Raw genomic sequence first — 455,420 nt, 5'->3', positions numbered from 1 at the left:
AAGACCACCACCTCGGCGAAGTCGACCGCGTGGAGCGCGTCTTCGACCGACATCTTCTCGAGCTTGTCCTGCACCTTGGCGCGCTTGCGCATGCCCGCCGTGTCGATCAGGCGAACCTTGCGCGCTTCGCCGCCGGTCGGATGCCAGTCATAGTCGACGCTGATCGAGTCGCGCGTGATCCCCGCTTCGGGCCCCGTGATCATCCGGTCCTCGCCGAGGATACGGTTGACCAGCGTGGACTTGCCCGCGTTCGGACGCCCCACGATCGCGAGCTTGAGCGGCCCCTCATATTCGTTGTCGGGCTGTTTCTCGGGAAGCTCGTCCTTGCCCTCGAGCAGTGGCAGCAGCGCCTCGAACAGATCGCCCATCCCCTCGCCATGCTCGGCGGAGAGCTGGACGGGATCGCCGAAACCCAGCGCGAGCGACTCGAGGATACCGTCCTCGCCGGCGCGTCCCTCGGCCTTGTTCGCCGCCAAGATCACGGGAACGTCGGCGGTGCGCAGCCAGCGGGCGATCTCTTCGTCGAGCGGGACGATCCCCGCACGCGCGTCGAACAGGAACAGCGCGACATCGGCCTGATTGACCGCCGCCTCGGTCTGCTGGCGCATCCGGCCCGGCAGCGTCTGCGCGTCGTGATCCTCGTATCCGGCGGTGTCGATGATGCGGAATTCGAGCCCGATCAGCGACGCGTCGCCCTCGCGACGATCGCGCGTGACGCCGGGGCGGTCGTCGACCAGCGCAAGCTTCTTGCCGACGAGGCGGTTGAAAAGGGTCGACTTGCCGACATTGGGGCGGCCGACGATTGCGACCACGGGGAGTTTGGACATGGCCCGCCCTTAGCGTGCGAAGCGGCCGTCGTCACCTGTTACCCCTCTCCCCCGCGGGAGAGGGGCGCCGGGTTTACCGATAGGCGGTAATCTTGCCCTTCTGGTCGAGCGTGTAGAGCGTTGAATTCGCCACGATCGGCGGCAGCGTGAACGGCGTCTTGGTCTCGATCGTGTTCGCGACCTTGCCGTCGCCGGGGTTGACCGAGACGATCTCGCCGCGGGAATTGGTGAGCAGCAGCCGCTCACCCGCGAGCACGGGACCGTACCAGGTCACGGGGCCCTTCTTCTTTTTCTCGTTGTCGAAGCGCTGGAGCTGCGCGATCCAGCGCGCCTTGCCGTTCGATCGCGAAAGGCAGACCAGCCGCGCGTCGTCGGTCACGACGAACAACCATTCGCCCGCGATCCACGGCGTCGAGATGCCTGCAAAATTCTGCTCCCAGAGCCGCTGCCCGGTTGCCAGCTCGAGCGCCACCATGCGACCGCCCTGCCCGACCGCATAGACGCGCCCGCCGTCGATCACCGGCGCGGCATCGATGTCCGACAGGCTCGATACCGACGTCGTGATCGACGTGCGCGACAGCGCGTCCTGCCAGAGGATGCGGCCGTTCTCGTAGCGATACGCGCTGAGTTCGCCGCTCGAGAAGCCCGAGACGACCGTGCCCTGGCTGACCGCAGGCGCCGCGACGCCGAACACGCCCTGCGTTTCGAGCGTGCCCGACTGGACCCACTGGATCTTGCCGTCGCCCTGGTTGATCGAGAAGATCTGGTTGTCCTGCGTGAGGACATAGACCGCGCCGTTTGCAACCGTCGGCGAGCCGCGCAGCGGACCGCCCGGCTTCGCGCGCCACAGGATGGCGCCGTCCGAGGCGTTCATCGCGACGACGTCGCCGACGCCATCGGTGGCGTAGACCTTGCCGTCGTCATAGCTCGCGCCGCCGCCGAAGCGCGCGGACTGGTTGGTCTTGCCCTCGGTGATCGACACCGTCCAGAGCGCGGCCCCGGTATCCGCGGCATAGGCATGGACCATGCCGCCGACGTCCATCGCGAACAGCTTGTTCTCGCCGACGACCGGCGACGCCGCCATGCGCTCGCGGTTCGAACCACCGTTGATCGTCGCCTGCCACGCACGGTTCAGCTGCGCGCCCAGCGCCAGCTGGCCCATCGACTTGGCCGGGTTGCCGCCGGGCTGCGCCCAGGCGTCGTTGACCGCCGGCGCGGGCAGCAGGACCTGGACGTCGGCGATCGTCGCGTCCGTCTCGACGCCGTTTTCCGAGGTCAGGATCGACACGCGGTCGCCGACCGTCGGTGTCTTCTTCACGCTACCCTTGAAGATACCGCAGCCGCTCAGTGCCATGAGCGCAGCCACTGCGACCGTCACCCGATAAGACTTCGTCATTGCGCTTTGGTATCCTCGTTAGAAGCAGTCCCGGTGTTCGATGCGGTTGGCGCTGCGCCGCTGGCTTTCGACGCCGCCGTATCGACCACGGCATCGACGCCCAGTACACCGGCCATCTGAACCGCGCGTTGACGGATCGTTTCCGGCACGCCCGCGTCGCGCGCGATCTGGCCGAACATGGCCCCCGCCTGCGGACGCTGGCCCTGTCGCAGATAGGCGACCGCGACCATTTCGCCCGCGCTCCCGAACCACGGATTGCCCGTGACCGCGAGGCGACGCAGCCGCTCGACGACGACCTGCGGCTTGAGCGTGTCATACTCCGCCGACGTCTGGCGAATCAGGGCGAGATCACGGAACGGCTGGGCAACCGACGTGTCGGCAGCAATCGCCGCGAGCTTCGCCGCGCCGCCCTTCATATCCTCTTTCTGCAGCAGGATGTCGGCCTCGGTGAACCGCGCGAGCGCGCTGTATCCGGCACTGTCCGACGTCGCCAACGGGGTCAGCGTCTTGCTGGCCTCGGCGACCTTGTCGGCGGACAGCGCGTCATAGGCGATCTGGAGCTGTTCGCCCTCGACACCCGCGGTGGTCTCGCGGCGGTGCTGCCAGTACATGTACCCCGCAAGCGCGACGAGTGCCGCGACGACGGCGACGGCGACCCACTTGCCCCAGGTCGTCCAGAACCCGGCGAGCTGGTCGCGGCGCAGCTCCTCGTCGACCTCACGGAGAAAGGCTTGATCGGTTTTCGGCGGCAGGGCCAAGGGTAACTCCGGAAACTATGGAGGGAACAAAACCGGGAATGGCTGTGAAGAGGCGGGACCTTAGCGGCCACTCGGACGAAACGGAAGCCGGATCGATCCCGCCCCCGCGCCCGCGCCTCCTGCGCGTATCAGTCCTTTGGTGCGTAAGTCTGATCGGGTCCGGGAAACGCGCGCGACCGGACATCGGCGGCATAGGTCTCCGCCGCGCCCGAAATCTTCGAGGCAAGATCCTCGAACCGCTTCACGAACCGCGCGGTCCGGTCGAACAGGCCAAGCATGTCCTCGGCGACAAGGACTTGTCCGTCGCACAGGGCGGATGCACCGATTCCGATCGTCGGACAGGCGACAGTGCGGGTGATCTCGATCGCGATGGGTTCGACGACGCCCTCGATGACGAGCGCGAACGCACCCGCCTCGGCGACCGCCTGCGCATCGGCGACGATCTTCGCGGCCTCCTCGGGCGTCCGCCCGCGCGCGCCGTAGCCGCCCAGGATATTCACCGCCTGCGGCGTCAGCCCGACATGGCCCATGACCGGGATACCGCGCTCGGTCAGGAACTTGACGGTCGGCGCCATCGCCGTGCCGCCTTCGAGCTTCACCGCGGCGGCCCCCGTCTGCTTGAGCAGCCAGGCGGCGCTCTCGAACGCCTTTTCGGGCGACGCCTCATAGCTGCCGAACGGCATGTCGATCACGACCACCGCATGATAGCTGCCCCGCACCACCGCGGCACCATGCGCCGCCATCATGTCGAGCGTCACCGGCACGGTCGACGGCAGCCCGTAGATCACCTGCCCCAGGCTGTCGCCGACGAGCAGCATGTCGCAATGTGGATCGAGCAGCTGCGCATTGCGGACGGTGTACGCGGTCAGCATCACCAACGGGGTCGCCCCCTTCTGGCGGCGGATCGCCGGGATCGTCAGCCGCTTGAGCGGGGCCGGGGTCGGGTTCGCGCGACTCGTCGCGGTATCGAGGGTGTAGGTCGTTGACATGCCGCTATCCTAGCGTCCGCAACGCCGCTCGCCCAGACCACGTCCCGTTCGCGTCGCAAGCCCGCGTCAGACCGTCCAGCTGTTGCGCCGCGCGTGCGTCGCGAGCCAGATCGCCGCGAGCGCGATCAGGGCGATCACGAGCGGGACCGCCAGCGTCTCGGCCATCCCCTTTTGCGCCACGATATCGGTCGCGGTGAAGAGCCAGCCGAACTGGACGACGATGGCGAGCAGCGAGGCGATGAGAAAGGGGCGGGCCGCGGCGCGGCGCATGAACAGCAGGATCGCACCGACCAGCCCGGTCAGCACTGCCGTGGCGAACACCGGATCATACCAGCCGGGCAACGCCGCATACAGCGCCCGGTCGTAATCGGTCGCCGCGCCCATCGCGTCCGCACCCAGTCGCATTTGCTGGATACAGCTGAAGCAGCCGATCAGCGCCCACAAAACCAGCAGGACGGTAGCGATCCTGAACCACATCGGCCCCCGCCTCACGAAGATCATTCCCGTCTGCCCTGTCTGCTGCACCCGATGGCGCCCTGTTAATTCAGGTTAACAGACTGCGCCGGACTGGAGGGATAGGCAAGCGCGACGCTCAGACGATCTCGACGCCTTTCCAGAAAGCATAGCGTCCCTTGATCGGCGCGGCCTTGGCGGAGGGCTCGGGGTAATACCATGCCGCGTCGACGTTGCGCTTGCCGTCGACGACCAGCGTCTTGTAGCTCGCCACTCCCTTCCACGGGCAATTCGAATGGGTCGGGCTGTCTTCGAGCAGCGCGGCATCCACGCTGTCGGCGGGGAAATAGTGATTGCCCTCGACGACGACCGTATCGTCCGAGCTCGCGATCACCCGGCCGTTCCATTGCGCTTCTGGCATCGACTCGATCCTCAGTTGTTTCCCAGCCCCGCCGCCTCATAGCGCTCGGGCTTGAACCCGAACAGCAGCGTGTCACCCGTATCGAGCACGGGACGCTTGATCGTCGACGGCTGCGCGATCATCAGCGCGACCGCCTTATCGGTGTCGAGATCGGCCCGATCGGCCTCGGGAAGCTTGCGGAACGTCGTCGACGCGCGGTTCAGCACGGCATCGAGGCCGGCACGGTCGATCCAGTCCATGAGATGCCCGGCATCGATCCCGGCGGTCTTAAAGTCGTGGAATGCATGGGCGACACCCTGTGTATCGAGCCACGTCCGTGCCTTCCGGACCGTGTCGCACTGCTTGATTCCGAACATCGTGATCGTCAAAACACCGCTCCCTTTCGACGCCTGAAGCATCGGTGCCACCGCACCGAGCCGCCTCGCGTCATAGCGATCCGGCCCCGCCTTTCCCATCGTCAATACGCGCACTAGGGCGCAGCCTGCCCGCCAGCGCAGACACCGCCGCGGCGGGGATGGCGAGGATACACAGGATCATCACCCCGCCGATCATCAGCGCGCCGGGTTGCGCATGCACGGCCATCACCGGCAGTTGCGCGACGGTGACGACCGCCCCCGCGAGTCCCCAGCGCGATCGCAGCACAGAACCCGCGACCCCCGACAAAGCCAACGAAACGGGATACCAGAGCCGCCAATAGCCACCCGCATCCCATGGCTCCGCCACGCCGGACCACTGACTCACCAGCTGCCAGTACATCGCGCTCACGAGCAAAAGCGCGAAAAGCCGGATCGTGCGGGTCTTCATGCCCCCGCCTTCTCACGATATGCCGCGCGGCGCCAATGTGTGCACAGCGACGGCGGTGCGCCGCGGTCCTTTTTCGCACGCCGCCGTCCTTTTTCGCAAGCCGCCGCCCTTTTTCGCAAGCCGGTGGCGTGGCGCGCCGGGGGCGTTTATCGGAGGCGCATGACGCATCCATTCTACGCGATCCATAGCCACGGGCTGATCCGGGTTGCCGCAGCGACCCCGCGGGCTTCGGTGGGCGACACCGCCGCCAACGCCGCAGCGACGATCGCGCTCGCGCAGGAGGCGGATGACCGCGGCGTCGACCTCGTCGTGTTCCCCGAACTCAACCTCACTTCCTATGCGATCGACGATCTCCACCTCCAGACCGCACAGCAACGCGCGACGCTCTCGGCGATCGCTACGGTCGTTGCGGCGAGCGCAACGCTGCGGCCGGTATTGCTGGTCGGCGCGGCGCTGGTGCGCGGCGGGCGGCTCTACAATTGCGCGCTGGCGATCGCGCGCGGGCGCCTGCTCGGCGTGGTGCCGAAGTCGTTCCTGCCCAATTACCGCGAATTCTACGAAAAGCGCTGGTTCGCCAGCGGCGCGGGGCTGGCCGGCCTGACGATCGAGCTGGGCGGCGAAACCGTGCCGTTCGGGACCGACCTGATCTTCGCCGCGCGCGACCTGCCGGGCTTCGTCTTCCATGCCGAGATCTGCGAGGACTACTGGGCGCCCACCCCGCCCTCGACCATGGGCGCGCTCGCCGGCGCGCTGATCTGCTGCAACCTGTCCGCCTCGAACATCGTCATCGGCAAGGCGCGCGAGCGGGCGATGCTGGCCGCGGCACAGTCGGCGCGCGCGATATGCGCCTATGTCTATGCCGCTGCGGGACCCGGCGAGAGCACGACCGAAGTCGCGTGGGACGGCCAGGGGCTGATCCACGAGCTTGGCGAACAGCTTGCCGAGTCGAAACGGTTTGCGACCGAGCCGGAGCTTGTCGTTGCCGATGTGGATTGCGAGCGGATCACGCAGGAACGCCTGCGCTTCGGCACGTTCAACGACGCCGCGGTCCTCGCCGGCCACCCCGAAACGCGCATGCGGCGGATCGCGTTCGACCACGCGCCGGACCACGACGACACGTCGTTCACCCGCACGGTGCGCCGCTTTCCGTTCGTCCCCAACGACCCGGCGCGGCGTGACGAGGACTGTTACGAGGCGTTCAACATCCAGGTCGAGGCGCTGTCGAAACGGCTGGTGGCGGCGCATGCCGAGACGATCGTGATCGGTGTCTCGGGCGGGCTCGACTCGACGCACGCGCTGATCGTCGCGGCCAAGGCGATGGACCGGCTCGGCCGCCCGCGTACGAACATCCTCGGCTTCACGATGCCCGGTTTCGCGACCGGCGAAGGCACGAAGGCCAATGCCTGGGCGCTCATGCGCGCGCTCGGCATCACCGCGGAGGAAATCGACATCCGCCCCGCCGCGCAACGCATGCTGGAGGATATCGGCCACCCCTTCAGCGACGGCGAACCCGTCTACGACATCACCTTCGAGAATGTGCAGGCGGGGTTGCGCACCGATTACCTCTTCCGCCTGGCGAACCAGCGCCGTGGGATCGTGCTCGGCACGGGCGATCTCAGCGAGATGGCGCTCGGCTGGTGCACCTACGGCGTCGGCGACCAGATGAGTCATTATGCGGTCAACAGCGGCGTGCCCAAGACGCTGATCCAGTTCCTGATCCGCTGGTGCATCCGGACCGACCAGTATGACGCGACGACCGACGCGATCCTGTCGACGATCCTCGCGCAGGAAATCTCGCCCGAGCTCGTGCCCGCCGGTGCGGACGGCGCGTTGCAGAGCACCGAGTCGATGATCGGGCCCTATGCGCTCAACGACTTCTTCGCGCATTACGTGATCCGCCACGGCCTCGCGCCGTCGAAGATCGCGTTTCTGGCGTGGCACGCATGGCGCGACGCGTCGGTGGGCGCATGGCCCGCGGACCTCCCCGCCACGGCCCGCGTCGCATATGACCTGCCGACGATCCGGCACTGGCTCGAGAAGTTCCTGCACCGCTTCTTCACGACCAGCCAGTTCAAGCGCTCGGCCATGCCCAACGGCCCGAAGGTCTGCGCGGGCGGCGCGCTGTCGCCGCGCGGGGACTGGCGCGCCCCGTCCGACGGAAACGCCACGCTATGGATCGAAGAATTGCGGTCAGGCGTTCCAACGGGTTAACCGCGCCATCTTGCATAAGTCTCGAGCGGCGCGCATTATGAAAATCCTATGACAGTGGCTCCACCGGATGGATCGCGCGATCGCCGGATCGAGATCCCATCTAACCTTTGGCTGATTCACCCGGCAGGCCGCGCGCTTTTGCCGATTGCGCTCGCGCGTTGCGTGTCGGCCAACGCTGTGTCGATAGCCGGGCTCTGCCTTGGCGGCCTCGCGGCGTTTTCGTACATGCAGTGGGATCGACCGGCCTTTGCGCTGCTGGGTCTCGTGCTTTCGGTGGGCTGGTTGATCGCCGACGGTCTGGACGGGATGGTCGCACGCGCCACCAAGACCGCCAGCCCCCTGGGACGGATGCTCGACGGGCTTTGCGATCACGGCGTCTTCGCGCTGATCTATGTCGCACTGGCGGTGACGGTCGGCACTGCGGAAGGGTGGGTCCTCGCCTTTGCCGCCGGTGGCGCGCATGCGGTGCAGTCCAATCTGTATGAAGGCGAGCGCTCGCGGTTCCATCGCCGGATCAAGGGAGTGGCGCTTGCCGCGCCGCCCGTTCCGACGGGCAATGCGCTGGTCCGCTTCTACGATGGCGTCGCCAGCCGCATCGACCGGATCGCGATGCCGTTCGAACGCGCGCTGGGCCAGGCGGCCGATCCGGTCGAGCTCGGTCATCGCTACGCGGTCCGCGCCGTCGCGCCGTTGCGCTTCATGGCCTTGCTTACCGCGAATGTCCGGGTATGGGCGATCTTCGTCGCCTGCTTCGCCGGCAACCCACGCATCTTCTGGTGGTTCGAGATCGTCCCTCTGACGCTCGTCGCCATCGTCGGGCTCGTCTGGCACCGTCGTGTCGAACGCGCTTTCGTTCGTAATACCACAACGCCGCGACCAAAGACCGCGTCGCGCATGCATCTTTCTTAAGGAACAGGGTCAATAATGAATAGCATTCGGATCGCCGTGGTCGGCATCGGCAACTGCGCGAGCTCGCTCGTGCAGGGTCTCGAGCATTATCGCGAGGGGGCCAACGACCAGGTCGGCCTGATGCATTTCGACATGGGCGGCTACAAGCCGAGCGACATCAAGGTCGTCGCGGCCTGGGACGTCGATCGTCGCAAGGTCGGCAAGGACGTCGCCGAGGCGATCTTCGCCAAGCCCAATTGCACCGCAGTGTTCGCCCCCAATGTCGGCAACACCGGCACCATCGTGAAGATGGGCAAGACGCTGGACGGCGTCGCCGACCACATGGCCGACTTCAAGGACGACCGCACGTTCCTCCTCGCCGACGCCGCAGAGCCGACGCGTGAGCAGGTCATAGCGGATCTGAAGGCGTCGGGCGCCGACGTTCTGATGAACTACCTGCCCGTCGGTTCGCAGGAAGCGACCGAATTCTATGCCGAGTGCGCGATCGAGGCGGGCGTTGCGTTCGTCAACAACATCCCCGTCTTCATCGCCTCGAACCCCGTCTGGGCGAAGAAGTTCGAGGACGCCGGCGTCGCGATCATCGGCGACGACATCAAGGCACAGCTCGGCGCGACGATCGTCCACCGCGTGCTCACCGACCTGTTCGCCAAGCGCGGCGTGAAGCTGGATCGCACCTACCAGCTCAACACCGGCGGCAACACCGACTTCCTCAACATGTCGAACCATCGCCGTCTCGAGTCGAAGAAGATCTCGAAGACCGAAGCCGTCCAGTCGGTCGCGGCCGAGCGCATGGACGACGACAATGTCCATATCGGCCCGTCGGACTATGTCCCCTGGCAGAACGACAACAAGGTCTGCTTCCTGCGCATGGAAGGCCAGTTGTTCGGCGGCGTGCCGATGAACCTCGAGCTGCGTCTCTCGGTCGAGGACAGCCCCAACTCGGCGGGTGTCGCGATCGACATGATCCGCTGCGCCAAGATCGCCAAGGACCGCGGCATCGCCGGCGTGATCGATCCCGCCTCGGCCTATTTCTGCAAGCACCCGCGCACGCAGATGACCGACGATCTCGCGCAGATCGAAGTCGAGCGGTTCATCAAGGCCGCCTGACATGATCGAGACGGCTGTCATCCTCGCCGCCGGGGAAGGCAGCCGCCTTCGTTCCTCCGCCCCGTACAAGCCGCTCTGCGCGGTTGCGGGGCGGCCGCTGATCGCGCACGCGCTTGAAGGGCTGGCTGCTGCCGGCATCAAGCGCGCATTCGTGACGGTCAGCTATGGCCGCGACGCGATCGAGGCGTATCTTGCCAGCCATAGCTGGCCGCTGATCGTCGAAACGATCGCCGCCGACCATCGCCAGCCCAACGGCGTCTCCGTCCTGGCTGCCGGGACCGCGCTGCAGGGCGAGGAGGCCGTGCTCGCGATGTGCGACCACCTCGTCGTCCCGACTCTCTATGCGCGGATGGCGAAGGCGGGCGCGGGGGACGGGCTGCGGCTCGGTATCGACCGCCGGCTTGGCCATCCCTGGGTCGATCCCGAAGACGTCACCTGCGTCGCGACCAATGGCAGCATGATCACTGCGATCGGCAAGGGCCTCGAACCGCACGATGCCTATGACACGGGTGTGTTCGCAATCGGGCCTGCGCTGATCGCCGCGCTGGCGACGCTCGAGGCGCCGTCGCTGACCGAGGGTGTCCGTATCCTCGCCGCCCGCGGCACCGCGCGGATCGTCGATTGCAGCGACCTCGACTGGATCGACGTCGACGACGGGCCGGCGCTGGCCAAGGCCGAACAGTGGATGACCCAGGCGGCCTGAACCACCCGGAGCACGACTTCCCTCACCCCAGCGGCGCGTCAATCGACTGTGGTGGCGTGCTGAACCAGCGTGGGCCGGCATCGGTCATGTGGAAACAGTCCTCGATCCGGATCCCGTAGCGGCCGGGGTTGTAGATCCCCGGCTCGTCGCTGAAGCACATGCCCGCCGCGAGCCGCGTCGTCTCGCCGCGGACGAGGTTGACCGGCTCGTGCCCATCCATGCCGATCCCGTGGCCCGTCCGGTGCGACAGGCCCGGCAATGCATAGCCGGGGCCATAGCCCAGCGTCTCGTAATGGCGGCGGACCGCATCGTCGACGCTCCCCGCGGTGGCCCCGATCCGCGCCGCTGCAAAGGCGACCTGCTGGCCGCGTGCGACCTGATCCCAGGTCTTGCGCTGGTCGGCCGAGGCGGCGCCGTGGACCCAGCTGCGCGAGATGTCGGACTGATAGCCCTGCACCGTGCAGCCGCAGTCCATCAGCACGACCTGTCCGTCCGCGACGCGGTGAACCTCCCGGCTGCCATGGGGATAGGCCGACGCCTCGCCGATCAGCGCGAGTGCGAATTCGGGCGCCCCGCCCAGTTTCCGCGTCGCCGCGGTCATCAGCGCGCCGATCTCGGCACCGGTCATGCCCGTCTCGACTCGCGGTTTGGTCCAGTGATAGGCGGCGAGCGTCACGTCGGTCGCGATCTGCATGAGCGCGATCTCGGCGGGCGTCTTGATCATCCGACAGCCACGGACGACCGGATTGGCGGAGACGATCGTCACCCCCGGCAGCGCGCGCGTCAGCCCGTCCGCGGCGAAGAAGCGGACCGTCTCCTCAACCGCGACCGGTCGCCCTGCCAGCTTGCGATCGCGCAGCACGCCCGCGACCACTGCCAGCGGGTTCTGGTCCTCCTGCCACACCCTAACCTCCGCGGGCACCGCGAGCGTCTCGCGCACCGACGGTTCCTCGAAGAACGGCGTGACGATGCACGGTTCGCCCTCGACCGGCAGGATCGCCGCGGTCAGCCGTTCGCTGCGACCCCAGCGTACGCCGGTGAAATAGATCATCGACGATCCCGGCTCGAGCAGCACCGCGCCGATCCCCGCCGCCTTCATCATTGCCTGCGCGCGCGTCAGCCGGGCCGCGCGTTCGGCGGCATCGATCGGCCTGGCCGCGCCGGTGATATCGGACAGCGCCGACAGGTCGGGCTCGGCCGCGCGCAGGACCGCGCCGAACGACAGCAGCGGGAGCGCGGCCGCGGCACCGAGCAGGTGACGACGGGTGGGGAAATTGGACGGGATCGACATCGCCGGACGATAGGGTCCTTGACCCGGGCGCCGCAATCCCCTTCCCTCGCCGGCGAGTTTCGGGAGCGATTAATGGCCAAGCGGCTTACCTATTACATATTGTTCGGGCTGGTCGCGGGCATGGCCGTCGGCTGGATCCTGAACGCGTCGATCGACGACGGCACCGCGCAGTCCGCGGCGCAACTGAAGGACATTGCGGGCTATTTCTCGATCGTGACGTCGCTGTTCCTGCGACTGATCAAGATGATCATTGCCCCGCTGGTCTTCTCGACGCTCGTCGTCGGCATCGCGCATATGGGCGATACCGGCGCGCTTGGCCGCGTGGGCCTGCGCAGTCTCGGCTGGTTCATCTGCGCAAGCCTGTTGTCGCTGACGCTCGGCATGATCCTCGTGAACGTGCTCCAGCCGGGCGTCGGGCTCGCGCTTGCGATCCCGCCCGCGACCGCCTCCAGCGGGGTCGATGCCGCGGCGTTCGATCTGGCGAAGTTCATCTCGCACATCGTCCCCGACTCGATGATCGCCGCGATGGCGAGCAACGAGATCCTTCAGATCGTCGTGTTCTCGGTGTTTGTCGGCGTGGCGATCACCGCGGTCGGCGAGAAGGCTGCCCCGCTCGTCAAGGCGATCGAGGCGCTCGTCGCGGTCATGCTGCAGATCACCAATTACGTGATGCGGTTCGCACCGTTCGCGGTCTTCGCCGCCGTCACCGCGACGCTTGCCGAACGGGGCCCGAGCATCCTCGGCGATCTCGGCTATTTCATGCTGACCTTCTATCTCGGGCTCGCGCTGCTCTGGGTGATGCTGATCGGGATCGCCTTCGTGCTGATCGGCCCGCGCACGCGGCTGTTGGTGCGCTATATCCGCGATCCGCTGATCCTCGCCTTCTCCGCGGCGTCGTCGGAGGCGGCGTATCCGCGTACGCTCGAGGCCCTCGACCGGTTCGGCGTGCCGCCGCGGATCGCGAGCTTCGTGCTGCCGCTCGGCTATTCGTTCAACCTCGACGGGTCGATGATGTACATGACGTTCGCGTCGCTGTTCATCGCGCAGGCGTACGGCATCGACATGCCGATCGGGCAGCAGATCGCGATGCTGCTCGTGCTGATGGTGACGTCGAAGGGGATTGCCGGCGTGCCGCGCGCGTCGCTCGTGGTCATCGCCGGCACGCTGTCGATGTTCAAGATCCCCGAGGCGGGCATCCTGCTGATCCTTGCGGTCGACCATTTCCTCGACATGGGCCGCTCGGCGACGAACGTCATCGGCAATGCGGTCGCAGCGACGGTGGTCGCGAAATGGGAGGGCGGGCTCGACGAGCGCGAACCCGCCGACCGCGATCCGCCCGCCGCACCGACCGGCCACGGGCCGAAGGTGAATATCGACAGCTACGACAAGATCGGACCGGGACAGGCCTGACTCTGGCGGGGCCGTGCGTCAGGCGTAGGCGTACGGCCCACCCTTGGCGAGCGCCGCCTGATACGCCGGCCGCGCATGGATCTTGCTCAGCCACGCCATCGTCGCGGGCCGCGTCTCGTTCAGACCGCCCCGGCTCCGCGCGGCCTCGAGCGGAAAGCTCATCATGATGTCCGCGGCGGTCATCTGGTCCCCCGCGAACCACGGCCGCTGCGACAGTTCGGACTCGACGTAATCGAGATGCACGTCGATCATCGGCTGGATCTTCTTCACCGCGATCTTCCCCATGACCGGGATCCGCGCGAGCACCAGCTTCAACAGCAGCGGCGGCATCATCGAGCCTTCCGCATAATGGAGGAAGAAGCGATAGCGCAGCGCCGCGGCGCGCTTCGACGGCGCGCCGAGCCGACCGTCCGCCTTGTCGACCAGATATTCGACGATCGCCCCCGTCTCGGCGATCACCAGCCCGCCATCGGCGTCACGGTCGTCGATCACGGGGGACTTGCCGAGCGGATGCACCGCCTTCAACTCCGGCGGCGCCAGCATCGTCTCCTTGTTCCGCTCATACCGCTTGATGTCATAGGGAAGACCAAGCTCCTCGAGCATCCAGAGAATACGTTGCGAGCGGGAGTTTTCGAGATGGTGAACGATGATCATGACGTCGTGCTTTCACAAGGGGCGACGGGCTTGTGTGCCGTCCATATCCAGGCCGCCGCAGGAAATTCCACCACGTCGCCAACACGGTAACGCTCGCAGGCCGTGACAAGATGCGCGATCCTCGCGGCGCGCTCGTCGTCGGGCGCATCGCGGATCCACGATGCGGCGGGACCGATACGGCGAAAATACGCCACCGCGTCCGCAACCGGATCGGCGCCCTCGCCCGCACGATAGGCGAACTCGACATAGTGCGGCGATGTCGTCTGCCAGCCCGCACGCGTCAGTATGGCATCGACGTGATCCGGATCGGCGAACGCGAACGGTCCGGGCGCAGTCGATACGGGCGCCCCGGATGCCCCGTCGTCGTCGCCGCCCGTCGCGGTCGTCTCCGTCGCCCAGCGATTTGCGGCGCGGTCGGCGAAGCACGAGAAGATCAGGGTCGCCCCCGGCGCTGCCGCGCGCGCGAGCGCTGCAAAACTGGCGACCGGATCGGCGAAGAACATGACACCGTGGCGCGACATATAGAGGTCAACCGGCGCCCAGTCGTCGATTGCCGCAGCGACGTCGCCGCAGGTGAATACAAGCCGGCCGGAGTCGTCGTCCGCGGGCACGCGCGACCGGGCAATCTCTATCAGCCGCGACGACAGGTCTATGCCCACGATACGCGCGCGCGGGACCGCGGTGCGGATCGCGCGCGCGATCGCGAGCGACGTCCCGCCCGCGCCGCACCCGATATCGACGATCGTTCGGGTGTCTGTTCCCGTCGCGACGACGACGGCAGCGTCGAGATGCCGCGACAGGCCGGCAAAGCTCCGGTCGGTGCGCACCCACTCGCTTGCCCAGATATCGCCTACGCGGTTGGTCCAGTCATACGCCTCGGTCATGCCCCGTCATAGACCGCGCGGCATGCCAAGACGAGGCGATACGTCATCGTCGATCGTGGCGGATCGATCGGCCGATACGCAGTGCCAGCGCCAGACGCGTTATCGATCCGCGTAACGGGCGCCGGGACGCTCGAGACGGCGCGGCGCATCAATCGTGGCGCAGTCACGGTGCTGGCCATTTCTCACGCAAAAAGGCCCGCCATTGCCGACGGGCCTTTCCAAATCCGGTCAGTCCGATACCGGCGATCAGACGTCGTCGTCGGCTTCGGGTCCTGCCATCATCTCTTCCGCGACCTTCTCCGTGCGTGCACGGATCGCCTTCTCGAGACGATCCGCGGTCTCGGGATTGTCCTTGAGGAACGTCTTCGAGTTTTCGCGACCTTGGCCGAGACGGACGCTGTCGTAGCTGAACCAGGCACCCGATTTCTCGACGAGACCGGCCTTCACGCCGAGATCGAGGATTTCGCCGAGCTTCGAGACGCCCTGCCCGTACATGATGTCGAATTCGACCTGCTTGAACGGCGGCGCGACCTTGTTCTTGACGACCTTCACGCGGGTCTGGTTGCCCGTGACTTCCTCGCCGGTCTTGATCGCCCCCGTGCGACGAATGTCGAGCCGCACCGACGCATAGAATTTCAGCGCGTTGCCGCCCGTCGTCGTTTCGGGGTTCCCGTACATCACGCCGATCTTCATGCGCAGCTGGTTGATGAAGATGACCATGCAGCGCGAACGGCTGATCGACCCCGTCAGCTTGCGCAGCGACTGCGACATCAGACGCGCCTGGAGGCCGACATGGCTATCGCCCATCTCGCCCTCGATTTCCGCGCGCGGCACGAGTGCTGCGACCGAGTCGACGACGAGCACGTCGATCGCGTTCGAGCGCACCAGCGTGTCGACGATCTCGAGCGCCTGCTCGCCGGTGTCGGGCTGCGACACGATCAGTTCATCGATGTTGACGCCCAGCTTCTTGGCATAGACCGGATCGAGCGCATGCTCGGCGTCGACGAATGCTGCCGTCCCGCCCGTCTTCTGCGCTTCGGCGATCACGTGCAGTGCAAGCGTCGTCTTGCCCGAGCTTTCCGGGCCGTAGATCTCGATCACGCGCCCGCGCGGCAGGCCACCGACGCCGAGCGCGATGTCGAGTCCGAGCGATCCCGTCGAGATCACCTCGACCTGCATCGTTTCCTTCGAACCCAGGCGCATCGCCGAGCCCTTGCCGAACGCGCGGTCGATCTGCGCGAGAGCGGCGTCGAGCGCCTTCTGGCGGTCGTTGGTTGCGGTTGCCATGCCGGTGTTGATCACTTTCAAATTAGCGGCCATCGAAGAAGCTCCCATCGCTAAACCAAGCGCGCATGCCATTCAACGCGTCAAACGCCATGTATTCCATTTGTTCCCCAAGAACAAGAGCGGAACATGATCCATCCCGCACGTTTGGCGCTCCGAGATCGGTCGACATTCGTCCGATCGCGTTCGCGGGTCACACCAGCGTCGTCGCCAGCGTCCACCACCCCCGGGCCGCTGCCCCAGCGGCGGCGGCATCGCGCGCCGCGATCGTATCGAACACGGCAAAGCAGGTCGCGCCCGAGCCCGACATCCGCGCCAACACCACGCCGTCAGCCGCGTCGAGAAGGGATCGCACCTCCGCAATCACCGGTGCGAGCGCGATCGCGGGTAGCTCGAGGTCGTTGCGGCTTGCACGCGCACGCGAAAGCAGATCGCCCTCGGGGATCGGTCCGCGGTCGCGCCCATCCCAGGCGCCGAAGACCGTCGCGGTAGAGACCGCGACGCCGGGATTGACCAGCAGCAAGGGGGTTCCGGCCAGCCCGGCGAGTTCGACCAGGACCTCGCCCTTGCCGACGCCCAGCGTCGTACGGCTGACCAGGCAGGCCGGCACGTCCGCACCGAGGCGGGCGGCGATCTCGTGGAGGCGCGTGTCGGTTGCCGCGATACCGTGAAGCCGGGCGAGCGCGCGAAGCGCCGCCGCCGCATCCGCCGATCCGCCACCGATGCCCGAAGCGATCGGAAGATGCTTGTCGAGGATGATCGCGTGGCGCGCATCGATGGCGAACATGGCGCCGAACGCGTCGGCGGCCGCAGTGACGAGGTTCCCGTGCCAAGGGGCGTTCCCGGACGTTTCCCGGGCAGCGGCGTGCGCGTGCGTTTCGTGGACGTCCGACCCGCCAGGCGTGAGAAGCGCCGCAGCAAACGGCCCGACGATCGTGAAGCTGTCGGTCTGAGCGATCTCGACGGTCACGCGATCACCGTCCGCGGCGAAGGCGAACAGCGTCTCGAGGTCGTGATAGCCATCGGGCCGGCGCGCGCGGACGTGGAGCGCCAGGTTGATCTTGGCGGGCGCGGGTTCAACGATCATGGTCATCGTCGCGCCGCTCCGGGCAGGCCATTCGCGATCTTGTCGGCGATACGCGTCATGTCCTTGGCCTCCGCGGTCAGGCTGGCCGCGCGCCAGGCATAGCGTGCCTCGTAGCGCCGTCCGACGGTCCAATAGGCATCGCCGAGATGATCGCTGATCTCCATGCTGGTCGGTTCAGCCTGCGCGGCCCGTTCGAGCAGCGGGAGCGCGCGCGGGGTCCTGCCCGACAGGTGATACGCCCATCCGAGCGAGTCGGTGATCGACGCATTTTGCGGGTCGAGCCGGCTGGCACGCTCGAGCATGCCGGTCGATGCCGCGATGTCGTCGCCATGCTCGATCTGCGCAAACCCCAGATAATTCAGCGCGAGCGGTTCGGTCGGCGCCTGCGCGACCGCCCTTGCGAGCGCAACGCGGGCCTCGGGCCACCGCCCCGCCTGATCGAGCGCGCCACCATATTGCAGCCACGCGCTCCACGTCGCGTCGTTCGCCGCGACCACCTTGCCGTACCACCGCGCCGCCGCGACGGGATCGTTCGTCGTTACAAGCAGGTCGGCATAGCGTTGCCAGTCCGCGACAGCCGCCGTCTTCGCCTCCGCGCGCGCCGACGCCAGTGCCAGCGCTTCGGGTTCGCGGTCCGCATTCAGCAGGATATCGATCCGCTGGTTCATCGCGGCATCGGCGAACGCCCCTTTCGGATCGACGCCGTCGAGCACCGCGAGCGCACGATCGACGATCGCGTTCCGCGCAAGCCCAGCCGCCAGAACGACGCGGTTGCGATCGAAACCGGGATCGGCGAGCAAGGCAGCCTGTGCCAGTGCGACGGACAGCGGCGAGGGTTCGCCGCCGACGAGATCCCCCGCCAGGCGTCCCAACAGCCGCGAGACGCCGATCGCAAGCGCCTGCTTGCGGGGCGCGTTGGCGAGCAGCGCGCGCGTTTCGGCAGCAAAACGGTTGGCGACCGGGTCCCTTGCCGCGGTCGCCAGGGCGGGCGTCGGATCCTGCCCCTCCGCGTGCGCGATCCACCCATAGAGCGAGGGCGCCAGCACGACGAGCGGTCCCTTGGCCAGCGTAGCGACCGCTGCGCTCGCGGCGCTGGCGTTTCCTTTGCGCGCCGCCTCCGCGAGCGGGAACAGCGCGGCGTCGGCAGGCGCCACCCCGGCCGCATTCAGAACGCGCGCCGCGCGATCCACCAGCGCCATGTCGCCCGCCTCGATCCCCTCGCGATACGCGCGGATCGCGAGAACCGGATCAGCGGGATCCGCCGCGAGCGCCTGTGCATAGGCCGCCACCGCGACATCGACCCGGCCATCGGCATCGGCGGCACGCGCCTGGAGATAGGCCGACAAGTCGCTCGTCCCCGCCATGGCGGCGCTGGGCGCCATGCCGATGACGAGACCGAGCAACAGGCGTTTACATATTGGGATAGTTCGGGCCTCCACCGCCTTCGGGGACCACCCAGTTGATGTTCTGGGTGGGGTCCTTGATGTCGCAGGTCTTGCAGTGGACGCAGTTCTGCGCGTTGATGACGAACTTGGGGTCGCCGGTCTCTTCGCCCACCACCTCGTAAACGCCAGCCGGGCAATAGCGTTGCGCCGGCTCGTCGTACAACGGAAGGTTGTACGCGATCGGAACCGACGGGTCCTTCAGCGTCAGATGGACCGGCTGGTCCTCCTCGTGATTGGTGTTCGAGATGAACACCGAGGACAGGCGATCGAAGGTCAGCACGCCGTCCGCCTTGGGATAGACGATCGGCTTGACCAGGTCCTTGCGCCACAGGCTCTCGTGGTCGGGATGGTGATGCAGCGTGAACGGCACCTTCAAGCCCCAATGCTCGAGCCACATCGTCACGCCCGCAAGCCCCGACCCAAGGAAGTCCCCGAACTTCTTGACGAGCGGCACGACGTTGCGAACGACCGACAGCTCCTTCTTGACCCAGCTCTGCTCGAACGCCTGCGGATACGCCGCCAGCTCGTCGTGGCCACGCTGCGACACGATCGCATCGACCGCGGCCTCGGCCGCCATCATGCCCGACTTCATCGCGGTGTGCGTGCCCTTGATCCGCGGCACGTTGAGGAAGCCGGCGCTGTCGCCGATCAGCGCCGCGCCCGGCATCACGAGCTTGGGAATCGACTGCAGCCCGCCATCGCTGATCGCGCGCGCGCCGTAGCTGACGCGCTTGGCGCCCTTGAGTAGCGCGGCGATCTCGGGGTGAGTCTTCCAGCGCTGCATCTCGTGGAACGGCGAGAGGTGCGGGTTGGTGTAGTTGAGCCACGTCACGAAGCCGATCGAGACCTGGCCATTCGCCTGGTGATAGATCCAGCCGCCGCCGTTCGAGCCGTCGGTCTCGGTCAGCGGCCAGCCCTGCGTGTGGATGACGCGACCGGGCGAATGGAGCGCGGGATCGATGTCCCACAATTCCTTGATGCCGAGACCATAGACCTGCGGGTCGCTGTCCTTGGCGAGATCGAACTTGGCGATCAGCTGCTTGGTCAGGTGCCCGCGGCAGCCCTCGGAGAAGAAGGTGTATTTGGCGTGCAGTTCGAGCCCGGGCGTATAGTCGCCCTTGTGCGTACCGTCGCGCGCGACACCCATGTCGCCGGTCGCGACGCCCTTCACCGATCCGTCGTCGTTGAACAGGATCTCGGCGGCGGCGAAGCCCGGGAAGATCTCGACGCCGAGCTCCTCCGCCTTGCCCGCCATCCAGCGGCACAGGTTGCCGAGGCTGCCGGTATAGGTGCCCTTGTTGTGCATGAACGACGGCGTGACGAAGTGCGGCATCTCGCTCTTCTTCGTCTTGCTGAGGATCCAGTGATGGTTCTCGGTCACCGGCACTTCCGCCAGCGGGCAGCCGTCCTCGCGCCAGTCGGGGAGCAGTTCGTCGAGGCTCTTTGGGTCGATGACCGCGCCCGAGAGGATGTGCGCGCCGACCTCCGAGCCCTTTTCGAGCACGCAGACCGAGATGTCCGCGTCCTTCTCGGCTGCCAGCTGTTTCAGACGGATCGCTGCCGAGAGGCCGGCCGGACCAGCGCCGACGATCACCACGTCGTAGGGCATCGATTCACGTGTCGTCATCATCGTCTCCCGGGGGATTTCCCCTGATTGCCCGGCATCCTGGCCGTCGCGCTCGTTCGGGCTCGGGCCGGCACCGTCTTGTCCATGTCTTGTTCGTTTAGGCGATTGCGCGAGTTGACCGCCACGTCAACTCCACAGCATAGGGTAAATGGTGGGGGCGGACCGAAACTTCGACTGGCAAAATGCCGTGCTGAGCACCCTCGATTGGTGGCAGGAAGCGGGTGTCGACACGCTCGTCGACGATGCGCCGCGCGACTGGTTCGCCGCACCGCAGGCCCCGACGCCATCGATACCGGCGGCTGCCGTTCCCGTCATCGCGCCATCGTCGATGCCGCACGCGCTCGCCGATTTCCTGACGTGGCGAAATGGTCCGGACGTTCCCGAGGCGAGCTGGGGCGGCATATCGCTGACCGCGGCAGGCCCGGCTGACGCTACGGTCATGGTGCTTGTCGACTGCCCCGATCGCGACGATTGCGACGAGACGGGGGGCGGCGCGCTGTTGAGTGGTGCGTCCGGCCGGTTGCTCGACCGGATGCTCGCGGCCATCGGGCTGACGCGTTCGGAGGTCCATCTCGCGTCGGTCTGCGCGAAGCGCCCGACCGCCGGACGGATCCAGCGCGAGGTCGAGGATCGGCTTGCCGAGATTGCCAAGCATCATATCGAGCTGATCGCGCCCCCCCGGCTGCTTCTGCTGGGGAATGCGGCGAGCCGTGCCATCCTCGGGATGGAATTGCAGGCAGCGCGCGGGCGTTTAAACGACTTTAACCATAAGACCGGAGAGACGGGGGTCGTTGCCAGCTTTCATCCGCGCTTCCTGATGGAAAAGCCGGCGGCAAAGGCAGAAGCCTGGAAGGACTTACAGATGCTAATGGCGGCAAAAGCGGCATGACCCGGACATTTGCAAGGGTGCTGCGCCATGGCGCGCTGCTCGGCGGTGTCGCGCTGACGATCCCGGCCTGGACTGCGCCAGCGACGGCCGCCCCCGCGGCGGTCGCCCCCGTCGATACCGGCGCGGCCGATGCCGGTGCCGACGCCCGGCTGATCGGTGCGCCGACGCTCGAACAGATTCCCGACCAGCTCGATGCCGAGCAGCGCGGCGCCTATCGCCAGGTCTTCGCCGCGATCCGCGACGGCAAGTGGACCGATGCGCAGATCCAGCTCGACACGATGAAGCCCGGTCCGCTGCACGCGATCGCGCGCGCCGAGATGTACACCGCCAAGGGCTCCCCCAGGGTCGAGCTGGAGCCGCTGGTCGCGCTGCTCAACGAAGCGCCCGAATTGCCCGAGGCCGAGCAGGTCGCACGTCTCGCCTCGCTGCGGGGTGCGGTCGGCCTCCCCCCCCTGCCCGTCGCCCAGCGATTGATCTGGCAGGACGGTGCACCGCGCCGCGTCCGCGCGAAGAGCCTCAAGGGCGACCTGATCGCAGCCGATCTCGCGCTCAAGATGCAGCCTTACGTCAAGGCGGACATGGGCCGCGAGGCGCAGTCGCTGCTCGACAGCACGGTCGGGCTTACGCCGGAGGCGCTGACCGAGTGGCAGCAGAAGATCTCGTGGATCTATTTCCTGCAGGGTGACGATGCCAATGCGCGCGTCATGGCTGCCAAGGCGCAGGACGGCGTCGGCGAATGGGCCGTGCAGGCCCGCTGGGTCGGCGCGTTGTCCGCTTGGCGCCAGAACGACTGCGCGAGCGCCGGCGCGGGATTCGAAGGCGTCGCAGCGCGCGCGGGCGATGTCGATCTGCGCGCCGCCGCGCTCTACTGGACGGCACGGTCGGACATGGTCTGCGGACGGCCCGACAAGATCGAGGGCCGGCTGAAGACCGCGGCGCAGTTCAGCGAAAGCTTCTACGGACAGCTCGCGCGACAGCAACTCGCGATGAAGGACAAGGGCACCCGCGTCGGCGGCGTCGTTGCCAGCGACTGGAACGTCGTCGGCAAGCGCCCCAATGTCCGTGTCGCCGCGGCACTGGTCGAGGTCGGCGAGACCGACCTGGCAGACACCGTCATCCGCCAGCAGGCGAAGATCGGCGATCCGCGCGAGTTCGCGCATCTGGTCCGCGTCGCCGAGGCGCTGAGCCTGCCGGCGACGACGGTGTGGCTCGCCCATAACTGCCCGCAAGGGGTCACCTCGACCGCCGAAGCACGCTACCCCACCCCGAACTGGACGCCCGACAGCGGCTGGCGCGTCGAGAAGGCGCTGGTCTATGCGCACACGCTCGAAGAATCGCGCTTCCGCAACTCGGTGCGCAGCCCGGCCGGCGCATATGGCCTCATGCAGATCATGCCCGCCGCCGCGACCGACTTCGCGCGCGAACGCGGCACCTCGATCGACCTCAAGGCGCTGACCAAGCCGTCGACCAACATGGATATCGGCCAGCGCCATCTCGAGCGCCTGCGCGATATGGCAGGCGTGACCGGCGGCCTGCTGCCCAAGGTGATCGCCGCGTATAACGCCGGGCCGCGGCCCGTCGGCGACTGGAACGCGATCGTCCATGATAACGGCGATCCGCTGCTCTATATCGAGAGCATTCCCTATTGGGAGACGCGCGGATACGTGACGACGGTGCTGCGCAATTACTGGATGTACGAAGCGCAGGGCGGCAAGAAGGCGTCGACCAGCCGGACCGCGCTGTCGCAGGGCATGTGGCCACGCTTTCCCGGCCTGCCCGGCGCGGTCGCGGTGCGCATGAATGCCACGCCGAACCGCCGCGCGAGCGCAAGCACTGCCACTTTGGGCAACGCCATGCAGCCGAACATCGCGGTCAACGCGCGCGTCGGGATGCAGTCGACCACCGTCACGCGGGCCGACTGAACGCCATGCCGATCGACGAAAGCCGGACCTTCCTCCCGGTCCGCATCGCCGTGCTGACCGTATCGGATACGCGCGGGCTGGCCGAAGACCGCTCCGGCGACACGCTGGTCGCGCGCCTTGCCGAGGCGGGACACATCCTCGCCGACCGCCGGATCGAGAAGGACGATGTCGACACGATCGTCGCGCGACTCCATGCCTGGATCGAGGATCCCGAGGTCGACTGCGTCATCACGACCGGCGGCACCGGCGTCACCGGGCGCGACGTCACGCCCGAGGCGATCGAACGGGTCGCCGAGAAGATGATCCCGGGCTTCGGCGAGCTCTTCCGCATGTTGAGCTACAAGACGATCGGCACCTCGACCGTGCAGTCGCGCGCCTGTGCATGCGTTGCGCACGGAACCTACATCTTCGCCCTGCCCGGATCGACGGGAGCGGTGAAGGATGGATGGGACGGTATCCTGCGCGATCAACTCGACAGCCGCCACCGGCCCTGCAACTTCGTCGAACTGATGCCGCGCCTGCTCGAACGCTAGATCGCGGTCACGCCGGATCGCTCGGTTTTGCCGCGCGGATCAGGTCAGTCAGCTGGCGGTTGATCGAGGCGCCATGGAGATGGAGGTGCACCGCCTCATACCCCTCGCGACGAAGCCGCTGGCGCAGCGCGTTGATCGACTCGCACTCGCCCGATCGCGCCAGTTCGAACGCCCGTTCCATCGTCGTCATGTTTTCCGCCATGGCCTCGCCTACGCGCAATCATGGCGGAGTGCGAGCATGCAAAGGACCGGTACGGCACAGATTGCTGCAAAGCCCTGATTATTGGCGTTAACGTCGTATCAGGATTAACGCAGGATAGGTGACCCGAGACGGTCCGGCCATGGGGGACGGACCGGACGGGAAATCACTGTCATGCGCACCACTCACCTGCTCGCCCTGTTGACCGCCGGAACGCTCGCGGCACCGGTCGCCGCGCAGTCCTATGACGGCGTTCCACTCGATTCGCGCGGCAATCCGGCGAGCCTTGTATCGGGGCTGCGCGTCGAACCGCGGATCGGGTATGAGCGGGTCATCGCCGAGTTGAACACCGAGACGGCCACCGACTCGAACAGCGTCCGCGAGGCGAAGAGCGGCGTAACTTATGGCGGCGAGGTCGGGTACGATGCGCAGGTCGGCAGCGACACCGTATTGGGCGTCTATGCCGGCATCGAGGGATCGAGCGCGAAGACCTGTGCGAGCGACCTGTTCTTTCCCGACAACGGCGATCGTACCTGCCTCGCGACCGATCGCAACCTGACCGTCGGCGCACGCGGAGGCTATCTGTTGTCGCAGACGACGTTCCTGTACATCAAGGGTGGGTTTTCGCGCGGGCGTCTCGAGCTGCGCAACACGAATGCGGCCGTTCCCGCGAATAACTTTTCCGAGAAGGATTCGCTCAGCGGCTTCCACGCCGGCGCCGGATTGCAGACCAGCTTCTCGCCGCGCTTCTATGGCAAGGTCGAATATGTCTACACCGACTATAACGGGTATGAGACGTTCGACGGCGTGACCAAGACCAGCCTTGACTTCAGCCGTCACCAGGTGAACGCAGGCTTCGGCGTCCGCTTCTGATCCACAAGACGAGACGGGCGGCGTCGATGCTGCCCGTCTCGTTCTTTATTTGTTCCAGGCGGTCTGCTATCATCCGGGGATGACCAAACCGCGTCCCGTTCGCGGTGCGACGCTCAACGGCGAAAGCACGCGCTTCAATCTGCCGCAGACCGAGGCCGATGGCGACTGGCTGGATGCGCGCACGGACGTCGACGGGGTCGTCCCGCGATTGCGCACGACGGTGACCGTGGAGCGCGCGCGGACGATCATATCGCGCAACGCCTCCCCCGACGTACCGTTCGACCGCTCGATCAATCCCTATCGCGGCTGCGAGCATGGCTGCATCTATTGTTTCGCGCGACCCAGTCATGCGTTCCACGATTTATCGCCGGGGCTCGATTTCGAAACGCGATTGTTTGCCAAACCCGACGCGGCCGAACTGCTGCGGGCCGAGCTCGGCAAGCCGGGCTATGCGGCGCGGCCGATGGCGCTCGGGACCAATACCGATCCGTATCAACCGATCGAGGCGGATTGGCGGATCACGCGCAGCATTCTCGAAGTGCTCGCGGAAACCGACCACCCGGTGACGATCACGACGAAGTCGGATCGCGTGGTTCGCGACATCGATCTGCTCGCACCGATGGCCGCCAAGCGTCTCGCGACGGTGGCGATGTCGATTACCTCGCTCGACCCCAAGGTCGCCGCGACGATCGAGCCGCGCGCTCCGCATCCCGAACGTCGGCTGAAAGCCGTGCGAACGCTCGCCGATGCCGGGATTCCGGTGTTCGTGTCGATATCGCCCGTCATCCCAGCGATCACCGATCACGAAATCGAGCATCTGCTGGCGCGTGCCGCCGAGGCGGGCGCGACGTTCGCCTTCTTCATTCCCGTACGGCTGCCGTGGGAAGTCGCGCCGCTGTTTCGCGCATGGCTCGACGAGCATTTTCCCGATCGTGCGGGTAAGGTGATGGCGACGATCCAGTCGATCCGCGGCGGGCGCGACAATGACCCGGGCTTCGGCACGCGGATGAAGGGCCAGGGACCCTGGGCGGATCTGCTACAGACCCGGTTCGCGATCGCCTGCCGCAAGCACGGGCTCAATACCGATAGGATCGGATTGCGGAGCGACCTGTTCCGTCCACCCCGCGGGCCGCAAGGCGACCTGTTTGCATAACCCGGTCGCGACGATACGACGTGTGCTTATCCGTGCGTCACGAGCCTGAGGCCGTCGGGCGCTATGTCGACCCCCAGTCCGCGGTAATCGACGACGCTGGTATATTCCGCGGCGACGGTGGATGCGGCGCCGTGCGTCGCAGTGATAGCCAGCACGTCGGAGCCCGCCGCCGTCGCCGCCGCGAAACCCGCCGCCGCGTCTTCGAACACCAGGCAATCCGCCGGTGCAACGCCGAGCCGTTTTGCGCCAAGCATGAAACAGTCCGGTGCCGGTTTGCCGGTCGTGACGTCTTCCGCTGCGATCATCCCCGTCGGGACCGACAGACCAGCGGCGCGCAGGCGACACTCGGCAAGCGCACGTGGGGCCGACGTCACGATCGTCCAGCGTTCGGACGGCAGCTGCGCGAGGAACGCCGCGGCGCCCGCGATCGGCGAGATATCCGCCACGTCCTCCATCTCCGCCGCGGTGATGGCCGCTGCCTCTGCGACGGGATCGACGCCCGGCAGGTTCAGTCGCCTGATCGTCTCGACCGACCGGACACCATGGATCGTCGGCAGAAAGGTGGCGACGTCGAGCCCGTGCGCGATCGCCCACCGCGTCCAGCATCGCTCCGCCGAGGCGATCGACGTCAGGATGGTACCATCCATGTCGAACAGAAACGCCTGGTACCGTCGCGTGGGGATCATGGGGACGCTCATATGTGAAAAGACCGATAGGGCACAAAGAAAAGGCCGTCCCGGTTTCCCGGAACGGCCTGTATTCACGTATCAGGTGAAGCTTAGATGTCGTCGCCGAGTGCGCCCTTGACGCTGCCCTTGACATTCTGCGCAGTACCCTTGGCCTGCTGTGCTTCGCCTTCTGCTACCAGACGGTCGTTGTCAGTCGCCTTGCCGACGGCTTCCTTGACGTTGCCGGCGACCTTGTTGCCTGCTGCTGCGACCTTGTCGGTGAATTCGCCCATCAGAGCCTCCATCTGTTTCGCGACACGCCAGTCGTGCCGCTCTGAACTTGTGAAGGTATAACGGTCATGTTTACCGGCGGTTCCGTGACGTCTGCGTCATGAGGTCGCCATCAGATCAGCCCGGCCAGCGGGCTCGACGGATCGGCATAGCGTCGCTGCCCCATCCGGCCGGCACGGTAGGCGAGCCGCCCGGACTCAACCGCGGCCTTCATCGCCGCCGCCATCATCAGCGGATCCTTCGCCTCGGCGATCGCGGTGTTCATCAGCACGCCGTCGCAACCGAGTTCCATCGCCACCGCCGCATCCGACGCGGTGCCGACGCCCGCATCGACGAGAACGGGCACGCCTGCCCCCTCGACGATCAGCCGGATCGTCACGCGGTTCTGGATCCCCAGCCCCGAGCCGATCGGCGCGCCCAGCGGCATGATCGCGACCGCACCCGCATTCTCGAGCCGCTTCGTCGCGATCGGATCATCGACGCAATAGACCATCGGCTTGAAGCCCTCGTTGGCGAGCACTTCGGTCGCGCGCAGCGTCTCGACCATGTCGGGGTAGAGCGTCTTCGCCTCACCGAGCACCTCGAGCTTCACCAGGTCCCAGCCCCCCGCCTCACGCGCCAGCCGCAGCGTGCGGATCGCCGATTCGGCATCGAAACAGCCCGCGGTGTTGGGCAGGTAGGTGATCTTCTTCGGATCGATGAAGTCGGTCAGCATCGGCGCGTTGCGATCCGACACGTTGACGCGGCGGACGGCGACGGTGACGATCTCCGCGCCCGACGCCTCGACGGCGGCCGCGTTCTGCGCGAAATCCTTGTACTTCCCGGTCCCGACGATCAGTCGCGAGCGGAATGTCTGCCCGGCGACCGTCCAGCTATCCGCGTCGATCGCTGCGACATGATCGCCGCCGCCCACGAAATGCACGATCTCGAGATCGTCGCCATCCTCGACCATCACCTCGGCCAGCGTCGAGCGCGGCACGACTTCCATGTTGCGTTCGACCGCGATCTTCTCGGGAATGAGTCCCAGTTCGGTCGCAAGCCCGGCAAGGCTGAGGCCGGCGGAGACCCGCTTGTGCTCGCCGTTCACGGTGATCGAGACGGTGCCGTCGGAGTGGGGCATGCAGAGTTTTCCGTTCGTTTCGACCGAAGTCGGGAAACCACCCGTCCGCTGCCGGTCTCATGTCTCGACTTCGCTCGACACGAACGGGTAAGGGAGGTGCATATAGGGGGTGGTTCGATGCCCCTGCAACCAGGAGCAGCCCTTGCCCGCGACAGTCTTCGTCCTGAACGGCCCCAACCTCAACCTGCTGGGCACGCGCGAGCCGGAGATCTACGGCGACGAGACGCTCGACGACATCGCCGGCCAGCTCGAAGATCGCGCGCGCGAGCTCGACCTGACGATCGACATGCGCCAGTCGAATCACGAAGGGCATCTCGTCGACTGGATCCAGGAAGCGCAGGCGCGCGGCGCGAAGGCCGTCATCCTCAACGCCGGCGCGTTCACGCACACCTCGGTCGCGGTCCATGACGCGATCAAGGGCGTCAAGACGCCGGTGATCGAAGTGCATCTTTCCAATCCCCACGCACGTGAATCGTTCAGGCATGTAAGCCTGGTCGGGCAAGCGTCGAAGGGTACGATCGCGGGTTTCGGCGCGCTTTCGTATCTGCTCGCGCTTGAAGCCGTCGCACGGTTCTGACAGGAGGCCCCGCCATGACCGATACACCAGAAACAACAGGCGCAATGCAGGTCGATGTGACCCTGGTGCGCCAGCTCGCCGAACTGCTCGACACCACGCAGCTGACCGAGATCGAGGTCGAGGACGGCTCGCGCCGGATCCGCGTCGCGCGCAAGGCCGCACAGGCTGCGCCCGTTGCGCATTACGCGCCCGCCCCCGCCGCGCCCGCCGTCTCCGCACCGCTGGCGATCCCGCAGGCCGAAGTCGGCGCCTCCGCCCCGGCAATCAGCGCGAGCGCGGTCAAGTCGCCGATGGTCGGCACCGTCTATCTCGCCGCCAACCCCGAGGCGAAGCCGTTCTCGACCGTCGGCCAGAAGGTCAATGCGGGCGACACGCTGTTGATCATCGAGGCGATGAAGGTGATGAACACGATCGTCGCGCCCTCGGCCGGCACGGTCACCGCGATTCTCGTCGAGAACGGCCAGCCGGTCGAATTCGACCAGCCGCTGGTCGTGGTCGAATAATGAAGCAAATCAAGAAGCTGCTCATTGCGAACCGCGGCGAGATCGCGCTGCGGATCCACCGTGCCTGCCATGAGATGGGCATCAAGACGGTGGCGGTCCACTCGACCGCCGACGCCGACGCGATGCACGTGCGGCTCGCGGACGAGGCTATCTGCATCGGACCGCCGTCGGCCACCGACAGCTATCTGAACATCCCTAACATCATCTCGGCGGCCGAGATCAGCGGCGCGGACGCGATCCATCCGGGATACGGCTTTCTTAGCGAGAACGCGCAGTTCGCCGAGATCGTCGAACTGCACAACATCCTGTTCGTCGGGCCGAAGCCCGAGCATATCCGCACGATGGGCGACAAGGTTCAAGCCAAGCGCACCGCGGGCGCGCTCGGGCTGCCGCTCGTCCCCGGCTCGGACGGCGCGATCAGCGACATCGCCGAGGCCAAGCGGATCGCCGACGAGATCGGTTATCCGGTGATCATCAAGGCCGCGTCGGGCGGCGGCGGCCGCGGCATGAAGGTCGTCAGCGACGCCGAAGACCTCGAGACGCAGATGCAGCAGGCCGGCAGCGAGGCGAAGGCCGCGTTCGGCGACGCCACCGTCTACATGGAAAAATACCTCGGCAATCCGCGGCATATCGAATTCCAGATCTTCGGCGACGGCGAAGGCAACGCGATCCATCTCGGCGAGCGCGACTGCTCGCTCCAGCGCCGCCACCAGAAGGTGCTCGAGGAAGCGCCTTCGCCGATCATTACCGCGGAAGAGCGCGAACGGATGGGCGGGATCGTCGCCAAGGCGATGGCCGACATGGGTTATCGCGGCGCGGGGACGATCGAGTTCCTCTGGGAAGCAGGTGAGTTCTACTTCATCGAGATGAACACCCGGCTCCAGGTCGAGCATCCGGTGACCGAGATGATCACCGGCCTCGATCTCGTGCGCGAACAGATCCGCATCGCCGAGGGGCATCCGCTGACGCTGCGCCAGGAAGACGTGCAGTTCCGCGGGCATGCAATCGAATGCCGCATCAACGCCGAGGATCCGCGCACCTTCGCGCCGTCGCCGGGGCTGGTGAAGCTCTATCATGCGCCCGGCGGGATGCATGTCCGCGTCGATAGCGGGCTTTATGCCGGCTACCGCGTGCCGCCTTATTACGACTCGATGGTCGCCAAGCTGATCGTCTACGGCGCGACGCGTCAGGGCGCGCTGCGGCGGTTGCGGCGTGCGCTCGAGGAAATGGTGATCGAGGGCGTCACGACGACGATTCCCCTGCACCGTGCACTGCTCGACGATCCCGAGTTCCAGGAAGGCGCGTATACGATCAAGTGGCTGGAAGAGTGGCTCGCCAAGCAGGGGGCGTAAGCGGTCCTGCTTCCTAGAGTGTTCTCCCGCCTTCGCGGGAGAACAAGAAGCGGGCGTGACGCCTGTTCTGGCGGGGTGAGTTCGATAATGACGGAGCATTCGTGAAGGCGACGATCTACCACAACCCACGCTGCTCCAAGTCGCGCGAGGCGCTCGCGCTGCTGCAGGATGCCGGCGCGGACGTCACGATCGTCGAATATCTCAAGACTCCCCCGTCGCGCGCTGAACTCCTCCGGCTCTACGACCGCGCGGGACTGACGCCGCGTCAGGGTCTGCGCATGGCGGAAGATGGCGCCAAGGCGGTCAAGCACGGCGATGCCGAGGCGATCCTCGACGCGATGATGATCGATCCGCTGCTGATCGAGCGTCCGCTGGTCGAGACCGACAAGGGCGTCCGGCTCGGACGGCCCATCGCACGGCTGCACGAAATCCTGTGATTGCTGCCCCTGCATCGTGCACATCCGTTCCGGATGCTGTATTTTCGGGCAGGGTTTCGAGATGAATCGGTCGTTGCCCGAGGCGGCGACGACTGGCACGCTTGGTGCAAGGCGCCCTGTAGGGCGTTGGTTTCAACGACAATCGGGGGCGTACCTGTGAAAAAGATCGAAGCCATCATCAAGCCGTTCAAGCTTGATGAGGTGAAGGAAGCGCTGCACGAGATCGGCGTGAGCGGCATTACCGTGACCGAGGCCAAGGGCTTTGGCCGGCAGAAGGGCCATACCGAGCTGTATCGTGGCGCCGAATATGTCGTCGACTTCCTGCCCAAGGTGAAACTCGAGGTCGTCGTCGAGGACGGTCTGGCGCAGCGCGTCGTCGAGGCGATTGCCGCGGCCGCGCAGACCGGCCGGATCGGCGACGGCAAGATCTTCGTGATCCCGGTCGAGAGCGCGCTGCGCATCCGTACCGGCGAGCGCGACGACGACGCGATCTAACCGCCTCCCTGACACCGACTTCATTTGACGCGGCGCAACAATCTGTGGAAATAGCGCGCTGCGCCGCACTATCATTTCCGGCATACGTGCCGACCTATCGAGCAAAGAGGGCTTAGCATCATGGCAAATTCGGCCAACGACGTCCTGAAGATGATCAAGGACCAGGAGATCGAGTGGGTCGATCTGCGCTTCACCGATCCCAAGGGCAAGTGGCAGCATCTGACGATGGTCGCCAGCCTGATCGGCGAAGACGAGCTGACCGACGGCCTGATGTTCGACGGCTCGTCGATCGAGGGCTGGAAGGCGATCAACGAGAGCGACATGACGCTCAAGCCCGATCTCGACGCGGTCTATGTCGATCCGTTCTCGGCGACGCCGATGATGATCCTGATCTGCGACATCAGCGATCCGTCGACCGGCGAGCTGTACGCGCGCGATCCGCGCTCGACCGCCAAGCGCGCCGAGGCGTATCTGCTGACGACCGGCGTCGGCGACACCGTCTATGTCGGCCCCGAAGCCGAATTCTTCATGTTCGACGACGTCCGTTTCGAGAACAGCTATTCGACCAGCTATTACAAGATCGACGACATCGAGCTGCCGGGCAATTCGGGTCGCGAATATGAAGGCGGCAACCTCGGCCACCGTCCGCGCGCCAAGGGCGGCTATTTCCCGGTCGCCCCGGTCGACAGCGCCGTCGACATCCGCGGCGAGATGGTCTCGACGATGATCGAGATGGGCCTGCCCTGCGACAAGCATCACCATGAGGTCGCGGCCGCGCAGCATGAGCTGGGCCTGACCTTCGGCACGCTGACGCAGACCGCAGATCGCATGCAGATCTACAAGTACGTCGTCCACCAGGTCGCGCATGCGTACGGCAAGACGGCGACGTTCATGCCCAAGCCGATCAAGGAGGACAACGGCTCGGGGATGCACACGCACTTCTCGATCTGGGACGGCAAGACGCCGCTGTTCGCAGGCAACGGCTATGCGGGCCTCAGCGACATGTGCCTGTATTTCATCGGCGGCATCATCAAGCACGCCAAGGCGGTCAACGCGTTCACCAACCCGTCGACCAACAGCTACAAGCGTCTCGTCCCCGGTTACGAAGCGCCGGTGCTGCTCGCCTATTCGGCACGCAACCGCTCGGCCTCGTGCCGTATTCCGTACGGCACCGGCCCCAAGGCGAAGCGCGTCGAAGTGCGGTTCCCCGATGCGCTCGCCAACCCGTACCTCGCTTATGCGGCGCTGATGATGGCGGGCATGGACGGCATCCTGAACAAGATCCATCCGGGCGAGGCGATGGACAAGAACCTGTACGACCTGCCGCCGGCAGAGCTCGCACAGGTCCCGACCGTCGCGGGGTCGCTCCGCGAGGCGCTCGAATGCCTGCTCGCGGATCACGACTTCCTGCTCAGGGGCGACGTATTCTCGAAGGACCAGATCGAGAGCTATGTCGAGATCAAATATGCCGAGGTCGCGCGTTGGGAAATGACGCCAAGCCCGGTCGAGTATGACATGTACTACAGCGGCTGAGCCGTGCGGGCCGCACGGCGGTGCGCGCGAGCGCACAGCCGCTGTCGGCCGGCGTCGCGAACAGCGACGGCCGACGACGTGGCTTTGCCACGGCGCTGACATAGAAAAGGGCGTCCGGAGCAATCCGGGCGCCCTCTTTCGTTGACGTACTCTGCAACGTCCCCCCGGCGGGAGAGGCTTAAACGAGCCCAAACACCAAGATCGTGTGTCCCCGCGAAGGCGGGGACCCAGTCTGGGCTCCCGCCTTCGCGGGAGAACAGGATTGCAGCGGGCTCAGGCCAGCAGCACGCTGCTCCCGACCGTCTCGCCCGCCTCGAGCGCCCGGTGCGCCTCGGCAACCTCCTCCAGCGCGAAGGTCTGGCCGATCTCGGGCTTGAACGCGCCCTGCGCGAGCATCGCGAAGACTCGGTCGACCATCGCCTGCCGGTGCTCGGCATAATCGAACAGCGTCGGGCGCGTCACGAACAGCGACCCCTTGGCCGCGAGCACGCCGAGATTGACGCCGTCCACCACGCCCCCCGCATTGCCATAGCTGACGATCAGCCCGCGCTTCGCCGCGCTGTCGAGCGATGCGGTCCACGTCGCGCCACCGACGCCGTCGAGCACCACGGGGACGCCCTTCCCACCGGTGATCTCGCGCACCCGCGCTGCAATGTCCTCGGACCGGTGAAGGATGACGTGATCGGCCCCCGCCTTGCGCGTCCGCTCGGCCTTCGCCTCGCTGCCGACGCTCGCAATCACGGTGGCGCCGATCGCCTTCAGCCAGCCAACCAAGATATGCCCGACGCCGCCCGCGGCAGCATGGACGAGCACCGTCTGCCCCGCCTCGACGCGCGCGCAGCGTTCGATGAGGAACTCCGCGGTGCAGCCCTTGAGCAGGATCGCGGCCGCGGTGCGGTCATCGAGCGTGTCGGGCAGGTGGAAAAGCTCGGCCGCGGGCACGTTGCGCTCGGTGGCGTAGGCCCCGCGCGTCGGACCGAACGTGCCGACGCGGTCGCCCGCAGCGAATTCCGTGACGCCCGCGCCCACCGCCATCACCACGCCGACCGCCTCGCTGCCGAGCCCCGAGGGCAGCGCCACCGGATAGACGCCGCTGCGATGATAGGTGTCGATATAGTTCAGCCCGACCGCGGTGTTGCGCATCCACACCTCGCCCTTGCCCGGCGCGGGCAGCTCGTCGTCGTCCCACTGGATCACCTCGGGGCCGCCGGTCGTCCTGATTGTCGCTACGCGTGCCATGCCCGTCTCCTGTTGATCCTGCCCCCTAACTAGGCGCCGCGTTTCGGGTTGCAACCGCCCGGCCCGACGCCCATTCCTTCAGCAAACACGATGCGGAGAGGCATGATGAAGAGCTATCTGAAGCAGTATATCGACGGCGCCTGGGTCGACAGCGACGGTGGTCGCACCCACCAGGTCATCGACCCCTCGACCGAACAGCCCTGTACCGAGATCACGCTCGGCACCGCGGCCGATGTCGACAAGGCGGTCGCCGCCGCGCGTGCCGCGTTCGACAGCTGGAGCCAGACGAGCGTTCAGGAGCGGCTCGAAATGCTCGGCCGGATCATGACCGAATACAAGGCACGGATGCCCGATCTGGCCAAGGCGATGTCGCAGGAGATGGGCGCACCGATGGCGCTCGCGTCGATGGCGCAGGCCCCGACCGGCCTCGCGCATTTCTCCGCGACCGCCAAGGCGCTGGCCGCGTTCGCATTCTCCGAAGTCATCGGCAAGGCGACCGTCGTGCACGAGCCGCTCGGCGTCGTCGCGATGATCACGCCGTGGAACTGGCCGCTCAACCAGATCTGCGCGAAGGTCGCGCCCGCGCTGGCGGCAGGCGACACGATGATCCTGAAGCCGTCCGAGGAGGCGCCGTCCTGCGCGATCATCCTCGCCGAGATCATAGATGCGGCCGGCGTCCCCGCGGGGGTGTTCAACCTCGTCAACGGCGATGGTCCCGGCGTCGGCGCGGCGCTGTCGAGCCACCGCGACGTCGACATGGTCAGCTTCACCGGCTCGACGCGCGCGGGCATCGCGGTGGCGCAGGCAGCCGCACCGACCGTCAAGCGCGTCCATCAGGAGCTGGGCGGCAAGGCAGCGAACCTCGTGCTCGAGGGCGCCGATCTCGCCAGCGTGCTGCCGCCGACGGTGGCGGGCGTGCTCGCCAATTCGGGGCAGAGCTGCATCGCGCCGACGCGGCTGCTGGTCCATGCCAGCCAGGTCGCCGAGGCCACCGCGATCGTGAAGGCGATGATGGAGCAGACCAGGGTCGGCGACCCCGCCGAGATGGGCCAGCATATCGGCCCGGTCGTCAACAAGGCGCAGTTCGACAAGATCCAGGGGTTGATCCAGTCGGCGATCGACGAGGGTGCGACGCTGGTGACCGGCGGCGTGGGGCGTCCCGACGGGCGCAACGCGGGCTATTACATCCAGCCGACCTTGTTCGCCGATGTCCGCCCCGACATGCGGATCGCGCAGGAAGAAACGTTCGGCCCGGTCGCGACGATCACCGCCTATGCCGACCAGGACGAGGGCATCCGCATCGCCAACGCGACCGAATACGGGCTGTCCGCGACGATCTCGGGTGATCCCGCCGCCGCCGCGAAGGTCGCGCCGAAACTGCGCGCCGGGCTCGTCACGATCAATTCTTGGAGCCCCGACATCGGCGCGCCGTTCGGTGGCTACAAGCAATCGGGCAATGGTCGCGAGAATGGCCGCTACGGGCTGACCGACTTCATGGAGGTCAAGACCGTCGTCGGCCTGCCGAGCTGACATCTGTGCCGTGAAGCGCCTGCGCCACGCCGGGGGCAGGCGCTTCACGGGCAGCGGGCGCAGCGGTCAATAGTCGCGCGACACGCGCACGTTCGCGCTCTGCCGGCCGAGTGTCGAGATGCTCGACAGAAGCGAGAGCCAGCGCGTGACCTGGAATTCCACCTGGGTCGCGCTGTACCCCTGCCCATCGGTCACGATCTCCGCATAGAGCCGTCGCGTGACGTATTTGCCCGCGGCGATCGACGTCCCCTGCCCGGTCTGCGGATCGGCCGGCAGGATGCGCAGACGGTCGAGCCCGGCGGCGCGCCGGACCGCGTTGATCGGATTGATGCCATTGCCACCGTCCTGCAACGCCGCCACCGCGGCAGCGAGCTGCAAGGCCTCGGGCGCCGACAGGTTGGTGATCGACGTGCCGAACAGCAGCCGTGACAGCAGTTCGTCCTGCGGCAAGGCGGGGGTGCTGGTAAACCCGATCTCGGGTTTGAGCGCATAGCCCGTCACCCGGATGGACGCGTTCAGTCCAGTGGAATCCGCATTGGCCTCGATGTCGAGCGCAGGGTTGGCGGGCACGCCGCCGTCGAAGCGGATCACCCCGCGCGCGAGCTCGAACTCGCGGCCGGCGAATTCATAGTCCCCCCGGATCAGCGTCGCCCGCCCGGTGATCGCCGGATTTTGTGGCTGCCCCGCAATCTGCAGGTTGGCGGACCATTCGCTTGTCAGACCGAGGCCGCTGACCATCACCTGGTTGGGCGCGCGCGCCTTGATCGCCAGCGTCCAGGGCTGGGTCGGGGCCGCGACCTCCTCGCCGCCATCGGGGAGGTTGATCTCGCGGATGTTGAGCTGCGGAACCGCGCTCGACGCGGTCGCCTGCCCGAGCCGGTAGCGGCTCTTGTTCATGACCACGTCTCCGGCGATCACCCCGCCGCGGCCATCGGACGTGAAGGTCAGCGGTCCGCTGACGGTCGCGCCGATATCGTCGCGGTTGATCATCACCGCATTGTCGGCCAGCAACCGCAGATCGATGCCAAGGCCGTTTCTGGCGGCGAAGTCGAATCCGCCCGTGCCCGTGACGCGCCCGCCCTTGCCCGCATCGGCCGCGAAGCGATCGATGACCAGGCGCGAGCCACCGAACCGTCCCGTCGCCTGCACGTTCGACAGGATCGTCCCCGTCGTGCCGCTCTCGATCCTCGCATTGGTCGCGCGAACGACACCGCGAATGACGGGATTGTCGAGCGTACCGGCGACGTCCGCCCCGATCGCGACCGGCCCCGACAGATCGAACAGCTCGACCCCCGTCAACCGCCAGAGCGTATCGGCGGGGCCGCTGTAGCGCACCTGCCCGAACAGCCGCGCCGCGCTGATCCGTGTCGCCAGATCCCCCGCACCGAGCGGCGACAGCTGCGCCTGCGCACGCCCGATCGTCTTGCCGGCGGACGCGACGACGGCGCGCAACCCCAGCTTGTCGGGCGAGAGCAGCGCGGCGATGCCGACGTCGATCGGCTGCGACGACAGCACCAGCCCGGCGCGGCTCAACCCGCGGATCGTCAGGTCCGCCTTGCCGGTCGGTGCCGCACCATTTGCGGTGACGATGCTGAAACTGCCCGAGGCGAGCCCGCCAAGGCCTAGTCCCGGATAGCCGATATCCATGATCGCCAGCGGCATTCGCGTCAGGCTCGCATCGATTGCGGTCGTCGCGGCGGTAAACCGTCCCCCGACCATCGCCTCCCCGCCCGAAAAGCTCAGCCGAGTCGGTGCAAGCCGCCACCCGTCGCCGTCGCGCGTCACGATCGCCGGTGACAGGAGTTTGAGCGGGCGGCGATCGAGCGTTCCCTGTGCGGCGATGCTGTAGCTGTCCGCGGTGACCTGCGTGACGCTCTGGATATCGAAACCGCGACCCCGCGACCCCGCGATCGACGCCCTGATCTGTCCGACGCCCCCGCGCAGCGACGCCGTACCGCCGAGCCGCGCGATGCTCAGCTTGCCCCGCCGCAACCCCTGCGCGGTCACCTTCGCCTCGATCGACATTCCTGCGGGATCGAGCACCGTCACGAGGTCGAGGTGACCGCGACTGAGCGTCCAGCCCGCGAGCGCGCCGGTACGGGCATCGAGATGCGCCTCGATCCGTTGATCGTCGCCGACCGGACGGAACAGCAATTCGCCGGACAGGCCGCCGCCGCCGACCGCGAGCCGGCCGTTGAAGCCGCCAGCGACGATCGCGAGGTTGCCGGTAGCGCGGGTCCCGCTGACGTCGAGCGCGCCGATCGCGATCGTCGCTCCGGCGCCGCGTGGCAGCAGGATCGCGCCATTCGCGGTGAACGGTCCGAGTCGCGACCCGCCTGCCGCATTGAACGCATAGCCCTGGGCCGTCGGATCGAGATGCGCGCGGACGTTCGACAGGCCGAGCGTCGCATTGGGCTGCGCGAAGACGAGGTCGAGCGTCGGCCGGTCGATCCTGCCGTCGAGCGTCAGCGTCACCGCGCCATAGGTCTGCTGCCGCCCGCCGCCTTCAAAATGGAAGCTGCCGTCGCGACGCCGGTATCCGTTGCCGCGAAGCTGGATCTGCGGGGCAACGAGAACGAGATCGGTGAAGTGGAGGATGCCGTCGGCTGTCCGCTCGAGCTTTGCGGTAAGCCGCGGGAGTCCCCCCGCCAGGCTCCGGAAAAAGGCGTTGTCGAGGCGTATCATCTGCGCCGAACCCTGTCCGACGACGCGCGTGCCCCTGCCATTGGGGCCGGGCACCACGCGCAGGTCGGACTTGACGTCGACGATGCCGAGCCCCGGGATCAGATAGCGCCCGAGCGTTCCGTTCACCCCGACCTCGAACCGTCCGGTCCGCAGGTCCAGTTGCAGGTTGATCCGTCCGTTGAGCTTGTCGGATCGCAGCACGAGGTCGTCGCCGGTGAGCAGCGCGGGGGTGATCCGGAAGCGTCCATCGACCGACAGGTTGCGCAGGATGCCGCCCGCGACATCGCCCACCCCCGTCACGCGCGCCGCGGTAAAGCGGATCGGGACGATCACGGGCGCGGCGGACAACCGCCCCTTGCCCGCCGCGCGCGCGCGCTCGAACCCGGTTTTGTCGAAGGCGATACGCTCGGCGTCGATGCGATAATCGAAGCTGGCGGTCGCGAACGGACCGTCGAGGATCGTTCGGACTTCGATCGCACGGCCACTCATCGTTCCGATCAGCGCCGATGGCTGTAGCAGCCGTGCCTTGATCCGCACGTCGCGGAACGCGTTCGCGCCGAGATCGACAATGCCCGTCGTGTCGATCGCCAGCGCGCGCGACCGCACCGAAATCTGTCCATCGATCCGCCGCCGTTCGAAGGTGGCCGCACCGTTCACGCGAATTCGCGGCGCGGTCAGGCGCTGGAGCCGCCCGGTCAGTATCGCGGACGGCGCAAGCGTACCCGACAAGCCATAACGGCCGCGGGTCTGCTCGAGCGCGAGGTCGATGACATCCGTCCCACCCGCCCGGCCCCTGGCGCGTCCGGTCCAGCGTGCCCAGCTGCCGTCACCGGTAACGTCGAGGACGACGCTGCGCCGGACGCCTGCCATGCGGGCGAGAACCCCGTCCGCGGCCCCCTGCGCCGATACGTCGATGTCGAAGCGATCGCGCGCGGGTTCCGCGTCAATCCGCAACTTCACCCGATCGCTCCCGGCAACGCGTGCCGCGAGATCGACCAGCGCGCGCCCGGACCGGATGTCGGCGCGCCCATCGAGCCGCGCAACGCGCCGGGTGCCGAGCACGCCACGCGCGAGGGTCAGCTGTCCCACCGAAAGCCGGGCGATGCGGATATCGAAATCGGGCAGGATCGGCGTGTGCGTGCGCGACGGGCGCGTCCGCGGCGTGTGCAGCAGCGCCGCCCGATCGATCGCCAGACGATCGATATCGAGCGTGTTGGAGAACCAGCGGAACGGGGACCAGTCGAGCGCGACACGCGGCGCCTCGAACACCAGCCCGTCGAGATCGTAGACGCGGAGGTCGACCAGCCGCGTGTTCGAATAGAGCGAGCCGTCGATCCGCCCGACGGTGAACCGCAGCCCGTTCGCGGTGCGGATGTCGCCGATCCGGTTCGCGACATAGCGATGCCCGATATCCGTATCGACGACGAGCAGCGCGGTCGCGACGATCGCCAGCAGCGCGATGATCGCCCCGACCAGCCACCGCCACCAGCGGATGCCGCGCGTGCGCGGCGCCGCCGCGGCTGGCGTTTCCGCCTGGTCCTGCGCGTCCATCAGAATGCCTGCCCGAGCGACACGTAGACGGCGATCCGGCTGTCACCAGGCTGCGGATTGATCGGCGTCCCGACATCGAGCCTGATCGGTCCGAAGTTCGAATAATAGCGCACGCCGATCCCGGTGCCATATTGCAGGCCGGTGAATTTGGGCAGCGGCGAGGTATAGATATTGCCGGCGTCGAGGAACGGCACGACACCGAAATTGCCGAACGCCTTGACGCGGGCCTCGATCGAGAATTCGGTCAGGCTGCGGCCTCCGATCGGGTCGTTGTTGGGGTCGCGTGGGCCGATCGACTGATAGCCATAGCCGCGTACCGATGCGCCGCCGCCTGCATAGAAGCGCCGCGACGGCGCCACCTCGTCGCGCGGTGCCCCCACGATCGTCCCGAGACGCGTGCGCCCGGCGATGACGATCCCGTCCCGCACCGTATGGTACACGCTGGCATCGACCTGCGTCCGGGCATAGCCGAACACCGAGCCCTGGAACGATGCCTCGGGACTGAGCCGGCCACCAAGCCGGAACCCGCGCGTCGGGTTGAGCAGGTCGTTGGACCCGTCATAGTTCAGGCTGGTCGGGAGCGCGCCGATGAAGAAGGTCCGCCGCCTCGGGTCACCCGTCGTGACGATCACGTCGCGCTCGTCCGAGGCGACCAGTTCGGCACCGAGCGACCAGGTCCAGGTTTTCTGAAAGAAGATGTTCGTCTGCCGCTCGACGCTGCCGGCGAGCGTGAAGGTGCGCGCGTCGAAGGCGTCGCGATTGATGTGCACCGCCGAAACCTGCGCGGTCAGCACGCGGTCGCGCGCATGAAAATTGTTGCGGCGATAGACGATCGACCCGAGTTGCTCCTGCGTCCCGATCACGCTGCGCAGCGTCAGCGCACCCTCGGGCGGAAACAGGTTGCGGTGCGTCCAGCTGACCTCCGCGCGCGCGCCCTCCCCCGTGCCGTAGCCCAGTTCACCCGCGATGGTATGCGGGGGCGCGGGGTCCAGCTTGACGCCGATATCGACGCTGTCCGCACGCGCGCCGGCGATCGGCCTGACCTCGACCGAGGATACCAGGCTCGTCTGCACCAGCGCGCGACGCAGGTCGTCGAGGTCGTTCGCATCATAGGGCTGGCCGGGCGAGAATCGCGCGATCTCCTGGACATGGCCGGCGTCGAACACGCGGTTCCCGGGCAACGCGACGATCCGGCCGAACCGCTTGGCACCGCCGGGAACCACCGACAGGTCGAGCGTTGCGGTCCTGGTGGCATGGTCGACCACGATCGCCGAGTCGCCGACCTTGGCGAACGGAAAGCCCTCGCGCCCGATCTGCGTCGTCAGTTGCGCCTCGCCGGCCACGATCGCGTCCGAATTGACCGGGTCATCGGCCTTGACCCCGAACGCCTTGGCGAGTGCCGGTGCCTTGTCCCCGGCCGCCGCGAGCCCGTCGATCGTGACGCCCTTGAAGACATAGCGCGTACCGGGTTCCGCGGAGACGATCACGAGCGGCTTGGCGCCGGGTTCAACCCGCGTCGACACGCGCGCATCGTAATAGCCCTCCGCGCGAAGCAGGCTGTTGAGCAGATCGGCGTCCTCACGCGCACGCCGGTCGAGCTGCGCGGCATTCGCGACCTCGCCGTCATTGGCGTTGAGCGTCGACAATTGCCTGAAGCGCAGTTTCAACAGCGTGTTGTCGATGCCGTCGATACCGTCGAGTCGCCACACATAGCGCGCCTCGGCCACCGCATCGGTGGTCGTTGCGATCGTCACCGGATCCGCGGGCGACGCCGCAAGGTCGGGCCACGCCACGCCGATATCGGGCATCGCGTCGAGCGGCGCATTCGGATCGAGCGCAACCTGTCCCGCCGGATCCTGCACCTGTGCGCTGCCGGCGGGCGTGCCCGTGGCCGTGGCCGTGGCCGTGGCCGTGGCCGGTACCGCGTCGCGCGCCGACGCCGCTGTCTGCGCGACCGCAACGGACGTCGCGGTGAAACCGGGTACGACAAGGATGGCGGTGGCCGTGCCGAGCCGGACCCACCCGAAGCGGAACACCATGACCGCGTCCTAGCCGGGCTTCCGTCCGCGCGACAGTCATTCGTGACGCATTTTCGCCACGTTTCATCATGGAGCTTCGGAAACTTGGCGGGCGATCAATCGATTAGGACAGCTGCGCCGGGTTGCGTGCCGCCAGCCCCCCGGCCGAGTCCCCCGTCACGTCGATAGCAAGCTGGTATCGCGCACGATGTCGTGGCAGGCACAGCCTATGTCTGAAAAACGTCCCAGTGCCGCCGGCGGCGCCCTCATTGCGCTCGGTATTCTCGCAGGTGCCGCGATCGGATTCGCGATCGGGCAGGCGACACCCGGGCTGCTGATCGGGACTGCGATCGGTGTCGCCGCGGCGGTCGTGATCTGGATGCGGGACCGCCGCTAGTCGGGCTCGCGCATCTGCCAGACGACACGGCCGATCACGACGACGTCACCGGCGGGCACCGCATCCGCCGCCGGATTGTCGCTCGTCACCGTCAGCGTGCCCCGCGATGTCGCGACACGTTTGACCATCACGAGATCGCCGATCCTGACGACATAGGGAGCCCCGCGTGACCGTGGTGCGCGGTCGGCCGTGTCGACGACGATATGGTCGCCGTCGCGAAACCCCGGCTCCATCGAGCTTCCCCTGACGCGGATGATCGCGGCCTTGCCGTCGCGCAGGCCGAGCCGGCGCGCGAGTGCGCGATCGATCACGTCGGTACCGACGACGACCTCGTCGTCGACAAGGGTACCGGGGCCGGCCGACGCCCGTACTGCCAGCCGCGCGATGCGGAACCCCGTCGCCTCGACGGTATCGCCCCCGAGAATGGCCTCGGCCACGCCGAAATATTGCGCGAGCGTCCGGCGATCGCCCTCCGCCAGTCGTCGTGGCGACCCGCGCTTCACGAACTGCTGCAGATAGGCCGCGTTACGCCCGAGCATTGCCGACAAGGCTGCAAGGCTGTCGCCGCGCGCCTCGGCGAGGACCGCCAACGTCTCCCGGGGATCTGCGTTCGGCATGCCCGACCATAGCATAGGAAAAATCCTAGACAAGCTGCACTCAAAAGAACAGAAGAGGAACACAAGCGAATCCAGCGGGGATCGCGTCGAAAACCGGAGGGCAGGCGGATGGATGTGCTGATGAGGATGGACGAGTATCTCGGAGAGGCAGGAATGCCGCCCACCACGTTCGGACGGCTGGCTGCGCGCGATCCGCGGCTGGTCCGGGATCTGCGTCGCGATCGCAGGCCGCGCCCGCCGATGATGGCGCGCCTGCAAAGCTTCTTGAACCGTCATCACGCCGGCCATCAGGCATGAGGATGGAGGAGATCCGCCGCCCCGATGCCGCGACGCTGTTCACGCGGGCGCTTCGCAGCGAGGCGACCACCGCGGGCCATACGATCGACGTCACGGAGATCGCGAGCCGGTGCTGGTCGAGTGCGACGTTCACCGGGGACCAGATCCTGCTCAGGATCGTCATCGCGTCGACAACGCAGGATGGCATACCCGGTATTCTATCCTGGCTGTCGACGCTGCCCGAAGCCGCTTTCTGCCTGCGCGGGCATATCGTCGCCGATCTGGCAATCGACTCATCCGCGGTGATCGGCGCGGAAGTGCACGCAACCATCGCCGTGCTCACACTGATCGACGTCTAAACGCCCGCGTGGGGCTGGACTTTCGACCGCCGAACCACGAAGTCGGCGGTCAACGAAGGAGATGACGATGGCTGGGATGGGCAAGTTCGACTGGGCAGATCCGTTCCTGCTCGACGATCAGTTGAGCGAGGACGAGCGCATGATCCGCGACACCGCGCGCGCCTATGCGGAGGACAAGCTGGCGCCGCGGATCATCGACGCGTTCCAGCACGAGCATACCGATCCCGCGATTTTCCGCGAGATGGGGGATCTCGGGCTGCTCGGGCCCACCATTCCGGAAGAATATGGCGGCGTCGGTGCGTCCTATGTCGCCTATGGTCTCGTCGCGCGCGAGGTGGAGCGGATCGACTCAGGCTATCGCTCGATGATGTCGGTGCAGTCGAGCCTCGTCATGTATCCGATCAACGCGTTCGGCTCCGAGGCGCAGAAGAAGAAATATCTGCCCAAGCTTGCGACCGGTGAGTGGATCGGCTGTTTCGGGCTGACCGAGCCCGATGCCGGCTCCGATCCCGGCGGCATGACGACGCGCGCGAAGAAGACGGCCAATGGCTATGTCATCTCTGGCGCCAAGACGTGGATCTCGAACTCGCCGATCGCCGACGTGTTCGTCATCTGGGCAAAGTCCGACGAGCATGGTGGCGGCATCCGCGGCTTCATCCTCGAACGTGGCATGAAGGGGCTCGAGACGCCCAAGATCGAGGGCAAGCTGTCGCTCCGTGCGTCGATCACCGGCATGGTGATGATGGACGAGGTCGAGGTCGGCGAGGATGCGCTGCTGCCCGACGTGCAGGGGTTGAAGGGGCCGTTCGGCTGCCTCAACCGCGCACGCTACGGGATTTCGTGGGGCGCACTCGGTGCCGCCGAATTCTGCTTCCATGCCGCGCGGCAGTATGGCCTCGATCGCAATCAATTCGGCACGCCGCTCGCCGGACGCCAGCTGTTCCAGAAGAAGCTCGCGGACATGGAGACCGAGATCGCGCTCGGGTTGCAGGCGTCCTTGCGCGTCGGCCGGCTGATGGACGAGGGCCGGTTCGCGCCCGAGATGGTTTCGATCGTCAAGCGCAACAATGTCGGCAAGGCGCTCGATATCGCGCGGATGAGCCGCGACATGCACGGCGGCAACGGCATTTCGGGCGAGTATCAGGTGATGCGCCACCTGATGAACCTCGAGACGGTCAACACGTATGAGGGCGCGCACGACGTCCACGCGCTGATCCTCGGCCGCGCGATCACGGGTATCGCGGCGTTTTGAGAGCGGCCAGCGCACCGTCCCCTACACCCGTCACCCCAGCGAAAGCTGGGGTCTCCCGCGGCAGGCACGCCCGCTGCTACGGGGATATCCCAGCTTTCGCTGGGATGACGGGCGTTTCGGCATGGTGAAGGACACCCCCCTCACCGGCCTCAAGGTCGTCGAACTCGCCCGCATCCTCGCCGGCCCCTGGGCGGGGCAGGTGCTCGCCGATCTCGGCGCCGACGTCGTCAAGATCGAGAGCCCCGCCGGCGACGACACGCGCAGCTGGGGCCCGCCGTTCATCGACAACCCCGACGGGACCCGCGACGCGGCCTATTTCCACGCCGCGAACCGGGGGAAGCGCTCGGTCGTCGCCGACTTCACCACCCCCGAAGGCCAGGCGCTCGTCCGCGACCTGATCGCCGACGCAGACGTCGTCATCGAGAATTTCAAGGTCGGTGGGCTCGCCAAATACGGGCTCGACTACGCCAGCCTCGCCGCCGTCAACCCACGGCTCGTCTATTGCTCGATCACCGGCTTCGGGCAGGACGGCCCCTATGCCCCCCGCGCCGGCTACGACTTCATCGTCCAGGGCATGAGCGGGATCATGGACCTCACCGGCGAGCCCGAGGGCGCCCCGCAGAAGATTGGCGTCGCCTTCGCCGACATCATGACCGGGCTCTATTCCGTGATCGCAATCCAGGCCGCGCTCGCGATGCGCGAGCGGACCGGCAAGGGTCAGCAGATCGACATGGCGCTGCTCGACACGATGACCGGCGTGCTCGCCAACCAGGCGATGAACTGGTTCGCCAGCGGCGTCTCGCCGACACGTGTCGGCAACGCGCACATGAACGTGTGCCCCTATGCCGTCTTCCCGACGAGCGACGGCTGGTTCATACTCGCGGTCGGCAATGACGGCCAGTTCCGGCGGTTCTGCGACGCGATGGCGCTGCCCGAGATGCGCGACGATCCGCGGTTCGCGACGAATGCCGGGCGGCTCGCCTTCAAGGACCTGTTGTTCGCGGGGATCGAGGCGGCGACCTCGTTGGTGCCCAAGCTCGAGCTGCTTGCGCGGCTGGAGGCCGTCGGCGTGCCCGCCGGTCCGATCAACACCGTCGCGCAGGCGTTCGACGATCCGCAGGTGATCGCGCGGGGCATGCGTGTAGATGCCAAGCGACCAGATGGCTCAACCGTACCGGGGCTCCGCACGCCGATACGCTTCTCCGACGCCGATCTCGCGACCGGCCGCGCCGCACCGCCCCTCCCCCGTCCGTCATCCTGACGAAAGTCAGGATCCAGAGCCACATACGCTAGCGGTCGTGGCTCTGGATCCTGGGTCGAGCCCAGGATGACGAGGGGTTCAGGCGACTGCCTCAGCCACCGGCTTCCGCGCATACAACCCGTACGCCAGGATCAGCGCGTAGCAGATCGCCGGGAGCAGCAGCGCGAAGTGCAGGCTGCCCGACGTATCGGCCAGCATCCCCGTCAGATACGGAATGATCGCACCACCGACGATCGCGGTGGCGATCACGCCCGACCCTTCGGCCGCACGCTTGCCGAGACCTTCCGACGCCAGCGCGAAAATCGTCGGGAACATCACCGCGTTCATCAGGCCGATCGCCAGCAACGCCCAGCCCGACGTTGCGCCCTCGGTGTTCGCCGAGATCAGGATCAGCGCCAGCGTCCCCGTCGCGACGCCCGCGAGCACCTTGCCCGGCGACACCTTGTTCAGCACATACGCGCCGATGAACCGGCCGACGAGCGCGCCGCCCCAGTAGAACGGCACATGCTTGCCCGCCGCGACGTCGCTCAGCCCCATCACGCTCGGCTGCATCAGATAGTTCACGATCAGCGACCCGACCGCGACCTCGGCACCGACATACAGGAAGATGCACGCCGCCCCCATCGCGAAGCGCGGGCGCTTGAGCAGCGTGAACGCGTGGAAGATGCTGCCGGTCTGCTCCTGCTCTTCGTTGAGCCGGTTGCGCCTCGTCCATACGACCGCGGCGACGACCAGCAGCGCGATCGCGAGGCCGATATAGGTGTGGACCACCGTCCGCGACGATTCCGTCCGGTACGCGTCGAGCGCGGCGCCGGTGAGCTTGGAGGAATCGACCGTCGCCAGCCCGCCGAGGATCAGCGCCGAGCCGACATAGGGGAAGATCGTGGTGCCGAGCGAGTTGAATGCCTGCGCGAACGTCAGCCGGCTCGACGCGGACTTGGGATGCCCGAGCGCGGAGATCAGCGGGTTGGCCACGACCTGCACCACGGTGATGCCGGCGCCGAGCACGAACAGCGCGAACAGGAACATGCCGAAGCTCGCCTGCCCCGCCGCCGGGATGAACAACAGGCACCCTGCGGTCATCGTCACGAGACCGATCGACGCGGTGCGCATATAGCCCGCCTTGCGCACGATCGCCGCGGCGGGGATCGAGAACAGCGCGTAGGCGAGGAAGAACGCCGACTGGACCAGCATCGCGGTCGCATGGTCGAGCGTGAACAGCTCCTTCATCTTCGGAATGATGATGTCGTTCAGCGAAGTGATGCCGCCGAAGATGAAGAACAGCGCGAACACGAACACGCGCAGATCGGGCGCATCATAGCCGTGGCTGGCATCGCCGTCGGCGGCATGGCCATGCGCCGAGGCGGTGGAATGGGTATCGACGTGCATGATCTGGGGCGCCCTCTCGCGTACTTTGGCCGCGGCATAAGCCGTGGCGGCGGGGCGTGGCAATGCCGAACGGCAATTGCCCGGGTTTCAGGGTTCGGGTATGCTGCACCGGACAAAAAGATTGGGAGAGCATCCGATGGCGACCGCGGTCCTGCGCAATTCGACGGTCTCGACTGCGGAATGGGAGGCGCGCCAACAACTTGCCGCCTGTTACCGCGTGTTCGACATGCTGGGCTGGTCGGAGATGATCTACAACCACATCACGCTCAAGATCCCGGGCGAGGATGGCGCGTTCCTGATCAACCCGTTCGGACTGCATTTCAGCGAGGTCACCGCATCGAGCCTCGTCAAGATCGACATCGACGGCAACAAGCTCGACGACAATCCCTATCCGGTCAATCTGGCGGGCTTCACGCAGCACGCCTTGTTCCACAAGCATTTGCCCGACGCACACTGCATCATGCACACGCATACCACCGCGGGCATGGCGGTCAGCGCGGTCGAGGGCGGGCTGCAGCCGACCAATTTCTATGCGTGCAACTTCATCGGCCAGATCGCCTATCATGATTTCGAAGGTGTCACCGTCCGCTCGGAAGAAGGCGAACGGCTGATCGAGCATCTCGGCGACAAGCGCGTCATGCTGCTGCGCAACCACGGCATCCTCGTCATGGGGCGGACGCTGCCCGAGGCGTTCATCAAGCACTGGTCGCTGCAGCGCGCCTGCGAGATCCAGGTCGCGACCGCGTCGATGGGGACGCCGATCCTGATCCCCGACGACGTCGTCAAGGTCCACCAGCGCGATCTTGGCAAGGTGTCGCTGCCCGGTGGAGCCGGAAAGGCCGATTTCGACGCGATGGTCCGCCTTGTCGACAAGCAGGATACGGGCTGGCGGCAATAGCCCCTTTCCGCGGACCTCGGCGATGCGCTAGCGCTCGCCGATGACCCGTTTCACCGTCAACAACCAGGCGATCGAATACCGGCTCGATCCGGCCACGCCGCTGCTCTGGGCGCTGCGTGACGCGTCGAACCTGACGGGTACCAAATATGGCTGCGGCACGGGGCAATGCGGCGCCTGCACCGTGGACATCGATGGCCGTGCCCGGCGCAGTTGCCAAGTCCCGATCGGGTCGATCGAGGGCAGCTATGTGACGACGATCGAGGGACTGTCGCACGAGCGCAATCATCCGGTGCAGCTCGCCTTCATCGCCGAGGCCGTCCCGCAGTGCGGCTTCTGCATTCCCGGCATGATCATGGCCGCCGCCGCGTTGCTGCACGCCAATGCGGATCCGAGCGAGGCGGACATTCGCACGCACATCACCAATCTGTGCCGCTGCGGCGTGTATCCCCGCATCATCGAGGCGGTCCAGCGCGCCGGTCGTGCGACGCGCGGCGAGGAGGTGCTGCCCGCGGGCCCGCGCCCCGGAATCGACCCCGCGGATTCGGCCCGGCTCGTCCCCGCGCTGGTGCCGCCGCCGGCCCGCTAGCATCCCGTGGCGGTCGATTCCTGTCGGATCGCTGACGAACCAATTCAGCTTGGCCTCACGGAGGCACGGGTAGACCGGGTCCACCATAGGAGCCGGCTCGTGCGCCGGCAGTCGAGGACGACCGCGATGACGCGTAGGTTTCTGAAGATGTTGCTCGTTGCATCCGTGCTCGTACCGGTCGCCGCGCAGGCGCAGCGGTTCGGTGCCGACGCTCAGGTCAGCGGCGAGACACGCGGCGATCGCGGCGAACGGCCTGATCGCGGCCAGCGCTTCCAGCGGGCCGATCCTGCTGCCGGGGCTGATCCTGCACAGTCGTTTCGCAGGGAGCGTCCCGCCTTCGACCGCGATCGCGGCGGTGACCGCCCACAACGTCCGGCGTTCGAGCGTGACGGCGCGCGTCCCGACTGGAATGGCCGGCCGCGGGCCGATCGCCAGCCGATCGATCGTGCGCAGATCGACCGCCAGCAATCCGCGCGCCCCGAATCGGATCGTCAGGCCGATCAGGTCCGTGACGCCTGGATCCGGAATTCGGCGGATCGTCGCGGCGATGGTCGGGGTTCCGAGCGCGGCGGTTTCAGGAACGATCGCGGCCCCGGCTTCGACCGCGGCTCCCGCTTAGATCGCAATCCCGGGTTTGATCGCGGCCCCGGTTTTGGTCGCGATGGGCGTGGTGACCGCCACGATCGGTTCGATCGCGACGACCAGTTCGGAGGCGACGGTCGCTTTGCGCGCGATGATCAGCGCGGACGGGGCTTTCAGAACCGCCAGCAGTTCGGCGGCTTCGCAAATGCGCCCGGCTATGGACGCGGTGGCTACGACACGCGTCGGATCGATCAGCGCGGAACGTGGAACCGGGGATGGCGCAGCGACAACCGTTATGGCTGGAGCAGTTACCGCGCATCCAACCGGGGCGCCTACCGCCTGCCGCGCTATTATGCGCCAAGCGGCTGGGGCTATGGCTATCGCCGCTTCAACATCGGCTTTTCGCTCAACAGCATCCTGTACAACCAGAATTACTGGATCCAGGATCCCTATACCTATCGTCTTCCCGAGGCATATGGGCCCTATCGCTGGGTCCGCTATTACAATGACGCGCTGCTCGTCGACCTCGACAGCGGACGCGTCGTGGACACGGTGTACGACATCTTCTGGTGACCAAGACGGAGCGTGGCCAAGCTTTCAGCCTTGGTCACGCTCCGCCAGGGCAGCAATGCGCCGTCGTTATCCGGCGTGAGACGATCCCGCGTCGACCCCAGTCCCCGTCCCTCTTGCGTTTCACCGCGCCACTGCGCAGATTCAGACGCATGGGCTTCTTCTCCAAAGCAAAACAACAGGATCCGATGGCGACGGTGCGTCAAGCCGCTGGCGCGAGCGTGGCCGCACGGCTCGACGCCAACCCGAAGGTCGAGCGCGTCGCGATCGACGGCGTGCAATTCTACCACCACGCCGATTTCGCCGATGCGGCGACGTGCAAGAAGCTCGTCGCGCTGATCGATTCGAAGCGCCGCCCCTCGACGCTCCTGTCCGATCGCCCCAACAGCAGCTTCCGAACCTCCGAAAGCTGCGACATGGATCGCTGGTCCGCCGACGTGCAACCGACCGATGAGGCGATCGCACAACTGCTCGGCATCGATCTGCCGCATGGCGAGACGATGCAGGGACAGCGTTATGCCCCCGGCCAGCAATTCCGCGCGCATCACGATTATTTCCATGCCAGCGAAAGCTATTGGGAGCGCATGCAGCAACAGGGCGGTCAGCGGACCTGGACCGCGATGCTCTACCTCAACGACGTGGCCGAAGGCGGCGCGACGTGGTTCCCGCACGCCGGTATCAAGGTCGCGCCGAAACGCGGACTGCTGCTCGCCTGGAACAACATGAGCGCCGACGGCAGCCCGAACGCGCTGACGCTGCACGAAGGCATGCCCGTCGTCGACGGCGTCAAATATATCGTCACCAAATGGTTTCGCGAACGGCCGTGGATCAAGTGATCTAGCGCGCCGCGGCACCGCCTTTGTCCGCCCCGCTTTTAGCGGACACCCCGTCCGCATGACGTGATGCCTGCTGCCGGCGTGCCGACGGCAGAGGCGAATGCGTCGTGCCCGGGTCGCATGCGGCGCACGCACGCCGCTCGACAATCGCCCGACAGCCACTACGTCCGACGCATGACAGTTCTCGGCGTAACCTCGTCCATCCTTGGCCAGCCGTGGCGCTGGCGCGCGCTTGCCGCAGACGGCCGCGACGGCTTCACGGGCGACGATCTCGTCACCCAGCTGCTCCTCGCGCGCGGCTGTCCGCGCGAGGGACTCGACGCGCACCGCTCGCCGTCGATCCGCGCCTTCATGCCCGACCCGTCGATCTTCCGCGACATGGACCGCGCCGCCGACCGGCTCGCCGATGCCGTTCAGGCGGGCGAACAGGTCGCGATCTTCGGCGACTATGACGTCGATGGTGCGACGTCCGCCGCGCTGATGGTGCTCGTGCTGCGCGACCTCGGCATCGAGGCGCGGCCCTATATCCCCGACCGGCTGCTCGAAGGCTATGGCCCATCGGGCGAAGCCATGGTCCGGCTCGCGGGCGAAGGCGCGTCGCTGATCGTGACCGTCGATTGCGGTGCGCAGGCGTTCGACGCGCTGGACGCCGCGCGCGATGCGCCGGTCGACGTCATCGTCATCGATCACCACAAATGCTCGACGACGTTGCCGCACGCGCTGGCGGTCGTGAACCCGAACCGGCTCGACGAGGACGAAGGCGCCGCGCACGGCCACCTCGCCGCGGTCGGGATGTGCTTTCTCACCGCCGCCGCGCTCGTCCGCACCTTGCGCACGCGCGGCTTCTTCGCCGATCGGGCCGAGCCGAAGCTGATCGACCTGCTCGACATCGTCGCCCTCGGGACGGTCGCCGATGTCGCGCAGCTGCGCGGGCTGAACCGTGCGTTCGTCGCGCAGGGCCTGAAGGTGATGGGTGCGCGTCGCAACATCGGCGTCGCCGCGCTCATCGAGGCCTCGCGGCTGACACGCAACCCGACCTGTACCGATCTCGGCTTTGCGCTGGGCCCGCGGATCAACGCGGGCGGCCGTGTCGGGCGTGCCGACCTCGGCGTCCGCCTGCTCACGACGCAAGATCCCGACGAGGCGCGGACGATCGCGGCTGAACTCGATCGGCTCAACGAGGAACGCCGGACGATCGAGACGGGCGTGCAGGAAGCCGCCGACCTGCTCGCCAGCCGCAATCGCGCGGTTGCCGTCGTCGCGGGGCATGGCTGGCATCCCGGCGTCATCGGCATCGTCGCGGGGCGGCTCAAGGAAAAGCTCGGCCGGCCCGCGATCGTGATCGCGATCGACGAGCATGGCGTCGGCAAGGGATCGGGACGCTCGATCCCCGGCGTCGATCTTGGCGCGGCGATCATGGCGGCACGCGAGCACGGCCTGCTGAGCGCGGGCGGCGGGCATGCGATGGCCGCAGGGCTGACAATCACCGCGTCCGCGATCCCCGCCTTCACCGACTTCCTCGAGGAGCGGCTCGCGGCCGCCGTCGAGCGATCCAATGGCGACCGTGCGCTTCTCCTCGACGCGGTGCTTGCGCCCGGCGGCGTCAATCCCGGCCTCGTCGACTCGCTCGAGGTCGGCGGACCGTACGGCATGGGCTGGCCAGCGCCCCGCGTGGCGATGGGTCCCGTCCGGGTCATCAGGGCGGACGTCGTCGGCAACGGCCATGTCCGGACCGTCGTCGCGGGCGACGATGGTCGCAGCATCAAGGCGATGGCGTTCCGCGCTGCCGACAGCGCACTGGGCCAGGCACTGCTCGGCGCCGCACCGCACCGCAAGCTCTGGCTCGCCGGCCGCGCGAAGATCGACGACTGGTCCTCGCGTCCATCGGCGGAATTACACGTCGAAGATGCGGCCTGGGCCGATTGAGGGGTTGACGCCTCGCCGCCTTCCTTTTAGGCGCCTCCCACCACGCAGGCCCCTTCGTCTAGCGGTTAGGACGCGGCCCTTTCACGGCTGAAGCACGGGTTCGATTCCCGTAGGGGTCACCAACAGCAGAAATCAGTCATTCTCGACCTGCTACTGGTGGTCAGTTGATCCGCAGTATTTTGCGTTTGCCCCTCGTGTACGAGCGCAGACGGATTGGACACGACATGCCAGCTGACTGGAAGGCTTTGACGGTTGCAGTGATGCAGCGAAGTGGCTGATAGTTTTGCCCTTCTGAAAATGGCCGGATCGGCCAGTTCCAAGCGAAAGTTCGCCCCCCGGTCGGCGCAAACCACCGCCCGCAGACTCGACGAAGCGTGCAAATTGGGCGCCCGGAACGTCTGAATCGTCTGCTGGTTCCCGCTCAAAACGAAAATCTGGCGAGCCCGTTCATCTGCGGTCAATCTGCGGAAGGGCTTTGGGGCTGAACGGTTTCGGGATGATCCGTCCACAGAAAAACGCCGGATTACTCGCACTTACCGTGAACTTTAGGGAACCAAGCGCTGTACGGGGATAACCGTGCGTCGTCCGGGACGGGGAACAGAGCATGTTACGCGACGCGACTATCGGAAATGAGATTTTTCTGCAGGGTCAGTATCTGAGCCTGGGCATCAACGGCAGCGGCACGCTCGGGACGCGCGCGACCGCACCCGTGGGGTTCGTCACCGATGCGGTCAACGGCTATATCCGCCTGGGGCTGGTTGGCGACACGGATGGCTTCGGCAAGGGTGCGGCACCGACGCGCGACGCGATGCTCGCGGGAACGCCGGTCGAGAGCTTTTCGATCGGCTATGATATCGGTGCCAAGCATTACACCAGCGTCAACAGCGAGCGAAACGGCAAGAGCGAAGTCGCCGGCGGGGTCTCCTCCGATCTGTCGAGCAACGGCGTCGGCAAGGCCGGCTGGACGGGCGCGACGACCGAGGGCGTCAAGGTCGCGCAGACGATGTCGCTTGCCGATGGTGCCAAATACATCAAGGTCGACGTGACGCTGACCAACACGACGGGCAAAGCGGTCGCCGATCTGCATTACATGCGCTCGATCGACCCCGACCACGGTGCGGGCTTTGATACGGTCAACACGGTGATCGAGCAGGGTGGCGACGGCGCAAATGGCGCGCTGATCGCGGCCTATGCGTCCAGCGGCAAGACGCCACTATTTTACTACACCGCCGATGATCGCGCGAAGGTCTCCACCTTCAAGGGCTATGTCAACGAGAACCCCGACGCGGCCGCGACCTTCGATACCGCTCCGGCCGAGGGCTATTCGCTCAAGGGCGACAACGCGATCAACATCAATTTCGGTCTCGGCACGCTCGCCGCGGGCCGATCGACGACGTTCACCTTCTACATGGGGATCACCGACGATCTGAACGCGACCGTCGCCGCGATCAAGTCCGGTGCGGGCGCGCCCCCGGTGCCCGCCAACATCGCTCCTGTCGCGGTCGACGATACGTTCGCGATCGTCGCGGGCAAGAGCGAGACCGGCAACGTTCTGACCAACGACCGCGACGGCGATGGCGACGCGCTCACCGCCAGCCTCGTCAAGGGTCCGACGCATGGCTCGTTGCTGTTCAACGCCAATGGCGGTTTCACCTATGTCGCGGACAAGGGCTATGTCGGCAGCGACAGTTTCACCTACGCGGCAAGCGACGGGAAGGCCTCGGACAACGGCGTCGTCACGATCGCGGTCACGGCGCCACCGGTTACTCCCCCCGTCGGCAAGCCAACGATCCAGGACGGCAGCAGTTCGGCATCGCAGACGCTCACGGGGACGTCGGGCAACGACATGTTCTTCTTCGACATTGCGAAGAACAGCGGCACCGACACGATCAAGAACTTCAGCCACGAAGACGTGCTCGCCACCACCGCCAAGCTTTTTGACGGCAATGGCGACGGCATCATCAAGTTCGCCGCCAACAGCCTGTCGCTCGATGCGCCGAAGAGCGATGATTACGCCGTCATCGAAGGCGTTTCGGCGCTCCGCCTGATGGGCACCGATGCCGCAGGGCGATATATCTATGCCGATGCGAGCGTCCGCCCCCAAGGGGCAGAGGAAGGCACGCTCGCCAACGACAAATTGTCGGGCGATTCGACCGAGAAGACGGCCAGCCAGTTCTTCTTCGATACCGCGCTCGGGCGTGATCTCGGTCACGACACGCTGTCGAATTTCGGCAACAAGGATGTGCTGGTGACCACGGTCGCGCTGCCCGACGACGGCACCGGCCACGTCAAGCTTGGCGCCAAGGGCGTACTCGACCTGGGCAGCAACGCGGGCGTCGATCTGGGCGATGTCGCGATCGGCGGCCTGAAGGGCGCGTCCGTTTCCACGCTCGAATTCGACGGCGCGGTCTCGCACGACGGCACGACCTATTATGTCTACAGCCTCGACGGGTCGGCTGCCGGAACCGCAGCGCTGCAGTTCTGAGCGGAAGATCATGCCGGGCGACTCCAGTCGCCCGGCATGCTCTTCAAGCACGCAGCGCACGCGATATTTCAAGCCGTGCCTTGTCCAATGGTTTCACCACACCCCCACAGGTATAGCGGACCCGGAGTTATCTGCGCTTCGACTCGTGCAGGGGCGTGTCGTCTGTCACTGTTCCGTGACGTCCAATGGCAGGATCGCGCTGCCATCGTGACCGCAAGTAACCACTGAGCAGCAGGCTTTATTCCGCCTGTCTTCAGCATCGCCGAAAGCTGCGTTGCAAAGGTGGGCACTCTGTCTGGCATAGATGCCGGCAAGCCGGTCAACTCGAAATCTGGGTACGTCACAGAAAAATGCCGGTGGTCAGCGTGCCGGAAAAAATGCTGATAAAAACCGGCACGCTGACCACCTGCAGGATACCAATCAAAAGCTTAAGATTGGCCGCACGCACTGTGACGCCCGCTACATACGACCGGCAGTTTGACTGTCCTAGTTCGCAATCGATTAACCTGAATCAATTTGTAAAGAACAACCGCCCTGCCGCATGTCGCGATCGCAAGCGCAGACCGGTCGAGGCCACGCGGTCGGCCAGTTCTGTAGCTGCGCGCTAAACCTGAGGGGGCCTCGGGCGGGCCGACCGGAGCACTTACGGAGCCATTCCGGCGCGTCGCCAACGAGCGATCTCGCCGTTTATATTCATCAAAGGTAGAATAATGACGATGGCATCCGAGCCGCGTGGCTTCGTCATGCCCGGTCGCCTATCAGCACCCGCGAGGCGGCAGGCCTAGCCTACAATTTGACCGTCTTGGTGTGGACAGCCAAGCTTGGCACGAAATTGCTGGAGCATGGTTCCGGCGGTTCGACGCAGCGCGTGCTCCTGCCGTACAGCATGGTGCTCATGGGCGCTCTAGGCATGTGCCGGCCTCGATCGGCACGCCGATCCGAGCTGGCATTTCACCAATTTCGCCGCCGAGCGCGACCTATTCAATCAGCTCGATGAACGACACCCATCTCCGAAAGTCGACAAATATTACTAGCGCTGGCAAAGTCTCGGCCCGCCCGACATTGTGGACTATCGTAGCTTCTCATCGTTTCCAGCCGATCTGCAATCAATAGCTGAGACGGTAACGAGAGAGGCGTTGAAGGGATTTGGCTTTATGCCGGGCGCGGAGCCGATCCGACGAGGGCACGGCGACTGTCCTGTGACGATGCGCTCCCGGCCGGGTGGTTCGACAGCATTGCGTCGAAACCATCAGCGAACCCCTTTGTCGGCACCGATGCAACGAACCCGGCAGGTTTACCCAAATCGAGACTTACGACGTCAACGTCTTCATCGGCCGGGTCATTCTGATATGCCAGATCGACAACGTACCAGCCGCGGCGACCGGCTATTCGTATATCTTCCCGAATGGCGTCGATAAGGCTAAGGCGTCCGTCGTCTACCCACGCCGTGGCGTCGGAACCGAGTGTCCTTAGTTCGCCCGTTCCTTTGGCGTCAGTGGCTATCCGAAGCTGGACCGCGTCAGCGGCTCGGTGAGGCGAGAATGGAGATGGCCGAATTCCACCCGCCGGTTGGCTGGCTTTGGTCGAAGCGTCTCTACGCGGTCATATCGGTCATGACGACGTCGATCGGCACCGGCAACAGCTACACCCGCATGGGTGCAATCATCATGAGGCGCAACGCATGAACCGTTTTATCGCACTTGCCGCTCTATTGATCACCACCCCCGCGCTGGCAGGCCCCGCCCGACCGCTCAAGCCGGGAACGGTCATCACCAAGGCGAAGAATCTCACGAGCTATCGCTATATCGACGCCCTTACGGAAGCCAGTGGGCTTCGGATGGATGGCTTTCAGCTCCGCTATGATCGCGCAGGCATTCGCCTGCGGGGCGATGCGCACGATATCGTCATCCGCAACGGTTCGATGGCAACCAAGAGAGAAACGACGGGTAGCGATTTACCCGTCGGGATTGATCTTGCTGGCACCGTACATGATGTTCTGATCGAGGGAGTGACGGCTAGCGGGCATCGCATGCAGCCCGTATTAAAGAAATATACCAACGGCGACGGCTTCAGTCAGGAAGCCGGGGTGTACCGGGTGACCTATCGGCGCGACGTGTCGACGAACAACAGCGACGGCGGCTTTGACCTCAAGGGGCAGGCTCGGCTCGAGGATCTGATCGCCGAGCGCAACGGCCGGAACTACCGCTTCTGGAACGACATCACGGCGACAACGCTGACCAGTAGGGATCCATCTGGCGCACACGTCTGGCTTAACGCCAAGGCACCGCAGAACGTCACGATCGATCGCCTGGTTGTCCTTAGCACGACAATTGCGCCGGTACTTCGCATCGAAAACGCGTTTCCGGTCTCGGTCACGGTAAAGGAATGTGTCTTTGCAGTACCGCGTGGCACGTTGCTTCAGTGGGGCGGCAAGTCTGCCACAGTGAAATGGGGCCGAAATTGTCTCCGTGATGCCAACGGCTACGCTATCAACACGTAAAGGGGACCGGCCGTTGCCTCGTAACGACCTGCCTCCTACGCCGGCGAAATCTTCACCGGTAAGGACAGGTATTGCCGGTAGGGCTTAGCAGTTCAAAGACGCGTTTGGTGAGGGTGCCGCGTGGCACGGCATCACGGTCCGTAGACAGGGTTTGGCATCAAGTAGCAAAGCAGTGTGATTACCGAAAATACTATATCATTATAGATACGCCATCCCGCGCCGCCTCATTTCTATCGCTTATAACTGGTCAATCGAGCACCCAGTGCAATTCCCGGCTTCTCATCGTAGCGAGGTTTTAGCATGGCAAGGGCAAATGTTATACCCACCGCGCTAGTAAAGACTATAATTTGCATAGTTTTTGTAGGAAGTGACGATGCGCGTAGCAAGTATATCAATGTATGCAGCGGTGTCATGTGGATGAGATACAGCAAATATGAGGTCTTCCCCATACGAAACAAAGGGGGTGCTTCCAAATCGGCGAGCGAGCAAGTCGCTGTAGCAATGGGGTGGCAATGATGCTGACCATACGACCGATAGCCAAATTTCTAGGGATACGAGTTATACAGCTCCATTCTTGACAACTGGAACCACTACGAGCTTAGACAAGCATAACATCCGGATTTGTATATCTAGCCGCCTCATAACATTGCAAGTTTACGCGATAATGCCTCTAGTCTTGGCATGCTATCGGTAAAGCATCGATGTACTGATAAAGCCGGACGAATGATCAGGACATCCAGCATCAGCTTGCTGCCAGAAGGTTCCGCAAGCGCCTCGTCACGAACCGTGACCCTGCATTCGTCAAATGATCATCGTCTCGATACAGTATAGACCCTTTGTCATAAGTAACGCACCCTTCAGTGCTACACATGAAGTCACGAGGTAGCACGAAATAGGTGCCCTGCAGCGATATAGCCGACAATACGCCATCGGCTTTCTCGCCCCAATAACCGTCACGTGCGGGAGATCTTTGACATGTCGTGATGTCGCGATTGAACTGCGCTGCTCGTGCAAAACATGTCGCAGGCCAGAAGGTAAATTCTGGAGTCGAGCCTACGAATATCAGCTTTACGCGATGGCCAACGATTTGGCGGACGCGATCCTCAAATCGCACAACAAGCGCCTTGAACTTTGCTGTGCCGGCAGGCGTCCTGTCCCTCGCGGTAAACTCCGGGAAAGACGTACTCCAGCGCATGCTGATAACAACAGCTTTGAGGTTCGGCTGCTGCGCCGCCTCCGCCAACGCTGCTTGATGAAACTTCCTGCACGCCGCCTGGCGGCCATCTTCTGACGCAATGACTAAAGGAGTGCACCCCGAGACGGTCGCCTGCCTGACAGCAAAGCCGTGCAGACGCCCCAAGTCCTCCATACCGGGCATAAGGTGGTCAGCGTGAGAGTCGCCCCAAAGGAGAACCGAGTAATTGCCCTTCGAGCTATTCCCCCCAATGCATCGCGAGGGGTCATTGAGTTGGTTCACGCCGTCGGCGCTATGACACGCGGAGCGACGCGGATTGACACTTCTTATTGCAGCATCGGCGATCTGCACTGACGGCGAAGCGTAAGCCCTGAAGCCATGGGTCGCCCACAGGGTCAGGCCGATTGCTCCCGTCAAAATACAAACGCTCGCACTTGCCACCAATACGCTTCGGCGTGACAGCGGGATTGTGCCTTTTCCGCGAAACGGCTTCTCGACAAAGCGCAAAGACAAGGCGCCCAATGCGTAAGCCGCCGCAAGTGCAACGAACGCCTCCCACGGGAGAAGCGGTCGATTGAGCGCTATCCGTGACAGCACCAGGATTGGCCAATGCCAAAGATATAGGCTGTATGATATCAATCCGGTGAAAAGTATCCATCGCAGCGACAAGGTCCGTCCAATAGCCGTTGAATATCCTTGGCCGGAATGGATCAGCAGAAGTGTACCCAGGCATGGCGGGATCGCAGCCAACCCAGGGAAGGGCGTCTTTTCCGAATACAAGAACATGGGGACGACGATCAGGAGCAAGCCGATACAGGCCAAAGACTCACGCCAACCGGGTTGTCTGATAGCAGGGACGGCGCCCACAGCGAGCAACGCACCGAAACCGAGTTCCCATGCCCGATAGGGAAGTAGATAGAACGCCTGGCTCGGCGCCAGCTTGACCATGATTATTGATGCCGCGAGCGAGCAGACAACCATGCCGATCACGAACAAGCCGAGAGTCCGTGGCCTTCCCTTCGAAATCAGGAAAGCCGCAATCAACGGCCAGAATATATAGAACTGCTCTTCGACAGCGAGCGACCACGTGTGCAAAAGTGGCTTATCGATTGAGTCAGTATCAAAGTAGCCGCTGCTACTCCAGAATATGATATTAGATACAAACGCCGCAACTCCTATCAAGCTTTTTCCATACGCGGCAAGCTCAAATGGTGGCAGTATATGGAGCGACGCAATCGATGTCACAATAAGCATTGCAAGAAGTGCGGGAATGATCCTGCGAAACCTTCGCTCATAGAACGTGGCGATTGAGAATCGATCGGACTCTGCCTCGGTGCGGATTATAGACGTGATCAGGAAGCCGGACAGCACGAAGAAAACATCGACACCAATAAATCCGCCGGGCAGGAGATTTGGGATTGCGTGGAAAACAACGACGCCCCCAACCGCCACGGCCCGCAAGCCGTCAATGTCCGACCTATATTGAGTCACAAGTTCCCCCCGATTTTTGCTTCAGGCCAGTCCCCGCCCCGCCCCCGGAGAGGCAGGACGGCCAGCTGCTACGAGCCAAATTGAAACAGTCGCAGGCTCTAAGCACGACACGCACCGCCAACGCGTTGATCTTGCGCAAGCGCCTCGCTTTCAAATGCCCCCTCTTCCTTAAATTATTGATATGCGCAGGGAGAAATTCACCGATTTCGAGCAACCAACGGTAAAGACAAGGTATTTTCCGCCCCTGGACCGAACGCGAGGGTTTGCCCCGGGAAGCCGTCAACGGCATCTATGAACGTCGCAGGCGGTCGAGCGGGCGAGAAGTTCGAAAGACCGAAATCTTCCAGCCTGATGCCGCCGAATGTCCCCCGGCATGGCAACGAAATCGACCCCATCTTAAAACGCCAAGTGCATGCCATCCCCGCAATATAACCTTCCCCGATTTTCGATATGATTGGTATTGTTTTGATACTGCGAACGTGACAGCATGTGCTTGTCCGATGGGTCCGGATGGTACTGCCGAACAATGTCAGCAAGTCACGGGGCGCCAGATCCCGATGAACGAGCAGCATGAGGTTCATCGACTGCGTCCGAACAGGGTCGGAAGGCAGTCGACAGCGCGCGGCATCATCCATGTGACCCGATCGGCGACACAGGGGGGCTAGAATGATGGTGTTAAAGGGGTTGATGGCCACGACATGTTGCGTGGCTGCGTTGATGGCATTGCCGGCACAGGCACAGGTCCAGTCGTCGGATAGCGGCATGCCGGATCCGCAGGCAGCGGATATGCGCGGCACGGGAAGTGCCAGCGGAAATACCGGCGCGCAGGATGGCCAGGTCGCGATCGGCGATCCCGTCGCCTCCGCCAAGCTCGCCGCCGATACGCAGCGCACCGGCGAACCGCGGGATGGGTCGGACATCGTCGTCACCGGCACGCGCATCGCTCGCCCGAACAACCGCTCCGCCGCACCGATCGTCACGACGACCGCCGCGGAAATCGCGGCACAGGGCGCGACGACGATCGAGGAGGTGCTGAACCGCCTGCCGCAGGTCCAGGTGAACTCGGAACAGAATTTCAGCGATTCCGAAGGTCGCCAGCGCATCAAGCTGCGCAGCCTGGGCTATGAGCGCACGCTGACGCTGATCGACGGCCTGCGCATGGGCCTCGCCAACACGGTCGACGTTGGGATCATCCCCAACGCGCTGGTCGAGCGGATCGACGTGCTCACCGGCGGCGCCTCGTCCGTCTACGGGTCCGACGCGGTGTCGGGCGTCGTCAACTTCGTTCTGAAGAAGAATTTCGAAGGCATCCGGCTCGACGCGAACTACAGCTTCTACAACCACGACAATGGCAGCAACGCGGTCACCGATGCGGCCGGTCGCGCGGGTTTCGCCGCCAAGCGCGGATTGACCAATGACGGTGGCCGTTCAGACGTCAGCCTGGCGGCCGGCACCAATCTGTTCAACGACCGCGTGAACCTCACCGGGTTCATCAACTACCGCCAGTCCAACCCGATCGAGCTGGTCGATCGCTCCTATTCGGTCTGCGAGGCGGTCCAGCCGACCAACACGTCGCCACTCGGCTGTTCGCGGGCGAGCTTCACGCCCGCCGGCACGATCGTCCCGCAGTCGGGGCCGCGCGCTGGGCAGATCCTGGTCAACAATCCCAACGGCAACGGGACCTTCATTCCGATCAACAGCGGGCCGCAAGGCTCGTCTGCCAACCCCTATGACAATTGGGCGGTCCAGCGCGCGTTCAATCGCGTCAACCTTGGCGGTTTCCTCACCGCCAAGATCAGCGACGACATCGAGCTGTACGGCAACGGGCTGTTCTACCGCGACAAGTCCTACAACACCCAGCTCAATCGGACCTTCAACTTCGGGGCGTACGGCTCGGACCCGTTCCGCGTGAATTGCGACAACGCATTCCTGTCGTCCTCGCAAGCACAGGATCTGTGCGGCGCCAATGCCGGGGTCGCGGGACAATATGCGCCGATCGACGTCCGGTACCGCTTCGACGGGCTGCCACTGGTGCGGCAGCGCTTCACCAACGAGGGCTATCGCATCGTCGCGGGGCTGCGCGGGCGTGGCTTTGACGACGTGTGGTCGTACGATGTCGCAGGCATGATCTCGCGCGCGCGTCTCGACACGATCGACGTGCCGATCGCGCGCTTCGACAACATCAACCGTTCGCTCGACGTCGTCCGCGTCAACGGCACGCCGACCTGTCGCGCGGTGGTCAACGGGACCGATCCGTCCTGCGTGCCGTTCAACGCGTTCGCGCCGTTCAATCAGGATGCGGCGCTCAACCAGTATCTCTACGGTGGCGCGACCGGCGGGATCAGCACGCGCATTCCGCGCCTGTTGCAGTTCGTCGGTACCGTCAGCGGCGATCTGGGCCGATATGGCATTACCTCGCCGCTCGCCGAGCAGGGCATCGCGATCGCGCTGGGCGCGGAATATCGCGAGGAAATGGAACGGACGATCGTCAACGAGATCTTCCAGCAGAACAATGGCGGCGAGAACCAGCGCTTCACGCAAAGCATCCTCGAAGCCAATGCCGAGGTGCAGGCGCCGCTGATCGAACACCGCCGGTTCGCCGAGCTGTTGCAGGTCAATGCGGGCTACCGCGTGTCGCAGTACAACCGCCTCGACGGCAAGTTCGATACCTGGAAGGTCGAGGGGCTCTGGTCGCCGGTGGCGGACATCACGCTGCGCGCCTCGTACAACAAGTCCCAGGCCGCGCCGGGCGTCAGCACGGCGCAGGGTGCCGCGAACATCTTCTGGAACCAGGGTTTCTATGCCGATCCCTGCGCGCCGCGGATCGATCCGTCGAACCCCAACGGCGCGCGACTGGCGCCGTCCGCGACGTTGCAGCAGTGCCGCAACACCGGCCTTGCTGACAATCTCTATGGCAGCGCCTCGTTGATCTGCCCTGATGATCGGTGCACCGTGCGCGAGGGCGGGTTCAACCTGACGCCCGAAAGCGCCTTTACCAAGACGTTCGGCGTCGTTCTGCGCCCCCGCTTCATACCCGGCCTGACCGTGTCGATCGACCGCTGGCTGATCGATCTGAAGGACCAGCTCGACTTCCTCCAGCCACAGAACATCATCGGCGAGTGCTTGGCCACCGGGAACGATTATTTCTGCCGCGGCATCGTCCGCAACCCCGGCACCGGCACGCTGTCCAGTTCGCCCGCGAGCAGCCCGGCGACGGGTTGGGTGGCGCGCGGCTCGGCCAATGGCTACAAGTCGCAGTCACACGGCTGGGATTTCCAGGGGCAGTATAATGTCGGTCTGGGCGGCGTCGGCCGGCTCGACATGAGCTTCAATGGGACGCTGATGACCCGCGTCGGCTCGCAATCCTCGCCGACGATCGAACCGCGCGACTGCGTTGGGTATTTCGGCAATCTCTGCGGCGAGAGCATGCCGCGCTGGGCGCACCAGCTCCGCACCACCTGGACCGCACCGGATCGCACGACCAGCCTGTCGGTCAACTGGCGCCACCGCGGCGCGATGCCGCTCGACATCTATGCGCCCGAGGACACCGGCATCCCCGCGCAGGACGCAAGTGCCCGGCGCGATCAATATCCCGGTGTCGGTTCGTACAACTGGATCGACGTCGCGCTCAGCTTCGACATCAACAAGCAGATGACGTTCCGGCTGGCCGCCAACAACATCTTCGACCGCGATCCGCCGCTCGTTCCGGACAGCCGTTCGCGGATCGGTCTGCTGCGCGGCAATACGGTGATGGGCTACGATCTGCTCGGCCGGCAGCTCGTCGCGGGTGTGTCGCTGCGGCTGTGATCGTGATCTGCAGGCATGGGTTAGCACTGCGCTGCCAGACCCATGCCGGCAGGATCGGCCTGCGATCGGTCGTAGGCGTGCTCCCCCGGTCAGCCAGCCGGCAGCGCGTCCATCGTCCGCGTCACGCGGCGCCGCAGCCCCGGGTCCCGCGTGATCTCCAGCATCGCGCCCAGACTGCCACGCGCCGCCGCGACGTCGTGATCGACCAGCTCGAGCCGCGCGCGTTCCCACCAGGCGTGCGGATAGGCGGGCGCCATGGTCGTCATGCGCGCATAGAGGTCGAGCGCGCGTCGCCCCCTCCCCGCCTGTTCGGCCCGCGACGCGAGGTTCTGCAGGAGCCTGACGAGCACCGCCCGGTTCGGCATCGCTGCGACATGCGTCGCCGCCCGGCCAGACCCGGCGTGTCGCTCGACCAGCGCGGCAAGCCCTGCGGCATCGACACGCACGCCGCCGGCGAACGGGTCGACGATGACCGGCGCAGCCTCCGCACCGACGACAACGAGAACATGGCCGGGGACGTCGAGCACGTTCGCGCTCCAGCCGAGCCGCCTGGCCATCGCGACCCAGAGTATCGAAAGGCTCACCGGCAGGCCGCGACGCCGATCGAGGACGGTGATGAAATCGGCATTGGCGGGATCGTCATAGCTCTCGGAATCGCCCGCGAACCCGAACACATCCGCAAGCACTGACGCGAGGGCGCTCGCGCGCTCGTCCGGCGTCTCGGCATCACCTGCGACGGTGGAGAGCTGCGTCTCGATGGCGTTCAGAAGCGTGTGCGAGGGTGTGAGATCGATGCCGGGTCGGTCGAGACGTGCAAGCGACAGCGCGGCCTCATCGAGGACGATGTCCTCGTCGTCGATCAGGCCCAGGCGGGTAAGGTCTTCGGTCATCACGCCAACATGGGGAGGCTGCGCGGCAATGGGAACGCGCGATCGTAAGACCGGCGGGTGCCAAAGTCGGTCCCGAGCGTTCGTGACGGCATGAGGGATGCCAATGGCGCTACGTGAACAGGCCCGTCGCGATATCGTCCGACATGTCCGGGGGATGTTCAACGATACGGCACGCGGGGAACAGCCCGTGATCCGCAGCAGCGACGCGCTTTTCTCCCCCGATTCGATGATCTGGCGCGTCCATGGCGACGTCGCCAGCATGATGGTCGGTGGCGTCTCCGCGCTGTTGCTCCAGATGTTGCACCCCGCTGTCCTTGCCGGGGTCTGGGATCATTCGAACTTTCGCACCGACATGCTCGGCCGGCTGCGGCGAACCGCGCGTTTCATCGCCGTCACCACCTATGGCGCGCGCGACGATGCCCAAAGCGCGATCGCCCGTGTCCGCTCGGTCCATCGGCATATCGGCGGCACCCTACCCGATGGAACGCCGTATCGCGCCGACGATCCCGCCCTCCTTGCCTGGGTCCATATCTCCGAGGCGTGGTGCTTCCTCGCCGCCTGGCAGCGTTACGGAAATAACCGCCTCTCGCCCGCACAAGCCGACCAGTATTTCGACGAGTTCGCCGACATCGGGCTGGCGCTTGGTGCCGGGGTGGTGCCGCGTGATCGGCTCGCGACTCAGCAGGCGCTGCACATGGCGCGGCCGCATCTCGTCGTCAGCGACCGCACGACCGAGGTCGCGCGCCTCGTGCTAGAGCATCCTCCGGCGAACCCGCTATCGATCCCCGTCCAGCGGCTCGTGATGCAAGCCGCGATCGACCTGCTTCCGACATGGGCAAGAGAGATGCATCATTTGCCGGAATCGCCGCGGCTCATGGGTCCGCTTGTCGTGTCGGGGACGCGGCAGTTGGCAAGAACGCTCCGCTGGGCGTTCGCGGACCGCTGAAAGCGTGACCTGCAAGGCGCAGCGTCCACATCCCGACACCATCTACTGGAGCAAGTGTTTCGTCGTCCGGAGCACCGGGCGGCAGCCATAAATTTGTCCGGCGCCGCAAACCATCCGCGCGCGGCCCCCTCTATAATCAATCTAGCCTTGATGCGCGGTTCCCCGAATCCTCGACGAGCAGGATATTCGAGATCCGCACAACGACGCGTGATCGCTGCGTGATTTCAAGATCGGTCTACATGGTGCACAACAAAGGAACCCGTTGATGTTGGCGAATATCCTTGGCGGCGTCTCATCAGACGTCATAACGTCTGAACTCGCTCGCCTCGAGAGCATGTTTGCCGATGGCGACCTTTCGCAGCGGGCGAATACGTCGCTTGCCAATGCGCAAACCCAGGGCGTTCTTTGCGCGGTCAACCAGATGCTCGACCGGGCGCTTCGTCCCGTCGGCCAGCTGAACGCGCGTATCGAAGAATGGAGCGCAGACCATGACAAGGGCGACATCGACGCCGCCTTGCCGGTCGAGGAATTCCGCGGTGTCTACGCCGCCATCGCCAAGCGGCTGAACCTCCTGGTCGGCAGCCACATCACCGTCAAGAAAACCGCGATGGCCTGCGTCAGGGAATTCAGCGTCGGCAATTTTGCTGCCCCCCTCGAGCGATTTCCCGGCAAGAAGGCGTTCATCAACGAGACGATCGAGACGCTGCGCGCGAACCTGCAGGGGTTGATCAGCGAGCTGAACCACATGTCCTCCGAGCACGACAAGGGCGACATCGACGTCACCGTCGCAGCCGAGAAATTCGGTGGCGACTTCGGTGTCATGGCGCGCGGCGTCAACACGATGGTCGCCAACCACATCGCGGTGAAGAAGAAGGCGATGGCGTGCATCAAGGAATTTGGCGAAGGCAATTTCGACGCGCCGCTTGAAGCATTCCCCGGCAAGAAGGCGTTCATCAACGACACCGTCGAGGCGCTGCGACGCAACCTGCGCGACATCATCGGCGAGGTGCAGCGGCTGATCAAGGCCTCGACCGCGGGCGAGCTTGGCGAGCGTGGCGACGACAGGCGCTTCGTCGGCGATTTCGCGGGCCTGATCGCCGGGATCAACGCCATGCTCGATGCGACGCTGCTGCCGATCGAGGAAGGCAACCGCGTCCTCAATCTCGCCAGCGTGGGCGATCTGCGCGAAATGGTCGAGATTGCCTGCGCGGGCGATCACCGCCGGATGAAGGATTCGATCAACGCGCTGATCGACAATCTGCGGGTGAGCGCCAGTCTGGCGGACAAGATCGCCGACGGTGATCTGAGCTTTGCGCACCAGCCGCTCTCGGACCGCGATATGCTCGGTCAGGCGATCGTGCGGATGGTCGACAATCTTCGCGTGAGTGCCGACCTGGCCGACAAGATCGCCGATGGCGACCTCGCCGTGTCGCACCAGCCCCTGTCCGACAAGGACGTGCTCGGCCAGGCCTTGGTGCGGATGATCGAGCAGCTGCGCAACGTCGTCGGCAATGCCAGCGCCGCCGCCGACAATGTCTCGGCGGGAAGCCAGGAGCTGTCGGCAAGTTCCGAGCAGGTCTCGCAAGGCGCGACCGAGCAAGCCGCCGCCGCCGAAGAGGCGTCCTCGGCGATGGAAGAGATCGCCGCCAACATCAAGCAGAGCGCAGACAATGCCTCGCAGACCGAGAAGATCGCACGCCAGTCGGCCAAGGACGCCGAATTGAGCGGGATCGCGGTGCAACGCGCGGTCAATGCGATGCGGACGATCGCGGAAAAGATCGGCATCGTGCAGGAAATTGCCCGGCAAACCGATCTTCTCGCGCTCAACGCGGCGGTCGAAGCGGCGCGCGCCGGCGAACATGGCCGCGGCTTTGCCGTCGTCGCGTCCGAGGTACGCAAACTCGCCGAACGCAGTCAGGTCGCGGCGGCGGAGATCGGATCCGTCTCCTCGCAGACCGTGGCCGCGGCGACCGAAGCCGGCGAGATGCTGACCAAGCTGGTCCCCGACATCAGCCGCACCGCCGAACTTGTCGCCGAGATCAGCGCCGCCTGCCGCGAGCAGGACATCGGCGCTGCGCAGATCAACGAGGCGATCCAGCAGCTCGACCTGATCAGCCAGCAAAATGCGGGTGCGTCCGAGCAGATCACCGCGACGTCGGAAGAACTGGCATCGCAGGCCGAGGAATTGCAGGCCAGCATCGCCTTTTTCAGGATCGGCGACGGCGCGGACAATGCCCATCGTCGGCCGCTGCCAGCCGCCCACCGCAAACCCGCTGCGCGCAGCCCGGTTGCCGCACGGCCGGCCGCCAAGGCCAAACGCGTCAAACCCAATTCGATCGCCGACCAGAAAGCCCGCGTGAATGGCTTCGCGCTCGACCTGATCAAGGGCGGCACCGACGCGGAAGACGACAATTTCGGCGCGCAGGCAGCCTGAACGCCGATCGGCGCGGCGTGCAGGGGTTCGGGGATACCTGGCCTGAGCGACTGACCCGGCCAGCAAGGCATATTGCAGCCCCCCGTGCGATCGCGCCCACCCCGGCGCGATCGCCGTCGTGCGATTCGGCGGCATTGAAAGGGAGCGTATCCAGGCGCCGTCCCAGCTGCATCAACGTCGGACCGCGCGGTCTCCGCAGCACGCTTTCGCACGCCGATGATAGCCGCCCGCCAAAATAAGCGAGGCTTCGGGAACGGACATCTGTCCGCCCTCTATAATGAATCGAGTGAACCCCGGCGCGAGGACGACCACGCCACCGGCCGGAGAGAGAGGGAACGCATGGCACAGATGGTCCTTGTCCCGGCAATCGTCACGACCGCGTCGGTGTTGCCGTTCGCCGCGGAACTCGCGTCGCAGCTCGAGCGCAACGACGCGATCGAACTCGATCTCGCCGCGGTCACCGACGCCGATGTCAGCTTCCTGCAGCTCGTCTGCGCGGCGCGCCGTCAGGCCGAGCATGACGGCAAGACCCTGCGCCTCGCCCACCCCGTCCATGCCGAACTCACGGCGCTGCTCGAGCGCGCCGGCTTCCTCACCGATATCCCCTCAGCCGATCAGACTTTCTGGTTTCACGGAGACCTGCCGCGATGACCGCATCCATCCTTATCGTCGATGATTCCAACAGCGTCCGGATGGCGATCCGCATGGCGCTGACCGGGGCCGGCTATGCCGTCACCGAAGCCGCCGACGGCGCCCAGGGCCTGAGCAAGGCCAATGGCGGTCGCTTCGACATGATCATCACCGATCTCAACATGCCCAACATGGACGGGCTGTCGATGATCCGCGCGCTGCGCAAGAACCCGGCGCAATGCGGTACGCCGATCCTGTTCCTGACCACCGAGTCCGAGGACGCGATGAAGCAGCAGGCCAAGGCCGCCGGTGCGACCGGCTGGCTGGTCAAGCCGTTCGTCCCAGAGCAGCTGACCAAGGTCGTGCGCAAGGTTCTTGGACGGTGAGCGAGACCGATCCCGTCGCCGCGTTCCGCGTGGAGGCGGGCGAAGTCCTCGAGCAGGTCGAGCAGGGCCTGCTCGATCTCGGCCATCGGCTCGACGATCATGACCTGATCGATGCGGTGTTCCGCGGGCTGCATACGCTCAAGGGCTCGGGCGCGATGTTCGGGTTCGACGCGCTGGCCAGCTTCACGCATCACTGCGAGACCGCCTTCGACCGCGTGCGCAAGAACCTGACGCCCGCGACGCCGCAGCTGATCGCCGTGATCCTGTCGGCGCAGGACCACATGCGCGCGCTGATCGACGGCGACGGCACCGAGCGCAAGGCGGACGGCGACGCAATCCTCGCCAAGCTGCAGGCGGCGCTCGATGGCGCGCCCGCGCCGACACCGGCGCCCGCGCCTGCCGAGCAGGGCTGGCGCCTGTCGCTCCGCCTGCCGCCCGAGGCGATGCAGAACGGCATCAACCCGCTCACTTTGCTCGACGAGCTGCGCACGCTTGGCGACTGCCGCGTCGTCGCCCGAACCGAGCAGGTTCCGTTGCTCAGCGACCTGGTGCCGACGCACTGCATGATCGGCTGGGACGTCGAATTGCGCGGCACGGTGGCGAAAGCCGACATCGAGGACGTCTTCATCTTCGTGATGGACGACATGGATCTGCAGATCGAGCAGATCGGACCTGCGCTTTGCGACGACGCGCGAAACGCCGCCGCGGCGCCTGCCCCGTTTGCGTCCCCGTCCCCGTTTTCGTCCCCATCTGCGTCTGCGCCTGCGTCTTTGCCCGCGCCGATCGACGATCCCCGGCCCGCCAATGCGCAGGAACCGGCGGCCGCACCGAATGGTCGCGGCGCGCCGAAGACGGGCGAGAGCGTCCGAGTCCCCGCCGAAAGGCTCGACCTGCTGATGGACCGGGTCGGCGAACTCGTCATCGTTCAGAGCCGATTGTCGCAGCTCGCGCATAGCAGCGCAGCAGACGTCGCGCTCCACTCGATCTCGGAGGAGATCGAGCGGCTGGCGAGTGAATTGCGCGACACGGTCATGGTGCTGCGCATGGTCCCCGTCGCCACGCTGTTCGGCCGCTTCCGCCGTCTGGTCCACGACATCGCGCGCGATACCGGCAAGACGATCGAGCTTTCCACCGATGGCGAGACGACCGAAGTCGACAAGACCGTGATCGAACGGCTCGCCGATCCGCTGATCCACCTGATCCGCAACGCCTGCGACCATGGGGTCGAGCATCCCGAGCAGCGTCTCGCCGCGGGGAAGCCCGTCGCCGGGCATGTGCGGCTGTCGGCGCGTCAGGAGGGGGGCGAAGTCGTCATCACGATCCGCGACGACGGTCACGGGATCGACCGCGATCGCGTCCGCGCCAAGGCGGAATCGCACGGGTTGATCCAGCCCGCGCAGGTCGTGAGCGACCAGGAGTTGCTCCAGATGATCTTCCACCCCGGCTTCTCGACCGCACCGCAGATCACCAGCCTGTCAGGCCGCGGCGTCGGGATGGACGTCGTCAAGCGCACGATCGAGAGCCTGCGCGGCACGATCGACGTTGAAAGCGTCCTGGGCCAGGGATCGACGGTCTCGCTGCGCATCCCGCTGACGCTCGCGATCATCGACGGTCTGCTGATCCGCGTCGGCGACGGTCGCTACGTCATCCCGCTCGGCGTGGTCGAGGAGTGTATCGAGCTCAGCCTCGAGGAGGATCTGCGCTCGCGCGGTCGCAGCTTCATCACGCTGCGCGACCGGCTCGTGCCGTTCGTCCGCCTGCGCGAGATGTTCGTGACGGGGACCAAACCGAGCGTCCACCAGAAGATCGTCATCATCGCGACCGGCACCGAGCGCGTCGGGCTGGTGGTCGACCAGATCATCGGCAGCCACCAGACGGTGATCAAGCCGATGTCGCCGGTCCACTGCAACGTCCCGACCTTCGCCGGCGCGACCATCCTCGGCGACGGCGGGGTCGCGCTGATCCTCGACGTCGTCCAGCTCGTCGCGCTTGGCCAGCACCAGGAGGAGCGGCTTCGCGCCGTCGCATGACCATGGAAGAAACATCGCAGACCGAGTGGGACGAAGACGGTCGGCTCGAAGTGCTGACGTTCGACCTGCAGACCGAGAAGTTCGCGGTCGAGGCCGTGCTCGTCCGCGAGATTCTCGACCTGCTGCCCGAAACGGTCGTGCCGGGCGCAGACCGGCTGGTCGCCAGCGTCGCGAACTTTCGCGGCAAGATCATCCCGATCGCGGACCTCCGGCTCGCGTTCGGCCTGCCCTCCGCGGACTCGACGATGGACAGCCGGATCGTGGTCGTCGAACTCGACGTCGACGGCGTCCAGACCCAGATCGGCATCCGCACCGACAAGGTGCACGAGGTGACGACGCTCCACCGCGACGCCAGCGAGACACCGCCCACCGTCGGCCTGCGCTGGCGCCGCGATTATATCCGCGAGCTGGTGCGCACGCCGCAGGGCGTCATCGTCCTCGCCAACCTCGCGCGAATCTTCGACCCGCTGCTGGGCGGCCGCGGCACGACCCCCGTGCTCGCACCCTCACTCCTCTAGGCTGGAAGGCCAGACATGACCGTGCCAATCGGACGACGCTTCGCAGACACCTCGGATCAGCCCCGATTGTCCGGATGGCGCAGGGCTGGATCGCGCCCGACCGTCATGCGGTCGCTCCCCCGCACCGCAGCCGTTGAACGGCGCGCGGCATGAGCGTCGCGGGAGAATTGCAGGCCGTGACCTTCGGTCTGGGCGCCGAGACGTTTGCGGTACCTGTGACGCTGGTGCGCGAGATCCTCGACTGGAGCGAGACCTTTCACATTCCGAACGGGCCCGATTATCTGCTGGGTCTGACCGATCTGCGCGGCGAGGGCGTGACGACGATCGACTTGCGCCGTCGCCTCGGCCTGCCGCCTGTCGCGCCGACGCCGAGTACGCGGATCCTCGTGATCGACGTCCCCGTCGACGGGCGCGACCTTGTGCTCGGCCTCGTCGTCGACCGCGTCCTGGAGGTCAGCACGTTCGACCGCGGCCAGATCGGGGCCGCCCCCGACATCGGGATCAGCTGGCCGTCCCGATACATCGCCGGGGTCGTCAAGCGAACCGAGGGTTTCGTCGTGCTGGTCGACGTTGCGCAGATCTTTTCCAGTGCGGACGTCAGCGCGTTGCGCGCCTGCGCCGCATGACGGCGTCGCATCCGCCCTATTGAAACCAACCCCGCTGGTTCCGTTTCCGACGGCCCATCGTCTTATTGGAGCTGGCTCCCGTGACCCTTGCCCCCCCGATCGTGAAAGCCCCGGCGAGCGCCACCGACCAGATCGGGTCGCGCGATTTCGCGCTACTGGCCGACTATATTTTCGAATATGCGGGCATCCGGATGCCGCCGAGCAAGCGAACGATGCTCGAAGGGCGCTTGCGCCGCCGCCAGCGCGCGCTGGGGCTCGACACGCTGGAGGCCTATTGCCGCCATGTCCTGACGGGCGACAATCTCGATCGCGAAGGCGTGCACCTGATCAATGCGGTGACGACCAACAAGACGGACTTCTTCCGCGAGCCCGTCCATTTCGATTTTCTGCGCGACGTCGCGCTTCCGGCGCTCGAGGCGAATTATCTGCGGAAGATCCGCGCGTGGAGCGTGGCCTGCTCGACCGGGCCTGAACCCTATACGATGGCGATGCTGCTCGACGAATTTGCCAGCGCACGCCGCGGTGTCACCTACTCGGTTCTGGCGACCGATCTCGACACCGAGGTTCTCGAGATCGCCCGGCTGGGTATCTACCCGTCCGATCTCGCAGCGCCGGTGCCCGCTGCGTTGCGCAAGAAATATCTGATGGAATCGCGCGATCCGGCGCGCGGTGAAGTCCGCGTGGTCCCCGAGTTGCGCCGTGCGATCGCATTCGCGCGGCTCAACCTCATGGACGAATGCTATCCGGTGGGCGAACCGATGCACCTGATCTTCTGCCGCAACGTCCTGATCTATTTCGACAAGCCGACGCAGCACAGCGTCGTTTCCAAACTCGTCGGCAAGCTGGCCCCGGGGGGTTATCTCTTCCTCGGCCATTCGGAGTCGATCGCAGGGCTCGACCTGCCGCTCGTCCCGGTCGCCCACACCGTTTTCCAGCGGAGCTGAACCATGGCCGTCCGAGGGAAAATCCGCGTACTCATCGTCGACGACTCCGCGGTCGCACGGCACGCGCTGGCGGCGATCCTCGAAGAGGATCCCGACATCACAATCATGGGCACCGCCGCCGACCCGTTCAGCGCGGCGCGTCGGATCCAGGAAGAAGTGCCCGACGTGATCATGCTCGACGTCGAGATGCCGCGGATGGACGGCATCACCTTCCTCAAGAAGCTGATGGCGCAATGCCCCCTGCCCGTGGTGATGTGCTCGTCGGTGAGCGAGAAAGGGTCCGACGCGATGCTGCAGGCGCTCGAGGCCGGAGCGGTCGACGTCATCGTGAAGCCGCGTGCCGGGCTCGCGGAGCATCTCGCCGATCACAATCTCCAGATCCGCGACGTGATCAAGGCCGCGGCGAAGGTGCGGGTCGCGCTGCGTACCTCGAATGGCAGCCGTCCGGGCCGTCTCGAGCAGAAGCTGACCGCGGACGCGGTCCTCCCGCCGCCGAGCGGTCGAGGGGTGAACCGTGCGACGGAGCGCGTGGTGTGCCTTGGTGCATCGACCGGAGGAACCGAGGCGCTGCGCGAGGTGCTCGAGGCGCTGCCCGCGACCGCGCCGGGTGTCGTCGTGGTCCAGCACATGCCCGAGAACTTCACGCGCGCGTTCGCCAACCGGCTCAACACGCTGTGCGTCGTGAACGTCAAGGAAGCCGAGGATGGCGACCCCGTCCTGCCCGGCAATGTCCTGATCGCACCCGGCGGCAAGCACATGATGATCGAGCGACGCGGCGCACGCTATTTCGTCGCGGTCCGCGAGGGGCCGCTCGTCTCGCGCCACCGGCCGTCGGTCGACGTGCTGTTCCGCTCGGCGGCGACCGCGGCGGGCTCGAACGCGATCGGCGTGATCATGACGGGAATGGGGGATGATGGCGCGCGCGGTCTTCTCGAGATGAAGCAGGCGGGTGGTCGCACGTTCGCACAGGACGAGTCGTCGTCGATCGTCTTCGGTATGCCCAAGGAAGCGATCGCGCTGGGCGGCGTCGACAAGGTCATCCCGCTGAAACACATCGCCCGCGACGTCTTGCACGCAACGGTACAATAGGGGCCAGGACGATGGGATGCGTCGAACACAAGGCTTTCGAGGCCGATCAGGGCATCGCGCAGGCGCCCGCGTGGCGCGTGCTCGAAGCCGAACTCGCAAGCGTCGCGAGCGGGCTCGACCAACGCTTCGTCGATGCCGGACACTCGCTCGAACGCGCCTATGACACCGTCGGCAGGCTGATCGGCAGTCTCGAAAGCGTCACCAATGCGCTCGACCGCGACGCCGCCGATCGCGCGGTCGCGACGATGCGCGCCAATGCCGACCGGCTCGCCAGCCTGCCCGCGCGGCAGAAGAAGCGACAGCAGTCGCTCGACGTCCTCCAGCAGGCGAGCGGCGCGGTGCAGAAGGAGATCGTGCGCGTCGACCGGACGCTCGACCTGCTGAAGATCTGCGGTCAGTATCTCAAGGTTGCCGCTGCCGGCGCGCACGGATTTGCCGAGTTCGCCGACGCGATGGTCTCGGAGCTCGATGTCAGCGAACGCGAGATTCATGAGATCAGCAAGGACGTCGGGCAATTATCGTCGACGGTTCCCTGCGTGATCGAGATCAACCGGGTGCTCGATTCCGAATGCGCGCGGCTGTGCCCGCATGTTCCCGACAAACTGACCGCGGACGCGACCGGGCTCCAGCAGAACCAGATCGATGCCGCGAAACGCGCGGAGTCGATCGCGACGATCGCCCGTGACATCCGCGCCAAGCTGTCGGCCGCGCACGGCGCGATGCAGATCGGCGACATCACCCGGCAGCGGCTCGAACATGCCGCCCAGGCCTGCCGTTTCCTCGGTACGGCACTCGAGGATTTCGATCGCGTCGACGCTTCCGCGGCCAAGGCGCTCGAAGGCCAAGTCATGGCCTTGCTCGCGGCCCAGGTCGCCGATGCGACCGCGGACCTGCAAAAGGAAACGCGGGCGCTCGGCGCCAGCTTCAGGGGAATCGCCGCACAGGTCGCCTCGATGCTCGCACCGCACGAACCCCGCACCGTCGACGCCGCGAGCGACGGCGCGTTTCTGCAACTGCTCGAAGACAGCGTTGCCGAAGTCGATGCGGTCACCGCACACCTGCGCGACGCCGATACGCGCTCGACGCAGCTCGGGTCCGAAGCCTCCGCCACGGTCAGACGGCTTGGCGAACGCCTGACGACGATCCACCGCGTCACCGGCGGTGTGCGCATCATGGCGTGGAATTCCGATCTTCGCTCGTATCGGATGGGCCGTGCGGGCGACGGCCTTGCGCGTATCGCGGCGGAGATCCGCTGCTCGGTCAACACATTGGAGATGGTGTCGGGGGCGGTTGCGCGCGCATTCGAACAGTTGAGTCATGCGGCGGAGGCGATCGGATCGGCCTCGGACTGCGCCGAAGACACGAATGATTCGCTGCCGGAGGCGCTTGCCGTCATTCGCGCGGGCGCCTTGCTCACGCGCCAGGGCATGTCGGGTCTCGACCGCGATGCCGGCGCGATCCACGACATCGTCGCGGAAATGACCAGCGCGGTGGACTGCGAGACCGCCTTCGCCGAACCATTGTCGCGCATCAACGCGCAGCTCGAAGCGCTGGCGATGCCCCTGGTCGACGCAAGCCAGACCATGACGCCCACCAGCGAGCAGGTCTTCCACGCCATAAACGCGATCTACACGATGGCGCAGGAACGGCATGTCCACCGCCGTTTCCTTCCGGGCGACGATCAACCCGGTGTGCAGGCTTCGACAGCGATGGCGGACGCCGACGAGTTCGACGGCTTGTTCTGACCCCCGGATAGGGAATGGGGCTTGGTAGTCGAGGGCTGCCGAACAACGTTGCGAACGCCCGCGAACACGACGAGTCGCCAGCCTGACGATGCCGGCGCTGAGCATGGCCGCGGCAGCCGACGGCGTGGGCTGGGCCGTGGTCAGGCGCCTCGGTGGTGGCGGGTACGACAGCGTCGTGACGTTCGTTGGTATCGGAGCGATGATCGTCGCCAGCCTTATCGTTGCGACGCTCGGCTATCGCTTGTTCGAGGTACCGCTCGCCAAATTTGCGAAGCGGTTGACAGCACCCCGGCGTCGTGTCGCGACAATGGTCGATCCCGGCGTCCAGCCCGTCTGATCCGGGCCACGCACAGGGCGAACACGCGGAACGATAACGTCCGCCGATCCGGGAAACAGGCGGTGGTGGGGCCAGGATCTGCGGTCACGCCCCCGCCGCCACCGGGACTGCGCGTACGGGCGGCGGGCTGGCGCCGCCGCCCGCGTGCGTCACACCATGTGCACGGTCTTCGACACGAGATGCGCCGCGACGCCTTCGGGGCCGTCTTCCGAACCGTGCCCGCTGTCCTTCATCCCGCCGAACGGGCTGTCGGGCGCGCTGAGCTTCACCGTGTTGATGCCGATCATGCCGGCCTCGATCGCGTCGCCGAGCATGTTCTGGCGGCGTCCGTTTTCGGTGAAGCAATAGGCGGCCAGCCCGAACGGCAGGCGATTGGCCTGCTCGACCGCGTCCTCGACCGTTTCGAACGGCCGGATGAGCGCGATCGGACCGAACGGCTCCTCGTTCATCGCACGCGCGTCGAGCGGCACGTCGGCCAGCACCGTCGGCGTGAAGAAGAAACCGCCGCCCGACTCCTCGAGGCGACCGCCGCCCGCGAGCAGGCGCGCGCCCGCCGTACGCGCGTCGTCGACCAGGTCCGCCATCGCCTGAGGGCGCCGGGCGTTCGCCATCGGCCCCATCTGCGTCCCGGACGCCATGCCGCTGCCGACCTTCAGCGCCTTGGTCCGCTCGGCAAAGCCCGCGGCGAAGCGGTCGTAGATACCTTGCTGCACATGGAACCGCGTCGGCGCGACGCAGACCTGGCCGGCGTTCCGGAACTTGTGCGCGACCAGGATGTCGAGCGTCTTGTCGAGATCGCAGTCGTCGAACACGAGGACCGGGCCATGCCCGCCGAGCTCCATCGTCGTCTTCATCATCGTGTCCGCGGCGAGCTTCATCAGATGCTTGCCGACCGGCACCGACCCCGTGAAGCTCAGCTTGCGCGTAATCGGCGATGCCAGCAGCTGGCGTGACACCATGTCGGGCACGCCGAACACGCACTGCGCCACGTCCCCGGGCAGCCCGGCATCCTGGAAACAGCGCAGCACCTCGACGGCGGATCCCGCGGTCTCTTCGCTGGGCTTGATGATGATCGAACATCCCGCGGCGAGCGCGGGGGCGATCTTGCGCACCACGTTCATGATCGGGAAGTTCCACGCGCAGAACGCCGCGACGGGGCCGACCGGCTGCTGGAGAACGAGACTGCGCGTGCCCTGCGGACGCGGCAGGACGCGCCCGTAGATCCGCTGCGCCTCGCCGGCGTGGAATTCGAGCAGGCTTGCGGCGAACGCGACCTCGCCTTTCGCCTCGGCCTGGATCTTGCCCTGTTCGAGCGTGGCGATCCGCGCGAGGTGGTCGGCGCGTTCGCGAAGCAGGGCCGCGGTCTTGATGAGGATGGCGGCACGCGCCTCGGGCGCGGTGGCGCGCCACAGCACGAAGCCGCGCTGTGCCGCCTCGAGCGCGGCGTCGAGATCGGCGGGCGTCGCCAGCGGCAGCGCCGCCTGCCCGGCACCGGTCGCGGGGTTCAGCACGTCCTGCGTCTCGCGTCCGTCGCCCGTCAGCCACTCTCCACCGATATACAGGCCTAGCCGAGCGTCATAATCCGCAACCATCATCGTCTCCTTCGGGCCGACGCGATCGCGCGCGGCATGTCGATCGACTCAACGCACGCGTGACCATGTCCGACGCGCGATATGCCGCAGCCGGTGAAGCGGTGCCCGTAAAAAACCATCCGTCTGCCGCGAAAATGATGGGCGCACCCAATTGGAACGTCCGGGCGTTCCCGCGGCATGAGCCAATCAGAATCCCCGCGCTATGCCTATCGTCCGATCATCGATCGCCCGGATTATGACTGGCCCGGAGGGCGTCGCCTCGCGCTGTATTTCGGCATCAACTACGAGGTCTTCGACTTTGGCGGCGGGCTCGGTGCCGAGCTTGCACCTGCAAAGTCCCAGCCCGACGTCATGAATTATGCATGGCGCGACTATGGCAATCGGGTCGGCGCGTGGCGGCTGTTCGACCTGTTCGACCGGCTGCAACTGCGCACGACCGCGCTGCTCAACGCGGACGTGCTCGATCGCTGTCCCGGTCTTGCCGAAGCATGTCGCGACCGCGGCGACGAGATCGCCGCGCATGGCAGCACGAATGCGCAGGCGCAGGGCACGCTGACGAAGCGCGAGGAACGCAAGATCATCGCGAGCGTCACCGACCGGCTTGCCGCGATCGGCGCGCGTCCGACCGGATGGCTGGGGCCGTGGATTTCCGAGAGCGACCACACGCCGGACCTGCTCGCCGAGGCGGGCTATCGCTACGTGCTAGACTGGGCGCATGATGACCAGCCGACGCGGTTGGCGACCAGGACGGGCTCGCTCCTGTCGGTGCCCTATTCGCAGGAGATCAACGACATTCCGGCCGTCATCGCGCGCAAGCAAGAGGCGCACGGGTTCGCGACGATGCTCCAGGACGCGGTCACGCAGCTATTGTCCGAATGCGATCGCCGTCCGGTCGTGCTCGGGGTCGCGCTGCATCCGTACATCATGGGCCAGCCGCACCGCGTGCCCGCGCTGGCCAAGGTGCTGCAGACGCTGCGCGACGCGGACGATCCGCGGATCTGGTGGACGACCGCCGGCGCGATCGCCGACCATGTCGAGCAAGCGGGCGTGGCGGTCTAGACGAACTCGCCGCGCCGTTCTGGTTTAGGGCTTTGCGCGGGCATGGAGCGCCCGGATGGGTTCGGCGAATTCGGCCACGGGTCCCTCGGCCTCGGCCTTCGCGATGACCGCAGTGATCGGCAACAGCTCGATGCCGAGCGGCGGCCGGCCGAGTTCGTGCATCCAGACGCCAAGCTGCTGCGTCGAGGTGGCGTAGACGATCCGGCCAAGCCCGACGAGGCCGTGGGCCGCCGCGCACATCGCGCAATGCTCGCCTGACGTGTAGGTCACCGCTGCGCGGCGCTCGTCGGGTGAGAGGTGCTCCGCGGCCCAGCGCGCGATCGCGAATTCGGGATGCCGCGTCGCATCGCCCTGCCCGGTCCGGTTGCGATCCTCGAACAAGACCTCGCCGGCGCCCGAGACGAGGACCGATCCGAAGGGCGAGTCGCCCGCATCGGTCGCGATCGTGGCCAGTTCGACGCAGCGTCGCAGATGTTCGAGGTCGTCTTGGGTCATTGCTAACGGTCCATCGTGGCGGGTATCCTAGATGCCGCGGGACGCCTTTTGGTTCCGCATGGGGCCGTGCCGCCCGATGCCCCGCCGCCGGGGACACGGTGTCGCGACGTCCCCGCACAGAGTGGGAACTGCATGTCCGTCTTTCAGCCTATCCTCGCGGGCGCCACGCTGCCCGACCGCCTGATCGCGTGCGTCGGCGCCGCAATCGGCATCGCGCTGACGATCATCGTCTGCGGCGCGTTGCCGCTGTCGACGGTCGACCTCCCGATCATCGTCGCGCCGCTCGGTGCGTCGGCAGTCCTGGTCTTTGCGGTGCCGTCGAGCCCGCTGGCAAAGCCCTGGCCGGTGATCGGCGGAAACATCCTGTCCACGCTGGTCGGCGTCGCGGCATTCCGTCTCGTGCCCGGTACCGCACTGGCGGCGGGCGCTGCGGTCGGCGGTGCGATCCTCGTCATGTCCATCGCGCGGTGCCTCCACCCGCCCGGCGGAGCGGCGGCGCTCACCGCGGTGATCGGGAGCGAGGGGATCCATACCGCGGGCTATGGCTTCGCGCTGACCCCGGTGGGGATCAATTCGGTTGCGCTCGTGCTGGTCGCGCTGCTGTTTCGCCACGTCGTGGCATCCCGGCCCGCCGCCGCGCCGCGCCCCTCGGCGCCACCGCCGGTTCGACTGCACGATAGTGATATCGACGCGGCACTCGCCGACATGCATACCAGTTTCGACATCAGCCGCGACGATCTCGACACGCTGCTGCGCCATGCCGAACGCCATGCGGCCACGCGAGTGAAACCTTGAGCGCGTGGTGCGCGGGTTCGGTCAGCAGCGGAACGGCAGCGGCCTAGCCATCGCGCCACGTGCCCGGCGCCACACCGTCGACGGTCCATTCGCCGATGCTCCACCGTATCAGCCGCAGGGTCGGATACCCGATCGCCGCCGTCATGCGGCGCACCTGCCGGTTACGTCCCTCGCGGATCGTAAGCGTGATCCAGCTGTCCGGGATGCTCGCGCGGACGCGGATCGGCGGGTCACGCAGCCACAGCCCGGGATCGGCGATCCGCTCGGCGACGGCTGGACGCGTCGGCCCGTCCTTCAGCACCACGCCGTCACGCAACCGGTCGAGCGCCGCGTCGTCGGGTACGCCCTCGACCTGCACGAGATAGGTCTTGGGCAGCTTGAATTTGGGATCCGCGATCCGCGCCTGCAGACGGCCGTCGTCAGTCAGCAGCAACAGCCCCTCGCTGTCGCGGTCGAGCCGTCCCGCCGGGTAGACGCCGGGCAGGTCGATGAACGCCGACAGCGTCTTTCGCACGCCGTCGCTGCCGCGATCGGTGAACTGGCTGAGCACGTCATAGGGCTTGTTGAAGAGGATCAGTCGCGACATCCGCCCGCTCCTAGCCGCTCGGGTCGCGCGGGGGTAGGCGGGCGCGACGGCGGCGTTACGGCGTCGTCGACAATCCCGCCGTCGCCTGTGCCATCCGCGCCCTGCGCCGCTCCATCATCTGGTGCGTGGACACGACACTCTTCGCGCCTGCCATCTTCGACTGCATCTTGGGCTTGTGGTCCTCGAGCACGCCGAGCGTGATGATTGCGCCGAACGCCATCACGGCCAGGCCGCAGGTAATGACATTCATCCGCCGATCGGCCTGTTGCTGTTCGCTGGTCATTCGATCAATCCTCCCGCTTCCACGCTTCTGCGACGGGGACAGCGAAGGCTGAACCCGTGAACGCGCGATGAGATCCGCCAGCCGGCACCATGCCAGCCGTCACCACGCCATCGTCACCGACACCGTCGCCAGCGGTACGATCGTATCCGTCGTGCCGCCGGGCGCATCGAGCCGGCGCAACCCGTCGTCGCGGACCAGCGCCAGCACTTCGGCCTGAACCGATGCCGATGCCCCGCCGATGCGGACCGGCTTCGCCAGCGTCAGCCCGGTGCTGCCATAGACACGGTCGCCTGCGCCCGCCGCATAGAAGCCTTGCCACCCTACCCCGACCGTCGCCGGCAGCGTCAGCGTCGCGGCAGACTCCCCGTCGCCGAGCGCGAATTGCGGCGCGATGCCGAAGATCGTGTAGACGCCGCCATTGCCTTTCGTACGACGCGTGACCGCGACCCGCGGCGCGAGCGCACCGATCGCGTCCTTCGCGGAATACAGAAAGCTCAGGCTCGCCTCATGCGTCGTGGCGGCGATCCCGTTCGGACTCGTCTTGATCGCATAGGCCGCCGCCGTCGTAACGCCTTCGACCGGGCGCCATGCCAGTCCGACGATGGTGTTGCTTTCATACCAGGCCCGCGGCCGCGTACGCTCCTCTGCACTGGGCGCGTGGAATCCGTTCGAGCTCTGGCCAACCACGAACACGCTTCCCCGGCCATCGGCATCGCGCCGGAGCACAACGGCACCGCCGATGGCGACATGCACGGGTACGCGTCCCAGCCCTGCGGCGTCGTCGTCGAGCGCGCCGCGTGCATAGTCGCCGTTGCGGACGTCGAAGGACAGGATCGGATGCACATCGCCCTCACCGACGTCGATCCCGGACAGCGTCGCGTCCTCGGTATCGAGGAACGGGACCGACTGCGCCGATGCAGCGGACACGGACAGCGCGATCGAAGCGGCGACGAGCGACGCGCCCGCCGCCCGCCGAAAACGCCGGGTCACGACGAGCGTCGCACCATCCAGACGGTGTCGCCGGCGTCGTCCACCACGAACACCGCGCCGTCCTCGCTGGTCTGGACGCTGACGGGGCGGCCATAGACCTCGCCTTTCTTCTCGTCCGCGACGAACCCGGTCAGGAACGGCCGCGGCGCCGCAGTCGGACGCCCGGCTGCAAACGGCACCGACAGCACGTCATAGCCGATGAAACTCGACCGGTTCCACGATCCGTGCCGCGCGACATAGGCGGTCTGCTGCGTCGTCGGCGTCCCCTTGGCGAACGCCAGCCCCAACGCGGCCGCATGCGGCCCGACCGCGACGTCCGGCATCAACGTCGTCGCCAGCAATTCGCGCTTCTCGTTGGCATGCCGGGGATCCTGCTTGCCGTAATAGCTGTACGGCCAGCCATAGAAGCCACCCGGCTTCACGCCGACGAGATAGTCGGGCGAGATGTCGTCGCCCAGTTCGTCGCGTTCGTTGACCGCGGTCCACAACACCGGCGAACCGGGCGCCCACGCCATCCCCACCGGATTGCGCAGGCCCGAGGCGTACAGCGTCTCGCGGCCGCTGCTCAGGTCGATCGCCAGGATCGCGGCGCGACGCTTTTCCTCGTCCATGCCGTGCTCGCCAACGTTCGAGGCAGATCCGACCGAGACATAGAGCGTGCGCTGATCGGGACTGATCAGCAGGTTTCGCGTCCAGTGGTTGTTGTACCCGCCCGCGGGAAGCGCGACGAGCGGCTTGGGCGCTGCATCGATCCGCGTCTGGCCCGGCGTGAACGGGAAGCTGACCACGCCGTCGGTGTTCGCGACGTAGAGCCGGCCATTGGCATACTGCATCCCGAACGGCTGGTTGAGCCCGTCGCGCAGGACGAAACGCTGCTCCGCCACGCCATCGCGGTTCGTGTCGCGCAACAGCGTGATGCGGTTGGCGCTGAACCCGGTCGTCTTCGACAAGGCCTGCCCCCGCTGGACTTCGGGATCGGCATCGAGCTTGGGCTTGGTCCGCGCCTCGGCGACGAGCACGTCGCCATTGGGCAGCAGCAGAGCCTGGCGGGGATAGTCGAGCCCGCCGGCGAACTTGGTCACCGCGAATCCCTGCGGTGCGACCGGCTTGCGCCCCTCGGGCCATCCGATCGTCCTGGGGTGATTGATCACCGACTTGGTGTCGTAAGGCGCCGGCTGCGATTTCAGGCCGATGACCGGCTGTGCGCCGGCTTTGGCATCGCCCGGTACCTGCGCACCCGCGGATGTCGCCAGCCCGATCAGGCTGGCGGCGACAAGGATCGTTTTCATATTGGCTCCCGACAACAGATATTGCCTTAACCGTCTGAAGAGCCTCGGTATCCTTCTGCGCGGGAAATCCTGCTGTTTCGCGCTGTGATCGTGAACAACCGATGCCGCCGCCCGTTGTACAGACGTGCAGCCCCTTCCCTATTCACCGCGTCCGGAGGCCGCCGGATGGCGTCCGCGACGCCTGCTGATCACGCGGTCGGCACGCGGTTTCGCGCACGGGCGATCGATCGTCGACCGGGCGGCGGCGCTCGGCGTCGAAATCGTCGAGTTGCCCGGCGATCGGCTCAATCTCGATTTCGCCGACGACCCCCGTCGCGCCTATGTCGATGCGAAGGCGACGCTCGCCGTCGTCGTCGCGCCGCCGTCGAAGCGCAAATTCCAGCCGATCGCGCCCAGTGCGGACTGGCGGGTCGACCTTGCCGAGGGCTGCCCCGCACATTGCAGCTATTGCTATCTGGCGGGGTCGCTCAAGGGGCCGCCGATCACCCGCGTTTATGCCAATCTCGACGAGATCCTCGACGCGCTCCCCGCCTATCTCGGCCAAGGGATGATCACCACGCGCAGCGCGCACCGCGCGCACGAGGGCACGACGTTCGAGGCGTCCTGCTATACCGATCCGCTTGCACTCGAACCGCTGACCGGGTCGCTGTCGACGATGATCGCGGCGTTTGGGCGCTGGGACGCCGACGCGCAGTTGCGGTTCACGACCAAGTTCGCCGACGTCGCCCCGCTCCTCTCGCTCGATCACGGTGGCCGGACGCGGATGCGCGCATCGCTCAACCCGAAGGCCTTTGCGCGGTTCGAAGGCGGCACCGCGCCCGTCGGTCGGCGCCTGCAGGCATTGCGGCAGATGGCGGAGGCCGGCTATCCGATCGGACTGACGATCGCCCCGATCATCGCCGCGCCGGGTTGGGAGGATGCCTATGCGGGCCTCATCGACGACGTCGCCACCGCGCTGCACGGGCTGCCCGAGCTCGACCTGACGGTCGAATTGATCACGCACCGGTACAATCCCGGGTCGAAGGCCGTGCTCGACAGCTGGTATCCCGGATCGGCGCTCGACATGACCGGCGCCAACCGCGTGACGAAGCGGACCAAGTTCGGGACCGAGAAGCAGGTTTACGACGCCGCGACGATGCGTGCGCTGCACACCTGCTTCGAACGCGCGATCGCCGACCGGCTTCCGCATGCGCGGATCCTGTACTGGACCTAGCCGCCGTTGCCGCGGGGGAGGCCGGGACCCGGCGTTGCCGCCGCCGATCCCGACCGTCCTGCAACCGCGAACCGCCTAGTAGTGAATCGCGCGGCCATAGGCGGCGAGGACGCTCTCGTGCATCATCTCGCTGAGCGTCGGGTGTGCGAACACCGTTTCCATCAGCTCGGCCTCGGTCGTCTCGAGCTGGCGCGCGACGACATAGCCCTGGATCAGCTCGGTCACTTCCGCACCGACCATGTGCGCGCCGAGCAGCTCGCCGGTCTTCGCGTCGAACACCGTCTTCACGAACCCCTCGGCCTCGCCGAGCGCGATCGCCTTGCCGTTGCCGATGAACGGGAATTTGCCGACCTTGAGCTCATACCCGGCTTCCCTGGCCTTCGCCTCGGTCATGCCGACGCTCGCGACCTGCGGGCGCGAATAGGTGCAGCCGGGGATGTTCGCCTTGTCCATCTGGTGCGGCGACCCGCCCGCGATCTTCTCGACCGCGATGATGCCCTCATGGCTCGCCTTGTGCGCGAGCCACGGCGCGCCGGTGACGTCGCCGATCGCCCAGATGCCGTCGACATTGGTGCGGCCATAGCCGTCGGTCTTGATGTGCCCGCGATCGGTCTCGACGCCGAGCGCCTCCAGCCCGATATTCTCGGTGTTGGGGACGATGCCGATCGCGACGATCGCGTGGCTGAACGTCTCCTCGACGACCTTGCCGTCCTTGTGCTTGATCTTCGCGGTGACGCCGCTGCCCGATGGCGCGAGGCCTTCGAGACCGGTGCCGGTCAGGAGCGTGATGCCCTGCTTGGTCAGCGCCTTGTCCATAAACGCGGAGACTTCCTCGTCCTCGACCGGCAGGATCCGCGGGAGCATCTCTACGATCGTCACGTCGGCGCCCATGTCGTTGTAGAAGCTGGCGAACTCGACACCGATCGCGCCCGATCCGATGACCAGCAGCTTGGTCGGCATCTCGGTTGGCACCATCGCGTGACGATAGGTCCAGATCGTCTTCCCGTCGGCTTTGGCGAACGGCAGGTCGCGCGCGCGCGCGCCGGTCGCGACGATGATGTTCTTGGCTTCAAGCTCGACGGTCTTGTCGCCCTGCTTGACGCTCAGCTTGCCTTTTGCGGTCACGGTGCCGACGCCTTCGACGACGGTCACCTTGTTCTTCTTCATCAGGCCCTTCACGCCCGCGTTCAGCTGGCCCGCGACCTTGCGGCTGCGGTCGACGACCTTGGCGAGGTCGAACCCGACATTGTCCGCTTTCAGGCCATAGCTCTCGGCGTTCTGCATGTAGTGATAGATTTCCGACGTGCGCAGCAGCGCCTTGGTCGGGATGCAGCCCCAGTTGAGGCAGATGCCGCCGAGGCGCTCGCGCTCGACGATCGCGACCTTCAGGCCGAGCTGGCTCGCGCGGATCGCCGCGACATAACCGCCCGGGCCCGAACCCAGGATGACCAGATCAAAGGTGTCAGCCATGAATAGAGTCCTTCATTGAATCAGGAATTAGCCGGCGGCACGGGCCGCGGTTTGCGGTCGTCGCCGACCGCCACGAAAATGAAACGCGCCTGCGTGACCTTGCAGCTGTCGTTGCTGTGGCGCGCACGGCGCCAGGCCTCGACCTCGATCGTCATCGACGTACGGCCGACCGCGATCAGCTCCGCATAGACCGATACCTCGTCGCCGACGATGACGGGCATGTGGAACTTCATCGCATCCGCCGCGATCGTCACCGCACGACCACCGCTGCGCCGCGACGCGACCGATCCGGCGGCAAGATCCATCTGCCCGATCAGCCAGCCGCCGAAGATGTCGCCGTACGGATTGGCGTCGGCGGGCATTGCGGTGACGCGGATCGTCGGCGCCTTCTCGGGTGGCAGCTCGCTCACGCCTCGCTCCTGTTCGCCTGCCTATCAAGGACGCGGGCCTGCCGCAGCGGCCCGATCCCCATGATCACGGTCACGACCATCGCCGCCGCGCCGCACCACCAGATCACGTCCTGCCCGAGCGGATAGGACCAGGCCGCCGCCCATGTGATCGCGACCGCGACCGCCAGCCCGGCGAGGATGTGCAGGATCTCAATGGCCGTCCTGGTCATGACGCGCGCCGGCCCAATCCCGTTCGTGCCGAGCGAAGTCGAGGCACATGGGACTCATGCCCTTCGACTTCGCTCAGGGCGAACGGGAGAGGGGCCACAGCGGTCACGGTCTTACGCCAGCATGCCCAGCGGATTCTCGACGAGATGCTTGAACGCCTTCATGAACTGCGCACCGTCCGCGCCGTCGATCGCACGGTGATCGAAGCTGCCGGTCGCCGACATCACGGTCGCCACGGTAAGCTCGTCGCCGACGACGTACGGACGCTTCTCGCCCGCCCCGACCGCGAGGATCATCGCCTGCGGCGGGTTGATGACCGCATCGAACTGCGTGATGCCGAACATCCCCATGTTGCTGATCGAGGCGGTGCCGCCCTGATATTCCTCGGGCTTCAGCTTGCCGTCGCGTGCGCGCGCAGCGAGGTCCTTCATCTGCGTCGATATCGACGACAGCGAGGCGGTGTCCGCGCCGACGATGATCGGCGTGATCAGACCCGATGGCGTGCTCACTGCGACCGAGATGTCGGCGCGCTGGAAGCTGATCAGCTGGTCGGGCGTGAACATCACGTTGCAGGTCGGGACCTGCATCAGCGCGACGGCCTGCGCCTTGATCAGCAGATCGTTGACCGACAGCTTCACGCCACGCGATTCGAGGCTCGTATTCAACTCGCCGCGCAGCTTGAGCAGCGCGTCGAGACGGATGTTCACGGTCAGGTAGATGTGCGGAACGGTCTGCTTCGATTCGGTCAGGCGACGCGCGATCGTCTTGCGCACGTTGCTGAGCTTGGTCGCCTCGTGCGGGATGTCCGGCACGGTCGCAGGCTTGGCGGCAGGCGCCGGGGCGGCAGCGGACGCGGCCGGCGCAGCGGCTTCGGTCTTCGCGGCGGGCGCTGCGCCCGGCTTCGCGCTGTCGACGTCGGCCTTGACGATGCGACCCTTCGGCCCCGAACCGGACACCGCACCAAGGTCGATGCCCTTGTCGGCGGCGAGGCGACGCGCGAGCGGGCTCGCCTTCACACGATCACCGCTGGCAGCAGCGGGCGCGGGCGTGGGCGCAGGTGCGGCACCAGCGTCGGCCGGGCGCCCATGATCCTCCGCCGTCTCCGCCGTCCGCGACACGGGCTTTGCCTCGCTGCCGGTATCGTTCGGATCCTTGGGATCGGGCTTGCTCTCGGATTCCTTGGCGGCGGGCGCGGGCGTCTCGCTCTTGGTCGGCGCTTCGATCGACGATGCATCCTCGCCTTCCTCGGCGAGGATCGCGATGACGGTGCCGACCTTCACGTTGTCGCTCGCCTCGGCGACGAGGATCTTCGCGATCACGCCTTCATCGACCGCCTCGAACTCCATCGTGGCCTTGTCGGTCTCGATCTCGGCCATGATGTCGCCGGACTTCACGGTGTCGCCTTCCTTCACCAGCCATTTGGCGAGGGTGCCCTCCTCCATGGTCGGCGACAGGGCAGGCATTTTGATCTCGATCGACATGGATTTCCCCAGGGCGTTACGTAACGGCACGCCTACTCGCGCCCCCGCCCCTCCGGGTCAACCCCGCGGCGGTCTCATCCCCTTGCGCGAACCGCATCCGCACGTCACCAAGAGCGCGAAAACGGGAGGGGAAACGAGATGCGCGTCTATCTGGTGGTGATCGACGAATCGCCCGAAGCGGGGATCGCATTGCGCTTCGCCGCGCGCCGTGCGGTGAAGACCGGCGGCGGCGTCGAGATCCTCACGCTGATCCCGCCGCAGGAATTCATCGCCTTTGGCGGCGTCCAGGCGACGATCGAGGAGGAGGCGCGGCTGCATGCCGAGGGTCTCGTCGCGGCTGCGGCAGGGACGCTGATCGAGGAATCCGACCTGCGGCCGTCGATCACCGTCCGCGAGGGCGAAGGCCCCAGGATCATCCGCGAGATGATCGCCGCCAACCCGGACATCGCCGCACTCGTCCTCGGTGCGGCCGCGAGCGGTGCACCGGGCGACCTGATCGCGCATTTCTCGGGCACCGACGCGGGCGCGCTGCCAGTGCCGGTGATGATCATTCCGGGATCGCTGACGAGCGAGGCGATCGACCGGTTGAGCTGACGGCGCGTCATCCTTACGACCTCGTCATCCTGACGACCCCGTGTCGCCGAACGACCCCGTCATCCCGAAGACCCGTCATCCCGAAGACCCGTCATCCTGACGAAAGTCAGGATCCAGAGCCACAGGCGCCACCATGGGAACCCTGGATCCTGACTTTCGTCAGGATGACGGCGGTGGGGGATGACGGCGGTGGGGGAAGACGGCGGTGGGGGAAGACGGCGGTGGGGGATGGCGGCGGTGGGAGGTAACGGCGGCACGTGACGGAGATGAGGCGCTAAACCACGCAAATCCCACACTCCCCGCTTGAGCTCCCCGGCCGAAGCCGCCACGATGGCGGCGATGCCAATCCTCGCCCTTCCGCTGCTCGCTGCAGCCGCCGCCGCGCTTCCCGCGCCCTCCGCCACCCGCCTCAAGGCCGATGTGACCGCGATGGTCGGGTTCGGCACGCGCCACACCGCCTCCACGACCACCGATCCGAAGCGTGGCATCGGTGCCGCGCGCAGCTGGGCCGCGGCGCGCTTTACCGAGATCGGTCGCGGTTGTGGCGGCTGCATCACGGTCGAGCGGATCGGCCGCACCGTCTCGGGTCCGCGCGCACCGACCGGCGTCTATGTCGAGGACGTGCTCGGCATCCAGAAGGGCCGCGACCCGAACCGCGTTATCATCGTCGGCGCGCATATCGACAGCCGCGTGACCGACGTCATGAACGTGACGAGCGATGCGCCGGGTGCGAACGACAATGCCTCGGGCGTCGCGCTGGTGCTCGAGGCGGCACGCGCGCTGTCGACGCGCACGTTCGACGCGACGATCGTCTACGCGGTCTTCTCGGGTGAGGAGCAGGGGCTGTGGGGCGCCGAACTGCTCGCCGATACCGCCAAGGCGCGCGGCTGGGCGGTCAGCGCGATGCTCAACAACGACATCGTCGGCAACACGGTCGGCCAGGGCGGCGTGCGCATGGCGTCGAGCGTCCGGGTGTTCTCCGAGGGCATCCGCGCCTCCGAGGATCTCGCCGCACAGATCGGCCGCCGGGCCGAGGGTGGCGAGGACGACGGCCCCAGCCGCGCACTCGCCAAGACGATCGACGGCATCGCGCAGACGATCCCCGGCGGGCTCGACGTGATGCTCGACCGTCGCCCCGACCGGTTCGGCCGCGGCGGCGATCACGAGCCGTTTCTCAAGCTCGGCTATCCGGCCGTGCGCTTCTCCGTCGCCGCCGAGAACTGGGATCGCCAGCACCAGGATCTGCGCACCGAGAACGAGGTCGAGTATGGCGACACGATCGCCGCGATGGATTTCCCGTATCTCGCCAAGGTCACCGCGATCAACGTCGCGACGCTCGCGCGCCTCGCGGCCGCGCCCGCCGCGCCCGCCGACGTGACGATCGCCGGCGCGCTGTCGCGCGACACGCAGGTGAAATGGGCCGCAGTGCCGGGTGCTGCGGGCTACCGCGTCCGCTGGCGGCGCAACGACACGCAGGACTGGAAGGACATGCGGGATGTCACCGCCACCGAGACGCTGCTCAAACAGACCCCCGTCGACGATCACTTCGTCGGTGTGTCTGCCCTGAGCGCGGACGGTAGCGAGAGCACCGTGACCTTCGCCGGCCGCGAACGCCGCCGCTAGTCGCGGTCGAGCGTCCCCGCGCGCCGCCTATCTGCTGGCGCGCGACTTCACGTACCGCGTCTTGCTGCGTGTCGTGCGTGGGCCATGCGTCGTGTAGCGGACCGGCTCGGTGATGTATTCGGTCGTCGTCGTGGTCGTCGTGACCGGCGCCGACTGGATCACCACCGTCGTCGACGACCCGCCCGGATAACTCCGGACCGCGGGATAGGCCCCTCCCGTCGTCGTCACGGTCGTCATGCCGTCGGGCGACACCCAACGCCCGCCCGCGAGGCCTGCCCGGCCATCGACATAAACCGGGCGGTCTTCGTAGCCCGGATCGTCATAGCCCGGCCCGTCATAGCGCGGATCGTCGTAGCCACGCCCGTCGAAATACCGATCGCTGGCGCGCGGGCCGTCGTAGCCGGGATCTTCGTACCGGGGATCATCGTACCGGGGGCCGTCAAAGCCGCGCCCGCCGTCCACGGCACCCGCATAGACCCGACCGGCATCCCGGTCGCGATAGTCCAGACCACCACGTCGCGGCGGCAAGGGCGGCGGCGCGGGACGGCCACGGTCCTCGGCCTTGTCGATGGCATAGCCCGCCGCCGCGCCGACGCCCGCGCCGATCAGCGTCCCGCCCAGCCGGTTGCCACGCCCTGCGATGACGTTGCCGGCCAGACCACCCACCGCGGCGCCCGCGACGGCGCCGCCTGCGCCCGTGTCACGCCGCGGCGGCGGGGATATCGTGACGCGGTCGTCGCCCTGCAGCCCGCGTGGGGCCGCGATGCGCGGCGCGGGATAGGCCGGCCGGGCGGTGGCCGAGGTCGTCCGGTCGACCTGCGCATAGTCGACACCGGGGCGCACGGGCCGGTCGACCCGGTCCCAGTCGAGCCCACCCATCGTGTCGTACACCGATCCGCGACTGTCGATGAGGACCGCATCGTCGTAATAGCGGGTCCAGGCATAGCCCTGCGGTGGTTGCGGCAACGCATAGCTGGACCAGTCGTTGACCGCGAACCGCGGCGCGATCCAGTAGGGCGGCAACGCCGAGCCGCGCGTCGGCCGGCGGTAGCTGTTCCAGCCACCGGGAGCATTGGCCCCGGCCCACCAGCGCCCGCCGATCTTGCTGCCCCAGCGCGCACGGCGCGGCGTTGTGGCGGTCGGCGTCGCGGAATGGACCAGGCGCGGCGCGGCAGCCGGGCGGGTGCCGGCAGGCGGCGCAACCGGGCGGGCCACGGCCGCGGGCCTCGCACCCGGCGCGCGATAGGTCGTGCCGGGCGGTTGCTGGGCCACGGCGAGGCTGCCCGTCGCGGCGAACGCCAGTCCGACGCCTGCAATCACCCTGTTCCGCATCGTCTCGCTCTCCCTGCGCCCGTCACCCCCGCCGCATCTCGGCCACGCGGTCTGCGCTGGATACCAAAGCGGTGACCGACCTGCCAGCAACGAGACAGTCCCGATTCGGAGCACCCCGGGGCGCTCCAACCGGCTCAGGCCATCCGCGACGCCAGCAGCGCGACGAGCTTTTCACAGCCTGCCGCATCCTCGCGATCGAACCGCGCCGGCTCGGGACTGTCGAGATCGAGCACGCCGATCAGTCGCCCGTCGGTGACGATCGGCACCACCAGTTCGGACCGGCTCGCCGCGTCGCAGGCAATGTGGCCGGGGAACGCGTGTACGTCCTCGACCAGCTGCGTCGTACGCTCCGCCGCGGCGGTGCCGCACACGCCCTTGCCCATCGCGATCCGGATGCAGGCAACCTTGCCCTGGAACGGCCCCAGCACCAGTTCGCCGTCGACCGCGCGGTAGAACCCGGCCCAGTTCAGGTCGGGCAGATATTCCCAGATCAGCGCCGCGGCATTCGCCATGTTCGCGACCGCATCGCGCTCGTCATGCGTCAACGCGTCGAGCGCGGCGAGCAGGTCGCGGTACAATTCGGCCTTCGAGCCACCGGAAATATCGAACTGGTACATGATCGCCTTTCAATCACCGCGTCCTGTGGATGCGCATCTAGAGCGGGGTGAACGCCGCGCCAACCGGCGCCCGCGGAAACGATGCTTTGCAAAAGGCCGTGGAACCCGATCGATCCGTACACGCGCGCCGATCGATCGCAGCGGTCAGCCAGACACCGGCTCAATCCTCGCGGACGCGGCCCCGCCCCGCCTTGACCGAACTGCGCACCTTCTTCGTATCCACCCGCCGGGCCTTGGCCGCCTTGGACGGCTTGGTCTTCACGCGCCGCGCCTCACGCTGCTCCGCCTGTGCGATCAGCTCGAGCACCCGCTCGCGCGCGTCGGCGCGGTTGGCCTCCTGCGTGCGGAAGCGCCGCGCGGTCACCACCAGGACGCCGCTCGCGGTCATTCGGCTGCCCGCCGCGATCTTCAGCCGGCGATACGTCTCGGGATGCAGCCCGAGCGCGAAGACGTCGACGCGCAGCTGGCACGCGGTCGCAACCTTGTTGACGTTCTGCCCGCCAGGCCCGGACGCCGCTAGGAACCGCTCCTCGATCGCCCCCTCGAACAGGGAAGCGCCGGGCAGTTCAGCCATTGTCGGATTCGGCGTCGGTCTCCGCGACGACGGGAGCGGGTGCGTCGGGTGACTCGGGCTCGGCATCGAACCCGGCGACCGCGAACCGCTCGGGCAACGGCGCCACGCCGATGACGTCAGGCTTGCCGGCACGCGGCACGACGAGCTTCTGCGCGTGGAGCATCATGCCCAGCGGGTCCTTGCGGCCATAGACGGGATCGCCGACCACCGCGGCGCCCAGGCCCAGCGCCGCATGGACGCGGATCTGGTGCGTCCGGCCCGTCTGCGGGATGAACTCGACCAGCGATCGCCCGTCACGACTCGCCAACACGCGCCAGCCCGTCCGCGCCGCCTTGCCCTTCGGATCCTCGACCATCCGCCAACCCTCCGCGGCGGTGCTCACCTTGCCAAGTGGGATGTCGATCAGACCGCTCTCCTCTGCAGGCACGCCGTCGAGTACCGCGAGATAGCGTTTCGATACCAGCCCCTGCTCGAACGCCTGCTGCAACCGCGCATGCGCCTTGGGATTGCGCGACAGGAGCAGGCAGCCGCTCGTGTCGCGATCGAGGCGGTGGACCGCCATCGGCCAGCGCTGAAAGCCGAACTTCAGGCTTTCGAGATGGTTTTCGAGGCTGAGAGAGCCGTCACGAGGGGGATCGACCGGCAGCCCTGCGGGCTTGTCGATCACCAGGGCCTCGCCGTCGAGGAAGAGTACGCGTTCACCATGCATCGCCCGCCCTTGCCAGTATCGGCGCCCGCATGCCAGAGCCTGCATCATGTTGCGTTGCACACTCCTGCTGGCGGCGCTCGTCGTTCCAGCCGTCGCCAAGGCGCAGCTTTGCGCCGGACAAAGCGCCGCGATCGCCGCCGACGGGCGCGCCTTCGGGCATCTTCCCTATGGCGACGCGCCGCTCGACGAACTCGTCGCGACTCCGGCCGAGTTCACGATCGGGCAGCCATGCATCGTCCGTCGCGACATCCTGCCCGACCTGCTCCGCCTCATCGCAGCGGCGCAGACCGATCCCGCCGTCATGGGCCAGATCCGCGGACTGTCCTGCCAGCGCTCGATCGCCCGACAGCGCAGCGTCTTTTGTCGCGAGTCGGGCGCCGATGCCTCCGACCGCGCGATCTCGGTCGCGCCGCCCGGCTATAGCGAGCATTCGACGGGCTATGCGCTCGACTTTGCGGTGCGTCCCGCCAATGGCTGCCCCGATGCCGAGGCGTGCATGGCCGCCACCCCGGCCGCGCGCTGGCTCCGGGCCAACGCGCCCCGCTTCGGGTTCGAGCAGAGCTTTCCCGGCGGCAACAAGCAGAACGTCAAATGGGAGCCGTGGCACTGGCGCTGGGTGGGGACCAGCGGCGATGCCCCGGGTGCCGCTAGGGCGCGTTTCGTCTTCGCCAAGGCACGCAGCCTCTATCCGGCCGACCCCGGCATCCAGCCGATCGTCGTCCGCTTCACCGCGGTGCCGCCGATTCCCGTGATTGCGGCCCCGGCGATCGATCCAAAGAAAAAGCGCCGCAGACGCTGATCGCGGCTGCGGCGCTTTCGCCATCGGTTCGTCGAGCTCGTCTTACTTGAGCTTGGCGGCCGTCTCGGCAATCCGCTTGCCCTGATAGCGCGCGCCGTCGAGTTCGACGCTGCTCGGCATGCGGCTGCCGTCGCCGTCGGAGATCGTCGTCGCGCCGTACGGCGAGCCGCCCTTGACCTCGTCGACGCCCATCTGCGCCTGGAAGCCGTAATCGAGCCCGACGATCGTCATGCCGTGATGGAGCAGGTTGGTCAGGATCGAGAACAACGTCGTCTCCTGCCCGCCATGCTGGCTCGCGGTCGAGGTGAACGCGCCGCCGACCTTGCCGACCAATGCGCCCGAGAACCACAGCCCGCCGGTCGTATCCCAGAACGATGCCATCTGCGCGGGCATCCGGCCGAACCGCGTGGGCGCGCCGACGATGATCGCGTCATAGTCCTTCAGCGCGTCGGGGCCCTCGATTTCGGCATGCGCGCTGTCGGTCTTGAAATGCGCGGACTCGACGACGGCCTTCGGCGCGGTTTCCGCCACGCGACGGATGTCGACGTCGGCCCCGCCGGCGCGCGCGCCCTCGGCGACGGCATCCGCCATCTGCTCGATATGGCCGTAGGACGAGTAATAGAGGACGAGAACCTTGGTCATGCAGACTATCCTTCGCGTGAGATGCCCTTCCCAATTTGGAAGGGCGGAGTGTTATTCCGAGTCCACCAGAACGATCTCGGCGTCGTCTTGAGCCGTGATCGTCACCGTCTGGCCGCCCGAAAGCGCCGCGCCATCGCGCGCGGCATAGCGTTCGTCGTCGATCGTGATCGCGCCCGTCGCAGGCACCAGATAGACGTGGCGTCCGTCGCCGATCGCATAATCGACGCTGTCGCCGGCCTTCAGCGTTGCCGCGAGCACCCGCGCGTTCGCACGGATCGGCAGCGCGTCGGCATCGTCGGCAAAGCCGCTGGCCAGCGTCACGAACTGCCCCGACCGCTCGCCCTTCGGGAACGGCTTGGCGCCCCAGCTCGGCGAACCACCCTTGCGGCTTGGTTCGATCCAGATCTGGAAGATCGTCGTCGTCTCGGGCTCGAGATTATATTCGGCATGCCGCACGCCCGATCCGGCGCTCATCACCTGGACGTCACCCGCCTCGGTACGCCCCTTGTTGCCGAGCGAATCCTGGTGCGTGATCGCACCGCTGCGGACATAGGTGATAATCTCCATGTCCTGGTGCGGATGCGGCGGAAAACCCGATTGCGCGCCGATCTCGTCGTCGTTCCAGACGCGGATCGCACCCCAGCCCACCCGGGTGGGGTCGTAGTAGTTCGCGAACGAAAAATGATGCCGCGCCTTGAGCCAGCCGTGATCGGCGTGGCCAAGACTTTCGAACGCGCGACGCTCCGCCTTGACGGGGGCGGTCGCGCGGGAAGTGTTGAGAGTCGTGGTCATTGCATGTCTCCACCTGTTGGCACCAAGATAGGCGATGCGATCACGCCGTAAATAGAAACGCTGGAAACCGATCGTTTCCCCCGCTAGCTATAGCGCTTTGCTGCGGAGAGCCCGTCCATGCGCCTGCCCGATCTCGAAGCTTGGGCGATTTTCGCCAGCGTCGTCGAGCATCGTTCGTTCAGCGCCGCCGCCGATGCGATCGGGTTGAGCAAGGCGACGGTGTCCAAGGCGATCACGCGTCTCGAGGCGCATCTGGGCCAGTCGCTGTTCCATCGCACGTCGCGCCGCCTCGCGCTGACGGAAGCGGGCAAGCCGCTTGCCGAGCATGCCGCCCGCATCCTCGCCGAAGCCCGGCTTGCCGAGGAATCGGCGAACGATGCCGCCACCGCGCCGACGGGGCGCGTCCGGCTGGCCGCGCCGATGAGCTTCGGCATCACCAACGTCGCGCCGCTGCTCGCGGAATTCCTGCTCGCGCATCCGGGGATCGAGATCGACCTGCATCTGTCCGATGCGCGCGTCGACATCGTCGCGGAGGGGTTCGACGTCGCGCTCCGCATCGCCGAACTGCCCGACAGTTCGCTGCGCGCGCGGCGATTATGCACGATCCAGACGCACATCGTCGCAGCACCCGCCTATCTCGCCACCAACGGAACGCCGACGCATCCGGGGCAACTCGGCGAGCACCGGCTGATCGGCTATTCGAACGTCGTTGGTCCGTGGCGCTTTCATGGCCCGGGTGGTGCCGACGTGTCGGTGCGTCTGCAGGGACCGCTGACCGCGAACAGCGGAGAGGCGGTGGTTCCGGCGCTGATCGCGGGGCTTGGCATCGCGCGCCTGCCCGATTTCATCATCGACGCGCATCTCGCGTCGGGGGCATTGGTGACGATCCTCGACGACTGGGCGCCCGCGCCGATCGGCCTCCATCTGCTCACCCCGCCCAGCCCCTTGCGTCCTGCGCGCGTCGAGACGCTGATCGCATTTCTCGGCGCGAGGCTGCGCGACCCGGGCTGATCCGCCGGGCGATCGTTCGTGCCGCTGCGATCGGCTGGCGGGGGAACAATGCGGCGTGCCGGGCACTTGCAACATAGATCGTGAAAGGAAACCGATGCCCGTACAGCCGCTGTTCCGGACCGTGACCGCATGACCGTACCGATAGCCCCTGCCCCGCCGACGACGCTCGTGATCTTCGGCGCGATGGGAGACCTGACGCGCCGCCTCCTGATGCCCGCGCTGACCAACATGACCCGGCTCGGCATGCTGGGGGCGGATTTTTCCGTACTGGGGATCGGCATCGAGCCCGGCGATGACGCCGCAATGCGTGGCGCGCTCACCGATTTCCGCAAGCAGGCCGGCAGCCATGCCACGCCTGACCAGGACGAAGCATGGTCGCGGCTGCAGCAGCACATCCATTATATCCAAGGCGATTTCACGCAGGACGCCGTTTACGACCAGATCAAGGCGCGCGTTTCGGGCAACGCCGCATTCTATCTGGCGGTCCCGGCCAAGTTCTTCGGCGACATCGTCGACAAGCTCGCCGATCACGACCTGACCAGGGAGCAGCGCAACGCGTTCCGCCGTATCGCGATCGAGAAGCCGTTCGGCCACGACCTCGCGTCCGCGCAGGCGCTCAACGCGCGCATCCTCGCCAAGGTCGCCGAGACGCAGGTGTACCGGATCGATCATTTCCTCGGCAAGGAAACCGTCCAGAACATCATGACCGCGCGCTTTGCGAACATGATGATCGAGCGTGTCTGGAACGCAGACTGTATCGCCCATGTCCAGATCACGGCCGCCGAGACCGTCGACGTCGGCACGCGCGGCCGCTTCTACGATGCCACGGGTGCGCTGCGCGACATGGTGCCCAACCACCTTTTCCAGCTGCTGGCGATGGTCGCGATGGAACCGCCCGCGAGCTTCGACGCCGAAGCGGTGCGCAACGAGAAGGGCAAGGTGCTGAAGGCGGTCCGGCGTTACACGCCGACAAAGGCCCGCCGCAACGGCGTCCGGGGTGTCTATACGCACGGGCGGATCGGCGAGCGCGACGTCGCCGGCTTTACCGAATCGCCCGATATCGCCGCCGACAGCACCACCGAAACCTATGTCGCGCTCAAGCTCATGGTCGACACATGGCGCTGGGCGGGTGTGCCCTTCTACCTGCGGACGGGCAAGGCGATGGCGATTCGCGACACCGAGGTCGTCATCACGTTCAAGCCCGTCCCCTTCGCGCAGTTCCACAAGACCGCCGCCGAAATGCTGCCCCCCAATCGGCTGATCATCCAGATCCAGCCCGACGAGGGACTGAGCATGGACATCAACATCAAGCGCCCCGGCCTCGAAGTCGACACCGCGCCGATCGCGCTCGATTTCCGCTACGCGGATCGGTTCGATATCGGCGCGATGACGGGATATGAGTCGCTGATCCACGATCTGTTCGCCGGCGACCAGACGCTGTTCCAGCGCGCCGACGCGATCGAGGCAGGCTGGGCCGCGGTGCAGCCGTTCCTCGACATATGGGCAGAAGATGGCGCGCCCGACCCGTATCCCGCGGGAAGCCTGGGTCCGGACTCCGCCGACGCCCTGCTCGAACGCGACGGATTTCACTGGCATTCCCTCGCGCCTGCCGGAAATACTACGCCGTGATGGTCCATAAATCGGCGCGAAGTCTTTACGTGCCGGTCGCGCGCTTCCGCGTGAAACTTGTCGTATTCGTGCAAAAACACAGCGACCTTACGCACTTAAGTCGAAATTAACCTTTTGCCTTCAGATGTTGTTTGGTTAATGAATCAAGGCGAATAGCGGAGCAGGGGCTGTCGCGTTCGTAAACGGGGAACGACCCATGCGCGTGCTGTTGATCGAGGACGAACCGACCACCGCCAAGGCGATCGAGCTCATGCTCACGACCGAAGGATTCAACGTCTACATCACCGATCTCGGTGAAGAGGGCCTCGATCTGGGCAAACTATATGATTACGACATCATCCTGCTCGACCTGAATTTGCCGGACATGCACGGCTATGACGTTCTCAAGCGCCTGCGCGTGGCGCGTGTCGCGACCCCGGTGCTGATCCTGTCGGGCGTCAACGAGATGGACTCGAAGGTCCGCAGCTTCGGGTTCGGTGCCGACGATTACGTCACCAAGCCGTTTCACCGTGAGGAACTGATCGCGCGTATCCACGCCGTCGTCCGTCGTTCGAAGGGTCACAGTCAGTCGGTCATCCGCACGGGCAAGCTCGCGGTCAATCTCGACGCCAAGACGGTCGAGGTCGACGGCAGCCGCGTCCACCTGACCGGCAAGGAATATGCGATGCTGGAGCTGCTTTCGCTGCGCAAGGGCACGACGCTCACCAAGGAAATGTTCCTCAACCACCTGTATGGTGGGATGGACGAGCCCGAACTGAAGATCATCGACGTCTTCATCTGCAAGCTGCGCAAGAAGCTCAGCCTGGCCTGCGACGGCGAGAACTACATCGAGACCGTCTGGGGCCGCGGCTATGTCCTGCGCGAGCCCGACGAACTGGTCGAAACCCAGGTCGCCTGACGCGCCATCGACGGACAATGAAAAGGACCGCGGAGCCAGGGGCGCCGCGGTCCTTTTCATGTCGATGCTCTCAGGCCCCGATGCCGGCGGCGCGCTGCGACGCACCGCCCCCGTCCGGCACGGACGCCGCGCTTATTTCCGCTCCCACATCTTTTCGCCGCCGATCCAGGTCTGTTCGACCTTGGTCGTCCGCAGGTCGGTGGGCGACGCGAGCGTCGGATCACGGTCGACGATGATGAAGTCCGCACGCTGCCCCGGTGCCAGCGCACCGAACTTGGTTTCCGCAAATCCCGCATAGGCGGCGGCCCCGGTCATCGCCCACCACGCCTGCTCGCGCGTGATCAGTTCCTGCGGCTGCCATCCGCCCTGCGGCTGGCCATCCGCATCCTGCCGCGTGAACGCCGCGGCCCATGTCGCGAACGGGTCGGGCTTCTCGACCGGGAAGTCGGTCCCGAACGCGAGCTTCGAGCCATTGGCCAGCATCGACTTCCACGCATACGCGCCCGTCAGGCGGTTCGGCCCGAGCCGCGCCTCGGCCATTGCGCGGTCGCTCGTCTGGTGCGTCGGCTGCATCGACGCGATCGTGCCGAACTTGCCGAAACGCGGAAGGTCGGCGGGATCGACGATCTGCGCATGCTCGACACGCCAGCGCCGGTCGCCGGTGTAGGTCTCGCTCTCGACCTGGATCGCGTCGAGCACCTGCTGATCGGCCTTGTCGCCGATCGCGTGCACCGCGACCTGGAACCCGTCCATCGCCGCGCGGCTCATCTGGTTCTGCAGCTGCGCATCGGTCAGGAACCCCAGACCCGTCTGCCCCGGCGCATCGGCATAGGGCTTGAGCAGCCACGCGCCGCGCGACCCCAGCGCACCGTCCGCGTACAGCTTCACGCCGCCCATCCGGAGATGGTCAGCGTACAGCCACGGCGTCGGCCCCTTGCCGCCGATCCGCCCCGCGGTCTCGACGCCCAGCGCATAGCTCATGATCCGCACCCGGAGCCCGCCCAGATCCGCCATCCGGCGATAGGTCAGCCAGTCGTCGAGCGTCGTCCCCATGTCCGCGACCGCGGTGACGCCATACTCCAGCAGGATCCGTTGCGCGGTCAGGAACGCGGCGTCGCGCTCCTTGGGCAGGGGTTGCGGCACCACCTTCTCGATCAGCCCCTGCGCGGCGTCGACGAACACGCCCGACGGGGCGCCGCCGCTTTTCTCGATACGCCCGCCAGCAGGGGCAAGCGTCGCCCCGGTGATCCCCGCTTCGCGCATCGCGACGCTGTTCGCCCAGCCCGCATGACCGTCCGCGCGCGACAGCCAGATCGGATGCCCGCCCGCCACCGAGTCGAGATCCGCGGCGGTCGGAAAGCGTCCCAGCCCCCAGGTCTCCTGGTTCCAGCCGCGTCCAAGGACCCATTTGCGATCGGGGTTGGCGGCGACATACGCCGCGATCAGCGACTTGGCCTCCCCCAGCGACTTGGCCGACGACAGATCGAGCGACAGCGCGCCGAAGCCGAGCTCGAGGACATGGCCATGCGCGTCGACGAACCCCGGCAACGCGGTCTTGCCGCGCATGTCGATCCGCCAGTCGTACAACGGCTTGCCCGCGTTCTTCTTCAATTCCTTGCGGCTGAGCTTGGGCGGTTCCTCGCCCGGCGGGACCAGCCGCGTGACGCGACCGTCCTTGTCGACCAGGATCGCCTTGAACCGGATGATCTTGCCGCCCTCGGCGACCGTGATGCCGTTGACGTTGTCGACGATCCCGTCGGCGAAGGCGGGACCGGCGAGCAGCGACGCTGCCGCCGTCGAAATCAGAAAACGCTTCACTTGGGCAATCTCCGCACCAACGCGCTCGTATCCTGGCGAGCACCGCCCATCGCCTGGACATCGGCATAGAATTGATCGACGAGCGCCGCGACCGGCAGCACCGCACCATTGCGTCGCGCCTCGTCGAGCGCGAGCCCCAGGTCCTTGCGCATCCAGTCGACCGCGAAGCCGAAGTCGAACTCCTCCCTCGCCATCGTCGGCCAGCGATTGACCATCTGCCAGCTCTGCGCCGCGCCGCCCGAGATCGCCTCGAGCACCTTGTCGAGATCAAGCCCCGACATTTGCGCGAACCGCAGCGACTCGGCGACGCCCTGGATCACGCCGGCGATCGCAATCTGGTTGCACATCTTCGTCGTCTGCCCGGCGCCCGCGTCGCCGACATGGACGATCCGTGCTGCATAGGCCTGCATGAAGGGTTCGGCCTTCGCCATCGCCGCCGCCGAGCCGCCGCACATGATCGACAGCTTGCCGCTCTCGGCGCCCGCCTGTCCGCCCGATACCGGCGCATCGACGACCAGCGTGCGCTCCGCCGCGAGCCGCCGTGCGATCGCTGCGGATACCGTCGTGTGATCGACGAACACCGCATCGTCGCGCATCGCTGCGAACGCGCCGTCCTCGCCGAGCGTCACCGATGCCAGATCGTCGTCATTGCCGACGCACGCGAACACCGCATCCGCCCCCGTCGCGGCTGCCGCGGGAGTCTCGGCGACGGTCCCGCCATATTTCTCGGCCCAGGCCCGCGCCTTGGCCTGTGTGCGGTTATAGACGACGACGTCGTGCCCGGCGGCGACGAGATGCCCCGCCATCGGCGCGCCCATCACGCCGGTCCCGATGAATGCCAGTTTTGCCATGCCCCAAGCGCATAAGCGGTGTTTCCCCTGCGCGCCAGATGGTCTAGCGCATCGCGCATGGCTACCCTCGCTGCCGTAGCGGCACCCACCCTTCCCGTGTCCATCGACGACGTCCGCGCCGCGCATGACCGCATCCGCGCCTCGATCGTCCGCACGCCGACGCTGATCAGCCGGACGCTGAGCCAGATGACGGGCGCGACGGTCTATCTGAAGTTCGAGAATCTTCAGTTCACCGCGGCGTACAAGGAACGCGGCGCGCTCAACACGCTGTTGCAGCTGTCGCCCGAGGCGTGCGCGAAGGGCGTCATCGCGGCTTCGGCGGGCAATCACGCGCAGGGCCTCGCCTATCACGCCAACCGGCTCGGCATCCCCGCGACGATCGTCATGCCGACCAACACGCCGACGGTGAAGGTCACGCAGACCGAGGGCCATGGTGCCAAGGTCGTGCTGCACGGTGACACGTTCGACGCCGCCTATGCGCATGCGCGCGTGCTCGAGGGTGAGTGCGGCTTCACCTTCGTCCACCCGTTCGACGACCCACGCGTCATCGCCGGGCAGGGCACGACCGCGATCGAGATGCTGCAGGACGTGCCCGACATCGACCTGATGGTCGTGCCGATCGGCGGCGGCGGGCTGATCTCGGGCGTTGCCACCGTGACGCGCGCCGCGACGCAGGAGGGCGGCCACCCGATCGAGGTCGTCGGCGTCGAGGCCGAGCTGTTCCCGTCGATGTACAACCGCATCAACGGGACGACGATGCCGTGCGCCGGCGATACGCTGGCCGAAGGCATCGCGGTCAAGGAACCCGGCGGCATCACGTCGAAGATGGTCGCCGAACTGGTCGACGACATCGTCCTCGTCAGCGAGCGCAGCCTTGAAATGGCGGTCAGCCTGTTGCTCCAGATCGAGAAGACGGTCGTCGAGGGCGCGGGTGCCGCAGGCCTCGCCGCGCTGCTCCAGCATCCCGAGCGGTTCAAGGGCCGCACCGTCGGCATCGTGCTGTGCGGCGGCAACATCGACACGCGGCTGCTCGCCAACGTGCTGCTGCGCGACCTTGCCCGCTCGGGCCGGCTCGCACGTCTGCGCATCCGGCTTCAGGATCAGCCTGGCGCGCTCTACAACGTTGCGCGGATCTTCGACCAGGAACGCGTCAACATCATCGAGGTCTATCACCAGCGTGTCTTCACGACGTTGCCGGCAAAGGGGCTGATCACCGACATCGAGTGCGAGGCCCGCGACCGCGCGCATCTCGACCGGCTGGTCGCCGCGCTCAAGGCGGCCGGATACGAGACGAGCACCGTCGAACTGGCCTGATCACCGGGTAATCCCCGCGCTGCCGCACGCGACGAAGTTTTTACTGCGTCGCGTGCGCCCGCTTTTCATCGTGCCGCATACTATTCATATACCTCTGCCGCCTAAGATCGCGGTGGAGCCGGAGGGGGGCAATTCCAGATGACTGCACCGTTCCGCTTTCCCCGCTTCTTCGTGACCAGTCCCGGCCCCTGCCCGTACCTGCCGGGGCGACAGGAACGGAAGGTCTTTACCGAACTCACGGGCCCGCACGCCAACGACCTCAACGACGCGCTCGGCCGGATCGGGTTCCGGCGCAGCCAGGGGGTCGCCTATCGTCCGAGCTGCGCGGGGTGTGTCGCCTGCGTGTCGGTGCGCATCGTCACCCCGGAATTCGCCCCGAACGCGACTCAGCGCAAGCTGCTCAAGCGCCACGCGGACATCGAGGCGCGCGTCTGCAAGGCCTGGGCGACCGACGAACAGTTCCAGCTTCTCCGCCGCTATCTGTCGACGCGCCATCCCGGCGGCGGCATGGCCGGCATGGACGAGGACGATTATGCCGACATGGTCGAGCATTCGCCCGTCGAGTCGCTGATCGTCGAATATCGCGAACCCAGCGCCAACGGCGTACCGGGTGCGCTCATCGGCGCCTGCCTGACCGACCGGCATGCCGATGGTCTTTCGATGATCTACAGCTTCTTTGCCGCCGACGATGCGACCCGGCCGGGGCTCGGCAACTACATCATCCTCGACCACATCTTCCGCGCGCGCGATGCCGGCCTGCCCTATGTCTATCTGGGCTATTGGGTGAAGGGATCGAGCCGGATGGAATACAAGATCCGCTATCGCCCGATCGAGCGGCTCGGTCCCGCGGGCTGGCGACTTCTCACCGACGCGGACATCGCCGAACCGCTGCCGCCGCAGCCCGTCGAGCAACCGCCGCTCGCCTGAATCGCTACTGCGTGTTGCGGGGAAGATCGTCGCCGTCGCTCGAGACCACCACGTCGACGTCGAGCCGTTCACCCCCCTCACCCAGCCGCGAGCCCGCGACCGGCGCCGCGCCCGCCGCATCGAGCGCGACCGCCATGCGGACATGCTCCTCCTCGGGACAGGCGCCGACAAACGGATCGAAGCCGATCCAGCCAAGCCCGTCGACATGGGCCTCTGCCCAGCCATGCGGCGTCGGACGGTGATCGTCGTCGCGATCGGTGAACAGATAGCCGGACACGTAGCGGGCGGGTACGCCGAGCGCGCGTGCGCCGACGATGAACACCTGCGCCATGTCCCGCGACGTGCCGCTGTCGAGGCGGAATGCCGCGGCCGCGTCGAGGTCCGGCTTGGGCCGCCCCAGATCCGGCGCCAGACGCGCGTGGACCGCGTCGTTCAGCCGGTGGAGCGCGCCGATGCGACCGCTCGCCCCCGACGCCGCATTCTCCGCAAAGCGCGCGATCGCACCGTCCTGCGGTGTCGTCGGCGTCGACCGCAGGAACAGCGCGGGCGGAAGCACCTCATGCGCGCCGTGGACGACACCATCCGAATGGCTCGTCAGCACGTCGCCGGTGACGCTGATCTCGATCCCGTCGATCGGACCGTCGATATACAGCATGGTGATGACGTTGCCGAAGCCGTCGCGCCCCTGACGCAGCCGCGCGTCGCAGTCGACGTCGATCCGCCAGCGCGCGACGGTCTGGTCATGCGTATTCTGCGGCGTCATGCGGAGCATCTGGACGAGCCGGCTCTGCGGCGTTGTGAAGCGATAGATCGTGCGGTGATCGACCGACAGACGCATCAAAGGAACTTGAACTGCCGGCCGATTGCGCTGTGAAGCATCGCGTTTTCCTGGATGAAGGCCTGAAGATACTGGTGCAGGCCCGATGCGATCACCTCGCCCGATCGGGTCCGGCTCAACCGCGATGCGCGCAATCGCGCCATCCGGTCGGCCTCGCCATGCTGTCCGGTGCGTTTCGCAAGCAGGTTCAACACGTCGACGGTCTCCTCGACAGAGGCGGCAAGGCTGCGCGGCAGTTCCGCTCGCGCCAGCAACAGGTCGATCACGTCGGCCGGACGAAGTCCATCGTTATACAGCCAGCGATAGGCGGTCACCGCGGATACGGTCTGCAGGATCGTCGTCCACTGGTCGCGGTCGATCGCGCCGCCAAGCTGCTGCCCCTCGGGTAACAGGATGTGGTATTTGACGTCGAGCAGCCGCGCGGTGTTGTCGGCGCGTTCCACCGCCTGCCCCAGCCGGATGAACCACGTCGTCTGATTGCGCAGCATCCGGTGGATCGCCCCCTCGAAGCCGCGGGTCTCGTTCTTGACCGCCTCGACCAGATTGAGCTGCGCGGTGGTGCTGCCCGGCGTCGCGCGGTTCTCGAACAGTAGCCATGCCCGGTTGATCGCGGTCCATGCTTCGCGCGTCAGCGCGGTACGCACCGCCTTGGCGTTGTTCCGCGCCATGTCGAGACAGCGTACGATCGATCCCGGATGGCTCGCGTCGAGCGTCAGGAAGCGCACGACGTCGCGCTGTGCAACGGGCACCCCGGTCCGCGCGAACGCCTCGTCGGTCTCGGTGACGGCCAGCGCGGACGCCCAGGCGTCCTCGCCCGCGGGTTGCGGGGACAACACGTCGAGGCGGACCGTCGCCTCGACCAGCCGCGCGATGAAGTCCGCGCGCTCGAAATAGCGACCGAGCCAGTAGAGCGACGAAGCGGTACGCGACAGCATCAGGACTGTACCTCGGGCTGCGACGGAACAGTGCCGAGTGTCTGCGACATCCCGCCCATCGTCTGCGTCATGCCGCCTGCCACCATGCGCTGCGACTGGTCCGCCATCAGCACGAAGCTGTCCTTCGTTCCGCCGCCCTGGCTCGAGTTCACGACCAGCGACCCCTCCTTGAGTGCGACGCGCGTCAGCCCGCCGGGCACGACCTGCACCCCCTTCGATCCGGTCAGCACGAACGGCCGGAAGTCGACGTGGCGCGGGCACAGCCCCGCCTCCGCCATCGTCGGCACGGTCGACAGCGCCAGCGTCGGTTGCGCGATGTAGCGGTGCGGCTCGGCGATCAGCGCGGCACGGAAATCCTCGATCTCCTGCTTCGTCGCGGTCGGCCCGACCAGCATGCCGTACCCGCCCGAGCCATCGACGAGCTTGACGACGACGTCCTCGAGATTGTCGAGCACGTATTTGAGCGCCTGCGGTTCGCGGCAGCGCCAAGTCTCGACGTTGGGAAGCTTGCACGTGCCGCCCGAATAGAATTTCACGATATCGGGCATGTAGCTGTAGATCGCCTTGTCGTCGGCGATCCCGTTGCCCGGCGCATTGATGATCGCGACATTGCCCGCGGCATATGCGGCGATCAGTCCCGGCACGCCCAGCGCGCTGTCGGGGCGGAAGACGAGCGGGTCGAGATAGTCATCGTCGATCCGGCGATAGATGACGTCGACCTTCACGCGTCCGGCGATCGTCCGCATCCAGACGATGTCGTCGTCGACCACGAGATCCGCCGCCTCGACGAGCTCGACCCCCATCGAGTCCGCAAGGAAGCTGTGCTCGTAATAGGCCGAATTATAATGGCCGGGCGTCAGCACGACGCAGGTCGGCGCACTGACTCCGTGCGGCGCGACCGATTTCATCGTCTCGAGCAGCCGATCGGGATAGCTGTCGACCGCAGCGACGCGGAACTCGCGGAACAGCTCGGGGCAGAGCCGCAGCATCGCCTCGCGATTTTCGAGCATGTAGCTGACACCCGACGGCGTCCGCGCGTTGTCCTCGAGCACGAAGAAGTCATCCGGCCCCGTGCGGACCAGATCGATCCCGCAGATATGCGCCCAGATCCCGTGAGGCGGACGCATGCCTGCAATTTCCGGCCGGAACTGCGCATTGCCCATGACCAGATCCTCGGGGAGGATGCCCTCCTTCAGAATGCGACGATCGCCATAGATATCGTCGAGGAAGGCATTGATCGCCTCGACGCGCTGGATCAATCCTTCGGACAGGCGCGTCCATTCGTCATGCAGGAAGACGCGGGGGACGATGTCGAACGGGATGATGCGCTCGGCGGCTTCGTTCTCGCCATAGACGGCAAAGGTGATGCCGAGTTGCCGGAACGTCGTCTCGGCCGCCTGCTGACGTCGCCGCAACTCTACGTCGGGCGTGTCCTCGATCCAGCGTCCCAATGCCGCAAGTTCGGGGCGAACGGTATTATCGTCCGACGCCCCCATGATTTCATCAAACGCTCGTTTCCCCATCGGAACGGTAAATTCCCCATCAAGCGTTACGGTTCCATGCTGCATCGCATCGCTGCGCCGCACAAGCGTCGAATGTTCGTGAGCGACCGCGATGCTCCGGCGTAGCCGGGGCGGGTCGCGCGTAGGACTGCAGCACCTCTCCCCTCCCGTCATCCTGCCGAAAGTCAGGATCCAGGGCCATGGAGCGCAAGCTCGGTAACCCTGAACCCTGCCTTCCGCCGCGACGACGGAGTGGAAATCAGCGCCCCAGCGCTTGCAGCAGACCGGGCGTCAGGACCTGCGGCAGGACAGTCGGCTCGGCGGCGCCGGGGGCGTAATAGAGGTAGAGCGGGACGCCGGCGCGGTTATGCGCCTGGATGAAGCGGCCCATCACCGGGTCCCCGTCGGTCCAGTCGCCGATCAGCGCCGCGACGTTGTTCTTCGCGAACGCATCGCGCACGCCCGCGGTGTCGATCGCCGCCTTTTCATTGACCTTGCACGTCAGGCACCAGTCGGCGGTGAAATACACGAACACCGGGCGCTTCTCCGCGCGCAGCGACGCGAGCCGGGCCTCGGTGAAACCCTCGTCGCCAGCCGCCGCGACCTTTGCCGATGCGGGTGGCGCGCGCGCGATGAGCACCGCGCTGCCGACGAAGACCACGGCCAGCGCGATCTGCGCCGCGGCGCCGAATGCCTTGCCCTTGCGCTGGCGCGACCCGCCGATCCAGAGCACCGCGCCCACCGCCAGCACCGCGATCAGCGCGAGCGTCAGCGTGTCCACGCCGGTCTGACGCCCCAGCACCCAGCCGAGCGCGATCGCGGTGAGGAACATCGGCACCGACAGGATATGGCGGAACGTCTCCATCCACACGCCGGGCCTGGGCAGCCAGCGCCGCCATGCGGGCACGAACCCGATCGCGAGGAACGGCAGCGACAGGCCGAGCCCGAGCCCGCCGAACACCGCCAGCGCCGCCGGCCATGGCAGAACGAGCGCCGCACCGAGCGCCGCGCCCATGAACGGGCCGGTGCACGGCGTCGCGATGAATGCCGCGAGCGCCCCCGTCGCGAACGCGCCACTCGCACCGCTTTCGCCCGCAAAGCGCGGCGTCGGCACCTCGAACAGCCCGGCAAGGTTGAACGCGATCGCCGCGCTCAGCAGGAGCAGGACGACGATTGCCGCGGGATGCTGCAACTGGAACGCCCAGCCGACTGCGGAACCGCCTGCACGCAGCGCGAGGATCGCCGCCCCGAGCCCGAGGCAGACCAGCACGACGCCCGCGGTATAGGCGAGCGCCTCGCCGCGCGCGTCCTTCTCGCTTGCCCCGCCGCGCGCGAGGCTGAGTGCCTTGAGGCTGAGGATCGGGAAGACGCACGGCATGATGTTGAGGATCAGCCCGCCGAGCACCGCGCCCGCGAACGCGACCAGCGCGGTCAGCCAGACATTCTCGGCGGTCGCCGTGCCTGATCCGCTGTCGGCCACCACCCCGGGCGTCGCCTTGACGCTCAGTCCCTGCGCGTCGCCGATCCGCAACACGCCCTCGACCGGCCCGCCGCTTTTTGCGTTCGCCGCAAGCTTCGTCTCGATCGTCAGCCGGTCGCCGTCGCGCGTGACGTTCTGTCGAGCGCCATTGTCGATCACACCGGTGGTGACGGGGAAGAAATACGCCGCGTCGGTCTTGGCGCTTGCAGGGAACGGCACCGCGATCCGCATCGTCCCGTTGCTCGCGGCATAGGTCGCGCCGGAATCGAGTGGCTTGGGGATGGCGCGCCGCCAGTCGGCAAAGGCCGCCGTCTGTGCGGGCGCGCCGTCGCCGATCGTCAGGTCAAGCGACAGCGCCTGCTCCTCGGGAACGCAGATCGTCGCCGAGCAGACGAGATAGCTCGTCTTCAACCGGATCGGCAGCCTGGTCCCCGCCGCAAGGCCCGCGGGAACCTGGATCGTCACGAGTGGCGCATAGGGCGCCTCGTAGACATAGTTCATCAGGCCCGCGATCAGCAATGTCGTCGGCACCGGCCATTCGGGTTCGCCGGCCTTTGCGCCTGCGGGAAGCGTCCAGTCGAACGTCGCCGGAAACCCCGCATCGCCGGGATTACGCCAATAGCCGTGCCAGCCCTTTTCGGGCGTCGTCGCGAGCGCGATCGTCAGCGGCGCGCCGGCCTTCGGGCGATCGCTTTCGGCGACCAGCCGCATCGACAGGTGCTGGCTCGATCCGTTGAGCGATTCCGCGAACGCAGGCGACAGGCCGCACAGCGCCAGCAAAACCGTCATCACGACGCAACGTAAACTGCGCATGGCCATCCTTGTGTCGTTCATCGCGCAAAGCCATAGCGGTGGCGATGTCGTATTGCACTTCAAAGCGACGGCTGCTCCCGTGGTCGCCGCTTGCTAAAGGACTGTTCGTGAAAGCACTTATCGCCGCGCTGCTGCTGACCTCGGCCGGTTCGGTCTCCGCCCAGACCGCACCGCCGGCCCCGACGCCCGCCGCGGCCCCGACCACGCCGCCGAAACTGATCGTCGCGATCTCGGTCGATCAGTTCGCCGCCGATCTTTTCCAGCAATATCGCAACCGGTACACCGGCGGTTTCGCGCGACTGCTCGGCGGCGTCGTGTTCCCCAGCGGGTATCAGAGCCACGCCGCGACCGAGACCTGCCCCGGCCATTCGACGATCCTGACGGGCATGCGGCCTGCGCATACCGGGATCATCGCGAACAACTGGGTCGACCAGCGCGCCGGGCGACCCGACAAGATCGTCTATTGCTCGGAGGACGAGCGCGTTACCGGCAGCACGCACGACAGCTACACCGTGTCGGACATGCACCTGAAGGTGCCGACGTTGGGCGAGATGATGAAGGCACGCGATCCGCGGACGCGCTCGGTGTCGGTCGCGGGCAAGGATCGCGCGGCGGTGATGATGGGCGGCCACAAGGTCGACGAACTCTGGTGGTGGGACGGCAAGACCTATGTCTCCTATGCGGGCCGCGCGGTGCCGCCCGCGGTGCAGCGCACGCGCGACGCGGTCGCCAAGTTGATCGCGCTGCCACAGGCGGCGCTGCCGCTGCCGGGCTATTGCGCGGGCGTGAACCATCCGATCGTGATCGCGGGCAAGACCTATGGCCAGGGCCGGTTCGAACGCGAGGCGGGCGACGCCAAGGGCTTCCGCGTGTCGCCGGCGTCCGACGCCGCGGTGTTCGCGATGGCGGCAGCGCTCGTCCAGGACATGAAGCTCGGCACGGGGCCGCAGACCGACATCATCGACATCGGCGCGTCGGCGACCGATTATATCGGCCACTCCTACGGCACGCAGGGGTCGGAGATGTGCATCCAGATGGCCGAGCTCGATCGGACGCTGGGCGGGTTCTTCGCGGTGCTGGACGAGACCGGCGTCGATTACGAGGTGGTGCTGACCGCAGACCACGGCGCGCACGACGCGACCGAGCGCCAGCAGCAGCGCGCGATGCCGATGGAAGCGCATATGGACGAAAACGTGCTGGCCAAGCAGGTCGGCACCGCGATCGCCAAAGATCTGGGGCTGAAGGGCAGCGTGCTGCTCGGCACCGAGGGCGACGTCTATATCGACGATACCCTGCCCGCCAAGACGAAGGCGAAGGTGCTCGCCGAGGCGCTCCGTCGCTATCGTGCCTTGCCGCAGGTCGCCGCCGCCTTCTCGGCCGCCGAGATCATGGCGACGCCGATGGCGAAGACGCCGCCCGAGACCTGGACGCTGATCGAGCGCGCGCGCGCCTCGTACAGCGAGGGCCGCTCGGGCCAGCTCGTCACGCTGCTCAAGCCGCGCGTGACGACGATCGTGTCGCCGGCCGGTGGCTATGTCGAGACGCATGGGTCGCCATGGGATTACGACCGCCGCGTGCCGATCCTGTTCTGGCGCAAGGGGATGACCGGGTTCGAACAGCCGCTGTCGGTGGAGACGGTGGATATCGTCCCGACGCTCGCGGCGACGATCGGGCTGCCGGTTTCGGGGCTCGACGGCCGGTGCCTCGATCTCGATCCGGGCGCAGCGAGCACCTGCCCGAGCTGAGGCGCGCTCACGCACGCCCGAAGTGCTGTTCTCCCGCCTTCGCGGGAGAACAGTCGCGGTTGATGCTACGGCCTCCAACGCCCGGCCCTCCGTCATCCCAGCGAAAGCTGGGATCTTCCCGCACCGGCCACTCGCTGTCCCAGCAGGGCGAGCCCAGCTTTCGCTGGGGTGACGGGGTTTTCAGGCGCCAGCGCCACCGACCCGCTCGACTTCGAACGCGGTGGCCCAACTACCGCGTCTCGAACGCCCGCAACCCCGCGCCCAGCCGGTTCGCCCCCAGCGCCAGACGGTCATGGCTGTAATCCGCAAGGAACGCAGGGCTGCTCGTGTCCCCCGGTGACAGCCGCGCATCATTGTCCTCGACCCGCAACCCGGTCGAGCGATAGGTCTTCGCCTCCGCCGCGACGACGATCAGCCCGGTGTGGTTTTCCTTCTGCTTGCCCTGCACGAAGGTATTGCGCGCGATCAGCCCGGTTGCGCCTTCTGGCAGGTCGATCATGTAGTTGGTCTTGCGGCCCGCGCTGTCGTCGAAACTGTTGTCGGTGATCGTCACGGTCGGCACGCGCAGCTTGACGTAATGACCGCCGGTGCCGCGCTCGAACCGAGACCGGGTGATCGTCACGCTGCCTTTGTTCGCGAGATAGATGGCGTGCGCACAGCTCGGCGACTGGTCGCACTGGCCGAGCCCCGAAAAGGTCGACTGATCGATCGTGATCCGTTGTCCGTTCGGCTCGCCCCCGAGGATACCCTCCTGGCTGTCGAGGAACATCGCGTTGACGACGCGCAGGTCGCCCATCTCGGTCCGGATGCCCGCGCCATTGCCGTCCGCGACGCTGTAGCCGCGAAAGACGAGGCCATCGACCACCGAGCCCTGGCCGCGCAACACCAGCGCAGCCTTGTCCTCGCACGCGACGCGCTCGAAGATCGCGGTGCCCGGCTCCGCCGCCTTGAAGGTGATCCGCCCGCCCGCCTGCACCGCGCATTCGCGGTATATGCCGGGCGCGATCAGGATCGTCGCGGTGCCCAGACGGATCGACGACACCGCCTCCTGCAGTGTCGCGAACCCCTGCCCGTCGATTGTAAAGGGCGCAGCGCGGCGTACCGGCGCCTGCGCCGAAGCGGACGCGGCGACCATCGCAAGCAGCAGGAGAGATCTGTTCACGCAAGGCACTCCTGATCCGGCACCATCATCGTGCAGGCATGCGCCATCCTAAGCGGTTCGCGTGTGCTTGCCGATAGCGGGTGGCCTGTCGCGCGTCCCGCAATGACGCACCTGATGGATTGGTCGAGTCCGGTGCGATCGGGTCGCCGCATATTGCCCCCGCCACCCCGGCGGCATACCACGGTCCCACGAGACAGCCGGCGGGGGGGCCCCGACCGCGCGCAGGGGGGATTGCATGCACGCCATGACGCCGACGGAGGTCTTCCTCCTCGCGATGCTGATCATTTTCACGGTGCCCTATCTCGTGTGGCGGCTCGGCCGGACGGATTACTGGGCGCCACTGGTGGTCGTGCAGATCTTCGGCGGCATCCTGCTCGGGCCGGGCGTGCTGGGGGCGATCTTCCATGACTATTACGCGACGATCTTCACCCCCGTCACGCTCGGCTCGCTCAACGGCGTCGCCTGGTGGGCGGTGATGATGTTCGTCTGGGTCGCCGGCATCGAGCTCGATCTCGGCGAAGCGTGGCAGCGGCGGCGCGAGACCGGGGTCACTGCCGGGCTCGCGCTCGCGGTGCCGCTCGTCACGGGCAGCATCGCCGCGGCGGTCATGCTGCGCTATCCGGGCTGGGCAGGTCCGTCAGGCGCGCGCTGGCAGGTGATCCTCGGCGTCGGCATGGCCTGCGCGGTCACAGCGCTACCGATCCTCGTGCTGTTCCTCGAAAAGCTCGAGGTGCTGCGCGAGCCGATCGGCCAGCGCATCCTGCGCTATGCCAGCCTCGACGATATCGCGATCTGGGGCGTGCTCGCGCTGATCCTGCTCGATTGGGAACGCGTCGGGCGGCAGGGCGCGTTCCTCGTCGGCTTCGCGCTCGCCACCGTGCTCGTCCGCCGGCTGATGGCGCGGATTCCCGAGCGCGATCGCTGGTATGTCAGCCTGATATGGCTCGCCGGCTGCGGGTTCGCCGCGGACTGGGCGGGGCTGCATTTCATGGTCGGCGCGTTCCTGTCGGGCGCGGTGCTCGACGCGAAATGGTTCGACCAGAAGCGGATGGACGATTTCCGCCACTTCGTCCTGCTCGCGGTGATGCCGGTATTCTTCCTGTCGACCGGGCTGAAGACGCAATGGGCGGTCGGCGGGGTCGCGGTGTTCGCCGCCGCCGCACTGCTGCTGCTGGCCTCGGTCGGCGGCAAGCTCGCCGGCGTCCATGCCGCCGGCCGGCTGCTCAAATGGCGCCCGGGTGAAGCCCCGGTGATCGGCTGGCTGCTTCAGACCAAGGCGCTGATCATGATCATCTTCGTCAACATCCTGCTCGACAAGGCGATCATCACCAACGAGACCTTCACCGCGCTGCTGCTGATGGCGCTGGCCAGCACGATGCTGACCGTGCCGATGGTCGCGCCGAAGCTGAAGAAACTGGCGGGGCTGGTCGGGCGTAGCGCCTGACACGCCGTGTTCACCCGCGGGGGCGGGTGAACACTCGTCTAGTCGAGGTTCGGACGCAGCCAGCGTTCCGCGGTCGGCAGGTCGACACCGCGGCGCGCCGCATAGTCTTCCAGCTGGTCGCGGCCGACGCGCGCGACACCGAAATACTCCGCCTGCGGATGGCCGAAATAGAAGCCCGAGACGGCCGCGGTCGGGAACATCGCGAAGCTCTCGGTCAGTTCGAGCCCGGTCGCGGCTTCGGCATCGAGCAGGTCGAACAGGATCGGCTTGAGGCTGTGATCGGGGCATGCGGGGTAGCCGGGCGCAGGGCGGATGCCGCGATACTGTTCCTTGATCAGCGCGTCGTTGGTCAGCTGCTCCTCGGGCGCATAGCCCCACAGCTCCTGACGGACATGCTTGTGCAGCCGTTCGGCGAACGCCTCGGCGAAGCGATCGGCGAGCGCCTTGAGCAGGATGTCATTGTAATCGTCATGCCCCGCCTTGAACCGCGCGATGTGCGCGTCGATCCCGTGGATGCCGACCGCGAACCCGCCGAACCAGTCGCCCGCAGGATCGACGAAATCGGCGAGACACATGTTCGCGCGGCCTTCGCGCTTGGCGATCTGCTGGCGGAGCATGGGCAATCTCACGTCCTTCTGCTCCCTCTCCCCTGCGGGGAGAGGGTCGGGGTGAGGGGCTGTCCCAAGCGCAGCATTGCTTGGCTGCCCCTCACCCCAGCCCTCTCCCCGCAGGGGAGAGGGAGCAGTGACCACCACGTCGTCCCCCTCGCGCCGTGCGGGCCAGAGCCCGACCACGCCGCGCGGCGTCAGCCACTTCTCCGCAATGATCGTGTCGAGCATCGCCTGCGCGTCTGCGTAGAGCGAACTTGCGCTCTCGCCGACCACCTCGTCGGTCAGGATCGCCGGAAAATTGCCCGCCAGCTCCCACGCGCGGAAGAACGGCGTCCAGTCGATATAATCGCGCAGATCGGTCAGGTCCCAGTCCGCGAACACGTGCACGCCGGGCTTCGCCGGCGCCCCCGGCTTCATCGCGAAGTCCGCGACGAACCCGCGCTCGCGCGCCGTCTCGATCGGGAGCAGCTCGCTCTGCCCCTTGTTCGCGCGCGCCAATCGGACCGCCTCATATTCGTCCGCAGTCTTCGTCACAAACTCGTCGCGGATCGTGTCGCTGACGAGCGTCGACGCAACGCCGACCGCGCGGCTCGCATCAAGCACGTGCACGACCGGCCCGTCATACGCCGGTGCGATGCGCAACGCCGTATGCACCTTCGACGTCGTCGCGCCGCCAATCAGCAGCGGCATCGTCATCCCTGCGCGCTTCATCTCCTCGGCGACCGTCACCATCTCGTCGAGGCTCGGCGTGATCAGCCCGGACAGCCCGATCATGTCCGCATCATTCTCGTTCGCGGCCTCTAAAATCTTCGACCACGGGACCATGACGCCCAAATCGACCACGTCGAAGCCGTTGCACTGGAGCACGACGCCGACGATGTTCTTGCCGATGTCATGTACGTCGCCCTTGACGGTCGCCATGATGATCTTGCCCTTGCCACGCGCGCCGGGCTCCTTGGCGGCCTCGATGTACGGCAGCAGATGCGCGACCGCCTTCTTCATCACGCGCGCCGATTTGACCACCTGCGGCAGGAACATCTTGCCGCTGCCGAACAGGTCGCCGACGACGTTCATCCCGTCCATCAGCGGGCCTTCGATCACCTCGATCGGGCGACCGCCATTGCCGTCGATGATCTGGCGCGCTTCCTCGGTATCCTCGACGACGTGGAGGTCGATGCCCTTGACCAGCGCATATTCGAGCCGCTTGTTGACGTCGAGCGAGCGCCATTCGGCCGCCGCCTTCTCGGCGACGACATCGGTGCCGCGATAGCGTTCGGCGAGTTGGACGAGCCGCTCACCCGCCTCGGGATCCTTGTTGAGCACGACGTCCTCGACCGCCTGACGCAGCTCGGGATCGATATCGTCGTAAATGTCGAGCTGGCCGGCGTTGACGATCGCCATGTCCATGCCTGCGGGGATCGCATAATAGAGGAACACGCTGTGCATCGCGCGGCGCACGGGCTCGTTGCCGCGGAACGAGAAGCTGAAGTTCGACAGTCCGCCCGAGATATGGACGTGCGGGCAGCGCGCCTTGATCTCGCGGCACGCCTCGATGAAGTCGACGCCGTAATTGTCGTGCTCCTCGATCCCCGTCGCGACCGCGAAGACGTTGGGATCGAAGATGATGTCCTCAGGCGGAAAGCCGATCCCGACGAGCAGCTTGTACGCGCGCTCGCAGATCTCGACCTTGCGGTCCTTGGTGTCCGCCTGCCCGACCTCGTCGAACGCCATCACCACCACCGCGGCGCCGTACGCCATGCACTTCTTGGCCTGGGCAAGGAACTGCTCCTCGCCCTCCTTCATGCTGATCGAATTGACGATCGGCTTGCCCGAAACGCACTTCAGCCCCGCCTCGATCACGCTCCATTTCGAGCTGTCGACCATGAACGGGATGCGCGCGATATCGGGTTCCGCGGCGATCAGCTTCAGGAACGTCGTCATCGCGTGGTGCGCGTCGAGCAGCCCCTCGTCCATGTTGACGTCGAGCACCTGCGCGCCGCTCTCGACCTGCTGGCGCGCGACCTCGACCGCGGCGGGATAGTCGCCCGCCATGATCAGCTTCTTGAAGCGCGCCGAGCCGGTGACGTTGGTGCGCTCGCCGATGTTGACGAAAGAGGTGGAGGAAGTGGTGGTCATTGTCTGTTCTTCAAAAAGCCCTCTCCCCTCCGGGGAGGGGGTTGGGAGAGGGGCTGTGTCTCACCGAGAGCGGCACTGCTGGGCAGCCCCTCTCGCCGACCCTCTCCCCGCAGGGGAGAGGGAGCAGCGGCCTCAGGCCGCCATCGTGAACGGTTCGAGGCCGGCGAGCTTGGTCCGCACCTCCGGGCTCGCGACCACACGCGGTTCCAGCCCGCGCACACCGTCCGCCATCGCCTTGATATGCGCCGGCGTTGAGCCACAGCAGCCGCCGAGCACGTTGACCTGCTTGGCCACCGCCCACTCGCCGACCAGCCCCGCGGTCGTCGCGGGCATCTCGTCATACTCGCCGAGCTCGTTTGGCAGCCCGGCGTTCGGGTAAATCATGATCAGCGTGTCCGCGATCCCCGACAGCGTCTTCACATGCGGCCGCAACTGCTCCGCACCGAACGAGCAATTGAGCCCGATCGTGATCGGCCGCGCATGCCGCACCGCGTGCCAGAACGCCTCGACCGTATGCCCCGACAGGTTGCGCCCCGACAGATCGGTCAACGTCATCGACAGCATGATCGGCACGTCGCGGCCGAGATCGTCGCCCGCCTCGATCGCCGCCATGATCCCGGCCTTGGCGTTCAGCGTATCGAACACCGTCTCGATCAGGATGAAGTCGACGCCGACCCCCTCGCCGCCCTCGAGCAGCGCATCGATCTGTTCGCGGTACACGCCCTTCAGATAATCGAAATCGATCTCGCGAAAGCCCGGATCGTTGACGTCGGGCGACAGCGACAGCGTCTTGTTGGTCGGCCCGATCGCCCCTGCGACGAACCGCGGCCGGCCGTCCTTCGCTTCATACTCGGTTACGAGGCGGCGGGCGATCTTCGCGCTCTCGACATTGATCGCGCGCACCAGATGCTCGGCGCCGTAATCCGCCTGGCTGATGATGTTCGCGCTGAACGTGTTGGTCGACACGATGTCCGACCCGGCCTCCAGATATTCGCGCGTGATCGTCTCGGGCACGTCTGGCCTGGTGATCGCCAGGATGTCGTTGTTGCCCTTCTGGTCGTGGCTGAGCTTCAGGTCGCCCGCATAGGCCGCCTCGTCGAGCTTCCAGTTCTGGATCTCGGTCCCGAACGCGCCGTCGGTGATCAGGATGCGCTTGGCGGCTTCGGCGTTGAAACGGTCACGTACATTCATCAGTTTCACTCCGTCATCTCGGACTTGATCCGGGATCCAGGACAACAAAGAGCACCGCTTGGCGCTCTGGATCCCGGATCAGGTCCGGGATGACGACGGGGTCTATGCCGCGGCGACCGTTTCGGCCGACTTGGCGCGCACGCCGAGCATATGGCAGATAGCATAGGCGAGTTCGGCGCGATTGAGCGTGTAGAAGTGGAAATCCTTCACGCCGCCCGCATAGAGCCGCCGACACATCTCGGCCGCGATCGTCGCCGCGACGAGCTGCCGCGCGGCGGGATGATCGTCGAGCCCTTCGAACAGCCGGTCCATCCAGGCCGGGATCTCCGCGCCACAAAGCCCTGCGAACTTGCGTGTCTGCGCGACGTTCGACACCGGCAGGATGCCCGGCAGGATCTGCGCGGTGATGCCCGCCGCCGCAACCCGGTCGCGGAAGCGGAAATACGCCTCGGGCGAGAAGAAGAACTGCGTGATCGCACGGCTCGCGCCCGCGTCGAGCTTGCGCTTCAGATTGTCGATATCGGCATTGGGATCACCCGATTCCGGATGGGATTCGGGATAGGCCGCGACCGAGATCTCGAACGGATGCAGCTTGCGCAGGCCCGCGACGAGCGCCGCCGCATTCTCATACCCGCCGGGATGCGCCTGATAGGGCTGGCCGAGCGTCGGCATGTCGCCGCGCAATGCGACGATATGGCGCACGCCCGCCGCCCAATATTCCTCGGCGACCTGGTCGATCTCGGCCTTGGTCGCCTCGACGCAGGTGAGATGCGCCGCCGCGTTCATCGACGTCTCGCGCTGGATCCGTGCGACGGTGGCGTGCGTCCGCTCGCGCGTCGAACCGCCCGCGCCGTAGGTCACCGACACGAAATCGGGACCGAGCGGCTCGAGCGTGCGGATCGCGTCCCAGAGCTGTGCGTCCATCTTCTCCGTCTTGGGCGGGAAGAATTCGAAGCTGATGCCGACATCGCCCGCCAGATCCGCAAACAGCGGCTCTTCGAGTGCGCGACGGGCTTCCGCCAATTGGGGAACCGAAATGTTCGTCATGCCGCCTTCACCTCACGCAGGCTCGCGCCGACCTTTCGGCCGAGCCATAATTTCACCGTCAACTCGCCGCCCTCGAGCGTCTCGACACGGGCCGTCTGGAGCCCTGCCGCGTCAAACCATGCCGCCATCTGATCGTCCGCGAACCCGAGCCGCGTATGCGCATCGCGGGTCCGGAGATCCTCGCGGTCGTGGCTGGCAAAATCCGCGATCAGCAATCGTCCACCCGGTTTGAGGACGCGGGCGGCTTCGCCCACCGCGGCCCCGGGCTGCTGCGCGAAATGAAGGACATGGTGCAGGATCGCGACGTCGGCAGCGGCATCGGCCAGAGGCAGCGCGTAGAGATCCGCCTGGCGAAGTTCCGCATGCGCCATGTCATGGAGCTTCGCACGCGCCAGTCGCAGCATCTCCGAGCTGCGATCGATGCCGAGCGCGACCTTTGCCCGGTTGCCGAACAGTTCGAGCATGCGCCCCGTACCCGTGCCGATGTCGATCAGCGTTCCCATCGCGGCGTCCCCGAGCATCGCTGCCATCGCCGCCTCGACTTCGCTCTCGGCGATATGCATCGACCGGATCGCATCCCATTCGCCGGCATGGCCCTCGAACCATGCCGCGGCACTCGCCGCCCGGTCCGCGCGCACCGCCGCAAGGCGCGCGACGTCGGCCACCGCCCAATGGTCGGGCTCCGCCTTGTCCCACTGGTCGAGCGCCGCGGCGATGGGTTCGATGATGTCCGGTCGGCCGAGCGCGACGAAGACCCAGCTGCCTTCCTTGCGCCGCTCGGCCAGGCCGGCGTCGCAGAGGATCTTCACATGCCGGGATACGCGTGGCTGGCTCTGACCCAACACCTGTGCAAGCTCGCCGACCGACAGCTCCATCCGCCGCAGCAATGCGAGAATCCGAAGCCGGGTCGCGTCCGCCATCGCACGGAAGATTTCGAGCGCCATCGTCATGCAGCAACATATAAAGAATTCTTTATATGCGGTCAACGCAGCCCGTGGCATTCTTCGCGACGTGCCGTCGAACGACATCCTGTCGCATCCGACGGATCATATCGGCACGACCCGCGTTCGAGTGCGCTATGGGCTAATGAACCTAGCTCACAGGGACATATCCCCCCGGACCAATACCCGGGTTCCTCGATGGGAGTGATTGCACATGAAGAAGTTCCTTATTCCTGCACTGGCCCTCGCCGCTGGTCTTTCGGCCTGCAGCAACAATGCCCAGAACGAGACCGCCGAGGCCGCAAACGCGATCGCCACCGATGCGACCGCAACGACCGAGAATGCCGTCAACGACGTCGAAGCCGCCAGCGACCGCGCGCTCGGTTCGGCAGAAGCCTCGCTCGACAACGCCGGTGCGCGCCTCGACCGCGCGGGTGACCGCCTCGACGCGTCGACCGACCGCGCCGGCGATCGCATCGAAGCCAATGCGGATCGCGCTGGTGCTTCGATCAACAACGGCGCAGACCGCGCAGCAGACGCGACGGGCAATGCGCTGACCCGCGCAGGCAACGCGATCAAGGACTGACCTGATGCGCCCTCACTTGCCCGGTCTCGGATTGCTGGTGGGGGCGCTTCTGGCGTCGTCGGCGTGTTCACCGTCCGACGCGCCGCCGGGCGCCGTCACGGCGGACGAAGCACAGCAACTCAATGACGCGGCGGCGATGCTCGACCAGAACAGCGTCGATCTCGATCAGATCAACGCCGAGACCGTACCGAATTCCGTAACAAACCAAGGTGACCCGCCCCGATGACCCAGCGCCGCCTCGGCTCGACCGACCTGAAGATCGCCCCGCTGGTCCTGGGCGGCAACGTCTTTGGCTGGACGGCAGACCGCACTGCCAGCTTTGCCGTGCTCGACGCGTTCGTCGCCGGCGGCGGCACGATGATCGACACCGCGGACGTCTATTCCGCATGGATCGACGGGCATTCCGGTGGCGAGTCGGAGAGCATGATCGGCGAATGGCTGAAGACGTCCGGCAAGCGTGACGCGGTGCTGCTCGCGACGAAAGTCGGCATGCTCGCGGGCGATGGCGGCGAAAAGCTCGCACCGGCGCGTATCGCGGCGGCGGCCGAAGCCTCGCTCAAGCGGCTCGGCACCGATCGCATCGATCTCTATTACGCGCACCAGGACGATGAGCAAGTCGCGCAGGACGATGTTCTCGAGGCATTCGGCAAGCTTGTCGACGCAGGCAAGGTCCGCGTCATCGGCGCGTCCAATTTCCATGCGGCGCGGCTCAAGTCCGCGGTCGACATCGCGAAGGCGTCGGGCCTGCCGCGCTATCATGTCCTTCAGCCCGAATATAACCTCGTCAGCCGCGAGAAGTTCGAAGGCGAGCTGCAGGATTACTGCGTCACAGAAAACATCGGCGTGCTGCCCTATTACGGGCTGGCATCAGGGTTTCTCACGGGCAAATACCGGACGCGCGACGATCTCGACCAGAGCGTGCGTGGACGCGGGATGGGAAAGTTGCTCGAAGGCAGAGGCAAGGACGTTCTGGACGCGCTGGACGGCGTGGTCGAGGAGACCAGGGCGACGCATGCACAGGTCGCGCTGGCCTGGCTGATGGCACAGCCGGGCGTCACCGCACCGATCGCAAGCGCAACCACCGTCACGCAGGTCGAGGACCTGTTGCCGGCGATGACGCTGACCCTGTCTGACGATCAGCGCGACCGCCTCACCATGGCGGGCGCCTGATCGTTACCGGAGTTCGTCGACGATCGCCGAATATTCATAGGGCTTCTGGAAGAACGCGACATCGTCGGGAAGCCGATCGACCGCGCGCGGCTTCCCGCCGGACGTAACCACAACCCGGATATCGGGCCAGCGCTCGCGCACCACCATCGCGAGCGCCAGCCCGTCCATCGTCCCGGGCATGTCAATATCGGTAAAGACCGTGCGCACGTCGTTGCGTGTCGCGAGGATCTGCAGCGCCTCATCGGCGTCGTTCGCGACGAGCGTCGCCATCCCCGCATCCTCGATCTGCGCGGTCGCGGTGATCTGCACCAGCAGATGATCTTCGACGATCAGAACAACACCCGCTTCGGGGTCCCTGATGGGTGGAAACATGTTCAAGGTGGACGCCCCGTGGAAAAAACTCGACCGTAACGCGCCAGATTGCCTCGTGAAATAAGAGGGATTGGCTTGGTCCCACCATAAACGACCAGATTGGGATTTGGCCTCGCATCGGTTCAAATATTCTCATGACCAAGGCGTCAATCAGGATCAGTCCCCCGCAAAGGTCAACGCCGACGTCCGGCGCTCCCGCTCGTTGACGATCAGCGCGCGCCCCGCGGGGGCCGCCGAGCGCTGCGGGCAATCGCCGCGGAAACAGGCGCGGCAGCCAAGGCCGATCGGCATCGCCGCCCCGGCCAGGTCGATGCCGCTTGCCGCGACCAGCCCGGTGGCAAGGGAGGCCTGCACGCCGAGCCCGATCGAGAACTCCGCGCGTACCGCGCCGAACCGTCGCCCCTGCGGCGTCACGGTCCGTGCCATCGTCAGCCACCGCGCACCATCCTCGAGCTCCACGAGCTGGACCGCCAGACTTCCCGGCCGATCAAAGGCGTGGTGCAACTGCCAGAGCGGACAACGCCCCTCCCCCTCGACCAGCGCCGCGCCGCTCGCGCCAGGATAGCGCTTCGAGGCCTGCCCGGCGCGATCGATCCGGATCATGAAGAACGGCAGACCGCGCGCGCCGACGCGCTGCAGCGTCGTCAAACGGTGCGCGACCTGCTCGAATCCGGCGCCGAACCGTCGCTGCAGAAGCTCGATGTCATAACCAGTGGCCTCGCACCCGCGCAGGAACCGCGCATAGGGCATCATCACGCCCGCCGCGAAATAGCTGAGCAGATGCCGCCGATACAGGCGTTCCGCCGCGCGATCCGAAAACGCCGCGCCCTTCGCGAGCGAATCGATCTCCGCGCGCGCCTCGATCTGGCCAAGCTGGAACGCGACGGCAAACGTGCGCGATGCGGGATCGAGCACCTCGCTCAGCTGCAGCTGCCGGGCGTGAAGATCGAGGCGGCGCAACGTATCGGGCAACACGTCGGCGGGGAGCACCCGGATCGTGATCCCGTGCCTGGCGCGAAGCCGTTCGGCGATCGCGCCGTACAGATCCCCCGCGCCCAGACGCAAATCGTCGGCGAGTTCCTCGGCAGCGGCGTCGAGGTCGGCGAAATGGTTACGCCAGCGTTCGATCTCGCGCCGGACCAGCCCGACGGGATCATCGGGCACTGCCGCGTCACCCGCGCTTCCGATCCGGTCGAAGACGCGCGCGAATGCCTCTGCCCCGCCGGGCGCGCTCGCAAGCCATTCCTCGACCTCGTTGCGATCGATTTCGAGATCGGCGAACATCGGATCGGCAAGGCGTCTGCGGATCGCGTCCGCGCCGCCGCCCGGCTCGCCGGCCGCCAACGCGCGCGGATCGAAATCAAAACTCTCGGCGAGCTTCACGAGCAGCGCGGCCGAGATCGGTCGCTGGTTGCGCTCGACCAGATTGAGGTAGCTCGGACTGATCGCCATCATGTCCGCCATCGCGGCCTGCGTCAGGCCGGCGCCGCGCCGCAACCGCCGGATCGCATGCCCCGCCAACAATTTGCGATCCGCCATACCTCTCTCCGTTCTGTCACGAACTTTACAGAACTACACGAGGCACGCAACCCGGGGCGACAGCCCGACGCCGTGCCTTGATGGTTCACTCTGTCCACGACCTGCTTTGTCAGGCTTTACAGATGCATTGCCGCTTCCCGTACATGATCGAGTGTAAAGGAAGAGACAAAGACAAACACGACGGAGGAAACCCATGACGAACGAACCCGCCCGCGCTCGCGCCGTTTTCTCGACGGAGGATTTCGCACTGCTCAAGGAAGCGATCGGCGAGCTCATCCCCAAGGTCGCGGTCGACGACAGGAAGATGAGCCGGCTCAGCGCGCTGTATCACCGCCTCGGTCGCCTGGGCTGATCCGTCCCTAACCCACTGGAAAGAAAAGCCCGTCGATGGACTATCCATCGGCGGGCTTTCTCGTATGGAACCGGCTTTCGCACCCGCGCAGGATTCCCGATGACCGACGGACTGATCACGAGAATCAAGGACGACATCGTCCTGTACGGCGCGCTCGCCGCCAATGTCGGGATTGCCGTCGCGAAGTTCGTCGCCGCCGGGATCACCGGCTCGTCCTCGATGCTCACCGAGGGCGTGCATTCGCTCGTCGACAGCGGCAACCAGGTCCTGCTGCTCTATGGCCAGTCGCGTGCCAAGCGTGCGGCGGATACCGCGCATCCGTTCGGCTATGGTCGCGAGCTGTATTTCTGGGCGTTCGTCGTCGCCATCCTGATCTTCGCGGTCGGCGCGGGCGTATCGATCTACGAAGGCTATCGGCACATCATCGCGCCCGAGCCGCTCAGCGATCCGCTCATCAACTATGTCGTCCTCGGCGTCTCGGCGTTGCTCGAGGGGACGAGCTGGACGATCGCGGTGCGCGAATTCGCGCGCGCGAAGGGCGACCTCGGCTGGTGGCAGGCTGTGCACCAGTCGAAGGATCCCGCGGGCTTCATCGTCCTGTTCGAGGATTCTGCGGCGCTCGCCGGACTGATGATCGCCGCGCTGGGCGTCTGGGCGAGCCACGCGTTCGGCGATCCGCGGATCGATGGTGCGGCATCGATCGCAATCGGCCTGATCCTAGCACTGGTCGCGGTCCTGCTCGCGCGCGAGTCGAAGGGGCTTCTGATCGGCGAGCGTGCCGACCCTGCGATCATCGCGTCGATCCGCGAAATCGTGCAGGCGCATCCCGCGATCCTCGCGGTCAACCATGTCCGCACGATCCACACCGCTCCCGACAGCATCTTCGCAGCGATCAGCGCCGACTTCGACGACTCGGTGACGATGGGTGAAGGCGAGGCGATCATCGAGGTGCTGGAGACACGCCTCCGCGACGCCGTACCGACACTCGCATCGATCTACATACGTCCGGAAAACAGCGCGGCAGCGGCTACGGCCGCCGCATCGCAGAGCGCTCCCCATCCCTGAACCGCAGCATGGCTGCGCGATGTTGCACAGCGCCCACAACCGGCGCTAGCATCCGATATCATGAGACTTATCAAGCAGTTCGCCGCGCTCCTCGTCCTCCTGTTCGTCGCGCAGCCTGCCCAAGCGGCGGTGACGATCACGTTCTGGAGCCATGAACTCGGCAACAGCTTTCCCCACGCGTTCGTGACGCTACGCGGCGTACCCGACGCCGGCGGTGCGCCGGTGGACGTCAACTACGGCTTCACCGCAAGGACGCTGAGCCCCGCGCTGCTGTTCGGTCCAGTCGCGGGCGCGCTCGACGTGGCGACGCCGTCGTACATCAAGGGCAGCAACGCGCAGTTCTCGGTCGTGATGACGGATGCGCAATACGCGGCGATCGTCGCGCTGGCCGCCGAATGGAGCGGCGCCACGGGCAGCAGCGAATACCGGCTCGGCGATCGCAACTGTGTCCATTTCGTTCAGGAAGCCGCCCGGCGCGTCGGCCTGACCGGGCTTCAGCATCCCAAGCTGATGAAAAAGCCCCGTTCGTTCCTCAAGGCGGTGGCTTCGGCGAACACCGGGCACGTCACGCTGATCAACCAGCACGGCAAGGCGCATCTGGAGACGCTGCCGCCGCTGACACGCGCGCCCGCCGCCTTGTCGACCGCAACCGCCGGCACGCGGTCATCCCGGCAAACGGCCGCGTCGGCGACGAACGCCGCACGGCCCACGCGACCGGCGGCGCAGGGCACGGCTCAATAGGCACGGCCGATCAGGACGCGCTCGACCGAGGGCTCGCCGGTGAAGATGCACGGACCGTTATCCTGGCCGGTCTGTCCCATCGGCGCATTGCGGATCGTGAGCTTCAGCACCTTCAGCCGCTCGACGACCTTGTCGAGCGCAGCGCCGGTGGGCCTGGACCAGCGGACGTCGACCCAGCCCGGGTTCTTGATGCCGTCCGCGAAGTGCGTCTCGAGCGCGGCGAAATCGTCGACGGGGACAATGTTGGCCTTCAGGCGGTTCATCGACTCGACGTGGAGCGCCGCCTGCACGTCGTGCAGCATGCCCGAGACCTCGGCGACGAAGTCGGTGCGGGCGACCGCATTGCTGTCGAGCTTGCCGTCCTCACGATAGAGGCGATCGCGGCGAATGACCGAGACGTTGCCGCCCGCCATGTCGCGCCCGCCGACCTCGATGATGATCGGCGCACCCTTCTTGACCCAGCCCCAGCGCTTGGTCGCGGCCTTGGCGGGCTTGAGATCGAGCAGCGCACGCACGGGTTCGCCCAGCGCGGACTGCTTGGCGAGCTCCGCCTGGAGCGACTTGCAATAGTCGACGATCGCCGCGTCGTCGGGATTGTCGCGCAGCATCGGCACGATCACCACCTGCCACGGCGCGATCATCGGCGGCACGCGCAGCCCGTCGTCGTCGCCGTGCACCATGATGACGCCGCCGATCATCCGCGTCGACACGCCCCAGCTCGTCGTGTTGGCGAGCTCGAACTCGCCGGCTGCGTTCTGGAAGCGGATGTTCTGCGCCGACGCGAAATTGGTGCCGAGGAAATGCGAGGTGCCCGCCTGGAGCGCCTTGCCGTCCTGCATCATCGCCTCGATCGAATAGGTCGCGACCGCGCCGGGGAAGCGCTCGTTCTCGGGCTTTTCGCCCGCGATCACGTGGAGACCAAGGCACTCCTCCGCAAAGTCACGATAGACTTCGAGCATCTTGAGCGTCTCGTCGCGCGCCTCCTGCGGGGTGGCGTGCGCGGTATGCCCCTCCTGCCAGAGGAACTCGCTGGTGCGCAGGAACATGCGCGTGCGCATTTCCCAGCGGACGACGTTGGCCCACTGGTTGATCAGCACGGGCAGGTCGCGCCACGACTGGACCCAGCGCGCGAACGCGGCGCCGATGACCATCTCGGACGTGGGCCGCACGACGAGCGGCTCCTCGAGCTTCGCCTCGGGATCAGGGACGAGCCGGCCATAGCCGTCGGCCTTCAACCGGTGATGCGTGACGACCGCCATTTCCTTGGCGAACCCGTCGACATGCTCTGCCTCCTTCTCGAAATAGGAGAGCGGGATGAAGAGCGGGAAATAGCAATTCTCGTGCCCCGTCGCCTTGATCCGGTCGTCGAGCAGCCGTTGGATGCGCTCCCAGATGCCATAGCCCCAGGGCCGGATGACCATGCACCCGCGGACGCCCGATTCCTCGGCGAGGTCGGCTTCCGAAATGACGGCCTGGTACCAGGCGGAGAAATCCGCCTCGCGGGTGACGGGGAGTGCGCGCTTTATCATGGGGTCGCGGATAGCGGCTGCGGCTGGGTTCGTCACTATGCGTTGCGAGCGGCGTCCCGCCCCCGCCCGTCATCCTGACGAAAGTCAGGACCCAGGGTACCACCCGCAGCGCTTCTGGCTCTGGATCCTGACTTTCGTCAGGATGACGGATGTTTCGGGTGGGATCGCGGGCGTCCTTTGCGTAGACGTCCCGCATGCCCTCAGACCGCATCCTACCCGCCATCGGCATGCGGCTGCTGTCGGTCGTGATCTTCGCGTTGATGAACACCGCGATCAAGCTGGCCGAACGCCACGGCGCGAGCGTGTCGGAGATCCTGTTCTTCCGCCAGTTCGGCGCGTGCCTGCTGGTGTCCGCGGTGATCCTTGCCGGACCCGGCCTCCCCTCGATCGCGACGCAGCGGCTGCCCGCACACATAATCCGCGCGGTCGTCGGGCTGTCGGCAATGGCGTTCACGTTCAACGGGATCGTCGCGCTGCCGCTGGCGGAGGCGACGACGATCGGCTTCACCGTGCCGATCTTCGCGACGATCCTCGGTGCGCTCGTGCTGCGCGAGCCGACCGGGTGGCATCGCTGGGGGGCGGTGGCGGCGGGGTTTGCGGGTGTCCTGATCGTCGCGCAGCCGGGCGGCGATCACTTTCCCCTGTGGGGCGCGGGCTGTGCGCTGGCAGGCGCGTTCGGGACGGCGAGCGTGTCGATCCTGCTCCGGCAGATCGGCAAGACCGAGAGCGCGCTGACGACGGTGTTCTGGTTCTCCGCGCTGTCGTTGATCCCGTTGTCGGTATTCTACGCACAGGCCGCGCAGCCGCACGACGCCATCACCTGGGCGTGTCTCGCGACCGTCGGGATCGCGGGGGGCCTCGCGCAGATCGCGATGACGACGTCGCTGCGGCTCGGGCCGGTGTCGGTGGTGGTGCCGATGGATTATTCGAGCCTGTTATGGGCGACATTGCTCGGCTGGCTGGTATTCGACACGCTGCCCGCCGAGGCGACGTGGTTCGGCGCACCGGTCATCGTCGCGAGCGGGCTGTATATCGTCTGGCGCGAGCATGTACGCCGACAGGACGAAACCGACCGCGCGATCGCTTGAGGGTTTTCAGGGACGCCCCCCGCCCGTCATCCTGACGAAAGTCAGGATCCAGGGTTACACAGCACCGCCCTGTGCGGCTCTGGACCCTGACGTTCGTCAGGATGGCGGCGTGGGCAGGACTCGCGCGGCTTCGAGCATTTGTTTCGCACGCAAATACATCTCGATCCGTTGCATGGTGAGCAGGCCGAGCGCGAGCGCGACCAGCATGTCGGTGACCGCGAACGGGTCGAGGTGCAGCGCGTGGCCGTCACCGATAACCGCGCGCGCCCCGGAGCGGATCGCGACGATCGCGACGAGGAACAGTACCGCGGCGGGCGACGACGTCGTGTTGAGCGCATGGCTGTCGGGATCGATCGTGATCCGCATCATCTTGCCGCGCTGCCAGCCGAGCGCCGCGCCCATGACGAGCGCCAACGCGCAGAACAGCCAGGCGAGACCTTGCGGCGGATACATCACCGCCATGTAGAGCGCGACCGCAGCGTACAGCGCCGGGAAGACCCAGAGCCGCTCGAGCTTGAGCGGCTTGACCACGCTCATCCGCCGCCAGCGGACCGCAAAGACCACCGCGAGGACGACCGGCGTGAGCGCGTAGCTGATCCAGCCCTGGATATCGTTCGCCTGCATCGATTCCCCCTGCGACCTTACCCCTTGCGGTGTAGTATGGTCACAACACAGCGGGAGTAAAGGGGGCATACGGCAAAGCCCCTCCCCGGCGGCGGCCGGGGAGGGGTCCGTGCTACTCCGCCGCCTGCGCGAGCGGCGCTGGGTCCTTCCAGACCAGCACCGGCTTGCGTGCCGCGAGCGTCTCGTCGAGGCGCGCGCGGGGGGCGAAGTGCGGCGCGGTCTTGAGGCTGGGATCGCCCGCCTTGGCGCGTTCGGCGACCGAACGGAGCGCGGCGATGAACTGGTCGAGCGCCGCCTTCGACTCGGTCTCGGTCGGCTCGACCAGCATCGCGCCGTGGACGACGAGCGGGAAGTACATCGTCATCGGGTGGAAGCCTTCGTCGATCAGCCCCTTGGCGATGTCGATCGTCGAGAAACCGGCGGCGAGGCCCGAGTCCGAGAATAGCGCTTCGTGCATGCACGGCCCCGATGGGCCGAACGGCGCGTCGAGCGTCGTGTCGAGGCTGCGCAGGATGTAGTTCGCGTTGAGCACCGCGTCCTCGGACACCTGCCGCAGGCCGTCCGCGCCGTGGCTCAGGATGTAGGTCAGCGCGCGCGTGAACATGCCCATCTGGCCGTGGAACGCGACCATCCGGCCGAAGCTGCCGGCGTGATGTTCGCCCGCGGTTTCCTCCTCGACGAGGACGAACTGGTCCCCCTGCTTTTCGACGAACGGGAGTGGGGCGTAGGGCGTGAGCGCCGCCGAGAACACCACCGGACCCGAACCCGGACCGCCGCCGCCATGCGGGGTCGAGAAGGTCTTGTGCAGATTGATGTGCATCGCGTCGATGCCGAGATCGCCCGGGCGGACGCGGCCGACGATCGCGTTGAAGTTCGCGCCGTCGCAATAGACGAAGCCGCCCGCCGCATGCACCGCGTCCGAAATCTCGCGCATGTCGCGCTCGAACAGGCCGCAGGTGTTGGGGTTGGTGATCATCACGCCGGCGACGTCGGGGCCGAGGCGTGCCTTCAGCGCGGCGGTGTCGACGCGGCCCTCGGCGGTGGCGGGGATATCCTCGACGCCATAGCCCGCGAACGCGGCGGTCGCGGGGTTGGTGCCGTGCGCGCTCTCGGGGACGAGGATGACCTTGCGGTGCCCTTCACCCTTGGCTTCGAGCGCGGCGCGGATCGCGAGGATTCCGCAGAGTTCGCCATGTGCGCCGGCCTTCGGACTCATCGCGACGCTGGTCATGCCGGTGAGCGTGACGAGCCAGCGCGCGAGCTGGTGGATCACCTCGAGCGCGCCCTGCACGGTATCGACTGGCTGGAGCGGGTGGACGTCGGAGAAACCGGGGAGCCGCGCCATCTTCTCGTTGAGGCGCGGGTTGTGCTTCATCGTGCACGAGCCGAGCGGGAAGAAGCCGAGGTCGATGCCGTAATTCTGGCGCGACAGACGCGTGTAGTGGCGGACGGTTTCTGGCTCCGACAGACCGGGGAGGCCGATCGGGGCCTTTCGCGCCAACGCACCAAGCTTGTTTCCCCGCGAAGGCGGGGACCCAGTCTGGGCACCCGCCTTCGCGGGTGAACAAAAATCGACACCGGTGGTGTGGCTGTCGCCGATCTCGAAGATCAGCGCTTCCTCCAGCATCAGCGCCTTGTTGCCGGTGACGCTGGCGGGGACGTTGCCCTTCCCCTGCTCGGGCGCGGTCGGGCGCCAGCCGCTCTGGTTGATGCTCATGCCAGTATCTCCCAAACCATTCCGTTCGTTTCGAGTAGGCATCGAGCTTGTCGAGATGCCGTATCGAGAGACAGGTGCCTCGATACGAGCCCTCGACAGGCTCGGTCTCTACTCGGCACGAACGTTAATAAACGATCGCTCATGCCAGTATCTCCTGGAGTGCGGACGCAAGCGTTTCGACGTCCTCCGCGGTGGTCGTTTCGGTCACCGCGACGACGAGGCCGTTCGCGAGATCGTCCTTGCCGGGATAGAGACGCCCGAGCGAGACGCCCGCGAGGATGCCGCGATCGGCGAGCCTGCGGACGACGGGGCGCGCCTCGACGGGCAGCTTCAGCGTGAATTCGTTGAAGAAGCTGTCGTTGATCAGCTCGACGCCGGGGATCTGCGACAGGCGCTCGGCGGCGGCCACGGCGCCGGCATGGTTCACCGCGGCGAGCTGGCGAAGGCCCGCCTCACCCAGCAGCGTCATGTGTATCGAGAAGGCCAGCGCGCAGAGGCCTGAGTTGGTGCAGATGTTCGACGTCGCCTTTTCGCGGCGGATATGCTGCTCGCGCGTCGACAGCGTCAGCACGAAGCCGCGGCGGCCATCGGCATCGACGGTTTCGCCGCACAGCCGGCCGGGCATCTGGCGGACATATTTGTTCTTGCACCCGAACAGCCCGACATAGGGCCCGCCGAACTGGAGGCCGACGCCGAGCGACTGCCCTTCGCCGACGACGATGTCCGCGTCCATCTCGCCGGGCGAGGTGATCGCACCGAGCGCGACGGGCTCGGTGACGACGGCGATCAGCAGAGCCTTCTTCGCATGGCACGCATCCGCGAGCGGACGCAGATCGGCGATGCGGCCGAGGATGTCGGGATACTGGACGACCACGCACGACGTATCGTCGTCGATCTTCGCGATCAGCCGGTCGAGGTCCATCTCGGGCACCAGCCGCGGGTCGGTCGTGTCGAGCACGTCGCCGGTGAACTTGGCCATCGTGTTCGACACAGACACGTAATGCGGGTGCAGCCCCGCCGACAGGATCGCCTTGCCGCGCTTGGTGATACGCCGCGCCATCACGATCGCTTCCCAGCACGCGGTCGAGCCGTCGTACATCGACGCGTTGGCGACGTCGGTGCCGAGCAGACGCGCGACCTGCGTCTGAAACTCGAACAGCATCTGCAGCGTGCCCTGCGCGATCTCGGGCTGGTAGGGCGTGTAGGCAGTCAGGAACTCGCCGCGCTGGATCAGGTGATCGACGCTGGCGGGGACGTGATGCTTATACGCGCCGCAGCCGAGGAAGAACGGCGCTTCCCCCGCGGTCAGGTTCTTCTTGGCGAGCGCCGACATGTGGCGTTCGACCGCCATTTCGGAGGCGTGCATCGGCAGGTCACGGACGGGGCCGTCGAGGCGGGCGGCCTCGGGGACGTCGACGAAGAGATCATCGATCGTCGCGGCGCCGATGACGGCGAGCATCGCCTCGCGGTCGGGCTGGGTCAGGGGAAGGTAGCGCATGGGATGTCTCCTTGCCCCTCCCCTTTAGGGGAGGGGTTGGGGGTGGGGCGTGTCCGCAGGCGGCGCGTCGGTCGCACTGCCCCACCCCAACCCCTCCCCTGAAGGGAGGGGCTTTGACGGTTTACAGGCCTTCGACGAACGCCGCGTAGGCGGCTTCATCCATCAGGCTGTCGAGCTCGCTCGGATCGCTGAGCGTCAGCTTGAAGAACCAGCCGGCGGCTTCGGCGTCCGAATTCACCAGGCTCGAATCGTCGGCGAGCGCGGCGTTGCCCTCGATGACGGTGCCCGACACTGGCGAATAGACGTCCGACGCGGCCTTGACCGATTCGACGACCGCGGCATCGGCGCCCTTGGTCAGCTGCTTGCCGGCCTCGGGGACCTCAACGAACACGACGTCGCCGAGCTGGCTCTGCGCATATTCCGAAATGCCGACGGTGCCGACGTCGCCGTCGACATCGACCCATTCATGATCTTGCGTGAAGAAACGGCTCATATCACTTGGCTCCTGCGCGGACGTAGCGGTGGGGAATGAAGGGCATCGCGGTGACGGTGGCGGTATGGACCTTGCCGCGCTGTGCGATCTCGATGCGGGTGCCGGGCGCGGCCAGCGCGAGTGGCACATAGGCCATCGCGATCGGCTTCCCGAGCGTCGGCGCGAAGCCGCCGCTGGTGAGGCGGCCGATCGTCGCACCGGTGTCGTCGATCACCTCGGACCCTTCGCGCGCGGGCTGGCGGCCCTCGACGATCAGGCCGACGCGCTTGGTGGCGGGGCCATGCTCGCGCTGGGTGAGGATACGCTCGGCACCGGGGAAGTCGGCGGCCTCGCGGCGACGCTTGGACAGCGCGAAGCCGAGATCGGCCATCACCGGCGTGGTCTCGGGATCGAGATCGTGACCGTAGAGCGGCAAACCGGCTTCGAGACGCAGCGAATCGCGCGCGCCAAGGCCGATCGGCTTGATCTCGGGCAGTGCGAGCAGCGCGTCTGCAAACGCGACGGCGTGTTCGGCGGGAAGCGAGATCTCGACGCCGTCCTCGCCGGTATAGCCCGACCGGCTGATCCAGAGCGGCACGTCGTGCCAGTGGAACGCGCCCGCGGTCATGAACACGAGGCTGTCGATGCCGGGGACAATCTGAGCAACCGCCGCGACTGCCTTGGGGCCCTGCACCGCGAGCAGCGCCTGGTCCTCGAGGATGTTGATCGTGACGTCGTCGGGCAGATGCTCGATCAGGTAGCTGACATCGTCGTATTTGGTCGCGCCGTTGACGACGACGTAGAAGCTGCCGCTCGCGGTCGGCGACGGGTGGAGCGGGTCGTACGCCTCGGGCTCGACGTCCTGCGCCGAGAAGGGCGAGGGCTGATCGTCGGGCAGGCGCGTCGCCATCAGGTCGTCGAGGATACCGCCATCCTGCGCGAGCAGCAGCGAATAGCGCATCTTGCCCTCGCCAAGCCCGGCGATGTCGCCCGGCAGCACGGTTTCGAGCGCGTGGGCGACGCCTTCGCCCGAGAAGACGAGCTGGCCCATATGGCTGACGTCGAACAGGCCCGCCGACTCGCGCGTCCAGGCGTGCTCAGCCATGATGCCGTCATACTGGATCGGCATCTGGTAGCCTGCGAACTCGACCATCCGCGCGCCCTGTGCGCGGTGCCAGGCGTCGAGCGGCAGCGGCAGCACCTCGGGCTCGACGTAATCGTCGGCCTCATCGATGATGCTGGCATAGTCGCGAATGTCGGCGTCGCTCATGTCGGTCTCCGTCGAAGGGGCGCGCGGCACCCTGTGGTGCTGCGATCCGACCCCCTCTGTCACGGAACCTGAGAGCTTTCACCGCCTGATTGGCGGCTTACCCCTTCGGTGGCCCTCGGCGCGGACGCCAGGACGCTTTCCAGAGTGTCGATCAGCCCCGCGCGGTCTCTGGTGCCTGAGAGATTCCGGGGTGGTTGCTCCTTCGGCGGTTCCATCAGCCCTCAAAGGACCGGAAACGCTCTCCCGCGCGGTGCCATGCCGGTTGCCCGACATCGACGCGCCAAGCTGTGACGCGCCGCACAATCTTAGTCAATCGGGCTTGGTGTTCGCGGCCCGAGATTGTCGAAACTCCCGTTCTCCCGCGCGCGCGGGAGAACGAATCGTCTGCGACAACCCCGGTCCGATTAGGCGGCGTCAGCGGGTGGCGTTGTACTTCAGCTGCGCATCGGTGAGCTGGAAGCCGACCAGGGCTTCGAACGTCGCGCGCTGGACGGCCTGGCGCACCTCGGGGGTGCTGAGCGGATCGACGGCGGCATCCTCGTCCCCCGCCTTGCGCTTGCGCGTCAGCCGCTCGCGCACTTCGGGCGGCAGCGTGGCGGCGGCGCGCGTTATCGTCGCCGTGCCCTGGCCATCGGCCTGTGCGCGCGCCTGTCCGGCATCGAAATGCAGCGAGACGCGACCGACGCGCTTGGCGACCACCGCGCTGCCGCCGCGGACGACCGTCACGAAGTACGGCACCGTCACGTCGCGCGCCGCCTCGGTCCGCGCGCGCCGCGCCTGTACCGTGAAGGTCACGGTGGTCAGGATCGGATCGGTCGCGTCGGCGCAGGTCGAGCGGACGTTGGTCATCAGTGCGGTGACGTCGATCGCCGACTGGTCGCGGCTGGTGACCGGGTCGAACATGGTGATGTCCCCGGTCGCGGCCGGAACCGCCACGGTCGGGCAGGCCGAGCGAATGGCGGAGATGCCACCGGTCGCGTCGATTTCACCCTTCGACGCACAGCCGCCCAAGGTGAGCGCGAGGATCGAAGCGGCAAGGATGGGGGCTTTCACGGGGACGCGTACCTTCTCGAACGAGCGAAAGGGCCTGCGCAATCGCACCGGCCCCTGTCGCCGCGCACCATAGGAACCGGCTTTCGTCCAGGCAAGCAATCGCGTAGAGCCCGACGACTATGAGCATCCCCGCAGAGTCCGCCGCAGACCCCGCAGCCGTTCCCGCGACGACGCGCGGCGACAAACCCGCGCTCGAACTGCTGATCGCGGCACCACGCGGCTTCTGCGCCGGCGTCGACCGTGCGATCCGCATCGTCGAGCTAGCGATCGAGAAGCATGGCGCACCCGTCTATGTCCGTCACGAGATCGTCCACAACAAGTTCGTCGTCGACACGCTCAAGGCGCAGGGCGCGGTGTTCGTCGAGGATCTGAGCGAGGTGCCCGACGATGCACCGGTCGTGTTCTCGGCGCACGGCGTTCCCAAATCGGTACCGCTCGATGCGCAGGCGCGCGGTCTCGAATATCTCGATGCGACGTGTCCGCTGGTATCGAAGGTGCACCGCCAGGCCGAGCGGCTGGTCGCGCAAGGGCGGCATATCGTGTTCATCGGTCACGCCGGGCATCCCGAGGTGATCGGCACGTTCGGCCAGGTCCCCGAAGGCGCGATGTCGCTGATCGAGACGGTCGAGGATGCCGAGGGCTTCACCCCCGCCGACCCCGCCAACCTCGCCTTCCTCACGCAGACCACGCTGTCCGTCGACGACACCGCCGCGGTCGTCGCGACGCTGCAGCGCCGTTTCCCCGAGATGCAGCCGCCGCGCGGCGAGGACATCTGCTACGCGACCTCGAACCGCCAGGCGGCGGTCAAGGCGATCGCGCATGGCTGCGACGCGATGCTGGTGATCGGTGCGCCCAACTCGTCCAACTCGGTGCGGCTCGTCGAGGTCGCGCTACGCGAGGGCACGCCCGCGATGCTCATCCAGCGCGCGAGCGAACTCGACTGGGACTTCCTCGCGGGCGTCGGAACGCTCGGGATCACCGCCGGCGCGTCGGCCCCCGAATTGCTCGTGCGCGAGCTGGTCGACCGGCTGTCGGAGCGGTTCGAGGTCTCGGAGCGCGAGGTCGAGACCACGCGCGAGACGATCGCGTTCAAGCTGCCCCGCGGACTCGAAGCCGCGGCCTGACGCGTGGCGGTCTATACGCACGTCTCGGCCGAAGCGCTTGGCGACTTCCTCGCGCGGTTCGATCGCGGCGAGCTGCTGTCGGCAAAGGGGATCGCCGAGGGCGTCCAGAACAGCAACTACCTGGTCGAGACGACCGCCGACCGCTTCATCCTGACGCTGTACGAGGAATGGACGTCGACCGACGACCTGCCCTTCTTCCTGGCGATGCTCGACCATCTGGCGGCCGCGGGCAATCCGGTCCCGCGCGCGCTGCCGGACCGCCGCTGCGTCGCGATCCAGCAGCTCGCGGGCCGCGCCGCGTGCCTGATCGAGTTCCTGACGGGCGTCTCGGTCTCGCACCCGACGCCGCGACAGGCGCATGCCGCGGGCGCGGCGATGGGCCGCATCCATACCGACCTCGCCGACTTCGCGCAGGCGAGGCCGAACCCGCTCGGTGCGGACACGTGGCGTCCGCTTCTCGAACGGTGCGGACGCGGGATGGAGACGATCGAGCCGGGGCTGTACGACCGCGTCGACACCGCCCTGGGCGCGGTCCTTGCCGACTGGCCGCGCGATCTGCCGGTCGCGGCGATCCATTCCGACCTGTTTCCCGACAATGTCCTGATGCTCGGCGACCGGGTGACGGGGATCATCGACTTCTATTTCGCGTGCACCGACATCCGCGCCTATGATCTCGCGGTGATGCACACCGCCTGGTCGTTCGACGCCGAGGGCCGGCGTTTCGACCCGGCGATCGGCCGCGCGCTGATCGATGGATATACCAGCGTCGCGCCGTTGTCGGTGGCCGAGCGCGCGGCGTTGCCGACGCTCGCGCAGGGTGCCTGCCTGCGATTCCTGCTCACGCGGGCATGGGACTGGGTCAACACACCGGCGGATGCGCTGGTGACGCGCAAGGATCCGCTGGCCTATTGGCGGCGACTCGACGCGTATCGCAAGGACGATCTGTTTGCATGACTGACGACGTGATGACGAAGGTGGAGATTTTCACCGACGGCGCCTGCAAGGGCAATCCCGGCCCCGGCGGCTGGGGCGCGGTGATCCGGATGGGCGTGCACGAGAAGGAATTGTCGGGCGGCGATGCGCAGACGACGAACAACCGCATGGAGATGACCGCGGCGATCGAGGCGCTGAACATCCTGACGCGGCCCTGCGCGGTGACGCTGTACACCGACAGCAAGTACGTCATGGACGGGCTGACCAAGTGGGTGAAGGGCTGGCAGCGCAACGGCTGGAAGACCGCCGACAAGAAGCCCGTCAAGAACGCCGAACTCTGGCACGCGCTGCTGGCTGCGGTGGCGCGACACAAGATCGAGTGGCAATGGGTCAAGGGCCATGCCGGCCACCCAGAAAACGAGCGCGCCGACAAGCTCGCCAGCGATGCCGCGGTCGCGTCGATCGCACCCGGAGCAGCGCGACGCCGCTGACCGCTTGCCGTCCGACGCCGCCGCGATCAGTCGGCGTCGAACCGATCGGGCGCGTAGCGCTCCGCGTCGATGTTCGCGACAATCGCATCCGGCGCGCGCTTCAGCAGCAGCGCCGCTGCCAGGCGCGCGGCGGCGGGCGCGGTCTGGATCCCGAACCCGCCCTGCCCCGCGCACCAGAAGAACGCGGGATTGCGCGGATCGAACCCGTACACCGGGTGACGATCCGGCGCGAACGTCCGCAGCCCCGCCCAGCGCCGCTCGACCTGCTCGACGCGCCAGTCGACCGCCTGCTCGAGCCGGTCGATCGCGATCGCGACGTCGATCTCCTCGGGCGCGGCATCGCATGGATCGGTGGGCGTCTCGTCGTGCGGGCTCAGCCATAACCGACCGCCGGGTTCGGGCTTGAAATAGAAGCCCCCCGCGATATCGGCGACATGCGGCAGACCCGGCGCGACGGGCGGATCGGTGCGAAGCTGTACCATCGTCCGGCGATAGGGGCGCATGCCGAGCGGACGAACCCCGGCGCGCATCGCCACCATATCGGCCCAGGCGCCCGCGGCATCGACCAGCATGTCGGCCCGGAACGTGCCGCCGCTGGTCTCGATCGTCCATTGCCCGCCGGCATGGGTCGCCGTCTCCAACGTCGCATGCGTGACGATCTCCGCGCCCGCGCGTCTCGCGGTGGCCAGTTCATGCGCGTGCAGGCCCGCGACATCGATATAGGCACAGCTCGGCTCGGCCACGCCGAGCGTCCATTCGGGACGCAGACCCGGCACGACCGTCGCCGGATCGACACGGTCGAGCACCACCGCGCTTCCTGCGAACTCCGCGATGAACCGATCGACCGCGCGCGCATCACCGGCGCGACCGATATGGAGCGATCCGAGCGGCTGGAGGAATCCGCCGACCTGCAGGATCGGACCCGACGCGGTCGTCAGTGGCTGGATTCCCGGCCCGCCATAGGTTTCCGACCAGAAGGCGGCCGAACGCCCCGTCGCGTGATAGCCGGGGGCATCCTCCCCCTCGATCACCAGCACGCGCGCTTCCGGAGCGATGGCGGCGGCCAGGCTGGTCCCGGCCATCCCGCCGCCGACGATCGCGACGTCGTAGCGTGTCATCATGCCGGCACCGCGTCGTCGAGGAACCCGTCCATCGCCGATAGCGCACGGTCGCGCACCGCATCCGATTCGCGCAGGATCTCATGCGCCGATTCGGGCCCGAACCGCACCAGGTCTGCATGGGGCAGGCGCGCCGCGACTCGGGCAGCGGCACGCGGGTCGACCAGCCGGTCGGCGTCCGCCACGAGCATCAGCACGGGCACCGCAATCGCCTCGACGCGCCGATCCCGCGCGAGCGCTGCGCAGCCGTCGAACGCCTGCGACAGCCACGACCAGCTCGGCGGACCGAGTTGCAGGCCCGGGCTGGCGTCGTGCCACCAGCGTTCGTCGCGATACCGCTCGATGTCGTGCGTCAACAGCCGCTGGCGGGATGCGACGGGGCCCGGCCGTTCATTCTGCCGCCACGCCGCGCGCATGGGCAGCCGGCGCGCCATATAGCGCGCGATACGCCCCGACATCTCCGCGCCGAGCGGCGACCGCAGCCCCAGCATCGGCGCGACGAGGATCGCGGCCGCAGGATCGATCGTCCCTGCCGCAAGCGCGCGCATCACGAGCAGCCCGCCCATCGAATGGCCGAGGATCGCCGCCGGGCTCTTGCCCCCGTCCTCGCTGCGCCACTGCTGCCAGAAGGCCGCCAGATCGGCGTCATAGACCCCGAAGTCGGTGACGTGACCGACATAGGGATCGGGCGACAGACGGCCCGACCCGCCCTGCCCGCGCCAGTCGAGCGAGGTGACCGACCACCCCGCGAGGTGCAGGTGCGCAATGGTTTCGAGATATTTCTCGAAGCTGTCGCCACGTCCCGCCTGGAACAGGAAACGACCACGCGGACGCTCTGCAGGCCAGTCGAATCGCCGCAGCATCCAGCCATCGGGTGCTTCCCAGACCCCCACCTGCGCCGCTGGGGGAATCGCGCGACGTGCGTCGGCAGCGAGCGTGAACGATCGCCGCGAAGGCGCCGGTCGGGCCGGCTTTTCGCTTACCAAGCTACTAATTTCGCAGGGAAAATGATCGACTTTGGCGGGGGCGGTATCGGGCATTGGCGTGACGGTTACTTTTTTGAAAGCCATAGGAATTAAGACCTAACGCATGGGGTCGGATTTTACGCTTTCATTTCTACTTTTCGCGCTGGCGGGCATGCTCGTCCTGGCCGCGATCGAGGATGCGCGCGTGCGTGAGATCGCCAACTGGAAGACCGGTGCGATCGCACTGCTGGCGCCTTTGTGGTGGTTTGCCAGTGGGATGGCGCCCTGGCCCGACATGGCGATCCAGTTGGGCATCGCGGTCGCGGTGTTCGCGATCTTCTGCGTCGTCTTCCATTTCGGGATGATGGGCGGCGGCGACGTCAAGCTGATCGTCGCGCTGTCGCTGTGGCTGCCGATCGGGGCGTTCCTGGTGATGCTGGTGGTGATGTCGGTCGCGGGCGGGGTGTTGACCGCAGGGATGCTGATCGACCGCCGGATTCGCCGGAAGCCCGGACCGCAAAGCCCCCCGATCGAAGTTCCCTACGGCATCGCGATCGCGTTCGCGGGCCTGTTCGTGCTGCACGAACCACTCCTTAACACCCTCTGGTAGATACTTAATGTTGGATCAACCAACCGGCGCCCGAAAGGCACGATGAGACATGGATAGTCGCAAGGTCATATTGCTGGTGGGCGCGTTGTTCGTCGCGGCGATCACGGCATTCTTTGCCCGGTCGCTGATCGCGGGCAGCGCAACGCCGCAGGCGACGGCAGTGTCGATGCAGCCCGTTGCGATCGACGGGCCCGAGGTTCTCGTCGCCACGCGTGCGCTGCCGGTGGGGACGATCCTCGACGCGTCCGCGCTGAAGTTTCAGCCCTGGCCCAAGGAGCTCGTCGACAACGCCTATTACCTGAAGGACAAGACCGACCTGAAGGCGCTGCAGGGCACGGTCGTCCGCAACATCATCACCGCGGGCCAGCCGGTCACGCAGGGTGCGCTGGTGAAGCCCGGGGATCGCGGGTTCCTGGCGGCGGCGCTCGGGCCGGGCATGCGCGCGGTGACGGTGCCGGTGTCGGCGCAGGCGTCGGTCGCGGGCTTCGTGTTCCCGGGCGACCGCATCGACCTCGTGCTGACGCAGGCGGTCGCCGGCGGGGGCGACGGCGATCCGCTGAAGGTGTCCGAGACGATCCTGCGCAACGTCCGCGTGCTGGCGACCGACCAGCGTACCGACAACAAGGTCGGCGAGGACGGCAAGACGGTCGTGAGCACCTTTTCCAACGTGACGGTCGAGGCGACGCCGCGGATGGCCGAGCAGATCGCGGTCGCGCAGACGGTCGGCACGCTGTCGCTGTCGCTCCGCTCGATCGCGGACAATGCGAGCGAACTCGAGGAAGCGATCGCATCGGGCAGCATCAAGGTGCCCGCAGGCACCGACCCCAAGGCGGAGCGCGCGATGATGGCACGGCTCGCCAGCCAGCCTTCGGGCGGCGCGGCGAGCTATGCCACGGGTGCAGACGTATCGCGCTATCAGCGCAGCACGGTGCCGGGTCGCCCGCCGGTCGCCGCGAACGGCAATGCGGCGTCGGGGATGCCGTCCCCCGCGACCGCGCCGGGGCAGCCGGGCCAGGCCATTACCGGCCCCGTGATCCGCGTCGCACGCGGCAACAGCATGACGATCGTTCCGGTCGGGGGGAAGAATTAAGATGCGTATCCGCATGACAGGTTTGCGCGCGCCGCTGGGATGGCCGCTTGCGGCGATCCTCGCAGCGGCAGGCACGGCGCCCTCCGCGATCGCCGACGCGCAGAGCAACTCCCCGCGGACGATGCGCGCCGCGGTGCAGGCGCCCCCCTCCGGGCTGGTCCAGGTCAACACCGGTCGCGGCCGGCTGGTGACGCTGTCGCGGCCGATGAGCGACCTGTTCGTCGCCGACGACACGATCGCCGATGTCCAGGTCCGGTCGCCGACCCAGCTCTACATCTTCGGCAAGAAGACGGGCGAGACGACGATTTCGGCCACCGCGAAGGGTGGCGCGATCGTCTACAGCTCGACCGTCCGCGTCGGCAACAACCTCGATTCGGTCCAGCAGATGCTCGGGCTGGCGATGCCCGAGGCGCAGGTCGTCGCGACGTCGATGAACGGCCTCGTGCTGCTGACCGGAACCGTCGCGGCACCCGAGGACGCCGCCGAGGCGGAACGGCTGGTCCAGGCGTTCGTTGGCGATCAGACCAAGGTCCTGTCACGCCTCAAGACCGCGACCCCGCTGCAGGTCAATCTGCAGGTGCGCGTCGCCGAGGTGTCACGCAGCTTCGTCAAGACGATCGGCGTCAACCTGACGAGCCGCGGATCGGGCAATTTCCTGTTCAACATCGCGCAGGGCGGGCGACAGGGCGCGATCACCACCGTCCCCGGAGTCATCGGCGCACCGGGCACGCCGATCGACGCGAACGGCGCGTTCCCCGGCAGCACCTTGTTCGGTTTTCCGGCCAAGGCCGACAACGCGACCTCGCTGGGGCTGGCCGGACGGCTGCTCGGGCTCGACCTGCTCGCGGCGATCGATCTCGGCGAGCAGACGGGACAGGTCTCGACGCTCGCCAACCCGAACCTGACCGCGCTGTCGGGCGAGACGGGCACGTTCCTCGCCGGCGGCGAGGTGCCCGTGCCGATCGCGCAGGCGCTGGGAACGGTGACGGTCGAGTATAAGCAATACGGCGTCAGCCTGGCCTATACGCCGACGGTGCTGTCCGACGGCCGCATCTCGCTGCGCGTCCGTCCCGAGGTGTCGCAGCTCGATTATTCCAACGCGGTGACGCTGAACAATACGCGCGTCCCCGGCCTCACCACGCGGCGGACCGAGACGACGGTCGAGCTCGGTTCGGGGCAGAGCATGATGATCAGCGGGCTGCTGTCGAACGCGCACAACAACACGTACGACAAGACCCCGGGGCTCGCGAGCCTGCCGGTGATCGGCGCGCTGTTCCGCTCGAACAGCTTCCAGCGCAACGAGACCGAGCTGGTGATCATCATCACGCCGTATCTGGTCAAGCCGGTCAACAACCCGTCCGACATCGCACTGCCGACCGACGGGTACAAGGCGCCGACCGATGCCGGCCGCGTCCTGCTGGGCGAACTCGGCAACGGCACGACGGGCGAGCGGCGCCCCGTCCCGACGGTCGCGCCGACGGGCTATGCGACCCCGGCGATCGGTGCGACCGCCCCCGTCGGTCCGCTGTCGCGTCCCGACCGTCAGAACCCCGTGGCGGATACCCGCTCGCTGCCCGCGGCGGCGCCGGCCAGATCGGGCAAGGGCATTGTCCCGATGCCCGGCTTCTCCCGCTGACCCCGCGCACCGTGTCCAAAGGATTTCACGCAATGACGACACATCCGCTCCTGCTGGCGACGCTCGGATCCGCGCTGCTGCTCGGTGGCTGCATGGGGACGCAGAATCGCGGCCTCGAATCGGTCCACCAGCCGGTGGTCAGCCGCGCCGACTATGCGCTCGACCTCGGCACCGCGGGCGATGGGCTGGCTCCGGGCGAGGCGCGCCGGCTCGCAGGCTGGATGAACACGATGCGGATCGCCTATGGCGACCGCGTCGCGATCGACGACCCGGCGGGCGAGACGCCCTCGGCGCGCGCGCAGGTCGCCGACGTGGTCGCGGGCTATGGCCTGCTGCTGTCGGACGACACGCCGGTGACGCAGGCGCCGGTCAGCCCCGGCGCGATCCGCGTCGTCGTCAGCCGGATGCGCGCGGAAGTGCGCGGGTGCCCCGACTGGTCGCGCAACGCCAGCAACGAGATCGCAAGCCATACGTCGGCCAATTACGGCTGCGCGGTGAACAGCAACCTCGCGGCGATGATCGCGCGACCGGAGGACCTGGTCCGCGGATCGGCGGTCAGCGAGACCTATGACCCCGCCTCGTCCTTCAAGGCGATCGACACGTACCGCAAGGCGGTCCCGACCGGCGCCGGCAATGCGTTGAAGTCCGAAACCGTGGGAGGGAAGTAATGAACGCCCCCTGGAAACCCGGCGGCATCGCGCACCGCGAGCCCTTCGCCGCCTATGTCTGCGACGAGATCACCGCCGAGGCGCTCCGGCCGATCGCCGCCGAGCTCGGCTGGTCGGTCGACAAGGTCAACAAGGGTGGCCTGCGCAACGCGATCCAGTCGCTGTCGGTATCCGCATCGCCGCAGATCCTGTTCGTCGACCTCGCCGAGTCGGGCGACCCGCTGAACGACATCAACGCTTTGGCCGAAGTCTGCGAACCCGGCACGATCGTGATCGCCGCGGGTCAGGTCAACGACGTCCGGCTGTACCGCGACCTCGTCGCGAGCGGCATCCACGACTATCTGCTCAAGCCACTTCACCCCGACATGCTGCGCGACACGTTCGGTCATGCGCAGACGATCCTGAACGCGCCCAAGCACGTCGAGGCCTCCACCGATCGCGCGCACTGCTCGATCGCGGTGATCGGTACGCGCGGCGGCGTCGGCGCGTCGACGATCGCGACGTCGATCGCGTGGCTGATCGCCGACCGCGAGAGCCGGTCGACCGCACTGCTCGACCTCGACGTCCATTTCGGCACCGGCGCGCTGTCGCTGGACATCGAACCCGGTCGCGGCCTGACCGACGCGATCGAGAATCCGAGCCGTATCGACGGGCTGTTCATCGAACGTGCGATGGTCAAGGCGTCGGAACGGCTGTCCGTGCTGAGCGCGGAGGCGCCGATCAACGCGCCGCTGATGACCGATGGCGCCGCCTTCTACCAGTTGCAGGAGGAGATGAGCGCCGCGTTCGAATGCACCGTCGTCGACCTGCCGCGCGCGATGCTGGTGCAGCACCCGCATCTGATCAACGACGTGAACACCGTCGTCGTCGTCACCGAACTGACGCTGGCCGCCGCGCGCGACACGATCCGCATCCTGTCCTGGCTCAAATCGAACGCGCCGCAGGGCAAGGTCGTCGTGCTCGCCAACCGGATGCACGCGGGCGGGCAGCTCGAGATCACGCGCAAGGATTTCGAGGGCTCGATCGAACGCAAGATCGATTACGTCGTGACCTTCGACCAGAAGCTCGCGTCGCAGGCGGCCAAGCTCGGCAAGCCGATCGTCGAGGCGGGCAAGGCATCGAAGACGATCGCACCGATCGTCGCGATGGTGAACGAGATGATCGTGAACATGGACGCAGGCGACGACGCGGTGAACGGCGCGTCGGGCAAGGGCGGCTCGCTGCTCGGCAAGTTCGGCGGGCTCAAGGGCCTGATGGCGAAGCGGCCGGCGAAGAAGAAGTGACGGTGATGCCGACCAATATCCCGCAATCCGCGCGCAGGGAGGCCTAGGCCGTCATGGACATGATGCCGTTCGTGATGGTGATGCTCGGCGCGACGCTGGTGATCGGGATGATCGTGTTCGCGTTCGCCGGGCCGTCGACGGGCCGTGCGCAGACGCGGCGGATCGCATCGCTGCGCGAGCGGCACGGCGAAGGCGCGGTGATCACCGAGGCGCAGATGCGCCGGATCGCGAACGCGCGCGACACGCGGATGGATCTGGCGGTCGGCCGGATCCTGCCCAACCCCGCCGAACTCGCCAAGCGGCTCGCGATGACGGGCAAGGACTGGACCGTCGGGCAGTACGGCGTCGCGACCGCGGTCATCGCGCTGGTGGTGGCCACGCTGATGCTGTTGAAGGGGCTGCCGATCCTGCTCGCGCTGTTCGTCGGGCTGTTCATCGGTGTCGGCCTGCCGCACCTCGTGGTCGGCAAGGTCATCACGCGGCGCGTCGGCAAGTTCACGCAGAAATTTCCCGACGCGATCGAGCTGCTGGTCCGGGGCCTGCGGTCGGGTCTGCCGATCAGCGAGACGATCGGCGTCGTCGGCAGCGAACTCGACGGCCCGGTCGGCGAGGAATTCCGCTCGGTCAGCGACAAGATGAAGATCGGCCGGACGATGGACGTCGCGCTGCAGGAGACCGCGGACCGGCTGGGCACGCCCGAATTCCAGTTCTTCGTGATCACGATCGCGATCCAGCGCGAGACCGGCGGCAACCTCGCCGAGACGCTTGCCAATCTTGCCAACGTGCTGCGGATGCGCGCGCAGATGAAGCTGAAGATCAAGGCGATGTCGTCCGAATCCAAGGCGTCGGCCTATATCATCGGCGCGCTGCCGTTCATCGTGTTCGGGCTGATCTGGTTCATCAACGGCACGTACATGCAACGTTTCTTCATCGACGAGCGGCTGATCGTGATCGGGCTCGGTGGGCTGTGCTGGATGGCGATCGGGTCGTTCATCATGTCCAAGATGATCAGTTTCGAGATTTAGGACCAAGACGATGGGCGAGACCGCCGGACCTACGCTGCTCGGAATCGACGTGATCACCGCCGCGACCATCCTGTCGGGGATCGCGGCGTTTGCGGTGATGATCGCGATCTATGCGGTCACCACCGTCAGCGACCCGATGACCAAGCGCGTCAAGGCGCTGAACGACCGGCGCGAACAGCTGAAGGCAGGCATCACCGCCTCGACCAAGCGGCGCGCCAAGCTGGTCCAGCGCAACGACACCGCCGACCGGATGCGCGGCTGGCTGTCGTCGATGAAGGTGCTGCAGGACAGCCAGGTCAAGGCGGTCCAGGTCAAGCTCGCGCAGGCGGGGATCCGGTCGAAGGAATGGGCGCCCGCGGTCATTTTCGGCCGGCTGGTCTTGCCGATCGTGATTGGCGGCGCGATGCTGATATGGGTTTACGGTACCGACGGGTTCGCGACCTGGGGCCCGCTCAAGAAATACGGGCTGGTCGCGATGAGCTTCATCCTGAGCTACAAGGCGCCCGACCTCTATCTCGACAACAAGATCAAGAAGCGCACCGATGCGATCCGCAAGGGCCTTCCCGATGCGCTCGACCTGCTCGTGATCTGCGCCGAGGCGGGGCTGACGATCGACGCCGCGTTCCACCGCGTCGCGCGCGAGCTGGGGCGTGCCTATCCCGAGCTGGGCGAGGAATTCACGCTGACCGCGATCGAGCTGGGCTTCCTCACCGACCGGCGCAGCGCGTTCGAAAATCTCGCGAACCGCGTGAAGCTCGACGCGGTCAAGGGCGTCGTCACGACGATGGTGCAGACCGAGAAATACGGGACGCCGCTCGCGTCTGCGCTGCGCGTGCTGTCGGGCGAATTCCGCAACGAGCGGATGATGCGTGCGGAGGAAAAGGCGGCGCGGCTGCCGGCGATCATGACGGTGCCGCTGATCCTGTTCATCCTGCCCGTGCTGTTCGTTGTCATCCTCGGCCCCGCGGCCTGCTCGATCTCGGATGCGCTGCTCAAGGGCTGAGGCAACCGCAGCCGCGGCGGATCGTTGAGCCCCCGTAACAGGAGGGTTTCACGATGCCGTTGTTTTCCACACCGACGCAGTTCGCCGCACTGGGGCTGGTCTTGATCGCGGGCTGGCTGCTGGGTCTTGCAAGCCATCCGGGGGGCAAGAAGTGGAAGGCGCGCTATCTCGCCGAACGCGATGCGCATGGCGCCGCCAAGAAGGACGCCGATGCCCGCACGACCGCCGCCGAGAAGCGCGCGGTCGAGGCCGAGCATGAGAATGCACGGCTGGTAAAGGCAGCCGCCGCCGCACCGGTCGCGGCGCCTGCCGCTGCACCCGGTTTCGTGTCGGCACCGGTGACGACGGATACGCGGGTTGCCGCACCGATTGCGCAGCGGACCGCGGTGGCGGGCCAGAGCACCCGGCCGGCATTCGCCGCCGATGGGGCCAAGCGCGGCTGGTTCGACTTCAACCCGCGTCGCTGAGGTTCGGGGACAAGAGTGGCGTTTCCCCGCCACCTGTTCTCCCGCGAAGGCGGGAGCCCAGCCTGGGTCCCCGCCTTCGCGGGGAAACAGTCTTCTGATCTTGCCCCACCCCGGACTTTGCCGGGGTGGGGTCGTATTCTCCGCCGGCGTTACTTCTCGGTCAGCGCCGCCTGCGCCGCCGCGAGGCGGGCGATGGGCACGCGGTACGGGCTGGCCGAGACGTAATCGAGGCCGACCTTCTCGCAGAACGCGATGCTGGCCGGGTCGCCGCCATGCTCGCCGCAGATGCCAAGCTTAATGTCGGACCGGGTCTTGCGGCCACGTTCGGCGGCGATCTCGATCAGTTCGCCGACGCCCTCGACGTCGATGCTGACGAACGGATCCTTCGCGTAGATGCCCTGTTCGACATAGGCGCCGAGGAACCGCGAGGCGTCGTCGCGGCTGACGCCGAGCGTCGTCTGCGTCAGGTCGTTGGTGCCGAACGAGAAGAACTCGCCGACTTCCGCGATCTCGCCGGCCCGCAGCGCCGCGCGGGGGAGCTCGATCATTGTGCCGACGAGATACTCGATCGTACGGCCCTTGTCGGCGAACACCGCCTGCGCGGCCTTGTCGACGACCGCCTTCATCAGCTCGAGCTCGCGGCGGGTCGCCACCAGCGGGATCATGACTTCGGGGATGGGTGCCGCGCCCGACTTCTCCGCGACGTGGACCGCTGCCTCGAAGATCGCGCGCGCCTGCATCTCGTAGATCTCAGGATAGGTCACGCCGAGACGGCAGCCGCGATGCCCGAGCATCGGGTTGAACTCGTGCAGTTCCGCCGCGCGCCGCTTGAGCGTGTCGACGTCGATCCCCGCGGCGTTTGCGACCTCGGCAAATTCTGCTTCCTCATGGGGCAAGAATTCGTGCAGCGGCGGATCGAGCAGGCGGATCGTCACCGGCAGCCCGGCCATCACCTCGAGGATCTCGGTGAAGTCCTTGCGCTGTTCGGGAAGCAGCTTCTCGAGCGCGACGCGGCGCCCCTTCTCGTCGGTCGCGAGGATCATCTGGCGGACGTTGGTGATGCGGCTGGTTTCGAAGAACATGTGCTCGGTCCGGCACAGCCCGACGCCCTCGGCACCGAACTCGCGTGCGACGCGGCAATCTTCCGGCGTCTCGGCGTTGGCACGGACCTTGAGGCGGCGAACCTCGTCGGCCCACACCATCAGCGACGCGAAATCGCCCGACAGCTCGGGCTGCACGGTCGCGACCGCGCCGATCATCACCTCGCCGGTGGTGCCGTCGATGGTGAGCAGGTCACCCTCCTTCACCTCGCGACCGCCGCAGCGCATGATCTTCGCCTTGGCGTCGATCGACAGCGTGCCTGCGCCCGAGACGCACGGGCGCCCCATGCCGCGAGCGACGACGGCGGCGTGGCTGGTCATCCCGCCGCGAGCGGTGAGGATGCCCTTGGCCGCGTGCATGCCGTGAATGTCTTCGGGGCTGGTCTCGGTGCGGACGAGGATGACCGCGACGCCGTCAGCGGCCTTTTTCTCCGCGGTGTCGGCGTCGAACACGACCGTGCCCGAAGCCGCGCCCGGCGATGCGGGCAGCCCCTTGGTCAGCACGTCGCGCGTCGCGTTGGGATCGAGCGTCGGGTGGAGCAACTGGTCGAGCGCCATCGGGTCGACGCGCTGGATTGCCTCCTCGCGCGTGATCAGCCCCTCGTTCGCCATGTCGACCGCGATCTTGAGCGCGGCCTTGGCGGTGCGCTTGCCGGCGCGAGTCTGGAGCATCCAGAGCTTGGTCTTCTCGACCGTGAACTCGATGTCCTGCATGTCGCGATAGTGGTTTTCGAGCGTGTCGAACACGTCGGCGAGCTGGCCGTAGACCTCGGGCATCGCCTCTTCCATCGAGGCGGGCTTGGCACCGGCGTCTTCGCGCGCAGTCTTGGTGAGATATTGCGGGGTACGGATGCCGGCGACGACGTCTTCGCCTTGGGCATTGATCAGGAACTCGCCATAATAAGCGCGGTCGCCCTTCGACGGGTCGCGCGTGAACGCGACGCCGGTCGCCGACGTCTCGCCCATGTTGCCGAACACCATCGCCTGGATGTTGACCGCGGTGCCCCAGGCGGCGGGAATGTCGTTGAGGCGGCGATAGACTTTCGCGCGCTCGGACTGCCACGAGCCGAACACCGCGCCGACCGCGCCCCAGAGCTGGTCGTGGACGTCCTGCGGGAAGGGCTTGCCCCACTGCTTTTCAACGAGGCCCTTATATTCGGCGACGAGCGCGCGCAGGTCGTCGGCGCTGAGTTCGGTGTCGAGCGTGAAGCCCTGGTCTTCCTTGGCGATCTCGAGCGCTTCTTCGAACGCGCCGTGATCGAGCTCGAGGACGACGTCGGCGTACATCTGGATGAAGCGGCGATAGCTGTCCCACGCGAAGCGCGCGTCCTCGGACTTGGCAGCGAGGCCCTCGACGGTCTCGTCGTTGAGGCCGAGATTGAGGACGGTGTCCATCATCCCCGGCATCGACGCGCGCGCGCCTGAGCGGACCGAGACGAGCAGCGGGTCGGCGGCGTCGCCGAACTTCTTGCCCGTGACGCCCTCGATATGCGCGAGGCCGGTCGCGACCTCGTCGCGCAGGCCCTGCGGGAACTGGCCGCCCTCGTCGTAATAGACCGCGCAGAACTCGGTCGAGATCGTGAAGCCCGGCGGGACCGGCAGGCCGATCGACGCCATCTCGGCGAGGTTCGCACCCTTGCCGCCGAGCAGGTTCCGGTCGCCCTTGCCGCCGTCCGAAACACCGCCGCCGAAGCGGTACACATATTGGGTCATCACGGGTCCTCTAGGTGTTGTTGCGCGCAAGGCGGCAGTGAAAGTCCATGCAGGCGGGGCGGGTCAGCCCTCGATCTTCGAAAAGTCCGCGACGTTGTGCACTGCGGCGCGAACGCGCTCAAGTAGCGCGAGACGGGCGGAGCGCTTCGCAGGGTCGGGATCGTTGACGATAACGCTATCGAAAAACGCATCGATCGGCGCACGCAGCGACGCGAGCGCGGCCATCGCCGCGGCGAAATCCTCCGCGGCGATTGCTGCGGTCGCGCGGGGTTCGGCGGTGTCGAGCGCGGACTGGAGCGCGGCCTCTGCCGGTTCGGGCGCATACTGCTCCCTCTCCCCKRSGGGGAGAGGGAGCAGAAGGGGCTTCCTTCTTGAGGATATTGGCGGCGCGCTTGTAGCCGGCGAGCAGGTTCCTGCCGTCCTCGGTGGTCACGAACGCCTGGAGCGCGTGGACGCGCGCGAGCAGGCGGACGAGATCGTCCTCGTCGCCGAGCGCGAACACCGCGTCGATCAGGTCGTGCCGGACACCGGCTTCCCGTTGCTGGACTTTGAGGCGGTCGGCGAAGAAGCTTGTCACTGATGCGATCAATTTCTCAGTCGGAGACATACCGACAGAGGCATAACCTTGAGCTACAATACCGCTGCCCTGCACTGCTTGCTTAAGCGCCAAATCAGCCTGTTGAACGGCTTTCATGATTGAAGGCTCGGCGAACGTCAGGGCCTTGGACAATGGCAACCTGATACCGACATCGTTTAGAATCGCAATCACGCCCAGCGCGGCACGCCGAAGCGCGAATGGATCGCGAGATCCAGTAGGCTCGAGCTGAACAAAAGTATGAAAGAATCCAGCAATAGTATCCAGCTTGTCCGCCAAACTTACCGCAACCGTCACCGGGTCGGTAGGGACGTCATCGCCCTGCCCGACCGGCTTGTAATGGTCGCGGATCGCGGCGGCGACGGCGGGGTGCTCGCCTTGGGCTGCGGCGTAGTAGCCGCCCATCAGGCCCTGCAATTCGGGGAACTCGCCGACCATGCCGGTGACGAGATCCGCCTTGGCGAGACGCGCGGCGCGCTCCGCGAGGTCTGCCATTTCACCACTCCCCTCCCGCKWGCGGGAGGGGAGCAGAAGACGTGACGATGCCCTCTTCGACCAGCCAGCGCGCGAGTTTCGCGACGCGGTCGACCTTGTCGGCCAGCGTGCCGAGCTTTTCGTGGAAGACGATCTTTTCGAGCTTGGCGGCCTGCTCTTCGAGCGGCACCTTCAGGTCGGTGTCGTAGAAGAATTTCGCATCCGACAGACGTGCGGCGAGGACCTTGCGGTTGCCCTCGACGATCTTCGCGCCGCCGTCGTGCGCGGCGATGTTAGCGGTACAGACGAACGCGTTGGCGAGCGTCCCGTCGGCGCTGCGGCAGACGAAATATTTCTGGTTCACGCGCGCCGTCAGCTGGATCACCTCGGGGGGCACGTCGAGAAACGCGGGGTCGAACTGGCCGAGCAGCGGAATCGGCCATTCGGTGAGCCCGGCATTCTCGGCGACGAGACCCTCGTCGTCGATCAGCTCGAGCCCGGCCTGCATCGCGGTCTCGCGCGCGTGATCGCGGATCAGCGTCGCGCGCTCGTCGTGATCGACGATGACGTGGCAGGCGCGCAGCTTCTCGACATAGTCGTGCGCGCCGCCGATCGTGATCTGGTACGGGTGGTGGAACCGGTGGCCGAGCGTGGCGGCGCCGCTTGCGATGCCCGCGATCTCGAACGGCACGATCTCTTCGCCGAGCAGCGCGACGATGCCTTGCAGCGGGCGGACCCAGCGCAGGCTTTCGGTGCTGGCGGACGCGTCGCCCCAGCGCATCGACTTCGGCCACGGGAACGCGCGGACGATCGCGGGGATCGCCTCGGCGAGCACGGCGGCGGTGGCGCGGCCGGGCTTTTCGGTGACTGCGAAGAACGTGCCGCCGCGATCGACCAGCTGCTCGCGCGTGAGGCCGGTTTTCCGCAGAAACCCTTCGAGCGCCTGTGGGGGGGCGGAGGTCTTGGGGCCCTTCACCTCTTCGGAGACCGCGGCGGTCTCGAACGGCAGCTCGCGCGCGATCAGCGTCAGGCGGCGCGGCGTCGCGTAGGTGACGAGCGCGCTGGTGGCGATCCCGGCCTTGGCGAGCTCTGCGGTGAAGAGCTTGGCGAGATCGTCACGCGCCTTCGCCTGCATCCGGGCGGGGATTTCTTCGGAGCGGAGTTCTAGGAGAAAGTCGGTCATTTGGGTTCGCACGCGAAGAAGGGAGAATTTTGTTCACGCGGAGACGCGGAGACGCGGAGCAGAAGGGGAGAAGAAAGGTTTGGGGCGCTGCGCGCGGCTGTTCGACGCCGCAGGCGTCTCTCACCATGCTGGATGCTAGGCGCGAGACTGCCGAAACGCGACACGTCGCCGACCTTCTTCTCCGCGGCTCCGCGTCTCCGCGTGAACCAATCTTCTACCAAGCCCATCACGCCGCCCATCCGTGCTTGTCCATCCAGGCGGCGCAGGCGCCTTTGGCGAGGTCGCGGACTCGGCCCATATAGGCCTGGCGTTCGGCGACCGAGATCACCCCGCGCGCCTGGAGCAGGTTGAAGACGTGGCTGGCCTTGATCGCCTGCTCGTAGGCGGGGATCGGCAGCTGGTGGTTCAGGCTGTTCTCGCATTCGGCGACGTGCTTGCGGAACTGGTCGAACAGCGAGTCCGTGTCGGCGACCTCGAAGTTCCACTTCGACATCTCCTGCTCGTTCTCCAGGAACACCTCGCCATACGTCACCCCGGCGTCGTTGAACGCGAGGTCGTAGACGCTGTCCTTGTCCTGGATATACATTGCGAGGCGCTCGAGCCCGTAGGTCAACTCGCCCGCGACGGGCTTCATGTCGAAGCCGCCCATCTGCTGGAAATAGGTGAACTGGGTCACCTCCATGCCGTCGCACCAGACCTCCCAGCCGAGACCCCATGCGCCGAGCGTCGGGCTCTCCCAGTCGTCCTCGACGAAGCGGATGTCGTGCTTCAGCATGTCGATGCCGATCGCCGCGAGGCTGCCGAGGTAGAGTTCCTGGAGGTTGGCGGGCGATGGCTTCAGGATCACCTGATACTGGTAATAATGCTGGAGCCGGTTGGGGTTCTCGCCATAGCGACCGTCGGTCGGGCGGCGGCAGGGCTGGACGAACGCGGCGTTCCACGGTTTCGGCCCGAGCGCGCGCAGCGTCGTGGCGGTGTGGAAGGTGCCAGCGCCCATTTCCATGTCGTAGGGCTGCAGGATCAGACACCCGTGCTCGCTCCAATAGTCATGGAGCGTGAGGATCATGCGCTGGAAGCTGAGAGGCTTTTTCAGGGGCTGGGTCACGCGCGGGCTTTGGCGGATGGGGGTGCGAGAGGCAAGTGGTGCGTTTGAGTGGGGCGTCCTACATGGGGGCGACCAACGATAAGGATGCCCTCGCCTTGAAGCTGTTTTCGAAGATCGCCTCGTTCCGATCCGCCCTCTCTGCAATGGCGATGGCGTTCGCGCTCCCCGCCTGCGCGCAGGTCGCGCCGAAGCCCGTGCAGGCCGCCAACGATGCCGATCCGGCCCTGTGGGTGGTGAAGGACAAGGACACGACGATCTATCTGTTCGGGACGATCCATGTGCTCAAGCCCGGCATGACGTGGTTCGACGAGGCGGTGAAGACCGCGTTCGACCGGTCGCAGCAGGTGGTGCTCGAGCTGGTGATGCCCGATGCGAACAAGATGCAGAGCCTCGTGATGGCGACCGGCGTGGCGAAGGATGGCCCGACGCTGACCGAGCAGCTGCCCGCGGACAAGCGCGCGGCCTATGCCAAGGCGGTGACCGACCTGGGGCTGCCGGCGAATGCATTTGATCGGTTTCGGCCGTGGCTGGCGGCGACCAACCTGTCGATCGCGCCGCTGTCGAAGCTTGGCTATGACTCGGAGAACGGGCCCGAGCATGTGATCACCGCGGCGGCGAAGGCGGCGGGCAAGCCGGTGATCGGGCTGGAGACGGCGGAGCAGCAGCTGGGCTATTTCGGCGGGCTGTCGCAAAAGGCGCAGCTGCAGTTTCTCGGCAGCACGATCGACGAGCTGCCCAAGCTCGAGACGACGATGGCGACGATGGTCGACGAATGGGCGAAGGGCGATCCCGAGGCGCTCGCGAAGGAGATGAACGAGAGCCTGAAGGATTCCCCCGAGGTGGCGAAGGTGTTGCTGGTCGATCGCAACGCGCGCTGGGCGGAATGGGTCGCGAACCGGATGAAGACGCCGGGGACGGTGTTCGTCGCGGTCGGTGCGGGGCATCTGGCGGGACAGGACAGCGTGCAGGCGCAGCTGGCGAAGCTCGGGATGAAGGCCGAGCGGGTTCGGTATTGAGCGACTTACCCTCTCCCCTCGGGGGAGAGGGAGGGAGGCGCACTTGCGCCGGAAGGGTGAGGGCACGCGTTTGGGGCAGACCGTGCCCTCACCCTCCCACTGCTTTGCAGCGGGCCCCTCCCTCTCCCCCGAGGGGAGAGGGGTAGAATTGCTTTTCCCCCTCACTTCCGCTATGCGCCCGCGCTTCCGGTCCATGGTCATCCCTGGAGGCGTGGGCGGGAAGGACAACAAACGAGTTTCGGAGAATATCGATGAGCGAACAGTTGACGCTCGCAGCCGAGACGCGTGACCGGGTTGGCAAGGGAGCCTCCCGGGCGCTGCGTCGTGATGGCCGCGTGCCTGCCGTGATCTACGGCCAGAATCAGGAACCGACGTCGGTTCACCTCGAGGAAAAGGCGCTGATGAAGGCGCTGATGACCGGCCACTTCATGAATTCGGTCGTGATGGTCAACGGCATCCGCACGCTCCCCAAGGACGTCTCGTTCCACCCGGTCAGCGATCGCCCGATCCATGTCGACTTCCTGCGCATCGGTGCGCACTCGACGGTGACGGTTGCCGTGCCGGTCGTTTTCACCGACGAGGACGAGGCACCGGGCATCAAGCGCGGCAACGGCGTGCTCAACATCACGCGCCATGAGATCGAGCTGGTCGTCGACGCATCGGACATCCCGGGCGAGATCACGATTTCGCTCGCCGGCAAGGAAATCGGCGATTCGATCCACATCAGCGACGTGACGCTGCCCAAGGGCGCGACGCCTGCGATCGACGACCGCGACTTTGCGATCGCCACGATCGTGCCGCCGACCGTCCCGACCGTCGAGGACGAGCAGCTCGAGGCTGAAGTCGCCGAGGCGCAGGCCGCCGAGGCTGCTGCCGAGGAAGAGACCCCGGTCGAGCCGAACGACGACAACAACGACGACGACAAGATCACGCCGCAGAAGAAGGACTAATCTCCTTCATCTTCGGATGATGGTTTCGACGTGATCGGGCGGGCGGGAAAGCTAGGGCTTTCCCGCCCGTTTCATTTTGTAAGCCATTCCGCCCACCCAAAAAAACCGTCATTCCCGCGCAGGCGGGGATCCAGACCCTCAGACCTTCCTATGGAATCGAGAGGCTTGCCATTATGGGTTCCCGCCTGCGCGGGAATGACGGCTTGGGGCGCGGGCAATGATCGTTTTTGGAGAATATTAACGTGCAGATCTGGGCGGGACTCGGCAATCCGGGGGCGCAATATGCGATGCACCGGCACAATGTCGGGTTCATGGTCGCCGACGCGATCGCCGCGGTGCACGGCTTCGGCGCGGTCAAGAAGCAGTTCCAGGGATGGACGCAGGAGGGGCGGATCGGATCGGAGAAGATCCTGCTGCTGAAGCCCGCGACCTTCATGAACGAAAGCGGCCGCGCGATCGGCGAGGCGCTGCGCTTCTACAAGCTCGACGTCGACGCGCTGACGGTGTTCCACGACGAACTCGATATCGCCCCCTTCCGCGTCAAGGTGAAGACCGGCGGCGGGACCGCGGGGCATAACGGGCTGCGCTCGACCGACCAGCATCTGGGCCCCGATTTCCGTCGCGTGCGGCTCGGGATCGGGCATCCCGGGCACAAGGACCGCGTCACCGGCTATGTGCTCGGCAACTACGCCAAGACGGAGATCGAGCCGCTGTCCGACATGCTCGGCGCGATCGCTGCGGAGGCGGCGTGGCTGGCGGCGGGCGACGACGTCCGCTTCATGAATGATGTCGCTGTGAGGATGCAACCATGACCACCCGCTCGCTGTTCGCCACGCGCTTCTACGAGGCCGATCTCGGCGACGACGCTCTGGTCGAGGAGCTCGAGGACGCCGCGCTCGAACTGTCCAAGGCGGACCGTGCGGGTGTCGCCTGGTCGAAGGCGCATGGCTATCGCGGGTATACGTCGTACGCGTCGCTGAACGACCTGCCGTTGCGCGATCCGCGGTTCGGCGATCTGGTGCGGTTGCTCAACAAGCATGTCGCGGCGTTCGCGAAGGACTGCGCGTTCGATCTGGACGGGCGGAAGCTGAAGCTCGACAGCCTGTGGGTGAACGTCCTCAAGCCCGGGGGCGCGCATTCGGGTCATATCCATCCGCACAGCGTCGTGTCGGGAACGATGTACGTGACGATTCCCGAGGGCGCGGGCGCGCTCAAGCTGGAGGATCCGCGGCTGCCGATGATGATGGCCGCGCCGACCCGCCTCGACGATGCGCCGGAGGATCTGCGGACGTTCGTCTATGCGCTGCCGAAGCCGGGGAGCGTGTTCTTGTGGGAGAGCTGGCTGCGGCATGAGGTCGTGCCGAATGCTGCCAAGGGCGAGCGGATCAGCATCAGTTTCAATTATCGGTGGTGAGGCAGGGGCCCCCCCCCGTCATCCTGACGAAAGTCAGGACCCAGAGCCAAGAGCGTAAGCACCCGTAACCCTGGATCCTGACTTTCGTCAGGATGACGGGGAAAGAGGGCAGCACGCAACGCGCGCCGCCCCTGCCCGATCAGGCCGTCGGCATCGACGCCATGTCGATGACGAAGCGGTACTTCACGTCGCTCTTGACCATGCGGTCATACGCCGGCTCGATCTCGTCCATGCGGATCATCTCGATGTCCGACACCAAGCCGTGCTCGTTGCAGAAATCGAGCATTTCCTGCGTCTCCGCGATCCCGCCGATCAGCGAGCCCGCCAGCTGGCGGCGGCGGAAGATCAGGTTGCCGACCGAAGGCGACGGATGCGGCTCGGCGGGCACGCCGACCAGAGTCATCGTGCCGTCGCGCTTGAGCAGCTCGAGGAACGGGTCGAGATTGTGCGGTGCGGCAACGGTGTTCAGGATGAAGTCGAAGCTGTTCGCATGCTCCGCCATCGCATCGGCATCCTTCGACACGATCAGGTCCTTGGCGCCCAGACGCTTGGCATCGTCGCGCTTGTTCGGCGAGGTCGAGAAGACATAGACCTCGGCGCCCATCGCGTTGGCGATCTTGACGCCCATGTGACCGAGACCGCCGAGACCGACGATGCCGACCTTCTGGCCGGGGCCGACCTTCCAGTGCTTGAGCGGCGAATAGGTCGTGATGCCCGCGCAGAGCAAAGGCGCGACCGCGGCGAGATCGGCCTCGGGATGCGAGACCTTGAGCACGAAGCCCTCGTCGACGACGATGTGATCCGAATAGCCGCCGAAGGTGTGGCCGCCGAGCACGGGATCGGGGCCGTTATACGTGCCGACGAAACCGGTCGTCTCGCAATATTGCTCCTCGCCGTCGGTGCACGACGGGCACTGGCCGCAGCTGTCGACCATGCAGCCGACGCCGGCGATGTCGCCGACCTTGAACTTGGTGACGTCGCTGCCGACTGCGGTGACGCGGCCGACGATCTCGTGGCCGGGGACGCACGGGTACAGCGTGCCTTCCCACTCGCCCTTGGCGGTGTGGAGATCCGAGTGGCAGACGCCGCAGAACGCGATGTCGATCGCGACGTCGGTCTTGCCCGGCGCGCGGCGCTCGAAGCTGAACGGCGCGAGCGGCGTTGCGGGGGATTGCGCGGCAAAGCCGTTGGCGGTGGTGGTCATGCTATTCCTAAATTATGGCTGGCAGAACGCGATATACGCACGGCGATCCCGATATCTACCGACCGGTACGATAATTTTGCTGCATTGCGACAATCGGTTACGTCGATCAGTCGCGCACTCCGTCATCCTGACGAAAGTCAGGATCCAGAGTAACGGATGGCGCCCCTTGCGACCCTGGATCCTGACTTTCGCCAGGATGACGGGAGAGTTGGGCGAAGGCTCAGGCCTGATGCTGGCGTTCCGCCCCGCCCTGCCCTAAAGCGCCCGCACATTCTTATACCAAGGGCATATCATGGGTTTTCGCTGCGGCATCGTGGGGCTGCCGAACGTCGGCAAGTCCACCCTCTTCAACGCGCTGACGCAGACGGCCGCGGCGCAGGCGGCGAACTATCCGTTCTGCACGATCGAGCCGAACGTCGGTAACGTGGGCGTGCCCGACAAGCGGCTCGACTCGCTGGCCAAGATCGCGGGTTCGCAGAAGATCATCGAGACTCAGCTCGGCTTCGTCGACATCGCCGGCCTCGTACGTGGCGCGTCGAAGGGCGAAGGGCTCGGCAACCAGTTCCTCGGCAACATCCGCGAGGTCGACGCGATCGTCCATGTGCTGCGCTGCTTCGAGAATGGCGACGTGACTCATGTCGACAACAAGGTCGATCCGATCGCCGATGCCGAGACCGTCGAGACCGAGCTGATGCTGAGCGATCTCGAAAGCCTCGAGAAGCGCGTCCCCAACCTCGCCAAGAAGGGCATGCAGGGCGACAAGGAGGCCAAGATCGGCGCGGCCGTGCTCGGCCAGGCACTCGAGCTGTTGCGCGAAGGCAAGCCCGCGCGGCTGACGGTGCCCAAGGACGAGGACGAGGCGCGCGTGTTCGCGCAGGCCCAGCTGCTGACCGCCAAGCCCGTCCTCTACGTGTGCAACGTCGACGAGGGTGATGCCGCGAACGGCAATGCGCTGTCGGCGCGCGTGTTCGAGAAGGCGGCGGCCGAGGGCGCCGAGGCGGTCGTCGTGTCGGCGGCGATCGAGGCCGAGATCGCGACGATGCCCGCCGAGGATCGCGGCGAGTTCCTCGGCGAGCTGGGGCTGGAAGAGACCGGCCTCGCCCGTGTCATCACCGCCGGCTACAAGCTGCTCCAGCTGCTGACCTTCTTCACGGTCGGCCCGAAGGAAGCGCGCGCCTGGACCGTGCATGCAGGCGCGACCGCGCCGCAGGCCGCGGGCGAAATCCACGGCGATTTCGAAAAGGGCTTCATCCGCGCCGAGACGATCGCGTATGACGACTTCATCGCGCTGGGCGGGGAATCGAAGGCACGCGAGGCGGGCAAGCTGCGCGCCGAAGGCAAGGCGTATGTCGTCCATGACGGCGACGTGATGCACTTCCTGCACAGCTGAGCCGCGACCCGCGCGGATGGCTAACCGACGTCGCGTTGGCCGTTTCGCAGCGTGAGATACACGCTGTCGCTCCACACGCCGCCGATGTTCCAGGTGCGGGAGGCACGCCCCGTCTCCTCGAACCCGGCGCCGTGCAACAGCCGAAGCGAAGCCGCGTTGCGCGGGTCCACGTCCGCCTCGACGCACGCCAGACCATGCACCGAAAAGGCGCGATCGAGGACGGGGGTGAGCGCTTCGCGTGCATAGCCGCGCCCCCAGGCGTCGCGGTGCAGGATGAAGCCGATCTCGGGAAACTGGAACAGCCCCAGCTTCCCGATCACCCGCCCGTCCTGCTCGATGACGAAATCCTCCCCGCCGCCCGGGCTGATCGCCATCATCGCGGCAACCCAGTCGCGGGTTTCGGCTTCGTCCTGGTGCGGGGGCGTCGACCAGAACTGCATGGCTGCAGCATCGCTCAGGATATTGTGGAACGCGGGCACGTCATCCATCGATGCGGGCCTCAGCAAAAGTCTCTCCGTGCGTATCTCAACCATGCGTTCGCCTCTCGTCGTCGCCGTGACGGTCGGCGCGCGGGAGGCCCGACGCGGCGCACTCTCGCACCGGGTCCCCGCACACCTTTATTTCGCCGGGACGCCGCGCGAGTCGCCGATTTCCAGCCAATAGCCGTCGGGATCCTGCACGTAGATCTGCCGGACGCCGTCGAAGCGAAGTTGCATCGTCCGCTGCGTCCCCGCGAGGTCGGTCCATACGAGATGGCGCTGGTCGAGCCATGCGGTCACCGTGGCAAGGTCGTCGACGTGGAGCGCCAGATGCTCGTTCCGGTTCGACGGCTTGGGCGCCGTGCGTCCGTCGAGGATGTGCAGGGCGAGCCCGTTTCCGAGGTCGAGCCATCGGCGGTTCTTCAGCGGCGTCGGGATGACCCGCAGCCCGAACGCCTCGTGATAGAAGGTCGCGCTGCGATCGATGTCCGCGGCCTGGATCGCGACGTGCTCCGCCTGCGCGGGCTTCGTCGGCGCCGCCTGCGCGGGCATCGCGGCCGCCGCCTGTGGTGCCGCGGCTAGGGCAAGCAGGACTGGGAACAAGATCATGAACGGGTCACTCCGGAACGATGGATGCACAGGCTAGAGCAATCGCGGTCAATCGCCAGCGTCGCGATCGGGCGGGGCGAGCGCGCGCCGTGCCCCGGTGCGCCCCGCGGCCGCGACGACGACGGCGGTCGACAGGAGGATCGCGGAGACCAGAGCGCCGGCCGACAGCATGCCCGCGGTCGTGACCGACGCATCGAGCGTCGCGCGCTTGCCAAACCGGATCGAAATCCTGGCGGCGTTGCGGGTACGCGCTTCGCGTCGTCCGGACTGGTCTGCGATCGTCATTGGCGGAGGCTGGACGCTTTGCGGCCGTCCGGCAAGCCCGCGACCCCGCGGCAAGCATGACCACGGCCCGACCGTCGCAGCCGTCCCTGCCATTGGCTCCCCCAAAGGCTCGGAGGTTGTGGTGGGTCGCATCGGCGCCTAAAGCGACCCGATGATCGCGCGCCTGATCCTGGCCCTCCTCCTTGCTGCGTTTGCGTTTCCTGCGGTCGCGCCCGCAGCGTGCCATGACGCGCCTGCACCGCGCGGGCATGCCGCGGCGATGGACATGGCGGGCATGGTCATGGCCCCGACGCACGTCATGGCCGACGCAGGCCCGGATCATGAGGCGCCCGAGCGCAAGGCGACCGCACTGCATGGCTGCATCGGGTGCGTGCCGCCATCGAACTGGAATGGCGCGCGGATCGAGGGCACGCCGATGCACGAGCGGCCGCTGCTGATCGAGCAGGCCGCGGTGCTCGATCTGGGGGCGGGCATCGCGCCGGCCTTGCGGCCTCCGCGGGAGGGCTGATCGCCGGGTGCCGACGCACGCCGACTTTCAAGCTTTTCCAAGGATTTTTGATGATTGTTCGATCGAGGTTGCTCGCGGCTGGTGCCGCGAGGACGATGCTGCTTGTCGGCGGTGCAGGATTCGCCGCGATGCCAGCGGACGCGCTGGCGCAGCATGCCATGCCGATGGGCGGCATGACGATGCCCGATGCCGAGCCGGAACAGAGCCCGGCCGGGACGGCGAAGCCGCACACGATGCCGGATCGTCCCGCGACGCACGCGGCGGAGTCGGGCGAGACGGTCGATCATGCGACCATGGACCATCGCGCGATGGGGCATGCCGTACAGGCGCCGGCTGCGACGCCCGACCCGATGACCGGCATGGACCATTCGCAAATGGATCATGGCGCGATGCCCGGCATGGCGGCGGAGCACGCGGCGATGGCGCATGCAGCGATGGGCCATGCGATGATCGCGGACCCGGCGTATCGCGCGGCGTCCGATGCGGCGTCGGCGAGGATGCCCGCGGGCTCGGCGATGGCGGGGATGGCGATGGGGACGTCTGCCGGATTCTACGGCCAGGGCAGCGGGACGTCGCGGCTGCCGACCGCCGAGGGGCCGATGCGCGGCTATATGACGCAGGCCGGCGAGTGGATGCTGATGGCGCACGGCTATGCCTGGGGCGTCGCGACCGACCAGGGCGGCCCGCGCGGCCGAAGCGAGGCGTTCGTCCAGTCGATGGCGATGGTGATGGCGGATCGCGATCTGGGCGAGCGGTTCCATATCCAGCTGCGCGCGATGAACAGCCTCGAACCGCTGATGGGCGCGCGCGGCTACACGAACCTGTTCGCGACGGGCGAACTCGCGAACGGACGCCCGCTGGTCGATCGGCAGCATCCGCACGACCTGTTCATGGAGCTGGCCGCAAAGCTCGATTACCGGCTGGGCAACGGCGCGACCGTCTTCGTCTATGGCGGCCCGGTGGGCGAGCCTGCGCTGGGGCCGAGCGCGTTCATGCACCGCGGATCGGCACGCTATCAGCCGATGTCGCCGATCACGCATCACTGGTTCGATTCGACGCACATCACCTATGGCGTGGTCACCGCCGGCTATGCGACGCCGGCATTTCAGCTGGAGGCGTCGGCGTTCAAGGGCCGTGAACCCGACGAGCGTCGCTGGGGGATCGAGACGCCGCGGCTCGATTCGTGGAGCATCCGCGGCACCTGGACCCCCTCCCCTTATTGGGCGGTGCAGGCCAGCCATGGTCGGCTGAAGGAACCCGAGGCGCAGCATCCGGGCGAGGATGAGAAGCGCTCGACCGCGAGCGTCCAATATGCGCGCGCGGGGCTGTCGACGACCTTCGCCTACAGCCTGAAGGACCGCGTGCCGGGCGAGAAGCTGAGCGCGTTCCTCGCGGAGGCGACCTATGAGCTGACGCCGCGGCACGCCGTCTTCGGGCGCGTCGAGAACGTCGCCAATGACGAGCTTTTCCCCGATCACGACGATCCGCTCCACGACGTCAAGTTCCGCGTGACGAAGGCGGAGGCAGGCTATGCCTATCGCCTGCCGATCGTCGGGCCGCTCGGACTGGCGCTGGGCGGGACCGTCGCGGTCTACGACAAGCCCGCCGCGCTGAAGGCGGCGTACGGGGCCACGCCGGTCAGCTGGACGCTGTTCGGCAAGTTCGCGGTCGGCCTGTAACTCCGGCAAGGATTCGACCAGATTCCAGGGGATTGGAAGGTGACGGGCGCGCGCGTCGCGGTTAGGGCCGGTCACCTTCCCCACAGGACGAATGGCCATGAGAAACATCCTGCTCTCGGCACTCGCGCTGACGCTTGCGGGGTGCGCCTATCCCGGCACGCCCCCTGCCCTTGCGCCGATCACGACCGCCGCCGCTGCGCCCCCGGGTACCGCCGGACAGACATCGTCCGTCGCGCAACGCAGCGATGAGGCGCGGGCGCCGGTCACGATCCTCGTGTCGATCGACGGCTTCCGCCCCGACTATCTGGATCGCGGCGTGACGCCCACTCTCAACCGGTTGCGGGCGGGCGGCGTCTTCGCCAGCATGCGCCCGTCGTTTCCGAGCGTCACCTTTCCCAATCACTGGACACTCGTGACCGGGCTGCGCCCCGATCGCAGCGGGATCGTCGGCAACAAGATGCAGGACGCCGCGCGTCCGGGCGAGACCTTCACGATGGCGAGCGACGATCCGTTCTGGTGGAGCGAGAGCACGCCGATCTGGGTCGATGCGGAACGCGCGGGCATCCGGACCGCGACGATGTTCTGGCCCGGCGCCAATGTCGCGGTCGGCGGTACCGCCAAGCCCGACAGCCACGGCGCGATCGCGGGGGGCACGCGCCCACAGGACTGGCAGCAGTTCAACCAGCAGGTGTCGGGCACGCAGCGCGTCAACGCGGTACTCGACTGGCTGCGGCGTCCGGCCGCGATCCGGCCGAAGCTGGTGACGCTGTATTTCGACACGGTCGACAGCGTCGGTCATGCCAACGGCCCCGACGCCGCCGCGACGATCCAGGCGGTCGCCGATGTCGACGCCAGCATCGGCATGCTCGTCGACGGCCTTGCGGGTCTCGACCAGACCGCCAACCTGGTGATCGTCGCGGATCACGGCATGGCTGCGACGAGCAGCACACGTGTCGTCGCGCTCGACCGGATCGCCGACGCGGCGGATTACAAGACGGTCGAAACGGGCGCCTATGCCAGCCTGAACGCGGTGCCCGGGCATGAAGCATCGCTCGAGGCGCGGCTGCTCAAGCCGCACGATCACCTGCAATGCTGGCGCAAGGCGGAGATCCCGGCGCGGTTCCATTATGGCCGGAATCCGCGTGTCCCGGGCTATCTGTGTCTCGCCGAGACGGGATGGCGTGTCGAGCAGAGCGTGCCGACCAAGGTGTCGAGCGGCGGATCGCATGGCTTCGACCCGTTCGCGCCCGAGATGCGCGCGGTGTTCATCGCCAACGGGCCCGGCTTTGCGCACGGCAAGACGCTGGCGAGCTTCGACAATGTCGCGGTCGCGCCGTTGCTCCGCGATCTCGTCGGACTGCCCGCGAAGCAGGGGCTGGACGGCAGCAGCGTGCGCTTTCACAACGTGCGGAAGCGGTGAGGAGCGGCGGCATGCAGTATTTCGAGGATATCTCGGTCGGCGCGACCGCGTCGTTCGGCCATTATGCGGTGACGCGCGAAGAGGTCACCGCCTTCGCCGCGAAATATGATCCGCAGCCCTTTCATTTGTCCGACGAGGCGGCGGCGCAGACGCATTTCGGACGGCTGTCGGCGAGCGGATGGCACACCTGCGCGATGGTGATGGCGATGGTGGTCGAGAATCTGAAGGCGAACCGGCAGGCGGGGCTTGGCTCGCCCGGGATCGACATGCTCAAATGGCTCAAGCCGGTCTATCCGGGTGACGCGCTGCGCTGTGAAACCGAGATCCTCGAAAAGCGCGTGTCCGCCAGCCGGCCCGAAATGGGAATCTACAAAAGCCTGATGCGCGTGTTCAACCAGGACGACGTGATGGTGATGACGTTCGTGTCGAACGGGCTGGTGCAGACGCGCCCCAAGGACGCGCCTGCAGTCTGACCCGTCTGGGACTTATTTGGGCGTGCGAATGCCCTCATAGGGGTTGCCGCCACCGCCGCGCCCACCGCCACGATAGCCATTGAAGCGCGGCGCGCTGCCGCGGTTCTGGCGATATTCGCGGCGATCCTGTCGCGCTTCCCCGCGATACGCCTGGCGTGCACCACGACGCTCTGCGCGGTACTGGTCGGGCGTGATCTGGCCGCTGCGCACCTGCCCGCGGTCGTCACGTCGGTCGCGACGGAAATCGCGGTTGGCCTCACGCCGATCGCCGCGATATTCGCGCGCCGCCGGGCTGTTGCCGCGGGCGAAGCCGCCCCAGTTGCCGTTGCCGCGATAGTCGCCGCGACGCCCCTGCCAATAGCGCTGCTGCGCGCCGTTCCAGCGATGGGGGCGACGGTACCGATCATAGACGAAGGCGCCCGACCCCGGATAATAATAGCCGTTGGACCAGCCATAATAGGAGCCGAGCCCGACGCCGGCATAGCCTGCGCCATACCCGCCCCCGTACCCGCCGCCAAAGCCGCCGAACCCGTCGTCATAGCCATAATAGGGATCGCTGGCGTACCCGATACCGCCGCCGCCATATCCATAGCCATCCGTGCAGCCGGCGACGCCAAGTCCGAGTCCGATGGTCAGACTGACCAAGCCTATGCGTTTGAAGAACATGAGAAATCTCCCATACGTGGAGAGCGGACCCAACGCGCCGCCATTCGCCGTATAACCCTATCGGCATACCGCAGGTTCCATGAACCGGTGCTGACGGGCGTCGGGGGCGGGGTTGCGAGAGGTTTGGTGGGGGGTGTGATTCCGGTCGGTCATGTGCGGTCGTGAGCACGCGTTCGAGAGCAACGGGAATCCGAACCCGCCCGCCCCCCGTCCGTCATCCTGACGAAAGTCAGGATCCAGGATCACGAACGCCAACGCTGCTTTACTCTGGATCCTGACTTTCGTCAGGATGACGGCGTGGGGGTGGGATTGGCTCCCTGAGCGCATAGGGCGCTTCTGATTCGGCATCAGGGCGGGCGTCGCGAGCGAGTATCGCCCTCGCGACGCTGATTTGCGAGAGCCCGCCGCCTAGCGCATCTCCACATTCACAAGGCCCGCACAGCAGAACGGCGGACCCGGCCTTGCCGGATCCGCCGTTCGAACCTTGGTCCAGAAATCACCCGACCCGCACGACGGCGGGCCGTGCGATCAATGTTTCACGTCGCGCCAGACGTTCTGGTACGCGCCCCAGGCGAGGCCGCAGAAGATCAGGATGAAGATGATCGACGCGAACCCGGCGGCATGGCGTGCCTCGAGATTGGGCTCGGCGGTCCAGGTCAGGAAGGCCGACACGTCGGTCGACATCTGATCCACGGTCGGCTTCGTCCCGTCCGCATAGGTCACCTGACCATCCGACGTCAGCGGCGGCGGCATCGCGATGTTCAGGTTCGCGAAATACGGGTTGTAGTGCAGTCCCTCGGGCGTCTTGGCATCCGGGAACTCCTGGAGCAGCTTGGCGGGCTGTGCCTGATAGCCAGTCAGCAGCGAATGGACATAGGCACCGCCGTCGTGACGCGCCTTGGTCATCAGCGAGAGATCGGGCGGCAGCGCGTTGTTGTTCGCGGCGCGCGCGGCGACCTCGTTGGCGAACGGCGACGGGAAACGATCCGACGGGATGTTCTTGCGCGTTGCCGGCTCGCCCGTCTCGGGATTGATCGACGGCTGCTCGATCACCCACTGGCTGGCGATAGCCTTAACCTCGGGCTCGGTATAGCCGATCTTCTGGAGGTCGCGGAACGCCACCAGCCGCAGCGAGTGACAGGCCGCGCAGACCTCCTTGTAGACCTGGAACCCGCGCTGGAGCTGACGGCGGTCGAAGCGACCGAACACGCCGTTCGACGCGATGTCGAGCTCCTTGGGGTGGTGGTGATATTCACTCTCGGCCGTCGGGGCCGCCGGATCCGTGATGGCCCCGGAGACGCTGCCGAACAGCGCGATACCGAGCACCAGGACGAAGGCCGCGCCGACGAGGGATGCGATGAGACGAACCATGTGTGTGTCCTCTAGTCCGTTTCAGTTCGCGGGGTTCGTCGCGAGCGCGGTGTGGGCAGGGCTAGTGCCGCCACGCTTGTTCAGAACCGCCTCAGTGATCGAGTTGGGAAGCGGCCGGGGCCGCTCCGACCGCGAGATCAGCGGCAGGATGATCAGGAAATGCGCGAAGTAATAGGCAGCGCAGATCTGGCTGAGGATCACGTAGAACGCCGTCGCCGGTGCGCCGCCGCAATAGCCGAGCACCAGGATGTCGACGACCAGCACCCAGAACGCGATCCGCGCCTTGGGCCGGTAATTGTTCGACCGCACCGGCGAATTGTCGAGCCAGGGCAGGAAGAACAGCAGCAGGATCGAGCCGAACATCGCCAGCACGCCCCACAGCTTCGCCGGCAGGATGAAATCCGCGGTGAAGGCGCGCAGGATCGCGTAGAACGGCCAGAAATACCATTCGGGGACGATGTGCGCGGGCGTCGAGAGCGGGTTCGCCGGGATGTAATTGTCCGGGTGGCCGAGATAGTTCGGGAAGAAGAACAGCAGGCCGGCAAACACGAGCAGGAAGATGCCGAGCCCGAAGCCGTCCTTCGCGGTGTAATAGGGGTGGAACGGGACGGTGTCCTGCTCGCCCTTCACGTCGACGCCGGTCGGGTTGTTCGAGCCCGGGATATGCAGCGCCCAGATGTGCAGGATGATGACGCCCGCGATCACGAACGGCAGCAGATAATGCAGCGAGAAGAAGCGGTTGAGCGCCGCGTTGTCCGGCGCGAATCCGCCGAGCAGCCAGATGCGGATGGTGTCGCCGACGAGCGGGATTGCCGAGAAGAAACCGGTGATGACCTGCGCGCCCCAGAAGCTCATCTGCCCCCAGGGGAGCACATAGCCCATGAACGCGGTCGCCATCATCAGCAGGAAGATCGTCACGCCGAGCAGCCACACCATCTCGCGTGGGGCCTTGTACGAGCCGTAATAGAGCCCGCGGAAGATGTGCGTGTAGACGACGATGAAGAACATCGACGCGCCGTTGGCGTGCGCATAGCGCAGGAACCAGCCCGCGTTGACGTCGCGCATGATGCTTTCGACCGAGTCGAATGCGACCGTGCCGTTGGCGGCATAATGCATCGCGAGCACGATGCCGGTGACGATCTGGATCGCCAGCGCGGCGCCGGCGAGGACGCCGAAGTTCCAGAAATAATTGAGGTTGCGCGGAACGGGATAACCGCCGCCGAGCGAGTTGTAGACGAGCCGGGGAACGGGAAGCCGCTCATCCAGCCACCGCGTCAGCGGCAGCTTCGGTTCGTATTGCTTGGCCCAGGGAAAGCTCATGTCGTTTTCCTCAGCCTACCGTGACGACGGTGTCGGAGTTGAAGGCATAGTCCGGCACGTGGAGGTTGGTCGGTGCAGGGCCTTTGCGGATGCGCGCGGCGGTGTCGTACGCCGAACCATGGCACGGGCAGAAATAGCCGCCGAACGGGCCCTTGTTCTCGCCCTCGCCCGCGCCGAGCGGGACGCAGCCGAGATGCGTGCAGACGCCCAGCGTAATCAGCCAGTTCTTCTTGCCCGCCTTGGTGCGCTCCTCGAGCGTCTGCGGATCGCGCAGCGTCGAGACGTCGACCGCGTCGGCCTCGGTGATTTCCTTCGGCGTCAGGTTGCGCACGAATAGCGGCTGCTTGCGGAACGACGTCTTGATCGCCTGGCCCGGCAGGATCTTCGACAGGTCGATCTCGGTGGTCGACTGCGCGAGCACGTCCGCGGACGGGTTCATCTGGTTGATGAGCGGCAGGACGATCGCGACCGCACCGACGCCGGCAAAGGAGACCGCGGCAATGTTGATAAAATCACGACGGCGTGGGTCGTGAGCCGCCTCTTCGAAGGGTTCTGGCGTTTCGCCTGGAGGAACCATGTCGTCGACTGCAGCCATTCATCTCGCCCTATACGTTCTTATATCGTGGGCACCGCGGGCAACGCGTTCGTTCGAACCGTATGCCCACCATGCCTGACCGTCCCCACGGAGGCAGGGGCGGTGATAGACGGCGCAACCCCGCTTTGCCAACAGCATTTTGACCCGGCGGGGTTTCCCGCTAGTGACCCGGCCATGCGTATCGCCCTCTACCAGCCTGATATCGCCGGCAATGTCGGCGCAATTCTGCGGACCGCCGCGTGCCTCGGATTGGGGGTCGACCTGATCGAACCGATGGGATTCACGTGGAGCGAAAAGGCGGTCGCGCGGTCCGGGATGGATTATGTCGGCGCGGTCGACGTCGTCCGGCACGTCGACTGGGACGCGTTCCTGGGACAGGTCAGCGGTCGGATCGTGCTGCTGACGACCAAGGGTGCGGTGCGGCTCGACGCGGCGGCGTTCCGTGCGGACGACGTCCTGCTGATGGGCAGCGAAGGCAAGGGCGTCCCCGACGACGTGCATGCGCGCGCCGACGTCCGCGTGGTGATCCCGATGCGGCCGGGGCTTCGTTCGATGAACATCTCGGTGGCGACCGCGATCGTCGCGGCAGAGGCCTTGCGGCAGACGGGCGGCTGGCCGGCCTAGGGGCTGGTTTTCGCCCCCGTCATCCTGACGAAAGTCAGGACCCAGGGTAACGCGCGCCGCCGTTTATGGCTCTGGGTCCTGACTTTCGTCAGGATGACGGGTCTCTGTGATGAGCGCCGTTTGCCTATTAACGGCCCCCCTCCCCGCCCCGTTCCGGATCGGGTAGGGATGGCGCCATGATCGAACTCGACCCCCAGCAAGCCGCCGCCCGTCACTGGTTCGAATCGCTGCGCGACCGCATCTGCGCGGCGTTCGAGGCGATCGAGCGCGAGGCGGGCTCCGATGCCGCGTTCGCCTATACGCCGTGGGACCGGATCGATCCGTCGGGCGGGCCGGGCGGCGGCGGCGTGATGGGCGTGATGAAGGGGCGCGTGTTCGAGAAGGTCGGCGTCAACGTCTCGACCGTCGGCGGCACGTTCGAGGGCGAGTTCGCCAAGTCGATCCACGGCGCGGGCGACGATCCGCGCTTCTTCGCGACCGGGATCAGCCTGGTCGCGCACATGGCGAACCCGCACGTGCCTGCGGTGCACATGAACTGCCGCTTCCTCAACACCACCAAGCGGTGGTTCGGCGGCGGCGGCGACCTCAACCCGCCGTTGCCGATCGCCGAGGACACCGCCGATTTCCACGCGACGATGAAGGCGGCGTGCGATGCGCACGACCCCGCTTATTATCCGCGGTTCAGGGACTGGGCCGAAACCTATTTCTACATCCCCCATCGCAAGGTGGAGCGCGGCGTCGGCGGGATCTTCTTCGATCATCTCGATGGCGATTTCGACGCGAATTTCGCGTTCACGCGCGATGTCGGCGAGGCGTTTCTCGACGCCTATCCGCGGATCGTGCGGCGGCGCATGGCAACACCCTTCACCCCGGCGGAAGAGGCCGCGATGCTCGAATGGCGCGGGCGCTATGCCGAATTCAACCTGGTTTATGACCGCGGGACGCTGTTCGGGCTGAAGACGGGCGGCAATATCGACGCGATCCTGATGAGCCTGCCGCCGCGCGCGACATGGTCGTGACGGGCGCCTGACGCGGTGGCGCTGATCCCGGTCGCGAACGACGTGCTGGCGACGATCGTCACCACGCTCGAGATGCGGCGCAGGCCGCCGCTTCGGCCGATCCCGGGGTCGCGCTTCCGGCTGGTGCGCTGGGAGCGCCCGGCGATCGACCGCTATCGCACGCTGTTCGCACGCGTCGGCGCACCGTGGCTGTGGTTCTCCCGGCTGGTGATGGCCGACGCGGCGCTGTCGGCGATCCTCGACGATCCGCTGATCCAGGTCCACGCGGTGATCGATCCGGCGGGGATCGAGGTCGGGATGGTCGAACTCGATTTCCGCCAGCCCGCCGCGTGCGAGATTTCGTATTTCGGGCTGGTGCCCGAGCTTGCCGGCCAGGGCCATGGCCGGTGGCTGATGGCGGAAACGCTGGCACGCGCGTGGACCAAGGGCGTCGAACGGGTGTGGCTGCACACCTGTACGCTCGACCATCCCGGCGCACTCGGCTTCTACCGGGCGCAGGGGTTTGTCGCGGTCAAGCGGACGATCGAGACGTTCCCCGATCCGCGCACCAGCGGCGTCCTGCCGCGCGACGCCGCGCCGCAGATCCCGCTACTCGCCTAACGATACAGCCGGCGATAGACCGAGACGGCGATCAGTGCGGTCGCGATCCCCGACGCGGTCGCCGCGACCGCCGCCCCTGCATCGACCAGCGCGATCGCTATGGGATTACCCTGCCCGCTGGCGCGCATTGCCCGGTCGAGCGCCATGAAGGGCGCGCCGAGCAGCCAGCCACTGAGATAGCTGAACGCCGAGAGCGACATGAGCTGCAGCCCGGCGCCACGCGTCAGCGACAGGCTGCGACGGATCGCGGCGAATGCGCCGATCGGCCCCTCGCTGACCAGCACGGGCCCGGTCAGCATCGTCCGCCCGAGAATATACAGGCCGGGCAGCGCATAGAGCAGCAGCCCCGCCCCCGCGGGCAGCGAGACGAGGATCATCGCCAGCAGATAGCGCGGCAGGATCGCGCCGCACCGCTTCAGCGCGGTCAGCACGTCGACGCGGTCGCGGTCGAGATACAGCGCGTAGACGAGCGCCATCCCGAAGAAGCTCAGCGCATAGGCCAGGCAATACCAGCCGCCGTTCGTCCCGGCCCAGTCGGTGACGGCCTCGGCCCAGGCCAAGGCCTGCGTCTCGTCGCCGCGCGCATCCGCTTCGGGCATGGGCGGGTCGGGAACCACCAGCGCCAGCGCGAAGGCCGGCAGGAACAGGAACGGTCCGACGATCCGCACCAGCAGATCGCGGTCCCGCTTGAACAGGGTCCAGGCGTCCTTCAGGACCCCGGCAAAGTCGATTTTCATTCGGCGGTCGGCTTCTCTCGTGTGGCGACATACAGCTGGGCGGTGAAGACATAGGCGAGCGCCATCAACGCTGCACTGACGAATGCGCCCGCAATGCCCGCTAGGAAAAGCGCGGTCGCGACCTGTTCGCCGCCAAGGATCAGCCGGAACACGAGCCCGACGACCGCCTGCGCGGCGAAGGTCGCGACGCCGAACACGATCGCGAACAGCAGCAGGACGCCGACAAGCCGCCATGTCAGCCCCCGGCTGAGCGCGATCGCGCGACGGATCGCGCCAAGGCCGAGCCGCTCGTTGAGCACCACCGCGGTGACGAGCATCAGCCGCGCACTGGCCCAGAAGGCGAGAATGACCAGCGCGAGCCCGTACAGGACGATGAAGATCGCCACGCCCGGCGCGAGCGACGGCATCGACTGCGGCGTGTTGGCGTTCGCCGCGTCCGATGCGGCGGCGAAGTCGAACCCGGTCGCGGCGAGCGCGATGACGATCGGCGCCATCAGCAGCAGCGCGATGATGCCGATTTCGAGCGAGACGCCGATCGTCGGCAGCAGCCGCGCGGTCGCCTGCCGATAGGCGGAGGATCGATCCGTCGACGGGTGCGTCGCCAGCGCCAGGATTGCGAGCGATCCCCAGATCGAGAGGACCGCCGACGCGATCCCGACCACGAACGTCAGCAGCTGCGCCGCGGGCGGCTGGGGCGCGAGCAGCACCAGGGCGCCGTTGACGATCGGGGGCAGCACCAGTGTCAGAAACGCGACCGACGCGATCACGCCGCTGCGCCCGCTGAGCACCTCGGTCGTCCGGTCCCAGACCCGCTCGATCGTCACCCGCCGTCCCGTCGTTCCGTCTGTCGCCATCTGCCTGATCCCCCGCACGATCCGAACCCAAGGCCCGAGCCCCAAGGCCCGGCCCCCAGCCCCGAGCAAAAGCCCCGGGCCATCCTCATGCCGACCTGTCCGCGGTCGCCGCGGGTCGATCGACCATAAGCGCGGAGGACTAGCCGAACCTCCCGACCTTGACCACCGGTGTCGATCGCGGACGCGCTGCACCGGAAACCGGGCTCGCTTGCATCGCGCCCCTCGAATGCGCAGATGGGCCTGGTGACGATATTTCCCACCCCTGGCACCGCCCCCGGCTCGCCCGATGCGGCCCAGCCCCCGGCCACGCCCGGTTCGCCGACCCTGCCGGGCGATATCGAATGGCGGACGAGCGCGGGGTTAAGCCCCTACGCCGCGTCGCTGGCGGAGATGGAGGCACGCGCGGCCGCGGTAACCGCGGGGGACGCACGCGAGCTGATCTGGCTGCTCGAGCATCCCCCGGTCTACACCGCGGGGACCAGCGCCGATCCGGTCGATCTGGTCGATCCGCGCTTTCCGGTGTTCGATACGGGGCGCGGCGGCAAATATACCTATCACGGCCCCGGTCAGCGGATCGGCTATCTCGTGCTCGACCTCGGCCGGCGGGGGCGCGACGTCCGCCGGTTCGTCCACGCGGTCGAGGACTGGGTGATCGCGGCGCTCGGCGAACTCGGCGTGGACGCGTTCTCCGTCGAGGGTCGGGTCGGAATCTGGACGCGCGACCCGTCGCTTGGCGGCCGCGAAGCCAAGATCGGCGCGATCGGCGTACGCGTCAAACGCTGGGTCACGCTGCATGGCTTTGCCGTCAACATCGACCCCGATCTCTCGCATTTCGGCGGAATCGTCCCCTGCGGACTCGCCGAATTTCCCGTGACGAGCCTGAAAGCGCTCGGCATTCGCGGCGATATGGCAACTTTTGATGCCGCCCTGGCGTTGACGCGCAGCACGTTCCTTGAAACACTTTCTTTGGCTCAAGAAAACGAGGCTTGAGGGCCAGGCCTTAACAGATTAATGTCCACCACGATTTGGGTATATACCTGGCCTTCAGGGCTACCAAATCCTCTATCTAGGGAGCTTCCAATGCGTTCACTCATCTCCAAGGTTCTGACCGGCTCGCTGATCGCCAGCGCAGCACTCGCCGTTTCGGCATGCGGTCCGAAGACCGAGACGACCGACAACACGATGGTCACCGACATGAATGCCACCGAGGGCATGGACACGATGACCGACAACATGACCGCCGTTGACGGTGCGATGAACGACGGCATGATGGCCAACGACACCATGATGGCGAACGACACGATGATGTCGAACGACACCATGATGACCAACAACATGATGTAATTTCCGGTTCCGGAAATTGACGTGATGCGGAGGGCCGCCCGGGAAACCGGGCGGCCCTTTGTCATTCCGGCGATCGGGCCGGGTACCGGTGACCGCTGCTCGTTTCGGTTGCGACGAAAAAGCGACGCGAGAGCCGCCACGAAGCGCCTGTCCAAAGGTTCCAACCCCTCGAAAACAGTTGGGAGTTGCCGCGAAACGCTCTAGAATCGCTGGCAGCGAATGCCCGGGGAGTTGGGAATGAAGATGGTGCGTACTGCGCTGGCGCTTTGCGCGGCGACGGGGGGAATGGCGCTGGCACAGCCCGCTTCCGCCCAGTTTTTTCTGCAGTCCCGTGATTTTTCGGCACCCGCCGTCACGGGCGACGAGGCGGATCTCGGCCAGGCGATGCCCGACGCGACCCCCGCCGAACGCCGTGCGGCGATGGTCTGGCACATGCGCGCCGCGCTGAACGTCGCGGCGCTGCAATGCCAGTTCGAGCCGACGCTGCTGACCGTGTCGAACTATAACGCGATCCTCGACGACCATGACGTCGAGCTCAAGACCGCGTTCGACACGATCAGCAAATACTTCCTGCGCGTCAACAAGGCCAAGGGCGTCAAGGCCGGACAGGCCGCACTCGACCAGTTCGGGACGCGGACCTATTCGAACTTCGCGACCGTCGCGGCGCAATATGGCTTTTGCCAGACCACCGCGTCGATCGGCCGTGACGCGCTGTTCACGCCGCGCGGCCAGTTCGGCGACCTGACGCTGGCGCGCACGCGCGAGCTGCGCAACAGCCTGATCCCGTGGGGCGAGCAGCGCTTCCCGCGCTATATCGGGCGCGACCGCGTCAAGATGCCGCGGCTCGATGCGATCTGCTGGAACAAGAAGGCCGAATGGGTCGCCAAGAAGTGCGGCGCACAGGACTGGCCGCCCGCCGTGGGCGTTGGCATCGCCAACCGCTGAGCATGACGCCCCCGGGTCCCGATGGGCCGGGGGTTTTTCCTGGGTCCTGACGTTCGTCGGGAGGACGCGACGCGCGAGCGCCGGTCTAGCGCAGACCCAGCATCTTGTGCGTCTGGAGCGACAGCCGCCATTGCGGGCGCTCCATCACCAGCGCGACGCACGCGTCGCGGTTCGCATCCGCCTGCGGGTCGTCGAGCGGCTGGAGCAGCAGGTTGGCGAAGTCCCAGCGCTCCACGTCGGCGATGTCGGTGCCGGGCTGCGGCCAGACCAGCTTCAACTCGTCGCCGCTGCGCTGGACGACGATGCTGCCCGCCTTCGGGCTGATGCAGACCCAGTCGATCCCGGGGTGGACCGGGAGCGTCCCGTTGCTCTCGATCGCGATCCTGAAGCCCGCGGCGTGGAGCGCGTCGACGATCGCATCGTCGATCTGGAGCATCGGCTCCCCCCCGGTCAGCACGACGAAGCGGTCCTGCTCGCCTGCGCCCCAGAAGCCCGAAACCGCGTCGGCAAGCGCCTGCGCATCGGCGAACTTGCCGCCGCCCAGACCGTCGGTGCCGACGAAATCGGTGTCGCAGAAGCGGCATACTGCGGTGCTGCGGTCCTGCTCGCGCCCCGACCAGAGGTTGCAGCCGGCAAAGCGCACGAACACCGCGCGACGCCCGGCGTTCACGCCCTCGCCCTGCAGCGTCAGGAACATTTCCTTGACCGCATAGCTCATCGTCAGACGGGCTTCACGGCATAGAGCGTGGGATCGGCGATCCCCGCCTCGTCGAAACCGCGCGACCGCAGGCGACAGCTGTCGCACTCGCCGCAATGCCTGCCGTCGGGGGTCGGATCGTAGCACGACCAGCTGAGCCCGAGATCGAGCCCGAGCCGCGTGCCCTCGCGGACGATATCCGCCTTGGTCATGTGCTGGAGCGGCGCCTGGATGCGGAACGGATCACCCTCGACTCCGGCCTTGGTCGCGAGTTCGGCGAGCCCCTCGAACGCGGCGATGAATTCGGGGCGGCAATCGGGATAGCCCGAATAATCGAGCGCGTTGACGCCGATATAGATGTCGCGCGCGCCCGCCGCCTCGGCCCAGCCGAGCGCGAGGCTGAGGAAGATCGTGTTGCGCGCAGGCACGTAGGTGACGGGGATGCCGCCGCCGTCCTCGGTGCCGAGGCCGTCCTTGGGCACGGCGATATCGGCGGTCAAAGCCGAGCCGCCAAACGCCGACAGGTCCATCGGCAGGACGATATGGCGTTCGGCGCCGAGCGCGGTGGCGACGTTGCGGGCGGCGTCGAGCTCGATACGGTGGCGCTGATTGTAATCGAACGACAGCGCGAGGAGGCGGCGCCCGGAGTCGCGCAGCATCGCCGCGGAAACCATCGAGTCGAGGCCGCCCGAGACGAGGGCGACCGCTAGGGGAGCAGGAGATGTCATGATGCGCGACGCGCTAGGCCAGACCGCGGCAAAAAGAAAGGGCCGCCCGAAGGCGGCCCTGAGGTTGGCGCTTGCAGCGCCTCAAGGGAGAAACGTGCTGAAACCTGTAAAGCACGAGGAGACCGATACCGCCGCAAGGTGAAGGCCGCGTTAACGAGGCCGCGTTTCAGGCATCAACCGGGACCGGAAATTTCTTCGCGCAGAACGCACAGTCGACCTGGATGAAGCCGGTTTCGTCCGCCATCGACCGGCGCTCGTCGAGCGGGAACTTCGCGATCACGCCCTTGATATAGTCGGGGTCGCAGCGACAGCCGCGCATGATCGGGATGTCGGCGAGGATGCGGACATCCTCCTCCTCGTTGAACAGCCGCCACACGAGCGTCTCGAGCGGGAGCGCCGCGTCGGTGAGTTCGTCCGCGCCCATCGTGCCCCCGAGCGTGGCGACATGCTCCCATTCGGGATGGTCGAGCTTGGTATGCAGCCGCTCGCGCCCGTCCTCGCCTTCGGGAAGGTGCTGGAGGAACAGACCGCCCGCGACGCAGCGACCGTCTGGCCCCTTGGCCATGCCGGTGCGCACCATCGTCGGAATCTGTTCGGACTGCGTGAAATAGCTCTGCGCCGCCTGCGACAGCGTGTCGCCGTCGAGCGGGACAATACCCTGATAGCGCTCGTTGCTGCTCGCCATGTCGAACGTGATCGCGAGATAGCCCGCGCCGAACAGCGCGAACAGGCTCGGCTCGGCGGGGACTTCGGCGAGCTTGGCGGCGTCATATTCGATGTACCCGCGGACTTCGCCGCCGCGGTAATCGCAGACCAGCAGCTGGACGACGCCATTGTCCGTGCGCGTCTGCATCGTCAGCTGGCCGCTCGAATCCTTCAGCGTCGAGCCGATCAGCGCGGCGAGCGTCAGCGCCTCGGCGAGCAGCTTCTCGATCGCGGGCGGATAGGCGTGCGCCGCGAGCACCTCGTCGAGTGCGGTGCCGAGGCGGACGACACGGCCGCGGGCGCTGCGGGCGGGAATCGCGAACGCCAGCGCGCGGTCGAGATCGGTCATGTTGGGGTCGTTCACCATCATTCCTTCGTCATTCCCCACGCCGTCGTCATCCCCGCGCAGGCGGGGATCCAGAGCGGCAAGCGCTCATGGGCTGACCGTGAGCTCGGAGTTCCTGGATTCCCGCCTCCGCGGGAATGACGGAAATGGGGGCGCGCAAGCGCTCGATCAACCGATCGGGCGCCCGGTCTCGCCCCCGTCCGTCGCCCCAGCGAAAGCTGGGGTATCCCGATTGGCGGACGCTGCGGCCCGAACGGGGAGATCCCAGCTTTCGCTGGGATGACGGATCAGATCCAGACTAGCCGATCTGCCCGAAGCACCAGCGCAGCACCGATTTCTGCGCGTGGAGGCGGTTTTCGGCCTCCTGCCAAATCAGCGACTGCGGGCCGTCGATCACCTCGGGCGTGACCTCCTCGCCGCGATGCGCGGGGAGGCAGTGGAGGAACTTCGCGTCGGGCTTGGCGCGCGCCATCAGCGCCGCGTCGACCTGATACGGCGTCAGCGCCTTCAGCTTGGTCTCGGCATGTGCCTGTCCCATCGAGATCCAGGTGTCGGTGACGATGATGTCCGCCCCCTCGACCGCCTCTTGCGGTGACGCCACGACCTTCGCACGGCCCTTGCCGAGCGCGACGTCCGTGTCGGTCGGCTGATAGCCTTGCGGACAGGCGGCGACGACGTCGAACTGCATCAGCCCCGCCGCCTCGACGATCGAGGCGAGCACGTTGTTGCCATCGCCCAGCCACGCGACCTTGAGCCCGGGCAGCGTCTTGCCGCACTCGATGATCGTCAGCAGGTCAGCCATGATCTGGCACGGATGCGACGCGTCGGTCAGGCCGTTGATGACGGGGACGCTGGCGTAATGCGCCATCTCCTCGATCTTGGCGTGATCGTCGGTGCGGATCATGATCGCGTCGACATAGCCCGACAGGACGCGCGCGGTGTCGGCGACCGATTCGCCGCGCCCAAGCTGCATCGAGCCCGCGTCGGACACGATCGAGGTGCCGCCGAGCTGGCGGATCGCCATGTCGAACGAGAAGCGCGTGCGGGTGGAATTCTTCTCGAACACCATCGCGAGCGTATGGCCGGCGAGCGGCGCATCGGCGTCCGCGCGGCCCTTGGGGAAGCCCGCGCGCGCGGCCTTGCGATCGAGCGCGTCGGCGAGCATCGCGGCGATACCGTCGGCGCCGGCGTCGGTGAGGTTCAGGAAATGGCGGGTCATAAAGTCTTCCCCTGCAAGGAAAGGGGGACCGCTCGCGCAGCGAGGCGTGGATGCGTTTCCACGATCACTGGGGGCGACACCCCTCCACCAGCTGTGCTGGCCCCCTCCCCCGCTGGGGGAGGGGTAGATGGTCAATCGTCGGCGGCGGGCACATAAACGCGCGCAGCGGTCGACAGCTTGTCGATGCACTCGGCGATGTGGTTCTCGTCGATCACCAGCGGCGGCAGGATGCGGATGACGTTCTCGCCCGCCGACACCAGCAGCAGATTGTGATGATCGCGCGCAAACGCGACGAACGCGCGGCTGTCGCTCTTGAGCTTGAGCCCGAGCATCAGCCCGGTGCCGCGGACGCTGTCGAACAGGTGATCGTGATTGGGGATCATCTGCTCGAGCCCCTGCCGCAGCCGGTCGCCCATCGTGGCGACATGATCGAGGAACCCGTCCTCGAGGATCACGTCGAGGATCGCCTCGCCCGCCGCCATCGCGAGCGGGTTGCCGCCATAGGTCGAGCCGTGCGTGCCCGCGACCATGCCCTTGGCCGCCTCCTCGGTCGCGAGGCACGCGCCGAGCGGGAAGCCGCCGCCGATGCCCTTGGCGACCGACATGATGTCGGGGGTGATGCCGTACAGCTCGTGCGCGAAGAACTTGCCGGTCCGGCCATAGCCGCACTGGACCTCGTCGAGGACGAGCAGCAGGCCGTGCTCGTCGCACGCTTTCCGCAGACCCTGGAGGAATTCGGGGCTCGCCTGGCGTATACCGCCCTCGCCCTGGATCGGCTCGACCAGGAACCCTGCCGTATGGTCGTCGATCAGCGCGAGCGCGCCTTCGAGATCGTTGAACTTGGCATAGGCGAATCCGGGCAGCAGCGGCTCGAACCCGTCGCGCATCTTGGCCTGGTTGGTCGCCGAGATCGCACCCAGCGTGCGGCCGTGGAACGCGGTGTCGAACGTGATCAGCGTGTGCCGCTCGGGATTGCCGTTGGCGAAATGATAGCGCCGCGCGGTCTTGATCGCGCACTCCACCGCTTCCGCACCCGAGTTGGTGAAGAACACGGTGTCCGCAAACGTGTTGTCGACGAGGCGCTGCGCGAGATGTTCGCCCTGCGGGCTGCCGTACAGGTTCGACACGTGCATCAGCGTGGCGGCCTGGTCGGCGATCGCCTTGGTCAGATGCGGGTGCGCGTGGCCGAGCGCGTTGACCGCGATGCCGCTGGCGAAATCGAGATATTGCTGGCCGTCCTCACCGAAGAGGTACGCGCCCTCGCCTCGGACCGGACGCACGCCACACCGCGGGTAGACGGGCATGAGCGGGGTGATGGTCACAGGCGCTTCCTCTTCGAAACGAGAAGGGCGGCCCGTGATGGACCGCCCCGGAGGCGCCTGATACCGGTGACGGGGGATGGGCGTCAACACCGCGGGCGACGTGCGCTGCTCTGTCCTATCCGTACCAAGACGCGGACGTCGCTTGCGGCACCCCGGCGGCGCGCGCAGTCTTCGCGCCGGCCCGGTCCGACGTCGCAAACGCGCCCGCCCGAGTCGAGTCGCGTCCCCATCGAGAGGAGGTTGACGGATGAAACGCTTTGCGACCGGCCTGGCCCTGCTGCTGGCCACGGCCCTTGCCACCACCCCCGCGCTTGCCAGGGGGGTGTTCGACGGCACCTGGAAAGGAGACGTAAGGGCAGGCAAACCCGCGGAGAAACCCTCGATCGTCCTCGTCCAGGCGGGCATCTTCAGCTGCACGACGTGCAAGCCCGCGCTCAAATTCCCCGCCGATGGCGCATTTCACCCGATCGCCGGCAACCCCTATTATGATGCGGCGTCGGTTGCCGTGGTCGATGCGACGACGATCAAGCGGGCGTTCCGGAAGGGCGGCAAAACGGTCGCCGAGGCGACGGTGACGCTGGCCGCGGACGGGCAGAGTTCGTCGTCCGCCTTCGTCGACCGCACCGCCCCGAGCGGCGTCGAGGTGACGGGGACGACGGTCAACGCACGCGTCGCGCCTGCCCCGGCGGGCGCGCATGCGTTATCGGGCGCGTGGCGCGAAACCACCGATACGCAGGTGTCCGACACGGGCCTCGTCTTCACCTTCGCGCAGGAGGGCAAGACGATGACCTTCTCGACGCCGACCGGCATATCCTATGTCGCGACGATCGACGGCCCAGCGGCGGCGGTGACCGGCGACCCGGGGTGGACGAAGGTCGCGCTGAAACAGACCGGACCGACGACGCTGGTCGAAACGGACTATGAAGGCGACGTGCCGATCGGCACCTACACCATGTCGCTGTCGCTCGACGGCACGACGATGACCAGCGCGGTCAACGACCTGAAGTTCGGGAAGACCTCGACGATGGTCGCCCACCGGCAGTGATCCGGGGGCAGTGATCCGGGGGCAGTGATCCGGGGGCAGTGATCCGGGGGCAGTGATCCGGGGCAGTGATGCGGGGGCAGCGGGGCGGCGATCGGACCGCCCCCGCTGCCCCAACGATCACGCGTCGATCGCTTCCTCGTCGAGCCGGCCGGCATTCTCCTGGATGAAGGCGAAGCGGTGCGCGGGGTTGTTGCCCATCAGGCGGTCGACGAGATCCTTCACCCCTGCGCGTTCCTCATATTCCTGCGGCAGCGTGATGCGGAGCATGCCGCGCGTCGCGGGGTCCATCGTCGTCTCGCGGAGCTGGCCGGGGTTCATCTCGCCAAGCCCCTTGAAGCGGCCGACGTCGACCTTCTTGCCCTTGAACACCGTGCGTTCGAGTTCGGCGCGATGCGCGTCGTCGCGCGCATAGACGCTCTTCGTGCCGACGGTCAGGCGATAGAGCGGCGGCTGCGCGAGATAGAGGTGCCCGCGGCGGACGATGTCGGGCATCTCCTGGAAGAAGAACGTCATCAGCAACGTCGCGATATGCGCGCCATCGACATCGGCGTCGGTCATGATGACGACGCGCTCGTAGCGCAGATTGTCCGCGACACAGTCTTTCCGCGTGCCGCAGCCAAGCGCGAGCGTCAGGTCGGCGATTTCCTGGTTCGCGAAGATCTTCGCACTCGTCGCCGACGCGACGTTGAGGATCTTGCCGCGGATTGGCAGGATCGCCTGCGTCTTGCGATCGCGCGCCTGCTTCGCCGAGCCGCCGGCCGAATCACCCTCGACGATGAACAGCTCGGTCCCTTCGGGCGAGTTGGCGGAGCAGTCGGTCAGCTTGCCGGGCAGGCGCAATTTTCGCGCAGACGTTGCGGTCTTGCGCTTGACGTCGCGTTCCTGCTTGCGGCGAAGGCGCTCGTCCATCCGCTCGAGCACATAGTTCAGCAGCGCCTTGCCGCGGTCCATGTTGTGGCTGAGGAAATGATCGAAATGGTCGCGCACCGCCTTTTCGACGAGCCCCGCGGCCTCGGGGCTGGTGAGGCGATCCTTGGTCTGGCTCTGGAACTGCGGTTCGCGGATGAACACCGACAGCATCAGCTCGCTGCCGATCATCACGTCGTCCGCGCTGATATCCTTGGTCTTCTTGTTGCCGACCAGATCGCCGAACGCGCGCAGGCCGCGCACCAAAGCCTGCCGCAGGCCCTGTTCGTGCGTGCCGCCATCGGGGGTCGGGATGGTGTTGCAATACCAGCTGTACGAGCCGTCGCTCCACAGCGGCCACGCGATCGCCCATTCGACGCGGCCCTGCGTCTCGCCCTGCGCGCTCGGGAAATCCTGCGAGCCCGAGAAGAAGTCTGCGGTCGCGCATTCGCGACCCGCGACCTGGTCGCGCAGATGGTCGGCGAGCCCGCCGGGGAACTGGAACACCGCCTGCGCGGGCGTATCGTCGCTGATCAGCTCGGGTGCGCAGTGCCAGCGGATCTCGACGCCCGCGAACAGATAGGCCTTGGAGCGGACAAGCTTGTGCAGCCGCTGCGGCTTGAAGTTGAGCTCGTTGCCGAAGATCTCGGTATCGGGGGTGAAGGCGACGCTGGTGCCGCGGCGGTTGGGGGTGGTCCCGAGCCGCTCGATCGGGCCGAGCGTCTGCCCCTTGGCGAAGCGTTGGCGGTAGAGCTGGCGGTCGCGCGCGACCTCGACGACGGTGTCCGACGACAGCGCGTTGACGACGCTGATGCCGACGCCGTGCAGACCGCCCGAGGTCGCATAGGCCTTGCCCGCGAACTTGCCGCCCGAATGCAGCGTCGAGAGGATCACCTCGAGCGCGGACTTGTCGGGGAATTTGGGATGCGGATCGACCGGGATGCCGCGGCCATTGTCGACGATCGTCAGCCGGTTGCCGGGCTCGAGCGTGACCTCGATCCGCGTCGCGTGACCCGCGACCGCCTCGTCCATCGCATTGTCGAGCACTTCGGCGGCGAGATGGTGCAGCGCGCGCTCGTCGGTGCCGCCGACATACATGCCCGGGCGGCGGCGGACGGGTTCGAGCCCCTCGAGCACCTCGATCGAGGAGGCATCATAGGTCGGGGCGGTCTTGGGCTGGGACGTGAACAGGCCTTCTGGCAGGTCTTCTGGCATGGCTCGGTATATGGCGCAGCCGGCGATCCACGCAAGCGATCAGCGCTGTTGCGCGAAAGCCACACCATGAACTTTCTGTCATGTTCGCGTCATCTGGAGGGATATATTTCCCGGGACGGCCCGTTCCTAAATTGGTTTAGATAAACAATCCCGGAGTTTACATGCGCACTTCCTTCTACGCCGCACTTGCCGGCGCGGCCGCTCTCGGCCTGATCGCGTCCCCCGCCTTTGCGCAGGAGACCACCGAGGACGCGCCGTTCAGCGGCATCTATATCGGCGCAGCGGGTGGCTATGACGTCCAGCCGAACGATGCCGGTTCGTCGATCCTGTTCGACCGCAACCTCGACGGCCGGTTCGGCGACACCGTGACGACGGCTGCCGGCGCAAACGCGTTCAGCAGCGGCTTCTGCAACGGTGCGACGCGCGCGACGACGCTCGCCGGCGGCGGCGGCTGCCGCAAGGACAAGGACGGCGCCGCCTATTACGGCCGCGTCGGCATGGACACGCAGCGTGGCAACATCGTCGTCGGCGTCGTCGGCGAATTCGGCAAGAGCGAGATCACCGACAGCGTGACCGCGTTCTCGACGACCCCTGCCAGCTACGTCATGACGCGCAGCGTCGATTGGGAAGCGTCGATCCGTGGCCGCGCCGGCTATGCGGTCAACACCACGCTGTTCTACGGCACGTTCGGTGCAGGCTATGCCAGGATCGACCGCGACTTCTACAGCACGAACACGGGCAACGCCTATCAGCAGAGCGGCAAGCGCCAGCAGTTCGGCATCCTCGGCGGCGGCGGCATCGAGCAGAAGGTCACGCCGAACATCTCGGTCGGCATGGAATATATGTTCCATCAGTATCAGGACGACGACTTCCGCGTCCGCGTGACGCAGGGCACGCAGCCTGCGACCAACCCGTTCGTGCTCGCGCCGAACACGACCGGTACCGACTTCCGTCGCAGCGACGACAATTTCCGCTGGCACAGCCTGCGCGCAACGGCCGCGTTCCGGTTCTAAGCGCAGGGGATGTGACGCCAGCAGGCGTCACATCCCCAAGCTCGGCCGGCGTCGCCTCGGCGACGTCCGACGACGCGGCTTTGCCGCGGCGCGGGTGAGAATAAAGGGTCGCTTCCTGCTACGGGAGGCGGCCCTTTTCTTTGACCTGTCGCATTCTTTGGGCCCACCCCGGAGCCCAATTGGGGGTCGAAGGCAACTTTGCGTCGCTCGCCATTACCCCGGCCTTCGCCGGGGTGGAGCTGTGGACCTGGCTCGCGGGAGGAATACCCGGGCCGAGGGGGGCGAAAACGCCCCCCCAGTCTTAGCGCGCGCGCGGCCCGCCAAAGGGCAGTGGTGGCGTCGGACGACGGTCACGGCGCGGGAGCTGTGCCTGATAGGCATGGCCGCAATGCGCGACGCAATACGGGAACCCCGGGTTCACCTTGTCACCGCAAAAGTGGAAATCGGGCTCGCCGGGATGGCCGAGCGGCCATTTGCAGATGCGGTCGTTCAGATCGAGCAGGCTCGTCTTGTCGGCCATGTCCGCGGATGGCTTCGCGGGGACGAGACGACGCGGCGGTGCCGGCGTGCTCGGCGGCTGTTGCTCGCCGGGTGCTTGGCGCAGGAAGCCACCGGGCCCGATCGAGCGAAGGATCGGCTGTGGCGCACGCACCGGCGCCGCGGCCGGCTCGACCGCGTCGTCGTCATCCTCGTCCTCGTCGTCATCCTGATCGACTGCGCGAGTCGCAGGGGCCGGCGCAGCCTCGACCGGCGCGTCCACCGGCACCGTCGCCACCGGCTCCGCACGCGGTGCAGGAGCCGCCGCGACGACGGCGGGCTTGGACACGGGCGGCGGCGGAACCGCGGCAGGCTCTGACGGGACGGGCTGGGCGGAGACCGGTTCGGCCCCGGCGACCGGCGATGGCGCGACGGCCGCATCGCCAGACTTTTCAGCCGCCTTCGCGTCGGGATCGTTGGGCTTTACCGGCGATGGGCGCGCCTGGAGTTCGAGGCGGTGCGCCTTGCCGATCACGGCGTTGCGGCTGACGCCACCCAGCGCTTCGGCGATCTGGCTGGCGGTCTGGCCGGCTTCCCACATCGTCTTGAGCGTCTCGATACGCTCGTCGGTCCAGGACATGTTCGTTCCTCAGTCTTCGGGTCGGCCGACATGGTCTTCGTCAACCGGGTTGCGGGCGGCAGCGGCAGCGATTACCCGCAACCCCCATGAGCAGCCAGCCCCCAATCGGTGAAATCCAGTCGGCGGTGCAGTCCGCCCCCGGCGTTCCCGTCATTCGCAACGTGAACTGGGAGGGACTTCGTACCCTCTATATCAAGGAGGTGCGCCGTTTCTTCAAGGTGCAGCTGCAGACGGTGTGGGCACCGGCAATGACGACATTGCTGTTCCTGATCGTTTTCACGATCGCGACGGGCGCCAAACGCCCCGTGCTGGTCGGCGGCGAGACCGTGATGTTCGCCGACTTCATCGCCCCCGGGCTGATCATCAGCCAGGGCATGATGGGCCCCGCCTTTGCTAATGCGAGCTTCTCGCTGCTGGTCGGCAAGATGCAGGGCACGATCGTCGACTATCTCCAGCCACCGCTGTCGACCGGCGAGCTGCTCGCGGCCCTCGTCGGCGGTGCGGTGACGCGCGCGGTGCTCGTCGGGTGCGTCGTCTGGGCGGCGATGGCGCTGTACCCCGGCGTGCATGTCACGCCGCATGCGCCGCTTGCGATCCTGTGGTTCGGGCTGCTCGGCGCGACCTTCCTTGCGCTGCTCGGCGTGCTGACCTCGATCTGGGCGGACAAGTTCGACCATGCCGCCGCGGTAACCAATTTCGTGGTCGCGCCGCTGTCGCTGCTGTCGGGCACCTTCTATTCGGTCGACACGCTGGCGCCCGCGTTCCGCACGTTCAGCCACGTCAATCCGTTCTTCTACATCATCTCGGGCTTTCGCTACGGCTTTCTGGGCGTTGCCGATTCGCCGGTGATCGTCGGCGGCCTCGTCATCTTGGCGATCGACGTCGTGCTCGCCACCCTGTGCTACATGCTGCTGAAAAGCGGCTGGAAACTGAAGAACTAGGTCATGACCACCGACATCGCCATCGCCCGCAGCGTCGCGCTGCGCCCCATCGCGCAGATCGCCGACGCGCTCGGCATTCCCGATGACGCGGTCGAGCCCTATGGCCGGTTCAAGGCGAAGGTCTCGCTCGACTGGCTGCAGGCGCAGCGCGAGACCGGGCGGCGCGGCAAGCTCGTGCTCGTCACCGCGATCAACCCGACGCCTGCGGGCGAGGGCAAGACCACGACCTCGGTCGGGCTTGCCGACGCGCTCAACCTGACGGGTCGCAAGACCGTGCTCGCGCTGCGCGAACCGTCGCTGGGGCCGTGCTTCGGGACCAAGGGCGGGGCGACCGGCGGCGGGCGCGCGCAGGTCGCACCGATGGAGGACATCAACCTCCATTTCACCGGCGATTTCCACGCGATCACCGCGGCGCACAACCTGCTCGCGGCGATGATCGACAACCATATCCACTGGGGCAACGCGCTGCAGATCGACGTGCGGCGCGTCGTGTGGCGCCGCGTGCTCGACATGAACGACCGCGCGCTGCGCGACATCGTCCAGTCGATCGGCGGGGTCGCCAATGGTTTTCCCCGCGAATCGGGCTTCGACATCACCGTGGCGTCCGAGGTCATGGCGATCCTGTGCCTGAGCGAGGATCTCGCCGACATGGAGCGGCGGCTGGGCGACATCGTCGTCGCCTATACGCGCGACCGCAGCCCCGTCACCGCGCGTGACCTGAAGGCGGACGGCGCGATGGCGGTCCTGCTCGCGGAGGCGATCAAGCCCAACCTCGTCCAGACGCTCGAGGGGAACCCTGCCTTCCTGCACGGCGGGCCGTTCGCCAATATCGCGCATGGCTGCAACTCGGTGATCGCGACACGCGCGGCGCTGGCGCTGGGCGATTACGTCGTGACCGAGGCGGGCTTCGGCGCGGATCTGGGCGCGGAGAAGTTCTTCGACATCAAATGCCGCCAGGCGGGGCTCTCCCCCGATGCGGTGGTGATCGTCGCGACGGTCCGCGCGCTCAAGATGAACGGCGGCGTCGCCAAGGGTGATCTGGGCGCGGAGGACGTCGAGGCGGTCCGCCGCGGCGCGGTCAACCTCGTCCGCCATATCGAGAATATCCGCCAGTTCGGCGTCCCCGCGGTCGTCGCGATCAACCATTTCCACACCGACAGCGAGGCCGAGATCGCGGTCGTCCACGAGGCGGCGAGCGCGCACGGCGCCCGCGCGATCCTGTGCCGCCACTGGGCCGACGGCGGCGCGGGGGCGACCAAGCTCGCCGATGCGGTCGCCGATCTGTGCGACACGCACGCCGCCAATTTCGCGCCGCTCTACGGTGATGAGCTGTCGCTGTTCGACAAGATCGATACGGTCGCGCGGCGCATCTACCGCGCGGAGCATGCTGTGGCGGAGCCGAGCGTGCTGGCGCAGCTCAAGCGCTGGGAAGATGCCGGTTATGGCCACCTGCCGGTGTGCCTCGCCAAGACGCAGTACAGCTTCTCGAGCGACCCTGCGCTGCTCGGCGCGCCGACCGGGCATATCGTGCCGGTGCGCGAGGTGCGGCTGGCCGCGGGCGCGGGTTTCGTCGTCGCGATCTGCGGCGAGATCATGACGATGCCGGGCCTGCCGCGGGTGCCGGCGGCGGAGGCGATCCGCCTCGATGCGGACGGACTGATCGAAGGGCTGTTCTAACACTGATCCTCCCCGTCAGGAGGAGGTGGCGCCGAAGGCGACGGAGGGGGAGGACACGCAACTTCGGTTGCCCTTCCCGCCCCCTCCGTCAGGCGGCGCCTGCCACCTCCCCCTGGCGGGGGAGGATCGCTTATTTCTTCTTCGAGCGGCGTAGGTGGAGACGGCGGAACAGGCCCCGCTCCGAGAAGCTCTCGAACATCTCCTCGGGGCCCTCGGGATCGAGCACCTCGTTATCCGCAAGCCATTCCTCGACCGCGGTCAGGTCGGGCGCCTCATAGGCGCGCAGCGACTTGCCCTGCCCGCGCAGCCGTTCGATCGTCTCGATCAGCGATCCGGTCTCGGCGATCGTCGCATTGACCACCTCGATATCGACCGCGAGATGCTCGGCAATCAAGTCGTTGCGGATCGCGGTGATCCCCGTGCTCGTCGCCTCGTCCCGCGCGCGGATCGCGAGGTCGCATTCGGTATCGAGCCGCAGCGACCGGTTGTTCATGTTCGACGAACCCAGCCGGAAGACCTGATCGTCCGCGATCAGGATCTTGGCATGGCAATAGATCGCCTCGCCGCCGCTGGTGTAGGGATGGTACATGCGCAGCCGCTTGTGGACGTCGCGGTGCGCCAGCGCGGTCATCAGCCGGGCACGCGCGGTGTCCATCGCGATCGGCTCGAGCCAGCCTTGTGCAGTCACCGGGTTGATGATCACGATCTCGGGCCCGTCCGCCTCGTCGAGCCGGCGCGCGACCGCCTCGGCGATCTTGCGCGACGCGAAATACTGGCTCTCGATATAGAGATGCCGCTTGGCGCCGGCGATCTGCGCGAGGAACAGCGCCTCGCTCTCGTGCACCGGGACCTGGTCGTCCATCTCGGGTTCGGTCCGCGCGATCGCGACGTCGACGTCGCGGAAATGCACGCCGAGTTCGTCGGGCCAGCAGGCCGCCCCCGGGCTCGCCTCGGCGATCGGCACGCCGCCCGCCAGCACCCAGCGATCGCGGAACAACTGCCCCAATGCGGTCGCGACGGGGCCTGCGACCGCGCTGATCGCGTCGTGCCACGGCTTGTAGGCGCGCCCCGAGGGACGCAGACGGCGCGGATCGTCGTGGCGATGCTCGCGCGTGTCCCAGCGATCGCCGGTCATGTCGATCCCGCCGCAAAAGGCGAGGCAGTCGTCGATGATCACGATCTTCTGGTGATGCGATCCCGCGGTCGGGTGATGCCCGTCGAGCTTGGTATGGATACGCGGATGCCGCATCCACTTCATCATCGTGAACAGCGTCGAACCGCGGAACAGCGACTTGATCGCACCGGTATCCCAGCGGAGCAGGAAGATCTCGAGATCGGGCTGGCGTTCGACCAGCCACAGGATGAACGCGCCGAGCGTGGGCGGTTCACCGGGGCGGTCGACACCGGGCTCGAGCTGGATCCGCGCATCGAAATCCCAGCCGATCAGCATGATCCGCCGCTTGGCATTCAGCATCGCGACACGCGCCTGGCGGAAATATTCCTCCGCATCGACGATCACGGACATCTGGTCCGCGCGTTCGATACGCCAGCATTCGGTTCCGATCCGCACGTCAGGTCCCCTTGTCGGCGCAGAGCGCGCCCGGCCGAATTTGCTCAACGCCGTAACGACGCTCTGTTTCCGCGCGGCGTCAGGGCCTATCTGCGGTGCAGATGGCCGCCCCTCCTACCCACCCGCCGGTCCAGCGCAAGATCATCCATGTCGACATGGACGCCTTCTATGCCTCGGTCGAACAGCGCGACGATCCGTCGCTGAAGGGTCGGCCCGTCGCGGTCGGCGGATCGCGCGCGCGCGGGGTGGTCGCGGCGGCAAGCTACGAAGCGCGCGCATTCGGCGTCCACAGCGCGATGCCGTCGGTCACCGCGCTGCGCAAATGCCCCGATCTGGTCTTCGTCCCGCCGCGCTTCGACGTCTACCGTTCGGTCTCGGATCAGATCCGTGCGATCTTCGCCGACTATACCCCGCTGGTCGAGCCGCTCTCGCTCGACGAGGCGTATCTCGACGTGACCGACGATATTCGCGGCGTCGGGTCCGCGCAGGCGATCGCCGAGGAAATCCGCACGCGGATCAAGGCGGATACCGGGCTGACCGCGTCGGCGGGCGTCAGCTACAACAAGTTCATCGCCAAGCTCGCCTCGGACCAGAACAAGCCCGACGGGATCTGCGTCATCACGCCAAAGCGCGGCGCCGCCTTCGTCGCGTCGCTCCCGGTCAAGCGCTTCCACGGGGTCGGACCGGTGACTGCCAAAAAGATGGAGCAACTCGGCATCCTGACTGGTGCGGACCTGCTCGAGCGGCCGCTGCCGTTCCTCCAGGCGCATTTCGGCAGCTATGCCGACTATCTCTACGGTGCGGCGCGCGGGATCGATCACCGCCCCGTCCGCGTCAATCGGCCCGCCAAGTCGGTCGGCGCGGAACGGACGTTCGAGACCAACCTGAGCGACCCGGAGGCGCTGCGCGAGGCGTTGCACCGGGTTGCCGATGCGGCCTGGCTACGGATCGAACGCCACGGCACGCGCGGGCGGACGGTCACGCTCAAGCTGCGCCATGCCGATTTCCGGACGATCACGCGCGCGCGGTCGTCGAACAGCGCGGTCAACGACAAGGCGGCCTTCCTGCGCGCCGGACTCGACCTGTTGATGGCGCAATTGCCCGTGCCCGACGGCGTCCGGTTGCTCGGGCTGACGCTGTCGGGGATCGTCGGCGAAGAGGATGCGCAGCCGATATTGCTGTGATGCCTGCCAAGACGGGCGGGGCTAGCGAAGGGCGCGGAGCGGGGCCCGGCTCGACGCATCGCTCGCCTTGCCGACCGCGGTGAGCGGCCCCGACGCCGCCATCGTCCGCGCGGTGTCGGCACAGATCGGATGCGAGAAGAAATAGCCCTGGAGATGGCTCGCCCCCGCAAGCCGCAGCGCCTGGACCTGCGCCTCGGTCTCGACCCCTTCGGCGATGACCCCGAGGCCGAGCGCGCGGCCGAGATGGATGATCGAATGCACGATCGCCGCGCTCTCGCGCTCGCGGCCCATCCCGTCGATGAAACTGCGGTCGATCTTAAGCGAATCGAGCGCGAAGGTGCGGATGTTGTGGAGGCTCGAATAGCCCGTTCCGAAATCGTCGAGCGCGATCCGGAAGCCGTGGCTGCGCAACGTCGCCAGCGTCTGCGCGGCGCGTTCGGCATCGTCGAAGATCGCGGGTTCGGTGATCTCGATCTGCAGCCGCGTAGGTGCGACGCCGGCGCGCGCCACCCGGTCGAGCACATAGTCGACGAAATTGTGCCGGCGGAACTGGCGCGGGCTGAAATTGACCGAGACATATTGCCCCGGCCAGTCCGCCAGTACCGCGAGCGCGTTGTCGAGCACCCAGTCGCCGAGATCATGGACGAGGTTGGACTCCTCTGCGATCGGCATGAACAGCGCGGGGCTGATCGCGCCGTGCGCCGCGGTGTCCCAGCGAAGCAGCGCCTCGAACCCGACGACCGCGATCGTCTCGCGCGCGACGATCGGCTGATACACGAGGCTGAGTTCGTTGCGCGCGATCGCCTGGCCGAGCCAGCCCTCGATCCGCCGGCGGAAGCGGATATCCTCGTCCATCGTCTCGTCGAACACGCGGACGATCCGGCGGCCGTTGCGCTTGGCGTCGTTGAGCGCGAGATCCGCGCGGCGCATGATGTCGAGCGGATCGATCCCCTCCCCGCCTTGCGTGACGACCAGCCCCGCGGAGGCCCCGCCCTGAACCGAATTGCCGAACACCTGCAGGCTGACCGAGCACGCCGCGATGATCACGTCGCAGGCGCGCACCGCCTCCGCCTCGCCGGACGCATCGAACAGGACGCCGAATTCGTCGCCGCCGAGCCGCGCGACCATCGCGCCCTCGGGCGCGGACCGCATCAGGATCATGCCGATCTCGCGGATCAGCGCATCACCCGCCAGATGGCCCAGCGTGTCGTTGACCAGCTTGAAGCGATCGAGGTCGATCATCACCGTCGCGAAATCGCCGTCGACGCGCGCGCGCTCGCCCAGCACGCGCTGGAACGCGAGCCGATTGGGCATGTCGGTCAGCGAATCATGCGTTGCCAGATGCAGCGCACGGCTCTCGTTGGCGGCGAGTTCGGCGGCACGGACCTCGAGCTGGTCGATCCGCCGCGCGAGCGTGGCAAGCGTGGCGTCGTGCCGGCGGTCGACGTGCCACCGCTCGGCGAGCGCCACCGCGGTCTGGCGGACCTCGGCGGGCGTGAACGGCTTGGCGATGTGGAAAAGCTTGTCGATCGGCCCGGCGTCGCGCGCGATCTCGTCGAGGCGGATCGAGGCAAGCCCGGTGACGATGACGATCGCGATGTCGGGATCGAGCGCGCGGATTCGCCGCGCGGTCTCGCGGCCGTCGATCCCCGGCGGCATCCGGATGTCGATGAACGCGACCGCGAACGGATCGCCATCGGTCCGCGACTGCGCGACCGCATTGACCGCCTCGAGCCCCTGCAGCGCATGCGCAAGCTCGACGATCCGGCCGTTGCTTCCGCCAAGATCCTCGGCGGGCGCAAAGGCGGCCCGGTAGCCGTCATGGACGGCAGCCTCGTCGTCGACGATCAGAATACGCATGCACAACCGCTCCTCGCGAGACGGGATTCCGCTGGATAGGGCGGTGTCCCGTGCTTCGCGTCGTTCGTCGGCGGGCTAGGCAAACAGCGTTAAGATGGCGTGAAAGCGGCCGCGATTTGTTGGCCAAGCGCTTGTGTACCAAGCACGATTGCGCCGAGCGGCCCCGCATTGCCGCCGAGTGACGGCGGCACGATGAAGCTGTCGACCAGCGCGACTTCGGGAAGCGTGACATAGCCGCCGAGGCTGCGCGTCATCGCCGCGCGGATCCGCGGATACAGATGGCCCGCCCCCATCACGCCGCCGCCGATCACGATCCGCCGCGGGATCCCGGTGAGCACCAGCGTATGACATAATTGCCCGAGCGCCTCGGCGACGCCGTCCCACACCGGGTGATCGGCGGCTGCATCGTCGGCCGGATGACCAAGCCGTGCGGCGATCGCCGGCCCCGACACCAGCCCTTCGAGACACGCGCCGTGGAACGGGCATGCGCCGATCCAGTCGTCGCCCGCGACGCGGACCGGGCGGATATGGCCGAGTTCGGAATGCGTCAGACCATCGACCGGACGGTGATTGGCGATCAGGCCGGCGCCGACCCCCGTCCCGACCGTGACATAGGCGATGTCGGCAAGGCCCTGCGCTGCGCCCCAGCAGGCCTCTGCCAGCGCGGCGCCGACGACGTCGGTGTGGAAGCCGGTCGGAACGCCATAGCGACGATGCAGGCGCCCCGCGATATCGGTGCCCGCCCAGCCCGGCTTGGGGGTCGAGGTGATGTGCCCGTAGTCGCTCGCCCCCCGGTCGATCGAGACCGGACCGAAGCTCGCGATGCCGATCGCGGTAAACCCGCTCCACCGGTCGAGCACCGCCTCGATCGCGGCCAGCGTCTCTTCGGGCCGCGTCGTCGGGATCCGGACACTCTCCTCGATCGCATCGGGGCCTCGCGCGAGGATGCAGATGCACTTGGTCCCACCAAGCTCGATCCCTGCCACCAATGGTGCTTCGCTCATATCCGATCCCCGATCCTGCGTCGGGTCGCTTCACCGTGGTCGGTTCGATCCGTCAAGCGCATTGGCACCAAGGAGGCGACGCACCCACGGGGTGACCGAGCCGCGGCGACGCCACGCCGCTGAAGATTTCATTATATGTTAATAACATAAGTTTAGTTTGATTCGTGTGGCCGCAAAACCGCGGTACGACTGGAGCACCGTATGTCCGTATCGGATGAAGGCGCCCGGCTCTATGCCTTGCGCCAACTCAATCTTCTCGACACGCCCCCGAGCGAGAGCTTCGACCGGATCACCCGGATGGCGTGCCAGATCTTCGGGCTGCCGATCGGCGCGGTGTCGCTGACCGATACGGATCGCCAATGGTTCAAGTCGCGCGTCGGCATCTCGCACGACACGATCGCGCGGCACAAGGCACCCTGCGCCGAGGTCACCGAAACGGGGGCGATGCTCGTCATACCCGACCTCGCCTCGGACCCCTGCTATAGCGACAGCGCGCTCGCGGACGCCGGGATCCGGTTCTACGCGGGCGCACCGCTGGTGACGCATGACGGGCACGGGCTCGGCGCGCTTTGCGTCCTCGGCACCGAGCCGCGGTCGCCGGCGCCCGAGGAGACCGCGGCACTGACCGATCTGGCGGCCATGGTGATGGCGCAGATCGAGCTTCGCCATGCGTTCGGCCGGGTCGATCCGGTCAGCGGCCTGCCCAACCGGTTTCAGTTCGTCGAGGATTTCGAGGATCTTACGCGCGACTGCCCGGGGCAGCAGCGGTTCATGGTGATGGTCGATCTCGCGCGCGCCGATGAACTGGGAACGCTGACGCGCGTGATGGGCGCAAGCTATATCGAGACGTTCGTGAAGGACGCCGCACAGACGGTCCGCACGCTCGTCGATGCGGACCGCGTCGTCTATCACATCGCCGCGACGCAGTTCGCGTTCCTGTCGCGCGCGGACGTGTCGTTGAGCGCCTATATCAAGGTGGTCGCCGCCGGGCTCGAGACATCGCGCACGACCTCGCTCGCGCGGTACGTGACGACGACCGCCGCCGGCATCGTTCCGGTAACGCTGGGCACGATGCGGTCGCAGGAACTGCTGCGCGCCGGACATGGCGCCGCGCAGGATGCGCAGACGGCGCCGGGGTTCATCAGCGTCTTCACGCGGGCCAGCGAACGGGAGACCGAACAGTCGCGCAACATCACGCTGCTTCTGGCGTACGGCGCGGCGCTGGAAACCTGCGGGCAGATGCGGCTGGTCTATCAGCCGCGGATCGACCTCGCCCGACGCCGGTGCGTGGGCGTGGAAGCGCTGCTGCGGTGGCGGCATCCGCAGCTCGGCGAGGTGTCGCCGGGCGAGTTCATCCCGGTGATCGAGCGCACCGCGCTGGCAAAGCCGACCACCGCGTTCGTCCTCGAGACCGCGCTGCGTCAGCATCTCCACTGGCGTGACGAAGGACTCGTGCTGCCGCTGTCGATCAATATCGCGACATCCAATCTGGAGGACGACGATTTCGTCGAACAGATCACCGCCGCGCTTGCGCGCCACGCGATCCCGCCGGCGATGCTCGAACTCGAAGTGACCGAAACCGCGGTGATGGAGAATTCCGTGCTCGCGCTCGCCCGGCTCGAGGCGCTGGCGGCGACTGGCATCCGGATTGCGATCGACGATTTCGGCACCGGACACAGCAGCCTCGCCTATCTCCAGACGCTGCCTGCGGACGTCGTCAAGATCGACAAGTCGTTCGTCGATGCGCTCGGCGCGGACGACGGGCGCGGCGAGACGATCATCGCGACGATGATCACGCTGATCGGCGAGCTCGGCCTGCGCGTCGTTGCCGAGGGCGTCGAGACGGCGGAGGCGGTCGCGATGCTGACCAACATGGGCTGCGACGAGGTACAGGGCTACGCGTTCGCCCCCGCGCTCGAGGCGGACGCGCTCCTGCCGTGGATCGCGCAGTTCAACGGCACCGCAGGCGCCGCGACGATCGAGCGCGCCGCAGCCTGAGCCTCGCGCCGCGGCGCCCGCCTATTCGACCGTCACCGACTTGGCGAGATTGCGCGGCTGGTCGACGTCGGTGCCCTTGAGCACCGCGACATGATAGGCGAGCAGCTGGACCGGCACCGCATAGACCAGCGGCGCGATCAGCGGATGGACCTTGGGCATGGTGATCGTCGCCATGCAGCCCTCGCCCGCCGCCTGGATGCCGTCATAGTCGCTGATCAGCACGACCTTGCCGCCGCGCGCCATCACTTCCTGCATGTTGCTGACGGTCTTGTCGAACAGCGGCCCCGACGGCGCGATGACGATGACGGGGACATGCTCGTCGATCAGCGCGATCGGCCCGTGCTTCATCTCGCCCGCGGCATAGCCCTCGGCATGGATATAGCTGATTTCCTTCAGCTTCAGCGCACCCTCGAGCGCGAGCGGATAATCCGTCCCGCGGCCGAGATACAGTACGTCGCGCGCGCCCGCGACGGTGTGCGCCATCGCCTCGATCGCCTCGTCATAGGCGAGCGCGCCGTTCAACGCAGCGGGCGCCTCGGCGAGGTGCCGCGCGATCTCGCGCTCCTGCTCGCGGTTGAGCAGCCCCTTCGCCCGCGCGAGGTTGGCGGCGAGCGCGGCGAGGACCGCGAGCTGGCAGGTGAACGCCTTGGTCGATGCGACGCCGATCTCGGGGCCCGCATGCGTCGGCAGCAGCAGGTCCGCCTCGCGCGCCATCGAGCTGGTCGGCACGTTGACGACGACCGCGATCTTCTGCCCCTCGGCCTTGGCGTGGCGCAGCGCGGCGAGCGTGTCCGCGGTCTCGCCCGATTGCGAGATGAACAGCGCGAGGCCGCCCTCCTCCATAACCGGCGCACGGTAGCGGAACTCGGACGCGACATCGAGGTCGACGGGGACGCGCGCGAACTGCTCGAACCAGTATTTGGCGACCATGCCGGCGTAGAAGCTCGTTCCGCACGCGACGATGGTGACGCGCTTGATCGTCGAGAGGTCGAATTCGGGGATCGGCAGCGAAACCTCGCCCTCCATCCGCTTCAGATACGAACGCAAAGTCTGCGCGACGACGATCGGCTGCTCGTAGATCTCCTTGAGCATGTAATGCTTGTGGTTGCCCTTCGAGATCACCTCGCCGGTGATCCCCGACAGCGTGATCGCGCGCTCGACGGGCGCGTTGTCGCGGTCATAGACCTGCGCGCCGTCGCGGGTCAGCACGACCCAGTCGCCCTCGTCGAGATAGGCGATACGCTGCGTCAGCGGCGCGAGCGCGAGCGCGTCCGAGCCGAGGAACATCTCGCCCTCGCCGTGGCCGACGACCAGCGGCGAGCCGAGCCGCGCACCGATCAGCAGGTCGGGATGCTGGCGGAACAGGATCGCGAGCGCGAACGCACCGTGCAGCCGCGGCAGGATCTCGCGCACCGCGGACACCGGGTCCATCCCCGCCTCGACCTTCTCGCTGACGAGATGCGCGACGACCTCGGTGTCGGTCTCGCTGGTGAAGGTCCGACCGCGCGCGATCAGTTCCTCGCGCAGCGGCTTGAAGTTCTCGATGATGCCGTTGTGGACGACCGCGACCTCGCCCGTGGCGTGCGGGTGCGCGTTGTTGGTGGTCGGGCCGCCATGCGTCGCCCAGCGCGTGTGCGCGATCCCGGTCTTGCCCGGCAGCGGATGCGCGGCGAGTTCATTCGCCAGGTTGACCAGCTTGCCCGACGCGCGCCGCCGCTCGATCGCGCCGTCGAAATCGGTCGCGATCCCCGCCGAATCATAGCCGCGATATTCGAGCCGCTTGAGCCCGTCGAGCAGCCGGCCGGCAACGTCGTCGTTGCTGAGGATTCCTACGATGCCACACATATGATTACGTCCGTTCGTTCAGTCGACCGAGCGGAGCTGATCGCCCCGCGCGATGAAAATCTGGGTCTGGTAATAATATTTGCCGGTCGGTCGGCCGTCGGTCAGGAAATCGATCCTCACCCGGCGCGCCTCGCCCTCGATCTCGATCCGCCGGCCCTGGAGCGCGGTCTCGACGGGCGCGCCGAGCCGCATCTCGAGCTGCCCCTGCGCGACCGGCGCGATCTCGAGCGTGACGTTGCGCTGGTCGCGGTAGTCGGTCTCGGAATTGAGGTACAGATGGCCGTCCTGCCGCCCCGACGCGCGCACCGTCAGCACGAACAGCCCGCGATAGGCGCCGGGTGCGAGCGCCGCCGCGCGCTCGATCGCGACCATCGCCGGAAGCGCGTCGCGCGACGGCTGCGGCGTGGCGCAGGCGGCGAGGCCGAGCGCGGCGACGAGCCCGACGGTGCGCAGCGTCACGCCCTTGCCGCCTTCATTGCCAGCATCTTTTCGCGGAACCGTGCCGCCCAGCCGGGTCTCGCGACCTGCGGCGGGCGAACCAGCGCGAGCGCGTCGGCGGCGACATCCTGCGTCACCACGGAGCCCGCTGCGACGATCGCGCCGTCGCCGATCGTGACGGGCGCGACCAGCGCGGAGTTCGACCCGATGAACGTCCCCGCGCCGATCACCGTGCGATATTTGAAATAGCCGTCGTAATTGCAGGTGATCGTGCCAGCGCCGATGTTCGCGCGCGCGCCGATCTCGGCATCACCGATATAGCTCAGGTGGTTGACCTTCGCACCCGCGCCGATCGTCGCCTTCTTCACCTCGACGAAATTGCCGACGCGCGACCCCGCGCCCAGATCCGCGCCGGGACGCAGACGCGCGAACGGCCCGACATCCGCGCCCGCACCGATCGTCGCGCCCTCGACATGGCTGAAGGCATGGATCACCGCACCGTCGGCAACGCGGACGCCGGGACCGAACACGACGTTGGGCTCGATCGTGACGTCGCGCCCGAGGATCGTGTCGTGCGCGAACCAGACCGTGTCGGGGGCGATCAGCGTCACGCCGCCGGCCATTGCCTCCGCGCGGCGCGTCGCCTGCCATGCCGCCTCGACACCCGCCAGTTCGCCGCGGCTGTTGACGCCCGCGACTTCGTCCGCCCCTGTTTCGATCACTGCGGACGCCTGGCCATCCGAACCTGCCAGCCCGACGATATCGGTCAGGTAATATTCGCCCGCGGCATTGTCGTTGCCGAGCCGGTCGAGCAACGCGAACAGGTCGGACGACCGCACCGCCATCAGCCCGGAATTGCACAGCGTCACCGCCCGTTCCGCCGCCGACGCGTCCTTATACTCGACGATCCGGTCCATCCGGCCGGCAGCATCGGCGATGACGCGACCATAGGCACCGGGATCGGCGGGGCGGAAGCCGAGCACGACCACGGCCGGCGTATCGTCGCCGTGGAGGCGGTCGATCATCCGCTGCATCGTCGCGGCGGTGACCAGCGGCACGTCGCCATAGAGGACCAGCACGTCGCCTTCGAGTCCATCGAGCGCCGCGCGCGCCTGCGCAACCGCATGGCCGGTGCCGAGCTGTTCCGCCTGAAGCGCGGTGGCGATGCCGAGCGGCGCGACCGCCGCCTCGACCTGCGCGCGGCCCGCACCGGTGACCACGACGGTACGCGCCGGCGCCAGCGCGCCCGCGCTCGCGATCAGATGCAGCAGCATCGGTCGCCCCGCAATCGGGTGAAGCACCTTGTGCAGATCGGACTTCATGCGCGTGCCCTTGCCCGCGGCAAGGATGATGACCGCGATCGGCTGGTCTGGAGAATCCGTCGTCATGGAAGGACCGCTGCCACGAAAGCCTTGCCAATTCCATAGTGCCGCTGGCAGGCACCCGGGCAATGACGCATTTTTCATTCGATATCGTCGGGTTCGACCTCGACGGCACGCTGCTCGATACCAGCGGCGATCTGGCCGCCGCGGTCAATCACGCGCTCGCGCTGGCGGATCGCCCCGCGTTGAGCGTGGACCAGGTCAAGCCAATGATCGGCGGCGGCGCGCGGCACATGCTCAAACAGGGGCTGACCGCGACGGGCGGCTATGACGAGGCGATGCTCGACCGCCTCCATGCCGCGCTGCTCGCGCATTACGAAGCCAATATCTGCGTGCTGACGAGGCCCTATCCCGGCGTGATCGATGCACTCGACGCGCTCGCGGCGCGCGGGGTCACGCTCGGGATCGTCACCAACAAGATCGAGCGGTTCGCGCGCATCGTCCTCGACCAGCTCGACCTGACCGATCGGTTCGCCTGTGTCCTCGGGGGCGATACGCTGACGCAGTCCAAACCCTCGCCGATGCCCATCCACGAGATGGTCCGGCTCTGTGCGCAACAGGCCCGGGGCGACCGGGCGGCGTTCGTCGGCGATTCGATCTTCGACATCCAGGCGGCGCAGTCGGCGGGGCTTCCGGCGATCGCCTGCAGCTTCGGGTTCCTGATGCAGCCGGTCGACGAGCTTGGCGCGGATGCGGTGATCGACGCGTTCGACGCGCTGATCCCCACGCTCGAAGGCCTGTCGCGATGAGGCGCGACCGCGACCTGACCGGATTTTTCAAGATCGCGCTCGTCGTCGCGATCGTCGTCGCGATGACCATGGCGCTGTTGCCCAAGCCGCCGCATTTGCCGATCGACCGGTTCGGCGACAAGTTCCAGCACATGCTCGCCTTCGCCACGCTCGCGGCGCTCGCGTCGTTCGCCTATCCCGCCGCACGCGGATGGAAGGTGCTCGAACGCCTGTCGTTTCTGGGCGCGATGGTCGAGGTGCTGCAGTCCATTCCGTCGCTGCACCGCGATTGCGACATTGGCGACTGGATCGCCGACACGATCGCGATCGCGCTGGTCGTCGCGATCATCGCGCTGGTCCGACAGAGCCGCCCACCGCGGATACGCACGCTGCACTAGACGCGCGCGCGGGCCTTGCGCCATTTCGCCCATAGATGCCGCGCGAGCATCGCCGGCGGCATGCGCAGCCAGTGCGACCGGATGTAGAACGCGAGCCGCGTGACCGGCCGGGTCGGTCGCCCCCAGCCATCGCGCGCGGTCATCCGGCGGACGAACAGCCGGTCGATCCCGGTCGCTGGGCGCTCTCCGAACAGGCATTCGACGAGACGCACCGCGCGCTCGACCTCGATCCGCAAACCGTGGCGATCCGCGTCGTCCGCGAGACCCTGCGTGCCGAATTCCTCGATCAGGCAGCGGACGTCCCACAGGTTGCGCAGGCCGCCGGCGAGATCGCCATCGGCGAACAGATGCGCGGCGGCATGGACGATCATCCCGTTCGGCGACAGGACGGACAGCCCGTTGCCGAGCGGCACGCTGTCCGCGATCAGCGCCACCGGGTCGGGCGTGATGCGCGCGGTAAGCGGCAGGATGCTGTGGTGGACGTCGATCATCCGGTCGCGCTCGCGGTGGATGAGCGGCGGCAATTCATGCATCCAGCGCCGGTAATAGGCGTCGTCGTACGGATCGGGCTTCACCCATTCCCAGCCCGCCGCCAGCAGCGCCGTCTCGGCCGCATCGAGCGCATCGCGCGGGACGAGGATGTCGAGATCGCCGATCGACCGCCCCTGCCCCGCCATCAGCCCCGCGGCGACAAACGCGGTCCCCTTCAGCACCACCACCGGACAGCCAAGCGGCGCGAGCGCCCGCCGCGCCATCTCCGCTTCCCACAGCGCGGCACGCCGGCCCTGCTCCGCGGCGGCGCGCGCGTCGGCGAGGATAGCGGCGACCGCCCCCGGCATCGGCAAGCCGTCGAGCCGCATCGCGAGCGTTCCGATCAACTGCTCCGCCCGCGCCATCGTCAGCACCGCGCTCCAGCCCGCCGGATCGAGACGCGTCACGATCGACGGTTCGGCCAGTGCCTGCGCGAGAAACCGCGCGCTCGCCGGGGTTCGGGTGACGGGGTCAGTCATCGCGGCGCGCACAACGCCTCGACCTGCGCGACCGCGCTGTCACCGTCGGGATAGTCGATCGCGATCGACGGGATGCGGGCGATGAGCCCCGTCAGCGCTGCGAACCCGGGCTCGCCGAGCGCGACATAGTTGGTCGAGGCCTGCGTCATCCGCACGAACGCCTCGGCGGGCGGAACGGCGCGCACCGCCGCCGCGAACCCGTAGCGCGGGAACAGCAACAGCGCCGGCGTCGCCGGCACGTCCATCGCCGCGATCGCGCGCGCGTCGGGAACCATGTGACGGATGTCGCCCTTCGGCGTCGACGCCAGCAATGGCCCCATCCGCGCGTTCGGCCACGCAGCCTGGGCCGCTGCGATCGCCTCGTTCTTGAGGCTGATCAGACGCGGGAACGCGTGGACCAGCCCGGTCTCGGGGTCGAGCAATGCGAACTCGTCGCCCATGAACCGCCACCCCCGCGCCGCGAGCAATGTCGCCAGCGTCGACTTGCCCGCGCCCGAGATGCCCGTCATGAGCACCGCGCGCCCGTCACGCTCCACCGCCGACGCGTGGAGCAGCAGATACCGCCGCGCGCCCAGCGCCATCTGAAGGTTCATCGCCATCTCGGCCGCGAGCAGGCCCTGCCGCAACGGCAGCGGCGCGGCCTCAGGCAGCATATAGTCGCCCCCGATCTCCACCGAGGGGCGAATCCACCGCCGCCAGGGTCGCCGCGCGAACAGCCGCACGGTATAGTCCGCGACCCCGTCGTGCGGTTGCGGATAGTCACGATAGAGGCTGCGAAGCTGGTCGATCGGCGCGCGCCAGTCCGACCCGATCCGAAAGCCGATCGGCCCGATCCGCAGCGATACCGCGTGTCTCACGACGCCGTCACCAGCCCTGCCACGACGAGCTCGTCGAGCCGCGCCGCGAGCGCGTCGCGCGTCGGGTCGGCAAGATCATAATCCTGCGAAAGACGCGCGAGCAGCGCGTCGAGCGACAGGCTGTGCTCGCTCAGGATCGCCAGGATCTGCGGCGCGGGTTCGGTGAGCAGGTGCGTGATGCCCGACCGGCGATGATAGACCGCGGTGAACGCATCGAGCGGCGCGGCCCGCCGCGCATCCGCCGGATCCGCGCGAAACGTCACCGGCGCGGCATCGTCCACGGCGTCAGCCGCGCGGCATCTGCAACGAGGCAAAGCAGGTGAAGCCGCCCTGGCCACGCTGCAACCGGCGGATATAGTTCACATAGGCGCGGCTGCGTTCGGCGTCGGTTCCGGGCAGCTGCGCGCCGGTCGCCAGCGTGCGCTTGACCTCCTCGCCCTTGAACGGCCGCGTCGCACCGGGGAATGCGCCCTTGGTACCCGATGGCACCACCTTGCCCTGCGCATCGATGAAGCTGCCCGCGCGGCCCGGGTCGGGTACCGGGATGTCGCAGTTCAGCACCGATCCCGCGGTCTGCGCGAGCGCGGGACGGATCGAAACGACCGCCGCCGCACCAACCGCGCCGAGCGCGAGGACGCGACGCCGGCTCGCCACCGGGTCGGTGCCGATCGGCTGGTCGTCATCGGGGCGCGTATCGTCGCTCATCGGGTCTCCGCTACACCAAAGCCCTTTCACAAAGCTGAAGACGAGGCAAGCAACGGCCCCGTCGCGTCGGCCGCGCCGTGCCGTTGCGGGACGGGCTGGCGCCGTGCCGCCGATGCGGTAGACAGGCGCGCATGTTGACCGGATTTGGCCTGCGCACCTTTTGGGCGATCATCGTGGCGGCGGGTGCGGCGGGCGCCGTCTTCGCGATCGGCCAGTCCGTCCAGGAAACGCTCGTCGCGCTGGTCGGCGGCGTCGCGGCGGCGTTGGTCGCGGCCGGGACCGGCGACGAATCGCCGGCCGCCACCGAGGAGGCACCGCCCCCCGGCACGGCGATCCTCGACGAGACTCTGGACGCGATCGTCGGCCCTGTGCTGCTCGTCCGCGAAGGGCGGGTGGGGCTCGCGAACAGCGCCGCCCGCGCGCTGCTCGGCGACCATATCGTCGGCGAGGATGCGCGCGTCGCGATCCGCCACCCCGCCGCGGCGGAGGCATTGTCGTCCGGATCCGTCCTGCGCGAGACGCCGCCGATCGCACTGGTCGGGCTCGGCACGCGTGACCAGCACTGGGAGATGCGCGTCGGTGAAGTGTCGGACGGTCAGCGCATCGTCCATCTGATCGACCAGACCGGCCATCATGCCGCCGAGCGGATGCGCGTCGACTTCGTCGCGAACGCGAGCCACGAACTGCGCACGCCGCTCGCCTCGATCCTCGGCTTCATTGAAACGCTCAGCGACGAGGCTGGCGAGGATCCGGCGATCCGCGCCCGCTTCCTGAAGGTCATGGACGACGAGGCGAAGCGGATGCTGCGGCTGATCGAGGACCTGATCTCGCTCAGCCGGATCGAAGCGGAGAAATATCGCGTTCCCGACACGCCGATCGACCTTGCCCGCCTCGTCGAGGACGTCCGCTCGGAGCTTGCCGACGGCGCGAGCAATCGCGGACGCGACCTGGTCGCGACGATCGCCCCCGACGTCGATACGGTCTCGGGCGACCGTGTGCAGCTGTCGCAGATGCTGCACAATTTGGTCGGGAACGCGATGAAATATGGCCGCGCCGGGACGCCGATCGCGATCACGCTGACCCGCGACGACAGCGGAATGGTGCGCCTGTCGGTGCGCGACGAGGGCGACGGGATCGCCGCGATGCATATCCCGCGGCTGACCGAGCGGTTCTACCGCGCCGATGCGGGGCGGAGCCGATCGGTCGGCGGGACGGGGCTTGGCCTCGCGATCGTCAAGCACATCGTCGAGCGCCACCGCGGTCGTCTGGACATCAGCAGCCAGGTCGGCGTCGGCACGACCGTCTCGGTGACGCTGCCGCCGGGGCGCAGCGGGGCGAGCGATGCGGCCGGCAATTCGACGCGTGTCATCAAACGGTAACGCAACTGTCACACAGGATCCGCTCAAGCCACGCTAGGACGCGGCCATGACGGGGATCGACGTGCAGCGTATCGGGATGATTTCAGGGCTGGCGATCGCCGTGCTCTCGGCCGGGTGCGTCGATCAGGCCAATGGCGGCGGCGCGGGGTCGCGCGATCAGATCACCGCGGTGGGATCGTCGACGGTCTATCCGTTCACGACGATGATCGCCGAGCAGCTGGTCGCGAACGATCCCGACGCCAAGGCGCCGGTCATCGAGTCGACCGGCACCGGCGCCGGCATGAAGCTGTTCTGTGCGGGCATTGGCGCGGGACATCCCGATATCGAGGATGCGTCGCGCCGGATGAAGGCGAGCGAGTATAAATCCTGCGCGGCCAACGGCGCGGGCCAGATCCTCGAGATCCAGGTCGGGATCGACGGCATCGCCTTTGCCGAGGCGAAGAACGGCCCCAAGATGCAGCTGACGCCGACCGACCTGTACAAGGCGCTCGCCGCGCGTCCGGGCGGCGCGCCCAATACCGCGCGCGTCTGGCGCGACGTGAACCCAGCGCTGCCCGCGATCCCGATCCAGGTCTATGGCCCGCCCGCGACGAGCGGCACGCGCGATGCGCTCGCCGAACTGATCCTGACCAAGGGGTGCGAGGCGAGTGATCCGACCGCCAAGCCGCTCGCCAAGTCCGATCCCGACGCACACAAGGCGCTGTGCACGCGCGTCCGCGAGGACGGGATGTATGTCGACGCCGGCGAGAACGACAATCTCATCGTCCAGAAACTCCAGTCCAACCCCAACGCGATCGGGGTGTTCGGCTACAGCTATCTGGAGGAGAACAAGAACGACGTGAACGGCGTCGCGATATCCGGCGTCGCGCCGACCTATGCGACGATCGCGGACAATCGCTACCCCGGATCGCGCCCGCTCTACATCTATGTGAAGAAGGCGCATCTGAGTGCTATTCCGGGACTGCGGACATTGCTGAAACTCTACGCCGCGAACTGGAGTGCGACCGGGCCGCTGGTCAGGCGCGGCCTGATCGCCGCCCCGCCCGAAATCCAGGCACGATCCGCGGCGATCATCGCCAACGAGACGATCCTCGATCCGGCGGTGCTGTCGTGATGCCCCCGCTTTTGCCTTCACTCAGAGACGGCATTATTTCGGCGAAGGCCGGAATGGTACGGATCGGCATTCGCGTGGCGCCTGCCCAGGTGGCAGCAATGGAAGGCCACGCCTGATGTCGCCGATCGCATTGCTGTTCCTCGTGCTCGGGCTCGGGCTGATCGCGTGGCTGAGCGCCCGCATGCGCGCGGCGCGGTTCCGTGTCGGCAGCACGGCGCGGTTCAGCTCGCTGCCCTCGCATCATGGCTGGTATGTCGCGCTGTGGACCGCGATCCCGCCGCTCGTCTTCCTCGTCGCCTGGTCGCTCGTCGCGCCCGCGCTGGTCACCGACACCGTGCTTGCCAGCCCCGCCGCGGTGCAGCTGCCGCCACCGGGCTTCGACCGTGCGTCGATCCTGTCGGAGGCGCGCAGCCTCGCCGAAGGACGCAGCTTCGGCGCGTTCCACGAGCTCGCCCGCGTGCTGTCGCCGGTCTATGCGGCCGCGCAGTCGCGGTTCGACTGGATCGCGACCGCGCTCGCGCTGCTACTCGCCTTTGCCGGCGGGACCTTCGCGTTCCTGCGCGTGCGGCCGGGGTTCGGCGCGCGGACGCGGGTCGAGCGGATCGTCATGATCCTGCTGCTCGGTGCGTCGCTGATCGCGATCCTGACCACGGTCGGCATCGTCGCCTCGCTGCTGTACGAATCCGCGCGCTTCTTCTCGATCGTGCCGATCACCGACTTCCTGTTCGGCACGCACTGGAGCCCGCAGGTCGTCGATGCGCGCGATCCGGGCGCGTCGCTCGGCGCAGTGCCGCTGTTCTGGGGGACGTTCTTCATCGGCGCGGTAATCGCGATGATCGTCGCGATCCCGTTCGGGCTGATGAGCGCGATCTACCTCACGCAATATGCCGCCCCGACCACGCGCAAGTGGATGAAGCCGATCCTCGAGGTGCTCGCGGGCGTGCCGACCGTCGTCTATGGTTATTTCGCCGCGCTGACGGTGGCGCCGGCGGTGCGCGATTTCGCGGTGTGGATCGGGATCAGCTGGGCCTCGTCGGAGAGCGCGCTGGCCGCCGGACTCGTGATGGGGATCATGATCATCCCGTTCGTCTCGTCGATGGCGGACGATTCGATCGCCGCGGTCCCCTCGTCGATGCGCGACGGCAGCCTGGCGATGGGCGCGACCTCGTCCGAGACGATCCGCCGCGTGCTGCTCCCCGCCGCGCTGCCCGGCGTCGTCGGCGGCGTCCTCCTCGCGGTCAGCCGCGCGATCGGCGAGACGATGATCGTCGTGATGGCCGCGAGCGGCGTCGCGACGCTGACGCTCAACCCGTTCGCCAGCACGACGACCGTCACCAAGCAGATCGTCGACCTGCTCACCGGCGAGGCCGAATTCGACAGCGCGAAGACGCTTGCCGCCTTTGCGCTGGGGCTGACGCTGTTCGTCGTCACTCTGCTCCTCAACATCGTCGCGCTGACGGTCGTGAAACGGTACCGCGAAGCCTATGAATAGCGTCACCCCCTTCATCGGCACGCCAGACGCTACGGCCTCGGCGAAGCCCGCCACGGCGCGCGTGCCGACCGACTGGACGACGAAGGCGATGCAGACGCGCATCCGCCGGCGTTATGCAGCCGAGCGCCGGTTCCGGCTCGCCGGGCTCGCCGCGGTCTGGCTGTCCGCAGGGTTCCTCGCCTTCCTGCTGGCGTCGATGCTGTGGCAGGGCGCGAGCGGGTTCGTCGAGACGCGGGTCGCGTTGCCGATCGACTTCACCGCGGTCGCGCTGCCGATCGATCCTGCGCGATTGCAAACGCGTGGTGCCGATCTGGCGCTGGCCGGTGCCGGGCTCGAGGGCGCGGTCGACAGCGCGGCGACGGACGCGTTCGGCAAGGATGGCGAAGGCCTGTTGTCCGACGGCGCGTGGGTCACGGTGCGCGATGCGCTGAAGGCGGATCCAGGCCTGCTGTCGCGCAAGACGGTGATCGACGTGCCGGTCGCGAGCCCGATCGACATGGCCGCCAAGGGCGACGGTCCGCCCGAGGCGGAGGCGGTCGTCGCCCGGCTCAAGGCGCGCGGCGTGCTGACGCGCGGGCTGAGCATGACGTTCCTGACCACCGCCGATTCGACCGATGCGACGCGCGTCGGCATCTGGGGCGCGTTCAAGGGATCGCTGCTGACGATGATCGTCACGCTGCTGCTCGCCTTCCCGATCGGCGTGCTTTCCGCGCTGTATCTCGAGGAATATGCGCCGAAGAACCGCTGGACCGACCTGATCGAGGTGTCGATCAACAACCTCGCCGCGGTACCCTCGATCATCTTCGGGCTGCTCGGGCTTGCGGTGTTCCTCGGTACGTTCGGGATGCCGCGCTCGGCGCCGATCGTCGGCGGGCTGACGCTCGCGCTGATGACGATGCCGGTGATCGTGATCGCCGGGCGCAACGCGATCAAGGCGGTGCCGCCGTCGATCCGCGATGCAGCCCTCGGCATCGGCGCGTCGCCGGTCCAGGTCGTCTTCCACCACGTCCTGCCGCTCGCGCTGCCCGGCATCCTGACCGGCACGATCATCGGCATGGCGCGTGCGCTGGGTGAGACCGCCCCGCTGCTGATGATCGGCATGCGCGCGTTCATCGCCGCACCGCCATCGGGGCTGCGCGACCCTGCGACCGTGCTCCCCGTGCAGATCTTCCTGTGGTCCGACCAGGTCAGCCGCGGTTTCGTCGAGAAGACGTCGGCCGCGATCATCGTCCTGCTCGTCTTCCTGCTCGCGATGAACGGCGTCGCGATCTACCTCCGCAACAAGTTCGAGACCCGCTGGTAATGACCAACCATAAAATGACCGCGCGCGACGTCAGCGTCTATTACGGCCAGAAGCGCGCGATCGACAACGTGTCGATCGACGTCGACATGGACAATGTCACCGCGTTCATCGGCCCGTCGGGCTGTGGCAAGTCGACCTTCCTGCGGACGCTCAACCGCATGAACGACACCGTCGCGAGCGCGCGGGTCGAAGGAAAGATCGAGCTCGACGGGCACGATATCTATGCCGCCGACATGGACGTCGTCCAGCTGCGCGCGCGCGTCGGCATGGTGTTCCAGAAGCCGAACCCCTTCCCCAAGTCGATCTACGAGAACGTCGCCTATGGCCCGCGCATCCACGGGCTGGCGGGCCCCAAGAGCGACCTCGACCAGATCGTCGAGAAGTCGCTGCGGCGTGCGGGTCTGTGGGACGAGGTCAAGGATCGCCTGACCGACAGCGGCACCGCGCTGTCGGGTGGGCAGCAGCAGCGGCTGTGCATCGCGCGTGCGATCGCGGTCGATCCCGAGGTGATCCTGATGGACGAGCCGTGCAGCGCGCTCGACCCGATCGCGACCGCCAAGATCGAGGAGCTGATCCACGAGCTGCGCGGCCGCTATGCGATCGTGATCGTCACGCACAACATGCAGCAGGCGGCGCGCGTCAGCCAGCGCACCGCCTTCTTCCACCTCGGCACTTTGGTCGAATATGGCGACACCTCCGCCATCTTCACCAACCCGCGCGAGGAACGCACGAAAGATTACATCACCGGCCGCTACGGCTGATGGGGACGGGACCGATGAACACGCATACCGTAAAGGTCTTCGACGACGAGATCGGCCGCCTCCGGGGCCTCATCTCGCAGATGGGCGGCCTCGCCGAGGACGCGATCGCCAACGCGATGAAGGCGCTCCAGCGCAACGACATCGCGCTCGCACGCGAGGTCCGCGCGGCGGACAAGCAGATCGACGCGATCGAGGCGGAGGTCGAGCGGCTGGCGGTGCAGATCATCGCACTGCGCGCACCGATGGCGATCGACCTGCGCGAGGTCGTCGCCGCGCTGAAGATCGCGGGCGTCGTCGAGCGGATCGGCGATTACGCCAAGAACATCGCCAAGCGCGTGCCGATGATCGAGAGCGAGCACCGGATCGAGCCGATCTCGATCCTGCCCGCGATGGGCCGGATGGCGAGCGAGATGGTCCACGAGGTGCTCGACGCGTTTGCCGCGCGCGATTTCGAGGCGGCGATGCACGTCGTCGAGAGCGACGCCGCGCTCGACGATTTCTACGACAGCATCTTTCGCACGCTGGTGACCTACATGGTCGAAAATCCCAAGACGATCAGCCAGGTCGCGCACCTCCTGTTCGTCGCGAAGAATCTCGAACGGATCGGCGACCACGCGACCAACGTCGCCGAGATGGTCTATTTCGCCGCGACCGGCACCCAGATGGCCGACCGGGATCGTGGCGGCATGCAGGAGTTGGAGTCATGACCCGAGCACGGATGCTGCTGGTCGAGGACGATGCCGCGCTTGCCGAGCTGCTCGTCTGGCATTTTAAGCGCGAGGATTTCGAGATCGCGCATACCCCCGATGGCGAAGAGGCGCTGCTGCTCGCGCGCGAGAAGGTGCCCGACATCGTCCTGCTCGACTGGATGGTCGAGGGGTTGTCGGGGATCGAGGTGTGCCGCCGCCTGCGCCGCGCGCCCGAGACGCAGAACGTGCCGATCATCATGCTGACCGCGCGCGGCGAGGAGGAGGACCGTGTCCGCGGGCTCGAGACGGGTGCCGACGATTACGTCACCAAGCCGTTTTCGCCGCGCGAACTCGTCGCACGTGTCGGCGCGGTGCTGCGGCGCGTCCGGCCCGCGCTCGCCGGCGAAGCGCTGACCTATGCCGATATCGAGATGGATACGGTGGGTCACAAGGTTCGCCGGTCGGGGGAGGTCGTGTCGCTCGGGCCGACCGAATTCCGGCTGCTCAAGCATTTCCTCGAGCATCCCGGCTGGGTGTTCTCGCGCGAACGGCTGCTCGACGCCGTGTGGGGGCATGATTCGGACATCGAATCGCGCACCGTCGACGTGCATATCCGGCGACTGCGCAAGGCGATCAACACCGGCGAGCGGCCGGATATCATCCGCACCGTACGATCCGCTGGCTATTCGCTCGATACTGGCGGGTAATTCGCGCGTCGCGCAAACAGTCGCCCGGCGTGCCTATAGTGCATCGGCAGGATGGTCCGGTTGGAATCGGATGCGAAACGAAGGACCCAACCGGGAGTTAGTGCGTTCACCCGTCGCGCTAACAGATTTGCGCTCCAAGAATTTAGGAGATTCGCATGAAGTCCATCCTACTCGCCGCAGCAGCGCTGCTCGCAACGCCCGTGATCGCGCAGACCGCGCCGCAGACGATGCCACCGGCTGACCCCGCCGCGCAGACCGCACCGGCCGAGCCCATGGCACCGCCGCCGCCGGCTGATCCCGCAGCACCGGCAGACCCCGCCATGGCAGCAGATCCCGCAGCACCTGCCGCACCGATGGCACCGCCAGCACCCGCTGCACCGATGGCAGCCCCCGGTGGCGCGAACATCGTGTTCGGCCAGCCCACGGTGACGCCGCCGACCCCGGCGCCCGCGGAATATCCGACGTGCTCGCGCACGGTGAAGGACGGCTGCAAGAACCGCGGCGGCAAGTAAGCCCTGACAGGACGGCCAGGCGGTGGAACATCCCACCGCTTGCGCCGTCCGCCTTACGTTCTAGGAAAGGCGCTCCAACGATAAGAGAGGAGCGCCTTTTCCATGTCCGACAGCTTCGGATCGATCAGCTTTGAAGGCCGCGTCGCGATCGTCACCGGCGCCGGTGGTGGCCTCGGCCGCGAATATGCCCGCGAACTCGCCCGGCGGGGCGCGAAGGTCGTCGTCAACGATCTCGGCGGCGCGCGCGACGGCACGGGTCAGTCCGACGCAGCCTTGCAGGTCGTCGAGGAAATCCGCGCGGCGGGTGGTGAGGCGATCGCCGATGGCGGCAGCGTCACCGATTATGACCAGATGGTCGCGATGGTCGCGCGCGCCACCGAAACCTGGGGCGGCGTCCATATCCTCATCAACAATGCCGGCGTGCTGCGCGACAAGAGCTTCGCGAAGATGGAGCCGGCCGACTTCAAGTTCGTCGTCGACGTCCACCTCAACGGGTCCGCCAACGCCACCAAGGCGGTGTGGGACACGATGCGTGCGCAGAATTACGGCCGCATCCTGATGACCGCGTCGTCGACCGGTCTCTACGGCAATTTCGGTCAGGCGAATTACGGCGCGGCCAAGCTCGGGCTTGCCGGGTTGACCAAGACGCTCGCGATCGAGGGCGCGAAAAACAACATCAAGGTGAACACGATCGCGCCGACCGCGGGTACGCGGATGACGCAGGACATTTTTCCCGAAGAGGCGTTCAAGGCCTTCTCCCCCGACAAGGTCGCGCCTGCCGCGGTGTACCTGGTCTCGGAGGACGCACCCACCAACATGATCGTCGGCGCCGGCGCCGGCGTGTTTCAGGCAGCCTATGTCACGCTGACTCAGGGCAAGCTGCTCACGGGTGACGACCTGTCGGTGGAGGGTGTCGCGGCGCACTGGGCCGAGATCATCGACCGCGACGCCGAACTCGTCCCGCAATCGGGTGCGGACCAGTCGATGAGCATCCTGGCGAAACTTCAGGGGCGCTGATCACGCAGGCACGCGCGCGACGCCATCATCCCGACCACCGGTGTCGGGATGATGGCCGGCGCGCGCGATCGGCCCACACGTGATCCTTGCAGGACTAGTCCTGAACGAGCTTCATCAGCCGGCGTTCGACCGGAGCCAGTACGGGTCCGAGCTCGTGACCGCGCTTGATCACCGCCCCGCCCTCCCCGACAAGCGCCCACATCCCCTGCCGGCTGCGCAGCGCGGGACGTTTCTCGATCCGGAACTCGGGCCGCTCGGCCGCACGACGGAAACATGCGAAGACCGCGGCGTCCTTGCCGAGATCGATCGCGTAATCGCGCCAATGTCCGGCGGCGACCATGCGGCCGTACAGGTCGAGTATCCGTGACAGCTCGACCCGGTCGAATCCGATCTGGCTCGGCGCGGTCGCACGCGTCGGAAAAGGGGTGACGTTGCTCATCAAGCGCGGTCGCGCAGGTCCTGTCGGATATCGAGAGCATCGACCGCGTCCGCCTGCCCGGGGCCGCGCGCACCGAGCACGTCCTGCTCCGCGAGCAACGAATCGAGACGTTTTCGCATCGTCTCGAGCTCGCAGCGCATGATCTCCATCTTCTGCGTCGCCGGGTCGAAGCCTTCGCTGCACGGCGTACCATAGGGCACGAAGCGCGGCGCTTCGGGCGCGGCGCCGCCCTCGACCGTGGTGGCGCGCGCGGGGATACCGACGACGGTCGTCCCCTCGGGGACGTCGCGCGTGACGACTGCGTTGGCACCCACGCGCGAGCGGCGGCCGAGCGTGATCGGGCCGAGCACCTGCGCGCCCGAACCGATGATCGCGCCGTCCGAAATCGTCGGGTGCCGCTTTCCGGCAACCCCGTTGTCGGGGCTGGTCCCGCCGAGCGTCACGCACTGATAGATCGTCACGTCGTCGCCGATCAGCGACGTTTCGCCGATCACGACGAAGCCGTGGTCGATGAAGAAGTTGCGACCGATCGTCGCGCCGGGGTGAATGTCGATCGCGGTCATGAACCGCGCAAAATGATTGACGCACCGCGCGAGGAAAAACGCGTCGGACTTGTACAACCGATGCGCGACCCGGTGCAGCCCGAGCGCCCAGACGCCGGGGTACAGCATGATCTCCGCGCGCGAATGCGGTGCAGGGTCACGCGCCCGGATCGAATCAAGATAGGCGGCAAGCCGGCTCAACATGCGCATTCCCCTTAGCGGTTCGTTCATTTAGGAGCTCGTCCGGCCGATTTCCAGCCGGCCGCATCTCGCATGGGTCCGGTCGCGCGCCGGGCTCGCCATCGTGACCCGCAACGCCCGCCCCATGATCGCCGCGCTCCACGCGTGCATCGATTTGGCGGCGAGCGTCGTTGTCGCACTTGCCGTCGCGTTCAACGCGCTGTTTCCGTCGCGTTTCACGCGCTGCCGTTTCCTCGCCGAAGGCACTTGAAGGACCTGTCTTGATCGATCTGATCAGTTCCCATCTTCCCTATATCTGGCCGTTCATCCTCGTCGGCTTCGCGGCACAGGTCGTCGACGGCGCGCTCGGCATGGCGTTTGGCGTGATCTCGAATACGTTGCTGCTCTGGATCGGCGTCTCCCCTGCCGCGGCCTCGGCCGGCGTCCACACCGTCGAGACCTTTACCACAGCGGTCTCGGGGATCAGCCATGCGCTCCATCGCAATGTCGATTGGCGGTTGTTCTTTCGCCTCATGATACCCGGCGTCATCGGCGGCGTGCTGGGCGCGTACGTCCTGTCGAACGTCGATGCGAGCACGACCAAGCCGTTCATCCTCGCCTATCTTACCGGGATCGGGCTGTATCTACTCTGGCGCGGGCTTCGGCATCCGCCAGCGCGCAAGACCCCGAAGATCGTCGAGCCGCTCGGGCTGGTCGGCGGATTCCTCGATGCCGCCGGGGGCGGCGGCTGGGGGCCGGTGGTGACGTCGAACCTGCTCGTCCAGGGTGCCGCACCGCGCACCACGATCGGCACCGTCAACACCGCCGAGTTCTTCCTGACGACGACAATCTCCGCGACCTTCATCACGCAGCTCGGCTGGGGCGCATTTACCCAGGCCACGGTCGGGCTGCTGATCGGCGGGATGCTCGCCGCGCCCTTCGGTGCGATCCTCGCCAAGCGCGTTCCGGCGAAGGTACTGATGACGATGGTCGGCGCGATCCTGACGCTGACGAGCGTGTTCGGCCTGTACCGCGCAATGACCGTGTGACCGCAAAACCCGCGCGCCGGTCATCGACGCGGCATGGACAATAGGGGGGCGGCGATCGATATGGGCGATCAATGGCTGCAACCTATCTCCCCACGCTCAAGCAACTCCAATATCTCGTTGCCCTGAAGGATCATGGTCATTTCGGTCGTGCGGCCGAAGCCTGCTTCGTCACCCAGTCGACGCTGTCGGCGGGTCTTCGCGAGCTCGAGACGCTGATCGGCGTCGTGCTCGTCGAGCGGACGCGGCGCGTCGTCCGCTTCACCCCGCTCGGCGATCGGATCTCCGACAAGGCACGGCGCGTGCTGCGCGAGGCCGAGGAACTCGGCGACATCGCGCGCGCCGCCGGCCGGCCGCTGTCCGGCGACATGCGCATGAGCGTGATCCCGACGATCGCCCCCTTCATGCTGCCGCGTATCCTCCCCAGGCTGCGCCGCGACTATCCCGACCTCAAGCTGTTCCTGCGCGAGGAACCCAGCGGTGCGGCGTGCGAGGGGCTGCACAACGGCCGGACGGACTGTGTCCTGCTCGCCCTGCCCTATGCCTGCGGCGAGGTCGCGTTCGAGACGCTGTTCGACGACAGGCTGTTCGTCGCCTTCCCGACCGACGACGTGCCCGCGGACCGGACGTCGATCCCCGCCTCCGCGATCCCGGCCTCGGCGATCGACGAGACGCGGCTGTTGCTGCTCGAGGACGGGCATTGCCTCAAGGATCATGCGCTCGCCGCGTGCAACCGTCCCGAGATCCGGGCAGAGGCGACGATGATGGGCACGTCGCTGCACACGATCGTGCAGATGGTCGACAATGGCCTCGGCATCACGATGCTGCCCGAAATGGCGCTGAATGCGGGGATCCTCGAAAATACCGGGATCACCGCGCTGCCGCTCGATGCGGACAACGCCTTTCGTCGGATCGCGTTGGTCTGGCGCAAGGCGTCGCCACGCGAAAAGGATTTTCATCTGCTCGCCCAGGCGCTCGCCGACGCGCGCTGACGATGCAGCCAGCCGTCACGCGGTGATCGTGACATCCCTGCAACAAACACCGGGTTCAGCCGTATTTCCCTGCGACTGCGCCCGTTCCCTAGGAGAAGACATGTCGAAGTCGAACCTGCGCCCGCTGTATATCGGTCTGGGCACCACCACCCTCGCCGCGCTGGCGCTGGCCGCCTGCAGCAGCGGCAACAACGATCTCGGCACGCCGACCGCTCCGCCGCCCGCCAACCCCGCCTTGTCCACGCCCAATGGTCCGATCGCGGTTGCCAATCCGACCGTCGGCGGCGTGCCGATGATCGCGACGCGGACGATCGTCGATAATGCCTCCGCTGCCCCCAATCTCTCGACGCTGGTCACCGCGATCAAGGCCGCCGACCTGACTGCGACGCTGTCGGGTACGGGCCCCTTCACCGTGTTCGCGCCCAGCAACGCCGCGTTCGGCCGGCTCGCACCGGGCATGGTCGACACGCTGCTCAAGCCCGAGAACAAGGCGTCGCTCGCGAAGGTGCTGACCTATCACGTCGTTGCGGGGGACATCACCGCCGCCGATCTGAAGGCGCGCGTGGCGGCGGGTAACGGCACGGCGACGCTGCCGACGGTCGAGGGCGATCCGATCACCGTGACGCTGGTCGGCGACATCATCGCGTTGACCGACGTGAATGGTAACAAGAGTTACATCGAGACCGCGGATGTTCGACAGTCGAACGGGATGGTTCACGTCGTCAATGGCGTCATCGTCCCAAGATTGTCGTGATAACAAGAGGATAAAACCTGTCGGTTCGTCGTGAAGACGGATCGGCTGGCCCCTTTCCCCGCCCGGGAACTTCGCAAACGGTCGCCGCGTTGCCTATCTTGCATTGCAACAATGTTTCCAGATCGTGTCCAACCAGGAGAAACCCATGATCACCAAGACCAACCTGATGATTGCCACCGCATTGATCGCAGCGGCCCCGGCCGTTGCCCAGACGGCACCAGGCCGGACGCCAATGGCGCCCGCCGCACCGACGCAGAGCGCCCCTAACGCGGCGGCCACGACGACGCAGGCACCACAGGCCGGCCAGTCTGCACAGATGGATCCCACCGCACAGACCGGTGCGACGCCCGCCGCGCCTGCCGCTGCTGCCCCCGCTGGCGCGGCAGCCCCCGCGCAGGCCGCACCGACGTCGACGATCGCCGCTGCACTGCCGACGCTGCCGAACCGCGCGACGCTGACCAAGCTGGTGACCGCGGCGGATTTGACGACGACGCTGTCGGGCCCGGGTCCGTTCACCGTGTTCGCGCCCAGTGACGAGGCGTTCACGCGTCTTCCCGCCGGCGCGCTCGATACGCTGATGAAGCCCGAGGCCAAGCCGACGCTGGCGACGATCCTGAAGTATCACGTCGTGTCGGGCGCGGTCACCTCGGATCAGCTCAAGCAGAAGATCACGGCGGGCGGTGGCAAGGCCGTATTGACCACGCTTGCAGGCCAGCCGCTGACCGCGTCGCTCGGGGCGAACGGCAACATCGAACTGACCGATACCGCAGGCAGCAAGGCCTATGTCGATCAGGCCGACGTCAAGGCGACCAATGGCGTCGTCCACCTGACGAACGGCATGAGCGTGCCGAAGATCGGCTAACGCTCCCAGCGCGCGGCGGCGGCCTCGTCGGCGTCGCGCGCTTCTACCCAGCTGGCCTCGGCGCCGCGGGTTTCCCGTTTCCAGAACGGTGCATCGGTCTTGAGCCGATCGATCAGATAGGCGCACGCCTCGAGCGATGCGCCGCGGTGCGCAGAGGCGGCCGCGACGAACACGATGCGTTCGCCCGGATGCATCGGCCCGACTCGGTGAACGATCGTCGCCGCGCTCAACCCCCAGCGTATGCATGCGCCCTCGGCGACCTTCGTCAACGCGCCTTCGGTCGCACCCGGATAATGTTCGAGCTCTAGCGTCTCGACGCCGTCATCGGCGCGCACGAGGCCCGTGAACGTGGCGACGGCGCCTGCCTCGCCCTCGACCCGTACCATCTCCGCCATGATGTCGATCGGCGACTTCTGTACGACGACGCGGATCATCCGCCCGTCACCGGCGGGAACAGCGCGATCTCGCGGGCCTGCCCGATCGGCGTGTCGAGCGGCACGAAGTCCTGGTCGATCGCCGCGCGCAGCCGCCCGCGATCGGCAAATGCCGCGGCATGCCCCGCGCTCGACGTGGCCAGCCAGTCCACCAGATCGGCGATCGTCGTTACGTCGTGCGGCGGGGTGACGGTTTCCTCGCCCGCCCCGATCCGCTCGCGCACCCACGCGAAATACAACAGCGTGATCGTCATGACATCAATCCATATGCTTCAGGCCGACGCGCAGGTAATCCCAGCCCGTCACCACCGTCATGACCGCCGCCGCCCAGAGCGCCGCGAGGCCCACCACCTGCACCCAGCCAAGATCCGGTAGCGCACCGGCCAGGATCAACCCGCCGAGCGACACCAGCTGGAACGTCGTCTTCCACTTGGCGAGGCGCGACACGGGCACCGACACCTGGAGCTGCGCGAGAAACTCCCGCAGACCCGACACGGCGATTTCGCGCAACAAGATCACGAGCGCGGCGATGACGTGGATCCCGGCGATGTCGCGCGTGCCGACGAGGATCAGGATGACCGCCGCGACCATGATCTTGTCAGCGATGGGGTCGAGGAAGATGCCGAGCTTCGACACCGCGCCGTTCGACCGCGCAAGATACCCGTCGAAATAATCGGTGATTCCCATCAGGCAATACAGCGCGAATGCAATCGCATAGCCTGCCGCCCAGCCGGGCCACCACAGGAAGCCGACAAGGAGGGGTACCGCGACGATGCGCGACAGCGTCAGGAGATTGGGAAGGCTCAGCACGTGTCACTCCTACTCCCGAGATGCCGTCGGCGAAACCGGGTTTTGCGGATCGGGCACGCGTACCGGTCTCCGGAAGGGCAAACCGGGGCATGCCGGCGCCCGTGGAACCGCGGCTGCCCCCCTGTTGTCGGTACCGTTCGGTGGCTCATGGGGGTGACGGCGAGCCGGGACGACCACCCGTCCAGCGCGCCACCGCCTTCAACGCCCGGCGCGTGCGAGAACCGATCCGCCCTAAGCCATTGGCGTGCCGGACCCGCTAGGCTAAGGCCGCTTACCTTTTGTTGCCACGATCAGGACTATTCTTCGCATGCGCAACGCACTCGGGTTGCTGAAGCAACGACGCTTCCTGCCCCTGTTCACGACTCAGTTCCTGGGCGCCTTCAACGATAATCTCTTCAAGACGTCGATGGTGTTGTTCGCGACCTACGCGATCTTCAACGATCCGCGGATGGAGGCGAATTTCAACGCGCTGGCGACCGGGATTGCGATCCTTCCCTTTTTCCTGTTGTCCGCACTCGCGGGGCAGCTGGCGGACAGCCACGACAAGGCGCGGATCATCCGACTCGTGAAGAGCGCGGAGATCGGTATCATGGCGCTTGGCGCGACCGGCCTGCTGGTCGCGCGCAGCGGGCATTCGACGATCGGGCTCGGGCTGATGCTGGGCGCGGTGCTGTGCCTCGGCGTCCATTCGACGTTCTTCGGGCCGATCAAATACGCGATCCTGCCGCAGCATCTGCCGCCGTGCGACGTGCTCGGCGGTACCGGGCTGGTCGAGGCGGGCACCTATCTGGCGATCCTGATGGGGACGATCACCGCCGGATTCATGACCGAACATATCGAGCGGGCGGCAATCGCGGTGCTCGCGATCGCGGTGATCGGCTGGTTCGCGGGGCGCGAGGTTCCGCCGGCACCGCGCGAGGGCCCGCCGCTCGTCCTCAACTACAATCCCTTCACCGCGTCGTGGCGATTGATCAGCGCGACGATGCACATCCCGCGGCTGTTCCTCGCGATCTGCGCGATCAGCTTTTTCTGGACGATCGGTGCGGTGCTGATCGTGGTGTTCCCGCCGCTGGTGAAGAACGTCCTGACCGCGGACGAGCGCGTCGCCAGCTTCGTGATCGCGGTGTTTTCGGTCGGGGTCGCGATCGGCTCGGTGGTGATCAACACGATGCTGAAGGGGCGCATCTCGGCGAAGTTCTCGCCCGCCTCGGTGATCGCGATGGGGGGCTTCGTCGTCCTGTTCTCGATCCTCGTCCGGACCTGGCACCCTGCCGCCCCCGGCCATTATTACGACTGGACCGAGTTCCTCGCACAGCCCGCCGCCTGGCCCGTGCTCGGCTCGCTGATGATGATCGCGATCACCGGCGGCATGTTCGTGGTGCCGCTCTACGCGTTCCTCACGACCACGGTGGAAAAGGATCAGACCGCGCGCACGGTGGCGGCGAACAACGTCGTCAATTCGGGCGCGATGACGATCGGCTCGATCGCGGTGATCGGCATCACCATGATGGGCGTGACGCCCGAGGACATGCTGTTCCTCGTCGCGGCGATGTGCCTCGTGTCCGCCTGGATCGCGCAGAAACTCCACCGCGCCTGCGACGAGCCGACCGACGGCTGTCTTCCGTCGATCAGAAAATGAAGCTGTAGAAACAGGTGAAGAACGCGACGAAGCTCAGCGCGAACAGCTTGATGTCCTGATCGTCGTTCTTCGCGACCGGTACGACCGGCGGCGGCAGGGTGCGACGAAAGGGATGGCGCGCGGCTTCGTTGGTAAGGACAAGGCGTCTGGTCATGATAGAGCGTTAACGCGGCGTTTACTTTTTGGACCAGCGGCAAAACCGTCCCATTTCGCGCTGTCCGCGAATGGGACACATTTCGGGAGGTCGTCGATGCGGCTTGGATACGGATTTCTGACGGTACTGGCCGTCATCACGCCACTGCACGCACAGACGGCACCGCCGCCGCCCGTCGCCCCGCCCCCGATCGCGGGCCCTTCCGCCCCCCTATCCGCCCCCCCATCAGCTCCGGCCGATCCCGCCGCCCCCAGGCCGGCGACCGTGACGGTACGCCTCCAGACGAGCGAGGGCGCGCTCGTGCTCGAGCTCGAGAAACAGCGTGCCCCGATCACCACCGCCAACTTCCTGCGCTATGTCGACGCGAAGCGGCTCGACAACACGACCTTCTACCGGGCGATGAACCTCGGACCCGACACCGGGCTTATTCAAGGCGGGATCAAGGGGGACGGTGCACGCGCGTTTCCGCCGATCGCGCATGAGCCGACCAGCAAGACCGGCATCCTTCACACCGACGCGACGATCTCGCTCGCGCGTCTGGCGCCGGGTACCGGCCGTGCGGATTTCTTCATCACCGTCGGCGCCGTCCCGTTCCTCGACGCGCACCCCGATCAGCCCGGCGACAATAGCGGCTATGCCGCGTTCGGCCATGTCGTCGAGGGGATGGACATCGTCCGTCGCATCCTCGCCGCGCCGACCTCGCCCACCGCTGGCGAAGGCGCGATGAAGGGGCAGATGATCGCCGCGCCGATCCGCATCCTGACGGCGCGGCGGATCGACCCGGCACGGCGCTGAACGGGCGCAAACGCACGCGCAAAATTCGGCATTAATTCTGGTTAAGTAACAGAGTTACAACCATTTTGGGCGATCTCGGGTGGATGCAGATCCAGTCGGCGTCCGTTCTCTCCCATACCCTCCAGACGCTTCGTGGCGAGGAAGCGGATCGGTCGGACGACGCCCAGGCGCTGCTCGGGATCGCGCTGGCGGCAATGACCGACGGCATCGTCATCTTCGATCGCGACGAGCGCATTGCGGCGATCAATCCCCGCGTCGCCGCGCTGTTTCGCATCGCGTGCGACCGCGTCCGCCCGGGCATGGACCTTTCCACCTATCTCGGGATCGTCGGCGAAGCGGTCGGATGGCCCGCCGCACGAACCGCGGCGGTCATCGAGAATCATCGGCTCTGGTGGTCCAGCGAGTCGACCTACGGGGTCGATCACCATTTCGACGACGGCATGATCCTGCAGATCGCCTTCACGCCGCTCTACGATGGCCGGGCGGTCATCACCTACCGCGACATCAGCGTCGAGCGGCGGCTCGCAGACGCCGTCGCGGCGCAGACCGCGCAAGCCGACCGGTTCCGCCAGACGATCGCCACCGTCGTCGCACAGACCGACGCGGCGGCGGCCGAGGGTCAGGCGATGGGCCGGGCGGGCGAGTCCGAACTCGAACTCATCGTCCGCGACCTGGGCGAGGTCGTGATCGCGGCGCAACAGTCGACCGCGGCGATGCAGGATGCGGCGCATACCTCCGCGCTCATGGCGGGGATGATCGATACCGTCGTCGACCAGATCCATCATACCAGCACGGCGGCGAGCGGTGCGATGGCGCATGCGGATGAAACCGTCCATCTGACGCAGGGCCTGTCGGACCATGCCGCGTCGATCGGCTCCATCCTCGACGTCATCAGAGGCATCGCGAAACAGACCGGGCTGCTCGCGCTCAATGCCGCGATCGAGGCCGCGCGCAGCGGCGAGGCGGGACGCGGGTTCGCCGTCGTCGCGACCGAGGTGAAGGCGCTCGCGACGCAGACGTCTGCGGCAGTGGCCCGGATCGGACCGCAGATCGCAGCGATGCAGGCGGCCACGGGCGACGTGGTCGCGGCGAATCGGGCGATCGCGCGCGACATTGCCGATATCCAGCAGCGTGCGGTCGTCGTCACCGACACCGCCCGCGATCAACATGATCGGATCCTGGCGATCAGCGCGGCGATCGACGAAACCGCCCTCACCGCGCGTGCGATGACCGAGGGCGTCGAACAGCTCGCCAGTCGCAACCGGCGGTTCAACACCACGGCGATGCAAATTCGCAGGAATCTGGAATCGGTCCACCTGCTGACGCACGATCTCAGCGTCGCGACCGAAAGCTTTCAGGCGACCTATTGAGCGTGAAGGTAGCGGGGATACCCAGAGGCCACATCGCGGTCCGGCGGAAATGGTGGAGCCGAGGGGGATCGAACCCCTGACCTTTCGCATGCCATGCGAACGCTCTCCCAGCTGAGCTACGGCCCCATTCCCGTTGGGAGGCGGGTCACTAACCGGACCCGCCCGGGTTGGCAAGCGGCGTAAACACCGCTCGCCAAATTTCTTTCGATTAGCGCTCGTGCTCGTCCTGCGGCGTCTCGACGCCGAGGTCGTCGTCGCCGCCCAGATCGACTTCGTCGTCCGCGGACGGCTCCTCGTCCTCGCCGGTGATCGAGGCGATATCCTCTTCCTCGTCACCCTCGAGATCCGCGTCGGGCTTCTTGGTGTCGGGCTTGGCGACCTCGAACGGCAGCGGCTGCTTCGACTTCAGGATGGGCTCGGGCTCCCACGCATAGCCGCATTCGATGCAGGTCACGGGGTCGGCTTTTTCGAGGTCGTAGAAACGCGTCGCGCATTTCGGGCACGAACGCTTCGTGCCCCATTCCGGCTTGATCATGCCGATAGAACCTTTCGAATGGATAGATTGTGGGGGATGCCCCCGCAAAGTGGGCGCGCCTTGCCATAGCGCAAGGCCACTGTCAAAAGCCCGGCCCGATGACACACCCCCTCCCCCAGCCTCTCGACGTGGTCGCGCGCGGTCCGCTGACCGGTTCGATCGCGGTTCCCGGCGACAAGTCGATCAGCCACCGCGCGCTGATGTTCGCGAGCCTCGCGGTCGGCACCAGCCGGATCACCGGGCTGCTCGAGGGGGAGGACGTGCTCGCCACCGCGGCGGCGATGCGCGCGATGGGCGCGACGATCGCGCGGCAGGACGACGGCATCTGGGTCGTCGACGGCGTCGGCGTCGGCGGACTGCTCCAGCCCGAGACCGCGCTCGAGATGGGGAATTCGGGCACCTCGACGCGGTTGCTGATGGGGCTGGTGTCGAGCCATCCGATCACCTGCACCTTTACCGGCGACGCCTCGCTGTCGGGACGGCCGATGGGCCGCGTGATCGAGCCGCTGTCGCAGATGGGCGCGGACATCACCGCGTCGCCCGGCGGCACGCTGCCGCTGATGGTGCGCGGGATCTGCCCCGCGGTGCCGATCAGCTACACGCTGCCGGTCGCGTCGGCACAGGTGAAGTCGGCGATCCTGCTGGCGGGGCTCAACACGCCCGGCATCACCACGGTCATCGAGCCGGTCGCGACGCGCGATCACAGCGAGCGGATGCTGACCGGGTTCGGCGCTAAGCTGACCGTCGAGGAGACCGAGGCGGGCCGCGTGATCTCGATCACCGGGGAAGCGGAGCTGACCCCGCAGGATATCGTCGTGCCGGGCGATCCGTCGTCCTCGGCGTTCTGGCTGGTCGCGGCGTCGATCGTGCCGGGGTCGGATATCGTTGTGCGCAATGTCGGGCTGAACCCGACGCGGATCGGCATCGTCACCGCGTTGCGCATGATGGGCGCCGACATCACCGAACTCGACCCGCGGACCGTCGGCGGCGAGCCCGTCGCCGACCTGCGCGTACGCCACGCACCCCTGACCGCGATCGAGGTGCCCGCCGATCTGGCGCCGAGTATGATCGACGAATATCCGGTGCTGTTCGTCGCCGCGGCGTTTGCGACCGGCACGACGGTCGCGCGCGGCGCGCACGAATTGCGCGTGAAGGAATCGGACCGGATCACGACGATGCGGATCGCGCTCGAGGCGTGCGGCGTGGTGTGCGAGGAATATGAGGACGGGATGGCGATCACCGGATCCGGCGGCGCGGCGATTCGCGGTGGCGCTCGGGTGGCCTCGAAACTCGATCACCGCATCGCAATGAGCATGGTGGTGGCTGGACTTGGCGCCTGCGAGCCCGTCACGATCGACGATGTATCGCCGGTGGCGACGAGCTATCCCGTGTTCTTCCGGTCGCTCGACGCGCTTACCGGCCAGGGGAATTAAGATGATCATCGCAGTCGACGGCCCGGCGGCATCGGGCAAGGGCACGATCGCGCGCGCATTGGCCAGGCATTACAAACTTCCCTATCTCGACACCGGGCTGCTGTACCGCGCGGTCGCGTTGAACGTGGCGCGGATGGGGCTCGATCCGGAGACCGAGGCGGACGCGGTCGCCGCATGCGATTTCGACGATGCGATGATGAGCGATCCGGCGCTGCGCGACGACGATATCGGCGCGCTGGCCTCGATCGTGTCGGCGCATCCGCTGGTCCGCGCGGCGCTGATGCAGCGACAGAAGCGGTTCGCGGCACAGGAGGGGGGCGCGATCCTCGACGGGCGTGACATCGGCACGGTGATCGCGCCCGATGCGGACGCCAAGCTGTTCGTGAAGGCGACCCCCAACATCCGCGCGCAGCGGCGGCATGCCGAGCTGCAGGCGCGTGGCGGGACCGCGAGCAAGGATCGCGTGCTGGCGGACATCCGGGCCAGGGATGCGCGCGACAGCGGCCGCTCGACCGCGCCGCTGGTCATGGCGGACGACGCCGCGTTGCTCGATACGAGCTTCCTGTCGATCGAGGCCTCGGTGCAGCGCGCGGTTGCGCTGGTCGAGGCGCAGCGGGCGAGGAAGGCGGCGGTTTAGGCCCTTCCGCTTCCCGCCCCCCTTCCGTCATCCTGACGAAAGTCAGGATCCAGGGTAACGAAGGGCGAGCTATGCGGCTCTGGGTCCTGACTTTCGTCAGGATGACGGGGGAAGCCAGCGCGCCTACAGCGCCGTCGCGAGCGTGATCGCGCCCAGCACCACGCCCGGGAAGTTCGCCACCGCGATCGGCCAGTCGCGCTTCGGCTTCAGCACGCCATACGCCACCCAGAGCCCGCAATTGACCATGGTCGCGAACGGCTGGACCACCGATCCCTTCTGCCCGGCGAGGTTCAGCATGATCTGGTCGATATACGACAGATACATCACGATCGCCGTCGCCGTGGCGATCCAGCCCAGCACGAGAATGCCGCGTTCGCTCAAATCTTCGCTCCTGTTGTGAGCAGCCCCCAACGCAGCGCCCGGCGACTTGCTCCCGGGGCAGCGAACTTGCCCCGGAGCGCGGTTTGCGCTACTGCAATGCGTCCGGCGAGCGATGCTCGTGGAGGAAGGCGCGGAGACCTCTGAGTCTCACGCGCCGTTTTCGCATGCAGCGTCTACGTCCTCCGCACCTCGTGCCGTCCGGATGCCGCGCCGACGTTCGGTCGTCGCGGCAACGAAGGCCAAGACCAGCGGACCCAACCGCTTGGCCGGAAACAGACTAGGATTACTGAATTCTATGGCAACCCAGGTAATGCCGACCCGCGACGATTTCGCGGCGATGCTGAACGAAACGCTCGGCGACGCCGACAGCTTCGAGGGCCGCGTGGTGCATGGCACCGTGACCGGCATCGAGAACGACATGGCCGTCATCGACGTCGGTCTGAAGTCGGAAGGCCGCGTGCCGCTTCGCGAATTCGCAGCGCCGGGCCAGAAGGCTGACCTCAAGGTCGGCGACGAAGTCGAAGTCTATGTCGACCGCGTCGAGAACGTCCACGGCGAAGCGATGCTCAGCCGCGATCGCGCCCGCCGCGAAGCCGCATGGGACAAGCTGGAAACCGAATTCTCGAAGACGACCCGCGTCGAGGGCGTGATCTTCGGCCGCGTGAAGGGTGGCTTCACCGTCGACCTGAACGGCGCCGTGGCGTTCCTGCCGGGCTCGCAGGTTGATATCCGCCCCGTGCGCGACGTCACCCCGCTGATGGACATCCCCCAGCCGTTCCAGATCCTGAAGATGGACCGCAAGCGCGGCAACATCGTCGTGTCGCGTCGCGCCGTTCTCGAAGAGACGCGCGCAGAGCAGCGTTCGGGCCTGATCCTGAGCCTCGCCGAGGGCCAGATCATCGACGGCGTCGTCAAGAACATCACCGATTACGGTGCGTTCGTTGATCTCGGCGGCATCGATGGCCTGCTGCACGTCACCGATCTCAGCTACAAGCGCGTCGGTCACCCGAGCGAAGTTCTGAACATCGGCGACACCGTCAAGGTGCAGATCATCCGCATCAACAAGGACACCCAGCGCATCAGCCTCGGCATGAAGCAGCTGGAGAGCGATCCCTGGGATGGCGCGATGGTCAAGTATCCGGTCGGCGCAAAGCTCACCGGCCGCGTCACGAACATCACCGAATATGGTGCGTTCGTCGAGCTGGAAGCGGGCATCGAAGGCCTGGTCCACGTGTCGGAAATGTCCTGGACCAAGAAGAACGTCCATCCGGGCAAGATCGTGTCGACCTCGCAGGAAATCGACGTCATGGTCCTCGAAGTCGACTCCGAGAAGCGTCGCATCTCGCTCGGCCTCAAGCAGGCTCAGGCCAATCCTTGGGAGGCGTTCGCTGCCGCGCATCCGATCGGTTCGACCGTTGAAGGCGAAGTCAAGAACGCGACCGAATTCGGTCTGTTCATCGGCCTCGACAACGACGTCGACGGCATGGTCCACATGTCCGACATCGCCTGGGGCGTTTCGGGCGAGGACGCGCTCAACCTGCATCGCAAGGGTGAGACCGTCGAGGCCGTCGTGCTCGACATCGACGCCGAGAAGGAGCGTATCTCGCTCGGCATGAAGCAGCTCGAGCGCGGCGGGCCTTCGGCCGGCGGCATCGCAGCAGCAGGCGACAAGCTTAACAAGAACGCGATCGTCACGGTCACCGTTCTCGAAGTCCGCGACGCGGGCCTCGAAGTTCAGCAGGGCGACGATGGCGCGACCGGCTTCATCAAGCGCACGGATCTGGGTCGCGATCGCGACGAGCAGCGTCCGGAGCGTTTCCAGGTCGGCCAGAAGTTCGACGCGATGGTGACGGGCTTCGATCGTTCGAAGAAGCCGACCTTCTCGATCAAGGCGATGCAGATCTCGGAAGAGAAGCAGGCTGTGGCGCAGTACGGGTCGTCGGACTCGGGCGCGACGCTCGGCAACATCCTGGGCGAGGCTCTCAAGGCCCGCACGGAAGCCGAAAAGAAGTAAGGCAGAAGGGGACCGGGATGCGTTGATGCATTTCGGTCCCTTTTGCTTTTTGACACCAGACCAATTGGTGCTATCGCCCCTTTTACTGACCTAGATCAGTTTTTTGCATTTTATGGGCGGGGGCTCTCGACAATGATACGATCCGAACTGGTCCAGAAACTGACGGATGCACATCCGGACCTCGAAGCACGCGAAGTCGAACTGATCGTTTCGTGCTTTTTCGACGAGATTTCAAAGCGACTCGCTGCCGATGGCCGAGTCGAGCTCCGCGGCTTTGGCGCATTTTCGACGCGCGCACGCGATGCGAGGACGGGGCGCAACCCCCGGACCGGCGAAGTCGTCGAGGTCGGCGCCAAGCGCGTCCCCTATTTCAAGCCCGGCAAGGAAATGCGCTCGCGGCTCAACGTCGACTGATATCGGGACCGCAGGGCGATTCGCCGGACGACGCGGCGCGAATTCGCGTTCGCCATGGGTTGACCCTGCGCGCCGCCTCGTCTTTCTGATATTTGTGTGCGGACGTGGCGAAACCGGTAGACGCAGGAGACTTAAAATCTCCCTCCCCTGGAGTGCGGGTTCGAGTCCCGCCGTCCGCACCACCATGTCCGCGCTGGCCGCGCTCGTCCTGCTCGCGCCGGCGGCGTGCAATCGCCGGCTCGACATCGGCACCGTGGTCGTCAGCGCGATCGGCGAACCGCCGCGCGTGGCAGACGCCAGCCGCACGCCGCTTGGTACGCCCGACCGGCTGCTGATCGACGCGACCGCGCAGGGACTCGTCCGGTTCGACGCCGCGGGTCAGATCGAGCCCGGTCTTGCCGAGCGCTGGATCGTGATCGACGGCGGCATGAGCTACATCTTCCGTCTGCGCGAAGGCCAGTGGGGCGACGGCACGCCGGTGACCGCGAACCAGGTCGTCGGGCTGCTCGACCGCCAGATGGCGCGCGGGTCGCGCAACCCGCTCGCCCCCTTCCTGACCGCGGTGGACGAGATCGTCGTGATGACGCCGCAGGTCATCGAGGTCAGGCTCAACCGGCCGCGCCCCGACCTGCTGAAGCTGTTCGCGCAACCAGAACTCGCGCTGTTGCGCGTGCGTCCGAGCGGCGGCAGTGGACCGTTCCGCGTCGCCGCGTTCGGCACCGCACCGTTGCTGCGCCCCGCCTATGACCCCAATCGCGCCGATCCGGAGGACCAGCGGGAAGAGGAACCCGAGCGCGACGTCCGGCTGATCGGTGAGCGCGCGGCGCGGGCGATCGCGCGCTTTGCCGCGCGCGACTCGGACATGGTGAGCGGCGGCAGCTTTGCCGACTGGCCACTGCTCGCGACGACGGACATCGCGCCGGCTTCGATCCGCGTCGATCCCGCGGTGGGCCTGTTCGGACTCGCGATCATATCCCGCAGCGGCTTCCTCGCGACGCCTGCCAGCCGGTCCGCGCTGGCACAGGCGATCGATCGCGTCGCGCTGACATCCGCGATCGCGCCGAACTGGGAGCCAGCGGATCGCATCCTCCCCGATCCGCTCGATTCGGCGGGGCTGCCGCAGGTCCCCGCCTGGACGCTGCTGACGCAGGACGAGCGCCGCGTCGGCGCACGTCAGCGCGTCGCCGCCTGGGCGAGCGAGAACGGCGGCGCACCGATCCGCCTGCGTATCGCGCTCCCCGCGGGTCCTGGCGCGACCTTGCTCTATGCGCACATCGGCGCGGCGCTCTACGCGATCGGCATCACGCCGGAGCGCGTGCCGATGGACGCCGCCGCCGATCTCAAGCTCGTCGACGCGGTGGCGCCGTATGACAGCGCACGCTGGTACCTCGCGACCGCGTGCGCGCCCTGCGGCGAGGCGGCAAGCGCGGCGGTCGAGGCGGCGCGTCAGGCACCGACGCTCGCGACGCGCAGCCAGCGGATCGCGGAGGCGGATGCGGCGGTCAACGAGGATGTCCCGTTCATCCCGCTCGCGCGGCCACTCCGCTGGTCGCTGGTCGCGGCGCGGCTCGCGCAGTGGCAGGCGAATAGTCGCGCCTGGCACCCGTTGAACCGGCTGCGTACCGACACCAACTGATACATATGACCAACACAGCGTCCCGTTTCGATCCCGCGCAGCTTGCCGCTACGCTTCCGCTGGGCCGCGATCCGGCGGCTGTCCGACAGCGTGTCGAGGCGCTCGAGCGCATCCTCGAACGCGCGTTCATCCTGCCGGGGCTCAACCGTCCCGTCGGGCTCGATTTTATCGTCGGGCTGATCCCGGTGGTCGGCGACCTGATCGCCGCCGCGATGGGCAGCTGGCTCGTCTGGGAGGCGCGCAACCTTGGCCTCTCGAAATTCCAGATCGCGCGGATGATGGGCAATGTCGGCTTCGACGCCGTATTGGGGTTCATCCCGTTCGTCGGCGACGCTGCCGACCTGTATTTTCGCTCGAACACGCGCAATCTGAAGATCATCAAGCGGCATCTCGACAAGCATCATCCGTCGACCGTCACGCTGTCGGGCTGAACCCGGCCCGCGCCGGGTCAGCGGCCGCCGCGCCAGATCTTGATCGCGGTGCCGCTCGTCACACCGCCCGCATGCGCCGGGCAGCGACGATAGCGGAACCGCGTGTCGAGGCAGATCCAGAGCTCGTCGAGCCACCCCTGCCGGGTGGCCGTGACGCGTATCATGCTTGCCTCGAGACCGGGATTGGCGCTGGCCATCGCGCTCGCCAGTCGTCCCGCGGTCATCGGCGTGCGCGACAGCGCGTCCATGTCGGGATAGCGCAGGCGAGCGTAGAGACTGCTCGACTGGCGAAAATAGCGCGCCGGTTGGTATCCCGGCATGCACGTCCCGTGCTTGGCCCATTCGTGCTGGATCAGCTGCGCGGAGGGCGTCGAACAGAGTTGCCGCTTGATGACGGCCTGCGGCACGATCGCCGTCGCGGCGCAATATTGCGGCCAGGTCCTGCCCGCGCCGTCCGGCCACAGGCCGTGAAGCGTGAAGCCGAACCGGTTGCCCGCGCCGCACTGGAATGCCGACCCCGGACGATCGCCATTGTCGCGGCAATATTGCGGCGCCCAGGTAATCGCGAGCGTGTAGCTCGCCACGGGCATGACGCGCGCCGGTTCGCGCTCGGACGGAAGATCGGGACGGACCCGCTCGATCCCGCCGGGGACCGAACAGCTATAGGCCTGTCCGACCGCGACACCGGGCAATCCCGTCGCAAGCGCCAGCGCCGCGCGCAGCATCGTGTTCGAGGCGCGGATCATGCCTCGCGCTCCGCATCATCGACATCGCCCTCATAGTCGTCGTCGCGGTACGCCATGTCCGCGAACCAGGCGCGTGCGCGCGGGCGGAACAGCAATACGATGGGGATGAGCGTGAGGACGAGCTGGACGATCGTCAGCACGCCATTGAGGCCCGTCGCGAGGATCCCGTTGCTGACCTGCACCGCCACCCCGAGCGCGCCGAGCGCGGTCAGTGCGATCAGCAGCCAGAGCGCGATGCGGCTGGCCTTGCGCGTCGTCAGGATCAGCAGCAGCAACGACAGTCCGATCCCGAACGCGGTCACGCCGCCGGCGAGGATCACGCCGCCCTGCGCAACCGCCGCGTCCCAGGTCAGCACGCTGATGAGGACGAGGATCGCGATCGACGCCAGATAGAGCCGTTCGGCCAGGACCACGGATTTCGGACGCATCTTCACCCTATCGGTTCGTCAAAACTTCGGCCGCACGCTACTCGCTGCGGCACGATACGCAAACGTCAAAGCGGGTCCGGGCGCCGGGGATCAGAGCGGGGCGAAATCGAGGCCGATATCGGCCGCCGGCGCGGACTGGGTGAGCCGCCCGACCGAGACATAGGTGACCCCCGTCTCCGCGATCGCGCGGATCGTCTCCAGCGATACGCCCCCCGATGCCTCGGTCGGCACGCGCCCGTCGACGAGCGCCACCGCACCGCGCAGGATTGCCGGCGGCATGTTGTCGAGCAGGAGATGCGTCGCACCGGCGGACAGCGCAGGCTCGATCTGGTCGACCCGGTCGACCTCGACGATGATCTGCGCGATCCCCGCCGCCCTGGCGCGGCGGACCGCTTCGCCGACATCGCCGGCGACCGCGACATGGTTGTCCTTGATCATCGCCGCGTCCCACAGACCCATGCGGTGGTTCTTCGCGCCGCCCATCCGCGTCGCGTATTTTTCGAGCACGCGCAGCCCGGGAATCGTCTTGCGGGTGTCGAGCAGGATCGCGCCGGTTCCGTGCATCGCCTCGACATAGGCGCGCGTCATCGTCGCGATCCCGGAAAGATGCTGCACGGTGTTCAGCGCCGAGCGCTCCGCGGTGAGCATCGCGCGCGCGCTTCCCTCGAGCCGCATGAGCTGCGTTCCCGCCGGAACCGCCTGCCCGTCCTCGACCAGATGCGTGATCCGCACGTCGCGGTCGAGCGCACGGAAGAACGCGTCGGCGAGGTCGAGCCCCGCGACGACGATCGCGTCGCGGCTGTCCATCACCCCCGCGAACCGCGCCTGCTCGGGGATCACCGCCGCCGACGTGATGTCGCCGACGGTGCCGAGATCTTCTGCCAGCGTTGCCGCCACGAAGGTGGCGATGTCGAAGCCCGACAATTCGGTCATGATCTGATCCTGGTTTCACCGTGCCGATCCCGCGTTTGCCGCACCGCGCGGTCACCGGAAGGGACGGTATTAATCGTACAATAAATAGGGCATATCATGATCCCGGCGCCGGGCGGAATCGACGCTGAACATCAGGAACCGCAATGCCGTCGGATACGCTTACCCAAACCGCGCGACTCGTCTCCCTGCTCACCGAAGCGCTGGCGCTCGCCGACGCGATCGGCCTGCCGCTCGCCGCGATCCATATCGATGAGGCGATCGCCGGCATCACGCAGGCCGACGATCCGCAGCAGGCCTGATCAGTCGCCCGTCACCGTCGCAGGGCCGAGATCGCCCTTGCCGACGGTGTTGGACGCCATCGCCAGCATCGCATCGAGACTCGTCTTCGCACGCAGCCTGAGGCTTTGCTCGATCTCGATCCGCGGCGACAGGTCGCGCAGCGCGACGTACAGCTTTTCCATCGTGTTGAGCGCCATGTACGGGCAGATGTTGCAGTTGCAGTTGCCGTCCGCACCCGGCGCCCCGATGAAGCGCTTGTTCGGCAGCGCCTTCTCCATCTGGTGGATGATGTGCGGCTCGGTCGCGACGATCAGCGTGTCGCCGGGCATCGCGATCGCATAATCGAGAATACCGCGCGTCGAGCCGACATAATCGGCGTGGTCGAGGATGATCGGCGGGCATTCGGGATGCGCGACGATCGGTGCGCCGGGATTGGCGGCCTTGAGCTTGAGCAGTTCGGTCTCGCTGAACGCCTCGTGGACGATGCACACGCCCGGCCACAGCAGCATCTCGCGCCCGGTCTTGCGCACCAGATACCCGCCGAGATTGCGATCGGGACCAAAAATGATCTTCTGGTCCTTGGGCAACTGCGCGAGGATCGTCTCCGCCGACGACGACGTCACGATGATGTCGGACAGCGCCTTCACCTCGGTGGAACAGTTGATGTACGTCAGCGCGATGTGATCGGGGTGCTTGGCGCGGAACGCGGCGAACTGCTCGGGCGGGCAACTGTCCTCGAGGCTGCACCCCGCATCCATGTCGGGCAGCACCACGGTCTTGTCGGGGGACAGGATCTTGGCGGTCTCGGCCATGAAGCGCACGCCGCAGAACGCGATCACGTCCGCGTCGGTCGCCGCCGCCTTGCGCGACAGGTCGAGGCTGTCGCCGACGAAATCGGCGATGTCCTGCAATTCGGGCTTCTGGTAATAATGCGCGAGGATGATCGCGTTCTTCTCCTTGCGGAGGCGTTCGATCTCGGCCCGAATGTCGATGCCCGCAAGGTTTTGCTGAAGTTCCATGGTCGTATCCCGGTTTAGTTGCGGTTCCCTAGCACGTCCTGCAGCGAACGCGACGCATCCCATCGTTCGGAATTCGCGACGGGTTCGTCGGCAAAGCGCACCGTGACGGTCGCGTCGACGCCCGCCGCGCGCAGCGGCATCGCGAAGCTGCGCTCGACCGCACGCCGCGTCGCGTCGCGGGCGAGGCGGATCATCGCCGGCTCGCGCGCCTGGCGCATCAGTTCGACCTGCCCCGCACGACGGTTGGCGGTATCGAGCCGCTTCTCCGCATCGGTGAGCGTCGCGAGCAACCCGCCCGAGCTATATTCGCGCAGCGCGTTCAGATCGACCTGGGGCCCGTCGATCTCGACCGCGGGAAGCCGCACGCCCAGTGTCCGCGTCTCGGCGTTCCACGTGACGTCACGCTGCGTCAGTTTGGCGAGATCGACATCGTACCGCACCATGCCGGGCATGATCAGCGTCTTCTCGGTCGAGAAGCCAAGCTGCGATTGGCGCGAGGTGACGACCGCGACGAACCGCGCGGCAAAGGTCGACAGCCTGTTCTGTTCGCGCAGCCCTTCGAGGCTTGCGCTCGCGATCGTCGTCGGATCCGGCGTGAGCCGACTCTCGACATAACGCTGCACGCCCCAGAGCGCGATCAACGCCGCGAGGGCAAGCAGGACGAGGACGCCTGCCGCCTTCGCGAGGAACGCACCTATGCCCCCACGCTGCCGGACCGGCGCCACGCCGGCTGGCTCGTTCACTCCGCGATCCGCCATGCGCCGCCCTCCCTCGTCTCGTCGACCATCATGCGGCCACGCAGGTCATACAGGTGCGCGAGCACCGAACCCTTGGCCCCCGGTACCAGTTTCGGATCCAGCCCGACATACATCTGCGTGACGAGCTCGCCGACCGTCCGGCCGCGCTCGCGCAGCAGTCGCAGGATCTGCCCCTCGCGCTGCTTGCGGTGCCCGAGCATCCCGCGGACCAGCCGCTGCGGCCGCTCGATCACCTCGCCATGCCCAGGATAATACACCCTGTCGCCGCGCTGCATCAGCAGTTCGAGGCTTCGCATATAGGCGGTCATGTCGCCATCGGGCGGAACGACGACCGTCGTCGACCAGCCCATGACGTGATCGCCCGAGAACAACGCCCCCGTTTCGAGCAGCGCGAAGGCGAGATGGTTGGACGTATGACCCGGCGTCGCGAGCGCCTCGAGCGTCCAGCCCTCACCGCTCACCCGGTCGCCCGTCGCCAGGACGCGATCGGGGCGATACAGCGGATCGAACGCAGCCTCGCCACCGGCCTTGTCCGGGCCGAACGGCGCGGCGCCCACGATCGGCGCGCCGGTCGCGGCCTGAAGCGGCCGCGTCGCAGGACTGTGGTCGCGGTGATGATGCGTGACAACGATCGCGGTGACCCGGCGCCCGGCGATCACGCGCTCGAGCGCGTCGAGATGCGCGGAGTCATCGGGGCCGGGGTCGATCACCGCAACGTCGGCCGTACCGACGATGTGGGTCTGTGTGCCGGTAAAGGTATAGGGCGACGCGTTCGGCGCGAGCACGCGCGTGACAAGCGGCTCGAGCTGGATCGGGATGCCGGTCGGATGCTCAGCCATTGCCAGGAAATGGCGGCTCGGCGCTGTCAAGGCAAGAGGGGCCGTGCGGCGGCGCGCGGGCCTGTGTCGGAAAGCTTTACAGGAGGCCGGGTATCGATCGGCCGGTTAACCATCGTGACGCGCGGAAATCGGTCATCGGTCAGGATTGGCACGGCGCGTGCTAGGATAGTGATGTTACCGAGCGTTCAGCGCTTTGCAGGGTGGACGGCCCGCTATTCCAGTCTCGCGACCGTCCACCCTCACCCGGTATCCGCTGAAATCAGCTGGCCGTCTTCTGCGCCTCGAACAGCTGCTTCAGCTCGCCGCTCTCGTACATTTCCATCATGATGTCGGAGCCGCCGAGAAACTCGCCGTCGACATATAGCTGCGGAATCGTCGGCCAGTCCGAATAGGCCTTGATGCCCTGACGGATTCCCTGGTCCTGCAACACGTCGACCGTCTCGAACTCGACCTCGAGATGGTTGAGAATCGCGATCGCGCGGCTCGAAAAGCCGCATTGCGGGAACAGGGGGCTGCCCTTCATGAACAGCACCACGGGATTGGCCTTAACCAGCGCGTCGATGCGGGCGTTCGTATCGTCGGTCATGTCGTCGTCCTTATGCAATCACGGTCGTAAGTTGGAGCGCATGCAGCGTGCCGCCCATATGGCCGCCCAGTGCATCGTAAACGCTCTTGTGCTGCTTCACCCGGCTTAGCCCGGCAAAGCTGCTGCTGGTCACCTTCGCGGCGTAGTGATCGCCGTCGCCCGCCAGATCGGTAATCTCGACCTGCGCGTCGGGGATCGCTATACGGATCATCGTGCTGATATCATCGGCAGTCATCGGCATCGGGCTACTGAGCCTCCATAAGTTGACGGCGCGCCTCGATCATCTGCTGCGCCAGCGCACGGCGCACCGTCGCTTCGTCGTGATCGAGCCCCGCCGCGGTCATATCTCCAACCAGTTTGCGGACGACGTCGTCATCGCCGCCGCCCTCCAGGTCGGCATGGACGAGCGCGGTCGCATAGGCGTCCGCTTCCTCGCGGGTCAAACGCATCTCGGCCGCAGCCCACTGACCAAGAAGGCGATTCCTGCGCGCGGTGATCCGGAAAGCCATTTCCTCGTCACGCGCGAACTTTGCCTCGAAAGACCGTTCGCGATCGTCAAAGCTCGTCATGGCGGTTGTTTCCCCTGCGGCGTCTCGGCGCTTGAGATAGGTAGCACCCAAGGTGAACGCAATAAATTGGTTCCCGGCTGGAACAAACCCGGTCGATTAACCATATTATGAGACGGTCACGTGACACAGCACACGGACATGGAGAGCATGATGGCAGGATCTCATATTTTGCACGCGTCGGGCCATCGGTCCGTGTCGGCCAGCCTCAGCCCATCCGCTCCGACCTCGAAAAGCCGGCGTGGTCCGCATGCGATGCAGGGCATGTTTTACGGCGTCGTGCTGTCGAGCGTGCTCTGGCTGCTGATCGCACTGCTGGTCATCAGTCTGGTGTGATCCGACACCGGCCTGGCCGGATCGTTCTACCTGCCGACCTCGACGACCAGTTTTCCGATCGCGTTACGCGCCGCCATCTTGGCGATCGCCTTGCCGCCCTCCTCGAACGCAAAGACCTCGGTCACGCGCGGCGCGATCTTCCCATCCTTCCACAACGCGAACAGCGTTTCGATATGCGCCTGGTTCGCCTTTGGATCGCGCGCCGCGAACGCGCCCCAGAACACGCCGCACACATCACAGCTCTTGAGCAGCGTCAGGTTGAGCGGCAGGCGCGGGATGCCCGCGGGGAAGCCCACTACCAGATACCGCCCCTCCCAGGCGATCGAGCGCAACGCCGGCTCGGCATAATCGCCGCCGACGGGATCATAGATGACATCCGCGCCACCCTTGCCGACCGCCGCCTTGAACTGTTCGGCGAGCGCCTTGGACTGGTCCTTGTCGAACGGCGCGCGTGCATAGACCAGCGTCTCGTCCGCGCCCGCGTCCCGCGCTGCGGCGGCTTTTTCATCCGACGAGACGGCCGCGACGACGCGCGCACCGAACGCCTTGCCAAGTTCGATCGCCGCCAGCCCGACGCCGCCGGCCGCGCCCAGCACGAGCAGCGTCTGCCCCGCTGCGATATGCCCGCGGTCGAGCAGCGCGTGGATCGTCGTGCCATAGGTCAGGATCAGCGACGCCCCCTCGGCAAAGCTGCGGCCTTCGGGCAGGCGGTACAGCTTGGCCGGGTCGGCGATGACCTTTTCGCACAGGCCGCCATGGCCGAGCATCGCGATCACGCGATCACCGACCTGCCAGTCCTCGACGCCCTCACCCACCGCATCGATGACGCCGGCGATCTCGCCACCCGGCGCGAACGGGCGTTCGGGCTTGAACTGATATTTGTCCTCGATGATCAGGACGTCGGGAAAGTTGATCGCGCACGCCTTGACCGCGATCACGACCTGTCCCCGACCGGCGACCGGATCGGGTAGTTCGGACAATGTCAGAGTTTCAGGTCCGCCCGGCGCCGTCGACAGCAATGCCCGCATATCCGCTTTTCCTCTCCAGCCAGGGGCGGTGTTCGACCACCGCCTCCTCGAATTTAGAAATCGCGGTATCCCTTGCCAGTGTCAGACCGACTTCGTCCAGCCCCTCGATCAGGCACTGGCGGCGAAAGGGATCGAGTTCGAAGGTGAAACGGTCCTGGAACGGGGTGGTCACGGTCATCGATTCGAGGTCGATCGTCACCGGATCGGTCTTTGCGACCTCGACCAGCCGGTCGACCGCCGCCTGCGGCAGGACGACCGCGACGATGCCGTTCTTGAACGCGTTGCCCGAGAAGATGTCCGAGAAACTGGGCGCGATCACCGCGGTGATGCCCATGTCGGCGAGCGCCCAGGCGGCATGCTCGCGACTCGATCCGCAGCCGAAATTGTCCCCGGCGATCAGGATCGGCGAGCCGGCGAATTCGGGATCGTCGAACAGGTTGCCCGGCTGCGCGCGGATCGTCTCGAACGCGCCGCGCCCAAGCCCCGTGCGCGTGATCGTCTTGAGCCAGTGCGCGGGGATGATGACGTCGGTATCGACGTTCTTCGCCCCCCAGGGATAGGCCCGCCCCGATACCGTCGTGACCGGCCTCATCGCGCGCTGGCCGCCGTTCGTCCGCCGCTGGCCTCCGGGCCGGCCGCAATGCGCGCGGTTTCGCGTCCGAGCGTGCCGGGGACGGTCCGCGCCGCGGCCATGTACGCCGCGACGCCGCTCACCACCGCGCCTGCCATCAGCAGGATCATCACACGCTTCATACTTCGCCCCTCATCAGATCACGCACGTCGCTCAGATGGCCCGTCACCGCTGCCGCGGCGGCCATTGCGGGCGACAGCAGATGCGTTCGCGCACCCGGCCCCTGCCGCCCGACGAAATTTCGGTTGCTCGTCGATGCGCAGCGCTCGCCCGGCGGCACCTTGTCGGGGTTCATCGCGAGGCACATCGAACAGCCCGGTTCGCGCCATTCGAACCCGGCGCTGGTGAAGATCCGGTCGAGCCCCTCGGCCTCGGCCTGCCGCTTGACCAGCCCCGACCCGGGCACGACCAGCGCGCGCACCCCGTCGGCGACGTGGCGGCCATTGGCGATCGTCGCTGCCGCGCGCAGATCCTCGATCCGGCTGTTCGTGCAGCTGCCGATGAAGACGTGCTGGATGCTGACGTTCTGCATCGCCGTCCCCGGCGTCAGTCCCATATATTCGAGCGACTTGCGCGCCGCCGCCTGCTTCGACGGGTCGGCGAAGCTCATCGGATCGGGGACATGGCCGGTGATCGGCACGACGTCCTCGGGGCTCGTCCCCCAGGTCAGCCCGGGCGCGATGTCGCTCGCCTGCAAGATGACCGAGGCGTCGTAGCGTGCGGACGGATCGCTCGGCAGCGTACGCCACCAGGCCAGCGCGCGCTCCCACGCCTCACCCGACGGCGCCATCGGCCGCCCCTTGATATAGGCAAACGTCGTCTCGTCGGGCGCGACGAGGCCAGCACGCGCGCCCGCCTCGATCGACATGTTCGCGACCGTCAGGCGCCCCTCGATCGACATCGCGCGGATCACGTCGCCGGTATATTCGAGGACATGCCCGGTCCCGCCCGCCGCACCCAGCCGGCCGACGATCGCGAGGATCACGTCCTTGGGGCTGACGCCGAACCCGAGCACGCCGTCGACGCGGACCTCCATCGTCTTGGACTGGCTCAGCAACAGCGTCTGTGTGGCGAGGACATGCTCGACCTCGCTCGTCCCGATCCCGAACGCCAGCGCGCCGAGCGCACCATGTGCCGACGTATGGCTGTCGCCGCACACCAGCGTCGAGCCAGGCAGCGTAAAACCGAGCTCGGGGCCGACGACATGGACGATCCCCTGCTCCGCCGCGGTCGCGTCGATATAGTCGATGCCGAACTCGGTCGTGTTCCGACGCAGCGCATCGAGCTGCTGCGCGCTTTCGGGGTCGGCGATCGGCAGCGGCACCCCCGCGGCATCGACCCGCGCCGTCGTCGGCAAATTGTGATCGGGCACCGCGAGCGTCAGGTCGGGCCGCCGCACGCGTCGGCCGGCGACGCGCAGCCCTTCGAACGCCTGCGGACTGGTCACCTCATGGACGAGATGACGGTCTATATAGATCAGGCACGTACCGTCGTCGCGACGCTCGACGACATGCGATGCCCAGATTTTTTCGTACAATGTTTGCGGACGGGAAGCCATGACGCCTCCGTTAACCGATAATAGCTGCCGAGCAAACGCTTGCGGCAATTTTCATGCGTCAATTGGACCGGTCGTGCTTCTTGAACGGTGACGACCTCCACTGCATGATGTCGACGGGACTTGCCGAGGCGAAAGCCACGACGGTGCCACCCCTGTCGGCCGCCCCAACCGCCACGCCATCGCCCGGCTGGTTGATTCCCCCGGCGCGATCACCATTTTTCAGCCTGAATTCTTCTGTATCGACGACGATACGTCACCCCCAGATGGTATGATCATGGCAACCGCATTCATCAACGCTGATCCTCTTGCCGAGCCGCTGGCACGCGCGGCTGCGGCCGTTGCGCGCCCGAAGGCCGCGCAGCTGGGGCAGGAAGACGGGGCCATGATCAAGGCGGCGGCGACGCTGACGCGCGATCTCCATGCCGCACGTCCGGTCGTGTACTGGACCGACCTGATCGCGTCGGCCGGGATCGGCTATGCGGGGCTCGCGGTGGCGATCGTCGCGACGCCGCTCTGGGCGAAGCTGCTCGGCGGAGTCGTCGCGGTGCTCGCGCTGTACCGCGCGCTCAGCTTCATCCACGAGCTGTCGCACATGAAGCCCAATGCGGTGCCGGGCTTTACCGCCGGGTGGAACATCCTGTTCGGCGTGCCCGTCATGATGCCGTCGCTGATGTACGAGGGCGTTCACACGCTCCATCATGCCAAGACGCGCTACGGGACCAACCGCGATCCCGAATACATGCCGCTCGCCCGCGGGCCGGTGGTGACGCTCGGGCTGTTCGTCCTGGTGTCGGCGCTGCTCCCGATCGGGCTGATCCTGCGCTACGGCGTGCTCGCCCCGCTGTCGCTGCTGTCGCCCAAGCTGCGCGAGATCGTCGTGACGCGCTATTCGGCGCTGGCGATCAACCCCCAGTTCCGCCGCAAGTCGCCCGAGGGCAAGGCGCTGCGGAGCTGGCGTATCTGGGAGACCGCCGCGAGCATCTGGGCGATATCGTTCGTCGTGCTGACCGCGACGGGCGTGTTCCCGCTTGCGGCGTCCGCGACGTTCCTGATCATCGTCTCGGCGATCGCCGTGCTCAACCAGGTCCGCACGCTCGTCGCGCATCTTTGGGAGAATGAGGGCGATGCGATGAGCATCACCGACCAGTATCTCGACAGCGTCAACGTCCCGCCGCCCGGCCTTCTGGCCGAAGTGTGGGCACCGGTCGGGCTGCGCTATCACGCACTGCACCACCTGCTCCCCGGGCTGCCCTATCATGCGCTGCCCGAGGCGCATCGGCGGCTGACGGGAGAGCTCGGCGACGGTTCGTCCTATCACCGCGCGAATTATTCGACGCTGTCGGGGCTGGTCGTCAATCTCGTCAAGGCGTGCCGGAATGCCGTGCGGGCGTGATCGCCCCGGTATCGCTTGACGCCGTAGCACGCTAAGCCCCGCGCGGACCCTTTTCGGTCCGCGCCGGAGTGCATCTGTGATACCGAAAATCTACCATCAGTGGATCGACTGGATCGGCGACGGCACCGGCCTCCCCGACACGATCCTTCATATCCATGCCGGCATGGCGTTGCTGATGATCGCGCGGCTGATCACGCGGCGCTCGTTCGGGACGTTCATTCCCTTGACCGTCGTCGCCGCCGGCGAGGCGTTCAACGAGATCATGGACCGCTTGAACTATGGTTCGTGGCGCTGGGACGATACGCTGCTCGACATTGCCAACACGATGTTCTGGCCGACCGTGATCTGTCTGGGAGTCCGCCTGCGCCCCATCATCGCAAAGCGCGGATAACCGCGGCGACAGCTGGACCGGCGGGCCGTCGAAAAGCCCCGTCCCGGAGGGGGCGGAGCCTTTCGATCGTACCTGCGGCGAGACGGGCAACGCGTCTCCCCAGAGCCGTCTCAGGCGGCCTTTGCGAGCTCGATATAGCGTTGCAGATGATGGTCCTCGTCGCCGAGTTGGTGGTCGATCATCACGAGCCGCTTGGCATAGTGCGACACCGCATATTCCCACGTCATGCCGATCCCGCCGTGCAGCTGGATCGATTCCTCGGCTACCAGCGCGCCGGTCCGGCCGATCGTGTATTTCCCCGCGGCCAGTGCGCGGTTGCGCGCCGTGACGTCGTCGCCGTCGAACGCGGTCGCCGCGTTGATCACCGCGGACTGCGCCTGCTCGATCTCGAGCAGCACCGTTGCCATGCGGTGCTGGAGCGCCTGGAACTTGCCGATCGGCACGCCGAACTGCTTGCGGTCGCGCAGATAGCCGAGCGTCGCCTCCTTGACGAAGTCCATCGCCCCGACCGCCTCGGCCGATAGCGCGAGCAACCCGGCGCCGACCGCGGCGTCGACGACCGCCTGGCCCTGCCCCTCGCTGCCGATCCGCGCATCACCTGCGACCGTCACGCCGTCGAACGAGACGTCGCCCGCCGCGCCGCCTTCGACGGTGTTGTAGCTGCGCACCGAAACGCCGGGCGACTTCGCATCGATCAGCAGCACCAGCGGATCCCCGTCCTGCTCGACCGTGACGACGAGGAGCGACGCCGCGCCCGCCTGCTGCACGACCGCCTTCGATCCGCTCAGCGTCCAGCCATCGCCATTTGGCGTCGCGGTGACCGGGGTTGCGCCGTCTTCATGCGCGAACGCCGCGATCGTTTCGCCCGATACGATGCCCGCCAGCGCGGCGTCGTGCCCGCCGCCCGCGGCGAGCGCCCGGCCTGCCATCAGCGCGCCGAGAAACGGCTCGACCACAAGCGCGCGGCCAAGCGCCTCGAACACCACCATGATGTCGAATCCGCTGCCGCCGAAGCCGCCCGCGGCCTCGTCGAACAGCGCCGACACGATCCCGAGTTCGTTCAGTTGCGCCCAGACCGCCGGGTCATACCCCGCCTCGCCATAGGCACCCGCGTTGCGCGTCTCGATGGGATAGCCGTCGCGCAACGCCCGGACGAGCGTGTCGGCCAGCATCCGGCGGTCATCGCTATGTTCGAAGTTCATGTGCTCAGAGACCCAATATGGCTTTGGAGATGATGTTCTTCTGGATCTCGTTCGATCCGCCGAAGATCGACAGCTTGCGATTGTTGAAATAGCTCGGCGCCGCCATCGCCGCGTCCTCCGGGCCGACATCCTCGCCGTTCCAGCCGGCCTCCAGCGCCTCGGGTATGTAGGGCGCGGCATAGGACCCATAGGCACGCCGGGTCAGCGCGGTGATCTCCTGCCGGATCTCGGTGCCCTTGATCTTGAGCATCGAGCTCTCCGCGCCGGGCGCGCCGCCACCCGCAACCGCCGCCAGCACGCGCAGGTTCGTCGTCTGCATGTTGGCGAGGTCGATCTCGACCCTGGCCATGCGCGCCGCGAACAGCGGGTCGTCGGCAAGCGCACGCCCGTTCTTCCGTTGCGACTGCGCCACCTCCTTCAACCGCTCGAACGACGCGATCGAGAAGCCGACGCCGGCGATGTTGGTGCGCTCATAGGTCAGCAGATACTTGGCGTAGGTCCAGCCCTGGTTCTCTTCGCCGACGAGGTTGGCGACGGGCACCTCGACATCGGTGAAGAACACCTCGTTCACTTCCTGCTCGCCGTCGATCAGCGTGATCGGGCGAACCTCGATGCCGGGCGACTTCATGTCGATCAGCAGGAAGCTGATGCCCTCCTGCTTCTTCGCGGCGGGATCGGTGCGCACGAGGCAGAAGATCATGTCGGCATGCTGGCCGAGTGTCGTCCACGTCTTCTGCCCGTTGACGACATAGACGTCGCCACCCTCCCGCGTCTGGCGAACTGCGGTGGTCTTGAGGCCCGCGAGATCGGACCCCGCCCCCGGCTCCGAATAGCCCTGGCACCACCAGTCGGACCCGTCGAGGATGCGCGGCAGCCACGTCTGCTTCTGCTCCTCGGAGCCGTATTTGATCAGGACCGGACCGAGCATGTTGACGCCGAACGGCACGACGCGGGGCGCGTGCGCGAGCGCGGATTCGTTGTCGAAGATAAACCGCTGGATCACGCTCCAGCCCGGACCGCCCCATTTTTCGGGCCAGTGGTTCGCAAGCCAGCCGCGTTCGTTCAGGATCGCGTGCCATTCCTCCATGTCCGCCTTGCGCAGCCGCTTGCCTTCGCGGACGAGCGTCGACAGTCGGGCGGGAAGTTTGTCGCGGAAGAAGGCGCGAACCTCGTCGCGGAACGATTCTTCCTCGGGCGTGAAGCTGAGATCCATGACCATGTGACTCCTTGTGCTGGAGACCATGTGCCACAAAGATCGACCGAATTGAAGGACCGGTATGGTCGAAATCGTACGAAGTGTCGGCGGTATGTCGCAGGTTAATTCAGGCGGTATCGCGCCTGCCCGCCCCGGCCGTCATCCTGAGTGTCGTCAGGATGACGGATTGGGGCGGGCAGCCACGCCCGATCAGAAGCGGTAGCTGAGCCAGCCCGCGAGGAAGTCCGAGTTCTTGTAGTTCGCACGGGTCAGCGCAGGCCCCGCGATCAGATGCTCGTAGCGCCCGGTGAACGACAGGCGCGAGGTGATCGGATAGACCGCCTGGAACCGGATCGTGTCGGCGATCTTGCTGCCCGAGACATTCTGCGTGCCCGCAAACGCCGTGCCGTTGGCGCGGTAGACCGCATCGCTCTGCGTATCGCGCCACGACAGCTGATATTCGGCCGTCAGCCGCAGCTTGTCGAACACGCTGAAGCTGACGTTCGGCGCAACCGCGATCAGGTTGGTCGGCGTCGCGAACAGCTGATAGCTGTAATAGATGTTGTTGCCGAACGGCGCGAGCGCGGTGCGCAGCGTGCCGTTGCCATAGGCGCCGCCGCCGCTCGCATAGTCCGCGTGGAAGCCGATGCGCGGCGCGTTGCGGCCCTTGCCCAGCTTGTAGGTCTGCGCGAGCAGGATCAGCCATGCCTCGATCGAGCGGTTGTCATAGCTGCCGCCCTGGTAATTGACCGTCCAGTCGAGATTGACCGGTCCCGCATCGCCCCAGAAATGCAGCCCGTAGAAATTTCGGACTTCGCGCGCATTGTCGGTCCCCCAGACCGCGTTGCGATTGCGCAGCCGCCAGAGAAACGGGTCGAGATAGAGCTTCGAACCACCGAACAGCGTGTCGGGCAGGACGATGCCGGTCGAGATGCCCGAGAAACGCCGGGCGCTTTCCGCATCGTCGTCGCGCGTACCCTGCGTGCCGTACGCGGTCGGCTTGAAGTCGAACACGTCGGCGCGCACGTTCTTGGCCCGCGCCCAGCCGCGGAAACCGTTGAACCCGAAATACAACGTGTTGTTGTCGCGCGGCACGACCAGCAGGTTCGGGCCGTCGGCAAAGGTCTGCCGACCATAGCGGACGCCGACATCGACATCCGCGACCGTCCCGGTCAGGTCGACGAACGCCTGCTGCACCGCGAGCTTGTTGCGCAGGTTCGGCAGCACGTTGCCGAGATTCTCGCCCTCGAGCGTGCCGTGCGCGAGTTCGCCATAGAAGCGCAGATGCTCGCCGACGTGCAGGTCCGCGCCGCCGAACAGACGGAGAATGTCCTGACGCTGCGCTTCGCTGTCGCGGAGATTGGGGTTGGTGGTGTGGTTGACGCGCAACCGCGCCTCGCCCGACAGCGTCAGGTACACGTCGCCGTCGCCCGCGATCGAGATGAATTTGAGCTGGTCGATGATGTCCTTGCGCTTGGCCGGATCGCGCAGCTTCGACCAGTCCTCCGCCCAGCGCGACTGGTTGTAGCCGCCCGCGGTGACGCCGTCGCCGACCGCGGCATTGGGATAGCTTTCGGAAATCGGCGACGCCGCGCTGGTGCTGGCGGCATCCTTGGACACGGGGCCGAGCCGTTCGCGCGCCTTGGGCGACGCGGTCTGGGGAGCGGCCTGCTGCGGCGCGGCCTGGGCCAGCGCCATCGCGGGGAGGGTCGCGACGGCAAAGCCCGCCGCGTGGCGCACGCGGCGCATCATCATCGAGGTCATATAAGCTGTCCGGTACTGGTCGCGGGGCCGGCGCGTGCCGGCCCCGTCGGGATCAAGCGGCAGGAACCGCGGCGGTGGCGACCGGCGCCGGTGCGAGTTCGGGCAACTTGCCCGAGAGCGCCGCATCGAGCTTGTCGCGGTCGAGCGCGCCTTCCCAGCGCGCGACGACGATCGTCGCGACCGCATTGCCGATGAAGTTGGTGAGACTCCGGCACTCGCTCATGAAGCGGTCGACGCCGAGGATCAGCGCCATGCCCGCGATCGGCACGGTCGGGACGATCGACAGTGTGGCCGCCAGCGTGATGAAGCCCGCGCCGGTGACGCCGGCGGCCCCCTTGGACGAGATCATCGCGACGACGAGCAGCAGCAGCTCCTGCCCCAGCGTCAGGTCAGTGTTCGTCGCCTGCGCGATGAACAACGCCGCCAGCGTCATGTAGATGTTGGTACCGTCGAGGTTGAACGAATAGCCGGTCGGCACGACCAGCCCGACGACCGACTTCTCGCAGCCCGCAGCCTCCATCTTCTGGATCAGGTTCGGCAGCGCGGCTTCCGACGACGACGTGCCGAGCACCAGCAGCAGTTCGGCCTTCAGATACTTGATCAGCTTGAAGATCGAGAAGCCCGTCAGGCGTGCGACGGTGCCGAGGATGACAACCACGAACAGCGCCGCGGTCAGATAGAAGGTCGCGACCAGCGCGCCGAGATTGGCGAGGCTGCCGATCCCGTATTTGCCGATCGTGAACGCGATCGCGCCGAACGCACCGAGCGGGGCTGCGCGCATCAGGATGCCGACCAGCTTGAAGACGATCAGGCTGAGACGCTCGAGGAAGTTGAGCACGGGCTTGGCAGGCTCGCCGACCAAGCTCAGCGAGATGCCGAACAGGATCGCGATCAGCAGGATCTGCAGGATGTTGCCGTCGGTGAACGCGCTGACCATCGTGTCCGGGATGATGCTCATCAGGAACCCGGTGATCGTCGTCTCATGCGCCTTGACCGTATAGTCGGCGATGCCCTTGGTATCGAGCGAGGCGGCGTCGATGTTCATCCCCGCGCCCGGCTGGACGACGTTGGCGACGATCAGGCCGACGATCAGCGCGAGCGTCGAGAAGAACAGGAAATAGGCGAACGCCTTGCCCGCGACCCGGCCGACCGAGCCCAGTTCCTTCATCCCGGCGATCCCGGTGACGAGCGTGAGGAAGATCACCGGGGCGATGATCATCTTCACCAGCTTGATGAAGGCATCGCCCAGCGGCTTCAGCGCCGCGCCATAGGTCGGATAGAAATGGCCGAGCGCCGCGCCCAGCACGATCGCGATCAGCACCTGGATATAAAGCTGGCCCGTCCAGCGTTTCCGGCGGGGCGTTTCCGCGACCGCATATGCCTGGGATGGAATCGTCAACATCGCCTCCTGAAGTCGCACCAGCTTGTGCTGGCGGTATCTGACGGACGTAATGCCGTGCCGGACCTGACACTTCAACCGCACGACCAGCACCTGATAAACCCGCGGTTTTGCGCCATTTTTTGCCATACCGGCATTTCCAATGTGCGGATTTTGCACCATTATGCGGATGGCGCGCACCCGATGTGTGTGATAATCCGCACAAAATGACGTGGACGCGATCGGCTCTTTTCAGCGCGGCAATGACCGTCCTTCTCGCCTTCGTTCTGCTTGGCGTGATGGTCGCGGGCACGGCGTCGATCTATGGCCGCCGCGCGGTCGCGGATGCCGCGGCGACGGTCCAGATGGCCGCCACGCAGCAGACCCGGACCAACCTCCAGCTGCTCGAGGCGGAGCTCCAGACGTATCGATTGCTGCCGATCATGCTCGGCGAATATCCCGACGTCCGGGCCGCACTCGAATCGGGGCGCGTGGATGCGGCGTTGAACCAGAAGCTCGCCCTGCTCGCCGAACGGACGGGCGCACCGGTGATCTACGCGCTGGACAGCCAGGGGATGACGATCGCCGCGTCGAACGCCGCGCGCCGCGACAGCTTCCTCGGTCACAATTATCGCTTCCGCGAATATTTCACCGAGGCGATGGCGTCGGGCGCGACCGAATTCTTCGCGCTTGGCAGCGTCAGCGGGCGGTCCGGACTCTATCTCTCGCGGCGGATCGACCGCGGCGGCAAGCCGCTCGGCGTGGTCGTGGTGAAGGTCGAGTTCGACAAGATCGCCCGCGCCTGGATCCGGTCGCACATGGCGACCTTCGTCGTCGATCCCGACGGCGTGATCCTGATCTCCAGCGATCCCAGACTGCAATTCCATACCACCCGCCCGCTATCGCCGCGCCGCCGCGCGCTGCTCGCGCGTACGCGTCAGTTCGGCTCGATACGGCTCGTCCCCGCCCCGTTGACGATCGCCGGCGAGCGGTCCCGGCTTCCCGATGGCACGCCGGCAGTGACGGTGTCGCTGCCCGTGCCGATCGCGGGCTGGCGGCTGGTGCACATGGAGCCGCTCGACGTGGCGCTTCGCGTCGCTGCGACGCGGACGCGCTGGGCGACCGCGCTGGCCGGATTGGCGACGATCGCGACGATGGCGGCGGCGTGGTGGGTCTATGCGCGACGTAAGCGCAACGCCGGCGCGCGCGCGGAGCTCGAGGCGGAGGTCGCACGCCGTACCGCCGAGTTGCGCGCGACCGCCGAACGATTGCAGGTCGAGGTCGAGCAGCGCGAGGCGTCCGACCAGCGCTTCCGCCAGGCACGCGAGGAGCTGGCGCACGCGAACCGCGTGGGGTCGATCGGCACGATCACCGCCAGCGTCGCGCACGAGATCAACCAGCCGGTCGCCGCGATCCGGACGTTCGCCGACAATGCCGCCGCGTTCCTCGAGCGCGGCGAACCGGCACGCGCGGCGACCAATCTCCAGTCGATCGTCGACCTGACCAGCCGGATCGGCGCGATCACCGCGGGGCTCCGGCGCTATGCCCGGCGAGGGGCGGGATCGATCGGCCCGGTTGCACTCGACGCGGTCATCGACGGCGTCCGGCTGTTGATCGGCGACCGCTACCGCGCGAAAGGCGTCACGCTCGCGCTGCCAGACGGGCCCGAGGCGCGGCTGACGGTGATCGCCGGGCGCGTGCGTCTCGAACAGGTGCTCGTCAACCTGCTCCAGAACGCGCTCGACGCGGTCTCGGAGCGGCGCGATGCCCGCGTCGACGTGACGATCGGGCGACGCGGTCGCGACGTCGTGCTGACCGTCGCCGACAGCGGCCCGGGGATTGCCGCCGACATCGCCGACCACCTCTTCACGCCGTTCGCGACCAGCAAGAAGGACGGGCTCGGCCTGGGCCTCGGGATCGCGCGCGACATCATGACCGAGTTCGGCGGCACGCTCGACCTCGTTCCCTCATCCCAAGGTGCCATCTTCCGCATGATCCTGGTGAAGGCATGAGCGACCCTGCGCGAACGGAACAATCGATCCTCCTGGTCGACGACGACGACGTGCTGCGCGGTGCGCTTGAGCAATCGTTCGAGCTCGCCGGCATCTCGGTCATCGCCGAACGCGATCCGGTCGCGGCGCTCGCGCGGGTCGATGCCGGGTTCGACGGTGCGGTCGTCTCGGACATCCGCATGCCCAAGATGGACGGGCTCGAGCTGTTCCGCCGGATCGCCGCGATCGACCACGAGATCCCCGTCCTGCTGATGACCGGCCACGGCGACGTCGCGATGGCGGTCGCCGCGCTCAAGAATGGCGCGTTCGACTTCATCCCGAAGCCGTTCGCGACCGATCACCTGATCGCGGGCGCACGCCGGGCGCTCGACATGCGCCGGCTGGTCCTCGACAATCGCCGCCTGCGCGCCGCCGCCGAGGAGACGATCGGTGCCGAGCCGCTGATCGGCGAGACCCCGGTCATGATCCGCCTGCGCGACACGATGCGCCAGATCGCGCAGGCCAATATCGACGTGCTGATCGAGGGCGAGACCGGGACCGGCAAGGAACTGGTCGCGGTCCTGCTGCACCGCTGGAGCAACCGCCGTTCGCGCCCGTTCGTGGCGCTCAACTGCGCGGCGTTGCCCGACGTCGTCGCCGAGATCGAGCTGTTCGGCCATGACGGCGATTCGCGGCTGCCGCGCACCGGCCGGATCGAGGCGTCGAACCGCGGCACGCTGTTTCTCGACGAGATCGAGAGCGTGTCGTCGACCGTCCAGGCGCGGTTGCTGCGCGTGCTCGAGGAACGCGAGGTGATGCCGATCGGCGGCGACCTGGCACGCGCGCTCGACCTTCGCGTGATCGCGGCGTCGAAGCCCGGGCTCGATCACGCGGTCGAGGCCGGGCGGTTCCGGGCCGACCTTCTGTTCCGGCTCGATGCCGTGCGATTGCGGATCCCGCCGCTGCGCGAACGCCGTGACGACGTGCCGTTGCTGTTCGGGCACCTCCTCCACCAGGCGGCGGAGCGGTTCGGCCGCGAGGTACCGACGATCGACACCGCGACGCTTGCCTATCTCGGGCAGCATGACTGGCCGGGCAACGTCCGCGAACTCGACAATCTGGCCAAGCGCCTGGTGTTACGCGTCGAGGCCGACGAACCGGATGCCGAGCATGCCGACATGCCGTTGCCGGCGCGCGTCGACAAGTTCGAGGAAGCGACGATCCGCACGACGCTGCGACAGGTCAGCGGCGACGTACGATCCGCGCTCGCCGCGCTCGGCATCCCGCGCAAGACCTTCTACGACAAGCTCAAGCGCCACGAGATCGACGTCGAGGCCTATCGCCCGACCAAGGGGTGACCGTCATCCTGACGACAGTCAGGATGACGGCGATGATGGGGAGGTACGGGGTCAGGTCGGAATGACCGGCGGCACCCCGCCCTGCCGCGTGGCGACGAACCGCGCGAGTGGTGGCCCGATCAGCAACACGCCGAGAAACCGCATCACCTGCAACGCCATCACGAACGGCACGTCGACCGGGCTCGACGCGGCGATGATCGCGACCGAGTCCATCCCGCCCGGGCTCGAGGCGAGATAGGCGGTGACCGGGTCGATCCCCGCCCAGCGCGTCAGCGCCGCCGCGATGCCACCGCAGAACACGATCAGCAGTCCGACCGACAGCAGGATCCGCGGCATCGCTTTGCCCGCCACGCGGAGCGTATCGCGCGTGAACGACAGCCCGATCTTCCACCCGACCACCGCATAGCTGATCGCGAGCAACCATTGCGGCAGCACCGGCTGCGCGATCCCGGTGACGTTGAGCACCCCCGCCAGCACGAGCGATCCGAGCAGCGCGCCTGCCGGCAACCGCAGCAAGACGCCGACCGCCGCGCCCACCCCCGCGATCGCCACCGTCCGCAGCACCGCGACCGGATCGACGCTGGCGAACCAGGTCGCGGCAGGGTGATGCCCGCTGCCGCCGCCGACCATTACCGCGGCCAGCACGGAGGCGACGACCGCGACGCACACGACGCGCGTATAGGTCATCACTGCGACCAGCCGTGAGTCGGCGCCGTACGCCTGCGCCATCAGCACCATCGCGCTCGCCGCCCCCGGCGTCGATCCCCACACCGCGACCGTCCCCGGCAGCACCTGCCAGCGGCTGAGCAGATAGCCGAGCACGCTGCTCGCCGCGAGCGTCGCGACATTGACCGCAAGGAACACCGGCCAGTGATCCGCGACGGTCGCGACGATCCCGGTGGTGATCGACCCCGCGATCAGCGTGCCGACCGCCGCCTGCGCGCTCCGGAAGGCCAGCACCGGCACGCCCAGCGACCAGCCGCGCACCGCGAGCGCGACCGCCGCAATCATCGGTCCGAGCAACAGCCCCGCGGGCAGTCCGATCAGTTCCAGCGCCCCCGCCACGAGCGCCGAGAGCGCGATCAGCAGAAGCCAGCGCCAGATCATGAATTGGTGGCGAACCAGATTACATGCCGTGCGCCGCCCTTGCGCGTCGCGCGTGCGACGACTTCGTCGACCGTAAAGCCAGCCTCGTCGAGCCGTCTCGCGAACGCCTTGCTCGGCGCGGCCGACCATACCGCCAGCACCCCGCCGGGCCGCAACGCCGCGCGCGCGCGCGCCAGCCCCGCCGCGCCGTAGAGCCGGTCGTTACCCGGCCGCGACAGGCCGTCGGGCCCGTTGTCGACATCGAGCAGGATCGCGTCCCACCCGCCCTCGGCGATCGCCTCGGCGACATCGCCCTCGACGATGCGCGTGCGTGGGTCGCTCAGGCTGCCGCCGTGCAGCGTCGCCATCGGCCCGCGCGCCCATGCGATCACCGCGGGCACGATCTCTGCAACCGCGACCTCCGCATCGCCCGGCAGCCGCGCGAGTGCTGCACGCAGCGTGAACCCCATGCCCAGCCCGCCGATCAGCATCCGCACACCCGGCCGCGCGCCGATACGATCGCATGCCTGCTCGGCAAGCGCCTCCTCCGACCCGCTCAGCCGGCTGTTCATCAGCTCATTCGCGCCGAGCATGATCGAGAATTCGGCACCGCGCTGGAACAGCCGCAGCTCGCCGCCGCCGGGCACCTGCGCGGTGTCGAGGCAGATTCGCGGGATCATGCCGACCACGCCGCGATATCGTCCTGCTCGCCGATCAGCGCGAGCCCGTGCGCGATCGACGTCAGCTCGCCGCCGCTCATGATCGCCGCGTCGCCGAACCGCTCGGTAAAGATTCGCCGCACGCGCGGGATCAGCGACGATCCGCCGGTCAGGAACACGCGGTCGATCTCGGCGCTCTCAACGTTCGCCACCGCCAGCGCGCGGTCGACGGTCGTCTCGATCCGCGCGATGTCGTCCGCGATCCAGCCCTCGAACTGGTCGCGCGTCACGTCCGCCTCGATCTCGAGCCCGGCGCCTGCAAAATGGAAGTGCGCGTCCTCACCCGTCGACAACGCACGCTTGAGCGATCCGACCGCATCGTAGAGCGGATAACCGAGCTCGTTCTCGATCACCGCGATCATCCGGCCGATCGCATCGGGATCGACCGCGGTCTTCTGCAACCGCTCGAGCTCGGTCATCGTCTTCCGGTTGCGCATCAGCGCGAGCCTGGACCAGTCCGCGAAATCCGCGAAATAGGCGCGCGGGATCTCGAGCTCCTTGCCGAACGACTTGTACGCGCCGCCCTTGCCCAGCATCGGCAGCACCAGCCGGTCGAGGATGCGGTAGTCGAACCGGTCGCCCGCAATCCCGATGCCCGCATGGCCGAGCGGCGTGCAACGCCGCGCCGCCCCCGGTTCGGCGACACGCACGACCGAGAAGTCGCTCGTGCCCCCGCCAAAATCGGCGACCAGGATCGTTGCAGGCTCGGTCAGCCGCGTCGCATAGCTGTACGCCGCACCAAGCGGTTCATAGACATAATGGATCTCCGCGCCGAAGCCCTTGAACATCGCGTCGTAGCGCGTCCGCGCGAGCGCCTCGTCGGGCCTGGCGCCGGCATATTCGACCGGACGCCCGACGACGATCCGGTGCGGCCGCGTGTCGAGCCTGCCGCCCGCATGCGCGATGAGCTTGTCGAGGAACAGCTTGCCCATCTCCTCGAAGCGATAGCGCTTGTCGAAGACCGAGGCCTGTTCGAACGTCTTCATCGCCGCGACCGACTTGAACGACTGGATGAACCGGCTGTCGAGCGGATATTCCATATACTCCGCGATCGCCCACGGCCCCGCATCCGACGCGAGCCCCTTGCCGCTGTCGTCCTGCCAGAAGCACAACGCGGACCGGAACACCGGGCTGGTCTCGGCAGGTGCGGCAAACGTCACCAGCTCGGGTAAGCCACCGGGTGTGCCCAAAGCCACGACGCTGTTGGTCGTGCCGAAGTCGAGCCCCAGGGCGGGGCCGGCGGCTGCGGTTGACATGAAACTCTCCAGGGACCGGATGGCGCCCGCCTATGGCGACCGGGGGGGCGGGATGGCAACCGGTAAAGTGGTTTCGTGGCGAACCCCGCGCCGCCACCGCTCAGCGCGCGACCATCGTCCTGATCCGCGCCGCCAGCACGTCGAGCGCGAACGGCTTGGTGATCATCTCCATCCCTTCGCCCAGAAAGTCGCCGCGAACCGCGGCCTTTTCCGCATAACCGGTGACGAAGAGGATCTTGAGACCGGGCCGATGGCGCCGCGCGACCTCGGCAAGCTGGCGGCCGTCCATTCCGGGCAGGCCGACGTCGCTGATCAGCAGGTCGATCCGCGCGCCATCCGCGAGGATCGGGATCGCCGCACCCGCGTCCCCCGCTTCGAGCACCGCATAGCCTAGGCTGCCGAGGATATCGACGATCAGCATCCGTACCGCGACATCGTCCTCGACGACGAGCACGCATTCGCCGTTCGCGCGCGGCAGGTCCTGCTCGACGGCCTTGGTCGCGACCGCCGCGCTCCCGTGGAAGCGCGGCAGGTACAGCCTGACGGTTGTACCCTTCCCTTCCTCCGAATAGATCCCGACATGGCCGCCCGACTGGCGTGCGAAGCCATAGATCATCGACAGCCCCAGCCCGGTCCCCTGCCCGATCGGCTTGGTCGTGAAGAACGGGTCGAACGCCTTGGCAATCACCGCCTTCGACATCCCCATGCCCGTGTCGGACACCCCGATCGCAACATAATCGCCCGGCGCGAGACCATCGATCGCATCGGTATAATGCGCGTCGAGATGCGTGTTCTCGGTCTCGATCGTCAGCCGCCCGCCGTTCGGCATCGCATCGCGCGCGTTGATCGCGAGATTGAGCAGCGCGCTTTCGAGCTGGTTCGCGTCGGTCGTGACGGGCCAGGTTCCGTCCTGTCGCCGGATCTCGAGCCCGGCATTCTCGCCGAGCGTCCGCGACAGCAGATCCTCCATCTCCGCGATCAGCCGGTCGACATCGGTCGCCTTCACGTCGAGCGACTGGCGGCGCGAAAACGCAAGCAGCCGCTGGGTCAGCCCCGCGGCGCGCTGTGCCGACACGGTCGCCGCATCGAGATAGCGGTCGACCTTCTCCGCGCGCGGTTCGGGGACGTTGCGGCGGACCATGTCGAGCCCACCCAGAATGCCCGTCAGCATGTTGTTGAAATCGTGCGCGATCCCGCCCGTCAGCTGTCCGACCGCCTCCATCTTCTGTGCCTGGCGCAACGCGTCCTCGGCCCGCGCGAGCTGTTCCTCGCGCGCCTTCTCCGCGGTGACGTCGCGGCCGACCGCGTTGATCAACCCGTCGCCCGGGCGCGCCGCCCAGCTGATCCAGCGATAGCTGCCGTCCTTGTGACGATAGCGGTTGTCGAACCGCGCGAGGGTCTCACCGCGCGCAAGCCCTGCCGCCGCGTCGCCCGTCCGCCCGACATCGTCGGGATGGAGGAGGTCGAACAGCGACATCCCGACGATCTCGTCCACGCGCCAGCCGAGCATGGCGAACCAGGCCGGGTTCGCCGCCGCGATCATCCCGTCGAACGTCGCGCGCAGCATGATGTCGGACGACAATTCCCAGAGCCGGTCGCGATCCGCGGTCGAAACCACCACGGCTTCCTCGAGCCCCTCGTTGATCGCGCGAAGCTGGCGCTCGACCGCCTTGCGCGACGACTGGTCGAGCATCGCGCCGATCATCCGTACCGGCGCCCCCGCCTCGTCGCGAATGACATAGCCGCGATCGAGCACGTCGGCGTAGCTGCCGTCCGCACGCTCGAAGCGATATTCGTCGACCCAGTCGCTGCCGTCGCCATCGATGATCGCATGGATGCTGGCATCGACGCGGCCGCGATCATCGGGGTGGATATGCCGCAGCCACCAGTCACCGGTCAGTTCGACCGTCGCGAGGTCGTGCCCATAGGCCCGCGTCAGCGCCTCGTTCCAGACGAGCTGGTCGCGGCGCAAGTCCCAGTCCCAGATCGCATCGTTGGTCGCGCGGCTCGCGAGCCGCAACCGCTCGCTCGTCTCGCGGAGAACCGCCTGCGCCCGGCGATCCTCGGTGACGTCGACCACCGTGCCGATCAGCCTGACGGGTTCGCGATCCTCGAAAAACGCGACCCCGTGCGCTGCGACATGCCGCTCGCAGCCATCGATCCGGCCGATCGTCCGGTATTCGGCATCGAACCGCCGCGATCCGTCGGGATCGAGCGCGCCCGCGACCACCGCATCCAGGCGGCTGCGATCGTCAGGGTGGAGACCACCCAGGAATACCGCATAGTCGACCGGCGCTTCCGCGGGCAGGCCGAACAATTCGCGGCACCGCGAATCCCAGTTCAGCCAGCCCGTGCGCGGATGGAAATCGAACCGCCCGAGCCGCGCGACGCGGGTCGCAAGCTCGAGCTCCTCGCGACTTTCGGCGAGTGCGATCTCATTGCGGCGGCGCTCGCTGATGTCGTTGAACAGCACCGCGACATGATGCAGTTCGGGCGCATCGACGCGGTAGGCATAGACTTCGTACCACCGGTCATCGAGCACCGCCGCGGGATCCTCGAACCGGAGCGACTCGCCCGTCGTCGCGACGTGGCCATATCGGTCGAACCAGTGCTGCTCCATGTCCGGCGCCAGTTCGCGCATCGTCCGGCCGATGACGTCGTCGAGCCCGGTGTTGCGATGGAACGCCTGGTTGACCTCGACGAATCGATAATCGACCGGCCGGTCGCCGTCGAACAGCATCTCGATGACGCAGAACCCGGCATCGATCGAGTCGAACAGCGACCGATAGCGCCCCTCGCTCGCCTTGAGTGCGAGCTCGGCGCGGAGCCGGTCGACCGCATCCATCGTGCGCAGCGCGACATCCTCGACCAGCGCCAGCTCGGCCTGGCTCCAGTGTCGCGTACCATCCTCGTGCGCATACAGGATCGCCGCGAGCACGCCGTCGCGGATCAGCGGGACCACGATCAGCGCGCAGATGCCGATCTTGGCCCAGGTCTCGGAATTGACCGGGTCGGCCGAGCGCGGATCATTGTGGCAGTCGCTGACGAAGACGGTTCGGCCGCCGCGAAGCTCGTCGAGCACGCCCGCACCGAGCGTCGCGAGCACGCACGGCTCGCCCGCGAGACTCGGCAGTGCGCCGCTGGTCCAGTCGCCGCTGCCGTGGATCACGACACCCTCGCCCGAAACCTCGCCATAACCGCAGCGCGCGACGCCGAGATGCGATCCGAGCGCGGCAGCGGCGGCGGCCATGATATCGTCGGGGCGCCGCATCACGCGAAACAGATCGACGAGCGCCAGTTGAAACGCTTGCCGTGCCAAGAGTTCGTCACGATCGAGTAAGCCGGAGCGCATAATCCCTGCTTGCCCGGTGCAACCGGCAAAGTCGAGTGATCCGCGTCGGTTATACTCTTTTGAGTTTCACCAGTGCTGTATCGAGTGCCGAGAGAAAACTCGACCGGTCGGTCTTTGAGAAAGGTGCGGGCCCGCCGATCACATCGCCGCCCGCGCGCAGATCGGCCATGATCGCACGCGTCGCGATCGCGCCGCCGATCGAACTCGTCGTAAACGGCTTGCCGGTATTGGCGAGCACGGTCGCGCCCGCCTTCACGCAGCGGTCGGCGAGCAGGATGTCCGCGGTGACGACCACCGTCTTCGCATCGGCCTGTTCGGCGATCCAGTCATCGGCGGCGTCAAACCCGTCGCTGACGACGACGCGGCTGATCAGCGGGTGGACGGGGATGCGGAAATGGCTGTTCGCGACGATCGTCACGGGGACTTCGTGGCGCCACGCGACCTTGTAGATCTCGTCCTTGACGGGACACGCGTCGGCGTCGACGAGGATGCGGAGCGAGGATGGCGTGTCGGTCATGGTCATGTCACGCCCTACCCCCCTCGTCATCCTGACGAAAGTCAGGATGACGGAGGTAGGGGGGGCGGCACCAGCGCACCGTGCGCAATCCGCAAAGCCGATACCCCTCGATCCTCCCCCGCCAGGGGGAGGTGGCAGGCGCAGCCTGACGGAGGGGGCGGTAAAGGCAAACCGCCGTTGCGGGTCCGCCCCCTCCGTCACCTTCGGCGACACCTCCCCCTTGCGGGGGAGGATCGCAACACCTCAGCTGCGCTCGCGATTCCCGCGATACGGCGCCTTGCGCGCCGGTGCGGGACCGCCCCGCGGGGCCGAACGATGCAGCGTCGAGCGCGGACCGCTCGCATTGCTGCGCCCACCGCCATCATGCCGCGCACCGCTCTCGGGCGCGCCCTGCATCGCCTCGATCGCGACGCCGCTCTCCTCTTCGCCCGCTTGCGCGGTACGCTGGATCGCCGCCGAGAAGCGCGACGCGACGGCGCGCGGAATCTCGAACGCAGTCTCGTTCGGGCCGATGCGGATCGCACCGATCTCGGACTTGGTGATGTGCCCGCGACGGCAGATCAGCGGCAGGATCCAGCGCGGATCGGCGTTCTGGCGACGACCGATGTCCATGCGGAACCAGACGGTGTCCTCGAAGCCCGCGCGCGGACCCTGCGACCGATCGTCGCTGACCGACTGCTTGCTCTGGTCGATCAGGTCCTCGGCCTGCGGCATCGTCGCGCGGTGCATGTGCACCAGCGCCGCAGCGATATCCTCGGGGGTCTTCTCGGCCATCAGGCGGACGGCGAGCGCGCGATCCTCGTCCTCGACCTCGACGGGCTGCAACAGCATGCCGATCAGCCGCTCGTGATCGTTCTTGCGGATGTCCTCGGCGGTCGGGGCGTTGACCCACTCCGCGTTGATCTTGGCACCGCGGAGCATCATGTCGACGCGACGGCGGCGCGGGAACGGCACGATCAGGACGGCGGTGCCCTTCTTGCCCGCACGACCGGTACGACCCGAGCGATGCTGGAGCGTCTCGGCATCGCGTGGCAGCTCGACGTGCACGACGAGGCTCAGCGTCGGCAGATCGATCCCGCGTGCAGCAACGTCGGTCGCGACGCAGACACGCGCACGGCGATCGCGCAGTGCCTGAAGCGCGGCGTTACGCTCGTTCTGCGAATGCTCGCCCGACAGCGCGACCGCGGCAAAGCCACGCTCGACGAGGCTGGCATGCAGATGGCGGACGTTATCTCGAGTCGCGCAGAACAGCATCGCCGTCTCTGCCTCGTGGAAACGCAGAAGATTGATCACCGCATGCTCGATCTCGGACGGCGAGACCGTGACGGCCTGGTACGAGATGTCGCCATGACCGCGATCCTCACCGACGGTCGAGATCCGCACCGCGTCGCGCTGGTAGCGCTTGGCGAGCGCAACGATCGGCCGCGGCATCGTTGCCGAGAACAGCAAAGTCCGGCGCTGCTCGGGCGACGCGTCGAGGATCTGCTCGAGATCCTCGCGGAAGCCCATGTCGAGCATCTCGTCGGCCTCGTCGAGCACTGCGACCTTCAGGGCCGAGAGGTCGAGTGCGCCGCGCTCGAGATGATCGCGCAGACGGCCAGGCGTCCCGACGACGATATGCGCACCGTGTGCGAGGCTGCGACGCTCCTTCGACGCGTCCATCCCGCCGACGCAGGTCGAGATGCGCGCACCCGCCTTGGCATAGAGCCACATCAGCTCGCGGCTGACCTGAAGCGCGAGCTCGCGCGTCGGTGCGATGCACAGGACGAGCGGCTTGTGCGGCGCGGGCAGGCGCTGGACGCCGTCCTCACCCGCTTCACCCAGCAGCTCGCCGGCCATCGCCAGACCGAACGCGACGGTCTTGCCCGACCCGGTCTGCGCGGACACGATCAGGTCGCGACCGACCGCGTTCTCCTCGATCACATGCGCCTGGACGGGGGTGAGCGCGGTATAGCCACGCGCGGCGAGCGCTTCGGAAAGAAGCGACGGAATATTTGAAAAAGGCATGTACGTCCTAATTGGTGGCCGGCTTGACGCTACGGCAAAGCACTGGCGTGGTGGTCCCTACAGGACTTGGCCCGCGGCCCACCCGCTCGCCCATGCCCATTGGAAGTTGTAGCCGCCGAGCCACCCTGTGACATCGACCGCTTCGCCGACCGCATACAGGTTTTTTACGCGTTTGGCTTCCATTGTTTGCGAAGAAAGCTCAGCAGTGCTGATTCCCCCCGCCGTCACCTCCGCCTTGGCATAGCCCTCGCTGCCATTTGGCGTGAATTGCCAATGACTTAGCGCGCGCTCGACGTCCTGGAGCTTGCGGTCGGTGAGCGTCGAGATCTCCCCCGTCATCCCCAGCCGCTCGCTCAGCGTCTCCGCGAGCCGGTCGGGCAGCGTCCCCCCGAGCAGTTTGCGCAGCGTCGCGCGCGGCGTGGTGCGCTTGGCCGCGGGGAGCCAGCCGGCGTCGCGGTCGGGGACGAAATCGATGCCCACGGGTTGGCCGTGCCGCCAATAGGACGACGCCTGCAGGATCGCCGGGCCCGACAGCCCGCGGTGGGTGAACAGCGCGGCCTCGCGAAACGCGGTCTTGCCGGCCGTGGCGACGACGTCGGCGGCGACGCCCGACAATTCGCGGAACAGGATCTCGTCGCCGCCGAGCGTCAGCGGGACAAGCGCGGGCCGCGGCTCGACCACCTTCAACCCGAATTGCCGCGCGAGATCATAGGCAAAGCCGGTCGCACCCATTTTCGGGATCGACGGTCCGCCGGTCGCGATCACCAGCGCGGGCGCGGTGACCGCGCGGCCGTCGATCGCCACGCGGTAGCCGCCATCGCCATGCTCGACCGCGGTGACCGCGCGCCCGAGTGACAGGTCGACACGCCCCTTGTCGCATTCGTCGAGCAGCATCTCGACGATCTGTTTCGCCGAGCCGTCGCAGAACAGCTGCCCCAGCGTCTTTTCGTGCCACGCGATCCCGTAGCTCTCGACGAGCGCGAGGAAATCCTGCGCGGTGTAGCGGCCAAGCGCGGACTTGGCGAAATGCGGATTGGCGGAGATATAGCGGTCGGCGGCGGTGTGCATGTTGGTGAAATTGCACCGCCCGCCGCCCGAGATCAGGATCTTCTTCCCCGCCTGCTCGGCATGATCGACGAGCAGGATCTTCCGGCCGCGCTGTCCGGCGACGGCAGCGCACATGAGGCCGGCGGCGCCCGCCCCGAGGATGATTGCGTCGTAGTCGGACAAGTATCGCTCCACGCGGCCTAGGTCGGCGGCCGCCAATCAAGACTGTTCTACCGCGAAGGCGGGGACCCAGGCTGGGCTCCTGCCTTCGCGGGAGAACAGGGTTGGTGTAGCGCACGCGAAAGCAGCCCTATAGGCGCCACCTGCTCTCGATAAAAGCACCACCCCGGCGACGGCCGGGGGCCAATTGGGGGACGGCAATGAGGCACGCTGCGCGCCATCACCCCCACCTCCCCAATTGGACCCCGGCCTCCGCCGGGGTGGTGCATTTGGTCAATCTTCCGTCATCCTGACGAAAGTCAGGATCCAGAGCCATAAGCGGCGACACTGGCGGCTCTGGATCCTGGATCAAGTCCAGGATGACGAGTGATTACCGCAGCTTCGCAATATTCAGCGAATCTTCCTTCGCGCGCGTCTTCACCGATTCCTCGCTCCGCGTCAGCGCCTTGGCGATCGCCTTCAGCGCCATGCCCTTCTTGGCGAACGTATGCAGCTTCTGGATCTCGTCCTGAGTCCAGGGCTGGCGATGCCGTTCGAATTTCGCCTCAGCCATTACACGATCTCCAGAATGTCGATCGCATCCGCCTTGCCGGCAAACGCGACCGTCTCGCCCACCGCAGCGCCCATCAGTGCGCGCGCGAGCGGGGCCGAAAACGCCAGCCGGTCTTCCCCCGGCTCCGCCTCGTCACCGCCGACGATCGCGATCACCCGCTCGGCCCCGTTCATCCGGATCCGGACACGCGACCCGATCCCGACCTCACCCTCTTCTGGTTCGGGCGCGAGCTCGGCGGTGGTCTGGCGCGTATGCCAGTAGCGCAGGTCACGCAACAGCACCTTGCGTGCTTCCTCGTCGGTCTCGGCCGCGACGGCCGCCTCGATCGCGACCACCTGCTCGCCGATCAGCGCAAGGCCGCGCGCCGTGACCAGATTGGGTCCCGGCGCGATCGGCTGTTCGAACTTCGGTTCGAGATGTTCCTCGTCGCTTTCGCGGCGAAACGCGACGCTCATGCCGTCACTTCAGGCATGCGACGATCCCGGCGATCGCCGCCAGCGTGCCATCGACATTCTTGACCTTCACGACGTCGAGCCCGAGCTGCTCGGCCGGATAGTCGTTACCGCCCGGGAAGATCGCGTCGCCGATGAACATCATCTTGTCGAGCGCGATGCCGCTCGCCTCGTTGAGCTTCTTGAGGCCATACGCCTTGTCGACACCCTCGCGCGTGATGTCGATCGAGGTCGCGCCGCCCATGTTGATCGACAGACCCGGCAGACGCTGGCGCAGATCGGCCTGGATCACCTTGCGCTTGGCGAAGTCGGGATCCCAGCTGTGCTTGGCGTCGATCGGCGCTTCCTGGCCGAGCGCGGAGAAGGTGATCTGGCTGCCGCGATCCTCGATCCGCTCGCCCCAGGTCTGCTCGGGCACGAACCCGGTCGCCTCGAGCGACTCGTCGAACGCCTTGAGGATCTTCTGCTTCTCGTCTTCCTCGAACAGCTCGGCATACACCGCACGCCAGGCGTCGTCGAACCGGTACAGCTTGGTGCCGGTCGTCGGCATCAGCCACAGCTTGGTGCGATCGGCGCGCTCGGGCAGCCGGCTCGCGACCTGCTTTTCGAACTGCGGCCAGTCGCCGCCCGAGATCACCGCGACATGCGCGACCTCGAGCAGGTTCGCCAGCGCCTCGCCCATCGGCTCCTGCAAGGGCTGCTTGCTTTCGGCCAGCGTGCCATCGAGGTCAAAGGCAACCAACTCTTTCATGCGGAAACTCCAGTCAGGATAAACGTGTCGATCGCATGCGCGACACCGTCGGCATCGTTCGCGGTGGTGATTTCGTGCGCGACGTCGCGGACGGACTGCGGCGCATTGCCCATCGCGATCGCCAGCCTGGCCCGCTTGAGCATCGCGATGTCGTTCGCCTGGTCGCCGATCGCCGCGGTCTGCGTCAGGCTGATGCCGAACGCGTCCGCGAGTTCCTCGATCCCGCTGCCCTTGTTGCCCGCGACGGGCGTGATGTCGAGATAATAGGTCTGGCTCTGGACGATCGTCGCCTGCGCCTCGAACTTGGCCGCGACCCTGGCGTGCAGGTCGCGCAGCAGCTCCTCGTCGTCGCTGACGAACGTCACCTTGTCCGCCCTGGCGAGCAGGTCGGTGAAGTCGGCGACGATCACCGGATCCTGCGCCGAGGCCTTGCGCTCGCTGTCCACATGGCTGCCCTGATCGGTGCTGGCATACCAGATGTCGTCGGCGAAGATCCAGGTATCGACCGGCGCGTCACCGATGATCTCCATCGCGCCGCGCACGACGTCGATGTCGACCATGTGATGCTCGATCACCGTGCCGTCGCGCTTGAAGACGATCCCGCCGTTGAACGCGCCCATCGGCTCGTCGATGCCGAGCAGCTCGGCGATCGGCATCATTCCCGAGCGCGGCCGCGCGCTGATGATCGTGAAGCCGAGGCCCGCCGCCTTCAGCCGCTTGACCGCATCGACGGTCGCGGGTGCGACCTTCTTGTCCTTGTCGACAAGCGTGCCATCGACATCGGAGACGAGCAGCTTGATGCTCACTTGCCCGTTCACTGGGGCATCTCGACATGCCCGCCAAAGCCGAAGCGCATCGCCGACAACAGCTTGTCGCCGAACGTGTGGTCGACCCGGCTGCGATAGCGTGCGTAGAGCGCGGCGCTCAGCACGTTGGCGGGCACCTTCTCTTCCATCGCCGCGTCGATCGTCCACTGGCCCTCGCCCGAATCCGCGACGCTGCCGCTGAACCCTTCGAGCGTGCCGTCCTTGGCCAGCGCGATCGCCGACAGGTCGAGCAGCCACGACGAGATCACGCTGCCGCGACGCCACACTTCGGCGACATCGGTCAGGTTGATGTCGAACCGCTGGTCCTCCGCGACATGCTCGCCCGACTTGCCCTTGAGGATGTCGAAGCCCTCGGCATAGGCCTGCATCAGGCCGTATTCGATGCCGTTATGCACCATCTTGACGAAGTGCCCGGCACCCGGAGGGCCGGCGTGGATATAGCCCTTTTCCGCGCGTGGATCGGCCTGCCCCTCGATGCGGCCCGGCGTGCGGACGATCTCGCCCATGCCCGGCGCCAGCGTGTCGAAGATCGGGTCGAGATAGTCGACCGTGGCCTTTTCGCCGCCGATCATCATGCAATAGCCGCGGTCGAGACCCCAGACACCGCCCGACGTGCCGACGTCGACATAGCGGATGCCCTTTTCGGCGAGTTCCTTCGCGCGGCGGACGTCGTCCTTGTAGAAGCTGTTGCCGCCGTCGATGATGATGTCGCCCTCGGCGGCCTTCTCGGCGATCGCCTGGACGGTTTGCTCGGTCGGCTCGCCCGCGGGTACCATCACCCACCAGATCGCCGGCGTGTCGAGCTTGCCGCGCATGTCGTCGAGCGAGTCCGCGCCGATCGCACCGTCCGCCGCGAGCTTCTTCACCGCCTCCGCATCGCGATCGAACGCGACGACCTCATGGCCGTTCTTCATCAACCGGCGCGCGATGTTGCCGCCCATCCGGCCGAGGCCGATCAGTCCGATCTTCATAAGGAAATCCTTGTCTTCTCCCTCTCCCCWSCGGGGAGAGGGAGCATAGGTCTTACGCCGTCGCCGGCTGCTTCTTCGCGATCGACCCGAGCAGATCGTCGAACGCCTTCACGAACGATGCGACGCCCTCTTCGACCAGCGTGCCGGTCACGCCGGTGAGATCGAGCCCGAGCCGCTCGGCTTCCGCCAGCGTGCGCTTGGCCGCATCGACATCCGCAGTGATCGTCTCCGCCGCGGTGCCATGGTCGCGAAACGCGTCCATCGTCTTTGGCGGCATCGTGTTGACCGTGTCACGGCCGATCAGCGTGTCGATGTAGAGCGTGTCAGGATAGCTTGGATCCTTGACCCCGGTCGATGCCCACAACAGCCGCTGCGGCTGCGCGCCCTTGGCCGCCAGCGCCTGCCAGCGATCCGACTTCAGGAATTCCAGATACCATTGATACGCCATCTTCGCGTTGGCGATCGCCACCTTGCCGCGCACGGCCTTTAGCGCATCCGCCTCGGCATCACCCTTTTCGAGCCGTGCATCGATCTGCTTGTCGATCGTCGAATCGATCCGGCTGACGAAGAAGCTCGCGACGCTGGCGATCCGGTCGATCGGCTTGCCCTCGGCGACGCGCTTCTCGAGCCCTGCCGCATAGGCCTCGGCGACGCGGACATAGGCGTCGATCGAGAACAGCAAGGTCACGTTGACGTTGATCCCTTCCGAGATCGCGGTCGAGATCGCCGGGCCGCCCGCGCGCGTCCCCGGGATCTTGATCATCAGGTTCGGCCGGTCGACCGCCGTCCACAGCTTGCGGGCCTCGGCGATCGTCGCGTCGGTATCGTCCGAGATATAGGGCGACACTTCGAGGCTGACATAGCCGTCCTTCGCGGCGAGCTTGTCGTACACGGGCTTCAGCGTCTCCGCCGCCGCCTTGATGTCCTGGATCGCGAGATGCTCGTAGCGGTCGATCGTCGCCGCGCCGGGGTTCTCCTTGTCGAACTCCGCGAGCGTCGAGTCATAGGCGTCGCCATGCCCCATCGCCTTTTCGAAGATCGACGGGTTCGACGTGACACCGGTCAGGCCATCCTCGTCGACCAGCTTCTGGAGACCGCCGGCCTCCAGGAACTTCCGGTCGACGAAATCGAGCCACACCGCCTGGCCGAAGCCTTCGAGGTCGTTGAGCGTGCCCATCACTTCGTCTCCATAACCTGGCGGGCAACCTTGACGACATTGTCGACGGTGAACCCGAACTTGTCCTGCAGTTTGGCGAGCGGCGCCGAGGCACCGAAGGTCGACATCGTCACGGTCGCGCCGTCGAGCCCGACATAGCGGTCCCAGCCGATCGACCCGGCCATCTCGATCGCGACGCGCGCCCGTACGCCTCGCGGCAGCACGCTTTCCTTGTACGCGGCGTCCTGCAGTTCGTAGCGATACCAGCTCGGCATCGACACGACCCGGCTCTTCACGCCGTCCGCGATAAGCTTCTCATGCGCGTCGATCGCGAGCGACACTTCGCTGCCCGTCGCGATAAGGATCACGTCGGGGGTGCCGTCGCAGTCGGCGAGCACATAGCCGCCCTGCTCGACGCCGTCCGCGCTCGCATATTTGGTCCGGTCGAGCGTCGGTAGCGCCTGACGTGACAGGATCAGCGCGGCCGGCGTGCTCGCGTCCTTCAGGACCGCCTTCCACGCCGCGGCAACCTCGTTCGCATCACCGGGACGCAGAGTGTCGAGGCCCGGGATCGCGCGCAGCGTCGCCAGATGCTCGATCGGCTGGTGCGTTGGGCCGTCCTCGCCCACGCCGATCGAGTCGTGCGTGAACACCCAGACCGCGCCGACTTCCATGATCGCCGACAGGCGCACCGGTGCGCGCATGTAGTCGACGAAGACGAGGAAGGTGGAGCCGTAGGAGCGCAGATGCGACAGCGCCATGCCGTTGACGATCGCGCCCATGCCATGTTCGCGAATGCCGAAATGGAAGTTGCGGCCGGCATAGTTGTTCGCCTCGAACGAGGGCTGGCCCTTGATGTCGGTCTTGGTCGACGGCGCGAGATCGGCCGACCCACCGATCAGCCACGGCACCTTGGCGGCGATCGCGTTGAGCACCTTGCCGCCCGAATCGCGGCTGGCGAGACCCTTGGGATCCGCCTCGAACACCGGAATGTCCGCGTCCCAGCCCTCGGGCAGGTCGTCCTTGAGCAGCAGGTCGAGCTCGGCCGACAGCTCGGGGTGTGCACCGCGGTACTTCTCGGTCAGCGCGACCCATTCGTCCCGCAGCTTCGCACCACGGTCCGCGATTGCGCCGTTGAAATGCTCGATCACGCCGTCCGGCACGTAGAACGACTTGTCCTCGGGCCAGCCATAGGCCTGCTTGGTGAGGCGGATATTCTCCTCGCCGAGCGGCTCGCCGTGCGCCTTCTCGCTGCCCGCCTTTGGGCTGCCGTAACCGATCACCGAATGCACGACGATGAAGGTCGGCTTGTCGGTGGTCGCCTTGAACGTCTCGATCGCACGCGACAACGCGGCCGTGTCGTTGGCGTCGTCGACATGGATGACGTTCCAGCCATAGGCATCGAAGCGCAGGCCCACATCCTCGTCGAACGCGAGATCGGTCGCACCCTCGATCGAGATGTGGTTGCTGTCGTAGATCCAGCAGAGATTGCTGAGCTTGAGATGCCCGGCCATGCTGGCGGCCTCGGCGGAGACGCCCTCCATCATGTCGCCGTCACCGCACAGCGCATAGACGTCATGGTCGAACAGCGTGAAGCCGTCCTTGTTGTAGCGCGCGGCGAGCCAGCGCTCGGCGATCGCCATGCCGACCGAATTGCCGCAACCCTGGCCCAGCGGCCCGGTAGTGGTTTCGACGCCCGTCGTGTGGCGATATTCGGGGTGGCCCGGGGTCTTCGACGAGAGCTGGCGGAACTGCTCGATATCCGCGAGGCTCACGGCCTCCTTGCCGGTCTTGTTGCCGTCGGCGTCGATCTCTTCGATCTTGGCGAGGTGGATCAGCGAATAGAGCAGCATCGACGCATGCCCGACCGACAGCACGAAGCGGTCGCGGTTGGGCCAGTCGGCATGCTTCGGATCGTAGCGCAGGAACTTCGACCAGAGCGTATAGCCGACCGGCGCGAGCGCCATCGGCGTGCCGGGGTGGCCCGAATTGGCCTTCTGCACCGCGTCCATCGACAGCGTGCGGATGGTGTCGATCGCGAGACGCTCGGGCGAGCCATCCTCGTGCAGCATGGGGTCCGCCTTGGGGGCAGCGGTTGCGGTATCGGTCATGGAAGAAAGCCTCGCTCTAGACTGACCGAACGCCGCGCATCCGATCTGGTTGCCAAGATAGGGTGCCTTTAGGCGGATGCACCCGAGCGTTCCAGTCGCGTAACGACGCCTTTGGATGCAATATAGGCGGCATCGACCTCGTCGAGGAACAGCCCGTGGCCGAGCACGCCGGGAATCGCCGACAGCGTCGCTGCCAGCACGCGTGGATCGCCGAGCGTCGGGAAATGGCAGTCTGCGACAAGATTGCCCTGATCCGTCCGATACTTGTCCCGAATCACCGGCACCCCGCCGAGATCGGCCAGCACGCGCATCACATAGCCCCGCGCGAAGGGCAGCAGCTCGACCGGCAGCTTTGCCGCGCCGATCCGGTCGACGCGTTTCGAGCCGTCGGCAATAACGACCATCCGTGCCGAGCTTGCGGCGACGATCTTCTCGCGCAGCATCGCCCCGCCCGCACCCTTGATCGCGAAACAGCGCGCGTCGATCTCGTCGGCGCCGTCGATCGTCAGGTCGACGGACGCGATGTCGGCAAAGTCGAGCACCGCGATACCCACCTCCCGCGCCAGCGCGCCGCTCGCCTCGGACGTGACGACCGCGCGGACGTCGAGCCCTGCTGCGACGCGCTCGCCCAGCGCGCGGATCGCAAACGCCGCGGTCGACCCCGTGCCGAGCCCGACCAGCATACCGTCCCGAACCTCCGCCACCGCCGCTATCGCCGCCGCCTGCTTGTCGTCATCGATCATCGTGCGATCCCCCCGCATGGTTGTCAGTGCCCACCCGAGGAACGCACCCCCGGCAACTCTGGATCCTGGCTTGAATTCGACGGGACGGGGCCGCGCCGAGTCGCGCCCGTCCAACCCGCCCGACCGCGCATCCCCCGAATGCGTCATCCCGACGAAAGCGCGTTGCCGGAGCAAAATTGCGCCGCGGTTGACGCCCGTCGCTGCCGCTCGAGAAAAGCGAGCCGCCACCGCACGTTACCGAGCGCCGTCAGCGCCCGCCGACGGCGGAAAAAGCACCGGCAATCAAACAGGTTACTTTCCCTGCCCTATTTTTCACGTCCGCTTTTCAACTGACATACTTCTGGTACATCCGCATGGTTTAGCCGGCCCTCATCTGATCGCGGATACCCCACTTGATAGTCACACGACTTACCCCTCGGCGCTACGCCCTGATGGCACCCGCGCTGATCGCGCTTGCGGCCTGCTCCGGCGGCGGCGACGACGCCGCAAAGGGCAAGGGCAAGGGCGGTCAGCCCGGCCAGGGAACGCCGACCGTCGGCTATGTCGTGATCCAGCCTTCGAGCGTCGCGATGACCACCGAACTCAGCGCACGCACGACCGCGTTCGAAAGCTCGGATGTCCGGCCACAGGTCACCGGGATCATCCGTCGTCGCTTCTTTACCGAAGGGACGCTCGTCCAGAAGGGCCAGCCGCTCTACGAGATCGATCCGCGCCTCTATCGCGCCGCCGCCAACGAGGCCCAGGCGAACCTGCAGAGCGCGCGTGCGAACGAACAGGCGCAGCGCGTCCTCGCCAACCGCTACAAGCCGCTCGCCGAGATGGAGGCGATCAGCCAGCAGGACTATACCAACGCGATCGCCACGTCGCGTCAGGCGACCGCCTCGGTCGCGCAGACACGCGCCGCGCTGGAAACCGCGCAGATCAACCTGAAATTCACGACCGTACCCGCGCCGATCACGGGGCGGATCGGCCGCTCGCTGTTCACCGTCGGCGCGCTGGTGTCCGCGACGCAGACCGACCCGCTCGCGCAGATCCAGCGGCTCGACCCGATGTTCGTCGACATCCAGCAATCGTCGGGCGACCTGCTCGCGCTGCGCCGTTCGCTCGGGCAGAACGGCATCGTCCCGACGCGCGCCGAGGTCCGGCTGAAGCTCGAGGATGGCAGCGATTACGGCGCGACCGGCACGGTCGAGTTCGCCGAGGCGCTGGTCAACACCGAGACCGGCACCGTGACGCTGCGCGCGCGCTTCCCGAACCCGCAAGGCCTGTTGCTGCCCGGCATGTTCGTCCAGGCGCGGTTCGCGCAGGCGATCAACCAGCGCGCGTTCCTCGTCCCCCAGGCGGGCCTGTCGCGCGATGCCAAGGGCAATGCGACCGTCTATGTCGTCGATGCGAACAACAAGGCGGTGCAGAAGAAGGTCAAGGCCGACCGGACGCAGGGCGCGTTCTGGGTCGTGACCAGCGGGCTCAACCCCGGCGACCGCATCATCACGCAGGGCCTGTCGAAGATCGCGCCGAACCAGGGCGTGAAGCCCGTGCCCGAGAATACCGCGCAGCGCATCGAGGCACCCAAGCAAGATTCCTCGGGTGGCGATGCCAGCCAGAAAAAGGCCGGCTAACCCCTCATGATGTCCCGTGTCTTCATCGATCGCCCGATCTTCGCCTGGGTGCTCGCGATCATCGTGATGCTCGGCGGCATCGGCGCGATCATGAGCCTGCCGATCGCGCAATATCCCGACGTCGCGCCGCCGCAGGTGACGATCCGCGCCACCTTCCCGGGTGCCAACGCGCAGACGATCCAGAACAGCGTCACGCAGGTCGTCGAACAGTCGCTGACCGGGATCGACGGGCTGATCTATTTCAGCTCGTCCTCGTCGTCGCGCGGCTCGGTGACGGTCACGGTCACGTTCGAAAAGGGCACCGATCCCGACATCGCGCAGGTCCAGGTCCAGAACCAGGTCCAGCAGACGCTGTCCCGCCTGCCGCAACAGGTTCAGCAGCAGGGCCTCGTCGTCCGCAAGTCGAACCCGGACAATCTGCTGATCGTCGGCGTCTATGACGAGACGGACAAGCTGACGAACCAGGACGTCTCGGACTATCTCGTGTCGAACCTGCAGGATCCGCTCGGCCGTATCCCGGGGATCGGCGACAGCAACGTGTTCGGCGCGCAATATGCGATGCGCATCTGGCTCGACCCGAACAAGCTGGCGAGCTTTCAGCTGATCCCGAGCGACGTCACGACCGCGATCCAGGCGCAGAACGCCGAAGTCGCGGCGGGCGAACTCGGTGGCCAGCCACAGCCCGACACGCAGATGCTCAACGCGACCGTCACCGCGCAGTCGCGCCTCCAGACGCCCGAGCAGTTCGCCAACATCATCCTCAAGACCACCAACGACGGCGCCACCGTCAAGCTGCGCGACGTCGCGCGGATCGAGCTCGGCGCCGAGAACTACAATGCGCGCAGCCGCGTCAACGCGCATCCGGGTGCGGGTATCGCCGTGCTGCTCGCGCCGGGTGCCGACGCGCTCAAGACCGCCGAACTCGTCAAGGCCTATGTCGAGAAGTCGGCGAAGAGCTTCCCGCCAGGGCTAAAATTCGCCTACGCCAACGACACCACCGACTTCATCAAGCTGTCGATTGAAGAGGTCATCAAGACGCTGATCGAGGCGGTGATCCTCGTCGTCATCGTGATGTTCGTGTTCCTGCAGAGCTGGCGCGCGACGTTGATCCCGACGATCGCCGTCCCCGTCGTGCTGCTCGGGACGTTCGGAATCTTCTATCTCGCGGGCTTCTCGATCAACACGCTGACGCTGTTCGGGCTCGTGCTCGCGATCGGCCTGCTCGTCGACGACGCGATCGTCGTCGTCGAGAATGTCGAGCGCCTGATGGAGGAGAATCCCGACATGTCGCCGCGCGAGGCGACGATCGAGTCGATGAACGAGATCACCGTCGCGCTCGTCGCGATCGCGCTCGTGCTGTCGGCGGTGTTCCTGCCGATGGCGTTCTTCGGCGGGTCGACGGGCGTGATCTACCGCCAGTTCTCGCTGACGATGGTGTCGGCGATGATCCTGTCGGTGCTCGTCGCGCTGATCCTGTCGCCGGCCCTCACCGCGACGCTTCTCAAGCAGAAGAAGAAGGACGCCGAGGGCAATCACGAGAAAAGCTGGGGTGAGCGCAAGTTCCCCAAGGTCGCGCACGTCTTCACGCGGGCCGGCGAGAAGTTCAACAGCGGGTTCGACAAGGGTACGCAGAAATATACCAATGCGGTCCAGTCGGTGATCAACCGCAAATGGCTGTTCCTGGTGATCTATGCGGGCACCGTGGCGTTGCTCGCCGTGCTGTTCCTCCGCCTGCCGACGGGCTTCCTGCCGACCGAGGATCAGGGTTCGGGCATCGTCCAGTTCCAGCTTCCCGCGGGCGCGACGCAGGGCCGTACCTTCGCGCTCCAGAAGCAGATCGAGCAATATTACTTCACGCAGGAGAAGGCGAACGTCCGCACGATGTTCACCGTCAGCGGTGGCGGTGGCGGTGGCGCGAGCGGCCAGAACACCGGACAGGGCTTTGTCTCGTTCGCGCCCTGGGACCTGCGCGAGGGCAAGGAGAATACCGCCGAAGCGATCACCGGGCGCGCGTCGAAGGCCTTTGCGGGATTCCGTGATGCCCAGGTCTATTCGCTCGTTCCCCCCGCGGTGCGCGGTCTCGGATCGTCGAACGGCTTCACGATGCAGCTGCAGAATACCGGGAGCCTCACGCAGACCGAATTCAACGCCGCACGGGACAAGCTGCTGGCGCTCGCGCGCGCCGATTCGTCGCTGACCGCGATCCGCCTGACCGAACTGCCCGACGTCGCGACGCTCCGCGTCGACGCGAACCAGCAGAAGCTGTCGACGCTGGGCCTGACGCAGGCGAACGTCAACTCGACGCTGTCGACCGCGTGGGGTGGCCAGTACGTCAACGACTTCATCGATCGCGGCCGCGTCAAGCGCGTCTATGTCCAGGGCGATGCGCAGTTCCGCGCCGAGCCGTCGGACCTTGCGCAATGGTTCGTCCGCGGCGCGAACGGCCAGATGGCCCCCTTCTCGTCGTTCGCGACGACCAGCTGGGGCCAGGCGCCGACGACGCTGTCGCGGTTCAACGGCATCTCGTCCTATGAAATCCAGGGTTCGGGCGCGGCCGGCGTCAGTTCGGGCGACGCGATGGACAAGATCGCGCAGCTCGCCGGCCAGATTCCCGGCACGTCGGTGTCGTGGTCGGGGCTGTCCTATCAGGAACGGCTGTCGTCGGGCCAGGCGCCGATCCTCTACGGCCTGTCGCTGCTGGTCGTGTTCCTCTGCCTCGCCGCGCTGTACGAAAGCTGGTCGATCCCGATCGCGGTGCTGCTCGTCATCCCGCTCGGCCTCGTCGGCGCGATCCTCGCGGTGACGCTGCGCGGGCTCGTCAACGACGTCTATCTGCAGATCGGCCTGCTCACGACGATGGGCCTTGCCGCAAAGAACGCGATCCTGATGATCGAATTCGCCGAGCAGGAGGAAAAGAAGGGCAAGCGCGTCATCGAAGCGGCACTGTCGGCCGCCAAGATCCGTCTCCGCCCGATCCTCATGACGTCGTTCGCGTTCATCCTCGGCGTGCTGCCGCTTGCGCTCTCCACCGGTGCCGGCGCGAACAGCCGCATCGCGATCGGCACCGCGGTGGTCGGCGGGATGCTGACCGCGACGATCCTCGCGATCTTCTACATCCCGCTGTTCTTCGTCCTCGTCCGCCGCGGCGCGCGCGACGGCATCGCCAAGCTGCGCGGTCGTCCGACCGGGTTCCAGGGCGATCATCACGACGACGACGGCGCCCATGACGAGCCGCTTGGCCCGCCCGAACCCCAGGGCCCTCACCGGCCGGAGCCCGCATGATGCGCTCGCTGATCCTGATCCTCACCGCCTCGACCGCGCTGGCGGGCTGTTCGCTCGCGCCGAAATACGCGCGCACCGAATTGCCGGTGCCGCCGTCATGGCCGGTCGGCGACGCGTATCTGCGCCAGTCGGAGGCGGCGCTGCCCGCGATCACCTACCGCGACGTCTTCCGCGATCCGCGCCTCCAGCAGATCATCACGCAGGCGCTCGCGAACAACCGCAATCTGCGCGTCGCCGCGGCAAACATCGCCGCCACGCGCGCGCAATATCGGATCCAGCGCGCCGATCTCTTCCCGCAGATCGATGCGAGCGGTCGGTACAGCTATTCGGGCGGCGGTAACGGCGCACGCAGCACCGCGACGAGCGGTGGGGGCACTGGTACAGGAACCGGCGGCACGGGCACAGGCGGCACGGGCACAGGCGGAACAGGCACAGGCGGAACGGGGACAGGTGGCACGGGGACAGGTGGCACGGGGACCGGCGGGACCGGCACCGGGGGGATCGGAACGGGCGGCACGGGCGCGGGTGGCACCGTCATCAGCTCGTCGAACTCCAACAGCGCGTTTTCGGTCGATCTGGGCACCACCGCGTTCGAGCTCGACCTGTTCGGGCGAATCCGTTCGCTCACCGGAGCCGCGCTCGACCGCTATTTCGCGACCGAGGCCGCGGCGCGCGCGACTCGGCTGACGCTGGTCGGCGACATCGCCGATGCGTGGCTCACCTACGCGTCGGACCAGAGCCTGCTCAAGATCGCGCAGGACACCGTCACGAGCTCGCAGCGCAGCGTCACGCTGACCAACGCACGCCTGCGCGGCGGCGTGTCGCCCCGGACCGACCTCCGCCAGGCCCAGCAGATCCTCTACACCGCGCAGGCCGATCTCGCGGCGCAGCGCACCGCGCTCGCGCAGGATGTCAACGCGCTGCAACTGCTCGTCGGCGCCCCGGTCGACGCTGCGCTGCTCCCCGTGTCGATCGAACAGGCGTTGCCGACGGTCGCGACATTGCCCGCGGGGCTCGACAGCGGCATCCTGCTGCGGCGCCCCGACGTGGTGCAGGCGGAATATGAGCTGCGCGCGACGAACGGCGAGATCGGCGCGGCGCGTGCCCAGCTGTTCCCGCGCATATCGCTCACCGGGCTCGTCGGGTTCGCAAGTACCGCGCTGTCATCGCTGTTCAGCGGTGGCGCGTTCAACTATTCGGTCGCGCCGTCGGTCAGCTACCCGATATTCCAGGCCGGTGCCGGGATCGCCAACGTCGCGTTCACGAGAGCGCAGCGCGACGCCGCGCTCGCGACCTATGAGCTGTCGATCCAGACCGCGTTTCAGGAAACCGCCGATGCGCTGGCACGGCAGGGGACGATCGCGGATCAGCTTCAGGCGAACCAGAATTTCGCCAACGCCGCGCTCGATACGTTCCGCCTGTCCGATGCGCGCTATCGTGGCGGCATCGATACCTTCCTCAACTCGCTCGATGCGCAGCGTTCGCTGTATACGGCGCAGCGCAATCTCGTCGCGACGCAACTCGTCGGCGCCAGCAACCGCGTGACGCTCTATCGCGTGCTAGGCGGCGATTCCACGCTCGAGGCGACGGCATCCGGCCCACAGCCGGTAACGCAGGGCGGCGCACCGCGACCGGAGTAACGGTGCGCGCCGGTCACCGGCTTGCTCCAGTCATTCTGCCACACGGCAGAGTAACCAGAACGGGCGGCTTCGACCCGAAGCCGCCCGCGTAAACGCCCGCCCCGCGGCGATCAGCTCTGCCCGCCGCCCTTCAACGGGGCCACCGCATCGCGACCGAACTGCATGATGAGTTCGCCGATCTCGCGCGCCTGGCTCATGCTGCGCTGACCCTGCGACTGCATGAATGCGCTCTGGATCTTCATCACGTCCGACAGGTCCTTCGCGCTCGCCGCCTCGCGCATCGCCGCGAAGGCCTCGCGTGCGTTCTGCTCGGCCTGGTCGATCATCTTGGCACCGATGGTCGAGCCGGTCTCCGCGATCTTGCGCCCCGATTCCTGCATCGCCTCGCCAGCGCGCTGCGCCGGGTCGGCGACATGTTCGCGGAAATTGGCCTGTGCGGTGTCCGCGCCCTGCTGCATCCGGTCGGACGCCGCCTTCAGCGTATCGGCACCCTTGTCGATCGAAGCCTTGACGTTCTCGGCCATGACAGCGCTCCTCTTGCCTATGTTTGATGCCTTATTGCACCCTCTATCAACCGGCACAAAGGCGGTTGGTTTCATGGGCGGGAGGCCTAGTCCGCCGCGACGTGCCCTTGCATCGGCGACGCGCGCCGCGTGAGCCATACGATCGCGATCAACGCGACGCACAGCCATGCCGACAACCGGAACAGATCGGTCGACGCCAGCAGATAGGCCTGCCCGACCATCTGCCGCGTGATCGCGCCCGCCGCCTGGACGTCGCTCATCCCCATCCGGCCCAGCGTGTCGCGCGCCACCTGCAACGGCATGCCCGACCCGACCGCCTCGCTCATCCGGCTCTGGTGGAGCGCCTCGCGCCGATCCCAGGCGGTGGTGATGATCGATGCGGCAAAACTGCCCGCGACGATCCGCGCGAAGTTCGACATTCCCGTCGCCGACGGCAGCCGCTCGCCCGGGATCCGGTCGAGCGAGATCGTCAGCATCGCCAGGAAGAAGGTGCTCATCGCGATCCCCTGCACCATCATCGGCACCATCAGGTCCCAGGTGCTCGCGGTCGTCGTGAACCCCGATCGCAGATAATAGGAATAACCGAACGACGCGAACGCGACCGTCGCGAGCAGCCGCGCATCGATCCGCCCCGCGAGTCGTGCCATCAGCGGCGTCAACAGCACCGCGACGACGCCGCTGGGCGCCGCGACCAGACCCGCCCATGTGGCAGTATAGCCCATCTGCGTCTGCAGCCAGAGCGGCAGGATCAGGATGTTGGCGAAGAACACCGCATAGCCGAGGCAGAAGGCGAGATTGCCGAGCGCGAAGTTGCGGCTCCTGAACAGCGACAGGTCGACCGCCGGGTTCGCGGCGGTCACCTCCCAGATGATCCAGGCGACGAACCCGGTCAGCGCGACCGCCGCCATGACGACGATCCGCGTCGACTGGAACCAGTCGTCGTTCTTGCCGAGATCGAGCATGATCTGGAGCGCGCCGACCCACAGCACCAGCAGGATCAGCCCCCCGGTGTCGATCGGCAGCTTGCGCGTCGGCGTCTCGCGGTCCTTGAGCCCGCGCCAGCAGAAGAACGCGACGAACACGCCGAACGGCACGTTGATCAGGAAAATCCAGCTCCAGTGATAATTGTCGGAAATATACCCACCGAGGATCGGTCCCATGATCGGCGCGACGAGCGTCGTCATCGACCAGATGCCAAGCGCGGTGGACCGCTTCTCGGGCGGGAAGACCGAGATCAGCAACGCCTGGCTTCCCGGCATCATCGGCCCCGAGAAACCGCCCTGGAGGATCCGGAACGCGATCAGCGAGGGCAGGCTCCACGCGATCCCGCACAGGAACGACGCCAGCGTGAACAGCATGACCGAGACGCAGAACGTCCTGACCACCCCGAACCGCCCCATCAGCCACCCGGTCAGCGGCACCGCGATGCCGTTGGCGACCGCGAATGCCGTGACGACCCACGTCGAATTGTCCGCGCTGACGCCCAGATTGCCCGCGATCGTCGGTAGCGAGACGTTGGCGATCGTCGTGTCGAGCACCATCATGAACGTCCCGAGCGCGAGCGCGAACGCTACCAGCGCGAGCTTTCCCCCCGTCAGCGGGGCGGGTCCCGCGCCCGTTCCGCCCGCTGCGGGCGCCGCCATCAGCGGTTCGCCGCGATGATCTGACGGATCTTCGCCTCGACCTTCGCATCGTTCGCGTCAGTCGACGCCTGCGCGAACGTCCGTCGCGCCGGCCGGCCGATTCGCGTCCCCGACACGTCGGCGGTATCGACGATGGTCGTCACCGACAGCCCGACGCGCAGCGGATTGGCGTTCAGCTCACGCGCATCGAGCGCGATCCGTACCGGGACGCGCTGGACGATCTTGATCCAGTTGCCACTGGCATTCTGCGGGGGGAGCAGCGCGAACGCATTCCCGCTCCCCGCGCCCAGACCGACGACGCGCCCGTGATAGACGATGTCGTCGCCATACATGTCCGCGGTCACCGTTGCCGGCTGGCCGATCCGGAGGTCCTTGAGCTGCGTCTCGCGGAAATTCGCGTCGACCCAGACACGGTCGAGCGGCACGACCGCGAGCAGCGGCATCCCCGCCTGGACCTGCTGCCCCAGCTGGACCGTACGCTGCGCGACGACGCCGTCGATCGGTGCGGTGATGTGCATGTGGTTGCGCGTGATCGCGGCGCGGCGATAGGCGGCGATCGCCGACAGGACCGCAGGATTGTTCGACACCGTCGTCCCCGACACGCTGTTGCGCGACTGCGCCTGCTGGCTGCGTGCGAGCGCGAGATTGGCCTGCGCGACCTTCACCGCATCCGCGGCATGGCTGAGTTCCTCGCCCGAGATCGCCCCCTCGGCCGCCGCCCCGCGCCGCCGCTGCAGGTCGCTCTGTGTCCGCGTCAGCTCGGCCTGCGCCTGCACCACGGCTGCGCCGGTCTCGTTGACCTTCGAGAAGTCGGACCGCGTCGCGCGCACCGCCTGCGCGAGCTGCGCCTCGGCGGATACCAGCCCGACATCCGCCGCCGCCGCATCGAGATCGATCAGCGGCGCGCCGGCCTTCACCAGCTGCGTATTGTCGGCGTGAATGCCGATCACCTGCCCCGGATCGCGCGCGGTGATCGACACCACGTCGCCGGCGACATAGGCGTCGTCGGTCTCCTCCTCGGGCTTCGCCAGCAGGAAATGGAAGACGGCCCAGACGATCAGCGCGATCGCCACGACGATGCCGAGGACGGTCAGCCAGCGCTTGCGCGCCTTCGGGTTACCCGCGGGATCTGGCGAAGCGGGCGTGCCCGTCTGCGAATCCGTCTGCGTGTCGGTCATCGAATCGGGTCCTGCGAAGAATCGAAACCGCCCCCCAGCGCGAGCACCAGCGCGATCCGCTGTTGCGCCGCGTCGGCGGCGAGATTGGCGTCGGCCTGTTCGGCCTCGAGCGTCCGCACGTCGTTGTCGACGAGGTCGAGCCGGCTATCGAGGCCGCTCGACACGCGGATCGCGTTGAGACGCCCCGTCTCGGCAAACCCCCGCACGACCTCACGCTGGCGAACGCGGTCCGCCTCGATCGCGCCAATCCGCGCGAGCGCGTCGGCGGCTTCGCGGACCGCGCCGACGATCCGGTCGTTATAATCGGCGGTCGCGGCGTCGAGCAGCGCGGTCGAGCCGGCGAGCTCGGCCTTCAACCGGCCATTGTCGAACAGGGGCAGATGCAGCGCGGGCCCTGCCCCCGCCGTTCCCGCATCGAGCGATACCAGATTGCCAAGCCCGACCGCCTGGAACCCCGCCATCGCCGCCAGATTGACGTTGGGATAAAAGGCGCGACGCGCCACCTGGCGCCCCGCCGCCGCCGCCTCGATCCGCGCCTGCGCCGCGGCGATATCGGCGCGACGGGCGAGCAGGTCCGCCGGCACTGCGCGCGGCAACGGCAAGGCGGCATCGAGCCGGATCGCGGTCGGCCCGATCGTCGCGGGATAATCCACGCCGCGCCCCGCAAGCGCCGCCAGCGCGGTCTTCGCCAGCACTTGCGCGGCCTGCGATCGCAGCAGCGCCTGTCGCGCCTGCGCCAGCAGCGTCGCGGCCGCCTGCGCCTCGAGCTTGCTCGACAGGTTGTTACGGATTCGCACGTTGACCAGCCGGAGCGAGTTTTCGCGCGTGGCGATCGTCCGCTGGGCGATCCCGGCCTGCATTTCGGCGCGCGCCATGTCGACATAGGTCTGGACCACCGCCCCCGACAAAGTAAGCCGCGCGGCAGCGACGTCGAGCGCCGCCGCCCGAACCGACGCCCGCGCACCCTCGATCGCAGCCTTCTGGCGCCCGAACAGGTCGAGGTTCCAGCTCAGGTTCGCGGCCGTCGACCCGATGAACCGCGTCGACCCGGCAAAGGGGGGCGGGATCGTGTAGCGCCCGCTCAGCCGCGCAACCTGCTCCGATGCATCGAGCGTGACGTTCGGTCCGTTCTCGGCGTCGCGTGTCGCCAGCACCGCGCGCGCCTGCGCCACACGTGCCAGCGCCGCGTCGAGCGACGGATTGCCCGCAACCGCATCACCGACGAGCCGGTCGAGCTGCGGATCACCAAAGCCGCGCCACCAGTCCGCCGCGATCGTCGGTGCCGGGGTAGCGGACAGCCCCAGCGCCGGCGCCGCGAGCGGCGTGACGAGCGGCTTCGACTCAGGCACCGCGCACCCTGCCATCAGCCCCGCGGCGATGAGGACCGCGCGCGTCACGCGGACTGGCCGCCGCCGCCCGCGCGCCCGTCGACCGCATCCGCCTCCATCGTCGCGCGCAGCTTCTGCATCAGGCTGATCAGCGTCGTCACTTCGTCGGGCTTCCAGTCCTTCAGCCACCGGTTCCACCGCTCGATCACCCGGTCGCGACAGCGCAACGCGACGACACGCCCGGCGTCGGTCAGCGCGAGGTGGACGATCCGCCGATCCTCGACGCTGCGCGTCCGCGCTACCCAGCCATTATTTTCGAGCGTATCGACCAGCCTGGTCATCGCCCCCTTGTCGTGTGCCATGTCGCGCGCCAGCGTCGCGCACGTATTTCCGCGTCCGAACCAGATCGCGATCATCGCCGACCACTGCGTGTGCGTCAGCCCCTCCTCGACGAACAGCGGCTCGAGCGACTGGCCGCCCATCTGATGGATCTGCCGACCGAGGAATCCGATCGAACAGTCGGGCGCAAAGTCCTGTACGGAATAAAAGTCCATAAAGTTGCTTTAGCAACCACTGCTCAAGCATAAAAATGACAAATCGTTCATGTCGCCGTGCCTCGCCGGCGGCGAATTGGCCTTGCGAAACCGCAGGATCGGCGAAACCCGCCCTTCCCCCGCTCGCCCCCCCTTGCTAAGGCCCGCGCAGTAACCGCATTCAGGTCGGTCCCCTACGCGCCCCCGCGGTCCCATAGGCCGCTTTCCCCTCGGCGCCCGGCGGCCCGACGCCCACGGGAAGGACCCCTATGACTGCCATCGGCCAGGACACCCTAAAGACCCGCACGAGCCTCTCCACCGGCGGCAAGTCGTATGACTATTACAGCCTTGCCAAGGCCTCCGAGCAGCTCGGCGACATCAGCCGCCTGCCCTTCTCGATGAAGGTGCTGCTCGAGAACCTGCTGCGCTTCGAGGACGGCGTGACCGTCACGCGCGACGACATCCAGGCGATCGTCGACTGGCAGAAGGAGCGTCGCAGCGACCGCGAGATCCAGTATCGCCCGGCGCGCGTGCTGATGCAGGATTTCACCGGCGTGCCCTGCGTCGTCGATCTCGCCGCGATGCGCGATGCGATGACCAAGCTCGGCGGCAACCCCGAGAAGATCAACCCGCAGGTTCCCGTCCACCTCGTCATCGATCACTCGGTGATGGTCGACGAGTTCGGCACGCCCAAGGCGTTCGAGGATAACGTCGATCTCGAGTACGAGCGCAACATCGAGCGCTACGAGTTCCTGAAGTGGGGCAGCAAGGCGCTCGACAATTTCCAGGTCGTCCCCCCCGGCACCGGCATCTGCCACCAGGTGAACCTTGAATATATCGGTCAGGCCGTCTGGTCGTCGGCATCGTCGGGTGACCACGGCGACGGCACGATGATCGCCTATCCGGACACGCTGGTCGGCACCGACAGCCACACGACGATGATCAACGGCCTGGGCGTGCTCGGCTGGGGCGTCGGCGGGATCGAGGCCGAGGCCGCGATGCTCGGCCAGCCCGTGTCGATGCTGATCCCCGAAGTCGTCGGCTTCAAGCTGCTCGGCAAGCTCAACGAGGGCATCACCGCCACCGATCTCGTCCTCACCGTCACGCAGATGCTGCGCGCCAAGGGCGTGGTCGGCCGCTTCGTCGAGTTCTTCGGCCCCGGCCTGTCGTCGATGACGCTCGCCGATCGCGCGACGATCGCCAACATGGCGCCCGAATATGGCGCGACCTGCGGCTTCTTCCCGATCGACGACAAGACGCTCGACTACATGCGCCTCACCGCGCGCTCCGACGAGAATGTCGAGCTGGTCGAGGCCTATGCCAAGGCGAACGGCTTCTGGCGCGACGAGAATGCCGAGGACCCCGTCTTCACCGACACGCTCGAGCTCGACATGGGGTCGGTCGTCGCGTCGCTCGCCGGCCCGAAGCGCCCACAGGACCGCGTCAGCCTCAACAAGGTCGACGAGGTGTTCAACAGCGACCTCCACAAGCTGTACCACAAGGAACAGCCCGCGCGCGTCGCGGTCGAGGGGCGCGAGCATGACATCGGCGACGGCGACGTCGTGATCGCCGCGATCACCAGCTGCACCAATACGTCGAACCCGTCGGTGCTGGTCGCCGCCGGCCTCGTCGCGCGCAAGGCGAACGCTCTGGGTCTCAAGTCGAAGCCCTGGGTGAAGACCTCGCTGGCGCCGGGTTCGCAGGTCGTCACCGACTATCTGGACAAGGCTGGCCTTACCGCCGACCTGAACGCGCTCGGCTTCAACCTTGTCGGCTATGGCTGCACGACCTGCATCGGCAATTCGGGCCCGCTGGCGCCGGCGATCTCGTCGGCGATCAACGAGAACGACCTCGTCGCGGCCTCGGTCCTCTCGGGCAACCGCAACTTCGAGGGCCGCGTCTCGCCCGACGTACGCGCCAACTTCCTGGCCAGCCCGCCGCTCGTCGTCGCCTATGCGATCAAGGGCACCGTCACGACCGACATGATCGAGACGCCGCTGGGTCAGGGCACCGACGGCCAGGACGTGTATCTGCGCGACATCTGGCCGACCAACGAGGAAGTCCGCAGCACGATGGACGCCAACATCGACGCGTCGATGTTCGGTGCGCGTTACGGCGACGTCTATGCGGGCGATTCGAAGTGGCGCGGGATCGACGTCACGGGGTCGGACACCTACGCCTGGCGCGCAGGGTCGACCTATGTCGCCAACCCGCCCTATTTCGAGGGCCTCAGCATGACGCCGTCGCCGGTGCAGGACATCATCGACGCCAAGCCTCTCGCGATCCTCGGCGATTCGATCACCACCGATCACATCTCGCCCGCAGGCTCGATCAAGGCGGACAGCCCCGCCGGCCGCTTCCTTCAGGAGCATCAGGTCAGCAAGGCCGACTTCAACAGCTATGGCGCACGCCGCGGCAACCATGACGTCATGATGCGCGGCACCTTCGCCAACATCCGCATCAAGAACGAGATGGTCCCCGGCGTCGAAGGCGGCATGTCGAAGTATGACGGCGAGGTCATGGCGATCTACGACGCCGCGATGCGCTTCAAGCAGGACGGCACGCCGCTCGTGATCGTCGCGGGCAAGGAATATGGCACCGGCTCGTCGCGCGACTGGGCGGCCAAGGGCACCAACCTGCTCGGCGTCCGCGCGGTCATCACCGAGAGCTTCGAGCGTATCCACCGTTCGAACCTGGTCGGCATGGGCGTTCTGCCGCTGCAGTTCGCCGAAGGCACCGATCGCAAGACGCTCGGCCTCGACGGGTCGGAGACGTTCACGATCCTCGACGTGGCGAGCATCCGCCCGCGTCAGGACGTGACCGTGAAGATGACCCGCGCCGACGGCACGAGCGAGACCTTCGAGACCAAGTGCCGGATCGATACCGTCAATGAGCTGGAATATTTCCTCAACGGCGGCATCCTGCAGTACGTTCTGCGCAAGCTGGCCGCGTAAGCGACTGACGTCGTCCCGGAGCGATCCGGGGCGACGGCTTCGCCTTCAGCTACCCGAGCTACCGTCATCCCAGCGAAGGCCGGGATATCCCCGTGAGGCGCATGTCGCCCATCACGAGGAATATCCCGGCCTTCGCTGGGATGACGTATTTCGGATCAGGAAGAGTGGTGGACGCCGCGTCGCGGTCGCGACCCCGAAAAGGCGGGGCGACCATGACAGTCGCCCCGTAGTTCAGGGAGGGAACCGGGACAGGGGAGGCCCGGTCATGTCGCCGTCCACAGGGGGAAGAGGGAGCGGCGACGCCCCTCCATCGCGCCGATATGTTGCACGAATGTGTCGGCCGCGACGAATGACAATAATTTTACAAAAAATTGCCCGCCGAGCCTGCATCCGTCAGGCTGGCGTGCGTCGCGGATGAGGGGCCGATACGTCACGTGCGGTACGCCGCCGCGACGTCGCCGCGAGGCTAAAGCGCGCGGCCTGCCACAGCGTCCAGCTTTGCGACGAGCGCCGGATCCCGCGCATCCCGCGCGGTGATGATCGCGCTGTCGAGACACGTATCGATCGGCGACGCCTCGCGCTCCGCCGGCAGCGCGCGCAACAACGCCATCACCATCGCGCGCGCCTTGGCCGCATTCGCGCCGAGCTGCGCAACGACTTGCGCGACATCGACCCCCGCCTCGCCCTCGCGCCAGCTATCATAGTCCGTCACCATGCCGACCAGCGCGTAAGGCAGCTCCGCCTCGCGCGCGAGCTTCGCCTCGGGCATCGCGGTCATGCCGATCACGTCGCACCCCCATTGGCGGTACAGCCGGCTCTCCGCACGCGTCGAGAATTGCGGGCCCTCCATCCCGAGGTAGGTGCCGCGGTCATCGACCGCTGCCCCCGCGTCACGCGCGGCGTCGGCGGCGTAGCGGGACAGGCGCGGACACACCGGGTCCGCCATCGACACATGCGCCACCAGTCCGGTTCCGAAGAAGCTCGACGGCCGTCCCTTGGTGCGATCGATGAATTGGTCGACGATCGTGAAGCTCCCCGGCGGGCGCGCCTCGACGAGCGAGCCGACCGAAGACACCGCCAGCACGTCGGTCACCCCCAGCCGCTTCAGCGCATCGATATTCGCACGCGCATTGAGCTCGGACGGCGCGATCCGGTGCCCGCGTCCATGCCGCGGCAGGAACGCGACCCCGACAGGCCCGACGCGCCCGGTATAGATCGCGTCCGATGGCGCGCCCCACGGCGTCTCCACCGTCTGCCAGCGCCCGTCCTCGATCCCCTCGACCCCGTACAGCCCCGAACCACCGATGATCCCGATCGTCCAGCCACTCATTCAGCAAGCGCCCGTGGCCGGGCGTAGACGAAGTAGATCACCAGCCCGAGCAGGTTCCACAGCCCGAAATACAGCTGCGTCTTCGAAGGCAGGCTGAAGAATAGGTACAGGCAGCCGAGAATGCCGACGATGCCCACAAGCGTCGCGGCCGGCGCACGGAAGGTGCGGATCGCATCGGGCGCACGGCGGCGCATCACCAGCATACACGCGCACACCGCGACGAACGCGGCGAGCGTCCCTGCATTCGCAAGCGCGGCGATCTCGGCGAGCGGCAGCAGCCCCGCGATCACCGCGACGATCGCCGCGGTGATCCAGGTGATCCGCACCGGCGCGCCGCGCTTCGACACCTTGGCGAGGCCCAGCGGCAACAACCCGTCGCGCGCCATGGTGAAGAAGATCCGGCTCTGCCCGAACAGGAAGGCGAGCAGCACGGTCGGCAATGCGACGACCGCGGAGGCGCCGAGGAACGTCGCGAACCCCGGCCGCCCGATCTCGCGCAGGATCAGCGCGAGTGGCTCGGCAGAGCCGGCGAACCGCGTGTAGGACAGCGCACCGACGGCTGCGACCGCGACGAGGATGTAGATCGCGATGCACGCCACCATCGACCCGAGGATGCCGATCGCCAGGTCGCGGCCGGGGTTCTTGGTCTCCTCCGCCGCGGTCGAGATCGCGTCGAACCCGTAGAAGGCGAAGAAGATGATCGCCGCCGCCGCCATGACGCCGCGCTCGGCGCCATCGGGCGCGACTGCCTTGGGGAAGCCATAGGGCATGAACGGGTGCAGGTTCGCGGCGTTGAAATAGTGCAGCGCGATGAACACGAAGACGGTGAGCGCGATCATCTTCACGCCGACCAGCACCGCGTTCAGCGTCGCGCTCTCGCGCGTCCCGAACGACAGCACGCCCGCGACGACCGCGATGATGACGATCGCCGGCACGTTGAGGATCCCGCCAAGCTCGGGGCTGAGCGTCAGCGCCTCGGGAAACCCGAACGCGCCGCGCAGCAACGGCGCGGCATAGCCCGACCAGCCGACCGCGACGGTCGACACCACCAGCGAATATTCGAGGATGAGGCTCCAACCGATTACCCAGGCGATCAGCTCGCCGAGCACGACATAGCTGTACGTATAGGCGCTGCCCGACGCAGGGATCATCGTCGCCATCTCGGCATAGGCGAGCGCGGCGCAGGCACAGATCCCGCCGGCGATGACGAACGACAGGATGACCGCCGGGCCCGCCAGACCCGCCCCCACGCCGATCAGCGTCAGGATGCCGGTGCCGACGATCCCGCCCACGCCCATCGCGACCAGATGCGGCCACGACAGCGTCCGCGCGAGCTGATGCTCGGGCGGCTGCTCGGTGACGATTTTTCGGCGAAACAGACTGGCCACGTAGATCCCCTCGTCAATCTGGACGCGGATCATTCCGTTCGGTCCAGCGCGCCACCCCGGCGCACGGCCGGGGTCCAGTTGGCGCCGCCCTTGTAGCGAGGTCCGTCCCGTCGGCAACCTTTGCCCGGTCGGGCGGCCGCATGACGGTAACGCCCCCAACCCCCTACCGTCATTCCCGCGCAGGCGGGAATCCAGACTGGCTGAGCTCGCGATCGATCACCACAGTCTGCCGCTATGGATCCCCGCCTCCGCGGGGATGACGATCATAGGAGGAGAAACGCCCCCCCCCCCCGCTCAGACCGTGAAGCTCTCCCCGCACCCGCACGCGCCCTTGGCGTTGGGGTTCTGGAATACGAAGCCTGCGGTAAAGTCGTCCTCGACCCAGTCCATCGTCGACCCGATCAGATACAGGATCGACCCGCCATCGACGAATAGCGTGCCGCCGGGGGTGTCGATCCGTTCGTCGAACGGCTTGGCCTCGCTTACATAATCGACCGAATAGGCAAGCCCCGAACACCCACGCTTGGGCGTCGACAGCTTCACCCCGACCGCATCCCCGGGCGCGCGCGCCATCAGATCGGCGATCCGCGCGTGCGCCGTCGCCGTCAGGTTCAGCGCCGCCGGGCGTGCTCGCAATGTCGTCGCCATGGCTCGTTCCTTCCATCTAAAGCCCCTCCCCTTCAGGGGAGGGGTTGGGGTGGGGCGCCCGACCAGACCGCGCGCGCGGCGGCGAAGGCCCCACCCCCGTCCCCTCCCCTGAAGGGGAGGGGCAAGTCACTACAGCATGCCCAGTTCGAGCTTGGCCTCGTCCGACATCTTCTGCGGATCCCAAGGCGGATCCCAGACGAGGTTCACTTCCGCAAACCCCACGCCCGGCACTGACCCGACCCGCATCTCGACCTCGGCGGGCATGGACTCCGCGACCGGGCAGTTCGGCGTGGTCAGCGTCATCGCCACCACCGCATGCCCGTCCTCGGTCACCTCGACGCCGTAGATCAGCCCGAGATCATAGATGTTCACCGGGATCTCGGGATCATAGATCTCCTTCAGCGCATCGATGATCGCATCGTACACCGCGCCACCCGGCTCCCCGGGCGAGTCGACCTGCGGCTTCTGCGCCAGGAACCCGGCGAGATAGTCGCGCTTACGCTCCGCATCGCCGTCGGTGTCGAGCACGACACGCGCCTTGGGCGGCGACTGCACCGCCTCGACTTCCTCGATCTCGAACCGATCGCTCATCCAAATATCCTCGTTACTCGCGCGATACCGCGCACCAGCGCATCGACGTCGGCAGGACCGTTATAGACCCCGAAGCTCGCGCGTGCCGTCGCCTCGACGCCCAGCGCCTCCATCAGCGGCTGCGCACAGTGATGGCCCGCACGGATCGCGACGCGCTCTTCGTCCAATATGGTGCCGATGTCGTGCGGATGAACCCCCTCGATCGTGAAGGAGACGATCCCCGCCGAGTCTGCCGGGCCGTACAGCCGCACCGAATTGATCCCCGACAGCGCCTCGCGCGTCGCAGTCACCAGCGCGGTCTCGTGCGCATGGATCGCGCCAAGCCCGATGCTCTCGACATAGTCGATCGCCGCATGCAGCCCGAGCGCGCCGACGATATGCGGCGTCCCCGCCTCGAACCGTCCCGGCGGCGGCGCATAGGTGGTTTTCGCAAACGCCACCTTGTCGATCATCGACCCGCCACCCTGATAGGGCGGCATCGCCTCGAGCAGCTCGGGCTTCGCCCAAAGCACGCCGATCCCGGTCGGGCCATACAGCTTGTGGCCCGAGAACACGTAGAAATCGCAGCCGATCGCCGCCACGTCGACCGCAATCCGCGGCACCGACTGGCAACCGTCGATCAGGATCTTCGCGCCGACCGAATGCGCGATCTCCGTCGCGCGCTTCGCGTCGAGCACCGAGCCGAGCACGTTCGACACATGCCCGAGCGCGACCAGCTTGTGCGCCGGCGTGATCATCCGCTCCATTTCGTCGAGGTCGATGCAATGGTCCGCCGTCAGCGGCAGCACGTCGATCGCGACACCGCGCGCTTCGGCGATCATCTGCCACGGCACGATGTTCGAATGATGCTCAAGCATCGACAGCAGGATGCGGTCGCCCGCCTTGAGCTGCGTGCCCGCCCAGCACGTCGCGACCAGGTTGATCGCCTCGGTCGCGCCGCGCACGAACACGATCTCGTCGGGCGATCCCGCGCCGATGAACCGCGTGACGGCCTTGCGCGCCTGTTCATAGGCGACCGTCATGTCGGCCGAGCGCTGGTACACACCGCGGTGCACGGTGGCATAGGTCTCGCCGTACGCGCCCGTGATTGCATCGACCACAACTCGCGGCTTCTGCGCGGTGGCGGCCGTATCGAGATACGCCCAACCCTCGGGGATTGCCGGGAAGTCCGAGACCCGATCGAGCGGGCGCGTTTCGAGCGTCAGCGTCATAATGCCGCCTCCAGCCACGCATCCGCGTCCGCGACGAACGCGTCGCGCACCGTCTCGTCCGCGATCTGCGCGAACGCATCGCCGACGAACGCGCGCGTCAGCAGCGCCTGCGCCTTGGCATGCGGGATGCCGCGGCTCTGCATGTAGAACAGCGCGCGCTGGTCGAGCTCGCCGACCGTCGCGCCATGCGCGCACTTCACGTCATCGGCGAAGATCTCGAGCTCGGGCTTCAAGTTGACCGTCGCGGTCCGCTTGAGCAGCAGCCCGCGCAGCGACTGAACGCCATCGGTCTTCTGCGCATGACGCGCCACCTCGACGCGTGCCGCAAGGCTCGCGGTCGACGTATCCGCCGCGACCGCGCGCCAGATCTGCTTGCTCTGCCCGTTCAGCGCGGCATGCCGCACCGACAGCGCGCATTCCTGCTTCTGCGCGTTCCGCGTCAGCAACGCGCCGCCATATTCGGCGAACGCATCGCCGCCCGACACGGTGATCGCGCCGTCGATCCGCGTGCCAGCATCGCCCGCGCCGAGCACCGTCACGATCAGGCTCGCCTCCGCGCCGACATCCGCCTCGTCACGCAACGACACGAAGCCGCTCGCCTGAAGCAACCGCACCGCGCGCGTCAGCTTCGCGCCTGCGCCGAGCGTCATCCGCGTCGACCGGTTCGACCAGCCGGTGCCGACATAGGTTTCGACGACCGACGCCTGCGCGCCATCCGCCAGCACGATTTCGGCCGGCAGCTGGTTGTCGCCACCGGTCGAGATATGGACGATCTGGATCAGCTCGGCCGACGCATTCGCATCGACGCGCAGCGACCAGCCATTACCGGTCGTGCGACGGCCGAGCACATGCTCGCCACCCTCAAGCGGCGCGATCGCGACATGGCGCAGATCGCTCCGCCCCGCATCGAGCACGCCATCGACGAACACCGCGCGCGCGCCCTCCAGATCGAGGAACCACGCGCCCGCGAGCGCCTCGCCGCGCGGCAATCCAGCCGCCGCGGCGATCGCTGCCGGATCACCCCAGCGCCACGATTCCTCGCGCGTCGAGGGAAGGTCGAGCAGCATCGTCACGCGGCGATCCCCACATAGCCTTCGCTCTCGAGCTGCTGCGCGAGTTCCTTGCCGCCCGACCGGACGATGCGCCCGTCGGCGAGGACATGGACGAAGTCCGGCTCCACATAATCGAGCAGCCGCTGGTAATGCGTGATCAGCAGCACCGCCTTGTCGGGCGCGCGCATGATGCGGTTGATGCCGTCACCGACGACGCGCAGCGCGTCGATGTCGAGGCCCGAGTCCGTCTCGTCGAGGATCGCGAACTTCGGGTTGACGATGCCCATCTGCACCATCTCGTTGCGCTTCTTCTCGCCGCCCGAAAAGCCGACATTCACCGGCCGCTTGAGCATGTCGTAATCCATGCCGAGCAGATCCGCCTGCCCGCGCGCAAGCTTCAAAAACTCGCCGCCCGACAACGCCTTCTCGTCGCGCGTCGCGCGCTGGGCGTTGAGCGCCTCGCGCAGGAACTGGACGTTCGACACGCCGGGGATCTCGACCGGATACTGGAAGCCGAGGAACACGCCCGCCGCGGCACGCTCATGCGCCTCGAGCTCGAGCAGGTCGACGCCGTCGAACGTCACCGATCCCGCCGTGACCTCGTAACCCGGCCGCCCGCCGAGCACATAGCCCAGCGTCGACTTGCCCGCGCCGTTCGGCCCCATGATCGCGTGCACCTCGCCCGCATTCACCTCGAGCGAGAGGCCCTTGAGGATTTCCTTGCCGTCGATCTCGGCGTGAAGGTTTTCAATTTTCAGCATCGAATTCTGCCCAATTCCAAATCTCTAAATTTCCGCGGCGCGTCCTGCGCCAACCCCATCCCGTCATTCCCGCCTGCGCAGGAATGACGGAGGAAGGGGATCACCCCACAGACCCTTCCAGCGAAATCCCCAGCAGCTTCTGCGCTTCCACCGCGAACTCCATCGGCAGCTGCTGCAGCACCTCGCGCGCGAAGCCGTTGACGATCAGCGCGACCGCCGCCTCCGCATCCAGCCCGCGCGACATCGCGTAGAACAGCTGGTCCTCGGAGATCTTCGACGTCGTCGCCTCATGCTCGATCTGCGCGGACGGGTTGCGGACCTCGATATACGGCACGGTATGCGCGCCGCACTGGTCGCCGAGCAGCAGGCTGTCGCACTGGGTGAAGTTGCGCACGCCTTCCGCGGTTGGCGCGACGCGCACCAGCCCGCGATAGGTGTTGTCCGAGCGCCCCGCCGAAATCCCCTTCGACACGATCGTCGAGCGCGTGTTCTTGCCGAGATGGATCATCTTCGTGCCGGTATCGGCCTGCTGGCGATTGTTCGTCACCGCGACCGAATAGAATTCGCCGACCGAGCCATCGCCCGCCAGCACGCACGACGGATATTTCCACGTGATCGCGCTGCCCGTCTCGACCTGAGTCCAGCTGACCTTCGAATTCTTCCCTTGGCACAGCGCGCGCTTGGTGACGAAGTTGTAGATCCCGCCGACGCCGTTCTCGTCGCCCGGATACCAGTTCTGCACGGTCGAATATTTGATCTCCGCATCGTCGAGCACGACGAGTTCGACGACTGCCGCATGCAGCTGATTCTCGTCGCGCATCGGCGCGGTGCAACCCTCGAGATACGAGACGTACGAGCCCTTGTCGGCGACGATCAGCGTGCGTTCGAACTGCCCGGTATTCTCGGCATTGATCCGGAAATAGGTCGACAGCTCCATCGGGCAGCGCACGCCCTCGGGAATGTAGACGAACGTACCGTCGGAGAAGACCGCCGAGTTCAGCGTCGCGAAGTAATTGTCACGCTGCGGCACGACCTTGCCGAGCCACTTCCGCACGAGGTCGGGATATTCCTTGATCGCCTCGGAGATCGACCGGAAGATCACGCCCGCAGCCTCCAATTCTTTGCGGAACGTCGTCGCGACCGAGACACTGTCGAACACCGCATCGACCGCGACGCGGCGCTTCGGCGTGCCGTCCTCGTTAAGCGGATCCTCGACCACGCCCGCGAGCATCTTCTGCTCGCCGATCGGGATGCCGAGCTTTTCATAGACGCGCAGGATCTCGGGATCGACCTCGTCGAGGCTCCCCAGCTTCGGCTTTGCCTTGGGCTCCGCGTAATAATAGGCGTCCTGGTAATCGATCGGCGGCACGTTGAGCTTCGACCAGTCGGGCGCTTCCATCGTCTGCCACAAGGCGAACGCCTTCAGCCGCCAGTCGAGCATCCACTGCGGCTCGCCCTTCTTGGCGGAAATGAAGCGCACCGTGTCTTCCGACAGGCCCTTGGGCGCGAATTCCTGTTCGATGTCCGAGGAGAAGCCCCACTCGTACGTCTTGTTCGCGGCGGCATAGGCCTCTGCGTTCCGGGTAGCCATTACGCTAAAACTCCTCCCCGGCGAAGGCCGGGGTCCAATTGGGTAGGTTGATGTAGTTGCGCGCCGTCTTCCGCCAATGCACGATCCCCAATTGGGCCCCGGCCTTCGCCGGGGTGGGGCGAGGACAGCGACGCCAGCGTCACGCCGGCGAGCGCACCGCGGACCGCGCCGTTGACCGCGTTCCAGTGCGGCTTCACCTTGCACGTCTGGTCGATGCAGCAATCCTGCGCCGCGCCGTCGATGCACACGGTGAGCGCGATCGGGCCCTCGACCGCCTCGATGATGTCGGCGAGCGAGATCGACGCAGGCGGCCGCGACAGGCGAAACCCGCCGCCCGTCCCGCGCGTGCTCTCGATCAGCCCCGCCGCCGACAACCGGCTGACGAGCTTCTGCACGGTCGGCAGCGGCACGCCGGTCTCCTCGCTCAGCAGCGTCGCGTTCAGCCGCGCGATACCACCGCAATGACGCGCCGCGGCGCTCATCATCACGACCGCATAGTCGGCTAGGCTGGAAAGACGCATGGTGGCTTGTGAGTCCAATCGGACCGATATGATCCGATTGACAAATGGGCTTTGCGACCGGCAGCGTCAACCCGTCCGCCAGTGCTAACGACTCGCAACTGAGCATGCCCTTTCGACTCCAAAATCCACCGTCACCCCAGCGCACGCTGGGGTCTCCCGGCTCGGGTCGGGCGGCCGTAACCGGGAGACCCCAGCGTRCGCTGGGGTGACGGCGTGTGGCGGACACCGGAATGCGGCATAGCCAAGGCTGCACCTTGACGCTCCCCCGCCGGGACGCGAGGACGGGGCATGGCCTTCTACCACCCGCTTCTCTTCCGCCTCGACGCCGAACGCGCGCATGGCCTGACGATCGCCGCGCTCGCCGCCTGGGGCAAAGCGGGCACGCCGCTCGCCCCATCCGTCCCGCGGCTTGCAACGACAGTGGCGGGGATCGCCTTCCCCAACCCGGTCGGTCTCGCCGCCGGCGTCGACAAGGACGGCCGCGCGATCGACGGCTTTTTCGGCCTTGGCCTTGGCAGCGTCGAGATCGGCACGCTCACCCCCCTGCCCCAGCCCGGCAACCCGAAGCCGCGCATCTTCCGCCTCCCCGAAGACCGCGCGGTGATCAACCGCCTCGGCTTCAACAATGGCGGCCTCGACGCGGCGCTCGACCGCGCGAGAGCACACACGCGCAGCAAGGGCGTGCTGGGCATCAACGTCGGCGCGAACAAGGACGCGGCCGATCGCACCGCGGATTACGTCCACGGCGTCACCCGCGCCGCGCCGCACGCCGATTACATCACGATCAACATCAGCTCACCCAACACGCCCGGCCTGCGCGACCTGCAACATGGCGCAGCACTGCGCGACCTGCTCGCCGACTGTACCGCCGCCAAGGGCACCACGCCGATCTTCCTCAAGGTCGCGCCCGACCTCGAGCCCGCGGATATCGACGACATCGCCCGCGCCGCGATCGACAACCGGATCGACGCGCTGATCGTCAACAACACGACGATCGGCCGCCCCGGCCTGCGCTCGGCGAACGCCAAGGAAACCGGCGGCCTGTCGGGTGCCCCGCTCGCCCCGCTCGCCCGCCAGCGCCTTGCCGATTTCCGCAAGGCGACCGGTGCGGCGATCCCGCTGATCTCCGTCGGCGGCATAGGCAGCGGTGCGGAAGCCTATGCCCGGCTGCGCGCGGGGGCGAGCCTCGTCCAGCTCTACACAGCCTTGGTGTACGAAGGCCCCGGCCTCCCCGCACGGATGCTGCGCGACCTAGACGCACTGCTGATGCGCGACGGCTTCGCCACCATCGCAGACGCGGTCGGCGTCGACGCCCGCTGACACATTTCGTCATCCCAGCGAAAGCTGGGATCCAGAGCCACACACGGTGATCTTCGTGGCTCTGGATCCTGGGTCGAGCCCAGGATGACGGTGAGATTGAGGCGGACGCCTTGCCACCCACCCGATCCGCGCTAGGTTCGCGCGCGATGAAGACTCCCCTCCTCGCGCTCGCCCTCCTCCTCCCCACCGCCACCGCCGAAGCCCACCAGACCGCCCCCGCCCCCGGCCCCACTCCGGCGAAGGACCAAGGCATGGTCAGCGCCGCCGACCCGCGCGCCGCCGCGGCGGGTGCCGAGATCCTGCGCGCGGGCGGCAGCGCGACCGACGCGGCGATCGCGACGATGCTGGCGCTCAACGTCGTCGAGCCGCAAAGCTCCGGCATCGGCGGCGGCAGCTTCTGGGTCAGCCACGCGGCGAACGGCGCGATCAGCACGATCGACGCGCGTGAAAAGGCGCCCGCCGCCGCCGATCCGCGCTGGTTCTACGCTCCCGACGGCACCCCGCTCACCCACCGCGACGCGGTTCCCGGCGGTCGGAGCGTCGGCGTCCCCGGCGCGCTGCGCGGCATGGCGCTCGCGCACCGGGCGTCGGGCAAGCTCCCCTGGGCGCGGCTGTTCGACCCCGCGATCCGGCTCGCGACCACCGGCTTCAAGGCCACGCCGCGACTCGTCAACGGGATGAAGGCCTATGGCAGCCACATCACGCCCGAGACGCGCGCGCTGTTCTCCGCCCCCGACGGATCGCCCGTCGCGGTCGGCGCGACGATCCGGAACCCCGCGCAGGCCGCGCTCCTCCAGCGCATCGCGACCCAGGGCGCCGACAGCTTCTATGTCGGCCCGCAGGCGCAGAAGATCGTCACCGCGGTCAACACCGCCGCGCGCAATCCGTCGAAGATGACGACGGGCGACCTCGCCACCTACGACGCGAAGTCGCGCCCGCCCGTCTGCGTCAGATACCGCGTCTACCGCGTCTGCGGCATGGGCCCGCCCTCATCGGGCGGCATCACCGTGCTGATGATCCTGAAGCAGCTCGAACGCTTCGACATGGGCAAGCTCGGCAAGGACAGCGCGCAGGCCTGGCACCTGTTCGCGGAAAGCTCGCGGCTCGCCTATGCCGACCGCGACCTCTATGTCGGCGATCCCGATTTCGTGCCGGTGCCGGTCAAGGGCATGCTCGACCCCGCCTATCTCGCGTCGCGGTCGGCGCTGATCCAGCCGACCGCGACGATGCCGAGCGTCAGCGCAGGCTCGCCCCCCGGCGCCCCCGCGCGGCAGTCCGCACCCGTCAGCGAGGTCGCCGGCACGACTGATCTCGCGATCGCCGATGCGCGCGGCAACGTCGTCGAGGTGACGACCACGGTCGAGGGCTATTTCGGCTCGGGGCTGAGCGTCGACGGCACCGTGCTCAACAACCAGCTCACCGACTTCGACACCGTGCCCGACAAGGACGGCTATCTCGTCGCCAACCGCGTCGAGGGCGGCAAGCGGCCGCGCAGTTCGATGAGCCCGACGATCGTCTACGGCCCCGACGGCAAGGTCCGGCTCGCGGTCGGCGCGGCGGGCGGCTCGACGATCATCGCGCAGGTCGCGAAGGCGATCATCGGCGTCGTCGACTGGAAGCTGTCCGCGCAGGATTCGATCGCGCTCGGGCTGATCTACGCGCCCGGCCATGTCGCCGCGGTCGAGAAGGGCACCGAGCGCGAGGCGATGGTCCCCGCGCTCGAGGCGCTCGGCGAGACGGTGCAGGTTACCGCGCTCGGCCTCAAGGCGAACGCGGTCGAGCGCGTGGGTGGCCGCTGGGTCGGTGCTGCGGACCCGCGCAGCGAAGGCGTCGCGATCGCGCAGGACGGCACGGTGACACAGATCCAGCGCGTGGGTGCGCTGCAACGCGCGCCGGAATGAGCGTTTAAACCATCGTCATCCCGGGCTCGACCCGGGATCCAGAGCCAAAGGCGACGCCGGTCGCGGCTCTGGATCCCAGCTTTCGCTGGGATGACGAATATTGTTATACTGCCCGTGCTTTGAAGCATGCCGCAGTGTCGAATATCGAGCAGCAAGAGCGCCCCAGGAGAGACCATGCCCCGCCAGCTCGAACGATTCCCGAACCTCGTCACGATGTTCTTCACGCGCGCCGCCGAGCGGGGTGACGCACCGTTCCTCTGGACCAAGCAGAGCGGCAGCTGGGTCGCAACCAGCTGGGCGGACGCCGCGCGTCAGGTGGCGAGCCTCGCCACCGCACTGACCGCGATCGGCCTGAAGCCCGGCGACCGGGTGATGCTGGTCGCCGAGAATCGCCCCGAATGGTGCCTCAGCGACCTCGCGATCATGGCGGCGGGCTGCGTGACGGTGCCGACCTATGTCACCAACACCGAACGCGATCACCTCCACATCATCGAGAATGCGGGCGCCTGCGCGATCATCGTCTCGACCGCGAAGCTGGCGAAGACCGTGCTCCCCGCGGTCCTGCGCTCGAACCAGGCGCAGATCGTGATCGGGCTCGAGGACATGCGCGTCCCCGCCTCGATCGATTTCCACAACTGGCACGCGCTGATCGCCGCGCACCCGACCACGCCCGAGGCGGCGGCGGCGCGTGCGACTTTCACCCGCGACGATCTCGCCTGCATCATCTACACCTCGGGCACCGGCGGCGCCCCGCGCGGCGTGATGCAGCATCACGGCGCGATCCTCCACAATTGCGCCGGATGCGCCACGGTGATCTCGGAGGATTTCGGCTGGGACGACGAGGTCTTCCTCTCGTTCCTGCCGCTCAGCCACGCCTATGAACATACCGGCGGCCAGCATTTCCCGATCTCCTTGGGCGGCCAGATCTATTATGCCGAAGGCCTCGAAAAGCTCGCCGCGAACATCGAGGAGACGCGCCCGACGATCATGTTCGTCGTCCCCCGTCTGTTCGAGGTGCTGCGCACGCGCATCTCGAAGACCATCGAGAAACAGGGCGGCGCGTCCGCCTATCTGCTCGCCCGCGCGCTCGACATCGGCGCCAGGCGCTATGCGGGCAAGCTCCGCCTGATCGACCGCCCGGCGCAGGCCGCCGTCGCGACCCTGTTCAAGCCGAAGATCGCGAAGAAGTTCGGCGGCCGACTGAAGGCGATGATCTCCGGCGGCGCGCCGCTCAATCCGGAGGTCGGGCTGTTCTTCGAATCGATCGGCCTGACCTTCCTCCAGGGCTATGGCCAGACCGAGGCCGCGCCCGTCATCTCGTGCAACCGCCCGCAAGCCGGCGTGCGGATGGACTCGGTCGGCCCGCCGCTCAAGGATACCGAGGTGCGGATCGCCGAGGATGGCGAGATCCTGGTGCGCGGCGAGCTCGTCATGCACGGCTATTGGCGCAACGACGCCGAGACCGCGAAGGTGCTCAAGGACGGGTGGCTGCACACCGGCGACGTCGGCGAGATCGACGACAAGGGTCGCATCCGCATCACCGATCGCAAGAAGGACCTGATCATCAACGACAAGGGCGAGAATGTCGCCCCGCAGAAGATCGAGGGGATGCTCACGCTCCAGCCCGAGATCGTCCAGGCGATGATCGCGGGCGACAAGCGTCCGTACATGGTCGCGCTGGTCGTCGCCGATCCCGAATGGACGCAGCAATGGTGTGCGGCGAATGGTGACGTCTGCAGCTTCGGAAAACTCGCCGAGAACAGCGAATATCGCACCGCGATCGGTCATGCGATCGAGCGCGTGAACAAGGATCTGACGGTGACCGAACGCGTCCGGCGCTTCGTCCTTGCGGACGGGCCGTTCGCGATCGAGAACGAACAACTGACGCCGAGCCTGAAGATCCGGCGTCACGTCATTCGGCAGGCCTATGGCGAACGGCTCGACGCGCTTTACAAAAGCTGATCGTACCGCACCCGGACACGGGGGACCCGCCGGTGGCGGGCCCCGCTCGTTCAGGCCGCGCCGAGCGGGATGTTGCTCCGCTTGCACACATAGGTCGCAAGCTCCTCGCGCAGGGGCAGCCCCTCGATCGGCCGCAGCGGGCCGTCATACGCGATCGTCGTCTCGACCAGCGAGCGTCGGGCGGCGACGCCGAGCACATGGAACAGGCGGTGCTCGCAATCGACTTCGGTGCGGGCATAGGCGACGCGCCCGGCATGCTCCTGCCGGATGATCGCGATCACGGTGCCGCCGATCGCCCGCCGTTCGCGCAACAGGAAATACCGCGACGCGGTGTCCGACGGGGTGGGGATCAGATCGCCCTTCACCGTGAACGACGCCGGTGCCGGCGCCGCGATGTTCGATTCGCCCAGATTGCGCAGTGACACCATCGCGTCGCCCGAGTCATTCGTTGCGCCCGTATCGTTCGCAGTGCCCATTTCGTTCGAGGCCGAGCCCGAACAGGCGGACACGCCCAGTCCGCCGGCAACCGCCAGCGCTAACCACGTCTTATTCATCAATACACTCCCGGGTATGAACGACTTAGCAACGCCCGCGACCCGGCGATCGATCCGGCCCCCGGGCGCGATGTTCGACCAACTGCGCTGAAATTACGCCGTTCGACGCCGGGCGAGGGAACTTTTTGCCGCCGGGAGCGCGCGCTTCGGGTCGGCCGGGGTTGCCCCCGGCCCCCGTGCTATTTTGCTGGCGCCTTTGGCCCGGCCGCGGCAGCGGGCACCACTGCCATCGTCCAGTCGCGGTCCGGCCGCAGATACTTCGCCGCGATCGCCTGCAACTCCGCAGGCGTCGTCGCGACCAGATCCTCGGCGATCCGCTTGGTCGCGTCGATCCGTCGCGGATCGTAGGTGGCGCCGCCGAGCTGCTGCAACCAGAACTGGTTCCCGGTCGAGGCACGCAGGATGTACTGCCCCATCGGCCGCTTGATCCGCTGCAGTTCGTCCTCGGCGATCGGCGTCGAGACAAGCTCGGCCGCGATCTTGCGCGCGGTCTCGAAGAAGAACGCGACCTTTTCGGGCGCGACCTGGCCGATCGCGACGAGCCGCCCGCCGCTGTCCATTCCGACCGGCCACTGGCTCTGGACGTTCGGACTGTAGCTGGCGCCCGCCGCCTGCCGCAGCCGCTCGAACAGCCTGTCGGCGAACACCTGTGCCAGCACGTCGAGCCGGCGGCTGTCGGTGATCGCCGCGATGCCCCCGCCGGTCGGCCAGGCGATGACCGCCGCCGCCTGGTTCTCCGGGCCGGTATGCGTCCGCATCACCGGCGTCGCCACGTGGGCGGGGAAGCCGACCGGTGCGCCGGTGCTGGTCGACGCCTTGCGCGCCGCCATCGCGCCGAAGCTGTTGGCAACCGCCGCCACCGCCTCTTCGGTCTTCACGTCGCCGAACACCGAGACCTCGATCGGCCCCGTCGCGAGCACCGGCTCCCAGAACTTGCGGAAGTCCTTTGCGTTGAGCGTCTCGACCGCCTTGCGCGATGGCGTGCCCCAGCGCGGATCGCCATCGCGGAGCAGGCCTTCGAGATCGCGCGACAGGACGCCGTCGGGGGACGAGTCATACCCCGCGAACGCCGCCAGTGCCGCCGCGCGCGCGCGCGCCACCGGCGCCGCGTCCCATGCCGGGAAAGCGAGCTTGGCCGCCATCAGCTTCAGCTGATCCGCATAGTCGGCCGGCGACGTCAGCGCGCCGAGCGTGAAGGCATCGTCGTCGATCCCGAAATCGAGCCCGATCCGCCGTCCCGCCGTCAGCTGGTCGAGATCGCCCTGGTCGAGCTTGCCGACGCCACTTGCGACCAGCGCGAGATCGCCCGCCCATGCGGGGCTTGGACGGTTGGACGGGATCGCCTGATACCCGCGTCCGAACCGGACCCGCACATAGACGCGGCCGGTCTCGCCCGTGTTGGGAAACAGCAGCAACCGCGTGCCGTTCGCGAAATTCACCTGCTCCATGTCGAACGCGGCGATCTTGGCGCGCGACGCGATCGCGCCGGGCTTGCCGAGCGACGGCAGCGCGGCGAATGTCACCGCATTCTGCTGGCGACGCGTGCCCGCAAGCCCGCTGACATCCGCCTTCAGCGCCGCTTCAAGCTTGGCGGCTGCGGTCGAATCGGGCGTGATCGTGTTGACCAGCGCACGCGTCGCGGTTCCTTCGAAGATGCGCTTCGACGCCGCCAGCAACGTGGCGGGCGTGAACATGCCCTTGGCCTTGGCATCCTGAAGGATCTTGTACGAGGTTTCAGGCCCGGCGACCGTCTCGCGGATGTCGAGGGCTCCGACCATGTCGTCGGCCTGTCGCGCCCCCGCCTCGACGCGGGCGGTTTCGACCTGCGTGCGCATGATGGTGTCGAAATCGGCATATTCGCGGTCGACCTCGGCCTGGCTCGGCGCGTTGGTCTGCGCGTCGAAGATGACCGCGCGCACGTCCTTCAGCGCGGCTTCCCAGTTCGTACCGATCGGCACGATGTTGACGCTGGTCAGGTTCGCGGAGCGCGATACGTCGTCGATCGACACGCCCGCCTGGAGATAGCTGCCGCCCGCACGCGCGCGCGTTTCGAGCCGGCGGCTGATCAGGCGGGTGGCGAGAACGTCGACCAGCCGCGTCTGGTTCATGATCGCGGTGTCGTCCTTGTAGACCCAGGGGCGTACCACGCCGAGCGTGACGATCGCGGGCAGCGACGATTCGGCGATCGTCGTCGCGGCGGGCGCGCTCGGGTCGGGCTTGCCGAAGCTCGGCGCCGGGGTGAACGGACCCGCGCCCTTCCAGTCGGCGAAGTTCTTGACGACCAGCCGCCCGAACAGTGTCGGGTCCATGTCGCCCGAAATGATCACGACGGTGTTCTCGGGCCGGTACCAGCGGTCGTGGAATGCCTTGATGCTCGCGCCGGTCGCGGCCTCGAGCGTCTTGATGCTGCCGATCGGCGAGCGATCCGCCAGCGGCTGGCCTGCAAAGAAGGTCGAGCGCACGGCATCCCCGATCCGCACTTGCGGCCCCGGCTGTTCACGCTGCTCGGCGAGCACGACGGGACGTTCGGCCGTGACCGTCGCATCGGTCAGGACGGGCTTTTCCATCATCCCCGACAGGATCTTGAGGCTTTCGTCGAGCCCCGCCTCGGTCGCCGAGGGCAGGTCGAGCTTGTACGTCGTCGAGGTCGGCGTCGTCTGCGCGTTGGTGTCCGACCCGAACGTCGCGCCGAACCGCTGCCAGACGCGCTTCGCCTCGCCGTCGGGAACATATTCGGATCCGCGGAACGACAGATGCTCGATGAAATGCGCGTATCCGCGCTCGTCATCGGTCTCGTTGAGCGATCCCGCGTCGATCCGCACGCGCACCGAGACCTGGCCGGGGGGAACGCCGTTCTTGCGCACCGCGAAACGCACGCCGTTGGGCAGCGTCCCGAACTTCCATTCGGGATCGCGCGTGAGGTCGCTGCCCTTGTACAGCCAGGCCGTCGTGTCGACGCCGGTCAGTCCGGGCAGCGTCGGCGCCTCGCCGGGCATCGCGACCTGGACGGGACGCTGCGGCTGCGGGGCGGCCGCCTGGCTGGAGACAGGCGCTGGTTTCGCGGGGACCCGACGCTTGGCGGGGGAGTCCGATTGTCCGCTGACGGGGATCGCAAGACCGGCCACGAGGGACAGGAGAAGAGCAGCGCCGAGCGCACGCGGTAAAGACACCATGACGCCCTGTAGCGCCCCGCGCCGCGCTCCGCCAGCGCTGCGGCGCCGTGGCGGGTGCGGACGTGATATCCGGGCAAACCCATAGAAACGCCATCATTTCGTCTCATAGTTGCAATATCGGCCGACCATTCGAAGGCCGCGAGCCGACGATGTTGACGGCGGATGCCAAATGGAGCGCGAATGCTTGTGGAAGGCCATGCAGGACACCTGCCTGTACAATCGCGAAAATTTGGCCGCGGGCCGTCGCGGGGCGATCACCTGGTCCCCGATCTGAACGTCATATCCGGCGCGCCCGTCCCCGGGGCGAAGATGCAGGCCGAACCCGGCCGCCCGCTGATCATCCGCGTCGGCAAGCATCTGCGCGGCGTCTTCGACACGCTCATCGCCTCCTCGTCGCTGGTCTCGAACGAGCCCGTCCTCGACGTTCGCGACTTCGCCTGGACGCAGCATCTGCGCGAGCATTGGCAGGACATTCGCGACGAGGCGGTATCGGTCGCGCTGCGCGGCGAGGCCTCGCCCAGCCTGGCCACGATCTCGCCCGATCACCGCGCGATCGCCGAGGTCGACAAATGGCGGTCCTTCTTCCTGTGGGGCTATGGCTATCCGATCGACGACAATCTCGATCGCTGCCCGAAGACCCGCGATCTGGTCGCGACGATTCCCGGGCTCAACAGCGCGTTCTTCTCGATCCTGGCACCCGGCACGCATATCCCCGAGCATCGCGGCGTGACCAAGGGGCTGATCACCTGCCACCTCGGCCTGATCGTGCCGCGCGACGGCGATGTCCGCATGCGCGTCCACAACCGCACGGTTCGCTGGTCGGAGGGCGAGACTTTGGTCTTCGACGACACCTATAACCACGAGGTCTGGAACGACACGTGCGGGACGCGCGTGGTGTTGCTGATCCAGTTCGAACGCCCGTTGCGCAATCCGGGCAAGTGGATCGCCGACCTGTTCCTCAACGTCGTCCGGCGTTCGGCGTTCGTCCAGGATGCGGTCCGCAACATCGGCGACTGGAACGCCGCGGTCAAACAGCTCGACGTCTGATCGCGCTGTGCCGCGCGAAAGAAACCGTTTCCCGTTCCCCGCTTGATCCCCCGCCCCGCCCGGGCCACATGCCCTTCTATGTTGATCGAAACGGAATCCACCCCGAACCCCGCGACGCTGAAGTTCCTGCCCGGACGCACCGTCATGGAATCCGGCACCCGCGACTTCGCCACGCCAGAGGAGGCCGAAGCGAGTTCGCTCGCCGATGCGATCTTTGGCCTCGGCGACGTGACGGGCGTGTTCTTCGGTCGCGACTTCGTCTCGGTCACCGCCGCGCCCGGCACCGCCTGGTCCGACCTGAAGCCCGACGTGCTGGCGATCATGCTCGATCATTTCTCCGCGGCGATGCCGTTGTTCCGCCCCGCCAGCGCTGGATTCTCGGTCCCCGCCGACGAGACCGTGTTGAGCGACGATCCTGCGGATGCCGACATCGTCGCGCAGATCCGCGAGCTGATCGACACGCGCGTTCGCCCTGCGGTGGCCAATGACGGCGGCGACATCGTCTATCGCGGGTTCGACAAGGGCAAGGTGTTCCTCCAGCTCCAGGGCGCCTGCGCGGGCTGCCCGTCGTCGAGCGCGACGTTGAAGAACGGGATCGAGCAGCTGCTCAAATATTATGTCCCCGAGGTTACCGAGGTGAGAGCCGTTTGATGCCCGCCAAACTCGACGACGGCGTTCTCGATGCGGTCTTCCGCCAGGCGCGCAGCTATAACGGCTATACCGACACGCCCGTCTCGCAGGCGGAGCTCGTCGCGATCTGGGATCTGATGAAATGGGGCCCGACATCTGCCAATCAGATGCCTGCGCGATTGATCTGGTGCGTCAGCGACGAATCGAAGCGCAAGCTCGCCGACGCCTGCAGCGCGCAGAACCAGCCCAAGATCCTGAACGCGCCGGTATCGGTGATCATCGGCATGGATACCGAATTTCACGAGCATCTGCCCGAACTGTTCCCGCACGTCGATGCGAAGTCCTGGTTCGACGGCAATGCCGAACTTCGCGCAGCATCGGCGTTCCGCAACTCGACCCTGCAGGGCGCGTATTTCATCATCGCGGCACGGATGCTCGGGCTCGACACCGGACCGATGTCGGGGTTCGACGCAGGCAAGGTGGACGCGGCGTTCTTCTCCGACACGCCTGCGGTGCGGACGAACTTCATCTCGACGCTCGGCCATGGCGACCCCGCCTCGATCCACGATCGCTCGCCGCGCCCCGATTTCGCAAAATTCAACACGGTCGCGTGACGACGGCCCGTTCCGCGGAATGGGTTATGGCGGGCATCGGGACGTCTTCAGGGTGAGGTCCCTTCCCGGGGCGACAGGAACAACGACGTGCGCACGCTGATCATCGAGACATCCACCACCGCATGTTCGGTCGCGCTGATCGAGGACGGCGCGGTCGTTGCGCGCCTCCACGACGTCGTCGGTCGCGGGCATGCGGAACGGCTGATCCCGATGGTCGCCGCGCTGCCGGGTGGCGGTCGCGCCGGGCGGGTGCTGGTCGACTGTGGTCCTGGCAGCTTCACCGGCATCCGGGTCGGGATCGCCGCCGCGCGCGGATTGGCGCTTGGCTGGGGCGCCGAGATCGCGGGCTTCTCGGCGTTACCGCTTATCGCAGCGATGGGTTTTTCCGACCGGTTAACCGATGATATTGCAGTGATTCTCGAAGGCGGTCACGGTGAGGTCTTCATGCAGGCCTTCAATGCCGATCTGACGCCGTGCTCCCCGATGGAGTCGCTGAAGCCTGGCGATGCGCTTGCTGCGCTGGCGGGACGGCGCGCAGTGGGCAACGGCGTGCGCTGGCTCGCCGATCTTGGCGTCGATCTCGATCTTACCGACATGCTTCCCGATGCCGCCGCCGCCGCGTTGCTGCCGGCGACGCTGACCCGCCTCGCGCCGCGGCCGATCTATGGTCGTGCGCCCGACGCCAAGCCGTCCGTGCCGCGGTGATGCTCGGCCGATCCGTCGGCGCGCGCAGGGCCGCGGGCCAGATCGTCACGCTGCGCGCGGGCGACGCGCGCGACCTCGCGCTCGTCGACATGATCATGCGCAGCGCGTTCGACCCCCGCTACGGCGAAGCCTGGACGCGCAGCCAGTGTCTCGGCGTTCTCGCGCTGACGGGCGTCCACCTCACGATCGCGCTCGTCGACGACCAGCCCGCCGGCTTCACGATGACCCGGATGATTGCGGACGAAGCCGAGCTACTGCTGATCGCGGTCGCACCCGACTTCCACCGACGCGGCGTGGGAACCGCGCTGCTCCGCGGCGTGATCGCGGCGTGCCAGACCGCGGCGATCACCCGGCTCCACCTTGAGGTCCGCGCGGGAAACGCCGCGGTCGACCTGTATCAGGCGCATGGCTTTGCAAAGGTCGGCGAGCGTCGCGCCTATTACCGTGGAAGCACGGGTCAGGCGTTCGACGCCCATACATTCTCGCGTGAGATCGCCCGATAGTACTTATTGCGAGTCAGTATCCCTTTTCGCAACAGCGTGAAGGCCCTAAAGGGGTCGCAACGAGGGAATGACAATGCCACGCAAGATCGATCTGGAAGCACTCTGCAACGAGAAGGGCTTGCGTATCACCGAACAGCGCCGGGTGATCGCGCGCGTCCTGTCCGAGGCGGACGATCATCCCGATGTCGAGAAGGTGTATGAGCGCGCATCCGCGATCGACCCCGGTATCTCGATCGCCACCGTCTACCGCACCGTTCGCCTGTTCGAAGAGGCCGGGATCCTCGACCGTCATGACTTCGGCGACGGCCGTGCACGCTACGAACCCGCACCCGAGGCGCATCACGATCACCTGATCGACGTCGAGAGCGGCAAGGTCATCGAGTTCGTCGATCCCGAGCTGGAGCAATTGCAGAAGGCGATCGCCGAAAAGCTCGGCTTCCGCCTCGTCGACCACCGGATGGAACTCTACGGCGTCGCGCTGACCCGCAAGGACTGATCCCATCGACGGCCTGCGTCTCTCCGCACGGCTCGCGGCGCTTCTGCTCGCGCTGGTCACCGCGCTGCCGCTGCACGGTGCCTGGCGGCTGGTCGGAGCCAAATCACCCTGGCCGCGGCGGTTTCTCGGGCTGGTGGCGCGGATCGTCGGGGCAAGGCCGCGAATCGTCGGTACGCCTCGGCGTCACGACGTCGTCTTCGTCTCGAACCATCTGAGCTGGATCGACATCCTGCTGCTGGCCGGTGCCACGGGCAGCGCGTTCGTCGCAAAGGCCGAGCTGCGCGGCGTCCCGCTCGTCGGCTGGCTGTGCACGCTCAACGCGACGATCTTCGTGTCGCGCGCCGACCGCATGGCGGTCACCGCGCAGATCGCGCAGGTTCGGGCGACGCTTTCCCAGGACTGGCCCGTCACGCTGTTCCCGGAGGGGACGACGGGTGACGGCGTCGTGCTGCTCCCGTTCAAGGCCGCGCTGATGGCAGCGCTCGACCCTGCGCCACCGAATATCGTCGTCCAGCCGGTGCGTATCGACTATGGCGCAGCGACCGGCGAACTGGCCTGGGTCGGCGAGGAAACCGGCCAGCATCACGCGCTGCGCGTGCTGCGCCGCAAAGGCAGTTTCGCGCCGACGCTGCACTTTGCCGAACCCTTCGACCCGGCGCAGATCGGCGACCGGAAGGCGATCACCGCTGAGGCACGACGTCGCATCCTCGCGCTGTAAACGACAACGCCGCCGGTCTTTTTCGCAAATCCCATCGATCCGAGCGCGCCATTGCCGGTGAGGACGAGCAGGTCGGCCCGGGACAGGCTGTGGCCGTATTAACCGGTTCGACGCCCGCGGATCAGTCCTCCTCGTCGAGCGGGACCACCGGCGGATGCAGCCGCAGCCGGTTGACGCGACGCTCGTCGGCTTCGGTGATCTCCAGCTTCCAGCCGCTCGCATGATCGACGCATTCGCCGCGTTGCGGAACATGGCCCGCGAGCAGCGCGGCCAGTCCGCCAAGCGTGTCGATATCGCCGTCGGCCTCGGCGAGGCGTGCGTCGATCAACTGCGCGACGTCCTCGAGCTCGGCACGCGCATCGGCATCCCATGCCCCGCCATCGATCGGTACCAGCAGTGCCTCGGGGGCGTCGTCATGCTCGTCCTCGATGTCGCCGACGATCTCCTCGATCAGATCCTCGATCGTCACGAGCCCCTCGGTTCCGAAATACTCGTCGAGCACGACCGCGAGGTGCACGCGCTTCTGACGCATGTCGGCCAGCAGATCGAGCGCGCCGCGCGACATCGGCACATAGAGCGGTTCACGGATGAGATCGGCGATCGCGGCGGGATGCTCGGCACCCGTGGCGAGAATGTTGAACACGTCCTTGATATGGACCATGCCGATGATCGTATCGAGCTTTTCGCGGTACACCGGCAGCCGGCTGTGTCCCGCCTCGGCGAACAGCTGGACGAGATCGGCGAAACTGGTCCCCTCCTCGACCGCGACGATGTCCGCGCGCGGCACGCCGACGTCGCCCGCATCGCGCTCGCCGAAATGGAGCAGGTTGCGGACCATCTGCCGCTCGAGCGGGGTCAGGTCGCCGACCGCGTCGGGGGTCGGATCGCCCTCATGCTGGTTGATCGCATGTTCGAGCTGGTCGCGCAGCGTTTCCTCGGGTGCTCCGAAGATCAGGCCCTTCAGCCCGCGCCATATGCCGCTCTCGGTACTACTGTCGCCGTTTCCGGTATTGGGGCCATCGGCCATCGTGGTCGTCAGTCCTCTGTGATGAGATAGGGATCATGGAGTCCGAGTGCTGCGAGCGCGTCGCGTTCGATCTGCTCCATGCCCTCCGCCTCGTCGTCGTCGATATGGTCATAGCCTAGCAGATGCAGCGCGCCATGCACCATCAGATGCATCGCATGATCCTCAACCGAAATGCCGCGCTCCCCGGCCTCGGCAACGCAGACGCCGTGTGCGAGGATGATGTCGCCGAGCAGGACCTCGCCGTCGTCCGAATTCTGCGCGATCGTCTCGAGCAGGTCGGGCTGGACCATCGGGAAGGACAGGACGTTGGTCGGCTTGTCCTTCTGGCGATATTGCTTGTTGAGCGTGTGCACCTCGTCGTCCGAGGCGAGACGGACCGAGATCTCGACGGTCGCCGGGCTAGTCAGCAACTCGCCATGCGGGGTCCGTTCGATCGCGGCACGCACCGCGCGCAGCGCGAGCGCGTCCCAGTCCTGGTCGGGCCAAGGTGCGTCCGACGATAGCGCGATTTCAAGCATGCAGATCCTCAGGCAAAACCGGTGTCCGCGAAATCATTAGCCGCGCGCAGAAGTTCCGCATCATGTTTTCGTGCCGCCCGGGTTTTCACGCGCGCGGTGTCAGTGACCCGTCCGGGGTGCGCGGCGGAACGGCCGCCGCGCACCGGTGCTCAGCCGTCGGTTCCCTCATAGGCCTCGACGATCCGACCGACGATCGGATGGCGGACCACGTCGCCCGACGTGAAGCGGCACATCGAGATGCTCTCGACCCCATCGAGCCGCGCGACCGCATCCGCCAGCCCCGACGCCGCGACCCCGCCGGGCAGGTCGACCTGCTTGGGATCGCCACAGATCACCATCCGGCTGTTCTCGCCGAAGCGGGTCAGGAACATCTTCATCTGCGCGGGCGTCGTGTTCTGCGCCTCGTCGAGAATAATGAACGCGTCGGCCAGCGTCCGGCCGCGCATGAACGCGATCGGCGCAACCTCGATCTCGCCGCTCGCAAGACGGCGCTCGACCTGTTCGGCGGGCAGGCAATCGTACAGCGCGTCGTAGAGCGGGCGCAGATACGGATCGACCTTCTCCTTCATGTCGCCGGGCAGGAAGCCGAGGCGCTCGCCCGCCTCGACCGCGGGCCGCGACAGGATCAGCCGCTGGACGCTGCCGGTGATCAGCTGCTGCACCGCCTGCGCGACCGCGACATAGGTCTTGCCGGTACCTGCCGGTCCGAGCGCGAAGATCATGTCGTTACTGGTCAGTTCGCGCATATAATGCGCCTGTGCGGGCGTGCGCGGGACGATCGTCTTCTTGCGCGTGCGGATCATGATCGGCGGCGCGGCACCGCCGCCCGCATCGGCACGGATGATTCCGGCGAGCACCGGCTCGTCGGCCATCGCGATCGACGCGTCGACGAGGCCGGTATCGATGTCCTCGCCGCGCTGGATCCGGGCGTAGAGATCGTGGAGCACGTCACGCGCACGCGCGACCTGTTCGGCGGTCCCCTCCAGCCCGATCTTGTTGCCGCGCGCGGTGATGTACACGCCGAGGCGGTTTTCGAGCGCCACCAGATTCTGGTCGTACTGGCCGAAGAGCCGGACGAGCAATTGGGGCTTGTCGAACAGCAGTTCGACTCGGGCGCGGTCACCGGACTGGGCGGGAACGGGTTTACGGCTCATGCGGTCCTTTCGGGGGCAGGCGTGTCGGAACGGTAATGGGGCAAATTCCGGCCGACACGCATCACGCCTGGGATGGCGTCCGACCAGAGATGAGCATGGGAGGCCGCGCGTTCAAGCGGCGCCGGGGGGCCCGGCCGGAGATGATTCGTGTCGCGTGGGCGAAGCTGCATCGAGGGTGAGTGTGGCAGGCGATTCGGGTGGTGGACAGCGAAATCGCGGGAGGCATGCGGGAACACGCCGGGGTGTTGCCGCCGCGCCTCATGGGGGGCCGCCGATCCTCCCCCGCCAGGGGGAGGTGGCGCCGAAGGCGCCGGAGGGGGAGGACACGGAACGCGGGCCATCGCTTACCGCCCCCTCCGTCAGGCTGCGCCTGCCACCTCCCCCTGGCGGGGGAGGATTGGTCGGAGCCGTCAGGCGGCCTCGGCGATCCGCTCCACGCCGGTCAGCGAATTGGGGCCGGCGGCGGCGAGCGTGACGTCGACGAGGTCGCCGATCGCATGGTCGCCGATCAGGTGGACCGATTGCAGCCAGGGCGACTTGCCGATCAGCTGCCCCGGCAGCTTGCCGTTGCGTTCGAGCAGCACCGAACAGGTCCGGCCGACGCTCGCCGCGTTGAACGCATGCTGGTCGCGATTGAGCGCCGCCTGGAGCCGCTGGAGGCGGTCGTCCATCACGTCCTCGGGCACCTGCTCGACGATCGCTGCGGCGGGGGTGCCGGGGCGCGGGCTGTATTTGAAGCTGTACGCCTGCGCATAGCCGACCGCGTCGACGAGGCTGAGCGTATCGGCGAACTCGGCATCGGTCTCGCCGGGAAAGCCGACGATGAAGTCGCCCGACAGCGCGATGTCGGGACGGACCGCACGGACGCGGTCGAGCAGGCGGAGATAGGAATCGCGACTGTGCGACCGGTTCATCGCCTTGAGCACGCGGTCGCTGCCGCTCTGGACGGGCAGATGGAGGAACGGCATCAGGCTCTCGACGTCGCGGTGCGCGTCGATCAGGCCCTGCGTCATGTCGTTGGGGTGGCTCGTCGTATAGCGGATTCGGGCAAGCCCCGGGATGCGGTCGAGGTCGCGGATCAGGTCGTGGAGCCCGCGCGCGTCTTCGGACCACGCGTTGACGTTCTGCCCGAGCAAGGTGATCTCGCGCGCGCCTGCGTCGACCAGCGCCTTCGCCTCGTCGACGATCGCCGCGAACGGCCGGCTGATCTCGGCGCCGCGGGTGTAGGGGACGACGCAATAGGTGCAGAACTTGTCGCACCCTTCCTGGACCGTCAGGAACGCCGAGGGCGCGACCTTGCGCCGCGACGGCAGTGCGCCGAATTTCGACAGCAGCGGCATGTCGGTGTCGAGCGACGGCGCCCCCGCCGCGGCCCGCGCGACGAGTTCGGGCAAGTTGTGATAGGCCTGCGGGCCGACGACCACGTCGACCTTGGCCCGCGTGAAGATCTCCTCCCCCTCGGCCTGCGCGACACAGCCCGCGACCGCGATCATCGGCGTCTTGCCCGATTTGCGGCGCTGGTCCTTTCGCAGCCGGCCGATATCCGAATAGACCTTTTCGGTGGCGCGCTCGCGGATGTGGCAGGTGTTGAGCACGACGATGTCGGCATCGACCGCATCGGCCTGAGTCATCCCCTGCGCGGCCATCAGTTCGGCCATGCGCTCGCCGTCATAGACGTTCATCTGGCAGCCGAACGACTTGACGTGATAGGTCTTGGGCGGTGTCTTCGGGGGCGTTTGGGTGGGAAGCGACATCGTGCGCCTATAGCGCCGTCGGCGCGCAAGCTGAACCCGTTTCACGCCGATCGCCCGCGCGGCGCAAACGCGCGCCGATACACCATAGGCCGACGCCGCCATTGCCCCGGCCCGCGCCCCGGACTAACTCTCGAGGATGCGCAAACATATCCTCATCGTCCTGGGCCTGATCGTCCTCGTCGGCATCGCTGGATTCGCCTATCTGGCGTGGCCGGATACCGCGAAGCTCGACGTCAATCAGGTCGCGGGCAAGACGCCCGACATCACCGCCCCGCGGATCCAGATGCTCCCGACGATCGGCGTGGCGAAGGCGGTCGGCTGGCCAAAGGGTGCGATGCCGACGCCGGCCGCGGGCCTCGGCGTGCAGCCTTTCGCCACCGGGCTCGACCATCCGCGCTGGATGTACCGCCTCCCCAATGGCGACGTGCTCGTCGCCGAGACTAATTCGCCGCCGCGCGAAGGGCCGGGGATCGTCACGCGCGTGATGAACTTCCTCATGGGGCGCGCCGGTGCGGGCGTTCCTTCCGCCAACCGCATCACGCTGCTGCGCGACGCGGACGGCGACGGCACCGCGGAGACGCGCTCGACCTTCATGACGGGGCTGAACTCGCCATTCGGCATGACGCTGATGAACGGCCAGCTCTACATCGGCAACACCGACGCGCTCGTCCGCGTCCCCTATGCCGATGGCGCGACGAAGATCACCGCCAAGCCCGAACGCGTGATCAAGCTCAACGGCGGCGGCAACCACTGGGCGCGCAACGTGATCGCCGCTGCGGACGGCAAGACGCTGTATGTCGGCGTCGGCTCGTCGTCGAACATCGCCGAAAACGGCATGGACGCGGAGAAATACCGCGCGAACATCCTGCAGGTCTGGCCCGCCGACAAGAACTGGCGGATCTACGCCGCCGGCCTGCGCAATCCCAACGGCATGGCGATCAACCCGCGCTCGGGCCAGCTGTGGACCGTGGTCAACGAACGCGACATGCTCGGCTCCGACCTTGCCCCCGATTACCTGACCCAGGTCGAGTTCGGCGACCATTTCGGCTGGCCCTGGTATTATTGGGGCGGCTATCCCGACAGCCGCGTCGAGCCCAAGAACCCCGCGCTGCAGCAATATGCCAAGCGTCCCGATTATGCGCTCGGACCGCATGTCGCCGCGCTCGGCCTGACGTTTGCGAACGACGCCAAGCTCGGCGCCCGCTTCACCAACGGCGCGTTCGTCGGCGAGCACGGCTCGTGGAACCGCAAGCCGCTCTCGGGGTACAAGGTCGTGTATATCCCGTTCGGCGATACGGGCTTCCCGGCGGCGAAGGCCAAGCCCGTCGACATCCTCGGCGGGTTCCTCAACGCGGACGGCGAAGCGCAGGGTCGCCCGGTCGGCGTCATCACCGACAAGACCGGCGCGTTGCTTGTCGCGGACGACGTCGGCAACGCGATCTGGCGCGTCAGCGCGAAGTAAGTGCCTCCTCCCCCGTCATCCTGACGAAAGTCAGGACCCAGGATCACGAGCGCGCCGTGTGTAACTCTGGGTCCCGACGTTCGTCAGGATGACGAGCGGGGGCCGTATCAGACCGCGCAAACCCTCAGCGCAGCAGCTTCGGCCCTTCCTTGCGGATCATGTCCTGCACCTTGCCCGCGAACAGGCCGAGCAGCCCGGGCAGATCGACGATCGCATGGACAGTGTCCTCGAACACCGTGACCTTGCTGCCGATGACCTGCCCCATCGCGCTGACGGTGAAGTGCAGCGTATCGCCCTCCCAGCGCCGATCGGTCACCGATCCGCCGGGGATCTTAGACCCGATCGTGTCGATGCCGCTGTCGAGCCGCGAGCGCACCCCCGCCTTGCCGAGCTTGTGGGGGATATCGACCGAAATGGGATTGGACATTCTGTGATCCTCAGGTTGCGAACAGCATCGCATCATGTGCGAACGCCTTGAACTCGAGCGCGTTGCCGCTCGGGTCCATAAAGAACATCGTCGCCTGTTCGCCGGGCTCGCCCTTGAAGCGGATATGCGGCGCGATTCCGAACACCACGCCTGCGGCATTGACGCGTTCGGACAACAGGCTCCAGTCGTCCATCGTCAGCACGACGCCGAAATGCGGCACGGGGACGTGATGGCCGTCGACTTCGTTCTCGATCGCGACGGGCCTGGCCGAGGCATCGAGATGCGCGACGATCTGGTGACCGAACAGGTCGAAATCGATCCAGCTTTCGCTGCTCCGCCCCTCGGGGCAGCCGAGCGTCTCGCTGTAGAATTTACGCGCTGCGTCAAGGTCATGGACAGGAAAGGCGAGATGAAAAGGGCGCAAGGTCATGCCTCAAGGATAGGTCGGCCGGTCGCATGAGTCACCCCGGACATTTGCATGTCGGGCCAGATGAGCGATCGCGAGCACGCACGGCGCCATGCGGCGACACCCGATGGCGCGCTGTGTTGTGCGAAAACGGCAGCGATGCCGCGGCTTGCTAAGTCGTTGCCGACCCTGCCGCATCACGTCATATCGCACGCGTGATCCGTTTTCCCGCCTCCGCATCGCTCATCCTCGGCGCCATCGCCGCGACCGGCTTTGCCCCGCTCGACCTGTGGCCATTGATGCTCGTCGCGATCGCGGCGTGGCTTTGGCTTGTCCATGCGGCGCCGAGCCTGCGCAGCGCGCTGTGGCGCGGCTGGGTGTTCGGCGTCGGCCACTTCACGGTCAACAACAACTGGTTCCAGCACGCGTTCGACTTCCAGGACGCGATGCCGCCGGTGCTCGGCTATTTCGCCGCGGTGGGTCTGGCGCTGTATCTCGCGGTGTTCCCGATGGCCGCCGCGGCGATCGCCTGGCGGTTCGGCCGCGGCAGTGGGCGCCGCGGCCCCGACCCGGCGTTCGTGCTCGTCTTCGCCGCGGCCTGGATCGCGTCCGAATGGCTGCGCAGCGTCCTGTTCACCGGCTATGCCTGGGATCCGCTCGGCGTCGCATGGCTGCCGCTGATCGGCGTCGCCCGGTTGTCGGCCTGGATCGGCACCTATGCGCTGTCGGGCGTGACGATCGTCGCGGCGGGTGCGCTGCTGATGCTGGCGCAGCGGCGCTGGACGATGCCGCTTGTCGTCGTCCCCGCGCTCGCGCTGGCGGCGCTGTCCGCGCTCTGGACCGATGCCCCGTCCGCACCGGCCGACGCACCGCGAGTCCGCGTCGTCCAGCCCGATATCGGGCAGGAGGATCGCAGCGAATCGGACGGTGAACGCGTGCTGTCCGCACTCGAACGGCTGTCGGGCACGCCCGGCCGCGCACCGCGACTGATCGTCTGGCCCGAGGGCGTCGTGCGCGACTATCTCGAGGATGGCTACCCGTTCTACGCCTATGACTGGTCGAGCCCGCTTTACCTCCGCCGCCGCATCGCGCGCCTGCTCGGCCCCGACGACATCCTGCTGACCGGCGGTACCGCCTTGTCGTTCGACCGCGACGACAAGATCACGGGCGCGACCAACTCGGTATTCGCGATCGACGCGCAGGCGCGACTGCGCGGCCGCTACGACAAGGCACACCTCGTCCCCTATGGCGAATATCTGCCCCTCCCGTGGCTGCTGAAGCCACTCGGCCTCGCCCGCCTCGTGCCCGGCGATATCGACTTCACCTCGGGCAAGGGCCCCGCCAGTCTCACGCTGCCCGGGTTCGGCGCAGTCGGCATGCAGATCTGCTACGAGATCATCTTTTCGGGGCAGACCGTCGACCGCGCGCACCGCCCGAAGCTGTTGTTCAATCCATCGAACGACGCTTGGTTCGGAAGCTGGGGGCCGCCCCAGCACCTTGCCCAGGCGCGGATGCGCGCGATCGAGGAGGGGCTGCCGATCGTCCGCGCGACCCCGACCGGCATATCCGCCGTGATCGGCGCCGACGGGCGGCTGGTCGGCACCGTCGCGCATGAAAAGGCGGGCGCGGTCGACGTCCCCATCCCCCCCGCGCTCGTCGTCACGCCGTTCGCGCGGCTCGGCAATCTTGCGGCGGCACTGGTGGCCGCGGCGATGATCGCGATGGCCGTTGCCCTGCGCCGCCGCGATCGTTAGAAGCGTCATATAAAGCTTTCCTTATATGACGCTTGCCGACCCTTTCGCGGCAGGCCTTTTGCGAAGAGGTTCCATGCGCAAGTCCTTTCTCTTCACCTCCGAGTCGGTCTCCGAAGGCCATCCCGACAAGGTCGCCGACCAGATCAGCGACACCATCGTCGACCTGTTCCTCGCCAAGGATCCCGAGGCCCGCATCGCCTGCGAGACGCTGACAACCACGCAGCTCGTCGTCCTTGCCGGCGAAATCCGCTGCCGTGGCGTCTATGAATTCGGGAAGGTCGAGTGGAAGGACACTGACTACTGGGCCCCCGGAGCCAAGGACGAGATCGAGGCGGCCGTCCGCAACACCGTCAAGGAAATCGGCTACGCGCAGACCGGCTTCCACTGGGAAACGTTCCGCTTTGAGAACAACCTTCATGGCCAGTCCGCGCACATCGCGATGGGCGTCGACGAGAGCGGCAACAAGGACGAGGGCGCTGGCGACCAGGGCATCATGTTCGGTTACGCCACTGACGAGACCCCCGGCCTGATGCCCGCGACGCTGTATTACAGCCACAAGATCCTCGCCAAAATGGCCGAAGACCGTCATTCGGGCGCAGCACCGTTCCTCGAGCCCGACGCCAAGAGCCAGGTGACGCTGTCGTACGAGAACGAAGTGCCGGTCGGTGCGACCGCCCTCGTCGTCTCGACCCAGCACGCGCCGGGCTATTGCGAGAAGGGCGACAACGCCGATCCCGCCAAGTACGCGGTGCTGCGTGACTATGTCATGGGCGTGTTCAAGGACGTGCTGCCCGACGGCTTCATCACCGACGCGACCGCGATCTACATCAACCCGACTGGCCAGTTCGAGATCGGTGGCCCTGACGGCGACGCCGGCGTCACCGGCCGCAAGATCATCGTCGACACGTACGGCGGCGCAGCCCCGCATGGCGGCGGCGCGTTCTCGGGCAAGGATCCGACGAAGGTCGATCGTTCGGCCGCCTATGTCGCGCGCTATCTGGCGAAGAACGTCGTCGCCGCCGGGCTCGCGCGTCGCTGCACGATCCAGCTGAGCTACGCGATCGGCATCGCCGAGCCGCTGTCGGTCTATGTCGACACGCATGGCACGGGCACCGTGGAAGAGGCCAAGCTCGAGGCGGTTTTGCCGAAGCTCGTGCGCCTGACGCCAAAGGGCATCCGCGAGCACCTCAAGCTCAACGCACCGATCTACAAGAAGACCGCCGCCTACGGCCATTTCGGGCGCGATCCCGAGGGCGACAGCTTCACCTGGGAAAAGACCGATCTGGTCGAGAAGCTGAAGGCCGCCACCGCGTAACACGGCGCGTATCGGCTCATGAAAAAGCCTCCCCCGGACGGTCCGGGGGAGGCTTTTTCGTATCTGGAGCAGCGTGCGCGGGGGCGGGCCGGTCAGTCCGGCCCCGCCCTGCCCGTATCCCGCTCGACGACCAGCGGCGCACCCGCGGGCTGACGATGTCGCTGGTCGGTCAGGATCTGCCATGCCGTCAGGAACAGCGCCGCGACGAGCGGTCCGACGACGATCCCGCTGAGACCGACGAGTTCGATCCCGCCCAGCGTCGTCACCAGCACGATATAGTCGGGGATCCCCGTGTCGCGACCGACGAGGATCGGACGCAGGATGTTGTCCGCCAGCCCGATCACCACCACGCCCGACACGATCACCGCGAGGCCCTGCCAGATCGCCGTGGTCGCGAGCAGGTACACCGCGACCGGCACCCAGACGATCGCCGGTCCGAGCGCGGGCAGCAGCGACGTCAGCGCCATCAACAGCCCCCACAGCAATGCGGCCGGCAACCCGACGATCCAGAACGTCAGCGCGCCGAGGCCGCCCTGCACCAGCGCGACTATCACGGTCCCCTTGATCGTCGCACGGACGACCGACACGAACTTCTCCACCAGTGCACCGGTCACCCAACGCTCGAGCGGCAAGGCGTCGCACACCTTGGGTCCGATCGTCTCGCCGTCGCGGAGCAGGAAGAACATCACGTAGAGCGCGATACCGAACGCCAGCAGGAACGCCGCCGCGTTGCGACCGATCGAGAGCGCCTGGCTCGCGATCGTCCGCACGCTGTTGCCCATCGTCTCCGACAGCCGCGCCTGGATGCGTTCGATCGAATCGAACCCGGCCTTGTCGAGCAGCGTCTGCAGGCGCGTCGGCAGTGCGTCGTGCACCTGATTGAAATAGGCGGCGAAGTTGATGTCGCCGCTCTGGATGCGCGTATAGACCGTCCCGGCCTGGTCGACGATCATACCGCCGATGATCATGCTCGGAACGACCACCGCGAACAGGATGATCAGCAACGTCAGCGCCGCGGCGAGGTTGCGCCTGCCGGGCATCCGCGTCAGCAGCCACTGGTACAATGGCTGGAAGAGTATCGCCGCCAGCGCCGCCCACAGCAGCGCGAGCGCAAAGGTCGACACCACGACCGCAAGCGCGACCGTGATCACCATCAAGAATATCAGAAAGCCGCCCGTTTCGAGCCGACGCCGATCGATCATCGTGTATCCCCCATGAATCCCCGCCGCATGACTCCCCCGGGCGTCATGGCGGTACGGCGCCGGTGCTCCGGTCGACACCCGATCCCCCAGCACCTGCCGACGGGGATCGGGTGGATCGATCAACGGAGCTTTGCGCTGCCGTTGACGAGTGCCGCCTTCTGCGTGTCCGACATTGCGGCGGCGTTCACGTCCGCATCGTCGATCGCTTCGCCCTGCTTCTCGCCCTGGTCACGCACGGCCTCGGCGCGATCCTCGAGATTGTCGGCAGCCGCTTCAAGCGCGTCCGCGCGATTCTCGGCGGCACCCTCGACCTGGCTGCCGAGCTTGTCGTCGCCCTTGCCGCCACAAGCGGCGAGCGGGACCGTGAGCATGCCCAAGATCAGTGCGGTAGCAATTGTCTTCATTGGAAAAATCCCTTTCTAAGGCCGACGTAACCGTCACGCAGGTGTAACGGTTCCCTCGGCGATGAATCACGCCTTTCGTGGCGACGATGCCGTGCGATCCACGCGCCTATCAGTCTTGCGTATCAGGCCCGCCCGGCCGCGACGATGTGCGCGTCGTCGACCGGCGGAAATACCCGGTCGAATACCGCACTCACCATCGCCTCGGCGATCCAGCCGACGGCTGCACCGACGACGAGATCCGACAGATAATGCTTGCCGTTGACGGGTTGCGCGGCGGCGACCGCGATCGTCGCGAGCGCGGAGGGCGCTGCCACGCCGTCGATATCGCGCGACGCCGCGCGCGAGACCGCGACCGCGCCGGCGGTATGCCCCGACGGGAACGAGGTTTCCTCATGATCCTCGCTGTCGCCGGGTTCGAAGCGTGCGCGCCCCTTCTCGATCGCGGGCGCGGGGCGCGTGCGATCGACCGAGTGCTTGATCGCCGATTTTGCCATCGTCGCGGCAAAATGCGCGGCCAGCATGCGTGCGCCACCCCGCGTCAGGTCGGGCCGTCGCGCGATCAGGCCGATCACCAACGTCCCGATGGACGTCGCGATCAGTTGCGGCTGGTCCGCGACTTCGGCGAGGAACCCCGTCGCCTTGACCAGCGGCGCATCACGCTTCTCGGCGAGCTTGTACGTCGTCTTGCGGTCCGCCTCGACGAGTGCCGCCGCCGTATCGTTCTTCGCCGTCATCGTTGCGTCTCCCGTCGCCGTCCGCCCGATACCGCAGGCGGCGGCACCCTCGCGACTCGGTCTGCCTGCCCATCCGGGCGATCCGGACCCACCGGATTTGGCCATTACGCCATTGTAACGGGTCGCTCGACGCTTTGCTCCGTGGCAATCGACCGCTAGAGCGCGCGGCGATGACCGACCCCTCCATTATCCGCCGCCTCTATGGCCGTCGCCAGGGCCATAAGCTCCGCCAGGGCCAGTCCGCGCTTGTCGAGGACATGCTGCCACGCCTGTCGGTGCCCGAAGACGGGCCGATCGACGCGATGCGGCTGTTCGGCGACGACCGCCCGCTGCACGTCGAGATCGGCTTCGGCGCAGGCGAACATCTGGCGGGGCAGGCCGCGGCGAACCCCGATATCGGCTTTATCGGCTGCGAGCCGTTCCTCAACGGCGTCGTCGGCGCGCTTGGCCATATCCGCGATGGCGCGCTGGACAATGTCCGCCTCTATATGGGCGACGCGCTCGAGGTGATCGAGCGGCTACCCGATGAGAGTCTCGACCGGCTGTACCTGCTGCATCCCGATCCGTGGCGCAAGGCGCGCCACGCCAAGCGCCGGATGGTCAACCACGGTCCGCTCGACACGATCGCCGCCAAGCTCAAGCCGGGCGGCGAATTCCGGCTCGGCACCGACGATCCGACTTATTGCCGCTGGTCGATGATGATCATGGACCAGCGCCGCGACTTCACCTGGCAGGCGCGGACCCCCGCCGACTTTCTGACGCGCCCCGACGACTGGCCCGAAACGCGCTACGAGCGCAAGGCACGGCGGCAGGGCCACGAGGTCTGGTACTTTCGCTATATCCGCGACTGAGCCCGCGACTCAGCCCGCGTCTGGCGGCCGCCGCTGCGTCGCCATGCGTGACGCAGCATCCGTCCCGCCAGCGCCGGCAGCCCGGGCCTGAGCAGCAGCCAGTCACGGATCGGTGCGCCCTGCGTCGCGCCGATCACCTGCTTGTACCCGCTGTCGCCGGCGCCCCAGTCGACGCGCGCCGCGCCCCGCGCCATCGCCGCCACGAGGTTGCGCCAGTAGAGCAGCTTGCCCGGCGAATGCTTGGCAAAGCGCGGATCATAGCTGTTGGCGATCGCGTAGATCAGCGCGCCCGTGTCGATGTCGAACGAGAAGGCGGCGGGCGCGCCGTCGACGTCGAGCACCGCGGCCCGGAACATGTCGCCGAGCACCGGGTCGACCACCGCCGCGGTCCAGAAGGCGAGATGGCCCTCCGCGACGAACTTCATGTCGCGCCGATCGGTGTCGTGCGCGACCCAGCTCGTCGCCTCGACCGCGCCAAGGTCGGCGAAACCCTGCGGCCAGTCGGCACCATCGAGGAACCGCCAGTCGAGCGCGCCATGCCCGGCCAGATGCTTTTCGTGAAAGCGGTTCTTGCGCAGCGTCGAATTGCGCGGCCAGGGCTGGCCGTCGACGACCGGCGCGAGATCGAGCACCCAGCTGTCACCGACATGCCGGTCGATCGCGGTCCAGCCCGCTCCGCGCGCGCGCGCGATCAACGCGGTCGCCGCCGGATCGCCGTCCTCGACCGGGCCTATCCGCAAGCCGTTGATATGCGTGGCGAGCGTGGTGAGGGCAGCCGCCTGCGCCGCCTCGCTCGCGCCGATCGCCATGCCGAAGCTGCGAAACGGCCAGTAACAGCCCGGCACCGTCGCGAGCCGCAGCATCGCTGGCCCGAGCGGCACGAACGGCAATGCCAGCACGGGCACGTCGTCTTCCTCGACGACGAGCGTGCGCGCCTGCCCGCCATAGGCGGCGAGCGCCGCGGCATACCAGCCATAGCGCAGGAAGCGGTGGCTCTCCGCGGCGCGTTCGGCGACCGTGTCGATCGCCGCGCTGAGCCCCTCGACCAGCCCCACACGGACGTCGGGTGGCAACTGCACGAAGTCGGACAGGAGCATGGGCTTGGACATCGATCGCTGCATAGCATCGATGCGTTACCAAGCCGTGCCCCTTCTTCGCTGCGAACACCCCCGCGATGGAGGAGCGCGCGATGGCGATGGCGCGCACGGCGCTTCCCTAGGACGCGGTTATTCCGCATGGTGGCCGCGATGATACCGCTTCCCGCCCTTTCGACGATCGCGCAGACGATCCAGCTGTCGCTTGCCCCCGTCTTCATGCTCGCGGGCATCGGCCAGTTGCTCAACGTGCTGGCCGGCCGGCTGTCGCGCGTGATCGACCGCGCCCGACAGCTCGAAAAGCTCCACCCGAGCAGCGCGGGACGCGAACGCGTCCGCCATATCTGGGAATTGCGGCTACTCGACCGGCGGATGACGATCATCAACGCCGCGCTCTTTCTCGCGGTCTCCAGCGCGATCATGACGTGTATCGTGATCGCATTGCTGTTCATCGCCGAGCTCGCCAAGCTGCATTTCGGCACCTATGTCGCGGTCTCCTTCATCCTCGCGATGGTCCTGCTGATCGCCGCCTTTGCCAGCTTCATGATCGAGGTGCGGATCTCGCTGGTCGCCTTCAGGATCCGTCCCGAACTGCTCGACACCGCCGAACTGATCGACAAGCTGTCATGATGCGCGAACGGCGCCTGTTGCAGGCCGTGGTCGCGGTTGCGTGCCTGTTGCCGCTGCTCGTCGGCGGTCAGGGCGTCCTCCACGGCCCCGCCCCGTTCGGACACCTCGCCGATGTCCCGCGCGATCTCGACAGCCACTTCCGCTATATCTCGGGCATCTTCTTCGCGACGGGGATCGGGTTCGCGAGCTGCATCCCGCGGATCGAGACGAAGGGGCCGCGGTTCAGACTGCTGGGCGGGCTGATCGTGATCGGCGGGCTGGCGCGGCTCGTCTCGCTGATCGACGTCGGCGTCCCCTCGCCCGGCCACGTCCTCGGGCTCGGCATGGAAACCGTTGTCGTGCCGCTGCTGATGCTCTGGCAATGGCGGCTGTCGCGCCGCCCCCTTCCAAACGCGGCCCCGACGATCTAGACCGCCCGACCATACCCGGTCCTCGAAAGGTCTTAGCATGCGTGAAGCCGCCATCGTCTCGACTGCCCGTACCGCCATCGGCAAAGCCTATCGCGGCGCGTTCAACGCGACCGAGGCCCCGGTGCTGGCGGGGCATGTGATGAACGCCGCGGTCGAGCGTGCCGGGATCGATCCGGCGCGCATCGACGAGGTGTTCTGGGGGGTCGGCAACCAATGGGGGACGCAAGGGGGCAATGCCGGGCGGATGGCGATTTTCGCGGGCGGGCTTCCCGAATCGGTGCCGGCGTTCACGCTCGACCGGAAATGCGGGTCGGGGCTGACCGCGGTCGCGCTCGCCGCGCGCACGATCATCTGCGACGAGGCCGACGTCGCGCTGGCGGGCGGGATGGAGTCGATCAGCTACACCGTGACGAAGGACGCCCCCCGCTTCGTCAACCAGAGCGTCACCGAGAAGCAGCCCGCCGCCTATATCCCGATGATCGAGACCGCGGAGATCGTCGCGGCGAAATACGGGATCAGCCGCGAGTCGCAGGACGCCTATGCCGCGATGAGCCAGCAACGCGCCGCGGCCGGCATTGCGAACGGTGCCTTTGCCGAGGAGATCGCGCCGATCACCGTCGAAAAGGCGCTGTTCGACAAGCAGGGCAATCGGACCGGCAGCGAGACCGTCACGCTCGCGCAGGACGAGGGCATTCGCGCCGGTACCACGCGCGAGGCGCTCGCGGGGCTCAAGACGGTCTGGCCGGGCGGCGATTTCTCAGGGCCAGGCACCAGCGTCACCGCGGGCAATGCCAGCCAACTGTCCGACGGCGCGTCCGCACAGCTGCTGATGGACCGGCGGACCGCGGAGGCGGAGGGCAAGGACATTCTCGGCATCTATCGCGGCTTCCAGGCTGCGGGTTGCGACCCCGCGGAGATGGGCATCGGCCCGATCTTCGCGATCCCGAAGCTGCTCGACCGCGCCGGGCTGTCGGTGGCGGATATCGGCCTGTGGGAGCTGAACGAGGCGTTTGCGTCGCAATGCCTGTACTGCCGCGACCATCTCGGCATCGATCCCGAGCGGTACAACGTCAATGGCGGCGCGATCGCGGTCGGCCACCCCTTCGGCATGACCGGCTCGCGCCTCGTCGGCCACGCGCTGATCGAGGGGCGCAAGCGCGGCGTCCGCTATGTCGTGGTCTCGATGTGCACCGCGGGCGGCATGGGTGCCGCCGGCCTGTTCGAGATCGTCTGACGCGGCGGGAGGGGCTAGGATGCCGCGCCCTAACCCCTCCCGTCATCCTGACGAAAGTCAGGATCCAGGGTAACCGGCCACAGCGCTCCTGGCTCTGGATCCTGACTTTCGTCAGGATGACGGGGGGTATAGAGGGCGACCCCTGTTCAGAATGACAAGGTCGTGCCCCGCGTATGCGTTTCCTGTTCCTCCCGGCGCTCGCGCTGCTGGCCGCCCCGGTCGTCGCCGCCCCCCAGAAACAAGCCCCTGCCAAACCCGGCACCGTCCGCGTCCGCCTCACCACCTCCGAAGGCCCGATCACGCTCGCGCTCGACACGCGCCATGCCCCCAAGACCAGCGCGAACTTCCTCGCCTATGTCGATGACGGCCGCTTCGACGGCACCGACTTCTACCGCGCCGCGCGCAGCAAGAAGGCGCCGAAATTCGGCTTCGTCCAGGGCGGCATCCGCACCGATGCGCGGCGCATCCTGCCCGCCTTCCCGCTCGAGACGACGACGCAGACCGGCATCCGCCATCTCGACGCGACGATCTCGATGGCGCGCGGCAGCGAGCCCGGCTCGGCGGGCGGCAATTTCTTCATCACCGTCGGCCCGACGCCCGCGATGGACGCACGCCCTGGTTATCTGGGCTATGCGGCGTTCGGCCATGTCGTCGGCGGCATGGACACGGTCCGCCGCATCCTCACCAAGCCGACCGGCGGCGGGCTCGACGCGTTCAAGGGTCAGATGATCCTCAACCGCGTCGCGCTGATCAGCGCGAAGCGGCTCGACGGCACGCCCCGCCCGACCAGCGGCCCGCGACCATGGCTGATGAAGACGCGCCCCACCCCGCCACGGCCGCGCTGACGCCCCACGGTCCGGGACCTCAGTCCGCGAACAGCAGGACCGGCGTCTCGAGATATTTCTTCAGCCCCTGGACGAAGCTCGCCGCATCCCAGCCATCGACGACACGGTGGTCGCAGCTGATCGACAGATTCATCAGCTTCGCACGGACCACCTCGTCTCCCTTGAAGACGGGGCGTTCGACGATCTTATTCGGCCCGATGATCGCGACCTCGGGCCGGTTGATCACCGGCGTCGTCGCGATCCCGCCAAGCGGCCCGAGCGAGGTTACCGTGATCGTCCCGCCGCCCATCTCGTTCGGCGCGAGCTTGCCCGCGCGCGCGGCTTCGGCAAGCCGGCCGATCTCGGTCGCGAGCTGCCAGACATTGCGGTCCTGCGCGTCGCGGATGACGGGCACGGTCAGCCCCGCATCGGTCTGCGCCGCCATGCCCAGATGGATCGCGCCGTGCCGCGTCACCACGCCCGCCTCGTCGTCATACCGCGCGTTGAGCATCGGAAAATCGGGGATCGTCTTGCATATCGCGACGATCATCAGCGGCAGCATCGTCAACTTGGGCCGCCCGCCGCGATTGGCGTTCAGATCCGCGCGCATCGCCTCCAGCGCGGTGACGTCGATCTCGTCGACATAGGTGAAATGCGGGATCGCGCGCTTCGACGCGGCCATGTTCTCGGCGATCTTGCGCCGCATGCCGATGACCTTGATCGGCTGGTCCGCGCGCGCTCGGGTCGCGCCCGGCGCCTGATAGCCCTGACCCGCACCGTACCGCAGATACGCGTCGAGATCGGCATGACGGACCCGGTCGGACTCGGTCTTCACCGAGGCGAGATCAATCCCCAGATCCCGCGCACGAGCGCGCACCGCAGGCGATGCCAGCGCATGCGCCTGCTGCTCGGCCGGAGCGCCAGCGGCCCCCTTCTGCTCCCTCTCCCCTTGGGGGAGAGGGCTGGGGTGAGGGGCTGGGGCAGGTGCCGGCGTTTCCGCCTGGGGCTGCCCCTCACCCCGCCCCTCTCCCCCGAGGGGAGAGGGAGTTTCGGTTGCGACCTCTTCGACTCCGGGGTTCTCGGCCTCGTATTGCTCGGCCGTCTCCGCCTGCGCCGCGGTTAGCGGCGCGGCCACGACCTCGTCCGCGACATCCACCGCATCCGTCTCGATCACGACCAGCGCAGCACCGATCGACACCTGATCGCCGACCTCGCCCGCGAGCTCGACGACGACGCCCGTGACAGGCGACTCCATCTCGACGGTCGCCTTGTCGGTCATCATGTCCGCGATCGGCGAGTCCTCCTCGACGCGGTCGCCCACCGCGACGTGCCACGCGACGATCTCGGCTTCCGAAATGCCCTCGCCGATATCCGGCAGCTTGAAGGTAAAGCGAGCCATTATGCGTCCTTCATGATCTTCTTGAGGGCCTCGGTGATACGAACCGGCCCCGGGAAATAAGCCCATTCCAGGCTGTGCGGATAGGGCGTGTCGAACCCGGTCACGCGCTCGATCGGTGCCTCGAGATGGTAGAAGCACCGCTCCTGCACCAGCGCCGACAGCTCGGCGCCGAACCCGCTGGTCCGCGTCGCCTCGTGGACGATCATGCAGCGCCCGGTCTTCTTCACCGACGCCTCGATCGTCTCGATGTCGAGCGGGACGAGCGTGCGCAGGTCGACGATCTCCGCGTCGATCCCCGTCTCGGCGATCACCGCCGCGCAGACATGCACCATCGTGCCGTAGGCAAGGATGGTCAGCGCCTCGCCCGCCCGGACGATCTTCGCCTTGCCGAGCTCGATCTTGTAGTATCCCGTCGGCACTTCACCGGCCGGATGCTTCGACCAGTTCTGCGACGGGCGATCCCAATATCCGTCGAACGGCCCGTTATAGATGCGCTTTGGCTCGAAGAAGAGCGTCGGGTCATTGTCCTCGATCGCCGCGATCAGCAGGCCCTTCGCGTCATAGGGCGTCGACGGGATCACCGTCTTGATCCCCGACATGTGCGTGAACAGCCCCTCGGGGCTCTGGCTGTGCGTCTGCCCGCCGAAGATGCCGCCGCCGAACGGCGATCGCACCGTGATCGGCGAGGTGAACTCGCCCGCCGAGCGATAGCGTAGCCGCGCGGCTTCCGACACGAGCTGGTCGAGCGCGGGATAGATGTAATCCGCGAACTGGATCTCGGGGACGGGACGCAGGCCGTAGGCGCCCATGCCGACCGCGACACCAATGATCCCGCATTCGGTGATCGGCGTGTCGAACACGCGCGTCTTGCCGTGTTTCGCCTGCAACCCCGCGGTCGCGCGGAACACGCCGCCGAAATAGCCGACATCCTCGCCCATCACGATCACGTCGGGATCGCGCTCCATCATGATGTCCATGGCGGAGTTGATCGCCTGGATCATGTTCATGCGGGTGGTTTCGCCGCCGTCCGCTGCTTCGGAAGCGGGTGCTTCGATCATGTCGGTCATGCCTTGCGATCCCATGGACGGCCGCTTGCCGTCTCTTCATCGAGCATCTGCTGACGCTGCTCCTTCAGATGCCAGGGCAGCTCCTCAAACACGCCGTCGAACAGCGATTCGAGCGGCTGGTGCAGCCCGTGGCCGAGGATGCCGTTCTTCTCGGCCTCCTTCTGCGCGGCTTTGACCTGCTCGGCGAGCTCCTTGTCCTGCGCGGCGTGACGCTCATCGTCCCATTCGCCGATCGCGATAAGGTGGTCCTTCAACCGCTTGATCGGGTCGCCGAGCGGCCACGCATTGGGCTCGCCCTCGCTGCGATACTGGCCCGGATCGTCCGAGGTCGAATGACCTTCCGCGCGGTAGGTGAAATGCTCGATCAGCGTCGGCCCCTGATTGGTCCGCGCCCGCTCGGCGGCCCACTGCGTCGCGGCGTACACCGCCAGCGCGTCGTTCCCATCGACCCGAAGCCCGGCGATACCGTAGCCGACCGCGCGCGCGGCGAACGTCGTCGCCTCGGCGCCGGCGAACCCGGAGAAGCTGGAGATCGCCCACTGGTTGTTGACGACGTTGAAAATCACCGGCGCGCGGTAGACCGCGGCAAAGGTGCACGCCGAATGAAAATCCCCCTCCGCGGTCGATCCCTCGCCGCACCAGGTCGCCGCGATCCGCGTGTCGCCCTTCGCCGCCGACGCCATCGCCCAGCCCACGGCTTGCGGATATTGCGTCGTGAGGTTGCCCGAGATCGAGAAGAACCCGGCTTCCTTGACCGAATACATGATCGGCAGCTGCTTGCCGCCAAGCCGGTCCGCGGTGTTCGAATAGATCTGGTTCATCATGTCGACGAGGCTCCAGCCCCGCGCGATCAGCAACCCCTGCTGGCGGTAGGAGGGGAAGCACATGTCCTCGTAATCGAGCGCATAGGCCGCCGCGACCGCGACCGCCTCCTCGCCCAGCGCCTTCATGTAGAAGCTCGTCTTGCCCTGCCGCTGCGCGCGGAACATGCGCTCGTCGAACGCGCGGAGCAGCGCCATGCTGCGCAGCATACGGCGCAACATATCGGGCGAAAGCTTGGGATCCCACGGCCCCACCGCATGGCCCTCGTCGTCGAGAACGCGGACCAGCGTATAGGCCAGGTCGGTGAAATCGCTCGCCTTGTCCGCGGTGTCGGGGCGTCGCGCCTGCCCCGCGGGCGGCACGTCGACTTCGGCGAAATCGACCGGATCGCCGGGTCGAAACTTCGGTTCGGGCACATGCAGCGTCAATCCGGGTAGATTGCGCAGCGGCTGCGAATCGGCGCGAGGGTGCTCGCTGGCCATCGTCACTCCATCTCCATCGCCCGGCGGCGTACGCGCCGGATCGCTCTTCGCGGCCTTGTTATAAAATTTCAACGGCATTGGCGAGAGGGAGTTTTGCCCGGTTGCCGCATTCGCACCGGCCGCGTGCAACGCCGTGCGATCAGTGCGATAGCAGCACCCTGCGGACGCGGGGATACACGGGCAGACAGGGGGAGGGACAGCGCGACATGCTGCAGGACTGGAACGCCGTCGTCGCGATCGGATGCACGCTGCCGGGTGTCGAGCCGGGCACCAGCTACGGCCGGCCCGCACTCAGGTTCCGCGGCAAGACACTCGCGTCGACCACCGCGCCCGATCCCGGCAGCTTCGTGCTCCATATCGGCCGCGACGAGAAGGAGATCCTGCTCGACACCGACCCCGCGACCTTCTGGCAGACCGATCATTATGACGGCTGGCCCGCGGTGCTGGTCCGCTACGGCACCGGCGCGGGCGAGCGGATCGCGGATCTGCTCGCCCGCGCCTGGTGGGACCGCGCTACCGCGGCTCAGCGCAAGGCCTATGGCGAGCGGCCCTAGCCGACTCGCGCGCTACTCTACCGTCTGCTCGATCACCCCGAAGATCGGGCGATGCCGGTCGTCCTCCGCCCAGATCCGCACCGTGTCGCCCTTCTTCAGGAACGGGGTCACCGCCGCGCCGCCTGCGATCGTCTCGATCGTCCGCACTTCGGCCAGGCAGGAATAGCCGACCCCGCCCTCTGCGATCGGCTTGCCCGGCCCGCCATCCGCGCCGCGGTTCGACACCGTGCCCGACCCGACGATCGTTCCCGCACCGAGCTTCCGTGTCTTGGCGGCATGAGCGATCAGCGTGCCGAAATCGAACGTCATGTCCTCGCCCGCCTCGGCGCGGCCAAAGGGCTGGCCGTTCAGGTCGACCATCAGCTTGCGGTGCAGCTTGCCGTCCTGCCACCAGTCGCCAAGCGATTCGGGCGTCACGAACACCGGTGAAAACGCACTGGCGGGCTTGGACTGGAAGAACCCGAACCCCTTGCCCAGCTCGCCCGGGATCAGGTTGCGCAGCGACACGTCGTTGGTCAGCCCGACCAGCCGCACCGCCGCCAGCGCCTCCTCGCGGCTCGCCCCCATCGCCACGTCGCCGGTGACGACGACGACCTCGCCCTCCATGTCGCAGCCCCAGCTCTCGTCGGAAAGCGGGATCGGGTCGCGCGGCCCCAGAAACCCGTCCGATCCGCCCTGATACATCAATGGATCGTGCCAGAAGCTGTCGGGCATCTCGGCGGCGCGTGCCTGCCGCACGAGCGCGACATGGTTCACATAGGCCGAGCCATCCGCCCACTGATAGGCGCGCGGCAAGGGCGACGCCGCGTCATGCTCGTGGAACCGCCGCATCGGGATCATCTCGTGCTCGAGATCGGTCGACAGATTCTCGAGCATGGGCGCGAGCCGGTCCCAGTCGTCCAGTGCGGCCTGCAGCGTCGGCGCGATATGCGTCGCATCGGCATACCAGGCGAGGTCGTTCGACACGACGACAAGCCGGCCGTCACGGCCCCGGGCTGGATCTGCGTCCTTCAGGCTGGCGAGTTTCATGCGGCGGATCCTCTCGTTGTTTTCGCCTTCCTACGCCCGGGGCGGCGCGGAAGTCGAGTGGCGCGCGTGGCCGAACGCCGCACGACTTGACGCTCCGGCCGATCGCCAGCACGCTTCGGCAAACGGCGGACACACGCCGGACGATCGAGAGGATTGCCATGACGCTCGACACGCTCGCTGGCCGATTCGCGTATAACGACGATCATGAGGCGTTCCGCCGGACGGTGCGCAGCTTCCTCGAACGCGAAGGCGTCCCGCATGTCGCCGCGTGGGAGGCCGAACGGCTCGTCCCGCGCGACTTCTGGTGCAAGGCGGGCGCGATCGGCATGCTCTGCCCGAGCGTGGCGGAACGCTATGGCGGGCCCGGGCTCGATTTCGGCTATAACGCGGTGGTCGACGAGGAGATGGCCTATGCAGGCGTCCCCGCCGGCTTCTCGCTGCAATCCGATATCGTCGTCGGCTATCTCGAACATTATGGCTCCGACGAGCAAAAGGCGCAGTGGCTGCCCCGGATGGTCTCGGGCGAGGTCATCACCGCGATCGCGATGACCGAGCCCGGCACCGGCAGCGACCTGCAGGCGATCCGCACCACCGCGCGGAAGGACGGCAACCATTATGTCCTCAACGGCACGAAGACCTACATCACCAATGGCCAGAATACCGACCTGACGCTGGTCGTCGCCAAGACCGATCCCGACGCGATCCCCGCGTGGAAGGGCATGTCGATCATCCTGGTCGAGAGCGACCGCGCGGGGTTCCGCAAGGGCCGGAACCTCGACAAGATCGGCCAGGAGGCCGCCGACACCTCCGAACTGTTCTTCGACGACGTCCGCGTGCCGATCACGCATTGCCTCGGCGAGGAGGGCAAGGGCTTTACGTATCTGATGAGCCAGTTGCCGCAGGAACGGCTGTCGATCGCGATTAGCGTTCAGGCGTCGGCGCAAAAGGCGTTCGACGAGACCGTTGCCTTTACGAAAGATCGCAAGGCGTTTGCCGGCGTCGTCTTCGATTTTCAGAACACCCGCTTCGTGCTCGCGGGACTGAAGGCGAAGCTGCAGGTCGGCTGGGCGCATCTCGACTGGGCGATCGCGCGGCACCTGAAGGGGGCGCTCACCAACGAGGAGGGGGCCGCTGCCAAATTGTGGCACAGCGAACTGCAGTGGGAGGTGATGGACCAGTGCCTTCAGCTTCATGGCGGCGCGGGGTATATGAACGAATATCCGATTGCCCGGAGCTGGCGCGCGGCGCGCGTCAGCCGGATCTATGGCGGAACCAGCGAGATCATGAAGGAAGTGATCGGCCGCAAGCTGTAGCGCCACGCCGTCGACGCGCCATGCCGGGCCACGCACCCAGGACGCATCGGAGCGACCCTCCCCGCAACCTTGCCCGCGCCGCACCGCCACCCCCATATGCCGGACCGCGCAATCGCCTTCGAAAGCCCCCACATGCCCCTCGACATCGTCCGCGTCCCCGTCCTCAGCGACAATTACGCGTGGCTCGTTCACGACACCGAGAGCGGCGAGACGGTCGCCATCGACCCTGGCGAGGCGGATCCCGTGCTTGCGGCGGCGGCCGATCGGGGCTGGCGGATCGACCATGTGTGGACCACGCACTGGCACCCCGATCACACCGGCGGCAACGCCGCGATCAAGGCGCAGGGCGCGACCATCACCGGTCCCGGCGCCGAGGCCGCGAAGATCCCGACGCTCGACCTCCGGGTCGGCGAAGGCGACAGCGTTTCGCTCGGCGCGCATGTCGCGCGCGTGATGACCGTGCCGGGACACACTCAGGGCCACATCGCCTTCCACTTTCCCGACGACGCGGTGATCTTCACCGGCGACACGCTGTTTGCGATGGGTTGCGGCCGCCTGTTCGAGGGCACGCCCGCCGACATGTTCGCCAACATGCAGCGTTATGCGGCGATGCCCGACGAAACCGCAGTCTTCTGCGGGCATGAATATACGCAGTCGAACGGCCGCTACGCGCTGGTCGCGGAGCCCGACAATGCCGCGATCGCGCGTCGCATGATCGACGTCGACGCCGCGCGGGCGCGCGGCGAGGCGACCGTCCCGACGACGATCGCACTCGAAAAGGCGACCAACCCGTTCCTCCGGGCGACATCGGCTACGCAGCTCGGCGACTATCGCGCAGCCAAAGACGCGTTCAAGGGTTGATACGGCAGGGCACGCGCCGCAGGGCAAGCTATTCCGCGGGCGCACCCTTATATGGGGGACGAAGGAGCATCGCATGCGCAACCTCGGCCGGATCCTGTCCCTCTCAGTCCTGACGGTGGCGGCGGCGTGCACGCCGACCCCGCGCGAACAGCTCGCGATCGACCAGCGGCTCAAAACGGAACAACAGAAGCTCGACGCCAGGCTCGCCGGGCTGACCCCGGGCAAGCCCACCAGCTGCATGCCGCAGTTCGGCAATCCGCAGGTGAGCAGCTACGGCCCGACGCTGCTCTACCGGGTGAGCAACTCGCTCATCTACCGGACCGACACGACCGGTGGCTGCGCGGATCTCGACCGCAACATCCTGATCACGCGCACCCCCACGGGGCAGACCTGCCGCGGCGACATTGCCACGACGATCGACACCGCAAGCCGCTTCATGACGGGAAGCTGCAGCTTCGGGGAGTTCGTCCCCTATCGGAAGCGCTGATGCGTGGCCGGCGAATCGCAGCACTGCTGGCGACCGGCATCGCGCTTGTTGCGTCGCGCGACGATCCGCTCGCCGGCCGGATCGCGGGGCCACCCGTCGCCTGCATCGATCTCGCCCGCGTCCAGGGGCCGACGATCCTCGACGACAAGACGATACTCTACCGCCAGTCGGGCAAGCGCGTCTGGCGCGCCGTGCCGATCGGATCCTGCGAAGCGCTGCGCCCGCCCGCGACCATCATCGTCGACGTCTATGGCGGACAGCTCTGCCGCAACGACCGCTTCCGCCTCCTCTCCTACGGCATGACGATCCCCTCGAGCTATTGCCGGTTCGGGAATTTCACGCCCTACGACAAACCCGACCGTCCCTAGGCGCGGCTGAACGGATGACCGGCGGCAGGCCCTGTCGCGAGCGCGACGCGCCCTCTCGATGATATGTTGCAACATTGCCACAGCGACGCGCCTAATGCCGCAGCTGCGAACAACATCTTTGATATGATACATCATCGAGGCTAAATGACGGCTCCGGGTTGTAGGAGCGTATCGATGAAGACTGTTTTCGGGATCAGCGCACTGGCGATCGCCACCGCGCTCGCCACATCACCCACCGCGACCGCGCAGACGCTCGACACGCCCGCCGCCAGGCCCGCGCCGAAGCCCGCCGCCCCAGCGGCGCAAGCGAGCCGCGGCGAGATCATCGTCACCGCCCCCGTTCGCCAGAGCGAGACCGACGTCCTGCAGGGCACCTCGATCCTGTCCGGCGCCGAACTGACGCGCAACCTGCGCCCGACGATCGGCGAGACGCTCGCGCGCCAGCCGGGCGTCTCCGCGACCTCGTTCGGTCCGAGCGCGTCGCGCCCGATCCTGCGCGGCTTCCAGGGCGAGCGGATTCGCGTGCTGACCGACGGGATCGGCTCGATCGACGTCTCGAACACCTCGGTCGATCACGCGGTGATCATCGATCCGCTGCTCGCCGAGCGGATCGAAGTGCTGCGCGGCCCCTCCGCGCTTCTGTTCGGATCATCCGCGGTCGGCGGCGTCGTCAACGTCATCGACACGCGCATTCCGCGCACCGTGCCCGAGAACGGCTACCGCGTGAACGGCATCGCCAGCTACGGATCGGCCGCCAACGAGCGCTCGGGCGGCGCCGCGGGTGACGTCGCGGTCGGCGAGCATCTCGTGCTCCATGCCGACGGCTCGTATCTGAAGTCGGGCAACCTGCGCACCGGCGGCAACATCCTGTCGCCCGAGGCGCGCGCCGCCGCACGCAGCCAGGTCGGCCTGCCGCAGGACACCGACGAGCCGATCGACTTTGCCCGGTCGGCATCGCTCCGCGGCAAGCTTCCCAACACGCAGTCGGAGACCTGGACCGCGGGCGTCGGCGCCTCGGTCATCACCGACACGGGCAATCTCGGCATCTCGTACAGCCATTACGACAGCCTCTACGGCGTCCCCATCCGCTACGCGACCGAAGTCGGTCAGGAGCAGGAGGCACCCCGGCTCGACGTCGTCCAGAACCGGTTCGATCTGCGCGGCGAGATCAACACCGGCGGCGGGTTTCTCGACAGGATCCGCGTCCGCGCGGGCCACGCGACCTATCGCCACTTCGAGCTCGAGCCCGATGGCGGGGTCGGCACCGCCTTCTTCAACAACGGCACCGAAGGTCGCATCGAGCTCGTCCAGGCCAACCGTGGCGGCTGGCAGGGCGCGTCGGGCGTGCAATATTTCAACCGCCTGTTCGACGTGAACGGCGACGAGGCGTTCCTGCCGCGCAACGAGACCAACCAGACCGGCCTCTTCACGCTTCAGCAATACAGCGCCGGCGCGTTCCGCGCGGAAGGCGGGCTGCGCTACGAGCACACCGCGCTCGACGCCAAGACGCCGCTCGACGATCTCCGGTTCTTCCGCGGGACGCGCAGCTTCGATGCGGTGTCGGGGTCGCTCGGCGGATCCTATGGCCTGACCGACGCGGTGCGGGTCGGCGTGAACGTCTCGCGCACCGAACGCGCACCGTCCGCGGAGGAACTGTTCGCCAATGGCGGGCATGCCGGGACGCAGGCATATGAATTCGGCAGCCCCGACTTCCGGCTCGAAAAGAGCTGGGGTCTCGAAGGCACGCTCCACGCGCATGGCGACGGCTTCAGCTTCGACGCGTCGGCCTATTACAACTGGTTCTCGAACTATATCTCGGAGAACCAGGTGGCGCAGGACGTCTGCCAGCTTGCCGCAGATCCGTCGGGCCGCGAGGTCGATCTGCCCTGCTTCCAGTATCAGCAGGCCGATGCACGCTATTACGGGTTCGAGGCCAACGCGTCGGTCCGCGTCGCGCAGATCGGTGGCTATCTGATCAACGCTGATCTTCTTGGCGACTATGTCCGCGCGACGATCGTCGACGACGGCCCCGTTCCCCGCATCCCGCCGATGCGCGTGCTCGGCGGGATCGAGGCGCAGGGCGACCGCGTCAACGGCCGGCTCGAGGTCGAGCACGTCTTCGAACAGGACCGCATCGCCGCATTCGAGACCACGACGCGCGACTATACGATGGTCAACGCGACGATCGGGTTCAGCCCGTTCGGCAAGGACAGCAAGACCTCGATCCTGGTCAGCGCGAACAACCTGTTCGATGTCGAGGCGCGCCGCCATGCGAGCTTCCTCAAGGACTTCGCCCCGCTCGCCGGCCGCGACATCCGCGCGACGCTGCGCTTCGGACTCTGAAGACGTCCGGTCGCGGGGGGGGGGTGTCTTCCTCGCGACCCACCACGCTTGGGCGCACGGGGTAGCTGGCGGCCCGTACCAATCGTATAGCGCGATCGATGCGCCCGATCCTCTACAGCTTCCGCCGCTGCCCCTATGCGATGCGCGCGCGCAGCGCGGTGGTGGCGAGCGGCGTGCAGGTCGAGCTCCGCGAGGTCGTGCTGCGTGCCAAGCCCGCCGCGCTGCTCGCCGCCTCCGCCAAGGGCACCGTGCCCGTCCTCGTCCTGCCCGGTGGCCGCGTCGTCGACCAGAGCCTCGACATCATGCGCTGGGCGCTGGGCGTTGCCGATCCGCAGCACTGGCTCGATGGCGACGACCAGGCGCTGATCGCGATCAACGACGGCGTCTTCAAACACCATCTCGACCGCTACAAATATCCAGAGCGTCACGGGTCGGACCCGCTCGCGCACCGCGCCGCCGCCACCGACATCCTCGCGGCGCTCGACACGCGTCTCCAGGCAAATGGCCACCTCGTCACGCCGTGGTTCGCGCTCGCCGACATGGCGATCGCACCGTTCGTGCGGCAGTTCGCCGCGACCGACCCCGGCTATTTCGACGCGCTCCCGCTGCCCACGCTGCGCGATTGGCGGGACAGGTATCTGGTGAGCCCCGTCTTCGCCGCGATCATGCCGAAGTTCGAACCCTGGGCTCCGCACGCGACACCCATGGCTTTTCCCGCCTGATCGGTACCTTACAGAGGCGCTGCCCCCGAAACCGAGAGGCTGGCGCTCGTCGCCCGCGCGTGCGAAACGATCCAATTCTCCCGTCACGAGGACCCCGACGATCCGCCAGATCGCTGCACTCCCTTATCGGATCACCGTCGACGGACGCGCCGAGATCCTGCTCATCACCTCGCGCGAGACGCGGCGCTGGGTGATTCCCAAGGGGAATCCGATCACCGGCCTCACCTCGCACGAGGCCGCGGCGCAGGAAGCCTTTGAGGAAGCGGGCATACGCGGTATCCCCTGTCCCACGCCCGTCGGCGATTTCGTCTATGACAAGCGTCGTCGCACGGGGCGGCTGCGGCCGACGATCGTGACCGTGTATCCGCTGCAATTCGTCGAGCAGGTCGGCGAATGGCCCGAGCGGGATCAGCGCGAGACACGGTGGTTTCCGCCTGATAAGGCCGCCGCCGCGGTCGACGAACCAGAGCTGAAGGCTCTGATCAGAGGATTCCGCGAGCCACCGATTCCGGTGGCGTTCGAACAACGCGTTATGCCGGTGCTCCGGACGCGAATGAGGAGGCGATTTCCAATGCTGGGCTGGTTCCAGGCACTCATGCCCAAGCAGGGACGGTTCTTCGAACTGTTCGACGCGCATGCCGCGACGCTCGTCGCCGGCGCGGATGCGCTCGCACGGCTGCTCCACGGCGAGGGCTCGATCGAGGGCCAGATCGCCGAGATCGTCCGCCGCGAGCATGAGGCCGACGACATCACGCGCGAAGTCCTGCAGGACGTCCGCCGCGTGTTCGTCACGCCGTTCGACCGCAGCGCGATCACCGACCTGATCGGCGTGATGGACGACGCGATCGACCAGATGAACGGTACCGCCAACGCGATCGCGCTGTACGAAGTGACCGACTTCGCGCCCGAGATGCGCGACATGGCGGGCATCATCGTCGAGGCCGCGCGAATCACCGCGGAGGCGATCCCACTGCTCCGCTCGCTCGGCAGCAACGCCGGCCGGCTGCACGACCTCACCGCGCGGCTGATCCAGATCGAGGGTCATGCCGACGACATCCACGACACCGGGCTGCGCGCGCTGTTCGCCGCGTCGAAGAGCCATGCCGACCCGATGGCGTTCATCATCGGCCGCGAAATCTATTCGAGCCTCGAAAAGATCGTCGACCGGTTCGAGGACGTCGCCAACGAGATCCAGGGGCTCGTCATCGACCATGCGTGAAGCGTCGTTTCGGCCCGAGACCTCCCCGAAAGCGCCACCCCGGCGAAGGCCGGGGCCCAATTGGGGGACGGCAATACCTGCGGACTGCGCACCGTTACCGCGGCCTTCGCTTTTGGGCCCCGGCCTGCGCCGGGGTGGTAGTTTGGCACCGACAGGCATCACCGCATGATCCTCTCGCTCCCCGTCCTGATCGGGCTGATCGGGATCGCGCTGCTGTTCGATTTTCTCAACGGCCTGCACGACGCCGCGAACTCGATCGCGACGGTCGTCTCGACGCGCGTGCTCAAACCCCAATATGCCGTGCTCTGGGCGGCGTTCTTCAACTTCATCGCCTTTGCCGTCTTCGGGCTGCACGTCGCGCAGACCGTCGGCACCGGCATCGTCCACGCGCAGGTGATCGACGCGCAGGTGATCTTCGCCGCGCTGATCGGCGCGATCGCGTGGAACGTCATCACCTGGGTGCTCGGCATCCCCTCGAGCAGCAGCCACGCGCTGATCGGCGGGCTGCTCGGCGCTGGCGTCGCGAAGATCGGCTTCGGCGCGATCGTCTGGAGCGGCGTGATCAAGACCGTCAGCGCGATCTTCGTCTCGCCCGCGGTCGGGCTGCTGCTCGCGCTGCTGCTCGTCCTGCTCGTCGCCTGGACCAGCCTCAAGCTCACCCCGCTCGGCGTCGACAAGCGGTTCCGCAAGCTCCAGCTGATCTCCGCCGCCCTCTATTCGCTCGGGCACGGCGGCAACGATGCGCAGAAGACGATGGGGATCATCGCGGTGCTGCTCTATTCGCAAGGGCTGCTCGGCGGCGAATTCCACGTGCCCTTCTGGGTCGTGCTGTCGTGCCAGGCGGCGATGGCGCTCGGCACGCTGTCGGGCGGCTGGCGGATCGTCCACACCATGGGGTCGAAGATCACCCGGCTGACGCCCGCGCAGGGCTTCTGCGCGGAGACAGGCGGCGCGATCACACTGTTCGCGGCAACCTTCTGGGGCGTGCCGGTGTCGTCGACGCACACGATCACCGGCGCGATCGTCGGCGTCGGCGCCGCGCGCAGGCTGTCCGCGGTGCGCTGGAACGTCGCCAGCAACATCATCGTCGCCTGGACCGTGACGTTGCCGGCCGCCGCCGCGATCGGCGCCGGGACCTATTGGCTGACAGGGCTGTTCACCTGAATCCTGGCGGCGAGGCCGGTCCGTTAAGCATGATCGATAAGCAATTGTGCAACGCCTCGCGCGCTATACGGCATCATGTCCTGGCGATTTCCCCCTCTCCCTGTGCGTGATCACCCCCAGGCCTCGATCACCACCCTGTTCGGCCTGAACGAGAACGATCACGAACAGATCAGTGCCGCGCAGCATGCCCGGCTCCTGTTGTCGGCGACCGTGTGGCCGGTCGCCGCGCTCGCGCATCTGACCGCGTGCGCGTTCATACTCGGCGTCGTGTTCGTCAGCCTGCCGGAGCTGGTCGTCGCGACCGTGGTGAACGTCGCGCTGGTCGCATTGTTGTCGCTCGCGATCCTCGCACTGCTGCGCGCGCCGCTGCTGCAGCGATGGCCGATCCACCGGCGTCATGCCGTGCTGGCGGTGTGCATCGCAGGGCTCACCGCGGCGCTCGCCGCGTTGTTGTGGGTGACCACGGATCTGCCCCCCGGACGATGGGAGCTCGCGAGTTTCGTCACCGTGATCGCCGCGCTGATCATCACCGCGATCACGATCCAGCCCGTCCGTGCCGCATCGCTGGGCTTCGGAGCAGGTCTGGTGGTGCTGCTCGGGATCGTGTCCGGCCTCGACGTCGCGTTCGCGATGGCGGTTCTCGCCTTTGCCGCGCTGGTCTTCGCGGCGCACCGGATGGCGCGGGTCGATTATCACGCCGCGCTCGATCAGGCGGACGACGCCAGCGAGGGCCGCCGCGCGATGAAGCTCATGGCGGAGTTCGAGGAACAGGGCGCAGGCTGGCTGTGGGAAGCCGACCGGCGCGGCCGCATCACCTATATGTCCGCCAAGGTCGCCGACGCGCTGACTGCCTGCGCCGCCGACGACGCGCAGGAGGGCGGGGAACCGGCGGCCACCGCGGTCGTCGGCAGCCTGCTGACCGACATATTCCGGATGGACAGCGACCAGCCGGGCACCGAACGGACGCTGGCATTCCATATCTCGTCGCGCACCTCCTTCTCGGACTATTCGGTGTGCGCCGCGTGCGACTCGTCGGCCGAGCGCTGGTGGTCGATCTCGGGCCGTCCGGTCATCGACGAGATCGGCCGTTTCCAGGGGTTCATCGGCTCGGGCTCCGATCTGACCGAGCAGCGCCGGGCGGAGGCGGAGATCAACCGGCTGGCGTTGTTCGACGGCTTGACCGGGCTCGCCAACCGTCAGCGGATGCGGCTGTCGCTCGACAAGACGCTCGCGCAAAAGGCTGGCCCCTATCGTCCGACCGCGCTGTTCCTCATGGACCTCGACCGGTTCAAGGCCGTCAACGACACGCTCGGGCACCAGGCCGGCGACCTGCTGTTGAAACAGGTCGCGCAGCGGCTGCAGCGCGTGGTCGGCGACACCGGGCTCGTCGGGCGTCTGGGCGGCGACGAATTCCAGCTCGTTGTCCCCGGTATCGACGACCGCGACACGTTGGGGACGCTCTCGCGCGAGCTGATCGACGCGATCTCGCAACCCTATTTCATCAGCGGCGCGTCGGTCTCGATCGGCTGCTCGATCGGCATCGCGCTCACGCCGCAACATGGTCGCGATTCGGAGACGCTCGTCCGCAACGCCGACCTCGCGCTCTACGCCGCAAAGGCGGATGGCCGCGGCGTCCACCGCTTCTATTCGGACGAGATGCTCGCGGGTGCCAAGTCGCGCAAACAGCTCGAGGACGATCTGCGTGCGGCGGTGTCGGAGGGGTCGTTCCACCTCTGCTATCAGCCCGTGGTCAGCACGAACACGACGCGGATCGTCGGCTATGAGGCGCTGATCCGCTGGAAGCATCCGACGCGCGGCATGGTGTCACCCGCCGATTTCATCCCGATCGCCGAGGAATGCGGGTTGATCGAGGCGATCGGCACCTGGGTCCTGCGCACCGCCTGCGCCGCCGCGGCGCGCTGGCCCGCCGATGTCCGCGTCGCGGTCAACGTCTCGCCGATCCAGTTCGCCAACCCCGCGCTGCCCTCGCTCGTCACCAGCGCGCTCGCGCAATCGGGCCTGTCCGCGAACCGGCTCGAGCTCGAGATCACCGAAGGCGTGTTCCTCGACGAAACCGCCTCGTCCGACCAGATGTTCAAGGCGCTCAAAGGCATCGGCGTCCGCCTTGCGCTCGACGACTTCGGTACCGGCTATTCCTCGCTCGGCTACTTGCGCACCGCGCCGTTCGACAAGATCAAGATCGACCAGTCGTTCGTGAAGGGCGCCGCGGAGCCCGGCAACCGCAACGCGGCGATCATCAAGGCGATCGTCATGCTCGCCGACACGCTCGGCATGGAGACGACCGCGGAAGGCGTCGAGTTGCAGGACGAGATCGAACTCGTCCGCGACCTGGGGTGCAGCCATATCCAGGGCTATGTCTATGGCCGCCCGGTGCCCGCCGAGGAGGTGCTTCTCCAGCTCGGCGTCGATGCGGGCGTCGCGACCGCCGCGGGGTTCAAGACCAGTCGCGCGCCGCGAGTCCGGATGCTCCGGTCCGCACGGGTCACGATCGACGGCGCGACCGCCGACATCCGCATCCGCGACATCTCGACGAGCGGCGCGATGATCGACGGCCTCTCGATTCGCGGCGACGCCGTCGGCATCATGCTCGCGATCGAGCTGGTGGAGAATCAGCGTGTCGGTGCGCGCATCTGCTGGGCGCGCGACGGCAAGGCGGGAATCGCGTTCGATCACCCGATCGACCTCGAACATCTCGGCCCGCCCCCCGCCTCGCGCGGGCTGCGCCGCACGGGCTGACGCGTTTCGCCACGTCAGTGCCCCCGGGTCCGCTGACGCCGGGGGTGAGCGGGCAGCGGTAGGCGGATACCACCGCCCCATTTGCGACGAAATTTTTTCGCGCGCCCACTTAAATCCTTGCGTATCGCGAAACCGGCTCAAGTCCACGCGTCGCGGCCGGCGATCCGCCGCTCAGCCCCGCGGCGATCGTCGAAACGGCGCGATCGCGCGCCAGACCCGCTTGCATGACGCGGCGCTTTGGCACAATCTGTTGGGGCTAGAACGACGGACAGGCCCCATCTCTGGTAGAACGACGCGGCGCTGCCAAAGCCGCCGCGGTGATCGATCCGCTGCTTTACGCAGCATGCATGATCATATTTTGTTCTCCTCCCGGGCCGCGCGGTGATAGCATGGGGCTTGCTCCCGATTCGAACGAAAACAGAACATTAGGAGCGGTCCTTTGGATTTCAGAGACAGCAGCCGGGATAGCGACATGACGACCGACACGATCGAACAGACCACCGAAACGCCCGCAGCCGCCAAGGCGCCGCGCCAGGCGCAGGACAGCCATTCGGTGCGCGCGCAGATCTACCCGGTCGAGGTCGATCACAGCCGCGACGCGCTGCTGACCGAATTCGGCAAGGAGACGCTGAAGGACCGCTATCTGCTCCCGGGCGAGAGCTATCAGGACCTGTTCGTCCGTGTCGCGTCGGCCTATGCCGATGACGCCGGCCATGCGCAGCGCCTGTACGACGCGATCTCGAAGCTCTGGTTCATGCCCGCCACCCCCGTTCTGTCGAACGGCGGCACCGGCCGCGGCCTGCCGATCTCCTGCTACCTCAACTCGGTCCCCGACAGCCTCGGCGGCATCGTCGACACCTGGAACGAGAATGTCTGGCTCGCCTCGCGCGGCGGCGGCATCGGCACCTATTGGGGCAATGTCCGCGGCATCGGCGAGCCGGTCGGCCTCAACGGCAAGACCAGCGGCATCATCCCGTTCGTCCGCGTCATGGATTCGCTGACGCTCGCCATCTCGCAGGGCTCGCTGCGCCGCGGGTCGGCCGCCGTATACCTCGACGTCTCGCACCCCGAGATCGAGGAGTTCCTCGAGATCCGCAAACCCTCGGGCGATTTCAACCGCAAGGCGCTCAACCTGCACCACGGCGTGCTGATCACCGACGACTTCATGGAAGCCGTCCGCAACGGCGAGGAATGGCATCTGCGTTCGCCCAAGGACCAGGCGATCCGCGCGACCGTCGACGCGCGCTCGCTGTTCCAGAAGCTCGTCGAGACGCGTCTTCAGACCGGCGAGCCGTACATCGTCTTCGCCGATCACGTGAACAAGGCGATGCCAAAGCACCACCGCGAGCTCGGCCTCAAGGTCTCGACCTCGAACCTGTGCAGCGAGATCACGCTGCCCACCGGCAAGGACCATCTCGGCAACGACCGCACCGCGGTGTGCTGCCTGTCGTCGATGAACCTCGAGACCTGGGATCAGTGGAAGGACGAGAAGGGTCTGATCGAGGACGTCATGCGCTTCCTCGACAACGTGCTGCAGGACTATATCGACCGTCACGAGCCCGGTATGGAACGCGCCGCCTATTCGGCGGGCCGCGAGCGCTCGGTCGGCCTTGGCGTGATGGGCTTCCACAGCTTCCTCCAGGCGCGCGGCATCCCGTTCGAGGGCGCGATGGCCAAGTCGTGGAACCTGCGGATGTTCAAGCACATCAGCAGCCAAGCGAACGAAGCCTCGATGCAGCTCGCGATCGAGCGCGGGCCCTGCCCCGATGCCGCCGATACCGGCGCGATGGAGCGGTTCAGCTGCAAGATGGCGATCGCGCCGACCGCGTCGATCAGCATCATCTGCGGCGGCACGTCGGCGTGCATCGAGCCGATCCCCGCGAACATCTACACGCACAAGACGCTGTCGGGCAGCTTCTCGATCAAGAATCCGTATCTTGAAAAGATGCTCGCCGAGAAGTCGAAGAACTCGGACGCGGTGTGGAACTCGATCCTCGAACAGGGCGGTTCGGTCCAGCATCTCGACTTCCTCTCGGTCGAGGAAAAGGACTGCTACAAGACCAGCTTCGAGATCGACCAGCGCTGGCTGCTCGAACTCGCCGCGGACCGCACGCCCTATATCGACCAGGCGCAGTCGCTGAACCTGTTCATCCCGGCGGACGTGGAAAAGTGGGACCTTCTCATGCTTCACTTCCGCGCCTGGGAGCTTGGCATCAAGTCGCTCTACTACCTGCGCTCGAAGTCGGTGCAGCGCGCCGGGTTCGCAGGGGGAGTCGAGACCGACAACACCATCGACCTGCGTCAGATCGACGTGGAATCGAAGGATTATGACGAGTGCCTCGCCTGCCAGTGACGGCGCGCACGGCGTGATCGCGGAGGACGGCTCGATCGGGTTCGAGCCGTCCTCTCCTCGCGCGCTCCGGTCAGGTCAGGGCCCGACGTCCACCGCGCCGCTCTCGACCCGCAGCGCCCGGCCTGCCTTGAACCCCAGGGCCGCGCCGACGCGGTCGTCCCAGCCATAGGGGTCGTTGCGGACGATCGGTTCGCCCGCATCGTCGAACAATACCGTCTGATAGAGCATCCGGACCGGGATCTGCCGCGGCAGCTTCACGAACGTCTCCTTCCCCGTGGCGCGCGCGGCGTGCCACTGGTCGAGCAGGCCGGCATCGGTCGCGAGCATCTCGGCGAACCCCAGCGCGTCCTCGACCCGGACGCAGCCGTGACTGCGCTGCCGCTGCACCATCGCGAAGATCGGCTTTGCGGGGGTGTCGTGCAGGTAGATGGCGTGGTCGTTCTGCATGTCGAACTTGACCAGGCCGAGCGAGTTCTTCGGGCCCGGCTGCTGCACGATCCAGCCATCCTTCCAGACCATGTTGTTCGCCCTCATATAACCTGCCCCCTTGCCGGCAATCTCCTTCTTCTGGATCGACCGCGGGACCGTCCAGGTCGGGTTGGCCACCAGGCGGAAGATCGGCGACCCCAGCTGCGGGGTTTCGGTGTCGGGCTCACCGACGATGACCTTGCGACTGTCGACGATCTTGCCATCCCGCCAATAGGTCAGCCGTGCCGCGGCGAGGTTGACGTCGATGCGCGTCGCCGGCGGCGTGCGCTCGAGCCAGCGCAGCCGCTCCATCGCCACGGCGATCGCCCGTGACCGGTCGACGTCGGACATGTTGAGGATCGCCAGCGCCTCGCTGCCGATGATCCCGTCGGGCTTCATCGCATAGTCCGCCTGCATCCGACGGACCGCCGCAACCATGTCGGGGGTGTAGCGGTCACCCTGCGCCAACCCGTTGTCGAGATATTCGAGGATCACGAGTTCGCGCGCGATCGAAGGTATCCGCGGATCGGTCCCGCCCGGCTCGATCGCCTCGCCGGTGGTGACGATCGCCGCCGCCGGCGCATCCGGCTGCCGCTGGAGCTTACGGTACGCGACGGACAATTTCCGGTAGTTCGCATCCTGCGGGGCAAGACCTTCGAGCCACGGCGTCAGGTCGCCCGCGCGCAATGCCGCCGCCAGCCCCGCCTTGATATCGGGCGCCGGCCGCGGGACCGTATAGACCTCGTATAATTTCGTCGGGTCGGTCGCGCCGCGCCCGAGCGCGGCTGCAAAGCGCAGCGCCTGCGCGGTCAGCGCGGCATCGTCCTTCGGTGACGGACCGAAGTCCACATGATCGAGCGCGTGGATTCCGCGCGCATCGATCGCCTTGCGCAGCTGCCCCGCGGTCGAGTCACTCCAGCGTGCGGGCGCCGCCGCCTCTCCTGCGTTGGCGGTCGCGTTCTGGTCCGACCCGATCTCCACGCTGCATGCGGACAGCAACAGCCCGAGCATGAGTGATTTTCCCCACGGTGAACGCATGACATACTCCCAAGACCTGTCCGGAAAACGCACCGCTGCGCAGTCGGCTCCCGCCGCAGCGCGCCCTCTGCCGCGACCGTCGTCGACACGCAATCGGGCAGGCGGTTGGTCCGCTGCGACAAGCGACTGTGCCTAAAGGAAACTTTTACGACATCATGGTGTAAGCCCGGGCTCTGCCATTCACCGGAATTATGATTTGTCTCACACTCTTCTTACGCGCCGTGGCCTGATCAGCGGTGGGACTGCCGCGCTTGCGATGGCCGCGCTGTCGGAACGCGTGTCCGCCCGGACTCCCGAACGCCGGCTGGCCTTCGTCAACGCCAACACCGGCGAGCGGTACGACGCCTGTTTCTTCGCCAATGGCCGCTACCGCGCCGATGGGCTTGCCGAACTCAATCATGCGATGCGCGACTGGCGCACCGGCGCGACGCGGACCATGGACCCGAAGCTTCTCGATCTGCTGGTCCAGGTGCGCGATCGCCTCGACGTCGCACCGCACAAGCCGTTGCGCCTCGTCTCCGCCTATCGCAGTCCCAAGACGAACGGAGCGCTCCATGCACGATCGCACGGCGTCGCGAGCAAGAGCCAGCACATGCTCGGCAAGGCGACCGACATCGCGATCCCCGGGATCCGTCTCGACCGGCTGCGCAGCGCGGCCATGTCGCTGCACGGCGGGGGCGTCGGCTATTACCCGCGTGACGGGTTCGTCCATGTCGACACGGGCGCGGTGCGGCACTGGAGCTGAGACCGACCGCGCGCTGGCGGTCGCTGCCCCCCGGTGCCGGATCGGAAAAATTGCCGGAAAAGCCCCATATCGGACCTAGATGGACCTGATAACATACGGTAACGGCGGCAGACTTCTTACGAAAGCCGTCCATGCCGCGTCGTATTCGTTCCTTGCTCAACGCGCTCAGCGCAGAGGTTTCGTCCCACGCCAAACAGGCCGAAGACATTGCGGACCGCACCAACCTGCTCGCGCTCAACGCCACGATCGAGGCGGCGCGCGCGGGTAACGCCGGACGCGGTTTCTCGGTGGTCGCGCAGGAGGTGAAATCGCTCGCCGGCGCCGCGCGCTCGGCTGCCGCGACATTCCGCGACGACGTGCTGGGTCACCTCGAACACGGCGCAGAGCTCGCCGACGACCTCGCCCGCGACATGGAGGGCGGGCGTCTCGCCGATCTGGCGCAGTCGATCGCGGACACGCTCGCGCGCACGCTCTACGATCGCTCGATCGATATCCGCATGCTGGCGACCGATTACTCGATCGTCGAGGCATTGCTCGTCGATCGCGGCGCGGCGCGGATCGAGACGCGCGCGCTCGACCGGCTTCGCGCGCTGCTCGGCTGTTCTCCCTATTTTCTGAACGCGTTCGCGGTGAACGCGGATGGCGAGGTCGCGGTCTGCGCGCACGACAACGCCGCGGTGCGCGAGGTCAATTTCAACGGCTACGCGCAGTTCAAGCGCGCGATGGCGGCGCCCGCCACGGTCGAATGGATGACCGATGCGGTCTGGCGGAATCCCTGGTCGAACGATCGCCACGTCTTGATCTACGTCGCGCCGGTCCGCGCGGAGGGAACGACGATCGGCGTGTGCTACCTCGAGTTCGACTTCGAGGGTCAGGCGGGCGCGATCATGAACGTCGTCAACCGGACCGCGACCAACGCGGTCGCCTCGATCGTCGATCATGCGGGCAAGGTCGTCGCCACGACGGGCAGCTATGCGTGGCAGGCTTCGCATCCGCATGCGACGAAGGCGGCGGCCACGACCGTCAAGGCGTCGGACGGCCTCAACATCGCACAGGCGCGGGTCGAGTCCGTATCAGACCGGGCCATCGCCGACCTCGCGCTGTGTTGCATCATCGAGGAACATGTCGCGACCGAGCAGGCGATCGCGGCGAGCCTGGCGCAACGCCGCCGATAGCGACCGCGATCCGGACGATCGTCAGGCCGGCCATTCGCCGGCGGCCGCGGCCGCCGGATGACTGCCATCCATCCCGGTCCCGATGATCCCGCGCAGCGCCTCGGCGAGTTCGGCCATCGAATAGGGTTTGCGCAGCAGCGCAAAGCCATGCGCGCCTTCCTTCGAAATCACGTCGCTATATCCGCTGGTCAGCAGGACGCGCGCGGCGGGAAAATGCCGCCGGATATGCCGGCCGAGCTCGACGCCGTTCATGCCGGGCATCATCACGTCGGAGAAGACCACCTCGATGGGGGGCATCGCCGCCGCGAGGAGCTGCAACGCCTCCTCGGCATGCCCCGCAAAGACGACGTCATGCCCCAGATCGGACAGCGCCGAGATCGCGAAGCGGCCGACATCGGGATTGTCCTCGACGACCAGAACGCGGATCGGGCCGCCGGCCTCGGGCGCGGGCACCGAACCGCGCAACGTCTCGGGCAGGCCGATCGGCTGGCGGGGCAGGTAGAGGACGAACGTCGCGCCCGCGCCCGGCAGGCTCTCGACGATCACCTCGCCACCGGATTGCTTGACGAATCCGAACACCTGCGACAGCCCCAGGCCGGTGCCGTGGCCGATCGCCTTCGACGTGAAGAACGGCTCGAAGATGTGATCGATATGCGCCGGGTCGATCCCGCTGCCGGTATCGCTGACCGCGATCGTCACGAAGTCGCCGACCCGGACCTCATGCCCGCGCACCGCGGGGATCGCGTCGGCGCGGTCGACGCGGATCGTCAGCGCGCCGCGACCGGCCATCGCATCGCGCGCATTGACGGCCAGATTGACGATCGCGGTCTCGAGCTGGCTCGCATCGGCGTTGGCGAAACAGGGGGTCTCGGCCAGCGCGATCTCGATCGCGATGAACGACCCCGACAGCGTCGACAGCATGTCGGTCATCCCGCGCACCACGGCGCCGACGTCGAGGATCTCGGGCGTCAGCGACGATCGCCGCGCAAAGGCGAGCAGCTGGTTGGTCAGCTTGGCGGCGCGGTCCGCGGTGTCGGCGATCGCCGCGACATACCGGTTGCGGCGATCCTCGCTCAAATCGGGGCGCTTCAGCAGGTCCGCCGAGCCGCGGATCACCGTCAGCAGATTGTTGAAGTCATGCGCGATCCCCCCGGTCAGCTGGCCGAGCGTCTCCATCTTCTGTGCCTGACGCAGCGCCTCGTGCGCCTCGGTCAGCTCGACCGTACGCTCGATGACGCGCTGTTCGAGCGTATCGTTGACGTCCTGCACCGCCTTGAAAAGCCGGGCATTGTCGATCGCGATCGCCGCCTGCGCGGCTACGCCGACAAGCAGCCGCTCGTGGCGTTCATTGAACCGCGCGACCTCGGAATGGCCGAACAACAGCCCGCCCAGCACAATCCCCGACCGCGACGTGACGGGGACGGACAGATAGCTGCGCACGGGCAGATGACCCGGCGGCATCCCGTAATGCGGCGCGCTCTGCCCGTAACGCGGATCGGCGCGGATATCGTCCGACCGGATCACGCCTTCGTTGCGAAAGGTCGGGCCGAACACCGCGGTCGCACGCGGACGACCCAGCGCCTCGAACGCGGACCGCTCCGCCCCCGCCAACGTGAACAGGTGCAGCCGCTCGCCGGTCTCATCCATCAGATTGTGGAAATACGCGCCGAACTGCGCGCCCGTCAGCTTGACCCCGGCATCGGTCACCATCTGGATCAGCGGCTCCAGCTCGAGCTCGGCCGCGAGCGCAGCCCCCGTGACGTTGAGCGTCTCGAGCGTATGCGTCTCCCAGCGCAGGCTGCGCTCGGCCAGCACCGCGTCGGTCGTCTCGACCACCACCGCCAGCGCCCCCGCCGGCATGCCGCTGCCGTCGAGCACGGGCGAATAATTGAGGTCGAGATAGACTAGCCCCGGCTGCCCGTTCCGGTACAGCGTCATTTCCTGCCGCGCATAGCTCAGCGTCTCGCCCGCCATGCAGGCCCGCACGACATGGTCGTTGAACGCGTGTGCCTCGGGCCATGCCGCGCGCACGGGCATGCCGAGGATCGCAGGATGCTTGTCCTGCGCGATGTCGGCATATCGCTCATTGTAGAGCAGGACACCGTCCTCACCCCATAACAGCGCCATCGGCACCGGCGCCCGAAGGATGATCGACACTGCGGTTTTCAGGTGCTGCGGCCAGGACTCGATCGGCCCCAGCGACGTCGCGGACCAGTCCCGCGCGCCGATCAGCACGGCAAGCGGTCCCGCCTCTCCCAAAAACGCCGTCCGCTCAAACACCGTGTCCACCATCATCCCGTTTCGACCGACAGCGAACGGACAGGCGGAACGAACGATCCCCCCGGCTACTGCCACACGCACTTCCGCCACCGCGGTCTTGCGACGCCAGATAGCCCAGCGCCTTGACGTCGATCAATGATCCCATGCGCATTCTGACGTCGCTATCCGCCGGGGCTCGGTGTGCGGCGCCACGCGACACGATGTCACGTGGTGATATCGCCGCGCTGCACGACGCGTTCGAGGATCGCGAGCGGCATCGCGCCCTTTGCCAGGATGTCGTGGAACCCCTTAAGCGTATAGCCGGGCTTTTTCTGCGCCTCGGCACGCAGCCGCGTCCACATCGTATGGCCGATCTTGTAGCTGCACGCCTGCCCGGGCCAGACCGTATAGCGATCGATCTCGCCCTGGCTGCGCCCGCGCGCGATCCCCGTCGTCGCGATCAGATAATCGGTCGCCTTTTCGCGGCTCCAGCGCTTGGCGTGCATGCCGCTGTCGACCACCAGCCGCGTCGCGCGGAACAGCAGCGACTGGAGATAGCCGACCTGCCCCAGCGGATCGCCGTCATACATCCCCATCTCGTCGGCGAGCTGTTCGGCATAGAGCGCCCAGCCTTCCGAATAGCCGCTGAAGAACCCGCGCCGCCGGATCAGCGGGATCTGCGTGCTCTCAAGCGCGACGCTGACCTGCAGATGGTGCCCCGGCACGGCTTCGTGGTGAGTCAGCGTCGCCAGCCCGAATTTCGGCCGGTCGAACGTATCGCGCAGGTTGATGTAATAGATCGCCGGTCGCGACCCATCGAGCGACGCGTTCTGATAATAGCCGCCCGGCGCGCCCGCCTGGATCGTCGGCGGCACGCGACGGACCTCGACGGGGGCCTTTGGCAGCATGTTGAACGCCTCGGGCAGACGCGCCTGCATCGCCGCGATCTGACGGTTGAGCTGCGCGAGCAACGCGTCACGACCCGGATCGGTATTGGGGTATAGCTGGTCGGGGCGCTTGTTGAGCGCGACGAGGCGATCGCCAACCGTACCCTGGGTCATGCCCTGCGCTTTCAGGATCGTGTCGATCCGCGCGCCGATCTCGGCGACCTGCGCCAGACCGAGCCGGTGGATCTCCTCCCCCGTCATCGCCACCGTCGTGGCCGCTTCCGCCGCCGCCGCATAATAGGCGTCGCCATCGGGAAGCCGCCAGCATCCCGCGTCATGGACCGCCTTGGTCCGCAACCCCGCCACCAGCGCGCGCTGCCGCTCCAGCGCGGGGAACACGTCGCGCTCGACGATCGCGGTCGCCTTGGCCACGCGGTCCGCGGGCAGGTTCACCGCCTTCAGCTTGGCGGCGAAGCTCGTCACCATCACGGTGCGATCCGCGGGGCCCTCCATCGCGCTGGCGAGCTGTTTCAGCGTCGTGTCGAGGATGTAATCGGGCGCGAACACGCCGCGCGCGGCATCGCTGCGCTGTTGCTCGCTGCTGTCGTCGATCGCCTTGGGGAATGCTGCGAGCCGCGCGAGATAGGCGTCGGCCTCGCCCGCATCGCGCACCCGGGCCTGCGATTCGAGGAAATCGGGAACGTCGCGGTACGGCCCGGTCAACTGGCTCAGGACATAGGGCGCGTACCGGCCGAGGCTGCTGCCATAGGTGAACCGCGCGGCGCCGGCGGTCGCGCGGCTGAGCTGATACGTCACGATCTCGTGATCGAGCGCCGCGTCGCGCGACAGTCCCTGCGTCCCGAACGCCTTGAGTTCGCCGAGCTCGGCCTTCGCGCGCGCCAGTTCGCGCGCACGCCCGGTCGCGGACTGGTCGTCGAGTTTCGCCCTCAGCGCGATGCGGCTTCCCGTGTCGAGCCCGAGACGCGTCGCCTGTTCGGGAGATTCGTCGAGCCGCGCATAGAAGAACCGGTCGAGCATCGTCCGGAGCGCGGCATCCCGGCCGCCCGCGGCTGCGCCCGCGCGCATCGGCAGCGCACCCAGAACCGACGCGGCAGCCGCGCTTGCGAGGAAACGACGACGATGCATGCTTTTCTCCCTGTGCCGGTCTCCGGGACCAGGGCTGCGGTGTAGCATCGTCGGTCGGGGGGTCCACCCGTCACGCACCCGCGCGGCCGAAACCAGGCCGTCGGTGATCGCTCAGGCCGGCGCGACGCCATCGGCATTGACGAGATCGGGGGCCACCAGCGTCCCGACCAGCCGCACGCGCTTCTCGACCAGATCGACCGGTGTCCGCTGCAGCTCGAGCTGATACCGGCCGCCCAGGTCGCGACGCAAGAAGAATGCGCCGCCGTCGCGGATCAGCGTGCCGGTCTCGTCGACCTTGGTCCCGATAGTCGTCATGGCATGTCCTTCATCGTCCTGCCCGATAGCGGTCCATCCCCGCAGTGCAAGACGTGCCGCGCCGCAGAACCGCCGGCCCGCCCTATCCCCGCGCCGCCCGCCACGTCCGCAGCGCCGCATCATAGCGCGCCTGCGCGTCGTCGCGCGCCGTCTGCGCCGCGTCGAGCGCCGCCGCCCGGTCGCGGTCGAACACCCGACGTTCGCGTGTCAGCGCCGCCTCACGTGCCGCCAGCGCGCGCTCGCGTCCTGCATAGTCCGCCTTGACCGCCGCCAGCGTCTCTTCGGCAGCATCGAGCGCGGTTCCGCTCGGCTTCGGATCGGGCTTCGCACGAGGCGGAGGTTTGGCCGGGGCCTTGGACTTCGCCCCGGCCGAGCCGGGCGATGGTGGTTTTGCGCGCGCTTTGCCCGTCGAGGCATCGCGCTCCGGTGTGTCTGGCTGCGGATCGGGCAGCGCCGCGATCTGTTCGGCGCTCGTCCCGCGCGACCGCTTCACGACGGTGCCCGGCGCGGCCAGCGGTTCGGCGGTCAGCGCCGGGTCGGTGACCTGTTCGGCGATACCCCGCGCGAAGAGGTCGCGGTCGCTGCCCCATGCCCTGAGCGCCGCCTTCTGGCTCGGCGCGGCGACATAGGCGTCGTGGAATCCCGCGACCGTCCGGTACACCTTCAGTTTCGTCGCACGCGCCATCGATCCCGGACCCCGGCCTGCGCACAGCCTCGCGCAGACGGCCAAGGGATACCACGGGGTCGTTCCTCCGTTGAGCACGAAAGCGCGAGCCTGACCGCCGCGATTAGGAACCCCATGTCACTGACCCCCCGATTGTCCGGCAAGCTTGCCGCGCGTGCGCATCATTCGCCCGTTGCCGCGTCGTTTCTCCACCGGATCGCCCCGTTCTTTGCCGCCGACCAGGTGGTTGGCGGCCCGTTGCTGATCGCGACGATCATCGCGCTCGTCTGCACCAATTCGCCGCTCGCGCATGGCTATGAGGCGCTGTGGGACAATGTCCTCGAGATCCGTCTGGGGACGTTCCGCGCGGCGCATCCGCTGGCCGACTGGGTCGACGAGGCACTGTTGCCGTTGTTCTTCCTGATCATCGGCGCCGAGGTGAAACGCGAATTCACCAAGGGCTCGCTCTCGACGATCCGCACCGCGACCTTCCCGCTGGCAGGCGCGATCGGCGGGATACTCATGCCCGTCGCGGTCTATCTCGCGTTCAACCACGGCACCGATACCGCGAGCGGCTGGGGTACGGTGATCACCTCGGATACCGCGTTCGCGCTGGCGATCATCGGCATGTTCGCCACCCGCCTGCCCGCGTCGCTGCGCGCGGTGCTGCTCGCCTTTGCCGCGATCGACGATGTCGGCGGCCTGCTCGTGATCGCGACCGCCTATACCGAGGCAATCGACATCCGCATGGTGATCACCGCGGTGCTGGCCTATGCCGCGATCTTCGCGCTGCTGCGGCTCCGGCTCGTCTCGCCGATCCCCTATGTCCTACTCGGGTTGATCGTATGGGCGGCGACCTATGCGTCGGGCATCCACGCGACGATCGCCGGGGTCATGCTGGGGCTGCTGTCACCGACGCGCTCGCGGCTGTCCGAGGATCGCTTCGCCGACCGCGTGCAGGAACCGATCGACCGGTTCAAACGCGCCGTCGCGGCGGCAAGGACGAACGAAGCGGCAGAGTCCGGCCACGACGAGGGCGCGCCGACGGCATCCGCGCAGAAGCAGCTCGGCTATATCGAGGAAATGGCCCAGGCGACGGACGAACCCGCCGAACGGCTCGTCCAGACGCTCAACCCCTGGGTGTCGTACGTCGTCCTGCCGCTGTTCGCGCTGTCTGCCGTCCGGATCCATTTCTCGGCCGACCTGCTGTCGGATGCCGCGGGATCGCTGCTCGGGATGGGCGTGTTCGCCGGGCTGGCGCTGGGCAAGCCGCTGGGCTTCCTGCTGGCGACATGGCTCGCGGTGACGACGGGTGCGGCGCAGCGTCCCGACGGCGTGACATGGCGGATGGTGCTGGGTGTCGGCGCGCTGTCGGGAATCGGCTTCACCATCTCGCTGTTCATCGCCAATCTCGCCTTTCCCGATACGCAGAGGACGGAGATGGCGTCGCTGGCGATCCTCGGTGCGTCGGTCGTGTCGGCGGTGATCGGCTATGTGATCCTGCGCTCCGCCGCGGTCGAGGACGCACTGTCCTGAGCCGCCGCGACCGGGTATTTCAGCCGAAACCCGCGATGCCGCGTACATCGCCTATCTAGTGTCGCCACCCGCCTTTCAGCACTACCCGTTGGGTTCAAGTCGCCGAACGAAAAAGAAACAGGATAGCGAAAGCCCGTCCGATCATGTAGACGGATGCCACCGCAGAAACCGCCAAACGGCACCGGTAGCGCGTAGCAAGGACGGAGACGACATGCGCAGCATCCCGCCGTTTTCCGTCACTTCCCTACCGCGATTCGCGGGTCGGTCGGGGCGCCGCATCGCCGACGCCAACCCGGTCGCGATTCGCGGCGCTTCGCCGTGTCAGCGCGCGTCGGTCCGTATCACCCTCCACGCAAAAGGGCGTCCCGGACTACTCCGGAACGCCCTTGCCGAGACGCGTATCTCGCGACGGAATAACCGGTCCGGCACGCCCCCGACGGGAGCGTGCCGCGCCGCCTTACTCGCTCTCTTCGAAATTGATCGCGTTCGCGCCCGTCGCGCTGAGGCGAACCTTGTCGCCCTCGACTTCGGCGACCAGGCCGAGCGAGATGTAGTGATGCTTCGCGCCCTGCCCGTCCTCGGACTGCGGCGAATCGTTCTTGGTCAGCTTGATGCGGTCGCCGTCGACGTGATCGACGGTTCCGACATGGACGCCGTCCGCGCCGATGACTTCGGCATGTTCCTTGATCTGGCTTGCATCGACCATGGTCTATCTCCTGCGTTTGAGTCGGGTGCTGAACGCACGCCGAGGAACTTGGTCGCATGACCTATGGCAGCGCAATCATGTTCGTCGTCGCGGGCGTGCTGGGGCTGGTCGGCACCGTCCTGCTGCTCCGCCTGCGCCGCACCGACGTCACGCAGCAACAGGTCTATGCGTTCCGGATGATCGGCATCATGCTGACATCGGCCGCGGTTGTGCTCGCAATGTCCGCGGGTGCGATGTGGCAGTGGAGCATCGAGCCGTGATGCGCCGGTCATGAACATGTCGATGAACACCGCCGTACTGATCCTCGCGGTCGCGGGCATCTGCGCCGCGAACATGATGATCGGCCGCCACTGGAGCCGGCTCGACCATAATCCATGGTCGGGCGAGTTCCTCGGCGGTACCGTCTGGGGCCCCACCCCCGGCTGGAACCCCGGCGCGATGGATCTCGCCAGGATCCGCCAGCGCGGTCGCGTTCTGATGATCGCCGCGCCGGTCGCGTCGATCCTCTTCCTCGTCGTCGTGATCGTCAGTTCAAGCCGTTTCTAATTCGCTCATAATCTTCAGTTTCTCTCGGAGTATCCCATGTCCCTCCTTCACGCCTCCAAGCAGTACAAGCCGTTCGAATACCCCTGGGCGTTCGAGTTCTGGAAGCGCCAGCAGCAGCTCCACTGGCTCCCCGAGGAAGTCCCCTTGGGCGAGGATTGCCGCGACTGGGCGCAGAAGCTCAGCGACCACGAGCGCAACCTGCTGACGCAGATTTTCCGCTTCTTCACGCAGGCCGATGTCGAGGTGCAGGATTGCTACCACGAGAAGTACGGCCGCGTGTTCAAGCCGACCGAGATCAAGATGATGCTGACCTCGTTCAGCAACATGGAGACGGTCCACATCGCCGCCTACAGCCATCTGCTCGACACCATCGGCATGCCCGAGAGCGAGTATGGCGCCTTCCTCGAATATGCCGAGATGAAGGAAAAGCATGATTACATGCAGAATTTCGGCGTTGAGAACGACCAGGACATCGCGCGCACGCTCGCCATGTTCGGCGGCTTCACCGAGGGCGTCCAGCTGTTCGCGTCGTTCGCGATGCTGATGAACTTCCCGCGCTTCAACAAGATGAAGGGCATGGGCCAGATCGTCACCTGGTCGATCCGCGACGAGTCGCTGCACTGCGAGGGCATCATCAAGATGTTCCACACCTTCTGTCATGAGCGCCAGTGCCTCACCAAGGCGGTCAAGGACGACATCGCGGACGTCTGCCAGACGACGATCCGCCTCGAGGACAATTTCATCGATCTCGCCTTCGAGATGGGCCCGGTCAACGGCATGACCCCCAAGGAGATCAAGAAGTACATCCGCTTCATCGCAGACTGGCGCATGACGCAGCTCGGCCTCAAGCCGATCTACATGATCGACGAGCACCCGCTGCCGTGGCTCGCACCGATGCTCAACGGCGTCGAGCACGCCAACTTCTTCGAACAGCGCGCCACCGAATATTCGAAGGCCGCGACCAAGGGCCAGTGGAACGACGTCTGGGACTCGTTCGACAAGCGCCAGACCGCAAAGAAGGGCCCGGCCGCCAACGAGGATCCCGGCCAGAGCGGAGACATGTTCTCGCTCGCTGGCGTGGCAGCGGAATAAGTCGCATCACGCGCGGGGTTTAACGACCGCTAAACCCCGCACCCGCCGGCGGCGCCACCAGCGCCGGCCGGCGGCATGGGTTTTGCTCATGCCGACCGATCCAATCCCGACCATCTTCGCCTTTTGCCGCGTCCCGGCCCTGCTACGCTACGCTACGGCGTCGACAGGGAGAAACCCGTGCCAAGGTCATGCGAAGCGCGCCGGGCACGATAGACGATGGACGCGTCGCCCTCCGTCGAAATCCGCCAGACCGCAATTTTTACCCGCTGGTTCGCCGGACTTCGCGACATCCGGGCCAAGGCACGGATCATCGCGCGCATCCGCCGGCTGTCGCTCGGCCAGTTCGGCGACGTCAAACCGCTCGGCGGCGGAATCGGCGAACTGCGCATCGACTATGGTCCCGGCTACCGCATCTATATCGCGCAACGCGGCACAACGCTGGTCGTGTTGCTGGCGGGAGGTGACAAATCCCGGCAGAACGCGGATATTGCGCGCGCCCGCGACATCGCCGCGGCCTGGGAGTCCGACTGATGGACATCGAAACGACCCGCTGGACCGCCACCGACCAGCTCGACAGCGACGCCGCGGTCCTCGCCTATCTCGAAGCCGTGTTCGAGGATGGCGACCCCGCACTGATCGCCGCCGCGCTGAGCGATGTCGCCACGGCGCGCGGCCTTGCCCGCCCACCCGCCGCGGAGCCCGACATCGCGCTCGACTCTGTCATCCGGACGCTGAAGGCGCTCGGCCTCGAACTGACGGCAAAGGCGGCATAAAGCGGCCTGCACCGGTGCGTGACATGCAAGACGCGTAAGGAGCGAGATGTAGCGACCACGCCTTGATCGAGTGTGGCCGGCCCGGCTCGCCCTTGGGGGGCCACCGCTGCAACCACGCGCCGCGGCGCTAATCCACGCGGCACCCCCTCAACACCAAGGCGACCGCTTCCCGCCGCCATAATGCCGCGCGAGGCCGTGGCGGACGAGCGCCGCCCCCAGCGACACCCCGTCGCGCTCGACGATGCGCAGCTTGCGGCCGTAGCGGTCGACGTCGCGCTTGATCGGGACCAGCGTGAACGGCCCCGCGTTCAGCATCGCCTGCATCTTGAGCGTCGCCGCCTTCCCCGCGCGCGCTTCGGCCTTGCAGCGCGGCGGATGCGTTTCGGGGGTGTCGATGTCGGCGATCCGGACCTTGGTGCCGCGCAGCCAGAAGGTGTCGCCATCGACCATGCAGGTGATCCGCTTGCCATGGCCGCAGATCGTGAAGCGGGCGGTCACCGTCTTGCCGCCACCGCCGAGGCCCTCACCGCCAAGGCCGGCACCGCCAATGCCATCACCGTTGCCGGCCCCGCGTCCCGCCGCCACCGCGCGCCCTGCCGCACCGGCTGCCGCGGCCCCCGCCGCTGCCGCGCCTGCGGTGATACCCGAGACCGACGGCGCCGCGGCGACCGCGGCGTCCTTCGCCCGGCCCCAGCCGCCGGGCACGTGCAGCCCGCCCGCGGGCCAGGCGATCCCGAACCCGCTCGGCCAGTCGATCCGCACTCCCGGGGGTACGAGCGCGAACCAGTCGATCTGGCGGATCACCGGCATCATCAACCCGAGCAGCACGCCGTAGAACACCAGCCGGAGCTGTAGCGCGATGCTGACCCCGCCGCGGCGGCGCGCACCGCTCGCACGCCCGCCTCCGGCGCGATCTCCGCCGAGCGAACGCATGAAATCAAACACATACTCCATCGCCCCCGCGCCTACGCGCGCGCGAGTCGATGTCACTGGCATCGACCACCCGGTTGCGCCAAGCGGAGTCGGAAACACGCCAGAACGCATCGGGAACGCAGCAGGACGGCGTTCCCGTCCCGTCCCGGCTTCGTTCCGGCCCGCGTCGCGGTGGCGCGGCCCGGCGCGACGTCACGGGCTTCGCGCACAAAAAAAGGCGGGGCGCGACTTGTGTCGCGCCCCGCCCCTTTCAGACAGTTCCAGCCGAAGCTTAGAAGTGCGTCACGATACCGAGCATCGGACGGAAGCTCTGCGCGTCGCCGAAGGTGTTGACCTCGGCGCGGATGCGGAAGCCTGCGTTGCCCGTGATGCCCTTCAGGCCGATGCTCTGCGGACCGACTTCTGCGCCGATGCCGTAGGTGATCGCGCTGTAATCGCGGTTGGTGTTCTCGACGGTGTTCGACCGGCCCGAGAAATGGTCGAAGTTGACCCACTGGTAGCCGACCTTGCCGTAGATCAGGCCGCTGTCACCAGCGCGGAAGCCGAAACGGCCAGCGGCACCATACTGCCAATCGATGTTGCCATCGATACCCTTGATCACGTTGCCTTCAGCACCGACGAAGACCGGGCCCAGCGGAACGTTGACGCCCAGGACACCCTGAACGAGCGAACCCGATGGCTTGTAGCCGGTGCGCAGCGTGCCGTTGGCGTTCAGTGCCTGCGGAATGCCGTGGCCGCGCTCGTTGTCGAACTGCTCCCAGCCGCCCATGACGCCGAAATACGGCTCGATACCGAACGCCTTCGAGCCGTCCGGAGCAGCGGCTTCGCCGGGTGCTGCGCTGTTGTCGGTGGGGGCGGGAGCGGACATGTCCTGCGCGAATGCTGGGGCAGCAAGCGCTGCGGCGGCAACGGCGAGTGCGATGGAAAGCTTACGCATATTCGAAAGACCTTTTTGTTTCGTTCTGGGTCCGGCTGTCCAGGACCCTCCGGGACCCGCTTAACTCCAGGTCCCTCCAAACCGGCCTATGACGAAAATGTTGCACTGCCGAGAGCAGAAATGTGGAACTGAACCGCGCTGTGGCATCCGGGCAACGGTTCCTGACAGTCTGATGAACCAAACGGGTCGAAAGCGAGGCCGATGTGGCCGAAACATGGCGGCGATCCGGCATGACTGTGGACCGCGGGTTGCAAGGACTTAGCGGCGTTGCGCGCGGTTCTGCGGCGGTCGGGCGGCGGGCGGCATCCACGGGTCGACGGTGGTCGATTCGATTCGCCAGAGATGGTCTTCAACGTCGGATGTCTCGATTCCGTCATTGGTGCGCTGCAGCATAACCGTCCCGCGCAGACGTCTTGGCTGGCCATCGGACGATGTCGCCAACACCTGGACAGGCACCGCGACATGGACCTTGCCGATCCCCGCGCTGACGCTGCCGGGCGCTCCGACCTGCGCCTCGTAGCGGGAGAAACGGGCATAGCCGCCGGTGAAGGCGGATTGATCCAGTCCGCTTGCGCGACCGTCATCGACCCACAGGTCGCGCGCCGCGGCATAGTCGTGCCGCGCTATCATCCGGAAATAGGTGCGGACGACCTTTTGCGCGGCTTCAGGCATCATGTCGGCGGCGGCGGCCGACATGGTTGGCTGTCGCGCCGCAGGGTGCACGACGGTGCTCACCGCGGCGTAGTTGGCGATGTCCGCCTGCGCCCGCGCCGCTGCTGCGGTCACGTCGACGTCCTTCTGCGCGGCGCTGTTCGAAGCGCCCGAACATCCGCCGAGCGTCGCCAGCGCCACACAGGGCCCAAGCCGCCACGCCAGCCTGTTGAGGCGGCTCACGATCGCCGTACGCATACTGTGCTCCGATAAGGAAGCGTGGTCGGCGGCGCGGGGATCGTCGCTGCGCCACCGCCGATTGAAGAATGGGGGATCAGGGCTTCAACGCGACGTCGTCGCTGTCGTCGAGCTCGTCATCGTCGATGCTGCCGTCATCCAGTTCGTCCTGGACGTCGTCCTCGTCGGTGTCCGCCTCGTCCATCGACACGCTGCTGTCGATCTCGCCAACCTCTTCGGAATCCATGTCGAGATCGTCGATCGACTCGCTCTCCGCATCGTCGTCGCCGAGATCGGGGTTGAGATCGGTCATGATCGCGCCGTCGACGGGGCCGTTGCGCGTCGCTTCGAGGATCTCGGCACGCTGGCTCTCGTCATAGCCTTCCTCGTCATACCCGTCGTCGCCCGTGCCCATGCCGGGAATCTGGTGTCCGCCCATGTTCTCGCTCCTGCTATGGCCGCGTCGTGCGGTCTTGGCTGAGGAACGGCGGGCGAGGGCGACGGGTTCCTTCGCTACGCCGCTTTGGACGCAATCGCCGGGCGGAACAGCCGGCCGCGTTCGGTCAGCGCGACGAACGCCAGTGCGACGAGCCCCGCCAGCAGGAAGCCGGCGACGAGCGGCACGGTGGTCCCGTCGAACGCCTGCCCGATCATCGCGCCGATCACGGCCCCCGCGGTGACGCTCACGAACCCCTGCACGCTCGACGCGGTGCCCGCGATCCGCCCCATATTCTCCATCGCCATCGCCGAGAAGTTCGACACCGCGAGCCCGAAACAGCCGAGCGTCAGCGCCTGGAACACCGCAAAGCTGACCAGGCTCTCCCACCCGATCAGGATCGCCGCGAGATGGATGATCGACACGACCACGAGCGCACAGAGCGAACCGTGGCTGATCAATCGCGTCCCCAACCGCATCACCACGCGCGAATTCATCAGGTTCGCGACCGCCATCGTCACCGAGGTCGTCGCGAAGATCAGCGCGAGCAGGTTCGGCCGGTGGAACACGTCCGCCATGATCTGCTGGATCGAGTTGAGATAGCCGTAGAGCGACCCCATCAGCGCGGTCGCGGCCAGCGTATATCCCAGCGAAAGCCGGTCGCCGAGCGTCTGCCGCCAGTCGGCGAGAATCCGCTGCGGCGTGATCGGCAGGACGTTCTCGGGTTCGAGCGTCTCGGGCATCCGCATCCAGAACCACGCCATGATCCCCAGCGTCAGCACCGCGATCACGCCGAAGATCGCACGCCAGTTGCCGAACTGCAGCACCGCCCAGCCGAATGTCGGCGCCAGGATCGGGACGATCATGAACACCATGAACGCGATCGACATGACGCGCGCCATCGCGCGGCCGTGATAACAGTCGCGGACCAGCGCGATCGTCGCGACGCGCGCCGCAGCGATCACCGCGCCCCCCGCAGCGCGTGCGACGAGCAACAGCACGAAGCTCCCCGCGGCGGCGCACGCGACATTGGCAACCGCGTACAGCCCGAGCGACCACAGCAGCACCGTCCGCCGGCCATAGCGATCGGCAAGCGGACCATGGACAAGCTGCGCGACGCCGAACCCGATCACGAATGCGGTGACGATGAACTGCCGGCTGTTCGCGCCGGTGATGCCGAGCGAGGTGCCGATCGCGGGCAGCGCCGGCAGCATCGAGTCGATTCCGAGCGCGGTCAGCGACATCAGCGCCGCGACCAGCGCGACGAACTCGACGAAGCCGATCGGTGCCCCGCGCATCGCCTCCGCGTCGGACATGGGAGGATTGACGGTCATGATGCCGCCGCCCTTACCCGCTTATCGAACGCCGCGTAACCCGCGCCCCGGTGTCTGCGTACGAGGTGAGGAACCTAACGACCCCAGATGTTTGCGGCCGCGCGCATTCGGCATGCCGGCATTTGGCAGCACGCGCGCGCGTCGCTATATCGGTGCTCCCTTATCCGGACACCGATACATGCTCGATACCCCCGCCGCCCAGGTTCCCACGCTCAGCCTCGCCGATCAGGCGCGCGACCCCGATGGCTTTGCCGCCGCGCTCGGCAACTCGTTCGAACGCTTCGGCTTTGCGATCGTCGCCGATCACGGCATCCCGACCGATCTGATCGACCAGGCCTGGGCCGAGACCAAGGCGCTGTTCGACCTGCCCGAGGACGAGAAGCGCGGCTATTTCGCGCCCGGCGGCGGCGGCGCGCGCGGCTACACGCCCTTCAAAACCGAGATCGCGAAGGACGCCAAGGTCGTCGATCTGAAGGAATTCTGGCATGTCGGCCGTGAGCTGCCCGCCGGCCACCGCTACGAAGCGCAGATGTCGCCCAATGTCTGGCCGACCCGGCCCGAGGGATTCAAGCCGGTCTTTCTCGACCTGTTCAAGGCGTTCGACACCGCGGGCGACAAATTGCTTTCCGCGATCGCACGCCACCTGAAGCTTGCACCCGACTGGTTCGACGCTGCGGTCAAGGACGGCAACAGCGTGCTGCGCCTGCTCCATTACCCGCCGATCCCCGTCGATGCCGAGGGCGTTCGCGCCGGCGCGCATGAGGACATCAACCTCATCACGCTGCTGCTCGGTGCGGAGGAGGCGGGCCTCGAACTGCTCGACCGCGCCAACGGCCGCTGGCTGTCGATCAAGCCGCCCGAGGGCGCGATGGTCGTCAATGTCGGCGACATGCTCCAGCGGCTGACCAACCACGTCCTGCCCTCGACCACGCACCGCGTCGTCAACCCGCCGCCCGAGCGCCGCGGCCATTCGCGCTACTCGATGCCGTTCTTCCTGCATCCCGCGCCCGATTTCCTGATCGAGACGCTCCCGGCGACGATCACCGCGGAAAACCCCAACCGCTACCCGACCCCGATCACCGCGCACGACTATCTCCACGAACGCCTGGTAGAGATCGGCCTGATCAAGAAGTAACCGGCGCTCCTGTCCCCGCAAAGGCGGGGACAGACTGGGCTCCCGCCTTCGCGGGAGAACACGAAGAGCAAGTGCCCCCCCAAAGCCTGTTTCCCCGCGAAGGCGGGGACCCAGTCTGCCCTCCGCGCTTGCGGAGGGCAAAGCCCGCTCAATCGAACCCGTTCGCCAGAAACCGCTCCGCCACCGCGCAGTGCACTGCAATCCCGTGCGCCATCACCCGCTCGTCGATCGTCATCTTCGTATTGTGCAGCGGCGGATTGGTCCGCGGGTCGCTCCCCTCGGGTGCCGCGCCGATGAACGCCATCGCGCCGGGCAGCTTCTGCAGCACGTAGGAAAAGTCCTCCGCACCCATCATCGGCGGCATCACCTGATACGCGCCCTCGCCGCCGATCGTCGTCGCCACCGCCTTGATCAGCTCAGTCGCGCGGGAATCGTTGACGGTGACCGGGTAGCCCTCCTCGATCGTCGGTGTTCCCACCGCGCCGTGCGCCGCGGCGATCCCCTCGACCATCCGGATGAACGCCGCGCGCACCTGCTCGCGCGTCCGCTCGGACAGCGTCCGCATCGTCCCCAGCATCTCGACGCTCGACGGGATGACGTTGTGCGCGCTCCCCGCATTCAGCTTGGTGATCGACAGCACCGCGGGATCGGTCACCGCCACCTGTCGCGCGACATAGGTCTGCAGCGCGGTAACGATCTCGCACGCGATCGGCAGCGGATCGAGGCAGTCGTGCGGCATCGCCGCATGCCCGCCGCGCCCGGTGATCGTCGCGCGCAGCGTGTCGGTTGACGCCATCAGCGTGCCCGACCGGCTGACGACATGCCCCATCGGCATGTTGGGCGAGATATGCAGCGCAAACCCCGCTTCGGGCAGCGGCGCATCGAGCAGCCCGTCGGCGATCATGTGCCGCGCGCCGTGATGCCCCTCCTCGCCCGGCTGGAACATGAACACGACGGTGCCGGGCAGCTCGTCCCGCCGCGCGCACAAGGCCTTGGCCGCGCCGACCAGCATCGCGGTATGCGAATCATGCCCGCACGCATGCATCGCCCCGTCGACCTTTGACGCGAACGGCAGCCCCGTCTCTTCCTGCATCGGCAACGCATCCATGTCGCCGCGCAGCAGCACGGTCCGGCCATTGCCGCCTGCGGTACCGCCGCCACGCCCGCCGCGCAGGATCGCAACGAAGCCGGTCGTGGACGTCCCCTCGCGGATCTCCAGCGGCAGCCCCGCCAGCGCCGCCTTCACCTTGTCCGAGGTGCGCGGGCAGTGCAGCCCGACCTCGGGATCGGCATGGATCGCGCGGCGCAACTCGATCGCCGCGTCGAGGCTCTTCTCGCCGATCGCGGCCCAGTCGGTGGTGGATTCGAAATCGAGCGACATGATCGGGTACCTCTGCAAGACGTGGTGCACAGGGCCGGCCAACGCCCGGCCCGTGCCGATGCCGCTCTATACCACAGCACCCCACCCCCTCCACCACCTCGGCGAACGCTCGGGCTCATCGGGGGACGGCAATGATGCAGGACGGCGCTCCGTTACCGCAACCTCCCCATTTGGGCCCCGGCCTCCGCCGGGGTGGTATGCGCTGAATCACACGCTCCCGGCTTCCCCTTGTGTCCCCGCGAAGGCGGGGACCCAGTCTGGGCACCCGCCTTCGCGGGTGAACCTGGTGGGGAAGCGCCGAACTCACCCCCAACGCCACCACCCCGGCGAAGGCCGGGGCCCAATTGGGGGACGGCAATAACCTCGGACGGCACTCCGTTACAGCGACCTCGCCATTTGGGCCCCGGCCTCCGCCGGGGTGGCAAGGGCAGAAGCGGCAACACCCACCCCGATCACCCCCGAAACAACCCTCCCAGAACCCCGCGCAACACACTCCCGACCAACCCGCCGCCGGACGCGCCCCCACGCGACCGGCGGCGCGTCGTGCCGAACACCTGCTTGCCGATCTCGTTCGCCACCTGCCGTCCGATCGACGAGCTCGCCGCACGCGTCGCCGACGTCGCCATCTTGGTCCAGGGCGAGTTCGCTGCCGCGCGATCGGCATCGCGCTGCGCCCGGTCCGCCTCGCGCTGGTCCGCGGCCCGCGTGCGCTCCGCCTCCCGCGCCGCCTTCGCGTCGACCTTCGCCTGCGCCGCCGCCGCCTTTTCCGCCACGGTCGTCGCTTTGGCCTCTGCCGCCGCGGCGCTCGCCTCCGCGGTCTTCGCCGCCAGCAGTTCCTCCGCCGACTCGCGATCGAAAGCCGTGTCGTATTTCGCGCCGATCGCATCGGTCTCGATCATCACCTTGCGCTCGACCGGCGTGATCGGCCCGACGCGCGAGGCGGGCGGGCGGATCAGCGTCCGCTCGACCGGCGTCGGCGACCCGTCCGGCTGCAACAGCGACACCAACGCCTCGCCGACCTTCAGCTCGGTGATCGCGGTCGCGACATCGACGCCCGGATTTGCCCGGAACGTCTCCGCCGCGGATCGCACCGCCGCCTGGTCGCGCGGCGTGAACGCGCGCAGTGCATGCTGCACCCGGTTGCCGAGCTGGCCTGCTACGGTATCGGGAATGTCGATCGGGTTCTGCGTGATGAAATACACGCCCACCCCCTTCGACCGGATCAGCCGCACGACCTGCGCGATCTTGTCGAGCAGCGCCTTGGGCGCCTCGTCGAACAGCAGATGCGCCTCGTCGAAGAAGAAGCACAGCACCGGCTTGTCGGGATCGCCGATCTCGGGAAGCTGTTCGAACAGCTCGCTCATCAGCCACAGCAGGAAGGTCGAATAGAGCTTGGGGCTCGCCATCAGCTTGTCCGCGGCAAGGATGTTGACGATCCCCCGCCCCCGGTCGTCGACACCGATGAAATCGGTCATCTCGAGCGCGGGCTCGCCGAAGAAATGCTCCGCGCCCTGCGTGCGCAGCTGGAGCAGCGACCGCTGGATCGCGCCGATCGACTGTTTGGACACATTGCCATAGGTCGTCGTCAGCTCGTCGGCACGCCCCGCACATTCGGTCAGCATCGCCTGCAGGTCGTCGAGGTCGATCAGCAGCAGCCCTTCCTTGTCCGCGACATGGAAGGCGATCGTCAGCACGCCCTCCTGCACCTCGTTCAGGTCCATCAGCCGCGCGAGCAGCAGCGGCCCCATCTCGCTGATCGTGGTGCGGATCGGATGCCCCTGCGCGCCGAACAGGTCCCAGAACTGCACGGGGTTGTCGGCATAGGCCCAACCGGTATCGCCGATCGCCTTCGCGCGCTCGGCGAACGCCGCGTGCATCTTGGCGGTCGGCGACCCCGCCATGGCGAGCCCCGACAGGTCGCCCTTCACGTCCGCGACGAAGCACGGCACGCCGCGCGCGGAAAACCCCTCGATGATCCCCTGCAGCGTCACCGTCTTGCCGGTGCCCGTCGCGCCCGCGATCAGCCCGTGGCGGTTCGCGCGCTTCAACTCGAGCGTCTGCTGTGTGCCGTCCACGCTGGCGCCGATGACAATGCCGTCGCTCATGCTCTCATCCTCTTACCCGTCACCCGATCCTAACCCCGGCCGCCGCAAAGGAAAAGGACCGCCGCCCGGTGGGGCGACGGTCCTTCGTATCCCGCAATCCGGTGAGGGATTACTTGATCTTGACGGGCAGGAACTGCGCCGGACCACGGCCGCGCTTGACCTGGAGAAGGACCTGCGGACGCCCCGCGGTCTTGGCGGTGGTCACCGCGGTCTGCATGTCGGCGGCCGTTCGCACCGGCGTGCCGTTGACCGACATGATCACGTCGCCACGCTTGAGCTTGCCGAACGCATCGCTCGTCTGTGCGACGACCGCGATCACCACGCCCTGCGTCGTCGGATCGACCCCGACCGCCTGCGCGATCGCCGGGGTCAGCGGCTGAACGCCGATCCCGAGCGCCGCGCCCGCGGTGGGAGCGGCCGTGCTGCCCGTATCGTCGTCGTCACCGTCTTCGCTGCCAAAGCCCTGCGCGTCGCCACCGAGCGTGGCCGCAAGCTTCTCGGCGCTCGGACGCGGTGCGACGACCACGTTGGCGGACGCCGGCTTGCCGTTGCGCAGGATGTCGAGACGCGCGGTCTGGCCGGGCTTCACGTTCGAGACGAGATAGGAGAGCGACTGATCGACCGTGACCGCCTGCCCGTTGACGCGCGTGACGACGTCGCCCGCACGCACACCGGCCTTTGCCGCAGGCCCGCCCGCGGTGACGTCGTTGATCAATTCGCCCTGGTTCTTGGCGATGCCGAGCGCGGCAGCGGTGTCCTCGTTGATCGTACCGCCCGGCTGCAGCTGGACGCCGATATAGCCGCGCTCGATCGTGCCGCCCTTCATGAAGGTCGCGATGATCGGCTTGGCGGTCGCCGCGGGAATCGCGAAGCCGATCCCGATATTGCCGCCCGACTGGCTGAAGATCTGCGAGTTCACGCCGATCACGTTGCCGCTCAGGTCGAACATCGGACCGCCCGAATTACCCTGATTGATCGACGCGTCGGTCTGGATGAAGCGGTCATACGCACCGCCCTGGCCGGTGACGCGGTTGATCGCCGAGATGATGCCTGCGGTCACCGTGCCGCCAAGCCCGAAGGGCTCGCCGATCGCGAGCACCCAGTCGCCGACGCGCGCGCCGTTGGAATCGCCGAACTTCACGAAGGGCAGGTCCGCCGCGTCGATCTTGAGCAGCGCCAGGTCGGACTCCTGATCCTTGCCGATGACCTTGGCGACATATTCCTTCTTGTTGCTCAGCGTCACCGTGATCGAATCGACCGTCGCGCCCTGCGCGCCCGGCGAGATCACATGGTTGTTGGTGACGACATAGCCATCAGGCGAGATCAGGAAGCCCGAGCCGAGCGACGCGCCCTCGCGCTTGACCGGCGGGCCACCCTGCGGGCCACCGCCCATGCCGCCGAACAGGTCGCCGAACGGCGTGCCTGCGAACGGATTGGCCTGCTGTTTCTGGACGATCGTCTGCTTGGTCGAAATGTTGACGACGGCGGGCTGAAGCCGCGCGACCATGTCGGCGAAGCTCATCGGCGCACCGGGCTTCGGCGAGACCGCCTGGATCGCCCCGGGTTCGTTCTGCGCCACCTGGGCAGTGCCCGGCTGGAGCGCGAGCGTCGCGGTTGCGCCGCCTAGGAGAAGAGCACTGGTAATGGCGTAGGCATAACGCACTAGATGTTGTCCTCTCGTTTCATCGTTCGAAACAGACCGCCGTTAGGCGAGACGTGCTGAACGATGGTTGAATAGGGGGGAAGCTGGAAAGGTTCCGCCAAAGGCAACGGGCGCGCCTTAGCGCCCGCGACCCTCGAACTCCCGCAGATAGCTGTTGTTGGGCGACAGGATGATCGACGTCGATCCTTCCGGCGGGGTGCCGCCATCCGCCCCGAAGGTGTGGCGGTAGGACTGCATCGCGCGGTAGAAATCGTAGAAATCGGCATCCTTGCCAAAGCTTTCCGCATAGATCTTCGCCGAGTCGGCATCCGCCTGCGCGCGGACGATCTGCGCCTGCTTCTGACCCTCGGCACGGATCGTGATCGCCTCCTGCTGGCGTGCGCTCGACATCCGCTTGAGCGCGCTTTCGAGCGGCAGGCCAACGGGCAGGTTGGCCTGCTTGATGCGGACATCGACGATCTCGACGCCGTACTGGCTTGCGACTCGCTGCAGCCCCTTCTGGATATTGTCCATCAGTTCCGACCGCTCGGGGCTGAGCAGTTCGACGAACCGCCGCTTGCCAAGCTCGTTGCGCAGCGCGGACCCGAGAATCGGGCGCAGCTGGTCGGGGATGCGTTCCTCGCTGCCGACCGCATTGCGCATCTTGCGCGGGTCGACGACGCGGTACCGCGCATAGGCATCGACCTCGAGCCGCAGCTGGTCGGTCGACAGCACCAGCGTATTGTCGAGCTCGATGTCCTGCACGCGCTTGTCGATCCACACGATGCGGTCGATGAACGGCACGCGCGCGATCAGCCCGGCGCCCGTGTCACCGAACGGCTGGTTGGGCGCATAGGCGTTGACGGTGCGGATCGGCTGACCGAACCGCAGGATCACTGCCTGCTGGGTCTCGGGGACGATCGCGAAGGTCGCGGCCGCCAGGATGACCAGCACGAGCGCGATCGCGCCTGCGACCATCGGGTTGCGGATGCTCACGCCGTTCACTGCGCTGCCCCCTGCTGGGCGGGAACCGGCGCTGGTGTCGGCTCGGCCGCACGCGGTGCCTGCGGGTCGGTCAGCCGCTTGCCGTTCTGCAACGGCAGGTACGGCACGACGCCACCCGGGGTCTCGACGATCGTCTTGTCGCTCTTGGCCAATACCGCTTCCATGGTCTCGTAATACATCCGTCGACGCGTGACTTCGGGGGCCAGGCGATACTGCTCGTACACCTTGTCGAACGACGCGGCCTCGCCCTGCGCGCGCGCCACAACCTGTTGCGCATAGGAACGCGACTGGTTGAGGTTGGCGATCGCCTCCTGCTGCGCCGCGGTCACCGCGTTGAAGTCCTCGACGATCCGCGCCGGCGCTGCCGCCTGCTTGATCGCAACGCCCTGGATACGGACACCCGACTTGTAATCATCGAGGATCTGCTGCGTCAGCTCGGCGACGCGCTGCTCGATCACCGTGCGGCCCGTGCCGATCGCCTGCTCCAGCGTCGTCGTCGCGACCACCGCGCGCATCGCGCTCTCGGCGGCGGCGCGCACCGTGTTGTTGGGCTCGGCCAGCTGGAAGACGTAATTCCGCGGATCCGCGATGTCCCAGCGCACCGAATAGGCGAGGTCGATGATGTTCTGGTCACCGGTCAGCGTCAGGTTCTCGCCATCACCGACGGGGAAATTGTCGGTGCGGATATTCTGTACGTCGACCACCTCGACGCTCGCGATCGGCGCGGGCGGGGTCAGGCGGATGCCCGGATCGAGCGTGCCGGCATATCTGCCGAAATAGGTGACCACGCCGCGCTGCTGCGGCCCGATCTGGTGGAACGAGGTGAACAGGATCCACACCAGCACGATGATCCCTGCACCGATCGCCCACAACGCGCGCGCATTGGCGCCCGATGGCAGGCCACCGAAATTACCGCCGCCCCCGCCGCCGCCGCCGCCATTGCCACGCGCCTTTTTCAGGAACTCGTCGAGCGCGCTGGGCTTTGCGGTCGCCTTGCGTCCGCCGGGCGGCAATGCCCAGGGATTGCGTGGCCCGCCGCCCTCGGCACCAGTATCGTCACCGGACCCGCCCCAGGGGCCCTTTGGCGTTTCGACGGCGAGAATTGGGGGACGCCGGAACCAGCGCGAGAAGATCGTCATCTAACCTTTATAGGTGCGCACCCGCGGAAAAACAGTGCCAAGCAGCCGCCACGGGCCTATCTGACGAGGATGATCGACATTGAAGCGGTAAAGGCGGCGATCGCCGCAGTGGCGGGACCGCGCGCCACGGTACGCCTCGAAGGCGAGCGGCTGGGCATCGTCGTCGACGCCACCGGACTGGACCCCGTGGCGCGCGACGCGCTGGAGGCGACGATCCGCATGGCCGCGACCGCGCCCGGCGTCACCGACGTCCGGATCGTGATGACCGCCGAGCGTACCACCCGCCGGCTGATCGCGGTCGCCAGCGGCAAGGGTGGCGTCGGCAAGTCGACGCTGTCCGCCAACCTAGCCATCGCGCTGAGCCGCGCCGGCCGCCGTGTCGGCCTCGTCGATGCGGACATTTACGGCCCGTCGCAGCCGCGGCTGATGGGGGTCGAGGGCACCCGCCCGACCGCCAAGGACAAGGTGCTCGACCCCGTCCCCACCCCCTACGGCGTCCCCCTCCTGTCGATGGGCCAGCTCGTCGATCCCGGTCGCGCGCTCGCGTGGCGCGGGCCGATGGCGGCGGGCGCGCTCGGCCAGCTGGTCGAGGCGGACTGGGGCGCGACCGACACGCTCGTGCTCGACCTGCCCCCCGGCACCGGCGACGTCCAGCTGACGATGGTCCAGAAATACCGTCCCGCGGGCGCGATCATCGTCTCGACCCCGCAGGATCTCGCGCTGATCGACGCGCGCCGCGCGATCGACCTTTTCGAGAAAGCGGGCATCCCGATCATCGGGCTGGTCGAGAACATGGCGGGTTATGTCTGCCCGCATTGCGGCGAGAGCTCGGACCCGTTCGGCCATGGCGGCGCCGAAGCTGCCGCGCGCGAGCTCGGCATCGCGTTCCTCGGCCGCGTGCCGCTGACGCTGTCGATCCGCACCGCGTCCGACGCAGGAACGCCCCCCGCAGCCGAGCCCGACGACGTGATTTTCGCCGCCCTCGCCGCTCAGGTCGTCGCATGGATTGGAAAAATGTGAAACGTTTTGCGGCCCGCGCCGTTGTGATGTTACCGGTCGTGCCTAGCGCGTAGAGCTACGGCACGAGCGGACCAGGTTTCTCGAGACGCGTCCGACCGGTCCATGTATCGACCCGTCCGCGGCGCACTCCACCAAGAGGACGAGCCGATGCCTCTGACCGCCGACGCCGATATCAAGACGCTGCTCGAGGGCGCACGGACGATCGCGCTGGTCGGCGCCTCCGACCGCCCCGATCGCCCGTCCTACGGCGTGATGGCAAAGCTGCAGGCGCATGGCTACCGCGTCATCCCGGTCAACCCACAGATCACCGGCGAACACGTCCATGGCGAGTTCGTCTTCCGCGAACTCGCCCAGCTCGGCGACCCGATCGACATCGTCGACATATTCCGCAACTCCGCCGCCGCGGGCGAGGCCGTCGACCAGGCGATCGCGATCGGCGCGAAAGCGGTGTGGATGCAGCTCGGCGTGATCAACGACGCCGCCGCCGCCCGCGCCGAAGCCGCCGGGCTTCAGGTCGTGATGGACCGCTGCCCCGCGATCGAGATCCCGCGCCTCGGCGTCGCCACAATAGATCGGGATCGGACCGACTGAGGCTTGCCCGCGCGGGGTCCCATGGTCAGTCTCTCCGCGATTGATGGTCGAGGACGGTACCGATGCTCGCGATCCTGCTGACGATGGTCCAGACGCTTGCCGCAGTCCCGCCACTTGCCCTGCCCGCATCGACGCGAGCGCCCGACCCCGCCGCGCACGAAGACCTGCTCGTCCGTGCCCGCACCCGGATGGCGGCGGAACAGCGCTGCGTCATAAATCCCAGCGTGACCGACATCACCGTGTGCGGCCTGCGCCAGGCGGACCGGTTCCGTGTGCCGCTGGCCACGCACACCGCCGACCGCCGCGACATGGTGGCGGAGGGGCGCGCCGCGCTCGTCCATGCCCGTACCCCGATGGAGGACATGGGCCCGTTTCTGGTCGGCGGCGGTGCCACCGGCGTCCGCGCGACGGTCGCGTTCGGTCCCGGCGAAGGCTCGGGCAGCGTCGCCGCCGGCGGGATGCGGACACCCGCCCCGTGATGCCGGCCCGGTGAGGCCTGCCCGGTGATGCCCGCTAGTCGTCGGACAGTCGACGGCGGCCAAACCACCGTATAGGGTTGATAACCGTGTTCCGTCACGATCACCGCGGACCGATGAGGTACCTTGCATGATTCTGGTCACGCTGCTCGCGCTTACACAGGCCAGCGCCACACCTGCCACTACGCCGGTGTCGTCCGCCCCGACCGAGAAGAGCTGGTCGATCCTCAATCCCCCCGACTGCCCGGTGGTGAAGGAGGGCGACAAGACGATCGTCGTCTGCGCACCCGGGACCGAATCGGGTGCGCGCCTCCCGCTCCCCGACTGGGGCCCGCCCGACCGGCCCGTCGCCTCCAACCCGAACATGACCGCGATCCGCGCCCTCGAGCTCGATGGCACGCCCTGCGCCGCGACGCAGCGCGGCTGCCAGTCCGGTTTCGGCCCGCCGATCGCCCCGCTCGTCGCTGGCGCGGTCGCGCTCGCCAAAAGCGCGTTTGCGAAGAAACCCGACAAGACCGGCCGCATCGCGATCGACCTGACGGATCCGGCACCCCCGGCCCCCGCCAGGCCATAACCCGCCCCGTCATCCTGACGAAAATCAGGACCCAGAGCCAAACCGCGCAACGCTCGCGGCCCTGGGTCCCGGGTCAAGCCCGGGATGACGAAGGAGGCGGCCGCCTTTTCCCCCACACAAACCCGTCATCCTGACGAAAGTCAGGATCCAGAGCCACACAGCGCAGCCATCCGCCACCCTGGATCCTGACCTTCGTCAGGATGACGGCGGAGAGAGGCGCCGCCACGCACCCCCAAAATCACCCCAGAATATGCATCCACAGCGGCTGGCCCACCAGACTCTGCGACCCGCGCAGTTTCTCCAGCGCCTGCGCGACCGACCGTTCCGGCCCCTCATGCGTCACGATCGCGACGAGCACGCTGCCGTCCGCCATCGCGCCGCGCTGGATCAGGCTCTCGATCGAGACGCCCGCGTCGCGCATCGCCGCGGCGATCTCGGCCAGCACGCCGACCCGGTCCGCGACCGTGAAGCGCAGATAGGCGCGCCCCCGCCGCTCGCCGCTGTCCGCGGTCGCCGCCGCGACCAGCGACGCCGCCGGCATCGCATAGGGCGGCCCGTATTCGCCGCGCGCGATGTCGATCAGGTCCGCGACCACCGCGCTCGCGGTCGGCCCGTCGCCCGCGCCTGCGCCCTGGAACAGCAGCCGCCCGACGAAATTGCCCTCCGCGACGACTGCGTTCAGCGACCCCGTCACATGCGCGAGCGGATGGTCGACCGGCACCAGATGCGCATGCACGCGCTGGAACAGCCCGTCCGGCCCGTCCTCCGCCAGCCCGAGCAGCCGCACGCGGTAGCCCAAAGCCGCCGCCTCGGCGATGTCCGCGCCCAGCAGGTGCCGGATGCCGCTCGCCGCGACCGAGTCGAACGCCGGCCGCGTCCCGAACGCGATCGAGGCGAGGATCGACAGCTTGTGCGCCGCATCCACCCCGTCGATGTCGAAGCTCGGATCCGCCTCGGCAAAGCCCAGCGCCTGCGCCTCGGCGAGGATCTCGGCGAAATCGCGCCCTTCCGCCTCCATCTTGCTCAGGATGAAATTGCACGTCCCGTTGAGGATGCCGTAAACCCGCCCGATCGCGTTCGCCGCCGCGCCCTCGCGCAGCCCCTTGATCACCGGGATCCCGCCCGCGACCGCCGCCTCGAACTTCAGCGCGACGCGCGCCGCCTCCGCCGCGGTCGCAAGCTCATAGCCGTGATGCGCGAGCATCGCCTTGTTCGCGGTCACGAACGACTTGCCCGCATTCAGCGTCGAGCGCGCGAGCGTCAGCGCGGGGCCGTCCGATCCGCCGATCAACTCGACGACGACGTCGACGTCCGCCTGCTGCGCCAGCGCGGTCGTATCGTCGACCCAGGCGAACCGCGTCAGATCGACGCCGCGATCCTTGTAGCGGTCGCGCGCCGACACCGCGACGACCTCGATCGCGCGGCCGGCCCGTCGGGCGATCAGCTCGCGGTTCGCGTCGAGCAGCCGGATGACGCCGCCCCCCACGGTTCCCAGGCCCGCCAGTCCCACGCGCAACGCTTCGCTCATCGTCTTCCTTTCGCCAAACCCGCGCGAAGACCTAGGGTTCGGGAAGGTTTCCCGCAATCAAGATGACGAATGGCCCCGCGCGCCCTATCTGGTCCCGCATGACCGGCCGCTTCGATCACCTGCCCAACCGCCGCGCGATCATCGATCGCCGCGCGGTCGCCGACACCATCGCCGCGCTGGACGAGACCGACCCGGTCGCGCTCGGCCGCCAGGCGACGATCCTGCTCAAGGCCGCGCTCGACGCGGGCCGGGTCGAGGTCGCCAAGCGGCTCGCCGAACATCCCAGCCGCGGGCTCGAGGTGTCGAGCGCGCAGGCCTATCTGATCGACCAGCTGCTCCGCCTGCTGTTCGATTTCACCACCACCCGGTTGCACCCCGCGCCCGCCCCCACCCCCGACGACCGGCTCACGCTCATCGCGGTCGGTGGCTATGGCCGCGGCGAGATGGCGCCGCATTCGGATGTCGATATCGGCTTCCTCACGCCGGCCAAGCAGACTTCGCGGGTCGAGCGCATCATCGAATCGATGCTCTACACGCTCTGGGATCTCGGGCTGAAGCTCGGCCAGTCCAGCCGCTCGCTCGACGAGATGATCCGCCAGGCCAAGGCCGACATCACCGTCCGCACCGCCCTGCTCGAGGCGCGCTACGTCACCGGCGACATGGATCTCTACGAAGAGGCGTCGCGCCGCTTCAAGGTCGAGGTCCAGGCGGATACCGCGCGCGCGTTCATCGCCGACAAGCTTGTCGAGCGCGACCTGCGCCACCGCAAGATGGGCGACACGCGCTATGTCGTCGAACCCAACGTCAAGGAGGGCAAGGGCGGCCTGCGCGATCTCCACGCGCTGTTCTGGATCGGCAAGTACATCTACGACGTCCAGCGCGCGGCACAGCTCGTCGATGTCGGGCTGTTCACAAAGGCCGAATATCGCCTCTTCCACCGCGCCGACAACTTCTTCCAGGCGGTGCGCTGCCACCTCCACAGCATCACCGGTCGCGCCGAGGACCGGCTGACCTTCGACGTCCAGCGCGAGATCGCCGACCGGATGCGCTTCTCCGACCGCCCGGGCAAGCCGAAGGTCGAGCGCTTCATGCATTTCTACTTTCTCCAGGCGAAGACCGTCGGTGACCTCACCGGCGTCTTCCTCGCGCATCTCGACGAGAAGTTCGCCGCGCGTGGCCGTCGCTTCGGGCTGCCGACGATCCGCCGCAGCCCGCGCCGGCTGAACGGCTTCGTCCTCGACCGCGGCCGGCTGGCGCTGCCCGACGACGACTTCTTCCGCGCAAGTCCGGTCCGGCTGATCGAGATCTTCCAGCTCGCCGACCGCAACACGCTCGAGATCCACCCGCTCGCGATGCGCGCGGCCGCACGCGACGTGAAGCTCGTCGACGACATTCGCGACGACCCCACCGCCAACGCGCTGTTCCTCGACGTGCTCAGCTCGCCGCGCGATCCCGAACTCGTCCTGCGCTGGATGAACGAGACCGGCGTGTTCGGCCGCTTCGTGCCCGATTTCGGCCGCGTCGTCGCGCAGATGCAGTTCGACATGTACCATCACTACACCGTCGACGAGCACACGATTCGCGCGCTCGGCCTGCTCGCGCGGATCGAGAATGGCGCGCTTCGGGACGACCATCCGCTCGCCAGCGCGATCTTCCGCCAGATCGTCTCGCGCCGCGTCCTCTATGTCGCGGTGCTGCTCCACGACATCGCCAAGGGACGCGGCGGCGATCACTCGATTCTCGGCGCGGAGGTCGCGCAGCGCCTCTGCCCGCGCTTCGGGCTGAGCGCGGCGGAGACCGAGACCGTCGCCTGGCTCGTCCGCTGGCACCTGCTGATGTCCGCGACCGCGTTCAAGCGCGACCTGTCGGACTTCAAGACGATCCTCGATTTCTGCGACGTGGTGCAGAGCCCCGAGCGACTGCGGCTGCTGCTGATCCTCACCATCGTCGATATCCGCGCGGTCGGGCCGGGCGTCTGGAACGGCTGGAAGCGCCAGCTGCTCGGCGACCTCTATGAATCCGCCGAGGAGGTGCTCCGCCTCGGCCACAAGCAGAAGGGCCGTGCCGAACGCATCGCCGCCAAGCACGAAACGCTCCACGCCGATCTCGGCTGGAGCGACGCCGAATTCGACGCGTTCGTCCGCCGCATGCCCGAGGCCTATTGGATCGCCGAGCCCGAGGACGTGCTCGTCCACAACGCGCGCTTCCTCGCCGGCACGGGCGACGCGCAGCTCGCGATCGACGCGCATGTCTATCCCGGCCGCGGCGCGACGCTCGTGACGATCTATGCCGCGGATCATCCCGGGCTCTTCTACCGGATCGCGGGCGCGATCCATGTCGCGGGCGGCAACATCATCGACGCTCGGATCCACACCACGCGCGACGGCATGGCGGTCGACAATTTCCTCGTCCAGGATCCGTTCGGCCGCCCGTTCGACGGCAGCGAACAGCTCGCCCGGCTCAAGACCGCGATCGAGGATGCGCTCGCCAACCGCGGCAAGCTCGCCGACCGGCTCGTCGCCAAGCCGCTCCCGCGCGCGCGCGCCGAGGCGTTCGAGATCGTCCCCAACGTGATGATCGACAACCGCGCGTCGAACCGCTTCACCGTGGTCGAGGTCAATGCGCGCGACCGGCCTGCGCTGCTCAACCAGCTCGCCAACGCGCTGTTCCAGTCGAAGGTGACGATCCACTCCGCGCATGTCGCGACGTACGGCGAACGCGCGGTCGACACCTTCTACATCACCGACCTGACCGGCGACTGCATCACCGCCGCCGCCCGGCTGAAGACGCTCGAACGCCGCCTGCTCGCGGCGGCGGCCGGCGAGGAACTCGACCTCGTCGCGTGATCTGACGTCAGCGACGGGGGGGATCGTCGTTCGGCAGCGCTCGCGACCGCGCCGCTGCCGAACGACGGATCGGGTTTATGCGGCGTCGTCCTCGCCGGTTCCCGCGGCAGGCCGCTCGAACCACGCCTCGACCGGCCCCGACAGCTTCAGCGTCAGGGGATTGCCGTTGCGATCGACCTTCTTGCCCAGCGCGACGCGGATCCAGCCTTCGGAAATGCAATATTCCTCGACGTCGTGGCGCACGCCGTCCTTGAAACGGATGCCGATCCCGCGTTCCAGCAGGTCCTGCTGAAAGAACGGGCTGCGATGGTTGGTCGACAGGCGATCCGGGGGCGTATCGCCCGTCGCGGTCGGCTGTTCGGTTGCGGGTGTCTCTGGCGTGTCGGTCATGGTCGCGGCGTCTAGCGGCAACCGCCGCCGCAACGCCACAAAAAAGCGGCGCCGGGATAACCCCGACGCCGCCGCGTGCTTCGATCGGGTCGACAGGCCGACCGTCGAACTGACCTTAGCTGCAGACCTGAACCTGGACCTGCTCGCCATAATAGGGGTCGGTCCGCCACTCGCTCCAGCACCGCGGACGATAGTCCTCGCGGTAATAGGTGCGTACCGGGGGCGCGTAATAGGCCACCGGCGGCGGCGCGTAATAGCCGCGGTCGTAATAGCGCGGACGATTGCTGCTCGCGATCGCTGCGCCCACGCCCAGACCCAGGATGCCGCCCAGCACCGCCGCGCCCGCCGCGTTGCCGCCGCCACGGTGATGGTATCCACCCCAGCCGCCGCCACGATATCCACGGCCCCAACGCTGCGCGTCGGCGGGCGCCGCCGCGGTCAACACGGTCGCGGCCAGCGCGACGCCAAGTCCTGCCTTCTTCATCAAACCGTTCATGTCGAACCTCCTGACATTCTACGCCGGTCGTCACGAGCCAAACGCATGAACCGCGACCGTGTTGCAGGTCATGCCCGACCCGGCCTGAACCGCGCCGGAATGCGTTGTTCACGCAGCGTTTAGCGACACTTGGCGTGCGGAAGCGTCAGCGGTCGTCGCGGTATTTCATTTCGAGAAAGCGCCCGCGCGTCGCGAGGCTGTCGAGGTCGGTTTCGGCGAGCCGCGCCGTCATCTCGCCGATCTCGCGTTCGATCAGCGACAGCCCGGCGACCAGTTCCGCGTCGGGCGTCCGCCCGTTGCGCGGCGTCGTCCGGAGCGACGCGGGGACCTTCTCGTAATCCTTCACGAACGCGGGCAATTGCTCGCCGACCAGCTTGCGCACCTCGATCGCCTCGGGCGCATCGTCGGCAAAGCGCGCGAGCTGCGGCGCGAGCGTCTCGAGCCGCAGGCCGATCCGGTCGACCAGCGGGATCGCCGGGGCGGGCAAGGCGGGACGTTGCGCCTCCAGCCAGCGTTCGGTCTGCGCCGGCAGTCCCTTGATCTCGACCGATGCCAGCCGCTCGGGCGTCGGCGCGCGGTCCGCGGGCCACACCGCCAGCAGCATCGTCGCCGCGACCAGCAACGCCATCACCAGCATCGCCCCACCGATCCCCAGCGGCGCGATCCACCCGATCACCATCGCCGAGATGAGGATCACCGCGTCGGCCACCACGATCCGCGTCAGCCGCTTGCCGATCGCCTGCGTCTGGCGCGCGCGCCCTCGCGACGGCGCGCGTGGAATGACGGCGCCGGTGCGGTCGTCAGAGATCCGCGACCAGGAGGCGCGCGCGCTCGCGATGGCGTCGTCGACTTCGCTCACGCCCTACATCGCCTCCAGCTTGAACGCGCTCGGCGACGGACCGCCCAATTGCCCCTGCGTCGCGCCCTCCGCCCGCGCGATATACCCACGCGACTTGTCCACCTCGTTCGACAGCGCGCCGACCGTGGTCTTCATGCTGTCGAGCGCCTTCAGCTTGAACACGTCGATCGCGTCCATCGTGTCGTAGATGTTCTGGAACGCGCGTTGCAGCGTCTCGAGCGGGATCGTCGCGGACGCCGCCTGTTCGTGGATCTGCGCGGTCTGCGACTTGAGCAGCTTGCCGGTCGAATCGATGATGTTCGCGGTCGTCGTGTTGAGCGCGGTGATCTGTTCGAGCACCAGCTTCTGGTTGGTCAGCGCCTGCGCCACCGTCACCGCGGTGCGCAGCGCGGACACGGTCGTGGTCGAGGCGCGATCGACGCCCTTCACCAGCTCGACATTGTTCTTCTTGACCAGATCGAGCGCGAGATAGCCCTGGACGGTGACCGCCATCTGCGTCAGCAGGTCCTGCGTGCGCTGGCGCGTATAGAACAACGCCGTCTCGCGGATCGCCTTCGCCTTGGCCGGATCGCTGTGATCGAGCTCGTTCGCGACGTCCTCGAGTTTCGCGTCCATCGTCTTCGACAGATGGATCATCTGCTCGAGCCGGCCCATCGCCGCCCACAGGTTCGCGCGCTCGGTGTCGATCGCGGCATTGTCCATCAGCAGCTCGTCCTTGCCCGACGACAGGCTCTTCAGGATCTGCGCGATGTGCGTCTGCGACGATTTATAGCCGTCGAAATAATTGCGCATCTTGCCACCGAACGGGATGATCCCGAACAGCTTCTGCGGCGCGGTCAGGTTGCCCTTCTTGCCCGGATCGAGATCCTCGACGACCCGGCGCAGCTCGGCGAGATCCTTGCCGACGCCCGTTTCCTGATCCATCGCCTTGACCGGGCGATCGAGGAACCGGTTCGACTGGCCCGCCGCCTCGCGGATTTCCTTCGCGCCCATCGCGGTGATCGCATCGACGCGCTTGCCAAATTCGGGGCTGTTGACGTCCTGCGCGACGAGATCGGTGACGAACCCCGACACGCGCTCGTCGAGCTGCGACTTCACGCCGGCATCGACGGGCACCAGCCCGGCGGCCTTCGCGGCGGCGACGGTCGGCACCGGATCGGGCGGCGTCAGTACCAGGCTCGGCTCAGTCAGCGTTTCCGGGGTCGTGGCCATCAAGTGTCTCCGTTCGGTAGCGCATGGTGGCTGCAACCCGCGCCGCGTTCAAGTGGCGTATATAGATAATACACCTGGCTTGCCAACCGCTGCGTGGAACCAGGGAGGGGCGTCGGCGGCTTTGTCCCCATATTCCAGGAGACACAGCATGCGCGCCATCGGCTACACCCAATCGCTCCCGATCGACGATCCGCAGTCGCTCGTCGATCTCGACCTGCCCAAGCCCGAGGCGACCGGCCGCGACCTGCTCGTCGAAGTGAAGGCGGTGTCGGTGAACCCGGTCGACACCAAGATCCGCCAGCGTCGCGCGGATCCCGACGGCACGCCGCAGGTGCTCGGCTGGGACGCCGCCGGGACCATCGTCGCGATCGGCGATGCGGTGACGGGGTTCGCGGTCGGCGATGCCGTCTTCTATGCAGGCGCGATCGACCGGCCGGGGACGAACGCCGAATATCACCTCGTCGACGACCGCATCGTTGGGCACAAGCCGCAGACGCTCGACTGGGCGCAGGCGGCGGCGCTGCCGCTGACCTCGATCACCGCGTGGGAAACGCTGTTCGATCGGCTCGATGTACGCAAGCCGGTGCCCGGTGCGGCGAACGCGATCCTGATCATCGGCGGGGCGGGCGGAGTCGGCTCGATCGCGATCCAGCTGGCGCGGCAACTCACCGACCTGACCGTGATCGCCACCGCCTCGCGCGACGAGACGCGGGGCTGGGTCGAGGATCTCGGTGCGCATCACGTGATCGATCACCGCAAGCCGCTCGCCGACCAGGTCGCGGCGCTCGGGCTCGGCGCGCCGGGCTTCGTCTTCTCGACGACGCATACCGACGAGCATGTCGCCGAGATCGCGACGCTGATCGCACCGCAGGGCCGGCTCGCGCTGATCGACGATCCCGAGACGCTCGACATCAGCCCGCTCAAGCAGAAGTCGATCTCGGTCCATTGGGAGCTGATGTACACGCGCTCGCTGTTCCAGACCGCGGACATGGTCGAGCAGGGCCGCATCCTCGACGAGGTCGCGCAGCTGGTCGACGCGGGGACAGTGCGGACGACGCTCGCGGAGAATTTTGGGCGGATCGACGCGGCCAACCTGCGCAAGGCGCATGCGCGGATCGAGAGCCACACCGCCAAGGGGAAGATCGTGCTCGAGGGGTTCTGAGTCCCACGTCGGCGCCATCTCTCCCGCTTCTTACCACCCCGGCGAAGGCCGGGGCCCGATTGGGGAACAGCGGTAACGGCTGGCAGCGCGTCATCATTGCCACCTTTCCAGTTGGGCCCCGGCTTCCGCCGGGGTGGGGCTTAAGTGGGCTTTCCGATCGCCACTACCTCACGATCCTCCCCCGCCAGGGGGAGGTGGCAGGCGCAGCCTGACGGAGGGGGCGGCAGGCGAGCACGCCCGTTGCGTGTCCTCCCCCTCCGTCACCTTCGGCGACACCTCCCCCTTGCGGGGGAGGATTGTGATATCCGCTCTGGCGCTCTCGCTAGCACACGATACGCTGCGCAGCATGCTCCGCCCGCTGATCCTCGCGCTCGCCCTCCTCCCCGCGGCCGCCACGAATCGCCCGCCGCCCGCCGACCCGCTTACCGCGACAATCCACACCGAAGACGCCGACCGCTTCGCCGCGCTCTTCGCCAGAACCAAGGGCAAGCCCACCGCCACACAACTCAAACGCGACTATCTCGACAAGGGCAGCGTCGCGATCGGTGTCTTCACCCCCGGCCGGATCGGCGACGCCGACACGCTCGCCCGCGCGATCGCCGCCAATCCCAACCGCTATGCGCAAGCGATCAAGACCTGCCTCCCCGCCGCCAAGGCCGCCACCGCCGATCTCCGATCGATCTATCTCGGTCTCCGCGGCGCGCTCCCCGACGCGAAACTTCCGCAGGTCTATATCGTCTTCGGCGCGAACAGCTCGGGCGGCACCGCCAAGCCCGGCGCACAGGTGCTCGGCCTCGAAGTGCTCTGCCGCATCTCCCCGACCCCGGAGAAACTGCGCCAGACGCTCCGCCATTTCTTCGCGCACGAGACGGTGCACGCGATCCAGGAGGATGCCGGCATGACGCTCGCGCGCGACCCCCTGCTCACCGCGATCCTCGTCGAGGGCGCCGCCGACTTCATCGCGCAGCTCGTGACCGGCGAGGAGCCCGACACCGCCCGCGCCGCCTGGGCAACCCCGCGCGAGGCCGAGCTCTGGCGCCAGATGCAGGCCGACATCGCGCTCACCCGCAGCCTGACCGACAAGGACAACCCGGACGAGGGTTCGCCCGAGGCCAAGGCATACGCCCGCTGGGTCGGCAATTACTCCACCCCGCCCGCGGGCTGGCCACCCGAGCTCGGCTATTGGATGGGTCTGCGGATCTGGCAACGTTATTATGCCGCCGCGCCCGACAAGCACGCCGCGCTCCGGGCGATGCTGGCGGTCCGCGATCCGCGTGTCATTCTCGCCGCGGGAGCATACAAGCGCCGCCCCCCGTCATCCTGACGAAAGTCAGGATCCAGGGTAACAAGCGCGGACCTACGTGGCTCTGGATCCTGACTTTCGTCAGGATGACGGGACGGTGCGTGAGTCCCCGAACCCGCCCGGTCTTCCCGCGGCGCAACAATTACGCTATGGCGCGCGCCAACCCCGTTCCTCGTTTCAAGAGAATACATTCATGAGCCTCCGCAACGTGGCGATCATTGCGCACGTCGATCACGGCAAGACGACGCTGGTCGACCAGCTCTTCCGCCAGTCCGGCACCTTCCGCGACAACCAGCGCGTCGAAGAGCGCGCAATGGATTCGAACGACCTCGAAAAGGAGCGTGGGATCACCATTCTCGCCAAGCCGACCTCGGTCGACTGGACGCCCCCGGGCGAGAGCGAGAGCATCCGCATCAACATCGTCGACACGCCCGGCCACGCCGATTTCGGTGGTGAAGTCGAGCGCATCCTGTCGATGGTCGACGGCGTCGTCCTGCTGGTCGATTCGTCGGAAGGCGCGATGCCGCAGACCAAGTTCGTCACCGGCAAGGCGCTGGCACTCGGCCTCAAGCCGATCGTCGTCGTCAACAAGGTCGATCGTAACGACGCGCGCATCCAGGAAGTGCTCGACGAAGTGTTCGATCTGTTCGTGTCGCTCGACGCGAACGACGACCAGCTCGATTTCCCCGTGCTCTACGCGTCGGGCCGCAACGGCTACGCTTCGACCGACATGGACGCGCGCGAAGGCACGCTGATCCCGATGTTCGAGACGATCGTGAAGCACGTGCCGCCGCCCAAGGTCGAAGTCGCCGGCGTGCCCTTCACCTTCCTCGTTACGCTGCTCGATCGCGATCCGTTCCTCGGCCGCGTCCTCACCGGTCGCGTCAATTCGGGTACCGTGAAGACCAACCAGGCGATCCACGCGCTCGATAACGACGGCAAGATCATCGAAACCGGTCGTGCGTCCAAGATCATGTCGTTCCGCGGCCTCGACCGCGTGCCGGTCGACGAAGCCAAGGCCGGCGACATCATCTCGCTCGCAGGGCTTTCGGTGGCCACGGTTGCCGACACGATCGCCGACATCACGGTGACCGAGCCGCTGCACGCGCAGCCGATCGATCCCCCCACGCTGTCGATGCGTTTTGCCGTGAACGATTCGCCGATGGCGGGCCGTGAGGGCAGCAAGGTGACGTCGCGCATGATCCGCGAGCGCCTGTTCCGCGAGGCCGAGTCGAACGTCGCCGTGAAGGTGACCGAGGCCGCCGACAAGGACAGCTTCGAAGTCGCCGGTCGCGGCGAGCTTCAGCTCGGCGTGCTGATCGAGACGATGCGCCGCGAAGGCTTCGAGCTCGGCATCTCGCGTCCGCGCGTGCTGTTCGGCGAGGACGAGGACGGCAAGAAGACCGAGCCGTACGAGACCGTCATCATCGACGTCGACGAGGAGCATTCGGGCACCGTCGTCGAGAAGATGAACATCCGTAAGGCCGAACTGACCGACATGCGTCCGTCGACCGGCGGCAAGACCCGCATCACCTTCTCGGCGCCAAGCCGCGGGATGATCGGCTATCACGGTGAATTCCTGTCCGACACGCGCGGCACGGGGATCATGAACCGGCTGTTCGAGAAGTACGGTCCGCACAAGGGCCAGATCGAAGGCCGCAAGAACGGCGTGCTGATCTCGAACGGGTCGGGCGAAGCGAACAACTACGCGCTGGGTCCGCTTGAAGAGCGCGGCATCCTGTTCGTGGGTCACGGCGAGGCGCTCTATGAGGGCATGATCGTCGGCGAGAACGCCAAGCCGGACGACCTTGAGGTCAACCCGATGAAAACCAAGGCGCTGACCAACTTCCGCGCAAGCGGCGGCAAGGACGACCAGGTCCGCCTGTCCCCGCCGAAGCGTGCGACGCTCGAGCAGGCGATCGCGTATATCGACGACGACGAGATGGTCGAAGTCACCCCGAAGTCGATCCGTCTGCGCAAGCGCTTCCTCGATGCGAACGAGCGCAAGCGGGCGAGCCGGGCTAAGCAGAGCGCCTGAGGCCAGCACGGCGAAGCCGGCTGAGCCTCAGGCGCTCGGCCGGCCTCGCTACAGCGAGGTCCGACGACACGGCTTTGCCGGGTCGCGCCACGGACACGAAAAAGGCCGGAGGGAAACCTCCGGCCTTTTTCGTGTCCAGCCCAGCACCCAGTCCTACCCCAGGATAGCCGCCGCCCGATCCGCCAGCCGCGCAATTGCCGCGCGGTGGATCCCGCGCGTGCTCGCGACGACTCCGAACGCCTGCGGGCGCGGCTTGTTGAACACCAGCGGGATCCCGACCGCGTCGGTCACCGCCGCCCCGGCCTCGCTCGCGACCAGCGCGGCGGCGGCGATGTCCCACTCATTCCCCCAGCGCAGCGTCGCCACCAGATCAGCGCGGTCGGCTGCGACCATCGCGATCCTCAGCGCGATCGAGTTGGGCTTGTCGACCACCGCCAGATCGCGATCCGCCTTGGGCAGCGCATCGGTCGGCACACGCGATCCCGGAAGGTCGACGCGGTCGCCGGCACGCAACGCGGTACCGTTGAGCGTCGCGCCCTGCCCCAGCGCCGCCGACCAGATCTCGCCCCGCGCCGGCGCATCGAGCACGCCGATCACCACGCGCCCGCGCTCGACCAGCGCGATCGACACGCACCAGCCCGGGCGTGCCCGGATATAGTCGCGCGTGCCGTCGATCGGGTCGACGACCCAGAGCCGGTCGCGCGCGAGCCGCGCGGGATTGTCCGCGGTTTCCTCCGACAGCCAACCGGCGTCGGGCAACAGCGCGGACAACCGCGCCTTCAACATCCGGTCGATATCGATATCGACCTCGCACACCGGGCTGCCCGGCGTCTTTTCCCAGCGTCTGAAATCGGTCCCGTACCGCGCAAGCGCCATCTGACCCGCCTCGGCGGCGATCGACTCGACGGCCTCGATCAGTTGGGCCCCATCACGCAGGGTCGGTTCAGCCACTCGCCACCGTCATGCCCTCGACACGCAGCGTGGGCACGTTGATGCCATAGCGGAATTCAAGATCGTTCGCGGGCGTCATCGCCAGGAACATGTCCTTGGCATTGCCCGCGATCGTGAACTCGGCGACCGGGCCGGTGATGACGCCGTTCTCAATCCGGAACCCCGCCGCACCGCGGCTGTAGTCGCCGGTCACGCCGTTCGCGCCGCCGCCCATCAGCTCGGTGACATAGACGCCCGACACGATATCCTCGATCAGCGTCTCGGGCGGCATCGTCCCCGCTTCCATGAACACGTTGCTCGTCGACACGCCCGGCGCGCCGTTGACGCCGCGTGCGGCATGGCCGGTCGGCTCGAGCCCCAGTTGGCGCGCCGACGCCGAATCGAGCAGCCAGCTTTCGAGCATGCCATGCTCGATGATCGCCGTCGGCGACACCGGCAGCCCCTCGCCATCGAACGGCCGCGACCGCAATCCGTAAGGCCGATGTGGATCGTCGCGGATCGTGATGCCGTGCGCAAACACCTGCGAACCCAGCGAATCGAGCAGGAAGCTCGTCTTGCGCGTGATCGCCTGCCCCGCGATCGCCGCGATCAGATGGCCGAGCAGCGAGCTCCCGACGCGCGGGTCATAGACCACCGTCATCGGCCCGCTCGCGAGCCGGCCGGGATTAAGCCGCGCGACCGCCTGCTCGCCCGCGCGCTGCCCGATCGCCTCGGGCGATTCGAGATGCTGGCGGTGCCGCACGCTGTGATAGGCATAGTCGCGCTGCATCGCGCCGCCCTCGCCCGCCAGCACGCTCGCCGACACGCCGTACGCGGTCGAGGCATAGGCGCCCGCGAACCCATGGCTGGTGGCCAGCGCCCACACGCTGCTCGACGCGCTCGCGCCGCCGCCTTCGCTGTTCGTCACGCCGGCAACCGCACGCGCCGCATCCTCGGCAGCCGTCGCGGCATCGCGGAGCTGCTCGGGCGAGACCACGCCATCGTCGGCAAGCCCCAGCATCGGCGGCAGGCCGTGCAGCAACCGGCTTTCCGGCGCGAGTCCGGCCCAGGCATCCTCGGGAGCCTCGCGCGCCATCGCCACCGCGCGTGCAGCGAGCGCGTCCATCGCCGCGGACGACAGGTCGGAGGTCGAGACGCTCGCCGATCGCTTGCCGACGAACACGCGCAACCCCAGGTCCTCGCTCTCCGACCGGCCGATATCCTCGAGCTTGCCGAGGCGGATCGAGACGTCGAGCGAGGCGTCGGCGGCAAAGACCGCATCGGCGGCGTCGGCGCCGGCGGCCTTCGCGCGCGCTACGATGTCATGGGCGCGGTCGCGGGCTTGGTCGGGTGTAAGCATCCCGACGATCTAGGGTCACACACTCGTGCCGACAACCACGCAGGCGAGGAAGATCAGCAACCCGGTGAAGCGGTTGGCGCGAAAACGGGCAAGCGCGCCCGTACCGTCCTCGGCGCGCAGCGTGAGCACCTGCCACCCCAGATGCAGCGCCGCGGGGACCAGCGCGGCGATCGCGAGCGGATCGGGACGGATCGTCCAGAACGCCGCTGCCCAGAAGAGGATCGCGATCGCATAGAAGATCCCGACCCCCGCCTTGACGTGGCGCCCCATCCGCAAGGCGGACGACCGGATGCCGATCATCGCGTCATCCTCGCGGTCCTGCAGCGCATAGATCGTGTCATAGCCGATCACCCACGCGATCGACCCCGCATAGAGCAACCACATCGGCAACGTCAGCGCGCCCTCAATGTCGCTCCACCCGACCAGCAACGCCCAGCTGAACACCAGCCCGAGCCATGCCTGCGGCCACCAGGTGATGCGCTTCATGAACGGATAGGCGGCGACCGGCGCCAGACTCGCCAGCGCGACAACCGCAGCGAGCGGCGTCAGCTGCAGCAGCACGACCAGCCCGACAAGCGCGAGCACGCCCAGCCAGATCCAGGCGAGCCGCAGCGAGACGAGCCCGCTCGGGATCGGTCGCGCGCGCGTCCGCGCGACCTGCGCGTCGAGATCGCGGTCGACGATGTCGTTGAACACGCAGCCCGCCCCGCGCATCGCGATGCTGCCGACCAGAAACCACGCGATCAGGTCCCACTGCGCCCATGCCCCGCCCGCGAGCGCGATCCCCCACGCGCCGGGCCAGAACAGCAGCCACCAGCCGATCGGCCGGTCGAACCGCGCGAGCAGCGCCAGTCCCCGCAGCGTCGGCGGCAGCCGTGCGACCAGACCGCGATGTTCGCTGTCGGGGACGATGTCCGGCGGGGTCGGGCTGGTCTGCATGCCGCGGGGCGTAGGAAGACGGCGTTTGGCGCGCAAGCCCGCAGCGGCTAGGATCACGCCAGTGTCGCGTTCGAGCCCCCTTGCATGATCGGCCTGTCGGTTGCGGTCGGCCGTTTCGTCGAGGCGCTTTTCTGGGGCATCTTCCGCGTGGCGGGCGCGGTCGCGGGCATGCTGATCCTCGGCGTCTCGGTCGCGATCATCGTGTGGATCGCAGCCCGCAAACTCTGGAACCGCCGCTAAGCTAATCCTCCCCCGCCAGGGGGGGGGTGGCAGGCGAAGCCTGACGGAGGGGGCGGAAACGCAACAGACGTGACCCCTTCCTCCCCCTCCGTCGCCTACGGCGCCACCTCCCCCTGGCGGGGGAGGATCAGGCGAGGCCGAAACGCCCTCCCCGTCACCGACCGGATTTGCTAGGGCTTCCGCCATGCCTGCAACCCCAGCCTGGCCGCCGCAATCCACGCCGCGGCTGTTCGTCGACACCCCGCTCAGCCCCGGCCCGCTGCCGATCGACGGTCCCGCCGCGCATTATCTCGCGGGTGTCATGCGGCTGAAGATCGGCGATCCGGTCAAGCTGTTCGACGACCGCACCGGCGAATGGCTGGGCACCGCGATCAGCGTCGGCAAGCGCGATCTCGTCCTCGACGTCACCGAATTGCTGCGCGAACGCGAGGCGGTACCCGATCTGTGGCTCTGCGCCGCACCGCTCAAAAAGGGCCGGGTCGACTGGCTCGCGGAAAAGGCGTGCGAGCTCGGCGTCGACCGGCTCGTCCCCGTCGTCACGCGTCGCACCGTCGTCGACAAGCCCAATACCGAGCGGCTCACCACGCACATGATCGAGGCGGCCGAGCAATGCGGCCGCACCGCGCTGCCCAAGGTCGCCGAGCCCGTCAAACTCACCGCGCTGCTGCGCGACTGGCCTGCGGAGCGCACGCTGTTCTTCGCGGACGAGACCGGCGGCGCGGCAGCCCTTGCGGCGATGCGCGCGCGTCCGGGCCCGGCGGCGATCCTGATCGGTCCCGAAGGCGGCTTCGACGCGGACGAGCGCGCGGCGATTCGCGCGCACCCGCAGGCGGTCGGCATCGGACTCGGCCCGCGCATCCTGCGCGCGGAGACCGCAGCGGCCGCGGCCGTCGCGCTCTGGATGGCCGCGACTGGCGACTGGACCGCTGACATATCAACGACTTGACCCATAAGGCGGCGGCCCCGATCGCTGGCGGCACGACATTGCTACCGACCGGTCCGAATCCCCTCTAGCACGCTCGTTCATCGACGCGTAAGGCGCGGCGATGACGAGCAATACCGCCCCCGCAAAGACCAGCGCGACGATCGAGTCGCGCGACCAGCTGATCGCGAGCTTCGCGCGTGGCGAGAAACCCAAGGACCGCTGGCGGATCGGCACCGAGCACGAGAAATTCGTGTACGCGAAGGACGACCATCACGCGCCGTCCTATACCGAGGCGGGCGGCATCCGCGCGCTGCTCGGCGAGCTCGAGCAGCATGGCTGGGCGCCGGTGCTCGAGCGCGGCCCCGACGGCACCGAGAACGTGATCGCGATGACCGGCGCGGACGGCAGCATCAGCCTCGAGCCCGCAGGCCAGTTCGAGCTGTCGGGCGCGCCGCTCGACAACCTGCACGAGACCTGCGCCGAGACCGGCCGCCATCTCGAACAGGTCAAAGCCGCGGGCGAGAAGCTCGGCATCGGCTTCCTCGGGCTCGGCATGTGGCCCGACAAGACGCGCGCCGAACTGCCGATCATGCCCAAGGGCCGCTATGCGATCATGCTGCGGCACATGCCGCGCGTCGGCAGCATGGGGCTCGACATGATGCTGCGGACCTGCACGATCCAGGTGAACCTCGATTATGCGTCCGAGGCGGACATGGTGAAGAAGTTCCGCGTCGGACTCGCGCTCCAGCCGCTGGCGACCGCGCTGTTCGCCAATTCGCCCTTCACCGAGGGCAAGCCCAACGGCATGCTCTCGTATCGCAGCCATATCTGGTCCGACACCGATCCGCACCGCACCGGCATGCTGCCCTTCGTGTTCGAGGATGGCTTCGGCTATGACCGCTACACCGACTATGCGCTTGATGTACCGATGTACTTCGTCTACCGCGAGGGCCGGTATATCGATGCGGCGGGGCTTAGCTTCCGCGATTTCCTGAAGGGCGAGCTCAGCGTCCTGCCCGGCGAAAAGCCGACGCTCGACGACTGGACCGACCATCTCTCGACCGCCTTCCCCGAGGTGCGGCTGAAGACGTTCCTCGAGATGCGCGGTGCCGATGGCGGGCCGTGGAATCGGATCTGCGCGCTCCCCGCGCTCTGGGTCGGGCTGCTCTACGACCAGGGCGCGCTCGATGCCGCCTGGGATCTGGTCAAGGACTGGACGATCGACGAACGCCAGTCGCTGCGCGATTCTGTCCCGAAGCTGGGCCTCGACGCGCCGATCGCGGGGGGTGGCCGTCTTCGCGACATCGCCGGTGCGGTGCTCGACATCGCCGGTGCGGGCCTGTCGGCGCGCGCGCGCCTCAATCAGGCGGGCGACAACGAGACCGGCTTCCTCGACCCGCTGCGCGAGATCATCCGCTCGGGCAAGGTCCCGGCCGAGCTGCTGCTCGACAAGTATAACGGCGCCTGGGACAAGGACGTCGCAAACGTCTATCAAGAATCCCGGTTTTAGCGCATCATGCCGGGAGGCAAGGATGGTCGATCACCCGACGCCGATCGCCGACGGGATCGAAGCAGCCCGGAACCCATTGGTGCGGCTTTCCATCGGCACCGCGCACCCCGCCGGTCAACCGGACCGTCGGTATCAACGCCCCACGCCGCGTTCGTGCGCCCAGACGATCGCGGCGCTCCGCCGGTTAACGCCGATCTTCGCGTAGAGCCGCGCGACATGGTTGCGCACCGTGTTGCGCGACAGCGCGAGCCGTTCCGAGATCGCCGCGTCGTCGAGGTCCTGGCATATCAGCTCCAGCACCTCGCGTTCGCGCTTGCTGAGTTCGACCGTCGCTGCGGCGGAACCCGTCGCGGTGCGGGGATTTCGCAGGGTGGCCAGCTTGTCCATGATCGACCGGCTCAACCAGTTCGCGTCCTTCATCACCGCGTCGATCGCTTCGACGAGTTCGAGCTCCCCGCGTCGCCGGGCCGAGATGTCTTGGTACAGCCACAGCACGCACGGCGTTCCGTCGACGCTGATCCGTTCGGCGGACACGAGGCAGTCGAGCGCCTCGCCGGCCTTGTGCAGGAGTTGCACGTCGCGGCCGCGGAAACCGCCATGCTCGCCGATCTCGGTCTCGAGGTCTTCGCGCTGGCCCGCGTCGTTCCACAGCTGGAGATCGTCGGCGATGCGGCCGATCACGGCGCGGTCGGCATAGCCGGTCAGCGCCTTGAACGCGGCGTTCACCTGGACGATGCGGTTGTCCCGGCCTTCGGTCACGACCATCGCGACCGGGGCCATCTCGAACACCGATGCAAAGTGGCGTTCGCTCGCCTTCAGCGCATGTTCCGCGCGCCTACGCGGTTCGAGGTCGGCGAAGGTGAACAACAGGCAGTCCTGGTTGGCGAGCTCGATCGGTTGCCCGGCAAGGATGACGAGCGTCGTCGTCCCGTCGGCAAGCGGCAATTCGGCCTCGAGCTGGGGAATCGTCCTGCCGGACGCGACGCAATCCCGGACGAACGGCTTGCGGTCGACGTCTGCCAGAAAGTCGAAATCGAACAGTGTCTTGCCGACGATCCAGTCGCGCTCATAGCCTGACAGGTCGAGAAAGCCCTGATTGACGAGCACGTAACGCTGGTCGGCGATGCGGATGATGAGCGCGGGCGCAGGATTGGCGTGGAACATCGCCTCGAACCGGGCTTCTGCGTCGAATCGTTCGGAGACGTCGTTGATGACCAGGCCCAGGCAATCGGGTTCGCCGCCATCCTCGTCCATGACGATGTCGCGCACTTGGTGGACCCACCGCGGCTCATCGGCGTCGACGGGCGTGACCTCGACGATCAGATCGGGAAAGCTCTCGCCCGCGAGCAGCCGCATCAGCGGATACTCCCGGCGCGGCAGCTTGCGGTGATCGCGGTAGCGCAGCTGGAAGCGCGTGGCATAGTCGTCGGCGGTCTGCCCGAGATCCTCGACGCGCCTGACCCCGTGCATCTGCAATGCGGCGGGGTTGGCGCTGAGGATCGTCCCGGTCGGATCCATGAGGATCACGCCCTCGAGCAGCCCCGTCATCAGCTGTTCGAGATGGTGCAGCGTCGGGGCGTGTAGCGGTTTCGGGGGCGTGTCGGTCATGCCGGTTCAGCGCCCCGCAGAGCATCGGGTTCCCGTCGCGCGCGGTACAGCTCTACCAACGCCGCTGGTGCGTGCGCACCAATATCGAAATCGCTGGAAATCGTCCGGACTGAACGGATCCCGGCTCCAGAGTGTTGAAGCACCTGTACCCATATTGTCCAGGAGCCCTATCATGAACCTCATCATCCTTCTCGTCGTCGGCGGTCTTATCGGCTGGGTCGCCAGCATGATCATGCGGACCGATGCACAGCAGGGCGTCTTTCTCAACATCGTCGTCGGCATCGTCGGTGCGCTGCTCGCAGGCGTCCTCATCACGCCGCTGATCGGTGGTGCTTCGATCATGGACGGCGCGCTCAACATCCAGTCGATCCTGATCTCGCTGGTCGGCGCGGTCATCCTGCTCGCGATCGTCAACATGTTTCGCCGCGGCACGGTTCGCTGAGCGTAACGAAGGGCGGCGCACCCGTGTCGCCCTTCACCCCGTCCGACACGCGCGCGCGCCCAAGGCCCGTGCGGATCTGCGCGGTATCGGCGGTGGTCGACGTCGGCATCGCCGTCGCGGGCCGCGCAGCGAGCGGACCGATCGTCGGCGGTGCTGACACCCTCATTCTTCCGCGCGACGCCTTCGAATTCACGCGGATTAACGCGATGGGAACGATGTCGGCGGTATCGGCGCGTCGATGGCTACCCGACTCATAGACGACACATACCCTGCCTGGCTCGGCAAGGACGAACGCCAGCTCGTGCGGATTCCGGTTGCCTGGAATGCGACGATATCGGCGGACAAGTTTGACGAGCAGTCGGTCTGCATCTCCGACTGTACGGCGCGGGGGTGCCGTGTCGAGACGCAGCTGGCGGTGACCGTCGGCACGTTCGTCCATCTTACGATCCCGCGATTCGCCACGGTGCCGGGATGGGTCGCCTGGAGCAGTCCGGAGGCGATCGGGATCGACTTCAGCCACCCGCTCCCCAACCGCGTGCTCGAGTGCATCATCGAGCGCAACGCCCCCTTCTAAGAACCGCAGATCGCTGATCGCGAACGGGTTGTACCGGCAGGTCGGGACAGCTAGCGCAGGGTCGCGTTACATCGACGCGGCGTCACGCTCCGGCGTGCGGTCGCTGCATTGGCGCTGATCCGGGAGATCGGATCGACGACGTCCAGCGAGGCTGCGAAAGGACAAGTTCATGGCCATGCGAATGTGTTTGCCGTCGCCGGTACAGGCGATCGCGCCCTGAACGCCGGCGCCGCTGTGTCGATCGAGCGGTTTGTCGATGCGCAGGCCCCGGTCTACGCCGACGCGCTCGCGGAAATCCGCCGGGGCGCCAAGCGCTCGCACTGGATGTGGTTCGTGTTTCCGCAGCTGGCCGGGCTGGGCCGGAGCGAGACGGCCAGATATTTCGGCATCCTCTCGCTCGACGAGGCACACGCCTATCTGGCGCATCCCGTACTTGGCCCGCGGTATCTGGAATGCGTGTCCGCGCTGCAGGATCTGGCGAGCAGCGACCCGGTGGAGGTGTTCGGCGCGATCGATGCGATGAAGCTTCGATCATCGCTGACGCTGTTCGAACTGGCGGGCGCGGGTGCGATGACAGGCGTCGCGCTCGATCGCTGGTTCGGCGGCGAGCGCGATGGGGCGACGCTCGCCTTGCTGGCCCGCTGATCTGCGGCTGTCCGGTTCGATCACCCGATCGACACGGACAGCCGTCATGCGCTTCAGGCCTTCGTGCGCACGGGAGCGGGTCCTACCGGACCGGCGCAAACGAGAAGAGCTGCGTCTTGATCGATGCCGGCGCGCCGGGCTTGAACCAGTTGGTGTCCTGGATGTGGCTTGCGGTCACGTACATCCGGCCATCGGGCCCCTCGGCGAAGGTATCGGGCCAGCGCAGACGCGGGTCGGTCAGTACCGGCTCGGTGCGGTTGCCGACCAGACGTGAGATGCCGTTGGTCGTGGGCGAGGTGATATAGAGGATACCCGCCTTGCTCATCCACAGACCGTCGGCGACGTGAGTCTGCGCCACCGTCCTCACACCGGTACCGCGATCCGCCTCGCTGACGTTCGCGCGCAACAGCGCAGTATCGATCGAATAGAGCGTCTTGCCCGTCAGCGCCTGGTAATACAGCGTCTTCCCGTCGTTCGAGATCGCGATACCATCCGAGGCGAAGGCGGGTTGACGTCCATCGGGGCGGACCAGCGGCTTGCCATCGGTCCTGACCGTCACCGTCTTGTCGATCTGTGTCGAGGGATGGCCGTCGAGCGCACGAAAGCCTTTGCCGGTCTCGAGATCGATGACGATGATCGCACCGCGCGTGCCGCTGTCGGTGATGTAACCGGTCTTGCCGTCTGGCGAAAAGCGGATGTCGTTGAGGTAGGTGCCCTGGAGCGCGACATCGAGCGGCACCTTGATGACCTTGGTCACGCGATTGGTGGCGAGGTCGATCCGCACCAGCTTTGGCGCGCCTTCAAGGATCTTCTCGTTGCCGGGCGCGCCCGGGTCGAGCACCCAGAGATTGCCGTGACCGTCGGGTACGATCGATTGCACGCAGACGAAATAATCGCCGACCGGGAGCATGCTCGCCTTGGCGTTGCGCCAGCTGTTCCACTTCTCGTCCGGATAGGCCCTGAGCGTGCCGTCCTTCATCACCTCGGCCACCGAAATCGGCGCGTCGTCGGTCCAGCGCGGGAAGTTGACGAAACGCCGGCCATCCGCCGTCACCGCGACGCCGGTCGCCTGGTGATCGAACTGCGCGACCTGCGTCAGGGGCGCGGCGGGACCCTGCGCCTGTGCGATACCGATCAGCGATGCGGCGACGATGCCGGCGGCGGCGATGCCGGCCAAGAGGGTTTTCGAACTGGGCATGATGCGGCTCCGGTCTGTGGGGTCTGTGACGTCGGCGGGATCGCCGGTGAAAAGCTGGATGAGATGATGCGCGACCGCGGTCGGGTTCTCGCGCTGCGGGAAGTGGCCGACGCCGGCGAGCGTGACGACCGCGAACGGGCCGTCGAACTTGCCGGCTACGTCCTGGCTGGCCGATGGCGGGTTCACGCCGTCGACCGCGCCCCGGATATAGAGCGCCGGCAAAGAAAGCGTCCGGGCCGCCTTCACCTTGTCCTCGAGCCACTGGCTCTGCGGATCGGGGTCGGCCTCGTCCCAGCGCGCGCGATAGCTGTGCAGCGTGACGTCGGCCCAGTCGGGGTTCTCGAACGCCCGCGCGACACGGTCGAACGTCGCCTCGTCGAACCAGCCGGGCGGCGACCAGTTGACCCAGTGAATATGCGCAAAGCCCTTGCGATCGTCGCGGACCGCCTGCGCGCCGCGCCTCGTCGCCATGAACCAGTGATACCATTGCCGCTGCGCCTGCTCGAACGGCGGGGTGGGTATCCCGCCAAGCCGTGGCGGCGTGGACAGCATCGCCAGGCGCTCGATCCGCTCGGGCCAGCCGACCGCCATCGCTTCGGCGGTATTCGAGCCCCAGTCATGCCCCGCGACCATGAAGCGGTCGATGCCGAGGCCATCCATCAGCGCGATCATGTCCATCGCCAGCATGGCGCTGTTGCCGGTACGCGCGGCATCGCCGACGAACCGCGTCGCGCCGAACCCGCGCAGCGTCGGCACGATCACGCGCAGCCCCGCATCGGCCAGCGCGTGCGCGACCTCGTCCCATGTCGAGGCATCGTCGGGCCACCCATGGATGAGCAGGACGGGCTGCGCGGTCGGCGCGCCATAGTCGGCATAGTGAATCGTCAGATGCTCGGTGGAAATGTCTGGCATGCGCTCGCACTGCTGCTGTGATCATCGTCACAACCCGGGCATGCGCAGAGCGTTCCGGGCATAAGTCCTTGACCCTCATGGACTATCGGCCCGGCCGCCCGGCGGCGTTGCAAACCGCGTCGCTGTTTTTCATTCGGGATTAGCAGGGCATGGTCGGGGGGTGCTGTCATCGCGAGCAGCGGCAACAGGCTGGAATCGTGCCACGCGGCCGCCACCCGCGCGATCGGATGGCCGGTCCGATGGAACGGTTCGATCGAGCGATCGTCGGGCAGGACAAGACCAGACGCGATGCCCGTCATCCGGCGAATGCCCGACAGAGAAGGACCCGATCATGAGCAACAATGAAACGTCGCGCCGCGGCATTCTCGGTGGTGCCGCCATCGGCCTCGCCGCGGCATCCGCGCCGGGCGCCGCGCTGGCGCAATCGGCGGCGCAATCGGCAATAGCCGGGGGCAAGGGCGCGGCGCCCAGCCTGCGTGATCCGCGCGACAAATACACGCGCACGCCCTTCCCCGAGCAGCGCCAGCCCTGGCCCGCGCTCGCCGGCAGGATGAACCCGCGTCCCGATCACGGCGAGACGAGCTATCGCGGCGCGGGGAAGCTGGTCGGCCGAAAGGCGCTGCTGACCGGCGGCGACAGCGGAATCGGACGCGCCGCCGCCATCGCGTTCGCCCGCGAGGGGGCGGACGTGGCGATCAACTATCATCCCAGCGAGGAAGCGGACGCGCGCGAGGTCGCCGACCTGATCCGGCAGGCGGGACGCAAGGCGGTGCTGCTGCCCGCCGACATCCGGACGCAAAAGGCCTGCGAGGACACCTTCAGGAAGGCGATATCGCAGCTTGGCGGCCTCGATATCCTCGTCAACAACGCGGCCTATCAGCAGTCCAAGGCGGACATCATGGAGATCAGCGACGAACAGTTCGTCCGCACCTACGAAACGAACATCTACCACGTGTTCCGCTTTTCCAAGGCCGCGATACCCGCGATGCCGCCCGGGTCCGTCATCATCAACACCATTTCGCAAAATGCCTATGATCCGAGCGACGACCTGATCGACTATGCGTCGACCAAGGCCGCGATCCAGAACCTGACGCGGGGCATGGCCAAGCAGCTTGCCAAGAAGGGCATCCGCGTCAACGCGGTCTCGCCGGGGCCGATCTGGACGCCGCTCCAGGTCGCGGGCGGGCAATTGCCCGGCAAGATGCACGAGTTCGGGCAGGACACGCCGCTCGGTCGCGCGGGCCAGCCCGCCGAACTGGCATCGCTGTTCGTCGTGCTCGCCTCCGACGAGGCAAGCTATTCGACGGGGACCGCGGTCGGCGCGCATGGCGGCAAGGGATTTCCCTGACCGCCGGACCGTGACATTCGCGATCATATCACAGGGAGAGGCCGGCAATGTCCGACGATTATGCACGCGGGCGACGCGATGGGCTGCGTCTGGCGCTGTCGATCCTCGAGGCCGAAGAGGACAAATGGGAGGCGCTGCTCGGCGGGAGCACATCCTGGCGGACCAACGCGACGCGCGCGATCCGCCACAAGGCGTATCAGGTCGCGCGCAAACGCGTGCAGACCGCGCTCAACCGTCTGCTGCCGAAGTCGGACTCCGCGTTACCGGTCGAGGTTGCATCGATGATCGATCGGGCTGGATTATAGGCGGACCACATCGGTTCCGTCCTCCTGCTGCGGGGCCGCACTGCCCTTAGGCGTTCGACCGCAAGACTACCGAAGCCCCGCTGCCTCAGAAGTTTACCGTCAGCTTGACCGTGCCACTATGGCTCTGGAACGCGTCGCGGATCTCGCCGTCATATTGCACCCCGATGCGCAGCCGATCGCTGCGGCTGAACGTCAGGCCCGCGCCGAGAACCGCACCGTCCCTCGGACCCCGCGTCGACGTGCTGGTGAAGGTCACCCCACCCAATATGGCGGTCAGCGGAATCGGGCCATTCACGTAATTGTGGATCCACCCGAGCTTCACCGATGGCGCGAATCGGCCCGAGGCGGTGTCGTAGATCGCCCCGCCCTGCACCCCGATCTCGTGGTTGAGCGAATCGACCGAGAGCCGGCGGACCTGCATGTTCGCGGTGCCCGCCTGGCGTTCGGTATAGCCGTCATTCCGCAGATGGATCGCGCGCAGCCCGGCATAGGGCGTGAGCGACGCGCTATTCCCTAGCGGCACCGTGTCGCTCACGCGGAGGCTGCCGAGATATTGCTGCCCGTCATAGGACGCCCTGGCAGTCCGGCCGAGAAAATCGATCCGCCGCTGCTGGCGATACGCATTATAGCCAAAGCCAAGCTGGCCATCGACCGCGAAGCCGCCATTTTCCAGATCGCCCGGCTGCCACGTGAAATAGGTGGTCGCCTGATAGCTGTCGAGCCGGGTCCGGCTCCCGGTCAGGTCGGCGCGGCCATTGGCGGTGCTGTTCACCCAGCTCACCGCGCCGCCGACGAGCAGCGTGCTGCTGCCAATCAGGTCGACACCGGCGATGATCCCGAAGCTGTCCGCCGCATAGGGCGACGAGCCGGCCGCCACGCCGCGCCTGGCGGTATTGAACAGCAGCTGCCCCCAGACATTGCCGCGCTGGCCCTGAGACCCCGCCGACATACCGCGTTCCTCGCGGCCACTCGCATTCGCCGCCAGGACGTCCTGATGCTGCACGATCGCGTTCACCGCCGGCGACACCGCGAGCGCGACGACCTGCGGCGTCAACTGGGTCGGCGAAAGCTGGACGATCGCGCGCTCCTGCTCCGCGGCCGGCAACGCGGCCAGCGGGACCAGCACGTCGTTGATGACCGGGAGTGCGGCACCGGTGTCCGCACCGTTTCCGGCCACGACAATCGCGTCGAGCGCGGCACCGGTCCCGACGCCGGGTCCGCCAGCCGAGACGCCGATTGGCGCGAACTGCGTCGCGGGCACGTTGTTCTTCACCGTCAGTACCAGATCGGACGTACCGCCGCCGGTGGCTGTCGAAAAGCTGCCGTCGAACCCGGCGATGGATGAGGTAAGCCCGCTATAGGTCAGCGCACCTCCGGCCTTCACCACCGTATAGGGCGTACCGGCCGCCAGCGTAGTGCTGCCCAGTGCGACGAGCCGCACGTTCGTGTTGGTGAGGCTTGCCGATCCGCTCACCTGAAGCTGGCCGTAGACGCTGGTCGACGTGACGCCGATCAGGAGCGCGCCGCCGACCTGGCTGTAATTGCCCGTCAGCCGCACCGCATTGTTCAGCTGCAGCGTCGCGCTGCTGACGAGGCCGCGCGTGCCGAGGTTGATCGCGTCGTTGAGCAGGAGGTTGCCGCTGAGCACCAGATTGCTCGCCAGATTGGTGATCGTCCCCTGGCTGCCCGCAGCGAAGCCGGTCAGCGTGCCGAAGCTCGTGCCGCTGCCGCCCGCGATACGCAGGTCCGTGCTCGCGAGGTTCTGAATATTCCCTGCGATCACGCCGCTATTGCCGATCGGCCCCAGCGTGCCCGCATTGTAGATCGCGGCGATAGCCCCGCTCAGCGTGCCGGTGTTGGTCAGGCTGTCGAGACTGCCCCCCGCGGCAACATAGACCGGATGGTCCGCCACCAGGCTGCCGCTGTTGGTCAGGCTCGTCAGGCCCGCGCCGACATAATTGTTGTTGGCGGTGACGACCAGATTGGTACCGCTGGTGCCCGACGTCAGCGCCAGCCCCGAAATTGCCCCGGTGGCGACCGAGACACCCGTATAGGCCGATCCCGCGCCGCCGGCGACCAATGTCGCCGCCGTGGTGCCGGCGAGATAATTGGCTGCGCCCGGCAGCGTCGTCGACACGGTGCCGCCGCTCAGCGTCGCCGCGCCGCTGACGTTGAGCTGCGCCCCGCTCGCCAGCACCAGCCCGCCCGCCGTCTGGCTGAAGGCACCGGTGATGCTCGAACTCGTCGCCAGGCTCAGCACCGCGCCGCTGTTCGCCACAGCGCTTGCCACGACATCGTCGCCCAGCAGCAAATTGCCCCCGGCGAATACCACGCCCCCGCCGGAATTGGTGATCGTCCCGCGCCCGCCATTCAGCCCGGTCAGCGTGCCGATGCTGCCGCCGCTGCCGTCGGAGATCGTCAGCGCCTGCGCCGCCACGTTCTGGATGTTGCCCGCAATAACGCCGCTATTGGCGATCGGCCCCAGCATGCCCGCATTGTAGATCGCCGCGGCCGCGCCGCTCAGCGTGCCGCTATTGGCCAGGCTGCCGAGACTGCCGCTTGCCGCGACATAGACCGGATAGTCCGCCGCCAGGCTGCCGCTGTTGGTCAGGCCGGCGAGAGTAGCGCCGATATAATTGTTGTCGGCCGTCACCACGAGGTCGTTGCCGCTCCCGCCCGCCGTGAGCGCCAGCCCGGTGATCGGGCCGGTGGTCACCGACACGCCGGCATAAGTGGAGCCGGCGCCGCCGGTGACCAGCGTCGCCGCCGTGTTGCCAGCAAGATAATTGGCCGCGTTCGGCAAAGTGGTCGCCACGCTACCCCCCGTCAGGCTGGCTACGCCGCTGACATTGAGCTGCTGGCCGGTAGCCAGCACCAGCGAGCCAGCCGTCTGGCCAAAGTCGCCGGTGATCGCCGCACTGTTCTGCAGCGTCAGTACCGCACCGCTGTTGGTCACCGCATGGCCGGTTGCCACGACATCGTCGTCGAGCAGCAGATTGCCCGACGCGAACACCACGTTCCCCGCAAGGTTGGTGATCGTGCCGCGTCCGCCATTCTGGCCGGTCAGCGTGCCCATGTCGGTGCCGCTGGCACCAGTGAAGGTCAGCGCCTGTGCGCCCACATTCTCGATATTGCCGGCAATCACGCCCGTGTTGGCGATCGGCCCCAGCGTGCCGGCATTGTAGATCGCCGCCACCAATCCGCTCAGCGTGCCCGAGTTGGTCAAACTGCCAAGGCTGCCGCCTGCTGCCACATAGACCGGATTGTCCGCCGTCAGGCTGCCGATGTTGGCCAGGCTGGCGAGGCTCGCGCCGATATAATTGTTGTCGGCCGTCACCACGAGGTCGTTGCCGCTTGCACCCGCCGTGAGCGCCAGCCCGGTGATCGGGCCGGTGGTCACCGACACGCCGGTATAGGTGGAGCCGCTGCCGCTGGTGACCAGCGTCGCCGCCGTCATACCCGCGAGGTAGTTGGCCGCGTTCGGCAGCGTCGTCGCCACGCTGCCGCCGGTCAGGCTGGCGGTGCCGCTGACATTAAGTTGCTGGCCGGTGGCCAGCATCAACGCGCCTGCCGTCTGGCTGAAGTTCCCGGTGATCGCCGCGCTGTTCTGCAGCGTCAGCACCGCGCCGCTGTTCGCCACGCCGGTCGCCACGACATCGTCGTCGAGCAGCAAATTGCCCGCAGCGAACACCACGTTGCCGCCCGTGTTGCTGATCGTCCCGCGCCCTGTGCCCTGGCCGGTCAGCGTGCCCATGTCGGTGCCGCTGGCACCGGTGAAGGTCAGATCCTGCGCCGACACGTTCTGGATGTTGCCCGCAATCACGCCCGTGTTGGCGATCGGCCCGAGCATGCCCTCATTGTAGATCGCCGCCACCGATCCGCTCAGCGTACCGCTATTGGCGAGTGCCCCCAGGCTGCCGCCTGCGGCCACATAGACCGGATAGTCCGCCGTCAGGCTGCCGCTGTTGGTCAGGTTGGCGAGGCTCGCGCCGATATAATTGTTGTCGGCCGTCACCACGAGGGCGTTGCCGCTTGTGCCCGCCGTGAGCGCCAGCCCGGTGATCGGGCCGGTGGTCACCGACACGCCGGCATAGGTCGAGCCGGTGCCGCCGGTGACCAGCGTGGCCGCCGTTGTGCCTGCCAGATAATTCGCAGCGTTCGGCAAGCTGGTCGCCACGCTACCGCCGGTCATGCTGGCTACGCCGCTGACATTGAGTTGCTGGCCGGTCGCCAGCATCAGCGCGCCCGCCGTCTGGCTATAGTCGCCGGTGATCGCCGCGCTGTTCTCCAGCGTCAGCACCGCGCCGCTGTTCGCCACGCCGGTCGCCGCGACATCGTCGTTGAGCAGCAAATTGCCCGAGGCGAACACCACGTTGCCGCCGGTGTTGCTGATCGTCCCGCGTGCTCTGCCCTGCCCGGTCAGCGTGCCCATGTCGGTACCGCTGGCACCGGTGAAGGTCAGATCCTGCGCCGACACGTTCTGGATGTCGCCCGCAATCACGCCGCTATTGGCGATCGGCCCTAGCATGCCGGCATTGTAGATCGCCGTTACCGCCTGGATCGTGCCGCTATTGCCCAGTTGCCCCAGCGTCCCGCTGTTCAGGATGCCATAGGTGGCACCGGTAATCGTTCCGCTGTTGATGGCGACATTCAGCGTACCCGCGTTGTTCAGCGCGGCGCTGTCAGGTGCCGCCGAGTCGAGCAGGATACCGCTATTGTTCAACGTGCCGATGCTGCCGCCATTGTAGAGCGCGAGTTGGCCGGCGATCGTGCCGCTGTTCGTAACACTGTCGATCCAGCCGTCATTGTACAGGCCGCGCGCTTCGCCGCTGATCGTCCCCTGATTGATGACCGCGCCGATCACGCCGGCATTGTTCAGCCCCGCGGCCAGGATGGCCGGCGTGTCGATCATGCTGCCGGTGTTCAGGATCGTGCCGATCGTACCGCCGTTGAACACACCGACGGTGCCGCTCATCGTCCCGCTGTTCGCGATCACCCCGATGGCGCCGCTATTGTTGAGCCCGAAGCTGGTGCCGGCAAGCACGCCGCTGTTCGACAGCGTGCCGATGTTGCCCGATGTCGCGACAACGATCGCGGTCGATACGCCCGAAATTGCACCGGCGTTGTCGAGATTGGCGAGTGTGCCGCCGACATAGTCGTTCTGCAACGTCAGCAGCAGGTTGACGGTGCTACCGATCGTACCGACGCTCGTCGCGATCGACAGGCCGTTGATCCCCGACGCCACGCCGACGCCCAGATAGCTGGAGCCCGCGCCGCCCTGCACCAGCGCGCCGCCATTGCTGCCGGCGATGTAGTTGCCGGTCGCGTCGAACTGCGTCGTGGTGATCAGGCCGCCGCTGATGTTGGCGATACCGCTGACCAGCAGCGAAGACTGGCCCAGCGCCAGCGTGCCCGATGCCTGGGCGTAATTGCCCGTCACCGCGACGATGCTGGTCAACTGGAGGGTCGCGCCGGCATTGATCAGCGTGCCCGTGCCGACATTCACCGCGTCGTTCAGCACGATGCCGCCCGACCCCATCACGACATTGCCGACGAGATTGGTGATCATGCCCTGGCTGCCGGCGCCATGGCCGGTCAGCGTGCCGAACGTTCCACCGGTGCCGCCGGTGAACACGAGATCCTGTGCCGCCACATTTTCGATATTGCCGGCGATCGTGCCGGTGTTGGCGATCGTGCCGAGCGATCCCGAATTGAACAGCGCGACCGGGCCGGCGATGGTACCGCTGTTGGTGAGCGCACCCAGCGCTGCGACGTTGACGATCGCGCCGACCTGCCCCGATCCGGCCGAGACCTGGCTGTTGATCAGCACGCCGCTGTTGTTGATCGCGGCGATCGTGCCGCCGTTGTAGATGCCCGCCGATGCTGCGGCGACAATGCTGCCGGTGTTGTCGAGTTGGCCAATGCTGCCAGTGTTGACGACCGCGGTGCCGCCGACGTCGAACACGCCGCTATTGGCGATCCCGCCGATCATGCCCTGGTTGGCCAGACCGACATTCGCAGTGATCATGGCGCTGTTGAGGAGCGCACCGATCGATCCGGTGCTGGCGACGTAGATGGCCGTGTTTCCGCCCAGGCTGCTGGTGTTGCTCAGCGTGCCCAGCGAACCACCGACATAGTCATTGGTCACGCTCGCCAGCAGGTTGGTGCCCTGCGTCGCGCCTGCAATCTCCAGCCCGCCGACATTGGCGGTATAGGCCAGCCCCGTATAGGCCGATCCCACGCCGCCCTGGATGATGGTGCCAGCCGTATCGCCCGCAAGATAATTGCCCGTCGCCGAAAGCCCGCTGACGGCAATCATCCCGCCCGTGAGATTGGCCGTACCGCTGACGATCAGGCCGCCGCTGGCGACCACGCCCAGCGTACCGCCGGACTGGCTGAAATTGCCGGTGACGTCGACCGCGCGGTCCAGCTGCACCGATGCACCGGTGTTGACCAGCGCGTGCCCGGAGACCGCGACGCTATCGTCAAGCAGGATCCTGCCAGATGCCAGGACGACATCGCCATTCGCGCTCGAAATCATGCCCTGCGCGCCGCTCTGCCCGGTGAACACGCCGTTGCTGGCGCTGCCGCCGACGATCGTCAGGTTGCCCGCGGACTGGTTGACCACATCGCCCATCACGGTGCCGGTGTTGACCAGCGTGCCCAGCGTGCCAGTGCTGGCAACATACACCGCCGTGGCGGCGCTCAACGTTCCGCTGTTGACGATCGAGCCGAGCGTGCCGCCGACATAATCGTTGTTCACCGATAGCAGCAGGTTGGTGTTGCCGCCGATGGTGGCAACCGATCCGACCGCATCCAGCCCGGTAACGCTTCCGCCGCTGACGATGGCGCCACTGTAGGACGATCCCGCCCCGCCCTGGATCAGCGTGAAGGAATCGCCCGCCAGATAGTTGCCGGTGCCGGACACCGCCGTGAGGACGCCGCCGCCGCTGACGTTGGCGATGCCGCTGACCACCATGCTGCCCAAGCCCGGGTTCAGCACCAGCGCACCCGCGGACTGGGTATAGTTGCCGGTAATGCTGGTGGTGCCGAACAACCCCAGCATCGCGCCGCTGTTGACGACGCCATGCCCCGTCACATCGATCGAACTGTCCAGTACCAGCAAGCCGCCGCCGAACACCAGGTCGCTCGCGGTGTTGCTGATGACGCCCTGGCCGGAAACGCCGCTCAACGTGCCGATGGTCGTGCCGCTGCCGCCCGTGATCGTCAGATTCTGCGCCGAGTTGTTGACGATGTCGCCCCGGATGACGCCGCTGTTCGCGATGCCGCCCAGGCTGCCACTGGCCGCGATATAGATCGCGCCCGCATCGCCGCTGAGCGTTCCGGAATTGACCAACGTGCCGAGCGTCGCGCCGGTGATGTAGATGCCATGTCCGGTGTTGGTGATCGTCCCGCTGTTGCTGAGCGCACCGACATTGCCGGTCATGAACAGCGCGGTCGCGCCCGCAATCGTGCCCTGATTGTCCAGCGAGGCGATCGTGCCGCCGGCGTTGAAGATGCCGATATTATTGCCGATCAGCCCGCTGTTCGTCAGTGTCCCGATGCTGCCGGCATTCTGCAGTCCGGTGCCGAATGCGTCGTTGGTCGTCTTGATCGTGCCGGTGTTGACCAGCGCGGTGATGCCGCCGGTGTTCGCATTGTACAGGCCCGGATTGCCGCCCTCGATCAGGCCGGCGTTGCGCAACAACCCGACCAATCCGACATTGTACACGCCGTTGCTGGTGCCCGACAGCGTGCCGCTGTTGTCGAGCGTCCCCAGATTGCCCGTCGCCGCGACATAGACCGCCTGCGCGACCCCGCCGATGCTGCCGCTATTGTTGATCGAGCCGAGCGTGCCGCCGACATAATCATTGGCGACGGCCACCACGAGGTTGGTGCCGCTGGTGACCGGGCCGGCCGCCAGGCCCGTCGCCCCGCCCATGCTGATGCTGACACCGGCATAGTTCGAGCCCACGCCGCCGGACACGAGCGTTCCGGCATTGCTGCCGGCGAGATAATTGCCCGTGGCGGAGAAGCCGCCCGCAGCAATCGTGCCGCCGGTGAAGTTCGCCGCCTGGGTAACGACCAGCCGGCCGGTGGTGCCCAAATCGAGCGAGCCAGCGCTCTGGCTGAAATTGCCGTCGACGTTGACGATCGTCGCCAGCGTGATGTCGGCGCCGGTGTTGCTGACGGTCAGCGCGCTGGCAGCGATGTTGACGGCTTTGATCGTATCGTTGAGCAGCAGCGCACCCGCGGCGAAGGTGAGGTTGCCGCTGGCGCCGATCGTGCCCTGGGTCGTCCCGGTGGAGCCGGTAAACGTACCGATCGCGCCGCCGCTGCCACCGATGATGGTGCCGATCACGCCGCCGGATGGGTTGATATTGCCGCGGATCAGGCCGCTGTTGATGACCGTGCCGAACGTGCCGGCAAGCGCGTTCTGGCCCGACAGCGTGCCGCTGTTGTCGACGACGGCGATCACGGCGTTGTTCTGGATCGCGACCCCGGCGCCGGTAATCACGCCGCTGTTGGTCACGGTGCCGATCGTGCCGCTGTTCAGGATCGCCCAGCTGCTGTTGGTGATCGTGCCGCTGTTGACCAGCTGGCCGATGCTGCCTTGGTTCCACAGCGCGGTGAAATTGGCGTTGGTGATGCGACCGGAGTTGCCGAACGTGCCGATCGTGCCGCGGTTGTTGACGCCGAATTGCGCGCCGCCCAGCGTGCCGGTGTTGGACACCGTGCCGATAGTGCCGGTCGTTGCCACGTAAAGGCCGGTGGCGGCGCTGGTGAGCGATGCCGCGTTGGCCAGCGTGGTGAGCGATCCGCCGACATAGTCGTTGGCAATCGCCAGGAGCAGGGTGTTCCCGCTGATGCTCGACGAACTCGCCAGCCCGGTGACGGTCCCGGTCGAAACGGTAGCGCCGGAAAGCGACGAGCTCGCGCCGCCGGAGACCAGCGTATAGCTGCTCGCCAGGTAATTCCCCGTGCTGGACAGGCTCGCCAGGACGGTGCCGCCGCTCAGGTTGGCCGCCCCGCTGACGATCAGGCTGCTGGTGCCTGGGGTCAGGCTCAGCGTGCCCGCCGACTGGCTGTAATTCCCGGTGATGCTGATGTTGCTGGTCAGCGACAGGCTGGCGCCGGTGTTGCTGACGGTGCGTCCGGTCGCGATGATCCGGTCGTTGAGCAGCAGGTTGCCCGACGCGAACACCACATTGCTCAGCGTATTGTTGATCGTACCGATGCCCGACGTACCAGTCAGCGTGCCGATCGTGCCCGCCGCACCGCCGGTGATCGTCAGGAGGTTGGCGGTCTGGTTTTCGATCCTGCCCTGGATCAGGCCGCTGTTCGAGAGACCGCCCAGATTGCTGGAGACGTATACTGCGTTGTTGCCGGTGATCGTGCCGCCATTGGCGTTGACGAGCGTAGTCAGCACTCCTGCGACGTTCACCGCGTTGAACGCGCTGATCAGGCCGGTGTTGATCATCACGCCGAGCGTTCCGCCGATCAGCAGGCTGGTCGGGCCCGCGATAATCGTGCCGCTGTTGTTCAGCGTGCCCGTGGTGCCCCCAAGATAGACCCCCTGCGGCCCGCCGCCGATGGTGCCCGTATTGCTCAGCAAACCCAGCACGCCGTAATTCGCGAAACCCACCGAACCCGACGAGATGAGGCCGGCGTTGGTCACCGTCCCCATCGACGTATCATTCTGCAGACCCGCCGCAGTACCGCCCAGGATCGTGCCGGTCGCGGTGTTGACCAGATTGGTGATCGTCGACTGATTACCCAGCCCCTTCTGCCCGCCGCTGATGAGGCCGCTGTTCGACAGGCTGCCGATGCTGCCGTTGTTGTTGACCCCGTCGGCCAGACCCATCAGCGTTCCGCTGTTGGTGAAGGTGCCGATCGCACCGGTGTTCGCGACGTAGAACGGATAGGTCTCGCCGCTGATCGAGCCGGTATTGTCGATCGAGACCTGCGCGTCGCCGACATAGATGTTGTTGGCGGTGAGCAGCAGGTTGTTGCCGCTGGTCGTACTGCCGAAGGCCAGGCCGGTGAAGCCGCCGCTCGTCGCGATGCCGACGCCCGTATAGCTCGAGCCGACCCCACCGCTCACCAGCGTGCCGCCGGTCGCCCCTTTCAGATAGGTGGCGTTGGGGGAAAAGCCGTTGGCGCCCGCGCTGATCGTGCCACCGGTGATGCTCGCCGCTTGGGTGACCACCAGCTTGCCTGCAGTGCCCAGATTCAGCGAGCCCGCGCTCTGGCTGAAATTCCCGTCGACGTTGACGATCGTCGACAGCGTGATGTCGGCGCCCGTGTTGCTGACGATCAGCGCGCTGGCCGTAATGCTCTTTGCGACGATCGAGTTGTTGAGCAGCAGCGCGCCCGAGGCGAAGATGAGGTTCCCGTTCAGGCCGATCGTACCCTGCGTGCCGCCGGTATAGCCCGTGAAGGTACCGATGGTGCCGCCCGTTCCGCCGATGATCGTGCCGATAACACCGCCGCTATCCCCGCTGATATCGCCGAGAATCACGCCACCGTTTCGGATCGTGCCAAAATTGCCGGCGAGCGCGTTGCCGGCGCCCGACATCGTGCCGCTATTGTCGACCAATTGGATGAGGCCGTCGTTCTGAATGGCGTTCCCATTCGAAGATCCACCGGCGATCACGCCGCTGTTGGTCACCGTGCCCAGCGTGCCGCTGTTCAGGATCGCCCAGCTGCTGTTGGTGATCGTGCCGGTGTTGACCAGCTGGCCGATGCTGCCCTGGTTCCACAGCGCGGTGAAGCTGTTGTTGGTGATGCGGCCCGAATTGGTCAGCAGGCCGATCATGCCGCGGTTGTTCACGCCGAACTGCGCGCCGCCCAGCGTGCCGGTGTTGGAGAAGGTGCCGATGCTGCCCGTCGTCGCGACATACAGCCCGGTATTGCTGCTGGTCAGCGCCGCAGCATTGCTAACGGACGTCAACGTGCCGCCGACATAGCTATTGTTGATCAGCAACTGCAGCGCCGTGCCGGTCGCGTTGGTCGATCGGTCCAGGTTGGCGAGTGTGCCCACATCGACCGTCGCACCGAAGATGTTCAGGCTGGACCCACCGAGCAGCGTGTAGGTGCCCGCCAGATAATTGCCCGTGCTGACGAAGTTCGACTGGATCGTGCCGCCGCTCGCGGTCGCCACGCCGGTGGCGATCAGGCCGCCCAGCGGGTTCACGTCGAGTGTGCCTGCGGTCTGCGTATAGGCGCCGGCAACGTTGATGCCGCTGTTGAGCAACAGGGTCGCACCGGTGTTGCTGACCGTGCGCCCCGTCGCATTGATGTTGTCGTTCAGCACCAGGTTGCCCGTCGTGAACACCAGGTTCGCCAGCGTGCTGGTGATGCTGCCCTTGTTCGTCAGCGTGCTGCCGGTCAGGGTGCCGAACGTGGCGCCGGTACCGCCGGTGATCGTCAGCACGTTGGCGCTCAGATTGTTGATGTTGCCGGCGATCACGCCGCTGTTGGTGATGGTGGGCACGGACACGCCCGATCCGAGATACAGCGCGATTGCGCCGCTCAGCGTTCCGCTGTTGATCAGCGAATTGAACGCGCCGCTCCCGATCGAAATACCGTAGCCGCCGCCGCTGATCGTCCCGCTGTTGTTGATCGTGGCGATCGTGCCACTGGCATGAAAGACGCCGGCCTGGGCGCCGATGATCCGGCCGGTATTGGTGACCTGGGACATCGTCCCCGAGTTCCACAGCCCGCCGGTTGCACCGCTGATCAGGCCGCTATTGGTGATCTGGCCGATCGAGGCGCTGGTCTTGTTGTTGCCGATGCCGCTGCTGGAACTGCTGACGATCGTGCCGGTGTTGAGCAGCGTCAGGATCGAGCCGCCATTGTTGGCGATGCCGCCCGCAGCCCCGGCGGCCCCCGCGGCCACGGTGATCGTACCCGAATTATCAACGGTGCCGATTATGCCCCCGACGGCATTCTGAATACCGCGGGTCGTGCCCGCAATCACCCCGGTGTTGCTGAGCGATCCGATCGATCCTACGCTGGTGACGGCCGTGCGTCCGCTGATCCGCCCGGCGTTGGTTAGCGCACCGATCGTACCAAGCGCATTGATGAGGATACCCGTCGCGACCGCGGAGATCGTCCCGGTGGCCATATTGGCAAGCTCGGCGACGCTGATCGTGTCCGTGCCGGTTGCGCCGACAAAGATCGCCGTGCCAGTCGGTGCCGTATCGTTGACCCGGCCGCTGTTCGACAGCGTGCCCAGCGTCGCGCCAGGCCCGCCGGTGATCGTGATCGCGTTCGGATCGGGCGTGCTGATCGTACCGGTTGCCGTAATCGTGAAGTTGCTGCCGGGGGAGGTCGCCCCGCTCCATATGGTCCCGGTGGTGACCGAAGTCGCGATCGTGGTGTCCTGCGCCAGCACCGGCGGCGCGGCCAGCGCGATGCCGATGACGACCAGCGAGGAACCCGCCAGAACTGCCCGGTTGCGATTCGAACGCATTGATTCCTGCCCCTAACTGCTTCGCTAGACGGAATTCCAACACTATCAATCAGCAATCGAGGCGATGATTTCTACGGGTCGGTTACGCTATTCTAAATAACGGAAATAGCCTCAATATTTTCCTATCGGAAAGCCAATTGCGAAATACCCACCTGTCGAACTTTTTTTCTTTATGAAATACTCGACGAGTCTTTTTGGACTTGCGATGACGCGTCGTCAACTATCCCATAGCGTCCAGTCATGGGCTTTTATTGAACCGCACTGGTTGCATCAGACGGCTCCGGGCGCGTGTAGCGAGCCAATGCCGCGGCGACGCGCGCGATGACCTGATCCCATCGACCCCATTCCGTCTGCCGGAACAGCGTTACCGAGGGATACCAGGGTGTGTCATCGCGCCCCTGCAGCCAGCGCCAGTCGGGCAGCAGCGGCAGCATCACCCAGGCCGGGCGGCCCAGCGCACCCGCGAGATGGACCGGCGAACTGTCGATCGAGATCAGCAGATCGACCTCCGAAAGAATCGCCGCCGTATCCTCGAAGTCACGGATTTCCGGACTGAGGCTGACAAGGGACATGCCCGGCGGCGGCCGCAGCGCATCGTCTTCGCTCGGCCCCTTCTGGATCGAGAAGAAGGTGACGCCGTCCTGCCCCAGCGGTGCCAGCATCGCGAGCGACATCGACCGGTTGGCATCGTTCATGTGCGTCGGCCGCCCCGCCCACAGGCACGCGACCTTCAGCCCCGGATACGGTGCAAGGCGCGCGCGCCACGCCGCACGCCGATCCGGCAGCGCCGTTATATAGGGCATCGGATCGCCGGGCAGGTCGTCGAGCGTGAGGCTCATCGCCATCGGCAGGCTCATCATCTCGCAATGCGCGTCGAACGGTGGCGGCAGTTCGCCGCGCAGCGTCACCGCATCGAAGCCCGGCATGCGGCGCGCGATGCTCGCCATCTCGTGGTTGATCTCGAGCACCACTTGCGCCTGGCTGCGCTGCTTCGCCCAGGCGACCATGCGCAGGAACTGGAACGTGTCGCCATAGCCCTGCTCGTCATGGATCAGCAGCGTCTGGCCCGGCATCGGGCGCCCGTCCCAACGCGGCCGCTGGACCTTGCGCTCGATGCGCGTCGTGTGCGCCAGACTGTAGCGATAGCTGTACTCGCGCCAGCCGCGCGCGAAATCGCCGAGCAGCAACAGCGTTTCCGACAGGTCGAACCGGGTGGGCAGATGGCCCGGCAGCGCATCGACCAGCATTTCCTGGATCGGCCTTGCCTCCGCCACGCGTCCCTGCACGCGATACGCCTGCGCCAGCATCGCCCACAGCCCCACGGGCCCGCTGCCGCCCGCGAGGATCGGCCGCAGCATTGCCTCCACCTCGGCACCGCGCCCTGCTGCCAACAGCAGCTTCGCCTGCGCCTCCAATGCCCCGGGGTCCGTCACCGCGCCGCTCAATGCCCCGCCACGGGTTTTTGCGCGCGCTTGGCCGCAGCCTTGGTCGCGCGCGTCGCCGCGACGGGCGCGACCGCCGGCGCCGCAGCAGGATCGATGCCAAGCGTCTCGAGCAACGGTCCGAGGTGATCCGCATAGGCGCGCCAGCGGCCGATGCTGCTGCGGTACAACGGACGCCGGACCTGGTTGAGGCTGGCGGTGCGGATCGTGCGGACGGTGGTGTGGAAGTCGAGACAGCCGGGATCCCAGTCGAGCCCACAGAATTCGATCAACCGGCGCGCTTCCGGCTCGATGTCCGCCACGACATCCTCGTAGCGCACCTCCAGAAACCGGTCCGCCGGCAGCACCGCGCGCCAGTGCGCCATCAGCCGTTCATACCCGAGATAGAAGCGTGCCAGCTCGATCTGGTCGTAGCTGAACAACTGCTCGCGCGTGAACAGCTTGGTATAGCAGGACAGGCAGGTGTCTGCGGGATCGCGCCGCACATGCACGATCCGCGCGTCGGGCAGGATGCGGTGGATCAGCCCGGCGAACAGGAAATTCGACGGCATCTTGTCCACCAGCCGACGGTGGTTGCCACCCAGCGTCGCGGTCGCGTCCAGATATCGCTGCCCCAGCGCGACTTCGGTCTCCGCCGAGAGCTGCTGGGCGATCGCCGGATAGCCGCCGCCCTGCTGGACGATGGTCTGCAGCGTCGCCAGCTCCCCTGCCCCGGCCACGGCAGGATGCGAAGCGAGGATCTGCTCGATCAGCGTCGTACCCGATCGCGGCATGCCGACGACGAACACGGCCCGCTCGCTGCCCTTGGTCGCCGCGCGCGGGCGGGCGCACATCGCTGCGGGAAACGCGGCAGCGATGGCCGAGAACCAGCTGTCGATCGCGTCGGCATCATAGGCGAAGGTCGCCCGCTTCTGCCGGTTGCCCGCATCGAGATGGGTGAAGGCGCGCTCGGGGTCGCCGGCGTCCATCCATGCCTTGCCGATCGCGAAGTGCAGCGCGGTGCGATCCGCCTGCACCTGAACGCCGCCGGGGCCAAGCAGCGCCTCCATCGCCGGAATAGCCGGGTCGCCGGGCATGAAGTCATGCAGATCCGCCAGATTGAACCACGCGGACGCGGACCGCGGATATTGTGCCAGAACCCCCTCGAACGCCGTCCTGGCCGCCGCGCGATCACCCTGCTCCATCAGCACCACGCCACGGTTGATCAGCGCCTTCTCACGGCCGAAGCCCGGCAGCTGCGCGGCGCTGTCGTACGCGGCCATCGCCTCGTCGATCCTGTCCTGCGCCTGCAGCACCTCGCCCAGGATATTGAGCGCCTCCCCATTGCCAGGCGCTGGCGCCGCCGCCACCGCGCTGCGGGCGTCGGCCAGCGCCTCGTCCAGCCGGCCCAGCCGGCGCAGGATCGTTGCCCGCACCCCCAGCGCGCCGGCATGCATCGGCACCGCGATCATCAGCGAACTGACCCAGCGCAGCGCGTCCTCATACCGATCGCGCGCGACTTCCACCGCGGCGGCGTTGACATAGGCGTCGGACAGGCGCGGATTGGCCTCGATCGCGCGACGCGCATAGGCGAGCGCCTCGTCGTGCAATCCCAGATCGTTGAGCAGGTTGGACAGGTTGCTCAGTGCTTCGGCATAGGTCGGGACGAGGTCGAGCGCCTGCTGGTACCGCGCGCGCGCCTCTTCCAGCAGGCCGAGCCGCTTCAGCGTGTTGCCCAGATTGTTCTGCGCCTCGGCATAGCCCGGCTCAAGCGCCACGACCCGTTCCAGGCATGTCCGGCTCTCGTCCAGCTTTCCCGCTTCCTGGAGGACGATGCCGAGATTGTTCCAACCGGCGACCAGGCCGGCGTCCAGCGCCACCGCCCGGCGACCGGCCTGCTCGGCGTCGACGAGCTGGCCACTCTGGCGGCACATCTCGGCCAGGTTGCTCTGATAGATGGCGGGCGCGCGCGGCGCCTGGCAGGCGCGGCGCAGATGCTCGATCGCAACGTCGAGATTGCCGTAAGCATGCGCCATCAGCCCCATCAGGTGCAGCGCGTCCGACTGCCCGGGCCAGAGCGCGAGCACCTGCTGGCACAGCCGTTCGGCCTGATCCGCCTGTCCGGCATTCCAATGCGCGTTGGCCTGGGTGAGGGCCTGATCGACGGTCAGAGTCTGCGGTGACGTGGTCATAGCTGCGGCTGGCTCGCTCTATGGAGGGGGTGCGGCCAGCTGGGACGCGGCATGGCCGTCGCGGCGCGGGGGATCACGGGGTCATGGCCGCGACGATCCCGGTCGTCGATCGCCCCGCCAGCAGCGGGGTGATGACCACTTCGCCGCCCGCATCGCGGACCAGATCGGCACCCACGATGGTCTCGGCGCTATAGTCGCCGCCCTTGACCAGGATGTCGGGTGCGATCGCCCGGATCAGGTCGAGCGGCGTATCGTCGTCGAACGCCACGACATGATCGACCGCCGCGAGCGCACTGAGAACCTCGGCGCGGTCGGCAAGTCCGTTCACGGGACGCGCGCGCCCCTTCAGCCGCCGCACCGACGCATCCGAATTCAACCCGACGACGAGCAGGTCGCCCTTGCGCCGTGCCATATCGAGCAGGCGGACATGGCCCGCATGGAGGATGTCGAAACAGCCATTGGTGAACACGATCCGCGCACCACCGGCCCGCGCCTGGCGCAGCCGCGCGGTGAGCAGCGGCAGCGATACCAGCTTGCTCGCGCCATGGGTGCGCCGATGCAGCCGCTCGTCCAGATCGGCGCGCGTGACGACATAGGTGCCCGGGCGCGATACGGCGATGCTGGCGGCAACGTTCGCCCGATCGATCGCGGCGGCGATCGGCAGTCCTTCGACGATGCCCGCGACCAGCGCGGCGATGATCGTGTCGCCGGCGCCGGTCACGTCGAACACCTCCAGCGCCTCGGTGGGGTGCTCGACCACCTCACCCGTGCGCGACACCATCAGAATCCCCTTTGCACCGCGCGTGACGACGAGACAGTCGAGATCCAGCTCGGCTAGCGCCTGCACCGCGCGCTCCGCGATCCGCTCCTCCGCGCAAGGCCCGAACAACGCGTGGAACTCGCGCGCATTGGGCTTGAGCAGCGTGGCACCGGCATAACGCGCGGCATCGGGCGCCTTGGGATCGACATAGCTGGGCACGCCGCGGCGGCGCGCAACGGCGATCAGCGCTGGCAGATCAGCGAGCGCACCCTTGTCGTAATCGGAGAAGATCACCGCCTGGACGCCGTCCAGACGGCGCTCGAACCGCTTCGCCAGCTCCGCTCGCGCCGCCGCGCCGGTGGTGCCGTCCTGGTCGATCCGCGCGATCTGCTGAACACCGGAGATCAGCCGCGTCTTCTGCGTCGTACGCTCGCCGGTCTCCACCACGGCATCGAGCGTGACGCCGTGCTCCGCCATCAGCCGGACGAGCTCCGTGCCTGCGCCGTCATCGCCACGGATCGTCAGCAGGCTGCACCGCGTCCCCAACCCGGCGACGTTGGCCGCCACGTTCGCGGCGCCACCCGCGCGCGCCTCCTCGCGGCCGGCACACACCACCGGTACCGGCGCTTCCGGCGAGATGCGGTGCGTCTCGCCGATGATGTAGCGATCGACCATGGCATCACCGACCACCAGCACATGGGGGCGCCCGGACAGCGACACGCTTCGGGTCATGGCGCCTCCGGTCCCCAGCCCGGAATATGTGCCAGATCGCCGTGCATCGCGAGCTCGGGCCAGCGCGCAGCCCAGCAGCAATGATGGTCCTGTCCCGGAACGATCACGATCGTCGCCGGCGCATCGGCTGCCATATGCGCCACAAAGGCGCGCGCGATTGCCGGCGAGACGGTGCGATCGTCACCGCCAACGATATGCACCTGCGGCAGCCGTGACAGCCGCGCCGCGTCGATCGCCGGATCAACCGAGCCCGACAGCGGCGTCAGCCGATGGGCGGCGGTCCACGCACTGAGATCGAGGTTGGCGGCAATCGTCACCAGCGCGGCGACGTCAGCGCGTCGCTCCGCCAACAGCGCCGCCAGCGCGCCACCGCCCGAATATCCGACGAGAATGACCCGGGATGCGCCGCCGGCATCGGCCTTGAGCCGGTCCAGCGCGGCACCGGCGCTGTCGATCACCGCGGGGGCAAAGCGGGCGATGCTCCAATAGTCGCTGCGGCAATTTCGGGCTCGGGGACCGTATTGGCAGGGTCGCGCGAGCCAGGCGACCGGCCCGCTCCCTGGATGCTGCAAGGCCAGCCGCAGCGCGAGCGGATCGGTCGGGGTGGGATCCATCGCCCGGCGGCCGGGGGCGGCATAGGCCAGGCCGTCGCCTTCGACATACACGGTGAGGACGTTCGAGCTGCCGCGGCCGGGACGCTGCGCCACCACCAGATCGAAATCGCCGGCCGGGATCACTGCCGATTGCCACCCCGCCTCGCGCGCCAGCGCCACAGCAAAAACCCGCGCGACAGCAGCATGATTGCAAGTAATTGCAAGAGCAATGAAAAGTGTTTTCACGCTACGCATTAATACGTAACCGGCACGTAGTTGGCCATCAACCCCCTCCCTTTCATTGGTCCATTTGATAATTGGACATGCTAGTCTAACAGTTACTGCATGATCTATTCAACTGGTCGTTCCTGGGTGAATTGAGAAATGGCAAACGCCCCATTTCATGGTGCAATGCAGCAGGATCACACACCAAGTCGTGCGGTATTCTTCGATCGGGACGGGGTGCTGATCGTCGATACGGGCTATCCCTCGAAGCCCGACGAAATACACTGGATCGATGGCGCGCAGCGCGCGCTGATACGACTTGCCGCGCTGGGATACCGGCGGTTTGTCGTGACCAACCAGTCGGGGGTAGCGCGCGGATATTACGAGGAGGGCGCGGTCGAGAGCATCCATGCCGCGATGCAGGCCGCGCTACCCGATGCGGCGCGGATCGACGACTTCGCCTATTGCCCGCACCATCCCGGTGGCAGCGTGGCGCGCTATGCGACCGCCTGCGATTGCCGCAAGCCGGCGCCCGGCATGCTGAACAGCCTGATCGCGCGGCACCGGATCGATCGGGCGGGCAGCTTCCTGATCGGCGACCGGGCGAGCGACCTCGCGGCCGCGGCCGCCGCAGGAATTGACGGCTTCCTGTTCCCCGGCGGCGATCTCGACCGGTTCGTCGTCCAGCTTCTGCGCGGCGCGTGACCCCGGCAGAGCCCGCCTTCTGGACCGGCTGGCTGTGCCGTCACGCGCTGCCGCTGTGGAGCAATGCGGGCCATGACGAGCACGGGTTTGTCGAACGTCTCGCGCTCGACGGCACGCCGCAACCCGACGTGCCGCGCCGGGTGATGGTGCAGGCGCGGCAGATCCATGCGTTCGCGATCGCGGCGCGGCGTGGCTGGTACCCGTGCGCCGCCGATCTCGCCCTGCGTGCCGGCGAAACGATGGTCACCCGCTACTGGCAGGCCGACGCGCAACCAGGCTGGGCGTTTTCCTGCACCCGACGCGGCGCCGTCGCCGATCCCCGTCGCGACCTCTACGCGCATGCGTTCGTCCTTCTCGCACTGGCCGCACTGATCCGGCTCGACCCCGCACCGCGCACCGTCGCGCTGGTCCACCAGACGCTCGCCTTTCTTGACCAGACGCTGACGCATCCCGCAGGCGGCTATGTCGAGGCGTGGCCGGACACGGTTCTGCCGCGGCGACAGAACCCGCACATGCATCTGCTCGAATCGCTGCTGACGCTGCACGAAACCGGGGCGTGCGGCGATCTCACCCCCCGCATCGCCGCGTTGATCGCCCTGTTCGACACGCGCTTCCTGCCCGCCGGCGACGACGTGCTGGCGGAATCCTATGCGCTGGACTGGACGCCCGCAAACCCCGGCTGCGGCTTCGAACCGGGACATCATTTCGAATGGATATGGCTGCTCGAGCGCACCGCGGCCCTGACCGGCATTGCGGTGGGCGACCGGGTATCCCGGCTACGCCGGCAAGCGCTGCGCGGCATGACTGCCGATGGCCGCGTCGTCGACGTCATGGGCCCGGACGGCGCGATCGCGGCAAGCTGCCGACTTTGGCCCGCGCTGGAAGCCGCGAAGGTGCTGACGGGTCACGCGCGCGATCAGGTGCTCGGCACGGCATGGCGCATCTTCTTCGCGCGCGCGCATCCGGGCGGCTGGATCGACCATGTAGATCCCGGAGGCGATCCTCTGGTCGCGTTCATTCCCGCGAGCACACTCTACCATATCAGCACTGCCGTGGATCATTTTGGCTGAGGCGCCGCCGGATGATGCCCCTCTGCTCAGGCAGCAATGCGGACCGGCCGTTTTCGCGCGCGGTTCCGGCAGCGGCGCGGGTTACATGCCGTCCTTCCGGCACCCCACAAGATCGAAGAATTGCCTATCGCGAAAGGCAATATCCCTCGAACCTCCTGAGTCCGGGAAAAGCATATGCGCCGGAGCAGCGTCCCCGAGCTTCGGAACATGGTTGATCAGTTCATACGTATTATCGGTTCCGATATAGCGCCGGTCTCCGTACGGACGGGGGCCCCCATCCGGACTTGGCGGCCGCCACCCCTTGACGGTGACGTCTTCGGTCGAGGCGATGTTTTGGAGGCCGTTGGAGCCACCATTCCACGGCAACCACCAGAACGTCGCCTCCGACGCTTAATAGTGGAAGACGAGCGCAACATGGCTCGGCCAGTCCGGGCCCCGCGATCGACGGCGAGTCTTTGCCCTGAACCTCCCCGCCGCCGCCCCCGGACATTGCGCTTGATGGCCGAAAAAAGATGGCCTCGCCCCGAAACGATCGCTGTGGATGGCACAGAGCAGCAAGAGAGCGGCTGATTGGCACCATTCGCGTGAGGCACCGAAGGTGCACCTAGGGCTTCTCCAAATACGCGATCACAGCCGTACCTCGGAAGGCAAACTGACCGGCGACACCCTTGGCCTGATCGACGGCCATGATGCAAGCAGGCGGCACGTTGAACATGTGGCGCTCAATGCTTTGGGATTGAAATAATCACCCGGGGTGGAGTTTGATGTCTCACCGATTTGTCCCGCGGCGGGGGGTATGCCCATAAGGTGCGAGAACCCAATATCTGGCAAATTCTGTGGCTTGGTTGGCTGACTACAGTGCATTCTGCAGCCAACCCATAAAGCACCGAACGTGAGAGGCGAATCCGTTCGCCGCGATGCCCGAGAAGGGTGGTCCGTGCGAATCGCTCTTTGACGTGCTTGTCAACACCATTGCATCGTCCAAGGCTATGCGAAATTGTAGAAGTTTTGAGTTGTCGACTAAGTTCTTCGCCAATATGCAACAATACTCTGGTCGTATACGGGGGATGGGGAATGGGCGTTCGCACATCGGCTTCGATCAGAGTCTTGATCAGTGTTGTCTTGCTCAATTATCTAGCCGCCTGTCGCGGTGAGTGGATAGACTCTGCGAGTTCGAAGAGTATCTCCAATACACTCGGCAAAGTAACTGACAATTCTTGTTGGCTTGGTCAGGGAGCTGAGGCTGCTGCGTCGATTGCTTATGAAGATAGCTGTCGGTTCGATCGTCAAGTGCGAGGATCCCTATCATCCCCCCTACCGGAGGTCACGGTCACGACCGATGGGGCGTTTAGGCAGGACGCCATGCCGACCCGGCTCGGCAACTGGCTAGAACGAGTTAGGTCGTCGGGAGGATCAGTTGCGACCTGCACAGTCAATGACGGCAGCATGGGTATCATCGTGATCCTCCCGCTGCTGTGGAAGGTTTTCGATGCAGTCAAGACTTACGCGTTGTATGACCCGGCAACAAAGTACGATGCAGCCATAGTTTCAGCGAAGGGCGGATCCATTGACAGGGTCGTATTCACGAGGCGGACCACCGTACTACCCTGCCCCGCCGGGACTACCAAAACCACTCCGGCCCCGTAATGCATTTACCGGCAGCTATGTTGCGCATCGGCGTCATGATTTTACTTGGGGTTGCTCTATGCGGGGGCGCTCCATCATTGGCTGCGTGCGTCACGTCCATACCCGCGGCCAAGGCTGGAACATCAGCAAAATGCGAATTTAAGGAAGGGGAGCTTACGGCAATCGTCGCCAGTGAATGTACCGCTGCTGCCCTGCTCATTGGCGTGGGCGCTTACCAAGAAAATTGGGGCGAGTTGGCAAATTCGGTTAGCGACATCCGCCGTATTGGCCATGCCTTGCCGTCGACTTTCTCACAGGTTCGCGCGGAGAACTGCTCTGCCGCAGATCTAAGATCTGCGATCCATGAATTTGTAGCGTCATCCAAAAAAGTCGACGTCGCATTCGTGTATATATCGGCGCATGGCTTTGAATATGGTGGTCAAAACTACATCGTACCCATTACTACGGCTACTCCCGGCGGATGGACAATTAATAAGAGCTATTTAACAGATGATTTTAAGGTATTTCTTGAAACTAATTTCATTAACATATCTTCGTTTATACCAAACATACTACCTAAAAGGTATAGTTTGATATTTCTTGACGCCTGCCGGGAAGACCCCCTCAAGGCGGCTACCAATGTAGCAAAGTTTTCCAGCTCATCCGTCATTGACAACGGAGGGCAGCTTATAGTTTACTCTACGCTGCCAACCTATATTTCTTATAATGCCGTCCCGTCGGGCACATCGCCCGGCCCCTTCGCAAGCGCATTTGCCAAGCGATTGACGACGCCCCACAACAGCATTGAGGATATAATTGCCGGGCTCACCGCCGAGGTGGAAGACCGTACCGCGAAACTCAATCCGAAACAGCGGCCATTTACCAGTGGTTCATCACGCGTAAAATTCTATTTCCGTGCGGGGGTAACCGTGGGATCACCCAGCCCCCTTAAGCAGAACGACGTTAAGCAAGCGCTCGGCGGTCAAGACCAAACACTGTCCTCATTTTTGACCTTACAGATCACGGATCAGGAATTGAGACTTCTCGATGGCGCCGTCCTCGCTGATCTGGCGACGCAGCGGCACAAAATCGCCGAGCTAGAAATGCTGGCGAACAACGGCCTTGGCGATGCAGCCTATCTCCTGGGCTTCCTTTACCATTACGGTGTTGGGGTCGCGGCTGACAGGAAGGGCGCCAAGCGATGGCTGGAGGCTTCAGTGAAACTGGACAGTGCTGCCGGGAAGACGTCATTGGCCTATATTCTCGCCAGCGAGGGCAAAGCTGGTCGCAGGCGGGCTGCCGATCTTTTTGAACAAGCGAGCGCTGTCGGCTTCCCGCGGGCCAAAGCTAATCTGGGCTATGCGCTCGTTAACGGCACGCTCGGGCCGCGTGACGAACGGCGCGGATGGGAGCTGATAAGCTCAGCCGCGGAGGACGGCTACATATGGGCGATCAAGACCCTCGCCAAGCGTCCGAATGCTAATGAAAGTCGAAAACGCGCCATCGTTTTAATGCAGAATCTGGCCGATGAGAATAACGCAGATGCCGCTAACTGGTTGTGCATGACGTTCGCAGCGGAACAGAGCTTTTCTCAGGCCTTTCCCGTTTGCCGCGCCGGCGCCGAGAGTGACCAGACAGCGAGTCAGGGTTATTTGGCCATCCTTTATGCGAATGGCTGGGGCGTCACGAAGTCGATTGCAGATGCTCGATTTTGGAAAAATATTGTCAGGGCGAAGGCTTATGAGAAAGATCTGCCGAAAGTAACGGCCAAATGGCTCCGTACCGAATTAGCGAAAGTCTCGGATAACACGGTGAACTGACAACCCCCTAGCCCAGTAACTGATTCGCCCATTAGCACATTAAACTTGGCATTTGATCAAAGCTCATGGGATAGCTATTACAATCGCCGTCTGCTTGATCCACATCGCTTTCGATGACTCTGTTCGTAACGATCACGATCGAGAAGTAGCCGATTTCGGGTCGACAGACGGATAACAGGAAAAGTGATTAGGGCGCTCAACAACCGCGCGCACGTAAAGAGATTCGGCCGTGTTTAGTAACGGCCTCCCCAACGAGTCCGGCGGAGCGCAGCCCAGCACATATGCTCGTGCCCCGATTGAACCGCCCCGAGCTTGTCGGAGGCTCCAACTCCTGAGAAGGTGGAGCCATGACGAGCAAGACGACGAACAAGTTTGCGCCAGAAGTCCGCGAGCGGGCGGTACGGATGGTTTTTCGATCACGAGCGGGAATACCCGTCCAGATGGGTGACTGTGGTATCGATTGCCGAGAAGATCGGCTGCGTTCCGCAGACGCTCCATGAGTGGGTGAAGAAGGCCGAGGTCGACAGCGGAAAGCGTGGTGGTGTCCCGACCGAGGTGGCGGACAAGGTGAAGGCACTGGAGCGCGAGGTCCGTGAACTACGGCAAGCCACGAGATCCTGCGCAAGGCATCGGCATATTTCGCGCAGGCGGAGCTCGACCGCCCGTTCCCGAGATGATCGCTTTCATTGACGATCACCGCGATGCCTATGGGGTCGAGCCGATCTGCCGTGTCCTGCCGATCGCTCCATCCACCTATTATGAGCACGTCGCGCAGCGACAGGATCCATCGCGTCTGTCGGCACGGGCGCGTGAGGATCTGATCCTCAAGCCCGAGATTGCTCGCGTGTTCGCGGAGAACTTCGCGGTCTATGGCGTGCGGAAGATATGGCGGCAGATGATGCGGGAGGGCTTTGTGATCGCCCGTTGCACCGTCGAACGGCTGATGCATGAGATGGGCTTGGCAGGTGTGATTCGGGGCAAACCGGTGCGTACGACCATCAGCGACAAGGCGGCGCCGTGCCCGCGCGATCACGTCAATCGCCAGTTCTTCGCGCAAGCGCCGAAGAGGCTTTGGGTTTCGGACTTCACCCTCGCCTCCGCGAGGGCAGGCTCTACGTCGCGACCTGGGCAGGGTTCGTCTACGTCGCCTTCGTCATCGATACCTACGCCAGACGGATTGTAGGCTGGCGCGCCAGAAGGGCGGCGCACGCCAGCTCCGTCCTGGATGCGCTCGAACAGGCGCTCCACGATCGCCGTCCGACCCACCGTGGCAGCCTGATCCATCATAGCGACCGTGGGTCGCAATACGTGTCTATCAAGTATACCGAGCGCCTTGCCGAGGCCGCCATCGAGCCATCGGTCGGCAGTGTCGGCGACAGCTACGACAACGCTCTGGCCGAAACGATCAACGGCCTCTATAAAGCCGAAGTGATCCGCCCGCGCGGACCTTGGCGCAGCTTCGAAGCCGTCGAGTACGCCACGCTCGAATGGGTCGACTGGTACAACCATCGTCGGCTGCTGGAGCCCATCGGCAGCATCCCGTCCGCCGAAGCCGAAGATCAATATTATGCTGCCGCGGACAACATCGATATGGCAGCATGACACACAACCCAAGGCCTCCGGCAGACCCGGGGCGGTTCACATCCAGCCTGTCATAAGCTCCCGCCAGGACCTTTTGGGCCATGGCATATCAGCTTTTTGTACCCCCGCCATGTACCCCAGCGACGCAGGAGCGCACGAAAAACTGCGGCTTTCCCGTGTTATCATGATGCTATCTGGAATTTGGTGCCGCTTACAGGACTCGAACCTGTGACCCCCGCATTACGAAGGCTAGCGGCGCACTAGATTTTGGCGAGCTATTACATATGGTTAGTGGCCAATACCCTGTGTCATGGCGGCGGCACCCAGCCTCTTCCCAGTTTGGGCTGAGACCGCCGACCGGCCGCTTCCTATCGAACGCGCTTTGGTTTGGGAAAGGCTTGAATGGCGACCTGCGCCATACCTGCGAGCACGTACTACCGCAGCTACGTGTCGGGCCACGATCCATCTCCCTCCGGTGGCGCTGCCGGAGAGAGATGAAAAGTGCCATATAGCTACGCAGTCAAGTCTGGAATCGAGGCCTCGTTGGATAGCCCATAATAATAATAGGTGACGTCGCCATCGACGATCGAGTTAACAAAGGCCAGTTGGGTAATCGTTCTGCCGGATGTTCCGAAGACGGCGAGAGTACCTCCCCCGCCTCCGGCACCGCCGTCCGCATCAGGCAGGTCGAGCAGCCGATCTCCGCCAAATCCGATCAAATTGTCGCCGTTTGCATCGTAGATGGCCGAGGTGGTCACGATCCGGTCGCCCACCCCAAAGTTAATGATCTTATCCGGGCCCAGCCCGAGGCCGAGAGCGGTATCGAAGAAGAATTCGTCCGCCTTGCTCGTACCTCGCAGCAAATCGTTGCCAACACTGCCCTCTACTGCGCCCTTTGGCCGAACCGTCGCATCCGCGTAGAAAAACTCGCCACCACGGCTACCAAGTGATCGAAGGCCGTCACGGCCATCAATACCAGCGAGTTCTACCGTACCGCCGCCTGCATCCGGACCTTCAAGGTCCAGAGCTCCATTCCGCCCAAAAGTGATGATTCCATCTCGATTGCTATCTGCAAGCGCGGTATCCAGCACCAAGCTATCGTTCCGACCGAACTGGGCCACCAAGGCATTGTTGCTGGCATTCTCAGGTAGTCGGTATTGGTCCGGACCTGCCGTCCCATTAAGCACGGTCCTGCCTCCGCCCGCTTCCTCGACATCCGTAACCGTGATTGCCAGGGCCTGAACGTCAGCGGTCAAGCCATCGGAAGCGCTAACGATGACCTCGTACACGTTGTCGCCATTGGCATCACCTGCCACCTCGAAGTCCGGTGCAGTCACGAACGCGAGTGCCCCGGTCACGGGATCCAGTACAAATCGCCCGGCGTCCGCTCCGCCGTCGATCGCGTAAGAAACGATAGCACCTGTATCGGGATCGACGGCATTGACGACGGTCACTGCGATGCCGCCTTCGACAACAGAAGCGGTCGCGTTATCACCGCCGCCATTGGAGCTAATTACCGGAACGCGATTGGCGGGCGTTTCGATAATCTCGAACAATGCAGCCGTTAAATCGTCGAGGCTGTCAGTATCAAAGAATCGCCCGCCGTTCTGCGCCAGATCGGCGACATTTTCACGCGTGTCGAGAAAGTCACCGTTCGGACCGACAAGGATCGAGAAAATCCGGACTGGCGCAGGCGTGGGCTCGCCTTTTGCAGCGGCGAAGGTGATTTCTGTCACCGATCCGGCCGCCGTGCGTGCGGTGCCCATAGATCGAATAGCTACGCCGACGTCAGCGGCATATCGAGCGACTTCGCTTGCAAGGTAGGTATCCTTTACGTCGGCATCGGTGAATATTGCAATGTCACGCTTGACGGCTGTGTCCCTGAAAAGCCCCGCCGATCCCTTGAGGGCATGGAGGAGCCCAGAGTTGTCGCCTTCTGGGAAATCTCCTCCGCCAGAAACGCCGACACTGTTAATAGCCGTGATCGCGGCAGCCTTGCGTGCCGCCAAGTCATCCTGCGATGTAAAGTTTAGGATCGTCGTCGTCTCGCCTGGATCCTTGAATCCAACAATAGAGATTTGCGCGTCAACGGACTCCGAGGCCAGCAGGCTGTCTACAATCTCCGCCATCTTCGACTTCACTTGATTTATATAAGGCGACATGCTGCCCGTAGTGTCAATAACGAGGGCAAAGTCTGTCTGCGTGGTTACACTGTTTACCGCTAGCGCAAAACCTTGGTCATCGAACTTGGCGTTCTCAACAGAACGCAACGTATCGCTACCCTCTGTCTTGGCGCCACGTACATGAGATATCGTATAGGTGTCATCTTTATTATGGACAATCTTGTAGTCTATTGCGTTTCCTTTGTAGACAGCGGTGTCAAGACCTTGGCCGCCATCCAGCGTATCGTCGCCAGCGCCCCCGATCAGCACGTCGTTGGCCTCGCCACCGTTCAGGATGTCGTTACCCTCACCGCCATATACGACGTCACGCCCGGCACCTGCGTTGACGGTATCTGCGCCGCCTTCCCCAAAGATCAAGTTACTCAGCGCGGTGCGTGAGGCCGGGATCGCAGCGATCGCTTCATCACTCGCGCTGTCTACAATTACGGCATGTCGGTCGCTGAAGTTCAGCCCTTGCCCAAAATTATCCGATAGATATTTTATGGCCGGTGCGTAGGTCGCGTCGACCTCGTTCTTGGCGTCAGCGGTAGAGAACTTTCGCGCCGTCAAGTAGGTCTCCAACGCGTTATTTTTGTCCTTGCTATCCAGAAAGCTGAATATCGCCTTCGCCTCGTCGCCATTCTCACTCGTTGCAGGTTTGTTATCGGAAGAGTAAAGATCAAAAAGATGCGCTTCTTTGAGCCGCCTGGCTTCAAGGCCCCGAAGATTGGCAGCGGCATTGGAAAGAGAGGTACTATCGAAGGCGACCTCGTAGTAGATCGACGCACGCTGGATGGACGCCGACACAACATCGGTCGGATCCTGCTGCAACAGGCCAATCTCTGTGGGAATGGCGTTCTTTCCCAGATTGTAAGTCTGCGAAATCAGAGCGGCACGCTCCTTTGACGGCCCCAGGTCATCACCGCCGAGCTTGGCCGTGAGCGAATCCTCGTAAGGCTGGACCGTGACGCTAAGTAGCACCGTCGCCTCCGCGTCGTTTACGGTAACCCCGCTCCATGCCGACTTGAACGTAGCCTCGCTACCTGTTGCCTTGTACGTCTTCAGCGCCTGCTTCTGAGCATCGTTCAGAACTATCCCCGCGGACGCAAAGGTCGTCAGAATTGTGTTTTCGGAATTTACATCAAGGTCAAAGCCATAACCGATGAACAGATTGCCGCCGCCATCGACTTCAATACTAACACGACTCACAGCACCCGTCGCTAACGGCGCATTTTCTACTACCTTGATAAGGTCATCACGTGTTTTCGTGTAGGCGGGAATGCTAATCGCATCGACGTTCTGCAAAGCCATGATCTTCTCCTTTGTTAAGACATATACGGCATTCTTAAAGAATAATGGGTTATAAGAGTTGACATAGTTAGCGATAAGCTCCGTTACGCCACTGGCACTGTAGCTTGACCGAGTACTTTTCAAGCGAAAATGTATAGATATCTTTGTTCTGTTTTTTCTTTATTGCACCAAGTTCAGTGATACCCACAAATAGAGTGCCTTCTTCACGACGTATGCTTACGGCAACACGGCCGGCAAAAGGCGCTGCCGCGACACGACCGGCGTTGATAGGACGTGGTTGCATGCCGCTTCGATCAACAAAGTAAGGCGTGCCGCTCAACCCTGCCTCCAAGCAAATCCTGCGTTGCTCTCGAGGTCCGCACAGGACGTATAAGCGTTGAAGCTGACGATACGAGTTTCGTGAAGACCCCTGTAGCAGGGTTGAAAGTATCAAATCGGGAGACGCATTTAGTGCCGAAGCTGCATAGGCATAGCTATCGGCGCGGAACGACGGCGCTTCCACGATTGAAATAGGCAGGTCAGCAGGAAGGCCCGCATGCCAGCGCACCGCCTCATGTTCCAGCACAGCTATACCGTTCACTGCACGCGGCGTGTCATACGCTACGCGATCATCGCAGCGGGGGGCAGGCATGCCAGCGAACGTCGTCAGACCCGCTGCGCCCATTATATTAATCCACGCGATCAGTGCCACAGCCTAACCCCCTAATAAGACTAACGTCTTGCCCAAGTCATTTTAAGTCCTGCTTTTAAGGCTTCAGAAAATCACCCATGGTTACGTACGTAAGTAACGTAAGGGGCGGGTTTCTCGACTTATTAACGTTCAACATTTTGAAAGCCTTTGGTTCTAACCCTAATCGGCGGGAGGGACCAGGAGAGAACCTCTACGCCCCGGCCATCTACACTGAAGCCGCAGTAGACTTACAGCGGTTGCGCGGTTCACCGGCAGTAAAACCACTCGCGCCCCAGACTCGTTCGCGATCAGGAGACCAGCATTTTCTTTTCCGATTTAGCGATGCGAGAAAACTCTACAGATTCCTTCGCAGACTTTTATATCAAAAGCGATAGCCGATCGATAGTTGTATAATCGGGTAGACATTATAGTCATTTACATCGTCTTGTAGACTGATTCGTTCGCGCTCAAGATCGGCCGTGAAAGCCGCGTCGCCTGCGAGCCCGCCAGTTGCTGTGAACTCTCGCACTCTAATAGTACCCTGAAATAAGACGCCCGCATCAAAGCCGAACATAAAACCCTTACGGTTTTTACCGCTCCAGCCCAAGGTAAGCGCGGGAGCAAAGTTCTTTACTTCGGCTCGTCCTTTTAGGATGCCAATTTGGGCGGGAGTATAAACGTCGTCGCCGATCTCTACATCTTGCGATGGCATTGCATCGAGCCGGACGTAGCTCTTATTTATCCTGGCACCGCCGGAAATTCGGAAGTGCCCACCCATGGGATAAACATCGAGCATCGCGCCAAACGACTTCAACTTAATTTTGCCATCATATTCAAGGTCATCTGATTCGTAATTGCCGTTGATGCCAAGAAACGATGCGTTGCCGCGAATGCCCAAATGGTCCGAAATACGGAATCCCACCTCAGGACCAATTCCCAATGTGCCCGCTGTTAGGCCAACCGCGACTCCGAGTCCTTTATCGGCCGGAAGAGCCTCTTGTGCCGCCACGGCAGCTGGGATCATGGTGACGAACGCTACCGACATCGCGTAGGCAAGTTTCAAAATCGACATAGACAGTTCCCCTTTGATCTACGACGGCATCATTACGCTGTGATCCATATCAAACGCCGCCGGCAACTTGCTCTCCAGATATTCCGCACCTGGACGCTACGTTGATTGACAAAGCGCACCCGTGTCCGCATCCCGTAGATTGAGGATAACCTTCTGTTAGGGCGTTTTTTTAGTAGAAAATTATACAATTACTGCCGGGGGGGGCGACATGACGGATGATGACATGACTGACATCCTCGAGCGGTTTCGCTCGGCGGCGATGGGCATGGTCGATTGGTCGGATGCGTTAACCGCCATGATGTCGGTTACAAATGGACGGATCGGACAGCTTGCAGTTTTAAATACTGGCGGCGACCTGTTGTTCAACATGATCGTAGGCTGCAGCGAGGAAGAGCAGATCGCCTATTATGCAGCCGGCGGGCCTGATCCCGCACTGAATCCCCGTACGCGGGCACTGACTATGGCCCGTCCTCTTCACTGCATTACCGACGACGACTTTATTTCGCCCGAGATGCGAGAGAGATCGGCAATCTACACCGGGCTTTTTCGCGAAAGCGACGTGCCGACATGCGCCATGGTACGGCTCGACACCACCGATGGTCTGTGTGCAGCCCTAAGCATCCATCGACCTGCCGCACGCGGTTCTGTCGATCCTGTCGAGACGCGCTTTATTACCGCGCTGGCGCCCGCAATTAGCGCGGTCGTCACGGCGTCCATCGCGCTCGGATCAGCTATCGACCAAGCTAGCCTGGTGACGGCCGAAAGCCTTGTGGGGGCCGCTGTAATGCTTGGGGCGGACATGAGGATCGTCGCCTTATCGGCGGATATGGAGAAACTGCTAAGTGCCGGCACGCACGTGCGCATGATACGTGGTCGCCTTGTTCCAACGTGCCAGCGCGCGGAAACCGAACTAGGGCGCGCGTTTGCGATGTTGAGCCGAGACAGCGCTAATTGGCACGGCGCCGTGCCGCTTACCTTTCCAGACGCTGGCCCGGCACGGCCTCTTATCGCTGATCTATGCCCGATGCCGGGACGTTTTTCTGGGCCACTTTCACAGGCACGTGCCATGCTCGTGTTCAGACAGCCTCGCACAGGGATGTCGTCGACGAGCAACGTGTTGATGACCATGTTCGGGCTTACCCAATCCGAAGCGGAAGTCGGGCGATTGCTGGCAGGGGGTATCCAAGTCGCCGATATCGCAGCGCGCCGCGGCACCTCGCTAGCAACTGTAAGAAGCCAGATAAAGGCAATATTTGTCAAGACTGGCTGTAATCGACAGCTCGATCTCTCAATACTTTTAAGGCCTCATTGTGAGCCTATTTGATGAATATGGTCGTAATCGAGAGTCCAATTATGACGGTGATCGTGACCTGCAATTACAACGTAAATAGCGGGATCGTGACGGCGACGAATAGAGCCACGAACTTGCATAAAATAGGCTAGAAGAACATGAGAAAATCTTGAGCGAGCGCCTTTACTGCCGCGTCCCCGGCCCACGCGCCTTCTCGGACTCGACTGCACATTGCCATGAGGAAAGCATATGAAGACGCACCCCAAGGCCGAAACCGATGCTCGATCATCGTGGCGGAACGATGGAATGACCCGGACACGAGTTACTGCAGCCATCGCTTTCGGGATTTTAGGTGCGGGCGTGGCGCTGGCAATGCCCGATAGCACGCCTTTGAAGATATTGGGGATTACGGCCATCGGTATCGTTGGCGGCGCTCGACTACCTGAGACGTTGCAAAAGCGACGCGCTGAGCAGGCGGCGACAATAAACAAGCGAGCGAATCTGACTGACCCGGAAAAGGGCCTGATCCGGTCAATCTGGACCGTCGTGGCGAGGGGCACGGCGATCGAAAGAGCAGTCTTGGTAGTGTTAGCCATTGCGATCGGCATCGGGATTCTCAGGACAGCAGGCTGATTCATAGAGATACGGCAGACAACACGGGCTATTAACACATGCGTATCTACACTGACGGCGTGTCGATGCTCATCCAGCAGGCTCAGACGCCATTTACGCCGCTCGGCGCCCCTTCGCCAGGGACGTACGAGCCGCAACTCCAAAGACCAATTGACCCATTGGTTGAACGTGCGATGGCGCTTGCAAAAATCGGCGCTTGGTCTTGCAATCTTTCAGACAGCCGCCTGAGCTGGACCTCGGGCGTCTATGATCTTTTTGGTTTGCCGGCCAACAAGGCCATCGACCGGCGACAGACGGTCGAAATGTACACCGAAGAGTCCCGCGAGGCTATGGAAAGGCTCCGCTCCCAAGCGATCCTTGTAAAGGGCACTTTCACTCTCGACGCGCAGATCGTGCGTTCAGCCGGCGACGTTCGGTGGATGCGCGTTACCGGCGAGATGACCTACACCGCGTGCGGAGGCCCTTTCCTACATGGCTTGAAGCAAGACGTGACGGAGGAGAAACTGCGCTCAGAGACATTACGACGTCTCGCGGAAAATGATGCGCTCACCGGTTTGGCGAGCCGCGCCGTCTATGAAAACCGCTTCCTGAACAGACGACGCACTGCCCCACCCAACCTCCCATTAGGCGCACTGATCCTTTTCGATCTCGACGGCTTTAAGGGGATCAACGACCGGCTAGGCCATCTAGCGGGAGACGCTTGCCTCAAGATATTCGGCGAGCGGCTGACCGCAAGTTTTCCCGACGCACCACTGATCGCGAGAATAGGCGGGGATGAGTTTGCCGTCATCGTCGGCAATGAGACTACACCGGCATCGGTCAAGGCGCGCCTAGCCCGCTTCCATTCCCTGTTAACCGCACCGATGATCTGGCGGGACCAGATGTTCACAGTCGCCGCGACCAGCGGCATGGCCGTTCCCCGAGACCCATATTCCTATGATCCTGAAGAGCTGTTCGTAATCGCCGACGCCGCGCTCTACGCCACCAAGAGGAAATTACAGCGCATTAGAGCCTCCGACTCCGCCTAGGAGCGAAAACCCGTCGGGGGCAGATATTGGCTTTCGCTAGATCGGGCTTGAGTACACTTTTACAACGTACCGCCAGCCTGGATCTATGCCTCTTGCAGTGCCTTCAGCACCGTCGTGAGGCTCCCCCTAACGACGACGTAATTGCCCTTTTCGAAGTTCACAGCGCTGGCGTCATTCCCGCCGCGATACCGGCGCACGAAGTTTACGCGATCCACGTTCACAACGATTGGATCGCCTTCAGGACTTTCAAATTCCACGTAGCCGTTCATGCGCGTCTCCCGCCCTAATTAACTGCCTACGTGCGGTCCGGCGATCTGGCGGCAATCAGCGAAGCGATCTCACCTTCGTTGATCGTCCGCTTGTCCCAAGTGTCTTCGACCACGATCGACTTCTCGTCGCCGCGCATCGCGATCATCTCGGCGGCAGTGGCTAGTGCCTCGTCGAAGCTGTTCCGGTGAATGCCCACCGTGGACAAATCGCCGTCTTTCCGGATTACGTAACGCATGGTGGTGGCTCCTGTTGGCCTTGATCACTAACTCAACCGGACGGGAACCCCAATGCGTTTAAGCCGACGTGCCCCCATCGTCGAGAAGATGATAGAGTGCGCTGTAAACGTGCTTGGCGACTTTCCTACCGCCGCCGCAGTTCGACCGTGATCGAGATAAATGACGCAGTGCCTCAGATTTACTTGCCGTTTCCGAGAGGGCCAGTCAGTGACTTTATCTCCGATTGGTCCACCGGAACATTAGATCTCGCCCATTGGCTCAATCGCAGGAAGTGGCGTGCTCGCTCTTCGATGCCGCACTCTGCCAGAGATTTATTGAGGACAGGCTTATCGGCATCATCACTCACGCTTCAAATTCCTCGCGCCATAGGGTTTCGGTATGACCTTGCTTTCAGTGAAATCCAAAGGACGGTTTTTTTCGCTCAAGATCCGCGCGAGCTCAAGGACCCGCTCCACGTCAATAAGAGGGAGATCGCGGCTGGTCCCAAACCAGTTGCCCAACAGCGCAACACCGCGAAAAGAGATATTTCGGGCTATATTTATGCTGCCTTCTATGTGCGACTCAGTTAATTATTCCGCCATCTGTTGCTATTAGGAAGGCGGGAACGCCGGACATCTTAAACGCGAGATCAGCCGGCTGTTTATGTAACTGCAATTAATTGTGCCTCGGCCAAGACTTGGCTTCCGCCCTGTCGCCGAGCCTGACGCGAAAGCCGGATCGCCGCTTCGGCCACGTCTTTCGTCGAACGCCCCCGCGTCGTCGCCACACCGGCCGATAACGTAACCTGCCCCAGCGGCTCGTTGTTCTCACGTAGCTTTAACTGCCGCGCACCCATGTTGGCACAGGCAAGCTCTAGTTTCGCGATGCCCGTCGCGAGGTCGGGATCGTCGATCAGCATCATAAATGAAGCATCGCCCCATCGCCCAACCTGATAGGGTGAACACGAGTCCTTTAGTGTCATTGCCGCTGCTTTCAAAACGCGATCGCTCATCTCAGGGCCATGCAGGGGAACGGCATCTAACTGATCGACATCGATGATTGCGATGGAGCAACTGCCGACCGCTGCGATGCTCGCTTCCAATCGCTGCACCATGGACTCGTATCCCGGCAGACCAGTTAGCGGATCGCGGCCTACTTCTTCGTTCACGCCATTCAGCGTGTCGCGCAGCACCTGCGCTTGTTGCAAGGCCGCTGACAGCGAGGTTTCGGCTTTAGCCGTGCGTTCGATCATGAAGATCACGAGTTTGCGGACCTGTTGCGGTTCGGCCGACACCAACTCGGCTGCGGTCCGCGTCAGGTCTTGGTTCAGCCCGTCGGTGGCTAAAGCAACCTTAGTCAGCAGTTCGAGCAATTGAGTCGTCAGCCGGTCGAACACTCCACCGGCGAAGGGCCACCTGCCCTGTGGCATTAGCGCGCGTACCGCCTCCTGTCGCAACCGTACGCCCCCTTCAATTTCACGATCGACAGCGTCTGAAAACACCCGATCAGCGCCCGAAAGGTATTGATAGGCAAATGCGTAGTGTTCAGGACTATGATCAAGCTTTTGCGCATCAAGGAACTGAATCGCTCGCTCGCCGATACTTTCTTTTTTTGCCAATGCCCGCACCCGCTCTGTTCATACCGTTTTAGGCGTTATGTCTTAATGATAGACTACCTATCGGAGCGATAATTTTCTTCACAGAAATGGTGAACCCGTGTTTGAGCGCATGCCTAATGGAAGGCCTGCGAAGCAGAGAGACGCCAACGCAACATAAAACACCCCGTGCGCCGAAGGATTCTTCAACACTTCGGCCGTCCCGCCTCGCGCTTTTCCCTTGTCGCTGAGACGGGGCCGGTATCAGTCAGACTTCCACCGAGAGTTTGTTTAGCCGCTGTGAACGCATTGTAGGCTGCGGTCGTACTTGGTGAGCCGAGATGACCCAATATTCTCCGGCCCGCCCGCCTCGCGACTCCCGTTGCATGGGGCGGGCCGTACATCCTGGCGACACCTCACAGCTGATCGCAGGCTTTCCCGTTCTGGGATCAGTCGAACGACACCGCGGCTTGTAAAGCGATGGGGTATCCCCGACGTTGTGAAAAGAGCTTGCCTCCCCAAGACGGCAATTGCTCGGCATCTCGCCCGCGGCATACACGGTGTCACACGGAGCGGGCGGGATGCTTCATCGGATCATAAAGCCGCTGGCCTACCTCTGCCACCGAAGTTTTCGTACCCAGCTCGAACTGGTCTTAGCGCCTCGCTTGTTGCAGTCATACGGACATGCGGGGCGCTTATCACTGCATATTTGATCAGTTGGCGGCCCTTACGGGGCGGCTAAGCGACGGCTTTCTCCTCCGCCTCGACATCCGACGGCCGGTAGAGAGCGCTGTAGATGTGCTCGGCAATCTCAAGTCGTGCATCCGCCCTCAACCGCTCCTGCGGCACCGTGAGCGCTACGAGCGCCCAGCCTGGAGCTTGCGCGAGCAAGTCCGCGATCCGTTCGGCGGTGATGACGCTCGCCATCAACCGAACGTCATCGCATGGGGTGAAAGACCGCGTCTCGCGAACTCCGCCTCGATCGGCGCCAACAAGCTTTCGGGGCCGTCCTCCATGCACTGGAAGTAGACCGTCTGCATCTCGGCGGGCCGCAGTTCAGGCAAGATTTCCGCGATCAGATGGTGCGTCTGAGACAGCTGTTCAGCGCCATGGCGCATCGACTCGGGTGCCTGTTCCATGAGAACAAAGGTGGAACATTTACTTAGACAAGTCAACGACTGGGCAGCGTGACGTGACGGCCCGTGCTCAGCAAGTATCTCCGAGAACGCTCCGAACGAGTTCGCTGGGGTCAGCCGCCGGGTTCCGCCAGTCAGCGCGACCTGGATGCGTGACCGTCACCACGCTGCGTCCATCCGCGGCGCGGTGCGCGGTGGACCTCCACTTCCGCGCGTTATCTTCGAAGAATTCGGCGATCAGTTCGTGAGCGCCTAGCTTCTGACGCACCCATCGCCCCGCCGTCGTTCCGAGGGCGAGCACGCATCGAACGCCCAGCGAGCCGAGCACCGCCTCATGCACGGGCCAAGACGCTCGCAGGAGTTCGTCCTTCTCTTTTTCCAGTGCGGCCTCATCCTTGGACCTGACAAACACGACGTTGGCGGCGGGGACGTTCCGCGGGTTCAGTCCGAGCTTCGAGAACATATCGATCATGCGCGGCTGCATCCCGTGCGTGCCCGCGGGGCGCCCCTCCCAGGACTCATCGGTGTAAGCGGACCAGTGATCGTTTGGCTCGTCGCGCCACGCCTGAACATTCCGTTCGATAGTGTTTTCCGCCTGCATCACCGGGGAGCCGCCGGGATTGAGACCGAGGATGTAGAGGGGGCTTTGCTGCGCAAACGCAGATCGCCCCGTGTAGAAAACCGAGCCCGATCGCCGCAACATGTCGCCGGTCAGTTTGCTCAAGGCCTCTTGTATCGCCGGTGCAACCATCGCTCCCATCCTCCCCTTGCCGCCGCCTATAACGCTCTGCAATGTTGCAGACCGGGAAGCGATTGAGCAACCGTCTTGGGGGGTGGTGATGGTCAGAAGTCTCGTGACGTTGAAAGGCGAAGGATCGCAGGCAGGGGCATTATCTGAAGGTGGCAACACACCCCGGGCCGCCGCACACAATTATTTGCTCCTCGTGGCCGAGCAGATGAACCTCAGCGCGGAACCGCATTCCTCGGCAATTTCCGCGGTGAAGCTCCTCGACGGGAGGCGCCGATACCTATTTTCCTGGATCATCAACGCTCATCACCTGCTGTTTTACATCCGCAAGCCCGCGCTCAAACTGATGCCGAGCTTGAGTTCCGGTGCGCTTGAGCATCTTCGGAACGTGAAGATCAATCCGGCGGGAGAGGTAACTATCCGGATTGAGACTGGCGCCGACGCGAAGGCTTTGACCGAATGGCTGTTCTCACCTGCCACCGGGTCCGATCGTTTAAACAGTGAGCAACAGAGAGCCACCGACCAGACAAAGCAGCCCGCTAAAATCACGGATGGACGGCGCTGAACTTCCAGTGCCGATCGGCGGGGGCCGTAAACAGTCCCGTTTCGTTCAATCTAAACTACGACCACAAGGTAGCCTTTATGAATGACGTGATGACGGTCAAGATGGCCACCCGCCGGGAGATTACGGACAAACTCGATCGCCTCGCCGTATCCGCGGACGTCAAACTGCTGATGACGCAGCTGGCCGCTCTCACCATGAAGGTCGGGGACGCCATCGTGGAGGTCGGGCGACGCATCATGTCGTTCGTGTTTGAGACCGTGAAGCTGTTTCCTCACATCACGCTGGGCGTGATCGTCGGCTTCACGATGTGGTGGCTCATCGGTTCCGCCGCGATCCTGGGCGCTCTGCTGGGACCGATCATCGGCCCGTTGCTCGTCGCGTTCGGCCTCGGGGTGGGCGCCATGGCTGACGTCGCGGACGGTGGCCTTCGCGCCCGGGTCGAAACATTGGCGCGATCGTTTGAAACGCCTAGTCAAGGCTGACCGCATGGAAACCGACTTCGAGCAGGTGATCGCTGATCCCCTTCGTCTCAAGCGCAAGCTGCGCATCGGAGAGGACGCCTATAAGCTTCTTCGGACCCGCAAGACGCTGAACTCACTTTGGGAGACCGGCGGCGCAGGCTGGACCGGCGTCGGCGTCGCCAAATCGACATGGGTCGCGAGTTCGTTCTTCGCGCCCGCGGCTTCCACAGGCGTAATGGGATGGCTTGGTCTGGCCGCTCCCGCCGCCGCCGTCACGCCGATCGGATGGGTAGTGGTCGCCGGCTTGGTTGCGGGCGGTAGCTACTACGGCGTCACGCGATGGCTCGCGAGTGGCACCGATCACTTCGTCGACACCATCCCGACTTTCATCAACACGCCGATCGACTTGCTCGGAGCAGGACTGTTCGACCTGACGGCCCCGCTGGCTATGCAGGTGGCCCGCGCTGACGGTTTTATCCACGACGCCGAACGCGAGACGATCACCGAGCACTTCGTGCGAGATTGGGGTTTCGATCCAGCTTACGTGGCTGCGGGTTTGCGGCTGATCGAAAGTCAAACGGACGCCGGACGGGTGACCGGGCTAGCCAAGGCTTTGGCGGAATTCCAGCGAGCGAGCCCCGACTGCAACCCGCGCGCCATGCAAGACGAGTTGATGCAGTTTCTGAGGGAAGTGATCGAAGCCGACGGCGTCATCAATCCGCGTGAGGAGCGGGCGTTGACGGCGATAGACGCGGTCTTCAAGTCAGAACGCGCTGTGATCTCGCGAGAGACCTCTCGTCGAGCACGGTCGATGGCCATTGGCGTCCGAGACACAATCGAGAAAAAAGCCGCGTCGGCGGGTGCCGCAGTCGTGGACGCGACAAAAGCGGCGGGATCGTCGTTGGAGGTAGCGGCAACCGCGGTGCGTACCACCGCCGAAGAGATGGCGAAGCGCTCCGCCGCCGTCGCCGACCGGATCAAGCAAAGTCGGCATCAGGGCTAGACCGTCCTCAGACGACCGGATTGCGTGTTATCTCGGGTCGCGAACCTGTGGCCGTTGGCTGAGCCCGGAACGCGAACAGACGGCGGCGCGCGGCAACATCGCCGAACCTGCCTTTTCGCACTCCTGGAACAGGCGAATGAGGTTTCCTTTGAACACGAGTGGCACACGAGCGGGGTTCGGCGTGCGAGCCGAGCGCGTCAGTCCCTAATCGCGGCCGCCAAGACAGATGAACCTCTTTCTCCCCGAGAGCGTGCTACACAACCGGCTAAAGGGGGGCCGGCGGCTATCTTTTCGCGCGGCTCTCGTACGATGCCTCTCGCGCCGCAGAGGTGATGGCTTCCGGCCGGTTCCATTCCGGATCGTGTCGCTGCATCATCGCCTTTTTGAGCGCCCCGATAATCTTGATGTTTTCTGGCGATCGATCCATCGTGATGACGTAGGCGTCCAGTTCTGCACTGCGTTGCCTCAATGTCTTGAGGCCCCACCCTTTATCTCCGGACGAGTTCTTTACATAAGATCTCGCCAAACCACCACTTAGCCCTGACCCACGCTTGTTTGCGGCAGCCGCTATATAGAAAAATTTACTACCTCGCGTCGCAGCCCAGAGTCCGACTTTATGGCGAAGTTTCCGTTGGGGGGCTACGAACCCTTGCGGAACGAGCTTCCACTCGTCGTCCCACTTCGCGATCGACAAGCCATTGACTTCCGTAACTGGATCCGCCGCAAGCTTCTTGCGTTTCATAAGTATGCGTTCCCAGCTTTTCAGTCGCGCCAACCATACGATGAATGACCGCGACAGGTTCAAAAAAAATAGGCGAGGGAATTACCCCACCCGCCCACCGACCGAAGCCAGCGAGCGGGTGGGGAGAGAGATCAGGCCGGTTGGGCTTGCTTGGCTGCGCCCGCCTCGACTGCGGCGAGCAGTGTGGTCGAGTTAAGGTGCGAATACCTCTGCGAGCTCTGCACGGAGGCGTGACCAAGCACTTTGCCAACCGCAAACAGGTCTACTCCCGCGGCTACGAGGAAGGAGGCGCAGGCGTGCCGACAGTCATGGAGGCGGAAGCCCGGCAACCCCGCCGCGTCCCTAGCGGTCTGCCATGCGTGCTTGATCGACACGAAGGGCTGCCGCGTTTCCGGGTTAGGCACTAGCCACGGACACCCCTCGAACCGCCGCAGCGACGCGATGGTATCCAACGCGGCGCCCGACAGCGGGACGTGGCGGGGCTTGCCTGTCTTGCTGGTCGGGATCAGCCAGAGACGCCGCTCAACATCGACGTTCTCCCATCGGGCATCCAGCAGCTCCCGGAGGCGGCAGCCTGTGTTCAACAGCAGGTCGACGATTGGGCCGAGTTGCGTGTTGTTAGACGCGGCCGCTGCTGATCTTAGCCGGGAGGCCTCTTCGGCGGTGAGGAAGCGTTCACGGGCATTATTTAGCGGCTTGCTCTGCACCCCGCGGACAGGGTTCTTGTCGCAGCCCGCGATGCCCCACCGCAGGCCGAGTTCGAACGAACGACCGAAGATCGCCTTGATTTTGATAACCGTCGCAGGGGCCAAACCTTCGTCGCTTTTGGCCGCAAGCCATTGAGCAACCGCACGACCGTCTATGTCGGTCAGCCGGACCTTGCCCCAACGCGGGATGATGTGTCGCCGGACGTACATTTCGGTCGTGTCGAACGATTTCTGATACAGCTTGGCATCGGCGAGATGCATCGCGGACAATTCCGCGTAGAGCGGAACAGCCTTGATCGCGGCCTTGGCCGCGGCGGGATCTCCGCCGAGCGTCACTTCGGAGCGCAGCTGTCGAGCCTTGCGTCGGACCTGGTCGAACGTGGCGTCCTCCCACTTCGCGAGCTTGACCTGACACTGGCGTCCGTGTGCGTTCTCAAACCTCAGGTACCAGCTGCGGCCGCCAGACGAGCGAACCTCAAGGACCAGCCCTATGCATGTGGTTCCGTCGTCGTAGTAGTCGACTTTCTTGCGGCCATCCTCGCACCGCGCGGCCGCGGCGAAGGCGGCAGACAACTTTGCCTTGGGCATTCTGAATTTCCTTTTAAAAGCGCGATAACGCGGAGCCGCTGAAGGCGTCCGGGGTCGGCGGGGGTTGGGATCCACGGGTGCGCGGGTCGGCGCTGTGGCGTTCGGCGAAACGGCCGCACGGTGAGATAGGGCTGCGCGGCCGGGAGTGCCGACGTCAGGCCAGCAGGTGATAGTGTCCCGTTTCGCTCTTCGACCAGCGATGTCGAGCGGGGTCGGATCCTGCACCGTATTTCAAGATCGCCGCGACGTGGCTCGTTTTGAACCCGAGGCGGGCCATAACCTCACAGATGGCTTTGATCGTGTCGACGCGTTCGCCGATGCAAACCGTTATCGCGACGATGGCCTGATCGTTTTTATTAGTGCCACTGTCGGCAACAAGCCGTCGCAACCGCTCGAACAGATTGACCGACTTAGGCTTAATTTTGATGTGGGCGGCCGAAGCCTTGCCGTTTTGATTCTGCATGATGAAATCCTTGCGTTGAGTGCGTTGGCCATCCCCGCGCGGACACGATGCCGGACGGTGTCTAGAGGCGGCCAAACGGGGGTGCGGGCCAAGTTGGCCGAGAGTTTTGCTGGTATTCGTTGTCGTTCGCCCATGCGAAGGACGACGGAGACGCAGATGGGGGGTGGGGCGGCAGCGACGCGAACTTCTGTCGGCCACGTCGTCGGCGCCGGATCGCTCATCGAATTTACCGATCTCCTACCCCTCCCCCCACTGCCTCCCCCCTTTTCAGGTTTTCAGTTCAATCAAATTTATCGAATGGCTTCTTTTGAGGCTGTTCATTTAAAGCATCGGACGATGGGTCAGGACGTAACGGGACGCGCCATTTATCCCGACCGTTGATGCGCTTCGGCTCGCCGAACCACTCGCGCAGGAACGACGCACATTCCTTCGCTTGTGGGTTGGTTGGGTGGTCGAAGCCGGCCGCCTCCAGCACCTCACTCGCCGTCATAGGCTTGCTGGCGCTGGTATCAGTTACGTCCGGATCGATGACCGTTACGAGACGATCACGTATAAGGCTAAAGCTACGATGCAGGCTGTTCTGCCGTTCGAGCAGTACCTCTTGATCGCCGGTCAGCCACCACGTCTCGCCGTGCTCCAGGAGCACCGCGCACTGGGCGAAGACCTGTTGCATGTCGATGTCGTGCTGATGGTCTATGTGCTCGCAGGCGATGGTCCAGAACCGGGCGTTGCCGGTGGAATCTACGAGAAAATCCGCAGCGTTGACGGTCGCGTAGAACACCGTTCGTCGTTGCGTCTCGACGGCGGCCTTGCCGTAGGGCCGACGAATCTTATCGGTCCCGTTGGTCAAAAACCCCTTCAGCCGCGAGATGTCGCGTTTCAGCGAACTCTCCAGTTCGCCGACCTCGACGATCAGATGGTCGATCGCGCCGAGCTGGCTGTCCTTGTTGCCAGCATCCAGGTGGTGATCGACCTTGATCAGCTGCTTAGCGAGCCGTTGGTCGCTGATGAGTTTCAGGCCCCAGCTGGTTTTGCCGATGCCCTGCGAGCCCTGCAGGGTAAGCACACCCCTGCAACGGAACCCGTCCGGCATTATGGCCGCCGCCGTCACGCTGAGTATCCACTTGCGCATAAGCAGGTCGCGGAGTGCGAGCGGATAGCCCTCGCGCGGAGTGATCGTTCCGCAGAACGCCGGGAGGCGATCCACGCGGTCCCACGGTCGGCCGTTGATCCAGTCGGCGGCGGGATTGAACGAGTTCTCATCTCCGATTGCGTCAACGATCGGCGGGACGAGTCCCGTGGGCATGCCGTACTGACTGGCGAGGCTCAAGATATGCGTCATCGACACGGCGTCGTTGTTCTCGGTCGTACCGAAAATCCACGGCACCGTTATCTCCGTGCGCTTCCGGATGATGTTGTAACGGACGGTCACGCCGTTGGCGTCGAGCATGTGTCGCACGTTGGCGATCGTGCTGGGCGGACCGTCTGAGCGCCGCGCCGGTTGATCCGGGAACGACGCTATATCCAGGTCTAGCGGACGCGATGATTTCGCCCCCGGTGACCTATTCACCTTGAGGTTAGATATTGATTTCACTGCTGCTTCCTATGGTTGCGGCTTCAAAGAGCAGATCGCCCGCGGCGATCAGAGCGCGCTGCACGCGCGGAGGGCATGGTCGGCCAGCGACCGCCGACCCTGAAAGGTCGACGGCGCTATATGCGGGTGACTACGCGATCAATGGGACGTAGGTGTCGTCGCAGAGCCGTGTCCAAAGATGGTATTGGGCGTTTATGCCGTCGTAGGCATCGAGCAACGTCTTGATGGTTTCTAAGTCGAACTTCGAGCCGCGGGTCGCCAGATAACTGGATATCTCGTTAGGATCATCCATGCCGCGGCCCAAAAGGGAAAGCATGATCGCGAGGGTGATTGCGAGGCCCGCGTGCTCAAGATCGAGCTGTATTTCAGGTTCACAGCGTAGTGCTTCTCGGACGCATTGCGACTCGAAACGAATACCCTGTATAAAATTATGCATAAAGTAACATCCTGGCTCTGTCGGTCACTGACCGAACGTTAGTTAGAGCGCACCGGTCATTAACCGACGACTTGGGCGGATGCCTTGAAGATTCGGCTGATTGATTAGCCGAACGGTGGGTAGCTGGGCGCTGCAACCTCGCTTGTCAACGCCGTTGCATCAATTTTCAGTACCGACCGCTACTTAACAGGCGGCGACATAACACCGGCACAGGTGGCGCAGTTCGGGGATCAGACCGTCTGTATCTTGGATCAGCAGTACGTAGGCAAACGTGCTCCCGAACGAGGCCGACATCTCGTACCAGCCGCCGTGGTCCACCAGCCAGTCAATCCCGCCGATATGGTAGCCAGCCTCGCCGTAACGTATGCCGTCGAACGGTTCGACCAAGGGACTGAATCCGACGTGTCGAACGATATCGGCCTCAGTGTCGCCGGGTTCGACGACGAGATACTCCGTCCAGTCGATCAGGTCCTCTCCCAGCGCCAGGATGCGGTCCTTGAGCAACCGCCTGAGTTTCGGGTCGAGATCGAGCGTCAACGCGTCCGCCATCGTGGCGCGGTCGTATAAATGCAGCATGAGAAACCTTTCGGGCATAAAAAATGCGCCCGAGGCGGAATTGCCTGGACGCTTGCGGTCGGTTGGTGATGCGATGAGGTCAGACGGCGGCGCACCGGCGTAGCAGCAGCGTGATGTTAGGATCGACTGTGATCGTGTCGGGCACGAGCAACACAACCGCGAACCCGTCATCATTCAGGATCATGACTGCTTCCAAGAAGCCGTTCTGTCGTTTGACGTATTCGAACAGAGGCTCGAAGTCCGGATCGCCCAAGCGCCGACCGTCGATCGGATTAATACTGAGCGCCACGCCTGCTTCCGTCTCCACCGCCGCGAGGGTGTCGCCGTTGCGCACGACGATGAAGTGGACGAGGTCGCCCAGGTCTTCGTCCCCGTCACTGATCAGCTGATCGCGGCGAAGCGTCAGAAGCGCGCGAAGATGCGGTTCCAAACAGCCGTTGAGGACCCGCGCGAGATCGGCGGAACTGCGAATTGAAATCATGGTGAGGCTCCAGAAATGCAAAAAGCCCCTCGGCTTTCGCCAAGGGGCTTCAGAGGTTGATGATGCCACCGGTTGCCCGGCGGTTTAGATTGAGATCAACGTCCTTCTATGACCTCTTCCGGCCTTCGGGATCGATCCCATTGCTGGGACGGTTGGTTCAGGTAGGTTTTCGGCTCCCAGGGGAAGGACACGGCGACCCGCACATTGGTCATGCCGGCCGCTTTCAAAGGTTGGAGCGCCAGATTGGTCACCACCGTCCGCGCGTTCTCACGAGCCTTCGTCATATTCTTCGGGTCGTACGCAAACGCGCGCGACTTCGCCTCCGCCCTGACCGAAACTTGCCGAGCCATGGCGAGCGCGGCCTCGCGCGATATGAATGATCCGTGCTGGCGTATGATAGCCGCCCCCTCATCTATGTTCGGCTTGGCGACTGTGACGTCGGGCATGTCGATGGTCAGCGTGCCGTTCCTGGCGTTCCAGTGATAAGCCTCCTTCCCCATACGATCGAGATTGATGAAATAATCCACCGTGACGGGGAAGAGCGACTCCTGCGTCGGCGTGAATATCCGGCCCTTAAATTCCGCCTTCGCAACGACCGTACCTTTAATGACGCCGACCTTGACCGCCGCCGCCTTCTCGAACTTGGCCCCGACCATGCGGGCCGCCTCCAGTCCCAGATCGAGTTCGGCCTTGGCAGTTTTTGCCTCCGCCGCCTTGCGAGCGGACCACAGGTAGTAGCCGACCGCGCAGAGAGAGATGAGCGCAAAGAAGATAAAGGCCTTACTGTTGCTCTGCCTCCTCGCTGGGAAGGCGGCCCGCTTGTTATTTCGCCTATTGGCCTGCATTGCCGCCTCCCCGGTGCCTGCGCCGGATCATCCACGGATTGTTGAGCAAAACAATCACTTCCATTTCGCGGCGGCGAAAGCACGGCAGGCCGTGCGGGCCTTGATGATGTTACGGCCGCTCGAGACGCGGATGGTCTGCTCGTTGATCGGCTCGATCTCACGACCGCGGGTTTTGGCTTCGTCGTAGGCGCGGGCCGTTACGAGCGATCGGCAAGCCACCAGCAGCGCGCTCGCCTCGGGAACGAACTGGTAGCGGGAATAACGAACCTCGACACTGAACCCGCCGGCGAGGTCCTTGACGGTGAAGTGGGCGTTCTTGTCGGCAACCTCGGTGAGAGGACGGGACACGTCCGCTGGATGGGTGCAGGCGGCAAGCGCCAAGGCCGTGACGGCAATGAGATACTTCATGGTGTGCTCCTTTGAGAGGCCCTTCGTCGGGCGTGGTGAGACACCAGCCGCCGGTGAGATTACCGACGGTTGGAGGCAAAGCTAGAAGAAGTGGGACTCATAGTCCGTGGTCCGATCGACCACATATCGGCTCAGGCTGGCGGATGGACGTCCGGCATCGACTGGCTGCGAATATGAAGCGGCTGCGCAAGGAGCGTGGTTGGTCGCAGGAGACTCTGGCCGATGAAGCAGGCCTCGATCGGACCTATGTCAGTGGCATAGAACGGGTTGTACGGAACCCTACAGTCTCAGTGCTAGAGCGGATCGGCTTCGCGCTAGATTGCCAATTGGGAGATCTGCTCGATTAGCCTGCCAAACTACAGCCTGTTAAGGCTGCCATCAAAAGGACAGCCATATGCCGACAGATATGTTTAATAAGCCTGCCGATGCAGGTGAAATGACCACGGAGGAATTAGAGATTGCGCAGTGGCGTATCGACGTGACCGACGAAGGCCTTAAAAAGATTGACGAGATTTATGGGGAATATTGGTCTGATCAAGCAGACAAAAAGCGCTTCGGTAAGATTTTCAAAAAGGCAGTTACTACCGGACGACTCAAACGGGTGGAGCTGTACGTGGAAAATGGTCGAGAAGTTCTCGCTAGTGATCGACAGCTTCAGTACGTAGTCGGATAATTTAATTTTGGCGCGAACGCGCGCCATCATCGGAAGCTGAAGGGGATGTCGCAGGCGCGGTTGGCGGTCGATGCGGGTTATGGAACGCGGCTACGTGCGCGATCTCGAACACGGCACTAGGAACCCGTCTGTGCGATCACTGGGGCGACTGGCGACGCGCTTGGGATCGAACCTAAGCTGCTGCCGGAACGACAGTAATGTTGCCGTTCCTGTATAAGATGCCCCATCCTCCGCGTTCTCAGAATGCGCTTCCGATCCTGGAACGTGGTCCTGCTCTCATTGTGCGTGTATCGGCGGCCTTGCCCTGCTGAGGATGTAGGCAAATACGGCGGAAGCCCGCATCTCGACCTCGCTCGGGGTATAGCTTTGAGGAAGGCCCGTTCGGTCGTCGTAGAGAAAGTCGGTGATCGCAATCCGGACCGTGTCGCGTGTGGCTTGCTTCCCGGCAAAGCCTTGGATGACGTCGAGCTGCTGCTTCAGAATTTCAAAAAGGCCCACGGCGACCCGCTTGAGCTTCGCGATATCGCCCTTGTCCAAGTCGGGCTTCAGCAATAGGTCAAAAAGAGCGAGAGTCTCTTCGTCGAGCCCCTCGCGCATTGCTCGACGCTGTTCATCATCGAGTTCCGCCGCAAGCACCAGCAAAGCGGCGAAGACGCGTTCGATCTGCACTGCATCCTTCTGGCTGTTATAATCCGCCACTAGTTCTTCGAAATGCTTCTGGAAATCTGTGCGCAACGGGTTCTGGCGTAGCATCATTTCCAGCTTAGTCTGAATTGCGTTTTTCAGGCTCTGAACGGTGGTATTTTTGCGCGGACTGCGCTCGAATTCCTTTTTTAGCTTTTCGAAGTCTATCTTGCTTATATCATAAAGACGATCGTCTTGGTCGTAGGCATCAATGCTCGTTTCGATGCTCGCATTCACAACAGCGTGCAACTCGCGCATGATGTCGGAAATGTCCGCCTTCGCTACATCATCTTCCACACTGTTGTAGATGACCTTGATCGCTGCAAAGCGTTGCCGATAGGCGTTCACGGCGCGGAAGTTCACGCATGCCTTGAATTTCTTGAAGACCTCGCGCGCCATAATCTGGAAGCGTTTGCGGCTTTCGTCATTCTCGTTGACTACTTCCTTTGCGTCGATGATCGCCCTGTTCCGCTCGAAGCCAGTCTTTTCCAAGATATCGAGCAACCGGAAATCGCGCGCCGCGAGAAAACCGTCTACCGCGTCGATCGCCTCTTCCAGATCGGCCAGCAGTTCTTCGGGCGGGCGCACCGGATCGATTTCGGGCGGCGGATCGCCCGAATTGCCCAGCCCGCCGCCGGGCGTCCCGGCATAGGTCGCCAGCGCCTTGCGCAGATTCTTCAATATCCCGCAATAATCGACGATCAGGCCATTGTTCTTGCCCGCGTGCACCCGGTTCGCACGCGCGATCGCCTGCATCAGCGTGTGCGCTTTCAGCGGCTTGTCGAGATACAGGGTCGATAGGCTCGGCACGTCGAAGCCGGTCAGCCACATCGCGCACACAATGGCGATGCGGAAGGGATGATCCTCTTTCTTGAACGCCGATTCCAGATCCAGGCGCTTGCCATCATCGGTCTCGAAACCGTTCTTGATCAGCGCGCGGTGCGGGTTGATGTCGAGGCCCCATTTGCGGAACCGATCGACCTCGCCCTGTTCCTCAGACACCACAACCGCCGCCTTGGTTGCGCGCACCCAGGCCAGTTGCCGCTGCCGATCCGCCAAATCCTGCTCGTCGGTCGCCTGCGCCAATTCCTTCTTAAGGCTGGCGATCCGCGCATCCCAATGCTTGGCGATCAGCGCGTGCATGCGGACGCACGTTACCTTATCGATGCACACCAGCATCGCTTTGCCGGACTCCCAGCCGGTCGTGTAATGCTCGACGAAGTCCGCCGCTACCGTCTCCAGCCGGGTCTCTGCCGTGATGATGTGATATTCGCGCTTCAGCTCTTTTTCGAGCCGCTCGGTCACACTGGGATCGTCCAACTCCAGTTCTTCGAGCTTGGCCGCGATCTTCTCGTTCAGGTCGTTCGTCGCGATGCCAAGCTTGTCGCCGCGCGCGTCATAATAGAGCGGCACCGTGGCGTTATCTTCCACCGCCCGCTGGAAATCATAGGTGGAGATATAATCGCCGAACGTCTGCTTTGTCGTCTCGTCGCCGGTCATTAGCGGCGTGCCGGTGAAGCCCAGGAAGCTGGCGTTGGGCAGAGCGTTGCGCATGTTGAGCGACAGCAGACCATTCTGGGTCCGGTGCGCTTCGTCCGTGATGACGATGATGTCGTCGCGATCCGAATAGGGATCGTCCGGGTTCACGTCCAGATTGAAACGATGGATCAGCGTGAAGACATAGGGCTTCTGCACCGCCAACAAAGCTTTCAGCTCCGCGCCCGTCCCGGCCCGCACCTGCGCCTTGTCGTTATTGACCAGCCCGCACCCGGCAAAGGTGCCGTAAATCTGCCCGTCCAGGTCGATGCGATCGGTGACGACCAGAAAGGTGAAGTTCGCCCCGATTTTGCGGTGCACCTTCTGCGTCAGGAAGGCGATGGAATAGCTCTTGCCCGACCCCTGCGTGTGCCAGAACACCCCCAGCTTGCCGTCGCGCGCCTTGCGATCGCGCACCGCCGCGATGGCGCGGTTGACGCCCAGAAACTGGTGATTGCGCGCGACGATCTTGACCATCCGTTCGCCGCCATCATCGAACAGGATGAAGTTTTCCAGCAGGTCGATGAAATTGCCCTTGGCGCACACACCCTTCAGCATCGTTTCCAGATGGACGACGCCTGGCTCATCCTCCTCCAGCCGCTTCCAGTCGTTGAAATGCTCGTATTTGCTGGAAAGCGAGCCGATCTTCGCTTCGTGACCGTTGGTCAGGATGATGAAGGCATTGTGGTGGAACAGGTGCGGGATCGTGTCCTTATAATCGGACAGATTCTGTTCATAGGCGTGGCGGATGTCCTTGTGGACCGCCTTGCACTCGACGAACAGCAGCGGCAGGCCGTTGACGAAGCCGATGATGTCGGCGCGGCGGCGATACAGGTCGCCCTTGATCCACAATTCGCGCACGCAAAAGAAATGGTTGTTTTCGGGCGTGTCGAAATCGATCAGGCGCAGCCGCTGCTTGACCAGCGCACCCTTCGCATCGCGAAAGCTGGCGAGCACGCCGTCCTTGATCAGCGCATAGGCATCGCGGTTGATCGCCAGCAAGCTGGAGCCGAGCGGCACATCGGTAATCTGGCGCAGCGCGTCCTTATAGGCTGCATCCGGCAGGCCGGGGTTCAGCCGGATCAGCGCCTCGCCCAGATGGCGGGTCAGTATGACATCGTTTTCGGACGCGCGCCCCAACGAACCTTCCGCGCCCAGCGTTTCGGTGTTGAACGCAAACACGCTGTCCCAGTCAAGCGCGTCGGCTAGATAGTCGGCCATGGTCGCCTGAACCAGCGTGTCTTCGTTCAATGCGGTCATACCGCGATGGCTCCGCTCATTAGCTTGGGGAGGAGGAGGTCGCGAACTCTGGCAGTTTGTTTGTTTTGCCTGGCCAGGTTGTCGATCAATTTAAAAATGTGCTGCGCGGTTTCGTCAAATGTTTCCAATAGTCGTACGCTTGGCAAGAGGACTGGCGCCGCATGAGCCACCTTTCGATCCAAGGTCGGCACCGAAGCTCCGCCGTTGAACTTCTCCAAACCCATCTCAGAAAGCAGGAAATACGCGAACCATGCGCTCGCTCGCTTAAACTCTCGCACCCACAGTGCGGTATTTAGTGGCCAGCAAGGGATGGAGACGAAACGGACTTGCCCAAGTGATCCAGACCGGCCTGTGATCAGCATTGGAGCGTCAACCTTCGCTACGTCATGAAAACCCACAATGCCGGTCGATCCATAAACCGGCGCGGCGCCTTCATTTCGATCGGACACAGGCAGGTCAAAACCACGTTGAAGGGTTAGCACGTCACCAAGTGGAAGCCGCTCCCACCCCTCCGGCACACCGTCGATAATTTTGACATGTTCATGACCGGGGAAGCGGAAGCGGACGAACCATTCCTTGTAAAGCTGCCGCGCGACCTCCTCCAACAAGGCAATCCGCTGCCGGTTATTCTCGATCAGATCATCATAGGCGGAGAGAATGGCGGCGATGCGCTGTTGTGTTTTGAATGGCGGAAGCGGGACCGGAAGCCTTTTTATCAACCCCAAATTAAGCAACGGCACTGCTCCGCCATTATTTTGAGACTCTATGTAAGAAACCATTTTCCGCGAAGACAACCAAAAATATACAAAAAGAGGGTCAGCTATATCTTGATTTAACCGGGCGCGTATTTGCTTATTTGAGATTATATACCTATCAAATCTGCAGTTCTTTGGTATAATTCCTACTTGCCCGATCGACCCCGCAGCAGTAAAAATAATATCGTTCTCTAATGCAATACAATTAGGAAATTGACTGGCTTTCGATTCCGTCAAAAAAACGAACCCATTATCTCGGAATTTTTCACTTCCTTTGGTTAAGTTATTTCCTCGAATGACAGGGACACCCTTATTAACAAAGAAACGCGAACCTATGTTCGACCCAAAAGGCCCAGAAACCAATGACCCCTTTACTGGAAGGATCAGGTCCGAAAGTTTTGTCTGATTCCAATTCACAGTCCAAGCCCTGCAAGATTTCCCTGAATCTGTGCTGCCAACACTGCCGCTTCCGCATTCAGCCCGGCCAGCTCGATATGGATATCGCGCATCACGCCTTCGAAATCAAAATCCTCATCCTCTTCTTCCGGGGCCACACCGACATAGCGACCCGGCGTCAGCGACCAATCATTCGCCGCCAGTTCGGCATGATCCACCAGCTTGACCAGCCCCGGCACCGCGACCAGTTCCGCGTCGGGAAAGCGGCTCAGCAGCCAACGTGCCTGCCGATGGAAATAGCGCACTAACTTGAGCTGATCGACGGCATCGATCCGCGCTTCCTCCAGCACCTTGACCGGACTAGCCCTGCCGCGCTTGCCGCCCGCATCGCGGTGCGCCTTTTCTGCCAGTTTGAAGAGCTGATCTATCTGCTTGATCAGATCGCGGCTGGCCTCCGCCAACGGCTCCAGATCGTCATGGGCTTCGTGCAGCAGGCGCGCGGTAACGATGCCGTCGCTCCAGTCATCGCCCAGCGTTGTGGTCGTCAGCACATGCGCGTCCCAATCCGCCTGGAATACCGCGCGGGCATCGGTGAGCGGTTCCGGCCCGCCATCCTCCAGCGTCTCGATCAGCGCATCGAGCGCTTCGAGGAACGGCTTCATCGCTGCCTCGCAAGCCCGCGCCTCCGCCATCGCCCTGTCGAGATAGACGGCAACCAGATTGCGGAACCGCGCTTCCTGTCCGCGATACAGCCAGAAAATGGCGGTCAGATTCTGCAATTGTTCGGGCGAGAAATCGAAGACCTTGCGCGTCACCTTACGGAACACCTGCCGCGCGTCGAGCATCAGCACTTTGTCGGCACGTTCCGGGGCCTTGGCCTTGTCGAACATCCACAATTCGCACGGCACGCTGCGGGTGTAGAAGAAATTGCCCCGAAGCGCGATCATCGCATCGACATCGCCGGTCTGGATCAGCTTTTGCCGAACCTTGGCCTCTTCGCCGCCCGCACTCGACGCCTGCGACGACATAACGAATCCCGCACGGCCTTTGTCTGACAGATAGCTGTAGAAATAGCTGATCCACAGGTAGTTGCCGTTGGAGACTTTTTTGCCCTTGTTCACGCCGGGCAGGCCGAACGGCAGGCGCGGGTCCTTCCTAATCTTTTCCGCGTCCACTTCGTCAACGTTGAACGGAGGATTTGCCATCACGAAATCGGCCTTTCCGACCAGTTCGTGCGCGTCGGTGTAATAGGTAATGCCGGGTTCGATCCGCCCTTCCAGCCCGTGAACGGCAAGGTTCATCTTGGCCAGCCGGATAGTCGTTGCGTTCTTTTCCTGACCATAGAAGGTGGCGACCTTGGTCGGGTCTTGCTGCATCTTCTCGATAAAATGCGCGCTCTGCACGAACATGCCGCCCGAGCCGCAGGCGGGATCGAGCACGCTGCCATGATCCGGCTCGATCGCGTTGACGATCATCTGAACGATCGACGGGGGCGTGAAAAACTCGCCGCCGTCGTGTGCGCTCTGATCGGCAAATTGCGTCAGAAAATATTCGTAGATGCGCCCGAACACGTCGCCCTTGGCAGTTTGCAGCGCGGGATCGTTGAAGATGCGCAGCACGTCGCCGAGCACGTCGTTCTCAAGCGTCTGATACTCATTCTTGGGCAGGACGCCCCCGAGCGCCGGATAGTCGCGCTCGACCGCCTCCATCGCCGCGATGATTGCCGCCGCACGGTCCGCACCGTCGGGCAGGCTGGCGAGATGATCGAACTGCGCTTCGGGTTGCAGGAAGATCGCGCCCCGGCTTGTGAAGTCTTCCTTAGTCAGCGGACGAGTCACGCCGCCCCGACTGGGCAAGCCCGCTTCGATCTGAGGCTTGACGGCTAGATAGCGGCTATAGGCATGCCGCAGAAAGATCAGACCCATGACCGGCAGGAAATATTCGTTGCTGGCGAAATCGCTGTTTGCGCGCAATTGGTCCGCCGCCGTCCACAGGCGCTTTTCGAGTGCTTCGATGTCGTTGAAACTCATTATGCTGGCCAGCCTCCCGTAATGCCGTTGAGGTCTAGGGAGGACTAACCATTGCTACAAGGCGTGACGCCTATGCCTTTGCCCCCATGCTCCGAGTTGGCGCCCAATGATTGGATCAGACACGGGTACGGCCTGGGTCGATCCAGCCTCCCTACCCAAGGCGCTCCGAGCGGGATCTAAACGGCTACTCAGCCGAACAGCCCTTGAGCTTCAGCCGCCTCCGCTCCCTGTTGAAAATGCTCGCAAAAGGTGGTGCTGCGAACCGTCAGACTCTGTGCAAAGCAGTGCGCTGCTCAAGCCCAAAAAGGACGTTCTCACCGTCGGGGAGCACGTTTGTTGTTAGGGTAAGAGGCAAAACATCAAAAGCAAAGGACAGCCTTACACCCTGACAGCCGCCAAGTCGCTGAACCCCCTCGTGCAATCGGTACTCCAAACCCCGCAAGTCAAAGGTGGTATAGAACGCGGATGGCGCAAGCACACGAAGATCGACGCGTTCGGCGGCAAGGAGCGCAGGTTTGGTGACCGGCGGGTACTTCCGCGCTAGTAGCCAAAGGCTTGCATAACCCAGAAGTTCGACTGCGGCGAAAAGCGGGGTGTCGCTCGCGATCTTCAATTCAATAAGTTCGTAGTGGCCCTCTCCGCGCCGCTGCCCAAGGTCGATCGCGCGCCTCCCGTCGGAAGCACCTAGGATGAGCCCAGACGCGACCGGAATTTGATTGGTCCAATCTGTTCGACCTGCCGCAGCGCAAGCTGACGCAATCGCGCGCTCCAACACCACCTCGGGGCTCCGGTTCTCGGCGCCAATTTGCGGTTGGAGTGTCCAACGCCAGTTCTGGCGCGAGCGATCTTTATTTGCATCAGCATCACCAGCCAGCCAATTGGCCGCTATCGTCTCGTAGACCGTGGCAGCGAGATCAACGTCGTCAGGGATTTTTAGGGAGTGAAGGGCGGACCCGTGCCGGACGTTGGCGATACCAAGCGCGTCGGAAATGGCCGCCTCGACGCCGTGCAGCAGGGATGAAGGCAAAGGTGCCGTAGTTTCGATCACAGAGCCATCCTAACCGATGCAAAGACCAATCAAAAGGTTGAAAGCTGGTCTCGGCAATTAACCGGGTATCCGTTGTGTCGAGGTGCCGTTCCTGACCCAAAGCGCCCCAAGCAGACCTCAAACGGCTGCCCAGCCGAACAACTGTTCATCCCAAGCCGCCGCCGTTCCCTTGTGGAATTACCATAAAGTAGGTGGTGCCGCTGACGGGTTGTGATCAGTCAACGAGACGTATGATTATCGGTATCGTAGACTGCGGCAATCTCATACCATGCCTCATCGCCGCGACTCGCCAACGGCATGGCGGCGACTGAGAGACGCTGCAGCGCTCCCGCTTGATGGAAGCAGAAGCATGTGCACCGCGAGCGATCTCAAGACCCTTGTCCGCAACGAAGAGAAAGCCCGAGAACAGGCGGCGGCCTGTATGGACGTCTCAGCTCGCATGGCTCATTTAGCGCGCGCCGACGGGTACGCCAAAATGATCAAGGCACTCCGCCCGTGATAGCTCGTGAGACCGCCGCGCAGCACCTGGAACGGCTGATTGCCCTAATTGGAGAAGCGCTAGCCGTTGCCGACGACGGCGATCAACCTTTGTTAGGCGCCCATTTAGATAACGCCCTTAGGGCAGCTATCGCTCGGCGTGCTATTCCGGATGTATCGACAACGAGGCCGAGTCCTCTTGATCGGCAGGGCAAATAGTTCTGACAGGTCGCGGCACTGCCGCTTGGTTGAGCACGCTTCCAACTCAAAGCCCTTTCGCAAGCAGGACCCAAACGGGCTGCCCAGCCGAACGACCTGCCAGTCTCAGCCGCGGCGGTCTCCTTGTAAAAGTGCCATAAAGCAGGTGGTGCCGCTTACTAAAGTCCGTGCAAATGACCCCTCGATAAGAAGCGGTTTGTCTGGTATTAACCGGCAACGGCGATCATCGCTTATCCAAGAGCGGTCGAATCAGTGTCGCGGTTCAGTATGGCGTTCCTCTTCTTTTGATTTGGAGCCTTCTCATGACAATTCTTTTCGTCGCCGCCGCATTGATTGCCGTCTCGCCGCCGGCCTCTCAAATCGTAGTTCAAGCTGCTTCTGCTACTCAACAAACCGCTCCGTCCATGACCACCAGCGCGACATCGGCCGAAACCCTTTTAAAAGCGCTCCTCAAAGGTGCCGCACCTGGGGGTAAAATCGATTACAGCGCGATGACGCCCGAGGTCGCGCAGATTGTCAGGGATCACCCCGAGGGCGGCGAAATGATCATCAAGCTGGGCACCCCACAAACCGTCACTTATCTTGGCGCTCCTCCCGGCGGACATCTGTTCCGCATCACCTTTGCGACCGCAAAGATCGACTTTTTTATGGCTGTCAACGGGGCGGGAAAGATCAGCTCAATGTACTACCATCCGTCTGTGGACATGCCATCCTAGCCGGCGACGGAGCCTCGCCCGTTTGCTTTCAAGCTTGCGGGTATCTTCGGTTTGATTTCCGACTTAACGTCGGACATCGTCGAGACTTACCAACAGCATGACGGTGACCGATATACGTTGGAGCACTCCCGTTTGATGGGCGCCACTGAGTGGATAAACCGTATCGCCTCGACGAGTTTGTTTGGACCGCGCACAAAGCGCGAGCACGCAAGGGCCGCTGTTATTCAGTACTAACACAAGCCCGCTCTTAACATCCGGCACACCCGATTTTGCGTACAACCGTTATTTAACATTCGAACCGTTAAACGTCGTTAGCGGGTATTCGACCTATCGCTTTCGTTATTAACGCTCGGGGTTGGTACGATGCCATCTTTAAGAGAACGTGCTTGCAGCAACACCGCTTCGATAGCCGCCATGCCTGATCCAGAAAGTGTCAGTTCGTCGTCTAGGCTCGCGTCACCGTCGCCGACGAGCAAGCCCTCGGACGAAAGATGCCTAAGCCAACGTGACATAACGTTCGGTGACGCTTCGTTTCGTTCTGCGGCGATCCTCCCGATCATCGGGGCACCCACGGCGTCAGCGACGAAGACTTCTAGCAGTAGCTCCCACGCCGGCTCACCAAAAATATTCGGTGACAAAGCCCGCGAACGGTAACGTCGAAATGACAGAATGGCACTGGCAATCTGCGCGGCCTCCTCATTGCCCTTCATGATCACTCCATACCCGAGGCCGGCAACAACGAACCTATTCCGTAGCGGAAGACAAGCCCTGTGAGGCCCCAGTGATTGCATTTATGCGGTTCAGCGCCTGCGAAAGCCAAGCGCCGAGCACGAATTCCTCATGAGCATCCGCAAACTCAATCATGCTCTCAAGCTGACTGGCGAACTTGCTGGGGTCTGCTTGATTCATCACATCAGTCCTCAACCCGCGCTGCATAGGTTGCCGCAGCGCGCAATTATTCACCTCCACTCGAGGGCGGCAGCTTCGTTAACCTTGAAACAGAAGCTTCGTTCCTGGAAACGTCGTTAGCGGTCACATACCTGTCATTGGGCGATGGTTTGGAAAATTATAGGGACATAAATCGCTCAGCCGTCTTCGCTCCCCAAAGCGTTCGAGGCAGCGAGTTTAGGTGAAAGGCCGTTTACCCCTCAGCCGCCGTCGTTACCTCGTGAAGGCGCTGTAGATTGATGGCGCCGAATACGGGTGTCAGTCCCGAACACGCTGCAGCTTCGCAGACGCGCTTCCAACCTCGACTTCCAGCACATCGGCGTTCGCATCCAAGGCCCTCGCCTCGAAGTCGAACGGTTCGACGTCGCTCGGGTAGTAGGTGAACCGGTAGCTGTTCGCTCCACCGGCTTTCATGGGGAACGTCGCCAGACCCTTGCTGTCGGCTTCTCGTTCGATGCTCACCTCCCCGATGACCGGCCCCTCTTCCAGCCTAGTCTCGTTCTTGCCATCGCTCATGTAGAATAGCCCGGCGGCGTTGGGCCACGTCACCGCGAGGCCTTCAGCGGGCGAACCGTCCGGTAACTGCGCGACGACACGCAACGCGACGCTGGGGTCACGCGTGGGCGCCCCCACCTGCTCCAGCTTGACCGGTCCTGGCTTGTTGAAAATGTGGATCCTCTCGCCGCGTACGTCCCACGTGCCCTCGGCGCGAATGCCCACACTTCCTCCGATGCTGTAAACCGCGGTGCTGTCCGCATTCAGGCTAACGTTGATCGCAATGCCCTCCTCCTCAAAGTGGTACTTGCCCACGAGAAGTTGCTGATTGGGAGGGAGCACGGTTTGGGACGATGCGGGGGCCACAGCTACCAGTCCAGCCAAGGCAAAGACACAGATCAAGCGAAGCATAGCCACCACTTCCTACCCAAAGCGCCCCACGGAGGACCCAAACGAATAGCCTAGCCAGTCCGCCTCCCGTAGGAAACACACTGTTGACCAACGTTATGTAACTTAAAGAAGGGTGGTGCCGCTTACAGGACTCGAACCTGTGACCCCCGCATTACGAATGCGATGCTCTACCAGCTGAGCTAAAGCGGCCCGACGATGGATCTCTCCGGTCGAGGGGGCGGCGCTTAACAGGGGAAATTGGCGCTGACAAGCGCCAACGCGGATTTACGCTCCGTTTACCAAACGCGGTGCACAGCATGGTACCATGACACGGGGAAGTTTTGGCATGACGAGTGCGCGCGAACTTGATGACGGCCAGGCCACGATGCGGGCCGAGGGCAGTGCAGCCACCGCCGGCGCCGGCGATGCCGCCGATGCCGGGATCAACGACGTCATGTTCGATCTCGGCGGCGACGAGCGGCGAATGCATGTCCGTGCGTATAATCACTGGGTATCGCTGCTGAAGGGACGCCCCTATCCGACGATCGCCGATCTCGATCCCGGCTCGATCGCCGATTTCGGCCCGCACAGCGTCCTGATGGATTTCAGGACCACGAACGGCGCAGATCCGCAACGCGGCGGGATGCCGATCACCGACCCCGGAATCGCGTTCCTGGGGACCGCGCTGCGCGAGGAATGCGGGCTCGTCGGGCGGATCGATTCGATCGCCGACGTACCCAGCCGCTCGCTGCTGTCGCGACTGACCGATCACTATCTGCAGATCATCGCGAATCGCGCACCCGTCGGATTCGAAGCCGAATTCGTCAACAGCCGTGGCCGGACCACGCTGTACCGCGGCATCCTGATGCCGTTCGCGTCGAACGACGAGGGAATCGATTTCCTCTACGGCGTGATCAACTGGAAGGAGCTGGCCGACGCGGGGCTGCAGGCGACGCTGGCGGCCGAGCTCGACGCCGCGGTGCGTGCGATGCCGCCGCGCAGCCATGCGGGCCTCGCAGCCTACGCCATGACGGCGCCAGACATGCCGGGGCTTGGCGGTATCTCAAGTGGCACCCAGGGTGGCGCGTCCGTCGGTCATGCGCATGCCACGTCGCCTGGCGTCCCGATCTGGGCGGACGGACCGAGCGCTCAGTTCGACTCCCCGCCCCCGTCGGCGCCGTCATCCGCCGACATCGCCGCCTCGCCGATGCACGCCAGCGCCAGCGCCGTGCTCGCGCATGTCGCGATCGACGGCGCAGCACTACCTGCCGGCGTGCGGACCGGTGACGTCGTGCTGCTCGTCGCGCGCGTCCCGCCGGGCGGCGGTTTCGACATCGTCGGCGCGATCACCGATGACCAGCCGCTCATCACACGCGCGCTGGAGGCGATCGACAGATAGGGTGTCAGGCGGCAATGCTACGCGCCCGCGGCGGCACCGCGATCCAGGTCCGGACCTGCACATCCCGCACTGCAGCATGCATCTTCGCAGCCGCCACAAGCCTTGAGGTCGATCAACGCCGAGCGCATAGGCTCGCGCATGGCTGATCATTCTTCGACCCTCATCGACCCGCTGACCGAGGCGCTGTCCGCTCGATTGACCGAGCGCGCATTGCCCGGCGAACTCAACGATTTCGGCAAGGCGGAGGCAGGACAGGCCGCGGCCTTCGTCGCCGCCACCGCACGCCAGCGCGGCGACGGACTGCCCGTGATCGCGCTCGAGCCGATCAGCACGGACGACACGCGGCGGCGGATGCGTCTGGCGATCGTCAACGACGACATGCCGTTCCTCGTCGATTCGATCGCCGCCGCGATCGCCGGGCAGGACATCGCGATCGACCGGATCATCCACCCGGTCGTCCACACCGTTCGCAGCCCCGACGGCGTCCTGCAGTCGATCGGCGATTCGGGTAACGCCGAATCGATGATCTATCTCGAGATGGAACGTGCCGACGCGCGCGATCGTCGCGGGCTCATCGAGGAACTGACGTCGGTG

At 66.3% G+C, this 455,420-nt stretch carries 416 protein-coding genes, 4 tRNA genes, 3 pseudogenes, 2 riboswitches and 1 other annotated feature (2 of these 426 cut by a window edge); of the genes and pseudogenes, 201 read left to right on the top strand and 222 right to left on the bottom strand.

Going from position 1 to position 455,420, the window contains the following annotated elements:
* From der to ASE72_RS11640, 8 genes are all read right to left on the bottom strand, one after another.
* Positions 1-827, bottom strand: partial view of a ribosome biogenesis GTPase Der gene (der, locus tag ASE72_RS11675; protein ID WP_056021134.1) — the 5' portion only. 544 nt of this gene lie to the left of the window's left edge; only the first 827 of its 1,371 coding nucleotides appear in the window; it begins with the start codon at positions 825-827; the stop codon falls past the left edge of the window.
* Positions 828-900: 73 nt separating this feature from the next.
* Positions 901-2,223: a PQQ-binding-like beta-propeller repeat protein gene (locus ASE72_RS11670; protein ID WP_056021131.1), complete on the bottom strand. Its 1,323-nt coding sequence runs from the start codon at positions 2,221-2,223 to the stop codon at positions 901-903.
* Positions 2,220-2,981 carry a tetratricopeptide repeat protein gene (locus ASE72_RS11665; RefSeq protein WP_082445951.1) on the bottom strand — a complete coding sequence of 254 codons (762 nt, stop codon included), beginning with the start codon at positions 2,979-2,981 and terminating at the stop codon, positions 2,220-2,222. Before ASE72_RS11665 ends, ASE72_RS11670 begins: the two co-directional genes overlap by 4 nt.
* Before the next feature lie 128 nt (positions 2,982-3,109).
* Positions 3,110-3,970 carry a 3-methyl-2-oxobutanoate hydroxymethyltransferase gene (gene panB, locus ASE72_RS11660; RefSeq protein ID WP_056021128.1) on the bottom strand — a complete coding sequence of 287 codons (861 nt, stop codon included), beginning with the start codon at positions 3,968-3,970 and terminating at the stop codon, positions 3,110-3,112.
* Positions 3,971-4,036: 66 nt separating this feature from the next.
* On the bottom strand, positions 4,037-4,471 hold the full coding sequence (locus ASE72_RS11655) for a hypothetical protein (protein WP_235532332.1): 435 nt from the start codon (positions 4,469-4,471) through the stop codon (positions 4,037-4,039).
* 91 nt (positions 4,472-4,562) lie between these two features.
* Positions 4,563-4,844 carry a DUF427 domain-containing protein gene (locus tag ASE72_RS11650; RefSeq protein WP_056021122.1) on the bottom strand — a complete coding sequence of 94 codons (282 nt, stop codon included), beginning with the start codon at positions 4,842-4,844 and terminating at the stop codon, positions 4,563-4,565.
* 11 nt (positions 4,845-4,855) lie between these two features.
* Positions 4,856-5,212, bottom strand: coding sequence for an arsenate reductase (locus ASE72_RS11645; protein WP_056022240.1), 357 nt, complete (start codon positions 5,210-5,212; stop codon positions 4,856-4,858).
* Positions 5,213-5,270: 58 nt separating this feature from the next.
* The gene (locus ASE72_RS11640) at positions 5,271-5,648 is read right to left on the bottom strand and encodes a hypothetical protein (protein WP_056021118.1); all 378 of its coding nucleotides are present in this window, start codon (positions 5,646-5,648) and stop codon (positions 5,271-5,273) included.
* Positions 5,649-5,807: 159 nt separating this feature from the next.
* On the opposite strand from ASE72_RS11640, the gene ASE72_RS11635 reads away from it, so the two are divergent.
* The 4 genes from ASE72_RS11635 to ASE72_RS11620 all read left to right on the top strand — a co-directional run bounded on the left by ASE72_RS11635 (position 5,808) and on the right by ASE72_RS11620 (position 10,578).
* On the top strand, positions 5,808-7,859 hold the full coding sequence (locus ASE72_RS11635; RefSeq protein WP_056021116.1) for an NAD(+) synthase: 2,052 nt from the start codon (positions 5,808-5,810) through the stop codon (positions 7,857-7,859).
* A gap of 177 nt (positions 7,860-8,036) precedes the next feature.
* Positions 8,037-8,768, top strand: coding sequence for a CDP-alcohol phosphatidyltransferase family protein (locus ASE72_RS11630; RefSeq protein ID WP_235532331.1), 732 nt, complete (start codon positions 8,037-8,039; stop codon positions 8,766-8,768).
* 15 nt (positions 8,769-8,783) lie between these two features.
* Positions 8,784-9,875: an inositol-3-phosphate synthase gene (locus ASE72_RS11625; RefSeq protein WP_056021109.1), complete on the top strand. Its 1,092-nt coding sequence runs from the start codon at positions 8,784-8,786 to the stop codon at positions 9,873-9,875.
* A 1-nt stretch (position 9,876) separates the two neighbouring features.
* Positions 9,877-10,578 carry an NTP transferase domain-containing protein gene (locus ASE72_RS11620; RefSeq protein WP_056021106.1) on the top strand — a complete coding sequence of 234 codons (702 nt, stop codon included), beginning with the start codon at positions 9,877-9,879 and terminating at the stop codon, positions 10,576-10,578.
* Positions 10,579-10,600: 22 nt separating this feature from the next.
* On the opposite strand, the gene ASE72_RS11615 is transcribed toward ASE72_RS11620, so the two are convergent.
* Positions 10,601-11,869 (bottom strand): M24 family metallopeptidase, encoded by a 1,269-nt coding sequence (locus ASE72_RS11615; protein ID WP_156350400.1) that lies wholly within the window; start codon positions 11,867-11,869, stop codon positions 10,601-10,603.
* Positions 11,870-11,941: 72 nt separating this feature from the next.
* Here ASE72_RS11615 and ASE72_RS11610 point away from each other — a divergent pair, with 72 nt between their 5' ends.
* Positions 11,942-13,279, top strand: coding sequence for a dicarboxylate/amino acid:cation symporter (locus tag ASE72_RS11610; RefSeq protein ID WP_056021103.1), 1,338 nt, complete (start codon positions 11,942-11,944; stop codon positions 13,277-13,279).
* An 18-nt stretch (positions 13,280-13,297) separates the two neighbouring features.
* Here the strand turns inward: ASE72_RS11610 and ASE72_RS11605 are convergent, their stop codons facing one another.
* The 6 genes from ASE72_RS11605 to ASE72_RS11575 form a co-directional block, all read right to left on the bottom strand.
* Positions 13,298-13,933, bottom strand: a complete 636-nt coding sequence (locus tag ASE72_RS11605; protein WP_056021100.1) for a glutathione S-transferase family protein — start codon at positions 13,931-13,933, stop codon at positions 13,298-13,300.
* On the bottom strand, positions 13,930-14,817 hold the full coding sequence (locus ASE72_RS11600; protein ID WP_056021097.1) for a class I SAM-dependent methyltransferase: 888 nt from the start codon (positions 14,815-14,817) through the stop codon (positions 13,930-13,932). The genes ASE72_RS11605 and ASE72_RS11600 overlap by 4 nt, the downstream gene beginning before the upstream one ends.
* 246 nt (positions 14,818-15,063) lie before the next feature.
* Entirely contained in the window at positions 15,064-16,137 is a 1,074-nt protein-coding gene (gene recA / locus ASE72_RS11590; protein WP_056021090.1) for a recombinase RecA, read from the bottom strand.
* Between the two features lie 157 nt (positions 16,138-16,294).
* Positions 16,295-17,188: a 4-(cytidine 5'-diphospho)-2-C-methyl-D-erythritol kinase gene (locus ASE72_RS11585; RefSeq protein ID WP_056021087.1), complete on the bottom strand. Its 894-nt coding sequence runs from the start codon at positions 17,186-17,188 to the stop codon at positions 16,295-16,297.
* A gap of 2 nt (positions 17,189-17,190) precedes the next feature.
* On the bottom strand, positions 17,191-18,591 hold the full coding sequence (locus ASE72_RS11580; protein WP_056021084.1) for a tetratricopeptide repeat protein: 1,401 nt from the start codon (positions 18,589-18,591) through the stop codon (positions 17,191-17,193).
* 7 nt (positions 18,592-18,598) lie between these two features.
* Positions 18,599-20,260, bottom strand: coding sequence for an electron transfer flavoprotein-ubiquinone oxidoreductase (locus ASE72_RS11575; protein WP_056022236.1), 1,662 nt, complete (start codon positions 20,258-20,260; stop codon positions 18,599-18,601).
* A 187-nt stretch (positions 20,261-20,447) separates the two neighbouring features.
* Here ASE72_RS11575 and ASE72_RS11570 point away from each other — a divergent pair, with 187 nt between their 5' ends.
* From ASE72_RS11570 to moaB, 3 genes are read left to right on the top strand one after another with little or no spacing between them, the layout of a single operon-like run.
* Positions 20,448-21,149 carry a uracil-DNA glycosylase gene (locus ASE72_RS11570; protein WP_327196472.1) on the top strand — a complete coding sequence of 234 codons (702 nt, stop codon included), beginning with the start codon at positions 20,448-20,450 and terminating at the stop codon, positions 21,147-21,149.
* Entirely contained in the window at positions 21,146-23,071 is a 1,926-nt protein-coding gene (locus tag ASE72_RS11565) for a lytic transglycosylase domain-containing protein (RefSeq protein WP_056021081.1), read from the top strand. The genes ASE72_RS11570 and ASE72_RS11565 overlap by 4 nt, the downstream gene beginning before the upstream one ends.
* A 5-nt stretch (positions 23,072-23,076) precedes the next feature.
* Positions 23,077-23,604 (top strand): molybdenum cofactor biosynthesis protein B, encoded by a 528-nt coding sequence (moaB, locus tag ASE72_RS11560; RefSeq protein WP_056021078.1) that lies wholly within the window; start codon positions 23,077-23,079, stop codon positions 23,602-23,604.
* A gap of 7 nt (positions 23,605-23,611) precedes the next feature.
* On the opposite strand, the gene ASE72_RS11555 is transcribed toward moaB, so the two are convergent.
* On the bottom strand, positions 23,612-23,806 hold the full coding sequence (locus ASE72_RS11555) for a hypothetical protein (protein WP_056021075.1): 195 nt from the start codon (positions 23,804-23,806) through the stop codon (positions 23,612-23,614).
* Between the two features lie 171 nt (positions 23,807-23,977).
* Between ASE72_RS11555 and ASE72_RS11550 the strand changes: the two genes are divergently transcribed.
* Positions 23,978-24,676: an outer membrane protein gene (locus tag ASE72_RS11550; RefSeq protein ID WP_056021072.1), complete on the top strand. Its 699-nt coding sequence runs from the start codon at positions 23,978-23,980 to the stop codon at positions 24,674-24,676.
* 79 nt (positions 24,677-24,755) lie between these two features.
* A complete protein-coding gene (locus ASE72_RS11545; protein WP_056022231.1) occupies positions 24,756-25,829 on the top strand; it encodes a PA0069 family radical SAM protein in 1,074 nt (357 codons plus the stop codon).
* A 26-nt stretch (positions 25,830-25,855) separates the two neighbouring features.
* Here ASE72_RS11545 and ASE72_RS11540 read toward each other — a convergent pair whose 3' ends face one another.
* From ASE72_RS11540 to thiS, 3 genes are all read right to left on the bottom strand, one after another.
* Positions 25,856-26,515: an HAD-IA family hydrolase gene (locus tag ASE72_RS11540; protein ID WP_235532330.1), complete on the bottom strand. Its 660-nt coding sequence runs from the start codon at positions 26,513-26,515 to the stop codon at positions 25,856-25,858.
* Positions 26,516-26,607: 92 nt separating this feature from the next.
* Positions 26,608-26,790 (bottom strand): CsbD family protein, encoded by a 183-nt coding sequence (locus ASE72_RS11535; RefSeq protein ID WP_055875955.1) that lies wholly within the window; start codon positions 26,788-26,790, stop codon positions 26,608-26,610.
* Positions 26,791-26,900: 110 nt separating this feature from the next.
* The gene (thiS, locus tag ASE72_RS11530; protein ID WP_082445950.1) at positions 26,901-27,908 is read right to left on the bottom strand and encodes a sulfur carrier protein ThiS; all 1,008 of its coding nucleotides are present in this window, start codon (positions 27,906-27,908) and stop codon (positions 26,901-26,903) included.
* Positions 27,909-28,050: 142 nt separating this feature from the next.
* Between thiS and aroQ the strand changes: the two genes are divergently transcribed.
* From aroQ to glnA, 6 genes are all read left to right on the top strand, one after another.
* Positions 28,051-28,485, top strand: a complete 435-nt coding sequence (gene aroQ, locus ASE72_RS11525; protein WP_056021066.1) for a type II 3-dehydroquinate dehydratase — start codon at positions 28,051-28,053, stop codon at positions 28,483-28,485.
* Positions 28,486-28,499: 14 nt separating this feature from the next.
* Complete coding sequence (gene accB / locus ASE72_RS11520) at positions 28,500-28,988, top strand: acetyl-CoA carboxylase biotin carboxyl carrier protein (protein ID WP_037527677.1); 489 nt, start codon at positions 28,500-28,502, stop codon at positions 28,986-28,988.
* Complete coding sequence (gene accC, locus ASE72_RS11515; RefSeq protein ID WP_056021063.1) at positions 28,988-30,340, top strand: acetyl-CoA carboxylase biotin carboxylase subunit; 1,353 nt, start codon at positions 28,988-28,990, stop codon at positions 30,338-30,340. Before accB ends, accC begins: the two co-directional genes overlap by 1 nt.
* A gap of 101 nt (positions 30,341-30,441) precedes the next feature.
* Positions 30,442-30,777, top strand: coding sequence for an arsenate reductase family protein (locus ASE72_RS11510; RefSeq protein WP_056021060.1), 336 nt, complete (start codon positions 30,442-30,444; stop codon positions 30,775-30,777).
* Positions 30,778-30,933: 156 nt separating this feature from the next.
* A complete protein-coding gene (locus ASE72_RS11505; protein ID WP_055875939.1) occupies positions 30,934-31,272 on the top strand; it encodes a P-II family nitrogen regulator in 339 nt (112 codons plus the stop codon).
* Positions 31,273-31,392: 120 nt separating this feature from the next.
* Positions 31,393-32,805, top strand: a complete 1,413-nt coding sequence (gene glnA, locus ASE72_RS11500; protein ID WP_056021057.1) for a type I glutamate--ammonia ligase — start codon at positions 31,393-31,395, stop codon at positions 32,803-32,805.
* Positions 32,806-33,078: 273 nt separating this feature from the next.
* Here the strand turns inward: glnA and ASE72_RS11495 are convergent, their stop codons facing one another.
* Positions 33,079-34,044, bottom strand: coding sequence for a quinone oxidoreductase family protein (locus tag ASE72_RS11495; RefSeq protein ID WP_056021055.1), 966 nt, complete (start codon positions 34,042-34,044; stop codon positions 33,079-33,081).
* A gap of 105 nt (positions 34,045-34,149) precedes the next feature.
* On the opposite strand from ASE72_RS11495, the gene ASE72_RS11490 reads away from it, so the two are divergent.
* Positions 34,150-35,574 (top strand): aldehyde dehydrogenase family protein, encoded by a 1,425-nt coding sequence (locus ASE72_RS11490; protein ID WP_056022226.1) that lies wholly within the window; start codon positions 34,150-34,152, stop codon positions 35,572-35,574.
* Between the two features lie 66 nt (positions 35,575-35,640).
* On the opposite strand, the gene ASE72_RS11485 is transcribed toward ASE72_RS11490, so the two are convergent.
* Together ASE72_RS11485 and ASE72_RS11480 are read right to left on the bottom strand one after the other, a co-directional pair.
* Entirely contained in the window at positions 35,641-39,810 is a 4,170-nt protein-coding gene (locus ASE72_RS11485; RefSeq protein ID WP_082445949.1) for a translocation/assembly module TamB domain-containing protein, read from the bottom strand.
* Complete coding sequence (locus ASE72_RS11480; RefSeq protein ID WP_056021052.1) at positions 39,810-41,849, bottom strand: autotransporter assembly complex protein TamA; 2,040 nt, start codon at positions 41,847-41,849, stop codon at positions 39,810-39,812. Before ASE72_RS11480 ends, ASE72_RS11485 begins: the two co-directional genes overlap by 1 nt.
* Before the next feature lie 208 nt (positions 41,850-42,057).
* Here ASE72_RS11480 and ASE72_RS20540 point away from each other — a divergent pair, with 208 nt between their 5' ends.
* Entirely contained in the window at positions 42,058-42,225 is a 168-nt protein-coding gene (locus ASE72_RS20540; RefSeq protein ID WP_162235475.1) for a DUF2207 domain-containing protein, read from the top strand.
* Here ASE72_RS20540 and ASE72_RS11475 read toward each other — a convergent pair.
* The gene (locus ASE72_RS11475) at positions 42,222-42,842 is read right to left on the bottom strand and encodes a S24 family peptidase (protein WP_056021049.1); all 621 of its coding nucleotides are present in this window, start codon (positions 42,840-42,842) and stop codon (positions 42,222-42,224) included. The genes ASE72_RS20540 and ASE72_RS11475 overlap by 4 nt on opposite strands.
* A 108-nt stretch (positions 42,843-42,950) precedes the next feature.
* On the opposite strand from ASE72_RS11475, the gene ASE72_RS11470 reads away from it, so the two are divergent.
* The 4 genes from ASE72_RS11470 to ASE72_RS11455 all read left to right on the top strand — a co-directional run bounded on the left by ASE72_RS11470 (position 42,951) and on the right by ASE72_RS11455 (position 45,990).
* Positions 42,951-43,139, top strand: a complete 189-nt coding sequence (locus tag ASE72_RS11470) for a hypothetical protein (protein WP_056021045.1) — start codon at positions 42,951-42,953, stop codon at positions 43,137-43,139.
* Positions 43,136-43,477: a hypothetical protein gene (locus tag ASE72_RS11465; protein WP_156350396.1), complete on the top strand. Its 342-nt coding sequence runs from the start codon at positions 43,136-43,138 to the stop codon at positions 43,475-43,477. The genes ASE72_RS11470 and ASE72_RS11465 overlap by 4 nt, the downstream gene beginning before the upstream one ends.
* Before the next feature lie 67 nt (positions 43,478-43,544).
* Complete coding sequence (locus ASE72_RS11460; protein WP_056021039.1) at positions 43,545-44,729, top strand: acyl-CoA dehydrogenase; 1,185 nt, start codon at positions 43,545-43,547, stop codon at positions 44,727-44,729.
* A 121-nt stretch (positions 44,730-44,850) separates the two neighbouring features.
* Entirely contained in the window at positions 44,851-45,990 is a 1,140-nt protein-coding gene (locus ASE72_RS11455; protein ID WP_056021036.1) for a CaiB/BaiF CoA transferase family protein, read from the top strand.
* Between the two features lie 78 nt (positions 45,991-46,068).
* Here the strand turns inward: ASE72_RS11455 and ASE72_RS11450 are convergent, their stop codons facing one another.
* A complete protein-coding gene (locus ASE72_RS11450) occupies positions 46,069-47,379 on the bottom strand; it encodes a sugar MFS transporter (protein WP_056021034.1) in 1,311 nt (436 codons plus the stop codon).
* Positions 47,380-47,515: 136 nt separating this feature from the next.
* On the opposite strand from ASE72_RS11450, the gene ASE72_RS11445 reads away from it, so the two are divergent.
* The 9 genes from ASE72_RS11445 to ASE72_RS11410 all read left to right on the top strand — a co-directional run bounded on the left by ASE72_RS11445 (position 47,516) and on the right by ASE72_RS11410 (position 57,762).
* The gene (locus tag ASE72_RS11445; RefSeq protein WP_056021031.1) at positions 47,516-48,277 is read left to right on the top strand and encodes a class II aldolase/adducin family protein; all 762 of its coding nucleotides are present in this window, start codon (positions 47,516-47,518) and stop codon (positions 48,275-48,277) included.
* 40 nt (positions 48,278-48,317) lie between these two features.
* Positions 48,318-48,863 (top strand): (2Fe-2S)-binding protein, encoded by a 546-nt coding sequence (locus ASE72_RS11440; protein ID WP_056021029.1) that lies wholly within the window; start codon positions 48,318-48,320, stop codon positions 48,861-48,863.
* Positions 48,864-48,989: 126 nt separating this feature from the next.
* Positions 48,990-50,018, top strand: a complete 1,029-nt coding sequence (locus ASE72_RS11435; protein ID WP_082445948.1) for an RcnB family protein — start codon at positions 48,990-48,992, stop codon at positions 50,016-50,018.
* Between the two features lie 149 nt (positions 50,019-50,167).
* On the top strand, positions 50,168-50,851 hold the full coding sequence (locus tag ASE72_RS11430; protein WP_056021025.1) for a prolyl hydroxylase family protein: 684 nt from the start codon (positions 50,168-50,170) through the stop codon (positions 50,849-50,851).
* 174 nt (positions 50,852-51,025) lie between these two features.
* The gene (gene recJ / locus ASE72_RS11425; protein ID WP_056021023.1) at positions 51,026-52,777 is read left to right on the top strand and encodes a single-stranded-DNA-specific exonuclease RecJ; all 1,752 of its coding nucleotides are present in this window, start codon (positions 51,026-51,028) and stop codon (positions 52,775-52,777) included.
* Positions 52,778-52,824: 47 nt separating this feature from the next.
* A tRNA-Glu gene (locus ASE72_RS11420) sits at positions 52,825-52,899 on the top strand.
* 482 nt (positions 52,900-53,381) lie between these two features.
* Positions 53,382-55,262, top strand: coding sequence for an Ig-like domain-containing protein (locus ASE72_RS11415; protein WP_056021020.1), 1,881 nt, complete (start codon positions 53,382-53,384; stop codon positions 55,260-55,262).
* Positions 55,263-56,803: 1,541 nt separating this feature from the next.
* A complete protein-coding gene (locus tag ASE72_RS20270) occupies positions 56,804-56,947 on the top strand; it encodes a hypothetical protein (RefSeq protein WP_156350394.1) in 144 nt (47 codons plus the stop codon).
* Positions 56,944-57,762 carry a hypothetical protein gene (locus ASE72_RS11410; RefSeq protein WP_156350392.1) on the top strand — a complete coding sequence of 273 codons (819 nt, stop codon included), beginning with the start codon at positions 56,944-56,946 and terminating at the stop codon, positions 57,760-57,762. The genes ASE72_RS20270 and ASE72_RS11410 overlap by 4 nt, the downstream gene beginning before the upstream one ends.
* 742 nt (positions 57,763-58,504) lie before the next feature.
* Here ASE72_RS11410 and ASE72_RS11405 read toward each other — a convergent pair.
* A complete protein-coding gene (locus tag ASE72_RS11405) occupies positions 58,505-60,418 on the bottom strand; it encodes an acyltransferase family protein (protein ID WP_056021014.1) in 1,914 nt (637 codons plus the stop codon).
* A gap of 735 nt (positions 60,419-61,153) precedes the next feature.
* Here ASE72_RS11405 and ASE72_RS11400 point away from each other — a divergent pair.
* Positions 61,154-64,255 carry a TonB-dependent receptor plug domain-containing protein gene (locus ASE72_RS11400; protein ID WP_235532329.1) on the top strand — a complete coding sequence of 1,034 codons (3,102 nt, stop codon included), beginning with the start codon at positions 61,154-61,156 and terminating at the stop codon, positions 64,253-64,255.
* An 89-nt stretch (positions 64,256-64,344) separates the two neighbouring features.
* Here ASE72_RS11400 and ASE72_RS11395 read toward each other — a convergent pair whose 3' ends face one another.
* Positions 64,345-65,145: a SirB1 family protein gene (locus ASE72_RS11395; protein WP_056021012.1), complete on the bottom strand. Its 801-nt coding sequence runs from the start codon at positions 65,143-65,145 to the stop codon at positions 64,345-64,347.
* A gap of 103 nt (positions 65,146-65,248) precedes the next feature.
* Between ASE72_RS11395 and ASE72_RS11390 the strand changes: the two genes are divergently transcribed.
* The 11 genes from ASE72_RS11390 (at position 65,249) to ASE72_RS11340 (ending at position 76,830) form a co-directional block, all read left to right on the top strand.
* The gene (locus ASE72_RS11390; protein ID WP_082445946.1) at positions 65,249-66,091 is read left to right on the top strand and encodes an oxygenase MpaB family protein; all 843 of its coding nucleotides are present in this window, start codon (positions 65,249-65,251) and stop codon (positions 66,089-66,091) included.
* Positions 66,092-66,356: 265 nt separating this feature from the next.
* Positions 66,357-68,525, top strand: coding sequence for a methyl-accepting chemotaxis protein (locus ASE72_RS11385; RefSeq protein WP_056021006.1), 2,169 nt, complete (start codon positions 66,357-66,359; stop codon positions 68,523-68,525).
* A 339-nt stretch (positions 68,526-68,864) separates the two neighbouring features.
* On the top strand, positions 68,865-69,176 hold the full coding sequence (locus ASE72_RS11380) for an STAS domain-containing protein (RefSeq protein WP_162235474.1): 312 nt from the start codon (positions 68,865-68,867) through the stop codon (positions 69,174-69,176).
* Positions 69,173-69,541, top strand: coding sequence for a response regulator (locus tag ASE72_RS11375; protein WP_056021002.1), 369 nt, complete (start codon positions 69,173-69,175; stop codon positions 69,539-69,541). Before ASE72_RS11380 ends, ASE72_RS11375 begins: the two co-directional genes overlap by 4 nt.
* Complete coding sequence (locus ASE72_RS11370; RefSeq protein WP_056021000.1) at positions 69,538-71,571, top strand: chemotaxis protein CheA; 2,034 nt, start codon at positions 69,538-69,540, stop codon at positions 71,569-71,571. Before ASE72_RS11375 ends, ASE72_RS11370 begins: the two co-directional genes overlap by 4 nt.
* Before the next feature lie 2 nt (positions 71,572-71,573).
* Positions 71,574-72,089, top strand: a complete 516-nt coding sequence (locus tag ASE72_RS11365; protein WP_443024773.1) for a chemotaxis protein CheW — start codon at positions 71,574-71,576, stop codon at positions 72,087-72,089.
* Positions 72,090-72,238: 149 nt separating this feature from the next.
* Complete coding sequence (locus ASE72_RS11360) at positions 72,239-72,715, top strand: chemotaxis protein CheW (protein ID WP_056020994.1); 477 nt, start codon at positions 72,239-72,241, stop codon at positions 72,713-72,715.
* A gap of 80 nt (positions 72,716-72,795) precedes the next feature.
* Positions 72,796-73,659: a CheR family methyltransferase gene (locus ASE72_RS11355; RefSeq protein ID WP_056020991.1), complete on the top strand. Its 864-nt coding sequence runs from the start codon at positions 72,796-72,798 to the stop codon at positions 73,657-73,659.
* Positions 73,660-73,662: 3 nt separating this feature from the next.
* Positions 73,663-74,748 (top strand): protein-glutamate methylesterase/protein-glutamine glutaminase, encoded by a 1,086-nt coding sequence (locus tag ASE72_RS11350; RefSeq protein ID WP_056020988.1) that lies wholly within the window; start codon positions 73,663-73,665, stop codon positions 74,746-74,748.
* Between the two features lie 11 nt (positions 74,749-74,759).
* Complete coding sequence (locus ASE72_RS11345; protein WP_056020986.1) at positions 74,760-76,493, top strand: hypothetical protein; 1,734 nt, start codon at positions 74,760-74,762, stop codon at positions 76,491-76,493.
* Positions 76,494-76,596: 103 nt separating this feature from the next.
* Positions 76,597-76,830 (top strand): hypothetical protein, encoded by a 234-nt coding sequence (locus tag ASE72_RS11340; RefSeq protein ID WP_056020982.1) that lies wholly within the window; start codon positions 76,597-76,599, stop codon positions 76,828-76,830.
* Between the two features lie 149 nt (positions 76,831-76,979).
* On the opposite strand, the gene ASE72_RS11335 is transcribed toward ASE72_RS11340, so the two are convergent.
* Positions 76,980-78,422: an NAD-dependent succinate-semialdehyde dehydrogenase gene (locus ASE72_RS11335; RefSeq protein WP_056022217.1), complete on the bottom strand. Its 1,443-nt coding sequence runs from the start codon at positions 78,420-78,422 to the stop codon at positions 76,980-76,982.
* 177 nt (positions 78,423-78,599) lie between these two features.
* Here ASE72_RS11335 and ASE72_RS11330 point away from each other — a divergent pair, with 177 nt between their 5' ends.
* On the top strand, positions 78,600-79,481 hold the full coding sequence (locus ASE72_RS11330; protein WP_056020979.1) for a polysaccharide deacetylase family protein: 882 nt from the start codon (positions 78,600-78,602) through the stop codon (positions 79,479-79,481).
* 24 nt (positions 79,482-79,505) lie between these two features.
* Here ASE72_RS11330 and ASE72_RS11325 read toward each other — a convergent pair whose 3' ends face one another.
* Positions 79,506-79,976 (bottom strand): nucleoside deaminase, encoded by a 471-nt coding sequence (locus ASE72_RS11325; protein WP_056020975.1) that lies wholly within the window; start codon positions 79,974-79,976, stop codon positions 79,506-79,508.
* Between the two features lie 132 nt (positions 79,977-80,108).
* Between ASE72_RS11325 and ASE72_RS11320 the strand changes: the two genes are divergently transcribed.
* Positions 80,109-80,771, top strand: a complete 663-nt coding sequence (locus tag ASE72_RS11320; protein ID WP_056020972.1) for an HPP family protein — start codon at positions 80,109-80,111, stop codon at positions 80,769-80,771.
* Positions 80,772-80,814: 43 nt separating this feature from the next.
* Here the strand turns inward: ASE72_RS11320 and ASE72_RS11315 are convergent, their stop codons facing one another.
* From ASE72_RS11315 to ASE72_RS11300, 4 genes are all read right to left on the bottom strand, one after another.
* Positions 80,815-81,357 carry a pseudouridine synthase gene (locus tag ASE72_RS11315; RefSeq protein ID WP_056020969.1) on the bottom strand — a complete coding sequence of 181 codons (543 nt, stop codon included), beginning with the start codon at positions 81,355-81,357 and terminating at the stop codon, positions 80,815-80,817.
* A gap of 55 nt (positions 81,358-81,412) precedes the next feature.
* Complete coding sequence (locus ASE72_RS11310) at positions 81,413-81,640, bottom strand: hypothetical protein (protein WP_056020966.1); 228 nt, start codon at positions 81,638-81,640, stop codon at positions 81,413-81,415.
* Positions 81,641-81,739: 99 nt separating this feature from the next.
* A complete protein-coding gene (locus tag ASE72_RS11305) occupies positions 81,740-82,630 on the bottom strand; it encodes a hypothetical protein (RefSeq protein WP_056020963.1) in 891 nt (296 codons plus the stop codon).
* Entirely contained in the window at positions 82,627-83,919 is a 1,293-nt protein-coding gene (locus ASE72_RS11300) for a PQQ-dependent sugar dehydrogenase (protein WP_056020960.1), read from the bottom strand. The genes ASE72_RS11305 and ASE72_RS11300 overlap by 4 nt, the downstream gene beginning before the upstream one ends.
* 124 nt (positions 83,920-84,043) lie before the next feature.
* Between ASE72_RS11300 and ASE72_RS11295 the strand changes: the two genes are divergently transcribed.
* A complete protein-coding gene (locus ASE72_RS11295; protein WP_056020956.1) occupies positions 84,044-85,132 on the top strand; it encodes an SPL family radical SAM protein in 1,089 nt (362 codons plus the stop codon).
* 75 nt (positions 85,133-85,207) lie between these two features.
* Here ASE72_RS11295 and lpdA read toward each other — a convergent pair whose 3' ends face one another.
* The 4 genes from lpdA to ASE72_RS11275 form a co-directional block, all read right to left on the bottom strand.
* Complete coding sequence (lpdA, locus tag ASE72_RS11290; protein ID WP_056020953.1) at positions 85,208-86,602, bottom strand: dihydrolipoyl dehydrogenase; 1,395 nt, start codon at positions 86,600-86,602, stop codon at positions 85,208-85,210.
* A gap of 20 nt (positions 86,603-86,622) precedes the next feature.
* On the bottom strand, positions 86,623-86,964 hold the full coding sequence (locus tag ASE72_RS11285) for an acyl-CoA thioesterase (RefSeq protein WP_156350466.1): 342 nt from the start codon (positions 86,962-86,964) through the stop codon (positions 86,623-86,625).
* 44 nt (positions 86,965-87,008) lie between these two features.
* Positions 87,009-87,221, bottom strand: coding sequence for a hypothetical protein (locus tag ASE72_RS11280; RefSeq protein WP_056020948.1), 213 nt, complete (start codon positions 87,219-87,221; stop codon positions 87,009-87,011).
* Between the two features lie 111 nt (positions 87,222-87,332).
* Positions 87,333-88,700 (bottom strand): pyruvate dehydrogenase complex dihydrolipoamide acetyltransferase, encoded by a 1,368-nt coding sequence (locus ASE72_RS11275; protein ID WP_056020945.1) that lies wholly within the window; start codon positions 88,698-88,700, stop codon positions 87,333-87,335.
* Between the two features lie 138 nt (positions 88,701-88,838).
* On the opposite strand from ASE72_RS11275, the gene ASE72_RS11270 reads away from it, so the two are divergent.
* The gene (locus tag ASE72_RS11270) at positions 88,839-89,294 is read left to right on the top strand and encodes a universal stress protein (protein ID WP_056020943.1); all 456 of its coding nucleotides are present in this window, start codon (positions 88,839-88,841) and stop codon (positions 89,292-89,294) included.
* A 330-nt stretch (positions 89,295-89,624) separates the two neighbouring features.
* A complete protein-coding gene (locus ASE72_RS11265; protein ID WP_056020940.1) occupies positions 89,625-90,917 on the top strand; it encodes a M20/M25/M40 family metallo-hydrolase in 1,293 nt (430 codons plus the stop codon).
* Positions 90,918-90,944: 27 nt separating this feature from the next.
* Here ASE72_RS11265 and ASE72_RS11260 read toward each other — a convergent pair whose 3' ends face one another.
* The 4 genes from ASE72_RS11260 to ASE72_RS11245 form a co-directional block, all read right to left on the bottom strand.
* Positions 90,945-92,249 (bottom strand): RcnB family protein, encoded by a 1,305-nt coding sequence (locus ASE72_RS11260; RefSeq protein ID WP_056020937.1) that lies wholly within the window; start codon positions 92,247-92,249, stop codon positions 90,945-90,947.
* Between the two features lie 134 nt (positions 92,250-92,383).
* A complete protein-coding gene (locus ASE72_RS11255; protein WP_056020934.1) occupies positions 92,384-92,866 on the bottom strand; it encodes a GAF domain-containing protein in 483 nt (160 codons plus the stop codon).
* A 160-nt stretch (positions 92,867-93,026) separates the two neighbouring features.
* Positions 93,027-93,440 carry an alternative ribosome rescue aminoacyl-tRNA hydrolase ArfB gene (gene arfB / locus ASE72_RS11250; protein ID WP_056020931.1) on the bottom strand — a complete coding sequence of 138 codons (414 nt, stop codon included), beginning with the start codon at positions 93,438-93,440 and terminating at the stop codon, positions 93,027-93,029.
* Positions 93,433-94,149 (bottom strand): RluA family pseudouridine synthase, encoded by a 717-nt coding sequence (locus ASE72_RS11245; RefSeq protein WP_056020928.1) that lies wholly within the window; start codon positions 94,147-94,149, stop codon positions 93,433-93,435. The genes arfB and ASE72_RS11245 overlap by 8 nt, the downstream gene beginning before the upstream one ends.
* 46 nt (positions 94,150-94,195) lie before the next feature.
* Between ASE72_RS11245 and ASE72_RS11240 the strand changes: the two genes are divergently transcribed.
* The gene (locus tag ASE72_RS11240) at positions 94,196-94,948 is read left to right on the top strand and encodes a M15 family metallopeptidase (RefSeq protein ID WP_056020925.1); all 753 of its coding nucleotides are present in this window, start codon (positions 94,196-94,198) and stop codon (positions 94,946-94,948) included.
* Positions 94,949-94,990: 42 nt separating this feature from the next.
* Here the strand turns inward: ASE72_RS11240 and wrbA are convergent, their stop codons facing one another.
* Both wrbA and ASE72_RS11230 read right to left on the bottom strand, forming a co-directional pair.
* Entirely contained in the window at positions 94,991-95,590 is a 600-nt protein-coding gene (gene wrbA, locus ASE72_RS11235) for an NAD(P)H:quinone oxidoreductase (protein ID WP_056020922.1), read from the bottom strand.
* A 51-nt stretch (positions 95,591-95,641) separates the two neighbouring features.
* A complete protein-coding gene (locus ASE72_RS11230; RefSeq protein WP_056020919.1) occupies positions 95,642-96,382 on the bottom strand; it encodes a pirin family protein in 741 nt (246 codons plus the stop codon).
* 117 nt (positions 96,383-96,499) lie between these two features.
* On the opposite strand from ASE72_RS11230, the gene ASE72_RS11225 reads away from it, so the two are divergent.
* The 3 genes from ASE72_RS11225 (at position 96,500) to ctrA (ending at position 99,920) form a co-directional block, all read left to right on the top strand.
* On the top strand, positions 96,500-97,393 hold the full coding sequence (locus ASE72_RS11225) for a LysR family transcriptional regulator (protein WP_056020917.1): 894 nt from the start codon (positions 96,500-96,502) through the stop codon (positions 97,391-97,393).
* Positions 97,394-97,522: 129 nt separating this feature from the next.
* Entirely contained in the window at positions 97,523-99,022 is a 1,500-nt protein-coding gene (gene zwf / locus ASE72_RS11220; protein ID WP_056020914.1) for a glucose-6-phosphate dehydrogenase, read from the top strand.
* A gap of 196 nt (positions 99,023-99,218) precedes the next feature.
* Positions 99,219-99,920 (top strand): response regulator transcription factor CtrA, encoded by a 702-nt coding sequence (gene ctrA / locus ASE72_RS11215; RefSeq protein ID WP_056020911.1) that lies wholly within the window; start codon positions 99,219-99,221, stop codon positions 99,918-99,920.
* 132 nt (positions 99,921-100,052) lie between these two features.
* Here the strand turns inward: ctrA and ASE72_RS11210 are convergent, their stop codons facing one another.
* Positions 100,053-101,738, bottom strand: coding sequence for an amidohydrolase (locus ASE72_RS11210; protein ID WP_235532328.1), 1,686 nt, complete (start codon positions 101,736-101,738; stop codon positions 100,053-100,055).
* On the bottom strand, positions 101,735-102,589 hold the full coding sequence (locus ASE72_RS11205) for an NAD(P)-dependent oxidoreductase (protein WP_056020905.1): 855 nt from the start codon (positions 102,587-102,589) through the stop codon (positions 101,735-101,737). The genes ASE72_RS11210 and ASE72_RS11205 overlap by 4 nt, the downstream gene beginning before the upstream one ends.
* Positions 102,590-102,646: 57 nt before the next feature.
* On the opposite strand from ASE72_RS11205, the gene ASE72_RS11200 reads away from it, so the two are divergent.
* Positions 102,647-103,903, top strand: coding sequence for a threonine ammonia-lyase (locus ASE72_RS11200; RefSeq protein WP_056020902.1), 1,257 nt, complete (start codon positions 102,647-102,649; stop codon positions 103,901-103,903).
* A 138-nt stretch (positions 103,904-104,041) separates the two neighbouring features.
* On the top strand, positions 104,042-104,830 hold the full coding sequence (locus ASE72_RS11195) for an arginyltransferase (protein WP_056020899.1): 789 nt from the start codon (positions 104,042-104,044) through the stop codon (positions 104,828-104,830).
* 4 nt (positions 104,831-104,834) lie between these two features.
* Here ASE72_RS11195 and ASE72_RS11190 read toward each other — a convergent pair whose 3' ends face one another.
* The 4 genes from ASE72_RS11190 to ASE72_RS11175 all read right to left on the bottom strand — a co-directional run bounded on the left by ASE72_RS11190 (position 104,835) and on the right by ASE72_RS11175 (position 110,398).
* Positions 104,835-105,668 carry a transglutaminase family protein gene (locus tag ASE72_RS11190; protein ID WP_056020896.1) on the bottom strand — a complete coding sequence of 278 codons (834 nt, stop codon included), beginning with the start codon at positions 105,666-105,668 and terminating at the stop codon, positions 104,835-104,837.
* Complete coding sequence (locus ASE72_RS11185) at positions 105,668-106,603, bottom strand: alpha-E domain-containing protein (protein ID WP_056020893.1); 936 nt, start codon at positions 106,601-106,603, stop codon at positions 105,668-105,670. Before ASE72_RS11185 ends, ASE72_RS11190 begins: the two co-directional genes overlap by 1 nt.
* Positions 106,603-108,126 carry a circularly permuted type 2 ATP-grasp protein gene (locus ASE72_RS11180; protein WP_056022214.1) on the bottom strand — a complete coding sequence of 508 codons (1,524 nt, stop codon included), beginning with the start codon at positions 108,124-108,126 and terminating at the stop codon, positions 106,603-106,605. The genes ASE72_RS11185 and ASE72_RS11180 overlap by 1 nt, the downstream gene beginning before the upstream one ends.
* 238 nt (positions 108,127-108,364) lie before the next feature.
* Positions 108,365-110,398, bottom strand: a complete 2,034-nt coding sequence (locus ASE72_RS11175; protein WP_156350388.1) for a protein-disulfide reductase DsbD family protein — start codon at positions 110,396-110,398, stop codon at positions 108,365-108,367.
* A 107-nt stretch (positions 110,399-110,505) separates the two neighbouring features.
* Here ASE72_RS11175 and ASE72_RS11170 point away from each other — a divergent pair, with 107 nt between their 5' ends.
* Positions 110,506-112,143: an alkaline phosphatase family protein gene (locus tag ASE72_RS11170; RefSeq protein WP_056020885.1), complete on the top strand. Its 1,638-nt coding sequence runs from the start codon at positions 110,506-110,508 to the stop codon at positions 112,141-112,143.
* Between the two features lie 229 nt (positions 112,144-112,372).
* On the opposite strand, the gene ASE72_RS11165 is transcribed toward ASE72_RS11170, so the two are convergent.
* Positions 112,373-113,305 (bottom strand): right-handed parallel beta-helix repeat-containing protein, encoded by a 933-nt coding sequence (locus tag ASE72_RS11165; protein WP_056020881.1) that lies wholly within the window; start codon positions 113,303-113,305, stop codon positions 112,373-112,375.
* Positions 113,306-113,540: 235 nt separating this feature from the next.
* On the opposite strand from ASE72_RS11165, the gene ASE72_RS11160 reads away from it, so the two are divergent.
* Positions 113,541-114,749: a cation:proton antiporter gene (locus ASE72_RS11160; protein ID WP_056020879.1), complete on the top strand. Its 1,209-nt coding sequence runs from the start codon at positions 113,541-113,543 to the stop codon at positions 114,747-114,749.
* A gap of 38 nt (positions 114,750-114,787) precedes the next feature.
* Here the strand turns inward: ASE72_RS11160 and metH are convergent, their stop codons facing one another.
* From metH to ASE72_RS11140, 4 genes are all read right to left on the bottom strand, one after another.
* A complete protein-coding gene (gene metH / locus ASE72_RS11155; RefSeq protein WP_056020876.1) occupies positions 114,788-117,496 on the bottom strand; it encodes a methionine synthase in 2,709 nt (902 codons plus the stop codon).
* Positions 117,497-117,628: 132 nt separating this feature from the next.
* Complete coding sequence (locus ASE72_RS11150) at positions 117,629-118,687, bottom strand: homocysteine S-methyltransferase family protein (RefSeq protein ID WP_056020872.1); 1,059 nt, start codon at positions 118,685-118,687, stop codon at positions 117,629-117,631.
* Between the two features lie 102 nt (positions 118,688-118,789).
* Positions 118,790-119,734 carry a methylenetetrahydrofolate reductase gene (gene metF, locus ASE72_RS11145; protein ID WP_056020869.1) on the bottom strand — a complete coding sequence of 315 codons (945 nt, stop codon included), beginning with the start codon at positions 119,732-119,734 and terminating at the stop codon, positions 118,790-118,792.
* Entirely contained in the window at positions 119,731-120,684 is a 954-nt protein-coding gene (locus ASE72_RS11140; protein ID WP_056020867.1) for an ArsR/SmtB family transcription factor, read from the bottom strand. Before ASE72_RS11140 ends, metF begins: the two co-directional genes overlap by 4 nt.
* A 205-nt stretch (positions 120,685-120,889) precedes the next feature.
* Here ASE72_RS11140 and ASE72_RS11135 point away from each other — a divergent pair, with 205 nt between their 5' ends.
* The 3 genes from ASE72_RS11135 to ASE72_RS11125 are packed head-to-tail and all read left to right on the top strand — an operon-like array spanning position 120,890 to position 122,431.
* Positions 120,890-121,261, top strand: coding sequence for a hypothetical protein (locus tag ASE72_RS11135; protein ID WP_056020864.1), 372 nt, complete (start codon positions 120,890-120,892; stop codon positions 121,259-121,261).
* Between the two features lie 37 nt (positions 121,262-121,298).
* Positions 121,299-121,487 (top strand): hypothetical protein, encoded by a 189-nt coding sequence (locus tag ASE72_RS11130; protein ID WP_056020861.1) that lies wholly within the window; start codon positions 121,299-121,301, stop codon positions 121,485-121,487.
* A complete protein-coding gene (locus tag ASE72_RS11125) occupies positions 121,484-122,431 on the top strand; it encodes an aldo/keto reductase (RefSeq protein WP_056020858.1) in 948 nt (315 codons plus the stop codon). The genes ASE72_RS11130 and ASE72_RS11125 overlap by 4 nt, the downstream gene beginning before the upstream one ends.
* 3 nt (positions 122,432-122,434) lie before the next feature.
* Here the strand turns inward: ASE72_RS11125 and ASE72_RS11120 are convergent, their stop codons facing one another.
* Together ASE72_RS11120 and ASE72_RS11115 are read right to left on the bottom strand one after the other, a co-directional pair.
* Positions 122,435-122,803 carry a response regulator gene (locus ASE72_RS11120; protein ID WP_056020854.1) on the bottom strand — a complete coding sequence of 123 codons (369 nt, stop codon included), beginning with the start codon at positions 122,801-122,803 and terminating at the stop codon, positions 122,435-122,437.
* 156 nt (positions 122,804-122,959) lie between these two features.
* Positions 122,960-124,342 (bottom strand): helix-turn-helix domain-containing protein, encoded by a 1,383-nt coding sequence (locus ASE72_RS11115; protein ID WP_056020851.1) that lies wholly within the window; start codon positions 124,340-124,342, stop codon positions 122,960-122,962.
* Between the two features lie 193 nt (positions 124,343-124,535).
* On the opposite strand from ASE72_RS11115, the gene ASE72_RS20680 reads away from it, so the two are divergent.
* From ASE72_RS20680 to ASE72_RS11105, 3 genes are all read left to right on the top strand, one after another.
* On the top strand, positions 124,536-124,694 hold the full coding sequence (locus ASE72_RS20680; protein ID WP_200916239.1) for a hypothetical protein: 159 nt from the start codon (positions 124,536-124,538) through the stop codon (positions 124,692-124,694).
* Between the two features lie 99 nt (positions 124,695-124,793).
* A complete protein-coding gene (locus ASE72_RS11110; RefSeq protein ID WP_056020847.1) occupies positions 124,794-125,759 on the top strand; it encodes a cation diffusion facilitator family transporter in 966 nt (321 codons plus the stop codon).
* Between the two features lie 60 nt (positions 125,760-125,819).
* Complete coding sequence (locus ASE72_RS11105; protein WP_056020844.1) at positions 125,820-126,500, top strand: hypothetical protein; 681 nt, start codon at positions 125,820-125,822, stop codon at positions 126,498-126,500.
* On the opposite strand, the gene ASE72_RS11100 is transcribed toward ASE72_RS11105, so the two are convergent.
* Positions 126,494-128,029 carry an aminoacyl--tRNA ligase-related protein gene (locus tag ASE72_RS11100; protein ID WP_056020842.1) on the bottom strand — a complete coding sequence of 512 codons (1,536 nt, stop codon included), beginning with the start codon at positions 128,027-128,029 and terminating at the stop codon, positions 126,494-126,496. The two genes, ASE72_RS11105 and ASE72_RS11100, sit on opposite strands and share 7 nt — an antisense overlap.
* A 194-nt stretch (positions 128,030-128,223) precedes the next feature.
* Here ASE72_RS11100 and ASE72_RS11095 point away from each other — a divergent pair, with 194 nt between their 5' ends.
* Complete coding sequence (locus tag ASE72_RS11095; protein WP_056020839.1) at positions 128,224-129,117, top strand: DMT family transporter; 894 nt, start codon at positions 128,224-128,226, stop codon at positions 129,115-129,117.
* Positions 129,118-129,213: 96 nt separating this feature from the next.
* Here the strand turns inward: ASE72_RS11095 and ASE72_RS11090 are convergent, their stop codons facing one another.
* The 6 genes from ASE72_RS11090 to ASE72_RS11065 all read right to left on the bottom strand — a co-directional run bounded on the left by ASE72_RS11090 (position 129,214) and on the right by ASE72_RS11065 (position 135,751).
* A complete protein-coding gene (locus ASE72_RS11090; RefSeq protein WP_056020835.1) occupies positions 129,214-129,741 on the bottom strand; it encodes a CcdC protein domain-containing protein in 528 nt (175 codons plus the stop codon).
* Positions 129,742-129,853: 112 nt separating this feature from the next.
* Positions 129,854-131,458, bottom strand: coding sequence for an aminomethyl-transferring glycine dehydrogenase subunit GcvPB (gcvPB, locus tag ASE72_RS11085; RefSeq protein WP_056020832.1), 1,605 nt, complete (start codon positions 131,456-131,458; stop codon positions 129,854-129,856).
* 139 nt (positions 131,459-131,597) lie between these two features.
* The gene (gene gcvPA, locus ASE72_RS11080) at positions 131,598-132,956 is read right to left on the bottom strand and encodes an aminomethyl-transferring glycine dehydrogenase subunit GcvPA (RefSeq protein ID WP_056020828.1); all 1,359 of its coding nucleotides are present in this window, start codon (positions 132,954-132,956) and stop codon (positions 131,598-131,600) included.
* A gap of 121 nt (positions 132,957-133,077) precedes the next feature.
* The gene (gcvH, locus tag ASE72_RS11075) at positions 133,078-133,449 is read right to left on the bottom strand and encodes a glycine cleavage system protein GcvH (protein ID WP_055872811.1); all 372 of its coding nucleotides are present in this window, start codon (positions 133,447-133,449) and stop codon (positions 133,078-133,080) included.
* Position 133,450: 1 nt separating this feature from the next.
* Positions 133,451-134,698 (bottom strand): glycine cleavage system aminomethyltransferase GcvT, encoded by a 1,248-nt coding sequence (gcvT, locus tag ASE72_RS11070; protein ID WP_082445944.1) that lies wholly within the window; start codon positions 134,696-134,698, stop codon positions 133,451-133,453.
* A gap of 46 nt (positions 134,699-134,744) precedes the next feature.
* Positions 134,745-134,849, bottom strand: a riboswitch (glycine riboswitch).
* A gap of 1 nt (position 134,850) precedes the next feature.
* Positions 134,851-134,954: riboswitch (glycine riboswitch) on the bottom strand.
* 158 nt (positions 134,955-135,112) lie between these two features.
* On the bottom strand, positions 135,113-135,751 hold the full coding sequence (locus ASE72_RS11065; RefSeq protein WP_235532327.1) for a hypothetical protein: 639 nt from the start codon (positions 135,749-135,751) through the stop codon (positions 135,113-135,115).
* A gap of 119 nt (positions 135,752-135,870) precedes the next feature.
* Here ASE72_RS11065 and ispH point away from each other — a divergent pair, with 119 nt between their 5' ends.
* The 3 genes from ispH to rnhA are packed head-to-tail and all read left to right on the top strand — an operon-like array spanning position 135,871 to position 138,299.
* Positions 135,871-136,875 carry a 4-hydroxy-3-methylbut-2-enyl diphosphate reductase gene (gene ispH / locus ASE72_RS11060; RefSeq protein ID WP_082445943.1) on the top strand — a complete coding sequence of 335 codons (1,005 nt, stop codon included), beginning with the start codon at positions 135,871-135,873 and terminating at the stop codon, positions 136,873-136,875.
* 3 nt (positions 136,876-136,878) lie between these two features.
* Positions 136,879-137,829, top strand: a complete 951-nt coding sequence (gene thrB, locus ASE72_RS11055) for a homoserine kinase (protein WP_056020825.1) — start codon at positions 136,879-136,881, stop codon at positions 137,827-137,829.
* The gene (gene rnhA / locus ASE72_RS11050) at positions 137,826-138,299 is read left to right on the top strand and encodes a ribonuclease HI (RefSeq protein ID WP_056020822.1); all 474 of its coding nucleotides are present in this window, start codon (positions 137,826-137,828) and stop codon (positions 138,297-138,299) included. Before thrB ends, rnhA begins: the two co-directional genes overlap by 4 nt.
* Before the next feature lie 26 nt (positions 138,300-138,325).
* Here the strand turns inward: rnhA and ASE72_RS11045 are convergent, their stop codons facing one another.
* Both ASE72_RS11045 and ASE72_RS11040 read right to left on the bottom strand, forming a co-directional pair.
* Complete coding sequence (locus tag ASE72_RS11045; RefSeq protein WP_056022201.1) at positions 138,326-139,417, bottom strand: NAD(P)/FAD-dependent oxidoreductase; 1,092 nt, start codon at positions 139,415-139,417, stop codon at positions 138,326-138,328.
* Positions 139,417-140,280 (bottom strand): alpha/beta fold hydrolase, encoded by an 864-nt coding sequence (locus ASE72_RS11040; RefSeq protein ID WP_235532326.1) that lies wholly within the window; start codon positions 140,278-140,280, stop codon positions 139,417-139,419. Before ASE72_RS11040 ends, ASE72_RS11045 begins: the two co-directional genes overlap by 1 nt.
* A gap of 226 nt (positions 140,281-140,506) precedes the next feature.
* Here ASE72_RS11040 and ASE72_RS11035 point away from each other — a divergent pair, with 226 nt between their 5' ends.
* The 8 genes from ASE72_RS11035 to ASE72_RS11000 are packed head-to-tail and all read left to right on the top strand — an operon-like array spanning position 140,507 to position 148,164.
* Positions 140,507-140,992, top strand: coding sequence for an A24 family peptidase (locus ASE72_RS11035; protein WP_056020817.1), 486 nt, complete (start codon positions 140,507-140,509; stop codon positions 140,990-140,992).
* A 49-nt stretch (positions 140,993-141,041) separates the two neighbouring features.
* Complete coding sequence (gene cpaB / locus ASE72_RS11030; RefSeq protein WP_056020815.1) at positions 141,042-142,082, top strand: Flp pilus assembly protein CpaB; 1,041 nt, start codon at positions 141,042-141,044, stop codon at positions 142,080-142,082.
* A 13-nt stretch (positions 142,083-142,095) separates the two neighbouring features.
* Positions 142,096-143,718, top strand: coding sequence for a type II and III secretion system protein family protein (locus ASE72_RS11025; RefSeq protein WP_156350386.1), 1,623 nt, complete (start codon positions 142,096-142,098; stop codon positions 143,716-143,718).
* 32 nt (positions 143,719-143,750) lie between these two features.
* Positions 143,751-144,386: a CpaD family pilus assembly protein gene (locus tag ASE72_RS11020; protein WP_056020809.1), complete on the top strand. Its 636-nt coding sequence runs from the start codon at positions 143,751-143,753 to the stop codon at positions 144,384-144,386.
* Positions 144,386-145,669 (top strand): AAA family ATPase, encoded by a 1,284-nt coding sequence (locus ASE72_RS11015; protein ID WP_056020807.1) that lies wholly within the window; start codon positions 144,386-144,388, stop codon positions 145,667-145,669. Before ASE72_RS11020 ends, ASE72_RS11015 begins: the two co-directional genes overlap by 1 nt.
* 53 nt (positions 145,670-145,722) lie before the next feature.
* Entirely contained in the window at positions 145,723-146,694 is a 972-nt protein-coding gene (locus ASE72_RS11010) for a type II secretion system F family protein (protein WP_056020803.1), read from the top strand.
* Positions 146,695-146,704: 10 nt separating this feature from the next.
* A complete protein-coding gene (locus ASE72_RS11005) occupies positions 146,705-147,697 on the top strand; it encodes a type II secretion system F family protein (RefSeq protein ID WP_056020800.1) in 993 nt (330 codons plus the stop codon).
* Between the two features lie 53 nt (positions 147,698-147,750).
* Positions 147,751-148,164, top strand: a complete 414-nt coding sequence (locus tag ASE72_RS11000; RefSeq protein ID WP_056020797.1) for a hypothetical protein — start codon at positions 147,751-147,753, stop codon at positions 148,162-148,164.
* Between the two features lie 149 nt (positions 148,165-148,313).
* Here the strand turns inward: ASE72_RS11000 and ppdK are convergent, their stop codons facing one another.
* The 3 genes and pseudogenes from ppdK to ASE72_RS10985 all read right to left on the bottom strand — a co-directional run bounded on the left by ppdK (position 148,314) and on the right by ASE72_RS10985 (position 154,295).
* Positions 148,314-150,977, bottom strand: a complete 2,664-nt coding sequence (ppdK, locus tag ASE72_RS10995; protein WP_056022195.1) for a pyruvate, phosphate dikinase — start codon at positions 150,975-150,977, stop codon at positions 148,314-148,316.
* A gap of 63 nt (positions 150,978-151,040) precedes the next feature.
* Positions 151,041-153,229, bottom strand: a pseudogene (glyS, locus tag ASE72_RS20880) (glycine--tRNA ligase subunit beta).
* Between the two features lie 226 nt (positions 153,230-153,455).
* Positions 153,456-154,295 (bottom strand): glycine--tRNA ligase subunit alpha, encoded by an 840-nt coding sequence (locus ASE72_RS10985; protein ID WP_056020794.1) that lies wholly within the window; start codon positions 154,293-154,295, stop codon positions 153,456-153,458.
* Between the two features lie 188 nt (positions 154,296-154,483).
* Between ASE72_RS10985 and ASE72_RS10980 the strand changes: the two genes are divergently transcribed.
* The 4 genes from ASE72_RS10980 (at position 154,484) to ASE72_RS10965 (ending at position 157,714) form a co-directional block, all read left to right on the top strand.
* Positions 154,484-155,350 (top strand): TraB/GumN family protein, encoded by an 867-nt coding sequence (locus ASE72_RS10980; protein WP_056022192.1) that lies wholly within the window; start codon positions 154,484-154,486, stop codon positions 155,348-155,350.
* Between the two features lie 251 nt (positions 155,351-155,601).
* A complete protein-coding gene (locus ASE72_RS10975) occupies positions 155,602-156,300 on the top strand; it encodes a 50S ribosomal protein L25/general stress protein Ctc (protein WP_056020790.1) in 699 nt (232 codons plus the stop codon).
* Positions 156,301-156,542: 242 nt separating this feature from the next.
* On the top strand, positions 156,543-157,112 hold the full coding sequence (gene pth / locus ASE72_RS10970) for an aminoacyl-tRNA hydrolase (protein ID WP_031441582.1): 570 nt from the start codon (positions 156,543-156,545) through the stop codon (positions 157,110-157,112).
* Complete coding sequence (locus tag ASE72_RS10965) at positions 157,109-157,714, top strand: TIGR02466 family protein (RefSeq protein ID WP_056020787.1); 606 nt, start codon at positions 157,109-157,111, stop codon at positions 157,712-157,714. The genes pth and ASE72_RS10965 overlap by 4 nt, the downstream gene beginning before the upstream one ends.
* 139 nt (positions 157,715-157,853) lie before the next feature.
* On the opposite strand, the gene ASE72_RS10960 is transcribed toward ASE72_RS10965, so the two are convergent.
* On the bottom strand, positions 157,854-158,918 hold the full coding sequence (locus tag ASE72_RS10960) for an NAD(P)-dependent alcohol dehydrogenase (protein ID WP_056020784.1): 1,065 nt from the start codon (positions 158,916-158,918) through the stop codon (positions 157,854-157,856).
* Positions 158,919-159,210: 292 nt separating this feature from the next.
* On the opposite strand from ASE72_RS10960, the gene ychF reads away from it, so the two are divergent.
* On the top strand, positions 159,211-160,308 hold the full coding sequence (ychF, locus tag ASE72_RS10955) for a redox-regulated ATPase YchF (protein WP_055880966.1): 1,098 nt from the start codon (positions 159,211-159,213) through the stop codon (positions 160,306-160,308).
* 20 nt (positions 160,309-160,328) lie between these two features.
* Here the strand turns inward: ychF and ASE72_RS10950 are convergent, their stop codons facing one another.
* The 3 genes from ASE72_RS10950 to ASE72_RS10940 form a co-directional block, all read right to left on the bottom strand.
* A complete protein-coding gene (locus ASE72_RS10950; protein ID WP_056020781.1) occupies positions 160,329-160,841 on the bottom strand; it encodes a GNAT family N-acetyltransferase in 513 nt (170 codons plus the stop codon).
* An 84-nt stretch (positions 160,842-160,925) separates the two neighbouring features.
* Positions 160,926-161,396 carry a VOC family protein gene (locus ASE72_RS10945; protein WP_056020777.1) on the bottom strand — a complete coding sequence of 157 codons (471 nt, stop codon included), beginning with the start codon at positions 161,394-161,396 and terminating at the stop codon, positions 160,926-160,928.
* Positions 161,397-161,444: 48 nt separating this feature from the next.
* Entirely contained in the window at positions 161,445-161,681 is a 237-nt protein-coding gene (locus ASE72_RS10940) for a hypothetical protein (RefSeq protein ID WP_056020774.1), read from the bottom strand.
* A gap of 151 nt (positions 161,682-161,832) precedes the next feature.
* Here ASE72_RS10940 and ASE72_RS10935 point away from each other — a divergent pair, with 151 nt between their 5' ends.
* From ASE72_RS10935 to ASE72_RS10920, 4 genes are all read left to right on the top strand, one after another.
* Positions 161,833-162,189: a hypothetical protein gene (locus tag ASE72_RS10935; protein WP_056020771.1), complete on the top strand. Its 357-nt coding sequence runs from the start codon at positions 161,833-161,835 to the stop codon at positions 162,187-162,189.
* A 50-nt stretch (positions 162,190-162,239) separates the two neighbouring features.
* On the top strand, positions 162,240-163,868 hold the full coding sequence (locus ASE72_RS10930; RefSeq protein WP_235532324.1) for a hypothetical protein: 1,629 nt from the start codon (positions 162,240-162,242) through the stop codon (positions 163,866-163,868).
* A gap of 97 nt (positions 163,869-163,965) precedes the next feature.
* Entirely contained in the window at positions 163,966-165,288 is a 1,323-nt protein-coding gene (locus ASE72_RS10925; RefSeq protein WP_156350384.1) for an alkaline phosphatase family protein, read from the top strand.
* Between the two features lie 11 nt (positions 165,289-165,299).
* A complete protein-coding gene (locus ASE72_RS10920) occupies positions 165,300-165,761 on the top strand; it encodes a MaoC family dehydratase (protein ID WP_056020763.1) in 462 nt (153 codons plus the stop codon).
* Between the two features lie 12 nt (positions 165,762-165,773).
* Here the strand turns inward: ASE72_RS10920 and ASE72_RS10915 are convergent, their stop codons facing one another.
* The 4 genes from ASE72_RS10915 to petA form a co-directional block, all read right to left on the bottom strand.
* The gene (locus ASE72_RS10915) at positions 165,774-166,427 is read right to left on the bottom strand and encodes a hypothetical protein (RefSeq protein ID WP_056020761.1); all 654 of its coding nucleotides are present in this window, start codon (positions 166,425-166,427) and stop codon (positions 165,774-165,776) included.
* 528 nt (positions 166,428-166,955) lie between these two features.
* Positions 166,956-167,798 carry a cytochrome c1 gene (locus ASE72_RS10910; protein ID WP_056020759.1) on the bottom strand — a complete coding sequence of 281 codons (843 nt, stop codon included), beginning with the start codon at positions 167,796-167,798 and terminating at the stop codon, positions 166,956-166,958.
* A 21-nt stretch (positions 167,799-167,819) separates the two neighbouring features.
* Positions 167,820-169,118 carry a cytochrome b gene (locus tag ASE72_RS10905; RefSeq protein ID WP_056020756.1) on the bottom strand — a complete coding sequence of 433 codons (1,299 nt, stop codon included), beginning with the start codon at positions 169,116-169,118 and terminating at the stop codon, positions 167,820-167,822.
* Positions 169,119-169,128: 10 nt separating this feature from the next.
* Positions 169,129-169,695 carry a ubiquinol-cytochrome c reductase iron-sulfur subunit gene (petA, locus tag ASE72_RS10900; RefSeq protein WP_056022189.1) on the bottom strand — a complete coding sequence of 189 codons (567 nt, stop codon included), beginning with the start codon at positions 169,693-169,695 and terminating at the stop codon, positions 169,129-169,131.
* A gap of 192 nt (positions 169,696-169,887) precedes the next feature.
* On the opposite strand from petA, the gene ASE72_RS10895 reads away from it, so the two are divergent.
* The 3 genes from ASE72_RS10895 to ASE72_RS10885 all read left to right on the top strand — a co-directional run bounded on the left by ASE72_RS10895 (position 169,888) and on the right by ASE72_RS10885 (position 171,956).
* Complete coding sequence (locus ASE72_RS10895) at positions 169,888-170,337, top strand: tRNA (cytidine(34)-2'-O)-methyltransferase (protein ID WP_056020754.1); 450 nt, start codon at positions 169,888-169,890, stop codon at positions 170,335-170,337.
* 176 nt (positions 170,338-170,513) lie between these two features.
* On the top strand, positions 170,514-171,356 hold the full coding sequence (gene hemF / locus ASE72_RS10890; RefSeq protein WP_056020751.1) for an oxygen-dependent coproporphyrinogen oxidase: 843 nt from the start codon (positions 170,514-170,516) through the stop codon (positions 171,354-171,356).
* A gap of 15 nt (positions 171,357-171,371) precedes the next feature.
* Positions 171,372-171,956 (top strand): GNAT family N-acetyltransferase, encoded by a 585-nt coding sequence (locus tag ASE72_RS10885; RefSeq protein ID WP_056020749.1) that lies wholly within the window; start codon positions 171,372-171,374, stop codon positions 171,954-171,956.
* Here the strand turns inward: ASE72_RS10885 and ASE72_RS10880 are convergent.
* Together ASE72_RS10880 and ASE72_RS10875 are read right to left on the bottom strand one after the other, a co-directional pair.
* Positions 171,953-172,693 (bottom strand): hypothetical protein, encoded by a 741-nt coding sequence (locus tag ASE72_RS10880; protein WP_056020746.1) that lies wholly within the window; start codon positions 172,691-172,693, stop codon positions 171,953-171,955. The two genes, ASE72_RS10885 and ASE72_RS10880, sit on opposite strands and share 4 nt — an antisense overlap.
* Complete coding sequence (locus ASE72_RS10875; protein WP_056020744.1) at positions 172,690-173,547, bottom strand: hypothetical protein; 858 nt, start codon at positions 173,545-173,547, stop codon at positions 172,690-172,692. Before ASE72_RS10875 ends, ASE72_RS10880 begins: the two co-directional genes overlap by 4 nt.
* 324 nt (positions 173,548-173,871) lie before the next feature.
* Here ASE72_RS10875 and lipB point away from each other — a divergent pair, with 324 nt between their 5' ends.
* The 3 genes from lipB (at position 173,872) to ASE72_RS10860 (ending at position 175,836) form a co-directional block, all read left to right on the top strand.
* The gene (gene lipB / locus ASE72_RS10870; protein WP_056022186.1) at positions 173,872-174,537 is read left to right on the top strand and encodes a lipoyl(octanoyl) transferase LipB; all 666 of its coding nucleotides are present in this window, start codon (positions 173,872-173,874) and stop codon (positions 174,535-174,537) included.
* 90 nt (positions 174,538-174,627) lie between these two features.
* Positions 174,628-174,891 (top strand): hypothetical protein, encoded by a 264-nt coding sequence (locus ASE72_RS10865; protein WP_056020741.1) that lies wholly within the window; start codon positions 174,628-174,630, stop codon positions 174,889-174,891.
* A 237-nt stretch (positions 174,892-175,128) separates the two neighbouring features.
* Entirely contained in the window at positions 175,129-175,836 is a 708-nt protein-coding gene (locus tag ASE72_RS10860; protein WP_056020737.1) for a hypothetical protein, read from the top strand.
* Positions 175,837-175,921: 85 nt separating this feature from the next.
* Here ASE72_RS10860 and queE read toward each other — a convergent pair whose 3' ends face one another.
* The 5 genes from queE to ASE72_RS10835 all read right to left on the bottom strand — a co-directional run bounded on the left by queE (position 175,922) and on the right by ASE72_RS10835 (position 180,853).
* The gene (queE, locus tag ASE72_RS10855; protein WP_056020734.1) at positions 175,922-176,554 is read right to left on the bottom strand and encodes a 7-carboxy-7-deazaguanine synthase; all 633 of its coding nucleotides are present in this window, start codon (positions 176,552-176,554) and stop codon (positions 175,922-175,924) included.
* Positions 176,555-176,556: 2 nt separating this feature from the next.
* On the bottom strand, positions 176,557-177,261 hold the full coding sequence (queC, locus tag ASE72_RS10850; RefSeq protein WP_056020731.1) for a 7-cyano-7-deazaguanine synthase QueC: 705 nt from the start codon (positions 177,259-177,261) through the stop codon (positions 176,557-176,559).
* Positions 177,262-177,427: 166 nt separating this feature from the next.
* Positions 177,428-178,333 (bottom strand): Hsp33 family molecular chaperone HslO, encoded by a 906-nt coding sequence (gene hslO, locus ASE72_RS10845; protein WP_056022183.1) that lies wholly within the window; start codon positions 178,331-178,333, stop codon positions 177,428-177,430.
* A gap of 277 nt (positions 178,334-178,610) precedes the next feature.
* Positions 178,611-179,531 carry an ornithine carbamoyltransferase gene (gene argF / locus ASE72_RS10840; RefSeq protein WP_056020728.1) on the bottom strand — a complete coding sequence of 307 codons (921 nt, stop codon included), beginning with the start codon at positions 179,529-179,531 and terminating at the stop codon, positions 178,611-178,613.
* 131 nt (positions 179,532-179,662) lie between these two features.
* Positions 179,663-180,853 carry an aspartate aminotransferase family protein gene (locus ASE72_RS10835; RefSeq protein ID WP_056020725.1) on the bottom strand — a complete coding sequence of 397 codons (1,191 nt, stop codon included), beginning with the start codon at positions 180,851-180,853 and terminating at the stop codon, positions 179,663-179,665.
* A gap of 247 nt (positions 180,854-181,100) precedes the next feature.
* Here ASE72_RS10835 and ASE72_RS10830 point away from each other — a divergent pair, with 247 nt between their 5' ends.
* On the top strand, positions 181,101-181,898 hold the full coding sequence (locus ASE72_RS10830) for a hypothetical protein (RefSeq protein WP_056020722.1): 798 nt from the start codon (positions 181,101-181,103) through the stop codon (positions 181,896-181,898).
* A 117-nt stretch (positions 181,899-182,015) separates the two neighbouring features.
* On the opposite strand, the gene parE is transcribed toward ASE72_RS10830, so the two are convergent.
* Positions 182,016-184,019, bottom strand: coding sequence for a DNA topoisomerase IV subunit B (parE, locus tag ASE72_RS10825; protein WP_156350383.1), 2,004 nt, complete (start codon positions 184,017-184,019; stop codon positions 182,016-182,018).
* Between the two features lie 161 nt (positions 184,020-184,180).
* Here parE and ASE72_RS10820 point away from each other — a divergent pair, with 161 nt between their 5' ends.
* Positions 184,181-185,032, top strand: coding sequence for an outer membrane protein (locus ASE72_RS10820; protein WP_056020719.1), 852 nt, complete (start codon positions 184,181-184,183; stop codon positions 185,030-185,032).
* 301 nt (positions 185,033-185,333) lie between these two features.
* Here ASE72_RS10820 and ASE72_RS10815 read toward each other — a convergent pair whose 3' ends face one another.
* Positions 185,334-186,149 (bottom strand): GcrA family cell cycle regulator, encoded by an 816-nt coding sequence (locus ASE72_RS10815; RefSeq protein ID WP_056020716.1) that lies wholly within the window; start codon positions 186,147-186,149, stop codon positions 185,334-185,336.
* Between the two features lie 86 nt (positions 186,150-186,235).
* On the opposite strand from ASE72_RS10815, the gene ASE72_RS10810 reads away from it, so the two are divergent.
* Together ASE72_RS10810 and ASE72_RS10805 are read left to right on the top strand one after the other, a co-directional pair.
* Positions 186,236-187,090: an ABC transporter permease gene (locus ASE72_RS10810; RefSeq protein WP_056020712.1), complete on the top strand. Its 855-nt coding sequence runs from the start codon at positions 186,236-186,238 to the stop codon at positions 187,088-187,090.
* A gap of 3 nt (positions 187,091-187,093) precedes the next feature.
* Positions 187,094-188,767 (top strand): formate--tetrahydrofolate ligase, encoded by a 1,674-nt coding sequence (locus ASE72_RS10805; protein WP_056020709.1) that lies wholly within the window; start codon positions 187,094-187,096, stop codon positions 188,765-188,767.
* 130 nt (positions 188,768-188,897) lie between these two features.
* Here ASE72_RS10805 and ASE72_RS10800 read toward each other — a convergent pair whose 3' ends face one another.
* Positions 188,898-190,292 (bottom strand): phospholipase D-like domain-containing protein, encoded by a 1,395-nt coding sequence (locus tag ASE72_RS10800; protein WP_082446018.1) that lies wholly within the window; start codon positions 190,290-190,292, stop codon positions 188,898-188,900.
* A gap of 146 nt (positions 190,293-190,438) precedes the next feature.
* On the opposite strand from ASE72_RS10800, the gene dinB reads away from it, so the two are divergent.
* Positions 190,439-191,521 carry a DNA polymerase IV gene (gene dinB / locus ASE72_RS10795; RefSeq protein WP_056020704.1) on the top strand — a complete coding sequence of 361 codons (1,083 nt, stop codon included), beginning with the start codon at positions 190,439-190,441 and terminating at the stop codon, positions 191,519-191,521.
* 21 nt (positions 191,522-191,542) lie between these two features.
* On the opposite strand, the gene ASE72_RS10790 is transcribed toward dinB, so the two are convergent.
* Both ASE72_RS10790 and ASE72_RS10785 read right to left on the bottom strand, forming a co-directional pair.
* A complete protein-coding gene (locus tag ASE72_RS10790; RefSeq protein WP_056020701.1) occupies positions 191,543-193,381 on the bottom strand; it encodes a putative bifunctional diguanylate cyclase/phosphodiesterase in 1,839 nt (612 codons plus the stop codon).
* An 89-nt stretch (positions 193,382-193,470) separates the two neighbouring features.
* Positions 193,471-194,385: an ROK family protein gene (locus ASE72_RS10785; RefSeq protein ID WP_056020700.1), complete on the bottom strand. Its 915-nt coding sequence runs from the start codon at positions 194,383-194,385 to the stop codon at positions 193,471-193,473.
* A 201-nt stretch (positions 194,386-194,586) separates the two neighbouring features.
* Between ASE72_RS10785 and ASE72_RS10780 the strand changes: the two genes are divergently transcribed.
* Entirely contained in the window at positions 194,587-196,383 is a 1,797-nt protein-coding gene (locus tag ASE72_RS10780) for a sensor domain-containing diguanylate cyclase (RefSeq protein WP_056020696.1), read from the top strand.
* 21 nt (positions 196,384-196,404) lie between these two features.
* On the opposite strand, the gene glmS is transcribed toward ASE72_RS10780, so the two are convergent.
* From glmS to glmU, 3 genes are read right to left on the bottom strand one after another with little or no spacing between them, the layout of a single operon-like run.
* Positions 196,405-198,228: a glutamine--fructose-6-phosphate transaminase (isomerizing) gene (glmS, locus tag ASE72_RS10775; protein ID WP_056020693.1), complete on the bottom strand. Its 1,824-nt coding sequence runs from the start codon at positions 198,226-198,228 to the stop codon at positions 196,405-196,407.
* Positions 198,229-198,246: 18 nt separating this feature from the next.
* Positions 198,247-198,687 (bottom strand): hypothetical protein, encoded by a 441-nt coding sequence (locus tag ASE72_RS10770; RefSeq protein WP_056020690.1) that lies wholly within the window; start codon positions 198,685-198,687, stop codon positions 198,247-198,249.
* The gene (gene glmU, locus ASE72_RS10765; RefSeq protein ID WP_056020687.1) at positions 198,684-200,054 is read right to left on the bottom strand and encodes a bifunctional UDP-N-acetylglucosamine diphosphorylase/glucosamine-1-phosphate N-acetyltransferase GlmU; all 1,371 of its coding nucleotides are present in this window, start codon (positions 200,052-200,054) and stop codon (positions 198,684-198,686) included. Before glmU ends, ASE72_RS10770 begins: the two co-directional genes overlap by 4 nt.
* Before the next feature lie 62 nt (positions 200,055-200,116).
* Here glmU and ASE72_RS10760 point away from each other — a divergent pair, with 62 nt between their 5' ends.
* Together ASE72_RS10760 and ASE72_RS10755 are read left to right on the top strand one after the other, a co-directional pair.
* Positions 200,117-200,797 carry an HAD-IA family hydrolase gene (locus ASE72_RS10760; protein WP_056020684.1) on the top strand — a complete coding sequence of 227 codons (681 nt, stop codon included), beginning with the start codon at positions 200,117-200,119 and terminating at the stop codon, positions 200,795-200,797.
* The gene (locus tag ASE72_RS10755) at positions 200,794-201,174 is read left to right on the top strand and encodes a hypothetical protein (protein ID WP_056020681.1); all 381 of its coding nucleotides are present in this window, start codon (positions 200,794-200,796) and stop codon (positions 201,172-201,174) included. The genes ASE72_RS10760 and ASE72_RS10755 overlap by 4 nt, the downstream gene beginning before the upstream one ends.
* Here ASE72_RS10755 and ASE72_RS10750 read toward each other — a convergent pair.
* From ASE72_RS10750 to ASE72_RS10735, 4 genes are read right to left on the bottom strand one after another with little or no spacing between them, the layout of a single operon-like run.
* Entirely contained in the window at positions 201,171-202,184 is a 1,014-nt protein-coding gene (locus tag ASE72_RS10750) for a nucleotidyltransferase domain-containing protein (protein ID WP_056022176.1), read from the bottom strand. The genes ASE72_RS10755 and ASE72_RS10750 overlap by 4 nt on opposite strands.
* Entirely contained in the window at positions 202,181-203,041 is an 861-nt protein-coding gene (locus ASE72_RS10745) for an HprK-related kinase A (protein WP_056020679.1), read from the bottom strand. The genes ASE72_RS10750 and ASE72_RS10745 overlap by 4 nt, the downstream gene beginning before the upstream one ends.
* The gene (locus ASE72_RS10740; RefSeq protein WP_235532323.1) at positions 203,038-203,322 is read right to left on the bottom strand and encodes an HPr-rel-A system PqqD family peptide chaperone; all 285 of its coding nucleotides are present in this window, start codon (positions 203,320-203,322) and stop codon (positions 203,038-203,040) included. The genes ASE72_RS10745 and ASE72_RS10740 overlap by 4 nt, the downstream gene beginning before the upstream one ends.
* 4 nt (positions 203,323-203,326) lie before the next feature.
* Positions 203,327-203,746, bottom strand: a complete 420-nt coding sequence (locus ASE72_RS10735; RefSeq protein WP_056020676.1) for a hypothetical protein — start codon at positions 203,744-203,746, stop codon at positions 203,327-203,329.
* Between the two features lie 131 nt (positions 203,747-203,877).
* On the opposite strand from ASE72_RS10735, the gene ASE72_RS10730 reads away from it, so the two are divergent.
* From ASE72_RS10730 to ASE72_RS10690, 9 genes are all read left to right on the top strand, one after another.
* The gene (locus ASE72_RS10730; protein ID WP_056020674.1) at positions 203,878-205,125 is read left to right on the top strand and encodes a sensor histidine kinase; all 1,248 of its coding nucleotides are present in this window, start codon (positions 203,878-203,880) and stop codon (positions 205,123-205,125) included.
* A gap of 46 nt (positions 205,126-205,171) precedes the next feature.
* Positions 205,172-206,239, top strand: coding sequence for a substrate-binding domain-containing protein (locus ASE72_RS10725; RefSeq protein WP_056020670.1), 1,068 nt, complete (start codon positions 205,172-205,174; stop codon positions 206,237-206,239).
* A gap of 115 nt (positions 206,240-206,354) precedes the next feature.
* A complete protein-coding gene (pstC, locus tag ASE72_RS10720; RefSeq protein WP_056020667.1) occupies positions 206,355-207,731 on the top strand; it encodes a phosphate ABC transporter permease subunit PstC in 1,377 nt (458 codons plus the stop codon).
* 88 nt (positions 207,732-207,819) lie between these two features.
* Positions 207,820-209,034 (top strand): phosphate ABC transporter permease PstA, encoded by a 1,215-nt coding sequence (pstA, locus tag ASE72_RS10715; RefSeq protein WP_200916274.1) that lies wholly within the window; start codon positions 207,820-207,822, stop codon positions 209,032-209,034.
* The gene (gene pstB / locus ASE72_RS10710) at positions 209,034-209,795 is read left to right on the top strand and encodes a phosphate ABC transporter ATP-binding protein PstB (protein WP_056020661.1); all 762 of its coding nucleotides are present in this window, start codon (positions 209,034-209,036) and stop codon (positions 209,793-209,795) included. The genes pstA and pstB overlap by 1 nt, the downstream gene beginning before the upstream one ends.
* Before the next feature lie 14 nt (positions 209,796-209,809).
* Positions 209,810-210,502 carry a phosphate signaling complex protein PhoU gene (gene phoU, locus ASE72_RS10705; protein WP_056022170.1) on the top strand — a complete coding sequence of 231 codons (693 nt, stop codon included), beginning with the start codon at positions 209,810-209,812 and terminating at the stop codon, positions 210,500-210,502.
* A complete protein-coding gene (gene phoB / locus ASE72_RS10700; protein ID WP_056020659.1) occupies positions 210,499-211,191 on the top strand; it encodes a phosphate regulon transcriptional regulator PhoB in 693 nt (230 codons plus the stop codon). Before phoU ends, phoB begins: the two co-directional genes overlap by 4 nt.
* 155 nt (positions 211,192-211,346) lie before the next feature.
* On the top strand, positions 211,347-211,703 hold the full coding sequence (locus tag ASE72_RS10695) for a hypothetical protein (protein WP_056020656.1): 357 nt from the start codon (positions 211,347-211,349) through the stop codon (positions 211,701-211,703).
* A gap of 102 nt (positions 211,704-211,805) precedes the next feature.
* Positions 211,806-212,720 (top strand): SDR family NAD(P)-dependent oxidoreductase, encoded by a 915-nt coding sequence (locus ASE72_RS10690; RefSeq protein ID WP_056020655.1) that lies wholly within the window; start codon positions 211,806-211,808, stop codon positions 212,718-212,720.
* Positions 212,721-212,814: 94 nt separating this feature from the next.
* On the opposite strand, the gene ASE72_RS10685 is transcribed toward ASE72_RS10690, so the two are convergent.
* Positions 212,815-213,159 carry a DUF2794 domain-containing protein gene (locus tag ASE72_RS10685; protein ID WP_056020652.1) on the bottom strand — a complete coding sequence of 115 codons (345 nt, stop codon included), beginning with the start codon at positions 213,157-213,159 and terminating at the stop codon, positions 212,815-212,817.
* A complete protein-coding gene (gene epsC / locus ASE72_RS10680; RefSeq protein ID WP_082446014.1) occupies positions 213,159-213,905 on the bottom strand; it encodes a serine O-acetyltransferase EpsC in 747 nt (248 codons plus the stop codon). The genes ASE72_RS10685 and epsC overlap by 1 nt, the downstream gene beginning before the upstream one ends.
* Before the next feature lie 100 nt (positions 213,906-214,005).
* Between epsC and ASE72_RS20265 the strand changes: the two genes are divergently transcribed.
* From ASE72_RS20265 to ASE72_RS10660, 5 genes are all read left to right on the top strand, one after another.
* Positions 214,006-214,152, top strand: coding sequence for a hypothetical protein (locus ASE72_RS20265; protein ID WP_156350381.1), 147 nt, complete (start codon positions 214,006-214,008; stop codon positions 214,150-214,152).
* Between the two features lie 10 nt (positions 214,153-214,162).
* Positions 214,163-214,930 (top strand): sulfite exporter TauE/SafE family protein, encoded by a 768-nt coding sequence (locus tag ASE72_RS10675; RefSeq protein WP_056020649.1) that lies wholly within the window; start codon positions 214,163-214,165, stop codon positions 214,928-214,930.
* 71 nt (positions 214,931-215,001) lie between these two features.
* Entirely contained in the window at positions 215,002-215,919 is a 918-nt protein-coding gene (locus tag ASE72_RS10670; protein ID WP_056020646.1) for a hydrogen peroxide-inducible genes activator, read from the top strand.
* Between the two features lie 100 nt (positions 215,920-216,019).
* Positions 216,020-216,673, top strand: a complete 654-nt coding sequence (locus tag ASE72_RS10665; protein ID WP_082445941.1) for a fasciclin domain-containing protein — start codon at positions 216,020-216,022, stop codon at positions 216,671-216,673.
* Between the two features lie 145 nt (positions 216,674-216,818).
* On the top strand, positions 216,819-217,535 hold the full coding sequence (locus ASE72_RS10660) for a fasciclin domain-containing protein (RefSeq protein ID WP_082445940.1): 717 nt from the start codon (positions 216,819-216,821) through the stop codon (positions 217,533-217,535).
* On the opposite strand, the gene ASE72_RS10655 is transcribed toward ASE72_RS10660, so the two are convergent.
* Genes ASE72_RS10655 through pgsA form a run of 3 tightly spaced genes read right to left on the bottom strand, consistent with a single transcriptional unit; the run spans position 217,532 to position 218,779 of the window.
* Positions 217,532-217,969, bottom strand: a complete 438-nt coding sequence (locus tag ASE72_RS10655; protein WP_056020643.1) for a molybdenum cofactor biosynthesis protein MoaE — start codon at positions 217,967-217,969, stop codon at positions 217,532-217,534. The genes ASE72_RS10660 and ASE72_RS10655 overlap by 4 nt on opposite strands.
* A complete protein-coding gene (gene moaD / locus ASE72_RS10650; protein WP_056020640.1) occupies positions 217,966-218,223 on the bottom strand; it encodes a molybdopterin converting factor subunit 1 in 258 nt (85 codons plus the stop codon). The genes ASE72_RS10655 and moaD overlap by 4 nt, the downstream gene beginning before the upstream one ends.
* 4 nt (positions 218,224-218,227) lie before the next feature.
* A complete protein-coding gene (pgsA, locus tag ASE72_RS10645; protein ID WP_056020636.1) occupies positions 218,228-218,779 on the bottom strand; it encodes a CDP-diacylglycerol--glycerol-3-phosphate 3-phosphatidyltransferase in 552 nt (183 codons plus the stop codon).
* A 307-nt stretch (positions 218,780-219,086) separates the two neighbouring features.
* On the opposite strand from pgsA, the gene ASE72_RS10640 reads away from it, so the two are divergent.
* Entirely contained in the window at positions 219,087-220,418 is a 1,332-nt protein-coding gene (locus ASE72_RS10640) for an MFS transporter (protein ID WP_056020633.1), read from the top strand.
* On the opposite strand, the gene ASE72_RS20665 is transcribed toward ASE72_RS10640, so the two are convergent.
* Complete coding sequence (locus tag ASE72_RS20665) at positions 220,408-220,572, bottom strand: hypothetical protein (protein WP_200916233.1); 165 nt, start codon at positions 220,570-220,572, stop codon at positions 220,408-220,410. The genes ASE72_RS10640 and ASE72_RS20665 overlap by 11 nt on opposite strands.
* Positions 220,573-220,836: 264 nt before the next feature.
* Here ASE72_RS20665 and ASE72_RS10635 point away from each other — a divergent pair, with 264 nt between their 5' ends.
* Positions 220,837-221,367, top strand: coding sequence for a peptidylprolyl isomerase (locus tag ASE72_RS10635; RefSeq protein WP_327196470.1), 531 nt, complete (start codon positions 220,837-220,839; stop codon positions 221,365-221,367).
* Positions 221,368-221,450: 83 nt separating this feature from the next.
* The gene (locus ASE72_RS10630; protein WP_235532322.1) at positions 221,451-222,737 is read left to right on the top strand and encodes a methyl-accepting chemotaxis protein; all 1,287 of its coding nucleotides are present in this window, start codon (positions 221,451-221,453) and stop codon (positions 222,735-222,737) included.
* 50 nt (positions 222,738-222,787) lie between these two features.
* Here the strand turns inward: ASE72_RS10630 and ASE72_RS10625 are convergent.
* Together ASE72_RS10625 and ASE72_RS10620 are read right to left on the bottom strand one after the other, a co-directional pair.
* Positions 222,788-222,863: transfer RNA gene (locus ASE72_RS10625), tRNA-Ala, on the bottom strand.
* An 82-nt stretch (positions 222,864-222,945) separates the two neighbouring features.
* Entirely contained in the window at positions 222,946-223,272 is a 327-nt protein-coding gene (locus ASE72_RS10620) for a TIGR02300 family protein (protein WP_031395784.1), read from the bottom strand.
* A gap of 98 nt (positions 223,273-223,370) precedes the next feature.
* Between ASE72_RS10620 and aroA the strand changes: the two genes are divergently transcribed.
* Both aroA and cmk read left to right on the top strand, forming a co-directional pair.
* Complete coding sequence (aroA, locus tag ASE72_RS10615; RefSeq protein WP_056020627.1) at positions 223,371-224,705, top strand: 3-phosphoshikimate 1-carboxyvinyltransferase; 1,335 nt, start codon at positions 223,371-223,373, stop codon at positions 224,703-224,705.
* 1 nt (position 224,706) lies between these two features.
* The gene (gene cmk, locus ASE72_RS10610) at positions 224,707-225,342 is read left to right on the top strand and encodes a (d)CMP kinase (protein ID WP_056020625.1); all 636 of its coding nucleotides are present in this window, start codon (positions 224,707-224,709) and stop codon (positions 225,340-225,342) included.
* 123 nt (positions 225,343-225,465) lie between these two features.
* Here cmk and ASE72_RS10605 read toward each other — a convergent pair whose 3' ends face one another.
* The gene (locus ASE72_RS10605) at positions 225,466-225,723 is read right to left on the bottom strand and encodes a SemiSWEET family transporter (protein WP_031441625.1); all 258 of its coding nucleotides are present in this window, start codon (positions 225,721-225,723) and stop codon (positions 225,466-225,468) included.
* A 295-nt stretch (positions 225,724-226,018) separates the two neighbouring features.
* On the opposite strand from ASE72_RS10605, the gene rpsA reads away from it, so the two are divergent.
* The 5 genes from rpsA (at position 226,019) to ASE72_RS10580 (ending at position 230,218) form a co-directional block, all read left to right on the top strand.
* Positions 226,019-227,737 (top strand): 30S ribosomal protein S1, encoded by a 1,719-nt coding sequence (gene rpsA / locus ASE72_RS10600; protein WP_056020622.1) that lies wholly within the window; start codon positions 226,019-226,021, stop codon positions 227,735-227,737.
* Between the two features lie 132 nt (positions 227,738-227,869).
* Entirely contained in the window at positions 227,870-228,151 is a 282-nt protein-coding gene (locus tag ASE72_RS10595; protein WP_056020619.1) for an integration host factor subunit beta, read from the top strand.
* A 98-nt stretch (positions 228,152-228,249) separates the two neighbouring features.
* Positions 228,250-228,333, top strand: a tRNA-Leu gene (locus ASE72_RS10590).
* A gap of 2 nt (positions 228,334-228,335) precedes the next feature.
* Positions 228,336-229,787 (top strand): ABC transporter substrate-binding protein, encoded by a 1,452-nt coding sequence (locus tag ASE72_RS10585; RefSeq protein ID WP_056020616.1) that lies wholly within the window; start codon positions 228,336-228,338, stop codon positions 229,785-229,787.
* A 5-nt stretch (positions 229,788-229,792) separates the two neighbouring features.
* A complete protein-coding gene (locus tag ASE72_RS10580) occupies positions 229,793-230,218 on the top strand; it encodes a DUF4112 domain-containing protein (RefSeq protein WP_056020613.1) in 426 nt (141 codons plus the stop codon).
* A gap of 17 nt (positions 230,219-230,235) precedes the next feature.
* Here ASE72_RS10580 and ASE72_RS10575 read toward each other — a convergent pair whose 3' ends face one another.
* The 3 genes from ASE72_RS10575 to nadC form a co-directional block, all read right to left on the bottom strand.
* On the bottom strand, positions 230,236-230,964 hold the full coding sequence (locus tag ASE72_RS10575; RefSeq protein WP_443024759.1) for a ribonuclease T2 family protein: 729 nt from the start codon (positions 230,962-230,964) through the stop codon (positions 230,236-230,238).
* Positions 230,961-231,392, bottom strand: a complete 432-nt coding sequence (locus tag ASE72_RS10570) for a hypothetical protein (protein ID WP_156350379.1) — start codon at positions 231,390-231,392, stop codon at positions 230,961-230,963. The genes ASE72_RS10575 and ASE72_RS10570 overlap by 4 nt, the downstream gene beginning before the upstream one ends.
* 90 nt (positions 231,393-231,482) lie before the next feature.
* Complete coding sequence (nadC, locus tag ASE72_RS10565; RefSeq protein WP_056020607.1) at positions 231,483-232,325, bottom strand: carboxylating nicotinate-nucleotide diphosphorylase; 843 nt, start codon at positions 232,323-232,325, stop codon at positions 231,483-231,485.
* A gap of 143 nt (positions 232,326-232,468) precedes the next feature.
* Between nadC and ASE72_RS20260 the strand changes: the two genes are divergently transcribed.
* A complete protein-coding gene (locus tag ASE72_RS20260) occupies positions 232,469-232,624 on the top strand; it encodes a hypothetical protein (RefSeq protein WP_156350377.1) in 156 nt (51 codons plus the stop codon).
* Here ASE72_RS20260 and nadA read toward each other — a convergent pair whose 3' ends face one another.
* The 6 genes from nadA to ASE72_RS10535 all read right to left on the bottom strand — a co-directional run bounded on the left by nadA (position 232,625) and on the right by ASE72_RS10535 (position 236,375).
* Complete coding sequence (nadA, locus tag ASE72_RS10560; RefSeq protein ID WP_056020604.1) at positions 232,625-233,623, bottom strand: quinolinate synthase NadA; 999 nt, start codon at positions 233,621-233,623, stop codon at positions 232,625-232,627.
* Positions 233,624-233,637: 14 nt separating this feature from the next.
* On the bottom strand, positions 233,638-234,381 hold the full coding sequence (locus ASE72_RS10555) for a DUF4230 domain-containing protein (RefSeq protein ID WP_056020601.1): 744 nt from the start codon (positions 234,379-234,381) through the stop codon (positions 233,638-233,640).
* Complete coding sequence (locus tag ASE72_RS10550; protein ID WP_056020599.1) at positions 234,363-235,220, bottom strand: MBL fold metallo-hydrolase; 858 nt, start codon at positions 235,218-235,220, stop codon at positions 234,363-234,365. The genes ASE72_RS10555 and ASE72_RS10550 overlap by 19 nt, the downstream gene beginning before the upstream one ends.
* A gap of 259 nt (positions 235,221-235,479) precedes the next feature.
* A complete protein-coding gene (grxD, locus tag ASE72_RS10545) occupies positions 235,480-235,806 on the bottom strand; it encodes a Grx4 family monothiol glutaredoxin (RefSeq protein WP_056020597.1) in 327 nt (108 codons plus the stop codon).
* A gap of 10 nt (positions 235,807-235,816) precedes the next feature.
* Entirely contained in the window at positions 235,817-236,047 is a 231-nt protein-coding gene (locus ASE72_RS10540; RefSeq protein WP_056020594.1) for a BolA/IbaG family iron-sulfur metabolism protein, read from the bottom strand.
* A gap of 4 nt (positions 236,048-236,051) precedes the next feature.
* Positions 236,052-236,375, bottom strand: a complete 324-nt coding sequence (locus ASE72_RS10535; protein ID WP_056020591.1) for a DUF1476 domain-containing protein — start codon at positions 236,373-236,375, stop codon at positions 236,052-236,054.
* A 138-nt stretch (positions 236,376-236,513) separates the two neighbouring features.
* Here ASE72_RS10535 and ASE72_RS20255 point away from each other — a divergent pair, with 138 nt between their 5' ends.
* Positions 236,514-236,708, top strand: a complete 195-nt coding sequence (locus ASE72_RS20255; RefSeq protein ID WP_156350375.1) for a hypothetical protein — start codon at positions 236,514-236,516, stop codon at positions 236,706-236,708.
* Positions 236,709-236,734: 26 nt separating this feature from the next.
* On the opposite strand, the gene ASE72_RS10530 is transcribed toward ASE72_RS20255, so the two are convergent.
* The 4 genes from ASE72_RS10530 to leuC are packed head-to-tail and all read right to left on the bottom strand — an operon-like array spanning position 236,735 to position 239,925.
* Positions 236,735-237,736, bottom strand: coding sequence for an NADPH:quinone oxidoreductase family protein (locus ASE72_RS10530; protein ID WP_200916231.1), 1,002 nt, complete (start codon positions 237,734-237,736; stop codon positions 236,735-236,737).
* Positions 237,699-238,328, bottom strand: coding sequence for a 3-isopropylmalate dehydratase small subunit (gene leuD / locus ASE72_RS10525; protein WP_056020588.1), 630 nt, complete (start codon positions 238,326-238,328; stop codon positions 237,699-237,701). The genes ASE72_RS10530 and leuD overlap by 38 nt, the downstream gene beginning before the upstream one ends.
* Positions 238,325-238,489, bottom strand: a complete 165-nt coding sequence (locus tag ASE72_RS20250) for a hypothetical protein (RefSeq protein ID WP_156350373.1) — start codon at positions 238,487-238,489, stop codon at positions 238,325-238,327. Before ASE72_RS20250 ends, leuD begins: the two co-directional genes overlap by 4 nt.
* A complete protein-coding gene (leuC, locus tag ASE72_RS10520) occupies positions 238,486-239,925 on the bottom strand; it encodes a 3-isopropylmalate dehydratase large subunit (protein WP_056020585.1) in 1,440 nt (479 codons plus the stop codon). The genes ASE72_RS20250 and leuC overlap by 4 nt, the downstream gene beginning before the upstream one ends.
* A 274-nt stretch (positions 239,926-240,199) precedes the next feature.
* Between leuC and ASE72_RS10515 the strand changes: the two genes are divergently transcribed.
* Positions 240,200-241,318, top strand: a complete 1,119-nt coding sequence (locus ASE72_RS10515) for a fatty acid desaturase family protein (protein WP_056022151.1) — start codon at positions 240,200-240,202, stop codon at positions 241,316-241,318.
* Positions 241,319-241,394: 76 nt separating this feature from the next.
* Positions 241,395-241,709, top strand: a complete 315-nt coding sequence (locus tag ASE72_RS10510) for a hypothetical protein (protein ID WP_056020583.1) — start codon at positions 241,395-241,397, stop codon at positions 241,707-241,709.
* Between the two features lie 110 nt (positions 241,710-241,819).
* Here the strand turns inward: ASE72_RS10510 and ASE72_RS10505 are convergent, their stop codons facing one another.
* From ASE72_RS10505 to ASE72_RS10490, 4 genes are all read right to left on the bottom strand, one after another.
* Positions 241,820-242,911 carry an acyl-CoA dehydrogenase family protein gene (locus ASE72_RS10505; protein WP_056020580.1) on the bottom strand — a complete coding sequence of 364 codons (1,092 nt, stop codon included), beginning with the start codon at positions 242,909-242,911 and terminating at the stop codon, positions 241,820-241,822.
* A 4-nt stretch (positions 242,912-242,915) separates the two neighbouring features.
* Positions 242,916-244,124 (bottom strand): acyl-CoA dehydrogenase family protein, encoded by a 1,209-nt coding sequence (locus tag ASE72_RS10500; protein ID WP_056022148.1) that lies wholly within the window; start codon positions 244,122-244,124, stop codon positions 242,916-242,918.
* Positions 244,125-244,316: 192 nt separating this feature from the next.
* Positions 244,317-245,870, bottom strand: coding sequence for an alginate export family protein (locus ASE72_RS10495; protein ID WP_056020577.1), 1,554 nt, complete (start codon positions 245,868-245,870; stop codon positions 244,317-244,319).
* Positions 245,871-245,922: 52 nt separating this feature from the next.
* Positions 245,923-247,269: a dicarboxylate/amino acid:cation symporter gene (locus tag ASE72_RS10490; protein WP_443024757.1), complete on the bottom strand. Its 1,347-nt coding sequence runs from the start codon at positions 247,267-247,269 to the stop codon at positions 245,923-245,925.
* A 242-nt stretch (positions 247,270-247,511) separates the two neighbouring features.
* Here ASE72_RS10490 and ASE72_RS10485 point away from each other — a divergent pair, with 242 nt between their 5' ends.
* Together ASE72_RS10485 and ASE72_RS10480 are read left to right on the top strand one after the other, a co-directional pair.
* Positions 247,512-249,260, top strand: a complete 1,749-nt coding sequence (locus ASE72_RS10485; RefSeq protein ID WP_056020575.1) for a sensor histidine kinase — start codon at positions 247,512-247,514, stop codon at positions 249,258-249,260.
* Positions 249,257-250,597 carry a sigma-54-dependent transcriptional regulator gene (locus ASE72_RS10480; protein WP_056020572.1) on the top strand — a complete coding sequence of 447 codons (1,341 nt, stop codon included), beginning with the start codon at positions 249,257-249,259 and terminating at the stop codon, positions 250,595-250,597. Before ASE72_RS10485 ends, ASE72_RS10480 begins: the two co-directional genes overlap by 4 nt.
* A gap of 51 nt (positions 250,598-250,648) precedes the next feature.
* Here the strand turns inward: ASE72_RS10480 and ASE72_RS10475 are convergent, their stop codons facing one another.
* The 15 genes from ASE72_RS10475 to rpiA all read right to left on the bottom strand — a co-directional run bounded on the left by ASE72_RS10475 (position 250,649) and on the right by rpiA (position 268,325).
* Entirely contained in the window at positions 250,649-251,704 is a 1,056-nt protein-coding gene (locus ASE72_RS10475; RefSeq protein WP_056020569.1) for an AbrB family transcriptional regulator, read from the bottom strand.
* A complete protein-coding gene (locus tag ASE72_RS10470; protein WP_056022142.1) occupies positions 251,701-252,363 on the bottom strand; it encodes a hypothetical protein in 663 nt (220 codons plus the stop codon). The genes ASE72_RS10475 and ASE72_RS10470 overlap by 4 nt, the downstream gene beginning before the upstream one ends.
* Positions 252,360-253,658, bottom strand: coding sequence for an Hsp70 family protein (locus tag ASE72_RS10465; protein WP_056020567.1), 1,299 nt, complete (start codon positions 253,656-253,658; stop codon positions 252,360-252,362). The genes ASE72_RS10470 and ASE72_RS10465 overlap by 4 nt, the downstream gene beginning before the upstream one ends.
* A 100-nt stretch (positions 253,659-253,758) precedes the next feature.
* Positions 253,759-257,010, bottom strand: a complete 3,252-nt coding sequence (locus tag ASE72_RS10460; protein WP_082445938.1) for a PAS domain-containing protein — start codon at positions 257,008-257,010, stop codon at positions 253,759-253,761.
* A gap of 49 nt (positions 257,011-257,059) precedes the next feature.
* Positions 257,060-257,527: a YaiI/YqxD family protein gene (locus ASE72_RS10455; RefSeq protein ID WP_056022139.1), complete on the bottom strand. Its 468-nt coding sequence runs from the start codon at positions 257,525-257,527 to the stop codon at positions 257,060-257,062.
* A gap of 243 nt (positions 257,528-257,770) precedes the next feature.
* A complete protein-coding gene (locus tag ASE72_RS10450) occupies positions 257,771-259,534 on the bottom strand; it encodes a DEAD/DEAH box helicase (RefSeq protein ID WP_056020562.1) in 1,764 nt (587 codons plus the stop codon).
* Between the two features lie 57 nt (positions 259,535-259,591).
* Positions 259,592-260,716 carry an NAD(P)/FAD-dependent oxidoreductase gene (locus ASE72_RS10445; RefSeq protein ID WP_056022136.1) on the bottom strand — a complete coding sequence of 375 codons (1,125 nt, stop codon included), beginning with the start codon at positions 260,714-260,716 and terminating at the stop codon, positions 259,592-259,594.
* 415 nt (positions 260,717-261,131) lie between these two features.
* Entirely contained in the window at positions 261,132-261,314 is a 183-nt protein-coding gene (locus tag ASE72_RS10440) for a hypothetical protein (RefSeq protein ID WP_056020559.1), read from the bottom strand.
* On the bottom strand, positions 261,314-261,769 hold the full coding sequence (locus ASE72_RS10435) for a GreA/GreB family elongation factor (protein ID WP_056020556.1): 456 nt from the start codon (positions 261,767-261,769) through the stop codon (positions 261,314-261,316). The genes ASE72_RS10440 and ASE72_RS10435 overlap by 1 nt, the downstream gene beginning before the upstream one ends.
* A gap of 4 nt (positions 261,770-261,773) precedes the next feature.
* On the bottom strand, positions 261,774-262,517 hold the full coding sequence (locus ASE72_RS10430) for an HAD-IIB family hydrolase (RefSeq protein ID WP_056020553.1): 744 nt from the start codon (positions 262,515-262,517) through the stop codon (positions 261,774-261,776).
* Positions 262,514-263,323 (bottom strand): Cof-type HAD-IIB family hydrolase, encoded by an 810-nt coding sequence (locus ASE72_RS10425; protein WP_235532321.1) that lies wholly within the window; start codon positions 263,321-263,323, stop codon positions 262,514-262,516. Before ASE72_RS10425 ends, ASE72_RS10430 begins: the two co-directional genes overlap by 4 nt.
* 8 nt (positions 263,324-263,331) lie before the next feature.
* Positions 263,332-264,315, bottom strand: coding sequence for a phosphogluconate dehydrogenase (NAD(+)-dependent, decarboxylating) (gene gnd / locus ASE72_RS10420; RefSeq protein WP_056020548.1), 984 nt, complete (start codon positions 264,313-264,315; stop codon positions 263,332-263,334).
* Positions 264,316-264,367: 52 nt separating this feature from the next.
* Positions 264,368-265,492 carry a transaldolase gene (gene tal / locus ASE72_RS10415; protein WP_056020544.1) on the bottom strand — a complete coding sequence of 375 codons (1,125 nt, stop codon included), beginning with the start codon at positions 265,490-265,492 and terminating at the stop codon, positions 264,368-264,370.
* Positions 265,492-267,582, bottom strand: a complete 2,091-nt coding sequence (gene tkt / locus ASE72_RS10410; RefSeq protein WP_056020541.1) for a transketolase — start codon at positions 267,580-267,582, stop codon at positions 265,492-265,494. The genes tal and tkt overlap by 1 nt, the downstream gene beginning before the upstream one ends.
* A 68-nt stretch (positions 267,583-267,650) precedes the next feature.
* Entirely contained in the window at positions 267,651-268,325 is a 675-nt protein-coding gene (gene rpiA, locus ASE72_RS10405; protein ID WP_056020538.1) for a ribose-5-phosphate isomerase RpiA, read from the bottom strand.
* Between the two features lie 431 nt (positions 268,326-268,756).
* Between rpiA and ASE72_RS10400 the strand changes: the two genes are divergently transcribed.
* The 3 genes from ASE72_RS10400 to ASE72_RS10390 are packed head-to-tail and all read left to right on the top strand — an operon-like array spanning position 268,757 to position 274,866.
* Positions 268,757-269,944 (top strand): efflux RND transporter periplasmic adaptor subunit, encoded by a 1,188-nt coding sequence (locus ASE72_RS10400; protein ID WP_056020535.1) that lies wholly within the window; start codon positions 268,757-268,759, stop codon positions 269,942-269,944.
* Between the two features lie 6 nt (positions 269,945-269,950).
* Positions 269,951-273,226, top strand: coding sequence for a multidrug efflux RND transporter permease subunit (locus ASE72_RS10395; protein ID WP_056020532.1), 3,276 nt, complete (start codon positions 269,951-269,953; stop codon positions 273,224-273,226).
* The gene (locus ASE72_RS10390; protein ID WP_056020529.1) at positions 273,223-274,866 is read left to right on the top strand and encodes an efflux transporter outer membrane subunit; all 1,644 of its coding nucleotides are present in this window, start codon (positions 273,223-273,225) and stop codon (positions 274,864-274,866) included. The genes ASE72_RS10395 and ASE72_RS10390 overlap by 4 nt, the downstream gene beginning before the upstream one ends.
* A 110-nt stretch (positions 274,867-274,976) precedes the next feature.
* On the opposite strand, the gene ASE72_RS10385 is transcribed toward ASE72_RS10390, so the two are convergent.
* The 5 genes from ASE72_RS10385 to ASE72_RS10365 all read right to left on the bottom strand — a co-directional run bounded on the left by ASE72_RS10385 (position 274,977) and on the right by ASE72_RS10365 (position 280,093).
* The gene (locus ASE72_RS10385) at positions 274,977-275,390 is read right to left on the bottom strand and encodes a phasin family protein (RefSeq protein WP_235532320.1); all 414 of its coding nucleotides are present in this window, start codon (positions 275,388-275,390) and stop codon (positions 274,977-274,979) included.
* 86 nt (positions 275,391-275,476) lie between these two features.
* The gene (locus ASE72_RS10380; RefSeq protein ID WP_056020525.1) at positions 275,477-277,033 is read right to left on the bottom strand and encodes a DHA2 family efflux MFS transporter permease subunit; all 1,557 of its coding nucleotides are present in this window, start codon (positions 277,031-277,033) and stop codon (positions 275,477-275,479) included.
* On the bottom strand, positions 277,033-278,211 hold the full coding sequence (locus ASE72_RS10375; RefSeq protein ID WP_056020522.1) for an efflux RND transporter periplasmic adaptor subunit: 1,179 nt from the start codon (positions 278,209-278,211) through the stop codon (positions 277,033-277,035). Before ASE72_RS10375 ends, ASE72_RS10380 begins: the two co-directional genes overlap by 1 nt.
* A complete protein-coding gene (locus ASE72_RS10370; protein ID WP_235532319.1) occupies positions 278,208-279,608 on the bottom strand; it encodes an efflux transporter outer membrane subunit in 1,401 nt (466 codons plus the stop codon). Before ASE72_RS10370 ends, ASE72_RS10375 begins: the two co-directional genes overlap by 4 nt.
* Positions 279,605-280,093, bottom strand: coding sequence for a MarR family winged helix-turn-helix transcriptional regulator (locus ASE72_RS10365; RefSeq protein ID WP_056020518.1), 489 nt, complete (start codon positions 280,091-280,093; stop codon positions 279,605-279,607). Before ASE72_RS10365 ends, ASE72_RS10370 begins: the two co-directional genes overlap by 4 nt.
* Before the next feature lie 248 nt (positions 280,094-280,341).
* Here ASE72_RS10365 and acnA point away from each other — a divergent pair, with 248 nt between their 5' ends.
* Positions 280,342-283,026, top strand: a complete 2,685-nt coding sequence (gene acnA / locus ASE72_RS10360) for an aconitate hydratase AcnA (protein ID WP_056020515.1) — start codon at positions 280,342-280,344, stop codon at positions 283,024-283,026.
* A 466-nt stretch (positions 283,027-283,492) separates the two neighbouring features.
* On the opposite strand, the gene mtnP is transcribed toward acnA, so the two are convergent.
* The 9 genes from mtnP to ASE72_RS10315 form a co-directional block, all read right to left on the bottom strand.
* On the bottom strand, positions 283,493-284,356 hold the full coding sequence (gene mtnP, locus ASE72_RS10355; protein ID WP_056020512.1) for an S-methyl-5'-thioadenosine phosphorylase: 864 nt from the start codon (positions 284,354-284,356) through the stop codon (positions 283,493-283,495).
* Positions 284,353-285,744, bottom strand: coding sequence for an amino acid permease (locus ASE72_RS10350; RefSeq protein WP_056022125.1), 1,392 nt, complete (start codon positions 285,742-285,744; stop codon positions 284,353-284,355). Before ASE72_RS10350 ends, mtnP begins: the two co-directional genes overlap by 4 nt.
* 294 nt (positions 285,745-286,038) lie before the next feature.
* Positions 286,039-286,392 (bottom strand): HesB/IscA family protein, encoded by a 354-nt coding sequence (locus ASE72_RS10345; RefSeq protein WP_056020509.1) that lies wholly within the window; start codon positions 286,390-286,392, stop codon positions 286,039-286,041.
* A 129-nt stretch (positions 286,393-286,521) separates the two neighbouring features.
* Positions 286,522-286,983 (bottom strand): SUF system Fe-S cluster assembly protein, encoded by a 462-nt coding sequence (locus ASE72_RS10340; RefSeq protein ID WP_055878177.1) that lies wholly within the window; start codon positions 286,981-286,983, stop codon positions 286,522-286,524.
* Entirely contained in the window at positions 286,980-288,194 is a 1,215-nt protein-coding gene (locus ASE72_RS10335) for a cysteine desulfurase (protein ID WP_056020506.1), read from the bottom strand. The genes ASE72_RS10340 and ASE72_RS10335 overlap by 4 nt, the downstream gene beginning before the upstream one ends.
* Complete coding sequence (locus ASE72_RS10330; protein ID WP_056020503.1) at positions 288,191-289,261, bottom strand: SufD family Fe-S cluster assembly protein; 1,071 nt, start codon at positions 289,259-289,261, stop codon at positions 288,191-288,193. Before ASE72_RS10330 ends, ASE72_RS10335 begins: the two co-directional genes overlap by 4 nt.
* A 2-nt stretch (positions 289,262-289,263) precedes the next feature.
* Entirely contained in the window at positions 289,264-290,007 is a 744-nt protein-coding gene (sufC, locus tag ASE72_RS10325; protein ID WP_056020499.1) for a Fe-S cluster assembly ATPase SufC, read from the bottom strand.
* 100 nt (positions 290,008-290,107) lie between these two features.
* Positions 290,108-291,598, bottom strand: coding sequence for a Fe-S cluster assembly protein SufB (sufB, locus tag ASE72_RS10320; RefSeq protein ID WP_056020496.1), 1,491 nt, complete (start codon positions 291,596-291,598; stop codon positions 290,108-290,110).
* Complete coding sequence (locus ASE72_RS10315; protein WP_082445935.1) at positions 291,598-292,119, bottom strand: SUF system Fe-S cluster assembly regulator; 522 nt, start codon at positions 292,117-292,119, stop codon at positions 291,598-291,600. The genes sufB and ASE72_RS10315 overlap by 1 nt, the downstream gene beginning before the upstream one ends.
* A 288-nt stretch (positions 292,120-292,407) precedes the next feature.
* Here ASE72_RS10315 and ASE72_RS10310 point away from each other — a divergent pair, with 288 nt between their 5' ends.
* From ASE72_RS10310 to ASE72_RS10300, 3 genes are all read left to right on the top strand, one after another.
* A complete protein-coding gene (locus ASE72_RS10310; protein ID WP_056020493.1) occupies positions 292,408-293,439 on the top strand; it encodes a quinone-dependent dihydroorotate dehydrogenase in 1,032 nt (343 codons plus the stop codon).
* 146 nt (positions 293,440-293,585) lie between these two features.
* Positions 293,586-295,340: a gamma-glutamyltransferase gene (gene ggt, locus ASE72_RS10305; RefSeq protein ID WP_200916229.1), complete on the top strand. Its 1,755-nt coding sequence runs from the start codon at positions 293,586-293,588 to the stop codon at positions 295,338-295,340.
* A 174-nt stretch (positions 295,341-295,514) separates the two neighbouring features.
* The gene (locus ASE72_RS10300; RefSeq protein WP_056020490.1) at positions 295,515-297,302 is read left to right on the top strand and encodes an AMP-dependent synthetase/ligase; all 1,788 of its coding nucleotides are present in this window, start codon (positions 295,515-295,517) and stop codon (positions 297,300-297,302) included.
* 50 nt (positions 297,303-297,352) lie between these two features.
* Here the strand turns inward: ASE72_RS10300 and ASE72_RS10295 are convergent, their stop codons facing one another.
* Positions 297,353-297,856 (bottom strand): hypothetical protein, encoded by a 504-nt coding sequence (locus ASE72_RS10295; protein ID WP_156350371.1) that lies wholly within the window; start codon positions 297,854-297,856, stop codon positions 297,353-297,355.
* A gap of 179 nt (positions 297,857-298,035) precedes the next feature.
* Complete coding sequence (locus ASE72_RS10290) at positions 298,036-301,029, bottom strand: M16 family metallopeptidase (protein ID WP_056020484.1); 2,994 nt, start codon at positions 301,027-301,029, stop codon at positions 298,036-298,038.
* Positions 301,030-301,338: 309 nt separating this feature from the next.
* Here ASE72_RS10290 and ASE72_RS10285 point away from each other — a divergent pair, with 309 nt between their 5' ends.
* The 7 genes from ASE72_RS10285 (at position 301,339) to ASE72_RS10255 (ending at position 305,742) form a co-directional block, all read left to right on the top strand.
* A complete protein-coding gene (locus tag ASE72_RS10285; RefSeq protein WP_056020481.1) occupies positions 301,339-302,076 on the top strand; it encodes an aspartyl/asparaginyl beta-hydroxylase domain-containing protein in 738 nt (245 codons plus the stop codon).
* Positions 302,077-302,154: 78 nt separating this feature from the next.
* A complete protein-coding gene (locus ASE72_RS10280; protein ID WP_056020479.1) occupies positions 302,155-302,727 on the top strand; it encodes a NifU family protein in 573 nt (190 codons plus the stop codon).
* Positions 302,727-303,320: a malonic semialdehyde reductase gene (locus ASE72_RS10275; protein ID WP_056020476.1), complete on the top strand. Its 594-nt coding sequence runs from the start codon at positions 302,727-302,729 to the stop codon at positions 303,318-303,320. The genes ASE72_RS10280 and ASE72_RS10275 overlap by 1 nt, the downstream gene beginning before the upstream one ends.
* Positions 303,321-303,407: 87 nt before the next feature.
* Positions 303,408-304,025, top strand: a complete 618-nt coding sequence (gene tsaB / locus ASE72_RS10270; RefSeq protein WP_056020473.1) for a tRNA (adenosine(37)-N6)-threonylcarbamoyltransferase complex dimerization subunit type 1 TsaB — start codon at positions 303,408-303,410, stop codon at positions 304,023-304,025.
* Positions 304,025-304,528 (top strand): GNAT family N-acetyltransferase, encoded by a 504-nt coding sequence (locus ASE72_RS10265; protein ID WP_056022119.1) that lies wholly within the window; start codon positions 304,025-304,027, stop codon positions 304,526-304,528. The genes tsaB and ASE72_RS10265 overlap by 1 nt, the downstream gene beginning before the upstream one ends.
* Before the next feature lie 73 nt (positions 304,529-304,601).
* A complete protein-coding gene (locus ASE72_RS10260) occupies positions 304,602-305,024 on the top strand; it encodes a Fur family transcriptional regulator (protein WP_031394622.1) in 423 nt (140 codons plus the stop codon).
* Between the two features lie 133 nt (positions 305,025-305,157).
* Positions 305,158-305,742, top strand: coding sequence for a lysophospholipid acyltransferase family protein (locus tag ASE72_RS10255; RefSeq protein WP_235532318.1), 585 nt, complete (start codon positions 305,158-305,160; stop codon positions 305,740-305,742).
* 121 nt (positions 305,743-305,863) lie between these two features.
* Here ASE72_RS10255 and ASE72_RS10250 read toward each other — a convergent pair whose 3' ends face one another.
* From ASE72_RS10250 to miaB, 4 genes are all read right to left on the bottom strand, one after another.
* Positions 305,864-306,769 (bottom strand): hemolysin family protein, encoded by a 906-nt coding sequence (locus ASE72_RS10250; protein ID WP_056020467.1) that lies wholly within the window; start codon positions 306,767-306,769, stop codon positions 305,864-305,866.
* An 8-nt stretch (positions 306,770-306,777) separates the two neighbouring features.
* Complete coding sequence (ybeY, locus tag ASE72_RS10245) at positions 306,778-307,287, bottom strand: rRNA maturation RNase YbeY (RefSeq protein WP_056020464.1); 510 nt, start codon at positions 307,285-307,287, stop codon at positions 306,778-306,780.
* Positions 307,288-307,436: 149 nt separating this feature from the next.
* The gene (locus ASE72_RS10240; RefSeq protein ID WP_056020461.1) at positions 307,437-308,441 is read right to left on the bottom strand and encodes a PhoH family protein; all 1,005 of its coding nucleotides are present in this window, start codon (positions 308,439-308,441) and stop codon (positions 307,437-307,439) included.
* Positions 308,442-308,851: 410 nt separating this feature from the next.
* Positions 308,852-310,195: a tRNA (N6-isopentenyl adenosine(37)-C2)-methylthiotransferase MiaB gene (miaB, locus tag ASE72_RS10235; protein ID WP_082446010.1), complete on the bottom strand. Its 1,344-nt coding sequence runs from the start codon at positions 310,193-310,195 to the stop codon at positions 308,852-308,854.
* 136 nt (positions 310,196-310,331) lie between these two features.
* On the opposite strand from miaB, the gene ASE72_RS10230 reads away from it, so the two are divergent.
* Positions 310,332-311,657, top strand: a complete 1,326-nt coding sequence (locus ASE72_RS10230) for a PQQ-dependent sugar dehydrogenase (protein WP_056020458.1) — start codon at positions 310,332-310,334, stop codon at positions 311,655-311,657.
* A 124-nt stretch (positions 311,658-311,781) separates the two neighbouring features.
* Here ASE72_RS10230 and ASE72_RS10225 read toward each other — a convergent pair whose 3' ends face one another.
* Positions 311,782-312,084 (bottom strand): polyhydroxyalkanoic acid system family protein, encoded by a 303-nt coding sequence (locus ASE72_RS10225; RefSeq protein WP_031438938.1) that lies wholly within the window; start codon positions 312,082-312,084, stop codon positions 311,782-311,784.
* 10 nt (positions 312,085-312,094) lie between these two features.
* Entirely contained in the window at positions 312,095-312,514 is a 420-nt protein-coding gene (locus ASE72_RS10220) for a VOC family protein (RefSeq protein WP_056020456.1), read from the bottom strand.
* Between the two features lie 191 nt (positions 312,515-312,705).
* On the opposite strand from ASE72_RS10220, the gene lnt reads away from it, so the two are divergent.
* Both lnt and metK read left to right on the top strand, forming a co-directional pair.
* On the top strand, positions 312,706-314,244 hold the full coding sequence (lnt, locus tag ASE72_RS10215; RefSeq protein ID WP_056020454.1) for an apolipoprotein N-acyltransferase: 1,539 nt from the start codon (positions 312,706-312,708) through the stop codon (positions 314,242-314,244).
* A gap of 73 nt (positions 314,245-314,317) precedes the next feature.
* Entirely contained in the window at positions 314,318-315,559 is a 1,242-nt protein-coding gene (gene metK, locus ASE72_RS10210) for a methionine adenosyltransferase (RefSeq protein WP_056020452.1), read from the top strand.
* Between the two features lie 92 nt (positions 315,560-315,651).
* Here the strand turns inward: metK and ASE72_RS10205 are convergent, their stop codons facing one another.
* The 3 genes from ASE72_RS10205 to ASE72_RS10195 all read right to left on the bottom strand — a co-directional run bounded on the left by ASE72_RS10205 (position 315,652) and on the right by ASE72_RS10195 (position 317,899).
* On the bottom strand, positions 315,652-316,761 hold the full coding sequence (locus ASE72_RS10205; RefSeq protein WP_056020448.1) for an AI-2E family transporter: 1,110 nt from the start codon (positions 316,759-316,761) through the stop codon (positions 315,652-315,654).
* A 119-nt stretch (positions 316,762-316,880) separates the two neighbouring features.
* Complete coding sequence (locus ASE72_RS10200) at positions 316,881-317,165, bottom strand: hypothetical protein (RefSeq protein WP_056020445.1); 285 nt, start codon at positions 317,163-317,165, stop codon at positions 316,881-316,883.
* A gap of 122 nt (positions 317,166-317,287) precedes the next feature.
* The gene (locus tag ASE72_RS10195) at positions 317,288-317,899 is read right to left on the bottom strand and encodes a phosphatase PAP2 family protein (RefSeq protein WP_056020443.1); all 612 of its coding nucleotides are present in this window, start codon (positions 317,897-317,899) and stop codon (positions 317,288-317,290) included.
* Positions 317,900-318,069: 170 nt separating this feature from the next.
* Here ASE72_RS10195 and trmB point away from each other — a divergent pair, with 170 nt between their 5' ends.
* Complete coding sequence (gene trmB, locus ASE72_RS10190) at positions 318,070-318,750, top strand: tRNA (guanosine(46)-N7)-methyltransferase TrmB (RefSeq protein ID WP_056020441.1); 681 nt, start codon at positions 318,070-318,072, stop codon at positions 318,748-318,750.
* On the opposite strand, the gene ASE72_RS10185 is transcribed toward trmB, so the two are convergent.
* Complete coding sequence (locus ASE72_RS10185) at positions 318,735-319,859, bottom strand: GNAT family N-acetyltransferase (protein WP_056022114.1); 1,125 nt, start codon at positions 319,857-319,859, stop codon at positions 318,735-318,737. The genes trmB and ASE72_RS10185 overlap by 16 nt on opposite strands.
* 138 nt (positions 319,860-319,997) lie before the next feature.
* On the opposite strand from ASE72_RS10185, the gene ASE72_RS10180 reads away from it, so the two are divergent.
* The 4 genes from ASE72_RS10180 (at position 319,998) to ASE72_RS10165 (ending at position 322,963) form a co-directional block, all read left to right on the top strand.
* The gene (locus ASE72_RS10180; RefSeq protein WP_056022111.1) at positions 319,998-320,474 is read left to right on the top strand and encodes a DUF2721 domain-containing protein; all 477 of its coding nucleotides are present in this window, start codon (positions 319,998-320,000) and stop codon (positions 320,472-320,474) included.
* Positions 320,471-320,884 carry a DUF4345 domain-containing protein gene (locus tag ASE72_RS10175; protein WP_056020439.1) on the top strand — a complete coding sequence of 138 codons (414 nt, stop codon included), beginning with the start codon at positions 320,471-320,473 and terminating at the stop codon, positions 320,882-320,884. The genes ASE72_RS10180 and ASE72_RS10175 overlap by 4 nt, the downstream gene beginning before the upstream one ends.
* A gap of 37 nt (positions 320,885-320,921) precedes the next feature.
* Positions 320,922-322,118, top strand: coding sequence for a thiolase family protein (locus tag ASE72_RS10170; protein ID WP_056020438.1), 1,197 nt, complete (start codon positions 320,922-320,924; stop codon positions 322,116-322,118).
* Positions 322,119-322,291: 173 nt separating this feature from the next.
* On the top strand, positions 322,292-322,963 hold the full coding sequence (locus ASE72_RS10165; protein ID WP_056020437.1) for a peptidylprolyl isomerase: 672 nt from the start codon (positions 322,292-322,294) through the stop codon (positions 322,961-322,963).
* 19 nt (positions 322,964-322,982) lie between these two features.
* Here the strand turns inward: ASE72_RS10165 and ASE72_RS10160 are convergent, their stop codons facing one another.
* The 3 genes from ASE72_RS10160 to ASE72_RS10150 are packed head-to-tail and all read right to left on the bottom strand — an operon-like array spanning position 322,983 to position 326,712.
* On the bottom strand, positions 322,983-324,341 hold the full coding sequence (locus tag ASE72_RS10160; protein WP_056020436.1) for a dihydrolipoamide acetyltransferase family protein: 1,359 nt from the start codon (positions 324,339-324,341) through the stop codon (positions 322,983-322,985).
* A complete protein-coding gene (locus ASE72_RS10155; protein ID WP_056022108.1) occupies positions 324,341-325,348 on the bottom strand; it encodes an alpha-ketoacid dehydrogenase subunit beta in 1,008 nt (335 codons plus the stop codon). Before ASE72_RS10155 ends, ASE72_RS10160 begins: the two co-directional genes overlap by 1 nt.
* Positions 325,349-325,404: 56 nt before the next feature.
* Positions 325,405-326,712: a thiamine pyrophosphate-dependent enzyme gene (locus tag ASE72_RS10150; RefSeq protein WP_056022105.1), complete on the bottom strand. Its 1,308-nt coding sequence runs from the start codon at positions 326,710-326,712 to the stop codon at positions 325,405-325,407.
* 206 nt (positions 326,713-326,918) lie between these two features.
* On the opposite strand from ASE72_RS10150, the gene ASE72_RS10145 reads away from it, so the two are divergent.
* Positions 326,919-327,266 carry an MmcQ/YjbR family DNA-binding protein gene (locus ASE72_RS10145; protein ID WP_056020434.1) on the top strand — a complete coding sequence of 116 codons (348 nt, stop codon included), beginning with the start codon at positions 326,919-326,921 and terminating at the stop codon, positions 327,264-327,266.
* A 12-nt stretch (positions 327,267-327,278) separates the two neighbouring features.
* Here the strand turns inward: ASE72_RS10145 and ASE72_RS10140 are convergent, their stop codons facing one another.
* Complete coding sequence (locus tag ASE72_RS10140) at positions 327,279-328,295, bottom strand: fumarylacetoacetate hydrolase family protein (protein WP_056020432.1); 1,017 nt, start codon at positions 328,293-328,295, stop codon at positions 327,279-327,281.
* Between the two features lie 158 nt (positions 328,296-328,453).
* Between ASE72_RS10140 and ASE72_RS10135 the strand changes: the two genes are divergently transcribed.
* From ASE72_RS10135 to ASE72_RS10090, 10 genes are all read left to right on the top strand, one after another.
* Positions 328,454-329,608, top strand: coding sequence for an acyl-CoA dehydrogenase family protein (locus ASE72_RS10135; RefSeq protein ID WP_056020430.1), 1,155 nt, complete (start codon positions 328,454-328,456; stop codon positions 329,606-329,608).
* Positions 329,609-329,740: 132 nt separating this feature from the next.
* Complete coding sequence (gene gloB / locus ASE72_RS10130; protein WP_056022103.1) at positions 329,741-330,469, top strand: hydroxyacylglutathione hydrolase; 729 nt, start codon at positions 329,741-329,743, stop codon at positions 330,467-330,469.
* 73 nt (positions 330,470-330,542) lie between these two features.
* On the top strand, positions 330,543-330,956 hold the full coding sequence (locus ASE72_RS10125; protein ID WP_056020428.1) for a hypothetical protein: 414 nt from the start codon (positions 330,543-330,545) through the stop codon (positions 330,954-330,956).
* Positions 330,956-331,324: a hypothetical protein gene (locus ASE72_RS10120; RefSeq protein WP_056020426.1), complete on the top strand. Its 369-nt coding sequence runs from the start codon at positions 330,956-330,958 to the stop codon at positions 331,322-331,324. Before ASE72_RS10125 ends, ASE72_RS10120 begins: the two co-directional genes overlap by 1 nt.
* A gap of 174 nt (positions 331,325-331,498) precedes the next feature.
* Entirely contained in the window at positions 331,499-333,667 is a 2,169-nt protein-coding gene (locus ASE72_RS10115) for a TonB-dependent receptor (RefSeq protein ID WP_056020424.1), read from the top strand.
* A gap of 98 nt (positions 333,668-333,765) precedes the next feature.
* On the top strand, positions 333,766-334,389 hold the full coding sequence (locus ASE72_RS10110) for a glutathione S-transferase (RefSeq protein WP_056020422.1): 624 nt from the start codon (positions 333,766-333,768) through the stop codon (positions 334,387-334,389).
* A 100-nt stretch (positions 334,390-334,489) separates the two neighbouring features.
* Positions 334,490-335,608, top strand: a complete 1,119-nt coding sequence (locus tag ASE72_RS10105; RefSeq protein WP_056020419.1) for a DUF47 family protein — start codon at positions 334,490-334,492, stop codon at positions 335,606-335,608.
* A 165-nt stretch (positions 335,609-335,773) separates the two neighbouring features.
* Positions 335,774-336,772, top strand: coding sequence for an inorganic phosphate transporter (locus tag ASE72_RS10100; protein ID WP_056020416.1), 999 nt, complete (start codon positions 335,774-335,776; stop codon positions 336,770-336,772).
* A gap of 675 nt (positions 336,773-337,447) precedes the next feature.
* Positions 337,448-339,529, top strand: a complete 2,082-nt coding sequence (locus ASE72_RS10095; RefSeq protein ID WP_443024772.1) for an EAL domain-containing protein — start codon at positions 337,448-337,450, stop codon at positions 339,527-339,529.
* A 472-nt stretch (positions 339,530-340,001) separates the two neighbouring features.
* Positions 340,002-341,882 (top strand): ribonucleoside-diphosphate reductase subunit alpha, encoded by a 1,881-nt coding sequence (locus ASE72_RS10090; RefSeq protein ID WP_443024756.1) that lies wholly within the window; start codon positions 340,002-340,004, stop codon positions 341,880-341,882.
* Between the two features lie 75 nt (positions 341,883-341,957).
* On the opposite strand, the gene ASE72_RS10085 is transcribed toward ASE72_RS10090, so the two are convergent.
* Complete coding sequence (locus ASE72_RS10085; protein WP_056020409.1) at positions 341,958-343,388, bottom strand: L,D-transpeptidase family protein; 1,431 nt, start codon at positions 343,386-343,388, stop codon at positions 341,958-341,960.
* 256 nt (positions 343,389-343,644) lie between these two features.
* Between ASE72_RS10085 and ASE72_RS10080 the strand changes: the two genes are divergently transcribed.
* Positions 343,645-344,133 (top strand): DUF882 domain-containing protein, encoded by a 489-nt coding sequence (locus ASE72_RS10080; protein WP_056020406.1) that lies wholly within the window; start codon positions 343,645-343,647, stop codon positions 344,131-344,133.
* Between the two features lie 131 nt (positions 344,134-344,264).
* The gene (locus ASE72_RS21190) at positions 344,265-345,308 is read left to right on the top strand and encodes a cache domain-containing protein (RefSeq protein WP_056020403.1); all 1,044 of its coding nucleotides are present in this window, start codon (positions 344,265-344,267) and stop codon (positions 345,306-345,308) included.
* 21 nt (positions 345,309-345,329) lie between these two features.
* Here ASE72_RS21190 and ASE72_RS10070 read toward each other — a convergent pair whose 3' ends face one another.
* The 4 genes from ASE72_RS10070 to ASE72_RS10055 all read right to left on the bottom strand — a co-directional run bounded on the left by ASE72_RS10070 (position 345,330) and on the right by ASE72_RS10055 (position 350,600).
* On the bottom strand, positions 345,330-347,597 hold the full coding sequence (locus ASE72_RS10070) for a GAF domain-containing hybrid sensor histidine kinase/response regulator (protein WP_235532315.1): 2,268 nt from the start codon (positions 347,595-347,597) through the stop codon (positions 345,330-345,332).
* 194 nt (positions 347,598-347,791) lie between these two features.
* On the bottom strand, positions 347,792-349,600 hold the full coding sequence (locus tag ASE72_RS10065) for a DUF885 domain-containing protein (RefSeq protein WP_056020398.1): 1,809 nt from the start codon (positions 349,598-349,600) through the stop codon (positions 347,792-347,794).
* A 111-nt stretch (positions 349,601-349,711) separates the two neighbouring features.
* A complete protein-coding gene (locus tag ASE72_RS10060) occupies positions 349,712-349,915 on the bottom strand; it encodes a DUF5818 domain-containing protein (protein ID WP_056020395.1) in 204 nt (67 codons plus the stop codon).
* Positions 349,916-349,997: 82 nt separating this feature from the next.
* Complete coding sequence (locus tag ASE72_RS10055) at positions 349,998-350,600, bottom strand: hypothetical protein (protein ID WP_056022101.1); 603 nt, start codon at positions 350,598-350,600, stop codon at positions 349,998-350,000.
* 114 nt (positions 350,601-350,714) lie between these two features.
* Here ASE72_RS10055 and nhaA point away from each other — a divergent pair, with 114 nt between their 5' ends.
* Entirely contained in the window at positions 350,715-352,115 is a 1,401-nt protein-coding gene (nhaA, locus tag ASE72_RS10050; RefSeq protein ID WP_056020392.1) for a Na+/H+ antiporter NhaA, read from the top strand.
* Between the two features lie 457 nt (positions 352,116-352,572).
* On the opposite strand, the gene ASE72_RS10045 is transcribed toward nhaA, so the two are convergent.
* Positions 352,573-352,821, bottom strand: a complete 249-nt coding sequence (locus tag ASE72_RS10045; RefSeq protein WP_056020388.1) for a DUF2171 domain-containing protein — start codon at positions 352,819-352,821, stop codon at positions 352,573-352,575.
* 56 nt (positions 352,822-352,877) lie between these two features.
* Between ASE72_RS10045 and ASE72_RS10040 the strand changes: the two genes are divergently transcribed.
* The 5 genes from ASE72_RS10040 (at position 352,878) to ASE72_RS10020 (ending at position 355,232) form a co-directional block, all read left to right on the top strand.
* Positions 352,878-353,081 carry a hypothetical protein gene (locus ASE72_RS10040; protein ID WP_056020385.1) on the top strand — a complete coding sequence of 68 codons (204 nt, stop codon included), beginning with the start codon at positions 352,878-352,880 and terminating at the stop codon, positions 353,079-353,081.
* A gap of 22 nt (positions 353,082-353,103) precedes the next feature.
* The gene (locus tag ASE72_RS10035) at positions 353,104-353,367 is read left to right on the top strand and encodes a hypothetical protein (RefSeq protein WP_156350369.1); all 264 of its coding nucleotides are present in this window, start codon (positions 353,104-353,106) and stop codon (positions 353,365-353,367) included.
* A gap of 36 nt (positions 353,368-353,403) precedes the next feature.
* Entirely contained in the window at positions 353,404-354,459 is a 1,056-nt protein-coding gene (locus ASE72_RS10030) for a ribonucleotide-diphosphate reductase subunit beta (RefSeq protein ID WP_056020379.1), read from the top strand.
* Between the two features lie 216 nt (positions 354,460-354,675).
* Positions 354,676-354,990: a type II toxin-antitoxin system RelE/ParE family toxin gene (locus ASE72_RS10025; protein WP_056020376.1), complete on the top strand. Its 315-nt coding sequence runs from the start codon at positions 354,676-354,678 to the stop codon at positions 354,988-354,990.
* On the top strand, positions 354,990-355,232 hold the full coding sequence (locus ASE72_RS10020; RefSeq protein ID WP_056020372.1) for a helix-turn-helix domain-containing transcriptional regulator: 243 nt from the start codon (positions 354,990-354,992) through the stop codon (positions 355,230-355,232). Before ASE72_RS10025 ends, ASE72_RS10020 begins: the two co-directional genes overlap by 1 nt.
* Before the next feature lie 147 nt (positions 355,233-355,379).
* On the opposite strand, the gene ASE72_RS20870 is transcribed toward ASE72_RS10020, so the two are convergent.
* From ASE72_RS20870 to ASE72_RS09995, 5 genes are all read right to left on the bottom strand, one after another.
* Complete coding sequence (locus ASE72_RS20870) at positions 355,380-356,186, bottom strand: thermonuclease family protein (RefSeq protein ID WP_056020369.1); 807 nt, start codon at positions 356,184-356,186, stop codon at positions 355,380-355,382.
* Between the two features lie 250 nt (positions 356,187-356,436).
* On the bottom strand, positions 356,437-357,102 hold the full coding sequence (locus ASE72_RS10010) for an outer membrane protein (protein ID WP_056020366.1): 666 nt from the start codon (positions 357,100-357,102) through the stop codon (positions 356,437-356,439).
* A 258-nt stretch (positions 357,103-357,360) separates the two neighbouring features.
* Complete coding sequence (locus ASE72_RS10005; protein ID WP_056020364.1) at positions 357,361-358,011, bottom strand: hypothetical protein; 651 nt, start codon at positions 358,009-358,011, stop codon at positions 357,361-357,363.
* Between the two features lie 76 nt (positions 358,012-358,087).
* The gene (locus ASE72_RS10000; protein WP_056020361.1) at positions 358,088-358,429 is read right to left on the bottom strand and encodes a hypothetical protein; all 342 of its coding nucleotides are present in this window, start codon (positions 358,427-358,429) and stop codon (positions 358,088-358,090) included.
* 74 nt (positions 358,430-358,503) lie between these two features.
* Complete coding sequence (locus ASE72_RS09995) at positions 358,504-359,760, bottom strand: multidrug effflux MFS transporter (RefSeq protein WP_056020358.1); 1,257 nt, start codon at positions 359,758-359,760, stop codon at positions 358,504-358,506.
* Positions 359,761-359,938: 178 nt separating this feature from the next.
* Between ASE72_RS09995 and ASE72_RS09990 the strand changes: the two genes are divergently transcribed.
* Positions 359,939-360,895, top strand: coding sequence for an isopenicillin N synthase family dioxygenase (locus ASE72_RS09990; RefSeq protein ID WP_056020355.1), 957 nt, complete (start codon positions 359,939-359,941; stop codon positions 360,893-360,895).
* A 148-nt stretch (positions 360,896-361,043) separates the two neighbouring features.
* Here ASE72_RS09990 and ASE72_RS09985 read toward each other — a convergent pair whose 3' ends face one another.
* From ASE72_RS09985 to hflK, 5 genes are all read right to left on the bottom strand, one after another.
* On the bottom strand, positions 361,044-362,276 hold the full coding sequence (locus ASE72_RS09985; protein WP_056020352.1) for a M20 metallopeptidase family protein: 1,233 nt from the start codon (positions 362,274-362,276) through the stop codon (positions 361,044-361,046).
* A 452-nt stretch (positions 362,277-362,728) separates the two neighbouring features.
* Entirely contained in the window at positions 362,729-364,381 is a 1,653-nt protein-coding gene (locus ASE72_RS09980) for a helicase HerA-like domain-containing protein (protein WP_056020349.1), read from the bottom strand.
* Positions 364,382-364,490: 109 nt separating this feature from the next.
* Positions 364,491-366,044 carry a Do family serine endopeptidase gene (locus ASE72_RS09975; RefSeq protein ID WP_056020346.1) on the bottom strand — a complete coding sequence of 518 codons (1,554 nt, stop codon included), beginning with the start codon at positions 366,042-366,044 and terminating at the stop codon, positions 364,491-364,493.
* A 117-nt stretch (positions 366,045-366,161) separates the two neighbouring features.
* Entirely contained in the window at positions 366,162-367,001 is an 840-nt protein-coding gene (hflC, locus tag ASE72_RS09970) for a protease modulator HflC (protein WP_443019376.1), read from the bottom strand.
* A gap of 23 nt (positions 367,002-367,024) precedes the next feature.
* Positions 367,025-368,167 carry a protease modulator HflK gene (gene hflK / locus ASE72_RS09965; RefSeq protein WP_056020340.1) on the bottom strand — a complete coding sequence of 381 codons (1,143 nt, stop codon included), beginning with the start codon at positions 368,165-368,167 and terminating at the stop codon, positions 367,025-367,027.
* Positions 368,168-368,236: 69 nt separating this feature from the next.
* On the opposite strand from hflK, the gene ASE72_RS09960 reads away from it, so the two are divergent.
* The 4 genes from ASE72_RS09960 (at position 368,237) to ASE72_RS09945 (ending at position 370,828) form a co-directional block, all read left to right on the top strand.
* Complete coding sequence (locus ASE72_RS09960; RefSeq protein ID WP_056020338.1) at positions 368,237-369,187, top strand: Mrp/NBP35 family ATP-binding protein; 951 nt, start codon at positions 368,237-368,239, stop codon at positions 369,185-369,187.
* Between the two features lie 147 nt (positions 369,188-369,334).
* Positions 369,335-369,778, top strand: a complete 444-nt coding sequence (locus tag ASE72_RS09955; protein ID WP_056022097.1) for a CoA-binding protein — start codon at positions 369,335-369,337, stop codon at positions 369,776-369,778.
* 62 nt (positions 369,779-369,840) lie between these two features.
* Positions 369,841-370,257: a hypothetical protein gene (locus ASE72_RS09950; protein ID WP_056020335.1), complete on the top strand. Its 417-nt coding sequence runs from the start codon at positions 369,841-369,843 to the stop codon at positions 370,255-370,257.
* Positions 370,258-370,384: 127 nt separating this feature from the next.
* Positions 370,385-370,828 carry a hypothetical protein gene (locus ASE72_RS09945; protein WP_056020332.1) on the top strand — a complete coding sequence of 148 codons (444 nt, stop codon included), beginning with the start codon at positions 370,385-370,387 and terminating at the stop codon, positions 370,826-370,828.
* Positions 370,829-371,066: 238 nt separating this feature from the next.
* Here ASE72_RS09945 and ASE72_RS09940 read toward each other — a convergent pair whose 3' ends face one another.
* A complete protein-coding gene (locus tag ASE72_RS09940; RefSeq protein ID WP_056020329.1) occupies positions 371,067-372,356 on the bottom strand; it encodes a homoserine dehydrogenase in 1,290 nt (429 codons plus the stop codon).
* 98 nt (positions 372,357-372,454) lie between these two features.
* Between ASE72_RS09940 and ASE72_RS09935 the strand changes: the two genes are divergently transcribed.
* Positions 372,455-375,202, top strand: coding sequence for a [protein-PII] uridylyltransferase (locus tag ASE72_RS09935; RefSeq protein ID WP_056020326.1), 2,748 nt, complete (start codon positions 372,455-372,457; stop codon positions 375,200-375,202).
* A 75-nt stretch (positions 375,203-375,277) separates the two neighbouring features.
* On the opposite strand, the gene ASE72_RS09930 is transcribed toward ASE72_RS09935, so the two are convergent.
* The 4 genes from ASE72_RS09930 to ASE72_RS09915 form a co-directional block, all read right to left on the bottom strand.
* The gene (locus ASE72_RS09930) at positions 375,278-375,592 is read right to left on the bottom strand and encodes a DUF3297 family protein (RefSeq protein ID WP_056022094.1); all 315 of its coding nucleotides are present in this window, start codon (positions 375,590-375,592) and stop codon (positions 375,278-375,280) included.
* 115 nt (positions 375,593-375,707) lie between these two features.
* Positions 375,708-376,088: a hypothetical protein gene (locus tag ASE72_RS09925; protein WP_056020323.1), complete on the bottom strand. Its 381-nt coding sequence runs from the start codon at positions 376,086-376,088 to the stop codon at positions 375,708-375,710.
* A 145-nt stretch (positions 376,089-376,233) separates the two neighbouring features.
* Entirely contained in the window at positions 376,234-376,947 is a 714-nt protein-coding gene (locus ASE72_RS09920) for a hypothetical protein (RefSeq protein WP_056020320.1), read from the bottom strand.
* A 3-nt stretch (positions 376,948-376,950) separates the two neighbouring features.
* Entirely contained in the window at positions 376,951-378,159 is a 1,209-nt protein-coding gene (locus ASE72_RS09915) for a toxic anion resistance protein (protein ID WP_056020317.1), read from the bottom strand.
* 148 nt (positions 378,160-378,307) lie between these two features.
* Between ASE72_RS09915 and ASE72_RS09910 the strand changes: the two genes are divergently transcribed.
* The 3 genes from ASE72_RS09910 to typA all read left to right on the top strand — a co-directional run bounded on the left by ASE72_RS09910 (position 378,308) and on the right by typA (position 382,662).
* Positions 378,308-379,321, top strand: a complete 1,014-nt coding sequence (locus ASE72_RS09910) for a zinc-binding alcohol dehydrogenase family protein (protein WP_056020314.1) — start codon at positions 378,308-378,310, stop codon at positions 379,319-379,321.
* Positions 379,322-379,619: 298 nt separating this feature from the next.
* Positions 379,620-380,645, top strand: a complete 1,026-nt coding sequence (locus ASE72_RS09905; protein ID WP_235532314.1) for a DUF2268 domain-containing protein — start codon at positions 379,620-379,622, stop codon at positions 380,643-380,645.
* Between the two features lie 172 nt (positions 380,646-380,817).
* Complete coding sequence (gene typA, locus ASE72_RS09900; RefSeq protein ID WP_056020309.1) at positions 380,818-382,662, top strand: translational GTPase TypA; 1,845 nt, start codon at positions 380,818-380,820, stop codon at positions 382,660-382,662.
* A gap of 153 nt (positions 382,663-382,815) precedes the next feature.
* On the opposite strand, the gene ASE72_RS09895 is transcribed toward typA, so the two are convergent.
* Genes ASE72_RS09895 through ubiA form a run of 3 tightly spaced genes read right to left on the bottom strand, consistent with a single transcriptional unit; the run spans position 382,816 to position 385,891 of the window.
* Positions 382,816-383,613: a 3'(2'),5'-bisphosphate nucleotidase CysQ gene (locus tag ASE72_RS09895; RefSeq protein WP_268795892.1), complete on the bottom strand. Its 798-nt coding sequence runs from the start codon at positions 383,611-383,613 to the stop codon at positions 382,816-382,818.
* Complete coding sequence (locus ASE72_RS09890; RefSeq protein ID WP_056020306.1) at positions 383,606-384,952, bottom strand: TldD/PmbA family protein; 1,347 nt, start codon at positions 384,950-384,952, stop codon at positions 383,606-383,608. The genes ASE72_RS09895 and ASE72_RS09890 overlap by 8 nt, the downstream gene beginning before the upstream one ends.
* Before the next feature lie 15 nt (positions 384,953-384,967).
* Positions 384,968-385,891, bottom strand: a complete 924-nt coding sequence (gene ubiA, locus ASE72_RS09885; protein ID WP_056020304.1) for a 4-hydroxybenzoate octaprenyltransferase — start codon at positions 385,889-385,891, stop codon at positions 384,968-384,970.
* Positions 385,892-385,975: 84 nt separating this feature from the next.
* Here ubiA and ASE72_RS20660 point away from each other — a divergent pair, with 84 nt between their 5' ends.
* From ASE72_RS20660 to ASE72_RS09875, 3 genes are all read left to right on the top strand, one after another.
* A complete protein-coding gene (locus tag ASE72_RS20660) occupies positions 385,976-386,131 on the top strand; it encodes a hypothetical protein (protein ID WP_200916227.1) in 156 nt (51 codons plus the stop codon).
* A 184-nt stretch (positions 386,132-386,315) separates the two neighbouring features.
* On the top strand, positions 386,316-387,077 hold the full coding sequence (locus ASE72_RS09880) for a 16S rRNA (uracil(1498)-N(3))-methyltransferase (RefSeq protein WP_056020299.1): 762 nt from the start codon (positions 386,316-386,318) through the stop codon (positions 387,075-387,077).
* A 100-nt stretch (positions 387,078-387,177) separates the two neighbouring features.
* Positions 387,178-388,566: a glutamate--cysteine ligase gene (locus tag ASE72_RS09875; protein WP_056020296.1), complete on the top strand. Its 1,389-nt coding sequence runs from the start codon at positions 387,178-387,180 to the stop codon at positions 388,564-388,566.
* 132 nt (positions 388,567-388,698) lie between these two features.
* Here ASE72_RS09875 and ASE72_RS09870 read toward each other — a convergent pair whose 3' ends face one another.
* A complete protein-coding gene (locus ASE72_RS09870; protein WP_056020293.1) occupies positions 388,699-390,174 on the bottom strand; it encodes a helix-turn-helix transcriptional regulator in 1,476 nt (491 codons plus the stop codon).
* Positions 390,175-390,346: 172 nt separating this feature from the next.
* Between ASE72_RS09870 and ASE72_RS09865 the strand changes: the two genes are divergently transcribed.
* Positions 390,347-390,616, top strand: a complete 270-nt coding sequence (locus tag ASE72_RS09865) for a GlsB/YeaQ/YmgE family stress response membrane protein (protein ID WP_056020289.1) — start codon at positions 390,347-390,349, stop codon at positions 390,614-390,616.
* Here the strand turns inward: ASE72_RS09865 and ASE72_RS20240 are convergent.
* A complete protein-coding gene (locus ASE72_RS20240) occupies positions 390,585-390,782 on the bottom strand; it encodes a hypothetical protein (RefSeq protein ID WP_156350368.1) in 198 nt (65 codons plus the stop codon). The genes ASE72_RS09865 and ASE72_RS20240 overlap by 32 nt on opposite strands.
* 72 nt (positions 390,783-390,854) lie before the next feature.
* Here ASE72_RS20240 and ASE72_RS09855 point away from each other — a divergent pair, with 72 nt between their 5' ends.
* Entirely contained in the window at positions 390,855-391,190 is a 336-nt protein-coding gene (locus ASE72_RS09855) for a hypothetical protein (RefSeq protein ID WP_056020281.1), read from the top strand.
* Between the two features lie 183 nt (positions 391,191-391,373).
* Positions 391,374-391,835 (top strand): DUF1810 domain-containing protein, encoded by a 462-nt coding sequence (locus ASE72_RS09850; protein ID WP_235532313.1) that lies wholly within the window; start codon positions 391,374-391,376, stop codon positions 391,833-391,835.
* A gap of 82 nt (positions 391,836-391,917) precedes the next feature.
* Here ASE72_RS09850 and ASE72_RS09845 read toward each other — a convergent pair whose 3' ends face one another.
* Entirely contained in the window at positions 391,918-393,945 is a 2,028-nt protein-coding gene (locus ASE72_RS09845; RefSeq protein ID WP_056020278.1) for an alpha/beta fold hydrolase, read from the bottom strand.
* Between the two features lie 331 nt (positions 393,946-394,276).
* Here ASE72_RS09845 and ASE72_RS09840 point away from each other — a divergent pair, with 331 nt between their 5' ends.
* Positions 394,277-395,293 carry an SDR family oxidoreductase gene (locus tag ASE72_RS09840; RefSeq protein ID WP_056020275.1) on the top strand — a complete coding sequence of 339 codons (1,017 nt, stop codon included), beginning with the start codon at positions 394,277-394,279 and terminating at the stop codon, positions 395,291-395,293.
* Between the two features lie 47 nt (positions 395,294-395,340).
* The gene (locus tag ASE72_RS09835; RefSeq protein ID WP_056020272.1) at positions 395,341-395,598 is read left to right on the top strand and encodes a hypothetical protein; all 258 of its coding nucleotides are present in this window, start codon (positions 395,341-395,343) and stop codon (positions 395,596-395,598) included.
* 85 nt (positions 395,599-395,683) lie between these two features.
* Here the strand turns inward: ASE72_RS09835 and ASE72_RS09830 are convergent, their stop codons facing one another.
* The 5 genes from ASE72_RS09830 to ASE72_RS09810 all read right to left on the bottom strand — a co-directional run bounded on the left by ASE72_RS09830 (position 395,684) and on the right by ASE72_RS09810 (position 413,954).
* The gene (locus ASE72_RS09830; protein ID WP_056020269.1) at positions 395,684-408,076 is read right to left on the bottom strand and encodes a hypothetical protein; all 12,393 of its coding nucleotides are present in this window, start codon (positions 408,074-408,076) and stop codon (positions 395,684-395,686) included.
* 248 nt (positions 408,077-408,324) lie between these two features.
* The gene (locus ASE72_RS09825) at positions 408,325-409,509 is read right to left on the bottom strand and encodes a glycosyl transferase family 8 (RefSeq protein ID WP_235532312.1); all 1,185 of its coding nucleotides are present in this window, start codon (positions 409,507-409,509) and stop codon (positions 408,325-408,327) included.
* 8 nt (positions 409,510-409,517) lie between these two features.
* Positions 409,518-411,689 (bottom strand): sulfotransferase, encoded by a 2,172-nt coding sequence (locus ASE72_RS09820; protein ID WP_056020264.1) that lies wholly within the window; start codon positions 411,687-411,689, stop codon positions 409,518-409,520.
* Positions 411,690-411,762: 73 nt separating this feature from the next.
* On the bottom strand, positions 411,763-413,181 hold the full coding sequence (rfaE2, locus tag ASE72_RS09815) for a D-glycero-beta-D-manno-heptose 1-phosphate adenylyltransferase (protein ID WP_056020260.1): 1,419 nt from the start codon (positions 413,179-413,181) through the stop codon (positions 411,763-411,765).
* Positions 413,178-413,954, bottom strand: a complete 777-nt coding sequence (locus ASE72_RS09810; protein ID WP_235532311.1) for an alpha/beta fold hydrolase — start codon at positions 413,952-413,954, stop codon at positions 413,178-413,180. Before ASE72_RS09810 ends, rfaE2 begins: the two co-directional genes overlap by 4 nt.
* Positions 413,955-414,158: 204 nt before the next feature.
* On the opposite strand from ASE72_RS09810, the gene ASE72_RS09805 reads away from it, so the two are divergent.
* The 5 genes and pseudogenes from ASE72_RS09805 to ASE72_RS19670 all read left to right on the top strand — a co-directional run bounded on the left by ASE72_RS09805 (position 414,159) and on the right by ASE72_RS19670 (position 420,822).
* Positions 414,159-414,704, top strand: a complete 546-nt coding sequence (locus ASE72_RS09805) for a D-glycero-alpha-D-manno-heptose-1,7-bisphosphate 7-phosphatase (protein WP_082445932.1) — start codon at positions 414,159-414,161, stop codon at positions 414,702-414,704.
* Positions 414,701-415,774, top strand: coding sequence for an AGE family epimerase/isomerase (locus tag ASE72_RS09800; RefSeq protein ID WP_056020252.1), 1,074 nt, complete (start codon positions 414,701-414,703; stop codon positions 415,772-415,774). The genes ASE72_RS09805 and ASE72_RS09800 overlap by 4 nt, the downstream gene beginning before the upstream one ends.
* Before the next feature lie 541 nt (positions 415,775-416,315).
* A complete protein-coding gene (locus ASE72_RS20235) occupies positions 416,316-416,519 on the top strand; it encodes a hypothetical protein (protein WP_156350366.1) in 204 nt (67 codons plus the stop codon).
* A gap of 901 nt (positions 416,520-417,420) precedes the next feature.
* A complete protein-coding gene (locus tag ASE72_RS19675; protein ID WP_082445931.1) occupies positions 417,421-419,220 on the top strand; it encodes a caspase family protein in 1,800 nt (599 codons plus the stop codon).
* Positions 419,221-419,567: 347 nt separating this feature from the next.
* A pseudogene (locus ASE72_RS19670) lies at positions 419,568-420,822 on the top strand (IS3 family transposase).
* Positions 419,852-419,968: a sequence feature (AL1L pseudoknot), on the top strand. Its footprint overlaps the pseudogene before it by 117 nt.
* Positions 420,823-421,313: 491 nt before the next feature.
* Here the strand turns inward: ASE72_RS19670 and ASE72_RS09780 are convergent.
* The 3 genes from ASE72_RS09780 to ASE72_RS09775 all read right to left on the bottom strand — a co-directional run bounded on the left by ASE72_RS09780 (position 421,314) and on the right by ASE72_RS09775 (position 426,016).
* On the bottom strand, positions 421,314-424,274 hold the full coding sequence (locus ASE72_RS09780; RefSeq protein ID WP_056020244.1) for a VWA domain-containing protein: 2,961 nt from the start codon (positions 424,272-424,274) through the stop codon (positions 421,314-421,316).
* Between the two features lie 67 nt (positions 424,275-424,341).
* Positions 424,342-424,965 (bottom strand): hypothetical protein, encoded by a 624-nt coding sequence (locus ASE72_RS20230; RefSeq protein ID WP_156350365.1) that lies wholly within the window; start codon positions 424,963-424,965, stop codon positions 424,342-424,344.
* Positions 424,966-425,326: 361 nt separating this feature from the next.
* Positions 425,327-426,016, bottom strand: a complete 690-nt coding sequence (locus ASE72_RS09775; RefSeq protein ID WP_056020241.1) for a hypothetical protein — start codon at positions 426,014-426,016, stop codon at positions 425,327-425,329.
* A gap of 223 nt (positions 426,017-426,239) precedes the next feature.
* Here ASE72_RS09775 and ASE72_RS09770 point away from each other — a divergent pair, with 223 nt between their 5' ends.
* From ASE72_RS09770 to ASE72_RS09760, 3 genes are all read left to right on the top strand, one after another.
* The gene (locus ASE72_RS09770) at positions 426,240-427,340 is read left to right on the top strand and encodes a helix-turn-helix transcriptional regulator (protein WP_156350363.1); all 1,101 of its coding nucleotides are present in this window, start codon (positions 426,240-426,242) and stop codon (positions 427,338-427,340) included.
* 216 nt (positions 427,341-427,556) lie between these two features.
* On the top strand, positions 427,557-427,940 hold the full coding sequence (locus ASE72_RS09765; protein WP_156350362.1) for a hypothetical protein: 384 nt from the start codon (positions 427,557-427,559) through the stop codon (positions 427,938-427,940).
* A gap of 38 nt (positions 427,941-427,978) precedes the next feature.
* Positions 427,979-428,968: a sensor domain-containing diguanylate cyclase gene (locus tag ASE72_RS09760; protein ID WP_056020232.1), complete on the top strand. Its 990-nt coding sequence runs from the start codon at positions 427,979-427,981 to the stop codon at positions 428,966-428,968.
* An 83-nt stretch (positions 428,969-429,051) separates the two neighbouring features.
* On the opposite strand, the gene ASE72_RS19665 is transcribed toward ASE72_RS09760, so the two are convergent.
* The 6 genes from ASE72_RS19665 to ASE72_RS09735 form a co-directional block, all read right to left on the bottom strand.
* Entirely contained in the window at positions 429,052-429,237 is a 186-nt protein-coding gene (locus ASE72_RS19665) for a hypothetical protein (protein WP_082445930.1), read from the bottom strand.
* A 26-nt stretch (positions 429,238-429,263) separates the two neighbouring features.
* Positions 429,264-429,473 carry a hypothetical protein gene (locus tag ASE72_RS09755; protein WP_056020229.1) on the bottom strand — a complete coding sequence of 70 codons (210 nt, stop codon included), beginning with the start codon at positions 429,471-429,473 and terminating at the stop codon, positions 429,264-429,266.
* Between the two features lie 641 nt (positions 429,474-430,114).
* The gene (locus ASE72_RS09750; RefSeq protein ID WP_162235473.1) at positions 430,115-431,071 is read right to left on the bottom strand and encodes a GGDEF domain-containing protein; all 957 of its coding nucleotides are present in this window, start codon (positions 431,069-431,071) and stop codon (positions 430,115-430,117) included.
* A gap of 714 nt (positions 431,072-431,785) precedes the next feature.
* Positions 431,786-431,974 carry a DUF6771 family protein gene (locus ASE72_RS09745; RefSeq protein ID WP_056020222.1) on the bottom strand — a complete coding sequence of 63 codons (189 nt, stop codon included), beginning with the start codon at positions 431,972-431,974 and terminating at the stop codon, positions 431,786-431,788.
* A complete protein-coding gene (locus ASE72_RS09740) occupies positions 431,974-432,165 on the bottom strand; it encodes a hypothetical protein (protein WP_156350355.1) in 192 nt (63 codons plus the stop codon). The genes ASE72_RS09745 and ASE72_RS09740 overlap by 1 nt, the downstream gene beginning before the upstream one ends.
* Before the next feature lie 88 nt (positions 432,166-432,253).
* On the bottom strand, positions 432,254-432,934 hold the full coding sequence (locus ASE72_RS09735; protein ID WP_156350353.1) for a hypothetical protein: 681 nt from the start codon (positions 432,932-432,934) through the stop codon (positions 432,254-432,256).
* Between the two features lie 88 nt (positions 432,935-433,022).
* Between ASE72_RS09735 and ASE72_RS09730 the strand changes: the two genes are divergently transcribed.
* The 3 genes from ASE72_RS09730 to ASE72_RS09720 all read left to right on the top strand — a co-directional run bounded on the left by ASE72_RS09730 (position 433,023) and on the right by ASE72_RS09720 (position 434,960).
* Positions 433,023-433,496: a hypothetical protein gene (locus ASE72_RS09730; RefSeq protein ID WP_156350352.1), complete on the top strand. Its 474-nt coding sequence runs from the start codon at positions 433,023-433,025 to the stop codon at positions 433,494-433,496.
* A gap of 77 nt (positions 433,497-433,573) precedes the next feature.
* Positions 433,574-433,978 (top strand): hypothetical protein, encoded by a 405-nt coding sequence (locus ASE72_RS09725; protein WP_056020210.1) that lies wholly within the window; start codon positions 433,574-433,576, stop codon positions 433,976-433,978.
* 4 nt (positions 433,979-433,982) lie between these two features.
* Complete coding sequence (locus ASE72_RS09720; protein ID WP_056020209.1) at positions 433,983-434,960, top strand: tellurite resistance TerB family protein; 978 nt, start codon at positions 433,983-433,985, stop codon at positions 434,958-434,960.
* 283 nt (positions 434,961-435,243) lie between these two features.
* On the opposite strand, the gene ASE72_RS20225 is transcribed toward ASE72_RS09720, so the two are convergent.
* The 9 genes from ASE72_RS20225 to ASE72_RS09680 form a co-directional block, all read right to left on the bottom strand.
* On the bottom strand, positions 435,244-435,702 hold the full coding sequence (locus ASE72_RS20225; protein ID WP_156350350.1) for a hypothetical protein: 459 nt from the start codon (positions 435,700-435,702) through the stop codon (positions 435,244-435,246).
* A gap of 131 nt (positions 435,703-435,833) precedes the next feature.
* The gene (locus ASE72_RS09715) at positions 435,834-436,997 is read right to left on the bottom strand and encodes a site-specific integrase (protein ID WP_056020206.1); all 1,164 of its coding nucleotides are present in this window, start codon (positions 436,995-436,997) and stop codon (positions 435,834-435,836) included.
* A gap of 154 nt (positions 436,998-437,151) precedes the next feature.
* Complete coding sequence (locus ASE72_RS09710) at positions 437,152-437,460, bottom strand: hypothetical protein (RefSeq protein ID WP_056020203.1); 309 nt, start codon at positions 437,458-437,460, stop codon at positions 437,152-437,154.
* Between the two features lie 280 nt (positions 437,461-437,740).
* Positions 437,741-438,910, bottom strand: coding sequence for a VapE domain-containing protein (locus ASE72_RS09705; RefSeq protein ID WP_056020198.1), 1,170 nt, complete (start codon positions 438,908-438,910; stop codon positions 437,741-437,743).
* Between the two features lie 274 nt (positions 438,911-439,184).
* A complete protein-coding gene (locus tag ASE72_RS09700; RefSeq protein WP_056020195.1) occupies positions 439,185-439,490 on the bottom strand; it encodes a hypothetical protein in 306 nt (101 codons plus the stop codon).
* 183 nt (positions 439,491-439,673) lie between these two features.
* Positions 439,674-440,084 carry a hypothetical protein gene (locus ASE72_RS09695; protein ID WP_056020192.1) on the bottom strand — a complete coding sequence of 137 codons (411 nt, stop codon included), beginning with the start codon at positions 440,082-440,084 and terminating at the stop codon, positions 439,674-439,676.
* Positions 440,085-440,145: 61 nt separating this feature from the next.
* Positions 440,146-440,547 (bottom strand): hypothetical protein, encoded by a 402-nt coding sequence (locus ASE72_RS09690; protein WP_156350348.1) that lies wholly within the window; start codon positions 440,545-440,547, stop codon positions 440,146-440,148.
* A gap of 95 nt (positions 440,548-440,642) precedes the next feature.
* On the bottom strand, positions 440,643-441,392 hold the full coding sequence (locus ASE72_RS09685) for a DUF4230 domain-containing protein (protein WP_056020188.1): 750 nt from the start codon (positions 441,390-441,392) through the stop codon (positions 440,643-440,645).
* 54 nt (positions 441,393-441,446) lie between these two features.
* On the bottom strand, positions 441,447-441,800 hold the full coding sequence (locus tag ASE72_RS09680) for a hypothetical protein (protein WP_056020184.1): 354 nt from the start codon (positions 441,798-441,800) through the stop codon (positions 441,447-441,449).
* 143 nt (positions 441,801-441,943) lie between these two features.
* Between ASE72_RS09680 and ASE72_RS19660 the strand changes: the two genes are divergently transcribed.
* Both ASE72_RS19660 and ASE72_RS20220 read left to right on the top strand, forming a co-directional pair.
* Positions 441,944-442,147, top strand: coding sequence for a helix-turn-helix domain-containing protein (locus ASE72_RS19660; RefSeq protein ID WP_082445929.1), 204 nt, complete (start codon positions 441,944-441,946; stop codon positions 442,145-442,147).
* A gap of 47 nt (positions 442,148-442,194) precedes the next feature.
* Positions 442,195-442,473 carry a hypothetical protein gene (locus ASE72_RS20220; RefSeq protein WP_156350346.1) on the top strand — a complete coding sequence of 93 codons (279 nt, stop codon included), beginning with the start codon at positions 442,195-442,197 and terminating at the stop codon, positions 442,471-442,473.
* Positions 442,474-442,749: 276 nt separating this feature from the next.
* Here the strand turns inward: ASE72_RS20220 and ASE72_RS09670 are convergent, their stop codons facing one another.
* The 4 genes from ASE72_RS09670 to ASE72_RS09655 form a co-directional block, all read right to left on the bottom strand.
* Positions 442,750-445,953 carry a type I restriction endonuclease subunit R gene (locus ASE72_RS09670; protein ID WP_056020178.1) on the bottom strand — a complete coding sequence of 1,068 codons (3,204 nt, stop codon included), beginning with the start codon at positions 445,951-445,953 and terminating at the stop codon, positions 442,750-442,752.
* Positions 445,950-447,125 carry a restriction endonuclease subunit S gene (locus ASE72_RS09665; RefSeq protein ID WP_156350344.1) on the bottom strand — a complete coding sequence of 392 codons (1,176 nt, stop codon included), beginning with the start codon at positions 447,123-447,125 and terminating at the stop codon, positions 445,950-445,952. The genes ASE72_RS09670 and ASE72_RS09665 overlap by 4 nt, the downstream gene beginning before the upstream one ends.
* Positions 447,122-449,134, bottom strand: a complete 2,013-nt coding sequence (locus tag ASE72_RS09660) for a class I SAM-dependent DNA methyltransferase (RefSeq protein WP_056020173.1) — start codon at positions 449,132-449,134, stop codon at positions 447,122-447,124. Before ASE72_RS09660 ends, ASE72_RS09665 begins: the two co-directional genes overlap by 4 nt.
* 265 nt (positions 449,135-449,399) lie before the next feature.
* Positions 449,400-450,182 (bottom strand): hypothetical protein, encoded by a 783-nt coding sequence (locus tag ASE72_RS09655; RefSeq protein WP_156350342.1) that lies wholly within the window; start codon positions 450,180-450,182, stop codon positions 449,400-449,402.
* A 998-nt stretch (positions 450,183-451,180) separates the two neighbouring features.
* Between ASE72_RS09655 and ASE72_RS09650 the strand changes: the two genes are divergently transcribed.
* Positions 451,181-451,594 carry a hypothetical protein gene (locus ASE72_RS09650; protein ID WP_156350341.1) on the top strand — a complete coding sequence of 138 codons (414 nt, stop codon included), beginning with the start codon at positions 451,181-451,183 and terminating at the stop codon, positions 451,592-451,594.
* A gap of 311 nt (positions 451,595-451,905) precedes the next feature.
* On the opposite strand, the gene ASE72_RS20215 is transcribed toward ASE72_RS09650, so the two are convergent.
* The 3 genes from ASE72_RS20215 to ASE72_RS09630 form a co-directional block, all read right to left on the bottom strand.
* Complete coding sequence (locus ASE72_RS20215) at positions 451,906-452,304, bottom strand: hypothetical protein (RefSeq protein WP_156350340.1); 399 nt, start codon at positions 452,302-452,304, stop codon at positions 451,906-451,908.
* Between the two features lie 496 nt (positions 452,305-452,800).
* Positions 452,801-453,448, bottom strand: coding sequence for a hypothetical protein (locus ASE72_RS09635; RefSeq protein WP_056020158.1), 648 nt, complete (start codon positions 453,446-453,448; stop codon positions 452,801-452,803).
* Positions 453,449-453,561: 113 nt separating this feature from the next.
* Positions 453,562-453,637 (bottom strand) — tRNA-Thr (locus ASE72_RS09630).
* Between the two features lie 136 nt (positions 453,638-453,773).
* On the opposite strand from ASE72_RS09630, the pseudogene ASE72_RS21185 reads away from it, so the two are divergent.
* A pseudogene (locus ASE72_RS21185) lies at positions 453,774-454,421 on the top strand (PAS domain-containing protein); the annotation flags it as partial.
* Positions 454,422-454,964: 543 nt separating this feature from the next.
* Positions 454,965-455,420: the 5' portion of an NAD-glutamate dehydrogenase gene (locus tag ASE72_RS09620; RefSeq protein ID WP_056020151.1), read on the top strand. Its footprint extends 4,227 nt past the window's final position; 456 of the gene's 4,683 nt are visible here — the first part of the coding sequence; it begins with the start codon at positions 454,965-454,967; its stop codon lies beyond the right edge, outside the window.

Source organism: Sphingomonas sp. Leaf20, assembly GCF_001421535.1.
In the GTDB taxonomy this organism is placed as follows: domain Bacteria; phylum Pseudomonadota; class Alphaproteobacteria; order Sphingomonadales; family Sphingomonadaceae; genus Sphingomonas.
The sequence above is the reverse complement of the archived record's forward strand: the minus strand, read 5'-3'. Positions and strand labels throughout refer to the sequence as shown.

Coding starts and splice junctions, on each gene's coding strand:
- ASE72_RS11670 (WP_056021131.1), bottom strand. CDS start 2,223: ATGACGAAGTCTTATCGGGTGACGGTCGCAGTGGCTGCGCTCATGGCA.
- panB (WP_056021128.1), bottom strand. CDS start 3,970: ATGTCAACGACCTACACCCTCGATACCGCGACGAGTCGCGCGAACCCG.
- ASE72_RS11655 (WP_235532332.1), bottom strand. CDS start 4,471: ATGATCTTCGTGAGGCGGGGGCCGATGTGGTTCAGGATCGCTACCGTC.
- ASE72_RS11650 (WP_056021122.1), bottom strand. CDS start 4,844: ATGCCAGAAGCGCAATGGAACGGCCGGGTGATCGCGAGCTCGGACGAT.
- ASE72_RS11640 (WP_056021118.1), bottom strand. CDS start 5,648: ATGAAGACCCGCACGATCCGGCTTTTCGCGCTTTTGCTCGTGAGCGCG.
- ASE72_RS11635 (WP_056021116.1), top strand. CDS start 5,808: ATGACGCATCCATTCTACGCGATCCATAGCCACGGGCTGATCCGGGTT.
- ASE72_RS11625 (WP_056021109.1), top strand. CDS start 8,784: ATGAATAGCATTCGGATCGCCGTGGTCGGCATCGGCAACTGCGCGAGC.
- ASE72_RS11620 (WP_056021106.1), top strand. CDS start 9,877: ATGATCGAGACGGCTGTCATCCTCGCCGCCGGGGAAGGCAGCCGCCTT.
- ASE72_RS11615 (WP_156350400.1), bottom strand. CDS start 11,869: ATGTCGATCCCGTCCAATTTCCCCACCCGTCGTCACCTGCTCGGTGCC.
- ASE72_RS11610 (WP_056021103.1), top strand. CDS start 11,942: ATGGCCAAGCGGCTTACCTATTACATATTGTTCGGGCTGGTCGCGGGC.
- ASE72_RS11605 (WP_056021100.1), bottom strand. CDS start 13,933: ATGATCATCGTTCACCATCTCGAAAACTCCCGCTCGCAACGTATTCTC.
- ASE72_RS11600 (WP_056021097.1), bottom strand. CDS start 14,817: ATGACCGAGGCGTATGACTGGACCAACCGCGTAGGCGATATCTGGGCA.
- recA (WP_056021090.1), bottom strand. CDS start 16,137: ATGGCCGCTAATTTGAAAGTGATCAACACCGGCATGGCAACCGCAACC.
- ASE72_RS11585 (WP_056021087.1), bottom strand. CDS start 17,188: ATGATCGTTGAACCCGCGCCCGCCAAGATCAACCTGGCGCTCCACGTC.
- ASE72_RS11575 (WP_056022236.1), bottom strand. CDS start 20,260: ATGACGACACGTGAATCGATGCCCTACGACGTGGTGATCGTCGGCGCT.
- ASE72_RS11565 (WP_056021081.1), top strand. CDS start 21,146: ATGACCCGGACATTTGCAAGGGTGCTGCGCCATGGCGCGCTGCTCGGC.
- moaB (WP_056021078.1), top strand. CDS start 23,077: ATGCCGATCGACGAAAGCCGGACCTTCCTCCCGGTCCGCATCGCCGTG.
- ASE72_RS11555 (WP_056021075.1), bottom strand. CDS start 23,806: ATGGCGGAAAACATGACGACGATGGAACGGGCGTTCGAACTGGCGCGA.
- ASE72_RS11550 (WP_056021072.1), top strand. CDS start 23,978: ATGCGCACCACTCACCTGCTCGCCCTGTTGACCGCCGGAACGCTCGCG.
- ASE72_RS11545 (WP_056022231.1), top strand. CDS start 24,756: ATGACCAAACCGCGTCCCGTTCGCGGTGCGACGCTCAACGGCGAAAGC.
- ASE72_RS11540 (WP_235532330.1), bottom strand. CDS start 26,515: ATGATCCCCACGCGACGGTACCAGGCGTTTCTGTTCGACATGGATGGT.
- ASE72_RS11535 (WP_055875955.1), bottom strand. CDS start 26,790: ATGGGCGAATTCACCGACAAGGTCGCAGCAGCAGGCAACAAGGTCGCC.
- thiS (WP_082445950.1), bottom strand. CDS start 27,908: ATGCCCCACTCCGACGGCACCGTCTCGATCACCGTGAACGGCGAGCAC.
- accB (WP_037527677.1), top strand. CDS start 28,500: ATGACCGATACACCAGAAACAACAGGCGCAATGCAGGTCGATGTGACC.
- accC (WP_056021063.1), top strand. CDS start 28,988: ATGAAGCAAATCAAGAAGCTGCTCATTGCGAACCGCGGCGAGATCGCG.
- glnA (WP_056021057.1), top strand. CDS start 31,393: ATGGCAAATTCGGCCAACGACGTCCTGAAGATGATCAAGGACCAGGAG.
- ASE72_RS11495 (WP_056021055.1), bottom strand. CDS start 34,044: ATGGCACGCGTAGCGACAATCAGGACGACCGGCGGCCCCGAGGTGATC.
- ASE72_RS11490 (WP_056022226.1), top strand. CDS start 34,150: ATGAAGAGCTATCTGAAGCAGTATATCGACGGCGCCTGGGTCGACAGC.
- ASE72_RS11485 (WP_082445949.1), bottom strand. CDS start 39,810: ATGGACGCGCAGGACCAGGCGGAAACGCCAGCCGCGGCGGCGCCGCGC.
- ASE72_RS11480 (WP_056021052.1), bottom strand. CDS start 41,849: ATGGTGTTCCGCTTCGGGTGGGTCCGGCTCGGCACGGCCACCGCCATC.
- ASE72_RS20540 (WP_162235475.1), top strand. CDS start 42,058: ATGTCTGAAAAACGTCCCAGTGCCGCCGGCGGCGCCCTCATTGCGCTC.
- ASE72_RS11475 (WP_056021049.1), bottom strand. CDS start 42,842: ATGCCGAACGCAGATCCCCGGGAGACGTTGGCGGTCCTCGCCGAGGCG.
- ASE72_RS11470 (WP_056021045.1), top strand. CDS start 42,951: ATGGATGTGCTGATGAGGATGGACGAGTATCTCGGAGAGGCAGGAATG.
- ASE72_RS11465 (WP_156350396.1), top strand. CDS start 43,136: ATGAGGATGGAGGAGATCCGCCGCCCCGATGCCGCGACGCTGTTCACG.
- ASE72_RS11460 (WP_056021039.1), top strand. CDS start 43,545: ATGGCTGGGATGGGCAAGTTCGACTGGGCAGATCCGTTCCTGCTCGAC.
- ASE72_RS11455 (WP_056021036.1), top strand. CDS start 44,851: ATGGTGAAGGACACCCCCCTCACCGGCCTCAAGGTCGTCGAACTCGCC.
- ASE72_RS11450 (WP_056021034.1), bottom strand. CDS start 47,379: ATGCACGTCGATACCCATTCCACCGCCTCGGCGCATGGCCATGCCGCC.
- ASE72_RS11445 (WP_056021031.1), top strand. CDS start 47,516: ATGGCGACCGCGGTCCTGCGCAATTCGACGGTCTCGACTGCGGAATGG.
- ASE72_RS11440 (WP_056021029.1), top strand. CDS start 48,318: ATGACCCGTTTCACCGTCAACAACCAGGCGATCGAATACCGGCTCGAT.
- ASE72_RS11435 (WP_082445948.1), top strand. CDS start 48,990: ATGACGCGTAGGTTTCTGAAGATGTTGCTCGTTGCATCCGTGCTCGTA.
- ASE72_RS11430 (WP_056021025.1), top strand. CDS start 50,168: ATGGGCTTCTTCTCCAAAGCAAAACAACAGGATCCGATGGCGACGGTG.
- recJ (WP_056021023.1), top strand. CDS start 51,026: ATGACAGTTCTCGGCGTAACCTCGTCCATCCTTGGCCAGCCGTGGCGC.
- ASE72_RS11415 (WP_056021020.1), top strand. CDS start 53,382: ATGTTACGCGACGCGACTATCGGAAATGAGATTTTTCTGCAGGGTCAG.
- ASE72_RS20270 (WP_156350394.1), top strand. CDS start 56,804: ATGGAGATGGCCGAATTCCACCCGCCGGTTGGCTGGCTTTGGTCGAAG.
- ASE72_RS11410 (WP_156350392.1), top strand. CDS start 56,944: ATGAACCGTTTTATCGCACTTGCCGCTCTATTGATCACCACCCCCGCG.
- ASE72_RS11395 (WP_056021012.1), bottom strand. CDS start 65,145: ATGACCGAAGACCTTACCCGCCTGGGCCTGATCGACGACGAGGACATC.
- ASE72_RS11390 (WP_082445946.1), top strand. CDS start 65,249: ATGGCGCTACGTGAACAGGCCCGTCGCGATATCGTCCGACATGTCCGG.
- ASE72_RS11385 (WP_056021006.1), top strand. CDS start 66,357: ATGTTGGCGAATATCCTTGGCGGCGTCTCATCAGACGTCATAACGTCT.
- ASE72_RS11380 (WP_162235474.1), top strand. CDS start 68,865: ATGGCACAGATGGTCCTTGTCCCGGCAATCGTCACGACCGCGTCGGTG.
- ASE72_RS11375 (WP_056021002.1), top strand. CDS start 69,173: ATGACCGCATCCATCCTTATCGTCGATGATTCCAACAGCGTCCGGATG.
- ASE72_RS11365 (WP_443024773.1), top strand. CDS start 71,574: ATGGAAGAAACATCGCAGACCGAGTGGGACGAAGACGGTCGGCTCGAA.
- ASE72_RS11360 (WP_056020994.1), top strand. CDS start 72,239: ATGAGCGTCGCGGGAGAATTGCAGGCCGTGACCTTCGGTCTGGGCGCC.
- ASE72_RS11350 (WP_056020988.1), top strand. CDS start 73,663: ATGGCCGTCCGAGGGAAAATCCGCGTACTCATCGTCGACGACTCCGCG.
- ASE72_RS11345 (WP_056020986.1), top strand. CDS start 74,760: ATGGGATGCGTCGAACACAAGGCTTTCGAGGCCGATCAGGGCATCGCG.
- ASE72_RS11340 (WP_056020982.1), top strand. CDS start 76,597: ATGGCCGCGGCAGCCGACGGCGTGGGCTGGGCCGTGGTCAGGCGCCTC.
- ASE72_RS11335 (WP_056022217.1), bottom strand. CDS start 78,422: ATGGTTGCGGATTATGACGCTCGGCTAGGCCTGTATATCGGTGGAGAG.
- ASE72_RS11330 (WP_056020979.1), top strand. CDS start 78,600: ATGAGCCAATCAGAATCCCCGCGCTATGCCTATCGTCCGATCATCGAT.
- ASE72_RS11325 (WP_056020975.1), bottom strand. CDS start 79,976: ATGACCCAAGACGACCTCGAACATCTGCGACGCTGCGTCGAACTGGCC.
- ASE72_RS11320 (WP_056020972.1), top strand. CDS start 80,109: ATGTCCGTCTTTCAGCCTATCCTCGCGGGCGCCACGCTGCCCGACCGC.
- ASE72_RS11315 (WP_056020969.1), bottom strand. CDS start 81,357: ATGTCGCGACTGATCCTCTTCAACAAGCCCTATGACGTGCTCAGCCAG.
- ASE72_RS11310 (WP_056020966.1), bottom strand. CDS start 81,640: ATGACCAGCGAACAGCAACAGGCCGATCGGCGGATGAATGTCATTACC.
- ASE72_RS11300 (WP_056020960.1), bottom strand. CDS start 83,919: ATGAAAACGATCCTTGTCGCCGCCAGCCTGATCGGGCTGGCGACATCC.
- lpdA (WP_056020953.1), bottom strand. CDS start 86,602: ATGGCTGACACCTTTGATCTGGTCATCCTGGGTTCGGGCCCGGGCGGT.
- ASE72_RS11285 (WP_156350466.1), bottom strand. CDS start 86,964: ATGCCCGCCGACGCCAATCCGTACGGCGACATCTTCGGCGGCTGGCTG.
- ASE72_RS11280 (WP_056020948.1), bottom strand. CDS start 87,221: ATGACCAGGACGGCCATTGAGATCCTGCACATCCTCGCCGGGCTGGCG.
- ASE72_RS11275 (WP_056020945.1), bottom strand. CDS start 88,700: ATGTCGATCGAGATCAAAATGCCTGCCCTGTCGCCGACCATGGAGGAG.
- ASE72_RS11270 (WP_056020943.1), top strand. CDS start 88,839: ATGCGCGTCTATCTGGTGGTGATCGACGAATCGCCCGAAGCGGGGATC.
- ASE72_RS11265 (WP_056020940.1), top strand. CDS start 89,625: ATGGCGGCGATGCCAATCCTCGCCCTTCCGCTGCTCGCTGCAGCCGCC.
- ASE72_RS11260 (WP_056020937.1), bottom strand. CDS start 92,249: ATGCGGAACAGGGTGATTGCAGGCGTCGGACTGGCGTTCGCCGCGACG.
- ASE72_RS11255 (WP_056020934.1), bottom strand. CDS start 92,866: ATGTACCAGTTCGATATTTCCGGTGGCTCGAAGGCCGAATTGTACCGC.
- arfB (WP_056020931.1), bottom strand. CDS start 93,440: ATGGCTGAACTGCCCGGCGCTTCCCTGTTCGAGGGGGCGATCGAGGAG.
- ASE72_RS11245 (WP_056020928.1), bottom strand. CDS start 94,149: ATGCATGGTGAACGCGTACTCTTCCTCGACGGCGAGGCCCTGGTGATC.
- ASE72_RS11240 (WP_056020925.1), top strand. CDS start 94,196: ATGTTGCGTTGCACACTCCTGCTGGCGGCGCTCGTCGTTCCAGCCGTC.
- wrbA (WP_056020922.1), bottom strand. CDS start 95,590: ATGACCAAGGTTCTCGTCCTCTATTACTCGTCCTACGGCCATATCGAG.
- ASE72_RS11230 (WP_056020919.1), bottom strand. CDS start 96,382: ATGACCACGACTCTCAACACTTCCCGCGCGACCGCCCCCGTCAAGGCG.
- ASE72_RS11225 (WP_056020917.1), top strand. CDS start 96,500: ATGCGCCTGCCCGATCTCGAAGCTTGGGCGATTTTCGCCAGCGTCGTC.
- zwf (WP_056020914.1), top strand. CDS start 97,523: ATGACCGTACCGATAGCCCCTGCCCCGCCGACGACGCTCGTGATCTTC.
- ctrA (WP_056020911.1), top strand. CDS start 99,219: ATGCGCGTGCTGTTGATCGAGGACGAACCGACCACCGCCAAGGCGATC.
- ASE72_RS11205 (WP_056020905.1), bottom strand. CDS start 102,589: ATGGCAAAACTGGCATTCATCGGGACCGGCGTGATGGGCGCGCCGATG.
- ASE72_RS11200 (WP_056020902.1), top strand. CDS start 102,647: ATGGCTACCCTCGCTGCCGTAGCGGCACCCACCCTTCCCGTGTCCATC.
- ASE72_RS11195 (WP_056020899.1), top strand. CDS start 104,042: ATGACTGCACCGTTCCGCTTTCCCCGCTTCTTCGTGACCAGTCCCGGC.
- ASE72_RS11190 (WP_056020896.1), bottom strand. CDS start 105,668: ATGCGTCTGTCGGTCGATCACCGCACGATCTATCGCTTCACAACGCCG.
- ASE72_RS11185 (WP_056020893.1), bottom strand. CDS start 106,603: ATGCTGTCGCGTACCGCTTCGTCGCTCTACTGGCTCGGTCGCTATTTC.
- ASE72_RS11180 (WP_056022214.1), bottom strand. CDS start 108,126: ATGGGGAAACGAGCGTTTGATGAAATCATGGGGGCGTCGGACGATAAT.
- ASE72_RS11175 (WP_156350388.1), bottom strand. CDS start 110,398: ATGCGCAGTTTACGTTGCGTCGTGATGACGGTTTTGCTGGCGCTGTGC.
- ASE72_RS11160 (WP_056020879.1), top strand. CDS start 113,541: ATGCACGCCATGACGCCGACGGAGGTCTTCCTCCTCGCGATGCTGATC.
- metH (WP_056020876.1), bottom strand. CDS start 117,496: ATGACCACCACTTCCTCCACCTCTTTCGTCAACATCGGCGAGCGCACC.
- ASE72_RS11150 (WP_056020872.1), bottom strand. CDS start 118,687: ATGAATGTACGTGACCGTTTCAACGCCGAAGCCGCCAAGCGCATCCTG.
- metF (WP_056020869.1), bottom strand. CDS start 119,734: ATGACGAACATTTCGGTTCCCCAATTGGCGGAAGCCCGTCGCGCACTC.
- ASE72_RS11140 (WP_056020867.1), bottom strand. CDS start 120,684: ATGACGATGGCGCTCGAAATCTTCCGTGCGATGGCGGACGCGACCCGG.
- ASE72_RS11135 (WP_056020864.1), top strand. CDS start 120,890: ATGAAGAAGTTCCTTATTCCTGCACTGGCCCTCGCCGCTGGTCTTTCG.
- ASE72_RS11125 (WP_056020858.1), top strand. CDS start 121,484: ATGACCCAGCGCCGCCTCGGCTCGACCGACCTGAAGATCGCCCCGCTG.
- ASE72_RS11120 (WP_056020854.1), bottom strand. CDS start 122,803: ATGTTTCCACCCATCAGGGACCCCGAAGCGGGTGTTGTTCTGATCGTC.
- ASE72_RS11115 (WP_056020851.1), bottom strand. CDS start 124,342: ATGGCGGATCGCAAATTGTTGGCGGGGCATGCGATCCGGCGGTTGCGG.
- ASE72_RS20680 (WP_200916239.1), top strand. CDS start 124,536: ATGACGAACGAACCCGCCCGCGCTCGCGCCGTTTTCTCGACGGAGGAT.
- ASE72_RS11110 (WP_056020847.1), top strand. CDS start 124,794: ATGACCGACGGACTGATCACGAGAATCAAGGACGACATCGTCCTGTAC.
- ASE72_RS11105 (WP_056020844.1), top strand. CDS start 125,820: ATGAGACTTATCAAGCAGTTCGCCGCGCTCCTCGTCCTCCTGTTCGTC.
- ASE72_RS11100 (WP_056020842.1), bottom strand. CDS start 128,029: ATGATAAAGCGCGCACTCCCCGTCACCCGCGAGGCGGATTTCTCCGCC.
- ASE72_RS11095 (WP_056020839.1), top strand. CDS start 128,224: ATGCCCTCAGACCGCATCCTACCCGCCATCGGCATGCGGCTGCTGTCG.
- ASE72_RS11090 (WP_056020835.1), bottom strand. CDS start 129,741: ATGCAGGCGAACGATATCCAGGGCTGGATCAGCTACGCGCTCACGCCG.
- gcvPB (WP_056020832.1), bottom strand. CDS start 131,458: ATGAGCATCAACCAGAGCGGCTGGCGCCCGACCGCGCCCGAGCAGGGG.
- gcvPA (WP_056020828.1), bottom strand. CDS start 132,956: ATGCGCTACCTTCCCCTGACCCAGCCCGACCGCGAGGCGATGCTCGCC.
- gcvH (WP_055872811.1), bottom strand. CDS start 133,449: ATGAGCCGTTTCTTCACGCAAGATCATGAATGGGTCGATGTCGACGGC.
- gcvT (WP_082445944.1), bottom strand. CDS start 134,698: ATGAGCGACGCCGACATTCGCGACTATGCCAGCATCATCGATGAGGCC.
- ispH (WP_082445943.1), top strand. CDS start 135,871: ATGAGCATCCCCGCAGAGTCCGCCGCAGACCCCGCAGCCGTTCCCGCG.
- rnhA (WP_056020822.1), top strand. CDS start 137,826: ATGACTGACGACGTGATGACGAAGGTGGAGATTTTCACCGACGGCGCC.
- ASE72_RS11045 (WP_056022201.1), bottom strand. CDS start 139,417: ATGACACGCTACGACGTCGCGATCGTCGGCGGCGGGATGGCCGGGACC.
- ASE72_RS11040 (WP_235532326.1), bottom strand. CDS start 140,280: ATGCTGCGGCGATTCGACTGGCCTGCAGAGCGTCCGCGTGGTCGTTTC.
- ASE72_RS11035 (WP_056020817.1), top strand. CDS start 140,507: ATGGGGTCGGATTTTACGCTTTCATTTCTACTTTTCGCGCTGGCGGGC.
- cpaB (WP_056020815.1), top strand. CDS start 141,042: ATGGATAGTCGCAAGGTCATATTGCTGGTGGGCGCGTTGTTCGTCGCG.
- ASE72_RS11025 (WP_156350386.1), top strand. CDS start 142,096: ATGACAGGTTTGCGCGCGCCGCTGGGATGGCCGCTTGCGGCGATCCTC.
- ASE72_RS11020 (WP_056020809.1), top strand. CDS start 143,751: ATGACGACACATCCGCTCCTGCTGGCGACGCTCGGATCCGCGCTGCTG.
- ASE72_RS11015 (WP_056020807.1), top strand. CDS start 144,386: ATGAACGCCCCCTGGAAACCCGGCGGCATCGCGCACCGCGAGCCCTTC.
- ASE72_RS11010 (WP_056020803.1), top strand. CDS start 145,723: ATGGACATGATGCCGTTCGTGATGGTGATGCTCGGCGCGACGCTGGTG.
- ASE72_RS11005 (WP_056020800.1), top strand. CDS start 146,705: ATGGGCGAGACCGCCGGACCTACGCTGCTCGGAATCGACGTGATCACC.
- ASE72_RS11000 (WP_056020797.1), top strand. CDS start 147,751: ATGCCGTTGTTTTCCACACCGACGCAGTTCGCCGCACTGGGGCTGGTC.
- ppdK (WP_056022195.1), bottom strand. CDS start 150,977: ATGACCCAATATGTGTACCGCTTCGGCGGCGGTGTTTCGGACGGCGGC.
- ASE72_RS10985 (WP_056020794.1), bottom strand. CDS start 154,295: ATGATCCTCACGCTCCATGACTATTGGAGCGAGCACGGGTGTCTGATC.
- ASE72_RS10980 (WP_056022192.1), top strand. CDS start 154,484: ATGGCGTTCGCGCTCCCCGCCTGCGCGCAGGTCGCGCCGAAGCCCGTG.
- ASE72_RS10975 (WP_056020790.1), top strand. CDS start 155,602: ATGAGCGAACAGTTGACGCTCGCAGCCGAGACGCGTGACCGGGTTGGC.
- ASE72_RS10965 (WP_056020787.1), top strand. CDS start 157,109: ATGACCACCCGCTCGCTGTTCGCCACGCGCTTCTACGAGGCCGATCTC.
- ASE72_RS10960 (WP_056020784.1), bottom strand. CDS start 158,918: ATGACCACCACCGCCAACGGCTTTGCCGCGCAATCCCCCGCAACGCCG.
- ychF (WP_055880966.1), top strand. CDS start 159,211: ATGGGTTTTCGCTGCGGCATCGTGGGGCTGCCGAACGTCGGCAAGTCC.
- ASE72_RS10950 (WP_056020781.1), bottom strand. CDS start 160,841: ATGGTTGAGATACGCACGGAGAGACTTTTGCTGAGGCCCGCATCGATG.
- ASE72_RS10945 (WP_056020777.1), bottom strand. CDS start 161,396: ATGATCTTGTTCCCAGTCCTGCTTGCCCTAGCCGCGGCACCACAGGCG.
- ASE72_RS10940 (WP_056020774.1), bottom strand. CDS start 161,681: ATGACGATCGCAGACCAGTCCGGACGACGCGAAGCGCGTACCCGCAAC.
- ASE72_RS10935 (WP_056020771.1), top strand. CDS start 161,833: ATGATCGCGCGCCTGATCCTGGCCCTCCTCCTTGCTGCGTTTGCGTTT.
- ASE72_RS10930 (WP_235532324.1), top strand. CDS start 162,240: ATGATTGTTCGATCGAGGTTGCTCGCGGCTGGTGCCGCGAGGACGATG.
- ASE72_RS10925 (WP_156350384.1), top strand. CDS start 163,966: ATGAGAAACATCCTGCTCTCGGCACTCGCGCTGACGCTTGCGGGGTGC.
- ASE72_RS10920 (WP_056020763.1), top strand. CDS start 165,300: ATGCAGTATTTCGAGGATATCTCGGTCGGCGCGACCGCGTCGTTCGGC.
- ASE72_RS10915 (WP_056020761.1), bottom strand. CDS start 166,427: ATGTTCTTCAAACGCATAGGCTTGGTCAGTCTGACCATCGGACTCGGA.
- ASE72_RS10910 (WP_056020759.1), bottom strand. CDS start 167,798: ATGGTTCGTCTCATCGCATCCCTCGTCGGCGCGGCCTTCGTCCTGGTG.
- ASE72_RS10905 (WP_056020756.1), bottom strand. CDS start 169,118: ATGAGCTTTCCCTGGGCCAAGCAATACGAACCGAAGCTGCCGCTGACG.
- petA (WP_056022189.1), bottom strand. CDS start 169,695: ATGGTTCCTCCAGGCGAAACGCCAGAACCCTTCGAAGAGGCGGCTCAC.
- ASE72_RS10895 (WP_056020754.1), top strand. CDS start 169,888: ATGCGTATCGCCCTCTACCAGCCTGATATCGCCGGCAATGTCGGCGCA.
- hemF (WP_056020751.1), top strand. CDS start 170,514: ATGATCGAACTCGACCCCCAGCAAGCCGCCGCCCGTCACTGGTTCGAA.
- ASE72_RS10880 (WP_056020746.1), bottom strand. CDS start 172,693: ATGAAAATCGACTTTGCCGGGGTCCTGAAGGACGCCTGGACCCTGTTC.
- ASE72_RS10875 (WP_056020744.1), bottom strand. CDS start 173,547: ATGGCGACAGACGGAACGACGGGACGGCGGGTGACGATCGAGCGGGTC.
- ASE72_RS10865 (WP_056020741.1), top strand. CDS start 174,628: ATGCGTTCACTCATCTCCAAGGTTCTGACCGGCTCGCTGATCGCCAGC.
- ASE72_RS10860 (WP_056020737.1), top strand. CDS start 175,129: ATGAAGATGGTGCGTACTGCGCTGGCGCTTTGCGCGGCGACGGGGGGA.
- queE (WP_056020734.1), bottom strand. CDS start 176,554: ATGAGCTATGCGGTCAAGGAAATGTTCCTGACGCTGCAGGGCGAGGGC.
- queC (WP_056020731.1), bottom strand. CDS start 177,261: ATGACATCTCCTGCTCCCCTAGCGGTCGCCCTCGTCTCGGGCGGCCTC.
- hslO (WP_056022183.1), bottom strand. CDS start 178,333: ATGGTGAACGACCCCAACATGACCGATCTCGACCGCGCGCTGGCGTTC.
- argF (WP_056020728.1), bottom strand. CDS start 179,531: ATGACCCGCCATTTCCTGAACCTCACCGACGCCGGCGCCGACGGTATC.
- ASE72_RS10830 (WP_056020722.1), top strand. CDS start 181,101: ATGAAACGCTTTGCGACCGGCCTGGCCCTGCTGCTGGCCACGGCCCTT.
- parE (WP_156350383.1), bottom strand. CDS start 184,019: ATGCCAGAAGACCTGCCAGAAGGCCTGTTCACGTCCCAGCCCAAGACC.
- ASE72_RS10820 (WP_056020719.1), top strand. CDS start 184,181: ATGCGCACTTCCTTCTACGCCGCACTTGCCGGCGCGGCCGCTCTCGGC.
- ASE72_RS10815 (WP_056020716.1), bottom strand. CDS start 186,149: ATGTCCTGGACCGACGAGCGTATCGAGACGCTCAAGACGATGTGGGAA.
- ASE72_RS10810 (WP_056020712.1), top strand. CDS start 186,236: ATGAGCAGCCAGCCCCCAATCGGTGAAATCCAGTCGGCGGTGCAGTCC.
- ASE72_RS10805 (WP_056020709.1), top strand. CDS start 187,094: ATGACCACCGACATCGCCATCGCCCGCAGCGTCGCGCTGCGCCCCATC.
- ASE72_RS10800 (WP_082446018.1), bottom strand. CDS start 190,292: ATGTCCGTGATCGTCGATGCGGAGGAATATTTCCGCCAGGCGCGTGTC.
- dinB (WP_056020704.1), top strand. CDS start 190,439: ATGGCCGCCCCTCCTACCCACCCGCCGGTCCAGCGCAAGATCATCCAT.
- ASE72_RS10790 (WP_056020701.1), bottom strand. CDS start 193,381: ATGCGTATTCTGATCGTCGACGACGAGGCTGCCGTCCATGACGGCTAC.
- ASE72_RS10785 (WP_056020700.1), bottom strand. CDS start 194,385: ATGAGCGAAGCACCATTGGTGGCAGGGATCGAGCTTGGTGGGACCAAG.
- ASE72_RS10780 (WP_056020696.1), top strand. CDS start 194,587: ATGTCCGTATCGGATGAAGGCGCCCGGCTCTATGCCTTGCGCCAACTC.
- glmS (WP_056020693.1), bottom strand. CDS start 198,228: ATGTGTGGCATCGTAGGAATCCTCAGCAACGACGACGTTGCCGGCCGG.
- glmU (WP_056020687.1), bottom strand. CDS start 200,054: ATGACGACGGATTCTCCAGACCAGCCGATCGCGGTCATCATCCTTGCC.
- ASE72_RS10760 (WP_056020684.1), top strand. CDS start 200,117: ATGACGCATTTTTCATTCGATATCGTCGGGTTCGACCTCGACGGCACG.
- ASE72_RS10755 (WP_056020681.1), top strand. CDS start 200,794: ATGAGGCGCGACCGCGACCTGACCGGATTTTTCAAGATCGCGCTCGTC.
- ASE72_RS10750 (WP_056022176.1), bottom strand. CDS start 202,184: ATGACTGACCCCGTCACCCGAACCCCGGCGAGCGCGCGGTTTCTCGCG.
- ASE72_RS10735 (WP_056020676.1), bottom strand. CDS start 203,746: ATGAGCGACGATACGCGCCCCGATGACGACCAGCCGATCGGCACCGAC.
- ASE72_RS10730 (WP_056020674.1), top strand. CDS start 203,878: ATGTTGACCGGATTTGGCCTGCGCACCTTTTGGGCGATCATCGTGGCG.
- ASE72_RS10725 (WP_056020670.1), top strand. CDS start 205,172: ATGACGGGGATCGACGTGCAGCGTATCGGGATGATTTCAGGGCTGGCG.
- pstC (WP_056020667.1), top strand. CDS start 206,355: ATGTCGCCGATCGCATTGCTGTTCCTCGTGCTCGGGCTCGGGCTGATC.
- pstA (WP_200916274.1), top strand. CDS start 207,820: ATGCAGACGCGCATCCGCCGGCGTTATGCAGCCGAGCGCCGGTTCCGG.
- pstB (WP_056020661.1), top strand. CDS start 209,034: ATGACCAACCATAAAATGACCGCGCGCGACGTCAGCGTCTATTACGGC.
- phoU (WP_056022170.1), top strand. CDS start 209,810: ATGAACACGCATACCGTAAAGGTCTTCGACGACGAGATCGGCCGCCTC.
- phoB (WP_056020659.1), top strand. CDS start 210,499: ATGACCCGAGCACGGATGCTGCTGGTCGAGGACGATGCCGCGCTTGCC.
- ASE72_RS10695 (WP_056020656.1), top strand. CDS start 211,347: ATGAAGTCCATCCTACTCGCCGCAGCAGCGCTGCTCGCAACGCCCGTG.
- ASE72_RS10690 (WP_056020655.1), top strand. CDS start 211,806: ATGTCCGACAGCTTCGGATCGATCAGCTTTGAAGGCCGCGTCGCGATC.
- ASE72_RS10685 (WP_056020652.1), bottom strand. CDS start 213,159: ATGAGCAACGTCACCCCTTTTCCGACGCGTGCGACCGCGCCGAGCCAG.
- epsC (WP_082446014.1), bottom strand. CDS start 213,905: ATGTTGAGCCGGCTTGCCGCCTATCTTGATTCGATCCGGGCGCGTGAC.
- ASE72_RS10670 (WP_056020646.1), top strand. CDS start 215,002: ATGGCTGCAACCTATCTCCCCACGCTCAAGCAACTCCAATATCTCGTT.
- ASE72_RS10665 (WP_082445941.1), top strand. CDS start 216,020: ATGTCGAAGTCGAACCTGCGCCCGCTGTATATCGGTCTGGGCACCACC.
- ASE72_RS10660 (WP_082445940.1), top strand. CDS start 216,819: ATGATCACCAAGACCAACCTGATGATTGCCACCGCATTGATCGCAGCG.
- ASE72_RS10655 (WP_056020643.1), bottom strand. CDS start 217,969: ATGATCCGCGTCGTCGTACAGAAGTCGCCGATCGACATCATGGCGGAG.
- moaD (WP_056020640.1), bottom strand. CDS start 218,223: ATGACGATCACGCTGTTGTATTTCGCGTGGGTGCGCGAGCGGATCGGG.
- ASE72_RS10640 (WP_056020633.1), top strand. CDS start 219,087: ATGCGCAACGCACTCGGGTTGCTGAAGCAACGACGCTTCCTGCCCCTG.
- ASE72_RS20665 (WP_200916233.1), bottom strand. CDS start 220,572: ATGACCAGACGCCTTGTCCTTACCAACGAAGCCGCGCGCCATCCCTTT.
- ASE72_RS10630 (WP_235532322.1), top strand. CDS start 221,451: ATGCAGATCCAGTCGGCGTCCGTTCTCTCCCATACCCTCCAGACGCTT.
- ASE72_RS10620 (WP_031395784.1), bottom strand. CDS start 223,272: ATGATCAAGCCGGAATGGGGCACGAAGCGTTCGTGCCCGAAATGCGCG.
- aroA (WP_056020627.1), top strand. CDS start 223,371: ATGACACACCCCCTCCCCCAGCCTCTCGACGTGGTCGCGCGCGGTCCG.
- cmk (WP_056020625.1), top strand. CDS start 224,707: ATGATCATCGCAGTCGACGGCCCGGCGGCATCGGGCAAGGGCACGATC.
- rpsA (WP_056020622.1), top strand. CDS start 226,019: ATGGCAACCCAGGTAATGCCGACCCGCGACGATTTCGCGGCGATGCTG.
- ASE72_RS10595 (WP_056020619.1), top strand. CDS start 227,870: ATGATACGATCCGAACTGGTCCAGAAACTGACGGATGCACATCCGGAC.
- ASE72_RS10585 (WP_056020616.1), top strand. CDS start 228,336: ATGTCCGCGCTGGCCGCGCTCGTCCTGCTCGCGCCGGCGGCGTGCAAT.
- ASE72_RS10580 (WP_056020613.1), top strand. CDS start 229,793: ATGACCAACACAGCGTCCCGTTTCGATCCCGCGCAGCTTGCCGCTACG.
- ASE72_RS10575 (WP_443024759.1), bottom strand. CDS start 230,964: ATGATCCGCGCCTCGAACACGATGCTGCGCGCGGCGCTGGCGCTTGCG.
- ASE72_RS10570 (WP_156350379.1), bottom strand. CDS start 231,392: ATGCGTCCGAAATCCGTGGTCCTGGCCGAACGGCTCTATCTGGCGTCG.
- nadC (WP_056020607.1), bottom strand. CDS start 232,325: ATGACCGAATTGTCGGGCTTCGACATCGCCACCTTCGTGGCGGCAACG.
- ASE72_RS20260 (WP_156350377.1), top strand. CDS start 232,469: ATGCCGTCGGATACGCTTACCCAAACCGCGCGACTCGTCTCCCTGCTC.
- nadA (WP_056020604.1), bottom strand. CDS start 233,623: ATGGAACTTCAGCAAAACCTTGCGGGCATCGACATTCGGGCCGAGATC.
- ASE72_RS10555 (WP_056020601.1), bottom strand. CDS start 234,381: ATGGCGGATCGCGGAGTGAACGAGCCAGCCGGCGTGGCGCCGGTCCGG.
- ASE72_RS10550 (WP_056020599.1), bottom strand. CDS start 235,220: ATGGCTGAGCATCCGACCGGCATCCCGATCCAGCTCGAGCCGCTTGTC.
- grxD (WP_056020597.1), bottom strand. CDS start 235,806: ATGACCGACGATACGAACGCCCGCATCGACGCGCTGGTTAAGGCCAAT.
- ASE72_RS10540 (WP_056020594.1), bottom strand. CDS start 236,047: ATGCCGATGACTGCCGATGATATCAGCACGATGATCCGTATAGCGATC.
- ASE72_RS10535 (WP_056020591.1), bottom strand. CDS start 236,375: ATGACGAGCTTTGACGATCGCGAACGGTCTTTCGAGGCAAAGTTCGCG.
- ASE72_RS20255 (WP_156350375.1), top strand. CDS start 236,514: ATGGAGAGCATGATGGCAGGATCTCATATTTTGCACGCGTCGGGCCAT.
- ASE72_RS10530 (WP_200916231.1), bottom strand. CDS start 237,736: ATGCGGGCATTGCTGTCGACGGCGCCGGGCGGACCTGAAACTCTGACA.
- leuD (WP_056020588.1), bottom strand. CDS start 238,328: ATGAGGCCGGTCACGACGGTATCGGGGCGGGCCTATCCCTGGGGGGCG.
- ASE72_RS20250 (WP_156350373.1), bottom strand. CDS start 238,489: ATGAAGCGTGTGATGATCCTGCTGATGGCAGGCGCGGTGGTGAGCGGC.
- leuC (WP_056020585.1), bottom strand. CDS start 239,925: ATGGCTTCCCGTCCGCAAACATTGTACGAAAAAATCTGGGCATCGCAT.
- ASE72_RS10515 (WP_056022151.1), top strand. CDS start 240,200: ATGGCAACCGCATTCATCAACGCTGATCCTCTTGCCGAGCCGCTGGCA.
- ASE72_RS10505 (WP_056020580.1), bottom strand. CDS start 242,911: ATGAACTTCGAACATAGCGATGACCGCCGGATGCTGGCCGACACGCTC.
- ASE72_RS10500 (WP_056022148.1), bottom strand. CDS start 244,124: ATGGATCTCAGCTTCACGCCCGAGGAAGAATCGTTCCGCGACGAGGTT.
- ASE72_RS10495 (WP_056020577.1), bottom strand. CDS start 245,870: ATGACCTCGATGATGATGCGCCGCGTGCGCCACGCGGCGGGCTTTGCC.
- ASE72_RS10485 (WP_056020575.1), top strand. CDS start 247,512: ATGACCGTCCTTCTCGCCTTCGTTCTGCTTGGCGTGATGGTCGCGGGC.
- ASE72_RS10480 (WP_056020572.1), top strand. CDS start 249,257: ATGAGCGACCCTGCGCGAACGGAACAATCGATCCTCCTGGTCGACGAC.
- ASE72_RS10475 (WP_056020569.1), bottom strand. CDS start 251,704: ATGATCTGGCGCTGGCTTCTGCTGATCGCGCTCTCGGCGCTCGTGGCG.
- ASE72_RS10470 (WP_056022142.1), bottom strand. CDS start 252,363: ATGATCCCGCGAATCTGCCTCGACACCGCGCAGGTGCCCGGCGGCGGC.
- ASE72_RS10465 (WP_056020567.1), bottom strand. CDS start 253,658: ATGTCAACCGCAGCCGCCGGCCCCGCCCTGGGGCTCGACTTCGGCACG.
- ASE72_RS10460 (WP_082445938.1), bottom strand. CDS start 257,010: ATGCGCTCCGGCTTACTCGATCGTGACGAACTCTTGGCACGGCAAGCG.
- ASE72_RS10455 (WP_056022139.1), bottom strand. CDS start 257,527: ATGACCGACACGCCATCCTCGCTCCGCATCCTCGTCGACGCCGACGCG.
- ASE72_RS10450 (WP_056020562.1), bottom strand. CDS start 259,534: ATGCCTTTTTCAAATATTCCGTCGCTTCTTTCCGAAGCGCTCGCCGCG.
- ASE72_RS10445 (WP_056022136.1), bottom strand. CDS start 260,716: ATGTGCGCTGCCGTCGCCGGACAGCGCGGCCGGAAGATCCTGCTCGTC.
- ASE72_RS10440 (WP_056020559.1), bottom strand. CDS start 261,314: ATGGCTGAGGCGAAATTCGAACGGCATCGCCAGCCCTGGACTCAGGAC.
- ASE72_RS10435 (WP_056020556.1), bottom strand. CDS start 261,769: ATGAGCGTCGCGTTTCGCCGCGAAAGCGACGAGGAACATCTCGAACCG.
- ASE72_RS10430 (WP_056020553.1), bottom strand. CDS start 262,517: ATGAAAGAGTTGGTTGCCTTTGACCTCGATGGCACGCTGGCCGAAAGC.
- gnd (WP_056020548.1), bottom strand. CDS start 264,315: ATGAAGATCGGACTGATCGGCCTCGGCCGGATGGGCGGCAACATCGCG.
- tal (WP_056020544.1), bottom strand. CDS start 265,492: ATGGGCACGCTCAACGACCTCGAAGGCTTCGGCCAGGCGGTGTGGCTC.
- tkt (WP_056020541.1), bottom strand. CDS start 267,582: ATGACCGATACCGCAACCGCTGCCCCCAAGGCGGACCCCATGCTGCAC.
- rpiA (WP_056020538.1), bottom strand. CDS start 268,325: ATGATCGATGACGACAAGCAGGCGGCGGCGATAGCGGCGGTGGCGGAG.
- ASE72_RS10400 (WP_056020535.1), top strand. CDS start 268,757: ATGGCACCCGCGCTGATCGCGCTTGCGGCCTGCTCCGGCGGCGGCGAC.
- ASE72_RS10395 (WP_056020532.1), top strand. CDS start 269,951: ATGATGTCCCGTGTCTTCATCGATCGCCCGATCTTCGCCTGGGTGCTC.
- ASE72_RS10390 (WP_056020529.1), top strand. CDS start 273,223: ATGATGCGCTCGCTGATCCTGATCCTCACCGCCTCGACCGCGCTGGCG.
- ASE72_RS10385 (WP_235532320.1), bottom strand. CDS start 275,390: ATGGCCGAGAACGTCAAGGCTTCGATCGACAAGGGTGCCGATACGCTG.
- ASE72_RS10380 (WP_056020525.1), bottom strand. CDS start 277,033: ATGGCGGCGCCCGCAGCGGGCGGAACGGGCGCGGGACCCGCCCCGCTG.
- ASE72_RS10375 (WP_056020522.1), bottom strand. CDS start 278,211: ATGACCGACACGCAGACGGATTCGCAGACGGGCACGCCCGCTTCGCCA.
- ASE72_RS10365 (WP_056020518.1), bottom strand. CDS start 280,093: ATGGACTTTTATTCCGTACAGGACTTTGCGCCCGACTGTTCGATCGGA.
- acnA (WP_056020515.1), top strand. CDS start 280,342: ATGACTGCCATCGGCCAGGACACCCTAAAGACCCGCACGAGCCTCTCC.
- mtnP (WP_056020512.1), bottom strand. CDS start 284,356: ATGAGTGGCTGGACGATCGGGATCATCGGTGGTTCGGGGCTGTACGGG.
- ASE72_RS10345 (WP_056020509.1), bottom strand. CDS start 286,392: ATGGCGACGACATTGCGAGCACGCCCGGCGGCGCTGAACCTGACGGCG.
- ASE72_RS10340 (WP_055878177.1), bottom strand. CDS start 286,983: ATGAGCGATCGGTTCGAGATCGAGGAAGTCGAGGCGGTGCAGTCGCCG.
- ASE72_RS10335 (WP_056020506.1), bottom strand. CDS start 288,194: ATGACGCTGACGCTCGAAACGCGCCCGCTCGATCGGGTCTCGGACTTC.
- ASE72_RS10330 (WP_056020503.1), bottom strand. CDS start 289,261: ATGCTGCTCGACCTTCCCTCGACGCGCGAGGAATCGTGGCGCTGGGGT.
- sufC (WP_056020499.1), bottom strand. CDS start 290,007: ATGCTGAAAATTGAAAACCTTCACGCCGAGATCGACGGCAAGGAAATC.
- sufB (WP_056020496.1), bottom strand. CDS start 291,598: ATGGCTACCCGGAACGCAGAGGCCTATGCCGCCGCGAACAAGACGTAC.
- ASE72_RS10315 (WP_082445935.1), bottom strand. CDS start 292,119: ATGCGTCTTTCCAGCCTAGCCGACTATGCGGTCGTGATGATGAGCGCC.
- ASE72_RS10310 (WP_056020493.1), top strand. CDS start 292,408: ATGGCCTTCTACCACCCGCTTCTCTTCCGCCTCGACGCCGAACGCGCG.
- ggt (WP_200916229.1), top strand. CDS start 293,586: ATGAAGACTCCCCTCCTCGCGCTCGCCCTCCTCCTCCCCACCGCCACC.
- ASE72_RS10300 (WP_056020490.1), top strand. CDS start 295,515: ATGCCCCGCCAGCTCGAACGATTCCCGAACCTCGTCACGATGTTCTTC.
- ASE72_RS10295 (WP_156350371.1), bottom strand. CDS start 297,856: ATGAATAAGACGTGGTTAGCGCTGGCGGTTGCCGGCGGACTGGGCGTG.
- ASE72_RS10290 (WP_056020484.1), bottom strand. CDS start 301,029: ATGGTGTCTTTACCGCGTGCGCTCGGCGCTGCTCTTCTCCTGTCCCTC.
- ASE72_RS10285 (WP_056020481.1), top strand. CDS start 301,339: ATGCAGGCCGAACCCGGCCGCCCGCTGATCATCCGCGTCGGCAAGCAT.
- ASE72_RS10280 (WP_056020479.1), top strand. CDS start 302,155: ATGTTGATCGAAACGGAATCCACCCCGAACCCCGCGACGCTGAAGTTC.
- ASE72_RS10275 (WP_056020476.1), top strand. CDS start 302,727: ATGCCCGCCAAACTCGACGACGGCGTTCTCGATGCGGTCTTCCGCCAG.
- ASE72_RS10265 (WP_056022119.1), top strand. CDS start 304,025: ATGCTCGGCCGATCCGTCGGCGCGCGCAGGGCCGCGGGCCAGATCGTC.
- ASE72_RS10260 (WP_031394622.1), top strand. CDS start 304,602: ATGCCACGCAAGATCGATCTGGAAGCACTCTGCAACGAGAAGGGCTTG.
- ASE72_RS10250 (WP_056020467.1), bottom strand. CDS start 306,769: ATGGCCGATGGCCCCAATACCGGAAACGGCGACAGTAGTACCGAGAGC.
- ybeY (WP_056020464.1), bottom strand. CDS start 307,287: ATGCTTGAAATCGCGCTATCGTCGGACGCACCTTGGCCCGACCAGGAC.
- ASE72_RS10240 (WP_056020461.1), bottom strand. CDS start 308,441: ATGAGCCGTAAACCCGTTCCCGCCCAGTCCGGTGACCGCGCCCGAGTC.
- miaB (WP_082446010.1), bottom strand. CDS start 310,195: ATGTCGCTTCCCACCCAAACGCCCCCGAAGACACCGCCCAAGACCTAT.
- ASE72_RS10230 (WP_056020458.1), top strand. CDS start 310,332: ATGCGCAAACATATCCTCATCGTCCTGGGCCTGATCGTCCTCGTCGGC.
- ASE72_RS10225 (WP_031438938.1), bottom strand. CDS start 312,084: ATGTCCAATCCCATTTCGGTCGATATCCCCCACAAGCTCGGCAAGGCG.
- ASE72_RS10220 (WP_056020456.1), bottom strand. CDS start 312,514: ATGACCTTGCGCCCTTTTCATCTCGCCTTTCCTGTCCATGACCTTGAC.
- metK (WP_056020452.1), top strand. CDS start 314,318: ATGCGCAAGTCCTTTCTCTTCACCTCCGAGTCGGTCTCCGAAGGCCAT.
- ASE72_RS10205 (WP_056020448.1), bottom strand. CDS start 316,761: ATGATCGATCGGCGTCGGCTCGAAACGGGCGGCTTTCTGATATTCTTG.
- ASE72_RS10200 (WP_056020445.1), bottom strand. CDS start 317,165: ATGAAGACAATTGCTACCGCACTGATCTTGGGCATGCTCACGGTCCCG.
- ASE72_RS10195 (WP_056020443.1), bottom strand. CDS start 317,899: ATGACGGCGAAGAACGATACGGCGGCGGCACTCGTCGAGGCGGACCGC.
- trmB (WP_056020441.1), top strand. CDS start 318,070: ATGACCGACCCCTCCATTATCCGCCGCCTCTATGGCCGTCGCCAGGGC.
- ASE72_RS10185 (WP_056022114.1), bottom strand. CDS start 319,859: ATGTCCAAGCCCATGCTCCTGTCCGACTTCGTGCAGTTGCCACCCGAC.
- ASE72_RS10180 (WP_056022111.1), top strand. CDS start 319,998: ATGATACCGCTTCCCGCCCTTTCGACGATCGCGCAGACGATCCAGCTG.
- ASE72_RS10175 (WP_056020439.1), top strand. CDS start 320,471: ATGATGCGCGAACGGCGCCTGTTGCAGGCCGTGGTCGCGGTTGCGTGC.
- ASE72_RS10170 (WP_056020438.1), top strand. CDS start 320,922: ATGCGTGAAGCCGCCATCGTCTCGACTGCCCGTACCGCCATCGGCAAA.
- ASE72_RS10165 (WP_056020437.1), top strand. CDS start 322,292: ATGCGTTTCCTGTTCCTCCCGGCGCTCGCGCTGCTGGCCGCCCCGGTC.
- ASE72_RS10160 (WP_056020436.1), bottom strand. CDS start 324,341: ATGGCTCGCTTTACCTTCAAGCTGCCGGATATCGGCGAGGGCATTTCG.
- ASE72_RS10155 (WP_056022108.1), bottom strand. CDS start 325,348: ATGAACATGATCCAGGCGATCAACTCCGCCATGGACATCATGATGGAG.
- ASE72_RS10150 (WP_056022105.1), bottom strand. CDS start 326,712: ATGGCCAGCGAGCACCCTCGCGCCGATTCGCAGCCGCTGCGCAATCTA.
- ASE72_RS10145 (WP_056020434.1), top strand. CDS start 326,919: ATGCTGCAGGACTGGAACGCCGTCGTCGCGATCGGATGCACGCTGCCG.
- ASE72_RS10140 (WP_056020432.1), bottom strand. CDS start 328,295: ATGAAACTCGCCAGCCTGAAGGACGCAGATCCAGCCCGGGGCCGTGAC.
- ASE72_RS10135 (WP_056020430.1), top strand. CDS start 328,454: ATGACGCTCGACACGCTCGCTGGCCGATTCGCGTATAACGACGATCAT.
- gloB (WP_056022103.1), top strand. CDS start 329,741: ATGCCCCTCGACATCGTCCGCGTCCCCGTCCTCAGCGACAATTACGCG.
- ASE72_RS10125 (WP_056020428.1), top strand. CDS start 330,543: ATGCGCAACCTCGGCCGGATCCTGTCCCTCTCAGTCCTGACGGTGGCG.
- ASE72_RS10120 (WP_056020426.1), top strand. CDS start 330,956: ATGCGTGGCCGGCGAATCGCAGCACTGCTGGCGACCGGCATCGCGCTT.
- ASE72_RS10115 (WP_056020424.1), top strand. CDS start 331,499: ATGAAGACTGTTTTCGGGATCAGCGCACTGGCGATCGCCACCGCGCTC.
- ASE72_RS10110 (WP_056020422.1), top strand. CDS start 333,766: ATGCGCCCGATCCTCTACAGCTTCCGCCGCTGCCCCTATGCGATGCGC.
- ASE72_RS10100 (WP_056020416.1), top strand. CDS start 335,774: ATGATCCTCTCGCTCCCCGTCCTGATCGGGCTGATCGGGATCGCGCTG.
- ASE72_RS10095 (WP_443024772.1), top strand. CDS start 337,448: ATGGCGCGGGTCGATTATCACGCCGCGCTCGATCAGGCGGACGACGCC.
- ASE72_RS10090 (WP_443024756.1), top strand. CDS start 340,002: ATGACGACCGACACGATCGAACAGACCACCGAAACGCCCGCAGCCGCC.
- ASE72_RS10085 (WP_056020409.1), bottom strand. CDS start 343,388: ATGCGTTCACCGTGGGGAAAATCACTCATGCTCGGGCTGTTGCTGTCC.
- ASE72_RS10080 (WP_056020406.1), top strand. CDS start 343,645: ATGGCCGCGCTGTCGGAACGCGTGTCCGCCCGGACTCCCGAACGCCGG.
- ASE72_RS21190 (WP_056020403.1), top strand. CDS start 344,265: ATGCCGCGTCGTATTCGTTCCTTGCTCAACGCGCTCAGCGCAGAGGTT.
- ASE72_RS10065 (WP_056020398.1), bottom strand. CDS start 349,600: ATGCATCGTCGTCGTTTCCTCGCAAGCGCGGCTGCCGCGTCGGTTCTG.
- ASE72_RS10060 (WP_056020395.1), bottom strand. CDS start 349,915: ATGACGACTATCGGGACCAAGGTCGACGAGACCGGCACGCTGATCCGC.
- ASE72_RS10055 (WP_056022101.1), bottom strand. CDS start 350,600: ATGGCGCGTGCGACGAAACTGAAGGTGTACCGGACGGTCGCGGGATTC.
- nhaA (WP_056020392.1), top strand. CDS start 350,715: ATGTCACTGACCCCCCGATTGTCCGGCAAGCTTGCCGCGCGTGCGCAT.
- ASE72_RS10045 (WP_056020388.1), bottom strand. CDS start 352,821: ATGGTCGATGCAAGCCAGATCAAGGAACATGCCGAAGTCATCGGCGCG.
- ASE72_RS10040 (WP_056020385.1), top strand. CDS start 352,878: ATGACCTATGGCAGCGCAATCATGTTCGTCGTCGCGGGCGTGCTGGGG.
- ASE72_RS10035 (WP_156350369.1), top strand. CDS start 353,104: ATGAACACCGCCGTACTGATCCTCGCGGTCGCGGGCATCTGCGCCGCG.
- ASE72_RS10030 (WP_056020379.1), top strand. CDS start 353,404: ATGTCCCTCCTTCACGCCTCCAAGCAGTACAAGCCGTTCGAATACCCC.
- ASE72_RS10025 (WP_056020376.1), top strand. CDS start 354,676: ATGGACGCGTCGCCCTCCGTCGAAATCCGCCAGACCGCAATTTTTACC.
- ASE72_RS10020 (WP_056020372.1), top strand. CDS start 354,990: ATGGACATCGAAACGACCCGCTGGACCGCCACCGACCAGCTCGACAGC.
- ASE72_RS20870 (WP_056020369.1), bottom strand. CDS start 356,186: ATGGAGTATGTGTTTGATTTCATGCGTTCGCTCGGCGGAGATCGCGCC.
- ASE72_RS10010 (WP_056020366.1), bottom strand. CDS start 357,102: ATGCGTAAGCTTTCCATCGCACTCGCCGTTGCCGCCGCAGCGCTTGCT.
- ASE72_RS10005 (WP_056020364.1), bottom strand. CDS start 358,011: ATGCGTACGGCGATCGTGAGCCGCCTCAACAGGCTGGCGTGGCGGCTT.
- ASE72_RS10000 (WP_056020361.1), bottom strand. CDS start 358,429: ATGGGCGGACACCAGATTCCCGGCATGGGCACGGGCGACGACGGGTAT.
- ASE72_RS09995 (WP_056020358.1), bottom strand. CDS start 359,760: ATGACCGTCAATCCTCCCATGTCCGACGCGGAGGCGATGCGCGGGGCA.
- ASE72_RS09990 (WP_056020355.1), top strand. CDS start 359,939: ATGCTCGATACCCCCGCCGCCCAGGTTCCCACGCTCAGCCTCGCCGAT.
- ASE72_RS09985 (WP_056020352.1), bottom strand. CDS start 362,276: ATGTCGCTCGATTTCGAATCCACCACCGACTGGGCCGCGATCGGCGAG.
- ASE72_RS09980 (WP_056020349.1), bottom strand. CDS start 364,381: ATGAGCGACGGCATTGTCATCGGCGCCAGCGTGGACGGCACACAGCAG.
- hflC (WP_443019376.1), bottom strand. CDS start 367,001: ATGGTCGCAGGCGCGATCGCGCTCGTGCTGGTCATCCTGGCGGCCGCG.
- hflK (WP_056020340.1), bottom strand. CDS start 368,167: ATGACGATCTTCTCGCGCTGGTTCCGGCGTCCCCCAATTCTCGCCGTC.
- ASE72_RS09960 (WP_056020338.1), top strand. CDS start 368,237: ATGATCGACATTGAAGCGGTAAAGGCGGCGATCGCCGCAGTGGCGGGA.
- ASE72_RS09955 (WP_056022097.1), top strand. CDS start 369,335: ATGCCTCTGACCGCCGACGCCGATATCAAGACGCTGCTCGAGGGCGCA.
- ASE72_RS09950 (WP_056020335.1), top strand. CDS start 369,841: ATGCTCGCGATCCTGCTGACGATGGTCCAGACGCTTGCCGCAGTCCCG.
- ASE72_RS09945 (WP_056020332.1), top strand. CDS start 370,385: ATGATTCTGGTCACGCTGCTCGCGCTTACACAGGCCAGCGCCACACCT.
- ASE72_RS09940 (WP_056020329.1), bottom strand. CDS start 372,356: ATGAGCGAAGCGTTGCGCGTGGGACTGGCGGGCCTGGGAACCGTGGGG.
- ASE72_RS09935 (WP_056020326.1), top strand. CDS start 372,455: ATGACCGGCCGCTTCGATCACCTGCCCAACCGCCGCGCGATCATCGAT.
- ASE72_RS09930 (WP_056022094.1), bottom strand. CDS start 375,592: ATGACCGACACGCCAGAGACACCCGCAACCGAACAGCCGACCGCGACG.
- ASE72_RS09925 (WP_056020323.1), bottom strand. CDS start 376,088: ATGAACGGTTTGATGAAGAAGGCAGGACTTGGCGTCGCGCTGGCCGCG.
- ASE72_RS09915 (WP_056020317.1), bottom strand. CDS start 378,159: ATGGCCACGACCCCGGAAACGCTGACTGAGCCGAGCCTGGTACTGACG.
- ASE72_RS09910 (WP_056020314.1), top strand. CDS start 378,308: ATGCGCGCCATCGGCTACACCCAATCGCTCCCGATCGACGATCCGCAG.
- typA (WP_056020309.1), top strand. CDS start 380,818: ATGAGCCTCCGCAACGTGGCGATCATTGCGCACGTCGATCACGGCAAG.
- ASE72_RS09890 (WP_056020306.1), bottom strand. CDS start 384,952: ATGCTTACACCCGACCAAGCCCGCGACCGCGCCCATGACATCGTAGCG.
- ubiA (WP_056020304.1), bottom strand. CDS start 385,891: ATGCAGACCAGCCCGACCCCGCCGGACATCGTCCCCGACAGCGAACAT.
- ASE72_RS20660 (WP_200916227.1), top strand. CDS start 385,976: ATGATCGGCCTGTCGGTTGCGGTCGGCCGTTTCGTCGAGGCGCTTTTC.
- ASE72_RS09880 (WP_056020299.1), top strand. CDS start 386,316: ATGCCTGCAACCCCAGCCTGGCCGCCGCAATCCACGCCGCGGCTGTTC.
- ASE72_RS09875 (WP_056020296.1), top strand. CDS start 387,178: ATGACGAGCAATACCGCCCCCGCAAAGACCAGCGCGACGATCGAGTCG.
- ASE72_RS09870 (WP_056020293.1), bottom strand. CDS start 390,174: ATGACCGACACGCCCCCGAAACCGCTACACGCCCCGACGCTGCACCAT.
- ASE72_RS09865 (WP_056020289.1), top strand. CDS start 390,347: ATGAACCTCATCATCCTTCTCGTCGTCGGCGGTCTTATCGGCTGGGTC.
- ASE72_RS20240 (WP_156350368.1), bottom strand. CDS start 390,782: ATGAGGGTGTCAGCACCGCCGACGATCGGTCCGCTCGCTGCGCGGCCC.
- ASE72_RS09855 (WP_056020281.1), top strand. CDS start 390,855: ATGGCTACCCGACTCATAGACGACACATACCCTGCCTGGCTCGGCAAG.
- ASE72_RS09845 (WP_056020278.1), bottom strand. CDS start 393,945: ATGCCAGACATTTCCACCGAGCATCTGACGATTCACTATGCCGACTAT.
- ASE72_RS09840 (WP_056020275.1), top strand. CDS start 394,277: ATGAGCAACAATGAAACGTCGCGCCGCGGCATTCTCGGTGGTGCCGCC.
- ASE72_RS09835 (WP_056020272.1), top strand. CDS start 395,341: ATGTCCGACGATTATGCACGCGGGCGACGCGATGGGCTGCGTCTGGCG.
- ASE72_RS09830 (WP_056020269.1), bottom strand. CDS start 408,076: ATGCGTTCGAATCGCAACCGGGCAGTTCTGGCGGGTTCCTCGCTGGTC.
- ASE72_RS09820 (WP_056020264.1), bottom strand. CDS start 411,689: ATGACCACGTCACCGCAGACTCTGACCGTCGATCAGGCCCTCACCCAG.
- rfaE2 (WP_056020260.1), bottom strand. CDS start 413,181: ATGACCCGAAGCGTGTCGCTGTCCGGGCGCCCCCATGTGCTGGTGGTC.
- ASE72_RS09805 (WP_082445932.1), top strand. CDS start 414,159: ATGGCAAACGCCCCATTTCATGGTGCAATGCAGCAGGATCACACACCA.
- ASE72_RS20235 (WP_156350366.1), top strand. CDS start 416,316: ATGGCACAGAGCAGCAAGAGAGCGGCTGATTGGCACCATTCGCGTGAG.
- ASE72_RS19675 (WP_082445931.1), top strand. CDS start 417,421: ATGCATTTACCGGCAGCTATGTTGCGCATCGGCGTCATGATTTTACTT.
- ASE72_RS09780 (WP_056020244.1), bottom strand. CDS start 424,274: ATGGCTTTGCAGAACGTCGATGCGATTAGCATTCCCGCCTACACGAAA.
- ASE72_RS09775 (WP_056020241.1), bottom strand. CDS start 426,016: ATGTCGATTTTGAAACTTGCCTACGCGATGTCGGTAGCGTTCGTCACC.
- ASE72_RS09770 (WP_156350363.1), top strand. CDS start 426,240: ATGACTGACATCCTCGAGCGGTTTCGCTCGGCGGCGATGGGCATGGTC.
- ASE72_RS09765 (WP_156350362.1), top strand. CDS start 427,557: ATGAAGACGCACCCCAAGGCCGAAACCGATGCTCGATCATCGTGGCGG.
- ASE72_RS09760 (WP_056020232.1), top strand. CDS start 427,979: ATGCGTATCTACACTGACGGCGTGTCGATGCTCATCCAGCAGGCTCAG.
- ASE72_RS19665 (WP_082445930.1), bottom strand. CDS start 429,237: ATGAACGGCTACGTGGAATTTGAAAGTCCTGAAGGCGATCCAATCGTT.
- ASE72_RS09755 (WP_056020229.1), bottom strand. CDS start 429,473: ATGCGTTACGTAATCCGGAAAGACGGCGATTTGTCCACGGTGGGCATT.
- ASE72_RS09745 (WP_056020222.1), bottom strand. CDS start 431,974: ATGGCGAGCGTCATCACCGCCGAACGGATCGCGGACTTGCTCGCGCAA.
- ASE72_RS09740 (WP_156350355.1), bottom strand. CDS start 432,165: ATGCGCCATGGCGCTGAACAGCTGTCTCAGACGCACCATCTGATCGCG.
- ASE72_RS09735 (WP_156350353.1), bottom strand. CDS start 432,934: ATGGTTGCACCGGCGATACAAGAGGCCTTGAGCAAACTGACCGGCGAC.
- ASE72_RS09730 (WP_156350352.1), top strand. CDS start 433,023: ATGGTCAGAAGTCTCGTGACGTTGAAAGGCGAAGGATCGCAGGCAGGG.
- ASE72_RS09725 (WP_056020210.1), top strand. CDS start 433,574: ATGAATGACGTGATGACGGTCAAGATGGCCACCCGCCGGGAGATTACG.
- ASE72_RS09720 (WP_056020209.1), top strand. CDS start 433,983: ATGGAAACCGACTTCGAGCAGGTGATCGCTGATCCCCTTCGTCTCAAG.
- ASE72_RS20225 (WP_156350350.1), bottom strand. CDS start 435,702: ATGAAACGCAAGAAGCTTGCGGCGGATCCAGTTACGGAAGTCAATGGC.
- ASE72_RS09715 (WP_056020206.1), bottom strand. CDS start 436,997: ATGCCCAAGGCAAAGTTGTCTGCCGCCTTCGCCGCGGCCGCGCGGTGC.
- ASE72_RS09710 (WP_056020203.1), bottom strand. CDS start 437,460: ATGCAGAATCAAAACGGCAAGGCTTCGGCCGCCCACATCAAAATTAAG.
- ASE72_RS09705 (WP_056020198.1), bottom strand. CDS start 438,910: ATGCTCGACGCCAACGGCGTGACCGTCCGTTACAACATCATCCGGAAG.
- ASE72_RS09700 (WP_056020195.1), bottom strand. CDS start 439,490: ATGCATAATTTTATACAGGGTATTCGTTTCGAGTCGCAATGCGTCCGA.
- ASE72_RS09695 (WP_056020192.1), bottom strand. CDS start 440,084: ATGCCCGAAAGGTTTCTCATGCTGCATTTATACGACCGCGCCACGATG.
- ASE72_RS09690 (WP_156350348.1), bottom strand. CDS start 440,547: ATGATTTCAATTCGCAGTTCCGCCGATCTCGCGCGGGTCCTCAACGGC.
- ASE72_RS09685 (WP_056020188.1), bottom strand. CDS start 441,392: ATGCAGGCCAATAGGCGAAATAACAAGCGGGCCGCCTTCCCAGCGAGG.
- ASE72_RS09680 (WP_056020184.1), bottom strand. CDS start 441,800: ATGAAGTATCTCATTGCCGTCACGGCCTTGGCGCTTGCCGCCTGCACC.
- ASE72_RS19660 (WP_082445929.1), top strand. CDS start 441,944: ATGGACGTCCGGCATCGACTGGCTGCGAATATGAAGCGGCTGCGCAAG.
- ASE72_RS20220 (WP_156350346.1), top strand. CDS start 442,195: ATGCCGACAGATATGTTTAATAAGCCTGCCGATGCAGGTGAAATGACC.
- ASE72_RS09670 (WP_056020178.1), bottom strand. CDS start 445,953: ATGACCGCATTGAACGAAGACACGCTGGTTCAGGCGACCATGGCCGAC.
- ASE72_RS09660 (WP_056020173.1), bottom strand. CDS start 449,134: ATGAGTTTCAACGACATCGAAGCACTCGAAAAGCGCCTGTGGACGGCG.
- ASE72_RS09650 (WP_156350341.1), top strand. CDS start 451,181: ATGACAATTCTTTTCGTCGCCGCCGCATTGATTGCCGTCTCGCCGCCG.
- ASE72_RS20215 (WP_156350340.1), bottom strand. CDS start 452,304: ATGAAGGGCAATGAGGAGGCCGCGCAGATTGCCAGTGCCATTCTGTCA.
- ASE72_RS09635 (WP_056020158.1), bottom strand. CDS start 453,448: ATGCTTCGCTTGATCTGTGTCTTTGCCTTGGCTGGACTGGTAGCTGTG.